The organism is Ereboglobus sp. PH5-10 (assembly GCF_029504735.1).
Classification (GTDB): domain Bacteria; phylum Verrucomicrobiota; class Verrucomicrobiia; order Opitutales; family Opitutaceae; genus Ereboglobus.
Genome location: NZ_JAQFIP010000001.1, coordinates 57,672 through 497,549, shown reverse-complemented (window position 1 = coordinate 497,549; position 439,878 = coordinate 57,672). Strand labels below are relative to the sequence as shown.

353 protein-coding genes, 5 tRNA genes, 2 pseudogenes and 1 riboswitch (1 of these 361 cut by a window edge) are annotated in these 439,878 nt (G+C 60.4%); of the genes and pseudogenes, 197 read left to right on the top strand and 163 right to left on the bottom strand.

What is annotated here, in order from left to right; all coding sequences use genetic code 11:
* A partial coding sequence (locus M2447_RS02045) for a transposase (protein ID WP_277557192.1) occupies positions 1–916 on the top strand: 916 nt, incomplete at its 5' end.
* Between the two features lie 352 nt (positions 917–1,268).
* Here M2447_RS02045 and M2447_RS02040 read toward each other — a convergent pair.
* Positions 1,269–2,741 carry a nicotinate phosphoribosyltransferase gene (locus M2447_RS02040; protein WP_343215361.1) on the bottom strand — a complete coding sequence of 491 codons (1,473 nt, stop codon included), beginning with the start codon at positions 2,739–2,741 and terminating at the stop codon, positions 1,269–1,271.
* 70 nt (positions 2,742–2,811) lie between these two features.
* On the opposite strand from M2447_RS02040, the gene M2447_RS02035 reads away from it, so the two are divergent.
* Positions 2,812–4,281: a sialate O-acetylesterase gene (locus M2447_RS02035; protein ID WP_277557190.1), complete on the top strand. Its 1,470-nt coding sequence runs from the start codon at positions 2,812–2,814 to the stop codon at positions 4,279–4,281.
* 920 nt (positions 4,282–5,201) lie between these two features.
* Here M2447_RS02035 and M2447_RS13700 read toward each other — a convergent pair.
* The 5 genes and pseudogenes from M2447_RS13700 to M2447_RS02010 form a co-directional block, all read right to left on the bottom strand.
* Positions 5,202–6,200, bottom strand: a pseudogene (locus tag M2447_RS13700) (DNA cytosine methyltransferase); the annotation flags it as partial.
* Entirely contained in the window at positions 6,200–6,838 is a 639-nt protein-coding gene (locus M2447_RS02020) for an Eco29kI family restriction endonuclease (protein WP_277557188.1), read from the bottom strand. The pseudogene M2447_RS13700 and the gene M2447_RS02020, both read right to left, overlap by 1 nt.
* A gap of 140 nt (positions 6,839–6,978) precedes the next feature.
* Positions 6,979–7,113 (bottom strand): annotated as a pseudogene (locus tag M2447_RS13695) (NAD(P)H-dependent oxidoreductase); the annotation flags it as partial.
* A gap of 10 nt (positions 7,114–7,123) precedes the next feature.
* Positions 7,124–7,624, bottom strand: coding sequence for a pyridoxamine 5'-phosphate oxidase family protein (locus M2447_RS02015; protein ID WP_277557187.1), 501 nt, complete (start codon positions 7,622–7,624; stop codon positions 7,124–7,126).
* Between the two features lie 23 nt (positions 7,625–7,647).
* Positions 7,648–9,525, bottom strand: a complete 1,878-nt coding sequence (locus M2447_RS02010) for an autotransporter outer membrane beta-barrel domain-containing protein (RefSeq protein ID WP_277557186.1) — start codon at positions 9,523–9,525, stop codon at positions 7,648–7,650.
* A gap of 386 nt (positions 9,526–9,911) precedes the next feature.
* Here M2447_RS02010 and rpsL point away from each other — a divergent pair, with 386 nt between their 5' ends.
* From rpsL to M2447_RS01850, 32 genes are all read left to right on the top strand, one after another.
* On the top strand, positions 9,912–10,292 hold the full coding sequence (rpsL, locus tag M2447_RS02005) for a 30S ribosomal protein S12 (RefSeq protein WP_108824934.1): 381 nt from the start codon (positions 9,912–9,914) through the stop codon (positions 10,290–10,292).
* 46 nt (positions 10,293–10,338) lie between these two features.
* On the top strand, positions 10,339–10,812 hold the full coding sequence (rpsG, locus tag M2447_RS02000; RefSeq protein ID WP_108824935.1) for a 30S ribosomal protein S7: 474 nt from the start codon (positions 10,339–10,341) through the stop codon (positions 10,810–10,812).
* A gap of 57 nt (positions 10,813–10,869) precedes the next feature.
* Positions 10,870–13,074 carry an elongation factor G gene (fusA, locus tag M2447_RS01995; protein ID WP_277510447.1) on the top strand — a complete coding sequence of 735 codons (2,205 nt, stop codon included), beginning with the start codon at positions 10,870–10,872 and terminating at the stop codon, positions 13,072–13,074.
* 191 nt (positions 13,075–13,265) lie between these two features.
* Positions 13,266–13,574, top strand: coding sequence for a 30S ribosomal protein S10 (gene rpsJ / locus M2447_RS01990; RefSeq protein ID WP_108824937.1), 309 nt, complete (start codon positions 13,266–13,268; stop codon positions 13,572–13,574).
* Positions 13,575–13,854: 280 nt separating this feature from the next.
* A complete protein-coding gene (rplC, locus tag M2447_RS01985; RefSeq protein WP_277510444.1) occupies positions 13,855–14,508 on the top strand; it encodes a 50S ribosomal protein L3 in 654 nt (217 codons plus the stop codon).
* Between the two features lie 28 nt (positions 14,509–14,536).
* Positions 14,537–15,178 carry a 50S ribosomal protein L4 gene (rplD, locus tag M2447_RS01980; RefSeq protein WP_277510443.1) on the top strand — a complete coding sequence of 214 codons (642 nt, stop codon included), beginning with the start codon at positions 14,537–14,539 and terminating at the stop codon, positions 15,176–15,178.
* Entirely contained in the window at positions 15,175–15,456 is a 282-nt protein-coding gene (gene rplW / locus M2447_RS01975) for a 50S ribosomal protein L23 (RefSeq protein WP_277510441.1), read from the top strand. Before rplD ends, rplW begins: the two co-directional genes overlap by 4 nt.
* Before the next feature lie 35 nt (positions 15,457–15,491).
* The gene (gene rplB / locus M2447_RS01970; protein ID WP_277510440.1) at positions 15,492–16,358 is read left to right on the top strand and encodes a 50S ribosomal protein L2; all 867 of its coding nucleotides are present in this window, start codon (positions 15,492–15,494) and stop codon (positions 16,356–16,358) included.
* A gap of 113 nt (positions 16,359–16,471) precedes the next feature.
* Positions 16,472–16,747, top strand: a complete 276-nt coding sequence (rpsS, locus tag M2447_RS01965; RefSeq protein WP_277510439.1) for a 30S ribosomal protein S19 — start codon at positions 16,472–16,474, stop codon at positions 16,745–16,747.
* Between the two features lie 218 nt (positions 16,748–16,965).
* Positions 16,966–17,310: a 50S ribosomal protein L22 gene (rplV, locus tag M2447_RS01960; RefSeq protein ID WP_108824942.1), complete on the top strand. Its 345-nt coding sequence runs from the start codon at positions 16,966–16,968 to the stop codon at positions 17,308–17,310.
* Between the two features lie 15 nt (positions 17,311–17,325).
* A complete protein-coding gene (gene rpsC, locus M2447_RS01955; RefSeq protein WP_108824943.1) occupies positions 17,326–17,961 on the top strand; it encodes a 30S ribosomal protein S3 in 636 nt (211 codons plus the stop codon).
* Between the two features lie 47 nt (positions 17,962–18,008).
* The gene (rplP, locus tag M2447_RS01950; protein ID WP_108824944.1) at positions 18,009–18,431 is read left to right on the top strand and encodes a 50S ribosomal protein L16; all 423 of its coding nucleotides are present in this window, start codon (positions 18,009–18,011) and stop codon (positions 18,429–18,431) included.
* Positions 18,432–18,463: 32 nt separating this feature from the next.
* Positions 18,464–18,664: a 50S ribosomal protein L29 gene (rpmC, locus tag M2447_RS01945; protein WP_108824945.1), complete on the top strand. Its 201-nt coding sequence runs from the start codon at positions 18,464–18,466 to the stop codon at positions 18,662–18,664.
* Between the two features lie 34 nt (positions 18,665–18,698).
* Positions 18,699–19,043: a 30S ribosomal protein S17 gene (rpsQ, locus tag M2447_RS01940; protein ID WP_108824946.1), complete on the top strand. Its 345-nt coding sequence runs from the start codon at positions 18,699–18,701 to the stop codon at positions 19,041–19,043.
* A gap of 18 nt (positions 19,044–19,061) precedes the next feature.
* Positions 19,062–19,427: a 50S ribosomal protein L14 gene (rplN, locus tag M2447_RS01935; RefSeq protein WP_277510435.1), complete on the top strand. Its 366-nt coding sequence runs from the start codon at positions 19,062–19,064 to the stop codon at positions 19,425–19,427.
* A gap of 2 nt (positions 19,428–19,429) precedes the next feature.
* Positions 19,430–19,693: a 50S ribosomal protein L24 gene (rplX, locus tag M2447_RS01930; RefSeq protein WP_277510433.1), complete on the top strand. Its 264-nt coding sequence runs from the start codon at positions 19,430–19,432 to the stop codon at positions 19,691–19,693.
* Between the two features lie 115 nt (positions 19,694–19,808).
* Positions 19,809–20,396: a 50S ribosomal protein L5 gene (gene rplE / locus M2447_RS01925; protein WP_277510432.1), complete on the top strand. Its 588-nt coding sequence runs from the start codon at positions 19,809–19,811 to the stop codon at positions 20,394–20,396.
* A gap of 32 nt (positions 20,397–20,428) precedes the next feature.
* Positions 20,429–20,734: a 30S ribosomal protein S14 gene (rpsN, locus tag M2447_RS01920; protein WP_277510431.1), complete on the top strand. Its 306-nt coding sequence runs from the start codon at positions 20,429–20,431 to the stop codon at positions 20,732–20,734.
* Between the two features lie 75 nt (positions 20,735–20,809).
* The gene (gene rpsH, locus M2447_RS01915) at positions 20,810–21,202 is read left to right on the top strand and encodes a 30S ribosomal protein S8 (RefSeq protein WP_277557185.1); all 393 of its coding nucleotides are present in this window, start codon (positions 20,810–20,812) and stop codon (positions 21,200–21,202) included.
* A 32-nt stretch (positions 21,203–21,234) separates the two neighbouring features.
* Complete coding sequence (rplF, locus tag M2447_RS01910; RefSeq protein ID WP_108824952.1) at positions 21,235–21,783, top strand: 50S ribosomal protein L6; 549 nt, start codon at positions 21,235–21,237, stop codon at positions 21,781–21,783.
* Between the two features lie 26 nt (positions 21,784–21,809).
* On the top strand, positions 21,810–22,172 hold the full coding sequence (gene rplR / locus M2447_RS01905) for a 50S ribosomal protein L18 (protein WP_277510429.1): 363 nt from the start codon (positions 21,810–21,812) through the stop codon (positions 22,170–22,172).
* Between the two features lie 199 nt (positions 22,173–22,371).
* Positions 22,372–22,863, top strand: coding sequence for a 30S ribosomal protein S5 (rpsE, locus tag M2447_RS01900; RefSeq protein ID WP_277510453.1), 492 nt, complete (start codon positions 22,372–22,374; stop codon positions 22,861–22,863).
* Positions 22,864–22,950: 87 nt separating this feature from the next.
* On the top strand, positions 22,951–23,400 hold the full coding sequence (gene rplO, locus M2447_RS01895; RefSeq protein ID WP_277510428.1) for a 50S ribosomal protein L15: 450 nt from the start codon (positions 22,951–22,953) through the stop codon (positions 23,398–23,400).
* A gap of 140 nt (positions 23,401–23,540) precedes the next feature.
* Positions 23,541–25,043 carry a preprotein translocase subunit SecY gene (secY, locus tag M2447_RS01890; RefSeq protein ID WP_277557184.1) on the top strand — a complete coding sequence of 501 codons (1,503 nt, stop codon included), beginning with the start codon at positions 23,541–23,543 and terminating at the stop codon, positions 25,041–25,043.
* Between the two features lie 19 nt (positions 25,044–25,062).
* The gene (locus tag M2447_RS01885) at positions 25,063–25,548 is read left to right on the top strand and encodes a nucleoside monophosphate kinase (protein WP_277557183.1); all 486 of its coding nucleotides are present in this window, start codon (positions 25,063–25,065) and stop codon (positions 25,546–25,548) included.
* A 4-nt stretch (positions 25,549–25,552) separates the two neighbouring features.
* Positions 25,553–26,338, top strand: a complete 786-nt coding sequence (gene map / locus M2447_RS01880) for a type I methionyl aminopeptidase (RefSeq protein ID WP_277557182.1) — start codon at positions 25,553–25,555, stop codon at positions 26,336–26,338.
* A gap of 146 nt (positions 26,339–26,484) precedes the next feature.
* Positions 26,485–26,862 carry a 30S ribosomal protein S13 gene (rpsM, locus tag M2447_RS01875; protein WP_277557181.1) on the top strand — a complete coding sequence of 126 codons (378 nt, stop codon included), beginning with the start codon at positions 26,485–26,487 and terminating at the stop codon, positions 26,860–26,862.
* A 24-nt stretch (positions 26,863–26,886) separates the two neighbouring features.
* Positions 26,887–27,489, top strand: a complete 603-nt coding sequence (gene rpsK, locus M2447_RS13690) for a 30S ribosomal protein S11 (RefSeq protein ID WP_343215356.1) — start codon at positions 26,887–26,889, stop codon at positions 27,487–27,489.
* A 64-nt stretch (positions 27,490–27,553) separates the two neighbouring features.
* Complete coding sequence (gene rpsD, locus M2447_RS01865; RefSeq protein WP_277557180.1) at positions 27,554–28,162, top strand: 30S ribosomal protein S4; 609 nt, start codon at positions 27,554–27,556, stop codon at positions 28,160–28,162.
* Positions 28,163–28,261: 99 nt separating this feature from the next.
* Positions 28,262–29,263 carry a DNA-directed RNA polymerase subunit alpha gene (locus tag M2447_RS01860; protein WP_108824960.1) on the top strand — a complete coding sequence of 334 codons (1,002 nt, stop codon included), beginning with the start codon at positions 28,262–28,264 and terminating at the stop codon, positions 29,261–29,263.
* A 210-nt stretch (positions 29,264–29,473) separates the two neighbouring features.
* Entirely contained in the window at positions 29,474–29,989 is a 516-nt protein-coding gene (rplQ, locus tag M2447_RS01855) for a 50S ribosomal protein L17 (protein ID WP_343215355.1), read from the top strand.
* Between the two features lie 146 nt (positions 29,990–30,135).
* Positions 30,136–30,984, top strand: a complete 849-nt coding sequence (locus M2447_RS01850) for a hypothetical protein (protein WP_277557179.1) — start codon at positions 30,136–30,138, stop codon at positions 30,982–30,984.
* Between the two features lie 90 nt (positions 30,985–31,074).
* Here the strand turns inward: M2447_RS01850 and M2447_RS01845 are convergent, their stop codons facing one another.
* Positions 31,075–32,739 (bottom strand): NAD-dependent malic enzyme, encoded by a 1,665-nt coding sequence (locus M2447_RS01845; RefSeq protein ID WP_277557178.1) that lies wholly within the window; start codon positions 32,737–32,739, stop codon positions 31,075–31,077.
* Between the two features lie 195 nt (positions 32,740–32,934).
* On the opposite strand from M2447_RS01845, the gene M2447_RS01840 reads away from it, so the two are divergent.
* The 6 genes from M2447_RS01840 to folK all read left to right on the top strand — a co-directional run bounded on the left by M2447_RS01840 (position 32,935) and on the right by folK (position 38,570).
* Positions 32,935–34,116 (top strand): ribonuclease D, encoded by a 1,182-nt coding sequence (locus M2447_RS01840; RefSeq protein ID WP_277557177.1) that lies wholly within the window; start codon positions 32,935–32,937, stop codon positions 34,114–34,116.
* Positions 34,113–35,741, top strand: coding sequence for a fatty acid CoA ligase family protein (locus tag M2447_RS01835; protein ID WP_277557176.1), 1,629 nt, complete (start codon positions 34,113–34,115; stop codon positions 35,739–35,741). Before M2447_RS01840 ends, M2447_RS01835 begins: the two co-directional genes overlap by 4 nt.
* A gap of 99 nt (positions 35,742–35,840) precedes the next feature.
* Positions 35,841–36,815, top strand: a complete 975-nt coding sequence (locus M2447_RS01830) for an NAD-dependent epimerase/dehydratase family protein (protein ID WP_277557175.1) — start codon at positions 35,841–35,843, stop codon at positions 36,813–36,815.
* The gene (gene folP / locus M2447_RS01825) at positions 36,812–37,690 is read left to right on the top strand and encodes a dihydropteroate synthase (protein ID WP_277557174.1); all 879 of its coding nucleotides are present in this window, start codon (positions 36,812–36,814) and stop codon (positions 37,688–37,690) included. Before M2447_RS01830 ends, folP begins: the two co-directional genes overlap by 4 nt.
* A complete protein-coding gene (gene folB / locus M2447_RS01820; RefSeq protein WP_277557173.1) occupies positions 37,687–38,055 on the top strand; it encodes a dihydroneopterin aldolase in 369 nt (122 codons plus the stop codon). The genes folP and folB overlap by 4 nt, the downstream gene beginning before the upstream one ends.
* On the top strand, positions 38,052–38,570 hold the full coding sequence (gene folK / locus M2447_RS01815; RefSeq protein ID WP_277557172.1) for a 2-amino-4-hydroxy-6-hydroxymethyldihydropteridine diphosphokinase: 519 nt from the start codon (positions 38,052–38,054) through the stop codon (positions 38,568–38,570). Before folB ends, folK begins: the two co-directional genes overlap by 4 nt.
* On the opposite strand, the gene M2447_RS01810 is transcribed toward folK, so the two are convergent.
* Positions 38,533–39,624 carry a quinone-dependent dihydroorotate dehydrogenase gene (locus M2447_RS01810; RefSeq protein WP_108824969.1) on the bottom strand — a complete coding sequence of 364 codons (1,092 nt, stop codon included), beginning with the start codon at positions 39,622–39,624 and terminating at the stop codon, positions 38,533–38,535. The genes folK and M2447_RS01810 overlap by 38 nt on opposite strands.
* Before the next feature lie 253 nt (positions 39,625–39,877).
* On the opposite strand from M2447_RS01810, the gene M2447_RS01805 reads away from it, so the two are divergent.
* Positions 39,878–40,672 carry a hypothetical protein gene (locus M2447_RS01805; RefSeq protein WP_277510408.1) on the top strand — a complete coding sequence of 265 codons (795 nt, stop codon included), beginning with the start codon at positions 39,878–39,880 and terminating at the stop codon, positions 40,670–40,672.
* 49 nt (positions 40,673–40,721) lie between these two features.
* On the top strand, positions 40,722–41,327 hold the full coding sequence (locus M2447_RS01800) for a polysaccharide biosynthesis/export family protein (RefSeq protein WP_277510406.1): 606 nt from the start codon (positions 40,722–40,724) through the stop codon (positions 41,325–41,327).
* Positions 41,328–41,369: 42 nt separating this feature from the next.
* Here the strand turns inward: M2447_RS01800 and M2447_RS01795 are convergent, their stop codons facing one another.
* The 3 genes from M2447_RS01795 to M2447_RS01785 all read right to left on the bottom strand — a co-directional run bounded on the left by M2447_RS01795 (position 41,370) and on the right by M2447_RS01785 (position 43,618).
* Positions 41,370–42,254, bottom strand: a complete 885-nt coding sequence (locus tag M2447_RS01795; protein WP_277510405.1) for a hypothetical protein — start codon at positions 42,252–42,254, stop codon at positions 41,370–41,372.
* A gap of 69 nt (positions 42,255–42,323) precedes the next feature.
* Entirely contained in the window at positions 42,324–42,806 is a 483-nt protein-coding gene (locus M2447_RS01790; RefSeq protein WP_277557171.1) for a threonine/serine exporter family protein, read from the bottom strand.
* Positions 42,803–43,618 (bottom strand): threonine/serine exporter family protein, encoded by an 816-nt coding sequence (locus tag M2447_RS01785; RefSeq protein WP_277510403.1) that lies wholly within the window; start codon positions 43,616–43,618, stop codon positions 42,803–42,805. The genes M2447_RS01790 and M2447_RS01785 overlap by 4 nt, the downstream gene beginning before the upstream one ends.
* A gap of 320 nt (positions 43,619–43,938) precedes the next feature.
* On the opposite strand from M2447_RS01785, the gene M2447_RS01780 reads away from it, so the two are divergent.
* The gene (locus M2447_RS01780) at positions 43,939–44,784 is read left to right on the top strand and encodes a hypothetical protein (RefSeq protein WP_277510402.1); all 846 of its coding nucleotides are present in this window, start codon (positions 43,939–43,941) and stop codon (positions 44,782–44,784) included.
* Between the two features lie 85 nt (positions 44,785–44,869).
* Here M2447_RS01780 and M2447_RS01775 read toward each other — a convergent pair whose 3' ends face one another.
* On the bottom strand, positions 44,870–45,700 hold the full coding sequence (locus M2447_RS01775; protein ID WP_277557170.1) for an NAD(P)-dependent oxidoreductase: 831 nt from the start codon (positions 45,698–45,700) through the stop codon (positions 44,870–44,872).
* Positions 45,701–45,878: 178 nt separating this feature from the next.
* Here M2447_RS01775 and M2447_RS01770 point away from each other — a divergent pair, with 178 nt between their 5' ends.
* On the top strand, positions 45,879–48,071 hold the full coding sequence (locus tag M2447_RS01770; RefSeq protein ID WP_277557169.1) for a creatininase family protein: 2,193 nt from the start codon (positions 45,879–45,881) through the stop codon (positions 48,069–48,071).
* A 39-nt stretch (positions 48,072–48,110) separates the two neighbouring features.
* On the opposite strand, the gene M2447_RS01765 is transcribed toward M2447_RS01770, so the two are convergent.
* Positions 48,111–50,957, bottom strand: a complete 2,847-nt coding sequence (locus tag M2447_RS01765) for a valine--tRNA ligase (protein WP_277557168.1) — start codon at positions 50,955–50,957, stop codon at positions 48,111–48,113.
* Between the two features lie 208 nt (positions 50,958–51,165).
* On the opposite strand from M2447_RS01765, the gene M2447_RS01760 reads away from it, so the two are divergent.
* From M2447_RS01760 to ligA, 5 genes are all read left to right on the top strand, one after another.
* Positions 51,166–52,608 (top strand): sigma-54 dependent transcriptional regulator, encoded by a 1,443-nt coding sequence (locus M2447_RS01760; RefSeq protein WP_277510397.1) that lies wholly within the window; start codon positions 51,166–51,168, stop codon positions 52,606–52,608.
* 38 nt (positions 52,609–52,646) lie between these two features.
* Entirely contained in the window at positions 52,647–54,431 is a 1,785-nt protein-coding gene (locus M2447_RS01755) for a hypothetical protein (RefSeq protein ID WP_277557167.1), read from the top strand.
* A gap of 55 nt (positions 54,432–54,486) precedes the next feature.
* A complete protein-coding gene (locus M2447_RS01750; protein WP_277557166.1) occupies positions 54,487–55,680 on the top strand; it encodes a hypothetical protein in 1,194 nt (397 codons plus the stop codon).
* Between the two features lie 149 nt (positions 55,681–55,829).
* The gene (locus M2447_RS01745) at positions 55,830–56,504 is read left to right on the top strand and encodes a hypothetical protein (RefSeq protein ID WP_277557165.1); all 675 of its coding nucleotides are present in this window, start codon (positions 55,830–55,832) and stop codon (positions 56,502–56,504) included.
* Positions 56,505–56,607: 103 nt separating this feature from the next.
* Complete coding sequence (gene ligA, locus M2447_RS01740) at positions 56,608–58,689, top strand: NAD-dependent DNA ligase LigA (RefSeq protein ID WP_277557164.1); 2,082 nt, start codon at positions 56,608–56,610, stop codon at positions 58,687–58,689.
* 10 nt (positions 58,690–58,699) lie between these two features.
* On the opposite strand, the gene M2447_RS01735 is transcribed toward ligA, so the two are convergent.
* On the bottom strand, positions 58,700–60,751 hold the full coding sequence (locus M2447_RS01735; protein ID WP_277557163.1) for a copper-translocating P-type ATPase: 2,052 nt from the start codon (positions 60,749–60,751) through the stop codon (positions 58,700–58,702).
* Positions 60,752–60,959: 208 nt separating this feature from the next.
* On the opposite strand from M2447_RS01735, the gene mnmA reads away from it, so the two are divergent.
* The 7 genes from mnmA to M2447_RS01700 all read left to right on the top strand — a co-directional run bounded on the left by mnmA (position 60,960) and on the right by M2447_RS01700 (position 69,254).
* A complete protein-coding gene (mnmA, locus tag M2447_RS01730; RefSeq protein ID WP_277557162.1) occupies positions 60,960–62,057 on the top strand; it encodes a tRNA 2-thiouridine(34) synthase MnmA in 1,098 nt (365 codons plus the stop codon).
* Between the two features lie 36 nt (positions 62,058–62,093).
* A complete protein-coding gene (locus M2447_RS01725; RefSeq protein ID WP_277557161.1) occupies positions 62,094–62,783 on the top strand; it encodes a UDP-N-acetylglucosamine diphosphorylase in 690 nt (229 codons plus the stop codon).
* 82 nt (positions 62,784–62,865) lie between these two features.
* A complete protein-coding gene (locus M2447_RS01720; RefSeq protein WP_277557160.1) occupies positions 62,866–64,197 on the top strand; it encodes an MFS transporter in 1,332 nt (443 codons plus the stop codon).
* 9 nt (positions 64,198–64,206) lie between these two features.
* Complete coding sequence (locus M2447_RS01715; protein WP_277557159.1) at positions 64,207–65,451, top strand: aspartyl protease family protein; 1,245 nt, start codon at positions 64,207–64,209, stop codon at positions 65,449–65,451.
* Between the two features lie 111 nt (positions 65,452–65,562).
* Positions 65,563–66,441, top strand: a complete 879-nt coding sequence (gene metF, locus M2447_RS01710; RefSeq protein WP_277557158.1) for a methylenetetrahydrofolate reductase [NAD(P)H] — start codon at positions 65,563–65,565, stop codon at positions 66,439–66,441.
* A gap of 16 nt (positions 66,442–66,457) precedes the next feature.
* Complete coding sequence (locus M2447_RS01705; RefSeq protein ID WP_277510386.1) at positions 66,458–67,483, top strand: 2-enoyl thioester reductase domain-containing protein; 1,026 nt, start codon at positions 66,458–66,460, stop codon at positions 67,481–67,483.
* 166 nt (positions 67,484–67,649) lie between these two features.
* Positions 67,650–69,254, top strand: a complete 1,605-nt coding sequence (locus M2447_RS01700; protein WP_277557156.1) for a LysM peptidoglycan-binding domain-containing protein — start codon at positions 67,650–67,652, stop codon at positions 69,252–69,254.
* Between the two features lie 22 nt (positions 69,255–69,276).
* Here the strand turns inward: M2447_RS01700 and M2447_RS01695 are convergent, their stop codons facing one another.
* Complete coding sequence (locus M2447_RS01695; RefSeq protein ID WP_277557154.1) at positions 69,277–71,010, bottom strand: ComEC/Rec2 family competence protein; 1,734 nt, start codon at positions 71,008–71,010, stop codon at positions 69,277–69,279.
* A gap of 127 nt (positions 71,011–71,137) precedes the next feature.
* On the opposite strand from M2447_RS01695, the gene M2447_RS01690 reads away from it, so the two are divergent.
* Together M2447_RS01690 and M2447_RS01685 are read left to right on the top strand one after the other, a co-directional pair.
* Complete coding sequence (locus M2447_RS01690; RefSeq protein WP_277510383.1) at positions 71,138–71,758, top strand: hypothetical protein; 621 nt, start codon at positions 71,138–71,140, stop codon at positions 71,756–71,758.
* 209 nt (positions 71,759–71,967) lie between these two features.
* On the top strand, positions 71,968–73,110 hold the full coding sequence (locus M2447_RS01685) for a glycoside hydrolase family 99-like domain-containing protein (RefSeq protein ID WP_343215360.1): 1,143 nt from the start codon (positions 71,968–71,970) through the stop codon (positions 73,108–73,110).
* 58 nt (positions 73,111–73,168) lie between these two features.
* Here the strand turns inward: M2447_RS01685 and M2447_RS01680 are convergent, their stop codons facing one another.
* Both M2447_RS01680 and M2447_RS01675 read right to left on the bottom strand, forming a co-directional pair.
* The gene (locus M2447_RS01680; RefSeq protein ID WP_277557152.1) at positions 73,169–74,455 is read right to left on the bottom strand and encodes a beta-ketoacyl-[acyl-carrier-protein] synthase family protein; all 1,287 of its coding nucleotides are present in this window, start codon (positions 74,453–74,455) and stop codon (positions 73,169–73,171) included.
* 10 nt (positions 74,456–74,465) lie between these two features.
* A complete protein-coding gene (locus M2447_RS01675; RefSeq protein ID WP_277510380.1) occupies positions 74,466–74,816 on the bottom strand; it encodes an acyl carrier protein in 351 nt (116 codons plus the stop codon).
* Positions 74,817–74,947: 131 nt separating this feature from the next.
* On the opposite strand from M2447_RS01675, the gene M2447_RS01670 reads away from it, so the two are divergent.
* Together M2447_RS01670 and M2447_RS01665 are read left to right on the top strand one after the other, a co-directional pair.
* Complete coding sequence (locus M2447_RS01670; RefSeq protein ID WP_277510379.1) at positions 74,948–77,449, top strand: AAA family ATPase; 2,502 nt, start codon at positions 74,948–74,950, stop codon at positions 77,447–77,449.
* 1,246 nt (positions 77,450–78,695) lie between these two features.
* Positions 78,696–80,441, top strand: a complete 1,746-nt coding sequence (locus M2447_RS01665) for a hypothetical protein (protein WP_277510378.1) — start codon at positions 78,696–78,698, stop codon at positions 80,439–80,441.
* A 379-nt stretch (positions 80,442–80,820) separates the two neighbouring features.
* On the opposite strand, the gene M2447_RS01660 is transcribed toward M2447_RS01665, so the two are convergent.
* A complete protein-coding gene (locus tag M2447_RS01660; protein WP_277510377.1) occupies positions 80,821–81,702 on the bottom strand; it encodes a hypothetical protein in 882 nt (293 codons plus the stop codon).
* Between the two features lie 510 nt (positions 81,703–82,212).
* Between M2447_RS01660 and M2447_RS01655 the strand changes: the two genes are divergently transcribed.
* Positions 82,213–84,045, top strand: coding sequence for a phosphoenolpyruvate carboxykinase (GTP) (locus M2447_RS01655; RefSeq protein ID WP_277557151.1), 1,833 nt, complete (start codon positions 82,213–82,215; stop codon positions 84,043–84,045).
* A 195-nt stretch (positions 84,046–84,240) separates the two neighbouring features.
* Here M2447_RS01655 and M2447_RS01650 read toward each other — a convergent pair whose 3' ends face one another.
* Positions 84,241–85,221, bottom strand: a complete 981-nt coding sequence (locus M2447_RS01650; protein WP_277557149.1) for an alpha/beta fold hydrolase — start codon at positions 85,219–85,221, stop codon at positions 84,241–84,243.
* 199 nt (positions 85,222–85,420) lie between these two features.
* Here M2447_RS01650 and rpmG point away from each other — a divergent pair, with 199 nt between their 5' ends.
* The gene (gene rpmG, locus M2447_RS01645) at positions 85,421–85,585 is read left to right on the top strand and encodes a 50S ribosomal protein L33 (RefSeq protein ID WP_108824923.1); all 165 of its coding nucleotides are present in this window, start codon (positions 85,421–85,423) and stop codon (positions 85,583–85,585) included.
* Between the two features lie 97 nt (positions 85,586–85,682).
* On the opposite strand, the gene lpdA is transcribed toward rpmG, so the two are convergent.
* Positions 85,683–87,107, bottom strand: coding sequence for a dihydrolipoyl dehydrogenase (gene lpdA, locus M2447_RS01640; RefSeq protein ID WP_277510372.1), 1,425 nt, complete (start codon positions 87,105–87,107; stop codon positions 85,683–85,685).
* Between the two features lie 57 nt (positions 87,108–87,164).
* Positions 87,165–87,734 carry an orotate phosphoribosyltransferase gene (pyrE, locus tag M2447_RS01635; protein WP_277510371.1) on the bottom strand — a complete coding sequence of 190 codons (570 nt, stop codon included), beginning with the start codon at positions 87,732–87,734 and terminating at the stop codon, positions 87,165–87,167.
* Positions 87,735–87,827: 93 nt separating this feature from the next.
* Between pyrE and M2447_RS01630 the strand changes: the two genes are divergently transcribed.
* A complete protein-coding gene (locus tag M2447_RS01630; protein WP_277557145.1) occupies positions 87,828–88,703 on the top strand; it encodes an MBL fold metallo-hydrolase in 876 nt (291 codons plus the stop codon).
* A gap of 36 nt (positions 88,704–88,739) precedes the next feature.
* Here M2447_RS01630 and M2447_RS01625 read toward each other — a convergent pair.
* Positions 88,740–88,816, bottom strand: a tRNA-Pro gene (locus tag M2447_RS01625).
* 197 nt (positions 88,817–89,013) lie between these two features.
* Between M2447_RS01625 and M2447_RS01620 the strand changes: the two genes are divergently transcribed.
* The 3 genes from M2447_RS01620 (at position 89,014) to M2447_RS01610 (ending at position 94,606) form a co-directional block, all read left to right on the top strand.
* Positions 89,014–91,326, top strand: coding sequence for a secretin N-terminal domain-containing protein (locus M2447_RS01620; RefSeq protein ID WP_277557144.1), 2,313 nt, complete (start codon positions 89,014–89,016; stop codon positions 91,324–91,326).
* Positions 91,327–91,371: 45 nt separating this feature from the next.
* Positions 91,372–93,159, top strand: coding sequence for a GspE/PulE family protein (locus M2447_RS01615; RefSeq protein WP_277557142.1), 1,788 nt, complete (start codon positions 91,372–91,374; stop codon positions 93,157–93,159).
* A 154-nt stretch (positions 93,160–93,313) separates the two neighbouring features.
* The gene (locus M2447_RS01610) at positions 93,314–94,606 is read left to right on the top strand and encodes a type II secretion system F family protein (RefSeq protein WP_277557141.1); all 1,293 of its coding nucleotides are present in this window, start codon (positions 93,314–93,316) and stop codon (positions 94,604–94,606) included.
* A 66-nt stretch (positions 94,607–94,672) separates the two neighbouring features.
* Here M2447_RS01610 and M2447_RS01605 read toward each other — a convergent pair whose 3' ends face one another.
* The 3 genes from M2447_RS01605 to M2447_RS01595 form a co-directional block, all read right to left on the bottom strand.
* Complete coding sequence (locus tag M2447_RS01605) at positions 94,673–96,094, bottom strand: WD40 repeat domain-containing protein (protein WP_277557139.1); 1,422 nt, start codon at positions 96,092–96,094, stop codon at positions 94,673–94,675.
* Positions 96,095–96,170: 76 nt separating this feature from the next.
* Positions 96,171–97,544 (bottom strand): WD40 repeat domain-containing protein, encoded by a 1,374-nt coding sequence (locus tag M2447_RS01600; protein WP_277557137.1) that lies wholly within the window; start codon positions 97,542–97,544, stop codon positions 96,171–96,173.
* A complete protein-coding gene (locus M2447_RS01595) occupies positions 97,541–98,962 on the bottom strand; it encodes a radical SAM protein (protein ID WP_277557135.1) in 1,422 nt (473 codons plus the stop codon). The genes M2447_RS01600 and M2447_RS01595 overlap by 4 nt, the downstream gene beginning before the upstream one ends.
* A gap of 234 nt (positions 98,963–99,196) precedes the next feature.
* On the opposite strand from M2447_RS01595, the gene M2447_RS01590 reads away from it, so the two are divergent.
* Positions 99,197–99,272 (top strand) — tRNA-Phe (locus M2447_RS01590).
* A gap of 19 nt (positions 99,273–99,291) precedes the next feature.
* On the opposite strand, the gene lgt is transcribed toward M2447_RS01590, so the two are convergent.
* Positions 99,292–100,152 carry a prolipoprotein diacylglyceryl transferase gene (gene lgt / locus M2447_RS01585; protein ID WP_277557133.1) on the bottom strand — a complete coding sequence of 287 codons (861 nt, stop codon included), beginning with the start codon at positions 100,150–100,152 and terminating at the stop codon, positions 99,292–99,294.
* Positions 100,153–100,278: 126 nt separating this feature from the next.
* Here lgt and M2447_RS01580 point away from each other — a divergent pair, with 126 nt between their 5' ends.
* Entirely contained in the window at positions 100,279–101,523 is a 1,245-nt protein-coding gene (locus M2447_RS01580; RefSeq protein WP_277557131.1) for a phospholipase A, read from the top strand.
* Positions 101,524–101,588: 65 nt separating this feature from the next.
* Positions 101,589–102,431, top strand: coding sequence for a 1,4-dihydroxy-2-naphthoyl-CoA synthase (menB, locus tag M2447_RS01575; protein ID WP_277557129.1), 843 nt, complete (start codon positions 101,589–101,591; stop codon positions 102,429–102,431).
* A gap of 30 nt (positions 102,432–102,461) precedes the next feature.
* Here menB and M2447_RS01570 read toward each other — a convergent pair whose 3' ends face one another.
* The 4 genes from M2447_RS01570 to M2447_RS01555 form a co-directional block, all read right to left on the bottom strand.
* Positions 102,462–102,935 carry a MauE/DoxX family redox-associated membrane protein gene (locus M2447_RS01570; RefSeq protein WP_277557127.1) on the bottom strand — a complete coding sequence of 158 codons (474 nt, stop codon included), beginning with the start codon at positions 102,933–102,935 and terminating at the stop codon, positions 102,462–102,464.
* Positions 102,932–103,369, bottom strand: coding sequence for a rhodanese-like domain-containing protein (locus M2447_RS01565; protein ID WP_277557125.1), 438 nt, complete (start codon positions 103,367–103,369; stop codon positions 102,932–102,934). Before M2447_RS01565 ends, M2447_RS01570 begins: the two co-directional genes overlap by 4 nt.
* Positions 103,370–103,430: 61 nt before the next feature.
* On the bottom strand, positions 103,431–104,102 hold the full coding sequence (locus M2447_RS01560) for a DUF1573 domain-containing protein (protein ID WP_277557124.1): 672 nt from the start codon (positions 104,100–104,102) through the stop codon (positions 103,431–103,433).
* Positions 104,103–104,197: 95 nt separating this feature from the next.
* The gene (locus M2447_RS01555; protein WP_277557122.1) at positions 104,198–105,340 is read right to left on the bottom strand and encodes an esterase; all 1,143 of its coding nucleotides are present in this window, start codon (positions 105,338–105,340) and stop codon (positions 104,198–104,200) included.
* Between the two features lie 125 nt (positions 105,341–105,465).
* On the opposite strand from M2447_RS01555, the gene M2447_RS01550 reads away from it, so the two are divergent.
* The 3 genes from M2447_RS01550 (at position 105,466) to M2447_RS01540 (ending at position 108,119) form a co-directional block, all read left to right on the top strand.
* Entirely contained in the window at positions 105,466–106,095 is a 630-nt protein-coding gene (locus tag M2447_RS01550) for a glycerol-3-phosphate acyltransferase (protein ID WP_161554678.1), read from the top strand.
* A 133-nt stretch (positions 106,096–106,228) separates the two neighbouring features.
* On the top strand, positions 106,229–107,905 hold the full coding sequence (locus M2447_RS01545; RefSeq protein ID WP_277557121.1) for an aminotransferase class V-fold PLP-dependent enzyme: 1,677 nt from the start codon (positions 106,229–106,231) through the stop codon (positions 107,903–107,905).
* Between the two features lie 19 nt (positions 107,906–107,924).
* Positions 107,925–108,119, top strand: a complete 195-nt coding sequence (locus M2447_RS01540) for a hypothetical protein (RefSeq protein WP_277557119.1) — start codon at positions 107,925–107,927, stop codon at positions 108,117–108,119.
* Between the two features lie 233 nt (positions 108,120–108,352).
* Here M2447_RS01540 and M2447_RS01535 read toward each other — a convergent pair whose 3' ends face one another.
* From M2447_RS01535 to mce, 6 genes are all read right to left on the bottom strand, one after another.
* A complete protein-coding gene (locus M2447_RS01535; protein WP_277510349.1) occupies positions 108,353–109,930 on the bottom strand; it encodes an IMP dehydrogenase in 1,578 nt (525 codons plus the stop codon).
* A gap of 132 nt (positions 109,931–110,062) precedes the next feature.
* The gene (locus tag M2447_RS01530) at positions 110,063–111,364 is read right to left on the bottom strand and encodes an OmpP1/FadL family transporter (protein ID WP_277557117.1); all 1,302 of its coding nucleotides are present in this window, start codon (positions 111,362–111,364) and stop codon (positions 110,063–110,065) included.
* A 267-nt stretch (positions 111,365–111,631) separates the two neighbouring features.
* Positions 111,632–112,021: an acetyl-CoA carboxylase biotin carboxyl carrier protein subunit gene (locus M2447_RS01525; RefSeq protein ID WP_277510347.1), complete on the bottom strand. Its 390-nt coding sequence runs from the start codon at positions 112,019–112,021 to the stop codon at positions 111,632–111,634.
* A gap of 69 nt (positions 112,022–112,090) precedes the next feature.
* Positions 112,091–112,510, bottom strand: coding sequence for an OadG family transporter subunit (locus tag M2447_RS01520; RefSeq protein ID WP_277510346.1), 420 nt, complete (start codon positions 112,508–112,510; stop codon positions 112,091–112,093).
* A 96-nt stretch (positions 112,511–112,606) separates the two neighbouring features.
* The gene (locus tag M2447_RS01515; protein ID WP_277557115.1) at positions 112,607–114,160 is read right to left on the bottom strand and encodes a carboxyl transferase domain-containing protein; all 1,554 of its coding nucleotides are present in this window, start codon (positions 114,158–114,160) and stop codon (positions 112,607–112,609) included.
* Between the two features lie 36 nt (positions 114,161–114,196).
* Complete coding sequence (gene mce / locus M2447_RS01510) at positions 114,197–114,616, bottom strand: methylmalonyl-CoA epimerase (protein WP_277510343.1); 420 nt, start codon at positions 114,614–114,616, stop codon at positions 114,197–114,199.
* A gap of 539 nt (positions 114,617–115,155) precedes the next feature.
* On the opposite strand from mce, the gene M2447_RS01505 reads away from it, so the two are divergent.
* The 4 genes from M2447_RS01505 (at position 115,156) to M2447_RS01490 (ending at position 120,830) form a co-directional block, all read left to right on the top strand.
* Positions 115,156–117,294, top strand: a complete 2,139-nt coding sequence (locus M2447_RS01505; RefSeq protein ID WP_277557113.1) for a methylmalonyl-CoA mutase family protein — start codon at positions 115,156–115,158, stop codon at positions 117,292–117,294.
* 90 nt (positions 117,295–117,384) lie between these two features.
* Positions 117,385–119,532 (top strand): methylmalonyl-CoA mutase, encoded by a 2,148-nt coding sequence (gene scpA, locus M2447_RS01500; RefSeq protein ID WP_277557111.1) that lies wholly within the window; start codon positions 117,385–117,387, stop codon positions 119,530–119,532.
* A gap of 439 nt (positions 119,533–119,971) precedes the next feature.
* Positions 119,972–120,235, top strand: coding sequence for a hypothetical protein (locus M2447_RS01495; RefSeq protein WP_277557109.1), 264 nt, complete (start codon positions 119,972–119,974; stop codon positions 120,233–120,235).
* Positions 120,228–120,830, top strand: a complete 603-nt coding sequence (locus M2447_RS01490) for a hypothetical protein (protein ID WP_277557106.1) — start codon at positions 120,228–120,230, stop codon at positions 120,828–120,830. The genes M2447_RS01495 and M2447_RS01490 overlap by 8 nt, the downstream gene beginning before the upstream one ends.
* A 190-nt stretch (positions 120,831–121,020) precedes the next feature.
* Here M2447_RS01490 and M2447_RS01485 read toward each other — a convergent pair whose 3' ends face one another.
* The 3 genes from M2447_RS01485 to M2447_RS01475 form a co-directional block, all read right to left on the bottom strand.
* Entirely contained in the window at positions 121,021–123,318 is a 2,298-nt protein-coding gene (locus M2447_RS01485) for a hypothetical protein (RefSeq protein WP_277557105.1), read from the bottom strand.
* 69 nt (positions 123,319–123,387) lie between these two features.
* Positions 123,388–123,918 carry an ORF6N domain-containing protein gene (locus M2447_RS01480; protein ID WP_277557102.1) on the bottom strand — a complete coding sequence of 177 codons (531 nt, stop codon included), beginning with the start codon at positions 123,916–123,918 and terminating at the stop codon, positions 123,388–123,390.
* A gap of 581 nt (positions 123,919–124,499) precedes the next feature.
* Positions 124,500–128,258 carry a TonB-dependent receptor plug domain-containing protein gene (locus tag M2447_RS01475; protein ID WP_277557101.1) on the bottom strand — a complete coding sequence of 1,253 codons (3,759 nt, stop codon included), beginning with the start codon at positions 128,256–128,258 and terminating at the stop codon, positions 124,500–124,502.
* Between the two features lie 517 nt (positions 128,259–128,775).
* On the opposite strand from M2447_RS01475, the gene M2447_RS01470 reads away from it, so the two are divergent.
* Complete coding sequence (locus M2447_RS01470; RefSeq protein ID WP_108824069.1) at positions 128,776–129,255, top strand: META domain-containing protein; 480 nt, start codon at positions 128,776–128,778, stop codon at positions 129,253–129,255.
* Positions 129,256–129,416: 161 nt separating this feature from the next.
* Here M2447_RS01470 and M2447_RS01465 read toward each other — a convergent pair whose 3' ends face one another.
* Together M2447_RS01465 and M2447_RS01460 are read right to left on the bottom strand one after the other, a co-directional pair.
* Positions 129,417–130,952, bottom strand: coding sequence for a GTP cyclohydrolase (locus tag M2447_RS01465; RefSeq protein WP_277557098.1), 1,536 nt, complete (start codon positions 130,950–130,952; stop codon positions 129,417–129,419).
* 13 nt (positions 130,953–130,965) lie between these two features.
* Positions 130,966–132,345 carry an NCS2 family permease gene (locus tag M2447_RS01460; RefSeq protein WP_277557097.1) on the bottom strand — a complete coding sequence of 460 codons (1,380 nt, stop codon included), beginning with the start codon at positions 132,343–132,345 and terminating at the stop codon, positions 130,966–130,968.
* Between the two features lie 112 nt (positions 132,346–132,457).
* Here M2447_RS01460 and gcvP point away from each other — a divergent pair, with 112 nt between their 5' ends.
* Both gcvP and M2447_RS01450 read left to right on the top strand, forming a co-directional pair.
* Positions 132,458–135,289: an aminomethyl-transferring glycine dehydrogenase gene (gene gcvP / locus M2447_RS01455; RefSeq protein WP_277557096.1), complete on the top strand. Its 2,832-nt coding sequence runs from the start codon at positions 132,458–132,460 to the stop codon at positions 135,287–135,289.
* Positions 135,290–135,389: 100 nt separating this feature from the next.
* Positions 135,390–137,375: a beta-L-arabinofuranosidase domain-containing protein gene (locus M2447_RS01450; protein ID WP_343215359.1), complete on the top strand. Its 1,986-nt coding sequence runs from the start codon at positions 135,390–135,392 to the stop codon at positions 137,373–137,375.
* A gap of 99 nt (positions 137,376–137,474) precedes the next feature.
* Here M2447_RS01450 and M2447_RS01445 read toward each other — a convergent pair whose 3' ends face one another.
* The 10 genes from M2447_RS01445 to M2447_RS01400 form a co-directional block, all read right to left on the bottom strand.
* Entirely contained in the window at positions 137,475–137,945 is a 471-nt protein-coding gene (locus M2447_RS01445; protein WP_277557094.1) for a GNAT family N-acetyltransferase, read from the bottom strand.
* A gap of 29 nt (positions 137,946–137,974) precedes the next feature.
* Positions 137,975–138,379 (bottom strand): ATP synthase F1 subunit epsilon, encoded by a 405-nt coding sequence (atpC, locus tag M2447_RS01440; RefSeq protein WP_277508449.1) that lies wholly within the window; start codon positions 138,377–138,379, stop codon positions 137,975–137,977.
* A 102-nt stretch (positions 138,380–138,481) separates the two neighbouring features.
* Positions 138,482–139,897 carry a F0F1 ATP synthase subunit beta gene (atpD, locus tag M2447_RS01435; RefSeq protein ID WP_277557092.1) on the bottom strand — a complete coding sequence of 472 codons (1,416 nt, stop codon included), beginning with the start codon at positions 139,895–139,897 and terminating at the stop codon, positions 138,482–138,484.
* 175 nt (positions 139,898–140,072) lie between these two features.
* Positions 140,073–140,963, bottom strand: coding sequence for an ATP synthase F1 subunit gamma (atpG, locus tag M2447_RS01430; RefSeq protein ID WP_277557090.1), 891 nt, complete (start codon positions 140,961–140,963; stop codon positions 140,073–140,075).
* Between the two features lie 55 nt (positions 140,964–141,018).
* Complete coding sequence (atpA, locus tag M2447_RS01425; RefSeq protein WP_277557088.1) at positions 141,019–142,545, bottom strand: F0F1 ATP synthase subunit alpha; 1,527 nt, start codon at positions 142,543–142,545, stop codon at positions 141,019–141,021.
* A gap of 62 nt (positions 142,546–142,607) precedes the next feature.
* A complete protein-coding gene (locus M2447_RS01420; protein WP_277508445.1) occupies positions 142,608–143,009 on the bottom strand; it encodes a F0F1 ATP synthase subunit delta in 402 nt (133 codons plus the stop codon).
* Between the two features lie 24 nt (positions 143,010–143,033).
* Complete coding sequence (gene atpF / locus M2447_RS01415) at positions 143,034–143,600, bottom strand: F0F1 ATP synthase subunit B (protein WP_277557087.1); 567 nt, start codon at positions 143,598–143,600, stop codon at positions 143,034–143,036.
* A 120-nt stretch (positions 143,601–143,720) separates the two neighbouring features.
* Entirely contained in the window at positions 143,721–143,924 is a 204-nt protein-coding gene (locus M2447_RS01410; protein ID WP_108824058.1) for an ATP synthase F0 subunit C, read from the bottom strand.
* Between the two features lie 80 nt (positions 143,925–144,004).
* The gene (gene atpB, locus M2447_RS01405; protein ID WP_277557084.1) at positions 144,005–144,940 is read right to left on the bottom strand and encodes a F0F1 ATP synthase subunit A; all 936 of its coding nucleotides are present in this window, start codon (positions 144,938–144,940) and stop codon (positions 144,005–144,007) included.
* A 247-nt stretch (positions 144,941–145,187) separates the two neighbouring features.
* The gene (locus M2447_RS01400; RefSeq protein WP_277557083.1) at positions 145,188–145,802 is read right to left on the bottom strand and encodes an SAM-dependent methyltransferase; all 615 of its coding nucleotides are present in this window, start codon (positions 145,800–145,802) and stop codon (positions 145,188–145,190) included.
* A gap of 111 nt (positions 145,803–145,913) precedes the next feature.
* Between M2447_RS01400 and M2447_RS01395 the strand changes: the two genes are divergently transcribed.
* Entirely contained in the window at positions 145,914–147,188 is a 1,275-nt protein-coding gene (locus M2447_RS01395; RefSeq protein WP_277557080.1) for a hypothetical protein, read from the top strand.
* Between the two features lie 129 nt (positions 147,189–147,317).
* On the opposite strand, the gene M2447_RS01390 is transcribed toward M2447_RS01395, so the two are convergent.
* From M2447_RS01390 to M2447_RS01380, 3 genes are all read right to left on the bottom strand, one after another.
* Positions 147,318–147,605: an acylphosphatase gene (locus tag M2447_RS01390; protein WP_277557077.1), complete on the bottom strand. Its 288-nt coding sequence runs from the start codon at positions 147,603–147,605 to the stop codon at positions 147,318–147,320.
* A gap of 15 nt (positions 147,606–147,620) precedes the next feature.
* On the bottom strand, positions 147,621–149,171 hold the full coding sequence (locus M2447_RS01385; protein ID WP_277557075.1) for a YifB family Mg chelatase-like AAA ATPase: 1,551 nt from the start codon (positions 149,169–149,171) through the stop codon (positions 147,621–147,623).
* Positions 149,172–149,328: 157 nt separating this feature from the next.
* Positions 149,329–150,174: a hypothetical protein gene (locus M2447_RS01380; RefSeq protein ID WP_277508433.1), complete on the bottom strand. Its 846-nt coding sequence runs from the start codon at positions 150,172–150,174 to the stop codon at positions 149,329–149,331.
* A 120-nt stretch (positions 150,175–150,294) separates the two neighbouring features.
* Between M2447_RS01380 and coaE the strand changes: the two genes are divergently transcribed.
* The 6 genes from coaE (at position 150,295) to rnc (ending at position 156,656) form a co-directional block, all read left to right on the top strand.
* Entirely contained in the window at positions 150,295–150,882 is a 588-nt protein-coding gene (gene coaE, locus M2447_RS01375) for a dephospho-CoA kinase (RefSeq protein WP_277557074.1), read from the top strand.
* A 108-nt stretch (positions 150,883–150,990) separates the two neighbouring features.
* Positions 150,991–153,048: a transcription termination factor Rho gene (rho, locus tag M2447_RS01370; RefSeq protein ID WP_277557072.1), complete on the top strand. Its 2,058-nt coding sequence runs from the start codon at positions 150,991–150,993 to the stop codon at positions 153,046–153,048.
* A gap of 151 nt (positions 153,049–153,199) precedes the next feature.
* On the top strand, positions 153,200–154,012 hold the full coding sequence (locus tag M2447_RS01365; RefSeq protein WP_277557071.1) for a ParA family protein: 813 nt from the start codon (positions 153,200–153,202) through the stop codon (positions 154,010–154,012).
* 85 nt (positions 154,013–154,097) lie between these two features.
* Positions 154,098–154,940 carry an ABC-2 family transporter protein gene (locus tag M2447_RS01360; RefSeq protein WP_277557070.1) on the top strand — a complete coding sequence of 281 codons (843 nt, stop codon included), beginning with the start codon at positions 154,098–154,100 and terminating at the stop codon, positions 154,938–154,940.
* Between the two features lie 37 nt (positions 154,941–154,977).
* Positions 154,978–155,886, top strand: coding sequence for an ABC-2 family transporter protein (locus tag M2447_RS01355; RefSeq protein ID WP_277557068.1), 909 nt, complete (start codon positions 154,978–154,980; stop codon positions 155,884–155,886).
* Positions 155,887–155,933: 47 nt separating this feature from the next.
* Positions 155,934–156,656: a ribonuclease III gene (rnc, locus tag M2447_RS01350; RefSeq protein WP_277557067.1), complete on the top strand. Its 723-nt coding sequence runs from the start codon at positions 155,934–155,936 to the stop codon at positions 156,654–156,656.
* A 33-nt stretch (positions 156,657–156,689) separates the two neighbouring features.
* Here rnc and M2447_RS01345 read toward each other — a convergent pair whose 3' ends face one another.
* Together M2447_RS01345 and M2447_RS01340 are read right to left on the bottom strand one after the other, a co-directional pair.
* Positions 156,690–157,748, bottom strand: a complete 1,059-nt coding sequence (locus M2447_RS01345; RefSeq protein WP_277557066.1) for an A/G-specific adenine glycosylase — start codon at positions 157,746–157,748, stop codon at positions 156,690–156,692.
* Between the two features lie 3 nt (positions 157,749–157,751).
* Positions 157,752–158,495 carry a hypothetical protein gene (locus tag M2447_RS01340; protein ID WP_277508425.1) on the bottom strand — a complete coding sequence of 248 codons (744 nt, stop codon included), beginning with the start codon at positions 158,493–158,495 and terminating at the stop codon, positions 157,752–157,754.
* Positions 158,496–158,663: 168 nt separating this feature from the next.
* Here M2447_RS01340 and proB point away from each other — a divergent pair, with 168 nt between their 5' ends.
* The gene (gene proB / locus M2447_RS01335) at positions 158,664–159,767 is read left to right on the top strand and encodes a glutamate 5-kinase (RefSeq protein ID WP_277557065.1); all 1,104 of its coding nucleotides are present in this window, start codon (positions 158,664–158,666) and stop codon (positions 159,765–159,767) included.
* A gap of 74 nt (positions 159,768–159,841) precedes the next feature.
* Here the strand turns inward: proB and M2447_RS01330 are convergent.
* Positions 159,842–159,918: transfer RNA gene (locus M2447_RS01330), tRNA-His, on the bottom strand.
* Positions 159,919–160,176: 258 nt separating this feature from the next.
* Entirely contained in the window at positions 160,177–160,272 is a 96-nt protein-coding gene (locus tag M2447_RS01325; RefSeq protein ID WP_013044013.1) for an AURKAIP1/COX24 domain-containing protein, read from the bottom strand.
* Between the two features lie 165 nt (positions 160,273–160,437).
* Between M2447_RS01325 and M2447_RS01320 the strand changes: the two genes are divergently transcribed.
* From M2447_RS01320 to M2447_RS01280, 9 genes are all read left to right on the top strand, one after another.
* Positions 160,438–162,129 carry a peptidyl-prolyl cis-trans isomerase gene (locus tag M2447_RS01320; RefSeq protein WP_277508421.1) on the top strand — a complete coding sequence of 564 codons (1,692 nt, stop codon included), beginning with the start codon at positions 160,438–160,440 and terminating at the stop codon, positions 162,127–162,129.
* Positions 162,130–162,388: 259 nt separating this feature from the next.
* A complete protein-coding gene (locus tag M2447_RS01315; protein ID WP_277508420.1) occupies positions 162,389–163,894 on the top strand; it encodes a TolC family protein in 1,506 nt (501 codons plus the stop codon).
* A 172-nt stretch (positions 163,895–164,066) separates the two neighbouring features.
* Positions 164,067–164,336 (top strand): exodeoxyribonuclease VII small subunit, encoded by a 270-nt coding sequence (xseB, locus tag M2447_RS01310; protein WP_277557064.1) that lies wholly within the window; start codon positions 164,067–164,069, stop codon positions 164,334–164,336.
* Between the two features lie 3 nt (positions 164,337–164,339).
* Entirely contained in the window at positions 164,340–166,286 is a 1,947-nt protein-coding gene (gene dxs, locus M2447_RS01305; protein WP_277557062.1) for a 1-deoxy-D-xylulose-5-phosphate synthase, read from the top strand.
* Positions 166,283–167,068, top strand: coding sequence for a class I SAM-dependent methyltransferase (locus M2447_RS01300; RefSeq protein ID WP_277557060.1), 786 nt, complete (start codon positions 166,283–166,285; stop codon positions 167,066–167,068). Before dxs ends, M2447_RS01300 begins: the two co-directional genes overlap by 4 nt.
* A gap of 91 nt (positions 167,069–167,159) precedes the next feature.
* Positions 167,160–167,672: a tetratricopeptide repeat protein gene (locus tag M2447_RS01295; protein ID WP_277557059.1), complete on the top strand. Its 513-nt coding sequence runs from the start codon at positions 167,160–167,162 to the stop codon at positions 167,670–167,672.
* Positions 167,669–168,100, top strand: a complete 432-nt coding sequence (locus tag M2447_RS01290) for a thioesterase family protein (protein WP_277557057.1) — start codon at positions 167,669–167,671, stop codon at positions 168,098–168,100. The genes M2447_RS01295 and M2447_RS01290 overlap by 4 nt, the downstream gene beginning before the upstream one ends.
* A gap of 23 nt (positions 168,101–168,123) precedes the next feature.
* Entirely contained in the window at positions 168,124–168,789 is a 666-nt protein-coding gene (tenA, locus tag M2447_RS01285; protein ID WP_277557055.1) for a thiaminase II, read from the top strand.
* 29 nt (positions 168,790–168,818) lie between these two features.
* Positions 168,819–170,243: a hypothetical protein gene (locus M2447_RS01280; protein WP_277557054.1), complete on the top strand. Its 1,425-nt coding sequence runs from the start codon at positions 168,819–168,821 to the stop codon at positions 170,241–170,243.
* Positions 170,244–170,315: 72 nt separating this feature from the next.
* On the opposite strand, the gene M2447_RS01275 is transcribed toward M2447_RS01280, so the two are convergent.
* The 3 genes from M2447_RS01275 to M2447_RS01265 all read right to left on the bottom strand — a co-directional run bounded on the left by M2447_RS01275 (position 170,316) and on the right by M2447_RS01265 (position 172,203).
* Positions 170,316–170,401: transfer RNA gene (locus M2447_RS01275), tRNA-Tyr, on the bottom strand.
* 75 nt (positions 170,402–170,476) lie between these two features.
* On the bottom strand, positions 170,477–171,070 hold the full coding sequence (yihA, locus tag M2447_RS01270; RefSeq protein WP_277557053.1) for a ribosome biogenesis GTP-binding protein YihA/YsxC: 594 nt from the start codon (positions 171,068–171,070) through the stop codon (positions 170,477–170,479).
* Between the two features lie 83 nt (positions 171,071–171,153).
* A complete protein-coding gene (locus M2447_RS01265; RefSeq protein ID WP_277557052.1) occupies positions 171,154–172,203 on the bottom strand; it encodes a TonB family protein in 1,050 nt (349 codons plus the stop codon).
* A 168-nt stretch (positions 172,204–172,371) separates the two neighbouring features.
* On the opposite strand from M2447_RS01265, the gene M2447_RS01260 reads away from it, so the two are divergent.
* On the top strand, positions 172,372–174,396 hold the full coding sequence (locus M2447_RS01260; RefSeq protein WP_277557051.1) for a M13 family metallopeptidase: 2,025 nt from the start codon (positions 172,372–172,374) through the stop codon (positions 174,394–174,396).
* Between the two features lie 393 nt (positions 174,397–174,789).
* Here M2447_RS01260 and rpsA read toward each other — a convergent pair whose 3' ends face one another.
* From rpsA to M2447_RS01240, 4 genes are all read right to left on the bottom strand, one after another.
* A complete protein-coding gene (gene rpsA / locus M2447_RS01255; RefSeq protein WP_277508407.1) occupies positions 174,790–176,463 on the bottom strand; it encodes a 30S ribosomal protein S1 in 1,674 nt (557 codons plus the stop codon).
* A 306-nt stretch (positions 176,464–176,769) separates the two neighbouring features.
* A complete protein-coding gene (locus M2447_RS01250) occupies positions 176,770–177,387 on the bottom strand; it encodes an HNH endonuclease (RefSeq protein ID WP_277557050.1) in 618 nt (205 codons plus the stop codon).
* Between the two features lie 124 nt (positions 177,388–177,511).
* Positions 177,512–178,804 (bottom strand): Gfo/Idh/MocA family oxidoreductase, encoded by a 1,293-nt coding sequence (locus tag M2447_RS01245; protein WP_277557048.1) that lies wholly within the window; start codon positions 178,802–178,804, stop codon positions 177,512–177,514.
* 77 nt (positions 178,805–178,881) lie between these two features.
* On the bottom strand, positions 178,882–179,604 hold the full coding sequence (locus M2447_RS01240) for a DUF1080 domain-containing protein (RefSeq protein ID WP_277557046.1): 723 nt from the start codon (positions 179,602–179,604) through the stop codon (positions 178,882–178,884).
* Between the two features lie 64 nt (positions 179,605–179,668).
* On the opposite strand from M2447_RS01240, the gene ispE reads away from it, so the two are divergent.
* The 13 genes from ispE to lnt all read left to right on the top strand — a co-directional run bounded on the left by ispE (position 179,669) and on the right by lnt (position 200,412).
* Positions 179,669–180,679 (top strand): 4-(cytidine 5'-diphospho)-2-C-methyl-D-erythritol kinase, encoded by a 1,011-nt coding sequence (gene ispE / locus M2447_RS01235; RefSeq protein ID WP_343215354.1) that lies wholly within the window; start codon positions 179,669–179,671, stop codon positions 180,677–180,679.
* A gap of 107 nt (positions 180,680–180,786) precedes the next feature.
* On the top strand, positions 180,787–184,158 hold the full coding sequence (gene carB / locus M2447_RS01230; protein ID WP_277557043.1) for a carbamoyl-phosphate synthase large subunit: 3,372 nt from the start codon (positions 180,787–180,789) through the stop codon (positions 184,156–184,158).
* A gap of 406 nt (positions 184,159–184,564) precedes the next feature.
* Positions 184,565–185,590, top strand: a complete 1,026-nt coding sequence (locus M2447_RS01225) for a zinc-binding alcohol dehydrogenase (protein ID WP_277557041.1) — start codon at positions 184,565–184,567, stop codon at positions 185,588–185,590.
* On the top strand, positions 185,587–186,654 hold the full coding sequence (locus tag M2447_RS01220; RefSeq protein WP_277557039.1) for a Gfo/Idh/MocA family oxidoreductase: 1,068 nt from the start codon (positions 185,587–185,589) through the stop codon (positions 186,652–186,654). Before M2447_RS01225 ends, M2447_RS01220 begins: the two co-directional genes overlap by 4 nt.
* Positions 186,651–187,739, top strand: a complete 1,089-nt coding sequence (locus M2447_RS01215; RefSeq protein ID WP_277557037.1) for a Gfo/Idh/MocA family oxidoreductase — start codon at positions 186,651–186,653, stop codon at positions 187,737–187,739. The genes M2447_RS01220 and M2447_RS01215 overlap by 4 nt, the downstream gene beginning before the upstream one ends.
* 17 nt (positions 187,740–187,756) lie before the next feature.
* Entirely contained in the window at positions 187,757–188,731 is a 975-nt protein-coding gene (locus M2447_RS01210; protein ID WP_108826196.1) for an NAD(P)H-quinone oxidoreductase, read from the top strand.
* 54 nt (positions 188,732–188,785) lie between these two features.
* Entirely contained in the window at positions 188,786–191,053 is a 2,268-nt protein-coding gene (locus M2447_RS01205) for a glycoside hydrolase family 76 protein (RefSeq protein ID WP_277557035.1), read from the top strand.
* A gap of 46 nt (positions 191,054–191,099) precedes the next feature.
* Positions 191,100–192,356: an MFS transporter gene (locus M2447_RS01200; protein WP_277557033.1), complete on the top strand. Its 1,257-nt coding sequence runs from the start codon at positions 191,100–191,102 to the stop codon at positions 192,354–192,356.
* Between the two features lie 10 nt (positions 192,357–192,366).
* Entirely contained in the window at positions 192,367–192,819 is a 453-nt protein-coding gene (locus M2447_RS01195) for a hypothetical protein (RefSeq protein WP_277557032.1), read from the top strand.
* A 66-nt stretch (positions 192,820–192,885) separates the two neighbouring features.
* Complete coding sequence (locus tag M2447_RS01190; protein ID WP_277557030.1) at positions 192,886–194,961, top strand: family 43 glycosylhydrolase; 2,076 nt, start codon at positions 192,886–192,888, stop codon at positions 194,959–194,961.
* A gap of 114 nt (positions 194,962–195,075) precedes the next feature.
* Positions 195,076–197,229, top strand: a complete 2,154-nt coding sequence (locus M2447_RS01185) for a VIT domain-containing protein (protein ID WP_277557028.1) — start codon at positions 195,076–195,078, stop codon at positions 197,227–197,229.
* Positions 197,226–198,617, top strand: a complete 1,392-nt coding sequence (locus M2447_RS01180) for an archaeosortase/exosortase family protein (protein WP_277557026.1) — start codon at positions 197,226–197,228, stop codon at positions 198,615–198,617. Before M2447_RS01185 ends, M2447_RS01180 begins: the two co-directional genes overlap by 4 nt.
* A gap of 103 nt (positions 198,618–198,720) precedes the next feature.
* A complete protein-coding gene (gene lnt, locus M2447_RS01175) occupies positions 198,721–200,412 on the top strand; it encodes an apolipoprotein N-acyltransferase (RefSeq protein ID WP_277557025.1) in 1,692 nt (563 codons plus the stop codon).
* Positions 200,413–200,421: 9 nt separating this feature from the next.
* Here the strand turns inward: lnt and rlmN are convergent, their stop codons facing one another.
* The 7 genes from rlmN to M2447_RS01140 all read right to left on the bottom strand — a co-directional run bounded on the left by rlmN (position 200,422) and on the right by M2447_RS01140 (position 207,864).
* On the bottom strand, positions 200,422–201,471 hold the full coding sequence (rlmN, locus tag M2447_RS01170; RefSeq protein WP_277557024.1) for a 23S rRNA (adenine(2503)-C(2))-methyltransferase RlmN: 1,050 nt from the start codon (positions 201,469–201,471) through the stop codon (positions 200,422–200,424).
* 42 nt (positions 201,472–201,513) lie between these two features.
* Entirely contained in the window at positions 201,514–203,490 is a 1,977-nt protein-coding gene (locus tag M2447_RS01165; protein WP_277557022.1) for a sugar-binding domain-containing protein, read from the bottom strand.
* Between the two features lie 77 nt (positions 203,491–203,567).
* Entirely contained in the window at positions 203,568–204,323 is a 756-nt protein-coding gene (locus tag M2447_RS01160) for an RsmE family RNA methyltransferase (RefSeq protein WP_277557021.1), read from the bottom strand.
* 44 nt (positions 204,324–204,367) lie between these two features.
* Positions 204,368–205,279 (bottom strand): serine O-acetyltransferase, encoded by a 912-nt coding sequence (locus M2447_RS01155; protein ID WP_277557019.1) that lies wholly within the window; start codon positions 205,277–205,279, stop codon positions 204,368–204,370.
* 147 nt (positions 205,280–205,426) lie between these two features.
* Positions 205,427–206,317: a tRNA pseudouridine(38-40) synthase TruA gene (truA, locus tag M2447_RS01150; RefSeq protein WP_277557018.1), complete on the bottom strand. Its 891-nt coding sequence runs from the start codon at positions 206,315–206,317 to the stop codon at positions 205,427–205,429.
* Positions 206,314–206,769: a Holliday junction resolvase RuvX gene (ruvX, locus tag M2447_RS01145; protein WP_277557016.1), complete on the bottom strand. Its 456-nt coding sequence runs from the start codon at positions 206,767–206,769 to the stop codon at positions 206,314–206,316. The genes truA and ruvX overlap by 4 nt, the downstream gene beginning before the upstream one ends.
* A 144-nt stretch (positions 206,770–206,913) precedes the next feature.
* Positions 206,914–207,864, bottom strand: coding sequence for a sugar-binding domain-containing protein (locus M2447_RS01140; RefSeq protein ID WP_108825180.1), 951 nt, complete (start codon positions 207,862–207,864; stop codon positions 206,914–206,916).
* Between the two features lie 181 nt (positions 207,865–208,045).
* Between M2447_RS01140 and M2447_RS01135 the strand changes: the two genes are divergently transcribed.
* The 30 genes from M2447_RS01135 (at position 208,046) to M2447_RS00990 (ending at position 263,276) form a co-directional block, all read left to right on the top strand.
* The gene (locus M2447_RS01135) at positions 208,046–208,912 is read left to right on the top strand and encodes a glycerophosphodiester phosphodiesterase (protein ID WP_277557015.1); all 867 of its coding nucleotides are present in this window, start codon (positions 208,046–208,048) and stop codon (positions 208,910–208,912) included.
* Between the two features lie 61 nt (positions 208,913–208,973).
* A complete protein-coding gene (locus M2447_RS01130) occupies positions 208,974–210,362 on the top strand; it encodes an MFS transporter (protein ID WP_277557014.1) in 1,389 nt (462 codons plus the stop codon).
* Between the two features lie 58 nt (positions 210,363–210,420).
* The gene (locus M2447_RS01125; protein WP_277508378.1) at positions 210,421–211,197 is read left to right on the top strand and encodes a S1/P1 nuclease; all 777 of its coding nucleotides are present in this window, start codon (positions 210,421–210,423) and stop codon (positions 211,195–211,197) included.
* A 167-nt stretch (positions 211,198–211,364) separates the two neighbouring features.
* On the top strand, positions 211,365–212,717 hold the full coding sequence (pgtP, locus tag M2447_RS01120; protein ID WP_277508377.1) for a phosphoglycerate transporter protein PgtP: 1,353 nt from the start codon (positions 211,365–211,367) through the stop codon (positions 212,715–212,717).
* 560 nt (positions 212,718–213,277) lie between these two features.
* The gene (locus M2447_RS01115) at positions 213,278–216,121 is read left to right on the top strand and encodes an autotransporter domain-containing protein (protein ID WP_277557013.1); all 2,844 of its coding nucleotides are present in this window, start codon (positions 213,278–213,280) and stop codon (positions 216,119–216,121) included.
* 135 nt (positions 216,122–216,256) lie between these two features.
* Positions 216,257–219,493 (top strand): TonB-dependent receptor, encoded by a 3,237-nt coding sequence (locus M2447_RS01110; RefSeq protein WP_277557011.1) that lies wholly within the window; start codon positions 216,257–216,259, stop codon positions 219,491–219,493.
* Positions 219,494–219,551: 58 nt separating this feature from the next.
* The gene (locus M2447_RS01105) at positions 219,552–223,196 is read left to right on the top strand and encodes an autotransporter outer membrane beta-barrel domain-containing protein (protein ID WP_277557010.1); all 3,645 of its coding nucleotides are present in this window, start codon (positions 219,552–219,554) and stop codon (positions 223,194–223,196) included.
* 24 nt (positions 223,197–223,220) lie between these two features.
* Positions 223,221–227,099 carry an autotransporter outer membrane beta-barrel domain-containing protein gene (locus M2447_RS01100; RefSeq protein ID WP_277557009.1) on the top strand — a complete coding sequence of 1,293 codons (3,879 nt, stop codon included), beginning with the start codon at positions 223,221–223,223 and terminating at the stop codon, positions 227,097–227,099.
* Between the two features lie 152 nt (positions 227,100–227,251).
* Positions 227,252–229,654, top strand: a complete 2,403-nt coding sequence (locus M2447_RS01095; RefSeq protein WP_277557007.1) for a metallophosphoesterase — start codon at positions 227,252–227,254, stop codon at positions 229,652–229,654.
* A 278-nt stretch (positions 229,655–229,932) separates the two neighbouring features.
* Complete coding sequence (locus tag M2447_RS01090) at positions 229,933–235,923, top strand: autotransporter outer membrane beta-barrel domain-containing protein (protein WP_277557006.1); 5,991 nt, start codon at positions 229,933–229,935, stop codon at positions 235,921–235,923.
* A gap of 162 nt (positions 235,924–236,085) precedes the next feature.
* The gene (locus tag M2447_RS01085) at positions 236,086–239,385 is read left to right on the top strand and encodes a glycoside hydrolase family 2 TIM barrel-domain containing protein (RefSeq protein WP_277557005.1); all 3,300 of its coding nucleotides are present in this window, start codon (positions 236,086–236,088) and stop codon (positions 239,383–239,385) included.
* A gap of 282 nt (positions 239,386–239,667) precedes the next feature.
* Positions 239,668–241,596 (top strand): DNRLRE domain-containing protein, encoded by a 1,929-nt coding sequence (locus M2447_RS01080; RefSeq protein ID WP_277557004.1) that lies wholly within the window; start codon positions 239,668–239,670, stop codon positions 241,594–241,596.
* A gap of 72 nt (positions 241,597–241,668) precedes the next feature.
* Positions 241,669–243,663 (top strand): metallophosphoesterase, encoded by a 1,995-nt coding sequence (locus M2447_RS01075; protein WP_277557003.1) that lies wholly within the window; start codon positions 241,669–241,671, stop codon positions 243,661–243,663.
* A gap of 178 nt (positions 243,664–243,841) precedes the next feature.
* Positions 243,842–244,735: a hypothetical protein gene (locus tag M2447_RS01070; RefSeq protein WP_277557001.1), complete on the top strand. Its 894-nt coding sequence runs from the start codon at positions 243,842–243,844 to the stop codon at positions 244,733–244,735.
* Between the two features lie 428 nt (positions 244,736–245,163).
* Entirely contained in the window at positions 245,164–246,255 is a 1,092-nt protein-coding gene (locus M2447_RS01065) for an MBL fold metallo-hydrolase (protein WP_277508358.1), read from the top strand.
* A 64-nt stretch (positions 246,256–246,319) separates the two neighbouring features.
* Positions 246,320–247,249, top strand: coding sequence for a glycerophosphodiester phosphodiesterase family protein (locus tag M2447_RS01060; protein WP_277557000.1), 930 nt, complete (start codon positions 246,320–246,322; stop codon positions 247,247–247,249).
* Positions 247,250–247,461: 212 nt separating this feature from the next.
* Positions 247,462–249,300: an arylsulfatase gene (locus M2447_RS01055; RefSeq protein ID WP_277556999.1), complete on the top strand. Its 1,839-nt coding sequence runs from the start codon at positions 247,462–247,464 to the stop codon at positions 249,298–249,300.
* A 15-nt stretch (positions 249,301–249,315) separates the two neighbouring features.
* Positions 249,316–251,121, top strand: coding sequence for an arylsulfatase (locus tag M2447_RS01050; protein ID WP_277556998.1), 1,806 nt, complete (start codon positions 249,316–249,318; stop codon positions 251,119–251,121).
* A 91-nt stretch (positions 251,122–251,212) separates the two neighbouring features.
* Positions 251,213–252,511 (top strand): Gfo/Idh/MocA family oxidoreductase, encoded by a 1,299-nt coding sequence (locus tag M2447_RS01045; protein ID WP_277556996.1) that lies wholly within the window; start codon positions 251,213–251,215, stop codon positions 252,509–252,511.
* Between the two features lie 152 nt (positions 252,512–252,663).
* Positions 252,664–253,587 carry a TIM barrel protein gene (locus M2447_RS01040; RefSeq protein WP_277556995.1) on the top strand — a complete coding sequence of 308 codons (924 nt, stop codon included), beginning with the start codon at positions 252,664–252,666 and terminating at the stop codon, positions 253,585–253,587.
* A 137-nt stretch (positions 253,588–253,724) separates the two neighbouring features.
* The gene (locus M2447_RS01035; protein ID WP_277556993.1) at positions 253,725–254,618 is read left to right on the top strand and encodes an endonuclease/exonuclease/phosphatase family protein; all 894 of its coding nucleotides are present in this window, start codon (positions 253,725–253,727) and stop codon (positions 254,616–254,618) included.
* 360 nt (positions 254,619–254,978) lie between these two features.
* Positions 254,979–255,464: a type II secretion system major pseudopilin GspG gene (gspG, locus tag M2447_RS01030; RefSeq protein ID WP_277508347.1), complete on the top strand. Its 486-nt coding sequence runs from the start codon at positions 254,979–254,981 to the stop codon at positions 255,462–255,464.
* A 158-nt stretch (positions 255,465–255,622) separates the two neighbouring features.
* Positions 255,623–256,117 (top strand): hypothetical protein, encoded by a 495-nt coding sequence (locus tag M2447_RS01025; RefSeq protein ID WP_277556991.1) that lies wholly within the window; start codon positions 255,623–255,625, stop codon positions 256,115–256,117.
* Between the two features lie 8 nt (positions 256,118–256,125).
* A complete protein-coding gene (locus M2447_RS01020; protein WP_277556990.1) occupies positions 256,126–256,755 on the top strand; it encodes a prepilin-type N-terminal cleavage/methylation domain-containing protein in 630 nt (209 codons plus the stop codon).
* Between the two features lie 77 nt (positions 256,756–256,832).
* A complete protein-coding gene (locus M2447_RS01015) occupies positions 256,833–257,534 on the top strand; it encodes a prepilin-type N-terminal cleavage/methylation domain-containing protein (protein WP_277556988.1) in 702 nt (233 codons plus the stop codon).
* A gap of 198 nt (positions 257,535–257,732) precedes the next feature.
* Entirely contained in the window at positions 257,733–258,938 is a 1,206-nt protein-coding gene (locus tag M2447_RS01010) for a type II secretion system protein GspK (RefSeq protein ID WP_277556985.1), read from the top strand.
* Between the two features lie 100 nt (positions 258,939–259,038).
* On the top strand, positions 259,039–260,631 hold the full coding sequence (locus M2447_RS01005) for a LysM peptidoglycan-binding domain-containing protein (protein WP_277556984.1): 1,593 nt from the start codon (positions 259,039–259,041) through the stop codon (positions 260,629–260,631).
* Positions 260,628–261,155, top strand: a complete 528-nt coding sequence (locus M2447_RS01000) for a hypothetical protein (RefSeq protein ID WP_277508340.1) — start codon at positions 260,628–260,630, stop codon at positions 261,153–261,155. Before M2447_RS01005 ends, M2447_RS01000 begins: the two co-directional genes overlap by 4 nt.
* A gap of 90 nt (positions 261,156–261,245) precedes the next feature.
* On the top strand, positions 261,246–262,286 hold the full coding sequence (locus tag M2447_RS00995) for a DUF1080 domain-containing protein (protein WP_277556983.1): 1,041 nt from the start codon (positions 261,246–261,248) through the stop codon (positions 262,284–262,286).
* Positions 262,287–262,517: 231 nt separating this feature from the next.
* Positions 262,518–263,276 (top strand): phosphatase PAP2 family protein, encoded by a 759-nt coding sequence (locus M2447_RS00990; protein WP_277556982.1) that lies wholly within the window; start codon positions 262,518–262,520, stop codon positions 263,274–263,276.
* 38 nt (positions 263,277–263,314) lie between these two features.
* Here the strand turns inward: M2447_RS00990 and M2447_RS00985 are convergent, their stop codons facing one another.
* Positions 263,315–264,493, bottom strand: a complete 1,179-nt coding sequence (locus M2447_RS00985; protein WP_277556981.1) for a hypothetical protein — start codon at positions 264,491–264,493, stop codon at positions 263,315–263,317.
* 78 nt (positions 264,494–264,571) lie between these two features.
* Positions 264,572–265,129, bottom strand: coding sequence for a peptide deformylase (gene def / locus M2447_RS00980; protein ID WP_277556980.1), 558 nt, complete (start codon positions 265,127–265,129; stop codon positions 264,572–264,574).
* Positions 265,130–265,201: 72 nt separating this feature from the next.
* Between def and M2447_RS00975 the strand changes: the two genes are divergently transcribed.
* The 4 genes from M2447_RS00975 (at position 265,202) to ppdK (ending at position 272,419) form a co-directional block, all read left to right on the top strand.
* Positions 265,202–266,920: a hypothetical protein gene (locus M2447_RS00975; protein ID WP_277556978.1), complete on the top strand. Its 1,719-nt coding sequence runs from the start codon at positions 265,202–265,204 to the stop codon at positions 266,918–266,920.
* A gap of 125 nt (positions 266,921–267,045) precedes the next feature.
* Positions 267,046–268,470: a hypothetical protein gene (locus tag M2447_RS00970; RefSeq protein WP_277556977.1), complete on the top strand. Its 1,425-nt coding sequence runs from the start codon at positions 267,046–267,048 to the stop codon at positions 268,468–268,470.
* Positions 268,471–268,752: 282 nt separating this feature from the next.
* Positions 268,753–269,355: an OmpH family outer membrane protein gene (locus M2447_RS00965; protein ID WP_277556975.1), complete on the top strand. Its 603-nt coding sequence runs from the start codon at positions 268,753–268,755 to the stop codon at positions 269,353–269,355.
* Between the two features lie 214 nt (positions 269,356–269,569).
* A complete protein-coding gene (gene ppdK / locus M2447_RS00960; RefSeq protein WP_277556974.1) occupies positions 269,570–272,419 on the top strand; it encodes a pyruvate, phosphate dikinase in 2,850 nt (949 codons plus the stop codon).
* A 411-nt stretch (positions 272,420–272,830) separates the two neighbouring features.
* Here ppdK and M2447_RS00955 read toward each other — a convergent pair whose 3' ends face one another.
* The 8 genes from M2447_RS00955 to M2447_RS00920 all read right to left on the bottom strand — a co-directional run bounded on the left by M2447_RS00955 (position 272,831) and on the right by M2447_RS00920 (position 282,311).
* A complete protein-coding gene (locus M2447_RS00955; protein ID WP_277556973.1) occupies positions 272,831–273,121 on the bottom strand; it encodes a hypothetical protein in 291 nt (96 codons plus the stop codon).
* A gap of 14 nt (positions 273,122–273,135) precedes the next feature.
* Entirely contained in the window at positions 273,136–274,557 is a 1,422-nt protein-coding gene (locus tag M2447_RS00950; RefSeq protein ID WP_277556971.1) for a hypothetical protein, read from the bottom strand.
* A complete protein-coding gene (locus M2447_RS00945) occupies positions 274,554–275,273 on the bottom strand; it encodes an N-acetylmannosamine-6-phosphate 2-epimerase (protein WP_277556969.1) in 720 nt (239 codons plus the stop codon). The genes M2447_RS00950 and M2447_RS00945 overlap by 4 nt, the downstream gene beginning before the upstream one ends.
* Positions 275,273–276,130: an endonuclease/exonuclease/phosphatase family protein gene (locus M2447_RS00940; protein ID WP_277556968.1), complete on the bottom strand. Its 858-nt coding sequence runs from the start codon at positions 276,128–276,130 to the stop codon at positions 275,273–275,275. Before M2447_RS00940 ends, M2447_RS00945 begins: the two co-directional genes overlap by 1 nt.
* A 335-nt stretch (positions 276,131–276,465) precedes the next feature.
* Complete coding sequence (locus tag M2447_RS00935; protein ID WP_277556967.1) at positions 276,466–277,737, bottom strand: MFS transporter; 1,272 nt, start codon at positions 277,735–277,737, stop codon at positions 276,466–276,468.
* 25 nt (positions 277,738–277,762) lie between these two features.
* Positions 277,763–278,791 carry a hypothetical protein gene (locus M2447_RS00930; RefSeq protein ID WP_277556966.1) on the bottom strand — a complete coding sequence of 343 codons (1,029 nt, stop codon included), beginning with the start codon at positions 278,789–278,791 and terminating at the stop codon, positions 277,763–277,765.
* Positions 278,792–279,045: 254 nt separating this feature from the next.
* Positions 279,046–281,241 carry an alpha-galactosidase gene (locus tag M2447_RS00925; RefSeq protein WP_277556965.1) on the bottom strand — a complete coding sequence of 732 codons (2,196 nt, stop codon included), beginning with the start codon at positions 281,239–281,241 and terminating at the stop codon, positions 279,046–279,048.
* A 143-nt stretch (positions 281,242–281,384) separates the two neighbouring features.
* Positions 281,385–282,311, bottom strand: a complete 927-nt coding sequence (locus M2447_RS00920; protein ID WP_277556964.1) for a UDP-glucuronic acid decarboxylase family protein — start codon at positions 282,309–282,311, stop codon at positions 281,385–281,387.
* 249 nt (positions 282,312–282,560) lie between these two features.
* On the opposite strand from M2447_RS00920, the gene M2447_RS00915 reads away from it, so the two are divergent.
* Entirely contained in the window at positions 282,561–283,025 is a 465-nt protein-coding gene (locus tag M2447_RS00915; protein WP_277508321.1) for a biopolymer transporter ExbD, read from the top strand.
* Between the two features lie 66 nt (positions 283,026–283,091).
* Positions 283,092–284,105: a glycoside hydrolase family 43 protein gene (locus M2447_RS00910; protein ID WP_277556963.1), complete on the top strand. Its 1,014-nt coding sequence runs from the start codon at positions 283,092–283,094 to the stop codon at positions 284,103–284,105.
* A 31-nt stretch (positions 284,106–284,136) separates the two neighbouring features.
* On the opposite strand, the gene M2447_RS00905 is transcribed toward M2447_RS00910, so the two are convergent.
* The 4 genes from M2447_RS00905 to M2447_RS00890 form a co-directional block, all read right to left on the bottom strand.
* Positions 284,137–285,411: a hypothetical protein gene (locus tag M2447_RS00905; RefSeq protein WP_277556960.1), complete on the bottom strand. Its 1,275-nt coding sequence runs from the start codon at positions 285,409–285,411 to the stop codon at positions 284,137–284,139.
* Between the two features lie 86 nt (positions 285,412–285,497).
* The gene (locus M2447_RS00900; protein WP_277556959.1) at positions 285,498–286,625 is read right to left on the bottom strand and encodes a uroporphyrinogen decarboxylase family protein; all 1,128 of its coding nucleotides are present in this window, start codon (positions 286,623–286,625) and stop codon (positions 285,498–285,500) included.
* Between the two features lie 534 nt (positions 286,626–287,159).
* On the bottom strand, positions 287,160–288,347 hold the full coding sequence (locus M2447_RS00895) for a hypothetical protein (protein ID WP_277556957.1): 1,188 nt from the start codon (positions 288,345–288,347) through the stop codon (positions 287,160–287,162).
* 38 nt (positions 288,348–288,385) lie between these two features.
* Entirely contained in the window at positions 288,386–288,976 is a 591-nt protein-coding gene (locus M2447_RS00890) for a CbrC family protein (protein WP_277508315.1), read from the bottom strand.
* Between M2447_RS00890 and M2447_RS00885 the strand changes: the two genes are divergently transcribed.
* Entirely contained in the window at positions 288,953–289,261 is a 309-nt protein-coding gene (locus M2447_RS00885; RefSeq protein ID WP_277508313.1) for a hypothetical protein, read from the top strand. The genes M2447_RS00890 and M2447_RS00885 overlap by 24 nt on opposite strands.
* Positions 289,262–289,371: 110 nt before the next feature.
* Here M2447_RS00885 and M2447_RS00880 read toward each other — a convergent pair whose 3' ends face one another.
* From M2447_RS00880 to M2447_RS00860, 5 genes are all read right to left on the bottom strand, one after another.
* Positions 289,372–289,803, bottom strand: a complete 432-nt coding sequence (locus tag M2447_RS00880; RefSeq protein WP_277556956.1) for a hypothetical protein — start codon at positions 289,801–289,803, stop codon at positions 289,372–289,374.
* A 59-nt stretch (positions 289,804–289,862) separates the two neighbouring features.
* Positions 289,863–290,489, bottom strand: a complete 627-nt coding sequence (locus M2447_RS00875) for a hypothetical protein (RefSeq protein ID WP_277556955.1) — start codon at positions 290,487–290,489, stop codon at positions 289,863–289,865.
* 96 nt (positions 290,490–290,585) lie between these two features.
* The gene (locus M2447_RS00870; protein ID WP_277556954.1) at positions 290,586–291,260 is read right to left on the bottom strand and encodes a hypothetical protein; all 675 of its coding nucleotides are present in this window, start codon (positions 291,258–291,260) and stop codon (positions 290,586–290,588) included.
* A gap of 4 nt (positions 291,261–291,264) precedes the next feature.
* Entirely contained in the window at positions 291,265–291,711 is a 447-nt protein-coding gene (locus tag M2447_RS00865; protein WP_277556953.1) for a hypothetical protein, read from the bottom strand.
* Positions 291,708–293,123 carry a hypothetical protein gene (locus M2447_RS00860; protein ID WP_277556952.1) on the bottom strand — a complete coding sequence of 472 codons (1,416 nt, stop codon included), beginning with the start codon at positions 293,121–293,123 and terminating at the stop codon, positions 291,708–291,710. Before M2447_RS00860 ends, M2447_RS00865 begins: the two co-directional genes overlap by 4 nt.
* Positions 293,124–293,509: 386 nt before the next feature.
* On the opposite strand from M2447_RS00860, the gene M2447_RS00855 reads away from it, so the two are divergent.
* Positions 293,510–295,147 (top strand): Eco57I restriction-modification methylase domain-containing protein, encoded by a 1,638-nt coding sequence (locus M2447_RS00855; RefSeq protein ID WP_277556951.1) that lies wholly within the window; start codon positions 293,510–293,512, stop codon positions 295,145–295,147.
* A gap of 11 nt (positions 295,148–295,158) precedes the next feature.
* Positions 295,159–296,046 carry a PaeR7I family type II restriction endonuclease gene (locus M2447_RS00850; RefSeq protein WP_277556950.1) on the top strand — a complete coding sequence of 296 codons (888 nt, stop codon included), beginning with the start codon at positions 295,159–295,161 and terminating at the stop codon, positions 296,044–296,046.
* 60 nt (positions 296,047–296,106) lie between these two features.
* On the opposite strand, the gene M2447_RS00845 is transcribed toward M2447_RS00850, so the two are convergent.
* The 8 genes from M2447_RS00845 to M2447_RS00810 form a co-directional block, all read right to left on the bottom strand.
* Positions 296,107–298,146 carry a hypothetical protein gene (locus M2447_RS00845; RefSeq protein WP_277556948.1) on the bottom strand — a complete coding sequence of 680 codons (2,040 nt, stop codon included), beginning with the start codon at positions 298,144–298,146 and terminating at the stop codon, positions 296,107–296,109.
* 26 nt (positions 298,147–298,172) lie between these two features.
* Complete coding sequence (locus M2447_RS00840; protein ID WP_277556947.1) at positions 298,173–299,162, bottom strand: hypothetical protein; 990 nt, start codon at positions 299,160–299,162, stop codon at positions 298,173–298,175.
* A gap of 53 nt (positions 299,163–299,215) precedes the next feature.
* On the bottom strand, positions 299,216–299,665 hold the full coding sequence (locus M2447_RS00835) for a hypothetical protein (RefSeq protein WP_277556946.1): 450 nt from the start codon (positions 299,663–299,665) through the stop codon (positions 299,216–299,218).
* Between the two features lie 31 nt (positions 299,666–299,696).
* The gene (locus M2447_RS00830; RefSeq protein WP_277556945.1) at positions 299,697–300,548 is read right to left on the bottom strand and encodes a DUF4304 domain-containing protein; all 852 of its coding nucleotides are present in this window, start codon (positions 300,546–300,548) and stop codon (positions 299,697–299,699) included.
* Between the two features lie 29 nt (positions 300,549–300,577).
* Positions 300,578–302,134 carry a hypothetical protein gene (locus M2447_RS00825; RefSeq protein WP_277556944.1) on the bottom strand — a complete coding sequence of 519 codons (1,557 nt, stop codon included), beginning with the start codon at positions 302,132–302,134 and terminating at the stop codon, positions 300,578–300,580.
* A gap of 63 nt (positions 302,135–302,197) precedes the next feature.
* A complete protein-coding gene (locus M2447_RS00820) occupies positions 302,198–303,010 on the bottom strand; it encodes an ankyrin repeat domain-containing protein (protein WP_277556942.1) in 813 nt (270 codons plus the stop codon).
* 99 nt (positions 303,011–303,109) lie between these two features.
* The gene (locus M2447_RS00815) at positions 303,110–304,330 is read right to left on the bottom strand and encodes a hypothetical protein (RefSeq protein WP_277556940.1); all 1,221 of its coding nucleotides are present in this window, start codon (positions 304,328–304,330) and stop codon (positions 303,110–303,112) included.
* 96 nt (positions 304,331–304,426) lie between these two features.
* On the bottom strand, positions 304,427–305,296 hold the full coding sequence (locus M2447_RS00810) for an SEL1-like repeat protein (protein ID WP_277556938.1): 870 nt from the start codon (positions 305,294–305,296) through the stop codon (positions 304,427–304,429).
* Between the two features lie 694 nt (positions 305,297–305,990).
* On the opposite strand from M2447_RS00810, the gene M2447_RS00805 reads away from it, so the two are divergent.
* The 8 genes from M2447_RS00805 (at position 305,991) to mdoH (ending at position 317,351) form a co-directional block, all read left to right on the top strand.
* The gene (locus M2447_RS00805; RefSeq protein WP_277556936.1) at positions 305,991–307,976 is read left to right on the top strand and encodes an FAD-dependent oxidoreductase; all 1,986 of its coding nucleotides are present in this window, start codon (positions 305,991–305,993) and stop codon (positions 307,974–307,976) included.
* A 422-nt stretch (positions 307,977–308,398) separates the two neighbouring features.
* Complete coding sequence (locus M2447_RS00800) at positions 308,399–309,274, top strand: glycerophosphodiester phosphodiesterase family protein (protein ID WP_277556934.1); 876 nt, start codon at positions 308,399–308,401, stop codon at positions 309,272–309,274.
* A 243-nt stretch (positions 309,275–309,517) separates the two neighbouring features.
* Positions 309,518–310,966, top strand: a complete 1,449-nt coding sequence (locus M2447_RS00795) for an FAD-dependent oxidoreductase (protein WP_277556932.1) — start codon at positions 309,518–309,520, stop codon at positions 310,964–310,966.
* A 253-nt stretch (positions 310,967–311,219) separates the two neighbouring features.
* Positions 311,220–311,831, top strand: a complete 612-nt coding sequence (locus tag M2447_RS00790) for a riboflavin synthase (protein WP_108826518.1) — start codon at positions 311,220–311,222, stop codon at positions 311,829–311,831.
* A 25-nt stretch (positions 311,832–311,856) separates the two neighbouring features.
* Positions 311,857–312,762, top strand: coding sequence for a uracil-DNA glycosylase (locus M2447_RS00785; protein WP_277556931.1), 906 nt, complete (start codon positions 311,857–311,859; stop codon positions 312,760–312,762).
* Positions 312,763–313,025: 263 nt separating this feature from the next.
* Positions 313,026–314,582 carry a glucan biosynthesis protein G gene (locus M2447_RS00780; protein WP_277556930.1) on the top strand — a complete coding sequence of 519 codons (1,557 nt, stop codon included), beginning with the start codon at positions 313,026–313,028 and terminating at the stop codon, positions 314,580–314,582.
* On the top strand, positions 314,549–315,160 hold the full coding sequence (locus M2447_RS00775) for a hypothetical protein (RefSeq protein WP_277556929.1): 612 nt from the start codon (positions 314,549–314,551) through the stop codon (positions 315,158–315,160). The genes M2447_RS00780 and M2447_RS00775 overlap by 34 nt, the downstream gene beginning before the upstream one ends.
* Positions 315,161–315,176: 16 nt before the next feature.
* Positions 315,177–317,351: a glucans biosynthesis glucosyltransferase MdoH gene (gene mdoH, locus M2447_RS00770; protein WP_277556928.1), complete on the top strand. Its 2,175-nt coding sequence runs from the start codon at positions 315,177–315,179 to the stop codon at positions 317,349–317,351.
* A 33-nt stretch (positions 317,352–317,384) separates the two neighbouring features.
* On the opposite strand, the gene aroC is transcribed toward mdoH, so the two are convergent.
* On the bottom strand, positions 317,385–318,485 hold the full coding sequence (gene aroC, locus M2447_RS00765) for a chorismate synthase (protein ID WP_277556926.1): 1,101 nt from the start codon (positions 318,483–318,485) through the stop codon (positions 317,385–317,387).
* A gap of 303 nt (positions 318,486–318,788) precedes the next feature.
* On the opposite strand from aroC, the gene M2447_RS00760 reads away from it, so the two are divergent.
* The gene (locus tag M2447_RS00760; RefSeq protein ID WP_277508282.1) at positions 318,789–320,969 is read left to right on the top strand and encodes a glutamine synthetase III; all 2,181 of its coding nucleotides are present in this window, start codon (positions 318,789–318,791) and stop codon (positions 320,967–320,969) included.
* Between the two features lie 130 nt (positions 320,970–321,099).
* Here M2447_RS00760 and M2447_RS00755 read toward each other — a convergent pair whose 3' ends face one another.
* The 4 genes from M2447_RS00755 to M2447_RS00740 all read right to left on the bottom strand — a co-directional run bounded on the left by M2447_RS00755 (position 321,100) and on the right by M2447_RS00740 (position 325,886).
* Complete coding sequence (locus tag M2447_RS00755; protein WP_277556925.1) at positions 321,100–322,638, bottom strand: family 16 glycoside hydrolase; 1,539 nt, start codon at positions 322,636–322,638, stop codon at positions 321,100–321,102.
* A gap of 92 nt (positions 322,639–322,730) precedes the next feature.
* The gene (locus M2447_RS00750) at positions 322,731–324,167 is read right to left on the bottom strand and encodes a Gfo/Idh/MocA family oxidoreductase (RefSeq protein WP_277556924.1); all 1,437 of its coding nucleotides are present in this window, start codon (positions 324,165–324,167) and stop codon (positions 322,731–322,733) included.
* 24 nt (positions 324,168–324,191) lie between these two features.
* Entirely contained in the window at positions 324,192–325,034 is an 843-nt protein-coding gene (locus tag M2447_RS00745) for a DUF1080 domain-containing protein (RefSeq protein WP_277556923.1), read from the bottom strand.
* Positions 325,035–325,109: 75 nt separating this feature from the next.
* The gene (locus M2447_RS00740) at positions 325,110–325,886 is read right to left on the bottom strand and encodes an RsmE family RNA methyltransferase (RefSeq protein WP_277556922.1); all 777 of its coding nucleotides are present in this window, start codon (positions 325,884–325,886) and stop codon (positions 325,110–325,112) included.
* A gap of 139 nt (positions 325,887–326,025) precedes the next feature.
* Here M2447_RS00740 and M2447_RS00735 point away from each other — a divergent pair, with 139 nt between their 5' ends.
* Positions 326,026–327,309 carry a class II aldolase/adducin family protein gene (locus M2447_RS00735; RefSeq protein ID WP_277556921.1) on the top strand — a complete coding sequence of 428 codons (1,284 nt, stop codon included), beginning with the start codon at positions 326,026–326,028 and terminating at the stop codon, positions 327,307–327,309.
* A gap of 147 nt (positions 327,310–327,456) precedes the next feature.
* On the top strand, positions 327,457–328,266 hold the full coding sequence (locus tag M2447_RS00730) for a sugar phosphate isomerase/epimerase family protein (protein WP_277556920.1): 810 nt from the start codon (positions 327,457–327,459) through the stop codon (positions 328,264–328,266).
* A gap of 52 nt (positions 328,267–328,318) precedes the next feature.
* Here the strand turns inward: M2447_RS00730 and M2447_RS00725 are convergent, their stop codons facing one another.
* The 5 genes from M2447_RS00725 to cysS all read right to left on the bottom strand — a co-directional run bounded on the left by M2447_RS00725 (position 328,319) and on the right by cysS (position 333,949).
* Positions 328,319–329,113 (bottom strand): uroporphyrinogen-III synthase, encoded by a 795-nt coding sequence (locus tag M2447_RS00725; RefSeq protein ID WP_277556918.1) that lies wholly within the window; start codon positions 329,111–329,113, stop codon positions 328,319–328,321.
* A gap of 531 nt (positions 329,114–329,644) precedes the next feature.
* On the bottom strand, positions 329,645–330,433 hold the full coding sequence (gene lpxA, locus M2447_RS00720) for an acyl-ACP--UDP-N-acetylglucosamine O-acyltransferase (RefSeq protein WP_277556917.1): 789 nt from the start codon (positions 330,431–330,433) through the stop codon (positions 329,645–329,647).
* Between the two features lie 71 nt (positions 330,434–330,504).
* Complete coding sequence (locus M2447_RS00715) at positions 330,505–330,834, bottom strand: hypothetical protein (protein WP_277556915.1); 330 nt, start codon at positions 330,832–330,834, stop codon at positions 330,505–330,507.
* Between the two features lie 72 nt (positions 330,835–330,906).
* The gene (locus M2447_RS00710; RefSeq protein ID WP_277556913.1) at positions 330,907–332,250 is read right to left on the bottom strand and encodes a bifunctional UDP-3-O-[3-hydroxymyristoyl] N-acetylglucosamine deacetylase/3-hydroxyacyl-ACP dehydratase; all 1,344 of its coding nucleotides are present in this window, start codon (positions 332,248–332,250) and stop codon (positions 330,907–330,909) included.
* Positions 332,251–332,548: 298 nt separating this feature from the next.
* Positions 332,549–333,949 carry a cysteine--tRNA ligase gene (gene cysS, locus M2447_RS00705; RefSeq protein ID WP_277556911.1) on the bottom strand — a complete coding sequence of 467 codons (1,401 nt, stop codon included), beginning with the start codon at positions 333,947–333,949 and terminating at the stop codon, positions 332,549–332,551.
* A gap of 120 nt (positions 333,950–334,069) precedes the next feature.
* On the opposite strand from cysS, the gene M2447_RS00700 reads away from it, so the two are divergent.
* Positions 334,070–334,315 carry a hypothetical protein gene (locus M2447_RS00700; protein ID WP_277508265.1) on the top strand — a complete coding sequence of 82 codons (246 nt, stop codon included), beginning with the start codon at positions 334,070–334,072 and terminating at the stop codon, positions 334,313–334,315.
* A gap of 673 nt (positions 334,316–334,988) precedes the next feature.
* Positions 334,989–335,378, top strand: a complete 390-nt coding sequence (locus M2447_RS00695) for a helix-turn-helix domain-containing protein (protein WP_277556910.1) — start codon at positions 334,989–334,991, stop codon at positions 335,376–335,378.
* A gap of 519 nt (positions 335,379–335,897) precedes the next feature.
* On the opposite strand, the gene ahcY is transcribed toward M2447_RS00695, so the two are convergent.
* The 3 genes from ahcY to M2447_RS00680 all read right to left on the bottom strand — a co-directional run bounded on the left by ahcY (position 335,898) and on the right by M2447_RS00680 (position 339,661).
* Positions 335,898–337,331 carry an adenosylhomocysteinase gene (gene ahcY, locus M2447_RS00690; RefSeq protein ID WP_277508260.1) on the bottom strand — a complete coding sequence of 478 codons (1,434 nt, stop codon included), beginning with the start codon at positions 337,329–337,331 and terminating at the stop codon, positions 335,898–335,900.
* A 100-nt stretch (positions 337,332–337,431) separates the two neighbouring features.
* Positions 337,432–338,604, bottom strand: a complete 1,173-nt coding sequence (metK, locus tag M2447_RS00685; RefSeq protein ID WP_277556908.1) for a methionine adenosyltransferase — start codon at positions 338,602–338,604, stop codon at positions 337,432–337,434.
* A 274-nt stretch (positions 338,605–338,878) separates the two neighbouring features.
* Positions 338,879–339,661, bottom strand: a complete 783-nt coding sequence (locus tag M2447_RS00680) for a TIGR00282 family metallophosphoesterase (RefSeq protein ID WP_277556906.1) — start codon at positions 339,659–339,661, stop codon at positions 338,879–338,881.
* Between the two features lie 77 nt (positions 339,662–339,738).
* On the opposite strand from M2447_RS00680, the gene M2447_RS00675 reads away from it, so the two are divergent.
* Together M2447_RS00675 and M2447_RS00670 are read left to right on the top strand one after the other, a co-directional pair.
* Positions 339,739–341,400: a formate--tetrahydrofolate ligase gene (locus M2447_RS00675; RefSeq protein WP_343215358.1), complete on the top strand. Its 1,662-nt coding sequence runs from the start codon at positions 339,739–339,741 to the stop codon at positions 341,398–341,400.
* Between the two features lie 436 nt (positions 341,401–341,836).
* Positions 341,837–342,001 (top strand): hypothetical protein, encoded by a 165-nt coding sequence (locus M2447_RS00670; RefSeq protein WP_277556903.1) that lies wholly within the window; start codon positions 341,837–341,839, stop codon positions 341,999–342,001.
* Between the two features lie 470 nt (positions 342,002–342,471).
* Here the strand turns inward: M2447_RS00670 and M2447_RS00665 are convergent, their stop codons facing one another.
* The gene (locus tag M2447_RS00665) at positions 342,472–343,347 is read right to left on the bottom strand and encodes a hypothetical protein (protein ID WP_277556902.1); all 876 of its coding nucleotides are present in this window, start codon (positions 343,345–343,347) and stop codon (positions 342,472–342,474) included.
* An 82-nt stretch (positions 343,348–343,429) separates the two neighbouring features.
* Positions 343,430–344,302, bottom strand: coding sequence for a 16S rRNA (adenine(1518)-N(6)/adenine(1519)-N(6))-dimethyltransferase RsmA (rsmA, locus tag M2447_RS00660; protein ID WP_277556901.1), 873 nt, complete (start codon positions 344,300–344,302; stop codon positions 343,430–343,432).
* Positions 344,303–344,477: 175 nt separating this feature from the next.
* Here rsmA and rrtA point away from each other — a divergent pair, with 175 nt between their 5' ends.
* From rrtA to M2447_RS00635, 5 genes are all read left to right on the top strand, one after another.
* A complete protein-coding gene (gene rrtA / locus M2447_RS00655) occupies positions 344,478–345,167 on the top strand; it encodes a rhombosortase (RefSeq protein ID WP_277556900.1) in 690 nt (229 codons plus the stop codon).
* Positions 345,168–345,224: 57 nt separating this feature from the next.
* Entirely contained in the window at positions 345,225–346,112 is an 888-nt protein-coding gene (locus tag M2447_RS00650) for an NTP transferase domain-containing protein (protein WP_277556899.1), read from the top strand.
* Between the two features lie 78 nt (positions 346,113–346,190).
* Positions 346,191–347,447 carry a glycosyltransferase family 9 protein gene (locus M2447_RS00645; RefSeq protein WP_277556898.1) on the top strand — a complete coding sequence of 419 codons (1,257 nt, stop codon included), beginning with the start codon at positions 346,191–346,193 and terminating at the stop codon, positions 347,445–347,447.
* The gene (locus M2447_RS00640) at positions 347,444–350,239 is read left to right on the top strand and encodes a tetratricopeptide repeat protein (RefSeq protein WP_277556897.1); all 2,796 of its coding nucleotides are present in this window, start codon (positions 347,444–347,446) and stop codon (positions 350,237–350,239) included. The genes M2447_RS00645 and M2447_RS00640 overlap by 4 nt, the downstream gene beginning before the upstream one ends.
* Positions 350,240–350,304: 65 nt before the next feature.
* Positions 350,305–352,713: a hypothetical protein gene (locus M2447_RS00635; protein ID WP_277556896.1), complete on the top strand. Its 2,409-nt coding sequence runs from the start codon at positions 350,305–350,307 to the stop codon at positions 352,711–352,713.
* A 30-nt stretch (positions 352,714–352,743) separates the two neighbouring features.
* Here M2447_RS00635 and M2447_RS00630 read toward each other — a convergent pair whose 3' ends face one another.
* The 6 genes from M2447_RS00630 to guaA all read right to left on the bottom strand — a co-directional run bounded on the left by M2447_RS00630 (position 352,744) and on the right by guaA (position 358,219).
* Positions 352,744–353,181: a YfcE family phosphodiesterase gene (locus tag M2447_RS00630; protein ID WP_277556895.1), complete on the bottom strand. Its 438-nt coding sequence runs from the start codon at positions 353,179–353,181 to the stop codon at positions 352,744–352,746.
* A 31-nt stretch (positions 353,182–353,212) separates the two neighbouring features.
* Entirely contained in the window at positions 353,213–354,472 is a 1,260-nt protein-coding gene (locus M2447_RS00625; RefSeq protein WP_277556894.1) for a rhomboid family intramembrane serine protease, read from the bottom strand.
* A gap of 36 nt (positions 354,473–354,508) precedes the next feature.
* Positions 354,509–355,801, bottom strand: coding sequence for a histidinol dehydrogenase (hisD, locus tag M2447_RS00620; RefSeq protein WP_277556893.1), 1,293 nt, complete (start codon positions 355,799–355,801; stop codon positions 354,509–354,511).
* Between the two features lie 64 nt (positions 355,802–355,865).
* Positions 355,866–356,246: a PIN domain-containing protein gene (locus M2447_RS00615; RefSeq protein ID WP_277556892.1), complete on the bottom strand. Its 381-nt coding sequence runs from the start codon at positions 356,244–356,246 to the stop codon at positions 355,866–355,868.
* Positions 356,243–356,491, bottom strand: coding sequence for a hypothetical protein (locus M2447_RS00610; RefSeq protein WP_277508242.1), 249 nt, complete (start codon positions 356,489–356,491; stop codon positions 356,243–356,245). Before M2447_RS00610 ends, M2447_RS00615 begins: the two co-directional genes overlap by 4 nt.
* Before the next feature lie 180 nt (positions 356,492–356,671).
* Positions 356,672–358,219 carry a glutamine-hydrolyzing GMP synthase gene (gene guaA, locus M2447_RS00605; protein WP_277508241.1) on the bottom strand — a complete coding sequence of 516 codons (1,548 nt, stop codon included), beginning with the start codon at positions 358,217–358,219 and terminating at the stop codon, positions 356,672–356,674.
* 283 nt (positions 358,220–358,502) lie between these two features.
* Between guaA and M2447_RS00600 the strand changes: the two genes are divergently transcribed.
* Positions 358,503–360,443, top strand: coding sequence for a sodium/solute symporter (locus tag M2447_RS00600; RefSeq protein ID WP_277556889.1), 1,941 nt, complete (start codon positions 358,503–358,505; stop codon positions 360,441–360,443).
* Positions 360,444–360,584: 141 nt separating this feature from the next.
* On the opposite strand, the gene M2447_RS00595 is transcribed toward M2447_RS00600, so the two are convergent.
* The 4 genes from M2447_RS00595 to M2447_RS00580 form a co-directional block, all read right to left on the bottom strand.
* Positions 360,585–364,001: a CusA/CzcA family heavy metal efflux RND transporter gene (locus tag M2447_RS00595; RefSeq protein WP_277556887.1), complete on the bottom strand. Its 3,417-nt coding sequence runs from the start codon at positions 363,999–364,001 to the stop codon at positions 360,585–360,587.
* Positions 364,002–364,134: 133 nt separating this feature from the next.
* Positions 364,135–365,163 (bottom strand): hypothetical protein, encoded by a 1,029-nt coding sequence (locus M2447_RS00590; protein ID WP_277556885.1) that lies wholly within the window; start codon positions 365,161–365,163, stop codon positions 364,135–364,137.
* Between the two features lie 23 nt (positions 365,164–365,186).
* Entirely contained in the window at positions 365,187–366,488 is a 1,302-nt protein-coding gene (locus tag M2447_RS00585) for a TolC family protein (protein ID WP_277556884.1), read from the bottom strand.
* A 129-nt stretch (positions 366,489–366,617) separates the two neighbouring features.
* The gene (locus M2447_RS00580; RefSeq protein WP_277556883.1) at positions 366,618–367,031 is read right to left on the bottom strand and encodes a hypothetical protein; all 414 of its coding nucleotides are present in this window, start codon (positions 367,029–367,031) and stop codon (positions 366,618–366,620) included.
* Positions 367,032–367,124: 93 nt separating this feature from the next.
* Positions 367,125–367,206, top strand: a riboswitch (Fluoride riboswitch).
* 29 nt (positions 367,207–367,235) lie between these two features.
* Between M2447_RS00580 and crcB the strand changes: the two genes are divergently transcribed.
* Positions 367,236–367,628, top strand: a complete 393-nt coding sequence (crcB, locus tag M2447_RS00575) for a fluoride efflux transporter CrcB (RefSeq protein WP_277556881.1) — start codon at positions 367,236–367,238, stop codon at positions 367,626–367,628.
* Between the two features lie 170 nt (positions 367,629–367,798).
* Here the strand turns inward: crcB and M2447_RS00570 are convergent, their stop codons facing one another.
* The 10 genes from M2447_RS00570 to infA all read right to left on the bottom strand — a co-directional run bounded on the left by M2447_RS00570 (position 367,799) and on the right by infA (position 378,776).
* The gene (locus M2447_RS00570) at positions 367,799–370,288 is read right to left on the bottom strand and encodes an HDIG domain-containing metalloprotein (RefSeq protein WP_277556880.1); all 2,490 of its coding nucleotides are present in this window, start codon (positions 370,286–370,288) and stop codon (positions 367,799–367,801) included.
* A 212-nt stretch (positions 370,289–370,500) separates the two neighbouring features.
* Positions 370,501–372,096 (bottom strand): peptide ABC transporter substrate-binding protein, encoded by a 1,596-nt coding sequence (locus M2447_RS00565; protein WP_277556878.1) that lies wholly within the window; start codon positions 372,094–372,096, stop codon positions 370,501–370,503.
* Complete coding sequence (locus tag M2447_RS00560; protein ID WP_277556876.1) at positions 372,093–372,593, bottom strand: DUF456 domain-containing protein; 501 nt, start codon at positions 372,591–372,593, stop codon at positions 372,093–372,095. The genes M2447_RS00565 and M2447_RS00560 overlap by 4 nt, the downstream gene beginning before the upstream one ends.
* Before the next feature lie 85 nt (positions 372,594–372,678).
* Entirely contained in the window at positions 372,679–373,104 is a 426-nt protein-coding gene (gene aroQ / locus M2447_RS00555; protein ID WP_277556875.1) for a type II 3-dehydroquinate dehydratase, read from the bottom strand.
* Positions 373,105–373,204: 100 nt separating this feature from the next.
* Entirely contained in the window at positions 373,205–373,957 is a 753-nt protein-coding gene (locus M2447_RS00550; protein WP_277508228.1) for a Nif3-like dinuclear metal center hexameric protein, read from the bottom strand.
* Positions 373,958–374,048: 91 nt separating this feature from the next.
* The gene (gene leuA / locus M2447_RS00545; protein ID WP_277556873.1) at positions 374,049–375,737 is read right to left on the bottom strand and encodes a 2-isopropylmalate synthase; all 1,689 of its coding nucleotides are present in this window, start codon (positions 375,735–375,737) and stop codon (positions 374,049–374,051) included.
* 380 nt (positions 375,738–376,117) lie between these two features.
* A complete protein-coding gene (locus tag M2447_RS00540; protein WP_277556872.1) occupies positions 376,118–377,611 on the bottom strand; it encodes a succinate CoA transferase in 1,494 nt (497 codons plus the stop codon).
* A gap of 321 nt (positions 377,612–377,932) precedes the next feature.
* On the bottom strand, positions 377,933–378,265 hold the full coding sequence (locus M2447_RS00535; RefSeq protein WP_277557193.1) for a GNAT family N-acetyltransferase: 333 nt from the start codon (positions 378,263–378,265) through the stop codon (positions 377,933–377,935).
* Positions 378,266–378,451: a hypothetical protein gene (locus M2447_RS00530; protein WP_277556871.1), complete on the bottom strand. Its 186-nt coding sequence runs from the start codon at positions 378,449–378,451 to the stop codon at positions 378,266–378,268.
* 58 nt (positions 378,452–378,509) lie between these two features.
* Entirely contained in the window at positions 378,510–378,776 is a 267-nt protein-coding gene (gene infA / locus M2447_RS00525; RefSeq protein WP_277509627.1) for a translation initiation factor IF-1, read from the bottom strand.
* A gap of 152 nt (positions 378,777–378,928) precedes the next feature.
* On the opposite strand from infA, the gene M2447_RS00520 reads away from it, so the two are divergent.
* Positions 378,929–379,489, top strand: coding sequence for a nucleoside deaminase (locus M2447_RS00520; protein WP_277556870.1), 561 nt, complete (start codon positions 378,929–378,931; stop codon positions 379,487–379,489).
* 3 nt (positions 379,490–379,492) lie between these two features.
* On the opposite strand, the gene M2447_RS00515 is transcribed toward M2447_RS00520, so the two are convergent.
* Together M2447_RS00515 and pgsA are read right to left on the bottom strand one after the other, a co-directional pair.
* The gene (locus M2447_RS00515; protein ID WP_277509629.1) at positions 379,493–380,026 is read right to left on the bottom strand and encodes a phosphatidylglycerophosphatase A; all 534 of its coding nucleotides are present in this window, start codon (positions 380,024–380,026) and stop codon (positions 379,493–379,495) included.
* Positions 380,023–380,658, bottom strand: coding sequence for a CDP-diacylglycerol--glycerol-3-phosphate 3-phosphatidyltransferase (pgsA, locus tag M2447_RS00510; protein ID WP_277509630.1), 636 nt, complete (start codon positions 380,656–380,658; stop codon positions 380,023–380,025). The genes M2447_RS00515 and pgsA overlap by 4 nt, the downstream gene beginning before the upstream one ends.
* Positions 380,659–380,844: 186 nt before the next feature.
* On the opposite strand from pgsA, the gene coaD reads away from it, so the two are divergent.
* Positions 380,845–381,324, top strand: a complete 480-nt coding sequence (coaD, locus tag M2447_RS00505) for a pantetheine-phosphate adenylyltransferase (protein ID WP_277509631.1) — start codon at positions 380,845–380,847, stop codon at positions 381,322–381,324.
* Positions 381,325–381,479: 155 nt separating this feature from the next.
* Here coaD and trxA read toward each other — a convergent pair whose 3' ends face one another.
* The 7 genes from trxA to M2447_RS00470 all read right to left on the bottom strand — a co-directional run bounded on the left by trxA (position 381,480) and on the right by M2447_RS00470 (position 389,500).
* On the bottom strand, positions 381,480–381,800 hold the full coding sequence (trxA, locus tag M2447_RS00500) for a thioredoxin (protein ID WP_277509632.1): 321 nt from the start codon (positions 381,798–381,800) through the stop codon (positions 381,480–381,482).
* Between the two features lie 189 nt (positions 381,801–381,989).
* Positions 381,990–382,367: a hypothetical protein gene (locus tag M2447_RS00495; protein ID WP_277556869.1), complete on the bottom strand. Its 378-nt coding sequence runs from the start codon at positions 382,365–382,367 to the stop codon at positions 381,990–381,992.
* 129 nt (positions 382,368–382,496) lie between these two features.
* Positions 382,497–383,318 (bottom strand): segregation/condensation protein A, encoded by an 822-nt coding sequence (locus tag M2447_RS00490; RefSeq protein WP_277556868.1) that lies wholly within the window; start codon positions 383,316–383,318, stop codon positions 382,497–382,499.
* A gap of 92 nt (positions 383,319–383,410) precedes the next feature.
* Positions 383,411–385,297 (bottom strand): ABC-F family ATP-binding cassette domain-containing protein, encoded by a 1,887-nt coding sequence (locus M2447_RS00485; protein ID WP_277556867.1) that lies wholly within the window; start codon positions 385,295–385,297, stop codon positions 383,411–383,413.
* Between the two features lie 116 nt (positions 385,298–385,413).
* A complete protein-coding gene (locus tag M2447_RS00480) occupies positions 385,414–385,794 on the bottom strand; it encodes a VOC family protein (RefSeq protein ID WP_277556865.1) in 381 nt (126 codons plus the stop codon).
* A gap of 174 nt (positions 385,795–385,968) precedes the next feature.
* On the bottom strand, positions 385,969–387,078 hold the full coding sequence (locus M2447_RS00475) for a peptidyl-prolyl cis-trans isomerase (RefSeq protein ID WP_277556863.1): 1,110 nt from the start codon (positions 387,076–387,078) through the stop codon (positions 385,969–385,971).
* Positions 387,079–387,325: 247 nt separating this feature from the next.
* Positions 387,326–389,500 carry a TonB-dependent receptor gene (locus M2447_RS00470; RefSeq protein ID WP_277509639.1) on the bottom strand — a complete coding sequence of 725 codons (2,175 nt, stop codon included), beginning with the start codon at positions 389,498–389,500 and terminating at the stop codon, positions 387,326–387,328.
* A 700-nt stretch (positions 389,501–390,200) separates the two neighbouring features.
* Here M2447_RS00470 and M2447_RS00465 point away from each other — a divergent pair.
* The 6 genes from M2447_RS00465 (at position 390,201) to M2447_RS00440 (ending at position 394,024) form a co-directional block, all read left to right on the top strand.
* A tRNA-Cys gene (locus M2447_RS00465) sits at positions 390,201–390,275 on the top strand.
* Positions 390,276–390,645: 370 nt separating this feature from the next.
* Entirely contained in the window at positions 390,646–390,930 is a 285-nt protein-coding gene (gene rpsP / locus M2447_RS00460) for a 30S ribosomal protein S16 (protein WP_277509640.1), read from the top strand.
* Positions 390,931–391,066: 136 nt separating this feature from the next.
* A complete protein-coding gene (locus M2447_RS00455) occupies positions 391,067–391,462 on the top strand; it encodes a hypothetical protein (protein WP_277556862.1) in 396 nt (131 codons plus the stop codon).
* Between the two features lie 27 nt (positions 391,463–391,489).
* Positions 391,490–392,176 (top strand): tRNA (guanosine(37)-N1)-methyltransferase TrmD, encoded by a 687-nt coding sequence (gene trmD, locus M2447_RS00450; protein WP_277509642.1) that lies wholly within the window; start codon positions 391,490–391,492, stop codon positions 392,174–392,176.
* A complete protein-coding gene (gene rplS, locus M2447_RS00445; RefSeq protein WP_277509643.1) occupies positions 392,173–392,532 on the top strand; it encodes a 50S ribosomal protein L19 in 360 nt (119 codons plus the stop codon). Before trmD ends, rplS begins: the two co-directional genes overlap by 4 nt.
* 175 nt (positions 392,533–392,707) lie before the next feature.
* Positions 392,708–394,024, top strand: a complete 1,317-nt coding sequence (locus M2447_RS00440) for a mechanosensitive ion channel domain-containing protein (protein WP_277509644.1) — start codon at positions 392,708–392,710, stop codon at positions 394,022–394,024.
* 195 nt (positions 394,025–394,219) lie between these two features.
* Here M2447_RS00440 and M2447_RS00435 read toward each other — a convergent pair whose 3' ends face one another.
* The 18 genes from M2447_RS00435 to M2447_RS00350 all read right to left on the bottom strand — a co-directional run bounded on the left by M2447_RS00435 (position 394,220) and on the right by M2447_RS00350 (position 414,892).
* Positions 394,220–395,464: a cell division protein FtsZ gene (locus M2447_RS00435; protein WP_277509645.1), complete on the bottom strand. Its 1,245-nt coding sequence runs from the start codon at positions 395,462–395,464 to the stop codon at positions 394,220–394,222.
* A 78-nt stretch (positions 395,465–395,542) separates the two neighbouring features.
* Entirely contained in the window at positions 395,543–396,733 is a 1,191-nt protein-coding gene (gene ftsA / locus M2447_RS00430) for a cell division protein FtsA (RefSeq protein ID WP_277556860.1), read from the bottom strand.
* A 101-nt stretch (positions 396,734–396,834) separates the two neighbouring features.
* A complete protein-coding gene (locus M2447_RS00425; protein ID WP_277556858.1) occupies positions 396,835–397,767 on the bottom strand; it encodes an FtsQ-type POTRA domain-containing protein in 933 nt (310 codons plus the stop codon).
* Positions 397,768–397,779: 12 nt separating this feature from the next.
* Positions 397,780–398,742: a D-alanine--D-alanine ligase gene (locus M2447_RS00420; protein WP_277556857.1), complete on the bottom strand. Its 963-nt coding sequence runs from the start codon at positions 398,740–398,742 to the stop codon at positions 397,780–397,782.
* Positions 398,743–398,890: 148 nt separating this feature from the next.
* Positions 398,891–401,287 (bottom strand): UDP-N-acetylmuramate dehydrogenase, encoded by a 2,397-nt coding sequence (gene murB / locus M2447_RS00415; protein ID WP_277556856.1) that lies wholly within the window; start codon positions 401,285–401,287, stop codon positions 398,891–398,893.
* Entirely contained in the window at positions 401,284–402,447 is a 1,164-nt protein-coding gene (locus M2447_RS00410) for a UDP-N-acetylglucosamine--N-acetylmuramyl-(pentapeptide) pyrophosphoryl-undecaprenol N-acetylglucosamine transferase (RefSeq protein ID WP_277556854.1), read from the bottom strand. Before M2447_RS00410 ends, murB begins: the two co-directional genes overlap by 4 nt.
* A 145-nt stretch (positions 402,448–402,592) precedes the next feature.
* On the bottom strand, positions 402,593–403,771 hold the full coding sequence (locus M2447_RS00405; RefSeq protein WP_277556853.1) for a putative peptidoglycan glycosyltransferase FtsW: 1,179 nt from the start codon (positions 403,769–403,771) through the stop codon (positions 402,593–402,595).
* Between the two features lie 46 nt (positions 403,772–403,817).
* Positions 403,818–404,957 carry a LysM peptidoglycan-binding domain-containing protein gene (locus M2447_RS00400; RefSeq protein ID WP_277556852.1) on the bottom strand — a complete coding sequence of 380 codons (1,140 nt, stop codon included), beginning with the start codon at positions 404,955–404,957 and terminating at the stop codon, positions 403,818–403,820.
* 61 nt (positions 404,958–405,018) lie between these two features.
* Positions 405,019–406,317, bottom strand: a complete 1,299-nt coding sequence (murD, locus tag M2447_RS00395) for a UDP-N-acetylmuramoyl-L-alanine--D-glutamate ligase (RefSeq protein WP_277556851.1) — start codon at positions 406,315–406,317, stop codon at positions 405,019–405,021.
* A 47-nt stretch (positions 406,318–406,364) separates the two neighbouring features.
* On the bottom strand, positions 406,365–407,486 hold the full coding sequence (gene mraY / locus M2447_RS00390) for a phospho-N-acetylmuramoyl-pentapeptide-transferase (protein ID WP_277556850.1): 1,122 nt from the start codon (positions 407,484–407,486) through the stop codon (positions 406,365–406,367).
* An 11-nt stretch (positions 407,487–407,497) separates the two neighbouring features.
* Positions 407,498–407,737 carry a hypothetical protein gene (locus tag M2447_RS00385; RefSeq protein WP_277556849.1) on the bottom strand — a complete coding sequence of 80 codons (240 nt, stop codon included), beginning with the start codon at positions 407,735–407,737 and terminating at the stop codon, positions 407,498–407,500.
* A complete protein-coding gene (gene murF, locus M2447_RS00380) occupies positions 407,734–409,047 on the bottom strand; it encodes a UDP-N-acetylmuramoyl-tripeptide--D-alanyl-D-alanine ligase (protein WP_277556848.1) in 1,314 nt (437 codons plus the stop codon). The genes M2447_RS00385 and murF overlap by 4 nt, the downstream gene beginning before the upstream one ends.
* A 30-nt stretch (positions 409,048–409,077) precedes the next feature.
* Positions 409,078–410,778: a UDP-N-acetylmuramoyl-L-alanyl-D-glutamate--2,6-diaminopimelate ligase gene (locus M2447_RS00375; protein ID WP_277556846.1), complete on the bottom strand. Its 1,701-nt coding sequence runs from the start codon at positions 410,776–410,778 to the stop codon at positions 409,078–409,080.
* A gap of 16 nt (positions 410,779–410,794) precedes the next feature.
* A complete protein-coding gene (locus tag M2447_RS00370; RefSeq protein WP_277556845.1) occupies positions 410,795–412,702 on the bottom strand; it encodes a penicillin-binding protein 2 in 1,908 nt (635 codons plus the stop codon).
* A gap of 19 nt (positions 412,703–412,721) precedes the next feature.
* Positions 412,722–413,168 (bottom strand): hypothetical protein, encoded by a 447-nt coding sequence (locus M2447_RS00365; RefSeq protein ID WP_277556844.1) that lies wholly within the window; start codon positions 413,166–413,168, stop codon positions 412,722–412,724.
* A 50-nt stretch (positions 413,169–413,218) separates the two neighbouring features.
* Positions 413,219–414,196, bottom strand: a complete 978-nt coding sequence (gene rsmH / locus M2447_RS00360; RefSeq protein WP_277556843.1) for a 16S rRNA (cytosine(1402)-N(4))-methyltransferase RsmH — start codon at positions 414,194–414,196, stop codon at positions 413,219–413,221.
* Complete coding sequence (locus tag M2447_RS00355) at positions 414,186–414,419, bottom strand: hypothetical protein (protein ID WP_277556842.1); 234 nt, start codon at positions 414,417–414,419, stop codon at positions 414,186–414,188. Before M2447_RS00355 ends, rsmH begins: the two co-directional genes overlap by 11 nt.
* Positions 414,420–414,433: 14 nt before the next feature.
* Positions 414,434–414,892, bottom strand: coding sequence for a mraZ (locus M2447_RS00350; RefSeq protein WP_277509664.1), 459 nt, complete (start codon positions 414,890–414,892; stop codon positions 414,434–414,436).
* A 352-nt stretch (positions 414,893–415,244) separates the two neighbouring features.
* Here M2447_RS00350 and dut point away from each other — a divergent pair, with 352 nt between their 5' ends.
* The 3 genes from dut (at position 415,245) to M2447_RS00335 (ending at position 419,612) form a co-directional block, all read left to right on the top strand.
* Positions 415,245–415,667, top strand: a complete 423-nt coding sequence (gene dut, locus M2447_RS00345) for a dUTP diphosphatase (protein ID WP_277509665.1) — start codon at positions 415,245–415,247, stop codon at positions 415,665–415,667.
* Positions 415,668–415,870: 203 nt separating this feature from the next.
* Entirely contained in the window at positions 415,871–418,144 is a 2,274-nt protein-coding gene (locus M2447_RS00340) for a hypothetical protein (RefSeq protein ID WP_277556841.1), read from the top strand.
* A 379-nt stretch (positions 418,145–418,523) separates the two neighbouring features.
* A complete protein-coding gene (locus M2447_RS00335; RefSeq protein WP_277556839.1) occupies positions 418,524–419,612 on the top strand; it encodes a hypothetical protein in 1,089 nt (362 codons plus the stop codon).
* A 59-nt stretch (positions 419,613–419,671) separates the two neighbouring features.
* Here M2447_RS00335 and M2447_RS00330 read toward each other — a convergent pair whose 3' ends face one another.
* Together M2447_RS00330 and M2447_RS00325 are read right to left on the bottom strand one after the other, a co-directional pair.
* Positions 419,672–421,906, bottom strand: a complete 2,235-nt coding sequence (locus M2447_RS00330; protein WP_277556838.1) for an NADP-dependent isocitrate dehydrogenase — start codon at positions 421,904–421,906, stop codon at positions 419,672–419,674.
* A gap of 264 nt (positions 421,907–422,170) precedes the next feature.
* Positions 422,171–423,796 (bottom strand): PEP-CTERM sorting domain-containing protein, encoded by a 1,626-nt coding sequence (locus tag M2447_RS00325; protein WP_277509669.1) that lies wholly within the window; start codon positions 423,794–423,796, stop codon positions 422,171–422,173.
* Between the two features lie 372 nt (positions 423,797–424,168).
* Here M2447_RS00325 and M2447_RS00320 point away from each other — a divergent pair, with 372 nt between their 5' ends.
* The 15 genes from M2447_RS00320 to M2447_RS00250 all read left to right on the top strand — a co-directional run.
* Complete coding sequence (locus M2447_RS00320) at positions 424,169–424,702, top strand: peptidylprolyl isomerase (protein WP_277556836.1); 534 nt, start codon at positions 424,169–424,171, stop codon at positions 424,700–424,702.
* A gap of 160 nt (positions 424,703–424,862) precedes the next feature.
* The gene (locus M2447_RS00315) at positions 424,863–425,600 is read left to right on the top strand and encodes an ROK family protein (RefSeq protein ID WP_277509671.1); all 738 of its coding nucleotides are present in this window, start codon (positions 424,863–424,865) and stop codon (positions 425,598–425,600) included.
* Between the two features lie 144 nt (positions 425,601–425,744).
* Positions 425,745–427,136, top strand: coding sequence for an efflux RND transporter periplasmic adaptor subunit (locus M2447_RS00310; protein ID WP_277556835.1), 1,392 nt, complete (start codon positions 425,745–425,747; stop codon positions 427,134–427,136).
* Positions 427,137–427,427: 291 nt separating this feature from the next.
* Positions 427,428–428,069, top strand: coding sequence for an ABC transporter ATP-binding protein (locus M2447_RS00305; protein ID WP_343215357.1), 642 nt, complete (start codon positions 427,428–427,430; stop codon positions 428,067–428,069).
* Positions 428,070–428,148: 79 nt separating this feature from the next.
* The gene (locus M2447_RS00300) at positions 428,149–428,514 is read left to right on the top strand and encodes a four helix bundle protein (RefSeq protein ID WP_277556833.1); all 366 of its coding nucleotides are present in this window, start codon (positions 428,149–428,151) and stop codon (positions 428,512–428,514) included.
* A 46-nt stretch (positions 428,515–428,560) separates the two neighbouring features.
* Positions 428,561–429,808, top strand: coding sequence for an ABC transporter permease (locus M2447_RS00295; protein ID WP_277556831.1), 1,248 nt, complete (start codon positions 428,561–428,563; stop codon positions 429,806–429,808).
* Complete coding sequence (locus tag M2447_RS00290) at positions 429,805–431,031, top strand: ABC transporter permease (protein ID WP_277556830.1); 1,227 nt, start codon at positions 429,805–429,807, stop codon at positions 431,029–431,031. Before M2447_RS00295 ends, M2447_RS00290 begins: the two co-directional genes overlap by 4 nt.
* A 97-nt stretch (positions 431,032–431,128) precedes the next feature.
* The gene (clpX, locus tag M2447_RS00285) at positions 431,129–432,460 is read left to right on the top strand and encodes an ATP-dependent Clp protease ATP-binding subunit ClpX (protein ID WP_277556828.1); all 1,332 of its coding nucleotides are present in this window, start codon (positions 431,129–431,131) and stop codon (positions 432,458–432,460) included.
* A gap of 77 nt (positions 432,461–432,537) precedes the next feature.
* Positions 432,538–433,539, top strand: coding sequence for a D-2-hydroxyacid dehydrogenase (locus M2447_RS00280; protein ID WP_277556826.1), 1,002 nt, complete (start codon positions 432,538–432,540; stop codon positions 433,537–433,539).
* Positions 433,540–433,678: 139 nt separating this feature from the next.
* Entirely contained in the window at positions 433,679–434,569 is an 891-nt protein-coding gene (locus M2447_RS00275; protein WP_277556824.1) for a hypothetical protein, read from the top strand.
* Positions 434,570–434,785: 216 nt separating this feature from the next.
* Positions 434,786–435,946, top strand: a complete 1,161-nt coding sequence (gene pdhA, locus M2447_RS00270; protein ID WP_192881144.1) for a pyruvate dehydrogenase (acetyl-transferring) E1 component subunit alpha — start codon at positions 434,786–434,788, stop codon at positions 435,944–435,946.
* Positions 435,947–436,096: 150 nt separating this feature from the next.
* Complete coding sequence (locus M2447_RS00265) at positions 436,097–437,077, top strand: alpha-ketoacid dehydrogenase subunit beta (protein WP_277556822.1); 981 nt, start codon at positions 436,097–436,099, stop codon at positions 437,075–437,077.
* Between the two features lie 160 nt (positions 437,078–437,237).
* Positions 437,238–438,632, top strand: coding sequence for a pyruvate dehydrogenase complex dihydrolipoamide acetyltransferase (locus M2447_RS00260; RefSeq protein WP_277556821.1), 1,395 nt, complete (start codon positions 437,238–437,240; stop codon positions 438,630–438,632).
* Positions 438,633–438,846: 214 nt separating this feature from the next.
* On the top strand, positions 438,847–439,713 hold the full coding sequence (locus M2447_RS00255) for a hypothetical protein (RefSeq protein WP_277556819.1): 867 nt from the start codon (positions 438,847–438,849) through the stop codon (positions 439,711–439,713).
* On the top strand, positions 439,697–439,878 hold the 5' end (the start) of the coding sequence (locus M2447_RS00250; RefSeq protein WP_277556818.1) for a hypothetical protein. The gene runs 418 nt beyond the window's last position; only the first 182 of its 600 coding nucleotides appear in the window; the start codon lies at positions 439,697–439,699; its stop codon lies beyond the right edge, outside the window. Before M2447_RS00255 ends, M2447_RS00250 begins: the two co-directional genes overlap by 17 nt.

Below are 439,878 nucleotides of genomic sequence, written 5' to 3'. Positions count from 1 at the left end.
AATGCTCGAAAAACTCCCCCGCCACCAATGGCCCGTGTTCGTGCGGGGGGACTGCGGCTACGGAAACGAAACGGTGATGCTCGAGCACGAGGAGCACGGCCTGCCGTATCTGTTCAAACTGCGCCACACCGCCAAGGTCAAGGATCTGGTCGTGCGGATGATGCGCCAGGGAGCGCTCTGGCGGGATTGCGGCGATGGCTGGGAGGCGATGGAAACGACCCTGAGACTGGGCGGTCGGAGCCGGGAGCGCCGGGTGGTTCTGGTGAGGGAAAAGCCCGCGCGAGCCCCGCTCAGGGCACCCGGCAAGCCCAAGCGGGGCAAAGAGCGGCAGGGCAACCTGCCGCACGCCACAGGCGAGGGCTGGGACGCGCAACCGACGCCCTGGTGCGGCAAAATCTCGGTGCTTTGCACCAGCCTTGACGGGCGGGACTTGCCCGCGCAAGCGATGCCCCGGCACTACCGCGAACGGGCCGACGCGGAGAACAACTTTGACGAGCTCAAAAACCAATGGGGCTGGGGCGGGTATGCGAGCCGGCATCTGGGGGCGAGCCGGTTGATGGCCAACCTCGTGGCGCTGTTTTACAACTGGTGGACGCTGTATGTGCGCTTCTACGACGAGGGGAGCCACCGCGAGGCGATCCGCGCGCGGCCGATGCTCATGGCCGCGGTGGGACGGCAAACCCAAAGCGGCGGCCAGCGCACCGTCAAAGTAAGCCTGGTGCATGAGAAGGGCGGGGTGATAGCGCAAGCGGTGACGAGGATTAGCAAGGAGTTAAGGCAGATCAACGCCATCACGGAGCGATGGAGCGCGCAACAACGCTGGACTCTGCTGCTGACGCGGTTATTGAGGCGTTTGCTGGGCGGCAAGTGGCTGCCGGGCCTGCCGCCGGACGCGCACTTGTTGCTCAGTGGGTAGCAAAACGCCTTCCGGTCACTCTCCGCGTCCCCAGCCAGAACCCGCGCACTCGCGGCTCTCCTTCAACTCGCCCATTTTCCTTTTTAGGTTTAGTATCTCGCAGCGCATTTGCAGGGCGCGGTTCTCGCGGCGCAGGCGCCGGTGCTCCTGCTCGGCGCTCTCGGTGGCAACGACGGGCTCAGGCTGTTGGCCGAAACACCAAAGTGCTCGGCGGTGAGCCTGAGGCTCGTTCCCGTGCTCGTCTGGTAGGCGGCGCCTCGTTTTTGAATTCCGGCGTGCAGGCTGGTTTTGTTTTTGGCATGTTTGTTTTGTGGTTATGCCTGCACCTCCTGTCCATAAATCAGGGGTAACCTCACTTTGTTCGCGCTTTCATGATGAGCGCGGTTTTCATGTCGAGGAGGCTGCGCTCCAATCCCACCGGATATTCGTGCGGGTTGAGGAGACGTTTGCTGCCTTCATGGAGCGCGGCGATTTGCGCGCGACGGCGGGCGCGAATTTCTTCAAGCGTCGGCATTTCGCGGACAAGTTTGCCGTTTCGAAAAACCGGCACGAGCAGGTCCTCGGTTGTCGCGTCGGGCGGAATCGGCTTGAAGCGGATGAAGTTCACCGCGTCGTAGATCGTGCGGTTCGCGTCGTCGATCGGCGGGCCGTCCTCGTTGTAGATCATGTCGCCGACGTATTCGCCATCGAGCGTGAAGCGGCGCACTTGTTGGATTCCGGGGTTGGTGATTTTTATCGTTTGCTCGGATAGTTTGATTTTGTGGTCCCACGCGCCGACGCCGTTGCGAAGCGCGGCGAGTTTGTAAACACCGCCGAGCGCGGGCTGGTCGTATGCGGTGACGAGTTTCGTGCCCACACCCCAAAACGCGATTCGCGCGCCTTGTTGTTTGAGGCTTGAGATGATGTGCTCGTCCAGGTCGTTGCTCGCAAAAATCGCCGTGTCCGCAAAACCCGCTTCGTCGAGGATTTTCCGCGCCTCGATGCTCAGGTAGGCGAGGTCGCCGGAGTCGAGCCGGATGCCGGCCATTTTGTGTCCGCGCGCGCGCAGCCATTTGCCGGACTCGACGGCGCGGCGCACGCCTTCGAGCGAGTCGTAGGTGTCCACAAGAAACACGCAGTTGTTGGGCATCGTCTCGGCGTAGGCTTGAAACGCCTCCGGTTCGCTGTCGAACGACATCACCCAGCTGTGCGCGTGCGTGCCGCTCACGGGAATGCCGAAGAGTTGTCCGGCGAGCACGTTCGAGGTGGACGCGCAACCGCCGATATACGCGGCGCGGCTCGCGGCAAGCGCGCCGTCGACACCTTGCGCGCGGCGCAGGCCGAACTCGAGCACCGGTTCGTCTCGCGTGATGTGGCAGATGCGCGCGGCCTTGGTCGCGACGAGCGTTTGAAAATTGATGGTGTTGAGAAGCGCGGTTTCGACGAGCTGCCCCTGGATGATCGGGCCGCGCACGCGCAGCAGCGGCTCGTTGGGAAACACGACCGTGCCCTCGGGAATGGCGTCGACATCGCAGGTGAACGCAAATCCGTGCAGGTATTCGAGAAAGCCGTCCGAAAAAAGCGGCGCGCCGTCGTTGCCCTTGAGCGTGGCGAGGTAGGCGATCTCGTCGCTGTTGAAGTGCAACTCGCGCAACCACGCGACCGCGTCCGCAAGCCCCGCGGCGACGGTGTAACCGCCCTTGAACGGATTATGCCGGAAGAAAAGGTGGAAGACGGCGTCCTTGTTGTGCGCGCCGGTTTTCCAATAGCCGTGCGCCATGGTGAGTTGATACAGGTCGGTGAGCAGGGGCGAGCTGCGCAGGCGTTCGGGCGCGGTGGTGTTCATGATTGTGGCGGTTAATGTATCCGAAAATAGTCTCCACACAATGCGCGTTGTGTGCGAGATTTTGCGCATCATGAAAAAATGCACCGCCGCGCGTTTCCTTCTCACGGTTGTTTTTGCGTTTGCGCTGCTCGCGCCCCTCGGGGCGGTCGAGTTGCCGGGCCTGTTTGCCGACCGCATGGTTTTGCAAAGCGGCGTCGAGGCGCCGGTCTGGGGGAAGGCGAGGGCGGGCGATGAAATCACGGTGACGTTTGCCGAGCAGACAAAACGCGTGAAGGCCGGCGCGGACGGCCGCTGGATCGCGCGCCTCGACCCGCTCGAGCCAAGCGCACAGCCGCGCGAGCTGGTGGTGACGGGGCCGGATGGCGAGGCGCGTTTCACCGACGTGCTCGTGGGCGAGGTGTGGCTGTGCTCGGGGCAGTCCAACATGGAAAAACCGATCGGCGAACGGCGCAGGCAGAAGCCCGTTTTTAACGCCGAGGAGGAAATACGCGCGGCGGACTTTCCGCAAATCCGCCTGTTTCGAGTCAAAAAAACACGCGCCGACGAGCCCAGGGACGACGTTGAGCTGGCCGCGCCGTGGACCGTGTGCTCGCCCGACACAATCGACGCGATCAAGTTTTCCGCCGCGGGATATTTCTTCGGACGCAAATTGCACACCGAGCTCAACGTGCCCGTTGGCCTGGTCGAAGCGAGCTGGGGCGGCACGCGCATCGAACCATGGACCGCGCCGGAGGGGTTTGACGCCGTGCCGGAATTGTCGGTCTTCGCGGTGGCCGCGCGGCAGCCGGGCGCAAAAGTCGAGAACACGCAGCCGTCGTCGCTCTATAACGCGATGATCCATCCGCTCGCGCCGTATGCCATTCGCGGAGTGATCTGGTATCAGGGCGAGTCAAACCTCACCTCGGGCGACGGCGCGAACTACGCGCAAAAAATGGTCGCGCTCGTGCAAGGCTGGCGCGCCGCCTGGAAAAGCGAGATGCCGTTTTATTACGTGCAGATCGCGCCCTTCCTGTATCACGTGGCGCGCAACACACAGGTGGCGTCGCCCGAGGCCGCGCCGATTTTGCAGGAGGCCCAAACCCGCGCGATGCAACTGCTGCCGCGCACCGGCATGGTCGTGACCACCGACCTTGTTGACGACCTCTTCGACATTCACCCGCGCAACAAACGCGACGTGGGCGAACGCCTCGCGCGCTGGGCGCTCGCGCATGACTACGCGCGCAGCGACGTGGTGTTTTCCGGACCGGTCTTCCAGTCGATGGAGGTGAAGGGTCAACTCGCCTACCTGACGTTCGACCATGTGCACGGCGGCCTCGTCACGAACGACGGCAAGCCGCCGCGCTGGTTCGTGATCGCGGGCGACGACGGCGTCTTTTATCCGGCCAAGGCCGTGATCGAAGGCGGCCGCGTGATCCTCTCCAACCCGAAAGTCCCCGCGCCCAAAACCGTGCGCTTCGCATGGGACGAAGCCGCGCAACCCAACCTCTTCAACAAAGCCGGCCTCCCCGCCGTCCCCTTCCGGATGGACGCGGGAAAATAGTTTTCGGCCAGCCCATAGCGGCGCACCTCGCGTAGAGCACCGCCCAGTTCCAGCATGCCTCCATCACCACCGTGTTTTCCCCGCCAAGGTTCTTGAAATAACGCTCAAAGGCTTCGGGCGAGTTGGCCTCGATCCGCGCCTCGCTCAACTTGCGGCCTTGCGCGTCAAGCGTGCACGCCACACTGTATCGCTTGTGATAATCAATTCCGGTATAGTTCATGACGGCCAGAGTCTACCCCGATTACCCTCGGTTCTCGACTCTGTTTCTCATGCTACCTGACCCTTTTCGACTTCGCCATGTGCAAAAGCCTGTGTCTTTTTATTTCGAGGCACCCCTGTGAAAACTTTCCTATAAAATTTTTTGCCTCACCGCCCAACTGACGAACTTGGGTTAGTGTTTGCCCTAATTCTTCCCATAGCAGGGGTTAGCTGTTGGCTTTTCGCTTTGTCCTGCCGGACGAGCAGCCCTTCCCGATAATTGGGGTGGCGGCGGACTCGTCGTATTTTGGAGCAACGGCAAGGGGTGATAATTTGTAGAGAATATATTTTTGCCCGGCGGGATGCCTGCCGCCTGACTTGTAGCCCAGTTTCAACAGGTCTTTTTTCCCGACAATGTCATGGCCACTGACCTTGAAATAGAGTGGCGTGTCGTTTTTGCGCCTTAACACTAGCCGCCTTACCGAGAGAAGCGGACGGCAGGATTTAATTTCGTCATTGGTGACGGGGTAATTATAGCGATTGGTTGAGACAATCCAGTCGCGGCAGGTTTTGCGGTATGTGCCGAGGAGTGTGACGGGGCTTGTGTTGACAAGGTAAAGTGACTGCGGCTCGAAAAACGCCAATTGCCCGACAGGGGGCGGACTGTCGAAGGAAGGGTATGCCACATCCGATGGCGGCATGGCGCCATTTTGAAAGACAGCCGCATCCTCTTTTTGCAGCAAGGCTGCTATTTTTCTCCCGATGCCCTCCGCCAGTTTGACTGGGACCGCGTTGCCAATTTGCCTCAGGGCCTCGCCCCAGCGCCCGCTGATTTTGTAATTGGCCGGAAATGTCTGGATGAGTTTTGCCTCCAACACGGTCATGTAGCGCACTGTTCCGTTTGGAAAACGGAGCATGTTCTCGCCGCCGGGAACCCCGTGCGCCCCCGCTTTGATTGTTTTGCTCGGTTTGTGGATTTCGCTGCCGGTGTGGCCTGGGTATGAGCGTGCTCCGTCTATGAACTGATGGTCGGGGAGTTTGTGCGCGGATTGCGGCGGTGGCAGGTGGCCGATTGCATGGGATATTGTTTTGCGGGCGGCGCATGGCACTGTTGCCAAGGGCCATATCCATTCGCTGGAAACATCCGATCTCAGGCCAACGATAAAAACTCGCTCGCGAATTTGGGGGACGCCAAAGTCCGCCGCATTGAGCAGCTTGAAATGGACGCGGTATTTCAGCCCCTTGTAATTCCGGAAATCAAGCGAGGCGAGCCGCTTGGAATGCTTGCGCCAGCACTCGCCGTCGCCCTGGGTTTCATCAGGAAATGTCAGGCGGAGGACTATGTATTCAAAGTATTCCCGAAAACTTTTTCGGAGCAGTCCTTTTACATTTTCGAAAACAAAGGCTCTCGGACGAAGTTCACAGACCGCGCGGGCGGCTTGCGGGAACATGTCCCTCTTGTCCTCGAAAGCCCGTGCGAGCCCCCCGAGGGAAAACGGCTGGCAGGGTGGGCCTCCCGCAACCAAATCCACTCCTTCAAACTGGGAAAAATCAAATGCGCGGATATCTGTTTCGTGAACGAGGTGCTTCGGGAAATTGAGCCGCAAACTTTGGCACGCCCATTTGTTGAACTCGACAAAGGCGCAATGCTCGAATCCCGCGTTTTCAAGCCCCTTGGCCAAGCCGCCGCAGCCGCTGAATAATTCCACCGATTTGAGCATCAGCGAAGCCCCACCAAGTAGTCGGTTATCCGGCGTTTCAAATCCTTTTTATCAGGTCGTTCGCCAGTTTGGTTTGCCGTCCATGCGCGTCCGGGGTGAAGGGAATCCCAGTCGGAAATCCGCCCGGCTCTGCGTCCCTTGCCGGGGTCATGGTTGCCAAAGCCGTCAACAACGCTATTCCAAAGCGGATTGTGCCGCGAGATTAGCGCTGCCTCAACGGACGGTGTCATGCTCTGCGCCACACCCTCGAGAATCATGAAACGGCAGGCAAAATCGGCCGTGTTCAAATTTTTGGCCGCACTGATGCTTTTGGCGTGCTGGGCAAGGCGCAAGAACATGGATTTGCTTTTGCCTGTGTTGGCGGAGGCGGTGCGGCTTTGCCGCCAGCCCGGCGGAACCGTTTTCCCAATATAGATTGGAACGGCATACTCAGTCCGGTTTATGGAGTCGCCAAATTTTTTATAGATACCGTCGCGTCCGATGTAATACAGCGCATAGACACCCGATCCCGCAAACGGCTCCGGCGGAGGAAGGCCAAATACGGGCGTGCCATGGAAAAAGCGCACAGCGTCCTTCAACAACTCTGCGAACTCATCGTTGCGGTAAACATGCTTTGTCCGGTCGAATTTGTTTTCCATGGAGGTGTCTTTGTTCTCAGTGGCGACCCAAGGTGTTTGTGGAGAGGCGCGGGGCAAGCGGGAACTTGCCCAGAGGGCCGAAAAACTTTGAAGATGACATGGGATGGTTGGGAGAGCCGGAAGAGCCCAGCCTTCTCTGAGTAGTCGATGTCGTAGAGGTTGACCAGCTCCGTCTCCGCGCCTTTCGATTTTGCGCCGGACAGCGCGTGCTCGAGCAGCGTGTGCGTGTTCCACTTCGTCCGGGGGCTTCCGTTGAATGCGATGACTTTTTTCATCGGGAAAAAATCACGCGCGCGGCATGACGCGCTTTGTCTTGCCCGTGCGATGCTCGATGTCGAGGCGCAGGATGTGCGTGCGATGGAAGGACGCCTCCATGTATTTTTCGCCTTTCTCAATAAACTCGGGGCAGTATTTTTTCACGAGCAGGCGGAGCGCGGCGCGGCGTTCGTCGGCGTCAAGATTTGACGCGATCCTGCCAAACACGATCACGCTTTCATACGCGGTTGTGAATTTGTCCGGGACGACTCGCGTCGCGCCGACCACGCAGAAGCTCGCGCGGTTGTCCGCCGCGAGCGCGTCGAGTTTGCGGCCTTCAGGCGCGCAGTGAAAATAGATGCGATCCGCGCCGTCGCCTGTTTTTTCGCGCACAAAATTGATCGGGATTCCGTAGCCGCCGATGGCGGTGTTCATTGCGAGAAATCCGTATTCGCCCGTTTCGAGAAGGCGCTCCTGCCCGGCTTCGTCCAGCAGGCGGTCTTGGCGGCGAACTTCGGGGCGGGGTTGCATGGCGGCGGAAAAACGGGGTGGCGTCACCACGCGTAACGGTAGCCGGCGTTCACCGCCCAGGGGCGGTTGTAGCGCTTGGCGCGCGAGTATTCGTAGTCGTAATAAAACTGGCTGCGCTCGTTGATCACGTAGGCGGCGCCGAAGCCGACCTCCCAGCGCCAGCCGTCGAAGTTGGCGGTGAAGCTGCGCGCATTGGCGCCGGAGCCGACGCGCACGCGTCCGTCGCTCGTGTGCGAATACACGGCCGCCGCCTTCGCATACGGATGCCAGCCCTGGCTCGCGCCGGCGACTTCGCCGATGCGCAACGCGATGCGGGCTTGCGCGGATTTCGATTTTTCAACGCTCACGGGAACCGAGGTTCTTTCGTTGTAGTGGTAATGCGCGTTGTAATCCGCGCCGTCGATGTGCGCGACGGCGTATTGCACAAAGGGCTCGATCCACCACTCCTCGTTCCAGAGCAGGCGGCGTCCGAACTCGAACGAGAGTCCCTTGACGTTGGCGTTGTAATCGGCCTCGGCGAGGTAGCCGTCGGTGGTCACGGCGTTGATGTCGTTTTTGTTGCGGTCCATGCGCCCGAGCAAATCGGCGAACCAGCCGGTTTCGTGCAGCCATGTCACATAAAGGCCGCCGCCCGCGCCGTTGGTTTTTCCGTCGCCCGCGCCGTTTTTGAAATCGCGGTTGACGTGGGTCACCGTGCCAAACGCGCCGAGGAACCAGGTCGAGGCGCCGGAGTCGCCGCCGGGATAAAACGCCTTGTCGGCGCCAATCGTCGCGCCGTAGTTGTATTGGCTGAAATTGCGTCCGGTGAGGCGCGAGTCGGCGTTGAAACGCGCGGCGTTGACGCGAAACCAAAGGTTGGCCGCGCCGCCGAGCGGGGGCTCGCGCAGTTCGCCCATGCGCTTGTGAAGCGAGTCGAGTTCGTAGTGCCAGTCCTGCCCCGCCGCGGCGGCAGAGGCGATCACGGCGGAGGCGATGCGGCTGGGCAGTTCGGTGTTGTTCAAATACCAGTTTCCGTTTGCGCCTTGCTCGACTTTGTAAATGTGGGCTGCTGTTTCCGTCGAGCCGCTGAAGACCGCCGTGCCGCCGCCCTTGTTTTCGACAACGAGGATCGAGGTGTCGTTGTTTTCGGGAGTGTCGCCGTATTTATCAAACATCAGCCTGTGCGAACCTTCGCTCGTGCCGGTGAGAATGATCTGGTCGCTGTAGCCCGCGCCGGGGTTGTAGCGGAGTTGGAACTCCGCGCCGTCGCCGGTGAGCGAGTCGAGCGTGAGCGCGTTGTAGTTCGCGCCGGTGCTGCTGAAGGCGACCGTGCCGCCGGACGAGACGACGAGGCTTTTTAGTGTTTGGTTGTAACCGCCGAGATCGAGCCGCGCGGAGGAAGCGAGGATGACGGCGGAGCTTTGCGCGATGGCGTCGGCGACGTTGAGGCGCAACGCGCCGGCGTGCACATCGGTCGTGCCCGTGTAGGCGGTGGTCATGGAAAACGTGAGCGTGCCCGTGCCTTCCTTGAACACGCCGGCCGAGCCGGACAGGCCGATGCCGGCGTTGGTGCTCGTGGTCGCGGTGAGCGCGTAGCGCAGGGTGAATTCCCAGTTGCCGTCACCGGTGACGATCATGCCGGGGTTCGTGCCGGACGCGCCGATGGTCACGCCGTTGGACGAGGTGATGGTGATTGTGCCGGGCGTGACGGACGGCTGGTTGGGCGAACCGAAGACGACCGCGCTGCTCGCGGAGAAATGCGTGGCGGAGCCGCTCCACCAGTTGGTGCCGGAGCCGGTCACCCAGTTGTTGGAATCATCGGCGTTGGTCCATTCGAGTTCGGCGCCCGCCGATGCGAGGGGAAACGCGAGGGTTGCGGCAAGGCACAGGGCGGCGAAGGCTGGGAGTTTGGAGAGGCTCATTTGCAGGGATGCTGTTGAACTTCAGACGCCGCGCGGCGTCAAGAGTGACGGTTGGCCGACTTTTTTTGGAGGATCAGGAGAATCCGGTAGGATGATTTTGCCCTGTTAAAACGATTTGGTTGTTTTTCGCTTGCCTGGCGCGGGAAGGAAGGCTCTTTTTTGCGGTTCAACATTTTTCTCCCTCACTTTTATGCGTCGAAGGACTGTAGCTGGTTGGCGGCGCGACCATCGTGATACCGAAGGAATCCGGGCTCTCGTTCAGCCCCAATTCTTCGTGCAATCATTTTTTCGCAAAAAATCCTTGCTCACTTGTTCAGGAAAGGTAGCGTCTGCCCCCTTTTCCTCTTTTTCAGACACTCAGTTTCCAATTTTTTAACCAAACCGTTATGCCAACCATCAACCAACTTGTTCGCAAAGGACGTCGCATTATTCGCACGAAGTCCAAGTCTCCCGCACTCGACAGAAACCCGTTTCGCCGCGGCGTTTGCGTGCAAGTCATGACCCGCACTCCCAAGAAGCCCAACTCCGCCATTCGCAAGGTGGCCAAGGTGCGCCTCACCAACGGCAACGAGGTCATCTCCTACATCCCCGACGAGGGGCACAATCTCCAGGAGCACTCGATCGTGCTCGTTCGCGGCGGCCGTGTGAAGGATCTCCCCGGCGTCCGTTACCATATCGTTCGCGGCACGCTCGACGCCACCGGTGTTGAGAAGCGCCGTCGCAGCCGTTCCAAATACGGTGTCAAGCGTCCGAAGGCCGCCAAATAAGCCATAACCCGCAATCTTTAACCGTCGTTCATTTACATTTCCAATCATGTCACGCCGTCACAGAGCCACCAAGCGCACCACTGTTCCCGATTCGCGCTACAACAGCCCTCTCGTTGCCCATTTGGTCAATGTCATCATGAAGAGTGGCAAGAAGAGCCTCGCCCAGCGCATCGTCTACGGAGCCTTTGAGAAGGTTTCCGCCAAGCTCGAGAAGGGCGATCCGGTTGACCTTTTGATTGGCGCGCTTGAGAACGCCCGTCCCCGCCTTGAAGTGAAGAGCCGCCGCGTCGGTGGCGCCACTTATCAGGTGCCCGTGGAAATTTCCTACGAACGCCAGGAGAGCCTTGCTCTTCGCTGGATCACCAACGCAGCCAAGACCCGCAAGGGCATTCCCATGAAGGACGCCCTGGCCGCTGAAATCGTCGACGCCTACAATAACACTGGCACTGTCGTCAAAAAGAAGGAAGACACGCACCGGATGGCCCAGGCCAACCGCGCCTTCGCCCACTTGCGCTGGTAATTCGAAACCGCCGCGTCCACCCGCCCATCGTCAACCATCGCTTCGCGCCCGCATCACATGTCAGCCACCGAATTCGACGTTTCCAAACTTACCATAATCACCGACAAGTCCAAGGTCTCGTCGGAGAATGCCAAAGACCGTCCCTTCCCGCTCGAATGGACCCGCAACATCGGCATTGCCGCGCACATTGACGCCGGCAAGACCACCACTTCCGAGCGCATCCTCTATTATTCCGGCACCGTCCACAAGATGGGCGAAGTGCACGAAGGCACCGCGGTCACCGACTGGATGGAGCAGGAGCGCGAGCGCGGCATCACCATCACCGCATCCGCCATTTCCTGCGCCTGGCTCGCGAGCTGGGGTCCGTGGAAGGGCATCAAGCAGCGCATCAACATCATCGACACCCCGGGCCACGTGGACTTCACCGCCGAGGTGGAGCGCTCCATGCGCGTGCTCGACGGCGCGGTCGCCGTTTTCTGCGCGGTCGCCGGCGTGCAGCCCCAATCCGAAACCGTCTGGCGCCAGGCCAACAAATACCACGTTCCCCGCGTCGCGTTCGTCAACAAGATGGACCGCACCGGAGCCGACTTCCTCCGCGCCGTCTCCGAAATGCGCGAGAAGCTCAAGGCCAACGCCCACCCGCTCTTCCTGCCCATCGGCAAGGAAGACGGCTTCATCGGCCTCGTTGACCTCGTCCAGAACGTTGCCTACTATTTCACGGAACCCACCAAGGACGATCCGCTCGGCATGACGCCGGACATCCGCGACATCCCCGACGACATGAAGGAAGACGCCAAGAAATGGCGCGACCAACTCATTGAGGCGGTTTCCGATTTCGACGACGTGCTCGCCGAGAAATACCTCGGCGGCGAGGAAATCACCACCGAAGAGCTCATGCTCGCCGTGCGCAAAGCCACCATTTCGATGAAGTTCTTCGGCGCCATCCCCGGCTCGGCCTTCAAGAAAAAAGGCGTCCAGCGCCTCCTCGACTGCGTTGTCAACTACCTCCCGAACCCGATGGAAGTGCCGCCGATCCGCGGCGTCGATTCCGAAGGCAAGGAAATCGAAATCCCCGTCTCCGACAACAGCAAGCTCGCCGGTCTCGCCTTCAAGCTCTGGACCGACCCGTTTGTCGGGCGCCTCGTGTTCTACCGCATTTACTCCGGCAAGCTCCTCAAGGGCACCCCGGTTTACAATCCCCGCACCCGCCGCAGCGAGCGCGTCTCCCGCCTCGTCCTCATGCGCGCCATGGATCGCGAGGAAATCGACGTCGCCTACGCCGGTGACATTTGCGCCGTCGTCGGCGTGAAGGACGTCATCACCGGTGACACGTTCTGCGACGAAGACCTCGACGTGCGCCTTGAGCCGCCGTCATTCCCCGAGCCCGTTATCTCGATGTCCGTCGAGCCGAACTCGAAGGGCGACCAGGAAAAAATGTCCATCGCGCTCCAGCGTCTCGTCGCCGAGGATCCGACCCTCAAGGTCAAGACCGACGCCGACACCGGCCAGACCATTCTCTCCGGCATGGGCGAGCTTCACCTCGACATCATCGTCGACCGCATGAAGCGCGAGTTCAAGGTCGAGGCCGCCGTTGGCAAGCCGCAGATCGCCTACCGCGAAACCATTCTCTCCGCCGCCGAAGGCGAGGGCAAATTCATCCGCCAGTCCGGTGGCAAGGGCCAATACGGCCATTGCGTGCTCAAGGTCGAGCCCAATGAAAAAGGCAAGGGCATCGAAGTCATCAACGAAATCGTTGGCGGCGTCATCCCGAAGGAATTCATCAAGCCCACCACCGACGGCATTTACGAAGCCTGTAACAACGGCGTCGTCGCCGGCTACCCGGTCGTGGACGTCAAGGTCCGCATCGTTGACGGCTCCTTCCACGAAGTCGACTCGTCGGAACTCGCGTTTAAGATGGCCGGCATCTTCGGCTTCAAGGAAGCCATGAAGAAAGCCACGCCGATCCTCCTCGAGCCCATCATGGCCGTCGAAGTCACGACACCCGAGGAATACCAGGGCGACCTCATGGGCGACATCAACCGCCGCCGCGGCACCATCCAGGGCATCGAGAACAAAAACGGCGCCGCGATCGTCAACGCGCACGTTCCTCTCGAAAACCTCTTCGGCTACGTCACCGACATCCGCTCGCTCTCCAAAGGCCGCGCCAGCGCCTCGATCACACCCTCGCACTTCGAGCAAGTTCCCAACTCGCTCCTCGCGAAGATTGTCGAAACCTCCTCCAAAGCACCAGCCAGATCCTAATACCAAAACACGAAATAAATTCTCGATTTTCGATTCTCGATTTTCGATTGCGCGCTACCGCGCGGAACGAAAAACAAAAACTGAAAACCAAAACGAACGGAGCGGAAGCTCCCAATCGAAAATCGAGAATCGAAAATCGAAAATTCCACCACCACTCTTCTCCAACTCGTTCTTTATCACGCCACACCGCCATGAAAGGCCAACGCATTCGCATCAAACTCAAGGGCTTCGATTACCGCGTAATCGACCAGTCCGCCCTCGAAATCGTCGAGACCGCCAAGCGCTCCGGCGCCCGTGTTTCCGGCCCCATCCCGCTGCCCACCCGCATCGAGAAGCTCTCCGTGAACCGCTCGCCGCACGTTGACAAAAAGTCGATGGAGCAATTCGAGTCGCGCACACACAAGCGCCTCATCGACATCATCGAGCCGACCGCCCAGACGGTTGATGAGCTAAAAAAGCTCAATCTCCCTTCTGGTGTTGACATTACGATCACGGTCTGAGTTTTTCGACCTCTTTCGTTTAATTTTCGATTTTCGATTTTCGATTCTCGATTTTGGATTGCGCGCTGCCGCGCGATGCCAAAAGCGAAACGGAGCGGAAGCTCCCAATCGAAAAACCAAAATCAAAAATCGAAAATTAACACACGACATTTTAACCAATCACCAACAACCAAATCACTTTCACAACATACTTAGTTCTTGCCCATGTGCGCGCCGCGCACCGCTGGGTTTCGACTAATGTAGGTCGTTAAACGGAAACAATCCACCTACCACTTAGCCCATGATCACTACGCTCCTAGGCAAAAAACTCGGAATGACGCAGGTCTATGACGCCCAAAACGTCCTGGTCCCCGTCACCGTCGTGGAAGCCGGCCCCTGCCCGGTCGTCCAAGTCAAAACCACGGAAACCGACGGTTACAACGCCGTCCAGCTCGGCTTCAACCAAAAGAAAGCCAAGAACGCCTCCAAAGCCGAGGCCGCTCACGCGAAGAAGGCCGGTCTCGAAGAGACGCCCCGCGTGCTCAGCGAAATCCGCCTCGACGCGGCCCCCGAACTCAAGGTCGGCGACATCGTCAAAGTCGACATCTTCAAGGAAGGCCAGATCATCGACGTGATCGGCATCACCAAGGGCAAGGGCTTCCAAGGCGTCGTGCGCCGCTTCCGCGTCGCCGGCGGTGTCTCCTCCCACGGCTCCATGTTCCACCGCCGCATCGGCTCGGTCGGCATGCGCCAGACCCCCGGCCGCGTTTGGAAAAACCAGAAAATGCCGGGCCACATGGGCAATGTCCGCCGCACCGTGCAAAACCTCACGGTCGTCAAGATCATCGCCGAGAAAAATCTCATCCTCGTGAAAGGCGCCATTCCCGGCGCGAACGGAGACGACGTCATCGTCCGCACCGCCATCAAAGGCCAGCCCCGCGCTGCCGCCAAATAAGGCCTAACCCACAAGGAAAACGCAGACCATGAAACTCAAAGTTTTCACACCCGACGCAGCCAGCTCCGTTGAAAAGGATTTCGACATCCCTCTCTTTGAAGGCGAAAACGCCAATCGCGGCCTCCAAGCCGTCAAGGAAGTCATCGTCGCCATCAACGCCAACAACCGCCAGGGCACCCGCTCTACGAAGACCCGCGGCGAAGTAGCCGGCTCCAACAAGAAGCCCTTCAAGCAAAAAGGCACGGGCCGCGCCCGCGCCGGCGAAAAACGCTCGCCCATCTGGGCCGGCGGCGGCGTCGTCTTCGGCCCCCGTCCCCGCGACTTCTCCAAGAAAATCAACTCCAAGGTCAAGACCCTCGCCTTCAGCCGCGCGCTGTTTGACCGCTGCGCCGCCGGAGAGCTCGACGTCATCGAAAAATTCGAGACGCCCGCCGCCAAGACCAAGGAAATGCAAAAAGTCATCCGCACCATCGCCCCCAAGGGCAAGGTGCTCGTTGTTGACGAAACCTTCACCCTCGAGGCCGCCCGCGCCACGCGCAACCTCTGCAGCGTCGAAATGCAGGAAGCCTCGAAACTCAACACCCTCGACCTCGCGCAATACAAGAAGATCATCGTCTCCACCGCGGCCCTCGAGAAAATCATCGCCCGCACGAAAGGAGCCAACGCATGAACACCACGCACGTCCTCAAGCAAGTTCTCCTCACCGAGAAATCCAACAAACTCTCCTCGGACTACGGCCAATACACCTTCGAGGTCGACATCGCGGCCAACAAGCACCAGGTAGCCGAAGCCGTTGAGAAAGCCTTCAAGGTCACCGTCACCCGCGTGAACATCATGAACATCGACGGCAAAAACAAACGCAGCCGCCAGGGCCGCCCGTCGAAAACCTCCGCCTACAAAAAGGCGATCGTGACCCTCAAGACCGGCGACAAAATCGAGCTCCTCTAACGAGCCGCGCGCCATCAACAAGGAGAACCATCACAATGCCTATCAAATCACTTCGTCCCCTGACCGCCTCCACGCGATTCACGAAACTGAATGTCACGCCCGGCCTCGCCAAGAAGCGCCCGGAGCGCGCGCTCACCGAATCGCACGGCAAGACCGGCGGCCGCAACAACAACGGCCGCATCACCACGCGCCGTCGTGGCGGCGGACACAAGCGCCTCTACCGCGTCATCGACTTCCGTCGCGACATCCTCGACATGCCCGCCAAGGTGCAGGCCATCGAGTATGATCCGAACCGCACCGCGCGCATCGCCCTCGTTTGCTACACCAACGGCGAGAAACGCTACATCCTCGCTCCCGAGGGCCTCAAGGTCGGCGACACCATCTTCAGCTCGAAGAAAGCCACGAACAACGACTTTGTTGTCGGCAACAACTTCCCCCTCGAAGTCATTCCGCCCTCCACCAAGCTCAACTGCGTGGAACTCCTTCCCGGCCGCGGAGCCCAGATGGGCCGCACCGCCGGCACCTCGATCGAGCTCGTCAACGTCGAGGACGGTCAGGCCACCATCAAGCTTCCCTCCGGCGAACTCCGCCGCGTCAACGCCAACTGCCGCGCCACCATCGGCGTCATTGGCAACGCCGACAACAAGAACATCTCGCTCGGCAAGGCCGGCCGCAAGCGCTGGCTCGGCAAGCGCCCCCGCGTTCGCGGCATGGTCATGAATCCCGTCGACCACCCCAACGGCGGTGGTGCCGGCAAGTCCAAGGGCGGTGGCGGACGCCAGCACCTCATGTCCCCGTGGGGGCAGCTCGCCAAGGGCTTCCCGACCCGCAAGCGCGCCAAGCCCTCCAACAGCCTTATCATCACCCGCCACAACGGCCGTCCGCCGCGCGGCAAGAAATAAAAGCCTGAAAGCCTGAAAACCTGAAGGCTGAAACAACAAACCGCAAAACACTCACCGAATAACAACCCGACCTTCAGCCTTCAGGCTTTCAGGTCTTCAGAAATTCCTCCCACATGGCACGCTCAATCAAAAAAGGTTTCTACGTCGACTACCATCTCATGGAAAAAATTGAGAAGGCAGTCGAAACCAAGTCGCGCAAACCCATCCAGACCTGGTCGCGCCGCTCGACAATCACGCCCGATTTCGTCGGCCACACCTTCAACGTCCACAACGGCAAGGCTTTCGTGGCCGTGCACGTCACCGAAAACATGGTCGGCCACAAGCTCGGCGAATTCGCGCTCACCCGCGTCTTCAAGGCTCACGGCGGCATGACCCGCAAGGAAGTCTAGTGATTTTCGATTTTGGATTTTGGATTTTCGATTGCGCGCTGCTGCGCGGCACCGAAAACGAAAACGGAGCGGAAGCTCCCAATCCAAAATCGAGAATCGAAAATCGAAAATAAAAACCACCACTTTTCTCACCAACAACCAAACAACCAAAAGGGTAGGGGAGCCCAATAACCAACCGCTCCCGCTATCGCCGCCAAACCGGAATCGTTAACAAACACATGGAAGTCCAAGCACTCACACGATACGCGCGCATGTCGCCGAAAAAAATGCGCGAAGTCTCGCGCACCATTCAAGGCCGCACCGTGGCCGACGCGCGCAACCTCTTGAGCGTCATCACGCGCAAATCCGCGCGCCTCATCGCCAAGACCCTCAACTCCGCCGTCGCAAACGCGGAGAACAATCACAACCTCAACGCCGACGCGCTCACCGTGAAGCTCGCCGTCATTGAAAACGGCCCCGTGCTCAAGCGCTTCAAGGCGGCCGCCCGCGGTTCCGCCGCGCCCCGCCGCAAGAAGATGTCCCACATCCGCATCGTCCTCACCGACGGCCAAGACAACAACTAATTTTACGCAACCACCATGGGCCAAAAAACCAATCCCGTCGGCTTCCGCCTCGCAGTTCACCGCAACTGGCAATCCCGCTGGTATGCGAACAAAAAAGACTTCGCCAAGCTCCTCGCAGAAGACCAGCTCATCCGCGAGAAACTGATGGAGAAACTCAAGCAAGCCTCCGTCCCCCGCATCTTCATCGAGCGCGCCTCCAACCGCGTCCGCGTCAAAATCTACACCGCCCGCCCCGGCATCGTCATCGGCCGCAAGGGACAGGAAATCGACAAGATCAAGGACGACCTCGCCAAGCTCACCGGCAAGGAAATCCTCCTCGACATCACCGAGGTCAAGAAACCCGAGACCGACGCGCAACTCGTCGCCGAGTCCGTCGCCCTCCAGCTCGAACGCCGCATCGCCTTCCGCCGCGCCATGAAAAAGGCCGTCGAAATCGCCATGAACCTCGGCGTCGAGGGCATCCGAATCCAGTGCTCGGGCCGTCTCGGCGGTTCCGACATCGCCCGCCGCGAATGGCAGCGCAAGGGCCGCGTTCCGCTCCACACCATGCGCGAACAAATCGACTACGGCTTCTCCGAGGCCCAAACCGTTTACGGCAAGATCGGCGTCAAGTGCTGGATCTGTAAAAAAGAAGCCGAAGCAACCAACTAATCCGCAGCACCCAGCCGCAACATCTTTAAACAAAGGAGACACACTCCATGGCTCTCGCACCATCACGCACCAAATATCGCAAAGTCCAAAAAGGCTCCCGCAAAGGGAATGCCAAGGGCGGAAACACAGTCGCTTTCGGCGACTACGCGCTCCAGTCCCTCACCCGTGGCAACATGACCGGCCGCCAAATCGAGGCCGCTCGCGTCACCATTTCCCGCCACCTCAAGCGCAAGGGCAAACTCTGGATTCGCGTTTTCCCCCACAAGCCGATCACGAAAAAACCCGCCGAGGTTCGCCAGGGCCAGGGCAAGGGTCCCGTCGAATACTACGTCGCCGTGATCAAGCCGGGCGCGGTTCTCTTCGAACTCGCCGGCGTTCCCGCCACGATCGCCAAGGAGGCCTTCCGCCTCGCCGACGCGAAGCTCCCCTTCCACTGCCGCTTCATCACCCGTGAAGGCGCGAACGTCTAAAACCACAACCTGAAACCAAAAGACGACACGCCATGACTTCCAAAGAAATCAACGAACTCTCCCTCAAGGAACTCGACGTCAAGCTCCGCGAAGCCCGCGAGCAGCTCCTCCAGCTCCGCCTGCGCAAGCAAACCGGCCAAGTTGAGAAAACCCACACCATCCGCGGCATTCGCAAGGACATCGCCCGCATGGAAACCACCAAGACCGCCAAGCTCGCCGCCGCCGCGAAATAAGAGGTCATACCGCAATCCGCAATCCGCACTTAACATGACACGCAACAATCGCAAAGACCTCGTCGGCATCGTCACCAGCCGCTCCGGCGACAAGTCAATCAAAGTCACCGTCCCCTTCAAGGTTCCGCATCCGCGCTACCGCAAAGTCATCAACCGCAAAACCGTCGTGCACGTTCACGACGAGAAGAACGAAGCCGGCCTCGGCGACAAGGTTGAGATCATGGAGACGCGCCCGATCTCGCGCCTCAAGCGCTGGCGCCTCGTGAGCATCATCGAAAAAGCCGTGAGCGCCTCCGCCGCCGTCACCGAAGCCGATGTTGCCGCGACCGTTCCCACCAAAACCGCAAAAGCCGCCGCTGACGAAGCCAAGGCCGAATAATACAAGGAGCCACACACCATGATCCAACTCCGCTCACTCCTCGACGTAGCCGACAACACCGGCGCGCGCACCGCCTCCTACATCCGCAAGAAAGGCCAGATGACTGACACCGCCGGCGTCGGCGACATCATCACCGTCCACATCAAGGACAGCACGACCGATGCCACCGTCAAGAAAGGCGAAGTCACCAAGGCCGTTGTCGTCCGCACCAAGGCTCCCATCCGCCGCGCCGACGGCAGCTACCTGCGCTTCGACAGCAACGCGATCGTCATCATCGGACCCGACGGCAACCCGAAGGGCACCCGCATCTTCGGCCCCGTGGCCCGCGAACTGCGCGCCAAGAACTTCATGAAAATCATCTCCCTCGCACCGGAGGTTCTCTAACAATGGCTACCAAATTCCACGTCAAACGCGGCGACACCGTCGCCGTCATCTCAGGCTCCCACAAAGGCAAGACGGGCAAGATTCTCGAAATCCTCCCCGCCAAGCAGCGCGCCCGCGTTGAAGGCCTCGCCCTCATCAAGCGCCACACCAAGGCCCAGGGCGAGCAAAAGCCCGGCGGCATCATCGAGCGCGAAGGCACCATTCATATTTCCAACCTCAAGCTGCAAGCCGCGGCTGAGAAGAAGGAAAAATCCGCGAAAAAGTAATCGCCACGAGCGGGACAAACCCTAGCGTTGTCCCCTTTTCACTTTTCACACCACACTCTTCACACTTTTCAAAAACTCAGATGCCCACGGGTTGGAAATCCGGGGCCTTGCACCAATGAGCGAAAAATACACACCCGCACTTAAGAAGCTCTACACCGAGCAAATCATCGCCGAACTCATCAAGAGCCGCGGCTACAAGAACAGGCACGAAGTGCCGAAACTCGTCAAAATCGTGCTCAACACCGGCATTGATTCCGACGCGGACAAGAACCAGATCACCGACATCGGCCGGGATCTCGGCCTCATCGCCGGACAAAAGCCCGTCTACACCAAGAGCAAAAAGGCCGTCTCGAACTTCAAGCTCCGCCAGGGTCAAATCGTTGGCGCGTTTGTCACCCTTCGTGGCAATGCCATGTGGGATTTCCTCTACCGCCTCCTCGCCGTCGCCCTCCCCACCATTCGCGACTTCCGCGGCATCTCGCCCAAGCTCGACGGTCAGGGCAACTACAACCTCGGCATCACCGACTTCACCATCTTCCCCGAAATCACCGTTGAGAATGTGAAGAAGACCATGGGTCTCGACATCTCAATCAACACCACCGCCAAGACCGACGAGGAAGGCCGCGAGCTTCTCAAGCTCCTCGGAATGCCTTTCCGCCGCTCCGAAACCGCCGCCGCCGCGCCCGCGCCCAAGGCCGCGTAACCCAAAACAACTTTTCAAAACTCTTTTTCGACATGCCGAAAACATCAGCCATCGAACGCAACAAGAAGCGCATTGCCATGACCGAGAAATACAAGGCACGGCGCGCCGAGTTGAAAGCCCTCATCGCCAATCCGGACACCCCGGAGGAGGAATTCTACGCCGCGCAGAAAAAGCTCCAGAAGCTTCCGCGCAACTCCTCGTCCGTGCGCATCCGCAACCGCTGCGCCCTCTCCGGACGCCCCCGCGCCTACAACCGCAAATACGGCGTCTCCCGCATCCAGTTCCGCGAACTCGCCCTCGCTGGCAAAATCCCCGGCGTCACGAAGTCATCCTGGTAACAAAGCGAAAAACTTAATTTTCTCCCCGGGGGTCGGATATGACCCGAGGGAAATTAAACAAAAACATCCAACATCATGACAGATCCGATCAGTGATTTCCTGACCCGCCTCCGCAATGCGTCGAAGGCCGGTCTCGCCGAGTGCGCCGCGCCGCACTCCAAATACAAGGAAGGCATCGCCGCCATCCTCAAGACCGAGGGTTACGTCTCCGACTACACCACCGGTTCCGACGCGCAGGGGCACAAGACCCTCGTCGTCAAAATGAAGTATGTGGACAGTGCTCCCGTGCTCACCAACATCACCCGCGTTTCCACGCCCGGCCGCCGCCTCTACTGCGGTTACAATGAAATTCCCCGCGTCCTCAACGGACTCGGCATCGCCATCCTCTCGACATCCAAGGGCGTCCTCAAGGACCAGGACTGCCGTCGCGAGAAACTCGGCGGCGAGCTCATCTGCAACGTCTGGTAACCCGCAACACCGAGAAAAAGGAGATCATCACCATGTCACGTATCGGCAAAGTTCCCGTTACCATTCCCGAAAAAGTCAAAGTCGAGATCAAGGACACCACCGTCCACGTCGAAGGCCCGAAGGGCAAACTCACAAAAACCTTCGCCCCCGTCGTAAAGCTCGAAAACAAGGATGGCAAAATCACCGTCACACCCGTTGACGAAACCCGCTTCGCGCGCTCCATGTATGGCACCGCCCGCGCCGTGATCAGCAACATGATCAAGGGCGTCACCGACGGCTACGCCAAGGAGCTCGAAATTCAGGGCGTCGGTTTTAAGGCAGCCCTCAAGGGCGCCAACCAGCTCGACCTCGCACTCGGCTATTCGCATCCCATCGTTTACGACATTCCCGAAGGCATCAAAATCACCGTCACCGACCAGACCAAGCTCAAGGTCGAGGGTGCTGACAAGCAAGTCGTCGGCGAAGTCACCGCCAACATCCGCGCCTACTACCCGCCCGAACCCTACAAGGGCAAAGGCGTCCGCATCGTCGGAGAACACGCCGAGCGCGTCCGCCGCAAGGAAGGCAAAACCGTCGCCTAACAACCCGCAACCCACACTATTTCAAAATGAACACTCAACGCAAAGCCGACCTCCTCCAGAAACGCCGCTGGAGAATCCGCAAGAAGGTCCAAGGCACAGCCGCCCGCCCGCGCCTCTGCGTGCGCTTCACCACCAAGCACATCTACGCCCAGGCCATCAACGACGACGCGGGCACCACGCTCGCCTTCCTCTCCAGCCTCGACAAGGAACTCCGCGCCAAGAAACTCGCCGCCAACCTCAATGGAGCCAAGGAGCTTGGCACCGCCTTCGCCGCCAAGGCCAAGGCCGCCGGCATTGAGAGCGTCGTCTTCGACCGCGCGGGCGCACCCTACCACGGCAAAGTCAAAGTATTCGCTGACGCAGCACGCGAAGGCGGCCTCGTATTCTAATAAAATGAGCACCGAAAACGAATCTCCCGTCACACCGGCCGAAGCCGCCCCCGCGGCCGTCGCCGCCGTTGAAAACACGCCCGCCGCACCCGAAGCCGCTGTTGAGGCGCCCCGTCGCGGACGCACCTCCCGTGGCGAGCGCCGCGAAGGCGGCGAGCGCGGACGCGGCCCCCGTCGCGACCGTCGTGACACCGCGAACATCGATCCCAACGCGCCCGAGCTCGTCGAAAAAATTGTCTTCATCAACCGCTGCGCCAAGGTCGTCAAAGGCGGACGCCGTTTCAGCTTTTCCGCCCTCGCCGTCGTTGGAGACAAGAAAGGCTCCGTCGGCATCGGCTTCGGCAAGGCCAACGAAGTGCCCGACGCCATCAAGAAGAGCACCGAGCACGCCAAGAAGCGCATGGTCTCCGTGAAAATCAAGGGCGACACGATCCCCCACGAAGTTTACGGCGAATATGACGGCGGTCGCGTCCTCCTCCGCCCCGCGGTTCCCGGCACCGGCCTCATCGCCGGTGGCGCCGTCCGCGCGGTTCTCGAAGCCGCCGGCGTCAAGAACGTGCTCACCAAGTCGATGGGTTCCAAGAACCACAACGCCGTGGTGCACGCCACCCTCAACGGACTCAAAAAACTCCGCCTCGCCGCGCAAATCAAAGCCGCCCGCGAAACCGTGGTCGCGCCCGCCGCCGAGTAAACCCGTAGGGGCGTCGCTTGCGACGCCCTCCGAGTCGCATCCGAAAAATCCGGATGCGGCGACCAAACATTAGGAAAACACACACACATGAAACTTCACGAACTCAAAAATGTTAAAGGCGCGGTTCACCGTCGCAAACGCGTGGGCTGCGGCGAAGGCGGCGGCCACGGCAAGACCTCGGGCAGGGGTGGCAAGGGCCAGACCGCCCGTTCCGGCGGCTCCATCCGCCCCGGATTCGAAGGCGGCCAGATGCCCCTTTATCGCAAGCTCCCGCACCGCGGCTTCAACAACTACAACTTCCGCACCGAATACGCCGTCGTCAATGTCGGCGAGCTCGCGTCCCTCGACGACAGTGTCACGGAAGTGAACGCGGAAATCCTCGCCAAGGCCGGCCTCATCCGCTGCGCGTGCGCCAAGCTCAAGGTTCTTGGTGACGGCGAAGTCTCCCGCGCGTTCAAAGTCACCGCCGCCAAGTTCTCCGAGTCCGCCAAGGCCAAGCTCGAAAAAGCCGGAGGCTCCGCCACCGTCGCGGCTTGAGCCGCGACTGAATTTTCGATTTTCGATTCTCGATTTTCGATTGCGCGCTGCCGCGCGAAATTGAAAGCGGGAATCGAAAAATAAAACGGAGCGGCAGCTCCCCAATCCAAAATCGAAAATCCAAAATCCAAAATTTTCACATGTTCTCCGCCTTCTCCAACTCCCTGAAAATCCCCGAGCTTCGCTCGCGAATTTTCTACACCTTCGCCCTTCTCTTTGTGGCTCGCGTCGGTGCGAACATTCCGCTTCCCGGTCTGGATCCGCGCCCGCTCATGGACTTCTTTGCCGACCAGAGCGCGACCTCCGGAACCACCGGCTCCCTGATGGGGCTCTACAACATGTTCACGGGCGGCGCGCTCACCAAGGGCGCCATTTGCGCGCTCGGCATCATGCCCTACATCAGCGCGTCCATTATTTTTCAGCTCATGAGCGCCGTCGTGCCCTCGCTCGCCCGCCTTTCGCAGGAAGGCGATGTCGGACGCCAGAAACTCACCCAATACACCCGTTACCTCGCTGTCGCGATTTGCGTCATCCAGGCAGTTCTTCTCGTTTTGGGTCTTGAGAACCCCGCCTCGCTCTTCGGCGGTTACACCGGTCCCTCGCTCATTCTCGTCAACAAGACTTGGTTCATGTTCACCTCCGTGGTGTTCATCACCGCCGGCACCATGCTCCTTATGTGGCTCGGCGAGCAGATCACCTCGCGCGGCATCGGCAACGGCGTCTCGCTGCTCATCACCGTCGGCATTCTCGCCGACTTGCCCGGCGCGGCCCAAACCACCTGGCAGCTTTTCACCGGCCCCGTCGGTGTTGACAAGCCTGGCCCGCTCATTGCCGTGTTCATGGTCGCGCTCTTCATCATTGTCACCATGGGCATCGTCCTCGTTGTCCAGGGGCAGCGCAAGATTCCCGTTCAATATGCCAAGCGCGTCGTTGGCAACAAGGTCATGGGCGGCCAGAGCTCCTTCCTTCCGCTCAAGGTCAACTACTCCGGCGTTATGCCCGTCATTTTTGCGAGCGCCATCCTCCTCTTCCCCCAGCAGATTCTCCAGATGCTCGGCGGCGCGATGGAATGGCGTTGGATGACCCGGCTTGCGGCCGACCTTCTTCGCGGCGACCCGATCTATTACGTGCTGATGGCGTCCCTCATCCTTTTCTTTAGCTATTTTTGGGTCTCGGTCATGTTCAAACCCATCCAGATCGCGGATGATCTCAAGAAATACGGCGGCTATGTGCCCGGCGTTCGCCCCGGCGAGCCCACCGCCAAGTTCCTCGACTTCATCATGACGCGCCTCACCCTGGCCGGCTCGATCTTCCTCACCATCATCGCCATTTTCCCGGACGTGCTTTTGTTTAACTTCCACGTCCCGCAACGTGTCGCCTCCTTCTTCGGCGGCACCGGCATGCTCATCACCGTCGGCGTCGTCCTCGACACCATGCGCCAAGTCGAGACCTATCTCCTCCAGCGCCACTATGACGGATTCTTGAAAAAAGGCCGTATCCACGCCCGCAACCCGAATGTTGCCAGCGCCTCCGGCGAAGCCGCCGACTGGAAAACCGTCTCCCGCCTCTGGTATGTGCTGGGCGGCCTTTTCCTCATCGGCCTTGTTTCATGGTATCTGATGTATTCAGGCATCGTAAAATAAGGACTTTACACCGGTCGCCGTGTCCGGCTTACTCACCTACTTTTCCAATCAAGGCCTCGCGGCCAAGATCAAGCTAGTCATCGTTGGCTCCACCGCTTCGAAAATCGAAAACGTGATGCTCCAACTCAGTTCTTTGAATCAAGAGCACGTCTCTCCCACCGGCCTGATACGCCAGGAGATTTCGCGTCACACGCCGCTCGGCCAGAAGGCCGAAGCCGCTGCCCGCCGGGGTCAATCCCCCCCCGGGGAAACCGTCACCGCGATCATGCGGCGCTGGTTTTGGGCGCGCAAACCTGATGCGGGATTCGCCCTCACCGGCTTCCCGGCTACGCTGCTCCAAGCAAAAGTATTTGACGAATGGCTCGACGCCCGCGGCGAGTCGCTCGACGGCGTCATCGACGCCGCCGACGCGAACGACACGGCGAGCCTGCACATCGTCAATCACTACCGAGCCCACGGTCTTCTTCTCGACGACGAAGCCCTCGCGCCGGTTCTCGCGAAATAACGCCATGGCAATTCCGATTAAAAACAAGGATGCCATCGCCCGCATGAGGGAATCATGCGCCATTGCCGCGACCGTTCTGCACCGACTCAAGCAAGCCGTGCAGCCCGGCATCTCTACTTTTGACCTGGATGATCTAGCCCGGAAATACATTGAGGAATACGGCGCGAAGAGCGCCTGTTACGGTTATCCGTCGCACTCCCGCGGCGTCCGTCCCTTTCCCGCCTACGCCTGCATTTCCGTCAACGAGGAAGTTGTTCACGGGATCGGCTCCTTCAAGCGCATCCTCCGCGACGGCGATGTTGTCACTCTCGACATTTGCGTCACCTACAACGGCTACGTCGGCGACAACGCCTACACCGTCCCCGTTGGCGCGGTTTCGCCCGAAGTTGCCAAGCTCCTCCGCGTCACCGAGGAAGCCCGCGCCGCCGGCATCGCCCAGGCCAAGGTCGGCAACCGCATCGGCGACATTTCCGAGGCGGTCCAGAACCACATCGCACCGCACCGCTATGGTATTGTTCGCGACATGGTTGGCCACGGAGTCGGCGCATCGATGCACGAGGAACCGCAAATCCCGAACTTCATCGAACGCAAAAAATCGAAGACCGACGTCATCAAGCCCGGCATGACCCTCGCCATCGAGCCCATGATAAACCTCGGCTCCTGGCGCACCAAGACAGCCGAAGACGGCTGGACAATCGTCACCGCCGACGGCAGCCCCTCGACCCACTTCGAACACACCGTGCTCACCACGGACCAAGGCCCCGAAATCCTCACGGTCCCGCGCCCATAGAAATTTTCGATTTTCGATTTTGGATTGCGCGCTCCTGCGCGAAACCGGAGCGGAAGCTCCCAATCGAAAATCCAAAATCTCACCACTTTCCCTGCCAGTCCAATCTCACAAACCACAACAATTCACCAAACAACCAACTAACCACTATGCCACGTCTACTCGGTGTTGACATTCCCGCGAAGAAGAAAGTCGTCTTCTCGCTCAATTACATCTACGGCATCGGTCCCGCCCGATCCGCCATCATCTGCGAGGAGGCCGGAATCGACGGCAACATGCGCGCTTCGGATCTCACCGAGGAGCAGCTCAACAAGATACTCAACGTCATCACCGACCACAAGTGGGTCGTCGAGGGCGATCTCCGCCGCGAAATCACCGGCAACCTGAAGCGCCTCCAGGCCATCAGCTGCTACCGTGGCATCCGCCACCGCCGCAGCCTGCCCGTCCGCGGCCAGCGCACCTCCACCAACGCCCGCACTCGCAAAGGCCCGCGCCGCACCGTCGGTGTCACCAAGGCCTCCAAATAACACCTTTAAACAAACACAACCACCATGGCTGAAGACAAATCCGATCCCACGAAGGAAACCGTGCCTGCCGCCGCCGCTCCCGAAGCCGCCGCCGAGAAACCTGCAAAAGCCCCCAAGGCCAAGAAGGAAAAGGCCGCCGCTCCGGCTGCTGATGCCGCCGCTCCCGCCGAGGAAAAACCCGTTGAACTCGTTGGCGGCGTCGCCCGCCAGCCCACCGCCGAGGAACTCCTCAAGGAAGAAGTCGGCGCCATCAAGGTCCGCAAGGCCAAGGGCTCCAAGAACATCACCTCCGGCATTGTCAAGGTGAACGCATCCTTCAACAACACCATCGTCTCGATCACCGACCCGAAGGGCAACGTCATCTCCTGGTCGAGCGCAGGCAAGTGCAACTTCCGCGGCTCCCGCAAATCCACCGCCTATGCCGCGCAAATCGTCGCGCAGGACGCCGCCCGCAACGCCATGGCGCACGGCCTCAAGGACGTCGTCATCGAAGTCTCCGGCCCCGGCCTCGGACGCGACTCCGCCATCCGCGCCATCCAGGCCATCGGCCTCGAAATCAACGCCATCATCGACGTCACCCCCGTTCCCCACAACGGCTGCCGTCCCCCCAAGCGCCGCCGCGTCTAATCCGCGTTCCGCCGGTTTCTCACTTCTTAATTCACAACTCTTAATTCTTAATTTTTAAAACACCATGGCTCGTTATACCGGACCAACAACCCGCCTCAGCCGCCGCTTCTCGCAGCCGCTCTTCGGCTCCACGAAAGCTTACGAAAAACGCACGTATCCCCCCGGCCAGCACGGCCCCAAGCTTCGTCGCAAACTCTCTGAATACGCCGTCGGCCTCAACGAAAAGCAAAAGCTCCGCTACATCTACGGCCTGCTCGAGCGCCAGTTCCGCCGCGTTTTCGCCAAGGCCAAGCGCTCCCGCGGAGTCACCGGCGAGGTCTTCCTCCAGCTCCTCGAAACCCGCCTCGACAGCGTTGTCTATCTCCTCGGCTTCGCCAAGTCCCGCGCCGCCGCCCGCCAGATCGTCAACCACGGTCACATCCGCGTCAACGGTCACAAGCTCGACATCGCCAGCTACACCGTGCAGCCCGGAGACGAAATCGAGGTCAAAAACGCGCCCACTTCCCGCCAGATTGCCACGCGCAACCTTGAGGAAACCCGCGCCCGCAATGTCCCCGGCTGGCTGACACGCAACGACGAAGCCCTCAAGGCCACCATGACCCGCCTGCCCAATCGCGACGAAATGGAACCCGGCATCAATGAGCAGCTCATCGTTGAGTTCTACTCGCGCTAACCCGTAGGGGCGTCGCTTGCGACGCCCTCCACCAATTCGGAACAGTCACAATTATCACCGCTTAACGCGCAACTGACAGAAAACTTCCACATTCCCGCCATGCCAAAACGACTCGGAAAGTTCGAACTCCCCAGCAAACTCAGCAAAGTCGAGGAGGGCTCCACGCCCACCTACGCAAAATTCATCGCCGAACCATTCGAAGCAGGTTACGGCCACACCATCGGCAACTCCCTCCGTCGCGTCCTCCTGAGCTCCATCGAGGGCTCCGCCATCTCGTCCATTAAGATCGACGGCGTGAACCACGAATTCCAGAGCATCGACGGCGTCGTCGAGGACGTCACAGACATCGTCCTCAACCTCAAGAAAATCCTCATCGTCTCGGAAAAACGCGAACCCTTCTCCCTCCTCATCAAGGTGAGCCGCGAGGGTCCCGTCACCGCCGCCGACATCCAGGCAGACGCCAACGTCAAGATTGTCAACCCCGAGCAAGTCATCTGCACGCTCGACAAAAACAAAACCTTCGAGGCCGAGATCGAAATCAAGACCGGCCGCGGTTATTATCCCGGCGAGCAAAACAAGAAGGAGGAGCAAACCATCGGCGTCATTCCGATCGACTCGCTCTTCTCGCCCGTCAAGCTCGTCAAATACACCGTCGAGAACACCCGCGTCGGCCAGATCACCGACTACGACAAACTCATCCTTGAAGTCTGGACCGACGGCCGCATCACGCCGGACGACGCCCTTAAGCAATCGTCCTCGATCCTCGCGCACCACCTCGACGTCTTCAACCGCGTCAGCAACGAGGAATACGCCTTCGAGACCCAGGCCAACGAAGTCAGCGAGGAGCAGAACAAGCTCCGCAAGCTGCTCAACATGTCGGTCAACGAAATCGAACTCTCAGTCCGCGCCGCGAACTGCCTCAACAACGCGAACATCACCACCGTCGGCGAACTCGCCATGAAGACCGAGCAGGAAATGCTCAAGTATCGCAACTTCGGCAAAAAGTCCCTCAACGAAATCAAGGACAAGCTCGAAGCCCTCGGCCTCTCCCTCGGCATGAAGTTCGACGAGCGCCTGCTCGACTCAAAGAAGGATCTCTGAGTCGAAGAGTGAGGAGCGAATGGTAAAGAGTAAAAACTTGAGGGTGCTCCCGCGCCGCGCCGGTTTTCCTTTTTCACCTTTCACTCTTCACATTTCACCCTTCCCGCCGCTACGCGGCGGGGCTTCTCGCGCCGTCCGCTGCCGCCCAACGCTGCGACCGGAAAGCCGATCGGGAAGCACAACCAAAAACCAAATAAAAACTGAAATACAATGCGTCACAAAGTGCACAAATACGGACTCGGCGTCACGCGCGAGCACCGCAAGGCAATGATGGCCAACATGGCCGCCTCGCTCATCAAGCATGAGCGCATCCAAACCACCCTCACCAAGGCCAAGGCCTTGCGTCCCTTCATCGAAAAAGTCATCACCAAGGCCAAGAAGGCCGGTGTTGCCAAGGACAAGAAGGACGCCATTCACCTGCGCCGTCTCGCCCTCGCGGACGTCCGCGACGAGAACGCAATCACCAAGCTCTTCAACGAGACCTACAAGCAGTTCGCCGACCGTAGCGGCGGTTACACCCGCATCTACAAACTCGGCCGCCGCGACAGCGACGCCGCCGAGATGGCTCTCATTGAGTTCGTGAAAGCCGACGATCCCGGCTACAAGAAGAACAAGAGCCGTGCCAAGAAGGCGAAGAAACCCGCAGCCGCCAAGCCCGCAGCGGAAGAAGCGGCGGCACCCGCCGAGGCTCCCGCGCCCGCCGCGGAAGAGGCGAAAAAAGACTGATTCGGAAACTGCATCCAGTTCCCGACAACAAGCCGCGAGCCGCAATGCTCGCGGTTTTTTATTTTGTCTGCGCCCCGTGCCCGTGCGATTCTTCGCACAGATAAAAAACCGCACACGCCATGTCGTCCCCAAAACAATTCACCGCTATGGAAACCCGCCGCGCTGACGGTGCCTCCGGCCACGTCTTCCGCAGCGCAAGAGCCTCCTCCTCCATCAGCCAGTCCGACGCGCAACAAAAGGCCGCCGCGCTCGCCCAAGCCGAGGCGAACAAGGCCGCCTCCGGCGGCGCTCACGCGCCCCATGAGCGCGAACGCTACCCCTACGGTGTGCGCGACCTGACCGAGCCCGTGCTCAAGCAACTTTACGCCGACGGATCACCGATCGCGCGCATCACCCGCAATGCCTACGGAGCCTCCGTGCTCAATGCTAACCGCGTGATGTTTGTGGATGTCGATTTTGAGCAGCAGGGCAGGGACCCAAGAACCGGGCAAATCGTGCCGTCCGTTGGCGGCACCACGCAGGCTGGGGCGCTAAGCGCGCTCGCCGATCTTCTGGCCGCGCGCCCCGATCTCGCCTTCCGTGTTTATTCGACCGCCGCCGGTCTTCGTTATCTTTGCACGAGCACGCTCTTCGACCCCGAGTTGCCCGAGAGCGAGGCCATTCTCACGCAGTTAAAATCCGACGCGCGTTATGTCCTGCTTTGCAGGAAACAAAAATGCTATCGCGCGCGGCTTAGCCCGAAACCCTGGCGTTGTTTCAAAAAAGTGCCGCTTTCGCCGGGGGAACAACAGGCGTCCGAATCGAGGGGATTCTTTTCGAGATTATTCTTCCCGGTGCCGCGCACCAAAACCCTTCGCAACCCGTCCGATTTCGCCACCTGCCGTTACATCGAAACCGTCGGCGCTGAAATCAAAACCATGCGGCCCGAGATTGCCGAAATCGTGCGCGTGCACGACGCCATGTGCGAGATTGAGACCACAAAGCCACTGGCTTGAACCCCGCGGTCCAAGTCATGGCGAAACTGTTTTGAGCCGCGGATAGTCCGCGGCTGTTTTGATTTCAGTGCGCGATTCAAAAAACGCGGCTCACTCAAATTCGCGATACGCCGGCTCATACATCTTGGCCTTGATGTCTGCTTCGATGTCGGCGGGGCGCGGCGTGGTGGCGAGGTTTTCGCGATGCGCTTCCTCGGCCACGGCCGCGGCGATTTTTGCGGAGACGTCGCGGATCTTGGTGAGCGCGGGATACACCCGGCCAAGGTCAAGGTCGGCTTGGGTCACTTGACCTGCGAGTGTTTCTGCGGCGGCGAGGAACATGCGGTCGGTCACTTCGCGCGCCCCGCAGGCGAGCGCGCCCAGGCCGACGCCGGGGAAGATATACACATTGTTGCCCTGGCCGGGATGGTGCGTCTTGCCGTCAATGGTGACGGGATCAAAGGGACTTCCACTCGCGAAGATCGCGCGGCCTTCCGTCCATTTGTAGGCGTCCTCCGCGGTGCATTCGGCGCGCGAGGTGGGATTTGAGAGGGCGAAAATAACCGGGCGTTTGTTGAGTTCGCCCATGCGACGGATGATTTGCTCTGTGAAGGTGCGCGGCATGCCCGACACGCCGATGAGCGCGGTGGGTTTGACCGCCTCGACCGCCTCGGCGAGCGTGGCGACGGGCGCGTGGTCGTGCGCGAAGGGGAGCTTGTGGTGCGCGAGCGGTTTGCCGGGCCGGTTTTTCACGACGAGGCCTTGTGAATCGACATACCAGCAGCAGGCGCGCGCGTCGGCTTCGGAGAGGCCCGCCTTTTGCGCGGCGGCGGTGAAGAGCTCGCCGATGCCCGTGCCGGCCTCGCCCGCGCCGAGGAAGAGGAGGCGCTGGTCGGTGAGTCTTTTTCCGGTGAGTCGCAGCGATGCGATGAGGCCGCCAATGGCGACGGCGGCGGTGCCCTGGATGTCGTCGTTGAAGGAGAGGAGATTTTTGCGATTTTCCTCGAGGAGGCGGAACGCGTTGGTGTTTCCGAAATCCTCCCATTGGAGGAGCGCTTTCGGATAGACGGTTTTCACGGCCTCGACGAACTCGCGCAGGAGCTCGTCGTATTCGGCGCCGCGCACGCGCTTTTGCTGGAGGCCGATGTAGAAGGGATCATCAAGAAGTTTCTCGTTGTCGGTGCCGACGTCGATTGTGATGGGCAGGCAGTAGCTCGGATGGACGCCGGCGCATGCGGTGTAAAGCGAGAGCTTGCCGACGGGGATGCCCATGCCGAGCGCGCCGAGGTCGCCGAGTCCGAGGATGCGCTCGCCGTCGGTGACGACGATCATGCGCACGTCGGCGATCGGCCAGTTGCGCAGCACTTCGGCGACGCGGCCTTTTTCGCGCAGGCTGATGAAGAGACCGCGCGGGCGGCGGAAAATGGAGCCGTATTCGAGGCACGCCTGGCCGACGGTGGGCGTGTAGACGAGCGGCATGGTTTCCTCAATGTTGTCCTGAAGCAGGCGGTAGAAGAGCGTTTCGTTGCGCGTCTGGAGCGTGGTGAGGAAGATGTATTTTTCGAGCGCGTCGGGTTTGCGGCGCATGTTGCCGAGGGCGCGCCGCATTTGCTCCTCGAGGCTGAACGCCCGAGGGGGCAGCAGCCCGCGCAATCCCAACGCATCGCGTTCGCGTTCCGAGAAACAGGTGCCCTTGTTGAGGGCGGGATTGGTCATGAGCGCGTAGCCGTGCGGCATCGGGCTGACTCCGTTGGCGCTGAGTTGTTCAGAGTGCATTTGTGTTGATGATGGTGTTTACGCTTTTGCTGAAATGTGAAACGAATCTTTCACATCGGACATTTCGGGAGGGCTGCCTGACAAACGCAAGCGGTTTTGCGCGCGCGCTTCGTTTGCGATATTTCCCCCGGGCGCGTTCCTTTCAGTCTTTCCGTTTCGGGATGTTTGTGTTTCCTGTGATGTTTCTTTTCGCCGATGCCAGACACGCCCGAATACCAACTCATTGATCAAGCCGGCCAGCTCGCGCCTTTGCTCGAGGCGCTTGACCGCGTGGACGAGGTCTTCCTCGATACCGAGGCGGACAATCTTTATCACTACCGCACGCGGCTTTGTCTGCTGCAGTTCAACGTCGAGGGAAAATTTTTTCTCGTGGACGCGCTGGCCGGGCTCGACTTTTCGCCGTTGTGGCAGCGGCTCGCGGGCAAGCATCTCGTCATGCACGGCAGCGACTTCGATTTGCGGTTGCTTGCCGACCTGTGCGGGTTTCGCGCGCGCAGTCTTTTCGACACGATGCTCGCGGCGCAGTTGCTCAACCGCCGGCGCATCGGGCTCGCCGCGCTGCTCGAGGAGCACTACGGCGTCGCGCTCGACAAGGATTCGCAGACAGCCAACTGGTCCCAGCGCCCGCTCACGCCGCGCCTGCTCGATTACGCCGCGCTCGATGTGTATTATTTGCCCGCGCTGCGCGACCAGCTGACATTGGAGCTGGACGCGCTTGGCCGCCTCGACTGGCTGCGCCAGCAATGCGACCGCCAGATTGAATCCGGCGCGACCGGGTTTCCTCCCGACGACGAAAACGACTGGCGCATCGGCCGCTCCGAACGCCTGCGCCCGCACGGTCTCGCGGTGTTGCACGCGCTCTGGCACTGGCGCGAAAACTGGGCCCGCAAGCTCGACACGCCGCCGTTCAAGGTCACGAGCAACGACCTGCTTCTCAAAATCGCCGAGGGCGCCGATCACGGCCTGTCCGCCCGTTCTCTCATGGAGACGATCAAGCTCGGGCGCCGCCACGACCGGCTCGCGCCAAGCTTGCGGGCTGCGATTGAGGCCGGGCTTTCGCGCGACCCGCACACGCTCCCGCGCCGCCGCGGACGCGATCCGAACATCCTTCCGCTCACCGCCGCCGAGCTCGCCGTGCAGGATGCGATCAAGGCCGAGCGTGATTTTATCGCGCAAAAAGTTCAGCTCGACCCGACGCTCATCGCCAACCGCGCGCAGCTCGCCCAGCTCGCCCGCATCCCCGACAAACCCGGCGAGGTGCTCCTGCCCTGGCAGGTCGAATTGCTCGCGCGCGGCAAAAAGGAAAAACGCGAGGCGGACAACCTCGCCCGCGAAGCCGCCGCCGAGCCGTCGCGCGGCGAGGGTGTTGCTGAATGAACATCGCGCGGCACCTCACCATCATGGCGAAGGCGCGGCCGGACGCGGTTGCGGTAAAAGTGCCGCGCGGACGCGTTCACGATGCCGCCGGCGAGAAAATAGATTATCTCACGCTCACGTTTTCCGATCTCCATGCCGAGGTCGGCGCGTGGGAGGCCAACCTCGTCAAACGCGGCGTGCGCGAGGGCGATCGCGTGCTCGTGATGGTGCGCCAGGGGCTGCCGCTCATCGCGGCGGTGTTCGCGCTTTTCAGAATGGGCGCGGTGCCCGTGATCATTGACCCGGGCATGGGCATGAAAAGTTTTTTACGCTGCGTCGCGCACTCGCGCCCGCGCGTGCTGCTCGGCATTCCGGTCGCGCGATTTCTCAGCCGCGTGTGCCGTCGCGCGTTTCGCTCCGTCGAAATACGGGTGCCCGCAAGCAGTTCTCCGCTCGCGCGGATGAAAGCCCGAAATCCAGAATCTAAAATCCAGAATAACACGGAGGTTTCCAACAACGGCCTTGCCGCGATTCTCTTCACCTCCGGTTCCACCGGCGCGCCAAAGGGCGTCTGCTACAAACACGAAATGTTTGAGGCGCAGGTGCGCTCGATTCGCGACACCTACGAAATCGAGCCCGGCGAGGGCGACTTGTCGATGCTGCCGGTCTTCGCGCTTTTTTCCCCCGCTCTCGGCATGACGACCATAGTGCCCGAGATCGACCCGAGCCGCCCCGCGACGCTTGATCCCTCAAAAATCGTGCGCGCCATCCAGCAGGAAAATGTGAACAATTCCTTCGGCTCGCCGACGCTCTGGAACAAAATCGCCGACTACTGCATTGCGAACAACATCACGCTCCCGAGCATGAAACGCGTGCTCTGCGCCGGCGCCCCCGTGCCCGCCGCGCTTTGGGAAAAGGCGCGAAAAATTCTCCCCAACGGAAAACTCCACAGCCCCTACGGAGCGACCGAGTGCCTGCCCGTGAGCAACGTCAACGGCGACGAAATGCTCCAAAACAAAAGCGCCTGCGCCGGCGCTTGCGTGGGCCGCGCCACGCCGGAGATACAAATCAAAATCATCGCAATCAATGACGACCCCATTGCCGCGCTCGCCGACGCGCGCGAGCTCCCGCCCGGCGAGATCGGCGAGATCATTGTCACCGGCCCCGCGATCACGCGCGAGTATGACAACCTTCCCGCCGCCACCGCGGCGGCAAAAATAAAATCCGGCGACACCATTTGGCATCGCATGGGTGACACCGGTTGTCTCGACGCGGATGGGCGTCTGTGGTTTTGCGGACGCAAGGCCGAGCGCGTCGAAACTGCCGCCGGGCCGCTTTACACGGAACCTTGCGAGCAGGTGTTTCGCGCGCATCCGCAAGTCGTCCGTTGCGCGCTCGTCGGACTCGGGGCGCGCGGTTCGCAGATCCCGGCAATCGTCATTCAGCCGGCATCCAAGCATTTCGACCTCGCCAAACTCGCCGCGGAACTTCGCGCGCTTGCGCTCGCGCAGCCGCACACGGCGGGGATCGCGCATTTCTTCCATCACCCAAAATTTCCCGTGGATGTGCGCCACAACGCCAAGATCCACCGGCTGACGCTCGCGGCCTGGGCCGCGAGCGGAAAGGCGGAAGAACTGAAAAGCTGAAGGGCTGAAAGAAAAACCGCCCAATCAAACCTCCCACGATCGATGCCTTCTTCCGATTCAGCCATTCAGCCATTCAGCCATTCAGCCCTTTCTTCCCCCGTGCTTGTCACGGGCGGCACGGGTTTTCTCGGGCGGCACATTGTCGAGCGGCTACTTGCGCAAGGCCGCCCCGTCACCGTGATGGCGCGGCGGATTGCGGACGATCTTGTTGCGCGCGGCGTGCGTTTCATCGCCGCGTCGCTCGATGATGCTGGCGCGATGCGCGATGCGTGCGCGGGCATTCATACGGTGTTTCATGTGGCCGCCAAAGTCGGCGTGTGGGGGCGCTACGATGATTTTTTTCGCGCAAATGTGATCGGCACGCGCGCGTTGCTGGCAGGGGCGAGGGAGCATGGTGTGCGTTGCTTTGTGCACACGAGCACGCCGAGCGTCGTTTACAACGGCCTCGACCTCGCCGGCGCCGACGAATCGCTGCCGCTCACCACGCGCTGCCCGAGCGCGTATCCGCTCACCAAGGCAATCGCCGAGCGCGAGGTGCTGGCGGCGAATTCGCCCGGACTGAGAACCGTCGCGTTGCGTCCGCATTTGATTTGGGGCAACGACGACCCGCATCTCATCCCGCGCGTGCTCGCGCAGGCGCGCCGCGGGCGTCTCCGCATTGTCGGCGACGGACGCAATCGAGTGGACATGGTGCATGTTGAAAACGCAACCGACGCGCACCTGCTCGCCGAAACCAACATCGGGCAATGCGCGGGCCGCGCCTATTTCATTACCAACAACGAGCCCGTCGTGCTTTGGGAGTGGATTAACAACTTGCTCGTTTCGCTCGGCGAGCGTCCGGTTGGGAAACGCATTTCGTTGAGAGCCGCGTCCGCCATTGGCGCGTGTTGCGAGGCCGCGTGGCGCGTGCTGCCGTTGCGCGGCGAGCCTCCCATGACGCGCTTTGTGGCCTCGGAGCTCGCCAAGGACCACTGGTTCAACGCAACCGCGTCGTATCGGGATATTGGATACACACCGCGCGTCAGCATGGCAGGGGGAACGGCGGCGCTCATCGAAAGTTTGAAGGCGAAATGAAGGCCGAGACTCATCCTCATAAGCTCCAATGGCGAAGCCCTCACGGCCGCGCGCTGCCGGATGGCGAGCGCACGCTCATCATGGGGATTCTCAACGTGACGCCCGACTCGTTTTCCGACGGTGGAAAATTCATCGGCGCGCAGGCGGCGCTTGAGCGCGCGGGCGCGATGCTCGCGGAGGGCGCGGATGTGATCGACATCGGCGGCGAGTCCACGCGTCCCGGCCACGCGCCCGTGAGCGAGGCGGCGGAAATTGATCGCATTCTTCCCGTAATTGAGGCGGTGCGCGGCGCGTTTCCCGAGGCGGCGATTTCCGCGGACACTTACAAGGCGGGTGTCGCGCGCGCGGCGGTGCGCGCCGGCGCCGACATCATCAACGATGTTTGGGGCGGGCGTTTCGGGGGCGAAAACATGGCGCGGGCGGCCGCCGAGCTTCGCTGCCCGGTCATCCTGATGCACAACCGGCCCGCGTCCGGCTACACGGATTTTTGGCCCGACGTGATTGCCGATTTGCGAGCTTCGATCGACACCATGCTCGGGGCGGGGGTTGAGGCGGGGCAGATATGGACTGATCCGGGTTTTGGTTTTGCAAAGAATGTCGCGCAGAACCTCGAAGTGCTGAAGCACCTTTCGCGCATCGTTGACCTTGGTTGCCCGGTGTTGCTCGCCACGTCGCGAAAATCGACGATCGGCAGTGTGCTGAAAAAACGGATGCCAACCGAGCGCGAGGACGGCACGGCGGCGACACTCGTGTGGGGCGTCCAGCAGGGCGCGCGCATGGTGCGCGTGCACGATGTGGCGCGCATGCGCCCCTTCGTCGAGATGGCCGACGCGATCCGCGCGGGCGCGGAATGGACGGAGGTTGGGAAATCATGAGCGCCGATTCCATCACACTTTCCCGGATGCGTTTTCACTCGTGCCACGGCGCGCTGCCGGAGGAAAAAACGCGGCCGCAACCATGGGAGGTGACCGTCACGCTCGAGCTGCCGCTCGCCGGGGCCGGACGCGCGGACGACTTGGAAAAGACAATCGACTACAGGCGCATTCACGAGGTCGCGCGCGCGGTGATGGAGGGGGCGCCGGTTAATCTTGTCGAGACGCTTGCCTGCCGCATTGCGGAGGATTTGTTGCGCGCGTTTGCGCAAGTGCGCGCCGTGAGTGTTGAGGTGACCAAGTTAAAACCGCCGGTGAACTTTGATTTCAACGGGTTAAAAGTGCGGGTGCGCAGGGAGCGCAAATGAGCGGTTGCGTCGCCTACATCAGCGCGGGTTCGAATCTTGGTGGTCGCGAGGCAACGCTGCTTGGCGCGTTGCGCGTGCTTGGCGAGGCGACGGATGTGCGTGTCGATGCGGTGTCGGCGATTTATGAAACCGATCCGGTTGGCGGCGTGGAACAGCCTGCGTATTTAAATTTGGCGGCGCGGCTGGGTGTTGGGCGGTCCGTTTCACCCGAGGCGTTGCTTGGTGAAATGCAGCGGATTGAGCGCGCGTTTGGGCGATGTCGTGAAAACGAAGTGCGCTGGGGGCCGCGCACGCTCGACTTGGATTTGCTTTTGTTTGGCGACGTAGAGTGCGCGTCGGAAACGCTCGCGCTGCCTCATCCGCGCATGTGGGAGCGCGCGTTTGTTTTGATTCCGTTGCGCGAGGTGGCGGAGGTCGGCTTGCTCGGAAAACTGGATCAGCTTTCAAGGACTGATCCGTCTGTGCGGTTGTTTTCTGTCAATACCCGCGGGTGGGGCGGAGCTGGCGAGCGCTGAGTTCGCGGGCGAGTTCGCGGGCGAAGAAGGGGCCGCGATAAATCATGCCGGTGTAGATTTGCACGAGGGTCGCGCCGGCATCGAGTTTTTCGCCCGCGTCCCCGGAGGTGTGGATTCCGCCCACGCCGATGATCGGCAGCCTGCCGTTTGTTGCGCGAGAAATGTAGCGAATGATTTCGGTCGATTTTTTTGTCAGGGGCTTGCCGCTGAGTCCGCCGGTTTGGTCGATGTTTTCAAAATAGCCGGGGCGGGCGAGGGTGGTGTTGGTGGCGATGATGCCGTCGAAGTGGTTTGCCTCGAGCTGCTCGAGGACGGCGTCGATTTGCGGGTAGGTGAGATCGGGGGCGATTTTCAGGAGCAGGGGCACTCGTGTTTTGGCGTTGCCCGCCGCGTCTTTTTGCGAGGCGCGGTCGCGGTTGGCGGCGTCGAGCGCGGCGAGGAGCTCGGAGAGGCGTTGCTCGTCCTGGAGCTTGCGGAGGTCGGGGGTGTTCGGGCTGCTGACGTTGAGCACGAGATAGTCGGCGTGGTCGGCGAGGAGCGAAAAGCTGGTGAGGTAATCCTCGACGGCTTTTTCGAGCGGGGTGACTTTTGATTTGCCGATGTTGATGCCGAGAGGGATGCGGCGTTTGCCGCGCTTGGGCATTTTGGCGAGGCGCTTGGCGACGGTTTCGGCGCCCTCGTTGTTAAAGCCCATGCGGTTGATGACGGCCTCCTCGCTCGGGTAGCGGAAGGCGCGGGGCTTGGGATTGCCGGGCTGGGCGAGGGCGGTGATGGTGCCGATTTCGATGTGGCCGAACCCAAGCGCGGCAGCGGCTGGCCAGGCCGTGGCGTGTTTGTCGAAGCCGGCGGCGAGACCGACGGCGTTGGGAAATTTCAGGCCGAACGCCTCGATGGGGCGCGCGGCGGCGGGGAGGCGCCCGCAGCGCTCCATGACGCGGCAGACGGGGGGCATCCAGCCGAGGGCGGTCATGCCAAAAGCGCCGAGGTTGTGCGCGAGCTCGCAGTCGAGCTTGAAGAAGATCGGGCGCAGGACGCGTTCATAAAAATAATCCATGTATGCAAGACGTTGGTATTTGCCGGAAATAAATCAAGCGCGGCGCGCCGAAATGCCGTTGTTTTTCACACAAGATTGACGGGGCGCAATATCTTGAATTTTGGGCTTGTTTTTCACTTATGCCCTTTCACGCTCCGCCTCGTTTTGGAGAAACAGGAGGTTTTGGGCGGAAAAATTCGGGCGCGATGATTCCTGGGTTGACTCGACCAATCCCTGCTCTTTTTCCTCCCGAAAATTATCACGCAAACATACCATGGCAAAATCCTCTAAAAGTCTCGATTGGTGCATAGTCCGTCTTGGCGATGATCACAACTGGTGGGTCGAAGAAGTTAGCGACCCGATCCGTTGGGATGTCGACGGGCTGAGCATCGTTGACCCCCGGCAGCTTGATTATCTGACCGACCTGGTCGAAGCATTGCGCGATTACGGTTTTGACCAGGACATCATGGAGGCGGCGTTCATCCCCTTCCGCATCGAGAAGGACCTGGGCGACGGACGCGTGCGCCTGCGCCGCGTGAAGGACTCCATCTTTGACTCCGACGAAAAACTTTTCGCGCTCGCCGACACGATCGACGACGAAAACGGCCCCTACGCCGATCTGCTCGACCACATCACGCGCTGCCGCGTGAAAACGCTCAACGACCTGTTCAATTTCGAGGCGAAGCTCACTGTTGACGAGGTCGAGGAGGAAATCCGCGAGGATCAAAACGCCTCGTTCATCGAGGGCCGGGCGATCCACACGTTCGACGAACTCGCCGCGATTCTCGAATACGTTCCCGCTGGCTGGGACACCGACGAGGAGCGTCCCGTCACCAAGGAGGACGACGAGGCCGCCGACGCCGACCTCCCCGAACTCGACGAGGAGGAGGAGGAAAAACTCAAGAACGACCAGTCCCTCAAGTGGGACGAGGACGAGGAAGAGGAGACGGAGGACGGCGAAATCGAACGCGGCGACGGTGACGGAGGTTTCGACATCGAAGCCGGCGACGATGATGACGACGGCGAGGAAGACACCAAGCCGAAGCGTCGCAGTCGCGGAAAACGTTGAGTCGACACGCGCCGTTTAAATCGGAAATAATGACTCAAAATTTCTTCCGATGTTAAACACACTCCGGCAACTCATCCTTTCATTGATCGCCCTCGCGATGGTTTTCGCGCTTGCCGGTTGCAAGACGCCCAAGAGCGCCGACGGGCAGCGGCACAATCCCGTCCTGCCCGACGCCGAAAACGTCGCGGTGCTCCGTCCCGGCGACAACCTTGTGGTCACGCTTCAGGGCATTCCCGACCCGAGCAGCAACCAGCTCCAGATCGACGATCAGGGGTTGATTTCGCTGCCGTATATCGGCGCGATCACCGCATCGGGCGAAACGGCGGCGGTGCTCGCGCAAAAAATCCGCGAGAATTACGTCGATAAAAAAATCTACAACGCGGTCGATGTCTCGGTGACGGCGACAGAGCGTTACGTGTATGTCGGCGGCGAGGTGGCCCGGCCCGGCCGCGTGGTCTGGGCGCCCGACCTGACGGTTACGAAGGCGGTTCAGGCCGCGGGCGGCTTTGCGATTTACGCGAAACAAACCCGCGTCTCGCTCGCCCGCGCCGGCAAGTCCTACACGATCGACGCGGAGCTCGCCGAGCGAACCCCCGCCGAGGACCCCCGGATGCTGCCCGGCGATTCGCTGCACGTGCCCAAGTCGGCGTTCTAAAAAACGGCGGCGCCAGTATGGACGCGGCGATTCATGCCGCCCCTATTTTTTCCCCCCGTGACGGTGCAGCTGCCACGAGTTCCAGAGGTTGTGCCAGATCACATAAAAAGTCGGCCCGAGCGCGATCAGCGGATTCGCGTAAGTCATGGCCAGGTAGATTGTGAAGTTGTTGTTTTTCTGGCCGAGCGCCTGGCTCGCCTCCCGTGCGAACGCGCGCCCGCCGATCACCCTTCCGATGGCGAAACTCATCGCGCACACGACCAGTGAAACCGCGCCGATTTTCAGCAGCAGCACACCCGGCGCGTCGCTCATTTCGTAACGCAAAAAATGGCTCGTCTTCGCCATGATCAGGAACAACGCGAGCACCCACGCGAAGAACGACGCGTTTTTTGCGCGGGCCGGCCATGTCGTCACCGCCGGATAAACGCGCCGCAAAATCATCGCCACCAAAAGCGGCAGGAACACCAGCAGCGAAACGCTCAACGCAATGTCGAGCGACGCCGCGGGCGTGGCGTGGCCGAGTGCGAGCGGCATCAAAAACGGCATGAGCGCGGAGATGATCGGGTTCGTGAGCATGAACGTCGTGACCACATAATCGACGCGCCCGTCGAGAAACCCCGTGATCACCGCCGCCGCAGTCGCCGTCGGCCCGATTCCCGCGAAGAAACCCGCGATCGCGATGTCTCGCCCGCCAGTCGCCCAGCCGATCGCAAACCCGACCCCGCCCATCAGCACATTGGCCAGCACCAGCCAGGCATGCGAACGCTGAAACGATTCCCTCGAAAACTTCGTGCCGAGGAAAACGACAAACAGCATTCCCACGATCAGCCACGGAATGAGAAACGCGAGCACCCGCGCCCACGGGCAAAGCGCCCCCGCGATGATGGCGGCCAGCAATGCGAATGTTCTGAGAAATCCCGGTTTCACGATTTGAGAAGCGACGATGCGATTGACGCGCTCACACTCGCACGCCGCGCGCTCCAGAGCCAGCCTGATTCACACCACCGGACGCCGCCGGTAGAGCAGCAAACCCGGCATTGCCAGGCCGATGGCGATTGCGCCGATGATAAAAAACGTCCGCAACCCGTTTGTCAGCGCCACCGAAAAAAGCTCCGCGTCGAACCCGCGCGTGCCGAGTTGGTGCAGCGCGATGATCGTCGTGAAAAACGACACGCCCGGAATCATCGGGATCATCGCCGCCACGGTGAACGCCTTCGGGTGCGCGCGCAGCCGTCTCGCGAGCCACACTCCCGCGAAGCTCACCGCCGTCGCCGCGATCAATGTGCCCCATTCGATGGGCATGCCTGCGCGCATCATCAGAAAACGCATTCCGTGCGCCAGCGCGCCGAACAACGCGCAGTATTTCAGCACGCGCACCGGCACGTTGAACACCATCGCAAAACCCGCCGCCGGCACCGCCGCCAGCGCCATGTCCTGGAGCAAGTCCAGCAGCAGGGGAAGAATTTCGACGTTGCTCATGACAGCCACCCCCATGTGCCCCAGGCCGACATTGCCAGCACGATTCCAGCGCACGTGGCCAGGGCCATCAGCATCGCGAGCGCGATGCGCGAAATGCCCGTGTTCACGTAACCCTTCACCATGTCCGAGACGCCGTTGATCAATGGAAACCCCGGCACCAGCAGCAACACGCTCGCCGCCATCGCCAGCCGCGGGGTAGTGCCGATCGACTGCAGCAATGCTTGCGCGCAAATCGACGTGGCGACAAATGCCGCCGCAAAAAATCCGACAATCGGGTTGAAATGAAAATGCGCGAACACCTGCCGCGCCACCATCGCCGCGGCGCTTGCCGCAAACGCAAACACGCATCCGGTCCAGTCCGCCCCCGCCAGCCGCGCGAAGCACGCGCACGACAACCCGATCGCGAGCACCACGAGCCAGCGCGGATAACGGAACGCCTTCACCGAGCGCACGCATTTTTCAAATTCGGCGCGGTCGATTTCCCCCGACTCGAACGCGAGCGCGGCGCGCTGCACCTCCATCGCCACGTGCATGTTGATGCCGCGATCCTCGTTGCGCCGCACGCGCGTCATGCTGTGCGGCCCCGCGTAGCTCGTCACGGTGATGGCGTTTGCCATGATCGCGACATCGACGCGGTCGAGCTCGAGCGCGAAACCCGTGCGGCGCGTGATCGATTCCACAAAGGCGCTTTCCACCCCGTGCTGCATGAGCAGGATGCCGGTTTGCAGGCACAAGTCGGTCGCCGCGCGATGCTCCTGCAAGGTCAGCGGCGCGCGGGGCGGGATGTTGGATTCCGGTGTCTTTTCACTCATGTGTTTTTGCAGCGCGGAAAATGGCGCAAGCGGCGAGCGTTTAGCCACCAAAAAACTGCGTCTTGCTCAATCGCGTCGCCAAACCGTCATCCTGCGGGGGCAACTCCTGTCTGAACCTCCCGCTCGAAGTCGTCGTGCGCAACCACGCCCTGGAGTCTCGCCGCCGTGAAAACGCGCCTTCGCGTGTAATTACAAACAAACCCGCGTATTATAATCACAAAACACTTTCTTCCACGGCGCTTTTCCTCTTGGTTTTCAACGCATCGCCTCGCTCAAGCGAGTCGTCAAACTTAACCCGAACCCAAATAAAACAACCTACAATGAACACACTCGCCGAATGGGAAAAAGCCTCCGCAAAATATGAAGCCATGACCGGAAAGGCCAAGCCGCAGGAAAGCGTCAAGAAATGCTGGCTCCGCTCCAACAAGACGCTGAGCGTCACCTTCAAGGAACTCGACGCCGAGGCGAACGCCATGGCGCAACTCATCAAGAAGGGCCGGGCCAAGGACGTCGCAAAAGGCCGCGACAAGCTGCTGAAACGCCTTCAGTCCGTGAACAAAATGCGGACGCAGCACATCAATGAATTAAAGAACGCGGCCGACCCGAAGGCCGACAAGGCCGATCTGAAAATCCAGCAAAGCGCCCTGGCATACCTTTCGGGCAAGCTCGACGCCATCTACAGCCGCGCCGAGCTGGAGGTCGCGGAACTGGATGACGCCACCAAGGCCGGAGGCAAAGAGACCAAGGGCATCGTTGACCGCTACCTCAAGGCGCACAAGGAGCTCGAAATCCTTCTCGCCGATGCGAGCGCCTACTTTTCAAAATTGAAAACGCTCGCCGCCAAAAACGAGAAGAAGCCGGATGCGGCAATTACCCAGAAAATAATAGCCTCTTACAGCAGCAAAAACGGCCCGATGATCGTCAAAATGGTCGCGATATCCAAAAACATCATGGAGATCATCAAGGAAAACGACGACTTCGTGAAAGGCGGTGTTTACAAACATTACAAGGCCATGGTGAAGGAAATTCAACTGATGCCAAAGGCGTTTCACACCAACGCGACCGCGAACGACATCATCAAGGAGCTGGTCAAGGTCGATGAGAAATTCTACAATATTAAATTCTGCCTGAAAAATATGGGCGTTTCCATAAGGCAACTCGTTTGATTGTTTATTATAATATTATCCGGCAAAAATGCGCATTGGTTTTCCCAACGCGCATTTTTTATACACATCGCAACCGGGGCCGCGGTTATTTCAGCAATTTGATCAGCGCCGAAAAATCCTCGTTGGAGTAGCCCGCCTGGTCGGCGTGGAAGAGGCATTCGCGCACGGTGTCGAGCACCGGAAAATCGTCGCAGCCCTCCGTTCGCGACGCCAGTCGCATGTCCTTCAGCATGTGCTTCACCGAGAACTGTGGCGAAAAATCCCCCGAGCGCAGCTTGGGCTCCTTGAGCGCCGTGACGCCCGAGTAGCTCACGTTTTGCCTGATGACCTTGAAGAACAAATCGTCCGGCACGCTCACCTTGCGCACCATTGTCAGCGTCTCGGCGAGCGCCTGCATTTGCCCGGCGATGTTCAGGTTCATCGCCAGCTTGAGCGTCGTCGCCTGCACATTGGTGCCGATTGTGTATCGAAACTCGGACACAAGCGACAGCAACGGCTCCACCTCCGCGATCAACGCCGCGTCGCCGCCAAGATAATAGACCGACTTCTTTTGCTCCGCCGCCGGCTTGCTCCCGGTGAACGGCGCCTCAAGGTAACGCGCGCCGGCGCCCTCGACGAGTTTCTTGAACTCCTCGCTGCTCGCAGGGTCGATCGTGCTCGATTGAATGACGATTTTGCCCGCGCCGAGCGCCGGCAGGATCACGTCGAGAATCCCCTTCACCGCCGGCGGATCGGCCACGACGATCTGCACCACGTCCGCCGTTTTCGCGACATCAAGCGCGGACGGCATCCACCGCGGAAAATCCGGTTGCGGCGTGCGATTCCACGCGCCCGCGAGCACGCCCGCGTCGTTGTAGTGGCGGGCCCACACGCCGCCGATAATGCCAAGACCGATGACACCGATTGATTTTTTCATGGTGCCCGGATTATCCGCTGTTTTCCGCAAAACCGCAAAATGTATTTCGCGCGCAAAACCTGAGGACCATCCCGAATTAAGATTTTCTGATTTTTTGACCCCGGATTTACACGGATGACAAACAGGGTGTCGCAAGCGACGCCCCTGCATATTTATCCGTGTTAATCCGTGTTAATCCGTGTCATCCGTGGTCAAAGTGGAATACTCGAAACTTCGGTTGCGCATCCCGCGCTTCATTGTAATTGTGCATGTCATGGGCACCTCCTGGCTCGCGAACGCGCATCACGAAAATTTCTGGCCGCATCACTCGTGGCCGGAGTTTGCCGCGCTTTCGGACGACGCCAGGGCGCGCACGAGCGTCGTGCTGCCCGTGCACGGGTTTGCCGACCACGGACTCGGCCTGCCGCTCGATGCCGAGGAGGTTGCCGGAGGCGAGATTTTGAAACGCGCCGCGATGGAATGCGATTCGCTGCTCGTGCTGCCGCCGCTGCGTTTTGCGCTCGCGCCGTATCAGCGTTCGACGTTTTTCGGAGTGGACGCGGACACCGCTTATGACCACATGCGCGAGATTGTGAAATCGGTGAAGTCCGCCGGTTTCAGAAAAATTATTTTCTTCAACACAAGCCCTTGGAACGAGGAACTCGCCGCCACGGTCGCGCTCGACACGCATGTCGATTGGGAAATGGAAAACCGCGTCGTCAATGTTTCCAGGCTCGGGATGAGTTTTCATCCCGGCGCGCCAGCCCCGGCGCGCGCGAACGCGCAGGCCGCCGCGATGCGCGTGCTGGGATTGTCAGCCGCCGATGTGCGCGCGAATCTCGAACGCGCCGGCGAGGCCGATGTGCGCGACGCGGATTTTCGTCCGGGGAATTTTCAGCAACCCGAACCGCTCGCGCCCGACGAATCGCTCGACGGCGAAACGGTTTTGACCGCGGTGGCGGCGCATCTGGCGCAACGCCTGGGAGCGCGGGCGTCCCGCCCGCCCAAACAAGCGGGCGCAACGCCCGCGCTCCCGGGAAAGGGCTGGCATTCTCGCGATTACTTGCCCCATTTCGACCAGCCCGGCCTTGTCCAGTCCATTACCTTTCGCTTGCACGACAGTGTTCCGGCAAAGGTGATTGAGCAGTGGAGGGTCGAACTCGATTGCAATGACGATGGAACCGCCGTTCCGTCCGACGATCCGCGCGCCGTTGAGCTGCGCAAACGCATTGCCGAATATGAGGACGCCGGTCACGGGGCGTGCCACTTGCGCGATGCCGGCATTGCCGCGCTCGTCGAAAACGCCCTTCTGCATTTCGACGGCGAACGCTACGCGCTCCTCGAATGGTGCGTCATGCCCAATCATGTGCACGCGCTCATCGCCACGCGCGAGGGGCACGCCGTGTCCGACATCGTGCATTCCTGGAAGTCTTTTGTCGCCAAAAAGGCCAACGCGATTCTTGGAGGCCAGGGAGCCTTCTGGATGTCCGACTATCATGACCGCTACGTTCGTGATGCGGGACACCTCGCCAGTATTCGGGAGTATATTCGCAACAACCCTGTGAAAGCCGGCTTGGTGAAAACCGCGCAAGCATGGAGGTTTGGCAGCGCCGGGCACCCCGGGAGCGCGGGCGTCCCGCCCGCCCAAACAAGCGGGCGGGACGCCCGCGCTCCCAGAAATTACCTTCCTTCATTTACGCCTGCGCAGATCGACGCGCTGCCGGACAAGCACAACGCGCTTGTCATCATTTCCACGGGCGCGATCGAGCAGCACGGGCCGCACCTGCCAGTCGGCGTGGACGCGATTCTCGGACAGGCGTTGCTCGCCGGCACGCTGCCGAAACTTTCCGCCGAAACCGCGCGTCGCGTGTTTGTCGCGCCGCCGCTCACGTTCGGCAAAAGCAACGAGCACGACGGTTTTCCGGGCACGATCACGGTCTCGGCGCGGACGCTGCGCCGTGTGCTTTGCGAAGTGGCGGCGGAGTTGTGCTCGATGGGTTTTGGTCGTATCGCAATTTTGAATACGCACGGCGGCAACAGCCCCGTGATTGTTTATACGCTGCGCGAAATCCAATCCACGCTTGGCATGCGCGCCGGAATGCTAAAGGCGCCGCTCTCGCCGGAACTCTCCGAACACGAGGCGAAAAACGGAATCCACGCCGGCGAATGGGAAACCGCCCTCATGCTCGCGTGCGCGCCGGAGCTCGTGCGCATGGACAAGGCCGTGCGCGAATACCCCGCGCGTCCGCTGGATTCGTTTGCGTGGATGACGCGCGACGTTTCCCAAAGCGGCGTGATGGGCGACGCGACCGCGGCGACCGCGGAAAAAGGCAGGGCGTGGATGGATGCCGCAACCGCGGCGCTCGCGGCGCGAATTTCACGGTTGCTGTGACCCTGGGAGCGCGGGCGTCCCGCCCGCTTGTTTGGAGGCTCACAGCGCTTTCAGCAAACGCTCCAACTCGGCTTTTTTGGCTTGCTGGTCGGCGAGTTGTTTTTTCGCGCCTTCGAGCACTGCCGGCGGGGCTTTGCTGACAAAGGCTTCGTTTGCGAGGCGCGCTTGCGTGCCGGCGATGTGTTTTTCCAATTGCGCAAGTTCCTTCGTCAGGCGCGCGCGCTCGGCGGCGGCGTCAACTTTCACGCCGGTGTCGAGATAGAGCGTGCCGAGCGGCGTCACGATTGCGGGGAGCGCGGGTTCGCTCGCGGCGCGTTCGATGCTCGCGGCGCCGACGAGGCGGGCGAGCTTGGCGGCGTTTGAGGAAAGGGCGGTCCAGTTGGCGTCGTCGGCAAGGACGAGGAATTTCACGTCGCGCTTTTGGGCGACGGATTGCTCGGCCTTGAGCTGGCGGGCGAGCGTGGCGGTTTGTTGCAGTTTTTCCACGCGCGCGGTGGCGCTGTCGGAAATGAGCATGTCCTTTTTGCTGAGTATGCCAACCAGTTCGTCCGCGGTTTCGAGGCGTGTGTTTTGCAGCAGGTCGTTTGCCGCGCCGTAGCCGAGGAGGTGCCAGAGTTCCTCCGTGATGAAGGGCGCGAAGGGCGCGAAGAGGAGCAGAAACTCGCGGATGACGAGGTCTTGCATGGCGAGCGCGTGCGTCTTCGCGGCGGGGTCCTGCACGCGGGTCTTGGCGACCTCGACATACCAGTCGCAAAAATCGTTCCAGAAAAATGAATACAGGCGCTGCGTGGCGGTCGCGAATTCGAACTCGGCGAAGCTGCGCTCGAGCACGCGCATGGTGTCGAGGAGCGCGCCGAGGAGCGCGTGGTCGTCGTCGTCGAGTTGCGCGGGGTTTAGGCGCGCGAGGATGGCGTCGAGCGAGGAGTTGTCGGCCTGGCAAGGAGCGGGACGCTCCTTGTCCGCAGGCGGGACGCCCGCGCTACCCGAACTCATCTGGCGGAAGCGGCAGGCGTTCCAGAGTTTGTTGCAGAAGTTTTTGCCGCCTTCGATGCGGTCCTCGTCGAACTTCACGTCCTGGCCGAGCGGGGCGATTTGCAACATGCCGAAGCGCAGGCCGTCGGCCCCGTATTTTTTAATGAGGTCGAGCGGGTCGGGCGAGTTGCCGAGCGATTTCGACATTTTGCGTCCCTGCTTGTCGCGCACGATGCCGTTAAAATAAACGTGCTTGAAGGGGATTCGTTTTTCCAGGGGTTCGCCTTCGTGCGTGAATTCGAGTCCGGCCATGATCATGCGGGCGACCCAGAAGAAAATGATGTCGGCGCCGGTGGCGAGCGTGGTGGTCGGGTAGAGCGTGTCGTAGTTGGCGGCTTTCATCGCGGCGGCGTCGGGCCAGCCGAGCGTGGCGAAGGGCCAGAGCCACGAGGAAGCCCAGGTGTCGAGCACGTCGTCCTCCTGCGTCCAGTTTTCGGGATCGGCGGGGCCGTCGAGCGAGACGTGGATTTTTTGCGGATCGGCGAGGTCGGCGGGCGTGAGCGTGTCGCGGTCGACGCCCTTGCGATACCAAACGGGGATGCGATGGCCCCACCAGAGCTGGCGGCTGATGCACCAGTCCTGAATGTTTTCGAGCCAGTTCAGGTAAACTTTTGTCCAGCGCTCGGGGTGAAACTTGATCGTGCCGTCGCGCACGACTTGCTTCGCCTCCTCGACGCGCGGGTAGCGGAGCCACCACTGCCAGGTGAGGCGCGGCTCGATGGGCACGCCGGCGCGTTGCGAGTAGCCGACGTTGTTTTCGTAGGGCTTGGCCTCTATGAGCGCGCCGCGCTCGGAGAGGATTTCGGCGGATTTTTTGCGCGCGACGAAGCGGTCGAGTCCGGCAAGTTCGGGGCCGGCGCCGGCGTTCATGGTGCCGTCGGCGTTGATGCTGTCGATGACGGGGAGCTTGTGGCGCTGGCCGATATCGAAGTCCACTTTGTCGTGGGCGGGCGTGACCTTGAGCGCGCCGGCGGCAAAGACGGGATCGACGGCGGCGTCGGCGATGATGGCGATCTGCACGCGTTCGCCGAGCGGGCGCCAGACTTTTTTGCCGATGAGGGTTTTGTAGCGCGGGTCGTCGGGATGCACGGCGACGGCGACGTCGGCGGCGATGGTTTCGGGGCGCGTGGTTTCGAGGACGATGTGCGTGACGCGTCCGTCGTTGATCGCCTCGGGCGGAAGCGGGCGGGCGTCCTCGGGAAGCTCGGGAATCGGCGCGGGTTCGACGAGCTCGTAGCGGACGCGGTAAATGTGGCCCTTGGTCGGGCGCATTTCGACCTCCTCGTCGGAGAGCGCGGTGAGCGAAACGGGGCACCAGTTGACCATGCGTTTGCCGCGGTAGATGAGGCCCTGCTTGTAGAGTTTGACGAAGGCGGTGAGGACGGCGCGGCTGTAACCGGGGTCCATCGTGAAGTGCGTGCGGTCCCAATCGCACGAGCAGCCGAGCTCGCGGAGTTGCCGGAGGATGAGGTCGCCCTTTTCGTCGCGCCAGGCCCAGACGCGTTTCAGAAATTCGTCGCGGCCGAGATCGTAGCGGGTTTTGCCCTCGGTTTTTTTGATGTGTTTTTCGACCATCGTCTGCGTGGCGATGCCGGCGTGGTCGGTGCCGGGAATCCAGCAAGCCGCCTTGCCCTCGAGGCGGGCGCGGCGCGTGAGCACGTCCTGGAGGGTGTTGTTGAGCGCGTGGCCCATGTGCAGAATGCCGGTGACGTTGGGCGGCGGGATGACGATGGTGTGCGTTTCCTGGCCGGGCTTTGGCTCGGGTGCGGCGAAGGCGCGCGCCTGCATCCAGGCGGAATACCATTTTTTCTCAACGTCGTGCGGCTCGTAACTCTTGGTGATTTCTGCGGACATGGTTCGTAAGGAAAAGGCTGAAAAACTGAAGGACTGAAAGGCTGAAGGATTTGGGAATGCGGATGCGGAATGAAAAGACGCGAGCGAACCAAGTGTCGCGAGCGCTGGCAAGCGGGTTTGTGGGGACGATGCGACTTCTGTCCGGAACCGCGCGCCGGGTTGAATTACTCATTGACCGTTTTGCAACGGCTCGCGTGAATACGGGGGCATGGTTCCCAGTGTGCTCATCGTTGATGACGAAAAAAATACTCGCGAGGGTCTCCAACAGGCGTTGGAGGACAATTACGATGTGTCCATCGCGAGCAACGCGGACGAGGCGTTCAACTTGATGGATGCGCAGGAATTTGACGTGGTCGTGACCGACCTGCGCATGCCGGGCGGGAAAAACGGGCTGCGCGTGATCGACCGCGCGCTGACGCTGCCGAACAAGCCGGCGGTGATCATGATGACAGCCTACGGAAGCATCGAGACCGCGGTTGAGGCGATGAAGCGCGGCGCGGTGGATTTCCTGACGAAGCCGGTGAACATCGAGCGGCTCGAAATGCTCATCCAGCGCGCGCTGAAAACAAAAACGCTCGAGGTGGAGGTGCAACAGCTGCACGAGCGACTGGACGACAAATTCAACTTTGATGGAATCATCGGAAACTCGCAGGCGCTGAAGGACGTGCTGGACCGGGTGCGCCTGGTCGCGCCGTCCAGGGCCACGATTTTGATAGAGGGCGAGTCGGGCACGGGCAAGGAGCTCGTGGCGCAGGCGGTTCACCAGGCGAGTTCGCGCGCGCGCGCGCCGTTCGTGGCGGTGCATTGCGCGGCGTTGTCGGAAAATTTGCTGGAGAGCGAAATCTTCGGCCACGAGCGCGGCGCGTTCACGGGCGCGACGGAGCGGCGCGTGGGTCGTTTCGAGGCGGCGGACGGCGGGACGCTGTTCCTCGACGAAATCGGCGAGATTTCGCAAAGCACGCAGGTGAAATTGCTGCGGTTTCTGGAAACAAAAACAATCGAGCGCGTGGGCGGCACAAAGCCGATCCCGCTCGATGTGCGCCTGGTGGCGGCGACAAACCGCTCGCTTGAGCAACTGGTGATCGAGAAAAAATTTCGCGAGGATTTGTTTTTCCGGCTGAACGTCGTGCGCATCGCAATGCCGCCGCTGCGCGCGAGGCCGGAGGACATCCCGCCGTTGCTGGCGCATTACATCAGGCAATTCAGCAAGGAAAACAAGGTGCCGCCGCTCACCGTGGAGCCGGGCGCGATGCGTTATTTGCAGGCGTATCCGTGGCCGGGAAACATTCGCGAGCTGCGCAATTTTTGCGAGAACGCGGTCGTGCTGCGGCGCGGCGGCAGGCTCACGGAGTTCGACCTGGAGCCGCGCTTTCGCGGCGAGTTGAAGCCGGCGCTGCCCGCGCTGGTTGTGGAGGCTCATCCGGTGCCGCCGGTGGATGCGACGCCGTCCGGCGTCGCGCTGGCGCCCGCGACACCCCGGGGGGCGTCGAGCGCGTATTCGATTGAGGAAAACGAAAAGCGCCTGTTGCGCGAAGCCTTGATCAAGGCGCGCGGCAACCGCACGCGCGCGGCGGAGTTGATGGGGATAAGCCGGCGCACCTTGCACCGGAAATTGCAGCGCTGGCCGGACCTCGACGTGCTGGACAAGTAGAGGAACCGCCAACCCAACCCCGCCTCACGTTTTCAAAAATGAGCACGCTACCAAAACGATCACTCCAGGAATGGGTGCACTGGTTTGAAATCGGCGAGGGCTCGCGCTGGGTTCGGATCGCGGGGCTGGCGGCGGGCGTGCTGTTGTTGTCGTGGTTTGTCGGATACAAATTGTTTCGCGGGCCGCTCACCGAGGTGACGATGGCACAGGCGGTTGTTGGCCGGCAGGTGGCGGAGGGGCGCGGTTTCACGACGCTGGTGAACCATCCGCAGTCGTTTGCGTGGGCGCGGGAGCGAATCTCGCGCGGGAAGTTTGTGGACGTGCGCAAACCGCTGCCGGAGTTGCACCAGCCGCCGTTGTATTCGGCGGCGATTGCGGCCGCGCACCGATTGCTTCCGGCGCGCTGGTTCAACGGCGACACGACGCTGCTCGCATTGAACATCGTGTTGTTGTGGTGCGTGGCGATGCAGAGCTTTTTTCTGGCGAGAAACCTTTTTGGTGAAATGGGCGGTGTGATTGCGTTGCTCGGCGTGATGCTGTCGGCGCCGATTTGGGCGGCGACGGTGGCCGTGAACGGCGCCGTGCTGACCATGGCGCTTTGGCTGGCTTTGTTTCAGTTGACCTGGTCCGCCGAGACGCGGGTGATGAAAGCGGGCGGCGGTGCTGCGCTGACTTTGGGGAGACGCATAACCATGTCCCTCTGGCGTCCCGCTTTGACCGGGATGATTCTGGGCGCGTTGTTTTTGAGTGATTACACGACGATCGTAGCCGCCCCGCTGGTGGCGGTGGTGATTTTGACAAAGGTGTCGGACTGGCGGGTTTTCAGGTCGCTGGTATTGATCACGGCGGCGTTCGTTGTGGTGGCGGGGCCGTGGATGGCCCGCAATGTGTCGCTGACGGGAAGCCCCGTTGGATTCGCCGCGCGGGAGCTCGCGCTCAAGGCGGGCGACCCGACGGCGGAGCCCGCGACGCGGCGCGCGATGTTCACGACGGAGTCTCCGGCGGTTGATTTTAAGAAGCTCGGCAACAAGGCGCTGACGAGTTTGCAGCGCGGGGCGGGCGAGCGCTTCTGGTCGGGCGGGGGGATTTTTTTTGCGGCGTTTTTTGCGGCGGGGTTCGCATACCGGTTTCGCGACGCGCGGGCGAACCGGTTGCGCTGGTTTGCCGTTGCGGTGATCGCGAGCGTGGCGCTGGCGCAGGCGTTTTTGAGCTCGGGGGAGGGCGAGCGCGATGTGTGGCTGTGCATGGCGCCGCTGGTGATTGTTTTTGGGACGGGTTTTTTCCTGGTGCTCGTGAAGAGCAGCGAGGCGCTCGAATCGCGCGGGCTGGCGGCTGCGCTGGTGCTGCTGGCCCTGCAGGCGGTGCCGCTTGCGCGCGATGTGCTGGAGCCGCGCGGGACGCGTTACAACTACCCGCCGTATCTGCCGGCGCTGTTTTCGGGCATCGGGCAAAAGCTGTCGGAAAATCGCGCGGAGCCGCCCGCGTGGATGTCCGACGTGCCGGCTGGCGCGTCGTGGTATTCCGGGCAGCGCGTGTGGGCGCAGCCGGCGACGATGAAAGGGTTTCATGAGGTGGCGCGCTGGCAGCGGGTGCGCGCGCTGGTGCTGACGCCGGCGACGCTAGCGAGGCCGTTTTTCGGCGAGATTGCGAACGAGCAGTCGCACGGCAGGGGCGACTGGGCCCCGGTCTATCGCGGTTTGGCGGCGGGGCGGCTGCCCGCGGATTTCCCCCTGGTCGTGCCGGTGAGGATCGCGCCGGATTTTTATGTGCTCATCGATCCGGGGGCGCCGAAGGTTGCCGCGGAGGGCGCGCATGAAAAATAAAGACGTTGCCGGGGCGGGGCCGGTGATTCTAGCGTGCCGTTTCTTTTTTATCCCGATGAAACGACTGTCATCCCTCCTGATCGCCTGCGCCGGCCTGTTGCTGGCGGCGAATTACGCGCGCGCGGTTTACGCGCCGATTCCGGAAGTGGAGCAAGGGCGCCTGCTGACGGCATACTTGAGCGCGGGATATTATTACGACTCGAACATCTTTGGCGCGGCGAAGGGCGAGATCGAGAGCATCGTGTTTCAGGCGCAGCCGACAATCGTCGCAAACATATCGGCGAGCCAGCAGACATTTTTGTCCGCGAGTTACCAGTTGTCGATGGACTACCTTGAGAACAGGCCGGACGACAAATTGCTGGCGAGCCATTCGATCAGCGGGCGCGTGGCGCACGCGTTCACGCCGCGACTCGAGGGCGAGCTCAGCGACTCGTTTCAAATCGTGAAGAACCCGGAGTCTCTGCTGCCGGGAATCGGCGGCGGGGTCGCCAATCCCGACCAGTCCTACAAATACAACCAGCTCGACGGAAAACTGGCTTACAACATTAGCAAGCGCGTCGGTTTGAAGGGAAAGGCGCGCACGATGCACATGAGCTACGACAACGATTATTTGAGCGAGGACCTCGACCGCGCGGAGTATCTCGTGGGTGTGGAGGCGGTGCGGCTCTCCCGCGAAAATTTGCAGTTTTCCGCGGAGTATCGTTACAAGGCGATACGCTACGACGAGCACGGCTCGTTGAAAAACAAGGACTCGCACTTTTTGTTCGCGGGCGCGGATTACGCGCTGACCAAGCGCACGGCCTACACGGCGCGGCTAGGAATCGAGGCGCTGTTCCGGCGCAATGGCGGCGACTCGGCGCTGCCCTATGTCGAGCTGGGTGTGAAGCACGACTACAGCGACTTGAGTTTCATATCGGCCGGTTACACGTTTTCGGCGCAGGAATCCTCGAACGTGATTCGCTACACCGACATGTATACGCATCATTTTTTCGTGAACGTGCAGCATGCGCTGAACAGGCGGTTCATTGTTTCGTGCATGACGGACTGGCAGCCGTCGCAACTGAACGGGCGCTCAAATATCCCCGACATCGACGAGTCGAACCTGAAAGTCGGCGGCGCGCTCACCTACACATTCAAGGAAAAATGGTCCGCGTCGCTGACATGCGATTACGATTATGTGCACTCCGACGATTCCGGGCGCAACCTGGAGCGCGTGCGCTTCGGCCTGCGCGCGCGTTGGGTGTTCTGATGCGCGCAGCGTGTTGAGAAATCATTGAGCGGCGGCCATTGCGCGTTTTGGGCGTTTGTTTTATTCTTTGCGCGTTCCCGCTTTTGGCGTCGAATGGCGCACGGGTCTCCTCCTCGCCCCGCCGCCTTTTTCACTTTGGAGAAAACACAATGAATAACAAAATACTCATCCTTCCGCTGGTGTTGGCGGCTGCGTTTGCGTTGTTCGGACAACCGCTTCGCGCGCAGGCGCCGGAGGGAAAATTCAGGGCCGGTCTGCTTGGATACAGGATGATAAGCCTCAAGCAGCACACCTTTTCCCATAACACGCATCCCGACGATTCATTCCTGCCCGACGCCCATGTTCCCGGTTCCGCCGGCACGACCGACATTGGAAACAAGCAGCATTTTATGTCGATCACCCTGGGGTGGCAGCCGCGCCTTTCGGACTGCGTTTCCCTCAATTTTGACGCGGGCATTTTATTGGGCGACAATCGCGACCGCCATCAAAACGCCAATGACGACCGGCTTCCCGGCAATGCCGCGTTCGTTTATTCGCAGGCTCGTTTCGGAGCGCTCGCGGCCGCGGGCATGTCATATCATTTCAAACATTTTTCGCTCGGCGTTGAAACCCAGCTTGCAAGCGTGCTGGTTGAGCACGGCTGGGATAGGTATGGCTCCGATAAAAACCAAACCTCAAAAGTTCATCATATGCTCTCTGCCGGTCCCAAGGCGGGCATCAGGGCGAAACCCTTTGCGGGCGGCAGCACCACCTTGGGTCTCGAATGCACGCTCCAATTCAACCACGCCGTGACATTCGGAATTCAAGGGGTGCTTGGTTTTTGACGAAATGTCGCGGTGGAGCGCCCGCCAAAATGCCGGGAAATTTTCTTTGCGCTTCTTGCGCCTTTTTGCGGCCATGGGTTTTGTTTCGAACAATCCAATTTCCATGAATCCCGACGAGATCAGGGCACGCATCAAAAAACTTCGCGCGGACATCGCGCATCACGACGAGCTTTATTACCGCAAGGCCGAGCCGGAGATTTCCGACGTCGAATACGACCGCCTGAAAAAATCGCTCACCGAGCTGGAGGATGCGCATCCGGATTGTGCGCAAGACGCGTCCGCTGACTCGCCGACGGAAAGGGTGGGGGACGACCGCACGGAGGGCTTCGCCACCCACACGCACCGCGAGCGCATGATGAGCCTCGACAACACCTACTCGGAGACCGAGCTGCGCGAGTTTTGCGCGCGCCTGGAAAAACTGCTCGGGCGCGAGGAACTGGCTTACGTCGTGGAGCCGAAAATCGACGGCCTCGCGGTGAGCGTCACTTACGAGCACGGAAAACTCGTGCGCGCCGTGACGCGCGGCAACGGAGTCGAGGGCGACGACATCACGGCCAACGCGCTCACGATCAAAACGCTCCCGCGCACGCTGAAAAAGGGCGACGATTTGTTTTCGCAGCCGCCCGACCTGATCGAGATTCGCGGCGAGATTTTCATGACGACCGCGGAGTTTCAGCGCATCAACAAACTGCGCGAGGAAGCCGCCGAGCCGCTCTACGCCAATCCGCGCAATCTCGCCGCCGGCACGATCAAGCAACTCGACCCGCGCGAGGTCGCGCAGCGCAAACTGGAAATCGTGCTCTACGGCCTGGGCGCGTGCGAACCGGCCTCCGCGCTGCCACCGGCGCAGCACGACTGGCACGAACAGGTGCGCGCGTGGGGACTGCCGACGCTGGAAAAATACTGGGTGGTGAAAAACGCCGACGAAATTTGCGACGCCATTCGCGAGCTAGACACGATGCGCGAAAAGTTCGCCTACGCGACCGACGGCGCCGTGGTGAAGCTCGACTCGATTCCGTTGCAGCGCGAGGCGGGCGCGACCTCGAAGGCGCCGCGCTGGGCAATGGCATACAAATTTGCGCCGGAGCGCGCCGAGACGCGCCTGAACGCGATCACGATTCAAGTCGGACGCACGGGCGTGCTGACCCCGGTCGCGGAACTCGAGCCGGTGCACCTGGCGGGCACGACGGTGCAGCGCGCGACCCTGCACAATCGCGATGAAATTGCGCGCAAGGACATCCGCGTGGGCGATTTTGTTTACGTTGAGAAAGCCGGCGAAATCATTCCCGCGGTCGTGGGCGTGAACACCGCGAAGCGCGCGCCGGAATGCGTGCCGTATGTGTATCCGGAAAAATGCCCGGTGTGCGAAACGCCCGTCGTGCAGCTTGAGGGCGAGGTGGCGTTGCGCTGCCCGAACCACGAGTGCCCGGTGCAGGTGCGGCGTCGCGTGCGCCATTTCGCGTCGAAGGCGTGCGTTGACATCGACGGCCTCGGCGAGGCGATGGTGGACACGGTTGTCGAGAAGGGCTGGGTGCGCAGCGTGGCGGACCTTTACCGGCTGCGTCGCGACGACCTGATGACGCTCGGCAAGAGCGTGGAAAAATCGACCGACAACCTGCTCGCCGCCATCGAGACGAGCAAGCGCGCGGACTTGTGGCGCTTCATCCACGGGCTCGGCATCACGCACATCGGCGCGTCGGCGTCGAAGGATCTCGCGCAAAATTTCCGCAGCCTCGACGCGCTCGCCAAATCGAAATACGAGGATTTTATCCTGGAAAAGAAAACGGTGATTGAGGGCATTGGCGAAACGATGGCGCTCGCGATTATCGAATATTTCAACGAACCGCAAAACCGCATGCTGGTCGGCGAGCTGCTCGCGCTGGGCGTGAACCCGACGCCCCCGCCGGAACGGAGCGCGGCCACGAGCGCGCTGTTCGCCGGAAAGACGTTTGTGCTGACGGGCACGCTGCCAACGATGACGCGCGAGCAGGCGACCGAGAAAATCGAGGCCGCCGGCGGCAAGGTCAGCGGCAGTGTGAGCAAGAAAACCAGTTACGTGCTCGCGGGCGCGGAAGCCGGCTCAAAGCTCGCCAAGGCCGAGTCGCTGGGCGTGCCCGTGATCGACGAGGCGGAGTTTGTGCGAATGCTGGAAGACGGCGGCGGGGCGGACACCCAAGCCGTCTAGCGCCGCGGCGTTACGACAATTTCAATCTGCGCAGACGGAGGGCGTTGAGGACGACGGTGAGGCTGCTCACACTCATTGCCACGCCGGCATACATCGGGTTGAGCGTCCATCCGAACAGCGGATAAAAAAGCCCGGCGGCAAGCGGGATGCCGAGCGCGTTGTAGAAAAACGCCCAGAAAAGATTTTGTTTGATCGTGCGCAGCGTGGCGCGGCTCAGGCGTATGGCCTTGGAAATCGCAAGCAGGTCGCTTTTGACAAGGACGATGCCGGCGCTGGCCATTGCCGCGTCGGTGCCCGCGCCCATCGCAATGCCGATGTCGGCGGCGGCGAGCGCGGGGGCGTCGTTGAGTCCGTCACCGGCAAAAATAACCGTCTCGCCGTGGGCCTGGTGGTCTCGCACGAGTTGTTGCTTGGATGCGGGCGTGGCGCCGGCGTGAATGTCGATTGGCGGGAGGTGAAGCTGCTCGGCCACGGCGCGGACGGCGGCGGGACGGTCGCCGGAGGCGATCACGATGCGGAGGCCGGCCGCCTGGAGCTCGGCGATGGCGGCGGGTGTGGTGGGCTTGAGCGTGTCGGTGAAGGCGAGCGTGGCGGCATGCCTGCCGTCGATTGAAAGCGCGGCGAGCGTGTCGGTGTCGCGCTCCTTGTGGCGCTCGGCGCGGGTGATTTGTATTTGCTTTCCGGATACAGTGGCGGCGACGCCGAGGCCGGGCATGGCGGCGAAGTTTTCGGCGGGCGGGATGCCGAGGCCGCGCGCGCGCGCGGCGGCGAGCACGGCGAGGGCCAGGGGATGCTCGCTGTGCGACTCGGCGGCGGCGGCGAATGCGAGGAGCTCGTTTTCCGGGAGCTCGCAACCGGGGTCGGGGGCGAGCGCGGTGAGGGTGGGGCGGCCTGTGGTGAGCGTGCCGGTTTTGTCGATAAGAAGCGTGCGCGCGGAGGAAAGGCGCTCGAGCGCGGCGGCGCTTTTCACGAGCACGCCGGCTTGCGCGCCGCGTCCGATGCCGGTGACGATGGCGACGGGCGTGGCGAGGCCGAGCGCGCAGGGGCAGGCGATGATGAGCACGGCGACGGCGTTGAGGAGCGCGTGGACGAAGGAGGGCGACGGGCCGAGGACGAGCCAGAGTGCGAAGGTGAGCGCGGAGACGCCGAGCACGATCGGGACAAAAATCGCGGAGACGCGGTCGGCGAGGCGCGCGATGGGGGGCTCGCTTTCCTGCGCCTCCTCGACGAGGCGGATGATGTGCGCGAGGAGCGTCTCGCCGCCCACGCGCGTGGAGCGGAGCGTGAACGTGCCGGTGGTGTTGAGCGTGCCCGCCGAGACGGAATCGCCTGCGTGTTTGTCCACGGGAATCGCCTCGCCGGTGAGCATGGCCTCGTTGACGGGGCTTTCGCCGGAGGTGATTTCACCGTCGACGGGGATTCTTTCGCCGGGGCGCACGCGGAGGATGTCGCCCGGGTGGATGTCCTCGATGGGCACGTCCTGCTCGGTGCCGTCGGGGTTGACGCGGCGGGCGACCGAGGGCGCGAGCGCCATGAGCGCGCGGATGGCGGCGTCGGTGCGCGAGTGCGCCTGCTGCTCGATGATTTGCCCGAAGAGGACGAGCGTGGTGATGACGGCGGTGGATTCGAAGTAGAGCGGGAGTCCGTGCGGGCCGCGTATGGACTCGGGGAAGTGGTCGCCGAGCAGGAGCGCCACGGTGCTGTAAAGCCATGCCGCGCCGGTGCCGGTGACGGTGAGCGTGAACATGTTCGTGTCGCGCTCGCGGATGGAATACCACCAGCGGCGGATGAAATACTTGCCGCTCCAGAAAAACACGGGCGTGGCGAGCGCGAACTGAAGCCATGCGTTGGTGCTCGGGGTGATCGAGAGGCGCGCGAAGAGCTCCTGGAAAAACGCGGGGGCGATCATCTCGCCCATTGAGAGGACGAGCAGCGGGATTGTGAGCACGAGCGCCACGTAGAAACGCGGCAGCAGCACATGAAAATCGGGCAGCCCCATGTAAACGGGCGCGTCCGGGGCGCCGTGGGACTTGGCGTTTGGCGTTTCGTGTGAGTTGTGCATGGAAATTTGGTAACGCCAAATTATTCGAAACTCCAAACACTAAACTCAAACCTGCAATTTCAGGCCCGAAATATAAGCGTTTGCGCATGGGGGTTATTCAGAAACGTATTAAATTGTCGCGGCAGTTGCGAAAAAACCGTCCGCGCGCGGCGCATTGACGGTGCGCGCGTTGTTGACAAACCGCCCCCCGCGCGCGCCTGCTATTGCCATGCCGCAATCGCGCGAAAAAATCCTTGTTGCCATGTCGGGCGGAGTGGACAGCTCCGTCGCCGCGCTCGTGCTCAAGCAGCAGGGCTTCGACATCGCGGGCGCGTATATGAAAAACTGGATCAACGAGGACAATATCGTGGGCGACTGCCCGTGGCAGCGGGACATCGAGGACGCGCGCGCGGTCGCTGAAAAAATCGGCATAGAGTTCCGCGTGGTCAACTTGATGCGGGAATACAGCGAGCGCGTGGTTGCGTATTTGCTGGATGGATACAAGCGCGGCATCACGCCGAATCCCGACGTGATGTGCAACCGCGAGATCAAGTTTGGCGTGTTCCTGGCGTGGGCGCGCGACCACGGTTTCGACGCCGTCGCGACCGGGCACTACGCGCGGCGCGTCGAAAGCCCCGGCGGCGCGTTTTCGCTGGTCGAGGGCGCGGACAAAAACAAGGACCAGTCGTATTTTCTCGCGCTGATCAACCAGGAGCAGTTGCGCGCGGCGCGTTTTCCCATCGGGCACCTGCCCAAGCCCGAGCTGCGCAGGCTCGCCACCGAGGCCGGCCTCGCCACCGCCGCGAAAAAGGACAGCCAGGGCATTTGTTTTATCGGCGAGGTGAAAATGCAGGATTTTCTGCGCCAATACGTGCCCGACGAGCCCGGCCCGATTGTGCGCGCGACCGACGGGCAGGTGCTCGGCCGGCATCGCGGTTTGCATTATTACACGATCGGGCAGCGCCGGGGCATCGGCGTCCCCTCGAACGCGGATTTCCAAAAATACGTTGTCGTTGGCAAACGCGCCGCTGATCGCGCGCTGCTCGTCGCCTTCGACGCGCCGGACGCGCCGGGGCTTTTCACGAGCGAAGTGCGGGTGCATTCGTTGAGCTGGGTGGGGGAGCCGGTCACCGCGCCGTGTTTGATCGAGGGTCGCGTGCGTTATCGCGATCCGCGCGTGCACATGGAATTCATTCCCGACCCGGAAAACACAAGCGGCGGCAGCGCGACCGTTCGTTTTCGCGAACCGCAACGCGCGCTCGCCTCGGGCCAGGTGCTCGCGCTCTACGACGGCGAGCGACTCCTCGGCGGGGGAATTTATGTCTAGCGGCGCAACAAGCCCCGGGTTTATAGTTTCACACAAATGAAAGCCTCCGACCTCTACGACCTGCCGGAATCGCTCGGCGCGTTCGCACCGCATTTTCCCGCCGCCGCCGCCCCGTGGACATGGCTTGATGCGATCGGCCCGGCGCTCGAGGCGGTTCTTGCCGCCGCGCCTCAAAGTCCGCTTCCGCCAGTCCCGCCCGGCGTGCATATCGAGGGCGGGGTGGTCATCGGGGCGGGCGTAAAACTCCCCGCGCACGCCACGATTATCGGCCCGGCGTGGATCGGTCCCGGCACCGAAATCCGTCCCGGCGCGTTCATCCGGGGCAATGTCATTATCGGCGCCAATTGTGTGGCCGGCAATTCGTGCGAGTTCAAAAACTGCCTGTTGATGGATGGCGTGCAGGTGCCGCATTTCAGCTATGTCGGTGATTCCATCCTCGGCAATCGCGCGCATCTCGGCGCGGGCGTCGTCCTCTCGAACCTGCGTCTCGACAAAAAAACCGTGACGGTGCGAACGCCCGATGGCGTCGCCGACACCGGCTTGCGCAAGCTCGGCGCGCTTCTCGGCGAGGATGCGGAGGTTGGCTGCAACGCCGTTTTGCAACCCGGCGTGATCATGGGCAGGCGCGCGCTCGTCATGCCGACCGTTGCCTTCGCGGGTTATCTTCCCCCGGCGACAATCGCGCGCATCCGAAATCCCATTTCAACGCTGCCGAGGCGGGATTGATTCCGCTGCGCGGCCTTCCCGGTAAATGTTTTCGGACAAGCGCCGGAAAATCAGGCCGGAAACCAGGGTAGAAAAAACCATCGTGGCCATCTCCAACGACTCCAGCCAAAAGTCCGCGCGCCCGCTTTCGCTCGGGGTGATTTTCCTCACGCTCTACATAGACCTCGCCGGGTTTTCGATTCTGTTTCCGCTTACTCCCGACCTGCTCAAGCACTATCTCTTGATTCACGGCTCCGGCGGCGCGCTCGGCTGGATGCTCGCGCAGCTCAACACAATCGCAGGCGCACTCGGCGGCGGCGCGCATCTGCCCGAGGTGCTTTTTGGCGGCGTGGTGAGCTCGGTGTTTGCCGTGCTTCAGTTTGTTTCCGCGCCGTTGTGGGGAGGTCTTTCCGACAGGATCGGGCGGCGCAATGTGCTTCGCCTCACGGTGCTCGGCACGGCGGCGAGTTATCTACTCTGGGCTTTCAGCGGATCGTTCTGGCTGTTTCTGGCGTCGCGCGTGCTTGCCGGTGTGTTTGGCGGAAATCTTTCCGTCGCCACCGCCGCGGTCGCCGATGTGACCACGCGCGGGGAACGGGCGAAGTCGATGGGTTATGTCGGCGCGGCGTTCGGGCTTGGCCTTGTCACGGGGCCGCTTGTTGGCGCGTTTTCCGCTCGTATCGACTTGCCGGCGCTCTGGCCGGAGCTCGTCGCGCTGGGGATAAATCCGTTTTCCATGCCGGCGCTCGTCGCGCTCGGCCTTGCGCTGGTGAACCTCGTTTGGATCAACGCCCGCTTTCGCGAAACGCTTCCGCCCGGGGCGCGCGCGCAAGCGGGGGGCTGGCGCCTGCGAAATCCCCTTCGCGAGATTCTTTCGCTCGACAACGCGCCGGTGCGCCGGGTGAACCTCGTCTCGTTCACGCATTCGCTGGCGTTTGTGGCGATGGAAACCTCGCTTGTGTTTTTGGGCGCGGAGCGCTTCGGCTACACGGCGTATGAGAACGGCGTGCTGATGGGCTTTCTCGGACTCTGCTCGATCCTCACCCAGGGATTGATCGTGCGCCGCCTCTACAAACGCCTGCGCGAGACCACCGTGCTTTCTTGCGGGCTGGTTTGCTCGGCGCTCGGGTTTCTGACAATCGGGTTCGCTCCGGCTCCCGCCCTGCTTTACGCGGGCGTGGCGTTGCTCGCGCTCGGCGGCGGGCTCGTCAACCCGTCCACGAGCGGGCTGATTTCGCTTTACGCGGGCGTGCTTGAGCAAGGCCGGGTGCTCGGCATTTTTCGCTCGCTGGGATCGCTGGCGCGCGCGGTCGCCCCCGTCGTTGCGGGCGTGATCTTTTTCACCGCGGGCGCGCGCGCATTATATGCAATTGCGGCCTTGCTTGCCGCGGTCGCTTGGGGGTTTAGTCAACGGCTTCCAGAACCTGAAAAATAACCCGCCCGCATGATTTCGCGCACCGCCCAAAAACATCCGGCTCCGCGCCCCGGCCACGCCGCGGCGCTGTTGTGCGTGGCGCTCATGGTGGTTTTCTCGGCGGGGTGTTCGAGCGTGCAGCGGCACCTGTTGCATTTCTACAAGCGCGAGTCGCGTCCCGGCCACACGCGCCTTGCGGAGCCGGTGACCACCATACCGGCGCGCATCGAGGCCAACTATTTTATCGTCGAGGCGAAGTGGGACAAGCACGGCCCCTGGCGTTTCATCGTGGACACCGGTTCGTCGGTGACGCTGCTCTCGCCCGACTATGTGAAACGCTACCCGGCGGAAAAAAAGGACGGCGCCAGCGCGCGCTCGATCAACGTGCGCACGGCCAGCGGCCGCGTGCAAAAACTTCCGCCCGCAAACGTGCGTATCATCAAGCTCGGCGACGCGATGTTCTCCAACGTGCCCGTGCTCATTTACGACTGCTCGGAACTCTCCGCGCACTTCGGCATGAGGATTGACGGCATCATCGGCTTTCCGCTTTTCCGCGACACGGTTTTCTCGCTGGATTATCCGCAGTCGCGCCTGATTATCAGCCGCCGCTCGGCGGTTCGCTCGGTTCCCGGCGTCACGGTCAAGTTCAACAACGAAATCCGCGCGCCGATCATCCCCGTGAGCGTTGGCGGCGAGACATTCAGCGCGCTGATCGACTCCGGAAGCGACGGCGCGCTCGTCCTCAACCCGCTCGGTCTCTCGCCCGAGTTTTCGCAGCCGCCGCGGACGGGCGCGACAATCGGCACGATCCTTGGCGACCGCGTGCAGGAAATCGGCCGGCTCTCCACGCCGCTGCGCATCGGCGAGTGCAAGGTCGAGCAACCGATCGTCGACATCACCGACCAGCTCTCGGCAATCGGCGGTGAAATCCTGAAAAACTACTGCCTCGTTTTTGACTCCAAGCTCGGCACGGTGACGTTTCAACGGAGCACGGACGCCCCCCTCGAAATGGGCTCGCAACGCAGCGCCGGCCTCTCCTTCGCCAAAACGCCGGCCTACTGGCGCGTGCTGTCAGTCGTGCCCGGCTCGCCCGCGGAGGACGCGGGTGTGCAGGCGGGCGACATCGTCGCGCGCATCAACGGCGAGCATGTGTCCGCATGGCAGCTGCAGCGCTACGACAAGCTCGTGCGCGAGTCCGACGAGATCACCTGCACTTTCGTCAGGGGCCAGCGCGAGGAGCCAATGGTGATTCCCGTTTTCGATTTGGTGAAATGAGCCGGGGCTTGGGGGGCGACACGCCGCGCGCCCGATGCGAATCCATCGCGCATTTCAGGTTTCCCAATGCTGGTTTCTTAATTCTTAATCATTAATTCTTAATTTTTTTCAATGACCGCAAACCGTCCCATATCCGAGCTCTTCGCGCAAAAACGTCCGTTGCGATCCCTTGAGTTTTTCCCGCCTCGCGATGACGCGGGGGTCGCGAACCTGCGCGCCGCCGCCGAGGCGCTTCGACGCATCAATCCGGATTTTGTCTCCGTGACCTACGGGGCGGGCGGCAGCACGCGCGAGCGCACCACGCAAGTCAGCGCAATGCTGAAAAGCGACTTCGGCCTCACGGTGATGCCGCATCTCACCTGCGTCGGACATTCGCGCGACGAGCTGAACGAACTTGCCGACCAGATTTACGAAAACGGTTTCAGGAACATCATGGCGCTGCGCGGCGACCCGCCGAAGGGCTCGGCCGAGTTCAAGCCCGCGCCGAACGGCCTGCGTTATGCGAACGAACTCGTCGCCCTGCTCAAGGCGCGCCACGCGGACCTTTGTCTCGGCGTCGGCGGTTATCCGGAAAAGCATCCCGAGGCGCCCAACGAGGACGTCGATTTGGACAACTTGAAGCGCAAGGTTGACGCCGGCGCGTCGTTCATCACCACGCAGCTTTTCTTCGACAACACCGTGTATTACCGCTTCGTGGAAAAATGTCACGCGCGCGGCGTCACCGTGCCCATCGTCCCCGGAATCATGCCCGTGCTTTCGCTGAAACAAGTGCAACGCATCACGCAACTGAGCTCCGCGTATCTGCCGCCCGTGCTCATCAAACGCCTCGAGGCTGCGCACGACGACGCCGACACCTCCGAGATGATCGGCATTGATTGGGCGCTCACGCAAATCCGCGGCCTGCTCGCAAACAACGCGCCCGGCTACCACCTTTATATATTGAACCGCGCCCGCAGCGCGCTCGCGCTCGCGGCGGGCCTCGCGGCGTAAATCGAAAGAAATTCCAATGAACACAAACCATGCAATTCCCGCCGCGCCACACGCGGTTCGTTACCACGCCACCGGCAAACCCGATGAGGTCTTGAAATACGAGGCGGTTTCCGACGACGCGCGCGAACCCGCCGCCGGCGAAGTGCTCGTGCTCATGGAGGCGGCCGTCATTCATCCGTCCGACCTCGGAATGATCGGCGGCACCTACGGGCGCCTGCGCGCGCTGCCCGCCGTCGCCGGACGCGAGGGCGTGGGCCGCGTCGCCAAGCTCGGCGCGGACGTGACAAAATTTAAAATCGGCGACCGTGTGCGCATGCCCGAGGATTCGGGCGTGTGGCGCGAGGCAATCGTCGCGCGCGCGGACGACCTGATGTCCGTCCCGTCCGACCTGCCCGCGGAACAGGCGGCGATGGCGTTTATCAATCCGCCGACCGCCTGGTTGTTGCTGCACGAGTTTGTGAACCTGAAGCCAGGGGACTGGATTATTCAAAACGCCTCCAACTCCGCCGTGGGCGAGTGTGTGATCCAGTTTGCGCGTTCGCTCGGCCTGCGGACGGCCTGCCTTGTTCGTTCGCCCGAAAAACACGAGGCGAACCTCCGCGCAATGGGCGCGGATGTCGTTGTGGCCGACGACGACAAGGCGCTCAAGGCCGTGATGCCGCAACTTGGCGGCGCCGCGCCGCGTCTCGCGCTCAACAGCATCGGCGGCATGAGCGCGATCACTCTCACCCGCTCGCTCGGCCAGGACGGCCAGCTCGTCACCTTCGGCGGCATGACGGGCGACGCGATTCGTTTTCCCACGCGCGAGTTCATTTTCAAAAACGTGGCGCTGCGGGGATTTTGGATGGACCGCTGGGCGCGCTCGGCGAACCCCGGCGCGTTGCAAGCCGTGCTGGACGCCGTGTATGCGCGCCTGCGCGACGGCTCGCTCAAGATGGCGGTCGATTCCGTGTATCCGATAAACCAATACGCCGGGGCGCTCGCCCGCGCCGGCGGCTACGGACGCAACGGCAAAGTGCTCCTGCGCGGTCCGGGCGCGTGAGTTGCGCAAAACACGGTTGGCTGTCATAAAAAAATTGAGATGGCGCGCGTTTTGCCTTCAGTGTCTCTCGATTCCTCATCGTTTGAAGCCACGACACCACGCTTCGAAATCCATTATGACACGCCTACCGTCCCTTATTTTTGCCTGCGCGCTGACTGTTTTCCTCTTGTCCGCAACCACCGCGCCGCTGTGCGCGCAAGACGGCTCGCCGGTCAGTCCGATAAGCCCGGCGGCTGAAACCGCCAAAGCATCCTCCAGCCCGATCCAGCCCGTCGTGGAGCTCACCACAATCCCGGAGACGGATCTCGAACTGCGCATCGAGATGGCGAAGTTGAAGGGCGAAATACGAAAGACCGCCAAGGAAAACGAGCTCGCGCAAGCCGGGTTGAACGAAACCATCGAATCGCTTCGCCGCGAAAACGCCGAGTTGAAGCGGGCCGCGATCAACCGCGAAAACGAACGCAACATTCTCATCCAAAAACTCGCCGCCGCGCAACTCGCCGCGCAGGACAAGGACAAGGCGGACGAAAACGTCACCGCCATTTCGACCGAGTTGAAATCGGCGCGCCTCACAATCGACTCGCTCAAATTGCAGATCGAAAAACTGACCGCCGAAAAGGAAACCGCAACAGGCGCCATCGTCCAAAGCAACCAGGCCATTGAGGACGCGAACGCAAAGCTGTCCTCGGCGAGGAAGGAGATGAGCACGCTGCGCATCGACCTCGCCGCGGCGCGCCAGGGCGCGATTGCGCTGGGCGAACAAATCCAGGCGCTCCACGCCGAAAACCAGCGCCTCAACACGCAGCTTGGCGAGGACGCGGCCAGGCACGCAAAGACTGTTGAGGCGGCGGAGGAAAGCCTGGCCGCAGCCCAAAAAGAAACGGCCGGGGCAAAGGCGGAAATCGCGACACTCACCGCCCGCATTGCCGAGCTGTCCGCCAAAAATGAAAGCACCGTTCGCGAGCACGGCGATGTGCTCGGCGCGCGCGACGCGCTTCAGGACCGGCTTGCAAAAGCGGAAACCAAGCTCGAGGAAACCGAGACCGCTCTTGCCGAAGCCACCAAGGCGCGCGACGAACTCACCCAGCGCGTGACTGCGTTGGAAAAACAAATCGCCGACGACACGGCGGCATCCACCGCCGCCGCGGACGAGCTTCGCAAACAAATCGCGGACGCGGAGGAAAAACTCGCGGCATCATCGCGAGCCCAACAGCTCAAGCAGGAGGAACTCGACGGGCTGCAAAAACAGTTCGACGTCGCCGGGGAAAAGAACGCGGCGCTCACCGCGCAGCTGGCCGAGTTCGAGACGAAATTTGCGGAGGCGGAAAAACTCGCCGCGGACGACAGGGAAGCCGCCAAGGAAGCCGCCAGGCAGCTGGCCGTTGCCCAAGAAAATTTCAAGCAATTGCAGCTCCAGTCGGCCGATGTCGCGGGGGAAAACGTGCGGCTGAAAACGCAGATCGCATTGATCACGCAAACGCAGGCGCAGTCCCGCCCGGCAACCGCGCCGCCCGCCCGCGCCCCCTCTCGTCCGGCGCAGCCGCAACCCGAGGCATCCGCGCAGCCGGACTCGCAGACCGTGGTCGCAAGCGGAACAACAGCGGCCCCGGAAACGCGCACGCACACAATCGCGGCGGGTGAAACGCTTTCGTCGATTGCGAGAAAATATTACGGCGGCAGCGAGCACTGGAGCCGCATATACGAGGCCAACCGCGACCAGCTCAAAAGCCCCGACGCCCTCAAGCTTGGCATGACTTTGCGGATTCCTTGAGGCGGACGCCGCTTCGCGCGAATCAACCGCGGTGCGCGAAAAAAAGCAGCGCGGCGGCGACGATGACAACGGGCATCCAAAATCCTCCGAGCCTCCGCGTCCATTTTTGCGAATAACCGCAAAGCAAGGAGGCGAGCAGCAGCGCGAGCGCGCAGTATCCTGTCCATTGCGGCGAGAAATGCGCGGGCATGGCAACCACCGGAATTTCCAAAAACAGCTCCAGCGATTTTTCCATTGTGAAAAGCAAGAGCGCCGAGGCGTGATTAAAAAGGACGCTCAGGGGCGTGATTCCGATGAGCCCGAAGAACAGCGAAATAAAACCCGAGAGAATCACAAGCGACGCGGCGGGTATCAGCACGAGGTTGGCGAGGAGCGCGCCGGGTGTGAAGAGCTTGAAATAAATCGTGCTGCAAATCGCGCTGACGAGGCTTGCCGCGATGCTGATGCCGAGCGCGGAAACAATCGCCCGGTGCGCGACGACGGTTTTTTTCTGAAACCAGTTGCGCGCCACCTGGGGTGTGTCGCGAAACGGCACCCAGCGAGCGAGCCAGGTTTCGCCGAGCGGAAGCCCGAACAAAAGGAGCGCGGCAACGATGCTGTATGACATTTGGAAACTGGCGCTGAAGAGCTGCATGGGCGCCACCAGAAGCGTGGCGAGCGCCGCAAACGCGAGCGTGGCGATGGCGTTTGCCGGCAGGCGGAGCAGCAGCGACGCCTGGAGGAGCGCGACCATCGTGAACGCGCGCGTGGCCGAGGGGCTCGCCCCGGTGATTTGCACATAGACGTAGAGCGCGAGCGTGCCGGCGATCACGCGCGGCCACACGGGCAGTCGCAAAAACAAAAGAAGAAACTGGATGCCCGTGGCGATCACGGCGATATGAAGACCCGATATGGCAAACAAGTGCATCGTGCCGCTGCCGAGAAAGAGCGCGTGCTGCTGCTCCTCGATGTCCTGTTTTTGGCCGAGCACCATCGCGCGCAAAACGCCCGCCTGCTGCGGCCGGTGCTCGAGCCCGGCGGAAAGAATTTTGGAAAAACGCTGCCGCATTCGTTCGTAGAAAGCGGCGGTGGCGTCCGGCGGTTTTTCCACGCCGAGCAGCCGCCCGCGCGAGAACTTGAAGTTCATGCCCGAGGACGCGAGGTATCCGTCAAAGGAATCCGCCGCGACGCGGCGCGGCAGCGAATAAAGCACGCCGGTGGCGGTGATCTCGGCGGAGCGGATTATCGGGGGCGGCGTGTTTTCTTTTTCCCCGCCGCCTGTTTCCACGGGCAGTGCGAGGGAATAATAAACGCGCTGCCCGACGAGCTCCCGCAAGTGCGGCGCGGCATCCGTCACGCGGGCCAGTCCGCTGATTCGCGGCGCGTCGGATTTGCCCCGCGCGCCGCGGACGCCCTGGGCAAAGGTGTGCGTGACGCGCAGCGTGAGCCGGGCTTCGCGCGGCGGAAGCGCGTCGTAGGAGGCGAGCCGGCTGCGATTGATTTCGTAGGAAGCCGCCCCGCTCAAAAGCACGCACAGCACAAGCGCGACGAGGCCGCTCCAGTGCCGCGGCGCAAGGGCGATGCTCGCGAGCGCGAGCACCAACGCCCCACCCAGAAGCCAGCCGGCCGGAAGCGCGTGCGGCGCGGTTTTTGCCGCCGCAAGCCCGGCCATGAACGGGATCAGTATCCAGAGCAGCGGCGCCCGATGGCGCAGCGAGCGCAGCTTGGGCGTTGTCTGCGGGGTGGGCGCCGGGGTGTCGTCTTGGGGCTGGCTCACGCCCCAATAGGGAAACGGCGGGCAAATTTTGTGCGAGTTTTTTTCAGGCGGCGGAAAAATTCAAACGCCAATTGATTTTCGCTTTGCCACGGCAGGGCAAAGAACTACATCGATAAACCCTTTGCCCATGCTTATCTTCCGCCGTCTTTTTTCCAACAAACGCAGCCTCGTGTTGCTGGCCCTCGGCAGTGTTGTTTTTGCAAATGCCGCCCAAGCCCAGGCGATGGTGTATTCGACCAACACCGGGACAATTCCCGGCACGGCGATTGAATACACGGTGACGCTTGAGGACGATGTCACCTCTCGGCTCGCGATCCGCTTCGTGATGCGGAACAACTCGGACAAGCCCTACTTTATTGCGCGCGGGGCGTTTGATGTGCCGGGCCAGATGTCCGTGTTTTTCTCGACCGACGACACTCCGATCATATCGAGCACGGGCGACTGGGCGAGCGAGCTTCTGCCCGGCGGCGTGGTCATGGGAAACCTGCCGTTGCTGCCCGGAAAAACCATCAACGAGATATTTCCGATCGGGGTGTATTACGACAAAATCTACAAAAAGCGCCGCGAGTCCAACGTCTACGTTTACTGGGGGGTCACGATGTCCAGCAGCAGCGACGACGCGCAACAGGCCGAATTGGAGGAGCGTCCCATGCGCCCCGTGCAGCACGAAACTCTGCCCCGCATAGGCGGCATGCTGACGCTTCCAAAAAATGAAAATGGCGCGACGGTTTACAACCGCCGAAGGTAGCGCGCGCCTTGACTTGTGGAATTCGGATTGTGCCGAGCAGCCCCGGTTGTCTCCTTGGTTGACAGGCGAAACCGGGCCAAATGTCATTTGGGACGCGGCCCAATGGCCGCAGAACAAACGCCCCGAATGGAACAGGATTTAATCGCCCCATGAAAAAACAGAAGTTGATGTTACTCCCGCTGGCGTGCTGGCTTCTTTCCGTGTGCGTGATGCCCGCGCGCGAAGGCCGCCCCGTATCGGAAGCCACCCGGAATGATTACATTGTCGCGGCATACGTCTGGCCTTCGTGTCACAATGATCCGATGGCCGAAAAACATTTGTGGCCCGAGGGGATTGGGGAGTGGGAGGTGATAAAAAAGGGAAATCCGCGCTTCGAGGGGCACTATCAACCGCGCCAGCCGTTGTGGGGTTATGAAATGGACAACGACCCCAGGGTGGTCGAGCGATGGATCGACACGGCCGTGAAGCATGGCGTGAACACCTTCGTATACGACTGGTATTGGTATGATGGGGGCCCGTATTTGGAAAGCGCGCTAAACGACGGCTTTCTCAAGGCCCGTAATAATGAAAAAATGAATTTTTATATTATGTGGGCCAACCACGATGTGAAAAAAAACTATTGGAACCACCATCGCCATGGCGACGACGAGACGTTGTTGTGGAACGCGCGCGTGGATTGGGAAAATTTCAAAATCATTGTTGAAAGAGTCATCAGGCAATACTTCACAAAACCCAATTATCTCAAAATAAACGGATGCCCGGTGTTTTCAGTGTTCAGCACCCGGAAGCTGGTCGAAAGCTTTGGCGGGGACATTGCGGAGACGCGCAAGGCGATCGACTACTTCCGCACCGAGGTGAAGAAGGCGGGGTTTCCCGGCCTTCACCTTCAAATGAATTCCGGCGGCGGATCTTTCCCGAAGGACGCCGCAAAACGAAAGTCCACCCTGGAAAGAATCACCGGGATCGGATTTGACAGCATGGCGTTCTACAACATGGGCGGATTTGATCCGGACTATCTCACACACGGAAGCAACGCGCGGAAAATACGCGAGCAATGGGACGCGATCCTCGACATTCCGTTGTTCCCGTGCGTTTCGGTGGGCTGGGATGACACGCCCCGTTTTCCCGCCAAGGGAAAAAAGGATGTGACCTGTTATCACAACACCCCGGCGAGTTTCGCCATGCTTCTCAGGAAGGCCAAGGAGTATGCCGACAACCATCCGGAGCAGCCCAAGATCATCACGATTAATGCGTGGAACGAATGGGTGGAGGGAAGCTATCTGCTTCCCGACATGCTCCACGGTTTTGGTTATCTTGAAGCCGTGCGCGATGTCATGCTCGGCAATAATTAATGCAACGCATTCCGCCTGTTTGGGATTTCTCCCCGGCGCATCGGTCCCAGATAACCGCTCATCCCACCGCGCGCAGCACGTGGCACACGTTGCTGCCGCCGAAGCCGCTGCTGTTGTTCAACACGAGGCGCGGGCGCTCATTCAGCGTTTCGCGGGGCAAATCCAGGCCTTCGCACACGGGGTCGGTGTTCACAAGATGCGGGTTGCCGGGGATGAAGCCCTCGTTCATCGCCAGCACGCAGAACGCCGTTTCCATCGCTCCGGCGAGTGACAGCGGATGTCCGGTCAGCGCCTTGGTGCTGCTGATTCGCGGTTGCTTTTTGTTTGTGTCAAAAACCGTCTTGATCGCCAGCGCCTCGGCGCGGTCGCCGACCGGCGTGGAGGTGCCGTGCGCGTTGATGTAATCAATTTCCCCAGCGTCTGCGCCGGCGTCGGATAACGCGCGTTTCATCGCGTTTGCGAGACCGCGTCCCTCGGGATGCGACATGGCCACGCTGTGGCCGTCCGCCGCCTGTCCCCAGCCGGCGATTTCGGCAAGCGCGCGCGCGCCGCGCGCCGCGGCGGTCTCGGCATCCTCCAAAATCAACGCCACCGCGCCGCCCGCGCCCACGAAACCGTCGCGCGCCGTGTCGAACGGACGCGATGCCACGTTCGGGTCGCTTTGCGGCGAAAGAGCGCGCATGGCCGCGAACGGCAGCAGTGTTTCCGCGTTCAGTTCCTCGCCCGCCACCACGACCGCGCGATTGAGGCGGCCGAGCCGGATGTCGTCGCACGCGTAGCCGAGCGCGTGGCTGCCCGACGCGCACGCCGACACAAACCCGCACACCGAGCCGGTGATCTTGTAGTGCGCCGCAAGGTTGAAGTTCAGCGTTCCGCTGATCGAGCTCACCACGCCCATCGGGTTGCCGCGCTCGCCGCGCGTCCTGTCCATCTGGCCGAGATGCCCGTGCAGCATCATCGCCGAGCCCGCCGATGCGCAATACAGGCCCGTCGCATCGTCGTTCGCCAGCGCCCCGCGCGCCAGTCCCGCGTGCTCAGCCGCCTGGTCGATCGCGCAAATCGCATACACGCCGTGCGGCGCCAGGCCGCGCAATGTCTCGCGGGCGATCTCGTAGCGCGCGGGCCATTTCCAATCGCGCCAGTTCATCGACTCCACGACAAAATCCTTCACCGTGCCCGCCACCTTCACGGGGACGTTCGGGTTTCCGAAAAACTCCACCCGCTCGAAACCGTGCCGCCCCTCGCGCAGGCTCGACGCCACGCCTGCCCAGTCGTTTCCGATCGGCGTGATAAACCCCGCGCCCGAAATCACCACGCGCCGGCGTCCCTTTTTATCCGTGGGCATGACGCGCGCCTCACTCATTTTTCGGCCCGAGTTTTTTTGCGATAAATTCCTTCAGGCTTCCGACTGTGCTGATCTGCATGATCTCGCTTGTCTCGATGCGCAGCCCGAATGTGTCCTCGATTGCGAAGACCACCTCGGCCACCGCGAGCGAATCGTAACCCAGGTCCTCGACCAGTTTTTGTTCGTCGGTGATCGGCGCGTCCGAGGGTTTTGGCAAATGTTCGCGCACCATTGCAATGATTACGATTTGCACCGCATCCACGTCGCCTGTTTCACGATAGCGCGCGTAGGCCTCGCGCACTTCGGGCTCATAGCGCGAGAGTTTTTCGGATGGGTTGGCGTCTGGTTGCTGCGGAGACATAAGGAAGGGTAGCAAAAAGATTGTAAGCCCCGTCACAAGTCCCGATTGAGGAAAGAATCGAACGATTTCGCCGTTGGACTTTTCCGGTGAATCCGCTTTTTTCGGGGTTCATTTCGCCCAATCCCTCGCACGTGGCCAATTTCCAAAACACACGCTCCGCCTCCGCCGCACATGCCGACAAACTCACCGGCGTGCTTGAGCGCATCATCTTTCTCAACGAGGAAAACCACTACACCATCGCCGAGTTCCGCCCCGACAGCGACGGCGCGAAACCCGCCGAAAAAATCACCATCGTCGGCGCGCTCCCCGGCGCGCAATGCGGCGAGACGCTCCACCTCGCCGGCCAGTGGACAAAACACTCGCAGCACGGCGACCAGTTCAAGGTCGAGTCCTTCAAGGCCGAGCTGCCCTCGTCCGTTTACGGCATCCGCAAATATCTCGGCTCCGGACTCGTTCCCGGCATCGGCAAGGTTTACGCCAACAAAATCGTCGACGCGCTCGGCACCGACACGTTTCGCGTGCTCTCCGAGGAATCCGCCAAGCTCCGCAACATTCCCGGCATCGGCAAGGTCCGCGCCGCCGCGATCAAAAAAGCATGGGACGACCAGCGCGCCCTTCGCGAAATCCACATCTTCCTCCAGACCTACGGCGTCACCACGTCGCAATGCGTGAAGCTCATCGACCGCTACGGCCACGAGGCCATGCCGATCCTGAAAAACGAGCCCTACCGCGTCGCCCGCGAAATCGACGGCATCGGTTTCAAAACCGCCGACCGCATCGCCATCAATCTCGGCTTTGCCAACGACGCCCCGCCGCGCCTCGACGCCGGCATCCTCTTCGCGATGGACGAGCTTCAGGAGGAGGGCCACACCGCGCTCCGCGAGGCCGACCTCATCGACTACACCGCGCAACTCCTCGAAACCAGCCCCGAGCTTCTTGCCAGCCGCGTCGCCAAGCTCATCGAGACCAAGCAACTCGTCGCGCATTTTCAGAGGCCAGAATACCAGAGACCAGAGAGCCAGAGGCCGGAAGGACGAAATCCAGAAACTGTTTCCACCAATCCCATCGACGCTACCCTGCCGGAGTCCGACTCTGGTCCTCTGGCCTCTGGCACTCCGGCCTCTGGTATTCTTCCGCTCATCCAGCTTCCGCTTCTCAACCGCGCCGAGCAAAAAATCGCCGCCACCATCGCGCGGCTCGTTCGCGTCCCCAGCGGATTGCCGCCCATCAAGGACGAGATCGCCGTCGAGTGGGCGGAGAAAAAAGCGGGCATCAATTTTGCCGACAAGCAACGCGCCGCAATCCTCGCCGCGCTCCGCTCAAAAATCTCCATCCTCACCGGCGGCCCCGGCACCGGAAAAACATCGTCGCTCCGCGCGCTCGTCGAAATCCTCAAGGCCAAGCGCGTGCGCGTGCACCTCGCCGCGCCCACCGGCCGCGCCGCGCAGCGCCTCGCCGAATCCACCGGCGGTTTCGCCAGCACCATCCACCGCCTCCTCAAATACGATCCCGCCAAGGGCGGTTTCTCCGCCAACGAGGACACGCCGCTCTCCACCGATTTTCTCATCGTTGACGAAGCCTCGATGCTCGACACCCGCCTCGCCGCCTCGCTCTTCCAAGCCATCCCCTCGCGCGCGCACCTGCTCCTCGTCGGCGACACCGACCAGCTCCCCAGCGTCGGCGCCGGCAACGTCCTCAAGGACATCATAGCGACTGCGGCGGCGCTGCCGCCTCCGTCGCAAATTCCAAATTCCAATACTCAAATTCCAAAGGCCACCGCGCCTGACGGCGCATCTGCGTTTGTGGATTCTTCAATCGAAAATCTAAAATCCAAAATCCAAAATCCGGCCATTCCCGTAACCCGCCTCGATGTCATCCACCGGCAGAAGGGCCAGAGCCAGATTGTCGCCACGGCGCACGCCATCAACAACGGCGACCCGTCGCTTCCGCCATCGGCGCACGAACTCTCCGCGATTCAGGCATGGGGCGACCTCACGTTTGTCATCGCCGATTCGCCCGACGACTGCCTGCGCAAAACCATCGCGCTCTGCACCGAGTTCATTCCGCGCCATTACGACTGGTTCGACCGCATTCGCGACGTGCAAGTGCTCGCGCCCATGCACAAGGGCGTCGCCGGCGTCGGCAACCTTAACACGCAGCTCCAGACCGCGCTCAACCCGCGCGCGCGCGGCTACCAGTCGCTCTCCGGCCGCTACCGCACCGGCGACAAAGTCATCCAGCTTCGCAACAACTACGACAAAAACATCTTCAACGGCGACATCGGCGCCGTCACCTCCGCCGACCCCGAGACCGGCGCGCTCACGATCGACTTCGACGGCAACATCCAGACCTTCGAGAAAAACGAAACCGGCGACCTCGCGCTCGCCTACGCGATCAGCATCCACAAGAGCCAGGGCAGCGAATACCCCGTCGTGATCATCCCGCTGCTCAAGGGCCATTTCATGATGCTCCAGCGCAACCTCCTCTACACGGCGATCACGCGCGGAAAGAAAAAAGTCTTCATCGTAGGCGAACCCGCCGCCTACGGCATGGCCGTGCGCAACAACGAATCCAAACTCCGCAGCACCCACCTGCGCGAAAAAATCATCGCGACGCTCATGCAAGGCTTATGAATCAAAAACAACAGAAATGCCCCCATCTGTTGCTCCTTCACGAGGGATGATGCGTGCGTCCCGTGTTTTCGATTGCATGCGTCCGAATACAAATGCTCCGTAAATAGATGCGCAACATCTTCAATATTACGCTTTCTTTTCAAGAAATCCAAGGCGGGCGCAAAACGTCTGCCTTGGGTTATAAACAGAAAATTACGTGCGGTGCCGATGATATTTCACGGTCCACATGTGCAACCGGCATCCCCACATTCGCAATACGCACTCCCGCAACAGTCATTTCTGCCGCAATCGGGACATAGCACGGGAGGGGTGATTTCGGAGCCGGGGTCTGGATCGATGTCATCGGGATCAATCCACCAAGGACAAGTTGTAATACACTCCCCGTCGCTATCACACAGGGGGCACCATTCCATACACTCCCCCATGCAGTATTCCCCGTCACAATAGCGGCAGGTTGGATATGAGCATTCGGTGTTGCAGTTGTCGCTGCCGCAATTGGGGCATGGCCCGCAGTTGCAGTCATCGAAAGTGCCCCCGCAATTGGGGCATAGCTCACAGCTACAATCATAGGCAGCGTTACCGCAATTAGGGCATTCGCCCATACACTCGGTGCCTGGACAAGTATAGCCTCCACAATTTCCGCATGATGAGCAGTCTCCGCCGCATTCGGCATCCCCGCAATTGGAGCAGGGATCATAATCATTTCCACCGCCCTCGCCGCACTCCTCACAAGCGTGCGCTTGTTGACCAAGGAGGATAATGCAGGCTGACAGTAGTAGATATTTTAATATATTTGAGGTTTTCATCGTAGTATTTGTTTTCATGGTGTCTACTTTGAAGGATGTGTTGGGAGTCACATCCAGTATCGTCGCCATCCTACAAGTTTCATATGTGTTATTATGAATGGAATATGGTCAAGCTTAATATGTAATGACGAACGGTGCGTGTCTCAAATTTTGAGAGACGCAAAGAGACGCTTGCGCAGTGCGCAACGCCTCCTGCCACCAAGGATATTGCCTTTTGGTTGTGCGCGTCCGAATACGAATATGATATCATGGCAGTTTTTAATTTTTAAAACCGGGCATGCGTAGGGGGATGGTGGTGATCGCAATTCGTTGGCGGGATGTCGTTGATTCTTGGCGCACGCGTGGTTTTAATGGAATTTTTATGATATGCCCCGGCGTGATGATTTCAATATGCATCCGTTGTGCTTGTCTTTTGTCGCACATCGCGCATCTTGGATTACATGAAACTGGGTTCTAGGGCGTTGCTGTTTCTGTTGGTGTTTGCGCTCGCGCAGCCGCATGGCCATGCGGCGAATGAGGACATTGTCACACTTGATACTCTCACTGTATCCACACCGAGACATGAATGGCGTTACATGCGTTCGCCCCATTTCGAAATTCTCTCGGCAGTTGATAACAGCAAGCTCATCACACGTATCATGCAGCGTGCGGAGCAAATCATCAGCGTGTTTGAGCAAAGCAACACGCTCTTTCGAATGAGGCGCGAGTTACCCGCAAAAATCATTTTCATCAACGACCAAGGCGTCGAACGTTATCTCGTTCTTGCTGGCAAGGACGGCCTTCAATACGCCCGCGATAACCCGCCGCCGGGTGTCTATTTGGGCCGCGAAGCTAGTGATGTGAGGCCAATTCTTGTGAGCGGTTTTTACGACAGCGAGCAAGCTGTGTTCCTAAAATTCATGCCGCAAGCATATCTCGACAACGAAACGCCATTTGATGAGCGTGTAACCGAAAATGCCATCGACCTTGCACTTAACTATTTGCTCATGTGCGTCGAAATTCAGGCGGGCTGCGGTAGCGTGCTGTGGTTATCCACGGCGCTCAACAGTTTGCGCGGTCACCAGCAATCCACGCCGCCGCCGCCACTGGGAAGCCCCGGTTTCGGATCACCGATCTACAGATGCAAATATAGGCCCGCATGGTTTTCGATAGACGATTATGAAATGAGTTTTGGCCGCTACTGTGTCATGTGTGAAACCGCACTGTTGAGCAGGGCTCCGGATTTCCCTCAAGGAACCAGCAGGGATGCTATTGTGAACCGAAGGAAAATCTGGCGTGATTTCGCGCTCGCGCCGAATGCGAGCCTCGGTGAATTCCTTGAGCCAAAACCCCGAAAAACAAGACGCGTGCAACGAACTGTCGCGAGTAGAAACGCATCGATTATCGTGGCGCGCGAGGCGCGGGATTTTGTGTATTACTGCACGTTTGCGGCGGACGACAAAATACGAGAAGCTTTTGCGCGGTTTGTTGTGAACACGAACAAGCAGCGGACGAATGAATCTGTTTTTAAGGAATACTTCGGCATGGACTACGACACGTTTCGTGCGCGCATGTATGATTTTTTCGGACAGCTCGGCAAAAACGACCCCGAATTCAAAGATAACCCATGGGGGCCATGCGCGATTGTCGTGGCGAAATTCACCCGTAATGACATTCCCTCGCTGAAGTTTCGCCCGGCGCGGCGCAGCGAGACAACGCGAATTGTGAGCGATTGGTTCGCGCTTTGCGGCGCGCGCGACATGGCGCGCCAAGTGCTGCTCAAGACCAACGACGAATCCGTGCACGCGCGCAACGATCCGGAGTTTATAGCCGCGCTCGGTCTGAGCGAAGCCGCGCACGGCCGGAAATACAGCGCGGCCGCTATGCTCGAAAAAGCAATGGCGTCCCAAAAGGTTGTGCGCCCCACGGCGTGGCGTATGCTCTCACGGCTGCGGCTCGAAAATCTATTGGCGTTGAAAGGCGAAAAGCACCGCTTGACAAAAGACGAACTGGACACCGTCATCGAACCATTGGTTGAGGCACTCAAGCAGGGCGTCGAGTCGCAGCAGACGTATGTGCAATTTGCACAAGCATGGGCGCACACGGATGTGAAGCTACCAAGAGAATATATTGACTTGCTTGCAGCGCGGGTTCGAGCTTGGCCGGAGAACGCAGAGTTGCGCGATGCAGTGGGAAAAATCCGCTGAGCATTATGATGGGTGGGCGATTAACCGGCAGAACACCTCAGAAAAGGTTTTGATTTTCGTCCTTTGTCAGAATCAGCGGCCACTCAAAAGTTAGACGCGCTCAAAATAGAACCGGGCAAACTCAAACGAGCCGGGCACGCAACCATTCAATGACGTGGCAATTGTTTCCTCGCTTCCTTCAACATCAGGAACAGATGCAATGGATGCTTGGGGAGCGGTTCGAAACCGAATTCCTGATAAAATGTCCGAGCCGAGCGCACCAGGAATTGCCGGCGCCAACCGCCCTGCCAAAACGACCGCGCTATTTATAAAAATGCGCAAAAAAGCCCCGGCGCAAAGGCCGGGGCTTTTTTGCTGTCCGCGTTATGAGCGCCATTAACTATTTCTTTTTCGCGTTGATAACCGCCATGTTTATGTCGGCGCGACTCATGTTGAGTTTGTCTTCGTATAAGTCCATGGCTTTCCTTAATTCGCGAAGCGACTTGGCTCCCTTCAAGTCATTTTCCATTATCCTTATGGTCAGATCCAGACCGTCCATCAATTTGTCCACCCGCGTATCCTTGGTGCCGATGCCGTGATTCACTGCCGGGAGTATGCGGGCATATTTGCCAATTACGGCGCGAAATCTTGCGAGCCGCTTCTTTCCCAATGCCTCGGATATAACGGCAACATAGGGGGCGATCTCCTTGGGCGCGGGATTGTCATTGTCCTTGAATTTGATGTCCAGGGTTTTGCTGGCCTTGAGCAATGCCGGGCGAATTGCCGAATCCAGCGCCATCCATTCCTTTTGAAAAGCCAGGTATGCGGTGATCACGGCTTTTATATCACCTTTCTCTATCTGCTTGTCGGGCTTTCCCGCAAGTTCCTTCACCTTGTCCTTGTAGTATGTGACCCTAATTTCAGCTTCCGACTCCAGCGCTTTTAATTTGATGCGAGCCTGGTCCAGCTCCTTGCTTCCCCCTTTGTTTGCCTTGAATACTTTATCCAAATAAGCATCCCCCATCTTGTATACGGATTTGCTCTTCTTTTCGAATTTTTCATAGGCGGACTTTAATTTTTTTGGATTTTCCAGCGCGGCCAGGCAGGCCTCATTGGCCGCATCGACCTCCTTGAGAATGTCCGATATTCCTTTTTCAGCTTGAAACCAGTGTTTTTTCGCACCCGTTTCGAGGGGAAGGTCCTTTCCCGACAGCGCTAGCGCATGCATGGCTTTTTTCCAGGACTGAAGAAAGGATTTTGTTAAAAGCTTGTCGGTGCTCATTGTGTTATTTTTTTATTATTGGGTTGTTGTTTTAAATACCAGAAAGCCTGGTTCTGGGTTGCAATCCATCCGATTGCCCGCGTGCGCACAACGTGAAAGCCGTTACAAATCCGGGCTTTGTTTGTAACGCATCAACAGGTTCCCGCCATTGAGCGGTTGAATCCAATCGCCCACGCGCGTTGGTGCTGTCGAAGGCTCTGCGGGGCGGTGTCTTTTTCCGGGGCTGCCCAACGGCAGCGCTGGCAAACGCCATTCGCTTGCGAGGAGGGCTAAGGCCACCCGTTTCACCACGTTAAAGCGGGGGTTTTTCATTCGCCCCACTCAATCTCCGCTCCATGTCAATAAATCGTGTGAACGTAAAAAACGCCGTCCGAAAAAACAAATGATTGAATTGCGGCGCGAAGCCTTCGTAAAATACGCGTTCCTTTTCTGTCTCGTCATTTCCAAAGACAGAAACACACGAACAAAACCAAAACATCAGAAACACTCACACAACCCAGTTTCCACCCGATGAAAACAAACATACCATCCAACAAACCACTCAGCGAAAACGCCAAGCTTCTCGCCTGGGTCGATGAAATGGCCGCCTTGTGCGAGCCCGCCGCCATCCACTGGGTCGACGGCTCGCAAGCCGAATACGACGATCTGTGCAACAAGCTCGTCGCCGGCGGCACCTACACCAAACTTAACGAAAACCTCTGGCCCGGCTGCTACTATGCCCGTTCCGACGCCAGCGATGTCGCCCGCGTTGAAGAGCGCACCTTCATCTGCTCCAAGTCGCAGGACGACGCCGGCCCGACCAACAACTGGGCCGACCCCGTTGAAATGCGCGCCAAGCTCACCGGCCTCTTCAAGGGCTCGATGAAAGGCCGCACCATGTATGTGCTCGGTTACAGCATGGGCCCGATCGGCTCGCCCATCGCCCAAAACGGCGTCGAGCTCACCGACTCCGCCTACGTCGTCACCAACATGCGCATCATGGCCCGTATCGGCGCCGCCGTGTTCAAGGAAATCGACAAGGGCGAGAAACCCTTCGTCCCCTGCCTCCACTCCGTCGGCGCTCCCCTCGCGGAAGGCCAAAAAGACGTCATCTGGCCCTGCAACCCCGAGAAATACATCGTCCATTTCCCCGAGACCCGCGAAATCTGGTCCTTCGGCTCCGGCTACGGTGGAAACGCCCTCCTCGGCAAAAAGTGCTTCGCCCTCCGCATCGCCTCCAACATGGCCCGCGACGAAGGCTGGATGGCCGAGCACATGCTCATCCTCGGCGTTGAAAACCCGAAAGGCGAAAAGACCTACGTCTCCGCCGCCTTCCCGTCCGCCTGCGGCAAGACCAACTTCGCCATGCTCATTCCGCCCAAGGCGCTCCTCGACAAAGGCTGGAAAGTCTGGACCGTCGGCGACGACATCGCATGGATCAAACCCGACGCCACCGGCACCCTCCGCGCGATCAACCCCGAGGCCGGCTTCTTCGGCGTTGCGCCCGGCACCTCCGTCAAGACCAACCCGAACGCGATGGCCTCGCTCGCCAAGAACACCATCTTCACCAACGTCGCCCTCACACCCGAAGGCGGAGTCTGGTGGGAAGGCATGACCGACGAGCCCCCGGCCGAACTCATCGACTGGAAGGGCAACAAGTGGACGCCCGCGGACGGCAAGAACGGTGTCAAAGCCGCTCACCCGAACGCCCGCTTCACCGCGCCCGCCGCCCAATGCCCGACGATCGACCCCGCTTGGGAAGATCCCGCCGGCGTGCCCATCAGCGCCTTCATCTTCGGTGGCCGCCGCCCCGACACCATGCCGCTCATCTACCAGGCCAAGAGCTGGGAACAAGGCGTTTACATCGCCGCCACGATGGGCTCCGAAATGACCGCCGCCGCCGCGGGCAAAGTCGGCCAAGTCCGTCGCGACCCGATGGCCATGCTGCCCTTCTGCGGCTACCACATCGGCGACTACTTCCAGCACTGGCTCAACATGGCCAAGAAGGCCAAGATGCCCGCCGTGTTCCACGTCAACTGGTTCCGCAAGAATGCCGAAGGCAAGTTCATCTGGCCCGGCTTCGGCGAAAACGCCCGCGTGCTCAAGTGGATCGTCGGCCGCGCCGTCGGCTGCGACTGCGCCAAGGCCGCGGAAAGCGCGATCGGCTACCAGCCCTCCTTCGACGACCTCGACTGGGACGGCGCCAGCTTCGACAAAGCCATCTTCGACGAGCTCCAAGCGGTTGACGTCGAGAAATGGAAAGCCGAAGTGGCCGACCAGGAGACCTTCTTTGCGAAGGTGGGCGCCAAGCTCCCCGCCGAGCTCAAGGCCCAGCGCGAAGCCCTCAAGGCCCGCCTCGGTTGATAAACGACAATCGACACGTTTTACCACAAACGAACCGGCCTAAAGCCGGTTCGTTTTTTTGCGCCCTGCCGGGGTTGGGCGGCAGACCGCGCTATGTCGCCGCATCAACAAACACGTCAAACGGATGCGCAAAAATCACCGTGTTTGCCGCTCGCAATTTTCGGCGCGCTTACCCCGCCCAATGCGGACGCAGTTTCACAATCCGCGCATGAACTCGAAAATTTTATCGTGCATGCCGGGCAGCGGCTCGTGGGCGAAATCCGGGTAAAACACCATCTGCTTTTTCGATTTGATTTTATTGTAGGCGGCGAACTGCGTCGATGGCGGGCAGACCGTGTCCATTAACCCAATGCCGAGCATGATCCGCGCCTTGATGCGGTGCGCGTGATGCTGGCAGTCGATGTAGCCGAGCTTTGTGAAGATCGCCTCCTCGCGTTCGTGGAGCGGATCGTGCTGGCGGAAAAAATAGCGCAACTCGTCATACGCGTCTTTTGCCTGGTCCATTTGCCAGACGCGCTGGTAGTCGCAGAGAAACGGATACACGGGCGCGGCGCGCTTGATGCGCGGTTCGAGCGCGGCGCACGCGAGTGTGAGCGCGCCGCCTTGCGACCAGCCGGTTGCCCCGACGCGTTTTTCATCGACTTCCGGAAACGTCATCACAGCGCGCGCCAGTTGCGCGGTGTCCAGAAACACATCGCGGAAAAACAGCCTGTGCGGATCGGGATCGTCGAGGCCGCGAATGATCTGCCCTCGCAGGGTGTTGCCCTTGACGCCGCCGGTGTCCTCCGAAATCCCGCCCTGTCCGCGCACATCCATCGCGGCCACGCAAAAGCCCTGCGAGACGAGCGCGAGCTTGTCCTGCCAGTCGCCGCTGTGCCCCGAGTAGCCGTGAAAAAGAAGCACGGCGGGATGCCGTTTGTCCGTGTTTTCGGGCGTGCGCTCGGGCCGCAGGTATTTGGCGTGAATGCGGGCGCCGTGCGTGCCGTCGAACCACAGGTCGAAACACTCGACACCGGCGGGCGCGATGGCGCGGTTGGGGACGAGCTCGGCGTTGGCGGGCGTCGCGTCGAGCTCGCGCAGCGCGGCGCGCCAGTAGGCGTCGAAATCCGCCGGGCGCGGATTGGTGCCGCGATATTTGCGCAATTCGGGAAGCGGTTTGTCGAAGGTCAGTGGCATGGGAGAATTTTTTGAATTTTTGAAATGGAGGGGAGGTGCCCCCCCCACAGCTAATGCGAGTCGGCGGGGGAAAGTCGAGCGTCCGCGCATGCCGGAGGGGCGTATGGATTGTGTTTTGGCGAAATTTTTAGACGCAAGATTGTGGTTGCGCTGTGCCGCCGCGCTGGTTTGCTCACCCGTTCAACAATTTTAAAACATTATGCAAGAAGTCGTCATACTCGAGTGCACCGAAGCCCGCAAAGAGGGGAAACCCGTCTCGCGTTATCTCACCACGCGCAACAAAAAGACGGTGACAGAGCGTATTGAGAAGAAGAAATACAATCCCTTCCTCAAGCGCCGCACGGTTCACAAGGAAATCAAATAACATTCTCCAAACGCATCGCGTTTCCGAGCCCGGCCCGCTTCCGCGCGCCGGGTTTTTTATGCAAAAAGGGCGGGGCGGGACTCCGCCTCCCCTGATTTCACAATGCGTGAATCGCCGATTTGCTGACGGCGAGCGCGGCTTCCTTGATCGATTCGCCCAGCGTCGGGTGCGCGTGGATGGTGCGCGCGAGGTCCTCGGCGCTGCCGCCATATTCCATGTGCGCGACGACCTCGGCGATTAACTCCCCCGCGCCATGCCCGAGGATTTGCGCGCCAAGAATCGTGTCGGTTTTTGCGTCGGCGATAATTTTCGCGTAGCCGTCGGTCGTGTCGCTGGCGATGGCTCGTCCGTTTGCGGCAAAGTTGAAGCGCCCCGTCTTGACCTCGATGCCTTTTGCCTTCGCCGCGTCCTCGCCCAGGCCGACCGTGGCGACCTCTGGCGCGGTGTAGATGATCGCCGGAACAAAATCCCAGTTGATGCGGCCGTGTTTTCCCGCGATCCACTCGGCGGCGGCAACGCCGTCCTCCTCGGCCTTGTGAGCGAGCATCGGGCCGGCGACAACATCGCCGATGGCGCGAATGCCGGGGACGCTGGTGCGCAATTCCGAATCGACTTGGATGCGGCCTTTGGGATCGAGCGCGACGCCGATTTTTTCCAGGCCGAGGTTTTCGGTGTTGGGGCGGCGGCCCACGGCGAGAAGGATTTTATCCGCGGTAAACTCAAGCGCCGCCCCGTCGCGCTCGGCGGCGAGCACGCCGCTGGGGCCGTTGAACTTCGCGCCGGTGACCTTTGCGTTGGTTTCGATTTTGAGACCTTGTTTTTGGAGGAGGCGCGTGAAGTTGCGCACGATGTCGTCGTCGCACGCCGCGGCGATTTTGGGCAGGAATTCGACAACCGTCACATCGGCGCCGAGGCGCGCCCAAACGGAGCCGAGCTCGAGCCCGATCGCGCCGCCGCCGATGACGACGAGTTTTTTCGGCACCTCGTCGAGCGCGATGGCCTGGTCGCTGGAAATGATGTTTTTGCCGTCGATCCTGACCGAGGGTAATTCGGCGGGCAGCGATCCGGTGGCGATGACGATGTTCGGAGCGGAGATGGTTTGCGTGATGGGTTTGCCGCCCGTCGAGGCGTCGGTCGAGGTGACTTCGACTTGGTGGCCCGGGCCGCCGGCAAAACTCGCGCTGCCGTTGAACACGGTGACCTTGCGCGCCTTCGCGAGTTGCGCGACACCGCCGGTGAGTTTGGCGATGACGGAGTCCTTGCGCTTCATCATGGTCGCGATGTCGGCGGCGACGCCGTCGAACTTGATGCCGTGCGCGGCGGCGTGATCACGGGCGAAAACGTATTGCTCGGTTGAATGCAAAAGCGCCTTTGTCGGGATGCAGCCGACGTTGAGGCAGGTGCCGCCGAGGGTGGGGCGCTTTTCGACGAGCGCGACCTTGAGGCCGAGTTGCGAGGCGCGAAAAGCGCAGACATAACCGCCCGGTCCGCCGCCAATGACAATGAGATCGAATTGTGACATGGGAATTTTCAGCTATCCGCGTTTTGTTTTTTTGGAATTTATCCGCGCCCGAGTCCGTCAACTGCCCGGTTTTTCGACCGGCAGTTTTGCGATTTCCGGAGGCAGCTGGTCGGCCGGCCAGGTCGGGAAGCTCAACTCCAGCAGCGAAACCGCGGGCACCTCGAACTTGGCCGCGCCCGCGCTGCGGTCCACGAGCATCGCCACGCCGGCGGGCGTGCCGCCGCATGCCTTGACGATGTTGAGCGCCTCGACCACGCGGCCGCCGCGCGTCACCACGTCCTCGACCACGAGCACGCGCTCGCCGGGGGCGATCTTGAAGCCGCGGCGCATGACGAGCGCGTTGTTTTCCTTCTCAACAAAAATGTAGCGCGAATTTGTCTGGCGCGCGACCTCCTGCCCGATCACAAGCCCGCCCATCGCGGGCGCGAGCACGGTTTCGAATTTCAAGCCGGCGAGCTTCGGCAGCAGCAACTCGGTCAGCCGTGTGACCGCGGCCATGTCCTGGCACACTTGCGCGCATTGGAAAAAATGCCCGCTGTGCAATCCCGAGCGCAGCACAAAATGCCCGCGCAACAACGCGCGCGTGCGAGTGAAAATATCCAGAATCTCTTGTTGTTGCGAATCCATCGTCCGCGAAATTGCCCGCCGCCGCGCCGCCTGTAAAGTAGAAGCGGGCACTTTTAACGTGCGCCTCGCCAAACCCCGTGCCACATTTCCGCCGTGGTCATCGAATACGCACCTCTGGAGGACGAGCTCGGCGACGTCCTGGACAAGGCGATGCGGCACGCTTGCTGCACCGAGCAGGCGCTCGCGGAGCGCTCGGGCGTGTCCGCCGAGAAAATACACGACGCCATCGACTATCGGTATGAGTTGACGCCCGACGAGCTCAAGCGGCTCGCCGTCGCGCTCGGCCTCAACGAGCCGGGCCTGCTCGCCCTCGCGCAGAATCGTTATCCGCTGCCCGAGATTTCCGGCCTGCCCTTCTGCCTTTATCCGCTGCGCACGCCCCACGGCATCGGCGTGGCCAACGCCTACATCGTCGCCGAGTGCGGCCAGTCCTCCGGCATTCTTTTCGACGCCGGCTCCGACTATGCGCAAATCGAGCGCGTCTGGCCGAAACGCATTCGCAAGATCGAGGCCGTTTTTATCACGCATGTCGAAACCGAGCACACCGGCGGACTGGAGGATCTCCAGCGCATCCTTGGTCGCGCGCCCGTGTTTTTCCCCGAGGGCATTTGCATTTCGGACACAAGCGCCATGGCCGGCGAGGTCGGCGGCGGCTTCGCGATGGGCGAGGGCGCGCGCTTGCGCTACGGCGCGTTTGAGGTGCGCGCGATCAAGACGCCCGGCCACGCCGAGGCGCACAACAGCTATGTCGTGAGCGCGCCCGCGTTGCCCGACGCCACGCAAATGCTCGTGTCGGGCGACCTGATTTTTGCGGGCTCGGCGGGGCGCGGTTATTTTTGCGCGCAGAGTTTTGCCGACAGCCTGAAACGCCTTTTCACCGAGCTTCCCGGCAAGACAGTGATCGCCCCGGGACACGGCCCGCTCACGACCCTGGAAAACGAACGGCTGCATAATCCGTTCTCAAAATAAAAAAAGCGGACGCACGTCCGCTCCGGTTGTCTCAAATGGTCGGGGCGGTGAGATTCGAACTCACGACCTCTACGTCCCGAACGTAGCGCTCTACCAGGCTAAGCTACGCCCCGATCCGATTGAACCACGGAAGATGAGAGTCCCGCCGCCGCGCATCAAGGAGAAACTTCCAATGCCAAAAAAATGCCCGGTTCCGCGATTAATGTTCGCGCGCCGTTTTTGCGCACTCCGGCTAATTTAGAGTCAGGCCCCGTGCAACCTGCCGCGCCAAGGGACGTCTTGCCCCGTTGCAAAACCTCCGCCAAATTTCATGCCCAACCCGTTCTTCGCTCTTTTCTTTTCAGCCAACACCCTCTCAACTCTCCGCCTTCCGCCGAGCAAACCATCGCAGCCAATTTCCCATCTCTCCAGCATGACCCCGCGCATCCTCCGCATCGCCCTTGCCTCAATTTTCACAGCCACTGCGTTTTTGCCGGCCATCGCACGAAACACGCCGGCCGCGCCGCGGGCGCAACCCGGCGGCTCCCCCATACTTCTTTCGCCCCCGTGGACGCAGGCCGACGCTGAACTCCCCGCCGCCCCCGCGCTTGCCCCCTCCGGCAATCCCGATGATCGCATCGCGATCAACTGGACCGCGCTGCCGCTTTCGATGGCCATCCCCGAGCTTGAAAAACTCACGGGACGCACCGTCATCCGCCCCGCCACGCTCCCCAATGTCGCCGACCTCTCGCTTTCCTTCGCCACCCCGCCCACGCGCGCCGAGGCGTTGCAGGCCATCGAGACGCTTTTCACCGTCAACCAGCTCGCGCTCGTTCCGCGCGGCGAAAAACTCCTCCTGCTCGTCCCCATTAACACCGTTCGCAGCGAGGCGCCTACCATCATAGAGGGCTCCACGCTCGACCTTGCGCCCTCGGGCCGCATCGCCAGCAAGTTTTTCCAGCTCGAGTTTCTTCGCGCCAGCGAGTTCGTCCCCATGATCAGCACGATGCTCAACGCGCAGATACAGACAATTTCCATTTTTGAGCGCGCCAACGCCTTCCTTGTCACCGACACCATCTCCACGCTCCAGCGTGTCGAAACCATCATCAAGCAGGTTGACCGTCCCGCCGCCACGCCCGTGCAGGCCAAGTTTTACTCGCTCGAATACGCCAAGGCCTCGGACATCGTGAACAAAATCAAGGCGCTCTTCACCGGCCCGCTCCAGCAGCAGCTCGGCGCCTCCACCACGTTCAACTCCGACGATCGCACCAACCAGGTCGTTGTCATCGGCGATCCGCGGCAGCTTCCGTTTTTCGACGACCTCATCAAAAAACTCGACACCAAGGCCGACCCCAACACCCGCAACGAAGTCATCCGCCTCAAGAGCGCGCAGTGCGGCGATGTCGCCACGCTTCTCAGCAACATCATCTCGGGGCAAACCCGCGCCGCCCAAGCCGCGCAATCCAGCGGCGGCACCAGCGCCACCCAGCGACAGCGCACCACGCAAACCACCTCGGCCAACCGTAACACCCAGCAGCGCGCCACCACGCAAAACCGAAACACCTCCCAGCAACGAACCCAGTCCGCAAGTGTGCGCCCCGCCTTCGCCACGCCCGCCAGCGGCATCACCGGCGGCAGCCTCGGGCTCGAGGGCAACGAGTTCAGCAGCTTCATCACCGTGCAACCCGACACCCGCATCAACGCCATCGTCGTGTCCGGCACGGTTGACGACATCCGCATCATCAAGGAGCTCGTCGAAAAACTCGACGTTCTCCTCGCGCAAGTCCGCATTGAGGTCGTCATTGCCGAGGTCACTCTCACAGATGAAGCCCAAAGCGGCATCGATGCGCTTGGTTTTAATGTGGAGAATGGCAAACTCACCGGAATTGCCGGTTCCGGTCCCGGATTCACCTTTGGTGGCAACAAAGATGGTTCATCCTACGGATCGTCTCTGCAACCTCTCACCGCTATCATCGGTCTTGGCTCCACGCCGCGCAAAAATAATAGCAATATCGTTTCAGTGCCCGCCATCACCACGATGCACAACAAAGAGGGCAAAATCTTCATAGGTGAAACGCGCCCCGTCATCACCTCCAGCATGGTCAGCGACGTCAGTTCAAACAGGACCTCATCTGTCACCCAGATGGAAATTGGCACCACCATTACCGTAACCCCGCTCATAGGTTACGACGGGAGCGTTCAGCTCGATGTTCAACAAGAAATCAGCGATGTTTCCGGCACCGTTACAGTTGATGAGAATACTCAATATATTATCGGAAAACGAAATACCTCCTCGTCCATCATCGTCAAAAGCGGGGAAATTATTGTGCTCGGTGGCATTCAGAAAAACGCCTCTACAAAAGCCAGAAACCGTCTCGGTCCCATTCCGATTATAGGGGACCTTTTTGGCAAGCGCTCTCGCAGCCAGACTCGCACCGAACTCATCTTCTTCCTGCGCCCCACCGTCCTTACCAACACCGCCGCGGACAACGCGCCCGCCATGGAACAGCTCGAGCGCATGAGCAACAAAGCCGAGGTGCAAAAAGTCCTCGGGCAAACACCCTCGCCGCCGAAGGACGACGTCAATGCGCTGCCGGACCTCCCCGCCGAGCCCAAGCGTCACAAGAAAAAGAAAAGGGGCTGAGCGTTTGCGTTCCCTTGCAAAAACCGCACCAGAAAAGCGCGCGCCATGTTATTAACCGACACCTCGCTTCCCGACTCACTCGCCCGTCGGCTCGACGAAGAGCAAGTGCAGGCCATCAATGAGGCTCCGCGCGCCCAGCGGTTCAAAATCCTGGCCGCGGCTCTCGTCAAAACCGACCCCGACACCCTCGACGCACTCGCCGCCGCCGCGAACCTCCCCACCGTCACAAACCTAGTGGCCGACTCCGACGCCCTCGGTCTCCTGCCTGCCCGCCTCATCCACGATTACCAAATCATTCCAATTCGGAATGCGGATTTCGAAATGCGGAATGGAGAAAGCCAAACCCAGCCCGCCGAACCATCTTCCGGCGTCGCGCCAGCGTCCCTAACTCCGCATTCCGAAATCCACATTCCCCATTCCCAATCGCCCCTCGTGCTGGCGACCTCATGGCCGCCCGATTCCGCCATTGTCGATTGGATACGCACCTTCACGCCGCGTCCCCTCGTCTGGTATCTCGGCAATCCCGACAAAGTCCACCAACTCATAATCGAGCGCTTCGGCGTCGGCTCCGGTTCGCTCGAGGGCAGCGACGACGATTACATCGCCCCCGAAAATATCCAGCAAGCCGACGACGATGTCGATGAGGACGCCGCCGTCGTGCGTTTCGTCACCGACGTTATCACGCAAGCCGTCAACGACGAGGCGACCGACATCCATTTTGAACCGCAGGAGGGCCGCCTCCAAATCCGCTACCGTGTCGACGGCCTGCTAGTGCCCGTGCCCGTGCCCGAAAACCTGCTCCGCTTTCAGGACGCCATCATCTCGCGCCTCAAGATCATGGCGAAGCTCAACATTTCCGAGAAGCGCCTGCCGCAGGACGGACGCATCAACTTTCGCGCCGGGGGCAACGTCCTCGACATCCGCGTCGCCACCGCGCCCACCATTTACGCCGAGTCCGTTTCGCTCCGCCTCCTCAACCAGAAAAAGGAAGCCTACACGATGGACCGCCTCGGCATGAGCGCCGACGAGCAACGCGAAATCAAAACCGTGCTCGAATATCCGCACGGCATCATTCTCGTCACCGGCCCCACCGGCTCCGGCAAATCCACGTCGCTCAACGCATTTCTGCGTTACATCAACTCGCCCGACCTGCGCATCGTCACCGTCGAGGACCCCATCGAATATGAGGTTCCCGGCGTCAACCAGATGCAGATGAAACCGGAAATCGGCCTCACCTTCGCCACCGCGCTCCGCTCGATTCTCCGTCAGGACCCCGACGTCATTATGGTCGGTGAAATCCGCGACCGCGACACCGCCGACATCGCCATCCGCGCCTCGCTCACCGGACACTTGGTGTTTTCCACGCTCCACACCAACGACGCCCCCGGCGCCATCACCCGCCTCATCGACATGGGCATCGAGCCCTTCCTCGTCGCCTCCGCGATCGAGCTCGTCATCGCCCAGCGCCTCGTGCGCCGCCTCTGTCCCGACTGCTCGAAGCACGAGCCCGTCAACAAGCTCAAGCTCCGCGAAACGCTCGGCGTCCTCGGCATCGACCCCGACGAGGCCGACTGCGTCGAAACCCTCAAGGTTCCCTGCGGTTGCGACCGCTGCCGCAACACCGGCTACCGCGGACGCATCGGCATCTTCGAAATCTTCAAGCCCGACGAAGCCCTCCACGAACTCATCCTCCGCCGGGAAAGCACGCAAGCCCTCGCCACCTGCGCCCGCGAAAACGGAATGAAACCATTGCAAATCTCCGGCTGGGAAAAAGTGAAGGCCGGCCACACCACCCTCGACGAAATCGTGCGGGTCATCGCCGCGGAAAAATGAAGCCAAGCAAAGGAGACAGGTGTCAGGAGACGGGAGTCAGGAGAAAAAACCCTGATATTCTGCCAGCTTGTTGTCCGCCAAATGCTATTCGCATCTCAAATTGTCTTCGCCCGGCTTCGCCCATTTCGATCTTCATCTTCTAGCTTCTTTTCCCGTGCCCGCCTACACTTACACCGCCCGCGACCGCTCCGGCCAGACCGTCACCTCGACGCTGGAGGCGCCCAGTCGCAAGGATGCCCTCCGCCACCTCACCGCGCGCGGTTTGCAACCCCAGCGGATCGAGGAGGTCACCGCGGGCGGCGCGGTCATCGCCAAGCCCGCAAAAAGCAAGGCCGCCAGATCGGGCGCCGCCGCATCATCCCCAAAACAATCCGCTTCCTCCCGCGGCTCGAAATCGAAAAAGCCCAAGCCTCTTTCCAAAAAGGAACAGCTTCCGTTCCTTGAGGCGCTTTCCGATCTCGTCTCGAGCGGACTCTCCGCGGGCGAGTCGCTCCGCATGCTCTCGCAGCGCATACGCGAGCCCAAGCTCCGGTTTTTGTGCGCCAGCCTTTGGGAGCGCATCGGCGAGGGCGCCACGCTCTCGCGCGCGATGGCGGAGTTCCCGCAAGTCTTCGATACGTCGGCAATCAACCTCATCCAGGCGGGCGAGGCGACCGGCGGCCTCAGCGAGGTGCTCACGCGGCTCATCGCGCATTACAACGAGCAAAACGAATTGCGCCGCCAGTTTGTCAGCGCGCTCGCCTATCCCATACTGCTGCTCACAGTCGCGTTTGGCGTCATTCTCTTTTTTATGTTTTTCCTGATGCCCCGCATGCAGGGGCTCTTCAATTCGCTCGGCGGCAAACTCCCCGCGTCCACGCGCCTCATGGTCGGCATGTCTGACTTTGCGCTGCACTACGGCATCTTCATTGCGGGCGCGCTGGTCTTCGGCGCGATCGCCTTCTGGCGCTGGCGGAAAACCGCCAGGGGCCGCCACATCACCGACGGCTGGCTGCTCAAGCTCCCGCTTACGAAAAACTTTACCATGAGCCAGAGCGTGCTCGCCTTCAGCCAGACGCTCTCGATTCTTCTCGAAAACGGAATCACCACCACCGACGCGCTCAAGATCACCGAGCGCCAAATCGGCAACACCGTGCATCGCGAGGCGTTTGGCGACGCGAGCGCGCACGTCATGGAGGGCGGGGCGCTTTCCTCCGCGCTTCAGCGCACCGAGTGTTTTCCGCCGCTTGTGCTCGACCAGCTCGCCATCGGCGAAAACACCGGCAGCATTGTGCCCAGCCTGAAAAAAATCTCGAACAGCTACCGCAAGATTGTTTCGGCGCAGCTCAACTTTTTCATGAAGGTCATCACGAGCGTGATGCTCGGCGGCACCTTTGTTTTTGTCGGTTTCATCGCCTTCGCAATCGTCTCCGCCATCTTCACCCTAAGCGGCTCGTTCCGAATGTAGCGCCGCGGCGTTTGGTCCACCGGGCGCGCCGGCCATTCGCAATGGCCGATGGATGCCGGCTGCGATTCACGTCCTCCGGCAGCGCACGGCCATGCAGACGCAGCGTTGATAACTTCCACCGCCCCCGTGCCGGCAACCGCCTCCGCTCGGCCTTGTCCCCGAAGGGGCCCTTTGTGTCGCGGGTTTTCGCAGGCCGGAAACACAATTGCACGCGCACGTGGCGCCGGCGGGAATCGCCGCGCCGCACGGGAGCGTGTAGGTGATGACTTGCCCGGTTTCGCTCGTTGCGGCGAAGATCGCGCCCTTCACGGATTCGGGCCTGTTTATCAAATCCTCCATGTCCGGCAGCGCGGAAACCAATTCTCCCCCGGGAAAACTCCACAGCCGAATGGTGCTGTCGCTGCCGCCGGATGCCAGCAGTTTTCCGTCGGGGCTTATGCCGAGGCAATTCACGCTTCCGGTGTGCCCCAACAGCGTTTTCATCAACGTGCCGTCAGGCAGGCTCCATAATCTGATGTTTGAAACGGCGTCACCGGATGCCAGCCATTGGCCGTCGGGACTTATGCAGGTTGAGACAAAACTTCCGATATGGTTTTTCACCCGCAGCAACTTGGCCGTCCCGCCATCGGGCAGGCTCCACAGCCTGAGGCATCCATCGCTGTCTCCCGCGACCAGCAGTTTTCCATCAGGGCTTATGCAGACGGAGGCAACCCGGCCATGGTGTCCTGTGAATGTATTGATCAACGAGCCGCCGGGCAGGCTCCATAGCTTGACGGTTTTGTCCTGGCTGCCCGATGCCAGCCATTTCCCGTCGGCGCTTATGCAGAGGGAGAGAACAGAGTCTTGGTGCCCCTTTAATGTTTTGGTTCCGGCCTCGGTTCGCAACTTAATGGTGTTGTCGCTGCTTCCCGACGCCAGGATTGTCCCGTCGGGGCTCATGCAGAGGGCAAAAATGCCGCCTTTGTGGTCGTCCAGGCTCGCGGCCTGTTCGCCACCGGGCAAATTCCATATTTTGATTTGCTTGTCCAATCCGCCGGAAATCAACGCCTCGCCCTTGCCGGGGGTTATGAGAACCGAGCGAATGCTGTTTTTGTGGCCGTCCAATGTTTTTTCCAAAATGCGTTCCGGCAGTTTCCATAGCTTGACGGTCTTGTCTTTGCTGCCCGACGCCAGCCACTTTCCGTCGGCGCTTATGAAAATGGAGTTAACGCTTTCTTTGTGCGCCCGCAGCAGCGCCGTCTTTTTCCCGAGGACGTCTCTCTTGTCGGCTTGGGCCAGACGAACGGTTGTCTCCTCTTTGCCGCACGCGCTCAGAAACGCCACCGCCGCCGCCGCGGTGATGCCCGCGCCAAGAAAATCCCGGCGACTCATCGCGCCGCCTCCCGCCCCGTCGCTTATCATCACGATTTCCGTTTGTTGATACAACTCCTCGCCCTCGTCGACGCGGGTGAGTTGAAACGCGGGTTTGCTGGCGTCGCCGGTGCTCATGGTGCGTGTTCTTTGTTTTATTAAAGTTGGGTTCGCTTTTGGAAAGATTTTGGAGGCTTCCTGTTTTGGCGCCCGGCTACGTCTGCCGGCAACGCACCGCCTGGCAGGTGCAGACGGGAACGCAAGAGCAGCCGTGGCGGCACCGCGTCGCGACAGACTGGCACGTGCATATTTTGACGGAGCCGGGGACGCAATTGCACCGGCAGGTGGCTCCGGGGGGAAGCGGGGATCCGCATGGCAGGGTGTAAGTGATGGTCTGCCCGTATTCGTTTCGCATGTGGACAGTCGCGCCTTCCCTGTTGGCGGGATTGGCGGTCATGTCCGCCAGGCAGGAAAGTTGTTTTCCGTCGGGCAGGCTCCACAGGCGGATGGTTTGGTCGCTGCTGCCCGAGGCCAGCAGTTTTCCATCCGGGCTTGCGCAAACAGAGGTGACGACGCCCGTGTGCCCGGTCAGGGTGTTGAGCAAGGCGCCGTCGGGCAGGCTCCATAATTTGATGGTCTTGTCCACGCCGCCTGATGCCAGTAATTGCCCGTCGGGGCTTGTGCAAACGGACATGATGGCGTTCGTGTGTCCCGACAGTTTTTTAACCAGGGTTCCTTCCGGCATGCTCCATAAACAGATTGTTTTGTCGTCGCCTCCCGAAGCCAGCAGTTTTCCGTCGGGGCTTGCGCAAATGGAGTTAATGCCTCTCGTGTGCCCGGTCAGGGTGTTGAGCAAGGCGCCATCGGGCAGGCTCCATAATTTAACAGTTTTGTCGCTGCTTCCCGATGCCAGCCATTGGCCGTCGGGGCTTATGCAAACAGACTCAACAGTGTCAATGTGCCCCTCCAGTTTCTTGATAAATCCCCCTTTGGGAAGGCTCCATAGGTTGATGGTTTTGTCCCGGCCGCCCGAAGCCAGCAATTTTCCATCGGAGCTTATGCAGACCGAGCAGATGCCCTTTGCGTGTCCCTTCAGTTTTTTCTTCAGCGCCACCTTGGGCAGGCTCCATAATTGCGCAATGGCACCGTCCCTGCTTCCCGCGGCCAAAAGTTTTCCGTCGGGGCTTATGTCGGCAGTGGTAACCCGGTTGCGGTTTTTCTTCGACGCCTTGATCAACGCCCCCTCCGGGAAACTCCATAATTTTATAATTCCCTCGCTGCTGCCCGAAGCCAGCCATTTCCCGTCGTGACTTATGCGAACCGTGTGAACGTGGCCGATATGCGCGACCAATACCGAGCTTGCCCTGGCTTTGGGCGTCCTGGCGGCGTTTGCCGCGATGGTGAACTTGTTCAGCAGCGCCACCGCAGCCGCCGCGGTGATGCCCGCGCCAAGAAACCCGCGGCGACTCATCACGCCTCCTCCGGGCCCCTTGTTTAGCATCACGATTTCCGTTTGTTGATACAACTCCTCTCCCTCGCTTACGCGGGTGAGTTGAAACGCGGGTTTGTTGTCGTTGTTGGGGCTCATGCTTCGCTTTCCTTGGTTTCCATTTCGTTGCAGTTGGGGCATGTGTTTCCCTCCTCGTCGTCGCCCGGCAGGCCGTGCCAGCACACGCCGCCGGCCTCGGCGATGCGCGCGAGGATTTGGTCCTTGGTCAGCTCGCGAATGATGTTGCAGCGGTCGGTGCCGGAAAACCCGCCGTCGCCGCACACGGTGAGCGCCTTGTGCAGGCAGTCGCCGCCGCATGTCCAGCGCGCGAAACAGCCCGCGCAATAATCGCGCTTGTCCACGGAGTGACTGCGCAAAAACGCCAGCTTCCCCATGTCAAACTTCCATGCGCCGTCGCCGTCCGCGTTTCCATAGAGAAAGATGTTCGCGCGCGGATTGGTTTCGTCAAAAACCTCGTAACAGGCGGAGGCGGTGCCGTCGGGCGTGAGCGCGAAGAGGTCTTGCGTGGCGCCGCAAAAGTGGTTCGTCAGCGTGCCCGTGCGCGCGGCGGAAAAGGTGACTTCGCAGCCGTGCTTTTTTGCGCGACTCTGCGCCTCCCGAAACGCGGCGATGAACGCGCCGGTTTCCGCCGAGGGCGCGCCGGCCCAGCGTCCGATCTGGTAGGCCGGCTCGGCCTGGATCTGGCCGGGGCGGAAGCGCGAGCAGATAAACTCAATGGAATCCGGCAGGCGCGCAATCATGTCGGCGGTGACTGTCATGCGGATTCCATAGGAGAACCCGGCCTCGTCGAAACGTCGCAGCGTGTGCATGACGCGTTCGCTGGAGCCCTTGCCGTTGGCGGAAATGCGGTGCGTGTCGTGCGCCTCGGGCAGCCCGTCGAACGAGACGCTCGCGCCTTGCAGGTTGGCGACAATCCAGTCGAGCTGCTTGTCGGAAAAAACGGCGTTGGTGGCCGTGTAGCATGTGAGATCCAGCCCGTGCCGGTCGGCGAGGCGTCGCGCGTGGTCGTGCGCTCCGGTGAGCACGCGCCAGTTTTGGGTTGGCTCGCCGCCGCCGTGGAAGTTGATGTCGATGAATCCCGTCCGGCGTCTTAACGCGTTCTGGACAATAAAATCGACCCCGCGCAACGCCGTTTCCAACGACATGGAACGCACGGGGCCGTCCCCGGCCGCCGCGTAACAATAGGTGCAGCGGAGGTTGCACGCGGTGGTGAGAAAGAGCGTGAGGGAGACCGGGTCGTGCGTGTCGGAAAAAACAGCCTCGGGCTGTTGCTCGGGTCCAGCGTCGAGTATTTCCAACCGGCGCAAAAACTCGGTCGTGGAACCGTCGGCGTCAAGGGCCGCGTCGTAATTCCCCTCCTTCAATCCGGCGAGAAAGTTCACCACGCGCGCGTTGCCGACAAAAGCCGCCTTCCTCAACGGCGCGTAAACGAGATACCGGCCTGTCTCCAAGGGGATGACATAAATCTCTGCGGATAATACTGGGCGCGAGGGCATGGGGAGGAGCCGGGACAAAATAACAATTTCCCCGCAGGATGACACGGGGCGTGGGCAGCGCAAGAGAAAGTGAAAAATGTTGGTTCCCGTCGCTGAAAACCGGGGTGCGGCGCCGGCGCGCGCGTCTCCGCCGACAGTCTCAATCGCGCCCAAATTTGCGATATTGGCAACTTTGGTCTTGAGGCTTCGTTATTTTTTGCTTCCGTTCACCCTTCTTCCTTCGGGAAGCGCAATGGCAAGATAGCTCAGTTGGTAGAGCAGAGGACTGAAAATCCTCGTGTCCTCGGTTCGATTCCGAGTCTTGCCACCACTTTCAGCCTCAAAAACTTTTACGGTTTTTGGGGTCTTTTTTTTGCCGGGACTTCTTTTGCCTTGCGAGTCGCGTAGACAACCAGCGCCAGTCCGGCGGCGAACAGGAAGACCGAATAAAACGTGCCGCGGCTCAACCCCCAAATCAGCGCGGCGTCGGGTTCGCGGAAATATTCGCAGACACAGCGCGCCACCGCATACAGCGCGAGAAATTCGCCCCCGAGCCGCCCCGGCTGTTTGCGCGCGACATCGGTGCGCCAGAACCGCCATTGCACAAACGCGAGCAACAGCGCGCCCTCCAGCGCGGCCTCGTAAAGTTGCGACGGGTGGCGCGGATGCGGGCCGCCGTCGGTGGCGGCAAAAATCACGCCCCATGTGCCGTCGGTTAATTTGCCCCAAAGCTCGCCGTTGAGGTAATTGGCGATGCGCCCGAGCATCAGGCCGAGCGATGCGATCGTGGCCACCAGGTCGCCGATGTGCAGGAATGGGATTTTGTTGCGCCGCGCAAACCACGCGAGCGCGAGAACGACTCCGATAAATCCGCCGTGGCTCGCCATGCCGCCCTCCCACACCCGGAAAAACACGAGCGGATTTTGCACCAAGTCGCCCGGACGGTAGAAAATGAAATAGCCCAAGCGCGCGCCGATGAACACGCCGAGCACCAGCGCGATGATCAAGTCCCAGACTTTTTCCGCGGGCAGCAGCGAGCGGGGAGGGGTTGCCTTTGCGTAGCGGGCGAGCAGCCACGCGCCGCCGAGAAACCCGAGCACATATGCCAGCCCATACCAGCGCAGGCCGATTCCATCCGCGATTTCAAAAATATAGTGGTGCGGTTTGTGTATCCAGATTTTGGCGAGCAGCAGGTGCATGGGTGTTTTCATGAGAGCACAAAGTGCCCGCCAATAAATCAAGCAGGGAAATTTCGCCCCACCAAAAACATGCTAAAAATAACACGACGCCCGGACAAAGGCTTGCCCGCGGGCGGGGCGGCGCATTCCGTTAACCAAATGAAAATCGCCACCCAAATCGCCAAACTGCTCGCGTTGTCCTGCATCGCGTTTGCTGCCGTCGCGGATGTGCTGGCGAACACGCCCGCCCTTGATGAGCCGTCGCCCATCGTGTTCAGCCTGCTCGCGCCGTCCGGGGCCGTGGGTGCCGGCGATACGATTACCGTCAATCTGGTTGCGCTTAATACCGCCGATTACTCGGTGGATTTTGAGGCGCCTGCGTCGCTCAAGGGCGAATTGTCCGTCGCTAAGGGCGCTCCCATTCCTGTCGCGCTCCAGATTCACCCGAAGGATGTTCGCGGTGTCGAGCGCATCACCACGCGCGGATTTGTCTCCTGCACTTACACACTCGCGCTTCCCAATGGCGCGGTTGGCGGGGGGATATTGACGTTGCGCGAGCCGCCGTCCGTGCGCGCGGCCATCGAAATAAAACCCGCCTCCGCGCAGGCCTCCGATGCCGCCGACACCGCGCCGCTCGACAGCCTGCAGCCGCCGCCCGTGGTCAAAAAAATCAAGCGCAGTTTCCTTGAGAACTTCTCCACCTACGAGCCGGTTTATTTCATTTACGGCCCCGATGATCCCGCCGCGAAATTTCAATTCAGCTTCATGTATCGGATACTCGCCGACGAGGGTTATCTGGCGCGAAAGTTTCCCGTGCTCAAGGGGCTGAGCTTTGCATACACGCAGCGCTCGCTTTGGGACATCGAGGGCGACTCCTCGCCCTTTTACGACACGAGCTACATGCCCGAGTTGTTTTGCGCCTACATGATGCCCGCCGAAAAAACAAAGGGCGGCGGTTTTAACTGGCTCGGCTGGCAGGCGGGGATTGGGCACGAATCCAACGGCCGCGACGGCGACGCTTCCCGCAGCATGAACAAGGTGTCGGCGCGCGCGCTTGTGTCCTTTGGCAACCTCGACGGATGGCGGATGATCCTGATGCCGAGAATATGGGGATACATCGGCGACATGAGCGACAATCCCGATCTCGACGATTATCGCGGTTACGGTGACCTCACCGTCACTCTCGGCAAGAACGACAGCGTCAACCTGGTCGTTCACATGCGCGCCGGGCAGCGCCTCAAAAAGGGCGCGGTGCAGGTCGATCTCACTTATCCGCTGGATGCCGTTTTCAAAAACTTCGCCGGCTACTTCATGATTCAATACTGGAACGGCTACGGCGAAAGCCTGCTCAACTACGACAAACGCACCGACACAATCCGCTTTGGCATCTCGCTGGTGCGGTGAGCGGATTTGACGCGCCGCGCCTCGGACTGCATTGTGCGCTTCATTATTCTTTTTTTCCCATACAAATGAGCACCGCCGATATCACTTGGAAACCCGTTAAAAATTATGCCGACATCCTTTATCACAAGGCTGATGGCATTGCGAAAATCACGATCAACCGCCCCGAAAAGCGAAACGCCTTTCGGCCTCAAACGGTGTTTGAAATGTATGACGCCTTCGCCGACGCGCGCGAGGACCAGTCAATTGGCGTGGTGCTCCTCACCGGCGCAGGGCCGCACACCGACGGCAAATACGCGTTTTGCGCGGGCGGCGACCAAAGTGTGCGCGGCCACGCCGGCTACGTGGGCGACGACGGCGTGCCGCGCCTCAACGTGCTCGACCTGCAAAAACTCATTCGCTCGATGCCCAAGGTCGTCATCGCGCTTGTTGCCGGTTACGCCGTCGGCGGCGGTCACGTCCTGCACCTCGTGTGCGACCTCACCATCGCGGCGGACAACGGCGTCTTTTCCCAAGTCGGCCCGAAGATGGGCAGTTTCGACGGCGGCTTCGGATCGAGTTATCTGGCGCGCATCGTCGGCCAGAAAAAGGCGCGCGAAATCTGGTATCTTTGCCGTCAATACACCGCGGCGCAGGCGCTCGACATGGGCCTTGTCAACGCGGTCGTTCCCGTCGCGCAACTCGAGGCCGAGGGCGTGAAGTGGGCGCGTGAAATCCTCACGCACAGTCCGCTCGCCATCCGCTGCCTCAAGAGCGCGTTCAATGCCGACGTGGACGGCCAGAGCGGAATCCAGGAGCTCGCCGGCAACGCCACGCTGCTCTACTACATGACCGACGAGGCCAAGGAGTTTCACAGCGCCCAGCGCGAAAAGCGCAAACCCGACGCCCGCAAATTCCCCTGGCTCCCGTAGCTCGGCGAAAAAAACGCCCTACCTAAAACTCTACACGGATTTGGCCGTCTGTGCCGCATGGCGGAGAAACATTGCTCCGCAAACAAAGGCCAGAATCGCGGCGCGCACTAGGCTGACGAGCAGCGCGGCGCGCCCGGTGTCGCCATCGCCAAAACAGCCGCAGGAAATATCGAGGCCGCGCGCCAGGGCGCTGACAATCATCGCGGTGAAGACGACGCTGCACGCGGTGAGGATCGCGAGCGCGCCGCCGCGCAAGCCGCGAATGAAAATCGCGCACGCGCAGCCGATCTCGATCCACGGCAGCCAGAGCGCCGTGATGACGGCGAGCGTGCGCGGCACGACGCGATACAGTTCGATGGCGTGAGCGAAGGCGGCGGGATCGCCGACTTTCGACACGCCCGCGTAAAGAAAAACGCCCGCGATGATGAGAAGCGTGATCGAGGCGGTGATGCGCGCGGGCACCGTGTTTGCAATGCCGGCGGGGGTGGGATTGTTGTTGTTCATCGCGCGCGCCAGCCTCCCTTCAGGACAAACACGTTTGTGAGCGCGAGTTCGCGCCGGATGCGTTCGGCCACGGTGCGGCTGGTGTCGCAGAGCGCGTCGTCGCAATAAACAACAACGCGCGTTTCGGCGGCGCGTCCGAGCTCCTCGATGATTGCGGGGAGCTGTTGCTCCCAATGCGCCGGGTTGAGCGGCAGCGCTCCGGGTGCGTGCGAGGCCGCGTGGGATTCCGAGGGGCGCGCGTCGATGAGAAGAATGCGAGGCTGCGATGTCGCCGTGCCGGCCTCGCGCTGCCATGCGTAAACTTGCGCCCACGTGGTTTCGTCGCCGGCGAGCGGCGGGTCGTCAAAAAGCTCGCGGTGCATGAACCCCGAAATCAGCGCCGGAATGGCGGCGAGCACGAGGAGAATGAGGGCTTGGCGGAGGAGCGGACGCATCAGCTATGGGGTGGGGCGAAGCCTCCATCTGAGCCGATGCCCAGTCCTGCCAAATTGATTTTTAGCGGACTTGCGCATAGGCGGTGAGCGTCGTTCCGGCGGGAAGCGGCGCGGCGGTTTTCAGGGTGATGACGGCGAGGCGCGGCGTGGCGATGTCTCGCGGCGTGACGTCGAGCCGGTAGTGGCGTCCGGGTTCGAGCGCGACAAGCGCGAGGTCGAAGTTGTCGCGGTTGCATGTCGCGCCCGTGATTTCAACGGGCGTGGCGAAGTTGATTTTTATGTCGATGGATTTTGTGGAGGCGGGATTTTCGCTTTTCCAAAAAACGAGTCGCGGCGCGATGGTAAGCGGTTCGGGCAGGTTGGCGCGGAGCGTGAGTTCGTAGGTGTTGTTGCGCGATTCGTCGGTCGTGATCGTGATAGTGCGCGCGACTTCACCGACGAGTCCGGTGCGGTCAAACTTGACGAGCACCTTGCCCGTTTCGCCGGGCGCGAGTGTTTCCCTGTCGATCACGGGCGCGAGGCAGCCGCAACCGGCGCGGGCGTTTGTGATGCTGACGGGCGTCGTTCCTGAATTTTTGAAGGTGAATTCATAGGGCGGGAGCGTCTCGCCGATTTCGGCGCGCTGCTCGATTTCGGTGCGTTCCCAGTCGATGGCGCGGAGCGCGGGGAGCAGGAAAAACATGGCGACGCACAAGCGGACACCGATGTTTCGTTGCCAGGGTGGCGCGGACATTCTTGTCCGTGTCCGTGCCGTGGCTCGCGCGTCCATTCCCGCACAGGCAGGAATGTCTGTGCCACCTTGGCCGGGCGTTGATAAAAAAACCTTTTTCATTTCTTGAAGAGCATCGGCGCGAACTCGGCGAGGTAGCGGCGCCAGTTGCGGAAGGTGTGGCCGAGGTCGGTGACGACGTAATAGAGCGGGGCGTCGGGCGCCTTGTCTTTCAGCCAGCTCACGGCCTGGTCGTTTGCGGTGAGGAGTTGGTCCGTGTTGCCGCAGGCGATCCAGAGAAGGCGAATTTGTTTCGCGGTGGTGCTGTTGAAATGTGGATACGCCGCGTCGAGATCCCCGGGCAGGCCGCCGGAGCTGAATGCGCCTATCCATGCGAATTTGTCGATATGGTTAAGGCCGATGTTGAGCGACTCGGCGCCGCCCATTGAGAGGCCGGCGATGGCGCGATCCTCGCGCGCGGTCGACACGCAGTAGGCGGCCTCGACACGCGGAAGCACCTCGTCGAGAAGGATCGGCGTGAAGTCGCGGATGTTTTGCTCCCACAGGCCGGGCTTGGCGCGCATGCCCTGCCAGCCGGCGCGGACGACTTCCATCGTGCCGTAGCCGAGCGGCATGACGACGATCATGGGGCGCGCTTTTCCGGCTGCGATGAGGTTGTCGAGAATGATGTCGGCGCGGCCCGCGGTTGTCCATGCGGTGGCGTCGTCGCTGTATCCGTGCAGCAAATACAAAACGGGATAACGCGCGGAGGCGTCGGCGGGATCGTAGCCGGGCGGGGTGTAAACGATGAAGTCCCGGTCGTCGCCGGAGACCTTGGTCTTGAAGGAGTGGCGGTGCAGCGCGCCTCGCGGCGCGTCGGTGCGCTCCCATGCCTTCGGGGGCGCGCCGGCGGGGCTCGGCACGATGAGCTCGCTGGAGTTGTTTATGAGGTTGTATTTAAGGTGCGGATTTGCGGGGTCGGTAATCCGCACGCCATCGACGAGAAGGGAGTAGGCGTAAATGTCGGGCGCGAGGGGCGCGGTTGTGAATGTCCACACGCCGTCGTCGCCCTTGGCGAGCGCGGTATAGGGAATGCCTTCGCAGCGCAGCTCGACCGTGCGCGCGTCGGGCGCGCGGAGGCGAAACGTGGCCGACGAATCGGGATTGATTTCGGGCGCGCCCAGGGCGTCGGGTTGGGAGGCAAGGGCCAGGACTGCTGCGGGAATGAATACCATGGGGAGCGTGCGTTTGATCGTGTTCATGATGCGATTCGCCATCGCGGTGAAGTGTTTTGATTTTGGATAATTCGCAACGCCAAATAAATTTGCCGGATGGCATGGCGCGCATGTGTGTGCTTGCGGGACGCGCCTTCCGCGTCCTAATTTTTTTGCATACTGAAAACATCCTAACCGCCGTCATGCCCGCCTGGTCGAACATCGCGTTTATTGTCGCAGCCTATCTTATCGGTGGGTTGTCGCCCGGGTATTGGCTGGCCAGGAAGCGCGGCGGAGTCGACATTCGCGAAATCGGCAGCGGGGCGACCGGGGCCACCAACGCCGGTCGCGTTCTCGGCAAGCGCGGTTTTTATACCGTTGTCCTCATCGACATACTCAAGGGTTTCCTTGTCGCGCTTGCCGCGAGTTATTTCATGGCCGACTCGCCCCCGGCATGGCGGTGCGCCGCGGCCTACGCCGTTGTCGCAGGGCACATCTGGCCGGTCTGGCTCGGCTTTCGCGGAGGCAAGGGCGTGGCCACTTTTTACGGCGCATGGTGTCCGCTGGCGGGCGGGCAGGGTTTTATTCCCGCCGCGATTTGCATCGTGCTCGCGCTCGCGCTCAAGCCGGTTTTCCGCCGCTCCTTTTCGGTTTCGTGGCTCGTCACGCATGCGCTTTTTCCCGTGATTGCCTGGTGGCTCTGGCGTGATCCCGCTTCCACTCTCATTTGCGCGGCAATGATCCTCACGCTCTGGATTTCCCATCGCGCAAACATTCTTGCCGTGCTTGGAAAAAAAGCGTGACCGGAACGGCGGGTGGGACGGTTGGCAGTCCTTCCAGTAACACTTTTACGCGCATCCCCCCGGTGAGAGCGCTTTGTTTTTCCCCTTTCCACCCCGCGCACTTTCCCTTTTATTGCCACACTTTCTTACCACCATGGCCGACAAAAACGACCAAACTGAATATATTTACAAAATCGCGACCGAAGATTGGGAAATTGAGCAAATCCACCGCCTCAATTACCGCACCTTCGTCGAGGAAATTCCCCAGCACGCCCCGAACACCGACGAGCGCCTCGTGGATCGTTTTCACGCTGAAAACACCTACATCATTTGCCTGCAGGATCGCCGCCTCATGGGAATGCTCGCCATTCGCGGCACGCGCCCCTTTTCCATCGACAGCAAGCTCGCCAATCTCGACGCATACCTGCCCACCGGCCGTTCCGCCTGCGAAGTGCGCCTGCTCGCCGTCGAGCCCGACGCGCGCAAAACCGTCGTCTTCCCAAAGCTCTTCGAGCACGCCGTGCGCCATTGCCTCCACAACGGCTACGACATCTGCATCATTTCCGCCACCACGCGCCAGTTGAAACTCTACCGGCATCTCGGCTTCGTTCCCTTCGGCCCCCTCGTCGGCTCCGAGCAGGCGCAATACCAGCCCATGTATCTGACGCTGGAAAACTTCGGCCGCACCCTTGAAAAAAGCACCGTGCTTCGCAGCTCCTTTGTCGAGGGTCCCGCCCCCGAGCAGCACGTCCTCAACTTCCTTCCCGGCCCCGTCCCCACCTCCTCCGAGGTCCGCCAGGCGCTCTCCGGCCCCGCCATCTCGCACCGCAGCAAGCTGTTCATCACCCGCATGGCCGACATCCGCGCGCGCCTCTGCAAGCTCACCGGCGCGGCCGATGTCCAGATCATGCTCGGCTCCGGCACCATCGCCAACGCCACTGTCGCCAATCAGCTCGCCCTTCTCGGCACCACCGGCCTCATCCTCTCCAACGGCGAATTCGGCGAACGCCTCGCCGGCAACGCCCGCAACGCCGGCCTCCGCTACGACTGGCTCCAGCTCCCCTGGGGGCACACCTTCGACATGGCCGAGGTCACCCGCCTCGCCGAGCGCCTCCCCGCCGGCGGCTGGATCTGGTTTGTCCATCACGAAACGTCCACCGGCATCATGAACCCGCTGGACGAGCTCAAAAAACTCGCCGACCGCCTTAACCTCCACCTTTGCGCCGACTGCATCAGCTCCATCGGCGCCATGCCCGTCGATCTCCACGGCATGCATCTCGCCACCTGCGCCTCCGGCAAGGGCCTCGGCAGCTTCCCCGGCATCGCGATGGTGTTTCACAATTACAAACCCGAGCCGCACCCCGACCGCTTCCCCGGCTACCTCGATCTCGGCCACTGGTTCGAAAACCAAAGCGTGCCCCACACCCATTCCACGAACCTCGTCGCCGCGCTCGACATCGCCGTGCAGCAAGCCACGCCCGAGCGCATGCAACAAATCGCCGACAACGCCAAATGGCTCCGCGAGCAACTCCAGGGCCTCGGCTTCCAGCTCGCCGCGTCCGAGGACGTCGCCAGCCCCGGCATCATGACGATCCTGCCGGTCAAGGAAATGTCCGCCGCCGAGCTCGGCGAGGAACTCGAAATGCGCGGTTTCTGGCTCAGCTACCGCAGCCAATATTTGCTAAACCACAACTGGATACAGGCGGCGCTGCTCGGCAACCCGAGCCGCGATTCGCTGCAAAAACTCGTCCACATGCTCAGCGTGGTCTGCCGCCGCACCCCGGAGGCGAAGGCGACAATCGCCGCCGCAGCGAAGGCGGTGAAAGCGTAAACGAAGCGCAAACCACAGCATGGCTGCAAAAAAGCCTCGGTTGGTTTCTGCTCGTGATAGCCTTTCGGCCACCTACACGACTTCCAATGCAGGAGTTTCGAGAGAACTTGGCACAGTTGGAGTGTTTGTGATGGTCGGTATTCGATGGGCATTGGTGACCGCAATTTGGATACTCGCCTTCTGGCTTCTGGAAGTATTCAAAAAGAAGCGCTGACCAAAGGTGCCACTACGCATGCGTCCAAATAGGACTGATTCGGTTTGTTCGCTCGTATTTTAAAGTGAGGCGAATCCTCCGAGGGTGCAGGGACTGTTGCGGCTCACCCGGAGGGTTCGCCCTACCCAAAGGCGTTTTTATGCGACAATTTAACGAGGGAAGGCGAAGGCTCCAACTGCCATAATTCGGATAATGGCAGGATGCGCGGAGTCGAACCGTGACCTATAGCCGCCTTACTGCTTGCGCGTGGAGACTTCGATCACGTCGTGGGGTGAGGCTTCTTTTTGGCCGGCCGGGCTCACTCGCATGTAGCGGGCGTTGGCGCGGAGCTCGGGAAGGGTTTGTGCTCCGAGATAGCCCATGCCGCTTTGGATGCCGCCGATGAGGTTGCCGAGGACGTCGTCCGTCGAGCCGGACACTTCCTTGAGCGCCTCGATGCCCTCGGCGGTGAGTTTGCGCGCGGTGTCGTTTTTGTCGTGCCCGTAACGGGCCGCGCTGCCGGCTTTCATCGCGGCGAGCGTGCCCATGCCGCGGTATTGTTTGTAGAACTTGCCGTTGATTTCCATGATTTCGCCCGGGGCTTCGCGGCAGCCGGCGAGCAGCCCGCCGAGGATGACGCTGTCGGCGAGGGTGAGCGCCTTGACGATGTCGCCGGACTTGGTGATGCCGCCGTCGGCGATGATGCGCACGCCCTTGGCGGCGGCGCCCTTCGAGGCGGTGTAGAGCGCGGTGAGCTGCGGGATGCCGATTCCGGCGACGATGCGCGTGGTGCAGATGGAGCCGGGGCCCTGGCCAACCTTGATGGCGCTTGCGCCGCAGTCGGCGAGGTATTCCACGCCGGAGGCGCTGGTGACGTTGCCCGCGATGATGGTGAGCTCGGGGAAGGCGTCGCGGACGAGCTTGACCATGTCGCCCACGCCGGCGGTGTGGCCGTGCGCGGTGGAGATGGCGACGACGTCCACGTTTTCGGCGACGAGCGCGGAGACGTGCGAGACGATTTTTTCGCGGTCGAGCGAGCCGTCGGGGTTGCGGACGGGGCCGATGGCGGCGCCGACGACGAGGCGGAAATTGGCGTCGCGGGCGGGTTTGCGCTGCGACTTGGCCTCGTCGGTGATGCTTTCAACGTCGCGGCTGGTGACCATGCCGCGGAGTTTGCCGGCGTCATCGACGACGAGCATTTTGTTGATGCCTATGTGCTGGTTGAAAAAGGTGTCGGCGGCCTTGATGGGGTTCTTGGTGACGGCGTTGATGTGCTCGGTGATGAGGTCGGCGCGCGGGGTCATGACGTCGGCGATTTTTTTCGCCTTGTAGCGTTCCTTGACGACGTTGCCGGAGACGAGGCCGAGGAGGACGCCGTTTTCGTCGGTGACGGGGAAGGTTGAGAATGAGAACGTCTTTTGCTCGATGCGGGCGAGGAGGTCGCCGATGAGCATGTCGGGGCGGATGGTGATGGGGTCCTGGAGGAATCCGTGGATGTGGCGTTTGACGCGGGCGACTTCGCGGACCTGGTCCTTGGGCGTCATGTTGTAGTGGATGAGGCCCATGCCGCCGTTGAGGGCCATGGCGATGGCCATGCGCGACTCGGTGACGGTGTCCATGTCGGACGAGATGATGGGGATTTGCAGCCGGAGGGAGTCGGAGAGGCTGGTGGCGAGGTCGGTGTCGCGGGGGAGGATTTGGGAGTAGCGCGTGGCGAGCGAGACGTCGTCGAAGGTGAGGGCAACCGGGCGGTTGGCCTTGAAGAAATCGTCGGCGGCCAGATAAAAGTCTGCGTCGATCGGGTTGGTGGATATGTTGGCGGCCTGAGTCATGGTTGCCGTGAACGTATTAATGGCGGTCGAAAAAAGTGCAAGCGGTGTTTTGAAAAAAAGAAAAAGCGCGACGCTTTTGAGGGCGTCGCGCTTTGGCGAAAGATTTTCGTTTTTCAGGCTGTGTTTGCGCTATCAGAAGCGGAAGGCCGCGCTGACGGAAAAGATGTGCGCGTTGCCGGTGTGAACCTTGGTGCCGAGGACGCCTTCGCTCGGACGCGCATCAAAGGTGCTCTCCTTGATCTTGATGTAGCCGTAGGCGAAATCGAGGGTGACCGCCTTGCTGATTCGCCAGCCGAGACCGGTGCTGAAGATTTGGCGGTCGTTGGAGGGAACCATGTAGTCGGCATACTTGGTGTTCACCGGGTCTTTATCGATCACGAAACCAGCGCGCAGGGCGAGAGCGTTGTTGAGTTGGTATTCAGCACCGAGGCTGTAGCGCCAGACGTCTTTCCAGTGTTTTTCCGCGACGGAAACCGCGCCGTCAGGGAATGCTTGGATCGTGAGTTTGTCGTAGGAGCCCCAGTTTGTGCGGAGGGCCTGGAAACCGATGTTAAGCGGAGCGACGGGCGAGTAGTTGACGCCGAAGGACCAAGAGTCGGGCAGATCAATTTTGCCCCATGCCTTGCCGCTGTGGCGACCATCAAAGCCAGCTGCTTGATTGGGGAGGATGCGGGCGCTTGCACCGGTAATTTTGGTGTCGAATCCGGAACGGTAAACGATGCCGAAGGAAAGCTGGTCGTTCACTTCATATTGAACCGCGAGGTTGTAGCCGAACTCCCAGTCGTCGCCTTCGAGGATGAGGGGAGAATAATAGCCGCCACCCAGCGCCATTTGACGCTTGATCGTGATATCAGTCCTGAGGATCGCGAGACCGACGGCGACCGAGAGGTTCTTGGCCCAAGGCTGGTCGTGGACGAGGCGGTAGGCGAAGGTCGGCGCCATCTCGACGGTTTCGATTTCCGTGTAGTAGTTGTTGTAAGCACCGGGCCAGACGATGGGTTCTTTTTCGAAGTCGCTCTTCAGTCCGTAGGGGACGAAGATGCCCATGCCAATCGCCATGTTGTCGTTGATGCGGTAGGTGCCGTAGAGGTTGGGGATGACCGCGGTGTAGGAGTTCATCGAGGTTTTCTTTTCCCCGGGAACCTGGCCGTCGATGGAGCCCCATGTCGTCACGTCGACGTCAGGCATGATGAGGCTGATGCCAGCTTTGATTTGGAGGCCGGGGAGCTGGGTGATTGCGGCGGGATTGGAGTAGAGCGCGCTGGCGTCGTCGTTGCGTCCGACGTTGGCGTTGGCCATGGCGAAACCGCGTGCATCGGTTTCGTAAATTGCAAAGCCTGCTCCGTGTGCCGTGCCGAGCGTGGCGACGAGGGCGACCGAGAGAGCGAGGGTGGACAGAAGGCTGCGCTTGGCGGCCTTGGCGTTTGGATGCATGGAAGTTTCCATAGTTTGGTTGTCTTGTTGGGTTTCCGTCCGCTGTTGAGCGATGGAGAGAGTTGTGAAGAAAGAGTTAATGCGCCGCTTATTGCAATGCAGAATTTATAACTGCAATTGTTTTGGAAGACGGTGTTTCCGCCTGAAAATAATGCGGTTGCGGGCGGAGCCGGTTTTCAGGGCGCGCATTATATGCCGGGAGGCGCAAAAAAACCGCCGGTTTTGAGCCGGCGGTTTTTGTTAATTGAAGTGTGTTTGGTCTACGGCTTAGGCGTATTTGATGATGATTGCGCCTTCCTCGATGCCGTCGCCGACATTGGCGTGGATCGAGCCGATCTTGCCGGCTTTGGGGGCGTAGATGTAGGTGTTCATCTTCATGGCCTCGATGGTGGCGACTTGGGCGCCCTCGGCCACGTCCTGTCCGACTTTGACGTCGATGGAGACGACTTTGCCGGCGAGGGGGCTGGCGATGTCGCTTGCGCCGGCGGCGGCGGGCGCGGCCTTGGGAGCAGGCGCGGGCGTGGGCGCTGTGATTGGCGCGGACATGGGGGCGCTTTGCACGGGTGCCGTGGCGGCGGGCGCGGAGGCGCCTTCATCCATGATTTCGACGAGGACGTCGTATGCTTTGCCTTCTACGGTAACGCGGAGCTTTTTCATATGTGATTTTCTGGTTTTGGTTAAATGGTTGTTGGTTGATGTGTGAGTGTTTTTGCTTTGGCCAGTTTTTTATCCCCGCGGGTTGTGCGAGGTGTAGATTTGGCGGCGGCCTTCGAGGGACCACATTTGCATGAGGGCCTCGACGGTGGGCGGCTTTGCGGTTTGCACCCCGGCGATTCGCGCCCTGGGGCCGAACACGGTGGCGACCGCGGCTGCGATCACCGCCAGTATTTGAGGCGAGGGCGTGTCGGTGCTGGCATTGGGCACTTCGACAACGAGCGGCGCGGGGGCCGCGGATTTGGCCTTTGCGCCGGCGGTTTTCTTTTCGTCCGGGTGCGTGGCGGCGAGGATTCGTCCGAAGAGGGCGATGAGCGCGATGAAGATTGCCACGCCGGAGAGGATTACCGCGAGGGCGATCCATTTGTTTCCGAACAGGACGGCGTCCTCGGGCGCTGCGGTTTGTGCGAGCAGGATGAGTGTGTTGGTCATGTATTCGTTTTGGTGACCCGCCGTTCGTTGCGCGTGGCCGCGGACGGCGGGTTGTTACGAGCGGGTGACGTGATTATGCGATGGTCCGTTCGTTTTTTAGAGCGGAATGTTGCCGTGCTTCTTGGGCGGGCGGGTTTCGCGTTTGCTGAGCGTGGCGCGCAGGGCCATGGCGACTTTGCCGCGCGTCTCCGAGGGTTCGATGACGTCGGTGATGAAGGCCTTGCTGGCGGCGCGGTAGGGCGCGGCGAACTTGGACTGGTATTCGGCGGCGAGCTCGTCGGCCTTGGCTTTCGGGTCGGGTGCGGCGGCGATTTCCCTCTTGAAGAGGATGTTGGCCGCGCCGGCCGCGCCCATGACCGCGATTTCGGCGGTGGGCCAGGCGAAGACCATGTCCGCGCCGAGGTCCTTGGGACACATGGCGAGGTAGGCGCCGCCGTAGGCTTTGCGCATGATGACGGTGATTTTCGGCACGGTGGCGGCGGAGTAGGCGAAGAGCATTTTCGCGCCGTGGCGGATGATGCCGCCGCGTTCCTGCTGGATGCCGGGGAGGAAGCCGCCGGTGTCAACGAGGGTGAGCAGGGGGATGTTGAAGACGTTGCAGAAGCGGATGAAGCGGGCCGCCTTGTCCGAGGCGTCGATGTCGATGGTGCCGGCCTTGAAGTTGGGCTGGTTGGCGATGATGCCGACGACGATGCCCTGGATGCGACCGAAGCCGACGACCATGTTGCGGGCGAAGTCGCGCTGCACTTCGAGGAAGTCGGCGTTGTCCACGAGCCGTTCGATGACTTTCTTGACGTCGAAGCCTTCCTTGCCGTTCGAGGGCATGATCTCGTTGAGGACGGGGTCGGGTGTCATGTCGAGCGGCACGTTCATGTTGTGCGGCGGGTCCATGACGTTGTTCGAGGGGAGGAACGAGTGGAGTTTCTTGGCGATCTGCATGGCCTCAACGCCGCTGTCGGCGATGAAGTGGATGTTGCCGGAAACGGAGGCGTGGGTGACGGCGCTGCCGACGTCGTCCATGGTGACGGTCGCGCCGGTGGCGGCCTTGATGACTTCGGGGCCGCAGATGAACATTTGCGCGCCGTTTTTCGCCATGATGATGAAGTCGGTGAGGGCGGGCGAGTAGGCCGCGCCGCCCGCGCAGGGGCCGGCGATCACGGAGATTTGCGGCACAACGCCGGAGAGGAGGGTGTTGCGGAAGAAGATCTGGCCGTAGCCGGAGAGCGCTTCGTCGCCTTCCTGAATGCGGGCTCCGCCGGAGTCGTTGATGCCGACGACGGGCATGCCGGATTGCTTGGCGTAGTCGAGCAGGTCGCAGATTTTCTTGGCGTGCATGCGGCCCACGGCGCCGCCGCCGACGGTGAAGTCTTGCGCGAACGCGGCGATGGGGCGTCCGTCAACGTAGCCGATGGCGGTGATGACGCCGTCGGCGGCCATGTGCTTGTCGGCCATGCCGAAGTCGTGGCAGGAGTGTTCGACGTGGAGGCCGAGTTCGAGGAACTGGCCGCCGTCGAAGAACGAGGTGAGGCGTTCGCGGGCCGTGTGAAGGCCTTTTTTCTTGCGGGCCTCGAGTTTTTCCGGGCCGCCGCCCGAGAGGGCGATTTTGCGTTTTTCAGCGAGCTCTTCGAGCAGTTTAGGGGATATTGCCATGGTGAAAATTAGGTTTGAAGGTTGGGAAATCGCTCCTCAGTGCTGCGCGCCGGGTTTGCTCATGCAGAACTCGGTGAGCACGCCGAAGGTGGATTTCGGATGGAGGAAGGCGACGAGTTTTTCGTGCGCGCCCTCGACGGGTGTTTCGTTGATGAGCCGCGCGCCGGCGCCGCTGGCCTGCGCGAGCTGGCCGGTGATGTCGTCGGTGGCGTAGGCGATATGGTGGATGCCGCCGTGGGGGTTCTTTTCGAGGAACTTGGCGATCGGGCTGTCCGGCGAGGTGGGCTCGAGGAGCTCGATATTGACCTGGCCGCATGGGATGAATGCGGTGCGCACTTTTTGCGATGCGACTTCCTCGCGATGCGTGCATTTGAGGCCGAGGACTTTTTCATAATAGCCCAGTGCGGCGTCGATGGATGTGACTGCGATTCCCAAGTGGTCGATGTTCGTAATCATGGTAGGAAAGGGTCAATAAGATGATAGGTTTCGCCGCCTTGTAAACATAAAGTTTAACTGATGCCTTTCCGCACCGCGCCAATGTATTGCAAAATCTAATAGTGCATTTTCCCGCGGCTTTTAACTTTCTTGCGCAAAACGAATCGCCCGTTCGCGTCCCCGCGTGGCGGGAGGCGTGAATGGCGTTGGCGGGGCGTGGCCGGGGAAACGGGCTGGACGGCTTTGACGCAACCGAGGCTTTTTTAACCGCGAATAAACGCGAATGGACGCGAATGCAGAAAAGGGAAATAGGGAATGTGTTGGTTTTTATTCGCGTTTATTGGCGTCCATTCGCGGTTAAACTTGCCTTTGCCTTGAGTGAATCGGCACCGCGTTCGACATCGCGTCCGCTGCCATTTCCCGGCGATTTTTCAGCGGCGCGGGGCGTTTATTTTTAGCTGTTATTTATCTGATTTTTTAATAACTTCCTCCCTTTTCGTCCGGCTTTTACGACTTCACCATCTGTAACGGCCGCCCATTCACCCGTCACTTTTCCACACATGAGCAGCACAACCAACGAAACCAATACTCCCGAATCCCTCGACGGCCTGCGCGCCGCCTACGCCGAATGGCGCAAGACCGTCGAAACCGAACTCAAGGGCGTGCCCTTCGAGAAAAAACTCGTCACCAAGACGCCCGAAGGCATTGCGCTCCAGCCGCTTTACACGCGCCTCGACACCGCGGCGCTCCCCGCGCAGGACGCCGCCGCCGCGCGCGGCTCGCTCGACAAGGGCTACTTCAAGACGCCTTGGGAATTCGCCCAGGAAATCGCCCTCGCCGCCCCCGCCGATTTTAACACCGCGCTCCTCGCCGACTTGAACCGCGGCCAGAACGCCGTCTCCATCTCGCTCGACTGCGCCACCCGCGCCGCCAAGGACGCCGATACCGCGCCCGCCGCCGAAGTCGGCTGCTGCGGCCTCTCCGTGAGCGACCTCTCCGATCTCGCCGCCGCGCTCAACAACGTCGAGCTCACCGCCGTCCCCGTGCACATCAACGCCGGCGCGACCGCGCTCCCCGTCGCCTCGCTCCTCCTCGCCCTCGCGAAACAGCGCGGCATCGACGCCTCCAAAATCAACGGCTCCGTCACCGCCGATCCCCTCGCCGAACTCGCCTCGCGCGGCGCGCTTCCCGACACGCTCGACTCGCTCCAAAACGACCTCGCCCAATGGACGCTCTGGGCCTCGAAAAACGCCCCCGGCCTCTCGACCGTCGGCGTGGACTCCGCCCTCTGGCTCAACGCCGGCGGCAACGCCGTGCAGGATCTCGCCTACACCATCGCCGCCACGGTTGAATACATCCGCGAGCTTGGCAAACGCGGCCTCACCGCCGAGCAAGTCGCCGCGCATCTCCGTGTCAATTTCGCCATCGGCCCGCAATTCTTCATGGAAATCGCGAAGTTCCGCGCCTTCCGCCTCCTCTGGGCGCGCGTCGCCGCCGCCTACGCGATCAAGGCATCGGGTTCGACAGTAAAAATCCACGCCCGCACCGGCCGCTGGAACAAGACCAAGCTCGACATCAACGTGAACATGCTTCGCGTCACCACCGAGGCGCTCTCCGCGGTGCTCGGCGGCGTCGATTCGCTCCACATCGCCCCCTACGACGAAGTCATGGGCTCGCCCGACGATTTCTCGCGCCGCATCTCGCGCAACATCCACACGCTCCTCGCCGAGGAGTTCCACGTCACCGCCCCCAACGACCCCTCCGGCGGCTCCTTCTACATCGAAAAACTCACCGACGAACTCGCCCGCAAAGCCTGGGCCGCGTTCCAGGACATCGAGAAACAAGGAGGCTTCACCGCCGCCCTCCGCGCCGGCGCGCTCCAAACCGCCGTCGCCGCCACCGCGAAGGCAAAATCCGACTCCCTCGACAAGCGCCGCATGGGCCTCGTCGGCACCAACCTCTTCCCCAATCTCAAGGAAAAGGACCCCGTCGCCCGCCCGCTCGCCACGCCCGAGCTCGTCGCCGCCCGCGCCGCCGACGTCAAGAAACGCCGCCCGGCCACGATGAGCATCAAGCTCGCCGTCACCACCAAAATCGTCAACGCCGTCAGTCCCGACGTTGCCGCCGATTCCGCCGCAGCGTGCATCCAGGCCGCCGCCCAAGGCGCGACCATCGGCCAGCTCTTCGCCGCCACCCACCCGGATGCGAAACCCGAAACCGGCGTCACGCCCGTCGCGCTCGTTCGCGGCTCCGAAGGTTATGAAGCCCTCCGCGCCGCAGCCGACGCCTACGCGAAGAAAAACGGCGCCCGCCCGAAAATCTTTGTCGCGAAAATGGGCCCCGTTCTCCAGCACAAGGCCCGCGCCGACTTCACCGCCGGCTTCTTCAGCACGGGCGGCTTCGAAATGATCGCCAAGGACGCCTACGAAACCGCCGAGGATGCCGCCAAGGCTGCGGTCGCCTCCGGCGCTCCCGTCGCGGTCCTCTGCTCGACCGACGCCACCTATCCCGAGCTCGCCCCCGCCTTCGCCAAGGCGGTCAAGGCCGCCAAGCCGGAAATCCAAGTCATCCTCGCCGGCATGCCCGCCGACGAAACCCTCGCCGCGACCTACAAAGCCGCCGGCTTCGACGACTTCATCCACGTCCGCGCCAACGTCCGCGGCCTGCTCGCCAACATCCAAAAAACAATCGGCGCGTAATTACACAAAAGCATCGGACCTATCGGCCATATTCGGCCAATGGGTCCCGTTGTTTCACACTTCATCTTACACACTCACCACTTTCAAAAAATGAGCACAACCACCACTCCCGACTTCACCAAACTCGCTTACGACGACATCAAGCTCGACACGGCGAACGGCGCGCCCGCCGCCGAAACCGTCGAACTCACCGACGAGCAAATCCCCGTCAAGGCCAACTACACCGCCGCCGACCTCGCCGGCTGCTCCACCCTCGACACCATGCCCGGCCACGCGCCCTTCACGCGCGGGCCCTACTCGACCATGTATGTCGCGCGCCCCTGGACCGTGCGCCAATACGCCGGCTTCTCCACCGCCGAGGAATCCAACGCCTTCTACCGCCGCAACATCGCCGCCGGCCAGCAAGGCCTCTCCGTCGCCTTCGACCTCGCCACCCACCGCGGCTACGACTCCGACCACCCCCGCGTTGTCGGTGACGTCGGCAAGGCCGGCGTTGCCATCGACTCCGTCCTCGACATGCAGACCCTCTTCGGCGGCATCCCGCTCGACAAAGTCTCCGTCTCCATGACCATGAACGGCGCCGTCCTCCCCGTGATGGCCTTCTACATCTGCGCCGCCCTCGAGCAAGGCGTCAAACTTGAGCAACTCTCCGGCACCATCCAGAACGACATCCTCAAGGAATTCATGGTGCGCAACACCTACATCTACCCGCCCACGCCCTCGATGAAGATCATTGCGGACATCTTCGAATACACCTCGAAGAACATGCCCAAGTTCAACTCCATCTCCATCTCCGGCTACCACATGCAGGAGGCCGGCGCCACCAACGACCTCGAGCTCGCCTACACCCTCGCCGACGGACTCGAATACATCCGCACCGGCGTCAAGGCAGGCATCCCCGTGGACGCCTTCGCGCCCCGCCTTTCCTTCTTCTGGGCCATTGGCAAAAACTTCTTCATGGAAATCGCCAAAATGCGCGCCGCCCGCACCCTCTGGGATCGCATCACCTCGCAATTTGGCCCCAAGAACAACAAGTCCCGCGCCCTGCGCACCCACTCGCAAACCTCCGGCTGGTCGCTCACCGAGCAGGACCCCTTCAACAACGTCGCCCGCACCTGCCTGGAAGCCCTCGCCTCCACGCTCGGCCACACGCAATCCCTCCACACCAACGCGCTCGACGAGGCCATCGCTCTCCCGACCGACTTCTCCGCGCGCATCGCCCGCAACACCCAGCTCTTCCTCCAAAACGAGTCCGGCATCTGCAACGTCGTTGATCCCTTCGCCGGCTCCTACTACGTCGAGGCGCTCACCCGCGAAATCACCGAAAAAGCCTGGAAGCACATCGAGGAAGTCGAGTCCATGGGCGGCATGACCAAGGCCATCGAAGCAGGCCTGCCCAAGCTCCGCATCGAGGAAGCCGCCGCCCGCCGCCAGGCCAAGATCGACTCCGGCAAGGAAACCATCGTCGGCCTCAACAAATACCGCATGGAGAAAGAGGACGCCCTCGAAATCCTCGAAGTGGACAACACCGCCGTCCGCGAGTCGCAAATCAAGCGCCTCAACGAACTCAAGGCCGCCCGCGACAACGCCAAAACCCAAGCCACCCTCGACGCCCTCACCGAGTGCGCCGCCACCGGCAAAGGCAACCTCCTCGAACTCGCGGTCGAGGCCGCCAAGGCCCGCGCCACCCTTGGAGAAATCAGTTCCGCGCTCGAATCAAAATTCGGACGCTACCAAGCCACAATCCGCAGCATATCAGGAGTTTATCGCATGGCCTACGGAGACGAACCCATCATCAACGAAGTCCGCACACTCGTCAAAAAATTCGAGGAAAAGGAAGGCCGCCGCCCCCGCATCCTCGTCGCCAAGCTCGGCCAGGACGGCCACGACCGCGGCGCCAAAGTCGTCGCAACGGCAATGGCCGACCTCGGCTTCGACGTGGACATCGGCGCGCTCTTCCAAACCCCGGCGGAGACCGCCCAGCAAGCCGTCGAAAACGACGTCCACGTCGTCGCGATGAGCAGCCTGGCGGCAGGCCACAAAACCCTGCTTCCCCAGCTAGTGGCCGAGCTCAAAAAACGCGGCCGCGAAGACATCCTGGTCATCTGCGGCGGCGTTATACCGGCGCAAGACTACGACTTCCTCCTGAAAAACGGCGCCAGCGCCATCTTCGGCCCCGGCACCGTCATCCCGAAGAGCACCAAGAAGATACTGGAGTTGCTCTTGGAGCGCTTGTAAGGAACCGTAACGCAAGACTGCCAAATCTGCTCTAACCATCTCAACCCAAAAACACGGCCCGCAAAGCCGTGTTTTTTATGCATACGGCCCGAGTGTCTTGGCGATTCACCCATGTTTCCGCTCGGTTCGGCCAGCACGACTGTCCCGGTCAAGCCCTCCCGCCGCCCAGCACCCAACCCATCAATCCATTTGCACAGAAGATAACGGAGTTCACGAAGAAAGACCGTAGAAGTAAAAAAATGCGCAAACCATTCACTAAAAAGTGGACAGCATGGCCTTTGCTCATAGCTTGTGTGCAGCGATCCCACTTTGCGCATTTTTGCTTCCCATCTCAGTGCCAATGCTTACGTGAGAAAGAATAGCTTCTGATCTGATGCTTCAGGCATTCCAAAATCCCAAACCCCCAAAACACCAACCCGACTCCTTCTGAAATTCCCTTATGACACAAGAAGAAACAAATAAAGTAGTTGAACATCTTAAAATCCATTGGGCCGGAAAAGCATGCCCATATTGTCAAAACGCCCATTGGGTAGTTCCGGAAAGTATTTTTCAATTAATTGAATTTCACAAAGATGGGGTATCGCTCGGTGGTCCTGTTGTGCCTGTAATACCGATTACTTGTAAAAAGTGTGGAAACACGGCTTTAGTCAATGCATTAACCGTCGGGGTTGTTCAATCAGCAAGGGAGGTTTCCAATGGCTAATTATGAAGTTTCACAAAGTATGGAACTCCTTACTCCACGTAAGTCCCAAGCGTATCCAATACAAAAGGAAGAGTGGAATTATATCAAAGAGCATATAAATTCCTGTAAATGTGTTTTTGCTATATATAATTCTATAGGATTTTTGCTGCTTGGGGGTGGCGCGTCTGGAATATTGTCCATAATTTCGAATCCCAGCTGTGCTCTTTACTGGATAATAACAGTATGTTGTTTTATTTGTGGGCTACTATGCCTTCATTTTTCAAAATTATCTAATCAAACAAAAAATGAAAACATAGATAATATTATAGAGTATATGGAGATTATCGAGGAAAGGTATGTCGAGTCAGATCCCAAGGAAAATACTAATAGAGATGCCCCTAATGGCGAATCCTCAACGATGGAAAGCGCTAGCTACAGGAGTATAGTTAAGGAGACGATAAAAGCTAATCCTGAATCGACTGCTGCAGATATAGCTGCGATAAGTCAACTACCAAAACAAACAGTCGCAGGTTATGTATCTGCACTTTACCTTGCGAAAGAAATATGTGTTGTTGGAGAGGGGCACCCTAAAAAATTTAAATTAACAAAAGAGTAAGACAATCCAGCATCCGCAATCTTGAGCTGTTGCAACCGCGCCGTTTCATCAAAAAAACTCAATTGGGTGCTTTTCATCGGACCTATATAAATTATATATATTATTGATTGTCAATATGTTAATTTTTCAAAGTGCCCTTTACAAATCTACGCAAGATTCCAGACGTTATCCACGCTGATCACTCCGCGGGCTATTCGACACACACAACGTCTTCTAGTGTATTTGACTTCCCTCGATCATCAAATTGAGAAAATAATCTAATTTGCACACACTTAGCACCGAATTTGTAGCGAATTTCAGAGTTAATAGAGACACAGGCCAAAACCGATTCTGACAATTTTGCTTGGGGGTTTTTTTTCAGTAATTCGTCTCTGATTTCAGTGTCATCACTCTCACTCAAATCAATCAACTTCGTATAAATACTATATGTATTGTTAATTTTCTCGAGATGATATTTGGTTGCAAACTTGTTTTGGGGTTCATTGAAAATAATTTCGGGTAAATCTACCTTTTTAACAATAAAAATAGATTGCCCGATTGGTTCATAGCCACAGGCATCCATTTCTATAATATTAAAGCCTTTATAGAGCCACTCACTGCGGCTCCCGCTCAATCCATTAACTTTTAAATAAGAAAAATATTCAATATTCAGACCGACCGATATGATCACGTAATCAGATGGATGAACATTCAATTTGTCAATGGCTGGAAACACACATTCCTCCAAAAGAAGATACTTTTTGGGGCGCATAAGGAGCAATATGTTTGTTGCAGAATACATAAATTGCATGGCAACTCCTTGCGCGGTGATGGAGTCGGCATTTCCATAGCACATATCTTGGTTTTCAGCAAAAGCAGTTTTAGGTAAAATATCAAAACGACCTTCAATTAAAATACTTTTATAATGATCTAATTTAGATCCAGTGTAAATTTTTATGTATTTGTCAAAAATTACATGCAGTATCTTATTTGCTTCCTCTTGAAATCTTCTCTCTTTGATGGTGGAGACTGGCTGTTCACGCTTGAGCTTATTAAATTTGTGTTCAATTTGTTTTTTGAGATTTGCAATTAAATCAGAATATTTTTCTTTATCATTTTTGATAAACCAATTTTGAGTTGCAATAATATCTAGTCCCAATATCTTTAGAATATTTCTTTTTGGCGGCGTAAAATATTCATCTATAAAAAATCGCAGGCTGCCTAACTCTTCCTTCCATCTGTTTAATTCCGACAATTCGCTCGGAGGATTGGGCATCTCTAGGCGTTCTGAAATTACATAATATTCAGGGAGTGTATATTGTCGAATAAATAGTATGGCTAAATATCGCTTGATCCAAATCTTGATTGTCTCATCGGAGTTCACGCCATAAATATTCGGAAACCAATATCTTTTTGTGTAATGCAAGAAACTGTATGGCGGTTCCTTATTTAATTGCATATATCTAATGATGATCTGTTGCATTCTTTCAGGGACGAGCACGTATTTTGGTGGTTCTTGTTGGGTGTATCTCATTATTTCTCTGATGGTCGCATATTTTTTCATATACATCAATAAACCACCTAAAGCATAGTGAAATTCTAAAAAATCTTCACGTTCGGTGAGTCTTTTTTCTATTTTAGATTGATTCGTTGCCTTCAGGTTTCCGCTTTCTATTGCATCATATTCTGGTGAAACTTCTCGCATGGAGAAGTTAAAAAACTGATGTGCTTTTCTCCAGTATGCTAAGACAAATTCCTCTCTGTTATGTGAAATAGACTGCACAATGAGACGCCATAGGCATTGATATGTTTCAGGGCTGATCATAGTCCCTTGATATTCATCCAAAAATAGATCGAAAAATATACCATTATTAAAATGCGAAACAGTTTTTCTCTTTCTATTGCAAAGCAACTCATTTGCTTCAAAAATGGCGTTGTAATATTCTTGTGGATAGACAATTAATTGCCCTTTTTTATTTTCTCTAAATTTTGAAAATGCGTTAAAATAAAATTCAAACAGAGATCTAGCTAGTGACTCATCGGCTTTGGCAATGGAATAAAATAAAATTTTTGATATTACATCAAAATAAAAGATTTTATTTGTTTTATTATAAGTTTTTTCCAGGCGCTTGAAAAGTAGTTCAGGCACATAGTAGATGTAGATGAGGTGAAGCACATAGAGAATTATTACAGTTAAAGTGAAGGCGCTTAGTGAAATTAAAATAAAGGCCGAGTTGTTCACGATCCAATACTCTTTTGATAAAGGTGGCGGTGGAATTTGCAAAAGCCATACGATATAACTTATTATCGTAATAATCAAAATTCGTATGAACCATACACATCTCCAGTCTTTTCTGAATGCCTCTATCAATTTTGTTGAATTATACTTTTCATCTATCCCTCGAATCGTCTGCATGAGTAACGGAAGTCCAAATGCAAATATTGAAATAATTATAGGGATTAACGCGACGCTGATAATATCAGGATATTTTGAATATAAATTATTCATAATAAAATAGTTTTAGGTTGTTGAAAGGATTGTTGAAGAGGGAACAGCCCGAGCTTTGTTGATTTTGCTTCAATCGTCAGTGCCGACAAAGCCGATTTTGCGCTTATGCAAAGGGCCGTCCGGCATGGTGAGCTTGCGAATGGCTTCAACCAGCGAGGCGATTTGCTCGTCATGCTCGCCCAAGCGGGCATCCAGTTCGGCTAGTTTTGCCGTGAGAGCCTTGTGATTCACCATCATTTGCCGGAGTTGAATGAACGCCCGGACAACCATCACGCCCATTTCCTCGGCGGTGGCAGAGTTTATCACATTGGCCGCCTGAATCGCCCCATGCTCGGTGAAGGCATAAGGCAATGTATTGCTAAATCGCAAGTTGCCAAGGTGGTCGCATTTTGCGACCACCTCTGCCTTTTCCGCCTTGGTGAGTTGAAAAACAAAATCCTCGGGAAACCGCCGTTGATTGCGCTTCACCTGTTCATTCAGTCGCTTGGTGGTCACGCCGTAAAGCCGGGCCAAATTCCTGTCGATTATGACCCGTTGGCCGCGCAGCACGAGGATTCGCGATTGGACATGCTCCACGGGAATGAGGTCGGGAGGGGACATGGTAACATCTTGTCAGGCTTACTGTTCTTGGGATTGCCTCAGAACAATGCGCCTCCATGTTTTGAACACAAGAATTTTGCTTCGCCAAAAAATACATAATCGCGGAAACGCGAAAAGGCGGAAGCGCGGAAAAGCTGAGTCAAATTTTCCATGGTTCCAAACCGGCAGACTTGGCAGTCCGCGCTACGAAGGCCATCCGGTTGCGGCGGAGCTTCTTAAATGATTCCGACTTTCCGTCCTTCCGCGCTTCCGCGATCAATTCTTTTTGTGTCTCTTGTGCCTTTTTGTGGCTATTCCATTTGGCTAATCGCGAAAACGCGGAAGGGCGAAAGTGCGGAAAAGCTGAGTCAAATTTTCATGATTCCAATTCGGCGGACTTTGCGGTCCGCGTTGCGAAGACTATTCGGCTCTATTCGATTGAGACAGAGCTTTTTAAATGATTCCGACTTTCCGTCCTTCCGCGCTTTCGCGATCAAATCTTTTTGTGTCTTTCTATTTTTTAAAATGCCTCGATAAAAAAGGCATCCCCTTTTTGGGGGATGCCTTTGTCCGGACCGGCCGGTCAAAACCCATGAACCGGCTTAGAAATCGAAGGTGGCTGTCAGGATGAACTTGCGCGGGTCCATGATGCGATACGAGACGGGGGAGCCGTCGTAGTTTCTCGCGACCACTTGCAACTCTCCGTCTTGGAAGACATCGGTCACATTGAGTTGGATTTTCATGCGCGCCTTGTTGTTGAAGACCTTGCATGTGTAGGCGACCCAGAGGTCGGTATACCACTTGGCGCTGTCATACATCGGGCGCGAGGTGTCCGCCAGGTCGATTTTCTCGGGCGTGAGGGGGTTGCTGGCTTTGCCGTAATAACCGATGATGGCCTTGTCCTCCCAGCGCTGGGCGCCGCCAACGGAGAACCCTTTCAGGGGACCATGGGTGAAGACATAATTGGTCACAAAGGAGGCGCGATACTTCCGTTGTCCCGGCGCAACTTGTCCTTGCAGAATCTTGGCCAATAGTTCCTCGGGCGTCACCACGCCTTCGTAATAGTCGCGGGCGACTCTGTAACCATAGGCATTGTTGGGGCCGTATTCGGCTATGTAACCCGAACTCTGCCAGAACTCATCCAAAATGACCGGCGTGGTCGAATTGAACGGTGTGTAGGTGGCGTATTGCTGCTTGTCCGCGTTGAGGAAGTCGGCGGCGCGCGCATTTTCCATGAATTGGTTTCGGTGATTATACCACGCGTCGAATTCCTTCAGCACGTTGTTATAAACAGTTCTTTGTTTTCCCGCGGTGAGCCGCATGGTCCAGTTGGGGGTGGGATTGTAGTTCATCATGACTTCGACACCCTTGGCCTCAAGGGTCTGTGTGCCGTAGGGGGTTCCGGGCAGGTTCGCGTAGTAGTCATAATCCTGTCCCCATATCCTTGATATTTCGGTCTTGAGCGCGTCCTCGTTGACCGACGCCCGTGCGAGGTTCACCCAGTCGGCGGTGTCGGTGGGCGATCCCACGACGTTCATGTTGGTGAGGTTGAGCAGGGCGATTCGTTCCGCCCAGCCGCGAAATGAGTTGGTGTCGATGAGCGTGGTCAGGCGCGAGCCGGCGGAGCTGGGGTTGATATAGTTGTTCTCGCTGGTCGCCTTGAACCAGGAGATGCGTGTGAAGAGTTTGTTTTGGAACAGCGAGAATTGCACGCCGTAGTCCTTGCCGTTTCCGACCGGCTTGGGCAGGGCGTTGCCGAAGTAATCGACGTAGGATGCGGGAGGGGCGTCGAAATTGTCGGATTTGTTGTAGCTGATGCCAAAGTCGCGCACGAATTCCCAAAACAGGTTGCCGTCCGCGGCCCGTTTTTCAATCGCCTCCCAGTTCAGGAAGGGTTTCAGGACGAAGCCAACGGTCTTTGTGGTGCCGTTGAGCTCGTTCCATTTGGTTCTGAATGAATTCACGTATTCAGTCTGGTAATATCCGTCCACGAATTTTTGCGCGTTGGTTGTGGCGCCCTTGTCGGTGGTGCGGGTTTTGTTTTCATCGCGGCGGATGCCGAATGTCGTGATGAGCCTGTCTTTCCACAGGTAGCTGGTGATTGCCGTGCTGTAGGAGAGGAGCTTGCGTTCCTGCCTGTCGGTGCCGGCGCTGTGGGTGGAAAGCCCCATGGTCATGTTGTAGGGTTCCCATTGGTTGGTGTTGTAATTGTATCCCAGAATATCGCCGGTGTAGGAGGTCGCGCCGGACCATGCGCCGGAGGCGTGCGTGACCACGCCGCCGGGGTCGCCGGGAGAGGAGAGGTAATACATGCGATAGGCGGCCCGTCCGTCCTCGCTGCGGCCAACCCGGGAGCCGTGCCCGTATGTGTATGACCATGTGCTGCCCCGCGTCGGATCGGGCAGGTATCGCAAGGCGCTCGCCTCGCTGCCCGCGCCCACGAACATGAGGCGTTTCCGATAGGTCTTGGTCTCCGTTTCATGATGGGAGACGAGGCCGAGAATGTTGTGGCGCCCCAGCCAGCGGGTCCATCCCTTGTTTTTGGTGAAGTCCGGGGTAAAGGCCAGCATGGCGCGGTATTGGTCGGTGTTGATGCTGGTTTCCCATGTGTCCGCGTCCGTGTCCTCCAGATAAACCTGCCCGAAGTATTTGTTTTCCGTCCCGTCCGGGAGATACAGGTTGGTGTCCACATACAGGGTCGCGGCGTCGAGTTGGGCGACGGTGTAGTTTTGCACCGCCCTGTAGTCCTGCCTGAACCAGCCGGCGCTGAAGTGCAGCAAGCCGGGGAGTATTTCCTGCTCGAACTCAACATTGTAGTTGGTGTTGCGGGCCTCGGCGAAATTCATCTGGTTGGTGTTGATGTCGGTCCAATCATAAATCGCCGAGTTGGAAACGCCCGGGTCCTTGTAGCTGGGCATGGTCGCGGCGTATTTCGCGGCGTTCCCGTAGGAGCGCGTATAGGATGCGTTATAGGCGTTATACCAGGTGGGGTTTGCCCAGATGTCCGCCTCGGCTGGCGTGACGGTGGTGGTTCCCCAGGCTGCGAGCACCCGGTCGGCGGCGGTCTCATAAAATCCGACGCTGTTTCCGCTGTCGAGCATCTGGAAGGGTCTCGACGCGTGGATTGCGATGCCGGGAATGCGCATGGGGGATTTTATGTTGGTGATGATGTCCGCCGTGAAAACATTCACGCCGTCGTAGGTGGCGCCCGTGAGCCGTCCGTCGGTTCTTTTTTCGGTATATTTGGCGGTTACAAAGTTGGGCAGTCCCTTGAGGTAGTTCACCATGTTTTCAGCAAGCGGGGAGTTCGCGTTTGTGACATAGGGCACCACGGATCCGTCCTCGAGGACAAACGTGCCGCTTCGCGGATCGTAGCCGGGTTTGCCCGCATTGACCCAGCTGGTCACATAATCCTTTGGCGTCATAAAGTTGGGGCGGCGGCCGTCGTTTTTGTAGCCTTCGATGCTGGCGGTGATCTTGGTTCTCTTGAACGGCTGGTAGGTGACGGTGGCATACTGCCTGCGAGTGATGTCGTAGGAGGGCTTCCGTTCGAATTGCTCGTCATTATACAAAAGCGCGCCATAGACGGCCAGTTTGTCCTTGATGAGCGTCTTGTTGAAATTGAACGAGGCGCGGTTTGAGCCGCGGTCATCGATGCGCACCATCACTTGCGCCGTGTTTTTGTTTATCAACGCTTGCGCCATGCTCATGTTGACGATGCCGGCGGGATTGCCCATGCCGAAGAGCAGCGAGTTCGGGCCGCGGTTGATTTCGACGGAGGCGGCGTTGTAGGAATCGAACGGAACCTGGGCGAGCGCCGAATAGTAATTCAACGCCATGCTGGGCGCGCCCATGCCGCGCAGCCGGTTGGCGCTTGCGTTGGTTCTGATTTCACCGCTGCCGGTGCTGTTGCCGCTGATGTTGTCCGCATAGCCCGTCGCGGCGCGTCCGGGGGCGCTGATTGGCGTGTAGGTTGATGAGCCCTCGGCGTTGATTTCATACCTGAACACGTCGTTGATGTCCAACGATGCGGTGTCCTCCATCTGCTGTTTTGTGACCACCGAGATCGCCGCGCCCAAGTCGGAGATATTTGTTCGCATGCGGCTGCCGGCGAGGGTGTTCTCGGCATAATAACCTTTGTCCCTTGTCGCATCCACTTGGAAGGGTGACAGCATGATGATCTCGTCATCAATCGGAGCCGGGGTGGCGGCCCGTGTGGTGACGGGGATCGGCGGGGTGTCGGAGGTCGGGGTGGTGTCGGGCCTGACAGCCTGCGCCATTGCCAGCGTGCCGGACAAAACAAGTCCGCCGACGGCCATGGACGCAAAGCGCAAACGTGATATCTGTATATTGGTGTTCATGGGTTCTTCAGTTTCTGGGTTCTCTGTGCGCGTTCCTCGGGTCTCGCACGGGGAGCAAGGCGAAAAAATGACAGTGGGTGGGTCATCGTTCTTTTGCGGAGGGTGAGGGGATCCGAGGGTTAAGCTTTGCCCGCAGATTGCGCGGGGCGGGTTGCGCGCGCCAGCTTGCCCAAAAATTACAGTAAGACTCTGAGCTCTCGTGAAAAACACGAATGGCGGGCGTTCAGGAATTGCAACTCACCGCGTGGATGGGCGCTTTTATACTTCCGTGAAAATGGTGAAAATCGCGGAAACGCGGAAGGGCGGAAAAACTGAGTCGGATTTCCATGGTTCCAAACCGGCATGACGGTCCGCGCCACGAAGGCCATTCGGTTGCGGCGGAGCTTTTGCATGGCTCCGTTTTTCGCCCTTCCGCGCTTCCGCGATCCAAGTGTAAGTTTATTTTGAAAAAACCTGACGGGGTTGCATTTTTGCTGTTTTCGGAACCATTTATGGGCGAACTGTTCAATTCAACATCATGACTAAACATACACGGACAATCGTTTCTCTCACTTTCATTGCGGCGCTGTCGCTTTTCGTATCGGCGTGCGCGGACAAATCGGCGAAGCCGGCGGTGGCCGCCGCGGCCACGATCACGCAAACCGACCCGGCGGTGCTGGTGTCGAAATCCTGGAGGCTGGAAAGCCTCGGCGGGGTTGTGCTGAACGCGTCCGACTACAGGGGGCTGCCCACCTTGCAGTTCGACGCGACGAACACCCGCGCGGCAGGCAAGTCGCCGGTCAACAATTACAGCGGCCTGTATAAACTGGATGGCACGAATCTTTCGTTTGGCATGATGGTTTCGACCCGCATGGCGGGGCCGCAGCCCGACATGGAGCTTGAGAACAAATACAACAAAATCTTCCCCTCGGTGACGGGCTGGCGGATTGTTAACGGAAAGCTCGATCTTCTTGGCGGCGAAACCGTGCTGGCGACATTCATCGAAAAAGTGGAGTGATCCCGGTTGCGAGCGCGTTTTAGACCTTAACGGGTGGGGCGCGCTCGCCGAGAATTACGGGCGGCAAACGCGGCGGTAGTCATATTGTCGCTGCCGCTCGGAACATCGAAACCGCCCTGCCTAAAAACCGGCATAACAAGGCGCGCATGCGCCAACGCCGCTCACTCATACACCGGATGCTCGTCCAGGAATATCCAGCGGTCCACGTCGATGGCGTGCGCTTTTAATGCGGCGATGTATTCGTTTTTCTTCACGAGGCTGTCGGGGTTGTTCATCACCATCTGAATTTTTTCGTTCGGGATGTGCTGCCTCAAAAGGAGCATCGCGGCGTCGTAATCGCGGCTGTCGTAACTGATGCCGAGCTTGCGGTAGGACTCGTCGGTGGTGCGGGCCTGGCCGGTTTGTGTCATCATGAGGTCGGTGGCGTAGGCCCCGAAGCCGGCGCCTCGTCCGTCGTTGTAAATGAGTAGGAGCGCGCCGCAGCCGTAGGTGATGATGTGCTTCACGGACTGCTTCATTTTGTCGCGGTTGGCGGCGGTGCGGAGCGGGAAGCGGTTGAAGAGCGCCTCGCTGTGGAGGCGCACCACGGGGATGTCGCCGGCGCGCGGCTGGCCGTGCGTGAGGACGACGTGCTCCTGGCAGGTGACGATGTCGTAATAAACGTGCGTGCGGAACCAGTAGGGCGCGGCGAGAAGGTCGGTGACGGTGTCGCCGGGGTTGGCCTTGCGGTGCGCGGCGAGGGCGGCGGGGGAGATTTTTACGAGGTGGCGGTTGTCGCGAAGCGGCGTGTGCTCGAGGATGAGCGCGCGGTGGGCGTCGGTTATTTTTTGGTATTGTTCGCCGGTTAGCAGCGCGCAGTCGTCGACTTGTTTTATGGGGAGAAAATAGCTGGCGGCGTAGATGAAGCGGCGTGCGTTGGCGAGGGCGTGCGGGCGAAAGGCGTCGACGGGCTCGGGCGGCGCGGCGCGGCGGACCTTGCTGACGGTGGGGCGCTTGAGGTTGTGGCCGCCGCAGGTGGCTTTCGATGTGAGGTAGGCGAGGTTGAAGGGGGAGGGTTCGACTTCGAGCGGCTCGGTGGCGGCGATGGGGATGCCTTGCGCGCGGAGGGCGGCGACTTTGTCGGGGTTGTTCGTGAGAACGTTGAATGGCGCGCGGATGCCGAGGAGGTGGCAGATTTGCGAGATGTTGTCGTAGTGGCGGTGGTCTTTTTTGAGCCCCATCGAGGCGTAGGCGTCGAAGGTGGTGAGGCGGTCACCGGAGGCTTGCACGATCATGCGGTCGCGCGCCTTGGCGGCGTAGCCGACTCCGCGGCCCTCCTGCATGAGATAGAAGAGGATGCCGCGGCGTTTTTTGGCGATGAGCACGAGCGCGCTTTCGAGTTGCTCGACGCAATCGCAATCGCAGCCGCGCAGGGTTTCACTTGTCACGCACGAGGAGTGCATGCGGATGTGGAGCGGTTCGGCGCTGGTGATGTCGCCGTGCGCGAGCGCGATGAGGTAATGCTTGTCGATGATGTCCTGAAAAATGTGCGCGCGGAAACTGCCAAAGCGCATTTCGAGTTCGCAACTGGCGAGGTAGAGCGTCTGGCCGTGCAGCGGGCGGTCCTCGGGCGAGAGTGGCGCGAGGGCGCTTCCCTCGGCGTGGTGAAACTGGCGGATGAGCGCTTCGAAGTCGGGAGTGTTTTTAGGCGTGGTCAAGGCGGCGGTGTGTTTAGCCCGCGTGGTTGAACGGGAAGAGTTGGAAAAATTTCAGGAAAAAGATGACGGCGATTATGTAGCCGATGACTGTGATGGATCGCGCCCTGCCGGTAAAGAGCGCAAGCAGCACCGACGCGAGAATCCCGATGCCGATGCCGTTTGCGATGCTAAAGGTGAGCGGGATCGCCATGATCGTGAGCACGGCGGGCGCGGCGGTGGTGAAGTCGCCCATTTTGATTTCAACGACGGACTGCATCATAAAAACGCCGACGATGATGAGCGCGGGCGCGATGGCGGCGTTGGGGATGCACAGGATGACGGGGGTCAAAAACAGCGCGAGCAGCATGAGCACCGCGACGGTGACGCCGGTCAATCCGGTGCGCCCGCCCGCCTCGACGCCCGACGCGGACTCGGCGTAACTGACGACGGTCGATGTGCCGAACAGCGCGCTGCACGCGGCGGCGACCGAGTCGGCTACGAAGACGCGCCCGATGCGCGGCAGCGAGCCGTCGTCGCGCAGCAGCCCGGCGCGCTTGGCGACGCCGATGAGCGTGCCGATGCTGTCGAACATCGAGATCAGCAACAGCACGAGGATGACGGGGACCGCCTTGATAAACGCGTCCCAACTGGAGAGAAAACCGAAGGTGAGCTTGAAAAAATGAGGCTCCGGCGAGGCGGGCAGCCAGCGCGCGGTGGCGAGGTCGAGGTGCGTGATCGCGCGGCCGTTTGCGCCGGTGATGAACGCGCCCGCGATTGTCGTTGCGATGATGCCGATGATGATCGCGCCGGGCACGCGGCGCGTGACCAGAATCATCGTGAAAATGATTCCGCCGAGGCAGAGCGCGACCTCGGGGGTGGCGAAGTTGCTCGCCGCGAGAAGCGTGTCGCGGTCGGCGACGACAATGCCGCCCTTTTGCAACCCGAGAAACGCGATGAAAAGCCCGATGCCGCAAGTGATGGCGATCTTGAGCGAGTAGGGCAGCGAATCGACGATGCGCGCGCGCACGTTGGTCACGGACAGGATGAAAAACAGAATGCCGTTGATGAAAACCATGCCGAGCGCGTCGGACCAGCCCGTGCCCATGTCGCGACAGATTGTGTAGGTGAAGATCGCGTTGATGCCCATGCTCGGCGCCATCGCGAGCGGATAGTTTGCGAGCAGCGCCATGAGGATGGTGGCGACCGCGCCGCTGAGCGCGGTGATGGTGACGAGCGCGGCCTTGTCCATGCCCGCGTCGGCCAGGATGCCGGGATTGACGGTGAGCGCGTAGGCCATCGCGGCAAACGTCGTCAGCCCGGCCAGGATTTCGCGCGAAATCGTGGTGCGATTTTCCTCAAGCTTGAAGATTCTCTGGAGCGTGCCTTTCACCTTTTTGATTGATGTGGGAAGCATGTCGAAGCGGACGGCGGGCGGGCGAGCTTGTTTTGCGGCGCGTCCAATCCAAATGCGCTTTTTGGGGTTAAATCTGTTGCCAGCGGCGCGGCGCGATTCCTAGCGTTACGGCATGACAAATTCCACGCCCGCGGAGACCGTCTCCGATGTTTTTGCCCCGCGTCATAACTCGCCGACTGAAACCGATGTTGCGAAGATGCTCGAAACGCTCGGGCAGCCGTCGCTCGACGCGCTCATCGACGCAACCGTGCCCGCGGGCATCCGGCTCGGGCGCGAGCTGAAACTTCCCGCCGCCGCGGGCGAGAGCGACGCGCTGGCGGAATTGCTGGCGGTCGCGCGCCAAAACGAAATGCGCCGCTCGTTCATCGGGCGCGGTTATTACGGCACGCGCACGCCGTCGGTCATTCGCCGCGCCATTCTCGAAAACCCCGGCTGGTATACGGCCTACACGCCCTACCAGGCGGAGATTTCGCAGGGCCGCCTCGAGGCGCTTCTCAACTTCCAGACGCTTGTCACCGACCTCACCGCGCTCGACATCGCCAACGCCTCGCTGCTCGACGAGGCCACCGCCGCGGCGGAGGCCATGACGCTTTGCCATCGCATGGCGAACAACGCCGCGCGAAACACGTTCTTCGTTTCCGACGCGTGCCATCCGCAAACCATCGACCTCATCCGCACGCGCGCCGAGCCGCTCGGCATCAAGGTCGTCACGGGCGATCACGCGAAAGCCGCGCCCGACGCCACCTGGTGCGGCGCGATCGTGCAGTATCCCGACACGCGCGGAAACATTTGCGACTACGCCGGGTTCTTCGCCCGCGCGCACGAGGCGGGCGCGCTCTGCGTGGTGGCGGCGGACCTGCTCGCGCTCACGCTGTTGCGCGCGCCGGGCGAGTTCGGCGCCGATGTCGCCGTGGGCAGCACGCAGCGCCTCGGCGTGCCGATGGGTTTTGGCGGGCCGCACGCCGGCTACATGGCGACCAAGGACGCCTGCAAACGCCAGATGCCCGGACGGCTCGTCGGCGTGTCGAAGGACGCGCAGGGCGCCCCCGCGCTCCGCCTCGCGCTCGGCACGCGCGAGCAGCACATCCGCCGCGACAAGGCCACGTCGAACATTTGCACCGCGCAAGTGCTCCTCGCCGTGATGGCGTCGATGTATGCCGTGTATCACGGGCCGGAGGGATTGCGCAAAATCGCCCGCCGCGCGCACGCGCACACGCTGCGCCTCCAGTCCGCGCTTCAGGCCGCCGGCATCGCCACGAACGACGCGCCGGTTTTCGACACGCTCTGTATCCAAAATGTGGATGCGTCCGTCATTCACGCCCGCGCCTCCGCGAAGCAAATCAACCTCCGCGCAATCGACGCGAGCACCGTCGGCGTGTCGCTCGACGAGACGACAACCGACGCCGATGTCGAGGACCTCATCCAAATCATCGCCGGAAAATCCGTCTCCCCCATTCCGCAATCCGCAATCCGCAATCCGCATTTCCGAACCAGCGCGTTTCTCACGCATCCGGTTTTCAACAGCTATCACACCGAGCACGAGATGCTGCGCTACATCAAGCGGCTCGAGGCGCGCGACCTGTCGCTCTGCCATTCGATGATCTCGCTCGGCTCGTGCACGATGAAACTCAACGCCGCCAGCGAAATGCTTCCGATCACCTGGCCGGAGTTTGCGGCGCTGCATCCGTTTGCGCCGGCGGAGCAGGCGCGCGGTTACGAGAAGTTGTTTTCCGACCTCGAAACCTGGCTCGCGGAAATCACCGGCTTCGCCGCGGTTTCGCTCCAGCCAAACTCCGGCGCGAACGGCGAATACGCGGGCATCCTCACGATCCGCCGCTACCTCATCGCGCAAGGGCAGGGACACCGCAACATCTGCCTCATCCCGGTCAGCGCGCACGGCACGAATCCCGCGACGGCGGTGATGGCGGGCATGAAAGTGGTCGTCGTGGCGTGCGACGCGGCGGGCAACATCGACGTTGCCGACCTTCGCGCCAAGGCCGCCGAGCACGCGGACAACCTCGCGGCGATCATGGTCACCTATCCCTCGACGCACGGCGTGTTCGAGGCGCCGATTCGCGAGATTTGCGACATCGTGCACTCGCACGGCGGACAGGTCTACATGGACGGCGCGAACATGAACGCGCAAGTCGGCCTCACCTCGCCGGGCCACATCGGCGCGGACGTCTGCCACCTCAACCTGCACAAAACCTTCGCGATCCCGCACGGCGGCGGCGGCCCCGGCGTCGGCCCGATCGGCGTGGCAAAACACCTCGCGCCGTTCCTGCCTGGACACTCGCAATACAACACGCCCGGCGCGGTCAGCGCGGCGCCGCACGGCAGCGCGAGCGTGCAACCGATCACCTGGATGTATATTCGCATGATGGGCGCGGCGGGGCTCACGCAGGCGACGAAGCTCGCGATCCTCAACGCCAACTACATCGCGCGCCGGCTCGACGCGCACTACCCGGTTCTCTACAAGGGCGCGACGGGCCATGTCGCGCACGAGTGCATCATCGACTGCCGCCAGTTCAAGAAGCACGGCATCGAGGTGGACGACATCGCGAAGCGCCTGCAGGATTACAACTACCACGCGCCGACGATGAGTTTCCCCGTGCCCGGCACGCTCATGATCGAGCCGACGGAAAGCGAATCGCTCGTCGAGCTTGACCGTTTCTGCGACGCGCTCATCGCGATCGCGAAGGAAATCGCGGACGTTGCCGAGGGCCGCGCGGACAAGGTGAACAACGTCCTGAAAAACGCGCCGCACACGGCGAATGTCGTCTGCGCGGACACATGGGACCGGCCCTATTCGCGCGAGCAGGCGGCGTTCCCGACCGCGTGGGTGCGCGAGCACAAGTTCTGGCCGTCGGTTGGCCGCGTGGACAATGTCTACGGCGACCGAAATCTCGTTTGCAGTTGCCCGCCGCTCCCGGCTGATGCCTGAGGGGCGAGGAATATTTTTTCAGAATCCCAACAATTCACAAATCACCCCCATGAAAACAGCCCAAGCCCCGTTGTTGCTGGTGCTCGCGCTCGCCCTGTGCATGGGCGGCGCGCGCGCGTCGGCGGAATACAATTATCCGAACAATCGTTTTCCGCTGGCGCGGAAACCCTACGTCGAGCTTCCTCTCGGAAGCATCAAGGCGAAGGGGTGGTTGCACGAGATGCTGCAACGCCAGAAAACCGGCGCGACGGGACAAATGGACACGCTGTATCCGCAGGTGATGGGCCCGCGCAACGGCTGGCTCGGCGGCGACGGCGACCAATGGGAGCGCGGCCCCTACTGGATCGACGGTTTGCTGCCGCTCGCGCACATTTTGGACGACGCGGCTTTGAAGGAAAAGGCGCGCCCCTGGGTTGAGTGGGCGCTTGCGAGCCAGCGCGAGGACGGTTTTTTCGGCCCCGCCAAAAATTACGGACGCGAGCCGGGGTTGCAGCGCACGAACGCCGAGGATTGGTGGCCGCGCATGGTTGTTTTGAAAATCCTGCAACAACATCATTCGGCGACGGGCGACGAGCGCGTGATCGGTTTCATGACGCGGTATTTTCAATACCAATTAAAAACACTACCCGAGAAACCGTTGGGCAATTGGACTTTTTGGGCGCGGTTCCGCGTGTGCGACAATATTCAAGTTGTGTATTGGTTGTATAATATAACGGGCGACGGATTTTTGCTGGAGCTTGCCGACCTGCTCCACAAGCAGGGGCATGACTTCACGGGGATGTTTCTCAAGGGCGAAGACCTTGCGCGCTTCGCGAGCATTCACTGCGTCAATCTCGCGCAAGGCATCAAGGAGCCCGCGGTGTATTATCAGCAGCATCCCGAGAAAAAATACCTCGACGCCGTGCGCAAGGGATTCGCCGACCTGCGCAAGTTCAACGGGCACGCGCAGGGCATGTATGGCGGCGACGAGGCGCTGCACGGCAGCAATCCCACGCAGGGCTCCGAGCTGTGCTCGGCGGTGGAGCTGATGTATTCGCTCGAGACAATACTCGGCATCACCGGCGACACGGCATTCGCCGACCACTTGGAGCGAGTGGTGTTCAACGCGCTGCCCACGCAGATCACGGACGACTTCATGCATAAGCAATATTTCCAGCAGGCGAACCAAGTGATGGTGACGCGCCACATCCGTAACTTCGATGTTCTCCAGCACGGCACCAATCTCGTTTACGGGCTGCTCACGGGTTATCCCTGCTGCGCCTCGAACATGCACCAAGGCTGGCCCAAGTTCACACAAAGCCTCTGGCATGCGACACCCGACAACGGACTCGCCGCGCTGGTCTACTCGCCGTCGGAAGTCACCGCCAAAGTGGCCGACGGACGTCGCGTAAAAATCACCGAGGATACGTATTATCCGATGGACGATCGCATCCGCTTTACCGTGCAAATCGAGGACAAGGGTGTTTCCGAAATCAACTTTCCGCTGCACCTGCGCATTCCCGGCTGGTGCAGAAAAGCGGAGGTCAGCGTGAACGGAAAACCGGAGCGTAGCGCCGCCGCCGGCGAAATCGCCGTGATCCATCGCGCGTGGAAAAGCGGGGACGTTCTCGAGCTGAGCCTGCCGATGCAGGTGGCCACGAGCACATGGTATGAAAACTCAATCGCGGTGGAACGCGGCCCGCTGGTGTATGCGTTGCGGATGGAGGAGCAATGGACGAAAAAGAAGTTCCCCGCCGAGGACGTGGCGCGCTACGGCGAGCATTATTACGAAGTCACCTCGCCCGACAACTGGAACTACGGCATAGTCAATTTCAACAGGAAGAAGACAGCGGAGCACTTCAAGGTCACGGTCGATCCGTCGAGGCAGAAGGCGAAGTATTTTTGGAATTTGGAAAACGCGCCTGTGCAAATAAAGGTGAAGGCGAAGCGGATTCCCCATTGGAAATTATACAATGAAATGACCGGCCCGATTCCCTTCACACGGCTCAAACCGGGCGACGATTACGGGCAGCCCGAGGAGGAAATCACCCTGATTCCCTACGGCTGCACCACGCTGCGAATATCGCAATTCCCCGTCGTGAAGTGATCGCCTCGCAACGGCGCCGGGGCAGGGCGGTTTCGCCGTTCCGGGCGTCCGCGAGATTCCGACCGCCGCCGCGTTCATCCTTGGATGGGTTCCCGCGCGTTACGTTGATTTACCATAATCGAAAGTCAGGCGAAGCATGTCCCTGAGTTGTATTCCATTTTCGAAAATCGGGACTTGGTAGTTTTTGATGAAAAAATCCCGGTCGATGGATGAAATACGAAAACCCTGTCGTTGATAAAAACTCAGTTGGTAGCCAAAGCTGCCGGTGCCGACGGTCAGTTGGTTCGCGCCCAGCTTTCTGATTGCCGCGATGACGTGCCGGAGCAACTGCGTGCCGACGCCTTTTTGCTGGTGAGCCGGCGCAACGGAAATGCACATCAGTTCGTAATTCTTTTCGGCGGTAGGAATGACCGCGCAGGCGCCAACCGGCAAGCCATCGAGCCACGCGGCAAAGCATGTTGACCGGGGCAGGTAGCCCTTGAGTTTTTCCTCGGATGGGTCCGCCTGCAAAAGCAGATCAATCGGGATTTCCTTGTGCGAGACCTCGGTGATTTCGACTGGCGGGGACATCGGGCCGTTACGGAAAACGAAGCCCCGTGTTATTTCTTCATGAGCTTGTGCGCGAGTTGCGCCATCGAGAAGCGCATGGCGGCTTCGACGCGGTCGAGTTCCTCGGGCGTCATGCTGTCGCGGTTTTTCAGCGCGGCCTCGGCCCGCTTGACCGCGGCCTCGGCGGCGTTGGTGTCGATCTCCTCGTCGTTGATCGCGTTTTCGGCGAGGATGGAAACGCGGTCGCACTCGATCTCCGCAAAGCCGTCGCCAATGATGATGTAATCCTCCACGCCGTCTTTCGTCACGCGCAACTCGCCGGCGCGCACTTGCGTGAGCAGCGGCAGGTGGCCGGGCAGAATCCCGATCTCACCGGTCGTCGTGGGAACGACCACCGTTTCTATCGTTTCTGAATAAACGCAGGCTGCGGGTGTGACGATTTCGAGTGTTAACATGGGAGGAAGGTTCTGAAGACCTGAAAGCCTGAAGGCTGGAGGTCGGAGCTTCTGTGGTGTGAAATTTGAGTGAGCGAATGTATTTTTTCAGCCTTCAGGCTTTTATTTTTTTGCGAGAGCCAAAATCTCGTCGATGCTGCCCTTCATGAAGAAGTCGGCCTCGGCGGCCTCGTCGAGTTCGCCGTTGAGAATCATCTTGAAGCCGCGGATTGTCTCGGCGACGGGCACGTATTTGCCGGGGAAGCCGTTGAAGACCTCGGCCACCGAGAAGGGTTGCGAGAGGAAGCGTTGCAGTTTGCGCGCGCGATACACGGTCAGCTTGTCCTCGTCGGAAAGCTCGTCCATGCCGAGGATGGCGATGATGTCTTGAAGGTCCTTGTAGCGCTGGAGCACGCGCTGGACTTCGCGGGCGGTGTTGTAGTGTTCCTCGCCGACGATGGCGGGATCAAGCGCCTTGGAGGTGGAGGCGAGGGGGTCGACGGCGGGATAGATGCCGAGCTCGGCGACGGAGCGCTCCAAAACGATGGTGGAGTCGAGGTGGGCAAAGGTGTTCGCGGGCGCCGGGTCGGTGAGATCGTCGGCGGGCACGTAAACGGCCTGCACCGAGGTGATGGAACCGTTTTTGGTCGAGGTGATGCGCTCCTGAAGGATGCCCATTTCGTTGGCGAGCGTGGGTTGGTAACCGACGGCGGAGGGCGAGCGGCCAAGGAGCGCGGAGACCTCGGAGCCGGCTTGCGAAAAGCGGAAGATGTTGTCGATGAAGAGCAGCACGTCCTGGTGTTTTTCGTCGCGGAAATACTCGGTCATCGAGAGGGCGGAGAGGGCGACGCGCATGCGGGCGCCGGGCGGTTCGTTCATCTGGCCGTAAACGAGCGCGACTTTTGACTTGGAAAGGTCGTCCTGGTTGATGACGCCGGCCTCGGACATTTCGTGGTAGAGGTCGTTGCCCTCGCGGGAGCGTTCGCCAACGCCCGCGAAGACCGAGTAGCCACCGTGCGCCTTGGCGATGTTGTTGATGAGTTCGAGAATGACGACGGTTTTGCCGACGCCCGCGCCGCCGAAGATGCCCGCCTTGCCGCCTTTGAGGAACGGGCAAATGAGGTCGAAGACCTTGATGCCGGTCTCGAGGATTTCGGCCTTGGTGTCCTGCTCGACGAGGGCGGGCGGATCGCGGTGGATGGGATAGCGTTTTTCGGCGGTGACGGGGCCGCGGTCGTCAACGGTATCGCCGGTGACGTTGAAGATGCGTCCGAGCACGCCTTCGCCGACGGGCACGGTGATCGGGCTGCCGGTGTCGGTGACGCTCATGCCGCGCACGAGTCCCTCGGAGGAGGACATGGCGATGGTGCGCGCGACGCCGTCGCCGAGGTGCTGCTGGACTTCGAGCGTGAGTTTCTCGGTTTTGCCCGAGGCGGTGAACTCGACAGTGAGCGCCTGGTTGATGGGCGGGATTTCGTTTTCGGCGAATTGCACGTCAACGACAGCGCCGAGGACTTGGGTAATTTTTCCTGTTGTCATATAAAAATTCGAATGCCGAGAGGCGTATGGAGGATGCGTGTGTGTTGGATGATTAGAGGCGAAAAATTAAAGTGCTGAAGGACTGAAAGCCTGAAGGCTGAAGTTTTGGTGGTGCGTGGCGTGAGTGGTTTGATGGTTTGTTTTCAGCCTTCAGATTTTCAGGTCTTCAGGTTTTTCAGCTTTGCTGCGCAAAGCTGGCCGCGGCGATTTCGATGATTTCGTTGGTGATCGCGGTCTGGCGGGCTTTGTTGAATTTGAGCGTGAGGTTGTCGAGGAGCTTGGAGGCGTTGTCCTTCGCGGTCTTCATCGCCACCATGCGGGCGCTGTGCTCGGAGGCTTTCGCGCCGAGGAAATATTGGTGGATGACGCGGTTCACATAGAATGGGAGCAGCGCGTCGAGCACGGCTTTCGGATTGGGTTCGTAAATGAATTCGCGCGTGTCGCATTTGTGCTCGGCGCCGCTTTGCTTGCGGAGGTCCTCAACCGCCTGGGCGAGGTTTTCCAGCGGGAGCACGGGGCGGATGCGGGGCACTTGCACGAGCGTGTTCTTGAAGGTGGCGTAGAGGACTTCGATGGTGTCGATCTCGCCTTCGAGATATTTTTTCACCATGAACTGAACGACGTTGCGGGTCTCCGCGAATGTCACGCCGTCGCTGACGGGGAAGTCGGCGATCATGTTGCGTTTCATGCGGGCGAGGTATTGCGTGCCCTTGCGTCCGACGGAGACAAACTTCACGGGCGTGGTGCGCGGGAGGCTGTCGGAAATGAGTTTGAAGAGGTTGGTGTTGAGGGGGCCGCAGAGGCCCTTGTCGGTCGTGATGAGGAGGACGCCGCGGGTTTTGATTTCGCGTTTGTCGATGAAGGGGTGGATGCTCTCGCTCTCGTCGAAGTGCGGGGCGAGGTTGGCGATCATCGACTCGAGGAGGTTGGCGTAGGGCCGGCCCGCGATCGCGGTTTGCTGCGCCTTCTTCATTTTCGAGGAGGCGACAAGCTCCATCGCCCGCGTGATCTGGCGGGTGTTTTTGACGGATTTAATCCGGCGGCGGATGTCTCTGGTGCTTGGCATCGGTGTTTTTTTATCGGACTGATTGGGCTGATCTGACGGAGCGGGCTGATGAAAATCAGGCCTTGGCCTGCGTCATCTGCCACTCGTCGGTCGCCGCCTTGATCTTGGCTTCGAGGTCCTTGTCGAGCGCGGCCTTGGTGCGGATTTCGGTGAGAAGCTCCTCTTTGCGCGTGGCGAAGAATTCGCGGAGCGACTTGGCGGTGGCGATGATGTCCTTGATTTCGAGCGCGTCGTAGTAGCCGTTTTGCATGGCCCAGAGGGTCACGACTTGCTGCTCGATCGGAATGGGCGCGCCGGCGGGTTGCTTGAAGAGTTCGACGATGCGGCTGCCGCGGTCGAGCTGCTTCTTGGTGCGTTCGTCGAGGTCGGAGCCGAATTGCGCGAAGGCGGCGAGTTCGCGGAACTGGGCGAGCTCGCCCTTGAGTTTTCCGCCGACTTGTTTCGTGGCCTTGATTTGCGCGGAGGAGCCGACGCGGGAAACCGAGAGGCCGACGGATACCGCCGGTCGCGTGCCTTGGTTGAAGAGGTCGGTTTCGAGGAAGATTTGTCCGTCGGTGATGGAGATGATGTTTGTCGGGATGTAGGCGGAGATGTCGCCCGCGAGTGTTTCGACGATGGGGAGCGCGGTGAGCGAGCCTTTGCCGTCGAGGCGCGCGGCGCGTTCGAGGAGGCGCGAGTGGAGATAGAAAACGTCGCCGGGATACGCTTCGCGTCCGGAGGGGCGCTTGAGGATGAGCGAGATCTGGCGGTAGGCGACGGCGTGCTTGGAGAGGTCGTCGTAGATGATGAGCGCGTCCATGTTGTTTTCCATGAACCATTCGCCAATGGCGGCTCCGGCGAAGGGCGCGATGTATTGGTTGGCGACGTTGTCGGCGGCGGGCGCGGCGACGACGACGGTGTATTCGAGCGCGCCGGCGGCCTCAAGCGTGGCAATGGTGCGCACGATGTTGGAATTTTTTTGACCGACGGCGACGTAGATGGAGTAAACGGGACGGAAGTTCGGGTCGCCCGAGGCAAGGCCGATTTTGTTGATCTTGGCCTGGTTGAGAACGGTGTCGATGGCGATGGTGGTCTTGCCGGTGCCGCGGTCGCCGATGATGAGTTCGCGCTGGCCGCGGCCGATGGGAATCATCGAGTCGATGGCGGTGATGCCGGTGAAGACAGGTTGCGAAACGGATTTGCGGGCGATGATGCCGGGCGCGATGCGTTCGACGGGATAGGTTTCCTTGGCGTCGATGGGGCCCTTGCCGTCCACGGGATTTCCGAGCGCGTCAACGACGCGGCCGAGCAGCGCCTTGCCGACGGGCACGGAGAGGAGTTTGCCGGTGGTCCGCACTTCGTCGCCTTCCTTGAGCGCGGCGATGTCGCCGAGGATGATGCAGCCGACTTCGTCCTGCCCGAGGTTGAGCGCGATGCCGATGGCATTCCCGGGGAACTGCACCATTTCGTTATACATGACGTCGGAAAGCCCGTCGATCTGCGCGACGCCGTCGGCGAGGGCGCGAATCGTCCCTGTGTTACGCTTGGTGGTGCGAGTGGTGAGTTGTGCTATTTGTGCTTCGACTTGTTCGAGGACGGTCATGGTGAATAAAAGAGTGAAGAGTGAAAGATGAAGTGTGAAAATGCAGGCGCGGCGCGGATGGTTCAGGAGGCGACGCTGGCGGAGAGTTGTTCGAGCGAACCGGCAACTGAAGCGTCATAGACGTCGTCGCCGACGCGGACGCGGAGGCCGGCGAGGAGTTCGGGCGCGGGTTTCGGCGCGGGCGCGACGGGGCGCGCGTAGTGTTTTGTCATGGCGGCGGCGATTTGCGCGATGATCGCGTCGCTGACCGGGCCGGCGTGCTCGATGAGCGCCTGCGTGCGCGCGACTTCGATTGCGAGAAAATGCCGGTAGGCTTTGAGGAGCGCGATCGCGCCGGAGGGTTTCATCTTTTCAACGCAAACGAGCACGGCGGCGACGCGTTCGGACGAGGGGCGTCCGTCGGCGCCGAGACTCAGCTTCACAAGCTGGCGGGCGAACTGGGTTGTTTTTTTGCCGGGCTTCATGGGATGCGTGAAAAGTGGTCGGGCTTAGACGTTGGTGAGTTCTTGCGCCGCGGTTTCGTTGTAGGAGGCACGGTCGGCGTCGGAGAGTTTTTTGGCGAGCACGCGCTCGGTGGTGGCGACGACGAGTCGGGCGATTTCGCCCCGGGCGTCGGCGAGCATTTTCTTGTGCTCAAGCTCGACGGCCTGCTGCGCCTTGGCGACGATGTCGGTGGCGCGCACGACGGCTTCCTGCTGTTGTTTGTCGGCGTATTCCTTGGCGGTTTTTTGCGTGTCGGCGATGATTTGCTGCGCCTTGGTTTGCGCCTCGCGGAGGATCGCCTCCTGCTTTTGCTGCGAGGCGGCGAGCTCGGCCTTCATTTGCTCGGCATATTTGATGCCCTCGTCGATTTTTTTCTGGCGCGTGTCGAGGGTCGCGAGGATCGGCTTGAAGGCGAACCTCCAGAGAATATACGCCACCACGCTGAAGCTGATGATCTGCGCGGTGAGGTTCGGCCAGTCGATGCCGAATTTGTGGACGATTTGCGTGATGCCCCCGGCGGATTCCGGGTGGGGGACTGTTGCCTCGGCTAGAATGAGCAGCGGTGAGAGCATGATGGTTTATGCCGGCTGGCGCGCGTTGTGATTGAGTTTAATGAGGGAGTTGAAACTGCGCCGGAACGGTTTTGTTCCGGGCCGGCGCGGTGGAAGTTTTTTGCGGCGAAAAAGTCCGGCTCAGAGGAAGAGCGAGTAGAACGCCACGGCCTCGGCGAGCGCCATGCCGAGAATGGATTGGACGAGGATCTTGCCCGAGGCGCCGGGATTGCGGCCGACGGCTTCGACGGCTTTCATGCCGACGAGACCCACGCCGATGGCGGCGGCGAAACAGCCGAGCGCGCCTTGGATGCTGCCTGTGATTTCTGCGATGATGGGAATCATGTTGTGTGTGATGTTTTGTTGTTGGTTGTTGTTCCGCCGTGCGCGCTCATGGCACGCTCCCGGCGGGAAAGTGGAAATGGTCAGTTTTGCGCGACGGGCGCCTCGATGGCGGCGCGGGTGTCTTCTTTCGTTTTTGTCCCGTCGTCATGCGCCTCCTCGTGTCCGTCCTCGTGGTTGCAGATGAGCCCGATGTAAACGCTCACGAGCAGCGTGAACACGAGCGCCTGCACCAGGCCGATCAGCACTTCGAGAAAATAAAACGGGATCGGCAGTCCCCATTTGAAGAGCGCCTGCATGCTGTGGAGGAGGTTTTCGCCGCCGAAGACATTTCCGAACAAACGGAAGGAGAGCGAAACGGGCCGGAACACAATCGAGATGATCTCAATGATGCCCACCAGGAAAAACACGAGATACAGGAACAGGTAAATGGGCAGCGGCACCTCGCGCCGGTCGGCCTTGTTGCCAAACCAGTCGGCGAGCACGGCCTTCAAGCCGGCGTAGCGCAAAATGAAATACGCCCAGGCCGCGGTCGCGATCAATGCCAGCGCGATGGTCATGTTCATGTCGGCGTTGCCGGGGCGGATGATCTCCTTCCAGCCCGCGCTTTCATCCCACACTCGCAGCGTCCCGACGCCGGGAAACAGGCCGCTCCAATTTTGGATCAGGATAAAAATAAACAAACCCACCAGCAGCGGAAACGCCGGCTTGGCCACGCGTTTTCCCACGATTGGCGTGATCATGTTCAGGATTCCCTCCACCAAACTCTCTACCATCGCCTGCGCGCGCGTCGGCACGAGCCGGGGCCGTTTTCCAATCGCAAGCCTCACCACCACGATCAACACCAGCGCGACAAGCCAGCTCGTCACCATGCTGTTTGTGATCGAAACCGAACCGATCTTGAAAAGCTCGCCGGCGGCGGTGGCGACCGCGGAATGTTCTCCTTCTCCTGATGCAAATGCGGTCGTCGCGAATGCGAAAACTGAAAGGGCCAGGGTTGTTATTTTGCCACGAGACATGATTGTTTTGGAATACCGAAGAGCTGTCAGGGTTATGGTTATTTGGACACTAAAGAATGTCGAATAATCGAAACGAACAGGTTGCGTCAACGGCGGAAAATTTTATTCCGAAGATGCCGGCGCGGCTTGCGATGCGCTAAGAAAAAGACGCAAACGGTCGATTTTGACATACGAGCGGGCTACTTTCGGCGGCAAGTGGATGCAACTCCGCCTCATGCACTTGATGTCATTGCGGGGCGTCGCATATTTATGCGCGCAATGTCACAAGCGATTGGTGCGCGTCGGCCTTTTGTTGAAACACGGTGGCGTGCTCAAACGGCCATGTCGCGGCGGGATCGTCCTTGTCCGGCAGCCGCCAGCGCGGGTGTTCTCCGACGACTTCACTCGCCGCGGCGAAATAGTCGCGGTCGTCCGTCCGGAAGCAAAGTCGCGCGCCCGGCTCCGCGCGTTCAGCGAGCCGGTCGAGGATTTCGGAGCGCATGATCCGGTGCTTGTGATGCCGGCGCTTCGGCCACGGATCGGGAAACAGGATGAAAATATCCGCCAGCGCGACATGCTCCGGGAGCACCGACAAAAACTCCACCGCCTCCGCCTGGACAAACGCCAGCCTGTCGCCAAGCGCGGCGCGCTCGCATTTGCGATTCGCTCGGCGGACGCGGTCGCCGATCAAGTCGAGCCCCGCGCAAAACGGCGCTTGCGGATGCGCCTCCGCGTAGGCCGTGAGGAAATGCCCGTGCCCGCAACCGATTTCCAGCGTAATGCGCGACTGCTCGCGCAAAAGCGCGCCGAGCGTTTCGCGAAGCGCGGCGATGCGCGCGTCGCGTTCGGCGAGGAAGTTGGCGGTGCGAATGGGATTTTCCACGAGCGCGACACGATGCGGGCAGCGCGCCGCGATGCAAGGATTGTGTGTTTGCGTAACCGCGCTTCGCGCGCCGCCGTCTCGAAAGGCTTGCGCCAATCCAATTTCGCAAAAATGAAAAAATACCTCCCCCTCCTGCTCGCGCTTTCGCTTGTTGCCAACGCCGCCCTCGTCATCACGCATTTCCGCGGCGCGCCCGCGAAAACTCCCGCCATTCGCATCTCCGCGGACAAAAAAGCGGGGCGCGACGCCGCCAACGCCGCGGCAGCCGCCGTGATGTCCGCCGCCCCGGACGAAACGGAGCTTGTCGCGCTCCATGAAAAGCTCGTCGCCTCCGGCATACCTCCCGAAGTCGCGCGCGACGTCACGAGGGCCTTGCTCTGGAAACCATTGCAAGACCGCCAGCGCGCGATGATCGAGGCCAAAAACGCGGGCAAACCCTACTGGCAGCAAACGCGCGCCGGCAAACAACAACTCACCGCCGCCGAGCGCGCCGAGCTCCGCGCGATTTCCGAGCAAATCGAGGCTCGCGCCGCCAGCCTGTTTCCGGGCGAATACAACAGCCGCGCCACGACGCGTTACGGTTTCCTGCCCGCCGACAAAGCCGCCGCGATTTACCAGCTTCAGCGCGATTACGCCAACATGACCGAAGGCGTTGCCGAGGAAACCTCGCTCTTCCGTGTCCCCTCCGACAACGCCAGCCGTAAACTTCTTCGCGAGGAGCAGCGCCGCGACCTCGAGGCCATCCTCTCGCCCGCCGAGCTCGCTGAATACGACCTGCGCCATTCGCCCGCCGCCGCCGAACTGCGCAAGCGTTTCGCCGCGCTCCCCGATTCCACCGAGGCCGAATACAAAACCGCCTACGCCATTGCGCAAAGCCTCAACGAATCCAAAAACGATCCCGCCGCCCAAAAACTCGCCGCGCAGCAGCTTCGCGATCTGTTCGGCCCGGAGCGCTACACCGAGTTCCTCCGAGCCAACGACAGCGACTACGCCGCGCTCCAGGGTGCCGCCGCCCGCTTCGACCTCCCCGCGGCCACCGTTGAGAAGGTTTACGGCCTGCGCGACCAGGCGGTTTCCCTCTCGCAACAAATCGCCGCCGACAAATCGCTCTCGCAGAGTGAAAAACAACAGGCGCTCAGAACCCTTGCCAGCCAGATGCGCGCCGACGTGCGCAACAACCTCGGAGATGAAATCGGCAACGCCTATCTCAACAAAAACATGACATGGCTGGAAAGCCTTTCCAAGGGCAACGTCCTGAATTCCAGCGCCACCGGAAAAATCTCAAGCAAACCCGTCCCCGCCGCAAAAAAAACCGGAAGTGGAAACAAGCAACAAAAGGGCGCCAACAAATCCGCCAAGGGCAAGACCGGAAAAACGAGGAAATAAACCGAACGCGGCGGTTGTCGGAATGTCGCCGACGCCCGGAACGGAGAAACCACCCTGCCCAAAAACGATTGTTTTTGGAGTTGCGACGGGGGTGTTTCAACTGGGCGCGACTTTGGCGCGTCGCGGTGTTCAGCGAATCGCGAATCCGCTGAACTCCGGCGGGCGACGGGACGGGGTGCGCTCGGTTTTGCGGATGTGGCCGTGCATGCGCTCCTCGAGCGCGGTGATGAAGCCCTTGACCTCGGCCTCGCGGCCCTCGGCCTCGATATGCACGCGTCCGTCGAGAAGATTGGTCACGTAACCGGCGACTTCGTATTCGCGGGCGACTTGCATCGTGGTGTAGCGAAACCCCACGCCTTGCACATGGCCGGCGAAATAAACGGTTTCGTGATAGGTGGTGTTGGCGGGCGCGGTCATGATTTGGAGGTTGTTTCAATAAAACACATTCCGGTCGAGACTGCGGTATTGGATGGCTTCGAGGAGGTGTGGCGACTCGATTTTTTCGGAGCCGGCGAGGTCGGCGATGGTGCGCGAGACTTTCAGGATGCGGTCGTAGGCGCGTGCGGAGAGCGAGAGTTGCTCCATGGCGTGCTGGAGGAGGTCGCCGAGCGTGCTGTCGATGGCGCAGTGTTTGCGGATTTGCGCGTGGGTCATGCGCGCGTTCGCGGTGGCGGCGGTGCCTTGGAATCGGGCGAGCTGGCGGTTGCGCGCGGCTTGCACGCGGTCGCGGATGGCGGAGGAGGATTCGCCGGGGGCTTCGTTGCGGAGTTCCGAAATGGAGAGCGCGGGGGCCTCGATGTGGATGTCGATGCGGTCGAGGAGCGGGCCGCTGATGCGCGAGCGGTAGCGCTGGATTTGCGCGGGCGCGCAACGGCATTCGTGTTTCGGATCGCCGAGGTAACCGCAGGGGCATGGGTTCATCGCGGCGACGAGGACAAAGGCGCACGGGAGCGTGACTTTGCCGGCGCTGCGCGAGATGGTGACCGAGCCGTCCTCGAGGGGCTGGCGCATGACTTCGAGCGCGGAGCGTTTGAACTCGGGCAGTTCGTCGAGAAAGAGGATGCCGTGGTGCGCGAGCGAGATTTCGCCGGGGCCTGGGATTGCGCCGCCGCCGAGCAGGCCGACGTCGGAGATGGTGTGGTGTGGGGAGCGCACGGGGCGGCGGCCGAGTTGCACGGGGCCGGAGATGGTTTGCCCGGCGGCGGAGTGGATGCCGAGGATTTCGAGCGATTCGTCGAGCGTGGGCGCGGGCATGATCGTGGGGATGCGTTTTGCGATCATGGATTTGCCGGAGCCGGGCGGGCCGATCATCAGGAGATTGTGGCCGCCGGCGATGGCGACTTCGACGGCGCGGCGCAGGGCGTGCTGGCCCTTGATTTCGGAGAAGTCGCCGATGGCGTCGTCGTGTTGCGGGTTTCTGTCGGGCGGGGGCGCGGGCGGCAGGGAAATGTCGCCGTTAAGGAAGCGGAATGCGCGGTCGAGCGAATCGACGGCGTGGACATTGATGCCGTCAACAAGCGCGGCCTCGGGGGCGTTTTGGAGGGGCAGGAGCACGCCGCGTTTGCCGAGGCGTTTGGCGAGGCGGGCGATGGCGAGCGCGCCGCGAATGGGGCGCGTGGCGCCGGAGAGCGAGAGTTCGCCGGCGATGAGGTAGTCGTCGAGAGGCGCGTCGGGGCGGAGGGTTTTGGCGCTGCCGTCGGCGCGTGTTGCGGCGAGGATGCCGAGGGCGATGGGCAGGTCGTAGAGCGGGCCTTCCTTGCGCAGGTCACCGGGGGCGAGGTTGATCGTGGTGCGCGAGAAGGGTTTTTTGAAGCCGCTGTTGCCGAGCGCGGAGAACACACGGTCGGTGGATTCCTTCACCGCGGTGTCGGGCAGGCCGACGACGATGAGCTTGAGTTCGCCCGCTTCGCCGGTGTTGACCTCAACGTGGACGAGCTCGGCGTCGATGCCTTGGAGCGTGGCGGAGTTGAGGGTGGCGAGCATGGGCGGGGAGGAAAGGGCTGAAGGACTGAAAAACTGAAAGACTGAAAGACTGAAAGAGTTGACGGACTGAATGACCGAACGGGCTGGTGCGCAAGGTTGTTTCAGCGATTCAGCCTTGGCGGACTGTCGCTTGCGCTCGAAACAGTCTTTCAGCCTTTCAGTCCTTCAGTCTTTTCTCTATCCGCTCGATGTTGGCGTTGGCGGCGTCGATGTAGGCGTTGGGGCCGTCGGGGTAGGGGCGGGCGAGGAAGCGATAGACGCCGAGAAGTTCTTTTTCGAGGCGCGGCTGGACATATTTGCACCAGAAGACGGGGGTGTCGGTTACAAGTTCGTCCAGTGTTTTGAAGCGGCGTTCGGCGGGGGGTGTGTTGGCGTAGTCGTCGGATTCCTTGAGTTCGGAAAAAAGCAGGGGGAGCGATTCGGGGTAATCGGGCGCGGCTATTTGCCCGAGGTAGTCGGCGGTGGCGACCGCGCAGCCCACGATGCCGTCGATTGGTTCCTGGAAGCGAAAATGGCGGGAGCCTTGCGTGAAGGCCGTGCAACCAATCATCGCGAGGATGCTATCGATCTCGGCGAGCGTGATGCCGTGCCGCGGAAGATAGGACGCGGCAAACGAGCAGCTTCGGAGGACATGCGTGAATGTGTATTTGGCGCCCGTGCCCTGCGTGTCGGCGCGCAGTTTCAGGTATCCGGTGTCGTGAAAGAGCACGGCGCAAGCGCCGAGTTCATATTGGCGCGGGGTGAGGCGCGGTTCGGTGCCGGACATGTGCCAGCCCTCCATGATGCCGTTGTAGCACAGAAGGACTTGCATGGTGTGTTGCAAATTGTGGTAGGGGGTGTCGCTGGCTTGGTAATCGGGATGGCGGCCTTCAAACATTGCCTGCACGTGGTCGAAAACTTCGGGCACAAGGTGGATCGTTGTGTCCGGAAACATCCGCCGGAAGCTGGTGGTCAGAATGGCCTCCAGTTGGTCAACGGTTATGAGATGCGAGCCGTTGTTCATGTTTTTTTAACAATGTTTGCAATAACGGTGTTATTAATTTTGATCATGAATGCAATTAAGTAATTGCAGTTGTGTTCATTTAGCTGATTTTTTTGTGTAGATAACGTATTGTTAATACCGATGATTTTAGGAATCACAGGCGGCATGGGTTGCGGCAAATCGACTGCAACACGCATTTTCGAGGAGATGGGCTTCCGGCGCATTGATTCGGATGCGCTCGTGCGCGACCGGATTCTCACCGCTCCCGAATGTGTGGCGGAAGCGGAACGGCGTTTTGGCGCGGGGGTGATCGTCACCGATGCGGCGGGCTGCGGGCAAATCGACCGCGCGGCGCTGGCGCGGGTGCTTTTTGCGGACGAGGCGAAGCTGCGCGCGTGGGAGGATTTTGTCTTGCCGCGGTTGTATGTGTTGTGGCGGGAGCAACTTGAGGGTGATCGGGCGGCCAATTGGGTGGTGGAGGCGCCGCTGCTTTACGAAAAAGGTTTGGAAAATTGGTTTGATTTCGTCGTTTGCGTGGCCTCTTCTGGCGCAACTCAGTTTGCGCGGTTGGCAGGGCGCGGTGTTTCCCACACGCTCGCCGCGCAACGAATTTCCAAGCAATTGCCCTTGGCCCAAAAAATTGAAAAAGCCGACTTCGTGTTGTCCAACGATGGCAGCACGGATTTTCTCCGAGACCAGATCAAATACTTGGCCGCCCGCCTTGTTTGAACTGCAAACGGAGGCGCGCCTGCTTTCCGCGCCCGTGCCCCGATTCCCCCGATTCTCACCTTAATCCGTAACATTAAACTAAAATTTTAACCTTAACCTATTTCCAACATGGCAAGATCCAAGAAAGTCACCGACGGCGAGGCGCCCGCGCCCAAACGCAAACCGGGCCGTCCGCCGCGCGCCAAAAAAGCCGCCGAACCCGCCGTCGCCGAGCCCGCAATCACTGAAATCGAAACCGCGCCCGCGCCCGAAACCGAACCCGCCCCGAAAAAGACGCGCGCCCCCCGCAAGCGCACGAAAAAAGCCGCCGCCACTGAAAACGTGGACGAGCTTCCCCTCGGCCAAACCGAAGACGAACCCGCGAACGATGCCGCTCCCAAGCCGGAAAAACAGGAGCGCGAAACCTTCAAGCCCAAACCCGCCGCGGAGACCGAATCGGCGTCCATGACCGACGCCGACATCTCCGACGCATCCGATGCGAACCGCGCGGTCGCGCACGACGCCGACGAATCCGTTTCGCGCACCGATTCCGTTGCCGACGCGCCAGCCGGCGACACAAGCGTCGCGCCTGCTGATTCGCAACAAACCTCCGACGCCCCCGCTCCCGCCGAGGGCGGTCAGGCAGCCCAGCAAAACCAGCAGCAAGGCGGCGACAACGGCGGCGGCCAGCAGCAGCCATACGAATCCTATTGGAAACGCATCAAGCGCGAGAAAAAGGAAAAGAAGGCGCGCAAGTGGGCCGAGCAGCAATCCAAGCACGGACAGCACGCCAGCAAGCATCCGCAGCAACCGCCCCCGCCGAGCCTCAACCCCGTCTTCGGCGACCTGCCCGCGCCCGACCGCTTCGCCGACATCGCCGCGCTCGACACGCTCGCCGCCGAAATCGCTGACGGCACCGCCGGGCACGAACCGATTTACCTCGAAAAACTCTACGCGCTCACGCTCGCCGAACTCACCGCCGAGGCGCGCAACCGCAACGCCGCCTTCGAGGGCGCGCCCAACCGCAAGCAACTCATCGCCGCCATCTTCAAGGTCGCCGAGGAGCAAAAAATCCCCCTCCTCGACAACGGCTACATCGACCTCACCGACCGCGGCTACGGATTCATCGTGCACGAATCGGTGAACTACCGCCTGTATCCGGAAAACGCCTACCTGCCCGAAAGCCTCGTCAAACGCTACGGCCTCAAGCGCGGCCACCGCGTGCAAGTGCTCGTGCAAGTTCCCCGCGAGGGCGAACGCTGCCCGTCGGTCGTCAAGGTCAACAGCGTCATGGACATGTCGCCCGAGGAAATCTCGAAAACCGTGCCCTTCGAGGAGCTCATCCCCTACTATCCGCTCAAGCGCATCCTCCTCGAGGCCCCCGGCGTGCACAAGGACGTCTCCATGCGCGCCGTCGATATCCTCACGCCAATCGGTTTCGGCCAGCGCGGCCTCATCGTCGCCCCGCCGCGCACCGGCAAGACGATCCTCCTGCAAAACATGGCCAACTCCATCTCGGAAAATTTTCCCGACGTGAAGTTGATCCTCCTGCTCGTCGACGAACGCCCCGAGGAAGTCACCGATTTCAAGCGCCACACAAAAGGCGAAGTCGTCGCGTCCACCTTTGACGAGGCGCCCGAAAGCCACGTGCACGCCGCCGAGATGGTTGGCGAAAAAGCGCGCCGCCTCGTCGAGCAAGGCCGGCACGTCGTGATCCTCCTCGACTCGATCACGCGCCTCGCCCGCGCCTACAACGCCCTCGCGTCCAACTCCGGCAAAATCATGTCCGGCGGCATGGAGGCCACCGCGCTCCAAAAACCGAAACGCTTCTTCGGCGCCGCGCGCAACATCGAGGGCGGCGGCTCGCTCACCATCATGGGCACCGCGCTCGTCGACACCGGCAGCCGCATGGACGAAGTCATCTTCGAGGAGTTCAAGGGCACCGGCAACATGGAGCTCCACCTCGACCGCGGCCTCGTTGACAAGCGCATCTTCCCCGCGATCAACATGGACCGCTCCGGCACGCGCAAGGAGGAGCTCATCTACCATCCCGACGAAATGCTGCGCATCTACGGCCTGCGCCGCGCCATGCAGGGCATCCCGCCCATCGACGCCATGGAAATGTTCCTCCAGCGCCTCAAGAAAACCAAGACCAACGCCGAATTCCTCATGGCGCTGAACCACTGAGGAATTTTCGATTCTCGATTCTCGATTTTCGATTGCGCGCTACCGCGCGGTCTCGAAATCGAAAACGGAGCGGCAGCTCCCAATCGAAAATCGAGAATCGAAAATCGAAAATTAATTCAAAACACATTCTTCTTCAAAAACCCCACACCACATGCGCACCACCGTTTTCACCATCGCGAACCAAAAAGGCGGCGTCGGCAAAACCACGACGGCCGTCAACCTCGCCGCCGCGCTTGCCGCGAGAAAAATCCCGACGCTCCTCGTCGATCTCGACCCGCAGGCCAACGCTACCAGCGCCATCGGCGTCGAGAAACAGCAGGGCAAAAGCCTCTACGATCCGCTCCTCGGCGAAGGCTCCGCCACCGACATGATCGTGGAAACGCCGGTGAAAAACCTCTGGCTCATCCCGAGCGAGGAGGACATGGCCGCCGCCGAAATCGAACTCGCGCAAACCGAAAACTACCTCGCGCGCCTGCGCGGCGTGCTCCAGTCAATCAAGGACACCGGACGCTTCCGCGTCATCATCCTCGACTGCCCCCCCGCGCTCGGCATGCTCTCGATGAACGGCCTCGGCGCCGCCGACCACCTCCTCATCGCGCTCCAATGCGAATACATGGCGCTCGAAGGCCTCGGCCAAATCCTGCGCAACGTCAATCGCATCAAGGACGCCGGCATCAACGACGCCCTCGACCTCGGCGGCATCGTGATGACCATGTATGACGTGCGCACAAACCTCTCCCGCCAAGTCGTCGAGGAAGTGCGCAAGCATCTTCCCGAAAAAGTGTTCGACACCGTGATCCCGCGCACCGTGCGCCTGAGCGAGGCGCCGAGCTTTGGCAAAACGATCTTCGACTACGACCCCCTCTCGCCCGGCGCCACCGCCTACAAAAATCTCGCGAAGGAATTGATCGCCCGCTTCGAACTGATCGAGCCGAAGGAGCCAAAGGAAATGCCTGCCCCGTAGGGGCGCACCTTGCGTGCGCCCTCGTCCACGCACGCCCTGTGGCGACGCACGCAAACACCCGCTCGATAATCAGGGCGCACGCAAGGTGCGCCCCCACGACGAACCGATGATTCGCTCCCTCAACAAATACCGCCACGTCTTTCTCGTCGGGCTGCAAAGCAACCTGATCTACCGGTGGAATTTTCTCATCCGCGCGAGCTTTTCGGCGTTTCATCTCGTCGTCGTTTTTATGCTCTGGAGCGCGGCCTACGAGGGCAAAACCGAGATCGGCGGCTTCAACGTCGCGCAAACCATGACCTACTTCATCGCGCTCATGGTGATTCGTTTTTTCATCAGCGCGTTCAACGAGGACTATCAAATCTCCGAGGAAATCCGCAACGGCCTCATCAACCAGTTCCTGCTGAAACCGATCGACTACTTCATCTACCGCCTGAGCATATTCGGCGCGGCGCGATTTGTGTCGGGGCTACTGGCGATCGTGCCGCTGCTCGTCGCGCTGCCCTTTGTGCGCGACTACGTGGAGCTGCCCTTCGGCGAAGGCGAGGCGTGGCGCTTATACTTTGGATTGCCCGCGCTGGCCATGTCCGCGGTGATCCAGTTCACAATCGCGTTTTGCTTCGGAATGCTGACGTTTTGGTTTCTCGAAATCCAGTCGTTTGTCGTCCTCTCGTATGCGATCGAGTCGCTCCTCGCCGGACAAATCTTCCCGCTCGATCTGCTCCCGCGCCCGCTCTTCATCTTCTCGCAATACCTGCCCTATTATTACCAAATGTATTTCCCCGTGGCGATCCTCACGGGCCGCCTGAACGACCCCGCCGGAGCCGCGCAAGGCCTGATGCTGCAATTCGCCTGGATGATTATCTTGCTGACCATCGCCCGCCTCCTCTGGACGCGAGGCCTCAGACGCCACACGGCAGTCGGCGGCTGACGCCGCCGCGCGGCTAATGCGGAATGAAAAATGTATAATGAAGAATGACCCAGACAACACGCAGACACCCGAAGGCCGGACGACTCGTCCCGCCGCTGGTTCGTCGCATTCTCCATTCTCCATTCTCCATTCCACATTAGGCCGTGTCGCGGCGGGGCCGCGATATGGCCGCATCTGGCTCGCGTGCGTGCGCTACTCCGTCGTGCGCGCGATGATGTTTCGGTTCGACTTCATCATGTGGTCGATCGTCGAGCTGCTTTGGATGGGCGTGAACGTCGCGCTCATCGCCGTGATCTACGAGCACACCGACTCCATCGCCGGCTGGAACAAATACCAGATGATGCTCCTCATCGGCACGTCGATGATTATCCAGCGGCTCATGATGGGATTTTTCTGGAGCAACATCTTCGAGCTCGGGCGCAATGTGCGCAGCGGCAACTTCGACTTCTTCCTCGCGCAGCCGGGCAACGTGCTCTTCATGGTCTCCACGCGAAAGCTCGACCTCGACAGTCTCATGAACGTGTTCGCCGCCATCGCGCTCGTGGTCTATTCGCTCTGGCAGCTCGGCGTCGCGCCGACCGCCTGGCAGGTTGTCACCTATGTGCTGCTGCTCGTGTGCAGCCTTGCGATCAGTTACAGCTTCATCCTGCTCGCCGTGTCGCTCACGTTCTGGATTATCAAAACCGAGGGCATCGAAGGCAGTTATTTTTCGCTGACGGAATTTTCGCGACTGCCGCGCGAAGCCGTGAAAAGCGTCATCATCAACGTGGCCTTTGTGTATGTGATTCCCGTCGTGGTGGTGTCGAACATCCCCGCGAACACCCTGTTGCGCGGAATATCGCCGGCGCATGTTCTTTGGCTCGCCGGCGCGGCGGCGGTGTGGTTTTCTATGGCCGTGTTTGTCTTCAACCGCGGCCTGCGCCGCTACGCGAGCGCGAGCTCTTGACGAGGGCTGACGCCCTCTGATGTAAAATGCAAAATGGATAATGTAGAATGAAACAGGACGAAAACACGGACGCCATCGCACAACTCCAGCAACGCATCGCCTACACGTTTCGCGAGCCGGCGCTGCTTGAGCGCGCGCTGACGCACCCGTCGTATCTGCACGACCACGCCGATGTCGCGGAGAGCAACCAGCGGCTCGAATTTCTCGGCGACGCCGTCCTTCAACTCGCGCTGACCGAGGTGCTCTTCGACATGTTTCCCGGCGACCGCGAGGGCTCTCTGAGCAAATATCGCTCAATGCTTTCCAAGGGAAAATTTCTCAGCGACCTGGCGCGAGAGATCGGCCTGTCCGAAGCCATGCTCGTGAGCGCGAGCGAGGATGCCGCCGGCGGACGCAACCGCGACTCGGCGCTGGAGGACGCGTTTGAGGCGCTTGTCGGCGCGATCTACATCGACAGCGATCTGGCCGTCACGCGGCGTGTTGTGCTCGGATTGTTGGGATCGTTGCCGGAGCGCCTTGCGTCGATGAAACCCGCCGAAAATCCGAAGGGCCGTTTGCAGGAACTCGTGCAACCCGCGCACGGCAACAACGCGGTGCGCTACGTTGTCGAGCACGCCGCGGGCAGCGATCACGCCAAGGAATACGAGGCGGTGGTTTTCATCAACGACAAGCCGATGGGGCGCGGGCGAGGCACGTCGAAAAAAGCCGCCGAGGAAGGTGCCGCGCTTGAGGCGCTGGAGTCCTTCAATGTCGAAACGGACGGCGCGTGACACCGCGTGTGCGTGGGCGCGCCTTGCGCGGAATCAGGCAAAATGTTTTTGCACGATTCGCCGGTGGGGGCCGGAAAGGGTTATCTTGGCGAGATCGCCCAGGGCGATCCATTGGAGCGTGCCCGCGGAGGTTTTTATGCGCGCGTCGATGCGGCGGCGCAATGGCGCGCCGGGTGTCAGCGCGAAAAACTTTTCCGTGATGCGATAGCGCGTGATGCTGCGTTTTTGCCCGGCAACCAGTTTTGCGTTTTTCGTGGTTAGGTCTTTTTCGCCCAATTCGATGTCCGCCGGCGAGGGCAGCTCGAATATCCCGGCCAGCCTGCGCGCGGAAGGCGAGGCGCGGTGAAGCAGCACGGCGTCGCGTTTTGTGTTCAAAAACCAAATGCGGCAGACGCTTTGCTCCTCCGTTTTTTTTGCGGCGAGCCTTGGGAATTGTTCGGGTGAAAGCGTGCGCGTCGCGGCGCAGTTGGAGCGGACGGGGCAGATCGCGCACGATGGATTTTGTCTCGTGCAAATGGTCGCGCCGAGCTCCATCATGGCCTGGTTGTGGTCGCCGGGGGCGGCTTTGTTTACAAGCGTGTTGGCGATTGGCGTGAAATATTTTGCGGCGCTGGATGAATCGCGAAACACAGTGCCGTCCGCCGTCAGCCGCGCGAGGATGCGCACGACGTTTCCGTCCACGCACGCGATCGGTTCGCCGAACGAGATGCTTGTGATCGCCGCGGCCGTGTAGGGGCCGACGCCGGGCAGTTCGATCCACGCGGCGGGCGCGCGCGGCGGCTCGGGCATGGCGGTGATGGCGCGCGCGAGTTTGTGGAGGTTGCGGGCGCGCGAGTAATAACCGAGGCCCTCCCAGAGTTTGAGCACGCGCGTTTCGGGCGCGCCGGCGAGCGCGTCGAAACCGGGCAGCTCGCGAATCCAGCGTTCAAAATAGGGCAGGGCGGTTTTTACCTGCGTTTGCTGGAGCATGAACTCGGAGACAACGGTTTTGTAGAGCGACGGTTTGGCGCGCCAGGGAAGCGCGCGCGCACTGGCGCGATACCACGCGAGCAGATCGCGCCGGAAAGTCCTTTGGTCGATGGGCGCGTTCACGTTTTAGTGCGCGTGCGCATGGGCGCTTTCGATGACGATGAACAGCGCGCCGAGTGTGCAAAACAGGATGCCGAGCAGGCCCGCCTCCCAGCGTTCGACGCGCTTTAGGTTGACTCGCTCCAGGCCCACCAGCGTGAGAAATGTGAACAGGAGCATGCCGGCCAGCGCGCCCGCGGCGAGAATCACGCTCAGTGTGAAGAACCCGCGCCAGCCGAACTGCACCCCGGAAAGATACACGGGCAAAAACGCCTCGCAGGGTGACAGCGTGAGCATCACGAACAGGCCCGAGATCACGGTCCAGTCGCTTTTGCGCTTGGTGGCGAGCGCGCTTTGCGTCAGCTCCTCCTCCCAGTGGCTCGGGTCATGCTCGCCCTCATGGCCGCAGTGCTCGCTGGGCGTGTGGTTGGATTCGGGCACATGATGATGGCAGACGCCCTTGCCGCGAAATTGCCGCCAGAGATAAAAACACCCCACGAGGATCAACGCGCCGCCGATGATCCATGTGAAGGCGTGTCCGAGATGTTCATCGAGTTCGAAGCCGAGCCACGCGATCGCGAGCCCGAGCAGGCTTGTCACCAGCACGTGCCCCAGTCCGGCGAAGAGCGCGACGAGGAGTGTTTTGCCCCGCGACCAGCCGCGCACTCGCGACACGAGCACGAACGGCAGCCAGTGCGTGGGGATGGCCGCGTGAAAAAACGCGACGGTGAATCCCGTGGCGGCGATGGTGGTGAGGACGGTTGAGTGCATGTGGGAGCGCGGTAAAACTGGCACATTAACAAAGTCGTCAAGCGGCCTGACGAACAAAATCGCCGCGCCGCGCCGCATTTTTGCCGCGATGGTGTTCACTTGGGACTGGCGGGGCGGCAAAATAATCGCGTAAGGTCGTGCCCCAATCATTCGCAGTTTCCATTTCGCATGAAACCCATCGTCCAGCCCAAGCGCATTGTCATCAAACTCGGCACCGGCGTGCTCACGACCGGCATCGGGAAACTGGACGCCGCGCGCATCGCCGCGCTTTGCTCCGAGATCGCCGCGTTTCGCGCAAGCGGTGTCGAGGTGATCGTCGTGTCGTCCGCGGCGGGCGGCCTGGGCATGGGCCGGCTCGGCTTGGAAAAAAGGCCGAGGGATATTTCCAAAAAGCAGGCGTGCGCCGCCATCGGGCAGTCGCTGCTCATGCAATACTGGCAGGACGGCTTCGATCCTCACGGGCTGACCGCCGCGCAGGTGTTGCTCACTCACGAGGATATGCGCGGGCGCGAGCGTTACCTCGGCGTGAAAAAATGCCTGGAGACGTTGATCGACTACGGCACGATTCCCGTGATCAACGAAAACGACGCCGTGAGCGCCGCCGAGATCAAGTTCGGCGACAACGACACGCTTTCGGCCATGGTCGCGAGCCTGGTTGGCGCGCAATATTTGTTCATCCTTTCAACCGCGCCGGGACTGGTCGACATGAAGGGCACGGGAAAAATCGTGCCTGTGGTGAACAAGATCACAGCCGAGATCGAGGCGATGGCGGGCGGCACGACAAGCATCACGGCGACCGGCGGCATGATCAGCAAAATCGCCGCCGCGAAACTCGCCATGAAATCCGGCTGCGGTGTGTTTATCGCCAGCGGCGCGGAGCCGGAAATCATGCACAGGCTGCTCGCGGGCACGGGACCGGGCACGTTTTTTGTGCCGAGCGGAATTCCCATGGAATCGAAAAAACGCTGGCTCGCTTATTTTCAGCGCCCCGTGTGCGCGATCAGCGTGAAGGACGACGCGGTGCCGGCGCTGCGGGAGCGCGGGCGGAGTTTGCTCGCCGTGGGTGTGACGGGTGCGACGGGCGTTTTTGCGGCGGGTGAAATCGTGAATGTCACCACGTCGGCGGGTGTCGTGATCGCGCGGGGAAAAATTTCATATGGCAGCGAGGACATCGCAAAAATCGCGGGCAAGCACGGCGATGAAATGCGCGCGTTGTATCCGGCGCGCAAACATCTCGAGGTCATGCATCGCGACGAGATGGTGGTTTTGTGAGCCTCAAGTGTCACGGAGGCGCGCAAGGAGCGCTTTTATGCGCTTGGGTAAAACATCTTGCGACACTCGCAAAATGGGGCGACCAACGGGACTCGAACCCGCGACCCCAAGATTCACAATCTTGTGCTCTAACCAACTGAGCTATGATCGCCGTAAGAAAAGGGCGGCGAATCTCACGACCTCTCGCAAAACTGTCAATCTCTAGTTCTGAAAAACGCATTTGCCGGGTGGATGCCGGAATTTTATGACGTGCGCGGTGACACATGCGCGCCGCGCACCCTCCGCATTTTGCGCTAAAAAACCCGCTCCTTGCGAGAGCGGGTGAAATGGTTTTGCGGGCGTGATGTCGTTTTTGCGTGCAACGACGGCGGCAAAAGGCGCGTTGCGAATTGCTCGCAACCGCTCGCCCTTACCACGTGCGCTTTTTGTGACGATTTGATTTCAAACGCTTGCGGCGTTTGTGCTTCGACATTTTCAGACGACGTTTCTTCTTCAGATTGCCCATGGTGTTTTATGTGGTGGAAAAGTTGGAAAAGGGCGAAACGTGCATGGCTTTCCAGCCACTGTAAAGCGTTTTAATTCTCCGTGGCGGTTTTTTCTTTTTCCAAATCTCCCACGTTGACACACCCGTCTCCCGGTCTAGCGTTTTCCCTTTTTCTACCTACATCCCATGATTACTTGGATTCAGAAAACCTTCCAACAACACTTCCGCATCATCTTCTTCGTGCTGCTGGCGGGTGTCATAATCTCCTTTGTTTTTATCACAAACACGGCCGGCGGTTTCGGACGCAGCGAATACAAGGCCCCCAAGCGTCCGTTTTTTGACCTCGATCTGAGCAACGAGCAGGATTACTCGCGCATCATGCGCGACGGCTCCCTGAGCGCCACGCTTCTCTACGCCAGGCGCGGCATCGACGTCACTCAATATTCGTTTGAGCGTTACGCGATGCTTCACACCGCCAACCAGCTCAATGTGCCCCAGGCGACGGACGCCGAGCTCAAGGCATACATTCAAAGCATCCCCATCTTCATGGCGCAGCGGAGCGAGGGCGACGCCCCCCGGTTCGACGCCGACACCTACAACATTATCCGCAAGGATCCCCGTCGCCTTGGCGTGAGCGCCACGCCCGCCGACTTCGCTCGCGTCCTCGCCGAGGATGCCCGCATCGCCGCAGCCTCCAGGCTCATCGCCGGCCCGGGTTACGTTCTCCCCTCCGAGGTGCGGCAAGTGCTCAAGCAGTTCGACAGCACGTGGACGCTCCAGACCGCGACCATTGCGCGCGATAGTTTCAAGGCAAACATCGCGCCTTCCGATCTCGAGCTCACCACTTACTTCGAGGCCAATCGCGCCCGCTACACCATTTCCCCGCGCGTTCGCGTTAGCTACGCGGAAATCGCCGCCACGCACTTCATGGCCGGAATCTCGCCGACCGAGGCCGAGGTTCGCGCTCATTATGATGCGAATCCCGCCCGCTTCCCCAAGCCCGCGGCCGCCCCGGAGAGCATGGCGATTCCCGCCGAATCGACGCCCGACAACGACTACGCGCAGGTGAAACCGCAGGTCGAGCTTTCGCTCCGCCAGCAACTCGCCATCGACGCCGCCTACAAGGCCGCCAGCAACCTCGCCGACAAACTTTACGCCGACAAGATCACCTCCGACTCGCCCGACTTCGCCCGCATCCTCATCCAGAACAACGCCACGATCAACAGCGTGCCCGATTTTTCCGAGGAGGAACCTCCCGCCCGCTTCGGCAACAGCCGCTACGCGATTGCGCGCGAGGCGTTCAGCCTGGGTGCCGAGAACCGCGTTTCCCACGCCATCAACACCAACAACGGCGCGGTGATCCTTTTCTGGCAGGCCACGGTCCCCGCGCGCGAGCCCGGGTTCGAGGAAGTGCGCGTCAAGGTTTCCGAGGATTACACCGCGCAGGAAAATCAAAGACTCTTCGTCGCCCTTGGCCAGAAACTCAAGGGCCGGATTCAGGACGCGATCGCCGCGGGCTCCACCTTTGAGGATGCCGCCACGAAGGCCGCGACCGCCGAGGGCGTGACCGTGAGCACCAAGTCCATTCCCGCCTTCACGCTTCGCACCGCGACCTACGAGACCATTGATGGCAACATTATCGCCGCGCTCGAGCACCTCAAGCAGGGCGAGGTTTCCGACATGTCCATCGTTTCCAGGGACGGGCGCTTCGTTTATGCGCAAAGCTGCGAGCTTCCCGATCTCACGGAGGGCAATCCCAACTACGCGCTCTTTGCCAGCCAGATCGCAAGCCGCAAGGCGATGGAATACGCCAGCCAGTATCGCCGCAACCTCGCCAATGCCGAGCGCGCAAAAACCGACCCGACGACGAACCGTTAACGCGCGGGGCATGTTTCGATAAAACAAAAGCAGAAAAGCCCGCAGCTTTTCTGCTTTTGTGCAAAAAAACGCATCGCATATCCCAAAAAAACGCAACCACCGCCCGCGAGATGCGTCAGGCGCGAGTTGTCCTAGAGCACCAGAGAAATTTCGCCACCAAGCGCAACCCGCCCAACCAACCTGTAACTTTTTGATCAACGCGCGTGTTCATAAAGCACCCGCACCACGCATTCCCCCGGTTTTCAAAACAGAAACATCCATGCTTAAACGATTCGCCCTCGCGCCCGTCGCCGCCCTCCTCCTCGCCGCATTCGCCAACGCCCAGCCAACACCTCCGGCGTCAGAAACCCGGCCCGCTGAAAACACCCCGCCCCTGCTCACCATCGAGCAATGCGTCGCCATGGCGCTCGACAAAAATTTCGACCTTCGCATCCAGCGCATCGACACTGAATCGGCGGTGAACACCCTCGAAATCGCCAGGGCTGAATACGATCCCAGCTTTTCCGCAAACGCCAACCGCTCCTATAGCCGCTCCGATCTTTACGGCACGGGAAACGCATCCGGCACACATGAAACCGACGCCAGCGTCTCCGTCTCGCAAAAAATAATCACCGGTGCCACGCTCCAGCTTGGTTACGCCGCCAGCCGCAGGGATTATTCCGGCCCCTCATCCTCCACTCCTGTTTTTGATCCCGCCTGGGGCAGCGGCCTCACGCTCAGGGTCACGCAACCCCTTCTCAAAAACTTCGGTTCCACAGTCAACAAGGCCGCCATCGAACGCGCCCGGCTCAGCATTGACCGCTCCAACTACGACCTCAAAAGCACCGTCCTCTCCACCATCCGCTCCGTTGAGGACGCCTACTACAATCTCGACTTCGTCCGCGCGCGCCTTGAAGTTCGCAAGTTCTCGCTCGAGGTCGCGCAAAAGCTCCTCGAGGAAAACAAAATGCGCCGGCAGGTCGGCACCGCCACCAACCTCGACGTGCTTCAGGCCGAGGTCGGCGTGGCCACCGCGCAACGCGATATCATTGTTGCGCAAAAAGCCGTCAATGACGCCGAGGACGCGCTCCTCTCGCTCATCAACCCCTTCCAATTCGAGGCCGCCATCGGCCCGCTTGCCGTGAGCAAAATCGACGACGTTTCGGTTTCCTTCGCCCGCTCCTACAAGCTCGCCCGCGACAACTCGCCGTCGCTCGCTTCGACCCGCCTTGCGATCAAGCAATCCGAAATCGACCTCGCCGTCGCCAAAAGGAACCGTCTCCCCCAACTCGATCTCGTGGGCGCGGCCGGCTACGACGCCACGCGCGGCACCTTCGGGCGCGCCTTCAACCAAACACTCAGCCAGGACGACCACGATTGGAGCGTCGGCGCCACGCTCACTTATCCGTGGGGCCGGCGTCGCGAGCGCGCCAACCTCGCCAACGCCAAGGCCTCTCTCGATTCCCTGCAAGTTGGCTACGAGCAGCTCGACCAAAACGTCCTCGTGCAAGTGCGCACCGCAGTCCGCAGCGTGCAAACAAGCGACGAGGGCGTGCGAATCACCACGCTCGCCACAAAGCTCAGCGAGCAGCAATACGAACTTGAAAAGGCCCGTTACGACCAGGGCTTGAGCACCTTCCGCCGCGTGCAGGAAGCCAAGGAGGATTACGACACCGCCCGCCTTGCCGAGATTGACGCCCGCGTGAACCTCCGGCTTGCGCTCGCGGAGCTCGCCCGTCTCGAAACCACGTCGCTGAACCGTTACAACGTGCAGCTTGGAGAATAAACCGGCTGCGGGGCGGCCTCCGGCAATCGCCGAAAAAACACTTGGTTTGGCGGAAGGATTTTCGCGAAGGCGTCCGCGGTTGCGGGCGATTGCTCGTTTTTTTTGAACTGCACGCCCATTTTACTCCCTTGAAAACAGGCGCGCCTCACTTCATTAATCGCCTTCTTTCAACGTGGACGCAAAAAAACAGACATCAGCCAGGGCTCAGAAAACCCCGCCATCCTTCGAACAGGCGCTCGAACAGCTCGAGGCAACCATTGAGTCGATGGAATCCGGGGACACTCCGCTGGCCGAGTTGCTCGTCAAATTTGAGGAAGGCGGCAAATTGCTCAAAATCTGCGAGGCGCGCCTCAAGGACGCCGAGATGAAAATCGAGCTGCTTAAGAAACAGAAAGACGGCGACGCGGAACTCGCCGCTTTTCCCGTTGCCGACCGCGAATAACGGATGAGTCCGCCCACCAACCCTTCCGCATTTTCCCAGCCGGACCGTCCCGTGGCCGACGGCGATGCGCGCGTGCTCGACGCGATCAACTCGCCCGCGGACCTCAAGAAACTGCCTCCGGACGAGCTGCCGCGTCTGGCGCGGGAAATCCGCGACGAGATCATCGCCGTCACCTCGCGCAACGGCGGCCACGTCGGCCCCAACCTTGGTGTCGTCGAGCTGACCATCGCCCTGCACCGCGTTTTTGACACGCCAAAGGACCAGATTGTTTTCGACGTCTCGCACCAAGCCTATGTGCACAAGCTGCTCACGGGGCGGCGCGGCGAGTTCTTCAAAAAACTTCGGCACACCGGCGGAGTGTCGGGCTTCTGCAATCGCGCCGAGTCGCCGCACGACAGCTTCGGAGCGGGGCACGCCGGCACCGCGCTCAGCGCCGCGCTCGGCATGGCCGCCGCGCGCGACCTTAACGGCACCGGCGAGCACGTCGTCGCGGTTTGCGGCGACGGGGCCTTCACCTGCGGCGTCACCATGGAGGCGCTCAACAACATCATCACATCCACGAAGCGCCTCATCGTCATCCTCAACGACAACGAGTGGTCGATCGCGCGCAACGTCGGCGCCATCTCGCGCTACCTCACCCGCCTGAGCACCAGCCCCACTTACAACAAAATCCACAACGACCTCGAAAAATTCTTCACCTCGCTGCCGCGCGGGCAGGAAATGCACCGCACCTGGATGAAGTGGAAGCGCGAAACGAAGGATTTTTTTGTCGAGTCATCCCTTTTCGAGAAATACGGCCTCCGCTACATCGGCCCCGTCAACGGCCACGACATTGACGAGCTTGCTGCCCGGCTCGAGTTCGCGAAGCAGTCCGACTCGCCAATCCTCGTCCACGTCCTCACAAAAAAAGGGCTCGGCCTGCCCGCCGCGATCAACTCGCCCGAAAAATTCCACGGCGCGAGCCCCTACGATCCGGCGACCGGCGAGACGGTAAAGACGGACGCGCCGCCCGCGTGGCAGGAGGTGTTTGGACGCACGCTCACAAAGTTTGCCAAGGCCGATCCGCGCATTGTCGGCATCACGGCGGCGATGCCTTCCGGCACCGGGCTAAATCACCTCGCGGCCGAGCTGCCCCGCCAGTTTTTTGATGTCGGCATCGCCGAGGAGCACGCCGTTGTTTTTGCGGCGGGGCTTGCCACGAAAAACATCCGCCCCGTTGTCGCGATTTACTCGACGTTTCTCCAGCGCAGCCTCGACCCGATTTTGCACGACGTTTGCCTGCAAAACCTGCCCGTCACTTTCTGCATGGACCGTGCCGGGCTTTCGCCGAACGACGGGGCCACGCACCACGGGCTCTTCGACATCGCATATCTGCGCCTCGTGCCAAACGCCGTCATCATGCAACCGAAGGACGAGGACGAGTTGGTTGACATGATGCACACGGCGCTTACGGCAAACGCCCCCATGTTCATCCGCTACCCGCGCGGCGCGGCGCAAGGTGTTCCGGTCAAGGCGGAGCCCTCCGCGCTTCCCGTCGGAAAAGCCGAGGTGCTGCGCGAAGGCGCGCACGCAATGATCTGGGCCCTTGGCACGATGGTGGGCGACGCGCTCGCGCTTTCCGACCGCCTCGCGCTGGAAAACAATCTCAGCGTCGGCGTGGTCAACGCCCGCTTCGCCAAGCCGCTCGACAGCGAACTCCTGCTCGCGCACGCCGCGAAAGCGCCGCTGCTCGTGACGATGGAGGACCATGTGATTACCGGCGGATTCGGCGGCGCGGTGCTTGAAACGCTGCAACAGGCAGGAGTCACGACGCCCGTCGAGTGCATAGGCTGGCCGGATGCGTTTGTCGAACACGGCACCGATGCCGCCACGCTGCGCGCCGCGCACGGCCTCTCGCCGGAAGCAATGCGCGACCGGGTGCTGCGCGCGCTACATTCCGCCGCCCCGTGAGCACTTCCCCGAAAAAAATCACCTCCGCCACGGTTCGGGACGATTTCAACGATCCTAACACCGTCATCCACTACGCGCGCGCGGCGCATTTCCTCGGGCTCTGGAAATCCGAGAGCATTCTCATCCAGCGTTTTTTCACCAACCGCGACGCCGCGCTCCTTGAGGCCGGCTGCGGCGCGGGCCGCGTGACCGTCGGCCTGCACGATCTCGGTTACCGCAACATCACCGCGTTTGATTTTGCCGAGGAGCTTGTTGACCAGGCGCGCAGTCTTGTCGACGAGCGCGCGCCCGGCGCGAACATCCGCGTGCGCCACGCCGACGCCACGCGACTGCGCAAGGCGGACGGATTCGGCGGCGCGCCGCGTTTCGAAGGCGCGCTTTTTATGTTCAACGGCCTGATGCAAATCCCCGGACGCAAAAACCGCATCGCCGCGCTCCTTGAGCTGCGCGCCGTTTGCAAACCCGGCGCGCCGTTGCTCTTCACCACGCACGATCGCGAGGTCGGCGGCGCCGGCGAGCGCATCCTCTGGCGCATGGAGGCGGATCGCTGGGCGGAAGGTCGGCAGGACCCGTGCCTCGTCGAGTTTGGCGACCGTTATTTCGAGCACGAAACCGGGCGCACCTTCATGCACCTGCCCACTCGCGCCGAGATTCTCGCCGACCTCGCGGTGACGGGCTGGCGGCACACGTTTGACGCGCTGCGCAGCAAAGTGAGCGCCGAGTCGCGCGCCGTGCGCGATTTCTCGGACGAATGCCGCTTCTGGTCGGCGGTCGCCGCGTAATCATGCGCAAGCGGAGCCATCGCGGGCGCGAGTTTTTTTGAAGAATCGTTTGCCAGCCGCGCCGCTCTTCGTTTCACGTTACCCCCAGTTTATGCAAAAAATCACAAGCACCCTCACCGCGTTGCTCGTTCTTTTTCTGATTGCCGGTTGCGGCGGCGGCAAAAAGGAAGTTTCCAAGCTCCACCAGGATCAGGCGGCAAAGCACGCCAGCGATGCCAACATGGAGAATTTTCTTCGCAACTACGCGGCCGCGGAAAAATCGCTCACGCAGGCGACCACGCTCAATCCCACGGTCGATGACTACTGGATAGAGCTCGGCAAGGTGCGCGTCCGCCTCGGCGACAAATCCGGCGCGACCAAGGCCTACAAGGGCGCGCTCGCCGCGTGCGACGCGCAGTTGAAGGAAGTCGCGGAGAATCCCGTTTTCATCGAACGCAAACTGCGCGCGCTTGTGATGCTCGGTCGCGATGACGATGCGCGCAAGGTTCTCGCCAAGGCCGTCAAAAACTATCCTCAAAACACGCACCTCAAAACGCTCGACCAAGTCAAGGCGGTGGATCTGTTCAAAAACGACGCCCATCTCAAGGACTTCATCGTCAAGTGACGCCGTTCGCCTATCAACGCACGATTCATTTTGCGGACACCGATGCCGCGGGCGTGGTGTATTTCGCAAACTATCTCTCGTTTTGCCACGAAGCCTACGAGGAGTCGCTTGCGGCGGCGGGCATCGAGTTGAAGTCGTTTTTTTCCGACAACGGCATCGTCATTCCCATCTCAAAAAGCAGCGCCGATTATTTGCGTCCGCTTGCTTGCGGGGACAAAATTTCGATCGCGGTCAAACCGGCGGCGCTTTCGGACGACTCCTATCGCATCGACTATGAAATCACCCGGCTTGCCGGCGGGGGCGCGCCCGCCAAGCGCGCGGCGGTTGTGCGGACGGAGCATGTTTGCATCCGCTCGGATAATCGCGCGCGCGTCGCGCTTCCTCTCGCGCTGGCCGCGTGGATTGCCCGGCACGGAGCGGCGGCGTGAGGCGCGCATCTACTTTTGCAACGATGTCCACATTCACTGATTCCCTCTGGCAGGCGGCCTTGCCGGTTTATGAGAAGATTCTGGCGCATCCATTTTTGCGCGGGCTAACCGATGGCACATTGCCGGCGGAGGCGTTCAGGCATTACGTGCTCCAGGACGCGCACTATCTGCGCGATTACGGGCGCGGCCTCGCGCTCATCGGCGCAAGGGCTGCCAGCGACGACGAGTTCATGATGTTCGCGCAACATGGCACGAACGCCATCGTCGTGGAGCGCGCGTTGCACGAGGGCTTTTTTTCGGCGTGGAAACTTGATCGCGACGCGGTTGCCGCCGCGCCCGTCGCGCCCGCGTGCCATCACTACACATCGTATCTTTTGCGTGTGGCGCAGGAGCGTCCGTATCACGAGGCGCTCGGGGCGTTTCTGCCGTGCTACTGGGTTTACTGGGAAGTGGGCAAGGCGCTCACCGCCGCGGGTTCGCCCAACGCGCTTTATCAAAAATGGATCGACACGTATGGCGGCGATGAATTCGGCGCGACGGTTCGCCAGGTGCTCGATGTGGTCAACCGCGTGGGCGAGCGCCTCACGGACGAGCAGCGCGCCGGCGTGGCGCGGCATTTTGTGACCGGCACGCGGCTCGAATGGATGTTCTGGGACGGCGCCTGGAAAATGGAAACGTGGCCGGCGTGACCTCGCATCTGTCACAGTTTTTTCTTTGGTTGTTAAGGCGCGCGATCGCGGCCTGCGTGATTGCGGCGCTCGGGCTGGCGGGGTGGGCGTGGTGGTTGTATGCGCACGACGACGGCGATTTTTCGCAACGCCGCGCCCGCGAGCTGGCTTTGTTTTCCGCGGAGCGCGCAAGAATCGCGACGTTGTGCGAGGAAACCGACGCGCGCATCGAGGCGTTGCGCGCCGAGCTGGGCGCGCAGCAACAAAAGGTCGCCGAGGCCGAGCGCGCGATCGAGTTGCACAAATCACTCGAAAGCGAATGGAAGCGCTGGACGGGCTCCCGCGAGGAGCAGGAGCTGAACGATCGCAAGCGGGGCGAGCAGGAAAAAATCAAAACCGGGGCGTCCGAGCGCATCGCCGCATTGCGGCAGGAGCTGGTGGACGCGACGCAGGCGCAGCAGCGCGCCGAGGTTGCGCTGGCGCGTGTCGGGCGGCTCATCACGGCAACGGAGGCGGAAACCTCCGAGCTCAAATTTTACGCGCTGTTGGTTTGGGAGGGGAAACACGGACGGCGGTTCGCGTTTTGTTTTTTCGGGGTTTGGATGGCGTGGCCGTTCGTCGGCAGGCTTGCGCTGTATTATCTCGCCACGCCGTTTGTGATCAGACGGAAACCGTTGCGCTTGTCGAAACGCGCGGATGTGGCGCTGGCGGTTGACGGGGAGGGCGGGGCGGTGACGGTCGAGTTGATGCCGGGTGAGTTGCTGTGCGCGCGACCCGGGCTGGTGGAGTCGGCCGATGAGGAACTGGCGCGCCGCAATCGTTTCTGGCTGAAAGCGCGATTCCCCCTCATGAACATTGCGTGTCGCCTGACGCGTCTGGCGGAGTTGCGCAACGAAGCCGCGGACAAAACGCGGTGTGTGACTTTGCGCGGCGCGGGCAAGTGGAAGGGCGCGGGCGCGGATTTGCGCGGACGGCGCGCCGAACTGGCCGTCGTGCGGGTGCCGAAGGGCGGCTCGCTGGTGCTGCGTCCGCGTTATCTTGCGGGTGTCGTGCGCGCGGCGGATGCGCCGCTGGTGATTCGCAGCCACTGGCGTTTTTTCAGTGTGCACGCGTGGGTGACGGGTCAGTTTCGTTTTTTTGAATTTGCGGGGCCGTGCCGCTTGATTGTGGCGGGGCAGCGCGGCGTGCAGGCGGAGTTTCCCGAACTGCGCGAGGACGGGCGACGTCCTGTGCAGCGCGCCGAGGCGTGGGCGACGATGGGGTTTTCGGCGGCGGTGCGTTACCGTCCCACTCGGGTGAAATCGCTTTGGCGTTACTGCCGCGGACTGAGCCCGCTTTACGACGACCTGTTTGTCGGCGAGGGAATGTTTCTTGTGCAAAAAAACGCGATGGGGCAGGGACGTTATGACAAGGGCCGGCTGCGCCAATTCGGCGCCGGAGTCTGGCGGCGGTTGCAGAAGATTTTCGGAATGTAGCGGAGTGGGGGCGCGACTGCGGCGCGTAATTTTGCCCAAACAAAAAGCCTCCGATTTCTCGGAGGCGGAAAGTGGTGGTAGGACCTGGATTCGAACCAGGGAAGGCGTAAGCCAGCAGATTTACAGTCTGCCCTCGTTGGCCACTTGAGTATCCTACCAGAAACAGGGAGGCGGAAAATCTTCTGTCACGGGACGAAGTTCAAGGTTTTTTTTCACAAACCGGCCAATATGTCTCATGCGGCCAGTGTTTGCTCAATAAAACGCAGAATCTCGCCGCGTCCGGCCTTGGTTTGGGAGGAGCTGAGAAATGTCGGCGGCAGTTCGGCGCGCCATGCGGAGAGCGCCTGGTTGAAACGGTCGATGTTGGCGCGGGTGGCGGTGGGCGATTGTTTGTCGGTCTTGGTGAAAATGAGCGCGTGGGGCATGTCGCGCTCGCCGAGCCATTGTATGAAATCGATGTCGATGCGCTGGGGCTCGATGCGCGAGTCAATGAGCACGAAAACGCAGCGCAGTGTTTCGCGCCCCTCGATGTAGCCGGCGACGGCCTCGTTGAAATCGGCGCGTTTTTCCTGCGCGACCTTGGCGTAGCCGTAACCGGGCAGGTCGACGAGCAGCCATCGGTTGTTGATGGTGAAGAAATTCAGGAGGCGCGTCTTGCCGGGCGTGGCGGAAACCTTGGCGAGGTTGCGCCGCTCGGTGAGCATGTTGATGAGCGAGGACTTGCCGACGTTGGAGCGCCCGATCATGGCGAACTCGGGCCAGTCGGCGCGCGGACAGTTGCGAAGCGTCGTCGCGCTGGTGAGGAATTCGGCGGATTTGATTTTCATGATGCCAGCGAGAAAGCGCGAGTTTGCGCGCCGCGTCGAGCGGAGAAGCGCGGGCGTTTCGGTTTACGTTTGCCGCCCCGGGCTTATTTGGCGCGCGTTTTTTTGACCTTGGGGACAAAATTGATCGGCACGCGGGCGCGCGTGATGACTGGTTTTCCTTCCGAGCGGGGCGGTTCAAAACGCCAGTTCGCGATGGTTTGCACGGCGATGTATCCAAAGGATGGATGCGTGTTGGAGACGATGCGCGGGAGGCGAACCATGCCCTTGCTGTCGATATAAAACTCCACCACGGCCTCGCCCGAGGTCAGATTCTCACGCAACGCCGCCAGAGGAAACGGTGCCTGCCGCGAGGCAATCATCTTGGGCATGGCGTCGAGTTTGCCGGCGGGGATGATTTTTTCGGGCGATTTTTTCTCAATGCGAAGCATGTCGCGGTCTTCGCCGGTTATGAACTTGGAGCCTTTGTTAAATTCAAGCGACACGGTTATGATCGCATGGGTCGGCTGGCCTTGCAGGGTGGCGGGCTCGAACTCGAAATACTCGCACGCCGCAAGCGCCGCGAGGCCGAACTCCGGCGCGCTTTGCTTGGTGATCTCCATTTTCCTGACTTTCCCGCGCGCGTCGACCAACACCGCAACGCTGGCCTTGCCCTTGGTGTTGTTTTTCAACTGCTCGTAGGGATAAACCGGATAGATTACGCTGCGCGGCTTCGGCGCGACATCGTAGCGGTAGCCTTCCGGCATTTTGGAGATGTCTTTTTTGGAGGGGCCGGGTGTGGTGTAGGAGTAGGCGTTCCTTCCTTCTTCGCCATCCAAATGGAAAACCAGTGGTATTTGCATGCGCGTCTTGACCGCCTTGCCGTCTTTTATCCCTGGTTTGAATTTCCATTTCAAAACGGCGTCGATTGCCGCCTGCTCAAAGCCGGAGTGGTTTGAGCGTATGATTACTGGATCAACGACATCGCCGGATTCATCCACAAAAAACCGAATGGTCACTTCGCCGGTCATGCCGCTTTCTTTCATGCTCCACGGATAAATCGGTTGCGTTTGTTTGATGACTTCCGGACGGCGATCCTTGGCGAAAACGGCGGGTGCGAAAAAAACCGCGCCCATCATTGCGACGGTCAAAATCATGGCAATGCGAAGGCGCGGTGATTTGAGGGAAAATAATTTGGGGTGCTTCATAAAAGAATTGGGAGCCCGGCAGTGTCTGGACTATGTCACGCGTGTGCAATTCCAGAATGCTTGCGCAATCCGCGCGCCGGGCGTATCCATCCGGCATCAACGAAAAATCGCATCCCTATGAGAAACCACATCATTCGCGCATTACCTCTTCTGGCCGCATCGTTCATTTTCACTCTCGCCCTGCGCGCCGAGCTCGACCTCGGCGCCATCGATTCCTCGGTTCGCCCGCAGGACGATTTTTTTGAATACGCCAATGGTTCCTGGCTGAAAACGGTCGAGATTCCCGGCGACCAGCTTGGCTGGGGAAGCTTCTACGAGCTCATCGACCGCACGCAGAAAAACCTGCACGAGATTTGTGAGAATGCCGCAGCCGCTTCCGCAAGGGCCGGCTCGCCCGCGCGCATGGTCGGGGATTTTTATGCGAGCGGCATGAATGAAGGCGCGATTAATGCCGCGGGCGTCAAACCCATCCAGCCGCAACTCGACTTGATCGCGGGCATCAAATCACGCGCCGATGTGATCAAGGTCATCGCTGCGCTCAAGCAGATCGGCGTGCGCAACAGTTTTGGTTTCTACGTCGACGCTGACGAGAAGGACAGCGAGTCCTACCTCGCGCAAGTCACGCAGGGCGGGCTCGGCCTGCCCGACCGCGATTATTATTTTACCGACAGCGAGAAGATGAAAAAATTGCGCGCCGAATACGTCGAGCACATCGCAAAGATGCTTGTGTTCGCGGGAGACCCGCCCGAGACCGCGCGCGTGGCGGCGCAGGCCGTGATGAATCTCGAAACCAAGCTCGCCGCCGCCTCGCGCACGCGCGTGCAGCTTCGCGATCCCGAGGCCAATTACAACAAAACCGCCGTCGCCGACCTCGCCAAAATCACCGGCGATTTCGATTGGGCCGTGTTTTTCAAGGCGATTGGCGCGCGCAATGTTCGCAGCGTCAACCTCGGCCAGCCCGACTTCATGCGGGCGTTTGCCGCGCAGCTCAACGAAACCCCGCTCGCCGACTGGCGCGCCTACCTGCGCTGGAATCTTGTCCGTGGCGCGGCACCCTGCCTGGGCGACGATTTCGTCAATGAAAACTTCGCCTTTTACGGCCGGGCGCTCAATGGACAAAAGGAAATCAAGGTGCGCTGGAAGCGTGTCACGGAAAGCATCGACGACGGCATTGGCGACGCGCTCGGGCAGCTTTATGTGGCGAAATATTTCCCGCCCGCGTCAAAGGCCCGCGTGCTCAAGCTTGTCGAGGACCTTCGCTCCGCGTTGCGCGCGCGCATCGAAACGCTTGAGTGGATGGACGCGCCAACCCGCGCGCGCGCACTCGAAAAGCTCAACTCCTTTAGCGTGAAAATGGGTTATCCCGACAAGTGGCGCGATTATTCCACGCTCACGATCAGCCGCGACGCATCGTATGTGGAAAATGTTTTTGCGGCCAACGCTTACGAAATGCGCCGCAACCTCGCGAAGATCGGCCAGCCCGTCGATCGCACGGAGTGGTTCATGACCGCGTCCACGATCAACGCCTACTACAATCCGGTTGAGAACTGCATTGTTTTCCCCGCCGGCATTTTGCAGCCGCCATTTTTCGACGCCAACGCCGACGACGCTGTCAACTACGGCGGCATCGGTTCCGTGATCGGGCACGAAATGACGCACGGTTTCGACGATCAGGGCCGCCAATACGACGCACGGGGCAACCTGAAGGATTGGTGGACGCCCCAAAGCACCGAGGCTTTCAACAAGCGCGCCGCGGTCATAATTGACCAGTTCAACAACTACACCGTGCTTGACGGCGCGCTCCATGTGAACGGCACGCTCACGCAGGGCGAAAACATCGCCGACCTCGGCGGCGTGAAGATCGCCTACGCCGCGCTCCAACGCGCGCTTGCCGGGCAATCTCGCGCAAAAATCGGCGGCTACACGCCCGAGCAGCGCTTCTTCCTCAGCTACGCGAGCATCTGGCGCGAAGTGCGCCGCCCCGAGTATCGTCGCAACCTCATCGTCATCGATCCGCATTCACCCGCCGAGTGGCGCGTGCGCGGACCGCTCTCAAACCTTGAGGAATTTTGGAAGGCTTTCGACGTGAAGGAAGGCGACAAAATGCGGCGCGGCGGCAGCGACATCGTGACGATCTGGTAAGGCCCAACGATCCGGCGCCGAACAGGGCTGTGAGAAACACGATTCGGCAGGGCGAAGCCTCCCGGCTGATCCGTGCGCACCATGATTCGGCTTCGCCTGATGCTTCGCCCTGCCGCGGTGCCGTTGCCATTTACGGGCGAGATTTATTCTTTGGGTGCCGTCAATGCTTGGGCGGTTTCGCCGTTCCGGGCGTCAGCGACATTCTGCCAACCGCCGCGTGTTTTCCTTTCGTGATTTTCGGCGTGGCCAGCGAGCAGGCGTCACCTCCGCAGGTCTAAATCTCGCTCGCAAATGGCATTGCAAGCTGGTGCTTGTGCGCAAAAAAGCGCCCGGCGGTTTGGGCCGGGCGCTTGATGTTGTTGAGTGTTTTTTGCTGATGAATGAAGCGTCCGCTTATTCGGCGGATTTTTCCTTGTCTCCGGAGGCGGCGTCGAGGATGTCGCCGAGGTTCATCATGTCGCCGCTGCTGTCGCGGGTGAGCGCCTCGAGCGTCGCGGTTTCGGACGCGAGCTGCTCCGCGGAGTAGTTGGCGGCCTTGATCGAGAGACCGAGACGGCGCTCGGCGGTGTCGATCTTGATGACGCGGGCGGTGACTTCCTGCCCGGGCTTGAGCACGTCCTTGACCTTCTCGATGCGGTCCTCGCTGATTTGCGAGATGTGCACGAGGCCGTCGATGCCGTCCTTGAGCTCCACGAAGGCGCCGAAGCTGGTGATCTTCGTGACAACGCCGGTGACAACGTCGCCGATCTTGAAGTGGGCGTCGATGTCGGCCCAGGGATCGGTGGAGAGTTGCTTCATGCCGAGGCTGATGCGCTGCTGCGAGGGATCGACGTCGAGAACGATGGCGTCCACTTCGTCGCCCTTCTTGAGCATTTCGGACGGGTGGTTGACCTTGCGGGTCCAGCTCATGTCGGAGACGTGAACCATGCCGTCGATGCCTTCCTCGAGCTCGATGAACGCGCCGTAGGTGGTCATGTTGCGAACCTTGCCGTGGACGCGGGCGCCGATCGGGTAGTTGTGGCGAACCATTTCCCACGGGTTGGCTTCGAGCTGGCGGAGGCCGAGCGAGATCTTTTGCTCGTCCTTCTGGATGCCGAGGACAACCGCGTCGAGTTCCTGTCCGACTTTGAGCAGTTCGGAGGGTTTCGTGATGCGCTTGGTCCAGGACATTTCGGTGATGTGCACGAGGCCTTCGACGCCGGGTTCGATTTCGATGAACGCGCCGTAGGGGACGAGGTTGACAACCTTGCCGTGCACCTTGGCGCCGACGGGGAACTTTTGCTCGATGTCGTCCCAAGGATTCTTGGTGGTTTGCTTGAGGCCGAGCGAAACGCGCTCTTTGTCGCGGTTCACTTCGATGATCATGACCTGGATTTCCTCGCCCTGCTTGAGCATTTCGGAGGGGTGCGTGATGCGGCCCCAGCTCATGTCGGTGATGTGGAGGAGGCCGTCCATGCCGTCGAGGTCGATGAACGCGCCGAAGTCGGTGATGTTCTTGACGACGCCCTTGCGGACCTGGCCGGGCTCGATGGATTCGAGGAGGGCGCGGCGTTTGCTGGTGCGCTGTTCCTCGATGAGCTCGCGGCGGGAGAGAACGATGTTTTTGCGGTCGAGGTTGATTTTGAGAACCTTGAAATCGTAGGTTTGGCCGACGTATTGGTCGAGGTTCTTGGGGGGCTGCACGTCGATGTGCGAGGCGGGAAGGAAGGAGTCAACGCCGATGGAGACGATGAGGCCGCCCTTGACCTTGGCGCGGACGCGGCCGGAGGCGATGGAGCCCTCGGGGAAGCGTGTGAGGATGTTGTCCCAGTTTTTCTTTTGCTCGGCCTTGTCGTAGGAGAGCGTGGGCATTCCGTTTTTGTCCTCCAGTTTCTCAACGTAAACGTCGATCTGGGAGCCGATCTGGAGTTCGCCGATGTCGATGAATTCGCTGGCGGGAATGAGGCCTTCGGATTTGCCGCCGATATCGACGACAACTTCGTTTTGGCGAATTTCGGTGATGGTGCCGGGGACGATCTGGCCTTCCTTGAGCTTGTCGAAGCTGGATTCGGCGAGCAGATCTTTCATTATTTGACTCATGTGTGTCTTTCAGTGCGTCCGTGGGACGCGTCGCGCGGAACCTTCGCCTCGCTTCGGGACGCCGGCCCTTCGCGGGAGGCTTCGTGTGAAGCCGTTTGGTTGAAGGTTAACGGTTACTGAGGCCGGCGGAAGCGATGCGGCGCGCCGGCTTGACATGAGTGAGTGCCGCAAGAGGTCAAAAAGATGGGGAAAGATTGGGGCAGGGCAAGCGGGAATTTTTTAGGAATTTTCGGCCTGTGATGCCGAATTGGGAGTCGCAAGCAACGCCCCTGTGAAAAACGGCAACGCGCCGGCTCACTCCTCCAATTCCACGTTCCAGTAGGCGAGGTCGAGGTAGTCCTTCCACATTTCGCGGTCGTGGCGGCTCAGCATGAGGCTGATCACGGGGCGCCATTTGGGTTTTTGCGGTTTGCGGATGAGGCGCATTCCAGCCTCGTGGGGGAGGCGGTTGGCTTTTCTCGTGTTGCAGCGGATGCAGGAGCAGACGATGTTTTCCCATGTGGTGCGTCCGTTGTGGTGGCGCGGAATCACGTGGTCGAGGTTGAGTTCCTCCCGCGGGAAAATCTTTGCGCAATACTGGCACTGGTTTTTGTCGCGCTCGAAGACGTTGTTGCGCGTGAGCTTGAGTTCTTTGCAGGGGAGCTTGTCGAAAAAGGTGAGCAGGATGACGCGAGGCAGGCGGATGCGGCGGGTGGGGGTGTGGACGATTTCGTTGTCGGTCAGGGGCGGGTTGTGGTGCGAGAAGTCGATCCAGTCCATCATCGAGAAGGTGTGAAAGTCCTCTTCGTGGTGATGGACGACTTGGGCGTGTCCCCGCGCAAGCAACGCGAAGGCGCGTTTGGCGCCGATCACATTAATCGCCTGCCAAAGGCGATTTAAGACCAGCACTGGTTGTTCGAGGACAGCCTCCATACGGGAAATGTGAACTAAGCAAGTGAGCGCGCGCTGTCAAGAGGGCTGGTTGGGCCGAAGGCGGGTCGTGCAAAACAAAGGGGCGGCTAAGCGCCGCCCCTTGTTGCGATTGACGAAGTCAAAATCACACGAGCGGCGTCACGCCAGGGATGGGAACCACGACTTCGGGCGCGGCGCCGAGTTCGTAACGCGACGGCGAGAGGTCTTGTTTCGAGGCGTTGAGTATCCAGTTGTAATTGATTTCCTTGCCCGTGTAGGCGGAGGTGCGCCCGAGGATCGCGGTGAGCGTGCTCTCGGCAATGCGCTTGGCTTCGTTGAGCGGGTTGCCGTCGCGGATACTCCTGATGAGGTCAACGTGCTCGTCCTTGAAGGCGTCGGGTGTGTCGCCGTCGTATTTCCATTTGTTTGCGCCGAAGATTTTGCCGTCGGCCATGGCGTAGCCCTTGGTGCCGACGATGCGCTCGTTGACGCGACCCGCGGCGTTGGGCGTCTGGCGGCAGAGGCTTTGCACGCGCACGCCGTTGGCGTATTCAAATTCGACGGAGAAGTGATCGTAGGCGTCGCCGTATTTCGGATCGGTGCGCGCCTGGCGTCCGCCCATGCCGAGGGCTTTCACGGGGGGGCCGCCGAAGGCCCAGTTCATGACGTCGATGTTGTGGACGTGTTGCTCGACGATGTGGTCGCCGCTCAGCCAGGTGAAATAGAGCCAGTTGCGCAGTTGGTATTCCATCTCGGTCCACTCGGGTTTGCGCCCGCGGTGCCAGAGTTCTTTTTGGAGCCAGTAGCACTGGCCGCCGACGAGCTCGCCGATGGCGCCGTCGTGGATGCGGCGCATGGTTTCGAGGTAGTTGGCGGCGTGGCGGCGTTGCGTGCCCGCGACGATGGCGAGTCTCTTTTGCTTGGCGAGTTCGCCGACGGAGATGACTTTGCGCACGCCTGCGGCGTCAACCGCGACGGGTTTTTCGGCGAAGACGTGCTTGCCTGCGTTGATGGCGGCCTCGAGGTGCAGCGGGCGGAAGCCCGGAGGGGCGGCGAGGATGACGAGGTCAACGCCGGAGGCGATGACTTGTTTGTAGGCGTCGAAGCCGGAGAAGCAGCGCTCGGGTGTGGCAAAAAAACGGTCGGACGGAACCGGGGCGGAGGGCTTGCGGCTTTTCGGGCTGCCCTTGATCAGTTTTTCGCGGGCTTCATCAACGCGGTCCTTGAAAACATCGCCGAGCGCCCAGACGACCACGGAGGGATCGGCGGCGAGGCAGTTGCGCATGGCGCCGACGCCGCGTCCGCCGGTGCCGATGACGCCGACCTTGATGCGATCCGAGCCGGCTGCAAACGCGGCTGCGGGGAGTTTTGTGAGGAGCGGCACGGCGGAGATCGCGGCGGCGGTTCCGAGGAATTTACGACGGGTGAGTTGTGTCATGAGTTTTGGTTTTAGTGGTTAATGATGAGTTTGCGGTTAACAGTTTTCAGTTGAGCGCTGGCGCGCCGAAAGTGGGTTTATTTGAGGGGTGTGAGGGTGATGTTGCGGAATTCCATCGGCGCGCCTTCGGATTGGAGGCAGATGTGGCCTTCGCTTACGGTGACGCCGGTGGCGCGGTTTTGCTCAACGCCGTTGACGATGAGCGTGATGGTGTCGCCGGCGCAGACGATTTCGTAGGTGTTCCACTCGCCGGCGGGTTTTTCGGATGACGGGGATTTTTTTGCGAGGAGGCGATTGTTGATCGCGTTTTTTATTTGAACACCATCGTTGGTTGCCTCGGCTTTCATACGCAGATCTAAAAGTTCTTTGGTTACGACTCCGCCGAACACATAAAAGTCGCCCGCGTTGCCTTCCATGAGTTGGGCCTCAATGGATTTCGGCCAGACTTCGTCTTCGCCTTGCATGTGGAGGAGCACGCCGCTGTTGCGCCGCCTGGGTTTGCCGTCCGCATCGACGGGCGCCCCGAGCCAGCGCCATTCGACGGTGAGGCGGTAGTTGGAGTGGCGTTGCGCGGTGCGGAGATATCCGGCGGGGGTGCCGGTGTCGGTAATCACGCCGTTGCTCACGCCCCAAGTTTTGGCGGCGCTGGGGTTGCCATCCTTGGCGCAGACGATCCATCCCTCGAGGTCCTTGCCGTTGAAGAGCGGGATGCTTGCGGGCGTCTTTTTCGCGCAGCCGATGACGCCCAGCGCGAGGGCCGCGGCGATGCCGGCGGATACAACGAGACGTAATGTGCGCATGGTGTTGTTTTGATGAGGACTTGGGAGGGAAGGGCGAAAAACTAAAACACCTACGCTGTGCAAAATGCGGACGTGTGTCCAGCGGATGATTGTCTGTTTTGCAAAAATAAATATGCACGAAGGTCAGCAGTGTTGCAAGGTGCGGGGAGTTCTGTGTTTGAATGGGCGCGACGTGCACACGGTGTCCATTTTTTCCCCGGCAAAAATAAACCTGTTCCTCGCCATCACGGGGCGGAGGGCGGACGGGTTTCACGATTTGCTGTCGGTCGTGGCGCCGGTGTCGTTTGGCGACGAAATACGGATCGAGTTTATGGGCGAGGGCGCGCCGTTTGAACTGACATGCGCGGACGCCGCGGTGCCGGTGGATGCGACGAACTTGGTTTTGCGGGCGGCGGAGGCGTTTCGCAACGCAAGCGGGTGGGGGAGGGGCGCGCGGTTTTCCCTGCACAAGCGGATTCCGACGGGCGCGGGGCTTGGCGGGGGAAGCAGCAACGCGGCGATGGTTTTGCGCGCGTTGAACGATGCGGCCGGGCGTCCGCTGGGGCGCGCGCAACTGGTGGCGCTTGCGGGCGGGCTCGGATCGGATTGCGCGTTGTTTTTGCACGGCGGCCCGGTCGTGATGCGCGGACGGGGCGAACGCGCGGAGCCGCTCTCCGGGGGCGCGGCGCGAAGGCTGGCCGGGCGGCGGGTTCTGATTTTCAAACCGGATGTGAGCATCAACACCGCATGGTCTTATCGCCGGATGGCCGCGCGCGCGCCGGAGAGCTATCTGGCTGAAAAAAATGCGGAAGCCCGGCTTGCGGCGTGGCTCGAAAATACGACGGCGGGCGCGGAGGGTTTATTGTTCAACAACATGGAGCCGGTGGCGTTTGAAAAATTCGTGGCGCTGCCGGTGCTGCTGGCACGACTGCGCGGACGCTTCGGCGTGGCGGCGGGAATGAGCGGAAGCGGAAGCGCGTGTTTTGCGTTGCTGCGCGATGACGCGACGGCGGACGCCGTGCGCGAGATGATGGAATGCGCGCGCGCCGCACTCGGGCGCGGTGCGTTTGTCGCGGAGGCGCGCATAGCCTGCTGAGCGGGGAATTTTGCGCCTCCAAATTTTATTACAAAAATTTCCATCGACTACGCGTTACGAAATATTTACCACTCGCGCCCCGAACCTACACAAATCCTTCCACACACATGGCGAAACGCGACGACATCCACAAAGTCCTCATCATTGGCTCCGGGCCGATCGTAATCGGGCAGGCCTGCGAGTTTGACTACTCCGGCACCCAGGCTTGCAAGGCGCTTCGCGCCTGCGGCTACAAGATCGTCCTCGTCAACTCCAACCCGGCCACGATCATGACCGACCCCGTCATGGCCGACGCGACCTACATTGAGCCGCTCAACGTCGAGCGCCTCGAGCAAATCATCGCCAAGGAAAAACCCGACGCCCTCCTCCCCAATCTCGGCGGCCAGACCGGCCTCAACCTCTCCATCGCCCTCTCCAAGGCCGGCATCCTCGCCAAATACAACGTCCGCGTCATCGGCGTGAACCTCGACGCCATCGAGCGCGGCGAGGACCGCGAAGTGTTCAAGGAAACCATGCGCTCGCTCGGCATCGGCCTGCCCGACAGCCGCATCATCCACACCGTCGAGCAAGCCGAGCAAGCCGCCTCCGAGCTCAACTACCCCGTCGTCGTGCGCCCCGCCTACACGATGGGCGGCGCGGGCGGCGGCCTCGTTTACAATATCGACGAACTCCGCGCCATCGTCACGCGCGGCCTCGATCTCTCGCTCACGCGCCAGTGCCTCATCGAGCAATCCATCCTCGGCTGGGAGGAGCTCGAGGTCGAGGTCGTCCGCGACGCCACGGGCAAAATGGTCACCGTCTGCTTCATCGAAAACGTGGACGCCGTCGGCGTGCACACCGGCGACTCGTTCTGCACCGCGCCCATGCTCACCATCCCCGTCGAGGTGCAGCAGGAGTGCCAGCGCATCGCGTTCAAGGTCGTCGAGTCCATCGGCGTCATCGGCGGCACCAACGTCCAGCTCGCCCGCGATCCGAAGACCGGCCGCATCGTCATCATCGAAATCAACCCTCGCACATCGCGCTCCTCCGCGCTCGCCTCGAAGGCGACCGGCTTCCCCATCGCGCTCGTCTCCGCGCAACTCGCCGCCGGGCACAACCTCGCCGACCTGCCCTACTGGCGCGATGGCACGCTCGACAAATACACGCCCTCCGGCGACTACGTCGTCGTGAAGTTCGCCCGCTGGGCCTTCGAAAAATTCAAGAGCGTGCAGGACAAGCTCGGCACGCAAATGAAGGCCGTCGGCGAAGTCATGAGCATCGGCAAAACCTACAAGGAGGCCTTCCAAAAAGCCATCCGCTCGCTCGAAAACGGACGCTCCGGCCTCGGCTTTGCGAAAAACTTCAACGACCTCTCCAAGGACGAACTCCTCGCGCACCTGCGCACCCCCACCAGCGAGCGCCACTACGTCATGTATGAGGCGCTCCGCAAAGGCGCCACCGTCGATGAGGTCCACGCCATCACGCATGTGAAGGCATGGTTCATCGAGCAGATGCTCGAACTCGTGCAACTCGAGGAAAAAATCCTCGCCCACGCAACGCGCGACTCCCTTCCGGGGAGCGCACGCGTCCCGCGTGCCGATTCGGGCGTCACGCCCGAATCTTCCTCGTCCGAATCCTCATCCGCGCACGCGTCCCCGAACAATGGCGCAACCGGGACGATTGCGTCCGCACGCGAGACGCGCGCGCTCCCCTCCTCCCCCGAATTCGACGCCCTCCTCAAGCAGGCCAAGCTCGACGGCTTCGCCGACAAATACCTCGCGAAACTCCTCGGCGTATCCGAAAAACAAATACGCGACCGCCGCGTCGCGCTCGGCCTCGTCGAAAGCTGGGAGGCCGTCCCCGTCTCCGGCGTGGAAAACGCCGCCTACTACTTCTCCACCTACGGCGCGCCCGACGCCGCGCGCCCCTGCGTCCCGACCGCCAACCCGAAAAAAGTCATGATCCTCGGCGGCGGCCCCAACCGCATCGGCCAGGGCATCGAGTTCGACTACTGCTGCGTCCACGCCGCCTTCGCCCTGCGCGACGCCGGCTACGAAACCATCATGGTCAACTGCAACCCCGAGACCGTTTCGACCGACTACGACACCTCCGACAAACTCTACTTCGAGCCGCTCACCGTCGAGGACGTCCTCCAAATCTACAACAAGGAAAAACCCTTCGGCGTCGTCGTGCAGTTCGGCGGGCAAACCCCGCTCAACATCGCCCGCGAACTCGCCGCCAACGGCGTCAACATCCTCGGCACCAGCATCGACTCCATCGACGACGCCGAGGACCGCGACCTCTTCCGCCACAAAATGGAGCGCCTCGAAATCCCGATGCCCGAGTCCGGCATGGCCTCCACCTTCGACGAGGCGAAAGCCATCGCCGACAAGATCGGCTACCCGATTATGATCCGCCCCTCGTTCATCCTCGGCGGACGCGGCATGGAAGTCATCTACGACGAGGACATGCTCCGCGAATACGTTGCCAAGGCAATCGACGTCTCGCCCGAGCGCCCCCTCCTCCTCGACCGCTTCCTCCAGTCGGCCCTCGAATGCGAGGCCGACGCGCTCGCCGACGGCAAGGACGTGTTCATCCCCGCCGTCATGCAGCACATCGAACTCGCCGGCGTGCACTCCGGCGACAGCGCCTGCGTGATCCCGCCCGTTTCGATCGACCCCAAGCACCTCGAAACCATCAACACCTACACGCGCAAAATCGCGCAGGAGTTGAAAGTCGTCGGCCTGATGAACATGCAATACGCCATCGAGAACGACAAAGTTTACGTGCTCGAGGCCAACCCGCGCGCCAGCCGCACCGTCCCGCTCGTCTCGAAAGTGTGCAACGTGCAAATGGCCCGCATCGCCACGCAACTCATGCTCGGCGCCACGATCCCGTCGATGAACCTCGCGCACAAAACCATCCCGCACTACGGCGTGAAGGAGTCCGTGCTCCCCTTTGACAAGTTCCCCGAAGTCGATCCGATCCTCGGGCCCGAAATGCGCTCGACCGGCGAAGTGCTCGGCCTCTCCGCCGACTTCGGCCTCGCCTTCTGCAAGGCGCAGGAGGCGGCGCAAAGCCCGCTTCCCTCGGCCGGCACCGTGCTCATGAGCGTGTGGGAACGCACGCCGCAAGTCATCGACATCGCGCGCACGCTCGTCGCGAGCGGCTTCAAACTCCGCGCCACCGTGGGCACGCGCGCCTTCCTCGCCGAGCACGACATCGCCGCCGACCTCGCCATCAAAATCGGCGAAGGCCGCCCGGACATTCCCGACGACATCAAGAACGGCCTCGTGCAGTTCATCGTCAACTCGCCGATCAGCAAACGCGCGAGCAAGAAGGACGACTCGTATATCCGCAAAGCCGCGATCAAGCACCGCGTCCCCTACATGACGACCCTCGCCGCCGCCCACGCCGCGGCGAAAGGCATCGCCGTGAAAATCAAAAACCCCACGCGCCCGATCTACTCGCTCCAGGAATACCACGCGAACATCAAGTAAGCGCGTGGGGGCGCGCCTCGCGCGCGCCCTCGACACCGCTCGCCAAAAAAATTCAAAGCGGCACGGACATCCTCCGTGCCGCTTTTTTGCACCCCAAATCCGTGCGCGTTGATATTCAAAACCACGCTTGCCCCGGGAGCGCGGGCGTCCCGCCCGCCGGCTTGAAGGTTTGTGCGGACGGGACGCCCGCGCTCCCAGGATGACGTTGTTTTCTCGTTTTGTGAAAATAAAACGGGATTTTTGAAATATTTTTCAAAAACTCGAAAAACAAAAATCATTTTCAATGACGGTGGTGAAAACATTTCTGCTAAGATGTCCGGCGTTGAAGAATTCGCGCCCGTCGCAATTCCCGCAAAACCTCTCCTACCCACTTCGTCCCTAAACTTACACCCAAAGGCAAAATCTCATGAAACGAAAAATCATCCAGTTTGTTTCCGCAGGAAAGGCGGAGCTGACCGACGAGCCGCTGCGCGGCGTCGCCGATGACGAGGCGCTCGTTGAAAACGAAATCTCCGCCATCAGCGCGGGCACGGAGCGCGCCAACTTGATGGATTTGCCAAACCTCGGCGGTCCCGGCGCGGCGCCCGGACAATTTCCAAAACACCTCGGCTACAGCGGGGTGGGGCGCGTCGCCGAGGTCGGAAAAAATGTCCGCGGCGTGAAGGCCGGCGACCGCGTGCTGACGCATTGGGGGAGCTGCCATTCGAGTTTTAATTACATTTCCGAAAACAACCTCGTGAAAATCGACGACGACGCGCTGCCCTCCGAGCACGCGGTGTTCGGCGTGATCGGCGGGTTTTCGCTCGGCGGCTTGCGCAAGACGCGGCTCGAAATCGGCGAGAGCGCCGCGGTCGTCGGGCTGGGAATCCTCGGCGTGTTCGCGGTCGCGCTGTGCCGCGTCGCCGGTGCCGCGCCGTGCATCGCGTCGGATTTGAGCGAGGCTCGCCGGAAGCTCGCGATGTCGCTTGGCGCGCATCATGTGTTCAACCCCGCGGACGCGGATTATATTGAAAAAATCCGCGCGGCGGCGCGCGGCGGCGTGAACGCGATCATCGAGGTGACGGGGCAATCCGTCGCGCTGAAGCAGTCGCTCGGATTTGCCGCGAGATTCGGTCGCGTCGCGTTGCTCGGCTGCACGCGCGTCTCGGACGCGGCGATTGATTTTTACCAGGAGGTGCACCGCCCCGGCGTGGAGCTCATCGGCGCGCACACGCAAGCGCGTCCCGAACAGGAGTCGCGCCCGCACGCGTGGACTTGGCGCGACGACGCCCGCGCCGTCCACAACTTCATGTCCGACGGACGGATTGACATGGCGAAAATCCTCTCCGCCGTCCATTCGCCGCTCGAGGCGCCCGCCGTTTACACGTCGCTCGCGCAAACCCCGCAAGACTTCCCCATCGGCGCGGTCTTCGACTGGAGGTTGCTCAAATGAAACCGATCAAGATCGCGCAGCTCGGCGTGAGCCATGAGCACGCCGCGGGCAAGATGCGCTCGTTGCGCCTGCGTCCGGACGCCTTTGAAATTGTCGGCGTCGTGGACGATCGCGCCACGACGCGCGCGGCGAACTACATCCATTGGGACAAGGAGGAATCCGCCTACGAGGGCCTGCCGCGCCTGACCGAGGAGGAGCTTTTTGCGATGCCCGGCCTGGACGCCGTGGCCGTCGAGGTTCCCAACTCCGAGCTGGTGCCGGCGGCGAATCGCTGCCTTGCGCACAATCTTCCGATTCACATGGACAAGCCCGGCGGCGAGGAACTGGCTCCCTTCGCGCGGCTGCGGCGCGATTACGAGGCGCGCGGCCTCGCGTTCCAGATGGGCTACATGTTTCGCGGCAACCCCGCGATGCGCTGGATTCTCGACGCGACAAAACGCGGCTGGCTCGGCGAAATTTTTGAGGTTCAGGCAAGCATGAGCCACAACTACGGCAACGAGTCCTATGAGGATTACATCGGGAAGTTCCAGGGCGGCCTCATGTTCAATCTCGGCTGCCACTTGGTGGACTTCGTTGTCTCGCTGCTCGGGCGCCCGTCGGGTGTTTTTCCCCTCTTGAAAACCGCGCCCGGCGACAAGCCCGGCATTCACAACAACTGCGTTTCGATTTTGGATTACCCGAACGCCACCGTGACGCTCCGCGCCTGCAGCCGCGAGGTGGGCGGCCTTGAGCGACGCCGCTTGAAAATCTGCGGCACCAAGGGCTCCGTCGAGCTCTGCCCGCTGGAACGCTTCGACGGGCAGCCGCTGCAAATGAGCCTCGTCCTGCTCGATGGCAACGAGGAGCGCGAGGCCGGCGCGCACACGCTCGACTTCGGCCCCGTCCGCGACCGCTACGAGGATCAGTTGCTCGAATTCGCGCAAACCATCCGCGGCGAAACAAAGTCCCCGGCCTCACCCGACATCCTCCTCAATGGCAACCACGACTGCCTCGTGCAGGAAGTCCTGCTTGCCGCCTCCGGTTACGCCGTTGGCAAACCTCAAACCACGCCAGTCGCGCAATGAAGACATCGTCGGCACCCATCAAGTTTGGCGTTTGCGGCCTTGGCCGCATCGGCGCGCAACACTGCCGGTTTTTCTCCGAAAACCGGGAACGGTATCAGCCCGTTGCGTTTTGCGACATCGACGAAAATCGCGCGCGCGAAACCGCCGCGAAGTATCACGGAAAACCTTACACGGATTTTGCGAATTTTATCGCCGATCCGGACATGGAGCTGGCGATCATCGCCACGCTTTCGCTCGACCACGCGCGCCATGCCGAGCAGGCGCTCGCCGCCGGCAAAATGGTTTTGCTGGAAAAACCGATTGGCGTCACCGCGCGGGACTACGCGATTTTGCAACGGCTCGTCCGCGAGTATCCCGGCAAACTTTATTGCGGACACAACCACCGCTTTGAGCCGGCGTTTCAAAACGCACTCGAAATCGTCCGCGATGGAATCTTGGGAAATGTTTACGCGGTGAAACTCGCCAAGCACCACACCTTCATGCGTCGCACCGACTGGCAAATGCGGCTCGATTGCGGCGGCGGACAGCTCAGTGTTTGGGGGCCGCATTTGCTCGATCACGCGTTGCAATTTCTCGCCGGCTCGCCGGTGCGCAATGTGTGGAGTTATTTGCGGCGCGTGCTCACGCCGGGCGATGCCGACGACCATGCGCGCATCATGCTCGAGTCGGAAAATGGCGTTGTTGTCGAAATCGAAATCAGCAATTCCGTCGCGCTGCCCGCGCCGTGCTGCGCGATTTACGGCGACAGGGGCACGCTGGTTTGCGGACAAGAGCAAAAGGAGATTCGGCTTCGCTACCTCGCGCCGGATTTCCGCTGGGACGATGCAACCGCGAGCACGGGCAACCTTCCCGTGGACGCCCCCTGGCACGCAGGCGCCGAAAAGCTCCCGTGGATTGAGGAAACCCGCGCCGTCACGCCGGACGTGAACATGTGGGATCACGTTGAAATCGAACTCGCCCGCCACCTCCACGCGGCCATTCGCGACGGCGTTCCGTTTCCCATAAAAAATTCCGACGCGCTGGAGGTCGCCCGTCTTGCCGAAGTTATCAAAAAACAAAATCCCCGGTTCGACTGGATCGGATGAGAAAGAAAATTTTTTCCATGAAAGCTATCATCATCAAAGATAAAAAGCTGTTGTGGTCGGATGTTGCCGACCCGATCTTAAAAGAGGGCGAAGTGCTCGTCAAAGTGCGCGCCGCCGCGGTCAATCGCGCCGACCTCATGCAGGTTGAGGGCAACTACCCGCCGCCCCCCGGCGCGCCCGACTGGCCCGGCCTTGAGATCGCCGGCGAAATCACCGAAGTCCCCGCCGGCACACCCGGCGGCTGGAAAGTCGGCGACCAGGTTTGCGCGCTTCTCGGCGGCGGCGGCTACGCCCAGTTCGCCGCGGTGCACCACTCCATGCTCATGCCCGTTCCGAAGGGGCTTTCGCTGGCGGAAGCCTCCGCGCTTCCCGAGGCCTACGCCACCGCCTACCTCAATCTCGTCATCGAGGGCGGTTGCAAACCCGGTTATAATTTCCTCATGCACGCCGGCGCGAGCGGCCTGGCGAGTGTCATCATCCCGATGGCGCGCGCCTTCGGACTGCGCGTTATCACGACCGTCATCGACGCGGAAAAGGCAGCCCAAATCACACATCTGAAAGCCGACGTCGTTGTCGATACCTCCAAGGAAAACATCGCCGACGTTTTGAAGCGCGAGGCGGACGCCGGACGTCCGCTCAACCTCGCGATCGACTGCCTCGGCGGTGAAAAAGTCGGCGAGTGCTTCCCGCACGTCGCCTACGCCTGCCGCTGGATCATGATCGCCACGCTCGCGGGCGACATCAGCCCGGTGAACCTGCGCACGATGTTCATGAAAAACATCCGCCTCATCGGCAGCACGCTTCGCAGCAAAACGCCGGAGGTGAAGGCGCAAATCCTCGCGAATCTCGTGAAGGACGTCTGGCCGAAAATCGAGACGGGCGAGGTGCGCCCGACGATTTACAAAATCATGCCGATCACCGAGGCGAACGCCGCGCACGCCCTGCTGCGCGACGGTGTCAGCGCCGGCAAGGTTGTCCTGACGCTGGACTGACGCGCGCAACCCATCACCGCAACAATCGCAACAACACGAACGCCCAATCCCAAAATGAAACCCGCATCCATAATCCTCACCGTTTTCTGTTTTCTGTCGGCGCTTTCCGCGACCGCGGCGGAGAACGTCAAGGTTTCCGTCATCAAAAACAAGAACGGCTCCTTCGGTCTCACGGCCGCCTCCGGCAAGGCCGTCCTCACACAAAACGGACCGATGCGTGTTTCATTCTGGAACGGCGCGTCCAAAAAAGGCCTCGCGCCCGCGCGTGCCGGTTACGCGCAGTTGCGCGAGACCGGACGCGGCGAGTGGCTGGGCACGGGAACACTGCGCGCGGACGCCGCCGACACCGGCAAGATGACGCCGCACAATGCCGTCGAGTTTGACTTCACCGACCGCTGGACCGTTTCCGGCGACACGGTTCGCCTGCGCCGCGAGGTGCGCGTGCGCGGCAACGCGCCCGGCGGCTTCAACAGCGTCATCGGCATGCGCGTCGGCGGCGCGCGTCCGTGGCCGGAGATGGAGTGGTTCGTCCCCGGCGCGATTTACGGCAACTCCGACCACCTGCGCGACAATTCCTTCGGCGCCGCCAATTATTACAAGAAGGGCAAATACACCGTCTGGATTCGCGAGGACCGCCTGCCCGCGCCCCTGCTCGCCACGCGCCTGCCCAACGGCGCCAGCGTCGCCGTCCTCGACTCCGCGCCCGACGGCGCCACCAATTGCGCCGACGGTCTCAGCTTCACGCACAAGCCGATGGCCAGCGAAGATTTTCGCTTCGGCGCCATCATCGCCGAGGAAGGCTCCAACGCCACCGTCATCGGCTACGCCTATCCCGGCTCCGAGGGCTCGCTCACTTACGGCCCGAAAGGCCAGGCGCACAAAACCTCCGCCGTCCAGCTCTGGCGCTACCGTTTCAGCCCGTTGAAGGATGGCTTCACGCAACGCTACGAAGTCACCTTCCGCCTTTCGACAGCCAAAGACACCAACGACCTCATCGCCGCCAACTGGCGCTGGGCCTGGCAAACACTCAAACCCCAACTCAACCCCCAGCCCGTCGAAACACTGCGCGTCAACTTCGTCGATATGCTGATGGAAAACTACATTGAGAAAGACGACCGCGCCGGCATCCGCTTCCTCGCCGCCGCCAACGCCAACCCCAAACCTCCCACGAATCCCGAGACAAAACTCATCCTCGGCTTCCTCGGCTACAACATCGGCGCCGCCGAAATGATGCTCTTCGAAGCCGACCGCGACCCCGCTTCCGAACGCTCGAAAACGCTGCGACAGGCCGCCGACAAAATCATCGCCACCTTCCTCCGCCTGCCCGTCGATCCGCCCGTCGCCGAAGGCTTCGTCTTCTCCACCGGCGAATACGCCGTCTCCGAAGTCGCCGCGCACAAGCCCATAGACCCGGAAAAAAATTCGATTTATCTCCGCAGCTTCTGCGACGACATGAAATCCCTCATGCGCGCCTACGAACGCGAAAAAGCGGCCGGCCGCGACCATCCCGAATGGCTCGCCTGGACACGCAAATTCGGCGACTGGCTTCTCAAACAGGAACAAGCCGGCGGCGGCTATCCGCGCTCCTGGAAACCGATCAGCGGCGACCTGAAAGACGGCTCCCCGACCAGCACCTACAACGTCATTCCCTTCTACGTTCAGCTCTACCGCATCACCAAGCACAAACCCTACCTCGACGCCGCTCTGAAAGCCGGCGAATTCTCGTGGAAAGCCGGACATAACCGCGGCCGCTTCGCCGGCGGCACCAGCGACAACCCCGACGTCATCGACAAGGAAGCCGCCACCATTTCCCTCGAAGGCTACCTCGCCCTCCACACCGCCACCGGCGACAAAAAGTGGCTCGACCGCGCCCGCGTCGCCGCCGACATTGCCGAAACCTGGATGTATATCTGGAACGTCCCCATGCCCTCCGACGCCACGCAGGAACAAATCCACTGGCCCATCGGCCAGTCCACCGTCGGCATGCAACTCGTCGCCACCGGCCACACCGGCGCCGACGCCTACATGGCCTGGGACGTCGAAAGCTACGCCCGCCTCTCCCGCGAAAGCAAAGACACCCACTACATGGACGTCGCCCGCATCCTCCTCCACAACACCAAAGCGATGGTTGGCAATCCCGACGACTTGCGCGGCACCCGCGGTCCCGGCTGGCAGCAGGAACACTGCTGGCTCGACCTCCCGCGCGGAAAAGGCCGCCACCGCGTCTGGCTTCCCTGGGTGACCGTCAGCCACCTGCGCGGCATCAACGACCTCATCGACTACGACGCGGAGCTCTACAAAAAACTCGCCGCCGAAAAATAAGACCCCGCCCCGCGCGGCCTGAAAAAATTAACCAAACCCAAAAAACATGACCAAAAGAAAAATCCCCTTCGCATGGGAGATCGTTGTCTGGCTCTGGCTCGCCTACTTCATGAACCAGGCCGACCGCCAGCTTTACAGCGTCGTCCAAAAACAAGTGCAGGACGCGCTGGGCTTGAGCGACATCCAGACGGGCTTGGTGAACACCGTGCTCATCGCCTCGATGGCGGTGATGATGCCCATCGCCGGCTTCGTCGGCGACCGTTTTTCCCGACGCCGCATCATCCTGTGGAGCCTGCTGGCATGGAGCGTCGCGACGATGCTCACCGGCTTCACCAACGGTTTGGTTTCGCTCATCGTCGTGCGCAGCCTGGCGACCGCCGTGGGCGAGGCGTTTTTCCTCCCCGCCGCCACCGCGCTCATCGGCCAGTATCACGTCAAGACGCGCGGGCAGGCGCTCGCGATTTACCAGACCGCGCAGTATTTCGGCGCGGTGTCGTGCGGCTGGGTGGGCGGCTGGATTGCGGGAAATTACGGATGGAAGCACTCCTTTTGGATATTCGGCGGCGCGGGTGTTGTCCTCGTCGCGTTGATGTGGTCCCGCTTGAAAGACGCGCCCAAAACGGCCGTCGCCGTTGCGCGCGAGCCAATCAGCGCCGTCCTCGGCGCCTTGTTCCGCACGCCGACCGCGCTGGTGCTGACGCTCGCGCTCGGCTGCTCGACCTTTGTCAACATGGGCTGCCTCGCGTGGATGCCCACGTATTTGCAGTTGGAGCCGTTCAGCCTCACGCCCGCGAAAGCCGGTTTGTTCAGCATGCTTTATTACCAGATTTTCTCCTTTGTCGGCGTGCTCCTCGGCGGGCGTGTCTCGGACAAGATTGTCGGCAACCGCCCCTCCTTCCGCATTGAGCTGTCCGGTCTGGCGCTGTTGTTGTGCGTGCCGACGCTCTACCTCATGGGCGCGACGCACAGCCTCTGGTTGGTTTACGCGATGCTCGGCGCGTTCGGTTTCTTCCGCGGTCTCTACGACTCCAATATTTACGCGTCGCTCTTCGACGTCACCTCGCCGCGCCACCACGCCTCGGCAACCGGAATGATGGCCGGATTTTCCTTCGGCGTCGGTTCGCTCGCCCCGCTCATCTTGGGCGTGATCAAGCAATCCTACGCGCTCAACATCGGCATCTCGATGCTCGGAATCGTTTATGTTTTCGGCAGTCTCGCGCTGCTCGTCACCGCGCGCGCGTTCTTCCCCTCGGACTACGCCCGCAACCGCCAGCCCCTTCCTTCCGCAGACAACAACAAATAAAAAAATCACGATGAAAAAAATACTCCTCGCCGCAATCGTCGCCATCTTTGCCGCCCTCCCGGCGCCGGCCCAAAGCAACGCCCCCTACACCGAGGGCCCCGTATGGGACATCATCCTCGTGCGCCTCAAGCACGGCATGCACGACGCCTACTTCAAAAGCATCTCCAAGACCTTCAAGGCCGTCTTCGACGAGGCGAAGAAGGAGGGCATCATCATGGATTATAAAATCCTCTACGGCCAGGCCTCGTCGCCGGACGATTTCAACGTGATGTCCATGGTGCAGCTCAAAAACTACGCCGCCCTCGACACCTACCGCGAAAAAATAGACCCCATCGCCCGCCGCATCGAAGGCGACGCGAAACAACAAACCGAGACCTTCACCGGGCGCGTCGAAATCCGCGACATCCTCGGCTACAAATTAATGCGGGAAGTCACCCTGATCGACGAAGACAAGAAAAAGTAAGCGCCCACCCGCCCGACGCGACTCGACACAAATCGACATAAGTCGATTTAAGTCGAGTCGCGTCGAATGACATCGCAAACACACCGCACCGCCCGTCCCATGAAACTCCCCGCGCGCCTGATTCTGTTTTTCGGCATTCAGCTTTCAGTTTTCGCGGCGGCGCAAACGGAGCGTGTCGCCTTTGTCGGCGGTCCGGACGCGACCGTCGGCGACGTCGAGTTTTCAGCGGCCTTCGCACAACTCCCCGACGGCGGCACCATCGTCGTGCGCGGCCCGACGCGGCTTGGCGAAAAATTCCTCGCGCCCGCGCACGATGCGCGCATCACCATCACCAGTGTTCACGACGGAAGGGATTACCGGAAGGAAAACGGCGCTAGGCTGATCATCGGCGGCAGCTATATCATCAACGGTCCGGCGACATTTGCCGGCCTCGTCATCGCGCCGGATGCCAGGACAAGCCGCATCTATTGCAACGCCCGCAAGGTCGTGTTCGGCGGCGATGTTTCCTGCGAGCCGACGGAAGGAGGCGGCTTTCCAAGCATCGTCGGCGCGTTGGGCGGCGCGGGCGGATCGGATGTCACCATCGACAGCGGACGCTGGGACATCGTGGCCGGCGGCACATTTCAAAATGCCGAACCCACAACCGGCACGCTCCGTGTGACGATCAACGGCGGGCAATTTCACGGCGCGGTGTGCGCCGCCGGCTCGGGCCGGCACACCGGCGACGCGGAGATGACGATCAACGGCGGCGTGTTTTACGGTGGCGTCGCCGTGCTCGGCGGCTTTGCGAAAGCGTCGATTCGGGGCGACGCCCGCGTCACAATTAACAACGGCGTTTTTCACGCCGGCATCGCGGCCGCGCGTCACAACGGCGCGGAGTTTGCCGGCGCCTACGCGCTCACAATCAACGGCGGCGATTTCACCAGCGCCATCGCCGTCACCGGCGCGAGCGAACTGCGCGGCAACAAAACCTCCACGCTGACGGCCTCGCCGGGCCTGCTCGACAAACGCAACGCCGGCGCGCTCACCTTCACCAACCCGCTCATTCGCGGAGCCGATCCGTGGATATTTTTTCACGACGGTTTTTATTACAGCACCGCCACCGGCGGCTCGCAGCTCAACATGATGCAGGTCGCCAACCTCCCCGACCTGGCGCATGCCAAGTCGGTTGTCATCTACAAACCCGCCGCCGGCAAACCGTGGTCTCGCAACCTCTGGTCGCCAAAAATCTATCACTTTTCCGAAAGCGAAGTCGGCGCGGAAAACGCCGGCTGGTATCTTTACCTCTCCGCCAACGACGGCAGCGGACGCCCCTCGCAAGGCCAGCGCATGTTTGTGCTCCGCTCGCTCTCCGGCACCCCGCTCGGCCCCTACGGCGAGGCGACCGGCGCCCGCAAACCGCACACCGCCACGCGAGTGACAGCCGCCGCAAAAGGCAGCGCCTTCAACAAAACCTGGTGCGGCGGCGCGAAAATCCTCAAGCACAACGGCACCCTCTACGCCATCTGGGTGAGCGAAGTCGGCGACGCCCAATCCAAAAACACCGGCGACCGCTACCAAATCATCTGCATCGACCGCCTGCTCAATCCCTGGACCATCGCGGGAAACCCCGCCATCATCTGCCGTCCGACGCTCGCGTGGGAAAAACACGGCGCCGGCCCGGGAAAAGCGGGGATGTATCCCGAAGTGGTCGAGGGCGGCACGCCGGTTTATGGCGACGACGGCGCGCTCTATCTCTTTTATGCGGGCAGCGGTTACTGGACGCCGCATTACGCGATCGGGCTGATGAAATTGATCGGCAGCGATCCGATGAATCCCGCCCACTGGCGAAAGGCGGACAAGCCCCTTTTCAAAGCCTCGGACGAAGTCGTCGGCACGGGCAACGCCTGCTACGTGCCCTCGCCAACCGGCGAGTCGAAATGGGCGATTTATCACGCCTATGTCGGCAAAAAAACACGCGGAGTCCCACGCCAGTTATTTGCCGAGCCCTATCTCGCCAACGAAAAAGGCGTGGCGATTGGCATCGGTCGCCCGTTCCCGCTCGGCACGCAATTAAGAATCGAGGCCAACCCCATGCCCCTGCGCAAAAAAATAAGCGCTTTCACGACAACCCTTTCGGCATCCGGCTCAGTTGTCCGCTAAGGAAACCAAAAATCCCGGATTTGAAACAACACCTCGCGTGGAACCGCGGCGATTTCATCGCGACTTCACGCGGGCTTCATACTGAGTTCACGCAGCGCGCGCATGCTCGCGCGCATGGAAAAATCTTCGCATCACTTCGCGCCAAAAAACTCCAACCAAAAACTCAGCGCCCTGATTTTCGTCGCGGCGCTTTTGCTCGGCTTCATCGCGCTTGGCATCACGGTCGTCGCCGCGCCGGACGGCCCGACCGATTTGGATGATCCCGATGTTTCGCTTTCGCCCTATTTCCAAGTGAGGGGCGCGGAGGACGGCGTTGACGCGCTCCCGCTCAAAAGCACGCAGGTCGATGCCGTGCTCGCGGGCGTGATCGCCGGGGTGCGCGTCGTGCAAACCTACCAGAACGAGGGCGCGACGCCGCTCGAGGCGCGCTACATTTTTCCCGCCTCCACGCGCGCCGCCGTCCACGGCATGACAATGACCGTCGGCGAACGGCGCATCGAGGCGCAGATCAAGGAAAAGGCCGAGGCGCGCAAAACCTATGAAAAGGCAAGGCGCGAGGGCAAAACCGCATCGCTTCTCGAATCGCACCGCAGCAATGTTTTCGAGATGAATGTCGCCAACATCCTGCCCGGCGACACGGTGACCGTGGAGCTTCGCTACAACGAACTCATCACGCCCGAGGAGGGCGAATACGAATGGGTTTTTCCGACGGTCGTCGGGCCGCGTTACACAAGGAAAGCGCCCAAGCCCGTCCAGGAAAAACCGGATGCGCTGCCGCCCGACCCGCTCGCCGGCTCGAAGCGCCTCGGCGGCGAAGGCCTGGCATACTTGGGCGAAAACGAGGACGGCGAAAACGAGCCCGTCTTCACGCTCACCGCCGAAATCCTCGCGGGCACCCGCGTGCAAAAGATGAAATGCGTTTCGCACCGCATCGACACGGAGGAGGTCGGCGGAGGCGTGCGCGTGTCGCTGCCGCCGCGCGCGGGCATCGCTATGAACCGCGATTTTATCTTGCGCTACCGGCTCGCGGGCGGCGCGCTCGCCACGGGGCTCATGGTCGATTCGTTCAAGGGCGAAAATTATTTTCTTCTCACCGTGCAGCCGCCCGCGCGCGTCGAACCCGCGCAAATGCCCGCGCGCGACTATGTGTTTGTCATGGATGTGTCCGGCTCGATGTGGGGTTTTCCGCTGGAGGTCTCGCAACGCCTTCTCAAGGAAATGCTGGTTAACTTGCGCGACATCGACACGTTCAACGTGCTGCTTTTTTCCGGCTCCAGTCGCACTCTTTTTGAAACCTCCGTCGCCGCCACGACTGAAAACATCGCCGCCGCCATCGCCCTTTTCGAGAGCGGGCGCAAATACAACGATTACGGCGGCGGCACCGAGTTGCTGCCCGCGCTCAAGCGCGCGTTTGCGCTGCCGCGGACGCGCGCGGGCGTGTCGCGCAACATCGTCGTGATCACCGACGGCTATGTCGATCTGGAGGCCGAGGCCTACGCGCTCGTGCATGAAAGCCTGGGCGACGCCAACCTGTTCGCGTTCGGCATCGGCAGCTCGGTGAATCGCGAGTTGATCGAGCGTCTCGCGCGCGCCGGGCGCACTGAGCCGACCGTGATCGAAAATGAAAAACGCGCGCAAAACGCCGCCGGGAAATTTCGCAACATGATCGAGTCACCCGTGCTTACCAACGTGCGCGTCGAGTTCGCCGGCGGCTCGCTCAGCGCGCCCGACGTGCTCTCGCAGCGCCCCATCGTGATGTGCGGCAAATGGCCCGACCACATTGACCCCTCAACCCAGACAATCCGGCTGGGCGGCCAAACCGGAGGCGGCGAATGGAGCACGGAAATCTCCGTGGCCGACGCCGTTGACCTGAACGCGAACGGCACGCTCGCGCTGCTCTGGGCGCGCGAACGCTTGTGGGAGTTGAAGGACTTGCACGCGTTGCGCGCGGACGCGCCGAAACAAAAGGCGGCGATCATCGAGTTGGGTTTGAAATACAACTTGCTGACGCCCTTCACCTCGTTTGTCGCGGTTGATTTGACGCCGCGTTTGTCCGCCGATGCCGCGTCGCAGGCGAAAAAAGTAACGCAGGCTTTGCCGCTGCCCAAGGGCGTGAGCGAGCTCGCGGTCGGAGTCACCGAGGACGCCGCCGACAGCGTGCCCACATCGCCGGAACCGGAAACGGTCGCGCTTCTGATCGTCGCCGCGATGGTCGCCGCGGTGATGTGGCGCAAGCGCGAACAAAAAATGCGGAGAGGCGCGGCGTGAACGACAGCGTGCGCGAATTGCGCGGGCAAGCCGCTCCATGCGCCGGCGTGCTTCTTGCGGGCTGGCCGGTGTTGCGCTGGTTTGTGGCGCGGCTTGGCGACGGCGGCGACGAACGCTTCGGCTTGGTCGCGCTGGCCCTGGCGCTCATATTGACGCCGCGCGCGGTGTGGCGCGAACGCATTGCGGCGTGGCGGTTGATTGTCGCGGGCGTGTTCGCGCTGGCCGTCGCGTTTCCGGTTTCGGGGACGCCCATGCTGTTGCGCGCGCTGTTGCTGGTATGCGCGCTGTCGGTTTTGTTTTGCCGGGGCGGGGGTGCGTTGGGCCGCGCGGGATTGCTCGCGTTGTCGTTGCCGGTGACGGCCACGCTGCAATTCTTCGCGGGGTATCCGCTGCGCGTGCTGACCGCGGAGCTGGGGCGTCCGTTGATCGCGTTGTTTGGTGTCGCAACGGAACGATCCGGCGTGGCGCTGGAGTGGGCCGGCGGCGTGGTGGTGGTCGATGCGCCGTGCAGCGGCGTGCACATGCTTTGGACGGGCGGGGTGCTGGTGTGCGCGGTTGCGGCGTGGCTGCGCCTTGGCGCGGGGCGCGCGTTTTTTTTCGGCGTCGCGGGATTGTGCGCGATCCTGCTCGGCAACACGGTGCGCGCTGCGGTTTTGTTTTTTATCGAATCGGGATTGTGGCGCGCGCCGGGCTGGGCGCACGAAGGCGTGGGGCTGGCAATCTTCGCCGCGCTCGCCACGGGTTTGTTGTGGCTGGGATTCGGGCTGAAAGGGGCGAATCGCGAGGGTGGGGCGAAACCTCCGGCCGAGCCGAAATTGGATGCGCCATTTGAGCGGGTTCGGCTCAACCGGAGGCTTCGCCCTACCGTGGTTTTTGTGTTTGCGGTGATGTGTTCCGGCGCGGCGGTGATGCCGTTGGCCGGCCAGCGAGGAACGGTCAGCACCGCGTCTGACGCGGACTTTCCCGGCTGGCCGGAGTTGTTCGAGGGCAAACCGTGGATACGTTTGCGGAATCCCCGGGACGCCGCCGCATTCGCCTCCGGATTCGCGGGGAAAACAGGCGTGTTCAAGCAAACCGGCGCCGATGGTGCCGGGCGCATTGTGGTGCTGCGCTGGATACGCGAGGCGTCGCGCGGGGTGCATCCGGCGGCGGATTGTTTCCGGGCGAGCGGGTTTGCGATCAAGCCGGGCGGACTCGTCCGCGATGCCAACGATGTGATGTGGTCGGAGTTTTTTGCGACGAAGGACGGTGAAACCTGGCGCGTGCGCGAACGCTGGCGTGATGACGCGGGCGGAGCGTGGACGGATGTGTCGGCTTGGTATTGGGCAGCGGTGCGCGGACGCGGTCCGTGGTGGGCGGTGACGGTGGCGGTGGCGTGCGGCGATTGAGCAAGGCGCGCGCGTTGGGGCTCCGATTAGTTTCCCCGGCCCCTAGCTTCTTTCTTGTCGCGGGGGCCCGGGCCGGTGATCCTTTCGAGTTTCACAACCTTCCATGCAGCGAAAACACACAGCGCGCGATTTTGATTTTGAAAAATACGAACCCTCATTCTGGGCGTTGAACGCCCGGTGGATGGCGCCGCTTGCCGTGTTCGTGCTGACGGTGGTGCTGACCGTGCTTTCGTTTCCGCCGTTCAGGGCGATGGCGTTTGCGTATGTGTTTGCCGCGCCGCTGTGTTTTTGGGCGCTCACCAAACCGCGTTTCAAAACCTACGCGCTCGTCATGCTCGGCGCGCAGGCCGTGGCGTGGACGATCATTCTGTGGTGGCTGCATCATGTGACGTGGGCCGGCGTTTTCCTGCTCGGGCCGTTCGTGGGCGCGTGGATCGGCGTCTGGTATCTCGCGGTGTGGTGGGCCGCGCGCAATTTCGCGGGACGTCCGTTCCTGGTGCGCGCCGCGGTCATGCTCGGGCTGGCGGGATTGTGGGTTGTCATCGAGTGGACGCGCGCGTGGTTCCTGAGCGGATTTCCGTGGCTGCCGCTCGGCGCGAGCCAGTGGTATGTGCTCTCGTTGTGGCAGGTCGCCTCCTATACGGGGCAGGGCGGAATTGCGTTTGTGCTGATCGTGTTTAATTTTGCGGTCGCCTCCTACACGCACCGAATTTTCAAGGAAAAACACTCGGGGCTTCGCAAGCGCAGTCCCGAGTTCAGCATGGCGTTGATCATGCTCCTGCTTGTGGTGACGCCGTCCCTGACCGATGTCTTGATGACCAGACGGACCGAGTCGGTTGCCGTTTTTAAGCTCGTGCAACCCGATATTCCCGCGGCCATCAAGTGGTCCAAGGAAAACGAGGAATTGAGCTACCGGGAGCTTCGCAGGCTCAGCCTTGAAACGAAGCCAAAGACACCTCACCCGGAGGTCATTGTCTGGCCCGAGGCGGCGCCGCCTTATGCCGTGTTTGGCTGGCCCTCGAGCGCGGAGCTTCGCGAATGGCTGGTCGATGTGTCGGAAAAAGCCAGGGCGCCGCTGCTCACGGGGGCGATCACCGCTGACGATCCCGCGCGACCCGACGAAACCTTTTACAACGCGGCCTTCGTGGTCGATGCCGGGCGCGGGGGCGTGCAACCCGAGGGCTACAAAAAGCGGCACCTTGTTCCGTTTGGGGAATACGTGCCGCTGCGTCCCTTGCTCGGCTGGCTGGAAAAGGTAACCGACGCAAGCTCGGGCGACACGCAGGCCGGCGCCTCGGCCAAACCGCTCTACATTCACACGCCGCGCCGGATCATCGCCGCGGGCATGCTGGTTTGCTACGAGGATATATTTCCGAGTCTCGCCGTGAACAACGTGATCTCGGGCGCGGATGTGCATGTGGTCGTCACCAACAACGGTTGGTTCGGGCAGGGCGGGGCGGCCTACCAGCACGCGGCGCATTCGATGCTGCGCGCCGTGGAGACGCGCCGCCCCGTCATTCGTTGCGGCAACAGCGGCTGGAGCGGCTGGATCGACGAATACGGCGGGATGCGCGGAATGATGAAAAACAAGGATGACTCGATTTATTTTCGCGGCACCGGGACGTTCGTTGTCGAACGCGACACGCGCTGGGTCGGGAAGGAAAGTTTTTATGTGCGATACGGCGACTGGTTTGTCGCGGTGAGCGGCGCGCTGGCGTTTTTCGGTTACATGATGACGCGGTTTTTCCATCCGCGCGACAAGGCACCGATCGCATACACCGAAGCCGGGCGGTGAGGAACGTCCTCAGCGCGCGTCGCCCGCGCGTTTTCGCAACTGGCCGCATGCCGCGTCGATGTCGCGTCCGCGCGGTCTGCGGAAATGCGCCACCGCGCCGCTCTCTCGCAGCACTTTTAAAAATGCCATCGCCGTTTCCTCGTCGGCGCCCGCATACGCCGCGCCGCTCAGGCTGGTTCCGGTCGGGTTGTAGCGGAGCAGGTTCACGTGCATCCGCCGTCCTTTTAACAACGCCGCCAGTTGGTGCGCCTGCGCGGGCGAGTCGTTCACGCCCTTCAACAGGCAATACTGAATCGTCACAATGCGTTTTGTTTTCGCCTGGTAGCGATCCGCCGCGGCCAAAATATCCTCCACGCGAAAACGCTTCCCCGCCGGCAACAGCCGCGCGCGCGTGGCGTCGTCCGGCGCATGAAGCGACACCGCCAGGTGGATGTTCAGGTCCGCCGCCGCCATCGCGTCGATTCCCGGCACGATGCCGACGGTGGAAACGGTGATCTGCCGCCAGCCGAGATTTCCCATGCCGTTTGGCGCAATCCGGCGCACCGCCTCAAGCACGGCGTCGAGATTCAACATCGGCTCGCCCATGCCCATGAAAACAAGCGTCTGCAACCGCCGTCCCGCCATTGCCGCCTCGCGACGGACCGCCAGGAACTGGCCGACCATTTCACCGGCGGTCAGGTTGCGTTCGAAGCCCGTTTTTGTAGTCGCGCAAAAATCGCAACCCATCGCGCAGCCCACTTGCGACGACACACAACCCGCCGCGCTGTCCGGCGCAAAGTTCGTCATCATGACGGCCTCGACCGTGCGTCCGTCGGCAAGCCTCAGCAGCACTTTCACCGTGCCGTCCTCCGCTTGCTGGCGCGTCGCGATTTCGCAGCCGTTTGCAAATCCGCGCAAATGCTCCGCCAGTCCCGAGGGCAGTTTCAGCGCGTCAAAATCCGCCGAGCCGTCTCCCTCGTAAAACGCCTTCAACACCCGCGCGGCGTGCGCGGGCTTGTATCCGCGCGCCTCAATGTGGCGCGCGAATTCCTCCACGGAAAAATCAGCCAGTGATGTCATGAGCGAACAAGGACGCGCATCGCGCGCGCCCTTGCGAGGGTGTTAATAGAGTTTTGTTGCCTGATGGATTTCCTTGAGGCGGGCGGCGGGGATTTTTTCGACTTTGCGGTCGTAGGTCAGCAGGCCGTTGACCTCGCCCTCGACGTCGGTCGTTTGCGTGTAAACGCCGGCGCACATGCCTTGGTTTTCCGCAAACTCACGGAGTTGCGAGAGGCGGTCGATGTAGTGTTTTTCGAGGTCGGCGGCGTTGTGATAGGTCTGGTAGCCCCAGTTGCGCTTGTTCGTCCACCAGAGGTGACCCTCGATGGGATAACCGAGTCCGCCAAACTCGCCGAGCACGAGCGCGCGGTGCGCGTCCTTGCGCTCCATGACGGGCATTTTCTCGCTGTAATTGTGGTAGTCGAGCATGTCGCCGGCGCCGGTGTCGAGCCAGCCGCTGACGTTGTTGACGAGGCGGCTGGGGTCGCAGGCTTTCACGGCGGCGCCGAGGCGCACGCTGTCGTATTGGCCCCAGCCTTCGTTCATGGGCACCCAGACGACGATGCTCGGATGCGAATAGAGCGCGTCGATCATGGCGCGGAGCTCGGTCTCGAATTGCCGCGCGGACCCGGGGCTGCGCACCGCTTCTTTTTGCCCTCCGCGCCTGACAAACTGGCTGTCCTCGCCGGGCGTGCGCGAGGCGCCCTCGGCCATGCCGCTGGGCATGTCCTGCCACACGAGCAGGCCGATGCGGTCGCAGTGCGCGTAGTAGAGCGCGGGTTCGACCTTGATGTGTTTGCGGAGCATGTTGAAGCCGGCTTTTTTCAGATAGTCCAAGTCGAAGCGCATCGCCGCCTCGGTCGGGGGCGTGAGCAGGCCGTCCGGCCAGTAGCCCTGGTCGAGCGGGCCGTAGTGGAAGAGCGGTTTGTTGTTGAGCATCATGACGACGCCCTTCGGCCCCTGGCCGAGCGAGATTTTGCGCATGCCGAAATAACTTTTCACGGAGTCGAGCTGAACGGCGCCGTCGGGCAGTTTTGCGTAAAAGGCCTGTTCCTCGGGGCCGAAATAACGCACGGATTGCCAGGTTTTCGGGTTGATTTTTTCGCCCTTGAACGGGTTTTCGACGCGGAACAAATCGATCTGCAAATCGTAGAGGTGGGGTGAGTCGGGGCTCCAGGTTTTTGCGTCGGGGATCGGGATGTTGAGCTCGCGGTTCAGGCGTCCGCCGGCCTCGGCGACGAGCTTGCCGCCGTCGAGCACGCGCGCGCGGATGGCGTAGTGTGTTTTGCCAACGGCGACACGGTTGCCGAGCGTGGTGAGCTTGAGCAGGCCGGCGTCGAGGTTGGGTTCGCATTTCACGACGGCGATGCTCATTTCGGCGGGCACGGGTTCGAGCCAGACGGTCTGCCAGATGCCGGAGGCGGGCGTATACCAGATGCCCTGTTGGTCGAGTTTTTGCTTGCCGCGCGGCTGGTCGCCCTCGCTCGTGGGATCGGTGACGGCGACGACGAGTTCCTGTCCGCCGCCCGCCTTGATGTAGGGTGTGATGTCGAAGCTGAACGGATCAAAGCCGCCGCGATGCGAGCCGACGGGCGCGCCGTTCACATAAACGTGCGCCTCCCAGTCAACCGCGCCGAAATGCAAGAGCACGCGCTGTCCGTCCCACGCCTTTGGAATCGTGAAGGCGCGGTGATACCAGAGGCGCTGGCCGGGCTTGAGTTCGCGCGCGACGCCGGAAAGGACGGACTCGACCGGATAGGGCACGCGGATTTTGCCGTCGTATTTGGCGGGCGCGGCCGCGGCGAGTGGCGTGATGGCGTAGTCCCACTGGCCGTTGAGATTTTGCCAGGTGGCGCGCGTCATTTGCGGGCGCGGGTATTCCTGCCAGCCGCGTCCGGCCTGCGCGTCGGCGGCCCATGGGGTGAGCATGGGCGCGTCGGTTTTGGTTTCGTTTTGCGCGGAGGCGATTGCCGGGAGCGAAAGCGCGAGCGCGCCAAGGCCCAGCGCTTTTATCAATGATGCGATGTTTGGGTTTTTCATGGGAAAGAGGGCGTAGTTAATGGCCGTGGATTACGTCCGGCGGGGAAACAGGGCGAGAAAAATGCGGCGGCGGCCTGTCACATGCGCCCCATGTGCGCGAGCGCGAGCGTGACGGCGGAGACGACCGCGGTTTCGAGGCGCAACACACGAGGGCCGAGATGCGCGAAGGCGAAATGCGCGGCGCGGAGCCGGTCGCGTTCGTCCGCCGTCCAGCCGCGTTCGGAGCCGAGCGCGAGGATGGCCGGCGATTTCGGCGGGGCGGCGAGGCATTCGCCCAGCGACGCGGGGGACTCGTAGTTGTCGAGCGCGACGCGTCGCGCCGAAGGCCGGTCACGAGCCAGGCTCGCGAGGGTTTCGTCGAGTGTATTCAAAAACTCAATACGCGGGATGCGCGTGCAAAACGCCTGCGCGGCGCCGGCCTCCAGATGGCGGCGGTATTCGCCGGTTGTCCAGAGCGTGCTTTGCGCGTAGGAGGGCTCGCCGCGCGCGGTCGCGGCAAAGTGCATTTCCGAAACACCCAGCGCGGTGGCTTCGTTGAGGATTTTGCGCGCGGTTTGCGGTCGCGGAAGCCCGATGACAAGCGTGACGGGCGGGAGCGGCGGCGGCTCGGTTTTGTCCCACGCAAAGGCGAGCGAAACCGCGCCGTCGGAGGCGATGCCGGAGAGCGTGCCCTTGCCGCGCGGGCCGTTGACGAGGCCGGCGTCGAAGGTGTCGCCCGGCTTTCGACGAAGCACGCCGATGATGTGCGCGGCGCGCGCGTCGTTTTTTGCGAGCGTGGCGGCGTCCCGCGAGGCCGTCGAAAAATCGTCAGGCGTGAAAAGGATGAGGTTCAAACGGAAAGCGATGGATGAATTTTTTTACGGCGCGAAGAAACCGCTCAATCGCCCGTTTCCCCGAGAAGCTGCTCCTTGGTCGAGCGCGGGCGGATCACCGAGGCGGCGTCGCCTTGGTAATAGGCGATGCTGTTGGCGGGCATCGATTGCATCAGCCACACGTTCGAGCCGACGATTGAGTTTTCGCCGATCACCGTGTCGCCGCCGAGAATCGTTGCGCCGGGATACACGATCACGTTGTCGCGCAGCTCCGGATGGCGTTTCACTCCTTTTATGGGATGGCCCTTTTCGTCCAGCTCGAACGACTTCGCACCGAGCGTCACGCCTTGGTAAATCTTCACGTGGTTTCCGATGCGCGCCGTCTCGCCGATCACGACGCCCGTGCAGTGGTCGATGAAGAAATGCGTGCCGATTGTCGCGCCCGGATGGATGTCCGTGCCCGTGCGTTCGTGGCCGTATTCGGTCAACATGCGCGGCAGCAGCGGCACGTTCAGCAGGTAAAGTTCGTGCGCGATGCGTTGCAGCGAGATCACCAGCACGCACGGATACGCAAGGATGATTTCCTCCACGCTGCGCGCCGCCGGGTCGCCCTCATACGCCGCCACCACGTCGGTCTGGATCACGCGGCGCAACTCCGGCAGGCGTTCGAGCAGCGCCATTGTTTTTTCCTTCGCGCGCGTTTCGGCGTCCTCGACACCCGCGAAGACAAGGCTCTTGCGAATGTCGTTTGCGAGGCGCGTCTCGATGCGCTCCAGCATCCGGTCAACAAACGCCTGCATGTCTTTTTTCCCAAGCGCGTCCTCCCCGAAAAATCCCGGGAAAAGGACATACATGAAATCGCGCGCGAGCTGGTTGATCGATTCCTCGGCGGGCAGGTTGCTGCCTTCAAGATGGTTGATGCCGCCTTCGTTTTGGTAGGAGGCGAGCAGGGCGCGTTTGATGTTTTCGAGGTTCATGATTGGAAGTGCCGTCGGTGTTTCCGATAGTGAGGGTAGGGCGAAGCCTCCGGCTGAGCCGAAATCGTTCGAATGTCGCGCGATGCTCGCGGCTCAGCCGGAGGCTTCGCCCTACCGTGGAAAATCCAACCGCGATGCGAGGCTGCCTCAATAAAATACTTTTTCCAGAAAAAGTCCCCGCGGCGGCGCGGTCTGCACGCGAGTCGTGCGTTTTCCGCTTTTTAACAACTCGCGCAAATCATCGGGGGCGAGCTTGCCCTCGCCGACCGCTACGAGCGCGCCGACGAGGCTGCGCACCATTTTATACATGAACCCGTCCGCCTCGGCGGCGATGCGCACATGGCGCCCGCGCTTCGCGATTTCGAGCCGGCGCAGGTCGCGCACCGTGTCTTCCTTCGGCGGGCCGTTCAGCGCGGAAAACGCGCGGAAGTCGTGTTTTCCCCGCAGCACCGCCGCGCCTTTTTTCATCGCGGCGATGTCGAGCGGACGCGGGCGGTCAATCGCCCACGCGTAAGGCCGCGTGAACGGGTCGGCGTCGCCGAGATACAAATGATACAGGTAAAGTTTTCCCGTCGCCGAAAAGCGCGAGTGGAAATCCTCCGGCACCGCGCGCACGGACTTGATTTGGATTTGCTGCGGCAGCCCGCCGCGCAACGCCGCGCGCAGTTTTTCCGGCCCGTGTTTCCATGCCGCGTCGAAATGAAAAACCTGGCCGCGCGCATGCACGCCCGCGTCGGTGCGTCCGCTCGCGTGCACGCGAATCAGTTCGCCGAAAATCTCGCGCAGGCGCGATTCGATCACGTCCTGAATCGCGCGCCCGCCGCGTTGCGATTGCCAGCCTTCGAACGGGGCGCCGTCGTAGGCGCAGACGCATTTCCAGCGGGGGACCGCAACACTCTTTCGAGGAACGCGTGCGTCAAGGAGCGGCGGCTTTCCAGCCGCCGGACGAGGCGAAGCCTCGCCTTTTTTCAAACCGTGCGCGACTGCGTCGCGTCCGGCGGCTGGAAAGCCGCCGCTCCGTTTAGGGCCGTCGCTCACAAATCATCCTCCGTTTCGGCTTGGAAGCCTTCGGGCGCGGGCAGGCGCAGGTTCTGCTCCAGAAAATCTTGCAGGATGAGCGTCGCCGCGCGCGAGTCGATCAGCCCGCTTGCGCGCACGTCGCGCCGCTGGGCTTTGGGAATCGACGACTCGGCCTCATAGGACGTGAGCCGTTCATCCACCAAATGCACCGGCAGCTGAAACTCGCTTTCCAGCCGCCTCGCGAACTTTTCGACTTCCTTCGCCTTGAATCCCTCGGAGTCGTCCATGTTGAGTGGCCACCCGAGGACGATGTCGGTGATGCGCCTTTGCCTTATGACGGATCCGAGCGCGGCCCAGCGTTTTTCGGCGTCGGCATCCGTGAGGGCGGGCAGGGGAGTGGCCACGCCGATCTCGTCGCCGTAGCTCAGGCCGATGCGGCGTTCACCGTAATCTATGCCGATTGCTCGCATGAAAATTTTACGAAGAAAAAAAGCAGCGCGCATGCGATGCGGCAAGACGGGAGTAATCGCGGCTGTGCGCAGGCGAAAGGCGGAGCACTCACATTCTTTGTCATGCGGGCTGATCGTTTTTATATCGTTGATTGACAAGCGTTTTTACATTGCAAGCAATGCTTCGGCGGCACTTTCGTCAGTCAGGAGGGTTTTAAGCATGCCTCCTTTTAGCGCACCGGCGATGGCGGGGGCGCGCACGGCTCCCGATGAGATCCCGATTACTTGCGGGATTTTGCGCAAGTCGTCCAAGTCGATGCTGATCACCCGGTCGCGCCAGTAAGAGGCGCATTCGCGGCCGTTTTTGTCGAAGAAACGTCCGCAGATTTCCCCGACTGCGCCGATTTTTCTGAGTTGAATGAAATCGTTTTCATCCAACACGTTGCGTTCAACATAAACCGAAAGATCGAGCGGCCCAACACCCACGATCGCGGCGTCCGCTTTTTTCAGGCGTTCGCTCACGGATCGGATTTGCTCGGAGGCTAGGAAAAAATCGCGCGTTTTCTTGTCCTCCACGAAGGCGGGCGTGCTCAGTGTCAGGAATTCGCCGCCCCAGAGCTTCACAAGGGAGCGTCCGAGTTCGAGCGAGTCAACGGAGGAGACGTTGGAATCGATACTGCCCATTGCCTGCACGATTGTGAGGCGCCGGGCGTCGTTGCGCCGGAAGCGGTGCACCAATTCGGAGACGCTGCGCCCGCCGCCCATCGCGAGCGTGCCGGAGTTTGGGAGCTGTTCGGATACAAACGGCGCCCCGAAGTGGCCGACTGTCTGGCGCGCGGTCTCGGGATTCGCGTTCGGCGCGGTTTTCACGACGGCGACTTCCGTCAGGCCAAACCGGGCGCATAACTCGTGTTCCAGCTTGGGGTTACGCGCATTGTATTGGTCGACCGAGATGCGGACGATTCCGCGCTCCAAGGCCACGGCCAGCATGCGCGAGATTTTGGTCTGCGAAACGCGGACAAGGTTTGTGATTTCGGCCTGCCCCAAGCCGTCCACGTAGTAGAGTGTGGCTACCAGGCGGAGTTCGTCATCGGAATAGTCGGCTTTTCTAGGCATGGGATATCGAGGTAACAAATAAAGTGGTGAAAATAAAAGATTAAATATTTATTCATATAAACTTTCCAATCGACAAGTCTTTTTTTTCCCTTCTCTTTTGAACGTTGCCCGCGTTATTTAAATCCCCAGTAAATTTGCCTACTTATTTGATAAAACGCCCAATATTCCAACACCCAAGAAAATGAAAACCCGCACAGCATCCGCTCTAGTCGTCGCCGCGCTTGTGACGTTCCCTTTCCTTTCCGGTTGCGCCAGCAAGGATAACACGCAGTCCGCCGCATCCGCGCCCGGCGCCCCCGTCGGCATCGTTGCCCACCGCGGCGCGTCCTATGACGCGCCCGAAAACACCATCGCCGCCCAAAAACTCGCGTGGGAACAGGGTGCCGACGCCGTTGAGACCGACATTTATCTCACCAAGGACGGCAAAATCATCGCCCTGCACGACAAAACCACCAATCGCACCACGGGGAAGAAGCTCACGCCCTCGAAATCCACGCTCGCCGAATTGCGCGCGCTCGACGCCGGCTCATGGAAATCCTCGAAATACGCCGGTGAAAAAATCCCCACGCTCGACGAGCAGCTCGCGCTGATCCCCAGCGGCAAGCGCATGTTCATCGAAATCAAGGTCGGCCCCGAAATCGTTCCCGAGCTCGTCCGCTGCCTCGCCAAGGCCGGCGCCGGCAAGCACAACATCACTTTCATCAGCTTCAACTACGACGCCCTCAAGGCCGCCCATGAGGCGCTCCCTGAAATCCCCGCCCAGTATCTCAAGGGCTACCGCGATCCCGCCAAGCGCAAGCCCGGCTACGTGCAGCCCACGATCGACGAAGTCATCAAGGAGGCCAAGACCGCCAATTTTACCGGACTGGACTTGCAGGCAACCTGGCCCCTCAGCAAGGCCGATGTGAAGCGGATCAAGGATGCCGGGCTCGAATTGCATGTGTGGACGGTTGACGACCCCACCCTGGGCAGGCATTGGGTTGAGCTCGGCACGATGAGCATCACCACCAATCGCCCCGCCTACCTTCGCAAAGAGCTCAAACTCTGAGGTTTCAGTGTTTTTTGTTAAAAAACGCACCCCGCACGCTTTTATTGGGATACCTACATAAATGAGCACATCCGCGCAAATAGCAGACCCCTCCTCCGCCGAAACTGCGAAACGCTTTCGGTATTGGCAATGGCGCACGATCATCGCGACGATGGTCGGCTACGCACTGTTTTATTTTGTGCGGAAAAACTTCAGCATGGCCATGCCCGGCATGGAGGCGGACTTGGGTATTTCAAAAACAAGCCTTGGCATCTTCCTCACACTCAACGGCTTGGTCTACGGCGGGTCGCGTTTTCTAAACGGCATGCTGGCCGACGTGCTCAACGCCCGCTTTTACATGGCGACGGGGCTGGCCCTGTGCGCGCTGGCGAACTTCGCGTTCGGTTTCGGCGTGGACATCGCCGCGTGGATATCCGGCGAACCCTCGGGACCGGGCTTTTCCAACGCGCTGATTTTGTTTCTGGGCATCACTTGGGTGGTTAACGGATTCCTGCAAGGCTCGGGGTTTCCGCCCTGCGCGCGGTTGCTCACGCACTGGGTTCCGCCGAGGGAGCTCGCCACAAAAATGTCGGTTTGGAACACCTCGCATTCCATCGGCGCGGGCTTGGTGGTCATCCTCTGCGGCTACATCATGGCGCACATGGGCACCGGCGAAAACCACGCGGGCGCGTGGCGCTGGTGTTTCTGGATACCGGCAAGCATAGCCCTGCTCGGCTCGATCGGGCTGTTTGCGTTTTTGCGCGACACACCCTCCGATGTCGGCCTGCCGGAACTTGAGGGCACCACGGTAAAATTGAAAAAAACGAGCGGGAAAACCAAATCGGCGGAGCACTTGGCGCTTCTGCGTGAAAAGGTGTTTCTCAACCCGCTGATCTGGATTCTCGGCTTCTCCAACTTCTTTGTCTATGTCGTCCGCTTTTCCGTGCTCGATTGGGGGCCGACGCTGCTCCAGCAATCGAAGGGCGTGAGCGTGGCGAAATCTGGCTGGCTGGTGGCTCTGTTTGAGATCGCCGGCATCGTCGGAATGCTCGTGGCGGGGTGGGCGACCGACCGCTGGCTCAAGGGCCGCGCGCACCGCACCTGCGTGTTTTGCATGCTCGGCGCCGCGATTTGCGCCATCGCCCTCTGGCAAATCCCCCCTTCCGCCCCCATGTGGATGCTGCTGGCCGTCCTTTGCTCCACGGGCTTTTTCATCTACGGCCCCCAGGCGCTCGTCGGCATCGCCGCTGCCAACCAGGCCACCAAAAAAGCAGCCGCCAGCGCCAACGGAATCACGGGCATATTCGCCTACGCGAGCACCGCCGTCTCGGGCGTGGGCTTCGGCTACGTCGCCCAGCACTACGGCTGGAACTTCGCCTACATCGCCATCATCATCATGGCCTTCATCGGCATGGGCGGCTTTTTGCTGATGTGGGGCGCCAAGGCCGACGGCTACGACGAGCAGGCGTGAGCCCCTCCTGTTATATTTTCCAATAAACCATCGCTTCTTATTTTAATATAAACCCAAAATGAAAAAAATAATACTTCCTCTCGTAATACTGGCGCTCTGCTCCGCGCAAACGATGTTCGCCTGGGGCAAGAGGGGCCACGACGCCATCGCCTACATCGCCGAGTGCAACCTCACCCCGAAGGCGAAGGCCACCATCGAGAAATACCTGGGGAACCGGTCGATTGTATATTATTCCACATGGATGGATGAATACAGGCGGACACCGGAATATAAATACACGCACCCCTGGCACACCGGCGGGGTTGACAAGAACTTGAAAAGCACGCCCGAGGGACGCAAGCCGGACGGCGACGCGGTTGCCGAGCTCGAAAAAGCCATCGCCACCCTGAAGAATTATAAAAAACTCGACGCCGCCACGGTCAACCTGAACCTGAAGTTTGTAATACACCTCGCCGGCGACATGCACTGCCCCGTGCATATAAAGTATCCCGACATCAAAATGAATTTTAAGGTGAAGCTGAAGGGCAGGGAAATGACATATCACGCCGTCTGGGATTCCGGCCTGATCGAGGCCTCGCACGCCTGGGGCTACATGGAATACCGCCACCAGCTCGACCGTTATTCGAACGCCGAGCGGATCGCCATGAGCAAGGGCACGCCCGCCGATTGGTTTCACGAAAGCGCGAAGGACTGCGTTAAAATCTACGACTGGGCCAAGCCGGGCGCCGATCTCGGTCAGGATTATATAAACCAGGCGCACGAGCTCGCGGAAATGCAAATTGTAAAAGCCGGCTACCGCCTCGCCCGCACGCTGAACGAATTATTCGACAATTAATATAAAGTGTTTTTCGAAAACCGCTTCAATACAGGCCAGAAAAAACGCGGATAAACGCAATTCAACGCAGATACCAAACCTCCTGATTCTTGTATCTACTCCGCGTTCATCCGTGACCATCTGCGGTTAAAAGAATTTCTGATTTTTTTAATATAAACAAAGCATCCATGTTCTCATTTCTCAAACCCGCTCCCGCCGCGACTCCCCTGCCGTCCGAACGCGTTGACGCCGAATACAAGCGCCTGCGCATCCAAGTGTTTATTGGAATTTTTATCGGCTACGCCGCCTTTTACTTGGTGCGGAAAAACATGGCGCTGGTGATTCCGGACATCCTGGCGGACTATCCCCAATACACAAAGGCGCAGCTCGGCTGGGCGATCACGGGGCTTTCGGCCGCCTACGGACTTTCCAAGTTTGTGATGGGCTCGGTGTCGGATCGCAGCAATCCGCGTTATTTTCTTCCGCTCGGCCTGCTTCTTTCCTGCGCGATCATGATGGTGTGCGGCTTTGTGAAAGCCGTTTATTCGTCGCTGATATTGATCATCCTTTTGCAAACCCTGAACGGCTGGGTGAACGGCATGGGCTGGCCTCCCTGCGGAAAAACGATGGTGCACTGGTTCAGCTCGCGCGAGCGCGGCACCGTGGTTGCCGGCTGGAATGTCGCGCACAATGTCGGCGGCGGCTTGGTAGCGACCTTTGCGCTGTGGGGCGTCATGCTTTTTGGCGACTGGGGGGCGAAGTTTTATTTCAACGCAATCATCGCGGGCGTCATCGCAATCATCGCGTTTGTGCTGATGCGGGACACGCCCCAAAGTTGTGGACTGCCGCCCATCGAGAAGCATAAAAACGACTATCCCGAAAAATACTCCGCGGACAACGAACGCATCCTCAGCTTCAAGGAAATCTTTTTCAAAAACGTCCTCAACAACCGCTATCTGTGGGCAATCGCCATCGCCAACGCCTTTGTGTATTTTGTGCGCTACGGCGTGGTTGACTGGATCCCCACCTACCTGCAAACCGCGAAAGGCTTTTCCTTCAAGGAATCGAGCATCGCCTGGTCGCTCTATGAATACGCGGCGATCCCCGGCACGCTGCTTTGCGGCTGGATGTCCGACAAAGTTTTCAAAAGCCGGCGCGCCCCGGCCACGATCCTGTTCATGGCGATGACCCTGCTTGGCGTGCTCGTTTACTGGTTCAACGCGAACGGCCCGCTGTGGATCGACTACGCCGCGCTGATATCGATCGGCTTTTTCGTTTACGGCCCCGTTATGATGATCGGGCTTCACGCCCTGGAACTCGTCCCCAAGAATGCCGCCGGAACGGCCGCCGGATTCACGGGATTTTTCGGTTATGTGTTCGGCTCGGCGATCGCGGGAACCGGTGTGGGCTGGCTCGCGGACCACTGGGGCTGGAATGGCGTGTTCATAGTCATGGTCATCTGTTGCGCGCTCACGATGGTGTTTAGCGCGCTCACGCTGAAACATCGCAATACACCTAACGATAAGCTTGCATCAAAATAAAAGATCAATAAAACCGACTCCGCTGTCTTTGATCAGGCGGATTCGCCGCAAAACGTAATAACCCAAAATAAGCAAATTGCCATACGCAGATTTGAAACCCTCACCTGTTTTGAATATATATTCATTTTTTTCATCCCGTTTCCCCATCGACCTTTATTACCGTGTCGTCGAAGTTTCCAGCGCCATTGAGGCTGGTGTTGGAAAACGCGGCGACCAATGACAATCATTCTGACCAACACCCACGCGCCCCACGCGAGCACCTTTTTCTACGAAAAAACAACGATAAGTTAATGAGTTTAAAGAGATGAATAATTATTCGTTTTAAAAAACATTGACTCATGAATTTTCCTTACCAGCTTTTTCACACACCAGCCCACTGGGATTTATCCCTGTAACCGTTCGCACCAGCGTCTTGAAACCTCACTGCTCCTACACAGCCCCCTTTTCGTCCCCCTGTCCCGGCATGTTTAATTGAGAAACACGCCCATCGCTTTTTCGTAAAAAACCATAACATCCACCAGCATCACTGCACTATCATCCCATCTTCCAAATATCCCGTCATGCACACCACACTCCCCTCGAACACGCTGAACAAACTGACTCCCCACAAAGTAATGCGCGCCGCGCTGACTGGGCTTCTGGCTCTCGTCACCGGAGTTGCCACCGTGGATGTCTGCGCCCAAAGCCGCACCGACAATGTCCGCATTTTTTGGACGGGCACCAATGGCGATGTGTGGGACAACAATAATACCGCATCCTGGATGACCACCGGAAGCTACCTCACTTATGCCAGCGGCACCGCCGGGACAGAGACTTGGGTCGAAATCGACGCCATTCCCGAGGCGACTTTTATCACCGGTGACGTGGTTGCCTTCGATAGCAGAGCCGACCAAGGATGGACGTGGTCGGGAAGCGCTTGGAGGTATGATCCCGGCGAAGGTGGTGGGGCGCCTCCCACAGCCTCTATCACGCGCAACATTGAAATTGCCACGGAAGGCGTTACGGTTTCTGATATGATCATCTCCGGTCCGGGCAGTTATGTTTTTACTGGTGGAGCCATCACCGCCATTGCGTCCTCCGTTGCCCCCGATTCGGTGCAACTTTCAGGCACAGGCGTCGGTCTTGCCGCTGGATTGACCTCCCCCGGCGGACGTCTTATCAAAACGGGCCCGGGCATCCTCACACTCTCCAACACTGCGGCCAACCACTTTGAAAATGGCATTCATCTCTTTGAAGGAACCTTGGCCATAGCTGATAATCGTGCGCTCGGCGACAATTGCATTGTCTCCAATTATGTTACCACTGCCGGCGGTATTGAGGGGCAATATGGCCATTTCATTGGTGATAGGTTGCTTCCCTTGGTGCAGCAGCCCGGCGTCACTTCGGGGAATAGCTATCTGCCCGCCGCAGTCTTGGATATTGGCGGCAATATGTTCAACAGTGCCAACGGCGGCAACTTTAGACTCCTCATTGAAGACACTGCTGCGGGAATCGATATTACAGGCGACATTTACATCAGCAGCCGCAATGCCACATTCGAAATTCAAGGCGACACCACCATCTCCGGACGAATCGTGGGCAACACTAACAGCTATGGCGCCAGCGCGGGCAGCATTATTAAAACCGGCACCGGCACGCTCACCATTACCGGCTCCCGCAACTGGTTTTACGGTAGCTCCAAAAACTACAACCAAATCAACGAGGGACGTGTCGTCCTTACCCACCAGCATGCATTTGGCACCGGCGCAACCTTGATCGACACCGGTGGCATTTTGGAGTTTCGCGGAGTCAGCGGCACCATGCGACAGGCGTTCATAGGCGGAGGAAACATAGAGGTCACCCAAGGCAGCGATCTCACCTTCAACTGGCGCAATGGCACCCTTGATAATTTTGACATGATGTCGGGAAATGGAAGCTGGCATCCCGCCATGAATGACATCGCAACTCTTACCATTTCGGGGCAGTCCCGCTTTTCAGCAATCGCTAGCGGCACGTATTCCACCGTGCTCGGTGGCGCTAATGTTTATGTTACCGTGACCGAAGGTTCCACACTTGTCATCGGACGCGAAGGTTTGTCCGCCCGCGGATCAGGTGCCACTGGAATCCCCATGAACTATGCCATTCTTGCCAATCGCATTGACCTTGCCGGGGGCTCCACGCTCGTCCTCAAACCCAATGCCTTTCTAAGCACGGGCGCCCTTGTTGTCACGGATACCAGCAATTGTAATATCGCCTTCACCGCCTCCGGCGTTATGCGCCTTCGCTGGCAGGAGGGTATCGACCCGGACACCATAAGCAGGTCCCCTGACGCTGATGCTAGTGCTCGTTATATTGTCCCCGCTGGCATGGAACTCATTATCAACGATATTCCTGTTCCCGTGCCTCCAAGCGAGAGCCTGCCCAATGACAATAGTTCCACTGGATGGTGTCGCGAATTCGTCATCGTTAACCAAGGTGCCAATCCGCTCAAGGACATTGCAATGACCCTGACTGCGGTGGATGCAATTCACGACACTGTTTCCTCGCGTCTTGCGGCCGAATTGATTGACCCTGTCATTTTGCATGTTCCTTCCAAGGGGCGTAAGTGGGTCAATTCTGCATGGGCTCGTTATCTTACAAGCAAGATTGATTTTGAGACAGAATCACTTGTTACTCCGGGGGTTAGTGGCCGTATCAATGGCGGAATCTTCGGACTTGATGGCATACTCCCTGGACGTCTCCTCGTCGGCATACACGGAGGTATTGCGGATAACAATCTCGACACTACCAACGACACGACGCTCTCCTCGAAGCAAAAATACCTCGGCCTGCACGCGGCGCAGCGTTTTGGTAAATTTTATCTCTCCCTTGTTGCAGCCACCGGAAAAGTTTCCACGGATTCCTTCCGCTACGAAAGTGACAATTTTGTTCGAGGCAAATGGGACACTTCCTACTATTCCGGTTTCGCCGAGTTCGGAGGCACCTTTGAGTCGTGGTCAAAAATCAAGGTCAAGCCCCATGTTGGACTTCGCTATTCCAGAGTCAAGATCAGCAACTACTATGAACGCGGAGCCTCTCCGCTCGTTGTCGATAATTTCGACGACACCTTGGCCCAAGCTTCCTACGGTGTGGACTTTGGCAGGAGTTTTATTGTGTTAAAGCGTGACCTTGCAGTTGACCTTACCATCGCTCGCAAGCACAACATTCGCGCCCCGCGTGCGAACTTGGTCACCTATTATTTTGATTCTCCCACAACCCCTGTCACCCTCAAGCGAGGAGACTATTACGATGACGTATGGGCCTTCGGTTTGTCCGCCCGCGCGGCACTGAGCCAGCACTCAATCGTCGGGTTTGCCTGCGATTATGAGACCGCATCCAGTCGCAACCGCCTTACTTTCTCGGCAATGGTTGGTTACACTTGGTAATCATTAGAATCGAAAGCACGACACCATTCACAATTTCTTTTAACATCACGCTTCCCCTCCATGAAAACGCACCGCCTCCCATCATTATTCGCCATTGCCGCTTTTTTTGCATTCCTTGTTCTCCATTCCCCGTCAATGGCGCAAAGCACCGGGCAAACAGTGACCATCACGGGTCGCGTCTTTAATGTTGATTCCGGCCTTTATATCAAGAGTGCTGAAGTTCGCATTGATGGGACGAACACCATCGTCTACACCGAGGACGGCGGTCTTTACAGCATTGTTGTTCCTGTTGGCAAGGTGTCCCTCACTGCCAGTTATGCCAATACCCGCCCCTCCACCCTCACCATTGATGCGCGTGTAGGAGTTCCCAACATACTCGATTTCGAGTTGCAACCCATCAGTTTGGGCACGGGCCTTGGCACCGCTGGCACAACAAAACCGATTTCAGAGGCCGACCTTGTTGTTCTTGAAAAATTTACAGTCACATCGGAACGTGCCGGACAAGCTCAAGCCTTCATGGAGCAAAAAGCCGCCGATAATGCCAAAACCGTCATCGCCGTCGATCAGTTCGGAGAACTCACTCAAGGCTCTGTCGGTGAATTTATGAAATATATGCCCGGTGTTACCCTCGACCTTGATGACGAGGGTGAAACCGCCTACGTCCGCGTCGGCGGCCTTGACCCCAAGTATGCGGGTTTCTCCATGGACGGCATTTCACTTGCCTCCGCAACCGAGGGCAGCACTCGCGCCAATCACTTCCAGCAAATGTCCATTACGGCCATCGAGTCCATTGAGTTTAACCAGACACTTCTCGCCCGCATGCCCGCCAACACTCCCGCGGGAAAATTCGAGATGAAAACCCGTTATGCCTTTAACCGCAAGAAACCCGAAATCAGCTTCGATCTTGGCCTCGACGGCACCGGCGAAACCATCGAATGGGGCAGTGCATACCTTCCCGACAACAAAAAACACAGGCGCACCTACATCGGCGGGCGTCTCGGTTTCGGCGGAGCCTTCCTAAAACGTCGTCTGGGCATAGAGGCCAGTGTCTCCCGCTACCAGCAATATCGAAATGACCAGCGGCACACTGTCCAGTATACCTATCCCACCGCGCCGCATATTAATGTCGCGGATGGTTCGTATAGCAATCCGAATCCCGGAACCAACTTCGTTGTGCGCAACGGCCATCTCGAAGCGGCGGAAGGCCCCACAATTCGCCAAATCGAATGGCTTGACGGTCCTCGCATCAAAACCTCCCAATCCGCCAATCTTTCGGTCGACTTTAAGATCACACCCGAGCTCACATTTGCCATTCGCAACCAATACACATACAACGAAAACGAATACTTCAACACCTACTTCCAGCTGCTGGGCACGAACCGTGATGATGACATGGATGTCAATGTTAACGCACCCACTCCGGGGTTGGATCCCACCTCCACGCTCACACGCTGGGTGGTGAATCCCACCGGCCCCGCCGGCACCCAGGCGCTGGAGTCTGTCCTCACAGAGTCCCCCTCGTTCCGCGTAACAAAGAATACAAACTATGTGACTTCACCCCGGCTCACTTACAAGAGCGGCCCGCTCGAAATCCAGCTGCGCACAGCCTATTCCTCATCCAAGACCGAGTTGAGTGACGGTGATGAGGGGCGTTTCCGTGCCGTCCGCAACCGCCTCGGCGGTGTTGGTTGGATTGCCGAGCGCCCTTCCACCGATTCCCCGGAGTGGAACCTCACTCAAACGGCGGGCTCCCTCTGGACCGAGCCCCAAAACATGGGGCGTGCCGCCACCTATTTGTGGGACACTTGGTATGACGAGCCCCATTTTGTCAGGAACACCCAATTGTCCGGCTATCTTGATGTCACCTATGCCGCGCGCGTGTTCGGACATCCCGTCACCTTCCGTGCCGGCGGCGGCATCCTCGAAAACGAATACAAGCGCCGTTACAGCAGAAAACGCTATGACTACATCGGCCCCGAAGGCATGCAGATGGCCACCGTCTTTCCGTATGCCGACAATTATGTTTTTAACATGGATCTCGGCGGCAAGTCCGGCAACGTCAACCAGCAGAACTGGGCTGTGGTCGACCAAAACGCCCTATGGGACACCTTCGAAGAGCATCCCGAATGGTTTATCTTCAACGAGGTGGATCATATCCGCCAGCGTCTCGTGGGTCGGCGTGACCTAACCGAGACCATTGACGCCATTTACGCCGAGGCCACCACGCGCGCGGGCAAATTTCAGATCAATTTTGGTTTGCGCGCGGAGCGCACCGAAACAGAGGTTCTCATTACCCGGATGCTTTCCAAGGAGGAAATTACGGCTTACGAAACCTTTGCCTCCCCGGAGGAAATCGCCACAGGCATGTTTAATACCGACACCACCGAAGGAGTCCTGTTTCAGTATAACTATGGCGCTCGCGAGAAGCGCAAGGAGGACTATGATAATATCTTCCTTTCAGGCGGTCTCAAATACGATTTGACCAAAAGTCTGAGATTCCAGCTTTCCTTCTCCCAAGCCATCCTGCGTCCGGACTACGGTAATATTTCGGGCACTGTAAACTATCCTGATTATTATCCCACCAATTTGTGGATACCCAACCCCAAGCTCAAACCCGAGAAAACCACCAAATTCTACGCCGGCTTCCAATGGTATCTCAAACCGTCCGGCATTTTTGAAATTTCAGCCTATCGGCTTGATATCAAGGATCTGCAAATCAACAATATGCAAATTACTTCGGAACAAGCGGAGGCTCAACTCGGATACTCCCTCGAGGACGCCATGAAAGGAATGATGAATGACTCCGGACTAATTGTTGATGAGGAAACAGAGGTGGCGGAGGAGGTCTTCAAGAATATCCGCGATATCGGCTACCGTTCCACGATCAATGCCGACGGCACGCGTGTTGTTTATGGCATCACTGTCAGATACGACCAGCAGCTCACTTTTCTCCCCGGTCCGCTCAAGGGTATCGGCATTTTCGGCTCCTTCACCACCGCCAAGCTTAAAAACGCTGAAATCGACGAGGAAAAGATCGGACGCGCCAGCAAATCAGCCAACGGCGGCATCAAATATCGCTATGGCCGCTTCAATGTTCAGCTTCGCGGCTCTTGGACAGACGATGCCCTTAAGTCCATCACCCGTCCCTATCCTGGCCGCAAATGGAACGTGCAGGAGTATCAGTATCAAAAGGCTCGCTTTATTGTGGACCTCTCCGGTGGCTGGAGACTCAACAAGAATCTCGAGCTCGTCTTCTCCATCCGCAATCTCACACAGGAGCCCTACATTCGGTATTCCAACGTCCCCGGACGCGTCAGTTGGTATAGCGTCCCCGACACCATTTGGAATTTCAGCATAAGGGGCAAATACTGAGTGCGCAATCGCCGTGCGCCTTAAGTTTTAAGTTAAACTTCAAACCAGACTACCTTTTATGAACACACATGCTAACGACGACGCCGTTATTCAAAATGGAAACGGCATCCAATCGCTTCCACTCCACTCCGGCTCATCGGGAAGGAGGCAAATCTCCGGTTTTTTCAAATCTAAATTCATTGCGCTTGCCTCGATTCTTTCGCTTTTCGTCATTCCCGCTCCGCTATTCTCCCAATCCACGGAGTCGGGTGGCTCATTCTCTGGCACGCCCCTTCTTCCTACTGTCAATGGCACCTATTATTACGAAGGTTACGACGCCGCCAGCGATCGTTACATCTATGTCGCGCCGTTCAGCGGCACCGATCCCGTCACTGAAGAAATCATCCACAGCGGCACGTATTATTATGTGGACAGTGCTGGCAATACCACTGTTGGAGGAGAGGCGACCTATCCGGTGATTTCCCCCTATCGCGCTGTTGTCGAAAGCGGTTCCTTTACATTCCAATTCCACAACGCCCACGCCGGACTCTATTCCACCGCCCCTACAGGCACCTTGGGCGAGACGGGAACCACTTATGCGGTGCGTTCCGGCACATGGAGCGTTAGTGATGTCACTTTCACGATGGATGCGGCCGATGGCTCCGGCTTATGGGCTGTGGGCTACACTGGCACCACCATCCATCCGGTTACCTTCACCGGCACCAATGTTAACGTGCTCTCCATCACCGCCACCAACAGTTCGCGTCAAGCCGTCTCCATTCGCAGCGGGGCGGAGGTCTATCTTTACAGTAGCACAGTTTCAAAAACATATACCAACTCAGGTGCCGACGGTTCCGAAACCATCTACATGGTTGCAAATCAGGAGGGCAAGGGAAGCTCCGCATATCTCTACGGCAAAGATCTCACCCTTATTTCAAGCGGACGGGCGCTTGAGGCCATCAATCAGGGCAATGGTCACACAGTGGTCGAGCTTTATGATTCTATCATCAGTAGCACCATCAGTGCCATCAATGCCAACACGCAGGTTTTCAATCTCAATGACCAGCAATCCCAAGGCGGGGCTCACTTCTATGGCGAGAATCTCACCATTGATGTGACCAACACCTCTCCCGACGTAGCCATACGCACATTTGCCTTCGGTTACGGCGGAAATAGCATAACCCTTAAGGACTCCACAGTCACAACCGGCGGTGGCAAGGGGGCTGTCTTTCGCTGGAAAACGTCCGAGGGCACCGGTGGAAGCGCCGGCGGCAACGAAGCCATGGCCGACGGGTTCACCAGCAAAGTTTTTCTCGAAAACACCAATGTCACGGCCCATGGAGATTTTGCTCCGATTTTCCAGCAGACCGGGCGCCTCGGCTGGGCTGAAGTCACCGGCGGCACACTTACCACGACCGGCACCGGATCGCCCATTATTCGCCTCGCTGGAGCTAATGACGCTAAGGACGAGTCCAAGTTCACCGGTATTTTTACAGGTGTTGTTATGGAAGCCCAGCAATCCTCGGCTATCGACCTTGATATGTTTATCAAGAATACAACCAACTATGGCGAGGACGGTGGCGGTGTCGGCAAGGAAGTTACCACTCTTATTTCGAGCACATGGGATCTTATATTTATCAGCTCCACACTAACGGGCACTAGTGCCGTCCGTTTGGCCACCGCCGGTGCCGATAACAGTCCCTATTCCACTTGGGCAAATTTCTATGTTTACGATTCAACCATCAATGGTTGCATTGAGATGCTAGCCGGGGCGCAAAACACCTCCAGTCAGGAAACCAGCGGGGCTAATCTTTTTGTTCAGGGAACCAATTCTGTTTTCACTGGAGGTTTTTATATCACGGGCAGCAATGTTGCCCGCAAGACGCACCAGGCAAGATTCGATCTCTCGGATAGCACCTTTACCGGTGATATAATCGCCACCGATCGGGGGCTCTCAACGTTCAATTTTGTTCGCACTCCCGTTACCGGTAATATTTCACTTTCCGGTTCCACCACCACGTTCCTCGACCTCATCAGTTCGCCCATAAGCGGTGGTATTTCCCTTGATGGCACCGCTACTCTCCAGAATCGGCCCGGTCTTGATCTTAACAACCGCCGTGCCACCATTCACAACTCAGCCATAGTAGGCGGGTTTGATCTCGCCGGATCCTCCGTGGTTGACCTTACCTTCACTGGCGCCGACTCCGTTGTTTCCGGCGGCATCACAGCCACCGGTAAAGCCACTGGTGTTTTCCGATTTGAGGAGGATACTTCCCTCAATGGTGGCGTCACACTTTCCGGCAGCTCCTCCGTCGCCATCGTCCTCTCCAGTGTTGACCAGTTCACGGGGGATCTTGTTGTGCTTGAACGTGCAACGCTCGCGCTTTCCACGTTCGCAAATACTGATATTTATCTTAACCGCGGTCTCACACTCGGGGGTATTTGGCGAATTCCGGGTAAAACAACCCTTGAGGGGCTTTTGAACATAACCGATTCGCTAGGGAGCATTTCCATCGCCAATGCGGCCAACAACAGCCTCACTCTTGTGAGTGGTCTCAGCGGTAACGGACGCCTCATTATTGAATCCATTGATAGCCAGGCCCTTGGTGCCAGCGAAATTCGCGTCATTCACGATGAGACGAATACGTTTGCATCCGATGCTCTTATTCTTGCGCACCCTGTTGACTATGGGCTTGCCGGCTACACACTTGAAAACCGTTCTGATGGAGCCTATCTTATTGGAGGACTTGACAATGGTTCCTTTGGTTCGGGCGGTGCCGCTGTTTTTAACACTCAAGCCCTCGCTGTTGAAGACTGGTATGCCGCATTGGCTCCAGTCAATCAGCGACTCAACCAGCTCCGAGAAAACAATAGGGGCGTTCTTTCTGGCGTCGATTCCCCCGCAAATGGTGACTCGGGCTCAATCTGGTTTCAGGGACGAACCGATTACACCCGTGTAAATCTTGCGGGAACCTCCCGTGATTTCACCTCGAGAGTCTTCGGCCTCACAGTTGGTGCCGACGTGCGCTGGGATTTTGACACAGGCACGGTTTCGAGCGGCATTTTTGCGGATTCCGCCCGTATAGATCGCGACTTTATCAACACCGGCGACGGGCATACAACCAGCGCGGGCGGCGGTCTTTACTTCCATTATCAACACCGCTCCGGAGCCTTTGTGTCCGGCATTGCCCGTTTCGATGTTTACGAAAACAACCTCAACACCAACAGTCCCACAAATGAGTTGAGCGCGAACTACCATACCCAAGCTCTTGGGGCGGTTTTCGATTTCGGCTGGCGATTCAATCTCGGCGAGGATGAAACCGGCTGGTGGTTTGAGCCGGCATACCAGATCGGGTTTGCCTCCCTTCCGGGTGTTTCCTACACCACCAAATCCACTAGGGCGGATAACATCATTGACATTGAAATCGATGATGTTCGTGCCACGCAAAATGTTTTTCGCTTCGCTTTTGGCAAAACGCTTGGCAAAAATTGGAGTTTCCGCGGCCATGTTCTGGCTGCGACGATTGACGCCAGCGGCGGCGAGTTCAAATCCGTGACCGGCTCGCCCGTTTACACAATCGCCGAGGATCGCGCCGAGGTTTCCCTTGGTGTTTCATGGCGCGCTGGCCGCGCCGGACGAATAAATCTCGACGTTGCCTACACCGAGGCCGACGACTACGACCGCCCTTATTCCGTCTTCCTTGGATACAGCCACCTCTGGTAAAAAACGATACTTTCAGAAACTATTATGAAAACGCTCGATGCCCCCCCTCCGATGAACACCACACGTCCGGCACTCTTAAACCTAAAACTCAAATTTCCGCTTCTCTGCGCGGTTTTTGTCGCGGCCACGATGTTCGGCCTTCGAGCTGACGATGTCTATTGGTTGTCAGGCTCCAGCGGCAACTGGGATGCCACCGATAATTGGCAGGGCGGAGCCCTTCCCACCGAGGCGGACAACGTCATCATTGGATCCGGCTCCGTCTATATCAATGTCTCGGGCACTTCAACCACCGCATCCATTGGACACGGGATTGATGAGGTTGCCTACGTCACTATTGGCAATGGTGGCGTTTGGATGCCCAGTGGCACCGACATGATACTCCCCACAGGCACCACATGGATTGGCAACAGCGGCACGGGAATTGTCACGGTTGAATCCGGCGGCGTCTGGATGTCCAGCGGTAGCAACGCCAATGGCGACTTTCTTCGTCTCGGTGAAAATGACGGCGCGTATGGCGAGATTAACGTCAAGGATGGCGGATATTTTGAGTCAAGCGGCATATTCGTCGGCGGCACCGGCGGCACCGGTGTTATTAATATTGAGGCGGGCGGCACCATGGCTATTCGCAACGGCACACTGTATATCGCCCGTTACGACGGTTCCTACGGCGAGGTTAATATTGATGGACACTTTATCAGTGGATATAACAACACCAGCGTGCCGGGTTCCTACTATGTGCCCGTCGGCTATACCGCCGGCTCGGTTGGCGTCGTCAACCTCGGTGCAACAGGCATCGTGGATTCCGGTATTATTGACATTGCAAAAAACGCAAGTGCCTCGGGCACCGTTACCATAGCGGGTCGCTGGAATGTTAACACCACTGGGAACAATGTTATAGGCAATGAAGGCACTGGGTTTTTGGAGATTAAAGACACGGGTGTTCTTAACATGCTCAAAAACGCAAGTTTTGTCATGGGTAATTCCCTCGCCGCCTCCGGCACGGCAATCATCAGCGGTTCCGTGATAAATGCGAACACTGTGTATATCGGCAACAAGACAACCGGTGAAAACACTTTCATCCTCAATGAAGGCGCTCATTTCGACAACACCGCCAATTCCTGGTTCGGGCGCAATCCCGCCGATGAGGGTAGCGGACTCAGCACGGCCATAGTGAACGGTTACTGGTATACCGGTGGTTATATGCGCATTGCTGAAAACGGCACCTCTGTTCTTAATATAGGGGAAACAGGTGTGGTCAAAATAAACAGCTATATGTATCTCGGAAATAACGGCACCAGCAACAGCGGCACGGCCATGGTGAATGGATACTTGGAAATCAATGACAATTTCCATCTTGGCCAAGCCGGTTCCAGAGGGGATCTCTACATTGGCCAGACAGGAACGGTTGCAACCAATGTTAAATCCGGGGCTGGAATGCGCATTACCTATAGCACCCCCCTGTCCACGGCATCAGTTGGCGTGGACGGCGTCTTGAATTCCAATCTTTATATAATTTTGGCCCATCACGGGAAAAGTGACATGTTTGTCGGGCAGACGGGCACTGTTACAGCCGGCACTTACATCGCCATCGGTCAGGGCGACTCCCATAACAATGCAATTACAACCGGCGAAATTGGCATTGACAATTACGTCACTTCTTACGGTGGCACCATGATGGTCGACGGCTATGCCAAGGCTGGCACTTACATTCAGGTTGGCAATCGCACCTATGGGCGTCTCGACATTTCCACCACCGGCACGGTCATTGCGGGCACCATTTTGCGCATGGGGTTGGCTACCAGCGGCAGCACACCAGCGGTTGGTGTCGTCAATGTTGACGGTTATTTGCAGGTTGGCACCGATTTACAAAACGGCACAAAAGGCATCGGTTACCTTGATATCAGATCCACCAGCAATGTTACCATTGGTGGTAACTACTCACAGAATGCCAACTCCACCCTCCGTGCGGAACTCGATTCCGCTCGGAGAGCCGATACACTGTATCCCGACTTGTCCGCCCCTCTGTTCACTGCGGGCGGTGCTGCCACTCTTTCTGGCACGTTGCATGTTCACGGCGATGCCATTCAAAATATTCCCAACTTTGAATACGATGCGGATGGATATGCCAAGGCTAGCACCCTTACCGGCATTCCTGTTTTTCGCGCCAACGGTGGTATCTCCGGAGACTTCACGACCGTCGTGATCGACGGTTTGACGATTCCTCCCGGCCTTCCTGACTTCATCCGCGGCGGCGGTCTTAAGGTCAACGAGGGCGGCCCTGTGGACACCCGCTATGACATAGGCTACGGTCTTGCATGGAAGAGCGGTGTCGCGTCGGCTCATGGTGATTTCACAGTTGGTGCGGGATATACGTTTGAGGCCGACCTCCAACTCACTGATCGCAACCTTGTGTTTGACAGCGGTTGGGACGGCAAATCCCTCGTTAAAAAAGGTGAGGGCACGCTCATCCTCTCCGTTGAAAATGCCTACACTGGAGCGACCACTGTGGAATCAGGCACGCTCCTTTTTGCGGGGCCTGTCAGACATACAATTGGCGATCTTACCAACAACGGCGTCATCGATATTCGAGGTAACACAGGTTTTCGCACTCTTACCGCGTCCACGCTCGCCGGTAGCGGCACATTCAACATGGCCGTCGATCTGGCTTCCGGCAAGGGGGATCGCATTGTCATCAACGGCGACGCCACCGGCACGTATCGCCTCAACATCACGGGAAGCAGCAGCCTCGGAGACTCAATGCCCACGGGCGACGAGCCGACGATTACTTTGCTCAGCATCGGTGGCGTGAATGACATTGATTACAATGCTGGCGGCACGGATCCCAACGGTCTCGCATTCGAGGGCAATTTTGACTACGGCGTTTTCAACTACGCGGTTGAAATGCAGGGGCACAACATTGTCATCGTCAACACTGGCCTTGATCCCGTTTCCTTTGACCCCATCAAGGGTGTGCCGGGTGCGCAAAGCGTCCTCTGGTTCGACCAGCAGGACAATGTTAGCCGGCGCCTCGGCGAGCTGCGTGCTCCCCGTGAGCAAGGCATGGGGCTTGATTTATGGGCTCGCGCCCACGCCTCCAGCGCCACCCTTGGCGGCGGCAGCACGGAAATGCGCAAATCCGATGTGGACATGTGGGGGGCCGAGATTGGCATCGATTACACTTGGCGCTTCGACACGGACCGTGTCACCGCTGGCGCCTATATTGGTTATGGTAGCGCAGATCAGGATTTTCGCGCCATTTCCTCCTCCAATGCCGGCAAGGTCACGGGCGACAGCGATATCCTCGGCTTCGGTGGCTATGCCGCATGGTTGAACGATTCCGGTTGGTTCGCCAATAGCACTCTCAGCCTCGCCCAGTATGATAATAAATTCGATGCTAGGGACGGCAGCAACAACTCCACTAGGGGCGACTACGATGATCGAGCATTCGGTGTCACAGCCGAGATTGGCCGTCGAATCGACATCACCAATGGCTGGTTTGTCGAACCCGCGGTTCAGGGGGCGATTGTTCGTTTCATCCGTGGCAGCTACACCACGGAGGGAAGCGATGTAGCCTCCCAACTGCGTGTGCATGGCTCCGATGCCACCATTAACCGCATCCGCGGCACCGTGCGCGTTGGCCGCACTTGGCAGCTCGCGGGCAACTGGTTTGAGGTCGCCGTCCGCGGTGGTGCCGTTCGCGAGCGCAGCACTGGTGGCGAAGTCAATATCGGTTCCGCCAACCGCTGGCGCCCGAACCTTGACGGCGAACGCTTCGAAGCAGGCTTTGGTATTTATTGGAAACCCTTTGACGTTGGCCAAGTTTATTTTGACTACGAATATGCCGGCGGCACCTGCTACAACAAACCTTGGGGTATCAGTGTCGGTTTCCGCCTGTCCCTCTAATTCTCGTTCATTCAATCATTAATGAAAATGCAGGCCCGCGCCTTTTTCTTCAGGAAGGTCACGGGCCTGCCCCATCAATAAGGCAAGATCGCTCGGCATGCGGACATTCGCATTTTTCAAATAATTCTACCGCCTGCCTCAAAAACTTCGCTATGACATTTACTCAGAAAAAGATTTATTCGCTCCTTTTCGTAGTTTTCCTACTGGCATCTCCGTCCGTTTTCTCCAAGACGGTGATCAACAACGATTTTGAAAAAGGTGTTCCGAGGGAATACAGTCCCGATAAAAACTTCAAAATCGCCACGGACACCGCTTATGCGCGTTCTGGAAAATATTCCTTGCATCTTGCCAAAAACGCAGGGTCTGCATCAAACGCCGTTTACTATGATCTTGATGGCCGGATGAATTTTGTCGATGCCTGCGAATTCTCCGTATGGGTCTACACCAAGTCCAAAACAAGGGTCGCCATTTACATTTCCACGGACGATGGAGGCGGCCGCTATAATGTTGCCGAGGCATATGGCACGCTTACGCCTGGAAAATGGTGCCAGATGAAGGGAGTTGTCTATGCGGGCGATTGGCGCAAGCAGGATCAGCAAACGCGCTTTGTCATTCGCAGCTATGGCGAGTGCTGGGTCGATGATGTTTCGCTTGAAACCAGCACGACAGTGACGCCCGCGCAAGCTTGGCCCCGCCTCAAGGCAATGATCCAGTCGAGGACTGCCAAGCGCATCTCAACCGTCAAACTTGGCGACACCCTCACTCTCGACGCACGCAACGCTGTCCTCGCTCCCGACACTGCCCGCGTGGAAGTTTCCCTGCCCGACTCTGCCTCGGCCATCATTCCGGAGGAGGGACTGCTGGTGTTTGCCATTAACGCCACGGAAGATCTTGCGCTTACCGGCTCGCTCCAGCTCGAACCCGACGCTGACCTGCGCCCCGGATTGCGCGTCACTGTGCTTGCCGACGACACTGTTATTGCCGCTCCCGCCGTAAAGGCCAAGGCGTGGAAGGGGACTCAATCCGGCAATCGTCCCGGGCCCGCACCGAACATCAAGGGCGAGCGCCCATCCTCCACCGTTTCCCTTGCGCCCTTCCGCTTAAGCAAGGGGCGTCATTATATCACTGTCGCGGGGCCCCACATTCGCTCCGGCGGCACTTTTGCGAAACTCGAACTGCAGGCCGCCGCGCAGCCTGCTGAGAAACCCCTCTACTCTTTCGGACTTCTTTCCGACACGCATCTTGGCAGCGGCCGTCCCGAATGGATTAACCTGAAACTTAACGCCCAAGCTGGCGTCGAGTTGGAGGCTGCGCTCCGCCAGCTCAAACGCGAAGGCGCTGGCTTTGCAATCATTGCGGGTGATATGACCGATGCCGGGCGCCGCAGCCAATACGATGAGCTTTCCCGTATCGTCAAACGCGCCAACCTGCCCGTTTACGGCTGCCTCGGCAACCACGACACTTTCCGGGATTCGCGTAAAAAAGACATCGCGGAAACAATACCAAAACTCTTCCCCGATGGTCCCTCGAACACCGATTATGCCTTTTCCAAGGCTCCCTTGCGTTTCATCGTGCTCGACGGTTCCCACTGGTATGGCAAGGACACCCCCGTTCAAGGTTTCAGGGGCGGCAAGGCCGACAAACCCACCTATCGCGAGGGCATGGTCGATTGGTTGCGTGCCACCCTCGCCGCTGACACCACCACGCCCACCATTGTTGTTTCCCACTATGAGTTCTTCCTCAATCGCGGCGTATCTCCCGTGAGCGGCTATGATCTTGGCAAAGGTTCGGTGATGGACAAAAAACTCATGGTTGCTCTCGATGCCGCGCCCAATGTTGTCGCCACCTTGAATGGTCACATGCACTACAATGCCGTTGGCGATTATCATGGTATTACCAGCATCCAAAACCCTGCCTTCGTCGAGTGGCCCAACGCCTATCGCGTGTGCCGCGTCTATCCCGACCGCATGGAATGGGAAGTTCGTCAAATCTCCAATCGCGGCATGCTTCGCGAGGGTGTTGTAAAAGAAAAGGCGCTCCTGTGGATGCTTTCCACAACCGAGAACGACCTTGCAGGCACTGTGAAACTGTCGCCTCGCACGCCCGTGACGACTGTGATCGACGAGGATTTCGAGGGAAACACCCCGCCGAGCAACGTTTTCGGTTATCGGGTGAGCCGCGACATTGACACAACCCGTGCGCACTCTGGCAAATCATCATTGCGCATCAAGACAACGGGCAAGGACTGGGGCACCGTTGGCTTTGAGCTCGACCATCTGATGAATTTCGGTGCCGCGGCTGAGGTTTCCCTATGGATTTACACCGAGGCTGAGGCGAGAGTGTCATCGTATATTTCCGCCCAAGTAATAGGCAACAAGGATCGGCATACCGTGGCTCGCATTTCCGGCAAAATTGAACCCGGCAAATGGTGCCAGTTGAAAGCCAAGATTCCCGCCGGCTACTGGCGCATGGACGAGAAGGATGTCCGTCTTGTGGTTCGCACCTATGGCGAGTGCTGGATCGACAATGTCAAAATGCGCGCTGTCAGGCCTTGAAATATCAATTGCGATCAGCACAAATTAATCAAAAAATCAGAACAAAACATTAAACCCGCGCCATTTGGCAAACCTCGCCTTAAACCCAGATTGGACTTAACACGTAAACACAACTTCACTTTTACGCCCCGAAGTAAAATCGTATTTTAAACACCATCATGAAAACACCTCAAACCGAACCTTCAACACACACCTCTCCGTTCCGTGCAAACCGGTTAAAATTGAGGGCCAAGCTCGCGGGTGCCGCGGCGGCTCTTTCGCTCTTATTTGCGGCGACCATGCCTGCCGCCGATGTTTATTGGGGCGGCGGCGAAGGTTACATTACCGACGGTTACAACTGGTATGCCGATTCCAGCCTCACAATCACCGCCACTCGCAAACCCGAGGATGTAATCAATATCGCCAGCGGCACTGTGCGTATTATTTCCACCTCCACCGTTAATGACACCAATATAGGTCTTGGCTCAGGTGACGAGGCTGCGGTCATTGTTGCCGGCTTGTGGAACAACACGACTGGAGAACTCTCCATCGGCAATGGCCTTGGCAGCAAGGGATCGCTTTCCATCATCGAGTCCGGCTCAGTTCGTGCCAGCACCTTCTATGTCGGCAATTACGGTTCCGGCACCTTCTATCTCGGCGAGAATGCCACGCTTTACAATAGCGCCAACGCTTGGTTCGCCCGCAATATAGGAGGGTCGGGCACGGCCACCATTGACGGTAATTGGAATGTGGGAGGCTACATGATCGTCGGCAACATGGGAGAGAGTCCCACTGTCAACGACGGCAGTCTTCTTACTATCAATGAATCCGGCACCGTTTCCATCGCCAATTACATCCGCATCGGTAATAGCATTAATAGTTCTGGCACCGTTATTGTTCACGGACTTCTCCGGACCAACGGCACCAATGCCATCAATTCCATCGGTTATACAGGAACCAATAGCAGTAACCCAGCGTATAAAAACGCTACAGGCGTTCTTATCATCGGCCAAACTGGCACGGTCATCTTCAGTGGCACCGAAACCAGTCTTGGGCATATTGGACTGCCTTCCGGTGCCGATCATACCACCAACGCATCCGGCACCGTTCTTGTTGATGGCGTCTGGCAGATGACGGGCGGCAATCTCAAGGTTGGCCGCTCCGGTGTTGGCTACCTTAAAATCAACGAGACAGGCACTGTTACTGTTAGCACCTTTCTTACGATTGCCGACGGTAATAGTGCTTTCAACGCCAATCACACCGTTCCCGGTGCATCTAGCACCGCCATAGTCAATGGCTATTTGGGAGTCGGCACCTCCATTACGGTTGCTAATAGCGGCGTAGGATCTCTCACAATCAACGACACGGGCACTGTCTCCATTGGCTCCAGCATGAGCATTGGAGCCAAACCCACCGGCACTGGCACCGTCATCGTCGGCGGACAGCTTGACGTTGGCACAAACATCGTTGTCGGTGGTTCCGGAAACGGCACGCTTGAAATTATCAATGGTGGCACGGTTATCGCCCACGGCACGAACAATTACGTTGGCACCGCCACCACCGGCACCACCGGCCATGGCACGATTATCATTCGTTCCGGTGGTTACCTTGACACAGGCACCCGCAATAGCGAGCCCAACGCAAACTTCGGCATTGGCTGGGGTGGCACTGGCACCATGTTTATCGAGGCAGGCGGCACCGCTGTCTCTTCCGGCTTTGGCGGTGAAACCACAGCGTTTTCGCTCGGCAACAACGCCACCGGCGATGGCATCGCCACCATAGCTGGTCGGCTCATCGTCAACAACGGTTACACCGCAATCGGTCTCGCCGGCACCGGCACCCTTGAGATTGTTTCAGGCGGGCTCGTCACTGCCGACCGCGTTCTGATCGCCAGCGGCAACGCCAGCGTCGGCACGCTTCTGCTTAACGGCGGCATGCTCGAAGCCAACCAATTCGTCCTTGGCGCCGGCTCCGCCACGATTATGGCCACAGGCGGAACACTTCGCGCCAGGACCGATACCGACGACTTTTTCAAGAACTTCTCGAATCTTGACATTGGTTCCGGCACGCTCGCGCTCGATACGCAAGCTTTGGCTGTTACTGCCACCAACGCTTTTGCCGGCACCTCCGATGCCTCGCTCATCAAGCTCGGCAGCGGCAGCCTTGCGCTCACAGCGGATTCCACCGCCTTCAGCGGCACGATCGCCGTGCGGGCCGGATCCATTGTGCTCGCCGCCGATCCCAACACCAGCATCGGTGCGAAACTGGGGAATGTCTATGTTGACAACGGCGGAAGGATCAGTGCCACCGCCGCTGATGCCACGGTTGCGGAACTCACCATCGCTTCCGGCGGTTCGCTCGATATGTGTTCAGGAGCTTTTACGGCCGACAATATTACTTTGGAAAACGGAGCCATCTGGCGTTATTCGCTTACGGGCACACACGCGCTTGACGTCTCCGGCACCCTCGTCTTCGGGGGAGGCGGCTCCTTTATCTTTGATCGCGACACTTTGGAAATCGACGATATCGTCCCGGGCTCCTACACTCTCGCCACCTACACTGCCATATCGGGCACCGACTTTCTCAGCAGTTGGGCAATCACCGGTGTGGACTTCGGACTGACTGCCGACGCAGTGCTCGACATTATGTCCGTTCCAGGCACGCTTAAAATCAACATCGGCAGCGCGGGGCTCGACTTCCTCTACTGGAAGGGTGGCGACGACGTATGGGACACGGACAGCATCACATGGACGCGCACCAGCACCAGCGGTGTTGTCACCACGGCCGCTTGGAAGAACGGGGCTCTTGCCGTTTTCGCCACCGGCACTGGCACCATTGATGTTTCTGGCTTCCGCTCCGCCTTTGGCCTGCAATTCGATGATGTTGTCTACACCATCAACGGCACGGGCACGCTTGCCGCAGTGGCCGAAAATCTGGCGGTCAACACGACCGTCGCCACCGGCACGGCATTCATCAATGCAGTCATTGAGACGCCAATCCTCACCAAAACCGGCCTCGGCACGCTCAACATCGGCGGTAATGCCACTGTGGTTAATTCCACCATTGTGGACGCTGGCGCACTTGAGGTTGCCGCCACCGGCACTTTGAACACCGGCAAGATTAATATCGCCTCCGCCGCCGACAGTGAGGTTTACGTGACTGTGGCTGGTGTCGTCGAAAACACTGGCATTCTCAGCATTGCCAATGATGCCAGCGCCACCGCTTTGTTCGCCGTTGAAGCTGGCGGCACAGTCAGTTCGTCTGATGTTATTTACATCGGGGCTCAAGGCACTGCCACTGCAACCGTGGCTGGCTACCTAGGCAGCGGTTCCGACACTCACATTGGGTTTAACGCGAGCAGCCAAGGTTCCGTTTCCGTTTCGCAGGATGCAGTTTTTGAAACCCGAGGCAGCCTGACTGTTGGAAATGAGGGTTCCGCCCTTCTCGACATTGCCAACGGTGGCACCGTGCAGGCAGGGGCCAATTTTGTCATTGCCAATGCTGTGGGCTCCAGTGGCACAGTCAATGTCGACGGAATGCTCGTTGCCAACGCATTGCCTTACGTCGGTGCTGCCGGCTACGGTGAGTTGAATATCAACAGCGGCACGGTTGTGAACAACAACGGCACGCTTTACCTCGGCGGCGGTGCTGACGGCGCGTCCTCCGGCACCGGTGTCATCAATGTGACCAACAACGGCTTTCTTGATAACACCGGCAAAACCATGGTTGTCGGACGTTATGGGGTGGGCTCGGTCACTATCGAAACAGGAGGTTCCATCGCGAGCGGTAACCTTTATATCAGCGATACCTCCACAGCCAACGGCGGCATCACCATCAAAAACGGTGCACGCTGGGATGCCGGCGTCACCTATGTCGCCCAACGCGGCACTGGGGCGCTCGCCATCGAGCAGGGGGGCGAGCTTGTCTCCCTTGGTGGTGCCAACATCGCCAACACAGCCGAATCCGATGCTAACGGCACTGTTACGGTCGCGGGTCTATGGGACGCAACTGGCGGTAACTTCCAGATTGGCGTGAACGGTGTCGGCACCCTCATCATCGAACAAACCGGCACCGTCCTTGCGGGCGGCACCGATAACTACGTTCTCCTCGGCCGCTACGCCGCCGGCAGTGGCACTGCCATTGTCCGCGGATTTCTTGACACGGGCACCCGTGGGCATGCCAGCAACGCCAACTTTGGCATTGGTTGGGATGGCGCCGGCTACATGAGCATTGAGCAAACTGGCACTGTGATCGCCAGCGGCACAGGCGAAAACACTGCCGGTTTTGTCATCGGCGCTGGAGCCACCGGCAGCGGCACACTCGACCTCGCTGGCTACCTCGCCGTCAACAACGGAGACGCTCTTGTTAGTAAGGATGGCGTGGCCACGCTTAATATCGCTTCGACAGGCACGATGCTTGTGGGCGGCCATTACAAGCAGAATCACAACTCGACTCTCACTGTTGACCTTGCTTCCTCGCGCACGGATGCCTATATCACCGCCGGCAAGGCATCGCTCTCGGGCACACTCGTGCTTAACGGTGCCAGTTTCGGCTACAACACCGTGACCAAGGCTAGCGAACTCTCGGATCTTGGTGCGCTGATCGTTACCGCGTCCAATGGCATTTACGGTAACTTTACCTCCATTATCGGAATCCCAGGTGGCACGACGCCCGACTACATCACGATGGGCGGCCAGGCTAGGGATGAGGCTGATGGCACTTCTTCCTATTACGCAGGCTACCGCCTCGCATGGAATGCCATGAGTGGCGCGCATGGCACCTTCACAATCAACGAAGGCGAAACCTTTGAAGTGGACACCCCTCTTGCCAACCGCGTTGCCGATGTTGACCCGAGCTGGGACAAACGATCCCTCACCAAGCTTGGCACGGGCACCCTTATCCTCAGCGGTTCGAACAGTTTCACCGGCGCGCTCAACATCGCCGAGGGCACGGTTCAACTCGGCGGCCCCGTAGAGCATCGCTACGGTCAACTCGCCAATCACGGCGTGCTGAACATTGGCAACATTGCCTCCGACGACTACCGCTCCGTCGAGGTCAAGGGACTCTCCGGTAACGGCTCAGTTCTCATGAACGTCAACCCTGGCACCGGTGAGAGCGATCGACTCATCGTCAACGGCGACGCAGAGGGAACCCACAATCTGGTTCTCGGCGCAGCCGCCAGCTCGATCGCGCCGACCAGCGACAGCCCGGCGCCCGTCCTTGCCACGATTTCCGGCGAAAACAACGCCACCTTCACCGGCGGCCTTGACTTCGAGGGCACCAACTACGCCGTTGTCCAAAGCGCGCCCGGCACCATCATTCTCGCCACCAACGGCCAGTCCGATGCGTTCAGCGCGATCAGCAGCGTCCACGGCGCGCAAAGCGTCATGTGGTTCGCCTCCCAGGACAACCTCTACCGCCGCATCGGCGAACTGCGTTCCATCAGCGAGGAGCCCTCGGGCAAATACTCAGTCTGGCTGCGCGCCCGAGCCGAAAACTCCAGCTTCAGCTCCAGCACCAACATGCGTCCGTTTGAGATGGATCTCTACGGCTTCGAGATCGGCGCCGACAAGACTATCGCCGCCCTGTCCGGGCGCATGGCTCTCGGCGTCTACCTCGGATACGGACACGCCTCGCAAGACTTCGACGCGCGCAACGGCTCGGCCGACGGCGACAGCGACCAGCTCAGCCTCGGCGCCTATGCCGCATGGATGAACACCGAAGGTTGGTTCGCCAACGCGACCCTTACCGGCGCGCTTTACGACAACGAATTCACCTCGACCGCCCAAAACGGGTCCACTCCCACCAAGGGCAGCTACGACGACACCGCCATCGGCCTTTCTCTTGAAGTCGGCAAGCGCATCGCGCTCGACCAAAAGATCGGCGCGGGCTGGTTCGCCGAGCCTTCGACGCAGCTTTCGCTCGTGTATCTCATGCGCGACGATTACACCACCAAGGGTGACAATCTCGCCGTGGACAGCGACGACGCGACCATCGCCCGCCTGCGCGCCACACTGCGCGCCGGACGCGCTTGGAAGCTCGCCAACAGCCATATCGAAATCGCCGGACGCATTGGCGCGGCTTACGAGGATAGCTCCGGCGGTAAAATCCGCGTGAACGACGGCACCCCGTGGCGTCCCAACGTGGACGGCGCTCGTGGCGAGGCTGGTGTGGGCTTGATCTGGCGTCCGACCGCCGCCGGCCAGCTCTACTTCGACTACGAGTTCGCCACTGGCGAAGGCTATCAGAAGCCTTGGTCCATCAGCCTTGGCTACCGTCACGCGTTCTAATCAAAATACAATCTTCGTATTAATCACTTGGGAGCCGTCACACACAGACGGCTCCCATTTTCGATACGCATATCAACACACTCCGCGCACATTCGACATCACTTTCCAATGAAACACCCGTCCGCTATATTACTCCAATCGATAATGCTAATGGCGTTTGCCATGACGCCCTCGCTTCGCGCGGCCGATGTCTGGGCCGATCCGACACGGCAGCACGAGGGGCTTGAGCCCGCCGCGGCGGCGATGACCGTGTTTGCGGACTCCGCTTCCGCCCGTTCGCTCGACCGCGCGAAATCGCCTTTCTACCGCTCGCTCAATGGCGCGTGGAAATTCAACTGGGTTTCGAGTCCCGAAAAGCGTCCGCTCGATTTTTGGCGCGCCGATTTCGACGACCGCGCGTGGAAAACCATTCCCGTGCCTTCGTGCGTTGAAATCGAGGGCTACGGCATCCCCATCTACACCAACACCACCTACCCGTGGCGCGACGTGACGCCGCCCGACATTCCCGGCGACTACAATCCCGTCTCCAGTTACCGCCGCACTTTCGCCACGCCCGCAGAATGGCGGCGCGACGGACGCGAGGTGTTCATCACGTTCGACGGCGTCAGCTCGCTGTTCACCGTCTGGCTCAATGGCAAAAAACTCGGCTTCAACAAGGACAGCCGCACCGCCGCGACCTTCCGCCTCACGCCGCACCTGCGCACCGATGGCGGCGAAAACATTCTCGCAGTCGAGGTGTTCCGCTGGAACGACGGTTCGTATCTTGAGGACCAGGATTTCTGGCGACTGAGCGGCATCTTCCGCGATGTCTGGCTGTGGAGCGCGCCCGGCGTGCATCTGCGCGATTTCAAAATCACCACCACGCTCGACGCTTCGCTTCGCAATGCCACGCTCGCGCTCACCGGCGAGTTGAAAAACTACACCACCGCCGCAAGCGCCGCGTCCGTTTCCGCCGTGCTGCTCGCGCCCGGTGGCAAGCAACTCGCCTCGTTCGAGATCCCCGCGGCGAACCTCGCCGCGTCCGCCTCCGCGCGTTTCGAAAAATCCATTCCCGTCACCTCGCCCGCGCTTTGGTCCGCCGAGTCGCCCGCGCTCCACACTTTGCTCCTCACCGTGAAGGACGCCTCGGGCCGCGCGCTCGAAGTTATTCCGTGGCGCGTCGGTTTCCGGTCCGCCGAGATGCGCGACGGCCAGTTTCTCGTCAACGGCAAGCCCGTCCTTTTCCGCGGCGTGAATCGTCACGAGTGGGACGCCGACAACGGCTACACCGTCACCCGCGAGGGCATGATCGCGGACATCCTGTTGATGAAACAAAACAATCTCAACGCCGTTCGCACCTGCCACTATCCGAACACGCCCGAGTGGTATGCGCTTTGCGACGAATACGGTCTCTACGTGATCGACGAGGCCAACATCGAATCGCACGGCCAGATGAGCGAGACCTACGCGGGCCGCGCCATCGCGCTCGCCAACCTGCCCGAGTGGCACGAGGCGCATCTCGACCGCATCCGCCGCATGTATGAGCGCGACAAGAATCACGCCTGTGTCGTCGGCTGGTCGCTCGGCAACGAATCCGCGCACGGCAAGGCGTTCATCGACGGCTACAACTGGCTCAAGGCGCACGACGCCCGCCCTGTCCAATACGAGGCTGACAACAGCGGCGAGTTCACCGACGTGATTTGTCCCATGTATCCCACGCCCGAGTCGGTTGTCCACTATTCCGACCTCCCGCGCGCCAAGCCCTTCATCATGTGCGAGTATTCCCACGCGATGGGCAACAGCAACGGCGGCATTTGGGCCTACTGGCGTCCCATCTACGACGGTGCGCGCCACCTTCAGGGCGGTTTCATTTGGGACTGGGTTGATCAGGGACTGCGCACGCCCGTGCCCGCGTCGCGCAAAGTCGAATACGTCGAGAATCCGAAATCGCTCCCGCTTGATCCGAAGCTCGGCTCTTTCTACGCCTACGGCGGCAGCTTCGGCGACCCCGGACGTTTCCCGCACGACGGCAATTTCTGCGCCAACGGCCTCATCGACGCCGATCGCACGCCGCATCCCGGACTCGCCGAGGTGAAAAAAGTTTACCAGCCCGTCCAGATGCGCGCGATCGACCTCGCCGCGGCCTCGCCTGAAATCGAAATCAAAAACTGGGCCGATTTCCAAAGCACCGCCGACTGGCTCAACGCGAGCTGGCGTCTCACCGCCGAGGGCAAAACGCTCCAGCAGGGCAAGCTCTCCAGGCTCTCGGTCGCCCCGCGCGAGGCCAGGCGCGTCGCGATTCCGCTGCGCTCAATCAAGGCCGAGCCGGGCGTCGAGTATTTCCTCGAAATCGACTTCACGCTTCGCGCCGACGCGCCTTGGGCCAAGGCGGGCCACGTCGTCGCATGGGAACAATTCAAGCTGCCCATTGACGCCGTGTCTGTCGGAACCCGCGACGCAAAACCCAAGGCCGACGCCCTCGCCGTCAACGAAACCGCCGCTGCCGTTACCGTCACCGGCAAAGCCTTCTCCGCCGCCTTCGACCGCGCCACCGGCTTCCTCGTCTCGCTCAAGACCGGCGACGCCGAGCTCCTCGAAAAACCGCTCGCGCCGCACTACTGGCGCGCTCCCGTGGACAATGACCGCGGCAACAAAATGACCGATCCCGGCAATCCCGCGCGCGGCGACGCGCTTCGCTCCACCGTGAGCTACGGGGGCAAAAAACCAACCTACGCTCGCCCCTCCGCCTACGGTCCCGGCGCGTGGCGCACCGCTCCCGACTCTTGGAAACTCGACCGCTTTGATGTGGTGAAAAACGCTGGGGACGGCAGCGTCACCCTCACCGCCGCCGGCAAGCTGGAGGCGGTCAACCGCGCGCAAGTCCTCACATGGACGGTTTGCCCGAGCGGGGACATCCTTGTTTCCCTCAAACTCTACGGCGACCCCGATCTCCGCGGCGCCGCCGAGCTGCCGCGCTTCGGAATGCAGACCACGCTCCGCGCCGGATTCGACAACCTCGCTTGGTTCGGCAAAGGCCCGCACGAAACCTATTGGGATCGCCAGGACGCGCGCGTCGGTCTCTACAAAAGCAAAGTCCGCGACCAGTTTTTCCCCTACATAAAACCGCAGGAAACCGGCAACCACGTCGGCGTGCGCTGGATCGCCCTCACTGACGACAAGGGTCGCGGCCTGCTCGCCGCGAAGACTTACAACGGCCCGCTCCTCAGCGCCAACGCGCTCCACCAGACCACCGACGACCTCTTCTTCCCGACGCACAAGAAAGGGCAGTTTTATCCCTACCAGCTCCCCGAGCGCGACACGGTCACGTTCAACATCGACCTGCACCAGCGCGGACTCGGCGGCGACAACTCATGGGGACGCCTCCCGCACGAGCAATACCGCCTCAACCGCTGGGCGCTCGAATACACCTACCGCCTCCGCCCGCTCTCCGGCGGCGAGGACGTCTGGAAACTCATGCGTTAAAACGGTGATTTAAACAGAAAAATCCATTTAGACACAGAGTTCACAGAGCGCGCTCCAAGCAGCGCGACACAGAGGTCACGGAGGCCATCAAGACTTCCCCGCCACCACACGAATCGCATCGTCAAAATCAAAGGGACCGCAGATGGACACGGATAAATACAAGAATAAGGCGGTTTGTATCTGTGTTTATCTGCGTTCATCTGCGGTTAAAAAAATAACCTTTCATACGCATACAATCACCCACCCAACCAGCCGCCCTCCGTGCCCTCTGTGTCTCAAAAAATGAAACCAAAAACACGCTCCGCATTCTCCCTCGCCTCAATCACCGCATTCGCCGCCGCGCTCATCCTTCCGTTCCTCGCCGCATCCGTTTTCGCGGACACCAAAACCGCCGCCGGCACCACCGGCCCCGATTTCAAAACCATCACTTTTCAAAATGGTTCGAGCGGTTACACCGGCACGGTCGATGTCCGCGTCGCAAAAAAAATCCCCGATGCGCACGACCCGAAATCCGCCGTCTTTTGGATTCAATACGAGCGCGATCCCGAAACCAATAAATTCAAAAACAACAGCGTCGCCCTGCTTCGTTTCGACAATCTTTTCGGCAGCGCCCCCGGCCAGATTCCCCCCGGTTCGCCCATCGTCAAGGCTACCCTCCGTCTCCACTCCGGGCACTCCAAAAACGCCGACAGCCGCAATCGTCTCAACCTAAACCGCATGCTGGTTCCGTGGGACGCTTCCGCCGCGTGGAATTATCCCGCGTGGGGCCGCAATGGCATCCAGGCCGACGATCGCGAGGCGGCCGCCGAGCCCGACGACCTCGCCATTTTTAACGAAAAAGATGTCGCCCGCGACTTCGACGTCACCCGGACGCTGCGCGCCTGGTCCGGCGGCGCGCCCAATCACGGCTGGCTCCTGCATCACGTTTTCCGCAAGACCTCCAACGCGCTTGGCATTGTCTCCTCGTATTCAAAAACCGCCCAAAAACGCCCGCAACTCACCATCACCTACGACGCCAATCCCGCCAACCGCGCGCCCGTCGCCGCAAACCTTGCCGCCGCCCGCGCCGCGCCCGGCTCCGCCACGCTCTCCCTGCGCGCCGACGATCCCGACGGCGGCCCGCTCACCGTCACCTTCCTCGCCCGACGCCGCCCCGCCGCGGCCCGCGACTTCAATCTCGTCCTGCTCCCCGACACCCAATATTACGTCCGCGAGCGCCACAACGGCACGCCCGCAATGTTCATTGCGCAAACCGACTGGGTCATTCGCCACGCCCGCCCCCTCAACATCGCCGCCGTGCTTCACCTCGGCGACATCACCGACCGCGGCGACGTCGAGCGCAACGAATGGGTCAACGCCGTCAACGCCATGTATCGGCTCGGCGATCCCGCCGCCACCGGCCGCCCCGAAGGCATCCCCTACATCCTCGCCGTCGGCAACCACGACCAGCGTTACGAAAACGGCACGTGGGAAGGCCCCGCGACGCTCTTCAACGAATATTTCGGCGTGAAACATTTTTCGCAAAAAAGCTACTACGGCGGCCACTACGGAAAGAATAATAACAACTACTATGTATTCTTCGACTCGGGTCCCGAGAAATTCGTCGTCGTCTCCCTCGAATACGACGCGCCCGCGAAGCGCCCCGAAGTCCTCCAGTGGGCCGACGGCATTTTGAAAAAGCACGCCGACCGCCGCGCCATCATCATCACCCATTCCACGCTCACCCCCGGCATCCAGTCCGCGCACACCAAGGACGGCGCCGCCGCCTACGCCGCGCTCAAGGGCAACAAAAACCTCATGCTCATCATCGGCGGACACATCACCGGCGAGGGTCGTCGCACCGACACCTTCAACGGCTCCACCGTCCACTCCATCCTCATGGATTTTCAGTCCGACAAAAACGGCGGCGACGGCATGCTCGGCATCCTCACGCTCTCCCCGCGCACCAACAAAATCCACGCCGCCGTCTTTTCCCCGCACGCCAACCGCGGACGGCTCGACGGCAGCGCGACCTACACGCTCGACTACGACTTCGGCGCAAAAATCGAACCCTTCGCCAAAGTCGCCACCGTCGAGATTTCCGCCGGCGCGCCCGCGACCGCGACATTGGACAACATGGACGCCTCCGCCACCTACGAATGGGTCGCCGAAATCAGCGACAAAGGCAAAACCACGCGCACGAGCGCGCAGGCGCTGCGCGCCCAGCGCTAATGAATAATGAAAAATGAATAATGAATAATGATTTTCACTCCGCAGTATAAACAAACCTCAATCCAGCCTCCCATGCATTCTTCATTTTTCATTATTCATTCTTCATTAGCAAAGCGCCTCGCGCGCTTTGCGTTTTCCGCCGCATTTCTTCTTGCCGCGCCCGTTGCGTTTTCCGCCGTCGCGCCGGTTCACACCGACTTTGAGCGCGGAGCTCCGTCGGACATCGACGAAAACAAACTCACCACCGCCATTGATTCTAGCCGCGCGCACTCCGGAAAAAATTCACTGCGCATCACCTCCGCGACGAAGGCCGCGTGGGGATACTACTCGCTCGAACTCGACGGCAAGCTGGACTTCTCCGAAAACTACGATTTCTCCGTCTGGGTTTACACCGAGAAAGCCACGAAAATCTCGGTCTACATCTCCGCCGAGGACAGCACCGGCGAGCGCTACACGATGATCAACGGCGCCGGAGCCATCAAACCCGGCCAATGGTCGCGCCTGAGCGGACGGGTATTTGCGGGCGACTGGCGCAAACAGGATCGCACTTACCGCTTCATCGTCCGCGCCAACGGCACCTACTGGATCGACGACCTCTCGCTGCGCCCCAACCCTGAAAAAACGCCCGCGCAAATCTGGCCCCAACTCAAAACCGCCCTCAACTCCGCAGCGGGCAAGCGCGCCTCCTCGCTCAAGCCCGGCGGCAGCCTCGCGCTCGACACCCGCAACGCCGCCCTCGCCCCCGACATCGCCCGCGCGGAAACTTCGCTGCCCGCCGAAGCCGCCGCCACCATTCCCGCAGACGGCATGCTCGTCTTTGCCATCGACGCCAAGGACGACCTGAGCCTCACCGGTTCGCTCCAACTCGAGCCCGACGCCGACCTGCAACCCGGACTGCGCGTTACCGTGCTCGCGAACGACACCGTCATCGCGGCCCCCGCCGTGAAAGCCGACGCGTGGAAAGCCGTCCGTCGTCCGCGCGGCGCGCGCACCATCCACGGCGTTCCCGAAGGACTCCGCGGCGAACGCCCGCCCGCCACCATCGCGCTCACGCCGTTCCGCCTCGCGAAAGGCCGCAACTACATCACCGTCGCCAGCCCGCATTTCCGCGGCGCGGGCAACTTCGCAAAACTCGAACTCCGCGCCGACGCCAAGCCCGCCGAGAAACCGCTCTACGCCTTCGGACTCCTCTCCGACACGCACCTCAGCTACAACCGGCGCGAATGGCGCAACACCATGGCCGGCGCGCCCTCAGGCCCTCAACTTGAGGCCGTGCTCCGCCAGCTCAAACGCGAGGACGCCGCCTTCGCCATCATCGCGGGTGACATGACCGACGACGCCCGCCGCGACCAATTCTCCGACCTCGCCCGCGTCATCAAGCGCGCCGGCCTCCCCGTTTACGGCTGCATCGGCAATCACGACACCTCGCGCAACTCCCGCAAGGACATCGCCGCCACCATCCCGATGCTTTTCCCCGACGGCCCGAAAAACACCGATTACGCCTTCGCCCGCCCGCCGCTGCGCTTCATCGTGCTCGACGGTTCCCACTGGCGCGATTCGTCCGGAAAACTCCACGACCACCGCACCAAGAAAAACGACAAAACCACCCTCCGCGACGGCGCGCTCGACTGGTTGCGCGACACGCTCGCGCAGGACACCGCCACGCCCACCATTGTCGTTTCGCACTATCCGTTTTATTCGCACGGCGGCGTTTCGCCCGTGAGCGGTTACGACCGCGGCAACTCTCATTTGAACAAGAACCTCATGGACGTCCTCGACGCCGCCCCCAACGTCGTCGCCGCGATGAACGGCCACATGCACTACAACGAAGTCGCCACGCACAAAGGCATCGCCTGCATCCAGAACCCGGCCTTCGCCGAGTGGCCCAACGCCTACCGTGTGTGCCGCGTTTATTCCGACCGCCTGGAGTGGGAAGTGCGCCAGCTTCCCAACCGCGGCCTCATCCGCGAAGAGTTCATCCCCGAGCTCGCCCTCGCATGGCAGCTTTCCACCGACGAAGGCGACCTCGCCGGCAGCGTCAACCTGGCTCCCCGCGCCAAAAAATAATCCCGTAGGGGCGTCGCTTGCGACGCCCTCCGCATAATCTTCGCTCAGAATTCAAACAAAGTAATCCGCAGATGAACGCGGATTAACACAGATACAAACCATATTATTATTTCTGTATTTATCTGCGTCCATCTGTGTTCATCTGCGGTTAAAAATAAATTTCAATATGTCAAAAATCATGAACCCGAAAACACCGCATCCCCGCGCTCCATTCCTCCCGATTTTCGCTTGCGCCTTCGCGCTCGCCGCCATGTTTCCTGTGCTCGTCACGGCGCAGCCGAAAATCGTCCAGAAGGCCACGCTTGAATATGATTTTCCCGGCAGATACGAGGGCCAGGCCGCGCAGGGCATGGCGATTTACGAGGAGGTTGCCCTGCTTTTTAACAACGAGGGGCATTGCCGGGTTTATAATCTGATAACCAAGAAAAAACTCACCGAGTTCAACCTCGCCAGCCACGGCGGCTCCAATCACGTCAACTGCGTTTCCTTCGGCGTCGAGCAGCCCAAGGGGGCGTATTTTCCGGTGATCTACGTCTCCGAGTGCTACGGCAACCGCCAGTGTTTTGTCGAAAGCATCTCGCCCAAGGGGCCGCGCCTGCTCCAGACCCTCACAATAAAAACCGGCGGCATTGAGGAGCGCAGTTTTGACTGGGTGGTGGATCGCGAGAATAAATTCATCTACTCGCTCGCCAGCTATTCGAAGGATGGACGGAAGGGCGTTCAAGTCACCAAGTGGCCCCTGCCTCCCCTCGGGAAAAAGAAAATCACCTTCCAGAAAGCCGACATGCTTGATCAGTTTTACGTGTTCTTTCCGAATCTCACCCAAGGCGCGTGCATCCGAAAAAATTATCTCTACCTGCCCGTTGGTCTCCATGACGCACCCGAGGGAGCGCCGGAGTTCAAGAGCCGCGAAATCATCGTCGTCAACCTGAAGACAAAGAAGATCGAGAAGAGCATAGACATCAACGCGAGCTGTCCCTACGAGCCGGAGGACTGCGATTTCTATGGCGACACCCTGCTTTTATATTGCGGCCAGCAAGGCGGCCTCTGGCGCATCCCCGGCGTTTTATAAAAACTGAAAAATACATTTAAACACAGAGACCACGGATATCCGACACAGAGACCACGGAGACCTGAAAGACACCACTCATCCACATCAAAGCGAATATCCAAAATGACCACGGATTACACGGATTAACACGGATAATTCCTGTAGGGGCGTCGCTTGCGACGCCCGGATCGCCATCCGTGTATATCCGTGTAATCCGTGGTCAAAAATAACTTAATTTTTCATCTTAATTTTTTAATCCAAACCCAAGAAGCCGCAGATGAACGCAGATTAACACAGATTCAAACCACCTATTCCTGTATTTATCTGCGTTCATCTGTGTCCATCTGCGGTTAAAAAAACAAAAACTCCAACACGCCTTAAAATCATCCAAACAGCCAGCCGTCCTCCGCGCCCTCCGTGGCTCTCCGTCTCCTCTGTGTTCCAAAAAAATGAACTTCAAAATTCCACACCACCTTGCCGCTCTCGCCCTGACTTTTATTTTCGCCGCCCCCATTCCCGTCGTCGCGCAAACTCCCGCAAAGCAGCCCGCCGACACGCAAAGGGCGTTTAGCTTTATAAAAAAATCCGATGCCATGCTTCAGGAGCAGGCGCGGGTCATCTTCAACCAAGCCCGCAAGGTTTTCGCCGCGCACCCGCCCTCCGCCACGCCTTCCGACGAACGCCTGCTCGCCTTCTACGCGCTCGACTCGCTCTTCCACGACACCCGACTCGACAAGGGCGAGGCGTTCACAGAGTTCATGGAGGACACCGCCAAGCGCGTCGCCGCCACCCTCGCCGGCCCCAAGCCCGCCTCCGGGCTGCGCATCATCCGTTTTTATAATCACGGTTTTATTTTGCAAACGCCCACGGTCACGATCGCCATCGACATCGTGCGCGGCGGCAAGCGCGTCATCACCGGCATCGAGGAGGAACCCTATCTCGACCTGGAACTCATGCGCCCGATCATCGAGCGTTGCGACGCGCTTTTTGTTTCGCATCCGCACAACGACCATGCCGACCTCCGCGTCGCCAAACTTTTCATCGAGGCCGGCAAACCCGTCGTCGCGCCGCCCGGACTTTGGACGGATGTTTCGCCGCTCATCACCCATCCGCGCGCCGCCGACGCCACCGAGCCGATCGATTTCACCGTCGCGCTCCGCTCTCTCAAGACCCCGCTCGCCGTGCGCGTTTATCCCGGCCACCAAGGCAAGGTGCCCAACAACCTCTACGCGATCACCACGCCCGAGGGAAAGACCATCCTGCACTCCGGCGACCAGACCGGCGGCGGCGCGGACCTCCCCAAGCTTCTCAAAATCCGCGAGCAAATCCGCGTGGATGTTTTCCTCCCGCAATGCTGGATGGCGCGCCTCCCGCTCGTCGTGGAAGGCGTCGCGCCCGCGCTTGTGCTCACCGGCCACGAAAACGAAATGGGCCACACCATTGACCACCGCGAATCCTACTGGCAATGTGTGCGCCGTGTGCAAAAACTCTCCGCCCCCGTCATCCTCACCGCCTGGGGTGAGCATGTGGACATTCCCTGACCAACCCGCCCCGACTTCCATCCGACTTTTTTCCCGATAACTCTGAAATAAAAACACACAACCCATGAAAAAAACACCGCATATCATCCTCACCCTCGCGCTGGCCCTGATGCTCGGCGCCGCATTGAACGCCGCCGACCGCGTTGACCAACTGCGCGCGAAACTCTTCTCGCGCGACATCCCCGACGTGCTCGTCGTCGCGCATCGCGGCGACTGGCGTTACGCGCCCGAAAACTCCATGCAAGGCATCGAGCGCTCGATCTCGCTGGGCGTGGATGTCGTCGAGGTTGACTTGCAGCGCACCAAGGACGGCGTGCTCATCCTCATGCACGACAGCACGCTTGAACGCACCACCTCCTACAAAGGCAAGGGCGGCGACAAGGGCAAGGTCTCCGAGAAAACCCTTGAGGAAATCAAAAAACTCACCCTCAAAAACGGCTGCGGAATCAGGACCAAGCACAAAGTCCCCACGCTTGAGGAACTGCTCGTCGCCACCAAGGGCCGCGTGCTCATCAACCTCGACAAGGCCGACCGCTATTTCGACGAAGTCTTCGCGCTCCTCAAAAAAACCGGCACCACCCGACAAATCATCATGAAAGGCGGCAAGCCCAACGACGAGGTCAAGCGACTCTACGGCGCGTATCTCGACGAGGTCATCTACATGCCCATCGTCAACCTCGACAAACCGAACGCCGAGCAAATCATCCGCGATTTCCGCGCCGGCATCAACCCCGTCGCCTACGAGCTGCTCTACAAGCACGACACCAACCCGCTCCCCAAAAAACTCGCGCGCGAACTGAAGGGCAACGCGCTCATCTGGTATAACACGCTTTGGGAAAATATGGCCGGCGGCCACGAGGACGAGTGCGCGATCACGCAAGGCCCCGACGCCGCCTACGGCTACCTGATCGACAACCTCGGCACGCGCATCATCCAAACCGACCGCTCCGAGCTCCTGCTCGACTACCTGAAAAAACGCCGCCTGCACGACTGATTTCACTTCGATAATATCAGGTAGGGCGAACCGTCTCGGTGAGCCGAAATATTCTCGGCTCACCCGGAGGGTTCGCCCTACCAAAAAACCGCAGCTAAACACAGATTCAAACCACACTGTTATTGTATTTAATCTGCGCCCATCCGCGTTCATCTGCGGTTAAAAAAACATTCCCCGAAAATCCCATGCGAAACCCCGCAGTTACATCCCTTATGAAACCCGCCACCCTCACCGCCGCGGCCTTCGCCGCCGTCACGCTCCCGCTCGCCGCCGCCGACAAGGCGCCCGCGCCCGGAAAACAACCGAACATTATCGTCATCCTTTCGGACGACATGGGCTACTCGGACATTGGTTGTTACGGCAGCGAAATTCGCACCCCCGCGCTCGACGCCCTTGCCGCCCGCGGCCTCCGGTTCACCCAATTTTACAACGGCGCCCGCTGCTGCCCCACGCGCGCGGCGCTGCTCACCGGACTCTACGCGCACCAAGCCGGCATGGGCGCCATGACCCGCAATCACAAACTCCCCGGCTACACCGGCTCCATTCGCGAAAACTGCATGACCATCGCCGAAATGCTCCGCCCCGCCGGCTACGCCACTTACGCCGTTGGCAAATGGCATGTTTCCCGCAACGCCAAAGAGACGCAAAACCTCCCCCTCCAGCGCGGCTTCGACCACTACTACGGAATGCTAATCGGCTCCGCCAGCTATTACGACCCCTCCGCGCTTGCCCGCGACAACACCATCATCACCCCCTACAACGACCCCGAGGGCTACCGCCCCGCCAATAATCAATTTTATCTCACCGACGCCATTGGCGACAACGCCATCCGCTACCTCGAGCAGCACGCGCGCAAAAATTCCGTCTCCGCCGACGCGTCCAAACCCTTCTTCATGTATGTCGCGTTCACCGCGGCGCACTGGCCCCTGCAAGCCTTCCCCGAGGACATTGCCAAATACAAGGGCGCCTACGATGCCGGTTACGACGCCATCCGCCAGGCCCGTCATAAACGCCTGGCCGAACTCGGACTACTCCCGCCCGGCACCAAGCTCTCCCCGCCCGACAACACCGCGTGGAAAGACATCCAGGACAAGGAATGGGAAATCCGGTGCATGGAAGTTTACGCCGCCATGATTGACCGCATGGACCAAAACATAGCCCGCATCGTCGCCCACCTCAAAACCACCGGCCAACTCGACAACACCGTCATCTTCTTCATGCAGGACAACGGCGCCTGCGCCGAAATCTTCACCCAGCGGGAAGACCTCACGTTCCGCTGGCACAACGGCCCCCCCTACAGCCACGCCGAGCGCCGCGTCCTCATGCGCGAGCGCCCCAACGCCGCCACCGCCACCTACGCGCCCCTCGGCCCCGACGACCTCCAGACGAGAAACTATCCCGTGCAAACCCGCGACGGACGCCCCATGCGCACAGGCCCCGCGGTCATGCCCGGCCCCGACGACACCTACATCGGCTACGGACAGGACTGGGCCAATGTCTCCAACACTCCCTTCCGCGAATACAAACACTGGGTTCACGAAGGCGGCATCAGCACGCCGCTCATCGTCCACTGGCCCGCCGGCATCCCCGCCGCGCTCAACAACACCCTTGTCCGCACGCCCGCGCACATCATCGACATCGCCTCAACCTGCGTTGACCTGGCCGGCGCAAAATATCCAGCCAAGCGCGGCGACACCGCGCTCACGCCGCTCGCCGGCATCAGTCTGCGCCCGCTCTTCACCGGCGCCCAAGTCCACCGTCCCTCGCCGCTATTCTGGGAGCACGAGGGCAACCGCGCCGTGCGCGACGGCGACTGGAAACTCGTCGCCAAGGATCGCAATGGCCCTTGGGAACTCTACAACATGGCCACCGACCGCACCGAGCTCAACAACCTCGCCGCGCAACACAAGGACATCGCCAACCGCCTCGCCGCCGCATGGGAAAACTGGGCCGTTGAGGCCAAGGCCAAACCCTGGCCGTGGGACAAGGCTCCCCCCGCCCAAGGCGGCGCGGCCAAGTCAAAATCAAAAAACAAGTCCGCCAAAAAATAACCGGTCATTCTTTCCATGAAACCCGCCACCCTCACCGCCGCGGCCCTTGCCGCCGCCACACTCCCGCTTGCCGCCACCGCCGCCGACAAGACGCCCGCATCCGTGAAACAGCCGAACATTATAATCATCCTCAGCGACGACATGGGCTATACCGACATCGGCTGCTACGGCGGGGAAATCCGCACGCCCGCAATCGACAAGCTCGCGCAGCGCGGCCTGCGCTTCACGCAGTTCTACAACAACGCCCGCTGCTGCCCCACGCGCGCCTCGTTGCTCACCGGCCTCTACGCGCACCAAGCCGGCATGGGCGGCATGAACCGCAACCAAAAACACCCCGGTTACACCGGCTCGCTGCGCGACAACTGCGTGACCATTGCCGAAATGCTTCGCCCCGGAGGTTATTCCACCTACGCCGTCGGCAAATGGCACGTCTCGCTCGAATCAGGCGAACCGGCAAACTGGCCCTTGCGGCGCGGCTTCGACAAGTTCTACGGCACCATTCTCGGCTACGGCAGTTTTTATGACCCCGCCACGCTCTGCCGTGACAACACCCTCATCACCCCCCTCAACGACCCCGGCTACAAACCGCCATCGGGAAAATATTATTACACCGACGCCATCGCCGACAACGCCGTGCTCTATATCAAGCAGCACCAGCGCGACAACGCCGCCGCGGACGGCTCCGCGTCCAAACCCTTCTTCATGTATGTCGCCTTCACCGCCGCGCACTGGCCCATGCACGCGCTGCCCGAGGACATCGCAAAATACAAGGGCGTTTATGACAACGGCTACGACCCCGTCCGCGTCGCGCGCCACAAACGCGCAATCGAACTCGGAGTCCTCCCGCCCGGCACGAAACTCACCCCGTCCGACAATGCCGGCTGGGACAACGTGAAGGACAAGGCGTGGGAAGCCCGCTGCATGGAAGTTTACGCCGCCATGATTGACCGCATGGACCAGGGCATCGCGCGCATTGTCGCCCAACTCGACGCATCCGGCCAGCTCGACAACACCATCATCATGTTCATGCACGATAACGGCGGTTGCGCCGAGCCGCAAGGCCGCCAGCCCGAGCCCGCCGCCAACGTGCCCGCGCCCGGCGAGACATTCCGTCCCCTCGGCCCCGACGAGCCCCAGCCCAAGGCCCGCCCTCCTCACATGCAAGCGCGCGACGGACGCCCCATCCGCACCGGCGTCGGCACGATGCCCGGCCCCGAGGACACCTACATCGGCTACGGACACGACTGGGCCAACGTCTCCAACACGCCCTTCCGCGAATACAAGCACTGGGTGCACGAGGGCGGCATCAGCACGCCGCTCATCGTCCACTGGCCCGCCGGCATCCCCGCCGCGCTCAACGGCACATTTGTGCGTCCGCCCGCGCACATCATCGACTTGGCCGCCACCTGTGTTGACCTGGCCGGCGCGAAATATCCCGCCAAGCGCGGCGACACCGCGCTCACACCGCTCGCCGGTGTCAGTCTGCGTCCGCTCTTCACCGGCGCGCAAACCTTGCAACGCCCCGCGCCAATATTCTGGGAGCACGAGGGCAACCGCGCCGTGCGCGATGGCGACTGGAAGCTCGTCGCCAAGGGCTCCGACGGCCCTTGGGAGCTCTACAACATTGCAGCCGACCGTGCCGAGCTCAACAACCTCGCCGCGCAGCACAAGGACATCGCCAACCGCCTCGCCGCCGCATGGGAAAACTGGGCCATTGAGGCCAAGGCCAAACCCTGGCCCTGGGACAAAATCAAGCCCGGAAACGCCAACGCCAAAAAAACAAAAACCAAAAACAAAAGAAATAAAGGCGCGAAAAGTTAGACGCGTTGTGCCGTCCATGGCCGCCTTCCAATCTTCAACGCAATATTTTCACCACTAAACAAACACTAAATCCCAAGCCTAAATAAAAACCATGTCCTCATTCACCCGTCGCCAATTCCTCGGCACCGCCGCCGCGCTCTCCGCCGCCCCGCTCCTTTCAAAACTTCCCGCCGCCGCGTTTGCGTCCGGCTCGGACCGCCTCAAGGTCGGCCTCATCGGCTCCGGCGGCCGCGGTGTCAGCGCCATGCGCAACTGCCTCGACGCCGATCCCTCCGTGATCGTCTGGGCCATCGGCGACGCCTTCGCCGACCGTCTCGAAAGCGCCCGCGACAACCTGGTCAACGGCACCCCGAAAAGCCGCCGCCCGCGCCCGCCCGTCGCGCCCGAGCGCCTCGCCATTCCGCCCGAGCGCCAGTTCGTCGGCCTCGACGCCTACAAAAAAGTCATCAACTCCGGCGTCGATCTCGTCATCCTCGCCACGCCGCCGCAATTCCGCCCGGAACACATGGAGGCCGCCATCAACGCCGGCGTGCACGTCTTCGCCGAAAAACCCGTCGCCGTGGATGTCGCCGGCGTGCGTCGCGTCATCTCCGTCGGCGAGCTGGCGAAACAAAAACGCCTCGCGATCGTCGCCGGCACGCAATTCCGCTACAGCGACCACTACATCGAGACCATGCGTCGCGTTCACGACGGCGATATCGGCGAGCTTGTCGGCGGGCAGTTTTATTATCTGACAAACGGGCTCTGGCATCACGCGCGCAAACCCGGCTGGACGGATATGGAATACCAAATTCGCAACTGGCTTTATTACACCTGGTTGAGCGGCGACCACATCGTCGAGCAGCACATCCACAACCTCGACGTCATGAACTGGGCCTTCGGCGGCCCGCCCATCAAGGCCCTCGGCATGGGCGGACGCCAGAGCCGCACCGACCCGAAGTATGGCAACATTTTTGACCACTTCGCCGTCGAGTATGAATACGCCAACGGCGTCCGCGTGCAAAGCATGTGCCGCCAGGCGCCCGGCGCGTCCACCCGCTCCAACAACGAGCGACTCGTAGGCACCAAGGGCACCGCCCGGCTCCCCGCCGCCATCACCGGCCCGAAAGCATGGAAGTTCACCGACGACACGCCCAACGGCCTCGTCGCCGAGCACGTCGCGCTAATCAAAGGCATCCGCAACGGCAACCCGCTCAACGACGCCAAACGCGTCGCCGAAAGCACTCTGACCGCAATCCTCGGGCGCAACTCCGCCTACACCGGGCGCGAAATCAACTACGCGTGGCTGCTCAACGCCTCCAAGGAAAACCTCACGCCCGAAACCTGCCGCTTCGACATGGCCCCGCCGAAAAGCGAGATCGCCATCCCTGGCGTCACGCCGCTCGTGTGACCTCCTGGGAGCGCGGGCGTCCCGCCCGCACAAACCTCCAAACCTGCGGGCAAGATGCCCGCGCTCCCGGGATAATCCCGCCTCCCAATATCCCTGCCACTTCGGAAAACCACCACCAACAACCGCCAGCCATCCGCCACACCGTTCCAGCCATGAACCTGAACCGTCGCACCTTCCTAAAATCCGCCGCCGTCCTTTCCGCCGCCTCGCTCCCATTGGGCGGCGGAGGGATTTTTGCCCAAGCCGCGCCCGCCTCGACGTCCCCGCGTCCCGCGGGTAATTTCAAAAAATCCATCATGTGGGGCACCGTCAAAATGGGGGGCTCCGTGCTTGAAAAATGCACCGCGATCAAGGCCGCCGGATACGAGGGCATCGAGCCAAACAGCCACATGGACCGCCGGGAGGTGATCGCCGCCGCCAAATCGACCGGGCTGGTGATCAGCAGTGTTTGCTGCAACACGCACTGGAAAAAACCGCTCTCGCATCCCGACACCGCCGTGCGCCGCGAGGGAATCGATGGCATGATCGTCGCGCTCGAGGACGCCGCCGCCTACGGCACCGACGCCGTGCTGCTGGTTCCCGGAGTCGTGAACGCCGAGGTTTCCTACGACGACTGCTGGACGCGCTCCGTCGAGGGCATCAAGCGGCTGCTCCCCGTCGCCGAAAAACTGAAAGTCCAAATCTGCATCGAAAACGTCTGGAATAAATTTCTCCTCAGCCCGCTGGAGGCGCGTCGTTATGTTGACCAGTTCAACAGCCCCCTCGTGAAATTCTATTTCGATGTCGGCAACATCCTCGACTACGGATGGCCGGAGCAATGGATCCGAATCCTTGGCGACCGCATCGCCCGTGTTCACTTCAAGGAGTTCAGCAAAAAAATCGCCGCCGAGCAGGGCGCCCGGAAAGGCTTCAAGGTGCCCTTCGGCGAGGGCGACATCAACTGGCCCGAAGTGATGCGCGCCCTGCGCGGTTCGTATAAAAACGGATGGATCGCCACCGAACAGGGAAGCAACAAAACACCCGCCGAATTAAACGACCTGCACGCGCGCTTCGAAAAAATACTCAATTTTTCTTAAAGCTTATTAAACCGCGAATGGACGCGAATAAACGCGAAATAAATCCAGCCGGCCGAAGCATTCGCGTTTATTCGCGTCCATTCGCGGTTAAAAAATAAAAACATTATTTGAGTAATATATTATAAAAAACAGTAATTATGAAAAACAATACAATCGCCCTGCTCGCCCTCGCCGCGTCATGCCTTTTCGCCGTCAATAATCTTCCCGCCGCCGCATCCACCGCGAAATGCGACGGCGGCGCCAGGCTGCGCGTGTCGAGCTACAACATACGATACGACTCGGCAAAGGACGGGGAGTCGGGCAACAGCTGGGATGCGCGCAAGGCCGCCGTCGCCGACCTGATTAAGCAAAGCCAAATCGACGTCGTCGGCACGCAGGAGGGCGACGAAAGACAAATGGCCGACTTGAAAAAACTGCTGCCCGAATACGATTACGTGGCCCATCCCTACGGGGGGAAACAGGGCAATATACACACGGCCGCCATTGTGTATAGAAGTGATAAATACAAGGTGCTGGACAAGGGCGTGTTTTGGTTTAGCGAGACGCCCAATGAAAAAAGCATTGGCTGGGACGCCACCGACACGCGCATCTGCACCTGGGCCAAAATGAAGGACAACGCCTCCGGGCGGGAATTCTATTTCTTCACCGCCCACTTCTACTGGCGCTACATCACAGCGAGGCAGAACTCGGGCCCGTTGATGGTTCGCATGGTCAAGGAAATCACCAAGGACAGCCTCCCCGTGATCTGCACGGGCGACTTCAACTCGCCCGACACGACGCCTCAATACAAGGCGATCACGGAATATTTGAAAGACGCCTATCATGCGACGGCCACCCCGCCGCTTGGCCCGAAGGACACCAACATGGGCGCTGGAAATTTCCGCGGCGAACCCAGGGGGCGGATAGACTTTGTATTCATCAACGACCGGACAAAAGTTCTGAATTACACCGTGCTTACCAGCACCTACGACAAAGGCCGCCACCCCTCAGACCACCTGCCGATCGTGTGCGACGTGCTGCTGAAAAAGTAGAACGCAGGGACATTGCTTTGCATGCTGCCACGGGATTGTGATGGTTATGCCAAGGGTTTGATGTGAACCGGCAAGGTCCGGCAATTTTGCTTATCGCCAATTCGCGCAATGAAGGGGCGGGGCGCAAGGCTGGGGGAGGGCTGTTTTCAGTCACTCTCGCCTGTTGCCGGCGCGATTTTATCTGCCTGTTTGCACCCGGGCAGTCTCCAGATGCGCAATGGCGGACGTTGAGCCGTCGCGCGCCCGCTCTCGACAAGCGTTCGCCAACATAACAACATGCACGCCTCATTTTTTGAAACGCCTCCCGCCGGGCGTTCGTCTTCATTCCCAACCAAACACGCTCACAAAAACACACACATCATGCAAAAGCCCCTCATCCGCCACACCGCCCGCCGCCTGTTCCGCACGACTGCGCGCGCGTTCACGCTTCTCGAAATTCTCGTTGTGCTCGCCATCGCCGGCATGATCATCGGCCTCGCGGTCGCCAATTTCGACAACATCTTTGGCGGAGCCAAGGAGGACGTGGCCAAGATGTTTGTTTCCAGCAGCCTCAAGGTTCCCCTCCAATCCTACCGCATGCACATGGGCGATTTCCCCTCAACCGCCGAGGGACTTCAGGCGCTCATCACCGCTCCCGCCGACAAGGCCGAGCGCTGGCGCGGTCCTTATCTCGACGGCGACAAATCCACCCTTCTCGACCCCTGGGGCGTCGCCTACCAATACAATTATCCCGGCACTCGCAACAAAACCGGCTACGACGTCTGGTCAAACGGCCCCGACAAACAAAGCGGCACCGCCGACGACATTGGCAACTGGGCCACAGGCTCCGCTTCCACGGGCCAGTAACGCCCCCCCCTCTCGCAACCGCGCCTCGCACACGCTCAATCTTGGTGAGGTCGTCCACGCACAACCGTCCACTCCGCGCCCGCTCACCTTGGAAATTGGGAGTTGGAATCTGGAATTCTCCGCGCCGAAGGCGCGGGCGGCATGAGGCGTTTACGCTTTTGGAAATCCTGCTCGCGCTTGCTCTCATCGGAATGATGACGGCCGTGCTTATCGTCGGCGGCTCGCATCTCACCAACGACAAACCCGCGACGCCCGACGAGGTGTTTTGGGTCGCCGTCACCGCCGCGCGCAAGCAGGCGCTCATGAGCGGCAGGGAAGTCCGCCTCGCCTACGTCCCCGCCGTCACGGGCGAGGGCTCCGACACCCCCGCCGGGCTTTCCGCCACATGGGACAACGGCGGCGCTGAGTTTTTTCCGTTCGAGGACATGGGCGAGGTGACGTGTGATTTTCTCACCACGCAAAAAGGCGCCAGCTCGATCCTCGTTGGCGGCGAACTCATCGAAACGCAGACCATCGCGCATGTGACATTTTACGGCGACGGCACCTGCACGCCCTTTCGCGCGCAATTCCGCATCGGCACCACCGCGCACACGCTCGCCATCGACCCATGGACATGCGCGCAAATGCTCGAGCAAAAGGAGGACGGCCAATGAACCGCCGCATGCCGCGCCACCGCCGCCGCGCGTTCACGATTGTCGAGGTGCTCGTCGCGCTCGCGATCTGCGCGATGATGGGCGTCATGCTTGTCGGCGCCTACATGAACGTGCTCTACGCCTACGAAGCCGCCGCCGCGAATCCCAAGCGCAACCTAGACCTCCGTTTCGCGCGCAACATGCTCCTCGCCGAGGCCGATTTTGAAACCGCGCAAAAAGGCGACTCGTTCGAGGGCGCGACCGGACGCCAGGTGAAATGGTCCGCCGTCATCGAGGCCACGAACACCGCGAACCTTTTCCACGTCACCTTCACATGCGAGCTGGGCGCCGGAAACACACCCGACGAAAAAGAGGAGACCATCACCGAGGTGTTTCGTTTGCTCCGGCCCACCTGGTCGACGACCTCCGGGTTTTCGCCCGACGCCGCCACGCTCCGAGCCGAGGCGCGCGACCGCATTGTCCAAGACCAACAGCCCTCGCCCCTTTCCGGATTCGGCTCCTCCAGCTCCTCAAGTGGCGGCAGTGGCGGCGGCTCCACGTCCGGCGGCGGCTCCAAGTCCGGCAGTGGCGGCGGTGGCAACAAACAAGGAAGCCGCGCCGGCGGAAACACCAGCGGAGGAGGCGCGCCCAGACGATGAACACGCCGACAAACAATCCCCGTAGTGGCGCGCGCAAGGCGCGCCCCTGCGAATCGCGCGCGCATACGCCTTGGAATTTGGAATCTGGAATTTGGAATTTCCCTCGTCGCAGACGCGGGTTCACACTGATCGAAGTCCTCATCGCGGTGGCGATTGTGTCGATGGTGATTGTCGCCTCCACCACGCTTATCTTTTCGATGGGCGAACTCTGGGGGCGCAACTCCGATGTGCGCCTGTTCGACCTGCACTCGCGCAACGTCACCCGTTTTCTCGAAAGCGAGCTCGCTTCCGCCGCGCTTCCTCCCACCGGCGGCACCGCGGGCGCGCAATCCAGCACCTCAAGCACCGCCGCCGCACCCGTGACGATTCAGGAGGTGCGCGACCAGACCGGCAACTCCGACCTCTACCTCACCTACGAGCTTCCCAACGGCAGCCGCCTCTGCGTGTGGCCCGACCGCGCGCTTCCCGGCGTTGTGTGCTCGCTCGCCTGCCGCGAGGGCGAGGGGCTTATCCTCCTCTGGCATTCGCGTCTCGAAACCAACTTCGACATCGACGCGCCACGCGAAACCGTCATCACGCCGCTCGTCACCGGCATGACCTACGACTATTACGACATTGATCTCAAGACGTGGAAAAACGAAACCGTGCTTCGCAAGGACAACTCCAATCAGGGCGTCCTCCCGCAGCGCATTCGCCTCACCTTCACCTACTCGGGTCGCACCCTCGAAACCGTAATCGACATCCCCGGCGCGCCTCCGCAAGGACTCCCGATGCTGTAAAAATTCCAATATTCAAATTCCAACGAACAACCCAAACCCAATGGCCAAATTCCAAAGCACACCCTCCGGCTCTCAAGCGTCGTCCACAGTCGATGTGTCGCTTGCGAACGGAGCGGCGGTCTCCAGGCCGCCGGACGAGGCGTGGCCTCGTCTTTTGGATTTTGGGATTTCGGAATTTGGAATTTATCGAAGCACGCCATGAAATTTCACCCGCGCAAACTCCGCTCCCGCCGCGCTTCGATCATCATTGTTGTTCTTGTGATGATGGCCTTCGCCTCGATCGCGCTCGCCCTCTTCATGGAGAAGGCGTTCAACGACCTTGCCGTCGAGGTTCGCGCAAACGACGCGGCGAACATGCGTGTCGAGGCGTATTCCGCGATGGAGACCACGCTCGCCGTCCTTGAGGATTTTCGCGCCGCGCTCGGCTCGCTCCACAGCCCCGCCGAGGGCTGGGCCGATCCGCTCGGCTTTGCCGGCTACGAACCCATCAACCCCGATTACACCGTCGAGGTCGCATTCGAGGATGAGAGCGGCAAACTTTCCCTGCCCAACGTCAACGCCACCACGCTCACCTCGCTCTTCACCTACTGGGGGCTCGACGAAACCACCGCGGCCAAACTCACCGACGCGCTCCTCGGTTGGATGCGCGCCGATTACATCCCCGCCACGGCGGGCGCGCCCCTGCCCGAGGACTACGACACCGGCGACCTTCCGTTCACGCCGCCCGCGCGCACGCTCCGCTCGTTCGACGAACTCGCCTCCATCGAATTCGCGCGCGATATTTTTTACGACGAAACCGGCCGCCCCAACGAACTCTGGCATCGCTTCGTCCAAACCTTTTCCCTCTACGATTTCCAAACTCCCAACATCAACGCCGCCCCTCCCGACATCCTCGGCGCGCTCGGCAACCTCGACACCTCGCTCGACGAAAAACTCTCCAACTTCCTCCAGGGCGAGGATGGCCGCACCCTCGCCGGCACCGGCGGCTATTTTGCCAGCAAGGACGAGGTCGACACCCTCCTCGGCGCCGGCACTCCCGCCAGCCAGCTCGGCGTCACGATTAGCGCGCTTCGCGTCATCATCACCATCCGCCAAGGCCCGGCCAACTACCGCCTCAACGCCCTCGTTTCAATGCCCGGCACGGGCGGCGCCAAACTCCCCGTCGCGTGGGCGCAGCAAAACACCGCCTCCACCTCCACCAGCGGCACAAACTCAAACAATAACACCACGCCCGGCAACCAAGGCACCTCGCGCACGTCTAACAACGCCAACACCACCCGGGCCAACGCCTCCGCCGGCACCACGCAAAAAAACCTGAACTACCCATACACCTTTCTCGAAATCCGCGAAAACGACCTCGTCCCCCCGCCCGCGCCCGTCATCGGCGAAACCGAAACCGAATGAATTTTCTATTAGCCAACACGGCAAAACACTTTCACAACTAACATCACGCGCTGAGGATTGCGCCATTCCGCATTCCAAAATCCACATTCCGCACCCTTACATGGCCCTCAAGTTTCTAAAAGCTCCCCCGCCCAATGTCGTGCTCCTGCCCGACACGCAGTTTTTTGTGCGCGCCATTCCCGTGTCCGAGGACCAAACGCCGGAGGAGCTTTCCACCCAGGTCGAACTCGCTCTCGAAACCCTCGCGCCCTTTCCCATCGCGCAGATGTATTACGGCTACCATTGGCGCCCCGGTGCCCGGCACGCCCTCATCCACGCCGCCTACCGCAAGCGCTTCAGCCAGGCCAGTGTCGAAACCTGGCCCGCCGCCGATGCCGTGCTCCCCGCCTTCGCCACTCTTCTGAACCCCGCCGCCGGCCCCGGCACCACCGCGCTCCTCTCCACTCCCGACAGCCTTACCGCAATCCACTGGGCCGACAGCAGCGGCGTGCCCGCCCTCGTTATTTCGCGCGCATATCCCGAGCCCGACGATGACAAGCCGCCCCTCTCCGAGACGGACCGGGACGCCGCGCGCGCCGCCCTCCGCAACGAGCTCCTGCGCGCCACGCCCGGCACCATCCATCTCCACGAATACGAATACCCCGCGCTCGACACCGTCCCGCCGCCCGCCCGCGCCGACAACGCCCTCGTCTTCGCCACCCCGCCCGCCAAAAACACCCGCACCACGCCAAGCACCACCACCTTCACCACGGCGCAACTCGACATGCTCGACGTTCGCGACAAGGCCGAGCTCGTCGCCCGCCGCGCCTCCCGCCGCCGCGACCTCCTTCTCTGGCGCGCCTTCCTGGGCTGCCTCAGCCTCCTCGCCCTTTGCGCCCTCATCGACATCGCGCTCAAGGGCGGAAAATTTTTGCAGGAAAAACGAATCTACCAAGTAAAGGAGCAGGCTCCCCACGTCGCCGAAATCGACCGCGCCAACACCCTCGCCACCCGCATCGAGGACCTTTCCACCAAGCGCCTGCTTCCCTTTGAGATGATCGACCTGCTCCGCCCCGCGCTCCCCGACACGATCGTTTTCACCCGCGTCATCACACGCAGCCTCAACAGCATTGAAATCCAGGCCCGCACCAACCGCGCCGCCGACTTCAACTCCTTCCGCACCTCCCTCGTTTCCCTGCCCGCCATCGAAAAACTCGACATCAACAACCCCGCCACGCGCGACGGTTCCACCACCTTCACGATGCTCATCACCTTCAAGCCCGGCACCGTGATCGCCGCCGAGGACATTCCCCCGCCGCAACCAAAGAACACCGCAACCCCAAAAACAGACGCCGCCAACGAAAACGCCGCCGAGAACGCCGCGCCCCAGCCCGGCGCTTCGCAATCCGCCGCACCCAGCATCCACGACCAAATCCAGCAACAGCTCACCCCCGGCCAATCCGAAACGCCTCCCCCCGACGCCGCCCCGTCCGCCAACGGACAATCCGCGCCGCTAACCACCGAGCACACCATTGTCACAGGCGACACCATCGCGCGCATCGCCAGGCAAGCCGGCGTTTCCCCGCGCGACATCATTGCCGCCAACCCCGGCCTCGCCGACCCGCGCCGACTCCACGTTGGCCAAAAAATCAACATTCCCCAACCCGCGCCGCAACCCGCCAATGAAACCGCGGAGGAGGAACCCAACCAATGAAAGCCTTTTTCCTGAGCCGCCAAACACGCGAAAAAGTCCTCCTCGTCGGACTCGTCCTCGTCGCCGCGCTCTGGTGGCTGACCGCCGCCATCGGACGCACCACGACCTTCGTCCGCGATTTCAAAAGCACGAGCCTCACGCTCAAAGTGCAGCAAATGACACTCGACGCGCGCGAATCGATCCAGGCCCGCGCCAACGCCGCCATTCGCCAGCTCGACCCTTCGCGCACCTACGACACCGTGCGCCTGCAAGCCGAGCTCGACACCATTGCCACCGCCGTCGGCATCACCAACAAAACCATTAGTGATGCGCGCACGGAAAAAACCGCCCAATTCTCGGTGAACAGCGCCCAGATAACGGCTCGCAACACGGACTACGCCACAGTGGTGAAGTTTTACGAGGAGCTGAAAAAACGCTCCCCTTACATTGGCCTCGACCAGCTCACAATGCAGCCCTCCAACGTGGCCAATCCCTCCCAGCTCACCCTCATGCTAAAAGTCTCCTCGGTGGAAATCCTCCGCTGAGTCCAAACCACGCTTGTGTTGGAATGGGCGCCCTTCTTTTGCGCGTCACGCTTGCGCGGCCTCCTTTTTCTTTTTAATAACCAATCCATCATGAAAAAAACGACCCTCCTCCTTGCATCCCTCGTGTTTTCGCTCGCCGGCTTCTCCTCGCCCGCAGCCCGCGCCGCCGGTGAAACCACGCTGAAAGCGCCCGCCCTGGCCGCTTCACTGGAAAACTCCCGCTGGGCCTTCACGCTCCCCAACGGCCGCGCCGGCTGGCTCGGCTTCTCAACGGAAAACGAAAAACTCTCCGCCCTTCTCCTCTGGGGCAGCGGACACCCGCGGTCTGTCGCCGTCGCCCTCAAAAACGACGCCGTCGAACTCCGCCGCGCCTACAAGCACACGGGGAAAAACGGCGCCAAGCTCGCCCGCACCGACCTGCTCACCGCCCGGCAAACCGCCTCCGGCACCCTCGCCATTGACCTCCAAACGCTCGACGAAAACGGCAAGCCCGTCGGACGCCCCGCCGCCTTCACCGCCACCCGCATTCCCGACCTCCCGCCCGCGCCCGACCTCTCCAAGCTCAAATACGGAGCCCCGGTCAAACTCATCCGCGACGATCTCTCCAACTGGGAATCCATGAACCCCAAGGCCTACAATGGCTGGACCCTCAAAAACGGTGTCCTCACCAACACCGTCGTTTTCCCCGACGGCACGAAAAAACGCGGCGCCAACCTCAGCACCACCGATAAAACCTTCAAGGACTTCCGCCTCGCCTTCGAGGTCAGCCTCCCTCCCAACAGCAACAGCGGCGCCTATCTTCGCGGCATCTACGAAATCCAGATGAGCAACAGCCGGCAGGAAAACGCGCACCAAACCATGGGTTCGCTCTATGGCCGGCTCGCCCCCTCGACCAATGCCGAAAAACCCGCGAACGAGTGGCAGACCGTGGACATCATCCTCGCCGACCGCCACGTCACGGTCGTCCTCAACGGCGTCACAATCATCGACAACCAGCCCGTCCTCGGAGTCACCGGCGGAGCCATCACCGCCGACGAGTTTGTTCCGGGCCCAATCTACCTCCAAGGCGACCACACCAACGCCAGCTACCGCAACATGACGCTCACCCCCATCATCAAGGAGCTCCGCTAAGCCTTTTTTGACAACCAACCAACAACAACTGGCGGCGTCGGACATACCGGACGCGCCGCCCCTGTTGATTGATTCGCGGGATAAGCACGCGTTCCCGGCATCCGCCATTTTCGCCTTGGCGTTGGGAATTTGGCCTGTTGTTTTTTCCGATTGCAGACTGTGCCGGGCATCCGCGCGCCTTTCATTTCCGATCTCATTTGTCATTACCTCAACCTCTTATTCGACCAAACTATGAAACCATCACATCGTCCCGCCCGGTTCGCCGTTGCGTTCCTGTCCATTTTCTTTCTCGCAGCCGTCGCATCGGCGCAGCCGAAGTCATTCGAGTATCGTTATTTTAAGAGCAACATTCAGGATATCATCGCGCAGATACCGTCGCCGCCCGCGGATGACTCGGTTGCGGGAATGGCCGATCTTGAAACGCTTCTCCAGCTGCAAAAAGACCGCACGCCGGAGCAAGTCGAGCGGGCGAAACGCGTCAATACGCATACCGCGCGCAACGTCATGGGCATGGGCGCGCAGGCATTCGGCCCCTGGTTTTCGGAGAAAAACCTGCCCCGCACCGCGCAAATTTTACGGGAGATCAACATGGAGCGCCACTACATCGGCATTACGGTCAAGAACCACTGGAACCGCCCCCGCCCGTTCGTTCGCGACCCGCGCATCCAGCCGTGCCTGCGCCGCCCCGGCGAATCCTCCTATCCCAGCGGACACACCGCCGCCAGCGCGGCCTGGGCTGGCGTGCTCGCGGCGGCAATGCCCGAATACAAGGAGCCGCTCTTTGAGGAAGTGCGCGAAACCATGTGGGGCCGCGTCCTCGCGGGCGTGCACTTCCCGACCGACACGATTGCCGGCAGGAAACTCGGTTTTCTCATCGCGGATGAAATGCTGAAAACCCAGGTCACGCAGGACGCGGTCAGGGAAATGCGCGCGGAAATCCTCGCGTTCATAAAGGCGAATCCGGATGTCGTGACGCTGCCAAAGCAGTGACAAAACGACCACCAGCCCCTCCCGTCGCGACCTTGACTCTATAATAATGTTTTCGCGCCTGTCGACGCCGGTTCAGGTGTTTTCCTTTGGTTCATATAATCGTAGAGCAAGCGATTGTATTCAGATGAAAATTTTTCGACGGCATCCCAATATGCTTTTGAGGCACCCATTGGTGCGGGATCAGTTGGAAACATATTCGTGATTTCCCACTTTTTGTTTTCAATTAGGGCAATTTCATTCTGTTTCAGGCCGGGAAGTCTGTATCCGTCCATAATACTTCCGGTTGCATGGAAACAAAGTTTGTTTTTCCGAACATTGCCTTCGAATTCAGTTTTGGCGTTTCGTTGAATCACCGACTCAAGAAGAGTCTGTTCCCAGTTCACATAGTTAGTCGGATCTGGCGCATCGCTTACCATGGCTGACTCGTCACGATTCACCTCTCCCTTTTCTCCCTCCCATGTTCTATTGGCCTCCATCAGTTCGTCCAAATTGAACTTTTCGGTTAATATCCAGCCAGAGTCCCCGTTTAGTATAAACGGGGACTTTTTATTAATCTTAATCCAAAACGTGATTTTGAAATCCTTCCATTGTTTGGGGTCTTTTTCTGTCGTCACGCGCTTGATTCCATCACCAAGGTCATTTATCGAAAACCATTCGCTTACCCATGGCTTCTTGGGATCAAGCAGGCTCCATTTGGCCTGCGGGTTGACGCATACTTCTGATATTTTAAAATTTGAGGAATAACTGCCGGCATCGCCCAGATAAATATGTTTATCATTTTTATCCCGAATTATTATCCTTGCCCCATGTGGGGCTATTCCCCATCTGGGTCGTGTAAATGTGAACTCATCAAACTCAACCGAATCCATTGTTTTGGCTTCAAGTTTTATTCGATAACGCGACGGATTGGAGGCAACCTCTATCTCTATGGACGCCTTTTCGGAAATGGACACTTTGGGAATTGTCTCCGCATACGGATAATCTTTCATCATATCGCTCAACATTTCAAGGGTAACACTAATTATGATGGTTCCGTCCTTGGTGTTCGTCACATTTTTGGAAACCTTTGTTCCCGTGGTCAACAGCCAGGTTCGCAACGGTTCGGGTGTGTCAGGGCCAAGCACCATTGATACCGTTGCATCATTGGAATGCATTGGAGCCACATGCAATAATGTGAAAAACGCAAGGCAGGCCAATTTGCATATCGATACTTTCATTTTCACTCCGGGGTTCGATTATTATGCGTTTGGGTGAGAGTTGGCATGGGGCTTTTCAAAAGATTGCTTTTGCCCTGTTTACGCCCCGCCTGTTTTTGCCGCCAGGGTCTTGAGTTTTTTGTCGATCAAGCCGCGCGTTTTTTTCGACATGCGGTCGATGAAGAGCACGCCGTTAAGATGGTCAACCTCGTGCTGGATGCAGCGGGCGAACATGCCGTTGCACACGAGCAGATGAGGCACGCCCTCGGCATCCTGATATTTCACCGTGATCTCGTCGCGCCGCTCGACGTCGCCGCGAATGTCGGGAAATGACAGGCAGCCTTCCTCCACGATTTCCTTTTCAACCGGATGCACTTTCACCTCCGGGTTCACGATCACCATCGGCATGATCAACTCCAGCGGCGGGTGGTTGCCGTCGAGTTCCCAGTCGAAGTCGTCGTCCACTTGAGATACGTCCACGACGCAAAGCTGCAATGCCTTCCCGATTTGTTGCGCGGCCAGCCCGATGCCGGGCGCGGCGTGCATTGTCTCGACCATGTCGCGCGCGAGCGTGGCGAGGGGCGCGTCGAAGACGTCGATCTTGACACCCTTTTTTCTTAAAACCGGATCATTATATTGAACTATTGGAAGCAGCATGGGTCGATGTTCGCTTGCATCGTGGGTTTGCAATTGCCGACTCGCAACCAATATTCTCCATTGCTTCACAGGATGACTCCACAGCGCGAAAAAAACAGCAAGCTGCCCGCGGCCGCGGCCTGGTTCACGGCCGGGATCGCGCTGCTCGCGCTCGCGTGGATGGTGCCCGTCAACCTGAAATCCGTCACGCCCGCGCTCCTGCGCGCCGCCGGCGAGAACACGCCGCGCGTCGCCGCGTTCGGCCAGCAGCGGCTCGACTCGGAAAAGCTCGGCGCGGCCAGCCTCATCCTCGAGGCGGCGCGACTCGTCGGCGACCCCGGCGCGCCCGAGCTCGAACGCGGCATCCGGAACATCGAGTCGCGCCGCCCCGAGTGGGTGCCGTGGGGCGGCTGGGACCCGTTTCTCGACCCGCTCTTCTCGCTCAAGGAAAACACAGGCCGCACCGAAAGCACGCCCGTGCTCACGTTTTTCATAACGGAAAAGGCGCGCCGCTCGCTCCAGGGTTTTCTTGCCAACTCGCGCAGCATCGGCGTGCAGACCATTTTGCAAACGCGCGAGAACCAGGGCACGACGCGCTTCGTCCCCGCCAATCGCGCCGGCGGCGAGGCGCTCGACGCGGTCATACTGCTCACCGCGCTCCTCTACCAGTCCGACAACCTCTCGCCCGCGCTCCAGCGCGAACTCCGCATGCTCGCCGAAACCGCCGCCGCCGAAAAACAGCTCGACCGGCTCGAAACCTTTTACCTCGACCTCCTCGCGCTCGGCAAGCGTCTCAACTGGATGCAGCTCGGCGAGCTTCTCCGCGTCAGCGGGAGCGCGCTCACCGTCGGCGAGTTCGCGCAGCTCGCCCGCGTGGCCTCCGACAACCTCCCGCTCATCTACACCGCCGCGCTCTACTCCGGCTCCGCCGACAACGTCGCCGACTACCTCATGGAATACGGCAAGCAGGGCCTCGCCGACCTGCGCCTCGCGCTTGGGGAAGGGCAGGGCGCCGTGCGGCTCCTCCTGCGCAACCGCGCGCCCGTCAACCACAGCGCGGCCCTCAACATTTCCGCCGTCGCCGAGTTCGCGCTGCTCAACCCGCGCGTCGCGCTCATCGCCAAATACGCCGCGTTTTTTGTCGGCGCGTTTTTGCTTTTTCACGCGCTCGAAGTTTTTCTCAGCGGCGCGATGCGCGAGCCCGCCGGCGATTCGCGCTCCTCGCCCCTGCGCTTGCGCAGCTTCCTGCTCGCCGGAATGATCGCCCTGTTTCTCGTTTTTGCCAGCGAGCCGTTTCTCATAAAAACACCGCCGCCCTCGGAATTTAAATTCAAACTCGTCGTGCCCGTGCTGGCTGCCGACAAACCCGATTCTCCAATAACAGAAGTTCCCGTCACCACCGCCATGGACACAACCACCATCCTCTCCATCCTCCTCTTCGCCGCGCTGCAAATCGCCGTCTATGTGATCTGCCTGCTCAAGATCCGCCACATCTCGCGCCAGCCGATTTCGCCCCATCTCAAGCTGCGCCTCATGGACAACGAGGAAAACCTCTTCGACGCCGGCCTCTACGTGGGCATCGCGGGCACGGCCACCGCGCTCGTCCTCCAAGTGCTCGGCTACATCCAGGCCAACCTCCTCGCCGCGTATTCGTCGAACCTCTTCGGCATCCTCTGCGTCGCAATCGTGAAAATCCGCCACGTCCGCCACTTCAAACGCCAGCTCATACTTGAGGTGCACGGGGGTGGGAGCGGAGACGCGACGCCGCAACTCGGGGACACGAACGCCAGTCCAGCCGCAACAAAACTCTAGGAAATTTTCGATTTTCGATTCTCGATTTTCGATTGGGAGCTTCCGCTCCGTTTCCAATTTCGAGGCCGCGCGGTAGCGCGCAATCGAAAATCGAGAATCGAAAATCGAAAATCCCTTCATCTCCGATGAACAAAACGCTTCTCCTCATCATTTGCGATTTTCTCCTGCTCAACCTCCTTGCGCTCACGCGCTGGGACGCGCCCGTCGCCGCGTCCTCAATCCAGCAGGACCCCTCGCTGTCAACCGACCGCGATTCGCCGCCCGCCGCGACCAAGGACCAGGACCTCGTCGAGCTGATGAAACTTTCGCTCGAGGACGAGCAGGCGCGCCGCGACGAGCTCGCCCGCCAGTTGCGGGACACCGCGCAAAATCTCCAGACGCGCGAACAAATCCTCGCCCAACTCGAGGCCGAGAAAAACAAACTCGTTGAAAATCTGGGCGCGACGCGCACGCAACTCGATCAGCAAATAACCGTCGCCAAGCGCAACGCCGAGATTCTCGCGCGGGAAGTCGAGGCCGCCAAGCGCGACGCCGGCATGTCCAAGGAGCGCGTCGCCGCGCTCCAGCGCGACCTCGAGCATCGCGAAGCCGAGCTCGAGCGCGAGCGCGGCAACATCGCCAAGCTCGAGCAGGAGCAGCGCGCCGCGCGCGAAAAAATCGAAAATCTCAACGTGGCGGTGAAGGTTGCCGAGCACGAGAAAACCATCCTCCGCGAAACCGCCGAAACCTACAAAACGCAAGTCGAGGCCGAGCGGCAGGAACGCCTGAAGGTGCAGGAAACCACCACGCAACTCGCGCAAGGCATGGGCACGCTCGCCGTGAAATCCGGCGACCTCGAAAAGGAAATCCGCGACAACCGTCCCATCAACGCCAACACGCTTTTCAGCGAATACCTCGCCAACAACGTGCGAGCCCGCATCGAAACCACGCGCCCGGGACTCTTCGGCCCGGCCGCGCGCGTTGCCGACCTGCGCACAATCCTCGTGAGCGACGGCAAGGACGCCTGCGCGATCTTCCACGCCAGCGACACGCCCTTCGCGCTCACCTATCCCGGCGCCGACATCTCGCGCATTGCGATCACATTCACAAACGGCGACTACAGCACCACCGCAGGCGAGCTCCATTATCTATCCATTGACCCTCGCATCCTCGTCGTGCCGCTCACGCCCGCGCAAGCCGCCGGCCTTGGCGTGAAAGTTTACATGACCTCGCTGGAGCCTTTCAAATTTTCCGACGCGATCCTGGTCAGCACCAACAGCGAGCCAACAAAAACGAAGTATGAGGAAACGCCGTTCAAGCTCGACGCCACGCAACCCGGCTACGTGCAAATGCGCGTGAGCTTTTTTGCCAGCAAGCGCGGCGACCTCGTGATCAGCAAATCCGGCGAACTACTCGGCATCATGGTGAACAAGGATTATTGCGCGCTGGTGGACAATTTCCTGCCCACCCGCACAATCACCACCGGCGAGAACACCGGCAAGCAAGGCATCGGCGCCCTCATAAACCACCTCAACACCCGAGTCCAAAGCATGCCGTTGAAGTTGCAGTGAACGGACGAACAGCGGCGGGGAAATCGAGTTGCGGTGCGATTAACGCGGCATGTCAAGGTTACGACGCATGGTTTCAAAACAGGGAATATGTGATCTAGGAGATCAATTCGGCGAAATTCGGTCCAAATTAATGGATGCTATCTTATTAATTATAATATGTTTACAAAAAACAACTACTTTACTTGCACTAATTTTGCAATTGTAATCATTAAATAAATATTTTTGTATTTTCGTTCTCGGGTTTTTGCCTCTGGCTATTGCCCATCTTCCTACACCAAACACATGAAAACATCCATCAAAGCATTCATCGCATTAATTGCCTTCGGCTCTTCCGCACTTTTCGTCCAGGCGCAGGCGTTCAAGGTCGGCACGCTCGACCTTAACAAGGCCCTCACCGGTTATTACAAGACGCAGGACGAGCAGGCCAAGCTCCAAGCCTACGAGCAAAGTGCCAATGCCGACGCCGAGAAACTTCTCAACGAAGGCAAGGCCATGGCCACTCAGCTCCAAGAGCAGGTCGAAATCACCCGCAACCCGGTCATCAACGAAGCCGCCAAGAAAGCGGCGGAAACCAACGCCCAGCAACTCTATCAGGCGATCCAGACCAAGGAGCGCGAACTTAACGAATTCCGCCAGCAGGCCGTCCGCTTCATCCAGCAAGGTGTTGCCACCACCCGTCAGGCGCTCATCGTTGAAATCAACGAAATCGCATCCAACATCGCCAAGAAAAAGGGCATCACCCTGCTCGTTGAGCGCGGCGCCTTGGTTTATGCGGACGCGGCCTACGACATCACCGAGGAAGTGCTCACCGAGCTTAACAAGAACAAGCCCGCCACCGCAGCCGCTCCCGCCGCGGGCGTCCCGAGCGTGGGTCTTCCCAAATAATTAAACATCCGTTTTTTTACGAAACCCGTCTGATTCAACAGGCGGGTTTTTTTCGTTTTATAAAAAACATTGCGCTTGCGCATGCCTTGCGCTCTGCGCCGTTGACAGTGGGCTCTTTGCCTGTTTTGCCTACCCGTCCGCTTTGACGCGCATGACTGCCCCGGTTTTTTGCGCGACGCAGCATCTCTTTTAACATCACCAAACAACACCAGCAATGGCTACCAAAACAAAAAAGTCCGCGACCAAGCCCGCCAAAAAGGCCGTCGCTAAAAAATCAACCGCCCCAAAAGGCTCCAAATCCTCCAAGGGCAAAATCGCGAAATCCGCGAAATACGTTTACCTCTTCGGCAAGGGCAAGGCCGATGGCGACGGCACCATGAAACCGCTCCTCGGCGGCAAGGGCGCCAATCTCGCCGAGATGACCCGCATCGGCCTCCCGGTGCCTCCCGGCTTCACCGTCACCACCGACGTCTGCACCTACTATTACGCCAACAAACGCACCTATCCCGCCGCCCTTCAGGCGCAGATGGAAGCCGGCGTGGCCAACATGGAACGCATCATGGGCACCAAGTTCGGCGACGCCGACGGCATGCCGCTCCTCGTTTCCGTGCGCTCCGGCGCGCGCGACTCCATGCCCGGCATGATGGACACCATCCTCAACCTCGGCCTCAACGACACCACCGTCCTCTCCCTCGCCAAGGCCACCAACAATGAGCGCTTCGCCTGGGACTGCTACCGCCGCTTCGTCCAGATGTATGGCGACGTCGTCCTCGGCGTCCAGAAGCGCGAAAACGAAGACCACGAACCCTTCGAGTCCGTCATCCACGAATACAAGCACGAAACCTACCACACCGACATCGAGGACTCCGCGCTCACCGCCGCCGACCAGCAAAACCTCGTTTCTCTCTTCAAAAACCTCATCAAGGAACGCACCGGAAAAACCTTCCCCAACGACCCCTGGGCGCAACTCCGCGGCGCCGCCGGCGCCGTCTTCGGCTCGTGGATGAACGACCGCGCCATCGTTTACCGCCGCAAATACAACATCCCCACCGAATGGGGCACCGCCGTCAACGTGCAGGCCATGGTCTACGGCAACACCGGTGAAAAATCCGGCTCCGGCGTCGCCTTCACCCGCAACCCGGCCAACGGCGCCAACGAATTCTACGGCGAGTTCCTCATCAACGCGCAAGGCGAGGACGTCGTCGCCGGCGTTCGCACACCCGAGCCCGTCATCAACCTCAAGAAGAAGATGCCCGCCTCCTACGCCGAGCTCCTCAAGGTTCGCGCCATCCTCGAAAAACATTTCAAGGACGTCCAGGACATCGAGTTCACCATCCAGGAAGGCAAACTCTTCATGCTCCAGACGCGCAACGGCAAGCGCACCGCCGCCGCCGCGCTCAAGTTCTCCATGGACATGGTCAAGGAGAAGCTCATCGACTGGCAGACCGCCATCATGCGCAACCCGGCCGACCAGCTCGACCAGCTCCTCGCGCCCATCTTCGATCCCGCCGAAATCAAAAAAGCCGCAGTCATCGCCACCGGCCTCCCCGCCGGCCCCGGCGCCGCCACCGGACAGATTTATTTCAACGCCGATCGTGCCGTCCTCGCGCACGAACGCGGTGAGAAAGTCCTCCTCGTCCGCCTCGAAACCTCGCCCGAGGATCTCCGCGGCATGATCGCCGCCGAAGGCATCATCACCGCGCGCGGCGGCGTCTCCTCGCACGCCGCCCTCGTCGCCCGCCAGATGGGCAAAGTCTGCGTCTGCGGCGCGTCCGCCATCCAGATCGACTACGAAAAGAAAACCGCCACCATCGAGGACAAGGTTTACAACGAAGGCGATTACCTCTCGATCGACGGCACCGCCGGCAATGTCTACGCCGGCCAGGTCAAGACCGCGCCCTCCGAAATCATCACCGGCACCATCCAGGGCAACAAGGCCGCGCAAAAGACCGAGAAGTTCAAGCACTACACGCAACTCATCGCATGGTGCAAAAAGGCGTCCCGCCTCCAAGTGCGCACCAACGCCGACACGCCCGACCAGGCCGCCAACGCCATCGCGTTCGGCGCCGTCGGCATCGGCCTCACGCGCACCGAGCACATGTTCTTCGAAGGCGACCGCATCGACTCCATGCGCGAGATGATCCTCGCCAACAACACCGCCGACCGCGAAGCCGCCCTCGCCAAGCTGCTCCCCTTCCAGCGCGACGACTTCATCGGCATCTTCAAGGCGCTCAAAGGCTTCCCCGCCACCATCCGCTTCCTCGATCCCCCGCTGCACGAATTCCTCCCCCACACCAAGGAGCAGCAGATGGATCTCGCGCGCAAACTCCGCATCCCCGTTGAAAAAATCATGGCCCGCGTCAGCGAGCTCCATGAGTTCAACCCGATGCTCGGCTTCCGCGGCTGCCGCCTCGGCATCAAGTATCCGGAAATCACCCGCATGCAGGCGCGCGCCGTCTTCGAGGCCGCCGCCGCCGTGCGCAAAACCGGCATCAAAGTGAGCCCGGAAATCATGATCCCGCTTGTCGGCTTCACCAATGAAATCGACATCCAGTCCGCCATTGTGCACGAAGTCGCCAAGGCCGTGCAATCCGAGCAAAAAGTGCGCTTCACCTACAAAGTCGGCACCATGATCGAGATTCCGCGCGCCGCGATCGTCGCTGAGAAAATCGCGCAAAGCGCCGAGTTCTTCAGCTTCGGCACCAACGACCTCACGCAAACCGTGCTCGGCATGTCGCGCGACGACGCCGGCGGCTTCCTCGGCGCGTATCAGGAGGCCGAGATCGTCAAGAAGAACCCCTTCGCCTCGATCGACCAGAACGGTGTGGGCGAGTTCATGAAGCTCGCCGTCGCGAAAGGCCGCTCCACGCGCCCCGACATCAAGCTCGGCATCTGCGGCGAGCACGGCGGCGATCCCGACTCGGTGAAGTTCTGCCACGCGCTCGGCCTCAACTACGTGAGCTGCTCGCCCTATCGCGTGCCCGTCGCAATCCTCGCCGCCGCCCAGGCCGCGGTCGAGGAAGCCCGCGCCGCGAAACCCGCGAAGAAGGCGAAGAAAAAGTAACCGCCGGAAAAACTCCGCCTAAAAAAACAAGCCGCGTATCCGAAAAACGAATACGCGGTTTTTTTGCGGGCATGCGTTTGCTCCCTCGCCGACTTATCAAATCGGGCTGTTTTGGGTAGGGCGAAGCCTCAGGCTGAGCCGAAACGATTTGAATGCCGTGATTGTTTTCGGCTCAGCCAGAGGCTTCGCCCTACCGTTGAAGACCCAATGTGGCGTCACTAATAGATGACAATTTATTTTTGGAAAACCGCTTGCACAATCGGCGTCTCACCACAGTCATGTTTGTCTCTTGATGGTCGAGCGGTATGTGGATCTCGCTTGTGGACGGCGCTTTGCGCTGCAATGTCTGTAAATGCATTGCCTCAAATTTCAAAAAAACTTTTTGAGAGCGGCCAATACAATTTTGATATTTTAGTATAGCTTGCGCTTGCGCACTGAATCTGCGGTTCGTTCCGCGCGTTCTTGCACCTTCTCCCTGTCGGCCTTATCTTGATTATAACGCATACGCGCTTCCTCCGATGGTGTTTTGCATCCAGCGAATACAAGTAACAGGAAAACTAACAAACTGCGGATGAAAATTTTCATATTTTGACCGACACTCTTAGCTGGGGCGCATGGAGCTGTCACGGTTAAATACAAACCATCGGCTGGAAGCCGATGCTGCGTGGCACGGGCTGCCAGGCCGTGATGATCGAGTGGCATGGGCGACTTCCCCTTCAACTTACCCTATTCCCGATCGCTTCCTTCAGTCCTCCGTCCAGCAGTGCCTTCACTTCCTCGTTCGAGCATCCCTCGGCATACAGGCGAATGATATCCTCCGTTTCCGAGCTTCGTATCAACAGCCAGCGGCACGAGCCCTGGCAGATGAACTTCAACCCGTTGACGATGCCCCTGCTGCTTTGAAACGCCTGCACTTGCCCGACAGGAAAACCGGCCACGTTTGCGCAGCCTCGTTTATACAGGTTGGGAAGCAGCTGGTTTTTGTCCGGCTTGTCATAATGCACGTCGATTCTGTCGTAATAGATTTCGCCCAGGCGCGCGGTTGCATCCGCCGCATAGTCGGACAGACGCCGGAATCCCGATTTCGACAGCATCTCTATCAGCATCAAGGCGGAGAAGATGCCGTCCCGCTCGGGGAGGTGCATGCCATAACCGAAGCCGCCGCTTTCCTCACCGCCAAAGGCGATTTGTTCCTGGAGCATCACATCGGCAATATATTTGAAGCCCACCTGCACTTCATGAATCGGTGTGTCGGGCGAGGCGAAACAGACGCGTATTTTATCCGACACGGAGCTTGTTTTTATAATTCCGCCGGGGACTTTTCTCACTCGTTTTAAATAGTCAACCAGCAGCAAAATCGTCTTTTGCGCCGAGAGCCATCCGCCGTTGTCGAGACAAGCCCCGACGCGGTCGGCGTCGCCGTCGGTTGCGACTCCCAGGGCGTAATCTCCGTTCGCTAGCGCCTCCATGAGCGGGGCGAGATTTTTTTCAATCGGCTCGGCGAGCCGTCCGTGAAAGTTTTCCGACGGGGTGCCGTCAATGGTTCGCACTTCGCAACCCAGCGGCCGCAGTATTGTTTCGAGGAGCGTCGTGCCCGCGCCGCCCATGCTGTCAACCAGCACCGGCAGGGCCGCGCCGCGGATGGCGTCGAAATCTATTAACTCGCCCAAGCGGGCTGTATACACGGGCAGGAAATCCGCCTGCTTTACTCTTTCGTCCGAATGCTTGCGCGGCGAGGCATATAATAATGACTCCACCTTCTTGGTTTCCTCGGTGGAAAACGGGCCGCCGTGGGCGGATTTAAATTTGATGCCATTGTATTCGGGCGGATTGTGCGACGCCGTGATCATAACGCCCGCCGCGCAATGATAATATTTCACCGCGTGCGAAAGCACGGGTGTGGGCGTTATTTTGTCCGCCAGCAACACATTGATGCCATTGCCGGACAGTGTTTTCGCAAAACGCCGGGCGAAAAGTGATGATGCCAGCCTTGTGTCATAACCAATGGCAACAGGCGACTGCGCGCCCTGGCTGTTTATATAATCAGCAAAGGCCTGCGCCACCACAGTGACGCTTTCCTCGTTCATCACCGTGCCGAGGCGGCCCCGCCATCCGTCTGTTCCGAAAAATATATTCATTTCCCGTTATCCTTTCCCTTTTCGTTAATGGCGTCCACAAACCACTGTGTAATCAGGTGCGGACGGGTGATGGCCGAGCCGACAACCACCGCCCACGCGCCGAGCTCGACGGCCTTTTGCGCGTCGGCGGGCGTGTTAAAACGTCCCTCGGCAAAAACAGGATAATCCCTTGGCAAAATTTGCAGGCACTTTTCCAGCATGTCGAACGCCGGGCGGTTTCCCCTGGCAAATGCGAGAGTGTCGGGAGTGTAGCCGCAGAGCGTCGTGGAAACGCAATCCGCGCCCGCCTCATGGCAGGCAAGCGCCTCGTCGGGCGTGGCAATGTCGGCCATGATTATAATATTATGCCGCTGCTTGATGGCGCGAATATAGTCCGCGCCGCCCAGTCCGCCCGCCCTTGCGCGATTTGTGCCGTCAACCGCCACGATTGAGGCGCCGGCTTTGACAAGCTGCTCCACGTCCTCGAAGGCGCCCGTTATGCACACTGTGCCGTCGGGAAAATACGCCTTGGTCAGCCCGATGACCGGAACGGAGACGTTCTTCACAATGCAGGCCGTTTTCTCAATGCCGCATGTGCGAATCCCGGCGGCGCCGCCCCGGACGGCCGACTGCGCGAAGGCGCTCACGCCCTCGGGCGTGTTGAATGGAGAACCTTCCTCGGCCTGGCAGGAAACGACCAGTTTTCCCCTCAGGGAATCAAACAATTTATTATTCATCACGGTTTCTTTTTTCCAATGGTCGCGTTTATATACACGGGATAATGGTCCGACGGATACAGGTTTTCGCCGCGCTTATCGTCGATCACATGATAGTCGGTCACGTTCACCTCGTTGTTCACAAAAATATAATCGATCCGGTGAATGGGTTCTATTCTACCCCAACTGTGCGCGGTGTTCATCGGGCCGGTTTTAACAGGCGCGGTGACGAAGGTGTCGTTAAAAACAGCCGCCAGCAATTTGTAGGCTTCCGTTGTGTCGCGCCTGTTCAAATCGCCGCAAAAGAACACCGGTTCGCCCTCCTTTGCGATGCGTTTGATTTGCGCGATCATCAGCTCCGCCGACTTGGTCCGGGCGTTCACTCCGCGATGGTCAAAATGCGTGTTGAACACCAGAAACACATTGCCCGATTTGCGCTCCTTGAACCTCGCCCAGGTGCAATAGCGGTCGTATTTTCCGTCCCATCCCACCGAGCCGGGCGCCATCGTTTCGGACAGCCAGAACGTGTCGGTCTGCAACAGTTCGAATCGCTCGGTTTTATAAATAATGGGATTATACAATCCGCGTATTCCCACAAAGCCGTGGGGCACCCGCTCCAGTATGTCCTCGAACTGGTTCAGCACGGCCTCCTGAAAACCTACGATGTCAAAGTCATTATTGCGGATAATTTCGCAAAGCCAGTCCTTGCGGTGAACCCATTGATTCGGCCCGTCCGAGGGCTTGTCGCCGCGAATGTTGAATGTGCACAACCTGAGTTTTGTTTCTTTTTGAGAGGCCGCCGGCTTGCTGGCTGGGCAGAGGTTCGCCGCCTGTAATATTATGGCCGCGGCGACAAATAGTTGGATTATTTTTTTCATGGGTTTGTCTGGTTGCTAGTTGTTCGAAATAGGAGAGGCGCTGAATGAAGCCCAACGGGCTTCTGTCATCTAGCCCAGGGTTGCGAGCGCAGCGAGCTACCCTGGGAATAATAAATAAAATACACAACCCCAACGGGGTTGCGGCCCGTATGCCCGGCGTGCGTTTTCGTGGACGCAACCCTTTCAGGGTTGTGTTCCCTTTTTTCAAGACACCCGGGGTAGGCGCTCATTACTCGCGCCAACCCCGGGCTAAGGGACTCATCCCCCTTGGGGATGCGAGCACGGTCATTTCGTGTTTTCATATCGGTATTATTTTGCGCCGCTTACTAATACAATTAGCCGTTTGCCTGCTTGTGTTGTGACGTTTTTTTCCAAATGACTGAAATCAAACTCAGGGATACGAGCGCCGCGGCCACCCAAAAGATGCGGATGTGCGAGAAGTCGTAGATCGTCTGGCCATCAACGATTGTTTTGTTCGATTCAATCAGGTAGCCGCTGAGTATTTCCTGCATTCCCGCGCCGATATAATTGCCCAGCCCGATAATGCCTACCGCGGCGCCGACAGCGCCCTTCGGCGCCAGGTCCATGGCGATCAATCCGCCCATGAAACTGATCAGCACGCCAATCGACACGCCGAACAAAACCATGCTCACGATGTCGATCACCGTGCTGTGCGGGGCGAACATAAACAGGGCGATTGCAATCAGATTGGCGAGGCTCGCCATCCATGCGAGGGGCAGGCGTTTGGCGTTGAAAAAGCGGTCGGAAATCCAACCCGAAAATATGGTTCCGACCGTTCCGCAGACCGCGCTGACCGATACCAGCGAGCCCGCCTCGACCAGCGTGTATGATTTTTCCGCGGCAAAATAATAAATGCCCCAGCTGTTCACCGCGTAGCGGCAAATATACATCACCCCGCTTGCCAGGGCCAGCAGCCAGATGATGGGATTTTTGATTACCTCTATTTGCAGCTTCTTGACGGAGCCTTTCTCCGCTTTTGGCGCTTCTGCTTGTCCGGGCGAAACCGACTCTTTTTCAGGCGGGGACGGTTTTAGGAATATAAATATAAAAACCACGCCGAACGCGCCCATGCAGGCCGCGCTCCAAAATCCGTATTGCCATCCCAATGCGCCGACCACGACGGCCGCGAGTATATAAGTCGCCGCCTCGCCTATATTGTGGCTCGCGCTCCAAAACCCATACACGGTTCCGCGTTGTTTGCTCGAAAACCAGTTGTTCAGCGCGATGACACTGCACGGGCCGCCCGCCGACTGAAACCAGCCGTTCAGCCCCCAAAGAATGACAAGCGCCCAGAAGGGAATGGCGAAACCCAGCAGAAAATTAACCCCCACGGCGACGAGCAAACTGCCCGCCATGAAATAGCGCACGTTGACGCGGTCGGCGAGAAACCCGTTTATAAATTTCCCCGCCGCATAGGAGAAAAACAACGCCGACCCGATGATGCCCAACTGCGTTTCCGTCAGGTAGCCGTCATCCACCATCGGCTTCTTTACAACATTCAGGCTCAGCCGGCAGACATAGTATAATCCGTAACCGATTGTCGCCGCCGTAAAGACGCCCCATTTTTGAAAATTATATTTGTTCATTGATGTGCGGGTTGCGCGGACGGGTTCACTGCAATTTGCCGTTCTTCCAAATCATTTTCTCGCCCCAAAACGGCATGATGGTTTGCGGGCAGTGCATCTTGGGAATATTATCCATCGCAAAGTTGAGGGTTCGGCGGCGCGGGGATTTTTCAATGTCGTGGCGCAGCTCGATCATGTGGGAGAAGATTGTGCAGGCGGGCTCGATACGGCCCTTGCCGGGCTTTGCGTCCAGCAAGTTGTTTTCCTCCGGCGCGCCCCAGCGGGTGATAAACAGGCCAACCGGCCCCTGCGTGCGCTCAAACTGCTCCGGTTTGAAGTTGGAATCCCCGCCGTGCAAAATGGAAAGGCCGCCCGAGTCCTTGCCGCAATCGAGCCTATACACCGTGACAAATTTTAGCAGCTTGGCATTGTGATCGGTGATGTCCGTGCGGATGGAGAAGGCACCGATTTTATACTCCGCAGGTTCCTTTGAATAATATTGGGCGTCATTTTTGTAAAAATTGGACAGCACGGGTTTGCCGCGCGCGCGCATCGCATTCATCAATTCCACGCTTTTGTGGTCGCCGTGATTATGTGTTACGCAAAGAAAATCCAGCAGGGGCTCAAACTTTTCCGCATACTTGTGGTTGATGTCCACGCCGAAGCAACCGGAGGGCGTCTTCACCACGATTCCCATGTTGTAGAGCATCCAGATCACGGCCGTGCCCTGCTCGACCTTTGTGCTGGCGACCTCGTCGAGGACGCGGTCAAAGGCCAGCCGATACCAGCCCAGAATCGCGTTGTCGCGTTCCATCGCGGCGGCCTCGTCCACGCCGGCTTTCAGGTATTGCCTGAAAACAGGGTGGGGTAATTTTTCGGAATACTCCTGGACTGTTTTCAACAGGCCGGCTCTTTCGCCATCCAGCAGAAGCGGGGAGGTTTTTAAGAGGCGCGCCATGGTGAGCGCGGCGTCGCGATTGACCGCGGATTTTTGCGGCGCGTCCGCCGCCGGAAGTCCGGACGCGGAAAACGCGAAAAACAGGAGCAGCGAGAGGAGTGAGCAGGTGCGTTTCATGGGGTTTGGTAATGACGGCGGCATGCCATAATGCGGATTTGCCTTAAAAAGTTACTCGAAGGGGAGGGCCATAGCCAATTGCATTTTCGATTAAGTTTTTGGCAAATTTGATTCCGGCGCTGTTGGCGGGCACACCAAGCCGCTGTCATCCATTAGATGACAGCGGCTTGAGAAAACGCGTGTGCGCGCAACGCGAAATCCCTTTGCTGCGTGGCCCGAGTGGGCGACTCGCGATGGACGGCTGGAAGCAGCCCTTACTTTGTCTCTTCGAGAAGGAGCACCATGCTTTGGAGGTTTTTCATCAGGCGGGGGTTGAGACCGCCGTTGATGAGGAACTCGCCGTTGAAGGTTTTTCCGTTCGCCCAGAACTTTGACTTTTTCTCGTTCAGCTCGGTCACCTTGTAGCGTTTTGCCGGATCGAGGCCGTTGAGTTTGAAGGTGGGCATGATGTTGCGGTAGTCGATGCAGAAGGCGGACATGACGGCGCGGGTTTTGTCCTTGCTCACATACATGAGCGAATAGAGGCCGGAGTTGTCGTAGGGGCTGTTGATGCGGTAGAGGTCGCCTTGCATGACGATGTCGCGGATGTTTTTGTAGTTGGCGATCGCCATTTTCGCGAACTCCTTGTCCGCCTCGTTCATGTCCTTGGGCTGGAGTTCCATTCCGAAGCGGCCCGTCATGGCGAGGTCGAAGCGGAATTTTAAAGGGGTGACGTTGTTCGTCTGGTGGTTGGGAACTTGCGAGACGTGCGAGCCGGTCACGAGCGAGGGGTAGATGAGGTTCGTGCCATACTGGATGCGCACGCGGGTGATGGCGTCGGTGTTGTCGCTGGTCCAGACTTCCTGGTGGTATTTCAACGCGCCGTAGTCAACGCGGCCGCCTCCGGAGGCGCAGGCTTGCACGATGACGTTGGGGTATTTCGCGCGCACGCGTTCATAGACTTTGTAGAGGCCGCGGGTGTATTCGACCCAGAAGTGCGATTGTTTGTCGTCGTCGAGGTAGGCGGAGCCGGCGTTCTCGACGTGGCGGTTGGCGTCCCACTTGATGTAGCTGATGTTGGGGGAGAGTTTCATGGTTTCGTCGAAGACGCTGAAGACGAAGTCCTGCACCTCGGGGTTGGTGAGGTCGAGGAGCCATTGGTAGCGCATCGTGGGGATTTCGCGGCCCTTGCCCTTGACGATCCATTCGGGGTGTTTTTCGGCGAGTTCGCTCTTGGGGCTCACCATTTCGGGTTCGATCCAGATGCCGAATTTCAGGCCCTTGGAAACGGCGTAGTCGGCGAGGTAGCCGATGCCGCGGGGGAGTTTTTTCTTGTTCACCTGCCAGTCGCCGAGGGCGGTCTTGTTGTTGTCGCGGGGGTATTTGTTGCCGAACCAGCCGTCGTCGAGCACGAACATTTCGAGTCCCATGCCGGCGGCGTCGTCGATCATGTCGGTGAGCGTTTTTTCGTCGAAGGTGAAGTAGGCGCCCTCCCAGCTGTTGAGGAGCGTGGGGCGGATGGTTTGCGCGTCGTAGACGCGGTGGTTGCGCGCCCAGTCGTGGAGGTTGCGGGAGACGCCGCCGGCGCCGGCGGTCGAGTAGGTGAAGATCATCTCGGGCGTTTCGAAGGTGGCGCCGGCGGGCAGCGTGTAGTCGCTGGCGAAGGGGCTGATGCCCGCGCTGATGTTGAGGATGGCGAATTCGTCGATTTCGAAATTCAGCTTCCAGTTGCCGCTCCACGCGAGCGCGCCGCCGATGACGTTGCCGCTGTTTTCGGCGAGCGGGGTGTCGAGGGCGAGCAGGAAGGACGGGTTTTCGCAGCGGGTGGCGCGCGCGCCGCGCTTGCTTTCCACGGTCTTGATTCCGGCGGTGAGCTGGGTTTCGGCGAGCATCATCTCGCGCGCCCAGGCGCCGTAGAAATGGTTGAGGTAATACTTGTTCGCCTTGAGGGGCATGTAGGCGGAGTAGTAGTTGTGCAGTGTCACGGGCTTGTCGCCGGCGTTGCGGATGACGACGTGCTCGCTGATGACGTTTTCCTTTTGCCAGGCCTTGACGATGAGCGTGACTTCGAGCGGGTTGACTTTGTCGCGGAGCAGGATTTCGAGCGTGCGCGCGCCGTCGGCGCCGGCGGCGGTTTCCTTGTGGCTCACGTAGACGAGCTCGGTGTTGATGTCGCCGTTGGCGTGCGTGACGCGCAGCGCGGGTTCGCGGATGTTGCGTCCGCCGGAGGAGAGGTAGGCCATCTCGTAGGTCGGCTCGCGGCGGTATTCGCCTTTTTTGAGGAAGGGTGTCGCGTCCTCGATCTTCGGCCCGAAGTGGTGGAAGAGCAGGTAGCCCTCCTTGTTCACGCCCATGACCAGGGAAAGGCTCTCGGTGTCGATTTTCACGATCCGGGGCGTTGCGTTTTTTTGCGCCATTGCGACTCCGGAGAGGAGCAGGCAGCTGATGAGTCCAAGGGTGATTTTCTTCATGGTGGGTTTTTGTTTCCGGGCGGTGAACTGATTGAAAGTGAAAGACTCTTTGGATTTTTTGGGAAAACTCCAAGTTAAAGTGTGCCGGCGGCGCGGATGCGCGAGCGAAACATCTGTTCCTCGCTTCCGTTTTGCCGCGCTGCTCAAGCCTGTGTGCGGAAATACGCGATCGTGCGCCGCAAGCCTTCCTCGAGCGGAATCTGCGGCTCCCATTTCAACACGCGGCGCGCGAGCGAGATGTCCGGCTTGCGCTGCTTCGGGTCATCCGCCGGAAGCGGCTTGTGCACGATTTTTGATTTTCCGCCGACTTCGCGCAGCACCGCCTCGGCGAGCTGCAACATCGTGAACTCGCCCGGATTTCCGCAATTCATCGGGCCGACGATTTCCGTCTGGTCCATGAATCGCACAAAGCCCTCGATCAGGTCGTCCACATAGCAAAACGAACGCGTTTGCGAACCGTCGCCGTAGATTGTGATGTCCTCGCCCCCGAGCGCTTGCACGATGAAATTGGACACGACGCGACCGTCGTTCGAAAGCATGTGCGGACCGTAGGTGTTGAAGATGCGGATGACGCGGATATCGACCTTGTTCTCGCGGTGGTAATCAAAAAACAGCGTCTCGGCGCAACGCTTGCCCTCGTCATAACACGAGCGCTTTCCGATCGGGTTGACATTGCCCCAATACTCCTCGGGCTGCGGATGCACCTGCGGGTCGCCGTAAACCTCGGATGTGCTCGCCTGAAACACCCGCGCCTTCACGCGTTTGGCCAGGCCGAGGCAGTTGATCGCGCCCATCACCGACGTCTTTGTGGTCTTGATCGGATTGTATTGGTAGTGCGGCGGCGACGCCGGGCATGCGAGGTTGTAGATTTGGTCGACCTCGAACTTGAACGGGTCGGTCACGTCGTGCCGCACGAGCTCGAAGCGCGGATTGTCGAGCAGATGGGCGATGTTGGCCTTTCGTCCCGTGAAAAAATTATCGAGGCAGATCACCTCATGTCCGTCGTTGATTAGGCGGGTGCAAAGATTTGAGCCGAGAAAACCGGCTCCTCCTGTAACAAGAATGCGCATATTGCCGGAAACCGAAACAAACTCCGCGCGCCCAAGCCAGCGAAAATGTAACGGCGCGCCGCGCCGGTGGTGTTCTCGCTGGTGTATTTTGGGAGCCGCTTTCATGCGGTTGTTTTTCCGGCGAGGGTGCGATTTTTGCCACGCGTGCTTTCACGCGTAATGCCCCGGCTCACTTGACTTTGCTTGTCGTTGGGTATGATCTGGGCGCGTCAATTTTCGCCGCGCATCAACCCCGAATATCAAATAACCATGAATCCCGACGATTTTGGTGATGTGAACAGAATTAACGCCCCGATTGAGGAAAGACGGGGCGGTGCGCGTTTTGATCTGACAGCGATGATAAGCGTGCTGATGTTTCTGCTCGTGACGTTTGTAATGTTTTCGCTGGCGTTGACGAACGTGGGGAAAATGGATGTCAACATTGCAGGTGGATGCGGCGGATGCGGGCACGGGAGCCATGAGCCGCTGGTTGTTCAGGTTTCTGAAAACACAACAGTTTATATAAATAAGGAGCCTTACGATATCAGCGATCTCCCCCTGAAGATTGCTTCATACAAAGAGGAGTGCGCGCGCACGGGGCATGTTCCGCGTGTGCTGGTGAGCGGTGATGATCGCGCCCGATATGCCTTGTTGGCGAGGGCGATTGATCATGTGAAAACTGCCGGGATAGAACACATGGTGCTGGAAAGCACCTACCGCATGACGGGGCGCTGATTGTTTCGAACCGTAAGATGCCTTGCGGGATTGCGGCAGTCGGGTGCGTGGGATGCGATTCGGGGCATGAAACTGTTTTCCGTTTTTTGTATTTTGGCGGCGGGTTTTTTCGCATCGTCGATTTCCGAGTGTCATGCCGCCGGGGGGCGGAGCGTGAGGCTGGCCGATGTGCGGTTGCGGGATTGTTGCGTGTATGCGGATGCGAAAACGCGGACGTATTATCTCGTCAGCTCCACGGGGCGGGTCGGGCCGAACGGACGGCCGGCGGTTGTTCAATACACGAGCAAAAATCTTGTCGATTGGACGGGGCCTCGCGTGGTGTTTGAAATCCCCGAGGGCTTTTGGGCGATGCAGGGAATCTGGGCGCCGGAGTTGCACGCGTATAAGGGAAAATATTATTTGTTTCTCACGTTCGACACGGACGACCGGCTGCCCGAGCAATGGCGCGACTGGCTGCCTCGCGTGAAACGCGGTTCGCAGGTGCTCGTTGCGGATTCGCCGGAGGGGCCGTTTCGTGCGTTCGGCGAAAAGCCAAATCAGTCCACGCTGCCGCCCGACATGATGACGCTCGACGGCACGCTTTGGATCGAGGAAGGCGCGCCTTACATGGTGTTTTGTCACGAGTGGGTGCAGATCAAGGATGGCACGGTGGAGTATGTGCGCCTGACGGATGATCTTTCCGCGACGGTCGGCGAGCCGAGGCGTTTGTTCAACGGTAGCGACGCGGTGTGGAGCAAAAAGTCCGCCCAATATGGCTGCCATGTGACCGACGGCTCATGGTTGCATCGCACGAAGTCGGGCAAGCTGCTCATGCTTTGGTCAACGGGCGGCGAGGGCGGTTACACGACGGGATACGCGATTTCGGATTCAGGGAAACTCGCCGGGCCGTGGCGCCAGGAGCAGACACCGCTTTTCACGGACGATGGCGGACATCCGATGCTGTTCCGCAGGTTCGACGATGGAAAATTGATGATGATTTTGCACACGCCGAACAAGGCGCGGACGCTCAGCGAACGCGCGGTGATTTTTGAAATCGAGGAGGAGGGCGACGCGTTGCGCGTGGGGAGGCGGATCGAATAGCGGGGGCGGCATTCGGCCGCTATCGCTTTGCTCAGCGCAACCACTTGTCGGTGTAGTCGAGCCAGGCGCGCCAGTCCTCGTGCGTCATGTCGTGCTTGCCTTCGCGGATGAAAAACCCGAGGCGCGAGTCGATCAGTTTTCCCGTGGCGGGCATTTCGGTGACACCGGCGCGCAGGCCTTCCTTTGCGACGAGTTGGTAAACGGGATCGGCGGCGCGGAGCATGGCGAACTGGCCGGGCGGGTTTGCCCACACGTCCTCGACCGCGCAAGAAATGAGCACGGGGCGCGGCGCGCAGAGCGCGATGAGCGCGTGCTGGTCGAAGGGAAGTTTTTCGGGCGCCTCGGCGAAGGCGGTGAAGTTTTGGCAAAACCAGTGCGGGAAGCGCGAGGTGATCGCGGCGACGGTTTCCACACGGGGGCGTCCCTTGGGGCCGGGCTTGGCGTCATCGGCTGACACGCGACTGGGCGCGGTGCCGCCGCAACCGGCCTGATTGGGGATGACGAGCGCGAAGCGTTCGTCGAACGCGGCGGCGAGGAGCGCGGCCTTGCCGTTGCGCGAATGGCCCACGATGGCGACGCGGCGCGTGTCGATTCCGGGAATGTCTTTCAGGCAGTCAAACATGCGCGAGTAACCCCACGCCCACGCCATGATTGTGCCGGGGGCGTCGGGCGCGTCGGGCTCGACGCCGGCGGCCTTGGCGAAGCGCTTGAGCGCCTCTTTCGCGGGCGCGGGTGAGTCGATCATGATGTCGCCGTTGAAGAAGCAGGCGAGGGCGTAACCGCGGTCGATGATCTGTTCGACGGGCCATCTGCGGATTCGCGAGCCGCGTTGTTCCTCGGAGCCGTTGGGCGGCATTTTGATGAGCGGATCGGCGAGGAGTGTGTGGACGGGGCGGAAGCTCATGCCGAGAAAACACGGCGCGGGGCGCGTTTGTTTGTTGGGCACGATGACGAGCAGGTGGACGGGTTTGGCGGCGAGCGTGGTGTCAACCGAGATTTCGCGGAGCGTGGCCTTGCCGCCGAGCGCGTTTTTGTCCTCGCGGATAATGGTGGCGACGGGCGCGACTTCCCCGGGACGCAGGCCGTATTCGTAGTTTTGAAACAGGGCGCGCAGGCCGGGCGCGCGCTTGGCGTGCCAGTCCTTCGCGGTCGTGATGCGCGGGCCGCCGGTTATGACAAGCGGGTCGGGCGGCGTTGGCGAGGCGGGGAGTTTTTCGGGCGGGGGAAGCGCGAGGGCGCGCGCGGCGAGGAGCGCGAGGGTGGCAATCGCGCAAAGGCGCGCGATGCGTCGGGCAACAGTGTTCATGCGGCGGGATGATGTTTGGGAAACGGATTGCGTAAAGCGCAAGGTTCCGGTGCGCGAAGATCCCGGCTCACCGGGGACGGTTCGCGCTACCGGCAGAATGTCGCGCGCATGCGGTCGGCGTAGTAGCGGACGTTGTCCCATGTGGCCTCCAGCGAGATGCGGTGGTCGGGGCAGGGGATGTAGCCGCCGAGATCGACGAGCGGTTTGATGCGCTCGATTTCGGCGTCGATGGCGGCGCGGTCCTCGCCGAGCACACTTTTGCGGACGCCGCCGACGCCGCGCAGTTCGCGTCCGTATTTTTCGCGCCACGGGGCGATGCTCGCGCCCCAGGTGCCGACTTCGATCGGGAACATGATGTTCACGCCGTTCGCGAACCAGGCGGGGATGAGTTTGTCGATGAGGCCGTCGCTATCGACCGAGAAGAGGTTCACGCCGTGCGCCTTCGCCATGCCGGTGATTTTTTTATAATGCGGGGCGACGTATTTTTCAAAGGTGGCGGGGTTGATGAGCGGGCCGTTTTTGAAACAGATGTCCTCCCAAAAATGCAGGAAGTCCACGCGCAGTCCGGCCTCGAGCACAACCTTCACCGTTTCGAAGGAGAGGTTTGCGACGGTGTCGATGATTTCGATGAAGAGGTCCTCGTCGTCGACTTGAAGATAACTGAGCGCCTCGACACCGATCATGTCGCGCGCGTAGCCGAACATGCTGCCGGCATAAACGCCGAAGGGCGCGTCGGTGGTTTCTTCGCTGAGTTGTTTCCAGCGCGCGAGTTCGTCGGGCGTGCCGTGGCGCGCGGGACCGGATTGGAGGCGCGGTTTGTAGAGTTCCTCCCACGCCTCGCGTCCGGTCATGAGCGTGCCGATGGTGGCGGGGATGGTGGTCGTGTTGGGATCGGTTTCCTCGATGAGGCCGTCGGGATTTATATAACGAATGACGCCGTCGGGGTGTGTTTCGAGGATCTTCTTTTCGAAGAAAGGATGCACCTTGTGCCTGGGCGTGAGCTGGTGTCCCCAGCAGAAATCGAAGCCGAGTTTGTCGCAGATGATTTTGTCGTATTCGTTTTTGTCGAAATAGAATTCGGCCTCGTCGGCGGTGAGGTGTCCCTCCTTGTGCCATTTGGCGAGGAGCTCGGTCCAGTAGCCGAAATGCACGACGGGCATTTGGTCGTAGTTTTGATAATTAAAAACAGCGAGGGTGCGTTCGCGGGTGTTCATGCAATGACGGTGAACTGTGCATCGGACGGTGATTCGCTCAATCGCGTCTGGATGTTTACAGTCCCACGTTTGCGCAATGGGGTTTGTTGCGGCGTGCGGGCGTGGTTTGCGTGCCACTCATAGGCGCTACTTGTTTGTCATTTGCCGCACGCCAAAGGCGTGCCATTCGTCAGCCCGGGGTCGAGCGTGCGAGACCCCGGGTAAACGATGGAAAACAATGCGCCCTGACAGGGCGCCACAATCAGTTTCATCATATCACAATCCCTTGCCCGCGTTTCTCGCAAAGCATGACATCGTTTGCGATGAACGCTACGTGTGGGATTGATGCGCATGTGCCGCCCCTTCAGGGCGCGTGTCTTCTATCTTGAAGTCCCGGGGTCTCGCAAGCTCGACCCCGGGCTGACGAGTGAGGCGCCTTTGGCGCCAGTAAACAAGTTTGCGCGCGCATTCACAAAGCGGGCTGGCGCGAGGACGCACGCAAGGTGCGCCCCCACGGTTTTGATTCGAGCATTTGGTTCGGTGTTTCGGCGCGGGTTATTTGATCCATCCGTCCTTTTTGTGTTCTGCGAGGGTGGCGGCGATGTGGCGCTTGTATTCGGGCGCGAGCGGACAATTCGCCCCGGCGCCGGATGCCGCGATCATGACGGTGTCGGCGGACATGGAGATCATGACTGTTTGCGAGGGCGCGCGATTTGGGCCGAGACACACGATTTGCAAAACGCCGCCGCGAATCAGCATGCAGTAGAAATCGGATTGCGCGGCGATGTTGCGGATGTAGCCGCGCGCAATGTCGAGCTCCCGTCCGACGAGATTGTTTTTTTCGACAAGGCCGCGCAGAAGGGTGTTGAGCGCCGCGGTGTTGTGCCAGAGCTCAAATTGCGCGGTCTTTTTGTCGTTTTTTGTGTCGGAAAAACTCTTCTCGTCGGGATATGGCAGATCGTCGTCGGTCGTTGTCGAGTCGTCCGTGGTTTTGCCTTCGAGCAACTGATGGAGTTCTGTGAAAAACTCGGGCGCGGGATGGATGTTCAGGTGAAGACTGCCCTCGGGTTTCACGCCGTGGCGGCTGATGATGACGCGTCGCGCGGCAAGCGAGATTTCGCACTGCAGCGAAGGGGTGCCGTAGTAGAGTTTGCCGGAGGGCGCGTCGCACGCGACGAGGTGGAGGTCGTTGCCGGGGAGCTCGTGGGTGTGCTTGTATTTGTCCCAGGCGAGCCGGTGGCGCCGCAGGCGGGCGCGATCAATGGTGTCGAGGTGCGGCTCGGCGAGTTCCACGAGTTGCGCAAAAGTGATGCGCGGCGCCACGGCGTCGTCGAGGTCGATGTATTGGGTTTCGTCGAGGACGATTTCCGGTCCCTCGCCCGCCTCGTTTCCGGTGAGGCCGGCGCGCAGCTCGCGAAGAAATTCCACGCAGGATTCGTCCATCGTGAGCGCGATTTCCGCGCCGTTGGGCGATTTCAAAACCGCCTGCCGCGTGTCCGGCGTGAGCGTGCAAGTGTATTCGTGCGGACCGGCGGCGTCGCTGTAACCGCGCACAATGACGGTCGCCTTGCCGCCGACGAGAAGGTGCTCGCGGTCGCAACGCTCGCGGCACTCGTCCGCAAACGCGCCGGCCGCCTCGATGTCGCCCGCGCAGTTGGCGATGACAAAGCCCAGTATTTCGTCGAGCGTGATGTCGTCGAGGTCGTCGTTTGTATATTTGTTGGTGTTATTGTGTTCGGACATGGGTGAATGACGAAACAGCGGGTAATTGTTTTACAAAATCAATCCATGTCGGCGAGGATGACATGAGTCTTGCATTTCAAACATTGAAATAGATATCCCTGCAAAGAACCGTTGTTGCGCATGTCCTTGAGCGCGTCGAAGCCCAGCTCGCTGATATTTTCAACCGAATCGGCGATGCCTCTTTCCTCCAGTTCCGGCCAGCCCACATAGCTGGAAAAGGCGCAGTAGTCGTCACAATGCGCGGGCCATGCGTTGCCTTGAAAGCTTACATATCCGGGAGTGCGATGCAGGATTTCGTCGGTCGCGCCCTCATCCTTGATCGTCTCGTCGTTGACGAGGTTTTGTTGAAAGGAGGCATCATATTTTTTTGCGGCCTTTCCACTGTGAATACATTCGGGACAGAGGTATCTTACATTGTCGGCAGCGGTATAAAAAGGACCGTCGTAATAAACAGGGGTTTCCCTGCCGCAGCAATTGCATTCAATAATGCGGTCATCGCGGAAAATTCCTTTTTCCATAGGGCAGGGGCAGTATTTAAAATTGGGAAGCTTGTAATTGTGCGGTGTTTCGTCCTTCAAGACTGGCTTGATGGCAAAAGTGTCCGCATGAGAGGCGGCAAGCTCCTTCATTTTGAACAGGCGCGCCGCATCTTTGCGGTCGGCCTGATTGGCGATTTCCGCGAAAATCTCATGCGCGGTTTTATGATATCCGAGAAGCGAATAGATGTCTGCAAGAATGAGTTTGATTTTTGGGGATGGCGGGAGTTTCGAAAGCTGGGCTGCGAGTTCGTGCAGGGGCTCGGCAGTCTTTTGCGTGCGTTCTTTGGCGCGAAACTGGCGCGAGATTTCGATATATTTTTTCAAGTATTCATTGAGATTCATGATGTGGATAATAAGTGTTTGTTAGGATCGTGAGTGGCGTTTCACGTGGGTTGCTATATTATAGTGAGCGAGGGGGCCGCCGGCGAGGTCGTTGTTTGTATATTTGTTGGTGTTATTGTGTTCGGGCATGGGTGAATGACTGATTAATCCCAGCATACGGTGAAAACTTGAAATCCCGGCTTTGGTTTTGGCGCGGCGGGATGTTCGCCGTAGGGCCAGCCTTCAATGACACCGTCGGCTTCAAGTCCGTCGATCCATGCGGCGACAGCATCCTGGGTCGCATTTGCGAGGATGTGTATGTTTTCCGCGGCAGGCCACGTGGCGGAATCTTCGAGCGCCATATCCCAGTCGGAATGCATGCCGACAAAAACGCCCTGCACTTCGGGGCGTTGTTCGATTGTTTGAAAACGCTTGTATAAATCGGCAAGCGAGGGGCGTCCGTAACCGACTTGATTCGGGGCAATGCACTCCTCCTCGGTGTTGCCCGAGAAGTATTCGTCGAGCGTGACAACCGGAAGTTTGTCGGGTGCCTGCGCGTGGAGTTGTTGCAGTTTGGCGAGTAGTTTTTCTCTCATGTCAAAAGTGATGCGGGCGTTTTGCGGGATGTTGAATCGTGGCGGCGGCGGTCTTGCGATTATAATTGCGCGAGGGATTTCGCGTGAGTGGCGATATTATAAACACCGAGGTTGCCGCCGTTTTTCCACTCGGCGAGCGCGCCGGGGAGGACGGGGCGCGAGCCGAGTTTGGCGACGGCGCGCTTGCGGATTTCGCGATTCAGGCGCGAGGAGAAGGAGGTGATTTTTTTGTAATCCCACGCGCTGGGATTGCCCAGGTTGTTGCTCACCGCGGCCCATGTCTCGGCGCGTTTTTGGCTGTTGTGGTTGGTGTGCGAATTGTCGAGGAAGCGTTTGTTGTGTCGCGGGACGGAGAGGTAGAGCTGCACGAGGCCCCAGCCTTCCATTGCGTAACGATAACGGAAACCGCAGCGTGCTTGCGCGTCGGGGTTGATGTCGATGCGGCGCGGTTTGGGCATCGGGCCGGAACCGTTGACGTGGAGTTGGAGATACACGCTGTGCCACGGAACGCCGTTTGTGTAGGCGCGCTTGAACTCGTCCATGATTTCGGCGGCGGAGGTGAAGCGGCGGAGCGGGTTTTCGCCGATGGAGGAGAGCTCGTAAATGGAGCAGGTGTTTTCCGCGAGGAGCCATTCGAGGAGCGGCGCGTGGTCGGCGGCGGTGGCGTAGAAATCGCAGTTGGGCATGGTTTGGCGGCGTGAAGATTTTTGAGGCGGGATGGGCGGGGTTTGCAGGATGCTTTTACACTGCGCGCACACGCGGCGTTTTGATTGTGTGTGTGTTTATAAACGGAAAAATTTGCGGGCTTCAGTGCGGCGCGCGTCATCCTGGCCGCCGGCTATGTCGATGTAGGTGGCGTATTCGGGGGGCAGCGGATGGTCAAAAAGTATGCTTTTGTCAGGATCCACGTTTTTGCCGGCAAGATAACATTGATAGAGGCGTTCGTTGGTCGCGGGAAAAACGGCGAGCGAATCGCACTCATATTTCTCAATGGTCTCCGTATCGGTTGGCGATATGCGATTCCTTATAATGGCGTCGTAAACGCCGGACGGGTGTTTGTAAGGTCCGCCCTTGTGGTTATAGGCATCTTTCTCAACGAGCATGCCGCCTGCGCCAAGGGTGAGGAAGTGACGTTCGCCGGGTGTGTTTTCCCATGCGACGAGCCGGCGGGTTTCGTGAACGGCCGAGTGTATCCACAGGGTGGGAAGTGTCGCGGGGCGCAGCGGGTTGATGCGCGTTTGTTTACCCGTGGCGCTGCGTGCGAGGAATTGCCGCGTGACGGCTTTGCAAAAGAGCACCGGCACGGTGGCGAGGTCGATGCCATCCCATGTGTCCTCTGTTTGAAATATATTAAAAAATATCAGGAACGGGTTGCGTGACATTTGCGCGAGCGTAAAGACGCCGCGCCGCGTTTCCAGGCTGATGACGTTGTATTCTTTCCAGACGATGCGTGCCATTGTATTATTTTATAATTCCTTGAAATTCCAGCTTGCGAGGGTGCGGAGTTCGGGGGCTCCGGCGAAGGGGATTTGGCCGGGCTCGGGTTTTGTGTGCGGCGGGGGGAGGAATGTTTTGCGCGACGCGGCGCACGCCGGATTCGGCGTCGAGGCGGGCGACCCATGCCTGCCAGCGCTTGCCGTCAAGGCGGTCGCGAAAGCGGAGTTTTGTTGTTGCGAGGGTTTTGGCAACGGGCGGCGCGGACGCAAGGATGTCGAGATATTCGAGGCGCCCGCGCACGGGGCCTTTATTCTCGGCGCGGACCTCGTGACAGTAGGCGGCGCCCCTACGGTGTTTATCCGTATTTTCCGCGAGGAGCCACTCGAGGAGCGGCGCGTGGTCGGCGGCAGTGGCGTAGAAATCGCAGTTGGGCATGGTTTGGCGCGGGGAGATTTGCGGTGGCTGCGTCATTCGAGCCACGCGGATTTTTTGCGGGCTTTGAGCACGTCGATGAGGTGGGTTTTGAAGGCGGGCGTCAGGGGGATTGTGACGCCGGAACCGGAACCTGTGATAGTGGCCGTGCCGGCGGGAATCGAGATGATGACGCATTGCGTGATGTTGCTTTTCGCACCGAGACAGACGATTTGCAGAGTGCCGCCGCGGATAAACATGCAGTAGAGGTCGGACTGGTTTGGGATTTCGCGGACAAAGCGCTTCGCGGCGTCCAATTCTTTCGCGAGCAAGCCGCCTTTTTCAATCAGGCCGCGGAGGATGGCGTTGATTGTTTTTGTGTCATGCCAGAGTTCGAATTGCGGCTGTTTTCTGTCGTTTCGTTTTTTGTTCTTGAAGAGGTTTTCGTCGGGGTAGGCGAGATCGGCGGTTGCGGCGGCGGGCGCGGTTTCGCCGGCGACGAGCCGGTCGATGGTTTCGAAGAACGCGTGGGCGGGGTGGAGTTCGTGGTGCGTGCCGGATTCGTTGTCGTAGTCGTGGCGGCTGATTGAGACGGTGCGCGTGGCGGGGGAAACGCGGCAGTGCAGCGAGGGCGCCTTGAGATAGAGTCTGCCGGTGGTGATGTCGCAGGCGACGAGCATGACGCCGCCGGTGTCGGGGAGGGCGTGCTCGTGAGCGAATCGTTTCCAGTCGTCGGCGTGTTTTTGCAGGATCGTTTGCTCGCCGGGCGGAAGCGCGGGTGCGAGGTGTCCGGCGATTTGGGCGAAGGTGACGCGTGGCGGCGCGGCAAGGCCGAGATCGATATGCGGGTTTTCGGCGAGGACGATTTCGGGGCCCGCGTCGGGTTCGTCATCAACGAGTCCTTTGCGCAGGGCGCTGATGAAGTCCGCGAAGTCCTTGCTTATTGTGAGCGTGACTTCGGTGCCGTCGGGAGATTTGAGGACGGCTTTGCGCGCGGCGGGGGTGATGACGCAGTGGTATTCGCGGGTGTCGCCGGGGCGCGTGCTGCCCCGGACGATGGTCGTGGTGTTTGGCCCCGTGATGATGCGCGAGTGGCCGGCGTGTTTGCGGCAGGCGGTTTCGATCGCGAGGGCGGCGTCCATGTCGCCGGTGGCCCCGGCGAGGAGCATGTCAACCATGCCGTTGGTGGAAAAATCGGAGTCGTCCTCGTGGCGCTTGTTTTTGTTTTCGTTCATGGACGCGGGGCCGCCGGGTGTTTGGGCTGAAAGGGGGGTGGATTCAAAAATGAAAAACAGGGCGGTCATGAGCGCGATGTGCAGGAGGAACATCGCGAGCGTGAAGATTTTGCCCGATGCGACGCGGTGCATTTCCACCTGCCGGTGGCGGCGGAACAGCGTTTTTCGCCCCAATAGATACAGCGGGATTGTCACGATGAGCGGGGCCAGAAAATACAGGAATTCTTTTGTGAGCATGATTCGGACGATTTGCGTTTCACGCGGTGGAGTGGCCAAGGGTATTCATGCGCCGGGGAGCGGCGGGGGTTGGGGAGGGCAGAGGGTTGTGATTTGGGCGAGGGCGTCGTGGACCGGCTTGGCGGCGGTTTATGGCGCCGGGCTCTGTTCACGTCCTGACTGTTTCTGCCGAGTGGCAATTTTATTGTCGTCTTCACCATATTGTTGGCCGGTGGATAAACTGTTTTTGTGCGAGCTTCGAGTGTTTTAGTGCAATCCCGTGCGTCGATTTGCGTGTGAAAGGCGTCTCGGTGAGAATAACGCGTGCACACGGAACACATCGGCTGCTCTTTCCTGATCTTGCCACCGTCACGCTTTCGGGTAGTTTTTGGGAAAACAAACAAAACGTGAGTAACGAGTCTGCCAGTTCTTCCAAACAGCGCGAGGCCGGGGTGGTTTACACCAGGCCTTGGGTGGTGGACATTATTCTCGATTTGGCGGGCTACACTGCGGAAAAACCTTTGTCTGAACTGGTTGCGATTGAGCCGTCCGCGGGTGACGGAGCGTTTCTAAGGGCGATGGTGCTGCGTCTTGTCGAGTCATGCAAGCGGCGCACCGTTCCGATTGAATCCGCGAACGATGCAATCCGCGCCTTTGAGATCGATCCGGAAACTGCCAGTCAGGCGCGAGCCATGGTAAGGGCGATTTTGGTCGAGGGCGGCGCGCCTCCCGTCACAGCGGCGAGGCTTGCTCGCAACTGGATCAGGTCCGAGGATTTTTTGGAGACAGCGCTGGCGTTTCCCATTGCGGATTTTGTCATTGGCAATCCACCTTACATCCGGCTCGAGGACATGCCCGCGGCCAAGGCGGCGCTCTACCGTTCCTTCAGCACGATGCGCGGGCGCGCCGATCTTTATATCGCGTTTTATCAGGCAGCGTTGATGCAATTGAGGCCGAACGGCGTGTGCGCCTACATATGCGCGGACCGATGGCTTCTCAATGACTACGGGGCCGCGTTACGAGAGTTTATCACCACGCAGGGCTACGCTGTTCGCTATATCGTCGAGGCGCACGATATTGACGCGTTTGAATCGGATGTTTCCGCGTATCCGGCGGTAACGGTTATCAAGAACGCGCCGCAGGGGCCGGTTGTCGTGGCCAAGGCTCTGCCAGGCATCGAGCGCGCGGATCGTTCCTATGTGCTCAGCCATTTGACCAGTGCCAGATCGAACACTGTTTTGCAGGCTGCGCGTTTCAACTCGTGGTTTCACGGCAATGAGCCTTGGCCGTGCGCCTCGCCCGAGGCGCTGGCTCTTTTGAAACGGTTGGAATCGCAGTTTCGCCGGCTCGAGGATGCGCAAACCGGCACGCGCATAGGCATTGGCGTGGCGACGGGCGCGGACAAGATTTTTATCACCAATCCGGGCGAGCGTCCCGATGTCGAGGCATCGCGTTTGCTGCCACTCGCGCTCAGCGGCGATCTTGCGGGCGGGCGCGTGAATTGGTCGGGTCGCCATTTGCTCAATCCGTGGGATGCGCGCGGGCTTGTGCGTTTGAACGCGCATCCGCGATTTGCCGACTATCTTAAGCCACATTATGCAAAACTCGCGGCGCGGCATACCGCCAAGGACAAACCGGAGCACTGGCACAAGACGATTGACCGTGTGAACATGGCGCTGACGGGTCGCGAAAAACTTTATATTGCCGACATAAAAGACCAGTTGCTGCCGGCGCTGGACGAGGGCGAAACCTATCCGCACCACAATTTATACTGGATAACCTCCGAACGCTGGGATTTGCGCGTGCTCGGCGCGCTGCTCATGTCGGATGTCGGCAGGTTCTTCGTGCATAGTTACGGCGTAAGGATGCGAGGCGGTTACTATCGTTTTCAGGCGCAATATTTGCGCCGCATCCGCGTGCCCGCGCCCGAAAGTATATCGAGAAATCAATCGACGGCATTGCGCCGCGCGTTTGACACGCAGGATGTCGCGCTTGCCACAAAAACAGCCTTCGAGATATATGGCATAGATAAACTTCCAATTTGACCCGACATTATATGCCCCGCGCAAAATCAAAAGAATCTCAACCGTCGTTGCCGAAGCTGACCTCCGAGACGGATATTTTTCATCAAGCCGTGCGGCACTGGTGGAACTCGAAGCAACCAGCGGGCGCGAAGCGTTCAGCGGGAAAACAGGGTGGCGCGCGCGACGCCAATTTGCACGGCAAGACGATGGACGGTTTTGCTGAGCAGTTGCGCGGCTTTCTTGTCGGGCTTGGCGTGAAGTCGGAGCATATCTTTCTCGGCGGGCATCTCTCAACGGCACCGTCGATTTTGCCGTCGTATTTTCGCCCGTCGAAGAATTGGGATTTGATAGTGCTTGGAAGCAGTCGTTTTCACCCCGCGCCCGGAGACGAGGGGGATCCCGTGCTTTACGCGGCGGTCGAATTCAAGTCGCAGGACAAGAGTATCGGGAACAACCAAAACAACCGTCTCGAAGAGAGTATCGGCAACGCGCACGACTTTTGGGTGACGTATGCGCAATCCGGTTTTGTGCGCCAGCAGCCGCGTCCGTGGCTCGGGTATTTATTTGTCGGCAACTACAAGGAGGATTCCGACAACAAGCCTGTCCAAATCAAACAGCCGCATTTTTTGGCGATGGAACTTTTCAGGGGAAAAAATGAAAATACGGACAAGCCGGTGTTTGCCGGACCATCCTATTCGGAGCGCTACCGCCTTTTTCTCAAACAAAGTGTTGGCGCGCGCTTGTATGACTCCGGAGTGTTTATAGTGACGGACGACGGTATTGCGATGAAGCGGACGAACCATAGGATCCCGCTGGCGGAATTCGGCCCGGCAAATTTCCTGCGCAGCCTGAAGGCGCAAATTCTCGCGCACTATCCCGGAGCCTCGATAAAACCGAATACACTGGCCGCGCTGATATAGCAGGGAGGCGACGATGCGCGGGCTCATTTCACGCACGTGGAGGCGGGTGGCTAATCATATTCATGCGCCGGGGAGCGGCGGGGGTTGAGGAGGGCAGAGGCTTGTGATTTGGGCGAGGGCGTCGTGGATGGGCTTGGCGGCGGGCGAGGTCCAGCGGGCGGCGAGGTGGCGGATGTCGGCGAGGAGCGCGGGGATGCGGTGCGCGGCGTTTTTGTTTTTCAGGTCGATGGCGTAGTTGCGCGCGGCGTTGGCCATGCGGAGCGCGATTTCGAGTCCGATGGGGTTGCCGTTTTCGAGGGCGGGATTGCCCTCGTGGATGCGCGAGAGGACGACGAGGTCGCGGTATTTGGTTTCGGCGCGGGGAAAATCGCCGGCGTCGGAATGGTCGTAGTGGAGGTTGTAGGCGGCTTTCGCGAGGCGCAGCGCGGCGGTGGTGTGCGGCGGGTTTTTCTGCACGAGCTGGCGGAGCACGGCGTAGTGGCGCTCGGCGGAGGGAAGGTCCTTCGCGTCGGAGGCGATGACGATGAGGTTGTAGAGCGTTTTGGAATAGGCCGGGTTGCTCGCGAGTGTTTCGGGGACGTGCTGCGAGAGGAATTTTTCGGCGGCGGCAATGCCGGTGTTTTTGGCGAGGCTTGATGCGATCTGGTCGGTGGCGTCGGCGAGGTTTTCGGCGACGGCCGCGGAGTCGGGGTGTTGCGCGGCGAGGGCGGCGAGATCGGCTTGGCGGGCGGCGGCGGTTGCGGTGTCGCCGGTGTTGACGTAATCAACGACGAGGTTGTGGAGCGTCAGGGCGTGAAGGGCGGCGAGGTTCGCAAGGGTGGAGTCGCCGGTGTCGGGATTGCGTTTTGCGGTGTCGAGGAGGCCGGCGATTTTGCGCGCGTGGCGTTCCGCGTCGGACATGCGGGAGGCGCCGCCGTAGGCGTTGGCAAGGGCTGCGGAGGCTTGCGCAAGGTTTTCGACGGGTTCGGTGTCGTCGTGTTTTTCGGGCGCGCCGGCGTCATGTTGCGCGGTCGCGTGGCGCTCGAACGCGGAGTGGTGTTTTTCGGCGTCGTCGAAACGGCGCTCGCGGATGGCGGAGGTGATTTGCGCGTAGAGCGCGCGGGAAAACTGAGGCGCGCAGTGTTGCGGATAGCGGTCGGCGAGGCGTTCGAGGTCGCGGTATTTTTCGGCGGCGGGCGCGGGTTCGTTTGAAAGATTGTAGTGGTTGCAGAGCGCGATGGCGGCGTCGGCAAAATGGCGGGCGATGCGGGGCTCGGCGTCGGCGAGAGGCGCGCAGAGTTCGCGCATGGCGGCGTAGTGGGTTTCGGACGCGGTGATTTCGGCGGGATCGCTCGGCGCGGGATTTTCGCCGGTGTTGCTCGGGGACGCGCTTGTCTCGACGAGGTGGGCGAGCGCGCGGATTTGCATGCGGCGGAGGTTGTGTTGCGCGGGTGGCGGCAGCGTGTCGATGTGTTTTTGGACAAACGCCTCGAGCGTGTGATACGCGGCGCGGGCGGGGTCGAGTTCGTCGGTGTCGGCGCAAGAATAAACCAGGGTCAGGTGCGCCTGGGCGAGCCGCTGGATGATGTGCGCGCTGGCGGGGTGGCGGTCGTGGTGCGCGGCAAGCTGGCCACGGATGGTGTCGGCGGCGCGGTGCTCCCCGCGGGTGATGTAGTGGTGGAATTGATTAAAATAGGCGTCGGCGATTTCCTCCGAGAGATCGTGCGCGGGATTTTTTTCGGCGAGGGCGAGGAGCGCCTGGTAGGGGGTGGCGGCGCGCGCGGGGTCGGCGTCCTCGGCGGTGAGCCAGGCGTCGTGGTGATGCGCGAGTGCGTTGGCGTAGTCCTCGATGATGCGCGGATTTGCGGGATGGCGTTCGTGGAGGCGGCGGAGCGCGTCGAGGTGCGGCGCGGCGTCGAATGGCGCGTTGTAGTCGTCGAAGGCTTCGAGGAGCCGGCGGTGCGCGGCGGCGAGGAACTCGTCGTTTTGCACGGAGGGCTCGGCGGCGCATTGTTGCTCAAAGTTGGCGAGCGTTTGGCGGGCCTCGGCGAACTCGGTGTCGTCGCAGATTTCAATTTGTTCGGCGATGATGCCGGGGAGTGAGAGCGGGTTGATGGACATGAGGCGGACGGTGGGTTGCGGACGTTTCAGGCGAGCCGGACGATGCGGCAGTTTTCGCAGAGCGGGTGCGTGTCGAGGAGCGGTTTTGCCTTTGCCTGCATCGCATCGGCTCCGCCCTCGCCGTAGAAATACAGCGCGACTTCCTTCGGGCCGTTCCAATGGCTGAACACGAGCGTGCCGTTGTTTCCGAGGAGGCTGTGCAATTCGTCGGCGACCTCGTTGACGTTGTGTTTTTGCCACACTTCGGGCGGCTGGTTCGCGTGGTTTATATAAACCGCGAATCCCTCCAGTTTTCCGATCGGGTATTCCACTTCGGTGCCGCCGGCGAGGGCGCGGTATTTGAGTTTGGAGCCTTTCGCGATATCGAGTTTTTTGGCGATGCTCAGGATTGTTTCGATGATCTCAGGCGAGTCCTCGGCGAGTTTTATTTCGATGTCGCAGGATGTGATTTCCCCCTCGGGCGAGAGTTGCGAGCCGCCGCCGTTCACGTAGCCGAGGCCCTTGTCGCGGAGCATGAGGTCGAGCCCGTCCTCCAGTCGCATGGTGCGGGCGTTCGGTTGCAGGCGCATGTTGAGCTCGAGTGTCGCAATGGCCTTGGCGACAAATGCCGTCCGCGCTTCGCCGTCCGTGTTTTTGTTTTCAGGTTTCGCGTCCAGGTGCTGCTTCGCGGCCTTCTTTGCCCAGAGCAGCATTTGATACGTGTCGGGATGGTCGTCGCCGAGCGCGATTGCGCGCTCGAAATGCGGAATGGAGTCCGCCTCGCGGTCCAAATAATATAATGAATAGGCGACGCGGTAGTGCCACAGCGCGTCGTCGCGCCCCTGATCGCGCACGGATTCCAGAATTTCAAGCGCGTCCCCGTAGCGGCTGAGGTTGTTGAGCGCGCGGGCGAGCATGCAAGACAGGTCGAAGTCGCGCCCGGCTTCAGGCAGCGCGCGCACGGCGTCCTCGATCTCCTGATGGTTTCCGTCGGCGTGCCATTGTTCGATTTGTTTTAATAATGTTTCGCGATTCATATTGGGAAAATATGGAGGCTGAGAATATACTTATGCGATGGAGGGATTTGTTTTCACTGTTTGTTTTTGCTAAACAAATCCATCCATTTATATAAATCGTCGTGCAGCTCATAATCGCGTCCCGGGTTGGCGCGGGCGGTCATGTCCTTGGTTCGGAATTGGAGTTTCCATTTTCCGGCGGGAGTTTGGTCGAATGTCAGGAGCGTGCTGAAGAGGATGCCCTCAAGTGATTCGCGGAGCAGTTCTTTTATTGTTCGTTTGGTGTCGCTGTCGAGTTTAGCGAAGGCGGCCCGGTAGGCGGCGTCTTTTTTGGCGGCTTCGCTTGAGGGTCTGGCGAAGGGCGTCGGCGGCTGCGGATTGTCCGTATAATCAAATCCGCGTGCGAGCCAGTAGTCGAATTTCTCGATTAACAATGCGCCAAGATAGAGATTGACGGCCTCGTCCGGGTCGTCGGGGATTTCTATATTATGCGCACGCAGGTGCGCGTGGATTTCGGCTTTCATGATTTTGAATATGTGTGCGACGCGGCGCGTTTTATTCTTTTGGAAATTCGATGCCTTCGGCGAGGAGGTAACGGATGTGGCAGCCGGAGAAGCCGCTGTAATTTATTTCGAGCGGCGACTCGGCGCGCGCCGCGGCGAGGTCTTTGTGAAGATTGGCGCGGGCCTTGGGATGCAGTGTTTTTATATAAGAAGCGAGCGCACGCGCGGTTTGTCCCCTGCTTGCGAAGCAGAGGAGGAGCTCGGCGGGGAAATCCTCAACGTGACAGTCGGGAAAAACGCCGGTTTCGACAATGCGCCCGACGAGGCGCGGGATGTCCTCGCATTGGGCGAACCACGGGAGCGCGTGGCGGGTGATGCGGTCGGTGACCTCGGCAATGGCGGCGGCGCGAGTGTGCTCGTGCGCGAGTTCCCATGCGACCCAGGCGCGTTTGCCTGGCTCGGCGAGGTAGCCGAGTTGCGTGCCGGCGATGCTGCCGTTGCCCTGGTATGTCCGGCCGTGGCGCGCCCAGAGCGCGGTTTCCCATTTCTTGACGACGGGCGAGGAAATGGAGGTGTGGACGAGGAGCCTGATGTGCTGGCCGGGGATGTTGTTGTGGCTCGATTGAAATGAAATGCGGTAGGTGAATTGTTTGTCCCGGCTCTTGGCTGTGAAGTGCGGGCCTGATTTTGAGAACTTGTAGCCGCGCGGCTCGAAGGCGGCGGCGATGGCGGCGCAGGTTTCCAAATAAACGGCGCGGGTGTCCTGCGCGTCGGGCGGGCGTCCGGCGAAGCGTGCGCGGGCGGCGGCGGATTTGGCGGAGCCGATATCGCGGATGAGGCTGTTGATATCGCCGGGGGCGTAGGATTTGGATGCGGGTGGCGGCGCGGAAGTGTTGTCGGGCATGATGTGTGGAATTTGCGGGTGGCAATTTTTCAAAAATCGCGGAGTTCGTCGAAGAGGGAGGAGAGTTTGGCGGTGTCGATGTTTGCGGCGGGGTGGCGGCGGGCGGCTTCGGCGAGGAGGTTGTCAACGACCTCGCAGATGGTTTCGCGTTCCTCGGTTTCGATCCAGTTGGTTCGTTTGTCCCATGTGTTGAAGGCGGCGGCCCATTTGCGGACGAGTTGCTCCAGGTATTCGGGGAGCGCGGGGGCGGCGTCGGGCGAGTCGAGGCGGGCGCGGAGTTCGGCGCGGGTTTTTTTGTAGAGGGTGGCGGCGCGGCGGGCGTTGGCGGGGCTGACAAACTCGTCGCCGTCCCACGCGCGGAAGGGGTTGTCGAGATTGTCGGCGAGCCATTCGGGGGCGCGGGGTTTGCGGACTTGCAGGTCGAGGCGCGCGGTTTTTTTGAGCGGGGCGTAGGTTTTTTTGACGTGCGCGGCGACGTCGGCGGGGATGCTTTCGAGCCAGAGTTCGGCGAGGCGCGGATGAGTGCCGGGCGGCGGGATGTCGGCGGGCGTGTAGCCGAAGAGGTCGTCGATGTAGAGGCTCCGCAGTTTTGGGAGGCGGGAGATTGCGGAGATGTTTTGAAGCGTGCCGGGTTTGCCGGCGAGGCTCAGGACTTCGAGCGCGGGGTGGCGGCCGGCGATGGGGGCGAGGTCGAGTTTGTCGATGCCTTCGATGCGGATGGTGGAAAGGTTTGGCAGTCCGGGGTCGGCGCGGTCGGGAGCCGCGATGGCGGGCGGCGCGTTGAGATAGAGCAGCGCGCCGTCGTCGAACGCGTGGATGCGCAGCGCCGGGTGGAGCGCGCCGGTGAGTTTGAGGGAGTGGAGGGTGTCGTGCAGGTGGAGCGTTTCGAGGCCGGTGGCGTCGAGTTCGAGGTCGTGGATGTGGGGGACGCCGCGGAAATCGAGCGCGCGAGCGCCGTGCGCGTTCCAGACGAGGCGGTGGAGCAGGTCGTGAGTGCGGAGGTAGGCGATGAGGTCGGGGCGCGGGCCGCGCGCCTCGATTTCGAGGAGTCGCGGAAGTTTGTCGAGCTCGGCGAGGTTGGGGAGGAGGTCGAGGAGTTCGGGGCCGGCGCGGGTGAAGGTGTCGCGGACGGTTTGGCCGGCGAGTGTGAACTCGCGTCCGCTGCTTCGGGCGGCTTCGAAGCGGCGGAGGCGTTCGGGATCGCGGGCGCGCCAGTCGGCCTCCTGTTCGGCGGCCTGGGTGCGGGGCGTCGGCCAGCCGCCGAAGGACGTGGTTTTTTGGGAGACGAGCGGCGGGCGGTTGGCGACGAATTGGAGTGTCGGCGGCATGTCGCGGAGCTCGACGTTGCGGTAGTCGAGGCCGTGTCCCCAGTAGTAGCGCGTGTTGTTGAGCGGGCGCATGGCGGCGAGGTCGGCGTCGGTCGGCGGCGCGTCGCCGACCCAATCGAGCGAGAGGAGCGAGATGGTTTTGTTTTCGGCGCGGGTGATTTGATAGGCGCAATAGCGTCCGGTGTCGGCGCTGCGTTGCGCAAAGATGTCGCCGGGGCGGGGTGTGTGCGAGGGTGTGGTGTTGGGTTTGGCGGGCATGGGAAAACTCGATATTCAATGCGTCGGGCGGTGTGGTTTATTATGAATGCCAATGTGGCGTGATTATTTCATGTGTTGTCTTAGAAAGGCGGCGACCGCCCAATGATTGTTTCTGGCGGCAAAATCGCTTGCGACAAGGCCGCCTTTTTCAGCGATGTTTGCATCGGCTCCAGCGGCGATGAGGAGCTTTATTATGCCAAGGTCGCCTTTGATGGCGGCGGACATGAGCGGCGTGATTCCTTTTTTGCTTTTAATATTCACGTCGGCTTTGCCCTCAATGAGGGCGCGCACGCTTTCCCTTGCTCCGTTTTGCGCGGCCCAGGCCAACGCCGTCAGCCCGCCTTTATCCTTGATGTTTGGGTCAATGCCGGCGCGCAGGAGCAGTGATGCAAATTCGGCGCGATTATTATATGACGGAAGAAAGAGCGCGCTTTGCCTGTCCTCGTCCAGCGCACCCAGGTCGGGACGTGCGTCGAGTATGAGTTTTAATATTTTTATGTCGGGTTGGGCGCAGGAGTAATGCAGGGCTGTTTTTCCGTGCATGTCTTTTATATTAACATTGGCGCGCGCGGCGATGAGGCTTTGCGCTATTTCCACATGGCCGCCGCGCAAGGCGCCCTTGAGCGCGGTGAAGCCTTCGCTGTTGGCGAGGTTTGTTTCAGCGCCCGCGCGAATGAGCGCGGTGACAATGCCGGTGTGTCCGAAATTGGCGGCAAGCATAAGCGCGGTGGTGCCGGCTTTGAATGGCTCATGCGATTGTGCGTCGGCCCCGGTGATGGTGGCATTGACGCCAGAGGCGAGCAGCCGCCTTATTTCAGCAATGCCGGGGGCGGCTGGCGGGTATTTTTTCAGCAGCTTGTCGTAATCGAATTTCATTGTTGGGCGAGGTGCGCGGGACTTGCGAGTGGCGGCGGTGGTGCGCGTGTGGATTATATTGAATATTATGTATGGTGCGCGAAGGGTGGGCGCTGTTTGTTATGATGATTCCGCCAAGTATTCGCGGTGGCGGTTATCTATAATAATTTTGACGCGGGCGTAGGAGGCTTCGTCGTTTGGGAGGCAGTAGGAGGGGATGCCAAGCCGGGCGGCGAGGTTGTCGTGGTCGCCGAGATAGGTTCCGTGTTTTTTGGCGAATCGGGTGCGGTCGGTGTGATAATAGGCGCGGGCAAAGGCGCGTCCGGCGGCGTTAAGGGCGGCGCTGTCGAGAACGCCGTCCAACTCGCGGAGGAGGAAATCGCGGGCGTCGAGCGTGCCGTTGAGTATGGAGGCAATGTCACGGGGATATGATTGGCGGAGTTCGTCGGAGATGAGGTTGTTTTCAACGCACCAGCGCAGGTAGTGGGCGATGTGCGTGGCCCCGGCTTCGGGAGGGAGGGGCGGTTTGATGGCGCGAAAGTTGCCGGCGTCTCCATGCCATCTGGCTTTGTCGTGGACCATGATTTTGGCGGGCGCGGAGGCGCGGGTGGGTTTGGTGCTCGTGCGCGGATTTGTCGCCGGCGCGGAAGGCTTGGAACGCGGGGCGCCCGCGGGAATTTGTCCCGTGGCGCCGAGATTTTTGCGCAATGTGCGCATGGCGGTTTTAATTGTGGTTTCCCAAGGCGATTCGAGGGGCGGATGCGTGGAGAGGAGGCTGAGCGTGGTGTGGTCGCCGACTATGCCGAGCACGCAAATGATATTGGCGCGTTGCACGTCTTTTTTGCAGAAGGGGAGCAGGCGGTGGAACGCGGCGCGGATTGTGGCCGCTTCGGCGGGCGAAATCGGGACGGGGGGCGTGATGCCGATAAGAAACCAAAGGGTGCGCGCGAGATAATCGGCCCGTTCGATGTCGGCGCTGGTGAAGGCGCCGGGCGAGAGGAGGCGCGCGTCAATTCGCAGGATCGCGTCGAGCGCGCCGGGGTCGCGTATTTTTTCGAGCAGTGAAAGGGCAAAGCGGTGAAACCCGGCGTCGCCGGCGACGAGGCGGACAAGGCCGTCGCAGCCGCCGCGCGCGTATGCAATGGCGGTGCGCGCCCAGAGGCGCCAGGGAATCCTGCGCACGCCGGGGCTGATTTCGCCGCCGTCGGTCCACTGGCATTCGGCGATGAGGCGTTCGAGTTCGTCGGCGAGGCCCTCGGGGCGTTCGGCGGCGACGCCGAGAAGGTGCTCGACTTCGAGCGTGTGATTGCGGGCGCGTCGGCGGAATGTTGCGAGGTTCATGGCGTGCGCTGGGTTGGTTGCGTTTATACAGTTATGCCGGGGCTTGCTGGATGCGTTATATAAGTATTGCGCGGGTTCGGAGGCCCGCGCTCCTGATTATGGTTCGTTTCGGCGGAGCCAGTTTTGCGCGTGTTTATAGCCGAGGGCGGCGGCTTTGGTTATGATTTCGCGGCCCCTGTTTTTGTCCGGAAGTATTATTTTTCCCTCCCAATACAGGAGGCCGAGATTGTATAATGCGTGCGGATTCGCTTCCGTGGCGGACGGGTTTTGATACTCCACCCCGCCGTCGATGTCTATTATCCAGCGGTGGCGGTGGTTTGTTTCCGCATTGAGTCCGCTCCTGTCAACAAGGACGTGATATATTAAAATTTGCCGGTTGTTTATCCACTCAACGGGGCCGATGCTTTTGCAAAGGACGGACGATCCGCCCGGAGTGAAGGCAACGCGTTTGAGCAGCGTCCCGCGCTTGTCGTTAAAATCAACATGGGTGCCGCTGCCGAGGTAATCGTGCTCGAAATAGATTTGCGCGCGATGGAGTTTGTCGGGGGCGGCGACGGATTTTTTATAATGTTCGCGGAACAGAAAATTATTTCGCGTGATTGCCGCGCAGGCTGTCTCGAAGGGGGCGGCGGGCCAGTTGTTCGCCCGGGCCGCCGCGAGCAGGGATTGTTGGATTATGGCGAGAAGCCGGGCGTGTTTCTCGGGCGTTGGGAGATTGCGGAACGCGCTCCAGTCGGCCGTTGCGCAAACGTCCAGGTCGCCGCTGACGGGCGCGAGTGTTGGGGGTTCGGCGGGGGTGTTACTCGAAATAGTCACAAGCGCGCGCGTGCGCGCTCCAGTTTTGGTTTTCGGAAAATGATATTCATACATGAGCGAAAGGAACATGCAGCAGCGGTCGCACTCGGCGACGATTTCGGCATCGGGCGAGGTTTTGTTCCATTCACATGTGAATCGAAAACACTTCATGGGATCAACCGGTGGCGCAGAGTATGGTTTTTGCCGGGTTTGCAGCGGTGGAGGGACGTTTGGACGCGGACATGACAGGCATCGGAAATGACGCGCGTGGACAAAGGGCGCAATACGCGGTGTGCGTTTTGGGAATTTTCCGAGAATTTCCACGAGGCATGACGGGCAAATATTCAACAACTGTCCCGTTCGGCGTCGCATGGTGTTTTCAATGACATGGCATCAGTCCGCGCTTCTCCCTTGAAGATTCAATGCCTGTTCCATTGATCACTTTCACATAGATATGGGCGGGGCGTGAACCGGGCAGCGCGCCACGCCTGATCACCCGTGGAGCAACGGCCAACTGGAGCGGATGAATCGCATGTTTCGAGGAGCCGACTGGGTGCCTGTTTGCCGTCGCCAAGCGCACATTCCCAAACAGATGTGTGAAATTTTCGCCCCCAAAAACCGCCCCGTCAAAACGATCAAAAATCATTCGATTATATGCGCAAACGCTCATTTTATCTGGAAAATGATACTCTGCACGGGGTTGAATGGCCTGAAAGTGCTTGAAACGTCATTTTCGCGCAAAGAGAGTAATCAGGTTCTTGGCTGTCGCCACGCGCCATTTTTCGGCGCTGTCGCGGCGCTCAATATCCCCGGTCTGAATCCCAATAAATAGAATCCAAGCAATCGAAGTTTTCTAAAAGTTATCATGAAACCCGCATCCAAACCCACGCGCAAAGCTCCCATCCTTCCCACCTCCCGACGCAGCTTTTTTAAGGAAGCCGCCGCCGCCGCCGGCGTCCTCATGCTGCCGGGCTCCACCGTCCTGCACGGCCAAAACCTCTCCTCCTATGAAACGGGCGGATTCATATCCAAGGACGGAAAACTCGACACGCACGAGCACCAAGTCGACCTCTGCGTTGTCGGCGCCGGCCTCGCCGGCATGTGCGCCGCCATCGCCGCCGCCCGCCGCGGCGCGAAAGTCGCCCTCATGCACGACCGCCCCGTCCTCGGCGGCAACGCCTCCTCCGAAATCCGCCAGTGGATTGTCGGCGCCGGAACCCGCGTCCGCGACCTGCAGGAAACCGGCATCATGGAGGAAATCCTCGTCGAAAACATGTATCGCAACCCGAAGCGCAACTTCGCCATCTGGGACAGCATCCTCTACGAAAAAGTCCGCTTCGAGCCCAACATTGACCTCATGCTCAACTGCTCCTGCTGCCAGGCCGAAATGGACGGCAAGACCATCAAAAGCATCACCGGCTACCAAACCACCACGCAACGCTGGCACAAAGTCAGCGCGCCGATCTTCATCGACTGCTCGGGCGACAGCATCCTCGCCCCGCTCACCGGCGCCGATTACCGCTTCGGACGCGAAGCCGCCGAGGAATTCGGCGAGGAGTTCGCCGTGGCCAAGGCCGACAAAAAAACGATGGGCATGAGCATCTTGTTTCAAGTGCGCGAAACCGAGCACCCCGTCACCTTCACACCCCCCAAATGGGCCCACGTTTTCAAGACCGACGCGGAAATGAAAAACAAGCCCCACAACATCTACGCCATCAACACCAACCTCTACTGGGTCGAGCTCGGCGGCGAGCAGGACGGCATCGGCGACACCGAGGAAATCCGCGACGAACTTCTCAAAATCGCCTTCGGCGTCTGGGACCACATCAAAAACTGGTGCCCGCAGAAAAACGCCGCGAACTGGGAGCTCGAATGGATGGGCTTCCTTCCCGGCAAACGCGAAAGCCGCCGCTACATCGGCGACTACATGCTCAAGCAGCAGGACGTTGAGAAACACCCCGTCTTCCCCGACACCATCGCCTACGGCGGCTGGCAGATCGACGACCACCTCCCGGGCGGCTTCGCGATGGACTCCGTTGACGGCGAAAAACACCTCCGCAAACGCCGTCTCTCCGAGCCCTACACGATCCCCTACCGCTCGATCTACTCGAAGAACATCAAGAACCTCATGTTTGCCGGGCGCAACATCAGCGCCACGCACGTCGGCATCGCGACCACCCGCGTCATGGGCACCTGCGGCATCCTCGGGCAGGCCGCCGGCACCGCCGCGTGGATCGCCGTGCAAAACAAACTCACCCCGCGCGAGGTCGGAAAAACCAAAATCCGCGAAATCCAAGCCGCGCTCATGGAGGACGACTGCTTCCTCCCCGGCTTCAAGCGCGAAATCTCCCCGCTCTCCAAGCAAGCCGAACTGAGCTGCGACTACGGCGATTGCTCGCAACTGCACAACGGCATCGACCGCCGCATCTGGGGGCGCGACAACGGCTACTACGGCAAAACCAAAAAAGCGATCACCTACACCTTCAAGAAGCCGACCAAAATCTCGCAAGTGCGCCTCGTCTTCGACAGCGACCTGAACCGCGAACACACGGGCGGCAATCCCGACGGCGTCCTGACCTCGTGGGTGATGTTCCACCCGCTTTCGCACAACAAGACGAGCTTCGGCTTCCCCGGCTGCATGATAAAATCCTACCGCATTGAGGCGCGTGTCGGCGGCGAGTGGAAAACTGTTTACGAGACCGACGAAAACTACCACCGCTTCGTCCGGCTCGACGTCAACGTCACCGCCGACGCCGTGCGCTTCATCCCGTTCGCCACGCACATGAGCGCGAAAAAAATCAACGACTACGGCAGCTCCACCGCCCACCTGTTTGCGTTTGAGGTGAGGTAACCCTCGGGGAATCTCCAATGCGCGCGAATGAAAAGGTAGCACAGACATTCCTGTCTGTGCCGTGCGCATTTAAACCCCCAACGGGGTTTCATTCCATAGCCCGGGGCTGGCGACAAAGGAGCCTACCCTGGGTATTCAATTTTAGAATACACAACCCTGAAAGGGTTGCGCAAAGCATCCCAATTCCCCGATTATGCAACCCCTTCAGGGTTGAATGTATTATTTCTCCAATACCCAGGGTGGCCTTTGCTTCGCCACGGCAACCCTGGGCTGTCTTATGGAAGCCTTTCAGGCTTCGAAACCGCTCGCGCCACTCATTCATTTCGATTTGCATCGCCTTGCATCGACTTAATTCGATTTAAGTCGATGCTTCGCGGTTCAGCCGGAGGCTTCGCCCTGCCCAAAGTCCCGAAAACCCAGCCATGAACACCCGCCCAAACTCCGCCCAACCCACACGCCGCGACTTCATCACCAGCGCCGCCGCGCTCACCAGCCTGTTCCTGCTTCCCTCCGCGCTTCGCGCCACACGCACCCCGCCCAAGCCCGTCTTCGTCGCCGGCAAAAACGGCGGCCTCTTCAGCGGCCCCAACACGCCGCAAAACCCGCGCTTCATCGCGCATCGCGGCAGCCATTCGCTCGCGCCGGAAAACTCGCTGCCCGCGCTGGAGGAAGCCGCCAAGCGCGGCTTCTGGGCCGTCGAAAGCGACGTGCGCCGCACCAAGGACGGCATCCTCGTCTGCCACCACGACGCCACGCTCAAAAAAATGTTCGGCGTCAACGAGCGCGTCGCAAACCTGACATGGGACGAAATCAAAAAACTCACCTACACCCGCGGAAATGGACGCGAGAATTATCCCGCCGCGCGCCTCCGCATGCCGCTCTTCGCCGAGTATATTGAAATCTGTCGCGACCACGGAAGCGTCCCCTTCATCGAGATAAAAGACGACGTGACTGCCGAGGCCGTCCGCATGGTGTGCGACATGAAAATGGAGGAGCGCTCGGTCATATCGAGCAGCAAGTTTCCGCACATCGAGGCGGCGCGCGCGGCGAGCAAAAAAGTGTTCCTGCATCACATATTCAGCGACGAGGAGCACATGCAAAAACTCGTCCGCCTCGGCCACGCCGGCGTCTCGCACAAGCGCACCGAACTCGACGACATCTCCGCCGCGCTGGTCGAAAAAACGCACGCCCTCGGCCTTCGCGTCTGCCTCCGCGCCGGCGACACAAAGGAAACCGTCCTCAAAATGCTGGAACTGGGTCTCGACTACATCCCCACCAACAAAATATTGGAAATGTGACCCGTAGGGGCGTCGCTTGCGACGCCCGGCTTGCATCCGTGTTAATTCGCGCAATGCCAGGCCACTCGCGAACTCATAGGCGAGGTCAAAAACAAACTGCAAAAATCATTTTAGAAACAGAAACCGCAGATAAACGCAGATGAACACAGATATTAAAACCATCGGACTCCGAAATCCGTATCTGCGTCCATCTGTGTTCATCTGCGGTTAAAAAAATAAGGACAACACAACACGCGCATCCCTATGAAGTCGCCCTCCCGCAAAACCAACCCATCAAACACCCCGCTCCGCAACGACGGCACACACTCGCGCCGCGCCTTTTTGTCCGATTGCGCCAAGGGCATCGGCGGAGTCGCCGTCGCGGGACTCGCCGCGCCCTCGCTCCTCGCGTCTCCCGCCGGAGCATCGCGACAAGCCGCCGCCCCCGTCGCCGGCGAATACGACGTGGTCGTTTGCGGCGGCGGCCCTGCCGGCTTCATCGCCGCCGTCGCCGCCGCGCGGGGCGGCGCGCGCACCGCCCTTGTCGAGCGCTACGGCTTTCTCGGCGGCATGGCCACGGCCGGCCTCGTTTCCCCCATCAGCGTCTTTAATCTCAACGGGCACCGTGTCATCGGCGGCATGCCTTGGGAATTTGTCGAAAAACTCTCCGCCATCGGCGGCGCCGGAGTGGACCTCCCCCGGGGCAATGTCACCTTCTGCCCGGAAAAATACAAACTCGCCGCCCAGCGCATGGTCGTTGACGCCGGCGTCACCCTCTACCTTCACAGCTACCTGACAAGCTGCCGTCAAAACAACGGCACATTGTTCCACGCCGTCATCGAAAACAAAAACGGCGCGCAAACCCTCGCCGCCAAATATTTCATCGACTGCACCGGCGACGCCGACCTCGCCCTCCGCGCCGGCGTCCCCATGCAGCCCGCCCCGGAAAACCTTCAGCCCGCCTCCCTTATTTTCATGCTCGGCAACGTGGACACCGACGCCATTCCGCCAAACCGCCTCCGTCACGGACGCCCCGGATCGCAGGACACCGACTTCCGCGCCATTCTCCAAAAACTCTCCAAGACCCAAAAAATCCCCCTCTTCGGCGGCCCCTGGTATAACAGCACCCTGTCCAAGGGCGTTGTCGTTGTGAACATAACCCGCACCGCCGCCAACATGGCCGACAACCGCGAGGCCACCGAAGCCGAGTGCCGCCTGCGCGAAGACGCGCACGTTTTCGTTGACCTGCTCCGCAAGCACGCTCCCGCCTTCCGCGACGCCGTGCTTCTCACCACCGCCACGCAAACCGGCATCCGCGAAACCCGCCGCATCCTCGGCGCCCACACGCTCACCGGCGTCGAATACCTCGCCGCAACCAAGTTCCCCGACACCATCGCCCGCGGTTGCCACCCCGTTGACATCCACTCAAGCAACAGCGCCCGCCAGCGCGCCGAATACCTCAAGCAACCCGGCAACGTCCCCTATCGCTGCCTGCACTCCCCCGGTTTCCCGAATCTTCTCGTCGCCGGACGCCCCTTCTCCGGCGATGAAGTCGCCTCCGCCTCCGTCCGTGTCCAGGCCTCCGCCATGTGTCTCGGCCAAGCGGCCGGTGCCGCCGCCGCCCTCTGCCTTGCCGATAATCGCGATGTTTCGCAGGTAAACATCACCCGCCTTCGCGAAACGCTAATCCAGTCTGGCGCCATTTTGGACTAAACTTCGGACATGCTCTAAAAACTAAGCCAAACCAACCGCGGTTAAAAAACGAATGGCAGAAAGCGAATGCCGGCACGCGCACCGATATAAGCTGAAACCCCGCAACGCCAAACCGGCAAGCACTCGTGGCGCGCCTTTTTGTTCGCTTGCGCCAAGGGCATCGACGGAGTCGCCACCATTCCCTCGCTTTTCGCCATAACCAGCGCAATTTGGGGCTTTGCGCGCGCGCGGTTTGGTGTTCAATTCGCGTGCTATGTTTACCGGTATCGTTGAAGAAAAAGGTCGTGTCGTTTCGTTTGTCCAGGGCAGTGCCTCCTGGCGCTTAAAACTGTCCGCAAAAACCGTCATCGAGGGCGTCGCGCACGGCGACAGCATTGCGGTCAACGGTTGCTGCCTCACGGTCACCGATTTCGACGCTGCGGCGGGAACGGTGGAGTTCGACGTGCTCGAGGAGACGCGCCGCCTCACGAGTTTTTCGGCGCTCAACGCGGGTTCCGCGGTGAACCTTGAGCGCAGCCTGCGTTTTGACGGAAAAGTCGGCGGGCATTTTGTCACCGGCCACATCGACGGGCTTGGCGTGATTGAGATTTTTGAGAAGCGCGGCAACGACTACTACATGCGCGTTCGCGCCCCGAAGGGCAATGGCCGCTACCTCGTGAGCAAGGGCAGCATCGCGATCGACGGTATTTCGCTGACGGTCGCCGAAGTTGAGGATGACTCGTTTGCGGTGTGGCTCATCCCGACGACGATCAACGTGACCAATCTTTCGGAAAAACACTCCGGCGATCCGGTGAACCTGGAGTTCGACCTGCTCGGCAAATACGTCGAGAAGCTGACCGCGTTTCACTCTGGACGCGCCGGTTGATCGGACGCACAAACGACACCGACCCATGCGCGCCACACTCAACGCGATCGCCGACGAACTCCGCCGCCTCAAGGCAGGCGGCGTGAAGGATATCGTCGTGTCGGGCGAGACGATGGTGGCGTTGCGCAACGCGGTCGAGGCGCGCGCGCCGAAAGCACGGACGGAGCAACCCCAAGTCGCGTCCGCGCCGGTTGTTTACTCGCAACTGCGCCAGCCCGCGGCGCGGCACACCGCGCCCAAAAAAGCCGAGCCGAAACTGCCGCCCCCGCCGGCGGTCACGCTGCCCGAGGGCGACAAGAAAACGCGCTGGGACGCGCTGCTCAACATGGTGACGACCAACCCCGTCTGCCTCGAACGCGTGCGCCCCGAAAAAAAAGTCGTGCTTGGCGTGGGCAATCTCGACGCGAAAATATTTTTCTGCGGCGAGGCTCCGGGAGCGGAGGAGGAAATCAAGGGCGAGCCGTTTGTCGGGCCCGCGGGGCAGCTGCTCACGAAAATGATCCAAGCGATGGGCGTGAAGCGCGAGGATGTTTACATCGGCAACATCATGAACTGGCGTCCGGATTTGCCAACGCCGCCCGGCCGCGAGCAAATCGGCAACCGCCCGCCGACCGAGGAGGAGATGCTTTACTGCATGCCGTATCTGCGCGCGCAACTGGAGGTCGTGAATCCCGAATTGATCGTCGCGCTCGGGGCGACGGCGGCGAAGGCGCTGCTCGGGTTTGACAGCTTTACGACGCTCGGTTCGATACGCGGTCAGTGGAAGGAATTCGAGGGCAAGCCGCTCATGGTCACGTATCATCCATCGTTCATTTTGCGCACCCCGACCAACCGCACCAAACGCACGGTGTGGGAAGATTTCCTGAAGGTCATGGAAAAGGCGAACATGCCGATCACGGACAAGCAGCGTGGGTATTTCTTGGGGAGGTAGGGGCCTTCCCGGACGCGATTCATTAGCCTCATAAGGTTTTTTCTCATCGCACTTTGGTGGTTGATAATGGCGCATGGCCACTCAAACGGGAGCCTTGTTTCACAAGGCGTGAAATAATAAGTAAGTCGTAAAAACGCTATGTGAAAGCGGTTTGGGCGTGGCGTTTTTCATGGATTGTCCCGGCGCGTAACCTTTTTGCCGAATCGCGGTCTGTTTCGTTTTTGATTTTCCACACAACCATGTTTTTTCGATTCAGATTCCATATGCTTTTGCGCGCAATGCGGCCAGTGCTGTGCGGCGTTGTCGTGACGACCGCCGCATCGTCGGCCGTTGCACAGGATGCGTTTGATTTTGAAAAATTGCGGGAGCGCGCCGCCGCGCTGGCTGCCAAGCCTTACGTCGCTCCGCCATCGCGCGTGCCGGAGGCCTTGAGGCGGCTGAATTACGACGAATACCGGCAGATCGCCTACAGGGCGGATCATGCGTTGTGGGCGCGCGATGATATTCCGTTTCGCATGCAGTTTTTTCATCCGGGGTTCATCCAGTTGCACACGGTGCGGATCAACGAGGTCGTTGACGGCAGGGCGGCGCGGATTCCGTTTTCGGCGGAGGCATTTGACTATCGCGGCGCGGCGCGGGCCGCCGGTTCCGGGCTTCCGGCGGACATGGGGTTCAGCGGATTGCGCGTGCACAACCAACTCAACAAGCCCGGCGTGTGGGACGACTTGGTTGTGTTTCAGGGCGCGAGTTATTTCCGCGCGCTGGCTAAGGGCTCGCATTACGGGCTTTCCGCGCGAGGGCTGGCAATCGACACCGCCGGGCCGGGCGGCGAGGAGTTTCCGGTGTTCGAGGAATTCTGGGTCGAGCGTCCCGTGGCGACTGCGAAGGGGCTGCGCGTGTGGGCGCTCATGGACAGCCCGAGCGTGACGGGCGCGTATCAGTTTTTGATCACGCCGGGCGGCGTCACCCTGATTGAGGTTGACGCGGTGATTTACCGGCGCGCGGCGAAGGCGGAGGGGCGGCAGGTTTTCGGAATCGCGCCGCTCACGAGCATGTTTTGGTTCGGCAAATCGAGCGCGATGCGTCCGGATGATTTGCGTCAGGAGGTGCACGACTCGGACGGGCTTTCGCTGCACACGGGAGCGGGCGAGTGGCTGTGGCGTCCGCTCGACAATCCGCGCGCGGTGAGTGTTTCCAGCTTCTCGGACGAGAATCCGCGCGGCTTCGGGTTGATGCAACGCGAGCGCGATTTTGAAAATTACCAGGACATCGAGGCGGCGTATCATTTGCGGCCGAGCGTGTGGGTGGAGCCGGTTGGCGACTGGGGCGGGGGAGAGGTGCGCCTCGTTGAGTTGCCCACGCCGGACGAGACCAACGACAACATCGTCGCCTTTTGGGCGCCCGCCACGCTGCCGCCCGCGGGCGAGCCGTTGCGCGTGTCGTATCGGATGCACTGGTTCAACGAAGCCGGCGGAAACACACCCGCGCCCGGGACGGGAATTGTCGTTTCCACGCGCCAGGGAAGATCGTTCACGCACGAAACAAATCTGCGGCGGTTCTGGGTTGATTACGGCGGCGGCGCTCTGGCGAAGCTGTCCGCCGGGGAGAAGGTGGAGGCGGTTGTGACCGCGGGCGACGGTGCGAGGGTCGCGCATGTGAGCGCGGAAAGAAATCCCCACAACAACACGTGGCGCGCCGCGTTTGCCATTGCGCCCGACGGTTCCGGAAAGCCCGTGGAACTGCGGTGCTTCCTGCGCAACAACCGCGGCGGGGCGCTCACCGAAACATGGAGTTACCTGTGGAATCCGGAGACGCGATGAACGACCTGCTGCCGGAGGGATTTCGCCCGCGCACCGGCTCAATCGAGGCCTGGAACGCCGCCTATGCGCGCGTGGAGGATTATCTGCGTGCGCACCGGATTCACTCGCGCCTGCACCAGAGCCGGTTGATCCAGGCGATTCTCGAGCACGCCGCGAAACGCCATGAGCGGAATCCCTCACTTGATCCCACCACGCTTGCCGCCGTGGAAACCGAGGCGTGGATGGATCGCTGGTTCGGCGCGGTGTTCGCGGGCTGCGACGTTCCCGGGGAGCGGCTGGCGGCGACGGGCCGCGTGGCGCTGCTGCTCACGAACGGCGCGACCAAGTGGCCGTATTCATTCCTGGATACAGGCAAAATCCCGGAGGAGTTCGCGAGGGCCATGCGCGAGAGCTCGATCACGGCGGGGCCGAACATGGCGGTGTCGAGCATGGTGCCGAGGCCGATTGACCTGGGCGTGATCACCGGGGCGGCGGGCGAGACATTGGAGCGCATGGAGCGCTGGCCGGTTTTGAAAACATGCGCGCTCTGGATTTTCTTCGCGGCGGTCTTCGCGGGCATCTTTTTGTTCACCCGGTAAGGCGGGTTTTTATCGCATGACAATAACTTCGCACGAACTGAACGCTCCCCGAAAAATCGCGCGCCGCAGGCGTGTGTTTTTCACGCTCGTCTTCATGATCACGGGCGCCGCGACGTGGCTCATGGCCGATCTGTTCTGGCGTTTCGACGGGCGGCTCACCCCGCTGGAGTGCGCGATGCTTGTGTTGTTTGTGATTTTGTTTGCGCAGATCGCTCTGGGGTTTGTGACGGCGCTGACCGGCTTTGTCATCTCGATACGGGGCGGTGATCGCCGGCAGATTGCCAATACCATCGCGCCTGGCGAATCTCCGCAACTGGCGGGCACGGCGGTCGTGATGCCGGTGTTCAACGAGGATGTGAGCCGCGTTTTTGAGGGATTGCGCGTGGTGTTTCGCTCGTTGCAGGAGACGGGGCGGCTGGAGCATTTCGATTTTTTCATCCTCAGCGACTCCAACCAGCCAAACCAGTTGGTTCAGGAGGAGGTGGCGTGGGTGGAGCTTTGCAAGCAGGTCGGGGGCTTTGGGAAAATTTTCTACCGCAAACGCCGCCAGCAAATTAACAAGAAGGCGGGCAATGTGGCCGATTTTCTGCGCCGCTGGGGAAGGAAATACCGCTACATGGTCGTGCTCGACGCGGACAGCATCATGTCGGGCGACGCGCTGGTGAAACTCGTCGCGATGATGGAAAAAAATCCCGGAGCCGGCATCATCCAGACCGCGCCGCGCCTCGTGAACGGCGAGACGCTTTATGCGCGCCTGCAACAATTCGCGAACCGGCTTTACAGCCCGCTGTTTCTCGCGGGGCTGAATTTTTGGCAGCAGGACTCGGGCAACTACTGGGGGCACAACGCGGTCATTCGCGTGCAGCCGTTCATCGAGCATTGCGGGTTGCCGGAGTTGCCGGGGCGCGAACCGTTTGGCGGACGCATCCTGTCGCACGATTTTGTCGAGGCCGCGCTCATGCGCAAGGCGGGCTGGCAGGTGTGGCTCGCGGGCGACATCGAGGGCACCTACGAGGAGGGGCCGCCGACGCTGATCGACAGCGCCAAGCGCGACCGGCGCTGGTGCCAGGGCAACATGCAGCACAGCTGGCTGCTGCTGGCGAAAGGGTTCAGGCCGGTCAACCGCCTGCATCTGCTCATGGGCGTGATGGCGTATGTGTCGTCGCCATTGTGGCTGTTGTTCATGATGCTCGGCACCGTTTATGCCTTTGGTGTCGCAAACTCGCACGGGCGGGCGATGGGGGAGTCGTTCGCGGGCGCGCTTGCGACGCGCGGCGACGCGTTGGTTTTTGGCATGCCGGTGCAGGCGGCGGAGGCGCTCGCGCTCTTTTTGCTCACGATGGTGATGCTGTTTGCGTCGAAGTTCATGAGCGTTTTCCTGACGCTGAAAAATCGCGATGCGGCGGAGTCGTTTGGAGGGAGAAAAAATCTCGTCGCGAGCACCCTGCTGGAGGTTGTGCTCTCGGTGTTTCTGGCGCCGGTCAACATGCTTTTCCACAGCAAGTTTGTCGTTTACACGCTGCTGGGGAAGGGCGTGTCGTGGGTCACGCAGAAACGCGGCGGCGATGACGGCACCGACTGGCGCGAGGCGATTATCACGCACGCGCCGCACATTGTCTTTGGTTTGGCGTGGGGCGCGCTGGCGTTTTACATCCGGCCGGTGTTCTTCTGGTGGCTTTCGCCGGTGCTGGCCGGGATGGTGTTTTCGATTCCGATTTCGATCGGCCTGGGAAAACTGCGCTTCGGGCGCGCCGCGGCGGAGGCGGGATTGTTTCTCACGCCCGAGGAAACGCGCCCGCCGTATGAACTGCGCCGGTTGCGTTTGAACTTGGAGGAATGTTACAAACAGATGCGTCCGCTGGATGTGTTGCGCGCCGACCACGGTTTGCTTCAGGCCGTGCTCGATCCGTATGTGAACGCCGTGCATGTTTCGATGTTGCGGCAAAAGGAGACGAGCAGCGAGGAGGCGCGCGAATACTTTGCGCGTTTGCGCGAACGACTTCTTTTTGAGGGACCCGGGGGGCTTGCGCAGAAGGAAAAAGTCGGCCTGCTTTACGATGCGGAATCCATGATCTGGCTGCACCGCGAACTCTGGCGGCGCCCGGCGCGCGACCTTGCCGAATGGTGGCGGCTCGCCGTGCGCCAATACAACGTGCTCACAACCACTCCCGTGACGGCGTTGTATCGCTGATGGCGCGCTTAGAGCGAAAACAGCGCGGTTTGATCACAATTGAAACGTCCCGCACTGCGCGTTTTGGCGCATCCAGTGATCGACGAGCACCAGCGCGGCCATTGACTCGACAATCGGCACCGCGCGCGGCAGCACGCACGGGTCGTGACGTCCGCGACCGGTCAGCTCGGTTTGCGCGCCGCGCGCATCGACGGTTTTTTGCGGCAGCATGATCGTGGCGGTCGGCTTGAATGCCACGTTGAAAAAAATCTCCTCGCCGTTGCTGATGCCGCCTTGCACGCCGCCGGAGCGGTTTGTCGCCGTGCGCGGTTTTCCGTCCTGCGAGATCCATGCGTCATTGTGCTCGGAGCCTTTCAACAGCGTTCCCGCAAAACCGCTTCCGATTTCAAAACCTTTCGACGCGGGCAGCGAGAGCATCGCCTTCGCCAGGTCCGCCTCCAGCCGGTCAAACACGGGCTCGCCCAATCCGGCGGGAACGCCGTGCACGCGGCACCGAATCACGCCTCCCACGGAATCGCCCGCGGCGCGCACTTCCTTGATGCGCTCGATCATCGCCTCCGCCGTCGCCGCGTGCGGGCAGCGCACCGCGCTGGCCTCGATTTGCGCGGGCGATGGAAACGGCATTTCCGAAAGCACGGTTTCCGGTATTGCGAGATCCTGCACACGCGCAACGAACGCGCGGATTTCGACGCCTTTGGCTGACAGCAGTTTTTTTGCGATCGCGCCGGCCGCCACGCGGCCGATTGTTTCGCGCGCGGAGCTGCGTCCGCCGCCGCGGTGATCGCGCGCGCCATATTTCGCCTGGTAAGCAAAATCGGCGTGCGACGGGCGGAATTTTTCGCGCATCTCGTCGTATGCGCCGGGGCGCTGGTCGGCGTTGCGCACCAGCATGGCGATTGGCGCGCCGGTTGTTTTTCCCTCGAACACGCCGGATAGGATTTCCACCGCGTCGGCCTCGTTGCGCGGAGTCACGATGTCGCTTTGCCCCGGACGCCGCCGGTCGAGTTCGGCCTGGATTTCCTCCGCTGTGATTGGCAGAAGCGGCGGGCATCCGTCTACCACCACGCCCACGCCCGCGCCGTGGCTTTCTCCCCAGGTCGTAATCGTGAACATCTTTCCGAAACTGTTTGGCATCGTGTCGATAAACACACCCGCCGCGGCCCCGCTTCGCAAGATTCAAATGGCAATCGCGGGCGCGACGGGGGGCTCTTGAAACAATGCAAATTTGGCCGGCCTCGTTTTTGAAATGCGACGGGAAAGTGTGATTGCGAATCGTGGCTTGGTCCGCGCGGACACTGGCCCGGTTCTTGCTTCAATGCATGGATGAAGTCCGTAATCCGCCAAAGCTCGTGCTTGAGTTCCCGTCCAAAAAACCTCATCAGAAACCCTTTCGCATATCCTCGTTCCGCATTCCGATCTCCGCACCACACTTCCCACATGAGCGTAAGCCCAGCACGATTAAGCGCGATCTCAGCCGCCAACAACTACCGCGTCACCGCAACCGTGGCCTTCAATGAAAGCCACACCGCCGAGTTGTTTGGTCGCAACGTCTTCACCGACGAGCTCATGCAGGCGCGCCTTCCCAAGGCCATTTACAAATCGCTCCGCAAAACCATCGAGACCGTCTCGAAGCTCGAGCCCGCCGACGCCGACGCCGTCGCCACCGCCATCAAGGACTGGGCGCTCGAACGCGGCGCGACGCACTACGCGCACGTCTTTCAACCGCTCACCGGACTCACCGCTGAAAAACACGACAGCTTCCTCGAGCCCGACGGCAAGGGCGGCGCCGTCGCCGAGTTCTCCGGCAAGCAGCTCATCCTCGGCGAATCCGACGCGTCCTCGCTGCCCTCAGGCGGCATTCGCGCCACCTTCGAGGCGCGCGGTTACACGGCGTGGGATGTCACCAGCCCGTGCTATCTTCTCGAAAATCCCAACGGCGCCACGCTTTGCATCCCGACGGTTTTTGTCTCGTGGACCGGCGAGTCGCTCGACCTGAAAACGCCGATCCTGCGCTCCGCCGAGGCGCTCGACGAACAGGCGCGCCGCATCCTGAAACTTTTCGGTCACACCGATGTGCCCCTCGTCACGCCGACCGCCGGCCCCGAACAGGAATATTTTCTCATCGACCGCAATTTCTTCCTCGCCCGTCCCGACCTCATGACCGCCGGGCGCACGCTCTTCGGGGCGCGCCCGCCCAAGGGGCAGGAGTTTGCCGACCAATACTACGGGGTCATCCCCGAGCGCGTGCTCGCCTACATGCACGAGTGCGAGGCCGAGCTCTACAAACTCGGCGTGCCCATCAAGACGCGCCACAACGAGGTCGCGCCCTCGCAATACGAAATCGCGCCCGTTTACGAAAACGCCAACGTCGCCGCCGATCACCAGCAGCTCACGATGATCGTCCTCAAGCGCGTCGCCCGCAAATACGGCTTCGAGTGCATCCTCCACGAAAAGCCCTTCTCCGGCGTCAACGGCTCCGGCAAGCACCTCAACTGGTCGCTCGGCAACAGCGTGCAGGGCAACCTTCTCGATCCCGGCGCCACGCCGCACGAGAACATGCAGTTCCTCGTTTTCTGCGCGGCGATCATTCGCGCCGTCCACCGGCACAGCGGCCTGCTGCGCGCACTCGTCGGCTCGGCCAGCAACGACCAGCGCCTCGGGGCCAACGAGGCCCCGCCCGCGATCATGTCGATCTTTCTCGGCGCGCAACTCTCCGACGTTTTTGAGCAGCTCAAAAAAGGCCGCGCCTGCTCCTCCCAAAAGGCGGACACCATCCAGCTCGGCGTTGATTCGCTCCCCGTTCTCCAGCGCGACACCGGAGACCGCAACCGCACCTCGCCCTTTGCCTTCACCGGAAACAAATTCGAGTTCCGCGCCGTCGGCTCCAACCAGTCCATCGGCGCGCCGCTCGCCGCGCTCAACACCATCGTCGCCGGCTCGCTCAACCGCATCGCCGACCATCTCGAAAAAAGCGTCGCCGGCGGCAAAAAACTCGAGGACGCCGTCTCCGAGGTCCTGACCCAAATCGCCAGGGAAAATGGCGCGGTCATTTTCAACGGCAACGGCTACTCGCCCGACTGGCACCGCGAAGCCGAGAGCCTCGGCCTGCTCAACTTAAAAACCACGCCCGACGCCGCCGTGTGGATGGTCGCGCCCGACACCGTCGAGTGTTTCGAGCGCATGAAGGTGCTCACCAGGCGCGAGCTCGAATCGCGCCGTGAAATCGCGCTCGAGCAATATTGCAAGGCGATCAATGTCGAGACGCGCATCGTCATCGAAATGGCGAGCACAAAATACATCCCCACCGCGCTGCGCTACCAAACCGAGCTCGCCCGGAACATCAACGAACTCAAGGCAGCCGGCGCCGCGCCCGACACCCGTCTCTTCGAGCGCGTCAGCATGCTTATCGCCGACCTTCAAGACGAACTCGGCAAGCTTACCGCCATGCGCGGCAAGCAGGCGACACTGCCCGACCTGCTCGCCGAGGCGCAGCACTATTGCAACGAAGTCCTCCCTCAACTCAACACGATCCGCCAGGCGGTTGACGCCCTCGAAACCGTGTGCCCCGACGACACCTGGCCCGTGCCCACCTACGAGGAAATGCTGTTCATCAAATAAGGCCCCGGCCTTTTGGCGAACATGAGTTGGGCGCTCTTTTTCCGAAGGCGATCAACATCATGGCGCAAAAAAACGCGCCGGGCATTTCATCCGGCGCGTTTTGTTCTGAATGGCTTTTGGGCGGGGCTGCCTACTCCGTCTTGGCGGGGATGCGCTCAATAACCAAGTTGCGGAAGGTGACGGCTCTGTTGGCGTAATACTGAAGGCCGATGCGGCCTTCGCCGACCATTTCGGCATACGCCTTTTGGAATTTGTTCTTGCTGCCGTCCGGGTTCTTGCCGGCTTCCTTCCACTTGGAGAGGTCGATGTTGATCACCCGCTCGCCGTCGATCGAGACTTGGAGCTTCGGCCCCTGGGCGATGACGGTGGCGTGATACCAGCGGCCGGGTTCGATTTCGAGCTGGCGGCTCGGCGCGGCTATGTCAACCACGGCGCCCATGGCGTATTTCGGGTTTTTGTTCTCCCCTTGCTGGATCTGCACCTCCATGGCGTTTTGCACCCATTTGGAAATGTCGGTGCAGCGCAGGATGATGCCGCTGTCGCCTTTTTCCGCGCAGCGGAAGTCGAGGTTCAGTGCGAAGTCGCCGTATTTTTCCTTTGTCCAGATGGTGCCGTTGGCCTTGCCGGTGAGCACGCCGTCAACGAATTCCCATGTGCCGGCCTTGAACTGGGCGTTGGAGAGGTTCTTGTCGAAGAGGGGCTGGGCGTTGGGCCAGCGCTCGGTGTTGGCGGGGCGTTTCTTGGCCCAGGTCTTGGAGATGTTTTTCTCGTTGACGTAGCCGGCGGGGAGCACGCGGCCGTTGCGCAGGTCGTCGTCGCTGGCGGCGAGGGCGCGGTGGAACCAATCGGCGCAGAGCGCGGTTTCGGCGTCGAGTTGCGCGACCGGCACTTTGTTTTCGTATTCCATGTAGGCGATGCCCTTGAAGCCCTGGCGGCGCAGTTCGAGGATTTGCAGGGCGGCGTCGCCCGCGCCGGTGCCCCAGGGCATGTCCTTCGCGGCTTTCACACCGCGCTCGGTGAGGTCCTTGAAGTGCAGCGAGACAAGGCGGCCCTCGGCTTTGCGGAGCGTGGCGACGGGGTCGTAACCGCTGCGCATCCAGTGGCCGGTGTCGGCGCACAGTCCCATGCTTTTTGCATGGGGCGCGGCGGTGGCGAGGGCGAATTCGGGGTCGGCGTAAACGGTTGGTTCCGCGTGGTTGTGGATCGCCGCCTTGACGCCGTATTCCTCGGCGAGTTTGGCGATGAGCGGTATGACGCCGGTGTCCTTCGGCTCGACGGCGACGTCGCGCAGGCCCATTTCCTTGGCGAAGGCGAAGATTTTGCGCCACTCGGCCTCGGTCTTGCCGTTGACGACGCCGTAGCTGGTGAGGTTGAGCTTGCGCTTCTTGAAGAGGCTGCGAACCTCGGCCTTGGCGGCGTCGCTCATATTGTGCCCGAACTTTTCATCGACCTTGGCGGAGATTTTGTGCCCGGGATAGGCTTGGATGTTTTTGATTTTCATCGCGACCGCCCGATCAAGCGCGTCCTCGAGGGTGAGGTTGAATTGTTTCGTGCGGAAGGTGTAGGACTGGAGGCCGAGTTCGATGTCGCCGGAGGCGGCATTGAGCGAGGCGTGAAGGGTGAGGAGTGAAAGCAGAAGCGCGGAGAGCGCGAAGAGTTGTTTTTTCATGATGAATTTTGATGTTGCGTTGTGTTTGTCGTGGTGAGGACCGGAGGGCCGGGCTGGATTTCAGCTCTTCAGCCTTTCAGTCCTTCAGCCTTTTAATACACGCGGTAGTTTTTGTTGATGAGGATTTGGGCTTCGGGCATTCCGGTGCACACGGCGCGGGTGGCGTCCCATTGGATGGGTTTGCCGGTGCGCAGGGCGAGGTTGCCGAGCGAGACGAATTCGGTGAGGCCGGCGGCGTGGTCAACGATGTTGGAGCCGGGGGCGTGCGCGCCGCCTTGGATGGCGTCGAGCCACTCGCGGTATTGGTTGGCCTTGGGGATGCGGCGGATGGTCCTGGCCGGGCGCTTGGTGAACTCCTTCATTTTCGATTCGGGCAGGAGTTTGACGGATTCCGAGTAATCGCTGGGCGAATACATGATACCCTTGTCGCCGTAGTAGAGCGTGCCGCCGGTGCTGAGTTTGCCGTCGTCGCCGAGTTCCTTGGGGGCGGCGGGTTTGCGGCCGCCGTCATACCAGACGTATTTGACGGGCGCGCGGGAGCCGCGCGCGGGGAATTCGTAGGTGATTGTGGAGGCCTTGGGGCCGCAGACGACGGAGCCGCCCTCGGCGTCGGCGGTGACTTTGCAGTCGCCGTTGAGGTCGAGCGCCCAGTAGGCGGCGTCCATGATGTGGCAGCCCATGTCGCCGAGCGCGCCGCAGCCGTAGTCCCAGAAACCGCGCCAGTCGAAGGGGGCGAGGTTGTGCGTGTAGGGGCGCACGGGGGCGACGCCGAGCCAGAGGTTCCAGTCGAGCGTGTCGGGGCTGAGCGCATAGCGCGTTTTTTCGGTGTCCTTGGTGGGCCAGGGAACGTCCTGCGGCCAGATGGGACGGCGTCCGGGAACGCCGGGGCGGTTTGTCCAGCTGTGGATTTCGCGCACGGTGCCGATGACGCCGGCATCAATCCATTCCTTGGTGAGGCGCGTGCCTTCCTTGGCGTGGCCTTGGTTGCCCATTTGGGAGACAATGCCGTGTTTTTGGGCGGCGGCTTTCAGGATGCGGGCCTCGCCGATGGTGTGCGTGAGGGGTTTTTCAACGTAAACGTGCTTGCCGCGTTCGATCGCCATGAGCGTCGCGGGGAAGTGCATGTGGTCGGGCGTGGAGACGGAGACGGCGTCGATTTTGCCGTCCATTTCCTCGAGCATTTGGCGGAAGTCGCGGTAGCGGGGGACGTTCGGGTGTCCGTAGAACGCGCGCGAGCCGCGCTCGAAGTGCACGTCGCAAAGCGCGGCGATTTCGCCGCCGGCGTCGATAATGCCGGAGAGGTTGCTGTAGCCGCGGCCGCCGATGCCGATGCAGGCGACGCGGACTTTGCGGTTGGCGGAGACGAGGTTTTTATACGGGGACTTCGCGCCGGCGGCGGCCCAGGCGCGCGAGATGAACGGGGTGCCGAAGGCGACCGCCGCGGTGGCCGTGGCTGCGGTTTGGAGGAAGCGGCGGCGCGAGAGCGCGTTGGGCGTCGCGGATGTGTTTTTGGTATTGGAATGTTTCATTGTAGGGATGTGTTTTTCGGAGAGTTATTTCTTTTTCGGAGGCGGCGCGTAGGGCGGCGGGGGAAGATCGGGAATCGGCGGCGGCGGCGGGAAGGAGAGTTCGCGCACCCAGATGTTGCGGAAGGAGACAAGGTCGCCGCCGTGGTTTTGGAGCGTGAAGGGCAGCTTGTCGGCGTGGGCCTTGTAGGCGGGCAGGCCGCGATACTCGGTGGGGCCGCGCAGCTCGGTGGCGTGCTGGACGACCACGCCGTTGTGGATCGCGGTCATGCGCGCGGGCGAGGCGAGCGAGCCGTCGGCATTAAAGCGCGGCGCGATGAACACGATGTCGTAGGTTTGCCATTCGCCGGGTTTGCGGGATGCGTTCACCAGGGGCGGAAATTGTTTGTAGATCGAGCCGGCCTGTCCGTTGGGGTAGGTCGGGTTTTCGTGGGAGTCGAGCACTTGCAGTTCGTAGAGCCCCATGATGAGCACGCCGCTGTTGCCGCGGCCCTGGCCGGACTTCTTTACCACGGCGGGCGAGCGCCATTCGAGGTGGATCTGGACGTCGCCAAACGAGGCCTTGGTGCGCAGGCTGCCGGTCTTGGGCACGACGGTCATGGAGCGTTCCGCGGGGTCGAGTTTCCAGCGCGGCGCGGCGTTTTTCTTGTCGGTCGATTCCCACGCGTCGAGGTTGGTGCCGTCGAAAAGCACAATGGCGTCGGACGGAATGCCGGTCGTCGCGGGCACGCTGATGACGGGCGGAACCGGCTCCCATTGTTCGGTGAGTTCGGGCTTTGGAAGCGGCGGGAGCTCAGTTGCGTTTTGTTGCGCATGCGCGACAAGCGCGCACGCGAACAAGCTCATGAGGGCAGGGATGCGTATTTGCATAAGAAGCGAAAAATTAGCGCGAAAAATAACTATCCACGGCGAATAAGGGCGAGGTGAAAAAGCGCGAATATTTAGTCACATGTTTTGCAGCTCGTAACTCAAAATACTCAGGGCGTAAACCGCCGCAGTTTCGCAGCGCAGCACAAGCGGGCCGAGCGTCACCGGCGCGATGCCGGCGCCGCGCGCCGCGTCCATTTCCGCCGGGGAAAAATCGCCCTCGGGGCCGATGAGCCAGAGCACGTTTCGGGGCGCGTTGTTTTCGTGCGCGGCGCGGAAGTCGGCGAGGATGGTTTTGAGCGGGCGCGCGCCGTCGTGAAGGCTGGCGATGAGGCGCAGGTCGAAGCCGGCCCCGGGGGTCGCGCTTGCGCGCATGAACGAGGTGGCGTTTTGCACGGGCTGGATTTCGGGCAGCCAGGGATTGCCGCATTGCTTGGCGGCTTCGAGCGCGGCGACGCGCCACTTGTCCGTTTTTTTGTCCTCGCGCTTGGTGTCGAAGTGGACCTGGGTGCGCTCGCTTTCGAGCGGCACGATGCGCGCGGCTCCGATCTCGGTGGCCTTGCGCACGATGGCGTCCATCGACGGCCCCTTGGGCAGCGCTTGCGCGAGTGTGATGCGAAAGGGAAACGCGGCGGCCTGACGCGATGAGAGGACTTTGAGCACGGCGGCGTTTTTGGAATCGCGCGCGAGTTCGCAGGTCCATTCGCGTCCGTGACCGTCGAATGCGATCACGGGATCGCCGCGGCGGGCGCGATTGACCGCGACGAGATGATGCGACTCCTCGGCGGAGAGCAAAAGCTCCGTCGCGTTCGCGGCATCAGCCGGGCTTGGGCAATAGGAACGAAAATCGGGCACGGAAAAAGTAGAAAGCAGAAATTAGGAATTAAGAAGTCAGAAAATTGCGGGTGCCTGTAAATGTTGGTTCCATTGCGCATGCGCCGTTGCCATTGATTTGGACTTCTTAATTCTTAATTCATACTTCTTAATTTTTCACATGGCTTCCTCCTGGCTTCATCCGCGCGACGAACTCGTCGAAACAATGCGTCGCATCTATCGTTACAAGATGACCACCACCTCCGGCGGCAATCTTTCCATCCGCGACGCCGACGGCGGCATTTGGATCACGCCCGCGCGCGTGGACAAGGGGCGGTTGAATTCCTCCGACATTGTTTGTGTTCGCCCCGACGGCACGCGCGAGGGGTTGCACCCGCCGTCGTCCGAGTTTCCCTTTCACCGCGAAATCTACCGCAGGCGGCCCGACATCAAGGCCATCGTGCACGCGCATCCCGGCGCGCTCGTGGCGTTCAGCATTTGCCGGTTGATTCCGGACACGCGGGTGCAGGTGCTCGCGCACGCCGTCTGCGGCAAGATCGCCTATGCCGCGTATGCGTGCCCCGGCAGCGAGGAGCTCGGTCGCAACATCGCCGAAACCTTTGCGGGCGGCGCCGATTGCGTGATGCTCGAAAACCATGGCGTTGTGATTGGCGGGCGCGATTTGAAGGACGCGTTTCAACGTTTCGAAACACTCGAATACGTCGCGCAGACCCTTTGCAAGGCCGCCGCGCTTGGCAAAATCAACACGCTCACGGATGAGCAGCTCGTCGAGCGCGCGCTGCCCGGGCTGGCCGAGCTTCCCCACGCCGAGCCGACCAGCCGCGAGAAGGAGCTTCGCACGCAGATATGCGATTTTGTGCAGCGCTCCTACAGGCAGCGCCTGCTTACCAGCACCGTCGGATCATACTCGGCGCGGTTGGCGGGCGATGAGTTTGTCATCACGCCGCGCCGCCGGGACCGCCTCGAGCTCGAACCCTCCGGCGTGGTGCGCGCCACGATCAATGCCTGCGAGGCCGGCAAGCGGCCCAGCCGCGCGGCGCTTTTGCACGCGCTCATTTACCAAAAAAATCCGGATGTGGGCGCGGTCATCAACGCCCAGCCCTCTCATGCGAGCGCGTTTTGCATGACCGACGCCGCCCTGAGCACGCGCACGATTCCGGAGAGTTTTATCATGCTCAACGACGTGCCGCGCCTGCGTCACGCGTGTGTCGTCGCCGACGCGGAAACAATCGCCGCGCATGTGTCGCTCGCCAAGCGCCCCGTCATCCTCATCGAAAACGAGGGCGCGCTCGTGGTCGGCAAAAACGTGCTCGACGCGTTCGACCGGCTCGAAGTGCTGGAGGCGACATGCGAGGCGCTTTTCCTCAGCCGCCCGCTCGGCCCGCTTGTCCCGATGCCGGACGCGGCGATCGACGAGTTGAAAAAAGTTTTCGGTGTCGAATAAACGGGCGCGCCGCCGCCCGCGTTGGTTTGTTCAAACGCCCCGGGGCTTTCTTACTGTTGGCCGTCCGCGGGGTTGACGCTTTGCGCGGCGGTCGAGCACGATGCGGGCACTATGAGACTTGGTGTTCGCGCGCATGATTTTGGGAAGATGCAACTCGACGAGCTGGCACGGCGGATCGCCGCGCACGGTTTGTGCGCGGCGCAGTTTGCGGCGGTCAAATCGATTCCGGATTTCGACCCGGACGCGGGACGCGTGAGTCCGGGGCTGGCAACCCATGCGCGCGAGGCGTTTCGCGCGGAGGGCGTTTCGATTGCGGTGCTGGGATGCTACATCAACCTGGGGACGCCGGACGAGGCGGACGCGCGTTTTCAGATGGGGCGATTCAAGGAATACCTGCGCCATGCGCGCGATTTTGGATGCGGCATGGTGGGGACGGAAACGGGATCGGTGCGCGCGGATTTTGTGTTTCACCCGGACAACCACGGCGAGGCGGCGTTTCAACGCGTGCTTTCGCGCGTGCGCGAGCTGGTGCGCGAGGCGGAAAAATTTGGCGTGTTCGTGGCCGTCGAGGGTGTGACGTCGTATGTTGTCAACAGCCCAAGGCGCATCAAACGGCTGATCGACGAGGTGGGGTCGAACAATTTGCAGATTATTTTTGACCCGGTGAACTTGGTGAACGCGGACAACCACAAAAATCAGGACGCGATCATCGAGGAATCGTTCGCGCTGTTCGGCGAGCGCATCGCGGCGTTTCACGCGAAGGACTTTGTCATCACGCCGGAGGGCGAATACAAACAGGTCGCTGCGGGGACGGCGGGCGGGCTGCTGAACTACCCGTTGTTTTTTAAACTGGCGAAACAGCACAAGCCTTGGGCGTATGTGCTGCTCGAGGACACAAACCCGGAAACGCTGGCGCGGACGGTGGCGTTTGCCCGGGAGGCGTGGGAGCGCGCGTAGGGGCGCATCCGAAAAACATCCGCGTGGACGAGGGCGCGCGCAAGGCGCGCCCCTACAATTTCGCGATCAACGCGTCGATGAAGGCGTCGAGGGTGGCTTCGCCCGCCTCGAAATCGACGGGGATTTTGTTCTCGCGCATCGTCTCGCTGGTGTGCGGACCGATGCTGCCGTAGAGGGGCTGTTTCGCCTTTTCCCCGCGGCGGAGCGATGCGCCTTGGGCGACGAAGGAATCGACTGTCGATGAACTGGTGAAGAGGAGCGCGTCGGCGCCGTGCTCGCGGTAATCGGCGGCGGCGGGGTTGTCGGCGAGGTTTGTCTTTTCGGTTTTGTAGAGCGGGAGGCGGTCAACAATGGCGCGGGCGTCCCCGAGTTTTTGCACGAGTGTGTCGCGGTTGAGATTGCCGGTGACGACGATTACCTTGGCGCTGTCGAGGCTGCCGGTGTCGATGAGCGCGTCGGCGAGGGCTTCGCCGGTGGCGGTCTTGGGCATGCACTCGACCTTGATGTGGTGTTTTTCGATTTCGCGGGCCGTGGCGCGCCCGACGCAGGCGAAGCGCAGGAGGCCGAGAGAGCGGATGTCGTCGAAGCCCTTGAAAAATTGCTCGAAAAAAATGCGCGCGCCGTTGGCGCTGGTGAAAACGATCCAGTCATAGCTCCCGAGTTCGGCGAAGATTTCGACGAGGGCGTTTTTGTCGATGGCCGGGGTGACGGTGATGAGCGGGATGTCGAGCACCTCGGCGCCGAGGCTTTCGAGTTTTTCGCGGAGCCCGGCGTTTTGCGCCTGCGTGCGCGTGATGACGATGCGGCGCTTGAGAAACGGCTGGTTGGTGGTGCTGGCTTTGGACATGGAAGTTCACCCAAGAGCAACGCGCGGCGGATTCAGGGCAAGCGGATAAAGTTGGGTTTCGTGGGAGTAGGCTTGTTTTTCGCTGAGTCGGTTGAGGTTCCCTAATAAAATAGATATAAGTTCTTTTAGTGAAGGGCTCAAACATCTCATCGGGAAAAATTTCTTCCCCGCTGTTCACGCATCTAAATGAGTAACCTTTTTTACGAAGGTGCGAAAAAATTGAATGAAGAAGAAACAAATTTAGAATCAAGGATTGGAGCGCATCCACCCCATAGAACTCTCGTTTTTTTTCGATTTCCTTAATTCCACGAATCTCAAACAAACAGGCCCAGTCACCTTTGCCGTCTTCATATGGAGCAGAAATACTGATGGACAGTCGCTCGACTTTTGATGCATGCACAGCATCAACTTCATAAATGAGTGCCTGTGGTTTGAGGGGCATGTTGTTCTTTTAATGATCCATGTGGCTGCGAAAAAATAATCGCGCCGTTTTTTGGCTCATATTCTGGAGCCCATTTTTGATGGAGGCGTTTAAGCCGCCCCCGGCGCGAGGCCGCGATCGCTGGTTCCGGCGAAGGTCATGATGCGCTGGAACTCGGGGGTTTGGGCGTGCTCGTGGGCGGTGAGTTTTTCCATCGCCTGGGTGCGGTTCAGTCCGTCGCGGAAGAGGATGCGGTAGGCTTGTTTCACGCGCTCGATTTGCCCGGGCGTGAAGCCGTTGCGCTCAAGGCCGATTTTGTTGATCGTGCGGATGACCGCGGGGTTGCCGTCGGCAATCATGAAGGGCGCGATGTCCTGCACGATTTTTGAATAGCCGCCGAGCATGACATACGCGCCGATGCGGCAGAATTGGTGCACGCCGGAGTTGGCCCCGAAGACGACGTGGTCCTCGACCGTGACGTGGCCGGCAAGGCCGGCGTAGCCGCTCATGATGATGTTGTTGCCGAGCACGCAGTCGTGCGCGATGTGCGCGTAGCAGAGGACGAGGTTGTTGTTGCCGAGAATGGTGTGCTCGCCGTCGTTGGTGCCTCCGTGGACGGAGACGAATTCGCGGAAGGTGTTGCCGTCTCCGATGCGCACGCCGGGGTTGCCGCCCTTGTATTTGAGGTCCTGCGTCTTGGCGCCGATGTAGGCGTAGGGGAAGACGTCGCAGTTTTTGCCGAGGTGCGTGTTGCCCTCGACGGTGCCGTGGTGCCGCACGCGGGTGCCGTCGCCGAGGCGGACTTGCGCGCCGATGTAGGCAAAGGGACCGATTTCAACGCCGTCGCCGAGTTGCGCGCCGGGTTCGACGACCGCGCTGGGGTGGATGAGAGTAGGCATGTGGAAAAATTTAGTTTTGAAATTGCGGAATATTGATCGTTGTCAGGTAGCCGTTACGAATGGTTGCACGATTAAATTGCAGAATCGTCGTTTTTCTGCGTCAGCCCTGACTGCGATGGAGGCACTTTCATCTTCAAAGTAAATGAAACCAAACTGGAACCAATGAAAACTGCAATCGGTGCCACCGCCACGATATAAAAAACACTGCCTTCGAGTGGCGGCAATAGAACATGGGAAATCAATACCACTGTAAGAGATAATAAAACCAAGCCGCTCGCTTTCTTTTTTCGCCAGTCGAAAAAAATAGCAAACAACATACCAAGCAAAGCGACATCCACGGTAATGAGCAGAAGTATGGCGCTTTCGAGAGCACGAAACAATGCCTTTGGGCACAAAAGCACGAATAGCCAGAATGCGCAAAATAGATTGCTCAATAGGCATTTCATTTTCGGCTGGGGGTTAATCTGGATTTGTCACGAGCCGCCCATGTTTCCGGCGGCGTCAACGAGGGTGAACATGAGCTCGGCGCTCGACACGACGTTGCCGCCGACGGTGCAGGTGGCCTCGGCGACGGCGAGTTTGTTGGCGCGGATTTTAGTGAGCTTGGCGTTGATGGTGAGCTGGTCGCCGGGGCGCACGGGGCGGCGGAATTTGATCTTGTCGGCGCTCATGAAAAACGGGGTGCGCCCGTCAACGCTTATGCCGCGCAGGAGGAGCAGGCCGGAGGCTTGCGCCATGGCTTCGAGCTGGAGCACGCCGGGCATGAGGGGCTCCTCGGGATAGTGGCCCTGGAAATAGGGTTCGTTGATGGAGACGTTTTTGATGGCGACGAGCTCGTTGTCGCCGATGAATTCGATGACGCGGTCAACCATCACGAAGGGGTAGCGGTGCGGCATCATTTCGAGGATGCGCTTGATGTCGAGCGAGGTTTCGTTGGGGCGGAGCGTGTCGGCGCGGGCGGCCTTCTTTTTCGCGGGCTTCTTTTTGCGCTCGAGGAGTTTTTCGTAGAGGGCCTTGGTGAGGTCGGCGTTGATGGCGTGGCCGGGGCGCGTGGCGATGATGTGCGCCTTGAGGGGCATGCCGAGGAGCGTGATGTCGCCGACGATGTCGAGGATCTTGTGGCGCACGAACTCGTCGTTGAAGCGCAGGCCCTCCTTGGAGAGGATTTTGTCGCCCTTGATGACAACGGCGCAGTCGAGGGTGCCGCCCTTGATTTTGCCGAGCTTGAGGAGTTCCTCGATGTCCTCGTAGATGGTGAAGGTGCGCGCGGCGGCGATCTGCGACATGTAAATGTCGGGGTCGATCGAGATCGAGAGGTGTTGGGTGTGGATGCCGCGGTCGTCGGCCGAGGTGCAGGAGATTTTGAGTTCGTCGGCGGGGAGGGCGATGATGGTGGAGTTGCCGCGCGAGACGGAGACGGGGGCGTCGAGCGTGAAGTATTCGCGGTCCTTGTCCTGCTCGACGGGCTCGGCCTGGAGGATCATGTTGACGAAGGGGCGCGCGGAGCCGTCCATGATCGGGGGTTCGGAGGCGTTGATCTCGATGAGGACGTTGTCGATGCCGCAGCCGGTGAGGGCGGAGAGGATGTGCTCGACGGTGTGGAGCTTGGCGTGGCCGACCTGGATGGTGGTGGCGCGGACGAGATCGGAGATTTGGTCAACGCGGGGGCGGAGCTCGGGGCTGCCGGGCAGGTCGACGCGCTTGAAGACGATGCCGTGGTTTGCGGGCGCGGGCCGCATGGTCATGGTGACTTCTTCGCCCGTGTGGAGCGCTTTGCCTTGTATGGTGACTTCCCGAGCGAGAGTGCGTTGTTTCATTGGTCGGTTGAACGTTGTAAAAAGGAAGAAGCTTTAAAAACAATGAGCTTTGCGCAAGCGCGGAGATTGGGCGGGACGGACGGGGCAATATGCGAAAGTATTGCAATGCGGCGGGGCGCAGGACGGGGAAGGGTGGGGCCGTCCGACTGATCGCGTTGCAAAAAATACTCCCCGTGAATTGAGTGGGCGAAAACCGGGGCGGAGAAGAAGGGCTAACCCACAGATGTCACAGATTTTCACAGATGCGGAGGTTTGCATCTGTGAAAATCGGCGTCATCTGAGGATTATTAAAACCTTCTCAGGCTCCCTTTATCGGTTCCAGTTTGTATCCGTCCTTGCCGTCGAGCATCGTCCAGCCTTTGCCGGCGATTTCTCCGCGGAGGCGGTCGGCGGCGGCGAAATCCTTCGCTTTTTTCGCGGCCCAGCGTTGCTCGGCGAGCGCGGTCACATCGGCGGGAGCCTCGGCTTTTGGCGCGACGGGTGCGTCGAGTTTCAGGCCGAGGGCGAACATGGCGCGCGCGAAAACCGGCGCGTCGAGTTTCGATTCGGCGGGGCCGCGGTTGACGAGCGTGAAGAGCGCGCCGAGGGCGGCGGGTGTGTTGAGGTCGTCGTGCAGGGCGGCGAAAAACGGATCGAGCACGGTGTCGTCGCCACCGGAGGGCGGAAGCGCGGCGGCGAAGGCGCGGAAGGTGGCGAGCGCTTTTTCGGCGGCGTGGAGCGAGTCGAGTGTGAAGTTGAGTTGTTTGCGCGGATGCCCGGCGAGGAGCGCGTAGCGGAGCGCCATCGGCGTGTGGCCCATCGCGGCGAGCTGGTCGAGCGTGTAGAGGTTGCCGAGCGACTTGCTCATTTTTTTGCCGTCAACGAGGAGGTGCTCGCTGTGATACCAGTGGCGCGAAAAGGTCCGGTCGTTGCAGCACTGGCTTTGCGCGATTTCGTTTTCGTGATGCGGGAAGAGCAGATCGACGCCGCCGGTGTGCAGGTCGATGGTCGGGCCGAGGATCGCCTTGCTCATGGCGCTGCATTCGATGTGCCAGCCGGGGCGCCCGGCGGCGGCGTTGCGCGGGCCGGGCCACTGGTTGGGGCCGTCCTCGGGCTTGTGCGCCTTCCAGAGGGCGAAGTCGGAGCCGTCCTCCTTTTCGTCGGCGTCGGCTGCGGAGGCCCCGGGCTTGCCGGCGAGGGCGGAGCCGGGCTTGAGCTCGCGCTCCTTGACGCGGGAGAGCGCGCCGTAGGCGGGATAGGAGGAGACTTTGAAATACACGGAGCCGTCGGGCGCGACGTAGGCGTTTCCTTTTTCGAGGAGCACGTCGATCATGTTGACTTGCTCGCTCATGTAGCGCGGGTCGGTGGCGCGGGGCTCGTCGTGCGGCCGCAGGCAGTTGAGCGCGTCGCAGTCGGCGTGAAATTTTTCCGTCCACTGGCGGGTGACCTCGGCGAGCGTGCGGTTTTCCTCGCGCGAGCGGCGGATGGTTTTGTCGTCAACGTCGGTGATGTTGCGGACGTGGCGGACTTTGTCGGCGCCGAATTCGAGTTCGAGCAGGCGGCGGATGAGGTCGTTGACGACAAAGGTGCGGAAGTTGCCGATGTGCGCGGGCGCGTAAACCGTGGGGCCGCAGTTGTAGAAACGGAAAACGCCGTCGGGCTGGCCGGGCGCGAGCGGAAGCGCGGTGCGTGTGAGCGAGTCGTGAAGACGAATAGGCATGAGGGGATGAATTAAGAATTAAGAATTAAGAATTAAGAAAGCAGAAATTCGAGCCTGCCAGAAAGACCCATAGACATGTTGACCCGGGGCATCGGGCTGGCGGGGGGGCACGGTTACTAATTGCCAGCAAGTTTTTATCAGGACTCGCAACGGCTGCGCACCCCGCAGTTCGCTTACAAGCCGACCTTGCGCACAACGCCGCCGGTGTTCATCGACCACGCCGCCCGCCACGACCATCCCGCTTTCCGGCCGGCGACCTCCGCGGTGCTTCGGCAAAAAATAAAGCTCAATATGAACGATGTATTTAACGAAAAGAAAAAAGCGCCATCGGCGGCGGAATCCCGATCATCGAGCACAGCGTCATGATGACCTATTCGGTGGCATTCTAAAAACAAAAGGAATTTTCTTAAGGACGTGTTTCGAACGGGGCGTGCGTGCGTCCCGTGTGTGTTTACAGGCCTTTTGCCGGACAATCATTCGGACAAATAAAGGATTTAGTGTTCCAATACTTATTCATCACACCGCTACCATCGGGGAAAATTAAACGGGCTTCATTGGCTTTTCCCCTAAAAATATTCTTAAGCTATACTGCATGCGGACTGGCTTTGGCCGTTAGCGGGCTGGGCGCGCTTGCCGGCCCCGCCAAGAATTACGGGCGGCAGAACGCGGCTTCGTGTCGCGCCAAAGGTATGTTTTTTCCCCGCCGCACTGTGGGTTTTGCGAAAAAATTGTGTATTTTTAACCGACATTTCCGGCATGTTCTTCCGCGCCCGGGCGGCGAAAAATGAACATTGTTTTCGATGATGAAAATAATGCGCGGGAGGGGTTTTATGATTTGTCAATTTGTTGCAAAACAAGTGATTGCGAAATTCTTATGCGGGTGGATGGGTGTTGTTTTTTAGATTGTGACAAATCCGGAGTATGATTTTCCGCATGCCTCCCCGCCTGTTTATTGGGGCTCGGTAAAAACGCATAGTAGCATATAAATTGGATAATAATGCTTGCATGAGAAAAAACATATTACTCTATTGGCGTTCGTATGGCAAACGACATCAAAAACGAAATTGCAGTAACAAAAGCAAAGCTGGCGGAACTTGAGAAGTTTCAGAAGATTCAGGGGAAACTCGCAAGCCTGCCCGCGGCTTATGGATTCAATGACATTGATTCCTTTATCAAGGCGCTCAAGCGCGCCGTCGGCTCCAAGAAGCCCGGACGTCCCGCCAAGGGTGCGAAGGCCGCCAAGGCTCCCAAGGCCAAAAAAGGCAAGAAGGGCAAGCGCGCCCGCATCACGCCCGAGGTGAAGGATCAAGTGAAGGCCCTGGTTGCCGATGGCAAGACTGGCGCCGAAATCGCCAAGAGCCTTGGTATCTCGCTCCCGAGCGTTCAGAATATCAAGAAGGAATTCGGCCTCGTCAAAAAGCGCCGCTAATATCCTGGCATCCAGTTGCTATAAACAATCACAAAGCCCCCGGTTTTTCCGGGGGTTTTTTTGCGGGGCCGGGTCTCTTTGCTTTGAAAAGATAAGGGGGTGGCAATTGACAAATGCGGGAGCGTATTGGATGTGGTTTGGCATGAAATGCCCCTGCGCCATTTGTCCCATAGTCGCGCGGATGGCGTTTGCGGCTGCAAATATTACCGGTAAGGGAAACGCGTGAGAGTTGTGGGGATGTGGGCCATGCGAACATCAAAGGGAGGGGCTGGCGTGGCATTAAAAATTGAGACAGTAATGGAAAATTTTGATATGCAAAAAAATACCTGAATTTTTATTATTTCCGTATTAAGTGCGAAGGGTTGTTTTAGACTTCAAGTGATGCGAGATTCAGCGAGTTCGGACATGCGGGCATATTCAAATCACGGTTGCTCGGTGATCGCATATACAGTGCCGGGCAAGGGGAATAAAAAAACGCGGGAGTTCCCGCGTTTTCGTTTTAATTCAAGTCGATGGTGCTCAATACCGGTAGTGCTCCGGTTTGTAGGGGCCGTTCACCGGGACGCCGAGGTAGGCGGCTTGTTGCTTGGTGAGCTTGGTGAGCTTGACGCCGATTTTTTCCAGGTGCAGGCGCGCGACTTCCTCGTCGAGGTGCTTCGGCAGGCGATACACTCCGACTTCGTAACGGTCGCGGTTTTGCCAGAGGTCGATTTGCGCGAGCGTCTGGTTTGTGAAGCTGTTTGACATCACGAAGCTCGGGTGGCCGGTCGCGCAGCCGAGGTTCACGAGGCGGCCTTCGGCGAGGAGATAGATGCTGCGTCCATTCGGGAATACGAACTGGTCGTATTGCGGCTTGATGGTGATGCGCTTCACGCCTTTCTCGGCGTAGAGGCGGCTGACTTGGATTTCGTTGTCGAAGTGGCCGATGTTGCAGACGATGGCCTGGTCTTTCATCCGCTTCATGTGCTCGAGCGTGATGACGTCGCGGTTGCCGGTGGTCGTCACGTAGATGTCGGCGGTGCCGAGGGTGCTTTCGGTGGTGTTGACCTCGAAGCCTTCCATCGCGGCCTGGAGGGCGTTGATGGGGTCGATTTCGGTGACGATGACGCGCGCGCCGAAGCCGCGCAGGGAGTGGGCGCAGCCTTTGCCGACGTCGCCGTAGCCGCACACGCAGGCGACTTTGCCGGCGATCATGACGTCGGTGGCGCGCTTGAGTCCGTCGGCGAGGGATTCGCGGCAGCCGTAGAGGTTGTCGAACTTGGACTTGGTCACCGAGTCGTTGACGTTGATGGCGGGGACGCGGAGTGTTTTCGCGTCGAGCATTTGGTAGAGGCGGTGCACGCCGGTGGTGGTTTCCTCGGAGACGCCGCGCCATTCGGCGGCGATGGGGCGCCAGAAATTTTTGTTCGTTTTGTGAACGCGCTTGAGGAGGTTTTTGATGACTTGCTCCTCGTGCGAGGCGGAGGGAGTGTTGACCCAGTCGGAGCCTTCCTCGAGTTCGCAGCCTTTGTGGATGAGGAGGGTGGCGTCGCCGCCGTCATCGACGATGAGTTGCGGGCCCTTGCCGCCGGGGAAGGTGATGGCGCGCAGGGTGCAGTCCCAGTAGTCCTCGAGGGTTTCGCCTTTCCATGCGAAGACGGGCACGCCGCTTTTGGCGATGGCGGCGGCGGCGTGGTCTTGCGTGGAGAAGATGTTGCACGAGGCCCAGCGAACGCTGGCTCCGAGGTGCTTGAGCGTTTCGATGAGCACGGCCGTCTGGATCGTCATGTGGAGCGATCCCATGATGCGCACGCCGGCGAGCGGTTTTTTGGCGGACGCGCCGTATTTTTTGCGGATGGCCATGAGGCCGGGCATTTCGTGCTCGGCGACGGAGATTTCCTTGCGGCCCCAGGGGGCGAGCGCGATGTCGCGGACGTGATACTTGGACGTGATTGAGAAGGCGGGCTTGGACATGATTTTTATTTTGGATTTTCGATTTTGGATTTTGGATTGGGAACCACCGCTCCGAAGGATTTCCGGATGACGCTTGAGCAACCCCAAATCCAAAACTCACTTATTTGACGGCGGCGCGGAGGGCGGCGGTTTTGTTGGTTTGCTCCCACGGGAGGCCGGCTTTGCCGAAGTGGCCGTAGTTGGTTGTCTCGCGGTAGATCGGGCGCAGGAGGTTGAGTTGCTTGATGATGTCGGCGGGTTTGAAGCTGAAGACTTTTTGGACGGCGCGGGCGATTTTTTCGTCCCCGACTTTGCCGGTGCCGAAGGTGTCAACAAACACGCTGACCGGGTGCGGGTAGCCGATGGCGTAGGCGAGCTGGAGCTCGGCGTATTTGGCGAGGCCGGCGGCGACTATGTTTTTGGCGGCCCAGCGCGCCATGTAGGCGGCGGAGCGGTCAACTTTCGAGGGGTCCTTGCCGGAGAAGGCGCCGCCGCCGTGGCGGCCCCAGCCGCCGTAGGAATCGACGATGATTTTGCGTCCGGTGAGGCCGGAGTCGCCTTGCGGGCCGCCGACGACAAAGCGGCCCGTGGGGTTGATGAGATACTGGGTGTTGCCGTTGAGGAGGTCGGCGGGGATGACTTTGCGGATGACGTTGTCGATGAGGGCGGACTCGATTTGCGCATGCTCGACGTCGGCGGTGTGCTGCGTGGAGATGACGACGTTGACGACTTCGACGGGGCGGTCGTTTTCGTAGCGGATGGAGACTTGCGATTTGGCGTCGGGGCGGAGCCACGCCCATTTTTTGCCGCCGGTTTTGCGGATTTTGGTGAGTTCGCGTCCGAGGCGGTGGGCGAGCATGATGGGGAGCGGCATGAGCTCGGGTGTCTCGTCGCACGCGTAGCCGAACATGAGGCCTTGGTCGCCGGCGCCTTGCTCGGCGGTTTTCTTGCCCTTGGCTTTGCGTTTGTCGACGCCCTGGGCGATGTCGGGCGACTGGCTGGTGAGGTAGTTGTTGATGAAAACGGTGTCGGCGTGGAAGACGTCGTCGTTGTTTGTGTAGCCGATTTCGCGGATGGCGTCGCGGACAATGGTTTCGTAGTTGAGCCTGGCCTTGGTGGTGATCTCGCCGGCGAGGATGACGACGTTGGACTTGACCATGGTTTCGCAGGCGACGCGGGAGGTTTTGTCCTGGGCGAGACAGGCGTCGAGGACGCTGTCGGAAATATAGTCGGCGACTTTGTCGGGGTGCCCCTCGCCAACGGACTCGGATGAGAATACGAATGTTTTAGCCATGATAAAAAGGAGAAAAGTTGCGCAAGAGGGTGGGGCGTTTTCGTGGGAGCGCAAGGCAATAGCATCAACGTATACGGATTTCGTGATGCGTTTTTGATGAGTGAAATTTCCCATGTCATCTTACTCGCTGAAAACGGGACTGTCATTTTTGCCGCGCCACAACAAAGACGGTAAAAAACACCGAATCATGCATGGCGTTGAACCCATCCCATGCAAAAAACAAAAACAGCGGATGATGCTCGAAGCGCGTGCGCGGTTCGAGAATGCGCGCCGGTTAGCTTTTCACCGTTATCAATTCGCACGATACCGCGCGTTTGGTCGCGGGGTCGAATGTCACCAGCGCGGCTGACATGCGCACATCGCCCTCGGCCACTTCGAAGCGGCGCGGCATGCCGTCGAGGAAGCGTCCGAGCACCGGTTTCACTTCGCGGCCCAACACCGACGCGTAGGGGCCGGTCATTCCCACGTCGCACATGAACGCGGTGCCGCCGGGCAGCACGGATGCGTCGGCGGTGGGGACGTGCGTGTGCGTGCCGAGCACGGCGACGGCGCGTCCGTCGAGATGCCAGCCCATCGCTTGTTTTTCGGACGTGGCCTCGGCATGGATTTCAACAAAGACACCGTCGGTTTTGTCCTCAAGCTCGCGCAGGACGCGCTCGGCACCGAGGAACGGGCATTCGGCTTTCATTCCCACGAACTGGCGGCCAAGCATCGTCGTCACGCCGAGGCGGAAACCACCGGCTTCGAGGATGACGTATTCGCGTCCGGGGCACGCGGCGGGAAGGTTGGCGGGGCGGCAAACGCGGTCGAGCGCGCCGATGTCGTGTTCCCAGCCTTTTTGATCCCACACATGGTCGCCGAGCGTGATGGCATCCACGCCCGATGCGAGGAGCGTTTTGGCGATTGCGCCCGTGATGCCCGAGCCGGCGGCGGAGTTCTCGGCGTTGGCGACGACAAAGTCGATGGCGCGCTCGTCGCGCAGCGCGGCGAGTTTTTCAATCACAATTGCGCGCCCGGGTTTTCCGACGATGTCACCAATGAAGAGAAATTTTAACATGGGGAAAAACTTGCGTGAGAATCGGCGCAAATCGATCCAAATCGATTTGAGTCGATTTGCGCCGATTCCCCCGCAAAATAACCAATATTTTACCCATGCTTCCCATTACCGACCTCGCACGTTCAATCGGCATCAACCAAGACCACCTCTCGCTTTACGGCAACGACAAGGCGAAGGTTTCTCTGGCGGCGCTCGACGCGGCGCGGGCGCGCCGTCCGAAAAACGGGAAACTTATCCTCGTTTCGGCGATCACGCCGACCCCCGCGGGCGAGGGCAAGACGGTCACGTCGATCGGGCTCGCGCAGGGCATCAAAAAAACCGGGCGCTCCGCCGCGCTGGCGTTGAGGCAGCCCTCGATGGGGCCGGTGTTCGGGCGCAAGGGCGGCGCGGCGGGCGGCGGACTCAGCACGGTGCAGCCGGCGCGCGAGATCAATCTGCACTTCACGGGGGATTTTCACGCGATCACATCGGCGCACAATTTGCTCGCGGCGGTGATCGACAACCAGCTTCATTTCAAACAAACACGGCTCGCGCCGGAGGGCGTGCTTTGGAAGCGAGTGCTTGATTGCAATGACCGCGCGCTGCGCTCGATTCGCACGGGAGTGGACTCGGCGACGGAGCGCGCGGGCGGCTTCGACATCACGGCTGCGTCGGAAATCATGGCGGTGCTTTGCCTGTCGGAATCGCTGGCGGATTTGCGCGCGCGGATTGACCGGCTTGTTGTCGGTTTCACCGCGGAGGGCGAGCCGGTGCGCGCGTCGGAGTTTCGCGTCACGGGCGCGATGTGCGCGCTGTTGCGCGACGCGCTAAAACCGAACCTCGTGCAAACAGCCGAGGGCGTGCCCGCGTTTGTGCACGGCGGGCCGTTTGCGAATATCGCGCACGGATGCAACTCGGCGCTGGCGACGCGCATGGCGCTTGCGCACGCGGATTACGTGGTGACGGAGTGCGGATTCGCGTTCGACCTCGGCGGGGAAAAATTCATCGACATCAAATGCCGCCAGACGGGACTCGCGCCGGACGCGATTGTGCTCGTGGCGACGATTCGCGCGCTCAAGATGCACGGCGGCGCGGCGCTTGTCGATCTTGAGAAACCGGACGTGGCGGCGCTCACCCGGGGCCTTGAAAATCTCGCGGCGCATCTCGACGCGGCGAGGAGCTTCGGGCGCCCGGTGACGGTGGCGATCAATCGCTTTCCCGTCGACACGCCGGAGGAGTTTGCGGTTGTTCGCGAGTTCTGCGCGGCGAACGGCACGGGGTGCGCGCTCTCGGATGTGTTCGCGCGCGGAGGCGAGGGCGGGGTGGAGCTGGCGAACGCGGTTGTGGAATCAATCGCCGCGGCGGAGAAAACCCTCTCGCCACTGGAGTTCGTTTATGCGGATTCGATGCCGGTGCGTGAAAAAATCGGCGCGATTGCGCGGCGAATCTATGGCGCGGACGGGGTGGATTTCCTGCCCGAGGCGGAGCACAGGCTTGCATTGTTCGAGGCGGCGGGGTTTGGCGGGCTGCCCGTGTGCATGGCGAAGACGCAAAACTCGATTAGCGATGACGAGAAGAAGCTCGGACGTCCGCGCGGGTTCCGCATCACGGTGCGCGATTTCGAGCTGGCGGCGGGCGCGGGATTTATCGTGGCTCTCACTGGCCGGATGATGCGCATGCCGGCACTGCCCAGGGTGCCGAGCGCCGAAAAAATCGACGTGTCGCCCGACGGCGAAATCACGGGAATATCGGGCGCGTAGCACGGTCCGCCAGTTCTCCGGCGCGCCTGTTTGCCGGGCGTAAATCAATAAACGCGAACGAATCATTGAATCCGCGTCCTTATTTTCCTGCTAAAAACTCATGAGGAGAATGAAAATCAACAAAACTCGGCCCGTCTCCATTTGCCTTTCGCTCAACCCGAATATCGACAGGGAGCTGTCGGGGATCAAGTAGGCGGCACGGAGCTTTCGGCGCGGCGCGCGCTTGATGGAAATATAGAGGACGGAGGGGATATCGTGCCTTCACGCGGCAATGCGGACGTAAATCATGTTGCCCCGCGTTCGCCGAAGGCATCGAAATGGGTGGATGCAACAGGTCTCGGGACAGACGAACTCAACGCAAGGCTCGCAGGACTCCTGTCAGGAGAAAATGCCCGTGTTGTCACATGCGAGCGGGCCGTGCGATATCGTGCACGACATGGACTATCCAGAGAGGGTGGAGGCGATGCGCGCGGAGCTGAGGGACAAGCCGGAGGAGCTTCAGGAGTTCGAACAATCCCTGAAGGAATACAGGGAGAATCCGGAGGAATATTGGCGAAAGGTGGTGCTGGAGTCGAGGCGTCTCGCGGGTCTGATTTCGTAAGCGCGTTGGAAAACACCTTCAAAAAGAAGGTGGTGTTCTACCGCTCAAGTGAGCGGGCTAACTTGAAGACATTTATCGAGCCAAGCGGCCCAAATACAATATTCATAAACTCGGCGACAGACGCGCCTGAAAATGTATTAATGGGGCATGAGCTTGGCACCCGCTTAAGATTCAAAACGGCCGGCTTTGGAGTGATTTTGCAAATGTAGTGGACGGTGTGGCTCCGATGCCGAAGGCTTATCGAAAGGACAGGCTTTTGCGTGGATACAGTGAAGCGGAGGTGCGCGATGAATGGGCGAGCGATATTATCGGGCGGTATTTTGATGATGAAAAATTTTGGGATAAGCTTCAGGCTAACGCGGCGAGAAAGGGTATGCTGGCACAATGCAAGCAGGTTGTGGCGCGGGCGATTGACTGGTTGAAGTCGATTACCAAAAGGAAGCCTCGGAGGGCTTTGGAGAAGGGGACTATTATTTGAGGGAGGTGCCCGAGGATGACGGCCCGGAAGAGGGGAGCGTGATGGCGGGGATTTCCGACGGTGTCGCCGCGGGTGCAGGGGCGGGGGCGATGCCTGTTGCGGGAATGTTGCCGGCGGGCGCCGGTGCGTTTGCCGGGCCTTCCATGAAGGTGATGCGGTTGAGCAGGTCGTTGAGACGCCTGCGAAGGACGGCCTCCTCCTCGGTGACGGTTTTGTTGTAAGTGCTGTGCTCGAAGATGCGCTCGGCGAGCTCGATGCTGATCACGTAGATGTTGCCGTTGTTTATGAAGATGAAATTGCCGCGCTTGGCGACGTGACCCGACTTGGGCGGGAACACAAAAACGCGGTGTGCAAATGCGGAGCCGTTGGGAAGGAGCAGCTGCGTGAAGAGCGTGCCGCCTTGCGTGCCGTTGATGAAGCGGGCGTTGGGCTCGGTGCTGGTGCCGGGGACGTTGCGGGTGAAATCGCGCTGGATGAATTGCTGGAAAAACCACACGAGGAATTCCTTGCGTCCGCGCTTGGTTTCCTCGGCGCGCAGCTCGTCGTTCATGCGAAAGCAGCCGATGGTCGCGTGCTCGCCGTAGTCATCCTGGAAGGTGACGGTGTTTGGCGTGTCGTTTATCTGGCCGCCGAGCTCGGGGAGCACGGGGATGGTGACGCGGAAAAAACCGGTGGACGAGGTGTATTGGTCGTTCTCGACGGATCCGTAAATGTGATACTCCTCGTCGTCGCCGTAATATTCCTGGCCATCTGCAAATATGCCGGGCGCGGCGGCCTCCTGCGCGTGCAGCGCGGGCGCGGCGGCAAAAACGAACAGGGAAAAAAGGGCCGGCGGCACGGCGGTTAGTTTTTTCAGGTAGGATGTCATGTATGTGTGTGTGCGACCGGACGAGGGATTATGGTGCTTCGGAAAATAAGGGCGCATTTATAGATTTAAAATCGGAGGAGTTTCAAGTGCGAGTCTGCGGCGGCGGATTTGCGGGGAAATGAGTCCAGAGTTCGGGCGGGATTTCCTCGGGGCGGCTTTTGGGGGTGAATTGTCCCTCGGTCGCGAGATAATCAAACCAGTCGCCGCGCGCGCCGTCCGGCAGGCGGTCGCGAAGCAGCGCGCCGAGTTGTTTGCGGCGTTGTTGGAAACAGGCGCGAATGGCGGCTTTTGTTTCAGTCGCAAAAATAAAGGGGCGTGGCTTGCGCACGAGGTGAAGCAGATACGACTCGATGTCGGGACGCGGATAAAAGCAGGCGGCGGAGACTTTGTGGCCGGGCGCGATGTCGTAGGCGTTTTGAAGGAAGATGGAGATGGCGCTGTATTGTTTGGTGCCGGGCCCGGCGGTGTAGCGTTGCGCGGCCTCCTGCTGGAGCATGAGCACCATGCGTTCGGGCAGCGGGCCGGAAAGAATCGCATCCATCCACGGGGTTGAGATGGCGTAGGGGAGGTTGGCGACGACTTTGATGGAAGGGGCTGAATGGCTGAAGGGCTGAAGGGCTGAATCCAATCCGGCGAGGGGGTGGTCGAGGGCGTCGCCGTGGATGAGGTGAAATGTTTGGGGGTGTTTCGGGGCGAGCGTGGAGGCGAGGTGGGCGTGGAGCGTGGTGTCTTTTTCGACTGCGTAAACGTGAGCACCGGTTTCGAGCAGGGCGTTGGTGAGCGTGCCGAGGCCGGGGCCGATTTCGACGACGGTGTCGGACGGGGCGATTTGGGCGAGTTCGAGGGATTTGCGCACAATGTTGCCGTCAACGAGGAAGTTTTGCCCGAGAAAGCGCTTCGGGTTGTGGCCGAGCGAGGCGAGAAGTTCGCGTGTGGCGGAGGGTGTGAGCGGCATGCGGGAATTTTGGATTTGGCGGATTGTCGCTTCGCCCGGAACGATTGCGCGCTGCCGTGCGGTTGCGAAAACGAAAAAGAATACGGGCGTGATTGTTGGCCGAGTGCGCGGCGTGTTGCACGCGCAAAAGTTGTCGTCAACATCGCGATCCGCGGCCAAGCTCCGCGTTTTCAAAATGATCCCGCCGTTCTCATCACTGTTGAAACCGCGTTTGCTGCCGTGGCTGTTTTTGCCGGGCGGGGTGCTGGCGCTTGTCGCGCAGTCGTGGCCGGAGCTGGCGCGCGCGCTGGTTTACGACCGCTCGGCGATCATTGCGGGCGAGTGGTGGCGGATGTGGACGGGAAATTTCGTGCATTTCGGCTGGGTGCATTTCGCGCTGGATACGGGGCTGTATTTTTTGATCGGGTGGGCGCTGGTTTACCGGTATCGCTGGTGGCTGAACGTGGGCTGGCTCGTGCTGATGCCCCTGGCCGTGACGACAACGATTTTTATTTTTGACGCGGACATGATTCGCTACGGCGGGTTGTCGGGCGCGAACGTGGGCTGGCTTGTGATGCTTGCGTTTTTGGGCTGGCAGCAATCGTGGCGCGACTGGTTTTGGCCTGTGTTTCTGGGAATCCATGTGGCTGAGTTGATATACGAGGCGCGGCTCGGCGGGCGCGGGGGTGGCATGATCAAGTTTGACGATCCCAACATCCGCGTGGCGACGCTCGCGCATATCGGCGGCGCGGCGTTCGGAATCGTGCTTTGGGGCGTGGTGAATCTGTTGCGCAAGCATATGCTGACACCGGAGGCCGCCGCTGACGATGCCGCGGAAAAAAGGCCGGCGGCGAGCCCCGGGGGGCGCGCGGGTTCGCGGGACTGAGCCGGGCTGTTCCTTGGTGTTGCGCTTCCGCGTCATTTTGGCCAAGGGTGGCTGTTTATGAAACCCACGTTACTCGTTCTTGCCGCAGGTATGGGCTCCCGTTTCGGGGGGCTCAAACAGATCGCCCCCGTCGGTCCGTCGGGCGAAACACTTTTGGATTATTCGGTTTTCGATGCGATCCGGGCGGGATTCGGGCGCGTGGTGTTTGTTATCCGGCGCGATTTTGAGGAGGTTTTTCGCGAGCAGGTCGGCGCGAAGTATGACGGGCGCATCGAGGTGGGGTATGCGTTTCAGGCAATGGACGATTTGCCGCCGGGGTTTGGAGTGCCGTCATGGCGCGCGAAGCCCTGGGGCACGGGGCATGCGACTTGGTGCGCGCGCGGCGAGGTTCGGGAGCCTTTCGCGGTGATCAACGCGGATGATTTTTACGGCGCGGACGCGTTTCGAACGCTGGCCGGGTTTTTGACGGCGGCGGGCGAGGGGGAGGCGACGCTGGTGGGGTTCAAGTTGTCGAGGACGCTTTCGGAAAATGGCACGGTGTCGCGAGGCATGTGCGAGATTGGGACGGACGGATGGCTTCGCGATGTCGTCGAGCACACAAAAATCGCGGCGGACGAGGTTGGGGCGGGCGAGGGGAAAAAGTATTCCGGCGACGAAACGGTTTCGATGAATTGCTGGGGCTTTTTGCCGGGATTTTTTGGCGCGCTTGAGAGCCAGCTCGCCGCGTTCCTGCGGCGCGACGAAACTTACACGGAGGGAAACCAGGCTGAGTTTTATTTGCCCGCGGCAGTCGCGGCACTGGTCGGGCGGGGCGGGTTGCGCGTGCGCGCGTTCACGGCGGACAGCGATTGGTTTGGCATAACGTATCCGGCGGACAAGCCCGGCGTGGTCGCCTCGATTCGGGAGCTCGTGGCTCGAGGCGAGTATCCGGGGACGCTGTTTTGATTTTGCCCGCTTTTCGGTCTTTTCAAAGGGCCGTTCTCACGTATTTTACACGCTTTTCCATTTGCATGCCCACTATCCATGAGCCGACCAAGCGCCCAAACTAAACGATTGCAACAAATTGACGGATGGGTGTTTCCGTATGTCTGCGCCTGTTTTACCTTTTGGCGCTGGCTCATGGATTTGATTTTCAGGCCCGACATAAAAACGGAGCCCAAGAGCATTATTTTTCTGAAACTCGCCGAGCAGGGCTCGACGGTTCTTGCAAACGAGGCCATCCGGCAGGCTGTCGCGAAGGTGGGCAAGGAGAATGTTTTTTTCCTCATGTTCGAGGAAAACCGCTTCATCCTCGATGTGATGGACCTGATTCCGCGCGAGAACGTGCTCACGATTCGCACGAAGTCGGCGGTGTCGATGGTGACGAGTTGCCTTTCGCGTTTGTGGGCAATCCGCCGTCGCAAAATCGACGTGTGCATCGACATGGAGTTCTTCGCGCGCGCGTCGGCCATCATCGCCTACATGATGGGCACGCGGATGCGCGTCGGTTTTCACTGTTATTTTGGCGAGGGGCCGTATCGCGGAAACCTGTGCACGCATCGAGTGTTGTATAATTCGCACATGCACGCGTCGAAGACGTTTCTTTCGCTCGTGCGCGCGCTCGACAACGATCCCGATGCCTTCCCGACGTTTGGATTCACGCCGCCCGCGGAGATGTCGCTCGCGCATTTCAAGCCGGAGGATTCCGAGCGCGAGGAGGTTGCCGCGATGCTTCGCGAGCTCGCGGGAACGGACGCCTCCGGGCGCACGCGCCGCGTCATTTTGCTCAATGCCAACGCGAGCGACCTGATGCCCTTGCGCCGTTGGGAGAACTCGAATTACGTCGAGCTCGCACGGCGGCTTTTGGAAACGCATTCCGACATCGCGATTGCGTTCACCGGCGGCCCCTCTGAGGCGGAAAAAATCGAAAAACTCGTCGCCGAGGTGAATGACGCGCGCTGTTTCTCGCTCGCGGGCAAGACGACGCTGCGCCAGCTCCTGATTGTTTACGGACTGGCGGAAATTCTCGTCACCAACGACAGCGGTCCCGCGCATTTCGCGGCGCTCACGCCGGTCGATGTGGTTGTGTTGTTCGGCCCCGAGACGCCGCTGCTTTTCGGCACGCTCAGCCCGCGCAATCACAACATCTGGCTCGGCCTCGCCTGCTCGCCGTGCATCAACGCGTGGAACAACCGCCAGACCGCCTGCAACAACAATCTCTGCATGAAAAACATCCCTGTGTCGCAAGTGTTCGACACGGTTTGCTCCGTATACAAACAACGCACCGCCCATCTTCAATGAACGACAAATCATCCCGCAAGTTCCCGGAACATACGCGCAGCCTCAAGAGCGCGCCCGCCGCCTCCGGTTCCGCAACCGCCGCGCCCGAACCGTTGCCGACGCCGGTCGTGAAGCACGACTGGCACAGGATTCTGCTCTACGCGGCGATCATCGTGGCGACGGGTTTGTTTGTGGCGTCGCCGGCGTTTCACGGCACTTGGCTCTGGGACGACGACCAGGAGATCACCGCCAACCCCGCGCTCAGCAGCGGTCTTGCCGGGCTGAAGATAATCTGGAAGGGCGATGTCGGCGCCGACTACCTGCCGCTCAAGGCGACGATCCTCTGGCTCGAGTGGCAGCTCTGGCAATACGACAACAGTTGTTATCATATTATAAACTCGATCTGGCATGTGATAAACGCGCTGCTGGTGTGGCAATTGCTTTCATTATTAAGAATAAGGTGGGCGTGGATAGGCGGGCTTTTGTTTGCGATTCATCCCGTGCTTGTCGAGTCGGTGGCGTGGGTGTCGGAGCAGAAGAACACAATTTCGCTCATATTCATGCTGCTCTCGGCGATCACGTTTATAAAATATCACGAGGGGGGAAAGACGGGGAATCTTGTGGCGTCGCTGGTGTTGTTCGCGGCGGCGTTGCTGAGCAAGAGCGCCGTCATCGTGCTTCCTTTCGCGTTTGTATTGTATAAGTGGTGGAAGGACGACAATTTGGAGCTTCGGGACACCCCTGTTTTCATGGCGCTTGCCTCGTTTTGCGCCGCTGTTGCTTGTGGCACAATCGTCGCCATGAGATGGCTGGTGGGGGCCGAGACCATAAGCTCGCAAGCCAACTCAACAAGCTCGCTGATAAAGGAAATCATAGCGCCCTCCGGGAGCCTGAAATTCGCGGCCGGCATGCTTGTCGCGCTTGGCATAACGTGGGGGCTTGTCCAGCTGTGGAACAAGCGGAAAGGCCCGCAATGGCGCTCGGTGAGGCACCTTGTGCTCAGCACCGCGCCATTTTTTGCCATGGCCATAATAGTCGCGCTTGTCACCGTTTATTTTCAGCACAAGAACGCCATCGGCGCGGAGGTCATTCCGGTGGGCGGCTGGTGGTCGCGCATCGTGATCGCGGGCGCGGCGATTTTCTTCTATTTAAAACAGTGCGTGTGGCCGTTCGATCCGTATCCCCTGATGCCGATTTATCCGCGATGGGAGGTGCCGGAAAACCCGCCGCTGTGGATGTTTTTGCCTTGGGTGGCGTTTATCGCGCTGGTGGTTTTATTCTGGGTTTATCGCAAAACTTGGGGAAAACACCTGATACTCGGCCTCGGCTTTTTCTTCGGGTTCCTCGTGCCGGTGCTCGGATTTGTTGACATGTCCTACATGCGCATCACCTGGGTGGCCGATCACTTCCTGTATATATCGGTCATCGGCGTGATCGGGTTGATGATCGCGGGCGCGGCGAAACTATACGATTGCGTTTCCGACAAGGGCAAACCGTGGGCGATGGGCGCGGGCATCGCGGCGCTGGTGCTGGTGGCCTTCAACGGGAATTTATACAGCGACGTGTTTCTGAACGAGACAAACATGTGGCGCTACACACTTTCGAAAAATCCGGACGCGTGGCAGGCGCACAGCCGCTATGGCAAGGTGCTGCTCGACAGCGGCAATCGCGACGCGGCGTATTATCACATACAGCAGTCCAACCGCCTGCGCCCCGACCTGGCCGAAACGAATAACAACATGGGCGTGCTTCTCCTCCAAAAGGGACGCAATGCCGAGGCGCTTCCGTATTTCCGGCGCGCGATGCGGCTCATGCCGATCGGCGCGTTCATGGTGAATTATGCCAACGCGTTGACACAGGTTCAGCAGGGCGCCGAGGCCGCGCCAGTGTATGAAAAAATATTCAGGGCCGAGGGCGGTCCCAAATTCACGCAGATGTTGCGGGAAAGGGGCTACCAGACGCTGCAACAGCTGCTCTCCGAGCAGGGTAATGTGACGATTGGCGACCTGGTCAACAGCCCTGACGGCGCGGCGCTGGGCAAGCTGTTGAAAACCAAATGCGGCGACTCCCATGAACGCGTGCTCGGTTTGAAAGGCGGCGCGGCGATTGAGGAGCTGATCAAGTTGCGCGTCAGCGATCCGCTCGACGATTTGCGCAAGGCCAGGACCGTGGACACGCTCGAAAACCTGGTCAAGGAGGAGAGCGGGGCGGCTCTCGAAAAACGGCTCGCCGAAAAAGGAATCCTCAACGACCTGCTCAAGCTCGACGCCGCCGGTGAGTTCAGGAATATCTTCACGCTCAAGGGCAGCGCCGCCTATTTGGCGTTGCGCAAAATGCGGGGCAGCGACGCCTACGAATCGATGATCCTCGACATGCGCGACGAACCGCTTGCGCACTTGCTCGAAATGCGCGGAGGCGACCTGTTCGCCAAATTGATAAAGGCGGACCAGCGCGAGGCGCTTTCCCTGCTGCGCCAGATGAATGGAACCGAGGTGTTCGACGTCGTGTGCGAGATGATGGGCGGCGACCCAATGACGCGGTTGCTGAGTCTCGACGGCGGCAACGCCATCTTGCTGACAAACTATGGTGTCGCGCTCATGCAGGCGAACCGCCGAGACGACGCCATTCTCGCGTTGCAAAAGGCGCTGAGGATCAACCCCAACCTCGCGGACGCGCGCCGCAACCTGGAGGTTGCCCTTGGCAAGGCCCAGCCGCAGCCCGCCCAGCAGCAGGACCTGCGCTTCCCGATGTCGAACGTGCCGGGCAGCGCCGGCGTGCCGCTGCAAATCCCGTCGATCTTCCTTAATAAATAAGCGCGGCAATTAAAACCAGGCAACGACCGGCGTTATATTATAATATAATTATTAAGAGTGTTTTTATGAATAAAATGAAACGGCTTTGGGCATGGATTGTCGCCGCCGCGCAATGGGTGTGGGGCGGGTATCACGCGCATCTGCCGTGGTGCGCGGGATTGTTCGCCATCGTGATGAGCCTGTTTTGCTGGCACCTGTTTTCAAAGGATGTCGTGTATTCGAAACCGGGCACGGATGTTTACAGCCAGTATATATATCAGCAGCACTTTCTGCACGCCGAGGCCACCCGCGATCTTCCGATGACCCCGGCGTGGAAGGAAATCCCGCCGTTCAACCTTCCGCTTTGGAATCCCTACACCTACGGCGGGCATTCGTTTGTGGGCGACTCGCAGGCGGCGTTGTTTTATCCGCCCACTTGGTTCGTTTCCTTTTTGCCGCCGACCGCGGCGATCAACGTGCTGATGGCGTTTCACACATTTGTCATCGGACTCGGCCTCTACATGTGGGCGGCATGGCGCGGGCTCAGGCCCGCCGCGGCGTTTGTCGGCGGGGTGCTCGCCATGCTCGGCGGCACGTATTTCATGCACGTTTACGCGGGGCACATGTCGAATCTCGGCTCGATGGCGTGGGCTCCTTTTGTGTTCTGGGGCATTGACGGGTGGATGCGCTCGCATCGCTTCAAGTGGATCGTGCTCGCCGCGGGCGCGGCCGCGCTGCAGATCTACGCGGGCCACGCGCAATACGCATATTACACGGCGATCACGGCCGGCGTGTATTCGCTCATATTTCTCTGGCAGGCGGAGCGGCGCATGGCGACGGTTCTCGGCCTGCTGGCCATTTATCCCCTGGCCGCCATTTTTTCGGCGATGCAATTGCTTCCCTCCTACGGCGCGATGATGGAGTCGGTGCGCGCGGGCGGCGCCGGGCTTGAGTTTGCAAAAATGTTCGGCCTGCCGCCGGAAAACCTGCTCACCACAATCGCGCCGTGGTTTTACGGCGGCACGGAAAAGGTCATGTATTGGGGGCGCTGTTATCTTTGGGAGATGCAATTATACATGGGCGTGGCCGGGCTTGCGTTTGCCGCGTTCGGCGTCGGCGGATTCAAAATGAACGACCGGCTGCGCTGGATCGGCCTGCTTGCCGCGGTGCTGTTGCTCGCGTTTGGCAGCAATGTTTCGGCGTTGTATAATATATTGTATAAGATGGTGCCGTTTTATTCATCCTTCCGCGGCGCGTCGAAGTTTGTGTTTTTTGCCGGACTGTTCGGCTCGTTGCTGGCGGCAATGGGCGTCAACCGGCTGCTCAACAAGGAAAAGCCGGGCGTCGGCTGGGGCGCGGCCTGGCTCGGCCTCGGCGCGTGCTGCGTGCTGGCGGGGATTTGGATGGGCACGGACGGGGCGCTGGACGGCTGGAAGTCGATATTGAACTCGATGATCGATTCGAATGAAAGCTACCTGCACAAAAACTACTGGGTGCAATCCGGAGTGATGGAGGCGGGAGTGGCGACGAGCGCGCTGGCGCTGCGAATCGGCGGGGGGCTGCTCATGGTCGCGGGCGCGTTGTGGCTGGCGGCGCGCAAGGTTCCGCAGGTGGTCTGGGCGCTTTGCCTGATGGCCGTTGTCGATGTGTATATTTTCGCGTATAAAAACCTGCCGAGCTTCAAAGTTTCCGAAATACACGGCATGCAATTGCAGGAGTTTTTTGCGAAAAACGATCCCAGGAGCGGCTATCGCGCGCTAAACCTGATCGCGCCAATGTCTGGCATGATGTGGCGCTCGGAAGGCATTTGGGGCAACGAACCCTCGGTGCTTAAACGTTACTCGGAGTTCATGACATTTACGCAGGGACTGGACCCGGACGGCGCCACGCAAAACCTGAACATCACGAGAATTGACCAGCGATTGTTCGGCCTGTTGCGCTGCCGCTTTATTTTCCATCCCGAGGGCAATAACATAAAGGCGACGCCGATCGCGCCCGAGGCGATGGGGCGTTTTTACATCGTGTCCAATTACGAGGTGATGAAGTCGCGCGACGAGATATTCAAGGCGCTCGCCAATCCCCAGTTTGATCTCAAGCAGAAGGTAATACTCGAGCAGGAGCCGAATCCGAAACCCGAGCCGCAATCGGTCGAATACACCGTGCGCCTGCTCGGCGCATCGACCGACCAGTGGACGCTGGAGGTGACCTGCAACCGCGCCACGATGCTCGTGATGACCGATCCGTGGTCGCGCGATTGGCGCGCGGTGACGCTCCCTGGCAGCGTGCAAACGAACTACGACGTGCTTCCGGCGAACTACATATTGCGGGCAATCCCGCTCGCCCAGGGGCGCCATGTGTTTCGCATTGAATATGTGCCGTGGGGACTGGCCACCGGCAAAAAGGCCACGTTCGCGGGCATTGCCTTTGCGGTGTGCCTGCTGGCGTTTCCCTCATGGCGCAAAAAACTGCGCATTGAGCCGCCGGAAGCGGAGTAGCCTGAGCACCACGAGCCCGGCGCTTTGCGGCTACAAATGCTCGATGCTCCACTCGACGCTTTTGTCCGGACCGATGGTCAACCAGCCGAAGCTTGGAGGATGGCCTCCGCGCGGCAGTGAAACGCTGCCGGGATTCAGCCAGTGAATGCCGTCGATCACCTGGTCGCGCGGGATGTGCGTGTGCCCGTGCAGAAGAATGTCGCAATACTCACGCGGCAGATCCGGGGGCGGCGCGTGGACAAGCTGGCAGCACACATCATGGATTCTTCGCCGGAGCGAGGTGGGCCACGGATAAAAATCGCAGTTGCCCTGCACGACATGCAGCGGCGGCCCGATCAGCGAGAGCTCGTCGAGAATGGCGGGCGCGGAGACATCGCCGAGGTGCCAGATCTCATCGGCACCTTGGATGCGTTGCGACAGATGCGGCGGGTAGCGGTCGTGCGTGTCGGATATGACGGCGATGCGCATGGGTGGATGGAAAGGAGCCAGGAGGCGGGAGTCAGGAGGATGAATTCGGCGCTCCTGCCGCTGGATTTTTGTTTTTCCTTGGGAGTGCCTCGTATTTGAGCGCTTTGTTTGCCTGGTTGAAATTGGCGACAATTTGATTGCTGCGTTGCATGCATGTCGAGAGGTCGAATGCCCGGTCGTCCTTCAGTTGTGTGTTGAAGTCGGCCCAAGTTTGGCGGCTTTCATCCAAGGCCGTGATGAGGAGCTTTTGTCGTTTTGCTGTAATTTGATCGGGATTAAAACGCGGCGACGAGGTTTCCTCCAGAAGCTCTCGGTAGGTTGGGATGAGGCTGGAGTCGATCCAGTTGGCGAGCTCCCTTGTGTTGTTGTCGGAGCCAAACTTTTTTAGCACGCCATTGCGCGAGGTTCCAAGCGCGTTGAGCTTTTTGAGGATCGAAGCCTCCTTTGTTCCCCACGCGAGCTCGTCGGTGACCGAATAGTTAAAACGCGGCGTGAGTTTTATGCCGCCAAAAATCAGCGCTGTAAGAAGCAGGCCCGCGAGGCCGAGCGTTTGCAGCCGGCGGATGCGGCGCAGGCTCAGGTCGAGCGGTTGCGCGAGCGCCGCGCCGAGAATGACGCCGCCCGCGAAACCGCCGATGTGCGCCGCGTTGTCGATGCCCGTCACAGCGGCGCCGAAGGCGATGTTATAGACGGCGAATGTGGCGGTGCTTTTCATGATCGGCTTGTAAACGGTCGCGGGAAGACCGCTGCGCATCCTGAGCATGTAGCCGAGGATTGCGCCGAAGACGCCGAAGACCGCGCCGGACGCGCCCGCGCTCCATGTCTGGTCGCCGTGCCAGATGATGCTTGCGAAGCCGCCCGAAAGCCCGCTGGCGAGATAGATGAGCGCGTAGATGAAGCGGCCCTGCAACTTTTCAAGAAACGCGCCCGCCTGATACAACGCCCACATGTTCACGGCGATGTGGATGATGCCGTAGTGCATGAACATGCACGTGAGAAGCCGCCACCATTCGCCGTTGGTCGTGGCCGCGCCGTTGTTCGCGCCGTATTTTATATAGACGAGCATCCCGTCCTCCGCGGGCATGAACCAGCCCGCGCCGAGAAAACCCATGACAATAAACACGACAATGTTCAGCGCGATGATGACGTTCGTGACGGAGAAGCGCGGATTGTGGTGCGCGGAAACTTGCTGGAGTCGCTGGTAGAATTCAACGTGCCTGCGGTGTTCGGCGCGCGCGTGCGCGAGCTGCTCGGCGGTCGGTTCTGGAGGCGGATTGTGGCTACTGTGCATTGATGGGTGGCGTTGCATACGCGCGCGCGGGCGAGATCAGCAGCGGATTTTTACCGAGCGGCCGTGGGCGTCGAGTTTTTCCATCGAGGCGAAGCGGCTCGTGACTTCATTGGCTTTTTTCACGCTCGCGGCGGCGTAGCGGACGATGCTTGTGCGGCGCATGAAATCCGCCGTGCGCAGGCCGCTCGAGAAGCGCGCGGTGCGCGCGGTCGGGAGCACGTGGCTCGGGCCTGCGGTGAAATCGCCGAGCGCGGTCGGAGTGTGGTTGCCGAGGAAGATCGCGCCGGCGGTCGTGATTGCGCGAAGGAGTTTTTTCTCGGCGGCGGGCTTGGTGATGATTTCGAGGTGCTCGGGCGCGACGTAGTTGGCGATGTCGGCGATCTGGTCGGGCGCGGGCGCCTCGATGGCGAGGAATCCGCCGGTCAGGACTGCCTGCGTTTTTTCCGAGCGGGCGATCAATTTGAGCTGTGACTGGATTTCCCCGGAAATGGCGTCGATGATTTTTTGCGAGGTGGCGACGAGGTAGATTTTTTCGCGTCCGGAGCCGTGCTCGGCCTGGGCGAGGAGGTCGGCGGCCACGAAGTCGGCGCGCGCGGTGTCGTCGGCGATCACCATGAGTTCGCTGGGGCCGGGGAGCGAATCGACGCCGACGGTGCCGAAGACCTGGCGCTTGGCCTCGCAGACGTAGGCGTTGCCGGGGCCGAAGATTTTGTCGACGGCGGGAATGGTTGTCGTGCCGTAGGCCATCGCGCCGACGGCTTGCACGCCGCCGATGCGGTAAACTTCGTCGACGCCGGCGATGTGCAGCGCGGCGAGCAGGGCGGGGGAGACTTTGCCGGAGGGATCGGAGGGGGTGAACGCGGCGATTTGCGGGCAGCCGGCGATTTTCGCCATCGTGGCGGTCATGAGCACGGTGGAGACGAGCGGGACTTGTCCGCCGGGGATGTAGAGGCCGACGCGGCGGATGGGGTCGAATTTCTCGCCGACTTCCGCGCCGTGCTTGTTTTTTGCCGTCCAGTTTGCGGGGAGGTTTTTGCGGTTGTAGGCGAGGATGTTCGCGTGCGCGGCCTCGATTGCCTTGCGCTCGACGGCGGGCAGTTTTTTAGCGGCGTCGGCGATGAGCGCGGGTTTGACTCGGAATTCCTTGGCGCGGAGTTTGGCGCTGTCGAACTTGGCGGCGTAGTAGGAGACGGCTTCGTCGCCGCGCGCGCGGATGTCGGCGAGGATGGCGGCGACGCTGGCGGCGATTTCGGGCGAGGGTTCGGCGGCGCGACAGAACGCGGCAAGTTCGTCGGCGAAGGTCTTGGAGGTGGCGGAGAGGGTTTTCATAAATGCGGAATGCGGATTTCGGAATGCGGAATAAAGGGCGCGCAAGCGGCATGCGGGCGTTGGACTAAAAGGCGATTCGGCGGAGACGCGGGACGAGATCGAAATGCGTGTCGTCGCTGAGAACGGGCATGTTTAGTTCCCACGCGAGGGCGGCGATCCATGCGTCATTTTGTGGAATGGGGGTGCCGGCCTTTTTCAGGGCGTGATGGATTTCGGCGTAATGAAATGTTGTTGTTTCGGTAATGGAAAGCGTGACGCAGTCGCGGGCAAAGGCTGCGAGGTGCGTCTCCCATTCGCGTTTTTTGCGACTTCCAAGCAGTCCAAAACGAAACTCGCCAAGCACGATCACCGGCAGATGCGGGACGCCGGCCATTTCTTCAAATTTTTGGACGACCTTCGGGTTGCCCTCGAAAAAGGCCGAGAGGGCGTTTGTGTCCAGTATCATGATTCGTCCTCAATTTGCTCAAATTCGGCGGCGATGGCGGAGCGGATTTTTGCAAGCTCCGCGGGGCTCGACTTGAAGGCGCCGGCATGGCGCATCCACGGCTTTGCGTTGCCGCGGCGCATGTCCTCCGCGACGCGGCTTTCCACTGCAAGGGTGACGTAGGAGCCGAAGGTTTGTCCGTTGCGCATTGAGATGGCCTTTGCTTTTCGGAAAACAGTGTCCGGTATTTCGAGTGTGGTTTTCATGGGGCACAACCTGCCCATAAATATGGGTGCGGCAAGAATTGTTTTTCATGGTCCCAATAGGACCACTGGGACGGATAAGACCGATAGGACTGATTGGGCGGTTGCGATGGTGCTGGTGTTTGGCGGTTTGGCGCGGGAGCGCCCAATCGAAAATCGAGAATCGAGAATCGAAAATCCCGCTCACTCCCACTCGATCGTCGCGGGCGGCTTGGAGCTGATGTCGAGGACGACCCGGCTCACGCCGCGGACTTCGTTGGTGATGCGGTTCGAGATTTTTTGCAGGAGCTCGTTGGGGAGCTTGGCCCAGTCGGCGGTCATGGCGTCGATCGAATCAACGAGGCGCAGCGCGATCACGTCGGCGTAGTTGCGCTCGTCGCCGATCACGCCGACGGATTTCACGGGCAGATAAACGCAGAAGGTTTGCCAGATTTTGTAATAGAGTCCGGCGTCCATCATTTCCTCCTGGAGGATGGCGTCGGCTTCGCGGAGGACGTCGAGGCGTTCCTTGGTGATGTCGCCGACGACGCGCACGCCGAGGCCGGGGCCGGGGAAGGGCTGGCGCCAGACCACTTCCTTGGGCAGGCCGAGCTTGGTGCCGACTTGGCGGACTTCGTCCTTGAAGAGCTGGCGGAGCGGCTCGACGAGCTTGAACTTCATGCGCTCGGGCAGGCCGCCGACGTTGTGGTGCGACTTGATCATGGCGGCGGGATTGCCGCCGATGGCCATCGACTCGATGACGTCGGGATAGATGGTGCCCTGGCCGAGGTATTCGATGCCTTCCCGGGTTTTGAGTTCGCGGACTTTTTTCTCGAAGACTTCGATGAAGGCGCCGCCGATGATTTTGCGTTTGCGCTCGGGGTCGTTGACGCCCTTGAGGCGCTTGAGGAAGAGTTGCGAGGCGTCAACGATGCGCAGGTCGATTTTGAAATGCTTGGCGTAAAGTTTCTCGATGTTTTGCGTTTCGTTTTTGCGCATGAGGCCGGTGTCAACGTAGACGCAGGTGAGTTGTTTGCCGATGGCCTTGTGGAGGAGCGCGGCGCACACGGAGGAATCGACGCCGCCGGAGAGGGCGAGGAGCACGCGGCCCTTGCCGACTTGGGCGCGGATTTCGGCGACGGCCTGCTTGATGAAGTCGGCGGTGGTCCAGTTTTTCGGGGTGTTGCAGATGCCGAAGAGGTAGTTGCGGATGATGTCCATGCCGTGCTCGCTGTGCGAGACTTCGGGGTGGAACTGGATGCCGTAGAAGTTGCGCTTGGTGTCCTGCACGACGGCGAACTCGGAGTTTTCGGTGCGGGCGACGGCGGTGAATCCGGGCGGGAGCGCGATGAGGCGGTCGCCGTGGGAATTCCAGACGCGGAGTTTGCGGGGGAGGCCGGCGAGGAGCGGGGATTTTTTGCGGATGGCGAGCGTGCCCAGGCCGTATTCGCGGTGTTTGCTGCGGGCGACTTTTCCGCCGAGGAGCCTGCCCATGAGTTGCACGCCGTAGCAGATGCCGAGCACGGGGACGCCGAGCTCGAAGATGGCCTTGTCGGGCATCGGGGCGTTGGGGGCGAAGACGGAGCTGGGTCCGCCGGAGAGGATGATGCCGGTGACGCCGTCGGCGCGAAGTGTCTCGGCGGGCGTGGCGAAGTGGTAGATCTTGGAGTAAACCTGGCACTCGCGGATGCGGCGGGCGATGACTTGCGTGTATTGTGAACCGAAATCGAGGACGGCGATGGTTTGGATCATGGGTGGCGTGTGGCGTTCGTGGGCGTTCTGTTTGTGTGGAAAAGCCGTGCAGATAATCGGGCGGGCGGGTGAACGGCAAGGGCGGAGTTTGTGTTGTTAAAAAAATGGACCCGGGCGTAATCTTTTTGGACGAGATTTCTGTTCTCGCCTTGGTTTGGATTTTCCACACTTTTTCGTGTTTTCATTTCGGCAACCGTCTTCAGGGGCGGTTGCCGTTTACCTTAACAAACGCACTCAAACCCACCAGCACCACCCTCCGGATTCGCGTCCGGGCATAATCAAAATGAGCACACTTGATATTGTTCTGTTCTTTGTCGCAGTTATCTCAGTCATTGGCTTTGGCACTTGGAAAGGCATCGCCAAAAGCAAGAACGAGCCGAAAGGCGCCAGTTCCTACTTCCTCGCGGGGCGCGGGCTGACCTGGTGGCTTGTGGGTTTTTCGCTGATCGCGGCGAATATTTCCACCGAGCAATTTGTCGGGATGTCCGGTCAGGCGGCCGACTGGCTGGGCCTGGCGATCGCCTCTTATGAGTGGCTCGCGGCCGTGACGCTTGTGGTGGTGGCGTTTTTGTTTCTGCCGAAACTTTTGCGCGCGGGCATCTACACCGTGCCGGAATTTCTCGAACATCGCTACGGCGTGCTTTCGCGGACAATCATGGCGATCGTGACCATGGTCATCCTCGTGGGCGTGCCGACGGCGTCGGTGATTTTTGCGGGATCGAAGGTCATCACGGTGTTTTTCCAGGGCACGACGATTCTCGGGCTCGACATAGGGAACATCACCGTGTCGTGCTGGATTATCGGAATAAGCGCGGCGGTTTATGTGTTTGTCGGCGGTTTGCGCGCGTGCGCGTGGACCGACTTGATCTGGGGCTCCGCGCTTATCGCGGGCGGCGCGCTCGTGCTCGTGCTCGCGCTCAGCGCCATCGGACAAAAAGACCCCGCGGAACTGATCGCCACGAAGGTGGCCACGTCCGATGTGACGGTGGCGCAACTCGCCGACGCGGGGCCGATCGAACGCCTCACGTTGCTCAACTCCGGGGCCGCGATGCCGGGCGAAAACGGCGCGGGCGGCAAATTCCACATGGTGCGTCCGGCGTCGGACCCGGCGGTGCCGTGGACGGCGCTGCTCATCGGCCTGTGGATTCCGAACTTTTTCTATTGGGGGCTCAACCAATACATCATGCAACGAACACTCGGCTCGAAGTCGCTCGCCGAGGGGCAGAAGGGCATCATGTTCGCCGCGTTTCTCAAGCTGCTCATTCCGTTTGTGGTGATCATTCCGGGCATTCTCGCATTCAACCTCTACAGCGGGGACTTGCGGGAACAGGCCGACATCAAGAACAGGCAGGTGCTGGTCGAGTTCCAGTCGGGCAAATCGGAGAAGGTGTTTCCGTTCACGGAAAACTTTGCGAAGCGCGACACGGCGACGGCGCTTGCGCTCGCCTCGCACAACGCCGCGAAGGCGGGCGCGCCCCTTGAGGTCGGCGCCGCCCCGACCGCGACCGAGATTTTTGCGGCCAACACAAACCTGGTGGCGGCGGCGAACAAGAAGGGCGTGAGTTCGGCGACAAAAATTGTCGGATACGACTATGACGCGGCCTACGGCACGCTGTTGAAAAATCTGCTGAAGCCGGGCTACACATGGTTCGTGCTCGCGGCGCTGTTCGGCGCGGTCGTGAGCTCGCTCGCGGCGATGCTCAACTCGGCCTCGACGATCTTCACAATGGACATCTTCCACAAGCTGGCTCCGCGGGCCAACGAGAAGGTGCTCGTGAACGTCGGCAAGGCCTGCACGCTGATCTTTGTGGGAATCGCGTGTGTCATTGCGCCGGGATTGGGCAGTCCGAAATACAACGGCATATTCACCTTCATCCAGGAGTTCCAAGGCTTCATCAGCCCGGGCGTGCTCGGCGTGTTTTTGTTTGGATTTTTGGTGCACAAGGCCCCGCGTTATCTCGGCTGGCTCGGCATCGTCATCAACGCGGTGCTTTATGGCGCGCTCAAGATATTCACGCCCGAAATCGCGTTTCTCAACCGCATGGCGATCTGCTTCGGGGTTGTCATCGCGGTGCTCGCCATCTGCACGCTCGTGAATCCGTTGAAGGAGCCGGTGAAGATGCCCGTGAACACGGCGATCGCGCTGGAGACCTCGCCCGGCGTGAAGAAAGTCGGCATCGGCATCGTGCTGCTCACAATCGTGCTCTACATCATCTTCTGGTAAGCGCGATAAACGCGTCAGCACTGACGCTTGAACTTAAAAAAAGACCGGGTTTGCGCCCGGTCTTTTTTGTGTGTGGAGGCTTCTCCGTTTTCGATATGCCAAGCGCCAGGGGATTCCGGCGGCAGTCCGCGCTATGTCGCATCATCTGCTCTCAGGTCTTTGTTTCTTCTCAAACGTATCATACAGCGCGGGCAATAGTATCAGCGTCAGGAATGTTGCTGTGATTATTCCGCCGATGACGACCGTTGCTAGGGGGCGTTGGACTTCGGCGCCGGGGCCTGTTGCTAGTGCCATGGGGAGGAAGCCCAGGCTGGCGACGAGTGCTGTCATAAGGACGGGGCGGAGGCGGGTTAGTGCGCCTTCGATGGCCGTGTCGCGGACGCTCAGGCCTTCGGCGCGGAGGGTGTTGAAATGGCTCACCATCATCAGGCCGTTGAGGACTGCCACGCCGCTCAGGGCGATGAAGCCGACGCCGGCGCTGATCGAAAAGGGCATGTCGCGCAGCCAGAGCGCGAAGACGCCGCCGGTGACGGCGAGCGGGATGCCCGTGTAAACGAGCAGCGCCTGGCGAAGGCTGCCGAAGGCGATGAATATGAGGACAAAGATGATCGCGAGCGCGGCGGGCACGATGATCGCGAGGCGGGCGCGGGCTTGTTGCAGGTTTTGGAAGGAGCCGCCAAACTCGATCGTGTAGCCGGGGGGAAGCTTGATTTCGGCGGCGATTTTTTGCTGCGCCTCGCGGACGTAGCTTTCCACGTCGCGGCCGCGGAGGTTGACCATGATCGCGGCGCGGCGCTGGCCGGACTCGCGGGTGATGGCGGCGACTTTTTCAGTGACGACGAGGTCGGCCACCTGGCCGAGCGTGAGGAGGGTGTCGGGCGATTCGGCGCGGAGCGGGATGCGCAGGATTTCCTCGGTGCGGGAGCGGATGTCGTCGGTGACGCGCACGACGATGGGGATGCGGCGGTTGCCTTCGATGACCGTGCCGACATCGGCGCCGGCGAGCGCGGTTTCGACGGCGGCGTTGAGTTCGGAGGCGTGGATGTTGTAGCGCGCCATGGCGTCGGGCTTGAGTTTGATTTCGAGGAGCGGGGATTTGCCGAGCGAGTCGAATTCGACGTCGGCGGCGCCGGGGATGGCCTCGAGGATTTCGCGCGCCTCGGTGGCGATGTGCTCGATTTGGTCGTAGTCGTCGCCAAAGACTTTCACGGCGATGTCGGCGCGCGTGCCTTCGAGGATTTCGTTGAAGCGCATTTGGATGGGCTGGCTGAAGAGGTAGGCCTGGCCGGGGATGGCGGTTTCGAGCGCGGCGGTGAGTTGCGCGGCGAGGTCGGACTTGGAGGTTGGCACAGGGTGGGTGGCATGGGCGACTCGCCCATGTTCCGGATGTTTGTGAGCTGAACGCATGGCCGGGTCGGCCATGTCACTCGATCCCACGGGCGAGTCGCCCGTGCCACTCGATCCGGCAGGCCATTGGTCGAAGGGTTTGAAGAAGATGTAGGTGTCGGCGACGTTGACGCCCATCGGGTCGGTGGCGACTTCCTGCGTGCCGATGCGCGAGAAGGTCGTGGTGATGCCCGGGAATTGTTGGTGGATGATTTGCTCGGTTTTTTCCTGCATGGCGACGGAGGCGTCGAGGCCGATGCTTGTGGTGCGGATCATGTGCGTGGCAAACGAGCCTTCGTCGAGTTGCGGGATGAACTCGGCGCCGAGGTTTTTAAATGTGTGCGCGGCGAGGGCGAAGAGCGCGATCGACGCGGCGACGATGAGCCAGCGGAGGCGGAGCGCGACCGCGAGCAGCGGGCGGTAGGCGGCCTTGAGGGCGCGGATGACGAGGTTGTCCTTGTGCGAGATGTTGCCGCGGAGGATGTGGCTGCTGAGCACGGGCATGAGCGTGAGCGTGAGGATGATCGCGCCGATGAGCGCGTAGATGACGGTGAGCGCCATGGGCTTGAAGGTTTTGCCTTCGATGCCGGTGAGCGAGAGCAGCGGGATGTAAACGATGGTGATGATGAGGACGCCGAAGAACGCGGGGCGACCGACTTCCTTGGCGGCGGAGAGGACGGTTTGGTTGCGCTCGGCGGCGTTGAGCGGGCGTCCGATTTCGTGCTGCCGGAGGCCGAGCCGGCGAACGATGTTTTCAACCATGACAACGGCGCCGTCGATGATGAGGCCGAAGTCGACCGCGCCGAGGCTCATGAGGTTGCCGCTGAGGTTGGTCTCGACCATGCCGGTGATGGCGAAGAGGAACGAGAGGGGGATGGCGAGCGAGACGATGAGGGCGGCGCGGATGTTGCCGAGAAGGAGCAGGAGAACGACCACGACAAAGATCGCGCCGTAGGTGAGGTTGTGCGCGACGGTGTTGATGGTGCGGTCAACGAGTTCGGTGCGGTCGTAAACGGTGATGATTTCGACGTTGTCGGGGAGGCGCGGGCGGAGTTCGTCGATTTTTTCGGCGATGCGGCGCGCGACGATGCGGGGATTTTCGCCGGTGAGCATGAGGGCGGAGCCGAGCACGGCCTCGCGTCCGTTGTGCGTGGAGGAGCCGGTGCGGATCGAGGAGCCGATGGCAACCTCGGCGAGGTCGGAGACGAGGAGGGGGCGCGAGGCGAGTCCGCGAAACTTCACGGGCAGGCGCGCGATGTCGTCTGTGGTTTGCACGCGGGAATCGGCGCGGATGATGATTTGCTCGGCGCCGATTTGGACCGCGCCGCCGCCGGCGTTTTCGGTGTTGGCGGCGATGATGTCGGCGAGCTCGGCGGTGGTGATGCCGGCGGCGAGGAGCGCGTCGGGGCGCGGGTAGACGAGGATTTGTTTTTCGTAGCCGCCGGAGGCGTTGACTTCGGCGATGCCGGGGACGGCGCGCAGGGCGGGCTTGATGACTTGGTCGTGGAGGAGCTTGAGCTCCATGAGTTGCTCGGGGCGCGTGGCGGGGATCGGGGAATGCGGAGTGCGGAGTGCGGAATGCGGAATGGGTTGTGCGGGTTGAGTGGCATGGGTGACCCGCCCGTGTTCAGGATGTTTGTGGGATGCAGACATGGCCGGGTCGGCCATGCCACCCGATCCGCCCGAGCCCATGGGCGAGTCGCCCATGCCACTCAATCCGGCGGCGTCGTGTTTGTAATCGACAACGTAGTAGTAGATTTCGCCGAGGCCGGTGGTGATGGGGGCGAGCTTGGGCGCGAGGCCGGGGGGGAGCGACTCGGCGGCGTTGGCAAGGCGTTCGGCGACGAGCTGGCGGGCGCGATAGATGTCGGCAGAGTCCTCGAAGACGATCGTGATTTGCGAGAGGCCGAACTTGGAGAGCGAGCGCATTTCGCGCGCGCCGGGGATGCCGCTCATTTCCATTTCGATGGGAAAGGTGACGAGCTTTTCAATTTCCTCGGGCGCGAGGTTTTTGACTTCGGTGTTGATCTGCACTTGCGTGCTGGTGATGTCGGGCACGGCGTCGATCGGCAGGCGGTTGACAAACCAGAGTCCGGCGAGAAGAAGCGCGAGCGCGCCGAGCAAAACGAGCGGGCGCTGGCGAAGGGAGAATTCGAGGATGCGATTGATCATTGGGAAAGAGGAGGGAAAAGGAGTCAGAATACAGGAGTCAGGAGTCAGAATGTAGAAAGCCGGAGACGAAGGCAGGAGGCTTGGTGGTTTGTAGCTGGGTTCTGGCTTTCTGGCCTCTGGTCTTCTGGGTTTCTCAGTGCGAGTGTCCGCCGCCTTTGGTGAGGCGGAGTTCGGTGAGCCAGAGTTGTTCGACGGCGGTGGCGGCGACGGGGGCGTCGGGCGCGAGGCCGGAGATGATTTCGGTGTGGGCGCCGTCGGTCATGCCGAGCACGACGGGCGTGCGGCGGTAGTGGCCGTCGTGATAGAGATACGCGAAGGTGCCTTCTATGGTTCGAAGCACGGCGGTGTTGGGAATGGTGAGTTTTTGCTCGGGCGGGCCGATCAGCGGAATGGCGAGGCTGTCGCCGATGTCCGTGCCCGGAGAGGAGGCGGACTTGGCAGCCTGCGCCATGTTGTGAATGTCGGCGAGCGCGAGGGTGACTTCGACTTGGCCGGTGGCGTGCGTGAGGGCGCGGTTAATGGCGAGGATACGCACGCCTTCGTGCGGGTGATCCTGCATGTCGTCGGCAACGGAGGGCGGGACGAGCGCGGTGACTTGCACGGGCGGGCCGGCGTCGACGACGGTGGCGTTGAGCATGACGCGGTGCGCAAACGGGCGCGTGACAATGCGCGTGGTGGCGAGGTTGATGGCGTGCGCCGTGGCGTCGTCGAATTTCAGGCCGTTCTTTTCGTCGTAGGTGACATTCGTGCTTTCGGACGCGCCGTGCGAATGGCCTGCGTGCGGATCGCGTTTTTGGGCAGGCTCGGTTTTGTGATCATGGCCGGGCGCGGAGTGGTCGCGGTCGGGCTTGGCATGATCGTGGTCCGCGTGCGGGTCTGTTTTTTCGGGGGCGCTGTGCGCGGCGTGATCATGACCGTCGTGGGCGTCGTGTTCGCGGGCTGCGCGATTTTGGTCCGCGTGGTCGTGATTGTCGTGTTGTTGTTTGTTGTGATCGTGGCTTGCGTGATCGTGCCCCGCGTGGTCGTCATGGCGCGAGCAGGCGGTGGCGAAGGCGAGGGCGGCGATAAGCGTGATGGCGAAAAAAATGGGGCGCGACTTTGTCGCGTCCGGCGGCGGGACGCCGCCGCTCCTTGCGCTGGCGTGGTTCGTGGATGTTTTCATTCTACATTCTCCATTTTCATTCTTCATTTGGAGTTCGCGCCGCTTAGCGGAACGAGCTTCAGGCCTGTGAGTTCCTCAAGGCGAAGGGCGGCTTCGAGGGCTTCGTTGCGCGTGTCGAGGAGCGATTCGACGGCGTCGAGATAACTGTTTTGCAGTTCGATGTAGGTGGAAATGGGAACGGCTCCGAGGCGGTAGTGGCGGTCGGCGAGCGCGGCGGCTTCGCGGAATTTTGTTATCGTGTCGGGTTTCCATCGCGCGGTTTCGGCGAGTTTGGTTTGGAGGGTTTGGGCGGCGAGGAGGACGTCGCGGTCGAGTTCGCGCTCGGCAAGGTAGGCGGCGGCCTCGGCCTGGCGGCGGCGCGACTCGGCTTCGTTGACGGCGGCGCCGGAGCGTCCGGTGACGGGGAGCGGGATGGAGAGGCCGATGCCGAAGGAGCGCTCGGTGCCGTCGGCTTTTTCCTGCGAGTAGTAGGGGCTCACGGCGATGCCGGGGTAGCGTTCGTTGCGGGCGAGGCGGACGGCGTATCCTTGTTGCTCGAGTTCGACGCGGCGCATGCGGTATTCGAAGTTGTTTTCGCGGGCGGCGGCGAGGAGGGCGTTGCGCTCGGGCGGCGCGGCGAGTGCGGCGGCGTAATCGTGCGGGGCGTCGATGCGGAGCGGGGCGTCGGGGGCGGCGCCGCGGAGCTGGTTGAGCTCGATGAGCGCGGCGTGGAGGGCGAGCTCGGCCTCGGTGGCGCGGCGCTGGAGCGAGAGCTCGGAGGCTTCGATGACGCGCGTGTCGAGGAGCGGGGTGAGGCCGGCGGGATCGCGGGCGAGGAATGTTTCCTTGAGCGCGGTGAAGCGGTCGGCGACTTCGCGAATGGCGTCGGCGCGGGTGGCGGCGGAGTGCAGGCCGGTGGCGAGGACGCGCGCGCGGGCGGTGAGCGCCTGGTCGAAGCGCGCGAGGCCGAGCTCGGCGAGGGTGATGTCGCGGCTGGCGATGGCCTTGCGGAGCGGGAGGCGTCCGGGCCAGTCGAAGGTTTGCGTGAGCGAGACGGACCACGCGGCGCCCTCGCCCGCGAGGGAGCCGTCGGACGCGCGGACGCGCGTGCGCCCGAGTTCGACGGAAAGCTCGGGATCGGCGAGGCGCGTGGCGGCGCGCGCGCTGGAGCGGGCGGCGGAAATCTCGGCCTCGTAGAATGCGCGCTCGGGATTTTTCGCGCTGATCTCGGTGATGAGCGCGGGGATGGTTGTGGCTTCCGCGGCGGGAGCGCCGCGGAGAAGGGTGAAGGGTGAAGAGTGAAGGGTGAAAAGGAGGGCCAGGGCGATGTGCGGGATGTGCTTCATGTTGTGTGTTTGTTGTAGTTGAAAAATGGATACGGGACGGGAGGGGGAGGGCTTCGCATGGGCGCGCGCGGCGGCGTCGCGGGCGAGGCGTCGGGATGGGAGGAACCTGTCAATCCGCGCGGGGATTGATCAGGCGAGGGAGGCGGCGGGGGCGCGCGACACGGGCGCGGTGCGTTCGGTAAAATGTCGCGAGGGTAACCAATCAGGCGGATCGGAGGGGAAGGAGGGCGGGGGGCGTTCGAAAACGCAAAGTGCGATTAGCGAGGCGGAAAGTGTTTCGATGAGGCAGGTGCACGCGTTGAGGGCCGATGGTTCGGGGGCGTTGAGGTGCTCGGCGGTGTCGAACCAGGAGGAAAACTCGACGAGCACGCAGGTGTCGTGCGCGTGCTGCGTTGTGTCGGTGTGATGGTCGCAACCGGTTTGGTGGTCGTGATCGATGACGTGCGCCTCGATGAGGCCGATTGCGTCGAGCATACAATGCTGCGTCGCCGGCAGCCAGATGGCGGCCATAAAGAGGGCGATGCATTGCACGAGGGGGCGCATAAAGCGTGAAAGTTGTCGCGAGCGACGGGGCTTTGTCAAGTTGCGGCTTGGAAATGACGTGCTTGTGAAATGAAATTTGTGTGCTAACGTTCCCAATACAACGGCAATGGATTTCTGCCGCTCCTTTACGGGGAAACCGCCGGTCGCGAGACTTGCTGATGATTCCTACTTGGTGTTCTCATTGCATACAAAAAGGAATCTCTCATGGCACTCTACTTTTGGATAGCTCTCGGTAGCGCGATTGGCGGATTGGCGCGATTCGCGCTTTCCGGTTTTGTTGCGCACCATGTCGGTGAAACGTTTCCGTGGGGCACGTTTATCGTCAATGTGAGCGGCTCGTTTCTGATCGGATTTTTCGCAACAATCACCGCTCCCGACGGGCGGTTTCTGGTCGGGAGCACGGCGCGCCAGTTTGTTATGACCGGCATTTTCGGGGGCTTCACAACGTATTCGTCGTTCAGCATACAGACGCTTGCGCTCGCCCGCGAGGGCGAGTGGTTTCACGCGGGAGCCAACGCCACGCTTACGTTTGTGATCTGCTTTCTGGCCGTGTGGCTCGGCTATATGTGCGCGACTTTTATCAACAATCTAAAATGAGACCGCATCAGGGCGCCTCCGATGGGTTTTGTTTTTGCCGCGCGTTTTTTGTCGATGAGTTTTCCGCGGCGAAGCTCATTCACTGACGCATGCGACGGGACAAAATACGCTGCGAACGCGGGCGCATGTCTTGCGGGGCTATTCGATGCGGTTGGTGTTTTGAGGGGCGCTTATTTGGCCGGCTCGGGTTGCGGCGCATCGGCGGGCGGCGTGCCTTTGTCGTTGGTTTGTTCGACGGTCTTTTCCTCCGTAGGGGGATAGGCGACTCGCGAATGCAGCATGTTCAGAAGCGTGAGGACAAAGCTATTTCTGATTTTGTTCAGGTCGGCAAATGTCAGCGGCGCGTCGTCGAGCTGCTCGTCATCCATGCGATCCCTGAAAATCTGGTCGATCAACTCGCCCAGGTGTTGCGGCGTTACTTTGCGCATCGAGCGCGAGGCCGCCTCGACACCGTCGGCGAGGAGGATGATCGCGCTTTCCTTGAATTGCGGGCGCGGGCCGTCGTAACGGTAAGTGGACTCGCTCACCGGAACGGGATCGAGGCCGGGCGAGTTTTGCATCGCAAACGGCGGGCGCGTGACAACCACGGGCGGGGTTGTTCCCCCGTGGTGCGGAATCGGCGAGGCGGAGCCGCTGGCCTGATAGCGTTTTTCACCGAGCGCCCTGTGATAGAAAAAGCGAATCAGGCTCGTGCCGTGGTGCTGCTGGATGACGTCGATGACCGCGCGCGGGAGCTTGTTTTTGATTGCGAGGTCAACGCCGTCCTTTACGTGCGCCTTGATGATGAGCGCGGAAAGCGAGGGGTTGTTTTCGTCGTGCGGGTTTGCGCGGTCTCGCTGGTTTTCCGTGAAGTATTCGGGTTTGTTCGTCTTGCCGATGTCGTGGAAGAGCGCGCACACGCGAGCGAGCAGCGGATTGGCGCCGATGGCGTTGGCGGCGTTTTCCGCAAGCTGCGCCACGACGAGCGAATGGTGATAGGTGCCGGGCGCCTCCATTTGCATGCGCCGGAGGAGCGGGTGATTGTAGTCGGTGAGCTCGAGCAGCGTGATGTCGGTCGTGCGTTGAAAAAGCGTTTCGATGATCGGCAGCAAGCCGACGACGATGACGCCGGTGATGACGCCGTTTATCAGGCCCGTGAGTATCTGGCGGGGCACGGTGAAATCGGGCCCCAGGAATGACTGCTGGTCGATGATGCCGAAGAGCAGCGCGAAGCACGAAACGGCGATGCCGCCATAAAGCGCCGCGCGCATGATGCTGCTGCGGCGGCGGACGTGGCGGCATTGGTAGGTGGCGATGATCGACGCGAAGAAGGTGAGCACGAGCACGTCGAGCCGGTTTCCGTAAATGACGCTCGTGAACACGGAGATCAGCAGCGCCATGAAAATGGCCGAGCCCGCGTCGATGAGAATCACGACAATGATCGGCGCGATCGCGGTTGGCGCCAGATACGGCAGGATTGATGCCGCCTCCGAGTGGTGCATGAAATACGGCAGCTCGCTCAACCAATAGGTGACCCGCACAAGGGCGAGATTGAAGACAACAACGAGCGCGAGGAGCGCGAGGCGTCCGTTGCTCTGGAGCGTCTCGGGGTCCTCGATGCGCATGTAGATGGCGCACGCGAGCACCATCGCCAGCACCACGAGGATGCGACGTAGAAATTGCATGTCGGCCGAGCTGCTCTCGGTGTTGTGCTCAAGCTGGTAGGCGCGATAGGCCTCGAGCATTTCGTGCTGTTCGGATGTCACGCGCTTGCCGTTTTCGATGATGATCTGCCCCTTCTCAACATGGACGACCGGCGAGGGCATTTTTATCGTGGCTTCCATCTTGAGCGCCTCGGTGGCAACCTCGTCGAAGCGGATGTTGGGCGCGAGGCCGTTGTCGAAGATGCGCGCGATTGTGTTGATCGTCCTGCGCCGCAGTCCCTCGCTGGCCAGGCTTACGCGCAATTCGCTGCGCGCGTTTTCAAGCGTGCGCACGGTGCGCTCCACGCTTTCGCCGCCGGGGCGCGTTATTCGCAGCAGCGTGGATGTGCCGTCGGACGCCGTCATCATGGCAAGCGCATTGTCCTGAATGCCGTCCTTGCAGATTTCGCGCAGTGTTTGCAATGCGGTCTCGGCGATCTCGCGGCGCCGGTTGGCGTCGCCGATGTCGAGCAGCGTCCGCACCTCCGCCGCCGTGGTGTTGTAGGGGCCGCGGGCGTTGAATGCGACCAGGAGCGCGTTGAACGACGCGGTGCGCACGGGATTCTCGGCGCCCTCGGGCGGGTATCTTTTTTCAAACGTGTCCAGGTCCGCCAGCAAGTCCTTGATCGCGGCCTCGAATTTTCTGAGCGGCTCGTCGTCGAGCTTGTAAACGCGGGGCACGCGGTTGCGGATTTGCTCGCGCGTGAGCTCGGCCTGCTGGTGGCTCACGTAATCAAACGCGACGTTTGCGGTGATTTGCACCCCGGCGACCTGGTTCGGGTAAATCGGAATCGAGCTGCTGTTGATTCCCACGTAGCTGATGAACACGATTGAGGACGCCGTCGCGATGAGGATCAACGTCGTGACGAGCCTGTGGGTTGCGAGGAATTTCCAGACGCGCGAGTTGACGAGAGTCTTGCGTTTGCGCGGCTGCTGGCCACCACCTGGAAGGGTGCGTAGAGTATCAATCAGAGACATGAATGCGGTATGATTTCTTGAAACATATTTGAAAACAACCGTCCGCAATTAGAAGAAACACGCGCGATTTAGCTAGGTTAATTGTGCGCTTAATTATTCCTCGGCGATTGCGGCATCTGGTTTGCAATAAACAATCGTGACGCAAAACGAGCCCGGTTTTTTTTCGGACGAGATGTTTTGAACGGGATTAACGGGTTTTCGCCCGAGTCACGTCACTTCACTTCCAAGTCCACGTATTTCCACGGGTAGTTGTCCAGGAACGTGGTGCGGAAATTCTTTACCCGCGGGGAAATGATTCTCGCGTAGGTGTAGAAATAAATCGGCATGATCGGCAGGTCGCGCAGCAGCATTTTTTCCATGCGCTGGTAGATCGCATAACGCTCCTCCTGCGTCTTCGCCTCGAGCGCCGCGTCGAGCATGCGGTCGTATTCGGCGTTGCCCCAGTTCGTGTTGTTGTTGCCGCCGCCCGTGCGCCACAGGTCGAAAAACACATGCGGATCGACATAGTCCGCGATCCACCCCGCGCGCTGCACCTGAAAGTTCATCGTCTTCTGCGAGTCGAGATACACCTTCCACTCCTGGTTGTAGAGGCCGATTTCGACGCCGAGGTTTTTGCGCCACATCTGCTGCAGCGCCTCCGCGATGATGCGGTGTTTCTCAAGCGTGTTGTAAAGCAATTCGGTTTTTGGAAACCCCTTGCCGTTCGGATAACCCGCCTCGGCCAGCAGTCGTCGCGCCTCGGCGATGTTTGCCTTCAACGCCGCGTCCGGCGCCGGCGTGTAACCCGCCACATCCGGCGGCACAATCGTGTAGGCCGGTTTTTCGTCGGCGAGCGTCACGTATTTCACCAGCCGCTCGCGGTTGATCGCCAGCGCAAACGCGCGCCGCACTCGCACATCGTCGAACGGTTTGCGCTTTGTGTTGAAGCGATAAAAATAAACGCCGCAGTAGGGATCGATGCGCAGGTGCGAGTCGGGCGAGCGTTTGTAGGAGGGGATTTTTTGCGGCGGAAAATCGTAGGTGATGTCGAGCTGCCCCGCGCGATACATGCGCTCCTCGTTGTCGGATTGCGTGACGGGATAAAAATCAATGCCGTCGAGTTTCACCGTTTCGCGATCCCAATATGTGGGCGAGCGCCGTGTTGAAATAATCTGGTTCTGCTTCCACTCCGTGAGCACGAACGGGCCGTTGCCGACGAGATTTCCCGGACGCGTCCATCGCGAACCCTTCGCGTCCACCGGGCCGAATTTTTCAATCACCGAAAGCGGCACCGGAAACCACGCATAGTGCGTGAGCGCGCTCAGGAAAAACGGCGCGGGCCTCTCGAGCGTGAGCACCAGCGTGCGCTCGTCGGGCGCGCGCGCGCCGACGGTGGAAAAATTCCCCGTTTTTCCCGTGTAGTAATCCGTCGCGCCCTTGAGCAGAAAAAGCATGTAGGCGTATTCGGTGGCGAGCTTGGGCGACAGCATGCGCGCATACGAACGCACGAAATCGTTTGCCGTGACCGGCTCGCCGTTCGACCACTTCGCGTCCGCCCGCAAATGGAACGTGTAGACAAGCCCGTCGTCCGACACATCCCAGCGCTCCGCCACGCCGGGAATCACGCCCAGGTCGTCGGGCGAATTGTTCACCAGCCCCTCGAACAACGCGCACGCCAGGCGGTGCTCCACGCTTCCGGAAATCACCTGCGGATCGAGGTCCTGCGGCTCGTCGCCATTGCCGGCGCGAAGGATTTTTTGCTGTCCCGCCGCGGACACGGCAAAGCAGACCGCGCTCAGGCAGAGAAGGAGGATGCGATGGACGTTCATGCGTAGTAAAGATACAGATCAAACAAAACGATCATGACCATGAAAAGGGCAATCGCCAGCCTCGCCGCCATGGAAATGCCGTAACCCACGCCCGCGCCAAACCCGGACTTCACCGAGCCTTCCAAGCCTTTCCTCGCAAAAATAATCTCCGCGACAAACGCCCCGATGACCGGCCCGAGCAACAGGCCGAACGGCGCGAAAAACAGACCGACAATTCCGCCCACCGCCGCGCCGAACAAACCCCACCGCGTCGCGCCGGCCCATTTGGCGCCGACGAGTGTTCCAAGGAAATCCACCACGCGCTCCAGGATCGCGCAAACCACCAGCGCCACAATCGTCCACCACGAAAGCACGTCGGGCAGAATCAACTTGTGGATGAGCGCGCCGACCACCGGCAGCACCGCGCCCGGCACCACGGGGATGAGCGCGCCAAACGGTCCGCAGACCAATCCGATCACGAGCGCGCTCCAGGCGAGAATTTCCAATGTGATTTGCATGTCGATTAATTCAAACAGTGGCGCGTTTTGGCGCGCGTTCGTGTTGTGTCGGGCGCGCGAAAAAGGACTCGCGCGAACAGCGCCCTTATTTCAGCAAAAACCTCACGGCCGCGAAGTAGCCCTCCAAGCCGAGGCCGCTGATCATGCCGGCGCAAGCGGGCGCGGTCAGCGATGTGTGGCGGAATTCCTCGCGCTTGTAGATGTTTGAAATGTGGACTTCGACCGCGGGCAAATGCGCGCCAAGAAGCGCGTCGCGCAAGGCGACGCTCGTGTGCGTGTAGGCGCCGAAGTTGACCACGAGGCCGTCGAACTTCGCGTCGGCGAACGCGGCGATTTTGCCCACGATTTCGCCCTCGATGTTGGATTGGAAAAACTCAAGCGCGGCCTTGCCGTTGAACTCGGCCTGCAGTTGCCGCGCGAGCTGCGCGAGGGTGGTGGAGCCGTAGATTTCCGGCTCGCGTTTGCCGAGGCGGTCGAGGTTGGGGCCGTTAATGATGCCGATTTTTTTCATGATAAAAAATGTTTGTCGCGGTAAGGCGAAGTCTCCGGCTGGACCGCGATGCGCGAAACGGCGCAGCCGGAGGCTTCGCCCTACCTTGAATGCTCGTATTTCACAATGGGTTGTCCGTGGCGATGAATTTCCACGGGAGGCCGAAGCGCCCGGAGAGCTCGGCGGCGAGGGCTTTCACGCCGTGCACCTCGGTGGCGTAGTGGCCGCAGAGGTAGAGGTTGAGTTTTTGCTCCTGCGCGACGTTGAACCATTCCTCGCGGAGCTCGCCGGTCACGAGCGTATCGACGCCGGCGGCGGCCAGTTCGCGCATGGCGCTGTTGCCGCTGCCGCTGCAAAAGGCGATGGCGCGCGGTTTGGTTGAGCCGTATTCAATGGCCGTCACGCGCGGATAGAGTTTTTGCAACTGCGAGCGCAGCGACGCGCGCGACGCCTTGTGCGCGGCGATCCAGCCGACCGGCTCGCCGTCGTGCACCATGAACGGCGTGTCGGGCGCGAGGCCGAGCTGGCGCGCGAGCAGGGCGTTGTTGCCGATCTCGGGATGCGAATCGAGCGGCAGGTGCGACGAGTAGAGCGCGCAGTTGGCGCGCATGAGCGTGGAAACGCGCTCGTAAACGGGGCCGGTGATCGGGCGGGGCATGTCCCAATACATGCCGTGGTGCGCGATGAGAAAGTCGATGCCGGCGGCGGCGGCCTTGCGGAACGGCGTGATGCCGGAGTCGACGATGGCGCCGATTTTGGTGACGCGTCCGTCGTTGGCGAGCTGGAGTCCGTTGAAGGCGCCGGGCGCGTCATTGAACGCGGCGCGGCGCGTTCGTTCGTCACAATAGGCAACCAGTTCGTGGAGTGTGGGCATGCGGGTAATGTTGGCTGGCGCGGCGCGGCCTGCCAAGTCTGCATCGCGAGAGGCCGGCGGGTGTGGATTCCCGCCCGCGTCACGTTTTTGATTACCTCACGTCGTGCGCGGCGGCGCGGTTTAGGGCGCTGGCGACGGCCTTGATCGAGGCGAACTCAATGCTGGTGTCCTCGCCCACGCCGTAATAGGTGCGGCCGCGTTCCGACTTGATTTGGATGTAGGCGGCGGCGCGCGCCTCGGCACCCTTGCCGAGCGAGTGTTCGCTGTAACTGATGAGTTCGAATTTTGGCAGTGCTGTGCTTGCGGCGAGCGCGCGCACAAAGGCGTCGATCGGGCCGTTGCCCTGGCCGGTGATTTTTTGCGGTTTGCCGCCGTCGATGCGCACAGTCGCCTCGCAACGCACGGTTTTGTCGCGCTTTTCGGCGGTCTTGCATTGGTCGACCGAAAGCGGTGTGTCGCGCTTAAGATATTCGTTCTCGAAGGCGGCGAGGATTTCCTCGGGGGAGAGCTCGGTGCCCTTGGCGTCGGCGATGTCGTTGATGAGCTTGCCGATTTCCTTGTGCATGAGCTTGGGCAGCTGATAGCCGTAATCCGTTTCGAGCACGTAGGCGACGCCTCCCTTGCCCGATTGCGAGTTGATGCGGATGATGGCCTTGTAGTTGCGGCCGAGGTCGGCGGGATCGATGGGCAGGTAGAGGACGTCCCAAGGTTTGCCGGGGTGCTGGTGCGGCATGGATTTTTTGATGGCATCCTGGTGCGAGCCGCTGAACGCGGTGAAGACGAGTTCGCCGGCGTAGGGGTGGCGCGGGGGCACTTCCATGCGCGTGCAGCGCTCGTAGGTTTCGCGGATTGAATTGATGCGGCTGAAATCGAGCCGCGGATCGATGCCGTGCGAATACATGTTGAGCGCGACGTTCATGATGTCGAGGTTGCCGGTGCGCTCGCCGTTGCCGAAGAGCGTGCCCTCGACTCGGTCGGCCCCGGCGAGGAGCGCGAGCTCGGTGGCGGCGACGCCGGTGCCGCGGTCGTTGTGCGTGTGCAGCGAGACGATGCTGAGGTCGCGGCGCGTGAGGTGCCGGCACATCCACTCGATCTGGTCGGCGTGGACGTTGGGCGTGGCGTATTCGACGGTCGCGGGGAGGTTGAGGATGATTTTATTTTCGGGCGTCGGCTGCCAGACATCGGTGACGGCCTCGCAGACTTCGAGCGCAAAATCGAGCTCGGTGCTGGTGAAGCTCTCGGGCGAATACTCGAGACGCAGGTTCATGCCCCCGGCAACGAGCGGCTGCGCATGCTGCTTGAGGAAACGAGTGGCGTTGATGGCGATGGCCTTGACCTGGTCGCGCGAGGCGTTGTTGAAAACGTATTCGCGCTGCTTGGGCGAGGTGGAGTTGTAGAGGTGGAAGATGACGTTTTTCGCGCCGCGGACGGCCTCGAGCGAGCGTGTGATCAGCTCCTCGCGGCACTGGCAGAGCACCTGGATGGCGACATCGTCGGGGATGCGGTTTTCGTCGATGAGGCGGCGGCAGAAATCAAACTCGATTTGCGAGGCGGAGGGGAAGCCGACCTCGATTTCCTTGAAGCCGATTGTGTGGGCGAGCATCTCGAAGAACTCGAGTTTTTCGGCGACGCTCATGGGCTGGGCGAGCGCCTGGTTTCCGTCGCGCAGGTCGACGCTGCACCAGACGGGCGCGCGGGTGATGGTGCGGTTGGGCCACTGCCGGTCGGGCAGGCTGACGGGAGGGAAGGGAACGTATTTTGTGATGGATGCTTTTTGCATGTGAATGCGAACTGGCGAAAATTTAAAAATAAAAGGCGAAGGCTATTGCGAGGAGGCGACGCGTGTAAATGTCGCAAACCGCTGCGCGCACATTTTGCGGGCGGTGGAAACAGGCTTGGTTGATGACGCACGATCAGCCGCGAACGCGACCCTCTCGGATCGTGCGCCTAAATAAGTCGAAGAGCCTGTGCGTTGTTTCGCATGTGATGGGGCGCACGGAAAACGCGGGCGGTGTTTTAGTCAAGCGGGGATTTTGGCCAAGCGGCTTCCATGCGGCCAATGAAAGCCTCTCCGCAATTGACGGGAATGTCTCCAGGCGGGCATCAAAAAAGCCAGCCTTCAGCAGGCTGGCTTTTGGTTGATGTTGTTGCGCGATGTTATCAGTGCATTTGCACGCCGTGCATGTCGCCGGTGGCGAGGAACTGCTGGTGGAACGCGAAGGCGTTCGCGAGCGAGGTCTTCGTGTGGCCGCTCTTCGTCATTTCGCGGTAGCGCATGAGCGCGTCGCGGTAGTCGGGGTGCGCGCACTTGTTGATGATTTCGAGCGAACGCTCGGCGGGCGATTTGCCGCGCAGGTCGGCGATGCCTTGCTCGGTGATGATGACTTGCACGTCGTGCTCGGTGTGGTCGAGGTGGCTGGCGAAGGGCACGATCGCACTGATCTTGCCGCCCTTGGCGGCGGACGGGCAGGTGAAGATAGAGATGTAGGCGTTGCGTGTGAAGTCGCCCGAGCCGCCGATGCCGTTCATGAGGTTGTTGCCCATGATGTGCGTCGAGTTGATGTTGCCGAAGATGTCGGCTTCGATGGCGGTGTTGATCGTGATGATGCCGAGGCGGCGGACCATCTCGGGGTTGTTGGTGATTTCCTGCGGGCGGAGGAGGAGGCGCGGACGGAAGAACTCCATGTCGGCGTAGATGGTGTCCTTGAGGAGGTCGGGCGCGATGGTGAGCGAGGTGCCTGTGGCGAAGGTGCACTTGCCGGAGCGAATGAGGCCGATGACGGAATCCTGGATGACTTCCGAATACATCTGGAAGTTCGGGATGTCGGGATTCGCGCCGAGCGCGCCGAGGACGGCGTTGGCGATGTTGCCCACGCCGGACTGGAGGGGGAGAAACTCGCGCGGGATGCGGCCAACGGCGATTTCGTTGGCGATAAAGTTGGCGACGTTGGCGCCGATTTTGGTGGTGAGTTCGTCCGCGGGGTCGAAGCCGCCGACTTCGTCGGGCGCGTTGCTTTCGACAATGCCGGCGATTTTTTTCGGGTCGATTTTGACGGTTTCTGTGCCGATGCGGTCGGTGGCTTTCTCGATGGGGATGACTTTGCGGAAGGGCGGGTCGAGCGGTTCGTAGATGTCGTGGAAGCCGCGGAGTTTGGGCGAGTGGTAGCGGTTGAGCTCGATGATGACGCGGTCGGCCTGGTTAAGGAGGGTGGGGGAGTTGCCGACGGAGGTGGTCAGGGTGATTTCGCCGTCGTCAGTGATGTCGCAAGCCTCGACGATGGCCCAGTGGATTTTGCCGAGAAAGCCGCGGCGGATTTGCTGGGCGACGTGCGAGAGGTGCATGTCGAAGAACTGGACGCCGCCGGCGTTGATGGACGCGCGGAGCGATTTGTTGGTCTGGTAGGGCGTGCGCCAGGAGAGGGCGTCGGCGCGGGCGAGTTCGCCGTCGAGCGAGTCGCCGGTGGAGGCGCCGGAAACGACGGCGACTTTGAAGGGGCGTCCGGCTTCGTGCTCGGCGCGCGCGCGCGCCGCGAGGGCCGTGGGCACGACTTTGGCCGCGCCCGCGGGAGTGAAACCGCTAACACCGATGGTGCTGCCGTGATTGATCAGGGCCGCCGCTTCAGCGGCGGTGAGTGTTGGGATTTTTGATGACATGATGTGATAAAAAAGCGTTTGGCGTGTGCGTGCGTGCGATGCTGCGGGTGATTGTGAAAATTGTAATGGATCGATTCAAGTGACAGTCAGGAGACGGTGAAAAACGACGGGCTGCGCGGCAAGTTAGCCAGTTTTTCACGGTTGCGTGACCGTTTTCACGATAAACTCGTGAGTGCGCAAAAATGAAGAGTTGTTTGCGCGCAGTTCAAGTTTTCCCGCAAATAATAACTGAAATTATGCGGTGTATTAGCTGGGGTGGGGCGGGGTGCTGAGTCGGGGCGAGTCCGGCAAGCCGGCCTGGATTGCGCATTCGCGGCGTCCCTACGATTTGCGAATCGCAAAAATGTGGTTGGGGTGGGCGACGGCGCCGAGCATGAAACTGGTTTCGCCGACATGGAGCCAGTTGTGTTTTTTGTAGAAGTCGATTGCGCGCTGGTTGCCCGCCCAGGCGGAAAGCCAGACGGCGGTTGCCCCGGCGGCGAAGGCGTGCCCGGTGGCGTGCCGGAGGAGCCTGGAGCCGACGCCCTGGCGCGTGAAGCGTTCGAGCACGTAGAGGCGCGTGATTTCGGCTTGCGCGGCGTCGGGTAGCGAGGGCGTGGCGGCGGGGAGGGTAACGTCCGCAAAGCCGATGATGCCGTCGGAGGTTTCGGCGATTCAAATTGTGGTGGACGGGGCGGCGATATGCCGGCGGATTCGCGGTTCGGTGAACTCGGCCAGCACGTGTCCGGCCATGTCGCGGGTGGGGGCGTCGCGGGCGTAGGTGTCGATCCACACGGTTAATCCCGTCGCTGCGATGAGCGACGCGTCCGTTTCGGTGGCGCGGCGGATATTAATGTCCATCGCGGGAAAGAACTGATGACGCGATCCGGCCTCCTGGATGGAGGCTCGCGCCGTTCTGTTAGTAGCGGCGGCGCGGAGGGGGCCGGCGCCAACCGGCGGCCGACTCGTCCTTCATGCGGTAGGTGATGCGCGCTTTTTCGAGATCGTAGGGGCTCATTTCCATTTTCACCGAGTCGCCTGCCGCGATCTTGATGAAGTTTTTGCGGAGCTTGCCGGAGATGTGCGCGAGCACGACGTGCCCGTTTGCCAGTTGCACTTTGAACATGGTGCCGGGGAGCACGGCGACGATTTTGCCCTCTACTTCGATTACGTTGCTGTCAGCCATAGGTTGCGGGGCGCGACGCCCCTTTTCAGGTGTGTGGTTGCGGTTTGTGTTGGTGGTTGGTGTTTGCGAAAAAACAGCGCGCGCGCTGCTGAACGAAAAGCCTCTTGAAAGAGGGGCGCGCTCCGCGTAAGTCAAGGTTTTCCGCTTTATCAATGGATTCCGTTTCATCGCACAACATGCAAAAAAATGCCGCGCCCCCCTGTCCGTTCGACAAACGGTTTCCCTCGCAACTGGTCCGTGATGACACGTTTTACATGAGCCTGGCGTTCAACCAGGCCATTGATGCGTGGCGCGAGGACGAGGTGCCGATAGGGTGCGTGATCGAGCTGGGCGGCGAGGTGATCGCGGGCGCGCACAATCGCGTGGAGTGCACGAACGATCCGACTGCGCACGCGGAGATGCTTGCGATCACGCAAGCCGCGTCGCACGCGGGCGACTGGCGCCTGGAAAACGCGACGCTTTATGTGACGAAGGAGCCGTGCCCGATGTGCTCGGGGGCGACATTGATGTCGCGTGTGAAACGGGTTTGCTACGCGGTGCCCGACCCGAAGATGGGATGCCTGGGCGGCGCCACGAACCTGAACGATTTGCAACGAGTGAACCACCATCTCGAAATCACCGCGGGCGGCGTGCTCGAGGATGAGTGCCGCGAGTTGTTGCAGCGGTTTTTTCAGGAAAAAAGAAAAGGCGGCGACTCGGACCGGTCCGCCTGATTTTTAGAAAACAACCCAGGTGCGCAGCGCCCAGGCCGCGAGGTGCAGGGTGGCGCAGGTGGCGAGGGCGGCGGCGGTGTCGTCGAGCGTGACTCCCCAGCCGCCGGGCAGGTTTTGCAGGCGCGAGATGCCGAGGGGTTTTGTGATGTCGTAGAGCCGGAAAATCGCGAACGCCGCCAGATACACGCCCCAGGGCGCGGCCCAGTTTGGCAGCGACCCGGCGACATGCGGCCAGCCGAGAAAGCAGAGCGGAATCGCGACAAACTCATCGAGCACGATCTGGCCGGGGTCGCGTTCGCCGAGTCGGAATTCGGCCTCGCCGCAAAACGCGACCGAGAGCCAGACCAGGAGCAGGCAGATCAAAATCACGACCGGCAGCGCGAGATAATGAAACACCAGCAGTTGAAACAGGAGCCCGGCGAGCGAACCCCATGTGCCGGGCGCGCGGCGCATGCGCCCGAACGGGCCGACGCGCGCGATGGCGAGCACGATGCCCGAGGGCACAAAGCGGGGCCAGGTGGGTTGGCGAAAATTCATCCCTTGAGCGCGCCTTCCTCAAAAACTTTCCGGTATTTGAGGATGTAGCTCACGCCGGAACTGACGGTGAGCAATGTTGCCAGGACAAAGAGCCCGAGGCCGGTGTAGTTTATAATGTCCGCGTAGGTCGAAATATCCACCGGCAGCTTGTGCGCCCAGTCGATCACAATCGCGGGTTCGAGAAGCATGAACGCGACCGCGATGAGCTGGACGATGGTCTTGATTTTTCCGGTGCGCTCGGCGGCCACGACCACGCCCTTGCTGGCGGCGGCCATGCGCATGCCGCTCACCAAAAATTCCCTGCAAAGCGTGAGCATCACCAGCACCAGAAAAAAGATGACGAGATGGCTCTGGTCGCTGCCCTGCTTGATTCCGTAATAGGCGACGAGCGCCACCATGATGCCGATGACCAGGATTTTGTCCGTGAGGGCATCCATGAATTTGCCGAAATTGGTGACGATGTTTTGCTTGCGGGCCAGGTAGCCGTCGAGCCAGTCGCTGATCGCGGAAATGATGAAAAGCACGAAGGCAATCGTCGCCGAGCCGCGCCACGAGCAGAACATCAACCAAATGATGACGAACATCAGAGGAATCCGGGAAAGTGTGATGATATTTGGGAGATTTAATTTCATTCGGGATCAACAGTGGCGCGACACACTGACAGCGTTTCTCGATAAAAGAGCCTCGTCATGTTGGGCTAATTCGTATTGGAAACAACCCACAAGTTGCGAGTTTCGCGACTTCCGATAACGGCCAAGATTGACGCGGCGAGCAAGAAACCTTTTTCAGAAAAGCCTCCACACTTCATCCTTTCATTCATGCAACACTGCATCTATCCGGGCACTTTTGATCCAGTCACCTACGGGCACCTCGACGTGCTCGCGCGCGCGTCGCGGCTTTTTGACCGCGTGACGATGGCGGTGGCAAGCAACGAGGGCAAGGGGCCGCTCTTCACGGTCGAGGAGCGTGTCGAGATGATCCGCCCCAACATCGCCAACTTGAAAAATGTGGACGTGCAAGTCTTCGACGGCTTGCTGGTCGATTTTGCATTGTCTCAAAAGGCGACGGCGATCATCCGCGGGTTGCGCGCGCTTTCGGATTTCGAGTTCGAGTTTAACATGGCGCTCATGAACCGGCATCTGCAGCCGGCCATTGAGACGCTGTTCGTGATGCCCCGCGGCGCCTACAGTTTCACGAGTTCAAACCTGATCAAGCAAGTGGCGCGCTACAACGGCGACGTGAGCCATTTCGTGCCCGACAATGTCGGCGCGGCGTTGAAAAAAGCCTACCAAGGTTAATCCCGCCAAAACACCGGCGACCGAGGGATCGTCGCGGGCGGGGGTGCCAGAGCTTTTTTGGTTTATTCTATCGCATTGAGGTAGGGCGAACCGTCACGGTGAGCCGCAACACACTCGGCTCACCGTGACGGTTCGCCCTACCAAAAAGGCGTTTCTCAGAAGTGCGGTTGCAGCTTTGCGATGAAGCTGCCCTTGGATTGCATGCCGACGACGGTGTCGATGAGTTTGCCGTCCTTGAAGAGCAGGAAAGTGGGAATCGCGCGGACGTTGTATTCGGCGGCGACGGCGCCGTGGTCGTCGATGTTGAGCTTGGCGATTGTCACCTTGCCCTCAAGGTCGGTGGCGAGTTCGTCAAGGATTGGCGCCATGGCCTTGCAGGGGCCGCACCAAGGGGCCCAGAGATCAATGAGAACGAGGCCGCTGGCGATGGCGGTTTTGAAAGTGTCGGCGGTGAGATCGGCAATGTTGGCGGACATGATGTGAAATTAAGAATTAAGGTTTATGGATTGAGGAGTGAAGACTGCGACGGTGGATGCGAAGAGTGAAGTTTTAAAATCAATATGTGTTTCTGGTGTTAAGGATAACGGAGTCGTCAAGCGGCTGTCGGGAGATTCTCGTTTGCGGGAGGCCGCGCTTCTTAAATCTTAAATCTCAGCCCTTAATTTTTATCTCGGCGTTGCCTTGTGGATGATTTCGGCGAGTTCGGCGCGCTCGACTTGGGAGAGGTGTTTGCCGCGGTGTTTGAGCTCCTCGAACGTTTTGATGACGGTTTCAGTCATGCGCTCGTGCGTTTGCTCGGAGCCGCCGACGATGGCGAATTGCTCGCCGGTGGTGACTCGTTTGTGCCCGTCCGCATTGTCGAGGCCGACGCCGAGAAGGGCGGACGCGCCGGCGGGTTTCCTTGGGGATTTCTTGATCGCGGGCGCTGTGATCTTGGCTTTTTTTGCGGTGGGTTTTTCGGCTTTGGACGCGGCGGGTTTGCGCTTGGCGGGGCGGCCGCGGCGCTTCGGGGATTTGTCGTCGTTGGATGGCGATTTGCTCACGGAAAAAAGAAGGTGGGCGCGGTGTTGAAAGGCGCAAGGATTGAATAAGGCGATATCCACAAAAAAGCACAAAAGGCGCAAAGATAAAGGCGGCCGATGACTTTTTTTGCGCCGCTTTGCGGTTATTCCTCAGGCGGTCTCATCTTCGGGCGGCGCGTCGAACTCCGAGGTGAAATTTTCCGCGGACTGCCCGGTGGATGTGGCGTCCGGCTCGTCCTCGACCGCCGTGCAGAGGATGTCGGAGTAGGCTTCGTTTTGGCTGATGCGCAGCTTGTGCAGGCGCGTGAGCTCGAGGACGGCGATGAAGGTGGCGACGAGCGTGCGAAGTGTGGTTTTGCCGGGGAAAAGATTCGAAAATATGAAGGACTTTTCGGTGCGGATTCGCTCGAGGATGTGTTCCATCTGGTCGGCCACGGTGATTTGCTCGTCCTTGATTTCGCCGACAACGAGTTTTTCGGCGAGGCGGCGCAGGATGATGTTGAACGCGTTCCAGAGTTCGATGCGGTCGACGTTTTTGAGGGGGCGGTCGCTTTCGTCGGGCGCGTCGGATTTGACGATGCGCGGGAGCTTGTCGTGGTTGAAGGTGGCGAGCCCTTGCAATTCCTGCGCGGCCTCCTTGAACTTTTTGTATTGGAGGAGCTGGTGGACGAGTTCGTAGCGCGGGTCGATGGCGTCGTCGTCGGAGGCGTTGGGATCGACGGCATGCTCGCCCTTGGGCAGGAGCATGCGGCTTTTGATTTCCATGAGCGTGGCGGCCATCACGAAAAAGTCGCCGGCGATTTCGAGGTCGAGCTCCTTGAGCGAGTGAATGACGTCGATATACTGGCGCGTGACCGACTCGATGGGTATGTCGTAGATGTCGATTTCGTTTTTCTTGATCAGGAAAAGGAGGAGATCGAGCGGGCCTTCGAAGGCGGGAAGTTTTATGCGATAGTCGGTTTCTGGCAGCACGGGGCGGAAATGCTTGGCAACGCGGCGGGACGGGCAAGTGGAAAAATGACGAAAAGAGTTTTCCGCCTGTTCCCTCGGTTATCGTTGATTCATCAGCCCTCGGCTTCGAGCAGGCGGGTGGCGGCGGCCTCCCAGTCGGCGGTGGCGGCTTGGAGGCGGTCAACGACACTCGACAGGTCGCGGTTCAACTGCTGCGCCTTGCCGGGAGTGTTGTAGGTTTCGGGCGCCTCGAGCTCGGCGGTGAGCTGGTTTTGCTGTGACTCAAGTTCGGAGACATATTTCTCCAACTGGCCAACTTCCTCGCGCAGTTTGCGGAGCTGGTTGGCGGTGAGCCTGGGTTTGGCGGGCGTGGCGGCGGGAGCCGTTTGCGACGCTCCCGTGGCGGCGGCGGATTGTTTTTCCTGCGGCGGGCGGGCGTTGGTGAAGCCGGCCGTGGTGAGCGCGGCGCGGGCGTCGGTGGCCTTCGATTTTTCCAAATAATAATCGTAATCGCCCGCGTAGGGCGTGAGGCGGCCGGCGTTGATGTGCAGGACGTGCTGCGCGATTTGCCTGATGAAATACACGTCGTGGCTGATGAAGATGAGCGTGCCCGCGTAGTTTTTCAGCGCGCCGATGAGCGCGTCGATCGAGGGGATGTCGAGGTGCGTCGTCGGCTCGTCCATGAGGAGGAGGTTGGGCGGGTTGACGAGCAGGCGCGCGAGGGCGAGGCGCGATTTTTCGCCGCCGGAGAGCACGGAGACTTTTTTGAAAACGTCGTCCTTGCGGAAGAGGAACGCGCCGAGGATGGCGCGCACCTGCTGCTCGGTGAGCTGGTTCTCGGCGGTGCGCAGCTCCATGACGTTTTCGAAAACGGTCGCGTCGGCGCGCAGGGTGTCGAGGCGGTTTTGCGCGAAGTAACCGGCGGTGACGTTTGCGCCGAGTTCGCGCGTGCCGCCCTGGATCGGGATGACGTCGGCGAGGATTTTGAGAAGCGTGGATTTGCCCGCGCCGTTGGGGCCGACAAGCACGATGCGCTGGCCGCGCTCGGCCATGAATTCGAGGTCGCCGCGATACACGACATGGTCGCCGTAGGCCTGGTAAACGTCCTTCAGCTCGACGACTTTCAAGCCGGAGCGCGCGGGCTGGGGAAAGCGGAAGTTGATGCGCTTGAGTTCGTCGAGCGGCTCCTCGATGGCCTCCTCCTTGAGGCGGGCGATTTGTTTTTCCTTGGACTTGGCGCGCGAGGCGAGGGTGGCCTTGGCGCCGAAGCGGTCCACGAATTCCTGCAAGTGGGCGATTTCGCGCTGCTGGTTTTTGTAGAGGGCGGACTGCTGGGCTTTGCGCGCCTCCTTTTCGGTGACGTAGTTGTCGTAGTTGCCGTGGTAGTAGTGGAGCGTGCCGGCGCGCAGTTCGAGGATGCCGGTGCAGAGGGCGTTGAGGAACGCGCGGTCGTGCGAGATGACGACGAGGCCGCCGGGGTAGCGCGTGAGGTAGTCCTGAAACCAGAGCAGCGCCTCGAGGTCGAGGTGGTTGGTGGGTTCGTCGAGGAGGAGGAGCGAGGGTTCGGAGACGAGGAGGCGCGCGAGGTGGGCGCGCATGACCCAGCCGCCGGAAAATGTTTTCGCCTGCTTGTGGTGGTCGCCCTCGCGGAAGCCGAGGCCGGCGAGGATGCGCTTGGCGCGAGGTTCGAGCGTGTAGTCGATGTCCCAGTTGTCCTCGGTCGGTTCGAGCTGCTTGCCGCTGGTGGCGATTTCGAGGATGGTCTCGTCGCCGACGGGCGCGCTTTCCTGGGGGAGAAAACCGAAGTCGGCGCCGCGCTCCCATTCGATGGTGCCGGTGTCGGCGCGCTCCTCGCCGAGGATGAGGTTGAAGAGCGTGGTTTTGCCGGCGCCATTGGCGCCGACGAGGCCGAGGCGGTCGGTGCGCGCAATGAAGAGCGACACGTCGCTGAAGAGTTCGCGCGTGCCGTAGGATTTGGAAACGTCGGCCAGAGTGAGCATGAAAAACCCGAAAGAAAAATGGAGGTTGCCCGCGCGGTCAATGGCGTGATGCGCGAAGATCGAAGACGGGTGGGCGGCCTCGCTAAAGCGGTCCGGGCAAAACGCAGTTCCGCGTTTTACCGGGCTTTTTGAATCAGTTCCACCTCGTAGCCTTCGGGGGCGTCGATGAAGGCGATCAGGTCGCCATCGACGGTTTTGGTCGGGCCGTCGCTTAGCTTGACGCCTTTCTTTTCAAGCGCGGATGCGAAGGCGGCGAGGTCGTCCACTTGAAACGCGAGGTGCATGAGGTCGGGTTGCACGTTGACGGGTTCGCTGTTCGGCAACTGGCAGAGCTCAATCTCCTCGTCGCTGTTGGGTGTCTGGATAAAAACAAGGCGCGCGCCGCGCGGCGAAACGGTGTCGGCGGAGACCTTGAGGCCAAGCACGTCGACGTAAAAGCGAACTGTTTTTTCGATGTCGTTCACGCGCATCCGCGTGTGGAGAAGTTTTTTAATCATGGTGGGGAGCAAAGTGCGGATTCGTTTAAAAAAGGCAAATAAAGGCGGCGCGATTGCGACTTTTTCGGGGGCTCCGGGGCAAACTTTTCAACAAGTAAAACACGGGCCAAAAAACAAGGGCGGCCAGTGATGCCGCCCTTACGATCAGACTGGGTTTCAAGTGGCGGGCGCCTGTTAGAAATATTTTATGTAGCCGTTGCGGCGGAGGCGTTCGAGCCATTGCTCCTGGCTGGCGCGGGCCATTTGCTGGAGGACGATGCGCTCGATCTGGTCGCGGACCTCGTCGATGGGCTGGATGCCGGCGTATTTGCGATCCTCGACATACATGAGAAACGCGCCCTCGGGCATGAGAATCGGTTCGGTGACCTCGCCTTTTTGCAGCTTGAAGAGCGGCTCGCTGAGCTCGGCCTTGAGATCGCTGCGTTTTTGCCAGCCCCAGTCGCCACCTTTGCTGCGGCGGGTGTCCTGGCTGACTTCCTTGGCGATGTCCTCGAATTTTTCGCCGTTTTTCATGCGATTGACCACATCGTTTGCCTTGGAGATGAGCTCGCCGTCGGTCTGGTTGTTGCGTGTGAACTGGATGAGGCGGAGGTGGACTTGGTCGTCCTGGTAAAACCTGTCCTTGTTTTCGCGGTAGAAGGTTTCGACTTTCACGGGGCTGACGACGCTCTGGCTCTTGCGTTGCTGCTGGCGCATGTAGCCGTTGATCATGTCCTCCTCGATTTCCTTGCGAAATTCGCGGATGGTCTGGCCCTTGGCGCGCAGGTAGGCGAGGAACTTTGAGCGGTCGTTGTCGTATTGCGTGATGATGATTTCCTCGAGTTGGTTGTCGATGTAGCTGGCGGGAATGCTTTTCACGGGCTCGCCGTCTTTTTCCTTGTAGAATTCCTTTACGATGAGGGCGCGATCAATGTGGTTTTGCACAATGTCGTCCTGAAGCGCCTGGATTTTGTTGAGGTAATCCTGCTCGCTCGTCGATTCGCGTATGATCTGAGGGAGAAGCGGGGTGATTTCGCGGCGGATGTCGTCCATCGTGATCGCCTTTTCCTCGACGACGGCGACGATGGCGTTTTGAAGGCGCAGGTCCATTTCCTGAGGCGCGGCGGGTTCAGCCTGCTGGGGCGCGGGAGCGGGCATGTCCGGGACGAGTGAAATCGAGCCGGCGCCGGGATCAAGGAGCGACGGCGACTGTGCGCCGAGGTTTTGGGGTGCTGCGGTTGTGCAAAGGATCGCCGCGAGCGCGGCAGCAGGGAGACGGGTTGCGTGAGAACGGGTAAATATCATGGATGAACGAATCGTTTGCCGATGGGTGAGACTGCAGCTTGTGTCAAATGGTTCAGTTTTATTGATGTGCGAAACTGCGGAAAGTAGGTGTTTGAGAGGCTCGGTCAACAGCGGAAAACGCGGTTCGCTCGCTGCAAAAGGCAATGCGGTCGGGGCGGTGGGTGTCCGCTTCGCAATAAAAACACCCCGCGTTTATTGGCGCGGGGTGCCGGAGTGTGCGGGAGGCTGGTGTGCGTTTGCCCCGGTGTCAGAATTGCTTGCTCGCGCTGATGTAAATGTTGCGACCAAGGCCGATGCGCGTGCCTGTTTCCAGGTTCGAGGGATGCATGCGTTTTTGGTCGAACACATTGTTTATGCCCGCGTGCAATTGCGTGGTGCCGTCCAAAAAGCTGATGCCCGTGCGCGTCAGGCGCCAGCGCGCGGACACATTGCATTGCGTGTAATCGTCGCGCACGTAATAGGTGCCGTTGGAGTATTGCTTTGGGTTTTGGCTGGGCTTGAACCAGTGCGACACATCGGCCGAGAACTCAATGTCCTCCGAAAACGGGCGCACGGAGCCGCCCAGCCGGATTTTGTCGGCAAAGGCGTGCGGTGTTTTTTTGCCGGTCGCCGCGTCCCTTTGGTTGAGGTGCTCATAGGACAGGTTCACACCCCACTGCGTCATGCGGTAGGCCATTTCCACCTCGACGCCGTCGCGTTTGACCCTGCCGATGTTTTGATATGTTGCGTAGGGAGTGCCCGCGGGCGATGTGCCCGCGCCTTCGATTTCCTCAAGGGCGATCATGTCCTTGATTCGGCCCGTGAAATACATGGCCTTGACGTTGAAGCGGTCGTTGGCGGAAAAGAGGGCGCTTTTGCCCCACGAAAAACCAAATTCATACTCGGCGGACAATTCTGGATCGAGATCGGGATTGGGGCGATACCAGTAAACGATATTCAACGGGCCGTCCGAGGAGGTTTCGTGCGGCGTGGGCGCGCGGAACGCCTCCGAATAATTTGCAAGCAGCACGAGGCCGGTCAAAATTTCAGCGCTCACGCCGATGCGGGGCGAGAAACGCGAGCTGTCGTAATCCTCGGGCACGCCCTTGACCTCGCGCTTGAACGAGTCGTATCGCCCGCCGGCTTGCAGCGCCAGTCTCTCGTTCAGGAAGCGGGGCTCGTATTGCAGGAAAAGGCCGTAGTCGTTGTATTCATTGGGAATCGAGCCGAAATCCGTGCGCGCGGCATTGAGCACATAGAGCGCGTCCTCCTTGCGGTTTTCATAATCGGCGCCAAGAAGCAGCCGGTGCTTAACCGGGCCGGTTTCAAAGTGCATCAGGTTTTGCGCGCCGAGGCCTTTGCGTTTGTCCTGGTTTTTGTAATTTAGCGATTGTTCGATTCCGGCATTGGCGCCGCTTATGGGCACATAGGAGTAACTGCGGTCGAGGTATCCCTTGCTGCGGTAGGCGGTGACGTTCAGGTTGAGCCAGCGGCTGCCCGCCGGATTCGCCGTGTAGCGCAGGATCGAGTCCGTCTGCACCAAGTCGGCGAAAACGGGTCCCGTGGTGGTCGAGTATTGCTGGTTATACAAGCTCTGCCATGTCGTTTCGGCCTCTTCGTCGTATTTAAAAATGCTGAACGCGAGACGGTGGCCGGGGGCGATGTTCCAGCCCACTTTGACAAAGGCCGTGGTCGTGTCCTCGTCATTGCTGATCTCGTCAGAGCTGACCGTGGCGCTGAGCGGAACCTTGTCCGCGAGTTTCAAGTCGCCGCGATGTGACTGCTTGACAAACACCAGCAAATCGAGCGGCACACTCGCGGGCGCCACCGCCACGGCGGAGTATCCCTGCGCCAGGCTGTTGGAATCGTAGCGAGCGGAAAGAAACAACCCGACTTCGCGCCCCGGCAAAATGTAGTCCCGCGCGTCCTTTGTGGTCATGTTGATAATGCCGCCAATCGCGCCCCCGCCGTATGAAATGCCGGACGAACCCCGCACGATATCGACCTGCTTGAGCAAATCCGAATCAACGCGAAAGCTGGAGCTTTGATTGGAATAAAGGTTTGTGGAGCGGCGCACGCCGTCCTGCATGATAATCACGCGATTTTCGTTAACATAACCGAAACCGCGAATGGAGTATTGCTGCCCCATTCCGCGCCCCATGTCGTTGCCCATGTCAATGCCGGGCACATTGGCGAGCGCGCGAATAATATCAGCCGTGAAATCGAGATCGTCCGGCGTCAGCACACTGGCCGAGCCGGGGTATTTCTCGATATTGATGCCAAAACGCGTGCCAACTACAGTCATGCGCGCCAGCTCCACTGTGTTTTTGTTGTAATCATAGAGTTGCGCTTCACTTGGCGATTCCTGTCCGGACGCCTTCCCTGTGGAACCGTGCGCACTGGATGCCGTCGAGACATCCGATGCAAGTCCCTGCGTATGCACGCAGAAAAACACCGCCAAGGCCGCCAAAGCGCGAACGCTTGCAGAGATACCGAGCGGGAAAATTAATGAACAAGGCTTTAAGCTATTGAGACTCATACTCTGTCATGTAGAATGAGTCCCATTCTCATATGTCAACGCAGTTTTATCTTATCAATGAGATTGCGACTGTCGTTATGTTTCATTAAATGTTGTATGTTAATTGGTTATGGCTGCGAAAAATGTTTTTCGAGATTTTGAAGTCAAAAATAGACCTATACCGTTGAGACCCCGATAAGCCGCCGATTCTGTGATGAGGGCTGGGACTGAACAGCGGTCTCAAGTTGTTTTTCCTGCGTGTGCGCGGGGAATATTCCAGCAGGTGGATGGGTGTTCTGTCCACGCGCCACGACAATCTGTCGGCGAGTATTTGCGCAGATGCTAGAACCGGGTCTCGCATTGGGGGAGCGTTCGAGGTCTCAAGGCGCAATTTCGCGTCAAACGAAAGTTTAGTCTTGAGGGAACGCCACTTTTCTTTTCCGTTCCCTTTCACGCGGGCGCAACGCCCGCCGGTCGAGGCAATCCGCCACAAGATTGCCGCATTGGTTCTTTTCCAGCGTTTAACTTTTTTCTCCCTCATGCGCCGAAAGTGCGGACTATCGGTGTGGCGTGGGCGGGGGAGAAGGCCGAACGTGTTTGGAAAGCACTGAATAAGACTGAGATGGGCGCGGTAGCCAAGTGGTAAGGCCGAGGTCTGCAAAATCTCTATGCGCCGGTTCGATTCCGGCCCGCGCCTCCAATTTATGACTCGTTGGAAAAAATAGAAAACGAAATTGGGCAATTTGCGTGGATCGCAGGCAGCGTGGGATAAAACTCATCCAACGGCGGCGTGTTTGTCGCGAGAGGGATTTCATCCAGGGCGATTTGCCGGGAGCCTTGTCAAGCCGGACTCCCGTTGAAGGCGGGTTCTCTTTGTGTTGTGCGAACCGATGCGCATCGCGCTTGGATTTCCGAAGGGCGACGCCAGTCGGTCAAGTTTTGGGAAATCCAAAAGTGCCGTGAGCGCGGATGAATTTGCAGGAAATGGAGGAGTGCGCTTGACAAGTTGCCGCTGGAACGGTGCATTCACCGACTTTTCATCAGAATCTTTTCAGAAATCAGTAATCAACATGGCTCTTAAAATCCGTCTTTCCCGCATCGGTGCGACGCACCAACCCATCTACCACGTGGTCGTGGCAGAGGCTCGTTCCCGTCGCGATGGCGCCGCGGTCGAAATCCTCGGCACCTACTCGCCCCGTTCCAAGAAGGACGCTCTCACACTCGATCTTGCCCGCGCCGAATACTGGCTGTCCAAGGGCGCGCTCCCGACCGACACCGCCAAGGGCCTTATCAAGAAGGTTCGCAAGTCGGCCACGATCGAAGCTCCGGTCGTCGAGGAAGCACCCGCTGCTTGATAAGCGCGCGTCACTTCGCTTCGCATCGTCAATTTTTTCCAACCACGCCTCGGCTTTTGACAAGCCGGGGCTTTTGTTTTGTTAATCAAGCCCGAACCGCCACGCCGGCCTTCGCAACCCTCAACCAAATCGACCCATGAGCTCTGAATTGCCCCGAATCCTTCTTTCGCAACTGACCGTCGCAGTGCCTTACTTGTTGCTTTATACTATCTGTTTCTTTTGCGCTCTTGCCTTGCGTTCGCGCGCCCCGAAGGCGGCGATCCTCGCCTTGGTTGGAATCGCCATCCTGTTTGCGGTATCGTTTTTTGGCACTTTGACCACGGCGTATATCATCAACATGCAAATCGGAGGAAACATACCCGCTGAAAAGATGAATCTTATTTTTAATGGGCTTGGGATTGTAAGGGCACTGGGATACGTTGTCGGGTTTGTTGCGGTGTTTGCGGCCGTGTTTGTCGGTCGCAGCGACAAGGCGCAGCCCGTCTCCCGCCCCCAGCCGCCCGTCGTCAATCAACCGCCTCCGGTTGCTTGAGTTCCTGAAATTCCGCGCCGTTCATCCATGCCGCTCACAATCGACGTCATCACACTTTTCCCCCGAATGCTCGACGGCTTTCTTGCCGAGAGCATCCTCGGCAGGGGCATCGGCGCGAAGCGGCTCGATGTGCGCGTGCATGACCTGCGCGAATGGACAACCGACAAGCACCGCACGGCGGACGACCGGCCCTTTGGCGGCGGCGCGGGCATGGTGCTCAAGCCGGAGCCGGTTTTCGCGGCGATGGAGCAGTTGCAAACACCAGGGTGCAGGCGCGTTTACCTGACGCCGGACGGCGAGCCGCTTTCGCCGGTGATCGCGGAGGAGCTTTCGCGCGAGGAGCACGTCATCTTTTTGAGCGGACACTATGAGGGCATCGACCAGCGCATTCGCGATCGCGTGATCGACCGGGAAATCAGCATCGGCGACTACGTGCTCACCAACGGCACGCTGGCGGCGGCGGTGGTGATCGACGCGCTGAGCCGTTTCATTCCCGGCGTGCTTGGTGAAGAAAAGTCATTGACGCATGAATCCTTCACAGGCAAGTTGCTCGACTTTCCTCAATACACGCGTCCCGCCGAATTTCGCGGCATGTCCGTTCCGGAAGTCCTCCTTTCGGGCGACCACCGCAAAATCGAAGACTGGCGGCACGCGCAACGTGTTGAGAAAACTCGCAAAGTTAGACCAGATTTACTCAAACAAAACCAGACATGAATCCGATCATCAAAGAAATCACCGCAAACCAGCTCAAGACCAACATCCCGCAATTCCGGGTTGGCGATGGCGTGCGCGTGCACACCAAGGTTCGCGAAGGCGACAAAGAGCGCATCCAGATTTTCTCTGGTGTCGTGATTGCCCGCAAGGGTGGCGGCATCCAGGAGACGTTTGCCGTCCGCCGCATCAGCTACGGCGAGGGCGTCGAGCGCGTTTTCCCCGTGAACTCGCCCAACATCGAGAAGATCGAGGTTGAGAAGCATTCCGTGCCGATGCGCGCGCGCCTCTATTATTTGCGCGGTCGCGAGGGCAAGGCCGCCATGGCCGTTCGCGTAAGGCGCAACGATAAAGCCTGAGCGGCGCATCCTTAATTTTAGACGAAAGGCGAATCCGAACCGGGTTCGCTTTTTTTGCGCCCAAAAGGCGGCGTGCGGCGTGTCGCCACCCGCCGCCCTCGCGGATTGTGCGCCCTGATTTTTTTTCAATCGTGCATAGACAACGCCGCGGATGCTCCCCAAGGTTGCACGCACTATGGCTGATACCAACACCGTCCCCGCTACCGCTTCCACCGACAGCATCGAAGGCTTGAGCACCTTGTTCAAGGAAACCCTGGTCAACCACGGCGTCTCGCATGAAACCGCGGTGCTCACCGGCACGATCATCGCCGGCGTGTGCCTCGTGCTGGTCGCGTTGCTTGCCTACAAGATTATCAATTTCATCGTGGTGCGAACCGTGCACCGGCTCATCGCCAAGACCGAGGCCAAGTGGGACGACGCGTTGATCGAGTCAAAGCTGATCCAGCGCTTCATGCACCTCGTGCCGGCGATCATCATCAGCACGTTTAACGCCCGCGTGTTTGCCGACGCGCCCGCGGTCGCATCGTTTGCGGATAGTTTTGTCAACCTCTACATCATCGCGATTGCGGTGGGGGTCATCTTTTCGGCTTTCGACACGGTGCATCTCATTTCACAGCGCACGACCCTTCTTAGCGGGATGCCGTTGAAGGGTGTGATCCAGGCCGGCAAGCTTGTCATCGCGCTCATCGCGGCGATCCTCGTGCTCTCGATTCTGCTCGGCAAATCGCCCGTCTATTTCCTCTCCGGAATCGGCGCGCTGGCCGCCGTGCTGATGATGATTTTCAAGGACGCGATCCTTGGTTTCACGGGTGGCATCATGCTTGCGGCAAACAAAATGGTCAGCGTGGGCGACTGGATCGAAATGCCCTCGGCGGGCGCGGACGGCGATGTGATCGACGTGTCGCTCACGACTGTGAAAGTGCGCAATTTCGACAACACGATCGTCACGATCCCCGCCTATTCGCTGGCGTCGGGTTCGTTCAAGAACTGGCGCGGCATGTCGGAGTCGGGTGGACGGCGCATCAAGCGTTCGATCAAGGTTGACATGAAAACAATCCGTTTTGCCGACGAAAAAATACTGGAGCACTGGCGCCATATTGAGCTGCTGAAGCCATACCTTGACGCCAAGCAGAAAGAAATTGACGAGGAGAATAAAAAGAAAGGTTGCGATCTTTCGGTGCTCGGCAATGGCCGTTGCCTGACGAACCTCGGCACATTCCGCGCCTACTGCGAAGCCTACCTGCGCGCCCACGCGAACATTCACAAGAAAATGACGCTCATGGTGCGCCAGCTTGACCCGACGGAGAAAGGCATACCGTTGGAGTTGTATACCTTCACAAGCGATGTTCGCTGGGTTCAATACGAGGGTATTCAGGCGGATATTTTCGACCATCTGCTGGCGATCATCGGCGAGTTTGGCCTGTCCGTGTATCAAAACCCGAGCAGCGAGGACGTGCGCGAATTTAAATCCGCCGTGGTCATGAAAGGTTAAGGCGGAAATCAAAACAAGTTCCATGCCCGGGGGCGCGCTTGTGAGGGGCGTGCTTGCCGGGCGCGTTTTTTTTCGGGGCGTTAAGCACGGCGGTTTCGGCGTTTCAAACGTCCGCCTGCCGCCTTGTCTTTGGCGGCACCCGCAACATGGGGCCGTGTTCGTGGATGGGGGAACTACTGTCCCGGACTTTGCGGGTTAGAGCTGGATTTTGATGCCTTTGCGGAGGTAGGTGGGGCGGTCCAGGTCCTGGTCCTCGAAGAGATTCAGGTCGGAGTTTTCGAAGGTGCCGCGCTGCTGGTCGGCTCCGGCGAAGGTGAATTCTTCCTGATCCTGATTTGCCGGGCCTTTTGTTTTGATGACAGTTTTTTTCCCTTTGGGGGCGGGTTGTTGAACATTGGTTTCGACGTTGGCGTTGTCGGCGGCAGGCGTTGCCGCGCGCACGGGGCGGGGGCGGGTGCCGACATCGGTGGTGCCTATGACGCAGACTTGAATGGCGTCCGGCTGGTCGTCGGAAATGGATGTGCCCATGAGCACGTGGGCATCGCGGCCATATTGCGCGCTTATCACGCTCATCAGGTCGTTGATTTGGGGGAGCGTGATGGCGGAGCCGGCGATGATGTTGACGATGAGGTGGTCAACCTTGCGCGCGGTTTCGGCGATGTGCAGGAGGGGGCACATCTTGAGGCTTTCGAGGGTTTGGGTGATGATGTTTTCACCGGCGCCGTGGCCGAGGGCGTAGAGGGTTTTGCCGCCGCGGGAGACAAAGGCGCGGCGGAGCGAGGCGAGGTCGAGGTTGATGAGGCTGGGGCGGCGGAGGATGGAATAAATGGAGTGGACGCCGCGGAGCATCCATTCGTCGGCGCGGCGGAGTGCGTCGGTGACGGATTCTGTGTCGGTGGTTTGTTGCAGGAGCAGGTCGTTGGGGAGGGTGATGACGGCGTCGCAGGCTCGGCGCAGCTCGACGAGGCTTTCCTCGGCCTGGCGCACGCGGCGCGAGCCCTCGAAGCTGAAGGGGAGCGTGGCGAAGGCGATGACGAGGGCGTTGTTTTCCGTGGCGAGTTCGGCGACGAGGGGGGCGACGCCGCCGCCGGTGCCGCCGCCGAGGGCGACTGAGAGAAAAATGATGTCGGCGCCGGTGGCGAGGGGGGCGAGTTGTTCGCGAGCAGCCTCGGCGGTTTCCCGTCCGAGCTCGGGATCGCCGCCGGTGCTGAGGCCGCCGCGGAGGGCGGGGGCGAGGAGGTGTTTTTCAGCGGGCGAGGTGTGCTGCGCGAGGGCTTTGCGGTCGGTGTCGATGATGGCGGTGTCGAGGCCCTCGAGCGAGGGCAGGGGGAGGCGCGCGAGGGCGTTGGAGCCGCCGCCGCCGATGCCGATGAGTTTGAAGGTGACGGGTGGCGCGTCGGGAGAGGCGGCGGGTGTGAGGGGGAGTTCGTGAAGGTCCATGCGACGGAGGCGGAAAGTTTAGTGTTTGAGTTTGGTGTTTGGCGCAGGCGCCGGCTGGTGGCGTCCGGATTTTCCCTGCTAACGGTTGAAGAGTCCCCAGATGCCCCCCTTTTTTGGCGGGAGTTGTCCGCGGGCGGCGGAGGCTCCGGTGAAGAGCAGGCCGAGGGCGGTGGCGTAGCCTGGGGCGCGGAGTTGTTCGAGGATGTGGGGGGGGAACTCGCCCAGGCGGGCGGTGGATTCGAAGGCTTTCGAGGCGGCGTCAACGATGCCCTCGAGCTTGGAGGTGCCGCCGGTGAGGACGATTCCGGCGGGGGTGTTTTCGGGGGTGTAATCAATGTCGAGTTTCTTGCGGACGATTTCGAAGATTTCGGAGATGCGCGCGGAGATGATTTGTTCGATGCTTTGGAGGGGGATGGGGCGGTCGCCGATGCCGTGGTCGCCGTTGAGCCAGACTTTGGTTGTTTTGTCGCGGCAGTGGAGGGTGGCGCGGCCGTGGCGGGTTTTTATGGTTTCGGCCTGTCCGGGGGTGGTGCGCAGGCCGAGCATGAGGTCGTTGGTGACGTGGTTGCCGCCGACGGGGACGACGCCGGTGACGTGCGCGGCGCCGTTGCGGTAGAGGACGTAGTCGGTGGTGCCGGCGCCGATGTCGATTGCGAGGACGCCGTGGTGGCGATCCTCGGGGGTGGTGACCATGCTGCCGGAGGCGAGGCTGGCGAGGCCGAGGTCGAGGATGGGCAGGTTGTAACCCTGGATAATGTAGATGGAGTTGGTGACGGTGTTGGTGTCGCCGTGGACGATCCAGTAGTTGGCCTCGAGGCGGTTGCCGCGGATGTTGAGGGGATTGGCGATGATTTGGCCGTCGAGGCGGAAGGGGCGGCGGATTTCGTGAACGATGGTGCGGTTTTCGGGGAGTTGCTTGGAGAGGGCGATCTGGCAGGCGGTCTGGATGTCGGTGGAGCTGACGGTGTTGCTGGCGGAGGAGACGTTGACGATGGCGTCGGTTTTGAAGCCTTGGAGGTGCATGCCGGTTTGGGCGAGGATGACTTCGTCGATGGGAATGTGGGCACTTTTTTCCGCGCCCTCAAGGGCGGTGTGGACGGCGTTGCTGGCGGCCTTGGCGTCGATGATCACGCCTTTCATCACGCCGGCGGACTGGCACTCGGATTTGCCGATGATGGTGAGGTTGCGCGAGGTGAGCTCACCGACGAGGACTGTAATCTTGGAGGTGCCGATTTCGACGCCGGCGATGATTTTGAAGTTTTTGGCCATGGGTTGATTAAAGGACTGAAGGACTGAAAGGCTGAAGGGCTGAAGGAATTGGCGATGGGACTGAGGCTGTTTTCCTTTCAGTTTTTCAGCCTTTCAGTCTTTTATTTTCGGTGAAAGGTGACGGGAGCCTGGATGCCGCTGGCGGTCTGGCCGACGGAGAGGTCGATGGTGTGGACGGGACCCCGGTTGGGATTCGCGGTGCGGGCGATGTCGTTGAGGATGTAGTCGAGGCGCGCGATTTGGTTTATGAATTCCTCGCGGATGCCGAAGGTGATGCGGGTGGCTTTGCTGGTGTTGACAACAAGGAGGCGGTCCTCGTCGTAGCGTTTCATGGAGATGGAGCGCCAGGTGGCGTAGTGATCGGGAATGTTGATTTGGGCCTCGGCGACAAGTTTGGCGACGAAGTCGATGCCGGCGAGGGGCAGGTATTGGTGGGCTCCGGGCGCGGTGCGCAGGAGGTTGACGTCGGCGAGATAGGGGAGGGCTGCGAGGGTGCCGGGCGCGTAGTTGGCGCCCGAATACACGATGCCGTCGGTGGCGACGAGAAGTTCCTCGCGCTCGCCGCCGGGTTGCTGGATGAGAATGCGGGCGACGGGGGAGCGTTCCTCGAGCGTGACAGTGAGCGTGTCGGGAAACTGGCGGGTGAGAACGGCGGTGTGGACTTGGGCGTGATCGAGGATGCGTTTGCGCAGGGCGGTGATGTCGAGCTCCATCATGTCGACGCCCTCGGGGAGCGCGAGTGTGCGGACGGTCCAGTTGTAATCGAGAACGCCGTTGGAGCGGACGGTGATGGTTTTGAGCGGGGTGTCCTTGACGGGCGCCTTGATGTCGGAGGGGTTGTTTTTCCAAACAGTATAAAGCTCGAATGCGATGATTGCCATGACGCAGAGCAGCAGGCAGAGGGCGATTTTCTTGATCATGTCTCGTTTCTGGCGTTTCTGGCTGATGGGTGTGCGGACGCCGGGGGTGACCTGGCGGGTGAGGTTCCTCCAGTTGTTGGGTGAGCGTGAGGATGGGTTTGGCGAGTGCTTCACGGGTTTCAAATCTCAGGGGGCGGCGGCGTGGCGGGCGAGGGCGGGCGCGACCATTTCGCGGAGGAGGTTTTCGAAATCGAGTCCGGCGCACGCGGCGCTTTTTGGCAGGAGGCTGGTGGCGGTCATGCCGGGGAGGGTGTTGATTTCGATGAGGAGGATTTCGTTTTCAGGTGTGAAGAAAAAATCGATGCGGGCGAAGTCGCGGCAGCCGCAGGCCTCGAAGGCGACCTCGGCGTTGCGGCGGATGACGGCGGCGGTGGCGTCGTCAAAGGGGGCGGGCGCGAGGTAGTCGGTTTTGCCGGCGGTGTATTTGCTTTCGTAATCGTAGATGCCGGACTTGGGGCGGATTTCGACGATGCCCATGGCGCGTCCGTTGAGGACGCCGACGGCGAGTTCGCGTCCGTGGATGCGGCGTTCGACGAGCCAGTCGCCGTCGCGCGCGGCGTCGAGGGCGGTTTCGAGTTGCGCGCGGTTTTCGATGATGCGGAGGCCGACGGAGCTGCCCTCGGCGTTGGGCTTGAGGACGAGGTCGGGGCCGAGTTGCGCGATGATTTGGGTGGCGGAGGGTTTGTTGTGGCGGGCGCTGAAGGTGAGTCCGGCGATGGTGCGGACGCCGCGCGCGGCGGCGGCGCGCTTGGTGCGGGTTTTGTCCATCGTGAACGCGCTCGAGGCGGCGTCGCAGCCGGCGTAGTGGATGCCGGCTTCCTCGAGGAGGCGTTGCATGCCGCCGTCCTCGCCGAAGGTGCCGTGGAGGGTTGAAAAGACAACATGGCGCGCGGGGGAGAGCGCGGCGGGAAGGGCGTTGCGGTCGATGATGATGTGCTCGACGGGAAAATGTTTCGCGAGCGCGGCGGCGCAGGCTTCGCCGGAGCGCAGGGAGACTTCGCGCTCGGAGGAGGTGCCGCCCGCGAGGATGGCGATGATGGGGGAAGGCGCGGAGGCGGGGGGAACGGGTTGGCGGGCGGATGTGTTCATGGCGTGCTCCTCGCGGGAAATTTCAAATTCCAGTGATCAAATTCCAATGAGTTTCCAAACTCCAATCGGACCTTTCTCATTTCCAATGGAATTTGGAATTTGAATTTTGGAGTTTTATTGGAATTTGGGTTTTGGAAATTGGAATTTTTCACAGGTAATCCTCCCAGTTTGCGCCGAAGAGCAGGACTTCGGGGTCGAGGGCGATGCCGTGGGTTTTCAGGACGGCGGAGCGGATGCGGCGGATGAGCTGGATGATGTCGGTCGCGGTCGCGCCGCCGCGGTTGATGATGAAATTGGCGTGCTGCGGGGAAACTTCCGCGCCGCCGATGCGCGCGCCTTTCAAGCCGGCGGTGTCGATGAGGCGTCCGGCGGAGTCGTTGGGTGGATTTTTGAAAATGCTGCCGGCGCTGGGTTCGCGGGGTTGCGCGGTTTGGCGTTTGGCGCGGTTGGCCTCGATTTGCGCGGTGATTTCGGCGGGGGATTTTTCCCCGTCGGGACGGAGCGTGGCGGAGAGGGCGACGAGGTTGTTTGCGGCGAGCGCGCCGCAACGGCGGTAGGTAACGTCCATCTCGGAGGGGCGAAGGGTTTTGATTTCGCCTGTGTGCGTCATGACGCGGACGGTTTCGACTCGGTTGAAGGTTTCGCCGCCCATCGCGCCGGCGTTCATGCGGAGCGCGCCGCCGAGGTTGCCGGGGATGCCTTCGAGAAATTCAAATCCTGCGAGGCCGGCGGCGGCGGCGAGGCCGCAAAGATTTTTGAGTCGGAGACCCGCGCCGCAGGAGACGAGGTTGCCGGGCAAAATTTCAAAATGCTGCCAGTGCGGGGCGGCGAGTGAGATGACGAGGGCATCAACACCCTCGTCGGGGATGATGAGATTGGAGCCGCGTCCGAGGAGGAGCGTGCGGATGGCGCGGGCTCGGGCAAAATCGATGAGGAGGGCGAGGTCGCGTTCGTCGGCGGGCTCGGCGTAGAGACGGGCGGCGCCGCCGGCGCGCATGGTGGTTTTTTGCGCGAGCGGTTCCTCGATGCGGACTTTGGACGCGGGCGAGAGCGTGCCGCGCAGGGCGACGCCGAGGGTGCCCCAGTGGTTGGCGGCTTTTTCGTATTCGGTGGCGAGCGTGAGCCAGGCGCGGGCGGAGTGGTCGATGTCGCCCGCGCCGACAAAGACAACCCAGTCGCCGGGGCGGACGTCGCGCGCGAGCGTGGCGAGTGTGGCGTCTGTTTTTCCGTTGCGATAGATGACGGGTTGCGCGGGCGCGGCGGCGCGGAGCTCGGTGTGGAGGTCGGCGGTGTCACCGCCCGCGATTGGAGCCTCGCCGGCGGGATAGACGTCGATCAGGTAGGAGCGGTCGGCGATGGCGAGCGCGGCTGCGAAGTCGGCCTTGAATTGCGCTGTGCGCGAGTAGCGGTGCGGCTGAAATGCGACGAGTAGGCGTCCGGGGGCGGGGATGCGCGAGTGGAGGCTGGAGAGGAGGGCGCGGATTTCGGCGGGGTGGTGGGCGTAGTCCTCGACGACGGTCAGGGTGTCGGTGGCGCGGAGAATTGACTGGCGTCGGCGGACGCCGGGGTAGGCGGCGAGGAGATCGGGCGCGAGTGTCGCGCCCATGAGGTGCGCGGCGGCGAGTGCGGCGGCGGCGTTGGCGGCGTTGAAGTCGCCGAGCGCGCGCACGGTGGCGCTGGAGATGGGGAACTTGCCCGCGAGCGCGAGGGTCTGGCCGTCGTTGGCGGCGCGTGTGATTTGGTAGCGGAAGCCCGCGTCGGCCGCGGAGCCGAATGTGTGATGAAAATGCGAAGTGCGGAGCGCGGAATTCGGAATGGAGCCAATGACCGCCCGTTTCGTGCGGGCGAAGAGGGCTTGGAAGGCGGCCTCGATGTCGGCGGGGGTGCGGTAGTGGTCGGGGTGATCCCAGTCGAGGTTGGTGACGATGGTAATTTCGGGGGAAAAGTTTTCGATGGTGCCATCGCTTTCGTCGATTTCTGCAACGACCCAGTCGGTCTCGCCGGTGTCGGCGGGCGGGAGCGAGGTGTCGTTGAAGAGTCCGCCGAGGATGTAGCCGGCGGAAAACCCGGCGCGGTGCAGTGCGGTGACGAGCATCGCGGTTGTTGTCGTTTTGCCATGCGAGCCGCAGATGGCGGCGAGTTTTTTCCCGCGAACAACCTCGGCCAGAAGCTCGCCCCGGCGAACGATGGGGATGTCGCGCGTTTTTGCGGCAATAGCGGCGGGATGCTCCGGCGAGATGGCGGTGGAGACGACGAGAAGATCGGGTGAATGCGGAATGTCGGACGCAAGCGGTGCGCCTGCAGTTTGCGTGGTTTGAAATTCCGCATTCCGAAATCCGAAATCCGCATTCACCTCGACGCCCGCGCGCTCGAGTTGGGCGCGCATGGGGGCGGTCATGGCGTCGTCCTCGCCGGTGACGGCGTAGCCGAGGCGGGCGAGGTGGATGGCGAGCGGGCCGAGGCCCATGCCGCCGATGCCCGCGCAGTGGATCGCGCGCACTTCGCGTCCGAAGAGGGTGGGGAGCGGTGTGCGGGAGTCGGTCATGCGGCGGGTGAGGCGGACTTGCCGGCCTGCGCGGTGTGGGGCGGGCGGCGGTTGGTGATTTGCTCGAGGTCGTCGAGAAGGAGGTCGAGCGAGTTGGCGCGATCCATGCGGACGAGGTTTTCTCGAAATTTGCGCAGGAGCCAGTCGTTGAAAATGGTGTCGCGGACTTCGCGCGTGAGCGTGTTGAGGCGGCTTTGGTCGATCACGACCCCGCCGCCTTGCTGCTCGAAATAAAGCGCGTTGGCCTGCTGGTGATTGTCGGCGGCCTGCGGGTAGGGGATGAGGATCGCGGGGGTGACGCAGCGGATGAGCTCGGCGATGGTGCCCGAGCCGGCGCGCGAAACGACAAGGTCGGCGGCGGACATGAGCGCGGCCATGCGGTCGCAGAAGGGTGAGAAGATGCTTTTGACGGGGCGTCCGTTGGCATCGGGGTGGGTGATGATTTCGTCGCCGCCCTTGCCGAGGCCGGTGACGCAATAAACCTGGATGCCGTCGCGGGCGAGGATGTGGAGGTTTTCGCGGGCCCAGTTGTTGATTGAAGTCGCGCCTTGCGAGCCGCCGAGGATGACGAGAACGCTGCGCTCGGGGGAAAGTCCGAAGCTGGCGCGCGCGGCGTCGCGCGGTTCGCGCTGGATTTCCTTGCGCACGGGCAATCCCATCGGCCGCATGCGCGAGCGGGTGACGCCGGGGAGCGCGATGCCGGGCGGAAGAAAGAGGCGCGCGGCGAGCGGCTGGAGAAAACGGGTGGCGCGACCGGGCACGCGGTTGGATTCATGGAGCGCGATGGGCGCGCGGAAAATCGCGCCGGCAATGATGACGCTCGCCGTGGTGAAGCCGCCGAAGCCGACGATGCCGTCGGGCTTGGTTTTGCGAACCAGGTTAATGCTGAAAAGAAATCCGTGGAGCTGGCGAAGAAGAAACACCGGCAGCAGGAGCGGATTTCGCGGAAGGGGTGCGCTGGGGACGCGGCGGAAGTTGAGGTGCGGGTATTTTTCGGAGAGGCGCGAATCGACTTTTTTGCTGCTGATAAGAAGGGTCGCGTTGTGGCCGCGCGCGAGGAGCGCCTCGGCAAGCGCGATGCCGGGCGCGAGATGCCCGCCGGTGCCGCCGCAGGCGAGGAGGAAGGTTTTCGTGTGAGTTGGCTGGCTGGTGGAAGACACTTGAAAATTTGTGAGCGGGAGAGGCGGGTTGGTGGAATCAAGGGCTAAGGATTTAAGAACTGGGAGGCGCACCGGCACCGCCGGGGGGGCGTCCGTTGGCGCGATGGCGCCCACTTCTTAATTCTTAAATCTAAGCTCTTGATTCTCAGGTTTGAACAACTTCCCTGAGGATGCGTTCGCGTTTGGAAAAGGCGGGGCGCGGCCAGTTGCGCTGGTTGTTGAGCAGGATTCCGATGAGCGCGCCGGTGAGAAGGAGGTTGGACATGCCGTAGCTGACGAGGGGCAGTGACATGCCTTTTGTCGGCGCCATGCCTGTGACGACGTAAAAATTGACCAACGCGGGCATGATCAGGAAGAGAACCGTGCCGGCGGTGAGCAGGTATTGGAACATGTTTGGCGCGCGGCGCAGATGCATGAGCGCGGCGATGAAAATGATCAGGAAGAGCGCGAAGACGGAGATCGTGCCGATGAGACCCAACTCCTCGCCGATAACCGCGCAAATGAAGTCGGTGTGCGCCTCGGGCAAAAACGTGATTTGCTGGCGGCCCTGCCCGAGCCCGGTGCCATGGATGCCGCCGACGGCAAATGCGGAGAGCGCCTGCTCGAGCTGCCAGCCGCCGTCACCCGACTTGGTGGTCTCGTGATTGATCCACGCCGTGAGGCGCGCGAGCCGGTTTGGGGATGTCGCCACGAGCACGGCCGCGGCGGCGATTCCGGCAATAAATGTGGGGACGAGGTGCTTGACGATCCTGGCCCCGGCGAGAAAGAGAATGCTGATGCCGACCCCGAAAATAAGGCACGCGGTGCCGATGTCCTTTTGCTGCGAGATGGGCAGCGTGATGGCGGCGATCATGAGCAGCGGGACGCCGTAGCCCTGCAGGGTTTTCCCGATGTGGTTTTGTTTGATCGCGAGGTAGTGCGCGAGGCAGAAGATAAGCGCGATTTTTGCAAACTCCGAGGTCTGGAATGCGAGCGACGGAACGCCGAGCCAGCGACTGCTGCCGTTGCGGCGGATGCCGATGCCGGGCACCAGCGTGAGAAGCAAAAGGATGACCGCGACCACAAGCAGCGGCACCGCGTATTTGCGCAGATGCTCAAGATCGAGCCGGCTGACAAAAAACGCCACGCACACGCCGAACCCCACTCCGATCAACTGCTTGGTGACAAATGTGGCCGCCCCGTGCTTGGATGCCGTGCTGGCGCTGTAAACAATGGGAATGCCAATCGCCAGGAGCAAAAGCGCGCACGCGATGATGACCGAAACAGGCGTGATGGCCTTCGGTTTTGCCTCAATGGGGGAGTCGAAATAGCTGGCGGAATCCATGTGGCGGCGGAGGTCGGGAAGTTTCTCATAAGGCCCCGGGCGCGCGTCAGCGCGCGGGATCCTGCGGCGTGACGACGGGCGGCGCGTCGGCGGGGGCGGGCGAAATGGGGCTTTCGCTTACCGGTGAAATGGGGCTGACGGGCGCGGTTTCCACGGGCGTCGGCGGAGGCGCCGGCGGGGGCGTTTGTGACGCGGCTTGCTGCGCGGCGGGTGTCGTCGCGGCGCCGACGGGCGTGTCGGCGGGCAGGTTTTTCCTTGCGGATGTGATGGTGAGTTTTTGGCCGGCCTGAAGTTTGCGCGGGTCGGTGATGTGGTTGGTGGTGGCGATTTCGTTGCGCGAGGCTCCGTAGTGGCGGGCGATGACGTCGAGGCTTTCGCCGGGTTTCACAATGTGAGTGATGGTGAAGCGGGGACCCGATGCGTCGGTGGTGGCGGCGGGCGCGGGCGCGGTTGTCGCGGGCGCGTCGGCAATGGAGGGGACGACGAGTTCCTGCCCGATGCGGATGGATGTGCCGGCGAGTTTGTTTAGGCTTTGGATTCGCGCAACGGTGGTGTTGTAGCGGCGGGCGATGACGGCGAGGCTGTCGCCGGCTTGCACCTTGTAAATGTTGGTGCCGGCTTGTGTTGCCTGCGTCGTGGCGCGGGTGGTTGCCTGGCCGACGGTCCTTGCGGGAATCCTGAGCTTTTGACCGACTTGGAGCGTGGGGTTGCGCGGAAGCTCGTTGGCCGAGAGGAGTTCGTTGGTGGATATCTTGAATTTTTTGGCGATTTTCCACGCGCTGTCGCCCGACACAACGGTGTAGGTGAGCATGGGGGGCGGTTCCGGTTCGATGGCGGGAGCCTCGGCTCCGGTCTGCGGGCGCGGTGGCATGGCGGCGCTGGAGGCGGGGACGCTGAAATTCGTCACGGGGCCGCCGGTGAAGGCGCTGCCGCTGTCGGGCGCCGTTGAGAGGGGCGCGGAGCCGGCGTTGCCGCTGTCGGGCGCGGGGATGCCGGAGTTGGCTTGCCCGCCGACGGTGGTGGCGGCGCGCGCGGCTTCGATGCGCGAGAGGTTGGAGGCGGCGGGTTTTTCCGGCGTCGCGTGCGAGGTGCGCGCGGTGGACTGGCAGCCGGGAAGGATGAAACCGAAGGTGAGGACGACGGCGTGCACGGCGACGACGAGGCCGATCATTTTTAGAATTTTCATTGGAGGATGAAGGTGTGTTTGTTGTTGTATTTGAAAAATGGATACTGGACGCGGACGCTGTTCATCGTTTGGAGGCGGGCGCGGCGGCGAGTCCGGCAACAAGCTGCTCGAACTGGTCTCCTCGATCCTCGTAACTGTTGAACATATCAAAACTGGCAAAACCGGGACTTAGCAATACGTGATCTCCACTTTGTGCGTTCTTGGACGCCAATTTTACAGCCTCGGCAAAGGTGGCGCAGGCGGTGTGGGAGACATTGTAGGCGCGGCAGGCGGCGGAGAGTTCGCCGGAGGTGGCGCCGATGAGGAGGGCGTGCTTGACGGAGGGCGCGATGCGGCGGACGAAGCCGGGGATGTCGCCGCCCTTGGAGAGGCCGCCTGCGATGAGGATGGCGGGCGAGGGGAATTGCGAGAGGGCGGCCTCGACGGCGTGGAAGTTGGTGGCCTTGGAGTCGTTCCAGTAGGAGACGCCCCTCACCTCCGCGACGCGCTGGAGGCGGTGGCGGCCGAGCTTGAAGTTTTGCGCGGCGGCGTAGAGAGCTTGCTCGGGGAGGCCGGCGTGGCGCCACCAGGCGGCGGCAATGAGGAAGTTTTCGCGTTGCGGGTAGTGCTCGAAGATGGTGCCGGCGAGGAGGATGTCGGCGGGCTGGCTCTCGGTGGCGACGCAGGCGTCGGGCGGGAGCGCGCAGCCGAACTCGGCGGCGTGGCGTTGCACGGAGTCGCCGGCGAGGATGATGCCGCCGAGGGAGCGGTCGAGGAGCCGCCATTTGGCGTCGAAGTAGTCGCGCATGTGCTGGTGGCGTTCGAGGTGGTCCTCGGCGAAGTTGATCCAGAGGGCGGAGTCGGCGCGGAAATACTTGAAGCTCTCGGATTGGAAGGAGCTGACCTCGACGACGGCGGTGTCGTCGATCGTGCCGCCGTCGGTGCGGTTGACGAGCGCGCTGAAGGGGAAGCCGACATTGCCGGCGGCGGTGGTGTCGCGCTTGATGGAGCGGAGTGCGTGCGTGAGAAATTCGGTGAGCGTGGTTTTGCCGTTGGTGCCGGTGACGGCGATGATTTTGCCGCGCCAGAAGAGGGATGCGAAGTCGAGTTCGCCGAGCGTTTCGCAACCGGCCTTGCGCGCGGCGGCGAGCCATTTGTGGTTTGCGGTGAAGCCGGGGCTGAAGATGACGAGCGGATGCGCGCGCGCCTGCGTGGCGGTGAAGACGTGCTTGGCGTGCTTGAGTTTTTCATCGTAGAGCACGCCTTTCGCGCCGAGTTTTTCGAGGAGCGCGAGAACGGCCTCGCCGCTGCGGCCTCCGCCGAGGACGGCCGGTGCCTTGGCAAGGTGAGGAACGAGGAAATCTGGGATTTGGAGAGGCATGGGAGAGGAAAAAGGCTGAAAGGCTGAATGACTGAAGAGCTGATTTTTTAGCGGAGTTTGAGCGTGGCCAAGCCTGCCAGGGCGCACATCAACGAGATGATCCAGAAGCGGATCACGACTTTGGTTTCGGGCCAGCCGCGTTTTTGGAAGTGGTGGTGGATCGGGGCCATCAGGAAGAAGCGGCGGCCCTCGCCGTGTTTGCGGCGGGTGTATTTAAAATGGCCGACTTGGATGAGCACCGAGCAGGCCTCGGCGACAAAGACGCCGCCGACGATGATGAGCGTGAAGGGTTGCTGCACCATGAATGCGATCACGCCGATGAGGCCGCCGAGGGCGAGCGAGCCGGTGTCGCCCATGAAGACTTCGGCGGGGTGCGAGTTGAACCAAAGGAAGGCGAGCCCGGCGCCGACGAGCGCGGTGCACACAATGGTGAGCTCGGAGGTGCCGGGCACGAAACTGATGAGCAGGTATTCGGAGACGAGTGCGTTGCCGGCGGCGTAGGCCATGATGCCATACACGAGCGCGACAGTGACGGTGCAGCCCATCGCGAGCCCGTCGAGCCCGTCGGTGAGGTTGATGGCGTTGCTGAAACCGACGATCCAGAAAAACATCATCACCAGGAGCGCGATTATGCCGAGCACGCCCGTAAAAAGGAGCACGGGTTCCTTGACGAACGGGAGCCACAGTTCGCTGATCTTGGCGGAGCTCATGGGATGGAGCAAAAGCGCGCCGAGCGCGATGATCGTGATGACCGTCTGCCACGCCATTTTTTCGCGCGAGGAAATGCCGTCGCGGCTTTTGCGGACAACCTTGAGGTAGTCGTCGCGGAAACCGACTGCTGTGAGCGCGGCGTAAACAAACATGGCGACGATGATCCAGATGTTGGGGCGCGCCCAGAGGAGCGTGCTGCCGAAGACTGACGCAAAGATGAGAAGGCCGCCCATGGTGGGCGTGTTCTTTTTGTCAAAACGCACGGCGAGATCGCCGGTGCGGTCGTCGTCGTAGTGCTGGCCGAACTTAAGGACGCGGAGGCGGTGGATGAGCCACGGGCCGAGTGCGAAACCAATAATCGCCGCCGTGCCCGCGCTGGCAAATGCGCGAAAGGTGATGAACCGCAACAGGCGCAGCGGGCCGAAAATAGTGTCGAAATCTGCCAGGTGGCTTAGCATGAAAATCAGAATCAGTGGCGAGTGACGAGTGGCGGGTGAGGAATGGGATTTGAGGTCGGACGTTGTTGCGCCGCAGGTGTGACGTTGCGCGGGGCGGGGCGGGTGGCGGGCGGGGGCATCATGGAGCTGATCGCGAGCATTGCCCACGGGGTGGCGCTGCCGAGGTTGTTGATGACATAGCTGAAGGCGGCGGCGGGATTGCAGCTGTAAACGTGCGTGCGGTTGTGGGTGGCGAAGGTTGGTGCGTTCATAAATGGGCGTTTTTGATGTTGTCGGGCAGCGTGTTTTCCAGCGCATTGCGGCGGCTGCCTTTCATGAAGACGGCGCCTTGAAACGCGGCGATGCGTTGAGCGGCGGCGGCGGTATCCGTTGTTTGGATGCGGGCGTGTTCGGGCTTGGAAACGCCGGCGGCGATGTCGGGGGCGTGCGCGCCGATGAGGATGAGTTCGTCGCCGGGGCGGTCGCGGAGGAGCGCGGCGAGTTGTTCGCCGAGTTCGCGGTGGTGGCGCGGCGACTCGGGGCCGAGTTCCTCCATGCCGCCGATGATGTAGAGGCGCGGGAGCTCGGGCGGGGCTACGCGGACGAAGGCGTCGAGCGCGTCGGACATCGAGGCGGGGTTGGCGTTGTAGAGGTCGAGGTAAAAGAGGCGTCCGGAGGAATCGCGCACGATTTCGCCGCGCCATTTCGAGGGCCGCCACGCGTCGAGGGCGGTTTGTATTTGAAAATCGGATACGCCAAGGCGTTTGGCGAGCGTGATGGCGAGCGCGGTGTTTTGTTGCATCCCGGAGGAGGGAAAGGCTGAAAGGCTGAAGGGCTGAAGGGCTGAAATCGGAGCGGGGGAGGGGAGCGCGGTGAAGGTTGGGTATTTTAAGCAGGCGGGCGGGAAGATGCGTGCGCCGTTGGCGCGAACGTGCTGGAGGAGGACGGCTTTTTCGCGGGCGGTGGTTTCGAGGTTGCCGAGATGTTCAGTGTGCGCGGGGGCGATCATTGTGATGATCGCGTGGTCGGGGGCGATTATCGTGGCGAGGGTTTCCATTTCGCCGGGGGCGCTGATGCCGGCTTCAACGACGGCGTATTTGTGGCGCGCGGGGTCGATGCGCGTGAGGGTGAGCGGGACGCCGATGTGGTTGTTGAGGTTGCCCTCGGTGGCGAGGGCGCGGTCGGCGCCGTGCGCGGCGCGGAGGATGTCGGCGAGGAGATTTTTCGTGGAGGTTTTGCCGTTGCTGCCGGAGATGCCGATGACAACGACTCCGGCGGCCTGGCAGGCGGCGCGGTGCGCTGCGGCGATTTTCTGAAAGGCGGCGAGCGGGTCGGCGACGACGAGTTGCGGGAGATCGATTGCGGGGTTCGCGCACGAGACGATCGCGGCGGTGGCTCCGGCGGTTTTCGCGGCGTCGAGGTAGTCGTGGCCGTCGCGACTGGGGGTGCGCAGGGCGACGAAGATTTCGCCGGGGCGGAGGGTGCGGGTGTCGTTTGAGAAGCCAAAGAACGCGCGCCCGGGCGCGACGGTCCAGTGACCGGCGGTCCAGTGGGCAAGTGTTGCGGGCGCGAAGAGTGGCATGGGTGGGTGGTGGGGAGCAGGATGCTCCCCTTACGATTTGAGGGTTTTCAGGTTTATCAGTTCGCGGACCGTCTGGCGGTCGTCGAAGGGGATCACGGTGTCGGCGAACTCTTGGTAGGATTCGTGGCCTTTGCCGGCGACGAGGAGGCAGTCGCCGGGTTTGGCCATGTCGAGCGCGAGGCTGATGGCGCGGCGGCGATCCTCGATCCAGGTGAGTTTTTCGGGCGCGGTGACGCCGGTTTTCATGTCGTCGAAAATTTGCTGGAGCGGCTCGGAGCGGGGGTTGTCGGCGGTGGCGAAGGCGTAGTCGGCGAACTCTTGCACGGCGCGCATCATGAGGGGGCGCTTGGCGCGGTCGCGGTTGCCGCCGCAGCCGAAGACGACGAGGAGGCGGCCGGGCGTGATGGCGCGCAGCATGCCGAGGGCGTTGCGGAGGGCGTCGTCGGTGTGCGCGTAATCGACGAGGGCGTTGAAGGGTTGGCCGGCTTCGATGCGTTCCATGCGGCCGGCGACGCCGGTGAATGTTTTGAGGCGCGACATGATGACGAGCGGGTCGCGCCCGAGGCCGATCGCGGTGGCGACGGCGGCGAGGAGGTTGGAGACGTTGTAGCGGCCGATGAGGGGCGAGTCGATGTCGAGGTTTGTGCGAGACTCGGGACGAGTCTCGTCCGCACGCGGGACGCGCGCGCTCCCCCCCCCCGACCAGACGAGGCGGAAGGTGGTGTTCTTGAAATTGAGCGAAATGTTTTCGGCGCGGACGTCGGCCGAGGGGGATTCGCCGAAGGTGAGGACGCGGACGCCCTCGGGGACGCGCTTGACGAGTTCGGGGCCGCGCGGGTCGTCGATGTTGATGACGGCGAGCTTGGGTTGCGCGCCGGTTTTGCCGGTGAAGAGGCGCGTTTTGACGTCGAAGTATTCGTCGAGGTTTTTGTGGTAGTCGAGGTGGTCGCGGGTGAGGTTGGTGAAGACGGCGGCGTCGAAGTGCATGCCGAGGACGCGGTTTTGGTCGATGCCGTGCGAGGAGACTTCCATGACGGTCTGGCGGCAGCCGGCGTCGCGCATTTGGGCGAGCATGCCGTAGATGTCGATTGACTCGGGGGTGGTCTTGAAGGAGGGCACGGTGCGGGCGCCGAGGTCGTAGTTGATGGTGCCGACGAGGCCGACGCGCTGGTCGCCGTTGAGGAGGTGCTTGAGGAGGTGGGTGACGGTGGTTTTGCCGTTGGTGCCGGTGACGCCGACGACGGTCATGTCGCGGTCGGGGAAACGGTAGTAGCGTTGCGAGACGCGGGCGAGCTGGGCGCGCGGGTCGGCGACTTGGATGAAGGTTGCCTTGCCGGGGGCGTGGAGGGGGAGCTTGTTGGTGACGATGGCGACGGCGCCGCGGTTGATGGCCTCGTCGATGTATTCGCCGCCGTCGGTGCGGAGGCCGGGGAGCGCGAAGTAGAGGTTGCCGGGGACGACGCGGCGGGAGTCCATGACGATGCCGGAGATGGGGCGGTCGAGGGGGCCCTTGCTGGCGATGATTTCGTCGTCCTTGAAGTAGTCGGAGAGTTTGGGTGCCATTTTGAAAAGGTTGTTTGCGTGGTGTGGTTTGAGCGCGCGAGGCGAGCGGGCGGCGCGCGCGGGAGTGCGCCGGGCGCGTGGCGCGGGCGCGAGGTCGAGCATGGCGGCGGCGGGCGTGTCGCGGAACGCGGTGACGAGAAAGTGGTTTTGTGTGAGATAGCTGATCATCTGGATGCGGTGCGGATCAGTGGTTGGTGGCGATGACGGTTTGGGACCCGAGGTGCGAGGGCCGGGCCTCGGGAACCGGCTTGATGTTGAGATAGGGAATGAGTTTTTCGGCGAGATGCCTGAAACTGGGGGCGGCGACGGTGGAGCCGTAGGCGGTGCGTCCATTGGGGGGCCTGGCGTCGTCAACAATCACGGTGATGACAACCCGTGGCGCGCTGGCCGGGAAGAATCCCGAGAAGGAGCCGACGTGGTTGGTTTTGGAATAGTAAACGCGGATGGGTTTTTTCCTCTCGGTGTCGCCCGGCGCGAACTCGCGGATGAAGCGCTGGGCGGTGCCGGTTTTTCCGGCAAACTGGTAGCCGGGAATGGCGATTCTGCCGGCGGTGCCGTCGGAGGAGACGACGCGTTGGAGGAGCGAGCGCATGGTGCGCGCGGTTTCGCGGGTGATGACGCGGCGGCGGGTCTGCCTGCCGAATTGCAGCGCGAGTTCGCCGTCGGGTTTGCGGACCTCGGCGAGGAGTTGCGGCGTGACGAGTTCGCCGTCGTTGGCGATGGCGGCCATCGCGTAATGGATTTGGAGCGGGGTGGCGCCGATGGAGTAGCCGGCGGGGATGCGCGTGATGTCGATGGCGTTCCAATTTTTGACGTGGGAGATGGAGCCGAAGACTTCGCCGCCGAGCGCCAGGCCGGTGTGCGAGCCGAAGCCGAACGCGCGGATGTAATCGTAGAAACGCTGGTCGCCGAGACGCATGGCGAGAAGCGCGCTGCCGCGGTTGCTGGAGTGTGAGATGATTTCCGAGACGGTGAGCGGATGGTCCCAGCGGTGGTCGTCGGCCATGAGGCGGAGGGTGCGGCCTTTGTATTCGGCAACATCCCTGGAGCAGTCGAAGCGAGTGTCGGGCGTGACGAGCCCCTCGTTGAGCGCGGCCGAGGCGACGACGATTTTGAAGGTGGAGCCGGGATCGATGTAGGATTGGATGGCGAAATTATCGAAGGCTTCCTCGGGCGCCTTGCCGTAGTCGTTGGGGTTGTAGGTGGGGTGGTTGGCGAGGGCGAGGAGCGCGCCGGTTTGCGCGTCGCTGATTATGATGGTGGCGTGTTGAGGCGAGAATTTAGCGGCGAGATCGGCGAGTTCCTCCTCGGCCCATTTTTGGATGACGGAGTCGATGGTGAGCTTGACAGTGTAGCCGTCGACTGCGGGAACTTCGCGCGAGCGGAACTGAACGAGCTCGCGGCTGCGGACGTCTTTCTCGGATTCGCGCCATCCGTTGAATCCCTTGAGGTAGCAATTGAACGCTTTTTCCGAGCCAATGACAGCGGTCTGCTCCTTGTTGACAAAACCGAGGATGTGCGCGGCGAGCTGGTTGTGTGGATAAGTGCGTTCGTAAACGCGCTTCAACACAAGGCCGCTCTTGATGTTGAGATCGGCGATTTTTTTGTAAACGTCCTCGGGGACGCCGTCGCGGTTGATCCAGGAAAATGAGCCGTAGACGTCCCTGGTGCCGTCCTTGGTCGTTTCCGTGCGGAGGAAGATTTTGTTGTTGCAGATGCGAGTGACCTCGGCGTGGGGCACGCCGACGAGATCGGCGAGCCTGGCCCACTTCTCGTTTTCCCCGGCGATGAGCGCGGCGGCTTTTTTGCTTTCGGCGAACCGGTTGTAGGTCTTTTCGTATTCGACGGGATCGACGGCGACCTGGACGAGGAAGCGGCTGGTGGCGAGGATGTCGCCGTGCTTGTCAACGATGTCGCCGCGGCGCGAGTGTTCGACGTCAAATTTGCGGCGGGCTTTGCTGGCGTCGGCGACGCGCTGGTCGCGCTGGGTCACATGCAACTGAACAAGACGCACGGGCACCGCGCAGAAGAGTGCAAAAATGCAAACGGCGACGAAGGTTATGCGTTTGTTGGATGCGAAGCCCTTGGGCATGGGTTGGTGGTGGCGCGGCTTAGTGGCTCATGCTCACAAAGCGGATGATGGAAGGCTTGGTTCCGGTGTCGGGGCGCGCGAGCGGGGGCGCGTCCGTGTCGGGCGAGGCAGGCAGGAAACCGATGCGCTCCATGTTGCGTTTCAGGTCGAGAAGGAGCTTCGGGTCCCTGGTGACGCGCACGAGTTGCTGCTCGCGGATGGCTGAGAGATTGAGTCGAAACTGTGCGTTGCGGCGGTTCAGCGCCTCAAGCGTCTGCGCGGATGCGATCTTGTTGTTGAGCTCGGTCTGGTGGCGTTGGAGGCTTGCGATGCTGTTTTCGAGCCCGTCGTTTTCTTTCGCGACGCGGACGTTGCTTTGCTGCTGCCAGACAACGGCGAAGGTGGACGCGCCCAGGCAGAAGACCGACGCCAGCACGAGAGCGGTGAGGTTGGTGATGTAGCCTTTGTTGCGGGAGGAAGTTTTCATTGGAAATGCGGTTTTTCTTAATGCGGAATGACTGTGATGCGCGGGGGGCGTCAGAGCTTTTTGATGGCGCGGAGCTTCGCGGAGCGGCTTCGCGGATTTGTGGAAGTTTCATCGTCGCCGGGGACGATGGGTTTGCGGGTGAGCGGCTCGGCGTGCTTGTCGCGGAACTGCTGCGGACGGGAATCGGAGGCGTTTTCGGGCTGGCCGCAGAGCCGCCGGAAGAGCGTTTTGACGATGCGGTCCTCGAGTGAGTGGAAGCTGATCACGCAGAGGATTCCACCGGGCGCGAGGCGGGCGAAGGCGGCGGGCAGCGCGCGCTCGATGGACGCGAGTTCGTCGTTGATGAAAATGCGGATGCCTTGGAACGAGCGCGTGGCCGGGTGGATTTTGGACGCGCGTCGTTCGCGCGCGGGAATCGCGTCGGCGATGACGTTCGCGAGCGAGGCTGTGTGCGCAAGCGCGCCGGAGCCGCGGGCCGCGACGAGGGCGCGGGTGACGCGGCGCCAGCTTGGCTCCTCGCCGTAGTTGCGGATGGCGCGGACGATGTCCTCCTCGGGCGCGGTTTCGAGCCAGGCGCAGGCGGGGATTCCGGAGCGCGGGTCCATGCGCATGTCGGCGGGAGCGTCGGTGCGGAAGGAGAAGCCGCGCCCGGTTTCGTCGAGCTGGAAGGAGGAAAGTCCGAGGTCGAAGAGCGCGCCGTCGAGGTTGGCGATGACGGAGCCGTCCGCGGGCTCGGTGTCGGGCTCGGCGAGGCGCGCGAAATCGGTATTCGTTAACTGGATACGTCCGGGAAATTCGCGCGCGAGCCTGTCGGCGCGCGCGGCGGCGTCGGGATCGCGGTCGAAGGCGAAGACGAAGGAGCCGGCCGCGGCCTCGAGGATGGCGCGCGTGTGGCCGCCTCCGCCGAAGGTGCCGTCGAGATAACGCCCGTTGTCGCGCGGCGAGAGGAGCGCGATCACCTCATTGAGGAGAACGGGTTGATGTTGTCCGGTTGCGGGCATGGCGTTGTTTTTTGGCTCATGCGGCATGGCGGGTTTCGTTTCCAAGCCGGACATCGTTGGACGGGGCGGCGGCGTGCGCGCCCATGGCGTGTTGAGAGTGGGTGCGGACGGTTGCGCGGCGCGCGGTGAACGCGACCGGGCTGAGGCTGGCGCGCATCAGGCGGAAATGCCAGAGGCGCGCACGGATGTTTCCATCGAGGCGCGAGGCGGCGGCGGGCGCGGAAGGCGGATTGTCGTTGGGAATGACCATGGCTTTTGCGCGCGTTAGATGCCGAGCTGGGCGAGGACGCTGTTGTCGTCGGCCTCGGGTTTGGAAATGCGAGCCCATGTCTCGGGGCTGTAGATGAAAAAGTTGTCCATCGAGCCAACGAGGACGGCGTCGCGGGTGATGCCGGCGTGCTCGCAATGCTCCGGCGAAATGGCGGCGCGGCCTTGCTTGTCGTAGCTGAAATCTTTCGACTTCGAGAAAAAGCGGGCGAGCGCCTGGCGGCCCTTGACGTTGGAGATGGGGATTTGATCCGACTTGGCGTGGATGGAGGCCACTTTGGCGGGCGTGAGCACGGCGATGAAGCGGTTGCCTTCGTCGTCGTGTTGGGGGACGGCAAGGAACGACACTCCGATGGCCTCGGGCGTGCGCCACGGCGACGGAATCGTGAGGCGATTCTTGTCGTCGAGGGCGTGGCGGTATTCGCCGGAATAAACTGCTGTGCCTTGTGGTGTCATCGGTGTGATGAAGCGGCGTTTTTTACAAGTCGCTCCAAATCTCTCCATATCAATCCATTTTCCTCCATTTCGTTCAAGCCCAAAAATTGCGGAAGTGGGGATTTTCGATGGTTTTAACGGAAAACTTATTCACACGAAATTGTGAATAAGCTGTGAGCGAGCCGCGCGTTATTCTCAGAAAGTTGCAAAACGACTTGATTTGATGATGGTTGCGAAGGCGTGTTCGAGGGGAATTTCGGAAAACTCCGCGTATTTTGAGCGCCAGATGCGCGCAAGTGGCTTTGGGGTTGCCTTTGGTCGGGAGCCGACAAGATCAAATGACTGCAAAACAACCCTCCACTTCATCCCCACCATGATTATTCAGTTCAAAAAATTGTCACCCGAGGCCAGAATTCCATCACGCGCGAATCCAACCGACGCGGGGTTGGATTTATATTCGATCGAGGATTTTTCGATTGAGCCGGGCAAACGCGCGCTGGCGAAAACGGGGCTGGCGGTTGCGGTGCCCGAGGGGCATTACGGCCGCGTCGCAGACCGCTCGGGCAACGCATGGAAGCTCGGCGTGCATTGCCTCGCGGGCGTGGTGGACGAGGCGTATCGCGGCGAGCTTGGTGTTGTATTATTAAACACGTCGCAGGAGCCTGTATTATTCAAAAAGGGCGACCGTATCGCGCAATTTATAATCGAGAAATGCGCCTATCCGACGCCGGTCGAGGCTGGCGAACTGGATGACACAAGCCGAGGCGCGGGCGGGTTTGGAAGCACGGGAAAATAATATAAAGGCGGAGTGTGATGATGCTCGACCCGTAATTATTAATTTTATATTAGAATAATAAAGAGAGAGTGCGCGCGCGTGCCGGTGCTTGAATTGATATTAAAATATTTTTAAACATAAACGCCATGCCCGAACGATGCGCTCAATGTTCAACTATTCGCTGTCATCCGGACGGGCGCGCGGTTGTGTAAGTTGAAAAGTCAATGTCCTCGAACTCCAATAAACAAAATCCGCTTGCCGGCATTGATTCGGTTTCATGGGGCAAACTTTCTCACGCCTATGGCGACGCGTCGGATGTGCCGGGGCATTTGCGCGCGCTGGTGGACGGCGACGCCAAGGCGGCCGATCATGCGAGCTCGGAACTGTTTGCCGCCATCCTGCACCAGGGCACGATTTACACGGCGACGATTCCGGCGATTCCGTTTTTTGCGCGCATCGCCGCGTGTCCCGGCGCGCGGGGACGCAAGGAGGCGCTGTGGTTTCTGGTCGGGTTTGGCGAATCGATACGCGCGGGCTGGTCGCGGACGCCGGGGTATTTGCCGCGCGGAACCAACATGAAGGATTTCGACGCGCGCTGTCGCGCGGCGCTGGCCGGCGCGTGCGAAATGGTTGCCAGCGTGGTGAGCGATCCCGCGCCGGAGCTGCGCGCGCTGGCGGCGCAGGTGGCGCAGGCTTCCCTGCCGATGCCGGGAAAAATAATCGCGATGCTTCGGCGGCAGTTGTCCGTGGAAAAGGACAACGACGCCAAGGCGGCGATCATCCGCGCGCTCGTGGCGGGAGGCGCGTTGTCGAGGGCTGAAGTGGACGCGCTCAGGGAGAAGAGCGCGCCATCGGTCGTGTTTGCGACGGCGTGGAAGGCGGTGCAGTCGGGCGCGGAAATCGAGCCGTGGCATTTTGAAACGCTGGCAAAACACTGGGGCGCGTGCGCGGAAAAATTGGAGGCGCGGGGTGTTTGTGGCGACGCCATTGTGGAACTGGTCATGGCGCGCAAGGGCGCGGTGCTGCCGTTGCTCGACGCGCTCGCGGTGCAAAAAAGCCCGGCGGTGCAGCGTTCGGCCATTGATGGCGCCGCGGCGTTGGCGGGCATTTCGCGCGCGTCGGCGGACGCGGCGCTGGACGTGCTTCTCAAGGTGGCGCGGAAACCGCACGCGGACATGCGCCGCCGGCTTGTGCACATGCTCGGGAATACCGGGGTTGGCGGTCGCGCGGCCGATGCGATTATTGACGTGGCCACGGGCGATCCGTCGCCGACCTGGACGCAGACGGTGAAGCGGCCCACCGGCTCCGGGCTCGGCGAACAATCTTATTTGCGCGACTTGCGGGCGGACGGCGCGCTGGCGTTGTTGCGCGCGGGCGACAAGCGCTGGGACCGGCTTTTGGACGAGGCGTCGCCGGAGACCGACTGGGTTGGGCACAATGCCATGTGCTCCACGTTTGCCATCGCGTTTGCGCGCGAAAAGGCTCCCTGCACGCCGCGCCTGCTGGCGCGCGCGAAAAAACGCATCGCGGTTGAGCCGTCGTCGTGGTGCGAGCTTCTCGAAACATGGCCTGTGGAAAAGGCGTTAACGCTCGCTCGCGAAGTCATGGCCGGTTTGCCGAAGGCGGTGCAAAAGGCGTCGCTTCTCCTCGGCTCATGGCGGTGCGCCGCGGCGATTCCGCGGCTTGAGGAGCTTGCGCAAGAACTCGACGCGCGCGGCTCGAACACGGCGATGTGGCCGCACATTGCGCTGGCGCAATTGAAGGGCGACGCGCGGCATTTCGAATTGGCGCGCGCGGCGTATGAGCGGAGCGACAAGGAGGGGAAGGCGAAGTATTTTTTGAGCGATTTGCTCAATGCGTGGTCGGCGCGTCCCGGCGCGGCGTTTCATGCGTTGTGCCGCGCATTGATCACCGGCAAGGCGGCGACGAGTTTTCCGGCGCGCGAGGAACAGTTGCTCGCGATTCGCGCGCTGGCCGGCGTCGATGGGGCGAAAAGCGTGTGGCCGACATTGCTGGCGATTATCGACAAGGCAGAGCGCCCGCTGCCAAACGCCTGCGCGCTTGCGGTCCAGCTTTCCAAAGACGCGCCGAAAAATCTGATGGACTCGTTGGTGGCGATGCTGGAGTCCATTGTCGCAAAGGGCCGCTCGACATGGTCCGGCAAGGATGAGTGCGCGCCGGTCACGGCGATGGGCGCCTTGTTGCAGTTGCAGCCCGATCATCCGAAGGGGCTGGCGACAAATCTCACGGCGCTAAAAAAGGCGACGAGCGAACACCGGTTGCTGCCGCTTGTTCCCGACATCTGCGGAATGCTGAAAGCGCTCGCGCAACAGAATCCCGCGAATAGGAAAAAAATCGCCGCGACAATCACCCGCCTGCTCAAAAGCGACAACCGCGTGGTGACAATTTCCGACGAAGACTGCGCGCGCATGGATGATATTTTTTGCCGCGCGCTCGCGGACGCGTTGCACGAGATTTCGGGGACGGGGCTGGACTAAAAGGGCGCAACCAATCAGGCACATCGCATGTTGTCGCGCCCCTTCAGGGGGCCGGCGGCATGCTGTTGGTAACCCGGGGTTGCGCGCTGCGCGCTCATCCGGGGCTAAATTGTGTGACGCCTTTGGCGTCAGGCTTGCAGGCGTTCCCTCGACGCCAAGCGGATGCAACTTTCTCGACGCGAAAGCGGCGTCGCCGGCCTGCGGCCTCTGCCGCCGCACTCCAAAGTGGAATGCGTTTTTTCGACTCTTCGTTTCAGGCTGGATCAAGCTTCAGGGTGCAAACGTGTTCTTTTTATCCTGTAAAATTTTGAGATGCACCCTTGCGGGGACTCGCTTCAACTGACATTTTTGAAAAATAAAGTTTATATACAGTTCGATTATGGAAGACATCAATAGTGTTAAATCATTTTATTCTTGCGAGCCATCGTTTAAATCGCGTGTCGCGCGTTTTTGGGGATGGTATGCGTCGGTGGCCGATCGTTTTTATCAAGTAATTGAGGATGGCAAGTGTCCGTCGCTCGCTGATGAGGTTGGCGAGAAGGTTGACGAGTTGCTCGGAAACTTTGCCTGGGTTTTCGGGCCGGGAGCCGAAGGCAAGGGGCATTCGTTTACGTTGAGCGCCGAGGGAGACTCCCACAAACAATTGCTCACACAATATTGGGAAAGTTGCGCGCCCGAAATTAATGGATGGACCTTTTATCCGGCGCGACAACCGGGATCGGTTAAAAACTGGGTTTTGAAAATCGGGGATGATGATTTTCGACCGATCGAATTTTGGCTGACTCCCGAGTTGGATGAGGAGCGGAAAATCATCCATCTGACAGTTTGGCATCCGCTATTTGAAAAGTTGGACAAGAATGCGAAATATCGCGTGCTGTTTCTTGCGCTTGACGAGACTTTGGGCGAATACGGTGTCGAACAGTGGTTGGGTCGCATAGATTTGGGCTCGGGCAAACTCGTCGGCTCCATTCCAATTCTTGAACTGCCTGAGTATATTGCCGGCCTGCAATCAAGCAAAGGATGGAAGAAACTGCCACCCGGCCAGTCGGGAGTAGTTTATAAAATAAAGGAGACAAGCGGGAAATATCCTCGAAGCGATGTGTATGTGGGAACTTCGGAGCATTATACCTTGATTCGCGATTATATGGAGGCGAGTGGACGTTGGGCCAATCCTGTGGTGCGGTATGGCGCTGATTTTGCAAGCGCGGCTTTTCCCGCTTCATGGCTAAAACAAGGGGAGGAAATCGCATCGCGTTCAAAAATTGAGGATGCGCTTGATGCTGCGTTGCGCGCAGAAAAAAGCGGGCGTCTTCTTGGAGGCGCAACAGGAACGGACAACGCTTATATCGACTTGTTGTTACTGGATGGGGCAAGAAGCCGCGAAATTGCAAACCAGGTTTTGCGCGAGCAGGGATTGCCCGGGGACACCACGTTGCGCTCGTTTGCAACAATGGAGGCGGACGCTTGATGCAATTCAGGCGCATATAATAATGCGCGGATTATAAAATGAAACCCAACTGGTGAATATTATAATTCGGCCAGTATATTATTAAATGTCGCGCTGGGGCGCATGGCGGCGGAGGCTTTGGTGTCGTCGGGTTGATAGTAGCCGCCGATGTCGGCGGGCTTGCCTTGGACGGCGATGAGTTCGGCGGCGATTGTCGTCTCGGCGGCGGCGAGTTTTTCGGCGACGGGGGCGAAGATTTTTTTCAGGTCGGCGTCCTTGTCTTGCGCGGCGAGTTGTTGCGCCCAGTAGAGGGCGAGGTAGAAGTGGCTGCCGCGGTTGTCGATCTGGCCGACTTTGCGCGCGGGGGACTTGTTGTTTTCCAGGAACTGGCCCGTGGCGGCGTCGAGCGTGTCGGCGAGGATTTGCGCCTTGGGGTTTTTGTTCGCGGTGGCGTGGTGCTCGAGCGAGACGGCGAGGGCGAGAAATTCGCCGAGGCTGTCCCAGCGCAGGTAGTTTTCCCCGAGGAATTGCTGGACGTGCTTGGGCGCGGAGCCGCCGGCGCCGGTTTCAAAGAGGCCGCCGCCGTTCATGAGGGGAACGATGGAGAGCATTTTGGCGCTGGTGCCGAGTTCGAGGATGGGGAAGAGGTCGGTGAGGTAGTCGCGCAGGACGTTGCCGGTGACGCTGATCGTGTCCTGTCCGGCGCGGAGGCGTTCGAGGGTGGCGCGGCAGGCGGCGGCGGGGGCGAGGAGGCGGATGTCGAGGCCGGTGGTGTCGTGCGTGGTGATGGCGGGGAGGACTTTTGCAATGAGTTCGGCGTCGTGCGCGCGGTTGCGGTCGAGCCAGAAGATGGCGGGCGCGCCGGTGGCGCGGGCGCGGGTGATGGCGAGTTTCACCCAGTCGCGGACGGCGGCGTCCTTGGTCTGGCAGGCGCGCCAGATGTCGCCGGCCTCGACGGTGTGCTCGATGAGAATGTCGCCGTTGGCGGTGTCGATGACGCGGACGAGTCCGTTGGCGGGAATCTCGAATGTTTTGTTGTGCGAGCCGTATTCCTCGGCGGCTTGGGCCATGAGGCCGACGTTGGGGACGGTGCCCATGGTGCGCGGGTCGTAGGCGCCGTGTTTTTTGCAGTCCTCGATGACGGCTTGATAGACGGGGGCGTAGGAGGCGTCGGGGATGAGGGCGAGGGTGTCCTGGAGTTTGCCCTCGGCGTTCCACATTTTTCCGGAGGTGCGGATCATGGCGGGCATGGAGGCGTCCACGATGATGTCGCTGGGGACGTGGAGGTTGGTGATGCCTTTGTCGGAGTTGACCATGGCGAGGGCGGGGCCGGCGGCGAGCGCGGCGGCGAGGCCGGTTTCGAGGGGGGCGCGCTGGTCGTCGGGGAGGGTTTTTATTTTGGCGACGAGGTCGCCGATGCCGTTGTTGAGGTCGATGCCGAGGGGGGCGAGCGCGGCGGCGTGCGCGGCGAGATAGTCCTTGAGGTAGGCGCGCATGGCGTGGCCGAACATGATGGGGTCGGAGACTTTCATCATGGTGGCCTTGAGGTGGAGGGAGAGGAGAACGCCCTCGGCGCGTGCGCGGGCGATTTGGGTTTCGTAGAAGGCGACGAGGTCGCGTTTGCGCATGACGGTGGCGTCGAGGATTTCGTCCTCAAGAAGGGGGAGTTTTTCCTTGAGGGTTTTGATGAGCGCGCCGTCGGGCGAGACGAGGTCGATGCGGACGGTGGTGGCGGCGGGGAGGGTGACGGATTTTTCGTTGGAGTAAAAGTCGCCGCCGTCCATGTGGACGACGTTGGTTTTGGAGTCGGGCGTCCATGCGCCCATGGAGTGCGGGTGTTTGCGGGCGTATTCCTTGACGGCTTTCGGGGCGCGGCGGTCGGAGTTGCCTTCGCGGAGGACGGGGTTGACGGCGGAGCCTTTGACGCGGTCGTAGCGGGCGCGGATGTCGCGCTCGGCGTCGGTCGCGGGGTTGGCGGGGTAATCGGGGAGGTTGTAGCCGTGGGCGCGGAGTTCGTTGATGGCGGCGGTGAGCTGGGGGACGGAGGCGGAGATGTTGGGGAGCTTGATGATGTTGGCCTCGGGGCGGAGGGTGAGCGCGCCGAGTTCGGCGAGGGCGTCGGGGGTGCGCTGCTCGGGCGGGAGCAGGTCGGCGAAGGCGGCGAGGATGCGCCCGGCGAGGGAGATGTCGCGCGTCTCAACCGTGATTCCCGCGTGTTTGGTGAACGCCCGCACGATGGGCAGGAGCGAATGGGTGGCGAGCGCGGGGGCTTCGTCGGTCTTGGTGTAGATGATGGCGGGTGTGGTGGCTGACATACGTTGGGTATTTCGTATGCCAGATGCGCGCAGGGTCAAAACAAAGCTCAGGGTTTAAGTCTAAAGATTAAGTTTAGGATGATGACGGCGGTGGCTTGTCCTTAAACCTAGATTTTATCCCGAATTAAGGTTTTTTGATTTTTTAACCACGGAGGGCACTGAGTGACACGGAGAAATCCGTGAAGAGTTGCCGGTGGATTTTTCCCGATTCCGTGGCTCCCCGTGATTATGCCTTATTTGGGGATTCGCCCCCAATCTTGAGTCTCAAACTTTTTTCCGACGGCGGTATTTCATGACGCCCATCGTGGCGAGGCCGAGGAGCATGAGCGCGTAGGTGCCGGGTTCGGGAACGGGGGTGAAGGTGATGGCGAGATCGTTGCCGATTTGTTCGATATTAAAATCACCGAGGCCCGCGAGCTTGGGGTTGTAGGCGAGAAGAGCGTCGGCGTTGATATTAAAGTAATCGGGGTCAAAGCCGGTGAGGCTTTGGTTGCGGGAGAGGATCGTCCATGTGTAGGACTGGGTGTAATCGAAGTCGAGCAGGGGGCCGAAGCCGTTGCTGTTTACCGAGTAGAGGTTGATGACGATGGGGACGAGCCGGTTGCCCAGAATGTCGATGTTATTCCATGCGCAGAGCCTGTCGCTGCTGGTGGCGGTGAGGTCGACGTGCCAGATGGCGCCGGCCTCGAGTGTGAGGCTGGTGCCGGGGGAATGAAAATGGATTTCGCCTATCCGCCCGAAGCCGCCGGGAACGAGGTTTGCGCCGGTGCTGAGCGTGATGTGCGAGAGGTAGTTGCCGTAGCCGGTGATGGTGGAGCCGGGGTCGAGCACGACGGGGTTGTAAAGCGACACCGACGCACTGGAACCGAGATTGAGCGTGGCGCCGGATGAGACGGAAACGGTGCCGGAGGTGGCGCCGAGGGCATTGTTGGTGTTGACAAACAGCGTTCCGCCGAGGACGCGCGTGCCTCCGCTGTAGGAGTTGGAGGCGGCGATTTCGACAGTGCCTTGGTTGTCCAAGCCGGCCTTGCCTATGACAACGGTGTTCACTTGCGAGGTCGAACCGCCGAGCTGGGAGGAAATTTTCAGATAGCCGTCGTCAAGCGCCGCCAGATAAAGCGCGTCGTAGCCGCCTCCTGCGGTGAGCGTGGGCGTGATGAGGCCGGTGAGGTTGATGTTGCTTGTGGTGCCGATGTAGTAGGGCGTGGTTTGCTCGGTTCTGCCAAGCAGGGAAAGGTCGATGGTGTCGGAAACGGTGCGGGTGGTCGAGGAATCGACGCTGTCTATGCCCACGATGGCGTTGGGGTCGGTGATGGCGTTGATGCTCTGGAGGAATTCCGCGAAGCTGGTGGCAAAGTTTTCCGTGTATCCCAGGTAGGCTTCCGATGAAAGTGTGTATGTTTGCGGGGACTTTTCATCCATGCCTTCCTTGCGTCCGGTCAAAATAACTTTGCCGGTGCCGCGAATGTCGAGCGGAACGACGGTGGTGGCGTCGGCGACGGGGTTGCTGATGTAAAGTTTTCCCGGCCCGTCAACTTGCAAGGTGCCGCCAGCAATCTGCACGCCGTGGAGTGTCACATCCCCGGAACCCAGCGTGATGCCATCGACCAGTCCGATGTTTATCCCATTGCCCGAGAAGGTGTAAGGTGTGGAGTTAAGGAAGACGAGCGCTTTGAGGCGAATCTTGCTGGCGTCGAAATTGATCGTGCCCGCGCCCTCCTCGGTCAGATACACGGTTTCCGTGCCGTTGTTGGCCGAGGGGATTTTTCTGAAGGTCCAGTTGAGAGGATTGTCGTAATTGCCGTCGCCGGCGGCGCCTGTCCACGTGTAATCGGCGGCGGTCAATGTGACTGCGGCTAGAAATGATAAGGCGATGAGCAGGCGTTTCACTGGGCGGGATTGTTAGATAAAGTAATTTGCATTTGCAAGCTGATAGCTGGTGCGCGCGAGATTTTTTTGGAAACCAATTCCCGTGCAGATAAATGTAAAAAACGACGCGTTGTGGTCGCAAGATCAAAACAGGGGGTGGACGACCTCGAAGAGGATCAGAATGCGCGGAAAAAGGGAATTTATGACCACAAATAGGCCATTGCCGCGAATGGCGCGTTTGCATGAGGCGCGCTTGCTGCAATACGGCCCGCCAAATGAACGCCGCGATGCAACCATGGCTCGGGGCAAACCTTGGGGCTCGGTTTTTTGGTGGCCCGATTGTTGTTTCTTGCGGAACCCCAAGGAAGCGGGTAGGGGGTTTACTTCTTTTTCATGTCACAAAACATCGTCACTTTTCACTACACATTGCGCGACGCCTCGGGAAACATGATCGACATGTCGGTCGGCGGCGAACCGGTAAGCTACATGGAGGGCGCCGGGCAGATCATCGACGGGCTGGAGGCTCAGCTCAGCGGGCTGTCCGCCGGAACCAAAACCACCGTCAACGTCCCCTCCGCCCAGGCTTACGGCGCGCGCGACGAATCGCTCCTGCACAAGGTCAACCGCTCCATGCTCCCCGTCGAGGGCGAGATAAGCGTCGGCGACCAGTTCCGCACCGCCCCCGATCCGCGCGCGCCCGTCGTCACCGTGTCCGCCGTCGAGGGCGACGAGATCACGCTCGACGCCAATCATCCGCTCGCGGGCGTGGACCTGACGTTTCACGTCGAGATCGTCGCCGTGCGCGAGGCGACCGCCGGGGAAATCGAGCAACTGGCAAACGCGCGTCGCTGCGGCTGCGGCAAACAGCGCGGCAGTTGCAAGGACGGCGATTGCGATTGCGAAAACGGCGACTGCGAAGGCTGCTGAAATTTTACTAAAAACACATGACCACGGATTACACGGATATACACGGATGCGGACTCCGGCGCTTTTGCATTTATCCGTGTTAATCCGTGTAATCCGTGGTTAAAAAATTCAGGAAAATTAAATTTGGAGTAACACCTTAATCTTAAATCATCCTCATCCCATGAACGTTCTCGGCATCGACATCGGCGGATCGGCGGTCAAAGGCGCGCCGGTTGACACTCGCACTGGAAAACTCCTCGCGGAGCGTTATCGCATCGAAACACCCGACAAGGTTTCGCCGCAACGACTCGGCGAAATCATCGCGGAAATCGCGAAACATTTTCGCTGGCGCGGACGCATCGGCGCGGGTTTTCCCGGCGTCGCGCAGGGCCCGATGATTCGCACCTCGGCCAATCTCCACAAAAAATTCATCGACTGCGACCTCGTCGCCGTCATCGAAAAAGCCACGAAGTGCCGCGTGAGCGTCATCAACGACGCCGACGCCGCCGGCGTGGCCGAAATGCGCTTCGGCGCGGGTCGCGGCGAGAAGGGCGCGGTGCTTTTGCTGACGCTCGGCACGGGCATCGGCTCGGCGCTGTTCTGGCGCGGCGTGTTGCAGCCGAACACGGAGCTGGGGCATTTGCCGATTCGCGGGAAATCCGCCGAAAAATTCGTCGCCGCCTCCGCGCGAAAACAGCGCGACCTTTCCTGGAAGGAGTGGGGCACGCAGCTCGGCGACTACGTGCGCGTTCTCGAAAAGTTGCTCTGGCCCGAGCTGATCATCATCGGCGGCGGCGTGAGCGACAAGCACGACAAATATTTCAAATACATGAAAACCCGCGCGCGCCTCGTGCCCGCGGAATTTTTCAACGACGCCGGCATCGTCGGCGCGGCGCTCGCGGGCACGGGCAAAATCTGACGCAACGATTTCCGCGGTGTGTGCACGGCCTGCCGCGCGCCGCCAAAAAAATAATTGTAACTTCTCCCGCCGCCGGGGTGTTTGGAAAGCACGCCTCGTTCTTTCATCCCCTCATTCCTGCACTCCCTTTTCCGTTCCAAGCCAATGTCATCCCCCGCATCTCCCTCGTCCTCCGCACCCAACCAGACCGTCACCCGCCCAAGCGCAACGCGCCCGCGCCGCAAATCGCGCAAGGGGCTGCTTCTTCTTGTCAGCGGCCTCGTTGTCGTCGGCCTCGTCATCGCCGCCGTCGCCGCGGGCAAGCGCGGCCCGAAGGCGCAGCGCGTGACCGTCGAGCCGGCGATCATCAAAACAATCACGCAAATCGTCTCGGCCACCGGAAAAATACAGCCCGAGACCGAGGTGAAAATTTCCCCCGAAGTCGCCGGCGAAATCCTTGAGCTGCCGTTTCGCGAGGGCGCGTATGTGAAAAAAGGCGACCTGCTCGCGCAAATAAAAGCCGACAACTACCGCTTCCAAGTCGAGCAACGCGAAGCCGCGCTCGCCTCCGCGCGCGCCTCCGCCGCCGACGCGCAAGTGCAGCTCATCAAAACCGAGGACGACCTCAAGCGCGCCGAGGGCCTCTACAAAACAAACCTCATTTCCGAATCCGACTTCATCGCCACGAAAGCCCTCCACGACCGCGCCCGCGCCAACCTCGACGCCGCCAACGCCTCCATCAACAGCTCCGAGGGCCTGCTCAACCAGGCCAAGGACCAGCTCGACAAAACCACCATCTACTCGCCCATCGACGGCACCATCAGCTCGCGCACCTCGGAAGTCGGCGAGCGCGTCGTCGGCACGGGACAATTCGCCGGCACCGAAATGATGCGCGTCGCCGACCTCACCAACATGGAAGTGCGCGTGGACATCAACGAAAACGACATCGTCAACGTGAAGGTTGGCGACAAGGCCCGCGTCACCATCGACGCCTTTCCCGGTCGCAAGTTCGACGCCGTCGTGAAGGAAATCGGCTCCGCCGCCAAGACCACCGGCAGCAACACGCAGGAGGAAGTCACCAACTTTCAGGTGAAAATCCGCATCCTCGACAAGGACATCCCCATCCGCCCCGGCATGAGCGCCAACGCCGACGTCGAGACGCAAACCGTCGAAAACGTCGTCGCCGTGCCCATCCAGTCCGTCACCGTCCGCTCGCGCGAAGGCAGCAAAACCATGGACCAGCTCGCCGCCGACCGCGCCAGGAAAAGCTCCGAGACAAAAGGCGAGGGCGCCGCCACCGCGGTCAACACCCGCGACAAGCGCCTCTCCGAGCGCAACGACCGCGAGTCGCTCGACCGCGTCGTGTTTGTTCTCGAAGGCGCGAAGGTTAAAATGGTGCCCGTCGAAACCGGCATCGCCGACACCACGCACATGGAAATCAAAACCGGCGTGAAGGAAGGCGACAAAATCGTCTCGGGCAGCTACGCCGCCATCACCCGCATCCTCCGCGACGGCATGGACGTGGTGGAGGACGCGCGGAAGCCGGGCAAGAAGTAATGCGGTGCCGCCTTAAACAATGAGCCTGTTTATTATTTTCGATTCTCGATTTTCGATTTTCGATTGCGCGCTTCCGCGCGTGCCCGAAATCGAAAGCGGAGCGGCAGCTCCCAATCGAAAATCGTTTCGAGCGACAGCGACAGTCTGCCAAATCGAAAATCGAAAATTTTCCCAATGACCTTCGCCCCCCACGAATCTCCCAACGCCGCCACGCCAATCCCCCCCGCGCGCGAATACCGTCCGCCCGGCTCGCTCGTCATCGAAATCGAAGGCGTCACGAAACTCTACCACATGGGCACCGAGACGATCCACGCGCTGCGCGGCGTCGCCCTCAAAATCCATCGCAACGAATACCTCGCCATCATGGGCCCGTCCGGCAGCGGAAAATCGACGCTCATGAACATGCTTGGCTGCCTCGACACGCCGACCGCCGGACTCTACGAATTCAACCGGAAAAACGTCGCCCACATGGTGGACGACGAGCTCGCCGCGATCCGCAACCAGGAAATCGGCTTCGTCTTCCAAACCTTCAACCTGCTCGCCCGCTCGACCGCGCTGCACAACGTCGAGCTCCCGCTCATCTACGCCGGCGTGCCGCGCCACGACCGCCTCGAACGCGCCCGCGCCGCGCTTGAGCACGTCGGCCTCGCCGACCGCATGAACCACAAGCCCAACGAGCTCTCCGGCGGACAGCGCCAGCGCGTTGCCATCGCGCGCGCCCTTGTGAACACCCCCTCGATCATCCTCGCCGACGAGCCGACGGGAAATCTCGATTCGCGCACCGGCGAGGAAATCATGGCCCTTTTCGAGGACCTCTACAAACAAGGCAACACGCTCATCGTGGTCACCCACGAGGAAGACATCGCCAGGCACGCGCGGAGAATAGTGAGGTTGCGAGACGGACTTATTGAAACGGATGAAATGAACCGATGACAGACTGTTTAATTTTCGATTCTCGATTTTCGATTGGGCGCTACCGCGCCATATTTGAATATTAACCCCAAAAAACATCATGACTGAAAACGAACTCAAACAACGCACCAAAAAATTCGCGCTTCGGGTTTTGAAAGTAGTGGACTCACTTCCAAACACGCACTCGGGACGTGTGATCGCAAACCAACTCGGGCGATCCGGCACATCGGTTGGCGCAAATTATCGGGCTGTTTGCCGTTCCCGATCGTCCGCCGAAATGATTTCTAAACTTTCCGTCGTCGAGGAAGAGGCCGATGAGTCGGGATTCTGGTTGGAAATCACCGCCGAACACGGAGTCATGCCCTCAAAAAAACTAGCTCCGTTGCAAAAAGAAGCCGGCGAACTCGTCGCCATTATGGTCGCATCGCGCAAAACACTCCTCCGAAAGCCAAAATCGGCGCGGTAGCGCCCAATCGAAAATCGAGAATCGAAAATCGAAAATTCAAAGCGCCATGCGCCGTTTTTTCCACGAACTCACCGAATCGCTCCGCATCGCGGCGGCGCAGATTCGCGCGAACAAAATGCGTTCGCTGCTCACCGCGCTCGGCGTCATCATCGGCATCGTCTCGGTCACGCTCATGGGAACCGCCATCAACGGCATCGGCGCGAAAGTCGAAAGCTCCCTCTCCGGCTTCGGCGACGACGTGCTCTACATCACCAAATGGCCGTGGCGCGACGTGGACGACTGGTGGAGCTACCGCAACCGCCCGCGCCTCCGCGTCGAGCACGCCCAGCGCATCAACGACTGGATCTCCGTGCAACACGACGCCCCGATCAAACTCGCCGTGCCCGTGGCCAGCGCCAACAGCACCGTGATCCGCGGCGACTACCGGGTGACCGGCATCTACACGCTCGGCACCGTCTCCGATTACGCGCGCATCGTGCGCACCGACATGAAGGAAGGCCGCTTCTTCAACGAAGTCGAATCGCGCGGCGGGCGCAACGTCGTCGTCATCGGCTTCGACGTCGCCGACGCGCTCTTCCCCAACGGCAGCCCGGTCGGCCAGACACTGCGCATCCGCAGCCAGCAATACACCGTCATCGGCGTCGCCGAGCGGCAGGGCAGCTTTCTCGGACTGTTCAGTTTCGACTCGATGGTCCTCATGCCCATCAACGCCTTTCGCCGCAACTTCTGGATCGGCAACAATGTCGAAATCCGCGTGCAAGTGGACCAAACCCGCATGGACGACGCGCGCGAGGAATTGCGCGGCCTCATGCGCCGCATCCGCCAGCTCCCGCCCGAGGCGAAGGACAATTTCGACATCAACGAGCAAAAAGTAATCCGCGAACAACTCGACCCCATGATGCGCAGCATCACCCTGGCCGGCCTCTTTATCACGGGACTCTCGCTCTTTGTCGGCGCCATCGGCATCGCGAACATCACCTTTGTCAGCGTGAAAGAACGCACGAAAGAAATCGGCACGCGCAAGGCCCTCGGCGCGCGCCGCGGCACCATCCTCATGCAATTCCTGATCGAGGCCGTGAGCATCAGCGTCATCGGCGGCATCATCGGCCTCACCATCGCGTGGAGCATTTGCAAGGCCATCGCCATCATGTTCCCCGCGTTCCCGCCCGTGTTTTCCCTGACGCTCCTGTTCATCGGCTTCGGCCTCTCGCTCGCCGTCGGCGTCCTGAGCGGATTCATCCCGGCGCTCGGCGCCAGCAAACTCGACCCCGTTGTCGCCCTCCGTTACGAATGATCCTCGTCGAAATACTCCGCCTCGCCTTCTCCTCGCTGCGCGCCAACAAAGTCCGCAGCGGCCTCACCATTTTCGCAATGGCCATCGGCGTGTTCTCGATCATCGGCGCGATGACAATCATGGACGGCGTGCGCAACGAAATCGAATCCGGCCTCAGCCAGCTCGGCTCCAACAGCTTTCAAATCCAGAAATATCCCGCGATCTCCTTTGGCGACGGCTGGCGGCAATTTCGCAACCGCCGCGACATCACCTATCCCATGGCCGACCGCTTCAAGAACGCCATGGGCGACGAGGCCAGGGTGAGCATGCGCCTCGCGCGCGGCGGCCTCGTTGCCAAATACAAGGACCGCAAAACCAACCCCAGCCTCCGCCTCATCGGCACCGACGAAAACTACCTGACCGCCTACAACTACACCATCGCCGACGGCCGCAACCTCAGCCCCGAGGACGTCGCGCTCGGCCGCCCCGTGTGTGTGATGGGCAGCGAAATCGTCGAGAAACTTTTCCCCAACGAACGCGCGGTCGGCGCGCTCGTGCGCATCGGCAACCAAAACTACACGGTCATCGGCGTCACCGCCGCGAAAGGCTCCTCGCTCGGCCAAAGCCAGGACGCGTTTGTCATCACGCCGATCACGCGCTGGCTGATGGTCTACGGACGCGCCTGGCGCTCGATCAGCCTCAACGTGCAATCGCACTCGCAGGAGGACCTCGAAGCCGTGCAGGACCGCGCCATCGGCGTGATGCGCCTCGTGCGCCAACTCAAGCCGGAGGACCCGAACGACTTTGAAGTTTTTTCCAACGAATCGCTCATCGACGCCTTTAACAAAATCGCGGGCGTGGTGGCGATCGGCGCGTTTGTGATTAGCGGCATCGCGCTCGTGACGGCCGGCATCGGCGTGATGAACATCATGCTCGTGAGCGTGACCGAGCGCACGAAGGAAATAGGCATTCGCAAAAGCATCGGCGCGAAAAAAATAAACATCCTCGCGCAATTCCTGATCGAGTCGGTGACGCTTTCGCTCAGCGGCGCGATGATCGGCGTGATTGTCGGCTACCTGATCGGCGTTGCGGGCGGATTGCTGCTTGGCTTCAACGTCGTGTTCCCGGTCATCTGGGCGGTGGTCGGCATGATCGTGTGCGGCCTGATCGGCGTGATCTTCGGCATGTATCCCGCCTGGAAAGCCGCCTCGCTCGACCCCATCGAAGCGCTGCGCTACGAGTGATTTTCACACCGAAAAACCAGTTTAAGTCGGAACGGCGAATGCGTCCCTAAAAACGATCTCCCTCGACACAAACCGTCGCGCGGCGCACTCTACTGGCATGGCGAAACCGGCACATCTCACACTCTGCTCCTTTTGCGGTAAACCGCGATCCGAGGTGCGCAATCTGCTGACCGGGCCCGGCGTTTTTATCTGCGAAAAGTGCGTGCATGTCTGCCAGCTTTTTATTGATCGCGGGGCCAACCCGCCGCCCGGGATTTTTGCCGCCACAGCCGCGGAAATTGCCGCCGCGCTTCCTCCCGTTCCCGCGCCGCCTCCGCCCAAGCTCATCAAGCCCGCCGTGATCAAGCGCGAGCTCGACGAATACGTCATCGGCCAGGAGCACGCCAAAAAAGTTCTCTCCGTCGCCGTTTACAATCACTACAAACGCATCCAGCCCGCGTCCGGGCAACTCACGCCCGCCCTCAACGCCGTCGAAATCGAAAAGAGCAATATCCTGCTCATGGGGCCGACCGGCTCCGGAAAAACATTTCTCGCCCGCACGCTCGCCCGCATTCTTGACGTGCCCTTCGCCATCGCCGACGCCACCACGCTCACCGAGGCGGGTTATGTGGGCGACGACGTGGAAAACGTCGTGCACCGCCTCCTCAAGGCCGCCAACTACGACGTGAAAAAAGCCGAGCGCGGCATCATCTACATCGACGAGATCGACAAAATCGGACGCAAGTCCGAGAGCGCCTCGATCACGCGCGATGTTTCCGGCGAGGGCGTGCAGCAGGCGCTTCTCAAAATCCTCGAGGGCACCCTTTGCGCCGTGCCGCCCCAGGGCGGACGCAAGCATCCGGGGATGGAAAACATTTACGTCAACACGACCAACATTCTCTTCATTTGCGGCGGCGCCTTTGTCGGTCTCGACCAGATCGTGCGCCGTCGCATCGCGGGCGCGGATGTCGTGGGCTACTCGGCAATCAAGCAACAAAAGGAAACCGGCGACACGCCAAGCCAGGTCATGCGGCAAATCATTCCCGACGATCTTGTGCGTTTCGGCATGATCCCCGAATTTGTGGGACGCCTTCCCGTAGTTTCCGCGCTGAACCCGCTGGACGAGCAGGACCTCGAGCACATCCTTCTCGACACCAAAAACGCCATCATTCACCAATACGCGAAACTCTTCGCGATGGACGGCGTGACGCTGCGTTTCTCCCGTGACGCCGTGAAAGCCCTGGCGCGCAAGGCGCTCGAACTCAAGACCGGCGCGCGCGCCCTCCGTTCGATCATGGAAACACTCATGCTCGATGTGATGTTCGAAATTCCGCAACGCGACGACATCGCCGAAGTGCTCATCGCCGCCGCGGTCGTTTCAGGCAAACGCCGCCCGCAACTCAAGCGCCGTTCCGCCGCCGCGCCCGCCCGTTCAAAACGCGCCGCGTAGCGAAAAAGGCGCCGGGAGTCTGAGGCCGATTTTTCCAGGGTTCGTTTTCACCATTCACCATTTTTCTTCATTCACACATGTCTTCGCCATCACCCAAACCGCTCACGATCTGGTGCAACGCAAAATTTTCCGACGATGTCGCGCGTCAACTTGGGGAAGGGGTGGGCGCGCTTGGGCACCGGCTTGTGTTCTCCGCATTTTCATCCGCCTCCGTTCTCGACGCCGGCAAGCCCGACCCGGCTCTCGACGATGCCGACATCGCGCTCGGCCAGCCGGATGTGGCGCAGTGCATGTCGCTGCCCGCGCTGCGCTGGATCGAGGTCACCACGGCCGGCTACACGCGTTACGACCGCGAGGATTTTCAAGACGCGATCCGCGCCCGCGCCGGCGCGTTCACAAACGCGTCGCAAGTTTTTGCCGAGCCGTGCGCGCAGCATGTGCTCGCCATGATGCTCGCGTTTGCGCGCCAGTTGCTCCCTTCGCATCGCGACCAGTTGACCGACCAGTCGTGGCACTATTCCGAGCGTCGTTATGATTCGCGCCTCCTCAACGGCGAGACCGTGTTCATGCTCGGTTACGGAACGATCGCGCGCCGCCTCACGGAGTTGCTCGCGCCCTTCGGCATGCGGATCGTCGCCGTCCGCCGTCGCGCCATCAGCGAGCCCGGCGTGCACATCATTCCCGAGGATCGCGTCAGCGCCGCGCTCGCCGGGGCCGATCACATCGTGAATCTTCTCTCCGACAACGAAACCACGCGCAACTACGTCAACGCCCGCCGACTCTCCTGCTGCAAACCCGGCGCCAAGTTTTATAACATCGGGCGCGGCACGACGGTCGATCACCGCGCGCTCGTCGAGGCGCTCGAATCGGGCAGGCTTGCCGCCGCCTACCTCGACGTTTTCGAGACCGAGCCGCTGCCGCCCGCCGATCCGCTTTGGACGGCGCGCAATTGTTACATCACCCCGCACACCGCCGGAGGACGCCGCGACCAGGACGCCGCCATCGTGCGTCACTTTCTGGAAAATCTTGCCGCGTGGACACGCCAAAAGGGCGGGGGCATGATCGACCGCATTGTATAGGTGAATAAAAAAACAGGGCGGCACTTGAAGAAAGTGGCGCGGAGAATCTTGCGTGTGCCGTGAATAATGGGTTTTGCTTCACGCAAACAGGAATGAATGCCTGTGCCACCCTTTGCAAAAACAGCCCATAAAACACCATATGAAAAAGAATATTACCCTAATCGCCCTTGTCGCGGCGTTCTCATGTTTGTCGTTTGTCGCCAGGGGCGATTCCGTTGGCGTGACCGCGCAAACCGAATCGTCGGCGACCGAAGGCAATCGCGGTGAAATCCGCGCCCCCGCGCTGGCGCCCATGACATTTGATTCCTTTATAAACCCGAACTGGGAGGGCTGGAAGGACAGGGCCATCGCCTACGGCATGAAGTCGGGCAAAGTGCCGCTGCCGTTCATGTTCAACGCAACAATCTCGACCGATTCGACACTCGTCGTGCGCGGCGAAAACACCTTCAAAAAGCGCTGGGGACTGCACGTCTTCGAGGGCTACGCCAAGGACTGCCGCTCGCGCATAACGATGATCCTGAACAAGCACATCGAGGAGGGGCTGCCGGTCGCCGAAATGTATTATTACGCCGCCGGCTACGGGCAGGGGCTCAAGGCCTACAACTGGTTCAGGATCGGTTCCGACGTGCCCTATCACAGTTTTCTTTTTGGCCGCGACCGGGCGATTTTTTATGGAAACGTGGAGATGCAAAACCTGTTTAGCCTCGCCAGCATCGGGACTGGTGATTTGCGCGACACCTTTCCCACCAAGGCCGAGCGCGCCGCCATCGCCGAGGAGTTCAACAAAACCCATTCGCGCGCCGACTATGAAAACGACGCGGATTACAGGCACGCGCGCAGCGGCGAGGCCTACAAGGAGGAGCTAAAGTGGGTGAAAAAAGAGGCCATCAAAAAGGCTCCCGACGGCTCAATCTTCTACGACACCGACATCGGCGCAGTCGTGGTGAAAGTCCGCGGCAAATGGATGAAAATGCCCCTGGAATCCTTGGGCGACGACTATCCGCACAATGCTGTGACGAGTGGCAATTGAATCATGTGCCCCGTGTGTTGACCCGCACGGGGCGTGATGGATTTTGGTGCTGATAGGTTATATTGTCCGGCGGGAGTGACGGCGTGGTTTTGCGGTGATCTCCAGCTTTTGACAAAAGTCGTTTGAAATGCATGTTGGGTGCATCGGGCATATCCGCCGTGGATATTTTCCTTGAGCAACAGAGTCCGCACCCAAGAGTCATTCGCACTTATTACCGTGAGCAAAAAATCCACCGACAAAACAGCCGCCGCCGCGAAAAAGACGACGTCCGCCGCCAAGACGGGCGGAGCAAACGCGGCCCCCGCCGCCGCGCCAAAACCCGCAGCGTCCGGCCCCAATCCCTCGCACTCCTCGCCCGTCAACACCGCGCTTTCCGCCGACGAGAAGGTTGAGCTTTACCGCAAACTCGTCCGCATCCGCCGCTTCGAGGAGCGTTCGCTTCGCGCGTATCAGGCGAAAAAAATCGGCGGGTTTCTCCACCTCTACATCGGGCAGGAGGCGGTCGCGGTCGGTTGCTGTTCGCTCATGGGCAAGGACGACCACGTGATCACCGCCTACCGCGACCACGGCCACGCCATCGCCGTCGGCATGGACACGAAGGCGCTCATGGCCGAGCTCTACGGCAAGGTCACCGGCTGCTCGAAAGGGAAGGGCGGCTCGATGCACTACTTCGATCCGGCGCGCAATTTCTGGGGCGGCCACGGCATCGTCGGCGGCCAGGTTCCGCTCGGCGCCGGCCTCGCCTACGCGCTCAAATACAAGGGGCTCAAGGGCGCCGCGATGGCGTTCATGGGCGACGGCGCGGTGAACCAGGGCGCCGTCCACGAAGCCTACAACCTCGCCTCGCTCTGGAGCCTGCCGGTCGTTTTTGTCATTGAAAACAACGGCTACTCGATGGGCACCTCGCAGGCGCGCTCCTCCGCCGGCGAACTCGCCACGCGCGCCGCCGGTTACGACATGAAATGGGAGATCATCGACGGCCACGACCTCTACGATGTCCGCGCAAAAATGGAGCCGCTCCTCCGCCGCGCGCGCGAGGAATCGAAACCCGCGCTCGTCGAGATCATGACGTATCGCTATCGCGGCCACTCCGTCGCCGACCCCGACAAAACCTACCGCAGCAAAACCGAAATCGAGGATTACCAGCGCACAAAAGACCCGATCAACCTCTTCCGCGCGATCCTCCAATCCGAGGGCGCGCTCACCGACGAGCTCATCGAGAAAATCGACACCGAGGCCCGCTCCGAGGCCGATTTCGCCGCCGACTTTGCCGAGGCCAGTCCCTTCCCGACTCCCGAAGACATCCAGAAGGACGTTTATTGGGAAGCCGACAATCCGTCTCAGCGCACGAGCGGAGGAAGATTGTTCTTTAATTAGAATCCACTCAATTCACCACGGAGACACGGAGAAACACGGAGCCAAAACAGAGAAAACCGTGGAAGAAAAACTCTTCCGAACTCCGTGCTCCTCCGTGTCTCCGTGGTGAACCAAATCACTTTCAAAAACTAAAATCACCTTCACCACACCATGCCTTTAATCACTTACCGCGAAGCGCTCCGCCACGCTATGGCCGAGGAACTCACGCGCGACGAAAACGTCGTCATTCTCGGCGAGGAAGTCGGCCAGTTCCACGGCGCCTACAAGGTCACCGAGGGTCTCCTCGAAAAGTTCGGCCCCAAGCGCATCGTCGACACGCCCATCTCCGAAGCCGGCTTCATCGGCCTCGGCGTCGGCGCGTCCATGCTCGGCGTGCGCCCCGTCATGGAGCTGATGTTCTGGTCGTTCTACTCGGTCGCGTTTGACCAAATCCTCAACAACGCAGCCAACATCCGCTACATGAGCGGCGGGCAAATCAACTGCCCCATTGTCATCCGCGGCCCGGCGAACGGCGGCACCAACGTCGGCGCGACCCATTCGCACACGCCCGAAAACATCCTCGCTCACCACCCCGGCGTGAAAGTCGTCGTGCCCTCCACGCCCTACGACGCGAAAGGCCTCCTCAAATCCGCCATCCGCGACAACGACCCCGTCTTTGTCCTCGAAAACACCATCCTCTACGGACTCGAGGGCGAAGTCCCCTCCGAGGAATACCTGATCCCGCTCGGCCATGCCGACGTGAAACGCGCCGGCACCGACCTGACCATCGTCACCTACGGACGCCCCGTGATCCAGTCGCTCGCCGCCGCGCAACAACTCCAGCAAGAGCACAACCTCTCCGTCGAAATCGTCGATCTGCGCACCATCCGCCCGCTCGACATCGACACCGTGCTCGCCTCCGTGCGCAAAACGCACCGCGTCCTCATCGTCGAGGAGCAGCGCCCCTTCTGCGGCGTCGGCGCGCAACTCGCCTACATGATCCAAAACGAAGCCTTCGACGAACTCGACGCGCCCATCCAGCGCCTCGGCACCGTGGACGCGCCCGCAATCTACAGCCCGCCCGCCGAAATCGAGCAACTGCCCAACTCCCAACGTATTCTCAAGGCCGCGCTCGCCACCATGGGTTCATGAGCAGTGGTGAAAAAACACAAACGTCTCATGCCATTGACCTACCTTGGGTGACGGCAAATAACGCGCACAAACCGACACAATGCGCGCACTATAAATACCTCGCCTCATCATTCTTAACCCTTAAACATTAAGCATTCAATTTTCAGCGAAGTGTAACACCATGGCTCAAATCATCGACATGCCCAAACTCAGCGACACCATGACGGTGGGCACGCTGGTAAAATGGCTCAAAAAGGAAGGCGACCCCGTCAAAACCGGGGATATTCTCGCCGAAGTCGAAACCGACAAAGCCACGATGGAGCTGGAAAGCTTTTTCGACGGCACACTGTTGAAAATTTTCTCCCCCGAAGGCTCGCAAGTCCCCATCGGAGTGGCGCTTTGCGCCGTCGGCAAACCCGGCGAAACCGTCGAGGCGCCAAAACCGCCCGCCGGATCGAGTGGCACGGGCGACTCGCCCGTGGGATCGGGTGGCATGGCCGACCCGGCCATGTCTTCGGAACACGGGCGGGCCGCCTGCGCCCCCCAACCCGCCGAACCGCCCAAACCGGACGCCGCAAGCGACGCCCCCGCCGCGCCCGCGCCGGTTCCGGCCACCCCGCCAAAACCGCAAACCGAGGCGCCCCGCATCCCCAACGAACGCATCCGCATCTCGCCGCTCGCGCGCAAGTTTGCCCGCGAAAAAGGCATCGACTACACGCGACTCCAAGGCAGCGGACGCGGCGGGCGCATCGTGCGCGCCGACATCATCGCCGCGGCGGAAAACCCCTCGCTCCTCGCGCCCGCCTCCACCGCACCCACCGCCGCCGGAGGCCCGTCCAGTTCCGCATTCCGCGCTCCGCATTCCGCATTCTCCACCGGCCCGATCCAGGAGGAGCGCACTGTCGTCGTCGGCAACATGCGCGCCACCATCGCGCGCCGCCTCCTTGAGGCGAAGACGACCATCCCGCATTTTTATCTCGATATCGAAGTCGACGCCGAGCCGCTCCTCGTGTTGCGCCAGCAACTCAACGCCGCGCTCGAAAAGCAGGGCGTCAAACTCTCGGTCAACGACTTCATCCTCAAGGCCAGCGCCGAGGCGCTCCGCCGCGTGCCCGCGGTGAACGCCTCGTGGGAAGGCACGCAAATCCGCTACTTCGGCGGGGCGCACGTCTCGTTTGCCGTGGCGATCGAGGATGGCCTCATCACGCCCGTCATCCGCGACGCGCACAACAAAAGCGTTTTCCAAATCAGCGCCGAGGCGAAGACGCTCGGCAAGCGCGCCAAGGAGAAAAAACTCGCGCCCGCCGAGTTCACCGGCGGCACGTTCTGCGTGAGCAACCTCGGCATGATGGGCATCACGAAATTCAATCCCATCATCAACCCGCCTAACTCGGCGATTCTCGGCGTCGGCACGACCGTGACAAAACCCGTTGTGAAAAACGGCCAGATCGTGATCGGCCAGACGATGGGGCTCACGCTCAGTTGCGACCACCGCGTGGTGGACGGCGCCCTCGGCGCGCAATACCTCGCCGCGCTCAAGCAACTCCTCGAAGCCCCCGCGCTGCTGCTGGTGTGACGGAGCGGCGGCGGGTTGTCTTTGCTCGCAGAGGGAGCGGCGGCGTGGCGCAAGATGCGAAACATGATTGCGTTTCGATCATGAACATGCACCGTGTGCGAACTGTCTGCTTTCCTCTGCAAATTCTTCAGTTGGTTGTTTTTCTTTCCAGCCTATGAAATCCTCACTCCCCCGTAATGTTATTGTGGCAGTTTCCTCAGCGTTCGTTGTCTTTATGAGCGGTTGCGCCAGCACCTACCGTGTAGCGTTCGCCCCTGAAACACAAGGCAAGCTCGCGAATACAGCCGGAATCGTGGCCGTCGAAAAAGATGAAATCGGCACGAGCATAGATCCGTCCGGCGCGGGAGTTGCCGTTGGCGGCTTGATCGGCGCGATAGTGGATTCCGCGGTCAACAGCAGTTCGTCGAAAAAGGCGGAGGCCGCGGTCGCCGATGTTCGTAACGCCTTGATTGAATATGCCTTTGACCGCGAAATGAGCGACGCCTTTGCCCGGCGTTTTTCGGACGCGCCCAGCGTGTCCCTGCTTTCCGTGGTCGTTTCCAAAAACACGGCGGCACCGGAGTTGTCGCGGCTTGTTAGCGAGTCCACCGCCGATGCGGTCGCCGTTGTTTTTGTGCGCCACCTTCTTTCCCCCGATTTTGCGGAGGCCGTGATTCCGGTCGAAATCGTGGTGTGTGCCAAATCCGCCGAACTAACGGCGTTGGCCAAACCTCGGAAATACGGCGACCAGGAAGTGCCGGTTTTGTATCGCAATAAATTTCAGTCGATTTGGCCGCTTCCTCCCGGTGTGAAAAGCACGGAGCAGGCGCGCGAAAAGTATGCCGCCGCATGGGCGATGGACGGCGGTGTGCATGTGCGCAACGCGCTTCAAACCGCGTGCAACGAAATCGCCGAGCTTGCCTATTGGGACGTGACGCAACCGGCGAGGGAAAATTATTCGGATATCCCGGGCGAAACGCGCCGGACGCATATATACAACATGAATTCCCGCATTCCCTCGAACGCCAAGCTCATCAAGACCGAAAATGGCCGCGTGTGGGTGCGGCTCGCCGACGGAAGTCTCCATGCGCAAGCCGAATAATAAAAAGCATGCCGGGGTTTTTGCGTGGATCGCCCTAGTGCTGGTTTGTGGCGGCTGTGCGAGTTACGACCCCATCAAACTCAGCTTGGCGCCGCCGGAAGCAAAGCATGTGGGCACCGCATTCGTGGCAGCCCGCTCGGTCGCGGTAACCGTGCTGCCTTATAA

Excerpts from the sequence above, each read along its gene's own strand:
- M2447_RS02040 (WP_343215361.1), bottom strand. The coding sequence starts at position 2,741 with ATGAACACCACCGCGCCCGAACGCCTGCGCAGCTCGCCCCTGCTCACC.
- M2447_RS02035 (WP_277557190.1), top strand. The coding sequence starts at position 2,812 with ATGAAAAAATGCACCGCCGCGCGTTTCCTTCTCACGGTTGTTTTTGCG.
- M2447_RS02020 (WP_277557188.1), bottom strand. The coding sequence starts at position 6,838 with ATGGAAAACAAATTCGACCGGACAAAGCATGTTTACCGCAACGATGAG.
- M2447_RS02015 (WP_277557187.1), bottom strand. The coding sequence starts at position 7,624 with ATGCAACCCCGCCCCGAAGTTCGCCGCCAAGACCGCCTGCTGGACGAA.
- M2447_RS02010 (WP_277557186.1), bottom strand. The coding sequence starts at position 9,525 with ATGAGCCTCTCCAAACTCCCAGCCTTCGCCGCCCTGTGCCTTGCCGCA.
- rpsL (WP_108824934.1), top strand. The coding sequence starts at position 9,912 with ATGCCAACCATCAACCAACTTGTTCGCAAAGGACGTCGCATTATTCGC.
- rpsG (WP_108824935.1), top strand. The coding sequence starts at position 10,339 with ATGTCACGCCGTCACAGAGCCACCAAGCGCACCACTGTTCCCGATTCG.
- fusA (WP_277510447.1), top strand. The coding sequence starts at position 10,870 with ATGTCAGCCACCGAATTCGACGTTTCCAAACTTACCATAATCACCGAC.
- rpsJ (WP_108824937.1), top strand. The coding sequence starts at position 13,266 with ATGAAAGGCCAACGCATTCGCATCAAACTCAAGGGCTTCGATTACCGC.
- rplC (WP_277510444.1), top strand. The coding sequence starts at position 13,855 with ATGATCACTACGCTCCTAGGCAAAAAACTCGGAATGACGCAGGTCTAT.
- rplD (WP_277510443.1), top strand. The coding sequence starts at position 14,537 with ATGAAACTCAAAGTTTTCACACCCGACGCAGCCAGCTCCGTTGAAAAG.
- rplW (WP_277510441.1), top strand. The coding sequence starts at position 15,175 with ATGAACACCACGCACGTCCTCAAGCAAGTTCTCCTCACCGAGAAATCC.
- rplB (WP_277510440.1), top strand. The coding sequence starts at position 15,492 with ATGCCTATCAAATCACTTCGTCCCCTGACCGCCTCCACGCGATTCACG.
- rpsS (WP_277510439.1), top strand. The coding sequence starts at position 16,472 with ATGGCACGCTCAATCAAAAAAGGTTTCTACGTCGACTACCATCTCATG.
- rplV (WP_108824942.1), top strand. The coding sequence starts at position 16,966 with ATGGAAGTCCAAGCACTCACACGATACGCGCGCATGTCGCCGAAAAAA.
- rpsC (WP_108824943.1), top strand. The coding sequence starts at position 17,326 with ATGGGCCAAAAAACCAATCCCGTCGGCTTCCGCCTCGCAGTTCACCGC.
- rplP (WP_108824944.1), top strand. The coding sequence starts at position 18,009 with ATGGCTCTCGCACCATCACGCACCAAATATCGCAAAGTCCAAAAAGGC.
- rpmC (WP_108824945.1), top strand. The coding sequence starts at position 18,464 with ATGACTTCCAAAGAAATCAACGAACTCTCCCTCAAGGAACTCGACGTC.
- rpsQ (WP_108824946.1), top strand. The coding sequence starts at position 18,699 with ATGACACGCAACAATCGCAAAGACCTCGTCGGCATCGTCACCAGCCGC.
- rplN (WP_277510435.1), top strand. The coding sequence starts at position 19,062 with ATGATCCAACTCCGCTCACTCCTCGACGTAGCCGACAACACCGGCGCG.
- rplX (WP_277510433.1), top strand. The coding sequence starts at position 19,430 with ATGGCTACCAAATTCCACGTCAAACGCGGCGACACCGTCGCCGTCATC.
- rplE (WP_277510432.1), top strand. The coding sequence starts at position 19,809 with ATGAGCGAAAAATACACACCCGCACTTAAGAAGCTCTACACCGAGCAA.
- rpsN (WP_277510431.1), top strand. The coding sequence starts at position 20,429 with ATGCCGAAAACATCAGCCATCGAACGCAACAAGAAGCGCATTGCCATG.
- rpsH (WP_277557185.1), top strand. The coding sequence starts at position 20,810 with ATGACAGATCCGATCAGTGATTTCCTGACCCGCCTCCGCAATGCGTCG.
- rplF (WP_108824952.1), top strand. The coding sequence starts at position 21,235 with ATGTCACGTATCGGCAAAGTTCCCGTTACCATTCCCGAAAAAGTCAAA.
- rplR (WP_277510429.1), top strand. The coding sequence starts at position 21,810 with ATGAACACTCAACGCAAAGCCGACCTCCTCCAGAAACGCCGCTGGAGA.
- rplO (WP_277510428.1), top strand. The coding sequence starts at position 22,951 with ATGAAACTTCACGAACTCAAAAATGTTAAAGGCGCGGTTCACCGTCGC.
- secY (WP_277557184.1), top strand. The coding sequence starts at position 23,541 with ATGTTCTCCGCCTTCTCCAACTCCCTGAAAATCCCCGAGCTTCGCTCG.
- map (WP_277557182.1), top strand. The coding sequence starts at position 25,553 with ATGGCAATTCCGATTAAAAACAAGGATGCCATCGCCCGCATGAGGGAA.
- rpsM (WP_277557181.1), top strand. The coding sequence starts at position 26,485 with ATGCCACGTCTACTCGGTGTTGACATTCCCGCGAAGAAGAAAGTCGTC.
- rpsK (WP_343215356.1), top strand. The coding sequence starts at position 26,887 with ATGGCTGAAGACAAATCCGATCCCACGAAGGAAACCGTGCCTGCCGCC.
- rpsD (WP_277557180.1), top strand. The coding sequence starts at position 27,554 with ATGGCTCGTTATACCGGACCAACAACCCGCCTCAGCCGCCGCTTCTCG.
- M2447_RS01860 (WP_108824960.1), top strand. The coding sequence starts at position 28,262 with ATGCCAAAACGACTCGGAAAGTTCGAACTCCCCAGCAAACTCAGCAAA.
- rplQ (WP_343215355.1), top strand. The coding sequence starts at position 29,474 with ATGCGTCACAAAGTGCACAAATACGGACTCGGCGTCACGCGCGAGCAC.
- M2447_RS01850 (WP_277557179.1), top strand. The coding sequence starts at position 30,136 with ATGGAAACCCGCCGCGCTGACGGTGCCTCCGGCCACGTCTTCCGCAGC.
- M2447_RS01845 (WP_277557178.1), bottom strand. The coding sequence starts at position 32,739 with ATGCACTCTGAACAACTCAGCGCCAACGGAGTCAGCCCGATGCCGCAC.
- M2447_RS01840 (WP_277557177.1), top strand. The coding sequence starts at position 32,935 with ATGCCAGACACGCCCGAATACCAACTCATTGATCAAGCCGGCCAGCTC.
- M2447_RS01835 (WP_277557176.1), top strand. The coding sequence starts at position 34,113 with ATGAACATCGCGCGGCACCTCACCATCATGGCGAAGGCGCGGCCGGAC.
- folP (WP_277557174.1), top strand. The coding sequence starts at position 36,812 with ATGAAGGCCGAGACTCATCCTCATAAGCTCCAATGGCGAAGCCCTCAC.
- folB (WP_277557173.1), top strand. The coding sequence starts at position 37,687 with ATGAGCGCCGATTCCATCACACTTTCCCGGATGCGTTTTCACTCGTGC.
- folK (WP_277557172.1), top strand. The coding sequence starts at position 38,052 with ATGAGCGGTTGCGTCGCCTACATCAGCGCGGGTTCGAATCTTGGTGGT.
- M2447_RS01810 (WP_108824969.1), bottom strand. The coding sequence starts at position 39,624 with ATGGATTATTTTTATGAACGCGTCCTGCGCCCGATCTTCTTCAAGCTC.
- M2447_RS01805 (WP_277510408.1), top strand. The coding sequence starts at position 39,878 with ATGGCAAAATCCTCTAAAAGTCTCGATTGGTGCATAGTCCGTCTTGGC.
- M2447_RS01800 (WP_277510406.1), top strand. The coding sequence starts at position 40,722 with ATGTTAAACACACTCCGGCAACTCATCCTTTCATTGATCGCCCTCGCG.
- M2447_RS01790 (WP_277557171.1), bottom strand. The coding sequence starts at position 42,806 with ATGAGCAACGTCGAAATTCTTCCCCTGCTGCTGGACTTGCTCCAGGAC.
- M2447_RS01785 (WP_277510403.1), bottom strand. The coding sequence starts at position 43,618 with ATGAGTGAAAAGACACCGGAATCCAACATCCCGCCCCGCGCGCCGCTG.
- M2447_RS01780 (WP_277510402.1), top strand. The coding sequence starts at position 43,939 with ATGAACACACTCGCCGAATGGGAAAAAGCCTCCGCAAAATATGAAGCC.
- M2447_RS01775 (WP_277557170.1), bottom strand. The coding sequence starts at position 45,700 with ATGAAAAAATCAATCGGTGTCATCGGTCTTGGCATTATCGGCGGCGTG.
- M2447_RS01765 (WP_277557168.1), bottom strand. The coding sequence starts at position 50,957 with ATGTCCGCAGAAATCACCAAGAGTTACGAGCCGCACGACGTTGAGAAA.
- M2447_RS01760 (WP_277510397.1), top strand. The coding sequence starts at position 51,166 with ATGGTTCCCAGTGTGCTCATCGTTGATGACGAAAAAAATACTCGCGAG.
- M2447_RS01755 (WP_277557167.1), top strand. The coding sequence starts at position 52,647 with ATGAGCACGCTACCAAAACGATCACTCCAGGAATGGGTGCACTGGTTT.
- M2447_RS01750 (WP_277557166.1), top strand. The coding sequence starts at position 54,487 with ATGAAACGACTGTCATCCCTCCTGATCGCCTGCGCCGGCCTGTTGCTG.
- M2447_RS01745 (WP_277557165.1), top strand. The coding sequence starts at position 55,830 with ATGAATAACAAAATACTCATCCTTCCGCTGGTGTTGGCGGCTGCGTTT.
- ligA (WP_277557164.1), top strand. The coding sequence starts at position 56,608 with ATGAATCCCGACGAGATCAGGGCACGCATCAAAAAACTTCGCGCGGAC.
- M2447_RS01735 (WP_277557163.1), bottom strand. The coding sequence starts at position 60,751 with ATGCACAACTCACACGAAACGCCAAACGCCAAGTCCCACGGCGCCCCG.
- mnmA (WP_277557162.1), top strand. The coding sequence starts at position 60,960 with ATGCCGCAATCGCGCGAAAAAATCCTTGTTGCCATGTCGGGCGGAGTG.
- M2447_RS01725 (WP_277557161.1), top strand. The coding sequence starts at position 62,094 with ATGAAAGCCTCCGACCTCTACGACCTGCCGGAATCGCTCGGCGCGTTC.
- M2447_RS01715 (WP_277557159.1), top strand. The coding sequence starts at position 64,207 with ATGATTTCGCGCACCGCCCAAAAACATCCGGCTCCGCGCCCCGGCCAC.
- metF (WP_277557158.1), top strand. The coding sequence starts at position 65,563 with ATGACCGCAAACCGTCCCATATCCGAGCTCTTCGCGCAAAAACGTCCG.
- M2447_RS01705 (WP_277510386.1), top strand. The coding sequence starts at position 66,458 with ATGAACACAAACCATGCAATTCCCGCCGCGCCACACGCGGTTCGTTAC.
- M2447_RS01690 (WP_277510383.1), top strand. The coding sequence starts at position 71,138 with ATGCTTATCTTCCGCCGTCTTTTTTCCAACAAACGCAGCCTCGTGTTG.
- M2447_RS01685 (WP_343215360.1), top strand. The coding sequence starts at position 71,968 with ATGCCCGCGCGCGAAGGCCGCCCCGTATCGGAAGCCACCCGGAATGAT.
- M2447_RS01680 (WP_277557152.1), bottom strand. The coding sequence starts at position 74,455 with ATGCCCACGGATAAAAAGGGACGCCGGCGCGTGGTGATTTCGGGCGCG.
- M2447_RS01675 (WP_277510380.1), bottom strand. The coding sequence starts at position 74,816 with ATGTCTCCGCAGCAACCAGACGCCAACCCATCCGAAAAACTCTCGCGC.
- M2447_RS01665 (WP_277510378.1), top strand. The coding sequence starts at position 78,696 with ATGAAACTGGGTTCTAGGGCGTTGCTGTTTCTGTTGGTGTTTGCGCTC.
- M2447_RS01660 (WP_277510377.1), bottom strand. The coding sequence starts at position 81,702 with ATGAGCACCGACAAGCTTTTAACAAAATCCTTTCTTCAGTCCTGGAAA.
- M2447_RS01655 (WP_277557151.1), top strand. The coding sequence starts at position 82,213 with ATGAAAACAAACATACCATCCAACAAACCACTCAGCGAAAACGCCAAG.
- M2447_RS01650 (WP_277557149.1), bottom strand. The coding sequence starts at position 85,221 with ATGCCACTGACCTTCGACAAACCGCTTCCCGAATTGCGCAAATATCGC.
- rpmG (WP_108824923.1), top strand. The coding sequence starts at position 85,421 with ATGCAAGAAGTCGTCATACTCGAGTGCACCGAAGCCCGCAAAGAGGGG.
- lpdA (WP_277510372.1), bottom strand. The coding sequence starts at position 87,107 with ATGTCACAATTCGATCTCATTGTCATTGGCGGCGGACCGGGCGGTTAT.
- pyrE (WP_277510371.1), bottom strand. The coding sequence starts at position 87,734 with ATGGATTCGCAACAACAAGAGATTCTGGATATTTTCACTCGCACGCGC.
- M2447_RS01620 (WP_277557144.1), top strand. The coding sequence starts at position 89,014 with ATGCCCAACCCGTTCTTCGCTCTTTTCTTTTCAGCCAACACCCTCTCA.
- M2447_RS01615 (WP_277557142.1), top strand. The coding sequence starts at position 91,372 with ATGTTATTAACCGACACCTCGCTTCCCGACTCACTCGCCCGTCGGCTC.
- M2447_RS01605 (WP_277557139.1), bottom strand. The coding sequence starts at position 96,094 with ATGAGCACCGGCGACGCCAGCAAACCCGCGTTTCAACTCACCCGCGTC.
- M2447_RS01600 (WP_277557137.1), bottom strand. The coding sequence starts at position 97,544 with ATGAGCCCCAACAACGACAACAAACCCGCGTTTCAACTCACCCGCGTA.
- M2447_RS01595 (WP_277557135.1), bottom strand. The coding sequence starts at position 98,962 with ATGCCCTCGCGCCCAGTATTATCCGCAGAGATTTATGTCATCCCCTTG.
- lgt (WP_277557133.1), bottom strand. The coding sequence starts at position 100,152 with ATGAAAACACCCATGCACCTGCTGCTCGCCAAAATCTGGATACACAAA.
- M2447_RS01580 (WP_277557131.1), top strand. The coding sequence starts at position 100,279 with ATGAAAATCGCCACCCAAATCGCCAAACTGCTCGCGTTGTCCTGCATC.
- menB (WP_277557129.1), top strand. The coding sequence starts at position 101,589 with ATGAGCACCGCCGATATCACTTGGAAACCCGTTAAAAATTATGCCGAC.
- M2447_RS01570 (WP_277557127.1), bottom strand. The coding sequence starts at position 102,935 with ATGAACAACAACAATCCCACCCCCGCCGGCATTGCAAACACGGTGCCC.
- M2447_RS01565 (WP_277557125.1), bottom strand. The coding sequence starts at position 103,369 with ATGCGTCCGCTCCTCCGCCAAGCCCTCATTCTCCTCGTGCTCGCCGCC.
- M2447_RS01560 (WP_277557124.1), bottom strand. The coding sequence starts at position 104,102 with ATGTCCGCGCCACCCTGGCAACGAAACATCGGTGTCCGCTTGTGCGTC.
- M2447_RS01555 (WP_277557122.1), bottom strand. The coding sequence starts at position 105,340 with ATGAACACGATCAAACGCACGCTCCCCATGGTATTCATTCCCGCAGCA.
- M2447_RS01545 (WP_277557121.1), top strand. The coding sequence starts at position 106,229 with ATGGCCGACAAAAACGACCAAACTGAATATATTTACAAAATCGCGACC.
- M2447_RS01540 (WP_277557119.1), top strand. The coding sequence starts at position 107,925 with ATGGCTGCAAAAAAGCCTCGGTTGGTTTCTGCTCGTGATAGCCTTTCG.
- M2447_RS01535 (WP_277510349.1), bottom strand. The coding sequence starts at position 109,930 with ATGACTCAGGCCGCCAACATATCCACCAACCCGATCGACGCAGACTTT.
- M2447_RS01530 (WP_277557117.1), bottom strand. The coding sequence starts at position 111,364 with ATGCATCCAAACGCCAAGGCCGCCAAGCGCAGCCTTCTGTCCACCCTC.
- M2447_RS01525 (WP_277510347.1), bottom strand. The coding sequence starts at position 112,021 with ATGAAAAAGCTCCGCGTTACCGTAGAAGGCAAAGCATACGACGTCCTC.
- M2447_RS01520 (WP_277510346.1), bottom strand. The coding sequence starts at position 112,510 with ATGACCAACACACTCATCCTGCTCGCACAAACCGCAGCGCCCGAGGAC.
- M2447_RS01515 (WP_277557115.1), bottom strand. The coding sequence starts at position 114,160 with ATGGCAATATCCCCTAAACTGCTCGAAGAGCTCGCTGAAAAACGCAAA.
- mce (WP_277510343.1), bottom strand. The coding sequence starts at position 114,616 with ATGATTACGAACATCGACCACTTGGGAATCGCAGTCACATCCATCGAC.
- M2447_RS01505 (WP_277557113.1), top strand. The coding sequence starts at position 115,156 with ATGAGCAGCACAACCAACGAAACCAATACTCCCGAATCCCTCGACGGC.
- scpA (WP_277557111.1), top strand. The coding sequence starts at position 117,385 with ATGAGCACAACCACCACTCCCGACTTCACCAAACTCGCTTACGACGAC.
- M2447_RS01495 (WP_277557109.1), top strand. The coding sequence starts at position 119,972 with ATGACACAAGAAGAAACAAATAAAGTAGTTGAACATCTTAAAATCCAT.
- M2447_RS01490 (WP_277557106.1), top strand. The coding sequence starts at position 120,228 with ATGGCTAATTATGAAGTTTCACAAAGTATGGAACTCCTTACTCCACGT.
- M2447_RS01485 (WP_277557105.1), bottom strand. The coding sequence starts at position 123,318 with ATGAATAATTTATATTCAAAATATCCTGATATTATCAGCGTCGCGTTA.
- M2447_RS01480 (WP_277557102.1), bottom strand. The coding sequence starts at position 123,918 with ATGTCCCCTCCCGACCTCATTCCCGTGGAGCATGTCCAATCGCGAATC.
- M2447_RS01475 (WP_277557101.1), bottom strand. The coding sequence starts at position 128,258 with ATGAACACCAATATACAGATATCACGTTTGCGCTTTGCGTCCATGGCC.
- M2447_RS01470 (WP_108824069.1), top strand. The coding sequence starts at position 128,776 with ATGACTAAACATACACGGACAATCGTTTCTCTCACTTTCATTGCGGCG.
- M2447_RS01460 (WP_277557097.1), bottom strand. The coding sequence starts at position 132,345 with ATGCTTCCCACATCAATCAAAAAGGTGAAAGGCACGCTCCAGAGAATC.
- gcvP (WP_277557096.1), top strand. The coding sequence starts at position 132,458 with ATGACAAATTCCACGCCCGCGGAGACCGTCTCCGATGTTTTTGCCCCG.
- M2447_RS01450 (WP_343215359.1), top strand. The coding sequence starts at position 135,390 with ATGGGCGGCGCGCGCGCGTCGGCGGAATACAATTATCCGAACAATCGT.
- M2447_RS01445 (WP_277557094.1), bottom strand. The coding sequence starts at position 137,945 with ATGTCCCCGCCAGTCGAAATCACCGAGGTCTCGCACAAGGAAATCCCG.
- atpC (WP_277508449.1), bottom strand. The coding sequence starts at position 138,379 with ATGTTAACACTCGAAATCGTCACACCCGCAGCCTGCGTTTATTCAGAA.
- atpD (WP_277557092.1), bottom strand. The coding sequence starts at position 139,897 with ATGACAACAGGAAAAATTACCCAAGTCCTCGGCGCTGTCGTTGACGTG.
- atpG (WP_277557090.1), bottom strand. The coding sequence starts at position 140,963 with ATGCCAAGCACCAGAGACATCCGCCGCCGGATTAAATCCGTCAAAAAC.
- atpA (WP_277557088.1), bottom strand. The coding sequence starts at position 142,545 with ATGACCGTCCTCGAACAAGTCGAAGCACAAATAGCACAACTCACCACT.
- M2447_RS01420 (WP_277508445.1), bottom strand. The coding sequence starts at position 143,009 with ATGAAGCCCGGCAAAAAAACAACCCAGTTCGCCCGCCAGCTTGTGAAG.
- atpF (WP_277557087.1), bottom strand. The coding sequence starts at position 143,600 with ATGCTCTCACCGCTGCTCATTCTAGCCGAGGCAACAGTCCCCCACCCG.
- M2447_RS01410 (WP_108824058.1), bottom strand. The coding sequence starts at position 143,924 with ATGATTCCCATCATCGCAGAAATCACAGGCAGCATCCAAGGCGCGCTC.
- atpB (WP_277557084.1), bottom strand. The coding sequence starts at position 144,940 with ATGTCTCGTGGCAAAATAACAACCCTGGCCCTTTCAGTTTTCGCATTC.
- M2447_RS01395 (WP_277557080.1), top strand. The coding sequence starts at position 145,914 with ATGAAAAAATACCTCCCCCTCCTGCTCGCGCTTTCGCTTGTTGCCAAC.
- M2447_RS01390 (WP_277557077.1), bottom strand. The coding sequence starts at position 147,605 with ATGACCGCGCCCGCCAACACCACCTATCACGAAACCGTTTATTTCGCC.
- M2447_RS01385 (WP_277557075.1), bottom strand. The coding sequence starts at position 149,171 with ATGCTCGCCACCCTCAACTCCGCCACGCTCCAAGGCATCGACGCCGAG.
- M2447_RS01380 (WP_277508433.1), bottom strand. The coding sequence starts at position 150,174 with ATGAACAACGGCTCGCATCTCATAACCGTTGACCAACTGGAGGCCATT.
- coaE (WP_277557074.1), top strand. The coding sequence starts at position 150,295 with ATGATTTTAGGAATCACAGGCGGCATGGGTTGCGGCAAATCGACTGCA.
- rho (WP_277557072.1), top strand. The coding sequence starts at position 150,991 with ATGGCAAGATCCAAGAAAGTCACCGACGGCGAGGCGCCCGCGCCCAAA.
- M2447_RS01365 (WP_277557071.1), top strand. The coding sequence starts at position 153,200 with ATGCGCACCACCGTTTTCACCATCGCGAACCAAAAAGGCGGCGTCGGC.
- M2447_RS01355 (WP_277557068.1), top strand. The coding sequence starts at position 154,978 with ATGAAGAATGACCCAGACAACACGCAGACACCCGAAGGCCGGACGACT.
- rnc (WP_277557067.1), top strand. The coding sequence starts at position 155,934 with ATGAAACAGGACGAAAACACGGACGCCATCGCACAACTCCAGCAACGC.
- M2447_RS01340 (WP_277508425.1), bottom strand. The coding sequence starts at position 158,495 with ATGCACTCAACCGTCCTCACCACCATCGCCGCCACGGGATTCACCGTC.
- proB (WP_277557065.1), top strand. The coding sequence starts at position 158,664 with ATGAAACCCATCGTCCAGCCCAAGCGCATTGTCATCAAACTCGGCACC.
- M2447_RS01325 (WP_013044013.1), bottom strand. The coding sequence starts at position 160,272 with ATGGGCAATCTGAAGAAGAAACGTCGTCTGAAAATGTCGAAGCACAAA.
- M2447_RS01320 (WP_277508421.1), top strand. The coding sequence starts at position 160,438 with ATGATTACTTGGATTCAGAAAACCTTCCAACAACACTTCCGCATCATC.
- M2447_RS01315 (WP_277508420.1), top strand. The coding sequence starts at position 162,389 with ATGCTTAAACGATTCGCCCTCGCGCCCGTCGCCGCCCTCCTCCTCGCC.
- dxs (WP_277557062.1), top strand. The coding sequence starts at position 164,340 with ATGAGTCCGCCCACCAACCCTTCCGCATTTTCCCAGCCGGACCGTCCC.
- M2447_RS01295 (WP_277557059.1), top strand. The coding sequence starts at position 167,160 with ATGCAAAAAATCACAAGCACCCTCACCGCGTTGCTCGTTCTTTTTCTG.
- tenA (WP_277557055.1), top strand. The coding sequence starts at position 168,124 with ATGTCCACATTCACTGATTCCCTCTGGCAGGCGGCCTTGCCGGTTTAT.
- yihA (WP_277557053.1), bottom strand. The coding sequence starts at position 171,070 with ATGAAAATCAAATCCGCCGAATTCCTCACCAGCGCGACGACGCTTCGC.
- M2447_RS01265 (WP_277557052.1), bottom strand. The coding sequence starts at position 172,203 with ATGATTTTGACCGTCGCAATGATGGGCGCGGTTTTTTTCGCACCCGCC.
- M2447_RS01260 (WP_277557051.1), top strand. The coding sequence starts at position 172,372 with ATGAGAAACCACATCATTCGCGCATTACCTCTTCTGGCCGCATCGTTC.
- rpsA (WP_277508407.1), bottom strand. The coding sequence starts at position 176,463 with ATGAAAGATCTGCTCGCCGAATCCAGCTTCGACAAGCTCAAGGAAGGC.
- M2447_RS01250 (WP_277557050.1), bottom strand. The coding sequence starts at position 177,387 with ATGGAGGCTGTCCTCGAACAACCAGTGCTGGTCTTAAATCGCCTTTGG.
- M2447_RS01245 (WP_277557048.1), bottom strand. The coding sequence starts at position 178,804 with ATGACACAACTCACCCGTCGTAAATTCCTCGGAACCGCCGCCGCGATC.
- M2447_RS01240 (WP_277557046.1), bottom strand. The coding sequence starts at position 179,604 with ATGCGCACATTACGTCTCGTTGTATCCGCCGGCATCGCCGCGGCCCTC.
- ispE (WP_343215354.1), top strand. The coding sequence starts at position 179,669 with ATGCGGACGTGTGTCCAGCGGATGATTGTCTGTTTTGCAAAAATAAAT.
- carB (WP_277557043.1), top strand. The coding sequence starts at position 180,787 with ATGGCGAAACGCGACGACATCCACAAAGTCCTCATCATTGGCTCCGGG.
- M2447_RS01225 (WP_277557041.1), top strand. The coding sequence starts at position 184,565 with ATGAAACGAAAAATCATCCAGTTTGTTTCCGCAGGAAAGGCGGAGCTG.
- M2447_RS01220 (WP_277557039.1), top strand. The coding sequence starts at position 185,587 with ATGAAACCGATCAAGATCGCGCAGCTCGGCGTGAGCCATGAGCACGCC.
- M2447_RS01215 (WP_277557037.1), top strand. The coding sequence starts at position 186,651 with ATGAAGACATCGTCGGCACCCATCAAGTTTGGCGTTTGCGGCCTTGGC.
- M2447_RS01210 (WP_108826196.1), top strand. The coding sequence starts at position 187,757 with ATGAAAGCTATCATCATCAAAGATAAAAAGCTGTTGTGGTCGGATGTT.
- M2447_RS01205 (WP_277557035.1), top strand. The coding sequence starts at position 188,786 with ATGAAACCCGCATCCATAATCCTCACCGTTTTCTGTTTTCTGTCGGCG.
- M2447_RS01200 (WP_277557033.1), top strand. The coding sequence starts at position 191,100 with ATGACCAAAAGAAAAATCCCCTTCGCATGGGAGATCGTTGTCTGGCTC.
- M2447_RS01195 (WP_277557032.1), top strand. The coding sequence starts at position 192,367 with ATGAAAAAAATACTCCTCGCCGCAATCGTCGCCATCTTTGCCGCCCTC.
- M2447_RS01190 (WP_277557030.1), top strand. The coding sequence starts at position 192,886 with ATGACATCGCAAACACACCGCACCGCCCGTCCCATGAAACTCCCCGCG.
- M2447_RS01185 (WP_277557028.1), top strand. The coding sequence starts at position 195,076 with ATGGAAAAATCTTCGCATCACTTCGCGCCAAAAAACTCCAACCAAAAA.
- lnt (WP_277557025.1), top strand. The coding sequence starts at position 198,721 with ATGCAGCGAAAACACACAGCGCGCGATTTTGATTTTGAAAAATACGAA.
- rlmN (WP_277557024.1), bottom strand. The coding sequence starts at position 201,471 with ATGACATCACTGGCTGATTTTTCCGTGGAGGAATTCGCGCGCCACATT.
- M2447_RS01165 (WP_277557022.1), bottom strand. The coding sequence starts at position 203,490 with ATGAAAAACCCAAACATCGCATCATTGATAAAAGCGCTGGGCCTTGGC.
- M2447_RS01155 (WP_277557019.1), bottom strand. The coding sequence starts at position 205,279 with ATGAACCTCGAAAACATCAAACGCGCCCTGCTCGCCTCCTACCAAAAC.
- ruvX (WP_277557016.1), bottom strand. The coding sequence starts at position 206,769 with ATGCGAGCAATCGGCATAGATTACGGTGAACGCCGCATCGGCCTGAGC.
- M2447_RS01140 (WP_108825180.1), bottom strand. The coding sequence starts at position 207,864 with ATGCCTAGAAAAGCCGACTATTCCGATGACGAACTCCGCCTGGTAGCC.
- M2447_RS01135 (WP_277557015.1), top strand. The coding sequence starts at position 208,046 with ATGAAAACCCGCACAGCATCCGCTCTAGTCGTCGCCGCGCTTGTGACG.
- M2447_RS01130 (WP_277557014.1), top strand. The coding sequence starts at position 208,974 with ATGAGCACATCCGCGCAAATAGCAGACCCCTCCTCCGCCGAAACTGCG.
- M2447_RS01125 (WP_277508378.1), top strand. The coding sequence starts at position 210,421 with ATGAAAAAAATAATACTTCCTCTCGTAATACTGGCGCTCTGCTCCGCG.
- pgtP (WP_277508377.1), top strand. The coding sequence starts at position 211,365 with ATGTTCTCATTTCTCAAACCCGCTCCCGCCGCGACTCCCCTGCCGTCC.
- M2447_RS01115 (WP_277557013.1), top strand. The coding sequence starts at position 213,278 with ATGCACACCACACTCCCCTCGAACACGCTGAACAAACTGACTCCCCAC.
- M2447_RS01110 (WP_277557011.1), top strand. The coding sequence starts at position 216,257 with ATGGCGCAAAGCACCGGGCAAACAGTGACCATCACGGGTCGCGTCTTT.
- M2447_RS01105 (WP_277557010.1), top strand. The coding sequence starts at position 219,552 with ATGAACACACATGCTAACGACGACGCCGTTATTCAAAATGGAAACGGC.
- M2447_RS01100 (WP_277557009.1), top strand. The coding sequence starts at position 223,221 with ATGAAAACGCTCGATGCCCCCCCTCCGATGAACACCACACGTCCGGCA.
- M2447_RS01095 (WP_277557007.1), top strand. The coding sequence starts at position 227,252 with ATGACATTTACTCAGAAAAAGATTTATTCGCTCCTTTTCGTAGTTTTC.
- M2447_RS01090 (WP_277557006.1), top strand. The coding sequence starts at position 229,933 with ATGCCTGCCGCCGATGTTTATTGGGGCGGCGGCGAAGGTTACATTACC.
- M2447_RS01085 (WP_277557005.1), top strand. The coding sequence starts at position 236,086 with ATGACGCCCTCGCTTCGCGCGGCCGATGTCTGGGCCGATCCGACACGG.
- M2447_RS01080 (WP_277557004.1), top strand. The coding sequence starts at position 239,668 with ATGAAACCAAAAACACGCTCCGCATTCTCCCTCGCCTCAATCACCGCA.
- M2447_RS01075 (WP_277557003.1), top strand. The coding sequence starts at position 241,669 with ATGCATTCTTCATTTTTCATTATTCATTCTTCATTAGCAAAGCGCCTC.
- M2447_RS01070 (WP_277557001.1), top strand. The coding sequence starts at position 243,842 with ATGAACCCGAAAACACCGCATCCCCGCGCTCCATTCCTCCCGATTTTC.
- M2447_RS01065 (WP_277508358.1), top strand. The coding sequence starts at position 245,164 with ATGAACTTCAAAATTCCACACCACCTTGCCGCTCTCGCCCTGACTTTT.
- M2447_RS01060 (WP_277557000.1), top strand. The coding sequence starts at position 246,320 with ATGAAAAAAACACCGCATATCATCCTCACCCTCGCGCTGGCCCTGATG.
- M2447_RS01055 (WP_277556999.1), top strand. The coding sequence starts at position 247,462 with ATGAAACCCGCCACCCTCACCGCCGCGGCCTTCGCCGCCGTCACGCTC.
- M2447_RS01050 (WP_277556998.1), top strand. The coding sequence starts at position 249,316 with ATGAAACCCGCCACCCTCACCGCCGCGGCCCTTGCCGCCGCCACACTC.
- M2447_RS01045 (WP_277556996.1), top strand. The coding sequence starts at position 251,213 with ATGTCCTCATTCACCCGTCGCCAATTCCTCGGCACCGCCGCCGCGCTC.
- M2447_RS01040 (WP_277556995.1), top strand. The coding sequence starts at position 252,664 with ATGAACCTGAACCGTCGCACCTTCCTAAAATCCGCCGCCGTCCTTTCC.
- M2447_RS01035 (WP_277556993.1), top strand. The coding sequence starts at position 253,725 with ATGAAAAACAATACAATCGCCCTGCTCGCCCTCGCCGCGTCATGCCTT.
- gspG (WP_277508347.1), top strand. The coding sequence starts at position 254,979 with ATGCAAAAGCCCCTCATCCGCCACACCGCCCGCCGCCTGTTCCGCACG.
- M2447_RS01020 (WP_277556990.1), top strand. The coding sequence starts at position 256,126 with ATGCCGCGCCACCGCCGCCGCGCGTTCACGATTGTCGAGGTGCTCGTC.
- M2447_RS01010 (WP_277556985.1), top strand. The coding sequence starts at position 257,733 with ATGAAATTTCACCCGCGCAAACTCCGCTCCCGCCGCGCTTCGATCATC.
- M2447_RS01005 (WP_277556984.1), top strand. The coding sequence starts at position 259,039 with ATGGCCCTCAAGTTTCTAAAAGCTCCCCCGCCCAATGTCGTGCTCCTG.
- M2447_RS01000 (WP_277508340.1), top strand. The coding sequence starts at position 260,628 with ATGAAAGCCTTTTTCCTGAGCCGCCAAACACGCGAAAAAGTCCTCCTC.
- M2447_RS00995 (WP_277556983.1), top strand. The coding sequence starts at position 261,246 with ATGAAAAAAACGACCCTCCTCCTTGCATCCCTCGTGTTTTCGCTCGCC.
- M2447_RS00990 (WP_277556982.1), top strand. The coding sequence starts at position 262,518 with ATGAAACCATCACATCGTCCCGCCCGGTTCGCCGTTGCGTTCCTGTCC.
- M2447_RS00985 (WP_277556981.1), bottom strand. The coding sequence starts at position 264,493 with ATGAAAGTATCGATATGCAAATTGGCCTGCCTTGCGTTTTTCACATTA.
- def (WP_277556980.1), bottom strand. The coding sequence starts at position 265,129 with ATGCTGCTTCCAATAGTTCAATATAATGATCCGGTTTTAAGAAAAAAG.
- M2447_RS00975 (WP_277556978.1), top strand. The coding sequence starts at position 265,202 with ATGACTCCACAGCGCGAAAAAAACAGCAAGCTGCCCGCGGCCGCGGCC.
- M2447_RS00970 (WP_277556977.1), top strand. The coding sequence starts at position 267,046 with ATGAACAAAACGCTTCTCCTCATCATTTGCGATTTTCTCCTGCTCAAC.
- M2447_RS00965 (WP_277556975.1), top strand. The coding sequence starts at position 268,753 with ATGAAAACATCCATCAAAGCATTCATCGCATTAATTGCCTTCGGCTCT.
- ppdK (WP_277556974.1), top strand. The coding sequence starts at position 269,570 with ATGGCTACCAAAACAAAAAAGTCCGCGACCAAGCCCGCCAAAAAGGCC.
- M2447_RS00955 (WP_277556973.1), bottom strand. The coding sequence starts at position 273,121 with ATGCCACTCGATCATCACGGCCTGGCAGCCCGTGCCACGCAGCATCGG.
- M2447_RS00950 (WP_277556971.1), bottom strand. The coding sequence starts at position 274,557 with ATGAATATATTTTTCGGAACAGACGGATGGCGGGGCCGCCTCGGCACG.
- M2447_RS00945 (WP_277556969.1), bottom strand. The coding sequence starts at position 275,273 with ATGAATAATAAATTGTTTGATTCCCTGAGGGGAAAACTGGTCGTTTCC.
- M2447_RS00940 (WP_277556968.1), bottom strand. The coding sequence starts at position 276,130 with ATGAAAAAAATAATCCAACTATTTGTCGCCGCGGCCATAATATTACAG.
- M2447_RS00935 (WP_277556967.1), bottom strand. The coding sequence starts at position 277,737 with ATGAACAAATATAATTTTCAAAAATGGGGCGTCTTTACGGCGGCGACA.
- M2447_RS00930 (WP_277556966.1), bottom strand. The coding sequence starts at position 278,791 with ATGAAACGCACCTGCTCACTCCTCTCGCTGCTCCTGTTTTTCGCGTTT.
- M2447_RS00925 (WP_277556965.1), bottom strand. The coding sequence starts at position 281,241 with ATGAAGAAAATCACCCTTGGACTCATCAGCTGCCTGCTCCTCTCCGGA.
- M2447_RS00920 (WP_277556964.1), bottom strand. The coding sequence starts at position 282,311 with ATGCGCATTCTTGTTACAGGAGGAGCCGGTTTTCTCGGCTCAAATCTT.
- M2447_RS00915 (WP_277508321.1), top strand. The coding sequence starts at position 282,561 with ATGAATCCCGACGATTTTGGTGATGTGAACAGAATTAACGCCCCGATT.
- M2447_RS00910 (WP_277556963.1), top strand. The coding sequence starts at position 283,092 with ATGAAACTGTTTTCCGTTTTTTGTATTTTGGCGGCGGGTTTTTTCGCA.
- M2447_RS00905 (WP_277556960.1), bottom strand. The coding sequence starts at position 285,411 with ATGAACACTGTTGCCCGACGCATCGCGCGCCTTTGCGCGATTGCCACC.
- M2447_RS00900 (WP_277556959.1), bottom strand. The coding sequence starts at position 286,625 with ATGAACACCCGCGAACGCACCCTCGCTGTTTTTAATTATCAAAACTAC.
- M2447_RS00895 (WP_277556957.1), bottom strand. The coding sequence starts at position 288,347 with ATGTCCGAACACAATAACACCAACAAATATACAAACGACGACCTCGAC.
- M2447_RS00885 (WP_277508313.1), top strand. The coding sequence starts at position 288,953 with ATGAGAGGCGGCAAGCTCCTTCATTTTGAACAGGCGCGCCGCATCTTT.
- M2447_RS00890 (WP_277508315.1), bottom strand. The coding sequence starts at position 288,976 with ATGAAGGAGCTTGCCGCCTCTCATGCGGACACTTTTGCCATCAAGCCA.
- M2447_RS00880 (WP_277556956.1), bottom strand. The coding sequence starts at position 289,803 with ATGAGAGAAAAACTACTCGCCAAACTGCAACAACTCCACGCGCAGGCA.
- M2447_RS00875 (WP_277556955.1), bottom strand. The coding sequence starts at position 290,489 with ATGCCCAACTGCGATTTCTACGCCACCGCCGCCGACCACGCGCCGCTC.
- M2447_RS00870 (WP_277556954.1), bottom strand. The coding sequence starts at position 291,260 with ATGGCACGCATCGTCTGGAAAGAATACAACGTCATCAGCCTGGAAACG.
- M2447_RS00865 (WP_277556953.1), bottom strand. The coding sequence starts at position 291,711 with ATGACGCAGCCACCGCAAATCTCCCCGCGCCAAACCATGCCCAACTGC.
- M2447_RS00860 (WP_277556952.1), bottom strand. The coding sequence starts at position 293,123 with ATGCTCACAAAAGAATTCCTGTATTTTCTGGCCCCGCTCATCGTGACA.
- M2447_RS00850 (WP_277556950.1), top strand. The coding sequence starts at position 295,159 with ATGCCCCGCGCAAAATCAAAAGAATCTCAACCGTCGTTGCCGAAGCTG.
- M2447_RS00845 (WP_277556948.1), bottom strand. The coding sequence starts at position 298,146 with ATGTCCATCAACCCGCTCTCACTCCCCGGCATCATCGCCGAACAAATT.
- M2447_RS00840 (WP_277556947.1), bottom strand. The coding sequence starts at position 299,162 with ATGAATCGCGAAACATTATTAAAACAAATCGAACAATGGCACGCCGAC.
- M2447_RS00835 (WP_277556946.1), bottom strand. The coding sequence starts at position 299,665 with ATGAAAGCCGAAATCCACGCGCACCTGCGTGCGCATAATATAGAAATC.
- M2447_RS00830 (WP_277556945.1), bottom strand. The coding sequence starts at position 300,548 with ATGCCCGACAACACTTCCGCGCCGCCACCCGCATCCAAATCCTACGCC.
- M2447_RS00825 (WP_277556944.1), bottom strand. The coding sequence starts at position 302,134 with ATGCCCGCCAAACCCAACACCACACCCTCGCACACACCCCGCCCCGGC.
- M2447_RS00820 (WP_277556942.1), bottom strand. The coding sequence starts at position 303,010 with ATGAAATTCGATTACGACAAGCTGCTGAAAAAATACCCGCCAGCCGCC.
- M2447_RS00815 (WP_277556940.1), bottom strand. The coding sequence starts at position 304,330 with ATGAACCTCGCAACATTCCGCCGACGCGCCCGCAATCACACGCTCGAA.
- M2447_RS00810 (WP_277556938.1), bottom strand. The coding sequence starts at position 305,296 with ATGAAGTGTTTTCGATTCACATGTGAATGGAACAAAACCTCGCCCGAT.
- M2447_RS00805 (WP_277556936.1), top strand. The coding sequence starts at position 305,991 with ATGAAACCCGCATCCAAACCCACGCGCAAAGCTCCCATCCTTCCCACC.
- M2447_RS00800 (WP_277556934.1), top strand. The coding sequence starts at position 308,399 with ATGAACACCCGCCCAAACTCCGCCCAACCCACACGCCGCGACTTCATC.
- M2447_RS00795 (WP_277556932.1), top strand. The coding sequence starts at position 309,518 with ATGAAGTCGCCCTCCCGCAAAACCAACCCATCAAACACCCCGCTCCGC.
- M2447_RS00790 (WP_108826518.1), top strand. The coding sequence starts at position 311,220 with ATGTTTACCGGTATCGTTGAAGAAAAAGGTCGTGTCGTTTCGTTTGTC.
- M2447_RS00785 (WP_277556931.1), top strand. The coding sequence starts at position 311,857 with ATGCGCGCCACACTCAACGCGATCGCCGACGAACTCCGCCGCCTCAAG.
- M2447_RS00780 (WP_277556930.1), top strand. The coding sequence starts at position 313,026 with ATGCTTTTGCGCGCAATGCGGCCAGTGCTGTGCGGCGTTGTCGTGACG.
- M2447_RS00775 (WP_277556929.1), top strand. The coding sequence starts at position 314,549 with ATGGAGTTACCTGTGGAATCCGGAGACGCGATGAACGACCTGCTGCCG.
- mdoH (WP_277556928.1), top strand. The coding sequence starts at position 315,177 with ATGACAATAACTTCGCACGAACTGAACGCTCCCCGAAAAATCGCGCGC.
- aroC (WP_277556926.1), bottom strand. The coding sequence starts at position 318,485 with ATGCCAAACAGTTTCGGAAAGATGTTCACGATTACGACCTGGGGAGAA.
- M2447_RS00760 (WP_277508282.1), top strand. The coding sequence starts at position 318,789 with ATGAGCGTAAGCCCAGCACGATTAAGCGCGATCTCAGCCGCCAACAAC.
- M2447_RS00755 (WP_277556925.1), bottom strand. The coding sequence starts at position 322,638 with ATGAAAAAACAACTCTTCGCGCTCTCCGCGCTTCTGCTTTCACTCCTC.
- M2447_RS00750 (WP_277556924.1), bottom strand. The coding sequence starts at position 324,167 with ATGAAACATTCCAATACCAAAAACACATCCGCGACGCCCAACGCGCTC.
- M2447_RS00745 (WP_277556923.1), bottom strand. The coding sequence starts at position 325,034 with ATGCAAATACGCATCCCTGCCCTCATGAGCTTGTTCGCGTGCGCGCTT.
- M2447_RS00735 (WP_277556921.1), top strand. The coding sequence starts at position 326,026 with ATGGCTTCCTCCTGGCTTCATCCGCGCGACGAACTCGTCGAAACAATG.
- M2447_RS00730 (WP_277556920.1), top strand. The coding sequence starts at position 327,457 with ATGCAACTCGACGAGCTGGCACGGCGGATCGCCGCGCACGGTTTGTGC.
- M2447_RS00725 (WP_277556918.1), bottom strand. The coding sequence starts at position 329,113 with ATGTCCAAAGCCAGCACCACCAACCAGCCGTTTCTCAAGCGCCGCATC.
- lpxA (WP_277556917.1), bottom strand. The coding sequence starts at position 330,433 with ATGCCTACTCTCATCCACCCCAGCGCGGTCGTCGAACCCGGCGCGCAA.
- M2447_RS00710 (WP_277556913.1), bottom strand. The coding sequence starts at position 332,250 with ATGAAACAACGCACTCTCGCTCGGGAAGTCACCATACAAGGCAAAGCG.
- cysS (WP_277556911.1), bottom strand. The coding sequence starts at position 333,949 with ATGCCTATTCGTCTTCACGACTCGCTCACACGCACCGCGCTTCCGCTC.
- M2447_RS00695 (WP_277556910.1), top strand. The coding sequence starts at position 334,989 with ATGGCAAACGACATCAAAAACGAAATTGCAGTAACAAAAGCAAAGCTG.
- ahcY (WP_277508260.1), bottom strand. The coding sequence starts at position 337,331 with ATGTCCAAGCCCGCCTTCTCAATCACGTCCAAGTATCACGTCCGCGAC.
- metK (WP_277556908.1), bottom strand. The coding sequence starts at position 338,604 with ATGGCTAAAACATTCGTATTCTCATCCGAGTCCGTTGGCGAGGGGCAC.
- M2447_RS00680 (WP_277556906.1), bottom strand. The coding sequence starts at position 339,661 with ATGTTAAAATTTCTCTTCATTGGTGACATCGTCGGAAAACCCGGGCGC.
- M2447_RS00670 (WP_277556903.1), top strand. The coding sequence starts at position 341,837 with ATGGACTATCCAGAGAGGGTGGAGGCGATGCGCGCGGAGCTGAGGGAC.
- M2447_RS00665 (WP_277556902.1), bottom strand. The coding sequence starts at position 343,347 with ATGACATCCTACCTGAAAAAACTAACCGCCGTGCCGCCGGCCCTTTTT.
- rsmA (WP_277556901.1), bottom strand. The coding sequence starts at position 344,302 with ATGCCGCTCACACCCTCCGCCACACGCGAACTTCTCGCCTCGCTCGGC.
- rrtA (WP_277556900.1), top strand. The coding sequence starts at position 344,478 with ATGATCCCGCCGTTCTCATCACTGTTGAAACCGCGTTTGCTGCCGTGG.
- M2447_RS00650 (WP_277556899.1), top strand. The coding sequence starts at position 345,225 with ATGAAACCCACGTTACTCGTTCTTGCCGCAGGTATGGGCTCCCGTTTC.
- M2447_RS00645 (WP_277556898.1), top strand. The coding sequence starts at position 346,191 with ATGAGCCGACCAAGCGCCCAAACTAAACGATTGCAACAAATTGACGGA.
- M2447_RS00640 (WP_277556897.1), top strand. The coding sequence starts at position 347,444 with ATGAACGACAAATCATCCCGCAAGTTCCCGGAACATACGCGCAGCCTC.
- M2447_RS00635 (WP_277556896.1), top strand. The coding sequence starts at position 350,305 with ATGAATAAAATGAAACGGCTTTGGGCATGGATTGTCGCCGCCGCGCAA.
- M2447_RS00630 (WP_277556895.1), bottom strand. The coding sequence starts at position 353,181 with ATGCGCATCGCCGTCATATCCGACACGCACGACCGCTACCCGCCGCAT.
- M2447_RS00625 (WP_277556894.1), bottom strand. The coding sequence starts at position 354,472 with ATGCACAGTAGCCACAATCCGCCTCCAGAACCGACCGCCGAGCAGCTC.
- hisD (WP_277556893.1), bottom strand. The coding sequence starts at position 355,801 with ATGAAAACCCTCTCCGCCACCTCCAAGACCTTCGCCGACGAACTTGCC.
- M2447_RS00615 (WP_277556892.1), bottom strand. The coding sequence starts at position 356,246 with ATGATACTGGACACAAACGCCCTCTCGGCCTTTTTCGAGGGCAACCCG.
- M2447_RS00610 (WP_277508242.1), bottom strand. The coding sequence starts at position 356,491 with ATGAAAACCACACTCGAAATACCGGACACTGTTTTCCGAAAAGCAAAG.
- guaA (WP_277508241.1), bottom strand. The coding sequence starts at position 358,219 with ATGATCCAAACCATCGCCGTCCTCGATTTCGGTTCACAATACACGCAA.
- M2447_RS00600 (WP_277556889.1), top strand. The coding sequence starts at position 358,503 with ATGAGCACACTTGATATTGTTCTGTTCTTTGTCGCAGTTATCTCAGTC.
- M2447_RS00595 (WP_277556887.1), bottom strand. The coding sequence starts at position 364,001 with ATGATCAATCGCATCCTCGAATTCTCCCTTCGCCAGCGCCCGCTCGTT.
- M2447_RS00590 (WP_277556885.1), bottom strand. The coding sequence starts at position 365,163 with ATGAAAACATCCACGAACCACGCCAGCGCAAGGAGCGGCGGCGTCCCG.
- M2447_RS00585 (WP_277556884.1), bottom strand. The coding sequence starts at position 366,488 with ATGAAGCACATCCCGCACATCGCCCTGGCCCTCCTTTTCACCCTTCAC.
- M2447_RS00580 (WP_277556883.1), bottom strand. The coding sequence starts at position 367,031 with ATGCGCCCCCTCGTGCAATGCATCGCCCTCTTTATGGCCGCCATCTGG.
- crcB (WP_277556881.1), top strand. The coding sequence starts at position 367,236 with ATGGCACTCTACTTTTGGATAGCTCTCGGTAGCGCGATTGGCGGATTG.
- M2447_RS00570 (WP_277556880.1), bottom strand. The coding sequence starts at position 370,288 with ATGTCTCTGATTGATACTCTACGCACCCTTCCAGGTGGTGGCCAGCAG.
- M2447_RS00565 (WP_277556878.1), bottom strand. The coding sequence starts at position 372,096 with ATGAACGTCCATCGCATCCTCCTTCTCTGCCTGAGCGCGGTCTGCTTT.
- M2447_RS00560 (WP_277556876.1), bottom strand. The coding sequence starts at position 372,593 with ATGCAAATCACATTGGAAATTCTCGCCTGGAGCGCGCTCGTGATCGGA.
- aroQ (WP_277556875.1), bottom strand. The coding sequence starts at position 373,104 with ATGAAAAAAATCGGCATCATTAACGGCCCCAACCTCGACCGCCTCGGC.
- M2447_RS00550 (WP_277508228.1), bottom strand. The coding sequence starts at position 373,957 with ATGCCCACACTCCACGAACTGGTTGCCTATTGTGACGAACGAACGCGC.
- leuA (WP_277556873.1), bottom strand. The coding sequence starts at position 375,737 with ATGCAAAAAGCATCCATCACAAAATACGTTCCCTTCCCTCCCGTCAGC.
- M2447_RS00540 (WP_277556872.1), bottom strand. The coding sequence starts at position 377,611 with ATGTCATCAAAAATCCCAACACTCACCGCCGCTGAAGCGGCGGCCCTG.
- M2447_RS00530 (WP_277556871.1), bottom strand. The coding sequence starts at position 378,451 with ATGGACATTAATATCCGCCGCGCCACCGAAACGGACGCGTCGCTCATC.
- infA (WP_277509627.1), bottom strand. The coding sequence starts at position 378,776 with ATGGCTGACAGCAACGTAATCGAAGTAGAGGGCAAAATCGTCGCCGTG.
- M2447_RS00520 (WP_277556870.1), top strand. The coding sequence starts at position 378,929 with ATGGATTCCGTTTCATCGCACAACATGCAAAAAAATGCCGCGCCCCCC.
- M2447_RS00515 (WP_277509629.1), bottom strand. The coding sequence starts at position 380,026 with ATGAATTTTCGCCAACCCACCTGGCCCCGCTTTGTGCCCTCGGGCATC.
- pgsA (WP_277509630.1), bottom strand. The coding sequence starts at position 380,658 with ATGAAATTAAATCTCCCAAATATCATCACACTTTCCCGGATTCCTCTG.
- coaD (WP_277509631.1), top strand. The coding sequence starts at position 380,845 with ATGCAACACTGCATCTATCCGGGCACTTTTGATCCAGTCACCTACGGG.
- trxA (WP_277509632.1), bottom strand. The coding sequence starts at position 381,800 with ATGTCCGCCAACATTGCCGATCTCACCGCCGACACTTTCAAAACCGCC.
- M2447_RS00485 (WP_277556867.1), bottom strand. The coding sequence starts at position 385,297 with ATGCTCACTCTGGCCGACGTTTCCAAATCCTACGGCACGCGCGAACTC.
- M2447_RS00480 (WP_277556865.1), bottom strand. The coding sequence starts at position 385,794 with ATGATTAAAAAACTTCTCCACACGCGGATGCGCGTGAACGACATCGAA.
- M2447_RS00475 (WP_277556863.1), bottom strand. The coding sequence starts at position 387,078 with ATGATATTTACCCGTTCTCACGCAACCCGTCTCCCTGCTGCCGCGCTC.
- rpsP (WP_277509640.1), top strand. The coding sequence starts at position 390,646 with ATGGCTCTTAAAATCCGTCTTTCCCGCATCGGTGCGACGCACCAACCC.
- M2447_RS00455 (WP_277556862.1), top strand. The coding sequence starts at position 391,067 with ATGAGCTCTGAATTGCCCCGAATCCTTCTTTCGCAACTGACCGTCGCA.
- trmD (WP_277509642.1), top strand. The coding sequence starts at position 391,490 with ATGCCGCTCACAATCGACGTCATCACACTTTTCCCCCGAATGCTCGAC.
- rplS (WP_277509643.1), top strand. The coding sequence starts at position 392,173 with ATGAATCCGATCATCAAAGAAATCACCGCAAACCAGCTCAAGACCAAC.
- M2447_RS00440 (WP_277509644.1), top strand. The coding sequence starts at position 392,708 with ATGGCTGATACCAACACCGTCCCCGCTACCGCTTCCACCGACAGCATC.
- M2447_RS00435 (WP_277509645.1), bottom strand. The coding sequence starts at position 395,464 with ATGGACCTTCACGAACTCCCCCTCACACCCGCCGCCTCTCCCGACGCG.
- ftsA (WP_277556860.1), bottom strand. The coding sequence starts at position 396,733 with ATGGCCAAAAACTTCAAAATCATCGCCGGCGTCGAAATCGGCACCTCC.
- M2447_RS00420 (WP_277556857.1), bottom strand. The coding sequence starts at position 398,742 with ATGAACACATCCGCCCGCCAACCCGTTCCCCCCGCCTCCGCGCCTTCC.
- murB (WP_277556856.1), bottom strand. The coding sequence starts at position 401,287 with ATGACCGACTCCCGCACACCGCTCCCCACCCTCTTCGGACGCGAAGTG.
- M2447_RS00405 (WP_277556853.1), bottom strand. The coding sequence starts at position 403,771 with ATGGATTCCGCCAGCTATTTCGACTCCCCCATTGAGGCAAAACCGAAG.
- M2447_RS00400 (WP_277556852.1), bottom strand. The coding sequence starts at position 404,957 with ATGAAAATTCTAAAAATGATCGGCCTCGTCGTCGCCGTGCACGCCGTC.
- murD (WP_277556851.1), bottom strand. The coding sequence starts at position 406,317 with ATGCCTCTCCAAATCCCAGATTTCCTCGTTCCTCACCTTGCCAAGGCA.
- mraY (WP_277556850.1), bottom strand. The coding sequence starts at position 407,486 with ATGCTAAGCCACCTGGCAGATTTCGACACTATTTTCGGCCCGCTGCGC.
- M2447_RS00385 (WP_277556849.1), bottom strand. The coding sequence starts at position 407,737 with ATGAACGCACCAACCTTCGCCACCCACAACCGCACGCACGTTTACAGC.
- murF (WP_277556848.1), bottom strand. The coding sequence starts at position 409,047 with ATGCCACTCTTCGCGCCCGCAACACTTGCCCACTGGACCGCCGGTCAC.
- M2447_RS00375 (WP_277556846.1), bottom strand. The coding sequence starts at position 410,778 with ATGATCAGCTATCTCACACAAAACCACTTTCTCGTCACCGCGTTCCGC.
- M2447_RS00370 (WP_277556845.1), bottom strand. The coding sequence starts at position 412,702 with ATGCCCAAGGGCTTCGCATCCAACAAACGCATAACCTTCGTCGCCGTT.
- M2447_RS00365 (WP_277556844.1), bottom strand. The coding sequence starts at position 413,168 with ATGAAAACTTCCTCCCGCAACAAAGGCTACATCACCAACCTCACCGCT.
- rsmH (WP_277556843.1), bottom strand. The coding sequence starts at position 414,196 with ATGCCGCATGAGCCAAAAAACAACGCCATGCCCGCAACCGGACAACAT.
- M2447_RS00355 (WP_277556842.1), bottom strand. The coding sequence starts at position 414,419 with ATGGTCATTCCCAACGACAATCCGCCTTCCGCGCCCGCCGCCGCCTCG.
- M2447_RS00350 (WP_277509664.1), bottom strand. The coding sequence starts at position 414,892 with ATGACACCACAAGGCACAGCAGTTTATTCCGGCGAATACCGCCACGCC.
- dut (WP_277509665.1), top strand. The coding sequence starts at position 415,245 with ATGATTATTCAGTTCAAAAAATTGTCACCCGAGGCCAGAATTCCATCA.
- M2447_RS00340 (WP_277556841.1), top strand. The coding sequence starts at position 415,871 with ATGTCCTCGAACTCCAATAAACAAAATCCGCTTGCCGGCATTGATTCG.
- M2447_RS00335 (WP_277556839.1), top strand. The coding sequence starts at position 418,524 with ATGGAAGACATCAATAGTGTTAAATCATTTTATTCTTGCGAGCCATCG.
- M2447_RS00330 (WP_277556838.1), bottom strand. The coding sequence starts at position 421,906 with ATGTCAGCCACCACACCCGCCATCATCTACACCAAGACCGACGAAGCC.
- M2447_RS00320 (WP_277556836.1), top strand. The coding sequence starts at position 424,169 with ATGTCACAAAACATCGTCACTTTTCACTACACATTGCGCGACGCCTCG.
- M2447_RS00315 (WP_277509671.1), top strand. The coding sequence starts at position 424,863 with ATGAACGTTCTCGGCATCGACATCGGCGGATCGGCGGTCAAAGGCGCG.
- M2447_RS00310 (WP_277556835.1), top strand. The coding sequence starts at position 425,745 with ATGTCATCCCCCGCATCTCCCTCGTCCTCCGCACCCAACCAGACCGTC.
- M2447_RS00305 (WP_343215357.1), top strand. The coding sequence starts at position 427,428 with ATGGGCACCGAGACGATCCACGCGCTGCGCGGCGTCGCCCTCAAAATC.
- M2447_RS00300 (WP_277556833.1), top strand. The coding sequence starts at position 428,149 with ATGACTGAAAACGAACTCAAACAACGCACCAAAAAATTCGCGCTTCGG.
- M2447_RS00295 (WP_277556831.1), top strand. The coding sequence starts at position 428,561 with ATGCGCCGTTTTTTCCACGAACTCACCGAATCGCTCCGCATCGCGGCG.
- M2447_RS00290 (WP_277556830.1), top strand. The coding sequence starts at position 429,805 with ATGATCCTCGTCGAAATACTCCGCCTCGCCTTCTCCTCGCTGCGCGCC.
- clpX (WP_277556828.1), top strand. The coding sequence starts at position 431,129 with ATGGCGAAACCGGCACATCTCACACTCTGCTCCTTTTGCGGTAAACCG.
- M2447_RS00280 (WP_277556826.1), top strand. The coding sequence starts at position 432,538 with ATGTCTTCGCCATCACCCAAACCGCTCACGATCTGGTGCAACGCAAAA.
- M2447_RS00275 (WP_277556824.1), top strand. The coding sequence starts at position 433,679 with ATGAAAAAGAATATTACCCTAATCGCCCTTGTCGCGGCGTTCTCATGT.
- M2447_RS00265 (WP_277556822.1), top strand. The coding sequence starts at position 436,097 with ATGCCTTTAATCACTTACCGCGAAGCGCTCCGCCACGCTATGGCCGAG.
- M2447_RS00260 (WP_277556821.1), top strand. The coding sequence starts at position 437,238 with ATGGCTCAAATCATCGACATGCCCAAACTCAGCGACACCATGACGGTG.
- M2447_RS00255 (WP_277556819.1), top strand. The coding sequence starts at position 438,847 with ATGAGCGGTTGCGCCAGCACCTACCGTGTAGCGTTCGCCCCTGAAACA.